This window comes from Methylobacterium sp. CM6246 (genome assembly GCF_054818005.1).
Genome location: NZ_JBTXKY010000001.1, coordinates 1,549,830 through 1,998,254, shown reverse-complemented (window position 1 = coordinate 1,998,254; position 448,425 = coordinate 1,549,830). Strand labels below are relative to the sequence as shown.

At 69.8% G+C, this 448,425-nt stretch carries 419 protein-coding genes, 2 tRNA genes, 1 other RNA gene, 10 pseudogenes, 2 riboswitches and 1 other annotated feature (2 of these 435 running past the window's edge); of the genes and pseudogenes, 213 read left to right on the top strand and 219 right to left on the bottom strand.

Annotated elements, in window-relative coordinates:
• Together ACYQPG_RS09885 and ACYQPG_RS09880 are read right to left on the bottom strand one after the other, a co-directional pair.
• Positions 1-857: the 5' portion of a PQQ-dependent sugar dehydrogenase gene (locus tag ACYQPG_RS09885; RefSeq protein WP_461230825.1), read on the bottom strand. Its footprint begins 427 nt before the window's first position; the window shows 857 of its 1,284 coding nt (coding positions 1-857); its start codon is at positions 855-857; the stop codon falls past the left edge of the window.
• A 113-nt stretch (positions 858-970) separates the two neighbouring features.
• Entirely contained in the window at positions 971-2,473 is a 1,503-nt protein-coding gene (locus tag ACYQPG_RS09880; RefSeq protein ID WP_461230824.1) for an NAD(P)/FAD-dependent oxidoreductase, read from the bottom strand.
• 163 nt (positions 2,474-2,636) lie between these two features.
• On the opposite strand from ACYQPG_RS09880, the gene ACYQPG_RS09875 reads away from it, so the two are divergent.
• Complete coding sequence (locus tag ACYQPG_RS09875; protein WP_461230823.1) at positions 2,637-4,409, top strand: hypothetical protein; 1,773 nt, start codon at positions 2,637-2,639, stop codon at positions 4,407-4,409.
• A gap of 4 nt (positions 4,410-4,413) precedes the next feature.
• Here the strand turns inward: ACYQPG_RS09875 and ACYQPG_RS09870 are convergent, their stop codons facing one another.
• From ACYQPG_RS09870 to ACYQPG_RS09840, 7 genes are all read right to left on the bottom strand, one after another.
• Complete coding sequence (locus ACYQPG_RS09870) at positions 4,414-5,646, bottom strand: molybdopterin molybdotransferase MoeA (protein ID WP_419829324.1); 1,233 nt, start codon at positions 5,644-5,646, stop codon at positions 4,414-4,416.
• On the bottom strand, positions 5,643-6,134 hold the full coding sequence (gene moaC, locus ACYQPG_RS09865) for a cyclic pyranopterin monophosphate synthase MoaC (protein ID WP_461230822.1): 492 nt from the start codon (positions 6,132-6,134) through the stop codon (positions 5,643-5,645). Before moaC ends, ACYQPG_RS09870 begins: the two co-directional genes overlap by 4 nt.
• Before the next feature lie 2 nt (positions 6,135-6,136).
• A complete protein-coding gene (trpC, locus tag ACYQPG_RS09860; RefSeq protein ID WP_419829323.1) occupies positions 6,137-7,057 on the bottom strand; it encodes an indole-3-glycerol phosphate synthase TrpC in 921 nt (306 codons plus the stop codon).
• Entirely contained in the window at positions 7,054-8,091 is a 1,038-nt protein-coding gene (trpD, locus tag ACYQPG_RS09855) for an anthranilate phosphoribosyltransferase (protein ID WP_461230821.1), read from the bottom strand. The genes trpC and trpD overlap by 4 nt, the downstream gene beginning before the upstream one ends.
• 35 nt (positions 8,092-8,126) lie before the next feature.
• Entirely contained in the window at positions 8,127-8,741 is a 615-nt protein-coding gene (locus ACYQPG_RS09850; protein WP_147905834.1) for an anthranilate synthase component II, read from the bottom strand.
• A gap of 63 nt (positions 8,742-8,804) precedes the next feature.
• Positions 8,805-10,325 (bottom strand): anthranilate synthase component I, encoded by a 1,521-nt coding sequence (trpE, locus tag ACYQPG_RS09845; protein ID WP_461230820.1) that lies wholly within the window; start codon positions 10,323-10,325, stop codon positions 8,805-8,807.
• Between the two features lie 5 nt (positions 10,326-10,330).
• Positions 10,331-12,232, bottom strand: coding sequence for a peptidylprolyl isomerase (locus tag ACYQPG_RS09840; RefSeq protein WP_147905836.1), 1,902 nt, complete (start codon positions 12,230-12,232; stop codon positions 10,331-10,333).
• Positions 12,233-12,428: 196 nt separating this feature from the next.
• On the opposite strand from ACYQPG_RS09840, the gene tpiA reads away from it, so the two are divergent.
• Both tpiA and ppk2 read left to right on the top strand, forming a co-directional pair.
• A complete protein-coding gene (tpiA, locus tag ACYQPG_RS09835) occupies positions 12,429-13,190 on the top strand; it encodes a triose-phosphate isomerase (protein WP_147905837.1) in 762 nt (253 codons plus the stop codon).
• Positions 13,191-13,303: 113 nt separating this feature from the next.
• Positions 13,304-14,215: a polyphosphate kinase 2 gene (gene ppk2 / locus ACYQPG_RS09830; protein ID WP_461230819.1), complete on the top strand. Its 912-nt coding sequence runs from the start codon at positions 13,304-13,306 to the stop codon at positions 14,213-14,215.
• Positions 14,216-14,234: 19 nt separating this feature from the next.
• On the opposite strand, the gene ACYQPG_RS09825 is transcribed toward ppk2, so the two are convergent.
• A complete protein-coding gene (locus tag ACYQPG_RS09825; protein WP_461230818.1) occupies positions 14,235-14,693 on the bottom strand; it encodes a nuclear transport factor 2 family protein in 459 nt (152 codons plus the stop codon).
• Positions 14,694-14,996: 303 nt separating this feature from the next.
• Here ACYQPG_RS09825 and secG point away from each other — a divergent pair, with 303 nt between their 5' ends.
• The 4 genes from secG (at position 14,997) to ACYQPG_RS09805 (ending at position 19,345) form a co-directional block, all read left to right on the top strand.
• Positions 14,997-15,398, top strand: coding sequence for a preprotein translocase subunit SecG (gene secG / locus ACYQPG_RS09820; RefSeq protein ID WP_147905839.1), 402 nt, complete (start codon positions 14,997-14,999; stop codon positions 15,396-15,398).
• A 227-nt stretch (positions 15,399-15,625) separates the two neighbouring features.
• On the top strand, positions 15,626-17,254 hold the full coding sequence (locus tag ACYQPG_RS09815) for a CTP synthase (protein WP_147905840.1): 1,629 nt from the start codon (positions 15,626-15,628) through the stop codon (positions 17,252-17,254).
• A gap of 64 nt (positions 17,255-17,318) precedes the next feature.
• Complete coding sequence (locus tag ACYQPG_RS09810; RefSeq protein WP_147905841.1) at positions 17,319-17,771, top strand: DNA polymerase III subunit chi; 453 nt, start codon at positions 17,319-17,321, stop codon at positions 17,769-17,771.
• 2 nt (positions 17,772-17,773) lie between these two features.
• Positions 17,774-19,345: a S10 family peptidase gene (locus ACYQPG_RS09805; protein WP_461232445.1), complete on the top strand. Its 1,572-nt coding sequence runs from the start codon at positions 17,774-17,776 to the stop codon at positions 19,343-19,345.
• A 3-nt stretch (positions 19,346-19,348) separates the two neighbouring features.
• Here the strand turns inward: ACYQPG_RS09805 and ACYQPG_RS09800 are convergent, their stop codons facing one another.
• Positions 19,349-20,704, bottom strand: a complete 1,356-nt coding sequence (locus ACYQPG_RS09800) for a coagulation factor 5 8 type domain-containing protein (RefSeq protein WP_461230817.1) — start codon at positions 20,702-20,704, stop codon at positions 19,349-19,351.
• A 123-nt stretch (positions 20,705-20,827) separates the two neighbouring features.
• Positions 20,828-21,850 (bottom strand): DUF4424 domain-containing protein, encoded by a 1,023-nt coding sequence (locus tag ACYQPG_RS09795; RefSeq protein ID WP_461230816.1) that lies wholly within the window; start codon positions 21,848-21,850, stop codon positions 20,828-20,830.
• 228 nt (positions 21,851-22,078) lie between these two features.
• Positions 22,079-22,273: riboswitch (cobalamin riboswitch) on the top strand.
• A 34-nt stretch (positions 22,274-22,307) separates the two neighbouring features.
• Between ACYQPG_RS09795 and ACYQPG_RS09790 the strand changes: the two genes are divergently transcribed.
• The 9 genes from ACYQPG_RS09790 (at position 22,308) to cobJ (ending at position 31,814) form a co-directional block, all read left to right on the top strand.
• Positions 22,308-22,490: a CbtB domain-containing protein gene (locus ACYQPG_RS09790; protein WP_147938655.1), complete on the top strand. Its 183-nt coding sequence runs from the start codon at positions 22,308-22,310 to the stop codon at positions 22,488-22,490.
• A gap of 16 nt (positions 22,491-22,506) precedes the next feature.
• Positions 22,507-23,256 (top strand): CbtA family protein, encoded by a 750-nt coding sequence (locus ACYQPG_RS09785; RefSeq protein ID WP_419829317.1) that lies wholly within the window; start codon positions 22,507-22,509, stop codon positions 23,254-23,256.
• Between the two features lie 7 nt (positions 23,257-23,263).
• Complete coding sequence (locus tag ACYQPG_RS09780) at positions 23,264-23,662, top strand: DUF1636 family protein (RefSeq protein WP_461230815.1); 399 nt, start codon at positions 23,264-23,266, stop codon at positions 23,660-23,662.
• A complete protein-coding gene (cobW, locus tag ACYQPG_RS09775) occupies positions 23,659-24,693 on the top strand; it encodes a cobalamin biosynthesis protein CobW (protein WP_461230814.1) in 1,035 nt (344 codons plus the stop codon). Before ACYQPG_RS09780 ends, cobW begins: the two co-directional genes overlap by 4 nt.
• Before the next feature lie 72 nt (positions 24,694-24,765).
• Complete coding sequence (gene cobN, locus ACYQPG_RS09770; RefSeq protein WP_461230813.1) at positions 24,766-28,242, top strand: cobaltochelatase subunit CobN; 3,477 nt, start codon at positions 24,766-24,768, stop codon at positions 28,240-28,242.
• Positions 28,239-29,600, top strand: a complete 1,362-nt coding sequence (gene cobG, locus ACYQPG_RS09765) for a precorrin-3B synthase (protein ID WP_461230812.1) — start codon at positions 28,239-28,241, stop codon at positions 29,598-29,600. Before cobN ends, cobG begins: the two co-directional genes overlap by 4 nt.
• Positions 29,597-30,277, top strand: coding sequence for a precorrin-8X methylmutase (locus ACYQPG_RS09760; protein ID WP_147905849.1), 681 nt, complete (start codon positions 29,597-29,599; stop codon positions 30,275-30,277). Before cobG ends, ACYQPG_RS09760 begins: the two co-directional genes overlap by 4 nt.
• Complete coding sequence (locus tag ACYQPG_RS09755; protein ID WP_461230811.1) at positions 30,277-31,056, top strand: precorrin-2 C(20)-methyltransferase; 780 nt, start codon at positions 30,277-30,279, stop codon at positions 31,054-31,056. The genes ACYQPG_RS09760 and ACYQPG_RS09755 overlap by 1 nt, the downstream gene beginning before the upstream one ends.
• Positions 31,053-31,814: a precorrin-3B C(17)-methyltransferase gene (cobJ, locus tag ACYQPG_RS09750; RefSeq protein WP_147905851.1), complete on the top strand. Its 762-nt coding sequence runs from the start codon at positions 31,053-31,055 to the stop codon at positions 31,812-31,814. Before ACYQPG_RS09755 ends, cobJ begins: the two co-directional genes overlap by 4 nt.
• Here cobJ and ACYQPG_RS09745 read toward each other — a convergent pair.
• Entirely contained in the window at positions 31,781-32,578 is a 798-nt protein-coding gene (locus ACYQPG_RS09745; protein WP_419829311.1) for a cobalt-precorrin-6A reductase, read from the bottom strand. The two genes, cobJ and ACYQPG_RS09745, sit on opposite strands and share 34 nt — an antisense overlap.
• On the opposite strand from ACYQPG_RS09745, the gene cbiE reads away from it, so the two are divergent.
• Genes cbiE through ACYQPG_RS09725 form a run of 4 tightly spaced genes read left to right on the top strand, consistent with a single transcriptional unit; the run spans position 32,577 to position 36,287 of the window.
• Positions 32,577-33,797 carry a precorrin-6y C5,15-methyltransferase (decarboxylating) subunit CbiE gene (gene cbiE / locus ACYQPG_RS09740; RefSeq protein WP_147938662.1) on the top strand — a complete coding sequence of 407 codons (1,221 nt, stop codon included), beginning with the start codon at positions 32,577-32,579 and terminating at the stop codon, positions 33,795-33,797. The two genes, ACYQPG_RS09745 and cbiE, sit on opposite strands and share 2 nt — an antisense overlap.
• A complete protein-coding gene (locus ACYQPG_RS09735) occupies positions 33,794-34,198 on the top strand; it encodes a cobalamin biosynthesis protein (RefSeq protein WP_246692203.1) in 405 nt (134 codons plus the stop codon). The genes cbiE and ACYQPG_RS09735 overlap by 4 nt, the downstream gene beginning before the upstream one ends.
• A complete protein-coding gene (cobM, locus tag ACYQPG_RS09730) occupies positions 34,195-34,971 on the top strand; it encodes a precorrin-4 C(11)-methyltransferase (protein ID WP_461230810.1) in 777 nt (258 codons plus the stop codon). The genes ACYQPG_RS09735 and cobM overlap by 4 nt, the downstream gene beginning before the upstream one ends.
• Positions 34,968-36,287 carry a cobyrinate a,c-diamide synthase gene (locus ACYQPG_RS09725; RefSeq protein ID WP_461230809.1) on the top strand — a complete coding sequence of 440 codons (1,320 nt, stop codon included), beginning with the start codon at positions 34,968-34,970 and terminating at the stop codon, positions 36,285-36,287. The genes cobM and ACYQPG_RS09725 overlap by 4 nt, the downstream gene beginning before the upstream one ends.
• A gap of 87 nt (positions 36,288-36,374) precedes the next feature.
• On the opposite strand, the gene ACYQPG_RS09720 is transcribed toward ACYQPG_RS09725, so the two are convergent.
• Positions 36,375-36,785 (bottom strand): helix-turn-helix domain-containing protein, encoded by a 411-nt coding sequence (locus ACYQPG_RS09720; protein WP_419830010.1) that lies wholly within the window; start codon positions 36,783-36,785, stop codon positions 36,375-36,377.
• A gap of 484 nt (positions 36,786-37,269) precedes the next feature.
• Between ACYQPG_RS09720 and ACYQPG_RS09715 the strand changes: the two genes are divergently transcribed.
• Together ACYQPG_RS09715 and ACYQPG_RS09710 are read left to right on the top strand one after the other, a co-directional pair.
• Positions 37,270-37,614: an antibiotic biosynthesis monooxygenase family protein gene (locus ACYQPG_RS09715; protein ID WP_147905856.1), complete on the top strand. Its 345-nt coding sequence runs from the start codon at positions 37,270-37,272 to the stop codon at positions 37,612-37,614.
• Positions 37,615-38,054: 440 nt separating this feature from the next.
• The gene (locus tag ACYQPG_RS09710) at positions 38,055-39,560 is read left to right on the top strand and encodes an undecaprenyl-phosphate glucose phosphotransferase (protein WP_461230808.1); all 1,506 of its coding nucleotides are present in this window, start codon (positions 38,055-38,057) and stop codon (positions 39,558-39,560) included.
• A 17-nt stretch (positions 39,561-39,577) separates the two neighbouring features.
• On the opposite strand, the gene ACYQPG_RS09705 is transcribed toward ACYQPG_RS09710, so the two are convergent.
• On the bottom strand, positions 39,578-40,063 hold the full coding sequence (locus ACYQPG_RS09705) for a transcriptional repressor (RefSeq protein ID WP_147905858.1): 486 nt from the start codon (positions 40,061-40,063) through the stop codon (positions 39,578-39,580).
• Between the two features lie 124 nt (positions 40,064-40,187).
• Between ACYQPG_RS09705 and ACYQPG_RS09700 the strand changes: the two genes are divergently transcribed.
• Genes ACYQPG_RS09700 through ACYQPG_RS09690 form a run of 3 tightly spaced genes read left to right on the top strand, consistent with a single transcriptional unit; the run spans position 40,188 to position 42,009 of the window.
• The gene (locus ACYQPG_RS09700; RefSeq protein ID WP_281407053.1) at positions 40,188-40,322 is read left to right on the top strand and encodes a hypothetical protein; all 135 of its coding nucleotides are present in this window, start codon (positions 40,188-40,190) and stop codon (positions 40,320-40,322) included.
• Positions 40,319-41,137 carry a metal ABC transporter ATP-binding protein gene (locus ACYQPG_RS09695; RefSeq protein WP_147905859.1) on the top strand — a complete coding sequence of 273 codons (819 nt, stop codon included), beginning with the start codon at positions 40,319-40,321 and terminating at the stop codon, positions 41,135-41,137. Before ACYQPG_RS09700 ends, ACYQPG_RS09695 begins: the two co-directional genes overlap by 4 nt.
• A gap of 47 nt (positions 41,138-41,184) precedes the next feature.
• Positions 41,185-42,009 carry a metal ABC transporter permease gene (locus ACYQPG_RS09690; RefSeq protein ID WP_147906000.1) on the top strand — a complete coding sequence of 275 codons (825 nt, stop codon included), beginning with the start codon at positions 41,185-41,187 and terminating at the stop codon, positions 42,007-42,009.
• On the opposite strand, the gene ACYQPG_RS09685 is transcribed toward ACYQPG_RS09690, so the two are convergent.
• From ACYQPG_RS09685 to ACYQPG_RS09675, 3 genes are read right to left on the bottom strand one after another with little or no spacing between them, the layout of a single operon-like run.
• Positions 42,010-42,873 (bottom strand): SDR family oxidoreductase, encoded by an 864-nt coding sequence (locus ACYQPG_RS09685; protein ID WP_461230807.1) that lies wholly within the window; start codon positions 42,871-42,873, stop codon positions 42,010-42,012.
• Positions 42,870-44,015, bottom strand: coding sequence for a tRNA epoxyqueuosine(34) reductase QueG (gene queG / locus ACYQPG_RS09680; protein ID WP_461232444.1), 1,146 nt, complete (start codon positions 44,013-44,015; stop codon positions 42,870-42,872). Before queG ends, ACYQPG_RS09685 begins: the two co-directional genes overlap by 4 nt.
• Before the next feature lie 29 nt (positions 44,016-44,044).
• On the bottom strand, positions 44,045-44,737 hold the full coding sequence (locus ACYQPG_RS09675) for a glutathione S-transferase family protein (protein ID WP_007561448.1): 693 nt from the start codon (positions 44,735-44,737) through the stop codon (positions 44,045-44,047).
• A gap of 255 nt (positions 44,738-44,992) precedes the next feature.
• Between ACYQPG_RS09675 and ACYQPG_RS09670 the strand changes: the two genes are divergently transcribed.
• The 5 genes from ACYQPG_RS09670 to ACYQPG_RS09650 all read left to right on the top strand — a co-directional run bounded on the left by ACYQPG_RS09670 (position 44,993) and on the right by ACYQPG_RS09650 (position 49,570).
• Positions 44,993-45,796: an undecaprenyl-diphosphate phosphatase gene (locus tag ACYQPG_RS09670; protein WP_147905861.1), complete on the top strand. Its 804-nt coding sequence runs from the start codon at positions 44,993-44,995 to the stop codon at positions 45,794-45,796.
• Positions 45,797-45,892: 96 nt separating this feature from the next.
• Positions 45,893-47,770, top strand: a complete 1,878-nt coding sequence (locus ACYQPG_RS09665) for a methylmalonyl-CoA mutase family protein (RefSeq protein ID WP_461230806.1) — start codon at positions 45,893-45,895, stop codon at positions 47,768-47,770.
• A 34-nt stretch (positions 47,771-47,804) separates the two neighbouring features.
• Positions 47,805-48,230 carry a hypothetical protein gene (locus tag ACYQPG_RS09660; protein ID WP_461230805.1) on the top strand — a complete coding sequence of 142 codons (426 nt, stop codon included), beginning with the start codon at positions 47,805-47,807 and terminating at the stop codon, positions 48,228-48,230.
• A gap of 126 nt (positions 48,231-48,356) precedes the next feature.
• Positions 48,357-48,803 (top strand): hypothetical protein, encoded by a 447-nt coding sequence (locus tag ACYQPG_RS09655; protein WP_147938706.1) that lies wholly within the window; start codon positions 48,357-48,359, stop codon positions 48,801-48,803.
• A gap of 47 nt (positions 48,804-48,850) precedes the next feature.
• A complete protein-coding gene (locus ACYQPG_RS09650) occupies positions 48,851-49,570 on the top strand; it encodes a glutathione S-transferase (RefSeq protein ID WP_461230804.1) in 720 nt (239 codons plus the stop codon).
• A 9-nt stretch (positions 49,571-49,579) separates the two neighbouring features.
• On the opposite strand, the gene ACYQPG_RS09645 is transcribed toward ACYQPG_RS09650, so the two are convergent.
• Together ACYQPG_RS09645 and ACYQPG_RS09640 are read right to left on the bottom strand one after the other, a co-directional pair.
• Positions 49,580-51,322 carry a protein kinase domain-containing protein gene (locus ACYQPG_RS09645; protein WP_461230803.1) on the bottom strand — a complete coding sequence of 581 codons (1,743 nt, stop codon included), beginning with the start codon at positions 51,320-51,322 and terminating at the stop codon, positions 49,580-49,582.
• Positions 51,319-52,857, bottom strand: coding sequence for a YifB family Mg chelatase-like AAA ATPase (locus tag ACYQPG_RS09640; protein ID WP_461230802.1), 1,539 nt, complete (start codon positions 52,855-52,857; stop codon positions 51,319-51,321). The genes ACYQPG_RS09645 and ACYQPG_RS09640 overlap by 4 nt, the downstream gene beginning before the upstream one ends.
• A gap of 158 nt (positions 52,858-53,015) precedes the next feature.
• Here ACYQPG_RS09640 and ACYQPG_RS09635 point away from each other — a divergent pair, with 158 nt between their 5' ends.
• From ACYQPG_RS09635 to ACYQPG_RS09610, 6 genes and pseudogenes are all read left to right on the top strand, one after another.
• On the top strand, positions 53,016-53,276 hold the full coding sequence (locus ACYQPG_RS09635) for a PepSY domain-containing protein (RefSeq protein WP_147905868.1): 261 nt from the start codon (positions 53,016-53,018) through the stop codon (positions 53,274-53,276).
• Positions 53,277-53,317: 41 nt separating this feature from the next.
• Positions 53,318-53,416: signal recognition particle sRNA small type (ffs, locus tag ACYQPG_RS09630), an RNA gene on the top strand.
• 48 nt (positions 53,417-53,464) lie between these two features.
• Positions 53,465-55,357 carry a DNA polymerase III subunit gamma/tau gene (locus ACYQPG_RS09625; protein ID WP_461230801.1) on the top strand — a complete coding sequence of 631 codons (1,893 nt, stop codon included), beginning with the start codon at positions 53,465-53,467 and terminating at the stop codon, positions 55,355-55,357.
• A gap of 80 nt (positions 55,358-55,437) precedes the next feature.
• Positions 55,438-55,761 (top strand): YbaB/EbfC family nucleoid-associated protein, encoded by a 324-nt coding sequence (locus ACYQPG_RS09620; protein ID WP_147905870.1) that lies wholly within the window; start codon positions 55,438-55,440, stop codon positions 55,759-55,761.
• A gap of 146 nt (positions 55,762-55,907) precedes the next feature.
• Positions 55,908-55,955: pseudogene (locus ACYQPG_RS09615) on the top strand (hypothetical protein); the annotation flags it as partial.
• A gap of 21 nt (positions 55,956-55,976) precedes the next feature.
• Positions 55,977-56,126 carry a hypothetical protein gene (locus ACYQPG_RS09610; protein ID WP_461230800.1) on the top strand — a complete coding sequence of 50 codons (150 nt, stop codon included), beginning with the start codon at positions 55,977-55,979 and terminating at the stop codon, positions 56,124-56,126.
• A 36-nt stretch (positions 56,127-56,162) separates the two neighbouring features.
• Here ACYQPG_RS09610 and ACYQPG_RS09605 read toward each other — a convergent pair whose 3' ends face one another.
• Positions 56,163-57,782, bottom strand: a complete 1,620-nt coding sequence (locus ACYQPG_RS09605; protein ID WP_461230799.1) for a phosphoenolpyruvate carboxykinase — start codon at positions 57,780-57,782, stop codon at positions 56,163-56,165.
• A gap of 428 nt (positions 57,783-58,210) precedes the next feature.
• On the opposite strand from ACYQPG_RS09605, the gene recR reads away from it, so the two are divergent.
• From recR to truA, 4 genes are all read left to right on the top strand, one after another.
• Positions 58,211-58,816: a recombination mediator RecR gene (gene recR, locus ACYQPG_RS09600; RefSeq protein WP_147938675.1), complete on the top strand. Its 606-nt coding sequence runs from the start codon at positions 58,211-58,213 to the stop codon at positions 58,814-58,816.
• A 142-nt stretch (positions 58,817-58,958) separates the two neighbouring features.
• Positions 58,959-59,474 carry a peptide deformylase gene (gene def, locus ACYQPG_RS09595; RefSeq protein WP_461230798.1) on the top strand — a complete coding sequence of 172 codons (516 nt, stop codon included), beginning with the start codon at positions 58,959-58,961 and terminating at the stop codon, positions 59,472-59,474.
• Between the two features lie 5 nt (positions 59,475-59,479).
• On the top strand, positions 59,480-60,409 hold the full coding sequence (gene fmt / locus ACYQPG_RS09590) for a methionyl-tRNA formyltransferase (RefSeq protein WP_147938676.1): 930 nt from the start codon (positions 59,480-59,482) through the stop codon (positions 60,407-60,409).
• Entirely contained in the window at positions 60,409-61,161 is a 753-nt protein-coding gene (truA, locus tag ACYQPG_RS09585; protein ID WP_147905876.1) for a tRNA pseudouridine(38-40) synthase TruA, read from the top strand. The genes fmt and truA overlap by 1 nt, the downstream gene beginning before the upstream one ends.
• Before the next feature lie 22 nt (positions 61,162-61,183).
• Here truA and dapE read toward each other — a convergent pair whose 3' ends face one another.
• The 3 genes from dapE to ACYQPG_RS09570 form a co-directional block, all read right to left on the bottom strand.
• A complete protein-coding gene (gene dapE, locus ACYQPG_RS09580; RefSeq protein ID WP_461230797.1) occupies positions 61,184-62,353 on the bottom strand; it encodes a succinyl-diaminopimelate desuccinylase in 1,170 nt (389 codons plus the stop codon).
• 376 nt (positions 62,354-62,729) lie between these two features.
• A complete protein-coding gene (locus tag ACYQPG_RS09575) occupies positions 62,730-65,072 on the bottom strand; it encodes an amylo-alpha-1,6-glucosidase (RefSeq protein WP_461230796.1) in 2,343 nt (780 codons plus the stop codon).
• A gap of 148 nt (positions 65,073-65,220) precedes the next feature.
• Positions 65,221-66,351, bottom strand: coding sequence for a glycosyltransferase family 4 protein (locus ACYQPG_RS09570; RefSeq protein WP_147905879.1), 1,131 nt, complete (start codon positions 66,349-66,351; stop codon positions 65,221-65,223).
• Between the two features lie 374 nt (positions 66,352-66,725).
• Here ACYQPG_RS09570 and rpmI point away from each other — a divergent pair, with 374 nt between their 5' ends.
• From rpmI to ACYQPG_RS09545, 5 genes are all read left to right on the top strand, one after another.
• Positions 66,726-66,929: a 50S ribosomal protein L35 gene (gene rpmI / locus ACYQPG_RS09565; protein ID WP_007561407.1), complete on the top strand. Its 204-nt coding sequence runs from the start codon at positions 66,726-66,728 to the stop codon at positions 66,927-66,929.
• A 50-nt stretch (positions 66,930-66,979) separates the two neighbouring features.
• Complete coding sequence (gene rplT, locus ACYQPG_RS09560) at positions 66,980-67,357, top strand: 50S ribosomal protein L20 (RefSeq protein ID WP_147905880.1); 378 nt, start codon at positions 66,980-66,982, stop codon at positions 67,355-67,357.
• A 164-nt stretch (positions 67,358-67,521) separates the two neighbouring features.
• On the top strand, positions 67,522-68,604 hold the full coding sequence (gene pheS / locus ACYQPG_RS09555; RefSeq protein WP_461230795.1) for a phenylalanine--tRNA ligase subunit alpha: 1,083 nt from the start codon (positions 67,522-67,524) through the stop codon (positions 68,602-68,604).
• 322 nt (positions 68,605-68,926) lie between these two features.
• A complete protein-coding gene (pheT, locus tag ACYQPG_RS09550) occupies positions 68,927-71,347 on the top strand; it encodes a phenylalanine--tRNA ligase subunit beta (RefSeq protein ID WP_461230793.1) in 2,421 nt (806 codons plus the stop codon).
• A gap of 10 nt (positions 71,348-71,357) precedes the next feature.
• Positions 71,358-72,239, top strand: a complete 882-nt coding sequence (locus ACYQPG_RS09545; RefSeq protein ID WP_461230792.1) for a DUF1186 domain-containing protein — start codon at positions 71,358-71,360, stop codon at positions 72,237-72,239.
• Here the strand turns inward: ACYQPG_RS09545 and ACYQPG_RS09540 are convergent.
• The 3 genes from ACYQPG_RS09540 to ACYQPG_RS09530 all read right to left on the bottom strand — a co-directional run bounded on the left by ACYQPG_RS09540 (position 72,228) and on the right by ACYQPG_RS09530 (position 75,085).
• Entirely contained in the window at positions 72,228-73,013 is a 786-nt protein-coding gene (locus ACYQPG_RS09540; RefSeq protein ID WP_461232443.1) for a HesA/MoeB/ThiF family protein, read from the bottom strand. The two genes, ACYQPG_RS09545 and ACYQPG_RS09540, sit on opposite strands and share 12 nt — an antisense overlap.
• 98 nt (positions 73,014-73,111) lie before the next feature.
• Entirely contained in the window at positions 73,112-73,633 is a 522-nt protein-coding gene (gene infC, locus ACYQPG_RS09535) for a translation initiation factor IF-3 (RefSeq protein WP_007561393.1), read from the bottom strand.
• 228 nt (positions 73,634-73,861) lie between these two features.
• A complete protein-coding gene (locus ACYQPG_RS09530; RefSeq protein WP_187278889.1) occupies positions 73,862-75,085 on the bottom strand; it encodes a glycosyltransferase family 4 protein in 1,224 nt (407 codons plus the stop codon).
• 170 nt (positions 75,086-75,255) lie between these two features.
• Here ACYQPG_RS09530 and ACYQPG_RS09525 point away from each other — a divergent pair, with 170 nt between their 5' ends.
• Positions 75,256-76,023 (top strand): alpha/beta fold hydrolase, encoded by a 768-nt coding sequence (locus ACYQPG_RS09525; protein WP_461230791.1) that lies wholly within the window; start codon positions 75,256-75,258, stop codon positions 76,021-76,023.
• 21 nt (positions 76,024-76,044) lie between these two features.
• Here the strand turns inward: ACYQPG_RS09525 and ACYQPG_RS09520 are convergent, their stop codons facing one another.
• Together ACYQPG_RS09520 and ACYQPG_RS09515 are read right to left on the bottom strand one after the other, a co-directional pair.
• Entirely contained in the window at positions 76,045-76,329 is a 285-nt protein-coding gene (locus tag ACYQPG_RS09520; RefSeq protein ID WP_147854535.1) for a BQ00720 family protein, read from the bottom strand.
• Positions 76,330-76,477: 148 nt separating this feature from the next.
• Positions 76,478-76,906 (bottom strand): Hsp20 family protein, encoded by a 429-nt coding sequence (locus tag ACYQPG_RS09515; RefSeq protein ID WP_147906003.1) that lies wholly within the window; start codon positions 76,904-76,906, stop codon positions 76,478-76,480.
• 460 nt (positions 76,907-77,366) lie between these two features.
• On the opposite strand from ACYQPG_RS09515, the gene ACYQPG_RS09510 reads away from it, so the two are divergent.
• The 7 genes from ACYQPG_RS09510 (at position 77,367) to ACYQPG_RS09480 (ending at position 81,742) form a co-directional block, all read left to right on the top strand.
• On the top strand, positions 77,367-77,822 hold the full coding sequence (locus tag ACYQPG_RS09510) for a hypothetical protein (protein WP_461230790.1): 456 nt from the start codon (positions 77,367-77,369) through the stop codon (positions 77,820-77,822).
• A gap of 63 nt (positions 77,823-77,885) precedes the next feature.
• Complete coding sequence (locus tag ACYQPG_RS09505) at positions 77,886-78,362, top strand: Tat pathway signal protein (protein ID WP_147938686.1); 477 nt, start codon at positions 77,886-77,888, stop codon at positions 78,360-78,362.
• Positions 78,363-78,492: 130 nt separating this feature from the next.
• A complete protein-coding gene (locus ACYQPG_RS09500) occupies positions 78,493-79,188 on the top strand; it encodes a MotA/TolQ/ExbB proton channel family protein (RefSeq protein ID WP_147854539.1) in 696 nt (231 codons plus the stop codon).
• 149 nt (positions 79,189-79,337) lie between these two features.
• Positions 79,338-79,811, top strand: a complete 474-nt coding sequence (locus tag ACYQPG_RS09495; RefSeq protein ID WP_147905888.1) for an ExbD/TolR family protein — start codon at positions 79,338-79,340, stop codon at positions 79,809-79,811.
• A gap of 5 nt (positions 79,812-79,816) precedes the next feature.
• Positions 79,817-80,803, top strand: a complete 987-nt coding sequence (locus ACYQPG_RS09490; RefSeq protein WP_147905889.1) for an energy transducer TonB family protein — start codon at positions 79,817-79,819, stop codon at positions 80,801-80,803.
• 303 nt (positions 80,804-81,106) lie between these two features.
• The gene (locus tag ACYQPG_RS09485) at positions 81,107-81,466 is read left to right on the top strand and encodes a hypothetical protein (protein ID WP_147905890.1); all 360 of its coding nucleotides are present in this window, start codon (positions 81,107-81,109) and stop codon (positions 81,464-81,466) included.
• Positions 81,467-81,472: 6 nt separating this feature from the next.
• Positions 81,473-81,742: a BrnA antitoxin family protein gene (locus ACYQPG_RS09480; RefSeq protein WP_147854718.1), complete on the top strand. Its 270-nt coding sequence runs from the start codon at positions 81,473-81,475 to the stop codon at positions 81,740-81,742.
• 677 nt (positions 81,743-82,419) lie between these two features.
• On the opposite strand, the gene ACYQPG_RS09475 is transcribed toward ACYQPG_RS09480, so the two are convergent.
• From ACYQPG_RS09475 to ACYQPG_RS09465, 3 genes are all read right to left on the bottom strand, one after another.
• Positions 82,420-84,456, bottom strand: coding sequence for a PAS domain S-box protein (locus tag ACYQPG_RS09475; protein ID WP_461230789.1), 2,037 nt, complete (start codon positions 84,454-84,456; stop codon positions 82,420-82,422).
• A complete protein-coding gene (locus tag ACYQPG_RS09470) occupies positions 84,446-85,189 on the bottom strand; it encodes an alpha/beta fold hydrolase (RefSeq protein ID WP_419829293.1) in 744 nt (247 codons plus the stop codon). Before ACYQPG_RS09470 ends, ACYQPG_RS09475 begins: the two co-directional genes overlap by 11 nt.
• 399 nt (positions 85,190-85,588) lie before the next feature.
• Positions 85,589-86,335, bottom strand: a complete 747-nt coding sequence (locus tag ACYQPG_RS09465; protein WP_147905893.1) for a glucose 1-dehydrogenase — start codon at positions 86,333-86,335, stop codon at positions 85,589-85,591.
• Positions 86,336-86,442: 107 nt separating this feature from the next.
• Between ACYQPG_RS09465 and ACYQPG_RS09460 the strand changes: the two genes are divergently transcribed.
• The 4 genes from ACYQPG_RS09460 to ACYQPG_RS09445 all read left to right on the top strand — a co-directional run bounded on the left by ACYQPG_RS09460 (position 86,443) and on the right by ACYQPG_RS09445 (position 89,951).
• The gene (locus ACYQPG_RS09460; protein ID WP_147905894.1) at positions 86,443-86,796 is read left to right on the top strand and encodes an ArsR/SmtB family transcription factor; all 354 of its coding nucleotides are present in this window, start codon (positions 86,443-86,445) and stop codon (positions 86,794-86,796) included.
• 418 nt (positions 86,797-87,214) lie between these two features.
• The gene (locus ACYQPG_RS09455) at positions 87,215-88,072 is read left to right on the top strand and encodes a manganese catalase family protein (RefSeq protein ID WP_147938690.1); all 858 of its coding nucleotides are present in this window, start codon (positions 87,215-87,217) and stop codon (positions 88,070-88,072) included.
• A 134-nt stretch (positions 88,073-88,206) separates the two neighbouring features.
• Entirely contained in the window at positions 88,207-89,379 is a 1,173-nt protein-coding gene (locus ACYQPG_RS09450; RefSeq protein WP_419829292.1) for a zinc-dependent alcohol dehydrogenase, read from the top strand.
• A complete protein-coding gene (locus ACYQPG_RS09445; protein WP_419829291.1) occupies positions 89,376-89,951 on the top strand; it encodes a cyclase dehydrase in 576 nt (191 codons plus the stop codon). Before ACYQPG_RS09450 ends, ACYQPG_RS09445 begins: the two co-directional genes overlap by 4 nt.
• 97 nt (positions 89,952-90,048) lie before the next feature.
• Here the strand turns inward: ACYQPG_RS09445 and ACYQPG_RS09440 are convergent, their stop codons facing one another.
• The 3 genes from ACYQPG_RS09440 to ACYQPG_RS09430 are packed head-to-tail and all read right to left on the bottom strand — an operon-like array spanning position 90,049 to position 91,798.
• The gene (locus ACYQPG_RS09440; RefSeq protein ID WP_147905897.1) at positions 90,049-90,522 is read right to left on the bottom strand and encodes a YaiI/YqxD family protein; all 474 of its coding nucleotides are present in this window, start codon (positions 90,520-90,522) and stop codon (positions 90,049-90,051) included.
• Positions 90,519-90,722: a hypothetical protein gene (locus ACYQPG_RS09435; RefSeq protein WP_147905898.1), complete on the bottom strand. Its 204-nt coding sequence runs from the start codon at positions 90,720-90,722 to the stop codon at positions 90,519-90,521. The genes ACYQPG_RS09440 and ACYQPG_RS09435 overlap by 4 nt, the downstream gene beginning before the upstream one ends.
• On the bottom strand, positions 90,722-91,798 hold the full coding sequence (locus ACYQPG_RS09430) for an adenylate/guanylate cyclase domain-containing protein (protein ID WP_147905899.1): 1,077 nt from the start codon (positions 91,796-91,798) through the stop codon (positions 90,722-90,724). The genes ACYQPG_RS09435 and ACYQPG_RS09430 overlap by 1 nt, the downstream gene beginning before the upstream one ends.
• 276 nt (positions 91,799-92,074) lie before the next feature.
• Here ACYQPG_RS09430 and ACYQPG_RS09425 point away from each other — a divergent pair, with 276 nt between their 5' ends.
• Entirely contained in the window at positions 92,075-92,914 is an 840-nt protein-coding gene (locus ACYQPG_RS09425) for an aldo/keto reductase (RefSeq protein ID WP_419829290.1), read from the top strand.
• A 99-nt stretch (positions 92,915-93,013) separates the two neighbouring features.
• On the top strand, positions 93,014-93,460 hold the full coding sequence (locus ACYQPG_RS09420) for a DMT family transporter (RefSeq protein ID WP_147938694.1): 447 nt from the start codon (positions 93,014-93,016) through the stop codon (positions 93,458-93,460).
• Between the two features lie 11 nt (positions 93,461-93,471).
• Here the strand turns inward: ACYQPG_RS09420 and ACYQPG_RS09415 are convergent, their stop codons facing one another.
• Both ACYQPG_RS09415 and ACYQPG_RS09410 read right to left on the bottom strand, forming a co-directional pair.
• Positions 93,472-95,652, bottom strand: coding sequence for a transglycosylase domain-containing protein (locus ACYQPG_RS09415; protein WP_147905902.1), 2,181 nt, complete (start codon positions 95,650-95,652; stop codon positions 93,472-93,474).
• Between the two features lie 142 nt (positions 95,653-95,794).
• A complete protein-coding gene (locus ACYQPG_RS09410) occupies positions 95,795-96,169 on the bottom strand; it encodes an ATP-dependent helicase (protein WP_147905903.1) in 375 nt (124 codons plus the stop codon).
• Between the two features lie 415 nt (positions 96,170-96,584).
• On the opposite strand from ACYQPG_RS09410, the gene ACYQPG_RS09405 reads away from it, so the two are divergent.
• On the top strand, positions 96,585-96,830 hold the full coding sequence (locus tag ACYQPG_RS09405) for a pilus assembly protein PilZ (protein WP_147938696.1): 246 nt from the start codon (positions 96,585-96,587) through the stop codon (positions 96,828-96,830).
• Positions 96,831-96,840: 10 nt separating this feature from the next.
• On the opposite strand, the gene ACYQPG_RS09400 is transcribed toward ACYQPG_RS09405, so the two are convergent.
• The 3 genes from ACYQPG_RS09400 to ACYQPG_RS09390 all read right to left on the bottom strand — a co-directional run bounded on the left by ACYQPG_RS09400 (position 96,841) and on the right by ACYQPG_RS09390 (position 99,249).
• Complete coding sequence (locus ACYQPG_RS09400) at positions 96,841-97,908, bottom strand: acyltransferase family protein (protein WP_419829289.1); 1,068 nt, start codon at positions 97,906-97,908, stop codon at positions 96,841-96,843.
• A 105-nt stretch (positions 97,909-98,013) separates the two neighbouring features.
• Positions 98,014-98,388 carry an HNH endonuclease family protein gene (locus tag ACYQPG_RS09395; protein WP_461230788.1) on the bottom strand — a complete coding sequence of 125 codons (375 nt, stop codon included), beginning with the start codon at positions 98,386-98,388 and terminating at the stop codon, positions 98,014-98,016.
• Positions 98,389-98,409: 21 nt separating this feature from the next.
• Positions 98,410-99,249, bottom strand: coding sequence for an alpha/beta hydrolase (locus tag ACYQPG_RS09390; RefSeq protein ID WP_147905907.1), 840 nt, complete (start codon positions 99,247-99,249; stop codon positions 98,410-98,412).
• Between the two features lie 201 nt (positions 99,250-99,450).
• Positions 99,451-99,556: riboswitch (TPP riboswitch) on the top strand.
• Positions 99,557-99,630: 74 nt separating this feature from the next.
• Here ACYQPG_RS09390 and thiC point away from each other — a divergent pair.
• Entirely contained in the window at positions 99,631-101,517 is a 1,887-nt protein-coding gene (gene thiC, locus ACYQPG_RS09385; RefSeq protein WP_147905908.1) for a phosphomethylpyrimidine synthase ThiC, read from the top strand.
• Positions 101,518-101,640: 123 nt separating this feature from the next.
• Here the strand turns inward: thiC and ACYQPG_RS09380 are convergent, their stop codons facing one another.
• The gene (locus ACYQPG_RS09380; protein WP_461230787.1) at positions 101,641-102,069 is read right to left on the bottom strand and encodes a hypothetical protein; all 429 of its coding nucleotides are present in this window, start codon (positions 102,067-102,069) and stop codon (positions 101,641-101,643) included.
• 239 nt (positions 102,070-102,308) lie between these two features.
• Here ACYQPG_RS09380 and ACYQPG_RS09375 point away from each other — a divergent pair, with 239 nt between their 5' ends.
• On the top strand, positions 102,309-102,644 hold the full coding sequence (locus tag ACYQPG_RS09375; RefSeq protein WP_419829288.1) for a hypothetical protein: 336 nt from the start codon (positions 102,309-102,311) through the stop codon (positions 102,642-102,644).
• A 190-nt stretch (positions 102,645-102,834) separates the two neighbouring features.
• Positions 102,835-102,908 (top strand) — tRNA-Gly (locus ACYQPG_RS09370).
• Positions 102,909-103,178: 270 nt separating this feature from the next.
• Here the strand turns inward: ACYQPG_RS09370 and ACYQPG_RS09365 are convergent.
• The 7 genes from ACYQPG_RS09365 to ACYQPG_RS09335 all read right to left on the bottom strand — a co-directional run bounded on the left by ACYQPG_RS09365 (position 103,179) and on the right by ACYQPG_RS09335 (position 111,972).
• Complete coding sequence (locus tag ACYQPG_RS09365; RefSeq protein ID WP_419829287.1) at positions 103,179-104,342, bottom strand: M20 aminoacylase family protein; 1,164 nt, start codon at positions 104,340-104,342, stop codon at positions 103,179-103,181.
• A gap of 99 nt (positions 104,343-104,441) precedes the next feature.
• Positions 104,442-105,803, bottom strand: a complete 1,362-nt coding sequence (locus ACYQPG_RS09360) for a DUF3100 domain-containing protein (RefSeq protein WP_419829286.1) — start codon at positions 105,801-105,803, stop codon at positions 104,442-104,444.
• A 165-nt stretch (positions 105,804-105,968) separates the two neighbouring features.
• On the bottom strand, positions 105,969-107,507 hold the full coding sequence (locus ACYQPG_RS09355) for an aldehyde dehydrogenase family protein (protein WP_419829285.1): 1,539 nt from the start codon (positions 107,505-107,507) through the stop codon (positions 105,969-105,971).
• A complete protein-coding gene (locus tag ACYQPG_RS09350; protein WP_419829284.1) occupies positions 107,507-108,391 on the bottom strand; it encodes an NAD(P)-dependent oxidoreductase in 885 nt (294 codons plus the stop codon). Before ACYQPG_RS09350 ends, ACYQPG_RS09355 begins: the two co-directional genes overlap by 1 nt.
• Positions 108,392-108,484: 93 nt before the next feature.
• Positions 108,485-109,393, bottom strand: a complete 909-nt coding sequence (locus ACYQPG_RS09345; RefSeq protein ID WP_147940483.1) for a LysR family transcriptional regulator — start codon at positions 109,391-109,393, stop codon at positions 108,485-108,487.
• 114 nt (positions 109,394-109,507) lie between these two features.
• Entirely contained in the window at positions 109,508-110,674 is a 1,167-nt protein-coding gene (gene alr, locus ACYQPG_RS09340; RefSeq protein ID WP_461230786.1) for an alanine racemase, read from the bottom strand.
• 41 nt (positions 110,675-110,715) lie between these two features.
• Positions 110,716-111,972, bottom strand: a complete 1,257-nt coding sequence (locus ACYQPG_RS09335) for a D-amino acid dehydrogenase (RefSeq protein WP_419829282.1) — start codon at positions 111,970-111,972, stop codon at positions 110,716-110,718.
• A gap of 228 nt (positions 111,973-112,200) precedes the next feature.
• Here ACYQPG_RS09335 and ACYQPG_RS09330 point away from each other — a divergent pair, with 228 nt between their 5' ends.
• On the top strand, positions 112,201-112,641 hold the full coding sequence (locus ACYQPG_RS09330; RefSeq protein ID WP_461230785.1) for an Lrp/AsnC family transcriptional regulator: 441 nt from the start codon (positions 112,201-112,203) through the stop codon (positions 112,639-112,641).
• 7 nt (positions 112,642-112,648) lie between these two features.
• Here ACYQPG_RS09330 and ACYQPG_RS09325 read toward each other — a convergent pair whose 3' ends face one another.
• Entirely contained in the window at positions 112,649-113,386 is a 738-nt protein-coding gene (locus ACYQPG_RS09325; RefSeq protein WP_461230784.1) for a LysR family transcriptional regulator, read from the bottom strand.
• A gap of 86 nt (positions 113,387-113,472) precedes the next feature.
• The gene (locus tag ACYQPG_RS09320; RefSeq protein WP_419829280.1) at positions 113,473-114,735 is read right to left on the bottom strand and encodes a serine hydroxymethyltransferase; all 1,263 of its coding nucleotides are present in this window, start codon (positions 114,733-114,735) and stop codon (positions 113,473-113,475) included.
• Positions 114,736-114,914: 179 nt separating this feature from the next.
• On the opposite strand from ACYQPG_RS09320, the gene ACYQPG_RS09315 reads away from it, so the two are divergent.
• Positions 114,915-115,850 (top strand): LysR substrate-binding domain-containing protein, encoded by a 936-nt coding sequence (locus ACYQPG_RS09315; protein ID WP_187278514.1) that lies wholly within the window; start codon positions 114,915-114,917, stop codon positions 115,848-115,850.
• A gap of 43 nt (positions 115,851-115,893) precedes the next feature.
• On the opposite strand, the gene ACYQPG_RS09310 is transcribed toward ACYQPG_RS09315, so the two are convergent.
• The 3 genes and pseudogenes from ACYQPG_RS09310 to ACYQPG_RS09300 form a co-directional block, all read right to left on the bottom strand.
• Positions 115,894-117,264 carry a D-serine ammonia-lyase gene (locus ACYQPG_RS09310; protein ID WP_419829279.1) on the bottom strand — a complete coding sequence of 457 codons (1,371 nt, stop codon included), beginning with the start codon at positions 117,262-117,264 and terminating at the stop codon, positions 115,894-115,896.
• Positions 117,265-117,524: 260 nt separating this feature from the next.
• Positions 117,525-118,535, bottom strand: a pseudogene (locus tag ACYQPG_RS09305) (asparaginase).
• A 160-nt stretch (positions 118,536-118,695) separates the two neighbouring features.
• Positions 118,696-118,836: pseudogene (locus tag ACYQPG_RS09300) on the bottom strand (dicarboxylate/amino acid:cation symporter); the annotation flags it as partial.
• Between the two features lie 110 nt (positions 118,837-118,946).
• Here ACYQPG_RS09300 and ACYQPG_RS09295 point away from each other — a divergent pair.
• Positions 118,947-120,595 (top strand): annotated as a pseudogene (locus ACYQPG_RS09295) (ISL3 family transposase).
• Positions 120,596-120,689: 94 nt separating this feature from the next.
• On the opposite strand, the gene ACYQPG_RS09290 reads toward ACYQPG_RS09295, so the two are convergent.
• The 4 genes and pseudogenes from ACYQPG_RS09290 to ACYQPG_RS09275 form a co-directional block, all read right to left on the bottom strand.
• Positions 120,690-121,673, bottom strand: coding sequence for a hypothetical protein (locus ACYQPG_RS09290; protein WP_419829278.1), 984 nt, complete (start codon positions 121,671-121,673; stop codon positions 120,690-120,692).
• A 436-nt stretch (positions 121,674-122,109) separates the two neighbouring features.
• Complete coding sequence (locus ACYQPG_RS09285; protein ID WP_461230783.1) at positions 122,110-122,439, bottom strand: hypothetical protein; 330 nt, start codon at positions 122,437-122,439, stop codon at positions 122,110-122,112.
• A 732-nt stretch (positions 122,440-123,171) separates the two neighbouring features.
• Positions 123,172-123,794, bottom strand: a pseudogene (locus ACYQPG_RS09280) (IS3 family transposase); the annotation flags it as partial.
• Positions 123,397-123,513, bottom strand: a sequence feature (AL1L pseudoknot). Its footprint overlaps the pseudogene before it by 117 nt.
• A gap of 204 nt (positions 123,795-123,998) precedes the next feature.
• A pseudogene (locus ACYQPG_RS09275) lies at positions 123,999-124,469 on the bottom strand (IS5 family transposase); the annotation flags it as partial.
• Positions 124,470-124,557: 88 nt separating this feature from the next.
• Between ACYQPG_RS09275 and ACYQPG_RS09270 the strand changes: the two are divergent.
• Positions 124,558-125,226 (top strand): annotated as a pseudogene (locus tag ACYQPG_RS09270) (IS110 family RNA-guided transposase); the annotation flags it as partial.
• Here ACYQPG_RS09270 and ACYQPG_RS09265 read toward each other — a convergent pair.
• Both ACYQPG_RS09265 and ACYQPG_RS09260 read right to left on the bottom strand, forming a co-directional pair.
• Positions 125,212-125,457: pseudogene (locus ACYQPG_RS09265) on the bottom strand (transposase); the annotation flags it as partial. The pseudogenes ACYQPG_RS09270 and ACYQPG_RS09265 sit on opposite strands and share 15 nt — an antisense overlap.
• Positions 125,458-125,660: 203 nt before the next feature.
• A complete protein-coding gene (locus ACYQPG_RS09260; RefSeq protein WP_461230782.1) occupies positions 125,661-126,425 on the bottom strand; it encodes a L,D-transpeptidase in 765 nt (254 codons plus the stop codon).
• A gap of 290 nt (positions 126,426-126,715) precedes the next feature.
• On the opposite strand from ACYQPG_RS09260, the gene ACYQPG_RS09255 reads away from it, so the two are divergent.
• The 6 genes from ACYQPG_RS09255 to ACYQPG_RS09230 all read left to right on the top strand — a co-directional run bounded on the left by ACYQPG_RS09255 (position 126,716) and on the right by ACYQPG_RS09230 (position 132,077).
• Entirely contained in the window at positions 126,716-127,432 is a 717-nt protein-coding gene (locus ACYQPG_RS09255) for a protein phosphatase CheZ (protein WP_147905952.1), read from the top strand.
• 245 nt (positions 127,433-127,677) lie between these two features.
• Positions 127,678-129,744, top strand: coding sequence for an excinuclease ABC subunit UvrC (gene uvrC / locus ACYQPG_RS09250; protein WP_419829275.1), 2,067 nt, complete (start codon positions 127,678-127,680; stop codon positions 129,742-129,744).
• A gap of 73 nt (positions 129,745-129,817) precedes the next feature.
• Entirely contained in the window at positions 129,818-130,417 is a 600-nt protein-coding gene (pgsA, locus tag ACYQPG_RS09245) for a CDP-diacylglycerol--glycerol-3-phosphate 3-phosphatidyltransferase (RefSeq protein WP_187193748.1), read from the top strand.
• Positions 130,418-130,455: 38 nt separating this feature from the next.
• Complete coding sequence (gene moaD / locus ACYQPG_RS09240; RefSeq protein ID WP_461230781.1) at positions 130,456-130,707, top strand: molybdopterin converting factor subunit 1; 252 nt, start codon at positions 130,456-130,458, stop codon at positions 130,705-130,707.
• A gap of 266 nt (positions 130,708-130,973) precedes the next feature.
• A complete protein-coding gene (locus ACYQPG_RS09235) occupies positions 130,974-131,204 on the top strand; it encodes a hypothetical protein (protein WP_147905954.1) in 231 nt (76 codons plus the stop codon).
• A 174-nt stretch (positions 131,205-131,378) separates the two neighbouring features.
• A complete protein-coding gene (locus tag ACYQPG_RS09230; protein WP_147939910.1) occupies positions 131,379-132,077 on the top strand; it encodes a ribonuclease activity regulator RraA in 699 nt (232 codons plus the stop codon).
• A gap of 77 nt (positions 132,078-132,154) precedes the next feature.
• Here ACYQPG_RS09230 and ACYQPG_RS09225 read toward each other — a convergent pair whose 3' ends face one another.
• Complete coding sequence (locus ACYQPG_RS09225) at positions 132,155-133,177, bottom strand: MDR family NADP-dependent oxidoreductase (protein WP_419829274.1); 1,023 nt, start codon at positions 133,175-133,177, stop codon at positions 132,155-132,157.
• A gap of 208 nt (positions 133,178-133,385) precedes the next feature.
• Between ACYQPG_RS09225 and ACYQPG_RS09220 the strand changes: the two genes are divergently transcribed.
• Positions 133,386-133,973 (top strand): TetR/AcrR family transcriptional regulator, encoded by a 588-nt coding sequence (locus ACYQPG_RS09220; protein WP_246692478.1) that lies wholly within the window; start codon positions 133,386-133,388, stop codon positions 133,971-133,973.
• A 348-nt stretch (positions 133,974-134,321) separates the two neighbouring features.
• On the top strand, positions 134,322-135,224 hold the full coding sequence (locus ACYQPG_RS09215) for a DMT family transporter (RefSeq protein WP_419829273.1): 903 nt from the start codon (positions 134,322-134,324) through the stop codon (positions 135,222-135,224).
• A 37-nt stretch (positions 135,225-135,261) separates the two neighbouring features.
• On the opposite strand, the gene ACYQPG_RS09210 is transcribed toward ACYQPG_RS09215, so the two are convergent.
• Entirely contained in the window at positions 135,262-136,035 is a 774-nt protein-coding gene (locus tag ACYQPG_RS09210; protein ID WP_419829272.1) for an SDR family NAD(P)-dependent oxidoreductase, read from the bottom strand.
• Between the two features lie 180 nt (positions 136,036-136,215).
• Between ACYQPG_RS09210 and ACYQPG_RS09205 the strand changes: the two genes are divergently transcribed.
• Positions 136,216-136,635 carry a flagellar biosynthesis repressor FlbT gene (locus ACYQPG_RS09205; RefSeq protein ID WP_147939914.1) on the top strand — a complete coding sequence of 140 codons (420 nt, stop codon included), beginning with the start codon at positions 136,216-136,218 and terminating at the stop codon, positions 136,633-136,635.
• 31 nt (positions 136,636-136,666) lie between these two features.
• Here ACYQPG_RS09205 and flaF read toward each other — a convergent pair whose 3' ends face one another.
• Positions 136,667-137,038, bottom strand: a complete 372-nt coding sequence (gene flaF / locus ACYQPG_RS09200; RefSeq protein WP_147939915.1) for a flagellar biosynthesis regulator FlaF — start codon at positions 137,036-137,038, stop codon at positions 136,667-136,669.
• Positions 137,039-137,206: 168 nt separating this feature from the next.
• On the opposite strand from flaF, the gene ACYQPG_RS09195 reads away from it, so the two are divergent.
• A complete protein-coding gene (locus tag ACYQPG_RS09195) occupies positions 137,207-137,449 on the top strand; it encodes a hypothetical protein (protein ID WP_147856648.1) in 243 nt (80 codons plus the stop codon).
• 356 nt (positions 137,450-137,805) lie between these two features.
• Here ACYQPG_RS09195 and ACYQPG_RS09190 read toward each other — a convergent pair whose 3' ends face one another.
• Both ACYQPG_RS09190 and ACYQPG_RS09185 read right to left on the bottom strand, forming a co-directional pair.
• Positions 137,806-139,053 carry a NupC/NupG family nucleoside CNT transporter gene (locus ACYQPG_RS09190; protein ID WP_147905960.1) on the bottom strand — a complete coding sequence of 416 codons (1,248 nt, stop codon included), beginning with the start codon at positions 139,051-139,053 and terminating at the stop codon, positions 137,806-137,808.
• Between the two features lie 57 nt (positions 139,054-139,110).
• Entirely contained in the window at positions 139,111-139,749 is a 639-nt protein-coding gene (locus ACYQPG_RS09185; RefSeq protein WP_419829271.1) for a TetR/AcrR family transcriptional regulator, read from the bottom strand.
• 104 nt (positions 139,750-139,853) lie between these two features.
• On the opposite strand from ACYQPG_RS09185, the gene ACYQPG_RS09180 reads away from it, so the two are divergent.
• The 3 genes from ACYQPG_RS09180 to ACYQPG_RS09170 are packed head-to-tail and all read left to right on the top strand — an operon-like array spanning position 139,854 to position 143,090.
• The gene (locus tag ACYQPG_RS09180; RefSeq protein ID WP_147906011.1) at positions 139,854-140,705 is read left to right on the top strand and encodes an SDR family NAD(P)-dependent oxidoreductase; all 852 of its coding nucleotides are present in this window, start codon (positions 139,854-139,856) and stop codon (positions 140,703-140,705) included.
• Between the two features lies 1 nt (position 140,706).
• Positions 140,707-141,615 carry an alpha/beta hydrolase gene (locus ACYQPG_RS09175; protein ID WP_461230780.1) on the top strand — a complete coding sequence of 303 codons (909 nt, stop codon included), beginning with the start codon at positions 140,707-140,709 and terminating at the stop codon, positions 141,613-141,615.
• Positions 141,612-143,090, top strand: coding sequence for a flavin-containing monooxygenase (locus ACYQPG_RS09170; protein WP_461230779.1), 1,479 nt, complete (start codon positions 141,612-141,614; stop codon positions 143,088-143,090). The genes ACYQPG_RS09175 and ACYQPG_RS09170 overlap by 4 nt, the downstream gene beginning before the upstream one ends.
• Positions 143,091-143,144: 54 nt before the next feature.
• On the opposite strand, the gene ACYQPG_RS09165 is transcribed toward ACYQPG_RS09170, so the two are convergent.
• Complete coding sequence (locus ACYQPG_RS09165; RefSeq protein WP_461232442.1) at positions 143,145-145,202, bottom strand: putative bifunctional diguanylate cyclase/phosphodiesterase; 2,058 nt, start codon at positions 145,200-145,202, stop codon at positions 143,145-143,147.
• A gap of 176 nt (positions 145,203-145,378) precedes the next feature.
• Here ACYQPG_RS09165 and ACYQPG_RS09160 point away from each other — a divergent pair, with 176 nt between their 5' ends.
• Positions 145,379-146,446, top strand: coding sequence for a spore photoproduct lyase family protein (locus ACYQPG_RS09160; RefSeq protein WP_147905965.1), 1,068 nt, complete (start codon positions 145,379-145,381; stop codon positions 146,444-146,446).
• A 51-nt stretch (positions 146,447-146,497) separates the two neighbouring features.
• Positions 146,498-146,956 (top strand): nucleoside deaminase, encoded by a 459-nt coding sequence (locus tag ACYQPG_RS09155; RefSeq protein ID WP_147905966.1) that lies wholly within the window; start codon positions 146,498-146,500, stop codon positions 146,954-146,956.
• A 37-nt stretch (positions 146,957-146,993) separates the two neighbouring features.
• Here the strand turns inward: ACYQPG_RS09155 and ACYQPG_RS09150 are convergent, their stop codons facing one another.
• Both ACYQPG_RS09150 and ACYQPG_RS09145 read right to left on the bottom strand, forming a co-directional pair.
• Positions 146,994-147,305: an ETC complex I subunit gene (locus ACYQPG_RS09150; RefSeq protein WP_147905967.1), complete on the bottom strand. Its 312-nt coding sequence runs from the start codon at positions 147,303-147,305 to the stop codon at positions 146,994-146,996.
• Positions 147,306-147,331: 26 nt separating this feature from the next.
• Positions 147,332-147,408: transfer RNA gene (locus ACYQPG_RS09145), tRNA-Pro, on the bottom strand.
• Between the two features lie 471 nt (positions 147,409-147,879).
• Here ACYQPG_RS09145 and ACYQPG_RS09140 point away from each other — a divergent pair.
• The 4 genes from ACYQPG_RS09140 to ACYQPG_RS09125 all read left to right on the top strand — a co-directional run bounded on the left by ACYQPG_RS09140 (position 147,880) and on the right by ACYQPG_RS09125 (position 151,186).
• Positions 147,880-148,818, top strand: a complete 939-nt coding sequence (locus ACYQPG_RS09140) for an SMP-30/gluconolactonase/LRE family protein (RefSeq protein WP_461230778.1) — start codon at positions 147,880-147,882, stop codon at positions 148,816-148,818.
• Positions 148,819-149,005: 187 nt separating this feature from the next.
• Positions 149,006-149,713, top strand: coding sequence for a glutathione binding-like protein (locus tag ACYQPG_RS09135; protein WP_461230777.1), 708 nt, complete (start codon positions 149,006-149,008; stop codon positions 149,711-149,713).
• Positions 149,714-149,720: 7 nt separating this feature from the next.
• Positions 149,721-150,296 carry an NUDIX domain-containing protein gene (locus tag ACYQPG_RS09130; RefSeq protein ID WP_147905970.1) on the top strand — a complete coding sequence of 192 codons (576 nt, stop codon included), beginning with the start codon at positions 149,721-149,723 and terminating at the stop codon, positions 150,294-150,296.
• Positions 150,293-151,186: an inositol monophosphatase family protein gene (locus ACYQPG_RS09125; protein ID WP_461230776.1), complete on the top strand. Its 894-nt coding sequence runs from the start codon at positions 150,293-150,295 to the stop codon at positions 151,184-151,186. The genes ACYQPG_RS09130 and ACYQPG_RS09125 overlap by 4 nt, the downstream gene beginning before the upstream one ends.
• Positions 151,187-151,712: 526 nt before the next feature.
• Here the strand turns inward: ACYQPG_RS09125 and clpB are convergent.
• Positions 151,713-154,337 (bottom strand): ATP-dependent chaperone ClpB, encoded by a 2,625-nt coding sequence (gene clpB, locus ACYQPG_RS09120; RefSeq protein WP_147905975.1) that lies wholly within the window; start codon positions 154,335-154,337, stop codon positions 151,713-151,715.
• 194 nt (positions 154,338-154,531) lie between these two features.
• On the opposite strand from clpB, the gene ACYQPG_RS09115 reads away from it, so the two are divergent.
• Positions 154,532-155,308: an MOSC domain-containing protein gene (locus ACYQPG_RS09115; protein WP_461230775.1), complete on the top strand. Its 777-nt coding sequence runs from the start codon at positions 154,532-154,534 to the stop codon at positions 155,306-155,308.
• 10 nt (positions 155,309-155,318) lie between these two features.
• On the opposite strand, the gene ACYQPG_RS09110 is transcribed toward ACYQPG_RS09115, so the two are convergent.
• Both ACYQPG_RS09110 and ACYQPG_RS09105 read right to left on the bottom strand, forming a co-directional pair.
• Positions 155,319-155,927: a c-type cytochrome gene (locus tag ACYQPG_RS09110; protein ID WP_461230774.1), complete on the bottom strand. Its 609-nt coding sequence runs from the start codon at positions 155,925-155,927 to the stop codon at positions 155,319-155,321.
• A complete protein-coding gene (locus ACYQPG_RS09105; protein ID WP_461230773.1) occupies positions 155,927-157,201 on the bottom strand; it encodes a PQQ-dependent sugar dehydrogenase in 1,275 nt (424 codons plus the stop codon). Before ACYQPG_RS09105 ends, ACYQPG_RS09110 begins: the two co-directional genes overlap by 1 nt.
• Before the next feature lie 314 nt (positions 157,202-157,515).
• Between ACYQPG_RS09105 and ACYQPG_RS09100 the strand changes: the two genes are divergently transcribed.
• A complete protein-coding gene (locus ACYQPG_RS09100) occupies positions 157,516-158,169 on the top strand; it encodes a protein-L-isoaspartate O-methyltransferase family protein (protein ID WP_461230772.1) in 654 nt (217 codons plus the stop codon).
• A 377-nt stretch (positions 158,170-158,546) separates the two neighbouring features.
• Complete coding sequence (locus tag ACYQPG_RS09095; protein WP_147905979.1) at positions 158,547-159,431, top strand: glycoside hydrolase family 16 protein; 885 nt, start codon at positions 158,547-158,549, stop codon at positions 159,429-159,431.
• A gap of 140 nt (positions 159,432-159,571) precedes the next feature.
• On the opposite strand, the gene ACYQPG_RS09090 is transcribed toward ACYQPG_RS09095, so the two are convergent.
• Positions 159,572-159,925: a hypothetical protein gene (locus tag ACYQPG_RS09090; RefSeq protein WP_461232536.1), complete on the bottom strand. Its 354-nt coding sequence runs from the start codon at positions 159,923-159,925 to the stop codon at positions 159,572-159,574.
• Between ACYQPG_RS09090 and ACYQPG_RS09085 the strand changes: the two genes are divergently transcribed.
• The 3 genes from ACYQPG_RS09085 (at position 159,827) to ACYQPG_RS09075 (ending at position 162,986) form a co-directional block, all read left to right on the top strand.
• Positions 159,827-160,537 (top strand): HAD hydrolase-like protein, encoded by a 711-nt coding sequence (locus ACYQPG_RS09085; RefSeq protein ID WP_461232441.1) that lies wholly within the window; start codon positions 159,827-159,829, stop codon positions 160,535-160,537. The two genes, ACYQPG_RS09090 and ACYQPG_RS09085, sit on opposite strands and share 99 nt — an antisense overlap.
• Positions 160,534-161,772: a glycosyltransferase gene (locus ACYQPG_RS09080; protein WP_461230771.1), complete on the top strand. Its 1,239-nt coding sequence runs from the start codon at positions 160,534-160,536 to the stop codon at positions 161,770-161,772. The genes ACYQPG_RS09085 and ACYQPG_RS09080 overlap by 4 nt, the downstream gene beginning before the upstream one ends.
• A 521-nt stretch (positions 161,773-162,293) precedes the next feature.
• Positions 162,294-162,986, top strand: coding sequence for a class I SAM-dependent methyltransferase (locus tag ACYQPG_RS09075; RefSeq protein WP_461230770.1), 693 nt, complete (start codon positions 162,294-162,296; stop codon positions 162,984-162,986).
• Positions 162,987-163,120: 134 nt separating this feature from the next.
• Here ACYQPG_RS09075 and ACYQPG_RS09070 read toward each other — a convergent pair whose 3' ends face one another.
• Positions 163,121-163,474 (bottom strand): hypothetical protein, encoded by a 354-nt coding sequence (locus tag ACYQPG_RS09070; RefSeq protein WP_461230769.1) that lies wholly within the window; start codon positions 163,472-163,474, stop codon positions 163,121-163,123.
• Here ACYQPG_RS09070 and ACYQPG_RS09065 point away from each other — a divergent pair.
• From ACYQPG_RS09065 to ACYQPG_RS09055, 3 genes are all read left to right on the top strand, one after another.
• The gene (locus tag ACYQPG_RS09065; protein ID WP_461230768.1) at positions 163,451-165,298 is read left to right on the top strand and encodes a glycosyltransferase; all 1,848 of its coding nucleotides are present in this window, start codon (positions 163,451-163,453) and stop codon (positions 165,296-165,298) included. The genes ACYQPG_RS09070 and ACYQPG_RS09065 overlap by 24 nt on opposite strands.
• A complete protein-coding gene (locus ACYQPG_RS09060) occupies positions 165,295-166,959 on the top strand; it encodes a Wzz/FepE/Etk N-terminal domain-containing protein (protein ID WP_461230767.1) in 1,665 nt (554 codons plus the stop codon). The genes ACYQPG_RS09065 and ACYQPG_RS09060 overlap by 4 nt, the downstream gene beginning before the upstream one ends.
• A gap of 249 nt (positions 166,960-167,208) precedes the next feature.
• Complete coding sequence (locus ACYQPG_RS09055) at positions 167,209-168,336, top strand: glycosyltransferase (protein WP_461230766.1); 1,128 nt, start codon at positions 167,209-167,211, stop codon at positions 168,334-168,336.
• A 74-nt stretch (positions 168,337-168,410) separates the two neighbouring features.
• Here the strand turns inward: ACYQPG_RS09055 and ACYQPG_RS09050 are convergent, their stop codons facing one another.
• From ACYQPG_RS09050 to ACYQPG_RS09025, 6 genes are all read right to left on the bottom strand, one after another.
• Entirely contained in the window at positions 168,411-169,847 is a 1,437-nt protein-coding gene (locus tag ACYQPG_RS09050) for a hypothetical protein (protein ID WP_461230765.1), read from the bottom strand.
• A 303-nt stretch (positions 169,848-170,150) separates the two neighbouring features.
• Complete coding sequence (locus ACYQPG_RS09045; RefSeq protein WP_461230764.1) at positions 170,151-171,512, bottom strand: polysaccharide biosynthesis/export family protein; 1,362 nt, start codon at positions 171,510-171,512, stop codon at positions 170,151-170,153.
• A gap of 268 nt (positions 171,513-171,780) precedes the next feature.
• On the bottom strand, positions 171,781-173,196 hold the full coding sequence (locus ACYQPG_RS09040; RefSeq protein WP_461230763.1) for a lipopolysaccharide biosynthesis protein: 1,416 nt from the start codon (positions 173,194-173,196) through the stop codon (positions 171,781-171,783).
• A gap of 192 nt (positions 173,197-173,388) precedes the next feature.
• Positions 173,389-174,465 (bottom strand): glycosyltransferase family 4 protein, encoded by a 1,077-nt coding sequence (locus tag ACYQPG_RS09035; protein ID WP_147905989.1) that lies wholly within the window; start codon positions 174,463-174,465, stop codon positions 173,389-173,391.
• A 201-nt stretch (positions 174,466-174,666) separates the two neighbouring features.
• Positions 174,667-175,683, bottom strand: a complete 1,017-nt coding sequence (locus ACYQPG_RS09030) for a glycosyltransferase family 2 protein (protein WP_461230762.1) — start codon at positions 175,681-175,683, stop codon at positions 174,667-174,669.
• A 416-nt stretch (positions 175,684-176,099) separates the two neighbouring features.
• Positions 176,100-177,446 carry an FAD-dependent oxidoreductase gene (locus tag ACYQPG_RS09025; protein ID WP_461230761.1) on the bottom strand — a complete coding sequence of 449 codons (1,347 nt, stop codon included), beginning with the start codon at positions 177,444-177,446 and terminating at the stop codon, positions 176,100-176,102.
• A gap of 690 nt (positions 177,447-178,136) precedes the next feature.
• Here ACYQPG_RS09025 and ACYQPG_RS09020 point away from each other — a divergent pair.
• From ACYQPG_RS09020 to ACYQPG_RS09010, 3 genes are all read left to right on the top strand, one after another.
• Positions 178,137-178,598, top strand: a complete 462-nt coding sequence (locus ACYQPG_RS09020) for a Ros/MucR family transcriptional regulator (protein ID WP_461230760.1) — start codon at positions 178,137-178,139, stop codon at positions 178,596-178,598.
• Between the two features lie 204 nt (positions 178,599-178,802).
• Positions 178,803-179,012, top strand: a complete 210-nt coding sequence (locus ACYQPG_RS09015) for a hypothetical protein (RefSeq protein ID WP_461230759.1) — start codon at positions 178,803-178,805, stop codon at positions 179,010-179,012.
• Between the two features lie 241 nt (positions 179,013-179,253).
• The gene (locus tag ACYQPG_RS09010) at positions 179,254-180,036 is read left to right on the top strand and encodes a collagen-like protein (protein WP_461230758.1); all 783 of its coding nucleotides are present in this window, start codon (positions 179,254-179,256) and stop codon (positions 180,034-180,036) included.
• 68 nt (positions 180,037-180,104) lie between these two features.
• Here the strand turns inward: ACYQPG_RS09010 and ACYQPG_RS09005 are convergent, their stop codons facing one another.
• The 3 genes from ACYQPG_RS09005 to ACYQPG_RS08995 form a co-directional block, all read right to left on the bottom strand.
• Positions 180,105-180,326 (bottom strand): hypothetical protein, encoded by a 222-nt coding sequence (locus ACYQPG_RS09005; RefSeq protein ID WP_147910638.1) that lies wholly within the window; start codon positions 180,324-180,326, stop codon positions 180,105-180,107.
• An 82-nt stretch (positions 180,327-180,408) separates the two neighbouring features.
• Positions 180,409-180,639 carry a hypothetical protein gene (locus ACYQPG_RS09000; protein WP_147910639.1) on the bottom strand — a complete coding sequence of 77 codons (231 nt, stop codon included), beginning with the start codon at positions 180,637-180,639 and terminating at the stop codon, positions 180,409-180,411.
• A 57-nt stretch (positions 180,640-180,696) separates the two neighbouring features.
• The gene (locus ACYQPG_RS08995) at positions 180,697-181,476 is read right to left on the bottom strand and encodes a sugar transferase (RefSeq protein ID WP_461230757.1); all 780 of its coding nucleotides are present in this window, start codon (positions 181,474-181,476) and stop codon (positions 180,697-180,699) included.
• A 721-nt stretch (positions 181,477-182,197) separates the two neighbouring features.
• Between ACYQPG_RS08995 and galE the strand changes: the two genes are divergently transcribed.
• The 3 genes from galE to ACYQPG_RS08980 all read left to right on the top strand — a co-directional run bounded on the left by galE (position 182,198) and on the right by ACYQPG_RS08980 (position 185,885).
• Positions 182,198-183,190, top strand: coding sequence for a UDP-glucose 4-epimerase GalE (gene galE, locus ACYQPG_RS08990; protein ID WP_147910634.1), 993 nt, complete (start codon positions 182,198-182,200; stop codon positions 183,188-183,190).
• A 60-nt stretch (positions 183,191-183,250) separates the two neighbouring features.
• Entirely contained in the window at positions 183,251-184,393 is a 1,143-nt protein-coding gene (locus ACYQPG_RS08985) for a glycosyltransferase (protein ID WP_461230756.1), read from the top strand.
• A 61-nt stretch (positions 184,394-184,454) separates the two neighbouring features.
• The gene (locus tag ACYQPG_RS08980; RefSeq protein ID WP_447674922.1) at positions 184,455-185,885 is read left to right on the top strand and encodes a mannose-1-phosphate guanylyltransferase/mannose-6-phosphate isomerase; all 1,431 of its coding nucleotides are present in this window, start codon (positions 184,455-184,457) and stop codon (positions 185,883-185,885) included.
• Between the two features lie 162 nt (positions 185,886-186,047).
• Here the strand turns inward: ACYQPG_RS08980 and ACYQPG_RS08975 are convergent, their stop codons facing one another.
• Complete coding sequence (locus ACYQPG_RS08975; RefSeq protein ID WP_147910636.1) at positions 186,048-186,290, bottom strand: hypothetical protein; 243 nt, start codon at positions 186,288-186,290, stop codon at positions 186,048-186,050.
• A 562-nt stretch (positions 186,291-186,852) separates the two neighbouring features.
• Here ACYQPG_RS08975 and ACYQPG_RS08970 point away from each other — a divergent pair.
• Together ACYQPG_RS08970 and ACYQPG_RS08965 are read left to right on the top strand one after the other, a co-directional pair.
• Positions 186,853-187,815 carry a metallophosphoesterase gene (locus ACYQPG_RS08970; protein ID WP_461230755.1) on the top strand — a complete coding sequence of 321 codons (963 nt, stop codon included), beginning with the start codon at positions 186,853-186,855 and terminating at the stop codon, positions 187,813-187,815.
• 239 nt (positions 187,816-188,054) lie between these two features.
• Entirely contained in the window at positions 188,055-188,192 is a 138-nt protein-coding gene (locus tag ACYQPG_RS08965) for a hypothetical protein (protein ID WP_187193540.1), read from the top strand.
• Positions 188,193-188,241: 49 nt separating this feature from the next.
• On the opposite strand, the gene ACYQPG_RS08960 is transcribed toward ACYQPG_RS08965, so the two are convergent.
• The 4 genes from ACYQPG_RS08960 to ACYQPG_RS08945 form a co-directional block, all read right to left on the bottom strand.
• Positions 188,242-188,400 (bottom strand): hypothetical protein, encoded by a 159-nt coding sequence (locus ACYQPG_RS08960; RefSeq protein WP_461230754.1) that lies wholly within the window; start codon positions 188,398-188,400, stop codon positions 188,242-188,244.
• Positions 188,401-188,556: 156 nt separating this feature from the next.
• Entirely contained in the window at positions 188,557-188,778 is a 222-nt protein-coding gene (locus ACYQPG_RS08955) for a hypothetical protein (RefSeq protein WP_461230753.1), read from the bottom strand.
• Positions 188,779-188,860: 82 nt separating this feature from the next.
• Positions 188,861-189,091 carry a hypothetical protein gene (locus tag ACYQPG_RS08950; RefSeq protein WP_147910639.1) on the bottom strand — a complete coding sequence of 77 codons (231 nt, stop codon included), beginning with the start codon at positions 189,089-189,091 and terminating at the stop codon, positions 188,861-188,863.
• Between the two features lie 57 nt (positions 189,092-189,148).
• Positions 189,149-189,865, bottom strand: a complete 717-nt coding sequence (locus ACYQPG_RS08945; protein WP_461232439.1) for a sugar transferase — start codon at positions 189,863-189,865, stop codon at positions 189,149-189,151.
• Between the two features lie 991 nt (positions 189,866-190,856).
• Here ACYQPG_RS08945 and ACYQPG_RS08940 point away from each other — a divergent pair.
• The 6 genes from ACYQPG_RS08940 (at position 190,857) to ACYQPG_RS08915 (ending at position 198,353) form a co-directional block, all read left to right on the top strand.
• A complete protein-coding gene (locus tag ACYQPG_RS08940; RefSeq protein WP_461230752.1) occupies positions 190,857-191,471 on the top strand; it encodes a collagen-like protein in 615 nt (204 codons plus the stop codon).
• Between the two features lie 558 nt (positions 191,472-192,029).
• Positions 192,030-193,643, top strand: coding sequence for a TolC family outer membrane protein (locus ACYQPG_RS08935; protein WP_147940772.1), 1,614 nt, complete (start codon positions 192,030-192,032; stop codon positions 193,641-193,643).
• Positions 193,644-193,841: 198 nt separating this feature from the next.
• A complete protein-coding gene (locus ACYQPG_RS08930) occupies positions 193,842-194,366 on the top strand; it encodes a PopZ family protein (protein ID WP_461230751.1) in 525 nt (174 codons plus the stop codon).
• A 114-nt stretch (positions 194,367-194,480) separates the two neighbouring features.
• Entirely contained in the window at positions 194,481-197,198 is a 2,718-nt protein-coding gene (locus ACYQPG_RS08925) for a valine--tRNA ligase (RefSeq protein ID WP_461230750.1), read from the top strand.
• 592 nt (positions 197,199-197,790) lie between these two features.
• Entirely contained in the window at positions 197,791-197,985 is a 195-nt protein-coding gene (locus tag ACYQPG_RS08920) for a type II toxin-antitoxin system VapB family antitoxin (RefSeq protein WP_147853926.1), read from the top strand.
• The gene (locus ACYQPG_RS08915; protein ID WP_147910324.1) at positions 197,982-198,353 is read left to right on the top strand and encodes a type II toxin-antitoxin system VapC family toxin; all 372 of its coding nucleotides are present in this window, start codon (positions 197,982-197,984) and stop codon (positions 198,351-198,353) included. The genes ACYQPG_RS08920 and ACYQPG_RS08915 overlap by 4 nt, the downstream gene beginning before the upstream one ends.
• Before the next feature lie 24 nt (positions 198,354-198,377).
• Here the strand turns inward: ACYQPG_RS08915 and ACYQPG_RS08910 are convergent, their stop codons facing one another.
• The gene (locus ACYQPG_RS08910) at positions 198,378-198,755 is read right to left on the bottom strand and encodes a hypothetical protein (protein ID WP_147910325.1); all 378 of its coding nucleotides are present in this window, start codon (positions 198,753-198,755) and stop codon (positions 198,378-198,380) included.
• 332 nt (positions 198,756-199,087) lie between these two features.
• Between ACYQPG_RS08910 and ACYQPG_RS08905 the strand changes: the two genes are divergently transcribed.
• Positions 199,088-200,629: a Do family serine endopeptidase gene (locus tag ACYQPG_RS08905; protein WP_147910326.1), complete on the top strand. Its 1,542-nt coding sequence runs from the start codon at positions 199,088-199,090 to the stop codon at positions 200,627-200,629.
• Positions 200,630-200,797: 168 nt separating this feature from the next.
• Here ACYQPG_RS08905 and ACYQPG_RS08900 read toward each other — a convergent pair whose 3' ends face one another.
• The 7 genes from ACYQPG_RS08900 to dxs form a co-directional block, all read right to left on the bottom strand.
• Positions 200,798-201,508, bottom strand: a complete 711-nt coding sequence (locus ACYQPG_RS08900; RefSeq protein ID WP_461230749.1) for a phosphorylase — start codon at positions 201,506-201,508, stop codon at positions 200,798-200,800.
• A gap of 188 nt (positions 201,509-201,696) precedes the next feature.
• Positions 201,697-203,694, bottom strand: coding sequence for a squalene--hopene cyclase (shc, locus tag ACYQPG_RS08895; RefSeq protein WP_147910328.1), 1,998 nt, complete (start codon positions 203,692-203,694; stop codon positions 201,697-201,699).
• Positions 203,695-203,736: 42 nt separating this feature from the next.
• Positions 203,737-205,053 (bottom strand): hydroxysqualene dehydroxylase HpnE, encoded by a 1,317-nt coding sequence (hpnE, locus tag ACYQPG_RS08890; protein ID WP_147941240.1) that lies wholly within the window; start codon positions 205,051-205,053, stop codon positions 203,737-203,739.
• Entirely contained in the window at positions 205,053-205,904 is an 852-nt protein-coding gene (gene hpnD / locus ACYQPG_RS08885; protein WP_419829212.1) for a presqualene diphosphate synthase HpnD, read from the bottom strand. Before hpnD ends, hpnE begins: the two co-directional genes overlap by 1 nt.
• Positions 205,901-206,797, bottom strand: coding sequence for a squalene synthase HpnC (gene hpnC / locus ACYQPG_RS08880; protein WP_419829211.1), 897 nt, complete (start codon positions 206,795-206,797; stop codon positions 205,901-205,903). Before hpnC ends, hpnD begins: the two co-directional genes overlap by 4 nt.
• Positions 206,794-207,822: a hopanoid-associated sugar epimerase gene (hpnA, locus tag ACYQPG_RS08875; RefSeq protein ID WP_147910332.1), complete on the bottom strand. Its 1,029-nt coding sequence runs from the start codon at positions 207,820-207,822 to the stop codon at positions 206,794-206,796. The genes hpnC and hpnA overlap by 4 nt, the downstream gene beginning before the upstream one ends.
• 288 nt (positions 207,823-208,110) lie before the next feature.
• The gene (dxs, locus tag ACYQPG_RS08870; protein ID WP_419830000.1) at positions 208,111-210,075 is read right to left on the bottom strand and encodes a 1-deoxy-D-xylulose-5-phosphate synthase; all 1,965 of its coding nucleotides are present in this window, start codon (positions 210,073-210,075) and stop codon (positions 208,111-208,113) included.
• A 492-nt stretch (positions 210,076-210,567) separates the two neighbouring features.
• On the opposite strand from dxs, the gene ACYQPG_RS08865 reads away from it, so the two are divergent.
• The 3 genes from ACYQPG_RS08865 (at position 210,568) to ettA (ending at position 213,588) form a co-directional block, all read left to right on the top strand.
• On the top strand, positions 210,568-211,458 hold the full coding sequence (locus tag ACYQPG_RS08865; protein ID WP_147938889.1) for a DNA/RNA non-specific endonuclease: 891 nt from the start codon (positions 210,568-210,570) through the stop codon (positions 211,456-211,458).
• A gap of 8 nt (positions 211,459-211,466) precedes the next feature.
• Positions 211,467-211,760 carry a hypothetical protein gene (locus tag ACYQPG_RS08860; RefSeq protein ID WP_147910036.1) on the top strand — a complete coding sequence of 98 codons (294 nt, stop codon included), beginning with the start codon at positions 211,467-211,469 and terminating at the stop codon, positions 211,758-211,760.
• A gap of 175 nt (positions 211,761-211,935) precedes the next feature.
• Positions 211,936-213,588 carry an energy-dependent translational throttle protein EttA gene (gene ettA, locus ACYQPG_RS08855; RefSeq protein WP_147938890.1) on the top strand — a complete coding sequence of 551 codons (1,653 nt, stop codon included), beginning with the start codon at positions 211,936-211,938 and terminating at the stop codon, positions 213,586-213,588.
• A 607-nt stretch (positions 213,589-214,195) separates the two neighbouring features.
• Here the strand turns inward: ettA and ACYQPG_RS08850 are convergent.
• Positions 214,196-215,143 (bottom strand): NAD-dependent epimerase/dehydratase family protein, encoded by a 948-nt coding sequence (locus ACYQPG_RS08850; protein ID WP_419829210.1) that lies wholly within the window; start codon positions 215,141-215,143, stop codon positions 214,196-214,198.
• Positions 215,144-215,472: 329 nt separating this feature from the next.
• Here ACYQPG_RS08850 and ACYQPG_RS08845 point away from each other — a divergent pair, with 329 nt between their 5' ends.
• The gene (locus ACYQPG_RS08845; protein WP_461230748.1) at positions 215,473-216,660 is read left to right on the top strand and encodes an OpgC family protein; all 1,188 of its coding nucleotides are present in this window, start codon (positions 215,473-215,475) and stop codon (positions 216,658-216,660) included.
• Here ACYQPG_RS08845 and ACYQPG_RS08840 read toward each other — a convergent pair.
• A complete protein-coding gene (locus ACYQPG_RS08840) occupies positions 216,641-216,799 on the bottom strand; it encodes a hypothetical protein (RefSeq protein WP_187278133.1) in 159 nt (52 codons plus the stop codon). The two genes, ACYQPG_RS08845 and ACYQPG_RS08840, sit on opposite strands and share 20 nt — an antisense overlap.
• A 105-nt stretch (positions 216,800-216,904) precedes the next feature.
• On the opposite strand from ACYQPG_RS08840, the gene ACYQPG_RS08835 reads away from it, so the two are divergent.
• Positions 216,905-217,078 (top strand): DUF2256 domain-containing protein, encoded by a 174-nt coding sequence (locus tag ACYQPG_RS08835; protein WP_419829208.1) that lies wholly within the window; start codon positions 216,905-216,907, stop codon positions 217,076-217,078.
• A gap of 3 nt (positions 217,079-217,081) precedes the next feature.
• Here the strand turns inward: ACYQPG_RS08835 and ACYQPG_RS08830 are convergent, their stop codons facing one another.
• From ACYQPG_RS08830 to yddG, 5 genes are all read right to left on the bottom strand, one after another.
• Positions 217,082-217,675: a nucleotidyltransferase family protein gene (locus ACYQPG_RS08830; protein WP_419829999.1), complete on the bottom strand. Its 594-nt coding sequence runs from the start codon at positions 217,673-217,675 to the stop codon at positions 217,082-217,084.
• Positions 217,668-218,693 carry a molybdopterin-binding protein gene (locus ACYQPG_RS08825; RefSeq protein WP_419829207.1) on the bottom strand — a complete coding sequence of 342 codons (1,026 nt, stop codon included), beginning with the start codon at positions 218,691-218,693 and terminating at the stop codon, positions 217,668-217,670. Before ACYQPG_RS08825 ends, ACYQPG_RS08830 begins: the two co-directional genes overlap by 8 nt.
• Entirely contained in the window at positions 218,690-219,391 is a 702-nt protein-coding gene (locus ACYQPG_RS08820; protein WP_147938895.1) for an XdhC family protein, read from the bottom strand. The genes ACYQPG_RS08825 and ACYQPG_RS08820 overlap by 4 nt, the downstream gene beginning before the upstream one ends.
• On the bottom strand, positions 219,391-219,714 hold the full coding sequence (locus ACYQPG_RS08815) for an XdhC family protein (protein ID WP_147938896.1): 324 nt from the start codon (positions 219,712-219,714) through the stop codon (positions 219,391-219,393). Before ACYQPG_RS08815 ends, ACYQPG_RS08820 begins: the two co-directional genes overlap by 1 nt.
• A gap of 126 nt (positions 219,715-219,840) precedes the next feature.
• Positions 219,841-220,755, bottom strand: coding sequence for an aromatic amino acid exporter YddG (gene yddG / locus ACYQPG_RS08810; RefSeq protein ID WP_187278393.1), 915 nt, complete (start codon positions 220,753-220,755; stop codon positions 219,841-219,843).
• Between the two features lie 98 nt (positions 220,756-220,853).
• Here yddG and ACYQPG_RS08805 point away from each other — a divergent pair, with 98 nt between their 5' ends.
• Positions 220,854-222,080: a glycerophosphodiester phosphodiesterase family protein gene (locus tag ACYQPG_RS08805; protein WP_419829206.1), complete on the top strand. Its 1,227-nt coding sequence runs from the start codon at positions 220,854-220,856 to the stop codon at positions 222,078-222,080.
• Between the two features lie 306 nt (positions 222,081-222,386).
• Here ACYQPG_RS08805 and ACYQPG_RS08800 read toward each other — a convergent pair whose 3' ends face one another.
• The 4 genes from ACYQPG_RS08800 to ACYQPG_RS08785 all read right to left on the bottom strand — a co-directional run bounded on the left by ACYQPG_RS08800 (position 222,387) and on the right by ACYQPG_RS08785 (position 225,755).
• On the bottom strand, positions 222,387-222,662 hold the full coding sequence (locus ACYQPG_RS08800; RefSeq protein WP_461230747.1) for a hypothetical protein: 276 nt from the start codon (positions 222,660-222,662) through the stop codon (positions 222,387-222,389).
• A 21-nt stretch (positions 222,663-222,683) separates the two neighbouring features.
• Complete coding sequence (locus ACYQPG_RS08795) at positions 222,684-223,133, bottom strand: hypothetical protein (RefSeq protein WP_147898180.1); 450 nt, start codon at positions 223,131-223,133, stop codon at positions 222,684-222,686.
• Positions 223,134-223,725: 592 nt separating this feature from the next.
• Positions 223,726-224,454, bottom strand: a complete 729-nt coding sequence (gene phbB / locus ACYQPG_RS08790) for an acetoacetyl-CoA reductase (RefSeq protein WP_147910027.1) — start codon at positions 224,452-224,454, stop codon at positions 223,726-223,728.
• Positions 224,455-224,570: 116 nt separating this feature from the next.
• A complete protein-coding gene (locus ACYQPG_RS08785; protein WP_147854948.1) occupies positions 224,571-225,755 on the bottom strand; it encodes an acetyl-CoA C-acetyltransferase in 1,185 nt (394 codons plus the stop codon).
• A 329-nt stretch (positions 225,756-226,084) separates the two neighbouring features.
• Here ACYQPG_RS08785 and phaR point away from each other — a divergent pair, with 329 nt between their 5' ends.
• On the top strand, positions 226,085-226,699 hold the full coding sequence (phaR, locus tag ACYQPG_RS08780; protein WP_147938899.1) for a polyhydroxyalkanoate synthesis repressor PhaR: 615 nt from the start codon (positions 226,085-226,087) through the stop codon (positions 226,697-226,699).
• 673 nt (positions 226,700-227,372) lie between these two features.
• On the opposite strand, the gene rpmF is transcribed toward phaR, so the two are convergent.
• Positions 227,373-227,561 carry a 50S ribosomal protein L32 gene (gene rpmF, locus ACYQPG_RS08775; RefSeq protein WP_147910024.1) on the bottom strand — a complete coding sequence of 63 codons (189 nt, stop codon included), beginning with the start codon at positions 227,559-227,561 and terminating at the stop codon, positions 227,373-227,375.
• Between the two features lie 226 nt (positions 227,562-227,787).
• On the opposite strand from rpmF, the gene ACYQPG_RS08770 reads away from it, so the two are divergent.
• Entirely contained in the window at positions 227,788-228,147 is a 360-nt protein-coding gene (locus ACYQPG_RS08770; protein WP_147910023.1) for a ComEA family DNA-binding protein, read from the top strand.
• Between the two features lie 4 nt (positions 228,148-228,151).
• On the opposite strand, the gene ACYQPG_RS08765 is transcribed toward ACYQPG_RS08770, so the two are convergent.
• From ACYQPG_RS08765 to ACYQPG_RS08755, 3 genes are all read right to left on the bottom strand, one after another.
• Positions 228,152-228,835: a hypothetical protein gene (locus tag ACYQPG_RS08765; protein WP_147938900.1), complete on the bottom strand. Its 684-nt coding sequence runs from the start codon at positions 228,833-228,835 to the stop codon at positions 228,152-228,154.
• Positions 228,832-229,164 carry a hypothetical protein gene (locus tag ACYQPG_RS08760; protein WP_147909726.1) on the bottom strand — a complete coding sequence of 111 codons (333 nt, stop codon included), beginning with the start codon at positions 229,162-229,164 and terminating at the stop codon, positions 228,832-228,834. The genes ACYQPG_RS08765 and ACYQPG_RS08760 overlap by 4 nt, the downstream gene beginning before the upstream one ends.
• A 119-nt stretch (positions 229,165-229,283) precedes the next feature.
• Positions 229,284-229,619: a four-helix bundle copper-binding protein gene (locus ACYQPG_RS08755; RefSeq protein WP_461230746.1), complete on the bottom strand. Its 336-nt coding sequence runs from the start codon at positions 229,617-229,619 to the stop codon at positions 229,284-229,286.
• Positions 229,620-229,765: 146 nt separating this feature from the next.
• On the opposite strand from ACYQPG_RS08755, the gene ACYQPG_RS08750 reads away from it, so the two are divergent.
• Positions 229,766-232,642 (top strand): phosphoenolpyruvate carboxylase, encoded by a 2,877-nt coding sequence (locus tag ACYQPG_RS08750; RefSeq protein WP_419829203.1) that lies wholly within the window; start codon positions 229,766-229,768, stop codon positions 232,640-232,642.
• A 121-nt stretch (positions 232,643-232,763) separates the two neighbouring features.
• Here the strand turns inward: ACYQPG_RS08750 and ACYQPG_RS08745 are convergent, their stop codons facing one another.
• The 6 genes and pseudogenes from ACYQPG_RS08745 to ACYQPG_RS08720 form a co-directional block, all read right to left on the bottom strand.
• Positions 232,764-233,624 (bottom strand): flagellar motor protein MotB, encoded by an 861-nt coding sequence (locus ACYQPG_RS08745; RefSeq protein WP_419829202.1) that lies wholly within the window; start codon positions 233,622-233,624, stop codon positions 232,764-232,766.
• Positions 233,625-233,646: 22 nt separating this feature from the next.
• Positions 233,647-234,564, bottom strand: coding sequence for a flagellar motor stator protein MotA (motA, locus tag ACYQPG_RS08740; protein ID WP_461230745.1), 918 nt, complete (start codon positions 234,562-234,564; stop codon positions 233,647-233,649).
• A gap of 406 nt (positions 234,565-234,970) precedes the next feature.
• Positions 234,971-235,417 (bottom strand): NfeD family protein, encoded by a 447-nt coding sequence (locus ACYQPG_RS08735; RefSeq protein WP_419829201.1) that lies wholly within the window; start codon positions 235,415-235,417, stop codon positions 234,971-234,973.
• Positions 235,414-236,403: pseudogene (locus ACYQPG_RS08730) on the bottom strand (SPFH domain-containing protein). The gene ACYQPG_RS08735 and the pseudogene ACYQPG_RS08730 overlap by 4 nt, the downstream one beginning before the upstream one ends.
• Positions 236,404-236,440: 37 nt before the next feature.
• Positions 236,441-237,181 (bottom strand): molybdopterin-dependent oxidoreductase, encoded by a 741-nt coding sequence (locus tag ACYQPG_RS08725; protein WP_419829200.1) that lies wholly within the window; start codon positions 237,179-237,181, stop codon positions 236,441-236,443.
• On the bottom strand, positions 237,178-237,876 hold the full coding sequence (locus tag ACYQPG_RS08720) for a cytochrome b/b6 domain-containing protein (RefSeq protein WP_419829199.1): 699 nt from the start codon (positions 237,874-237,876) through the stop codon (positions 237,178-237,180). Before ACYQPG_RS08720 ends, ACYQPG_RS08725 begins: the two co-directional genes overlap by 4 nt.
• Positions 237,877-238,061: 185 nt before the next feature.
• On the opposite strand from ACYQPG_RS08720, the gene ACYQPG_RS08715 reads away from it, so the two are divergent.
• The 3 genes from ACYQPG_RS08715 (at position 238,062) to ACYQPG_RS08705 (ending at position 241,809) form a co-directional block, all read left to right on the top strand.
• Positions 238,062-239,156, top strand: a complete 1,095-nt coding sequence (locus ACYQPG_RS08715) for a glycosyltransferase family 4 protein (protein WP_461230744.1) — start codon at positions 238,062-238,064, stop codon at positions 239,154-239,156.
• A gap of 458 nt (positions 239,157-239,614) precedes the next feature.
• Positions 239,615-240,709, top strand: coding sequence for a glycosyltransferase family 2 protein (locus ACYQPG_RS08710; RefSeq protein WP_419829198.1), 1,095 nt, complete (start codon positions 239,615-239,617; stop codon positions 240,707-240,709).
• Entirely contained in the window at positions 240,706-241,809 is a 1,104-nt protein-coding gene (locus ACYQPG_RS08705; RefSeq protein ID WP_419829197.1) for a glycosyltransferase, read from the top strand. Before ACYQPG_RS08710 ends, ACYQPG_RS08705 begins: the two co-directional genes overlap by 4 nt.
• Before the next feature lie 216 nt (positions 241,810-242,025).
• On the opposite strand, the gene ACYQPG_RS08700 is transcribed toward ACYQPG_RS08705, so the two are convergent.
• Complete coding sequence (locus ACYQPG_RS08700; RefSeq protein WP_147909714.1) at positions 242,026-242,208, bottom strand: hypothetical protein; 183 nt, start codon at positions 242,206-242,208, stop codon at positions 242,026-242,028.
• A gap of 178 nt (positions 242,209-242,386) precedes the next feature.
• Between ACYQPG_RS08700 and ACYQPG_RS08695 the strand changes: the two genes are divergently transcribed.
• From ACYQPG_RS08695 to ACYQPG_RS08680, 4 genes are all read left to right on the top strand, one after another.
• A complete protein-coding gene (locus ACYQPG_RS08695) occupies positions 242,387-243,754 on the top strand; it encodes an efflux RND transporter periplasmic adaptor subunit (RefSeq protein ID WP_461230743.1) in 1,368 nt (455 codons plus the stop codon).
• Positions 243,755-243,764: 10 nt separating this feature from the next.
• Positions 243,765-246,905 (top strand): efflux RND transporter permease subunit, encoded by a 3,141-nt coding sequence (locus tag ACYQPG_RS08690; RefSeq protein WP_461230742.1) that lies wholly within the window; start codon positions 243,765-243,767, stop codon positions 246,903-246,905.
• 85 nt (positions 246,906-246,990) lie between these two features.
• A complete protein-coding gene (locus ACYQPG_RS08685) occupies positions 246,991-247,548 on the top strand; it encodes a DUF4337 domain-containing protein (protein WP_147909712.1) in 558 nt (185 codons plus the stop codon).
• 119 nt (positions 247,549-247,667) lie between these two features.
• Positions 247,668-248,201: a phosphate-starvation-inducible PsiE family protein gene (locus ACYQPG_RS08680; RefSeq protein WP_147938910.1), complete on the top strand. Its 534-nt coding sequence runs from the start codon at positions 247,668-247,670 to the stop codon at positions 248,199-248,201.
• A 6-nt stretch (positions 248,202-248,207) separates the two neighbouring features.
• On the opposite strand, the gene ACYQPG_RS08675 is transcribed toward ACYQPG_RS08680, so the two are convergent.
• Complete coding sequence (locus tag ACYQPG_RS08675) at positions 248,208-248,726, bottom strand: TspO/MBR family protein (protein WP_147909710.1); 519 nt, start codon at positions 248,724-248,726, stop codon at positions 248,208-248,210.
• Between the two features lie 137 nt (positions 248,727-248,863).
• On the opposite strand from ACYQPG_RS08675, the gene ACYQPG_RS08670 reads away from it, so the two are divergent.
• The 4 genes from ACYQPG_RS08670 (at position 248,864) to ACYQPG_RS08655 (ending at position 253,002) form a co-directional block, all read left to right on the top strand.
• Entirely contained in the window at positions 248,864-250,066 is a 1,203-nt protein-coding gene (locus tag ACYQPG_RS08670) for a trans-sulfuration enzyme family protein (protein ID WP_419829195.1), read from the top strand.
• Positions 250,067-250,145: 79 nt separating this feature from the next.
• A complete protein-coding gene (locus tag ACYQPG_RS08665) occupies positions 250,146-250,637 on the top strand; it encodes a hypothetical protein (protein ID WP_147909708.1) in 492 nt (163 codons plus the stop codon).
• A 96-nt stretch (positions 250,638-250,733) separates the two neighbouring features.
• The gene (locus tag ACYQPG_RS08660) at positions 250,734-251,663 is read left to right on the top strand and encodes an AEC family transporter (protein WP_419829194.1); all 930 of its coding nucleotides are present in this window, start codon (positions 250,734-250,736) and stop codon (positions 251,661-251,663) included.
• Between the two features lie 109 nt (positions 251,664-251,772).
• A complete protein-coding gene (locus ACYQPG_RS08655; RefSeq protein ID WP_461230741.1) occupies positions 251,773-253,002 on the top strand; it encodes an acyl-CoA dehydrogenase in 1,230 nt (409 codons plus the stop codon).
• A 234-nt stretch (positions 253,003-253,236) separates the two neighbouring features.
• Here ACYQPG_RS08655 and ACYQPG_RS08650 read toward each other — a convergent pair whose 3' ends face one another.
• The 3 genes from ACYQPG_RS08650 to tcuA form a co-directional block, all read right to left on the bottom strand.
• Positions 253,237-253,800 carry a bleomycin resistance protein gene (locus ACYQPG_RS08650; RefSeq protein WP_461230740.1) on the bottom strand — a complete coding sequence of 188 codons (564 nt, stop codon included), beginning with the start codon at positions 253,798-253,800 and terminating at the stop codon, positions 253,237-253,239.
• A 29-nt stretch (positions 253,801-253,829) separates the two neighbouring features.
• The gene (gene addB, locus ACYQPG_RS08645) at positions 253,830-257,090 is read right to left on the bottom strand and encodes a double-strand break repair protein AddB (protein ID WP_419829193.1); all 3,261 of its coding nucleotides are present in this window, start codon (positions 257,088-257,090) and stop codon (positions 253,830-253,832) included.
• A gap of 262 nt (positions 257,091-257,352) precedes the next feature.
• Positions 257,353-258,849, bottom strand: coding sequence for an FAD-dependent tricarballylate dehydrogenase TcuA (tcuA, locus tag ACYQPG_RS08640; protein WP_419829192.1), 1,497 nt, complete (start codon positions 258,847-258,849; stop codon positions 257,353-257,355).
• Positions 258,850-258,967: 118 nt separating this feature from the next.
• Here tcuA and ACYQPG_RS08635 point away from each other — a divergent pair, with 118 nt between their 5' ends.
• Positions 258,968-259,621, top strand: coding sequence for a GntR family transcriptional regulator (locus tag ACYQPG_RS08635; RefSeq protein WP_147910101.1), 654 nt, complete (start codon positions 258,968-258,970; stop codon positions 259,619-259,621).
• A 114-nt stretch (positions 259,622-259,735) separates the two neighbouring features.
• Here ACYQPG_RS08635 and tcuC read toward each other — a convergent pair whose 3' ends face one another.
• The 7 genes from tcuC to ACYQPG_RS08600 form a co-directional block, all read right to left on the bottom strand.
• A complete protein-coding gene (gene tcuC, locus ACYQPG_RS08630; protein ID WP_419829191.1) occupies positions 259,736-261,043 on the bottom strand; it encodes an MFS transporter in 1,308 nt (435 codons plus the stop codon).
• Positions 261,044-261,067: 24 nt separating this feature from the next.
• Positions 261,068-262,438: a 2-hydroxycarboxylate transporter family protein gene (locus ACYQPG_RS08625; RefSeq protein WP_147854424.1), complete on the bottom strand. Its 1,371-nt coding sequence runs from the start codon at positions 262,436-262,438 to the stop codon at positions 261,068-261,070.
• 272 nt (positions 262,439-262,710) lie between these two features.
• On the bottom strand, positions 262,711-264,315 hold the full coding sequence (locus ACYQPG_RS08620) for a porin (RefSeq protein ID WP_419829190.1): 1,605 nt from the start codon (positions 264,313-264,315) through the stop codon (positions 262,711-262,713).
• Between the two features lie 407 nt (positions 264,316-264,722).
• Positions 264,723-266,309: a porin gene (locus ACYQPG_RS08615; protein WP_461230739.1), complete on the bottom strand. Its 1,587-nt coding sequence runs from the start codon at positions 266,307-266,309 to the stop codon at positions 264,723-264,725.
• A gap of 944 nt (positions 266,310-267,253) precedes the next feature.
• The gene (locus tag ACYQPG_RS08610; protein ID WP_419829998.1) at positions 267,254-268,909 is read right to left on the bottom strand and encodes a porin; all 1,656 of its coding nucleotides are present in this window, start codon (positions 268,907-268,909) and stop codon (positions 267,254-267,256) included.
• 434 nt (positions 268,910-269,343) lie between these two features.
• Positions 269,344-270,030 (bottom strand): metal ABC transporter permease, encoded by a 687-nt coding sequence (locus ACYQPG_RS08605; RefSeq protein WP_419829188.1) that lies wholly within the window; start codon positions 270,028-270,030, stop codon positions 269,344-269,346.
• A 129-nt stretch (positions 270,031-270,159) separates the two neighbouring features.
• On the bottom strand, positions 270,160-270,768 hold the full coding sequence (locus ACYQPG_RS08600; RefSeq protein WP_419829187.1) for a HupE/UreJ family protein: 609 nt from the start codon (positions 270,766-270,768) through the stop codon (positions 270,160-270,162).
• A 101-nt stretch (positions 270,769-270,869) separates the two neighbouring features.
• On the opposite strand from ACYQPG_RS08600, the gene ACYQPG_RS08595 reads away from it, so the two are divergent.
• Positions 270,870-271,034, top strand: a complete 165-nt coding sequence (locus tag ACYQPG_RS08595; RefSeq protein ID WP_187278394.1) for a hypothetical protein — start codon at positions 270,870-270,872, stop codon at positions 271,032-271,034.
• Between the two features lie 177 nt (positions 271,035-271,211).
• Positions 271,212-272,813, top strand: coding sequence for a gamma-glutamyltransferase family protein (locus tag ACYQPG_RS08590; RefSeq protein ID WP_461230738.1), 1,602 nt, complete (start codon positions 271,212-271,214; stop codon positions 272,811-272,813).
• 161 nt (positions 272,814-272,974) lie between these two features.
• Here ACYQPG_RS08590 and prfB read toward each other — a convergent pair.
• Positions 272,975-274,103, bottom strand: a protein-coding gene (gene prfB / locus ACYQPG_RS08585) for a peptide chain release factor 2 (RefSeq protein ID WP_147855599.1) whose coding sequence is annotated in 2 segments (ribosomal slippage) — positions 272,975-274,033 and positions 274,035-274,103 — 1,128 coding nt in all. Because the reading frame shifts where the segments join, the coding sequence is not laid out codon by codon here.
• Between the two features lie 187 nt (positions 274,104-274,290).
• On the opposite strand from prfB, the gene ACYQPG_RS08580 reads away from it, so the two are divergent.
• A complete protein-coding gene (locus ACYQPG_RS08580) occupies positions 274,291-274,632 on the top strand; it encodes a DUF3140 domain-containing protein (protein WP_147909841.1) in 342 nt (113 codons plus the stop codon).
• 25 nt (positions 274,633-274,657) lie between these two features.
• On the opposite strand, the gene ACYQPG_RS08575 is transcribed toward ACYQPG_RS08580, so the two are convergent.
• The 4 genes from ACYQPG_RS08575 to ACYQPG_RS08560 form a co-directional block, all read right to left on the bottom strand.
• Positions 274,658-275,011: a hypothetical protein gene (locus ACYQPG_RS08575; protein WP_147909840.1), complete on the bottom strand. Its 354-nt coding sequence runs from the start codon at positions 275,009-275,011 to the stop codon at positions 274,658-274,660.
• 108 nt (positions 275,012-275,119) lie between these two features.
• Entirely contained in the window at positions 275,120-275,332 is a 213-nt protein-coding gene (locus ACYQPG_RS08570) for a hypothetical protein (RefSeq protein WP_007567016.1), read from the bottom strand.
• 136 nt (positions 275,333-275,468) lie between these two features.
• Positions 275,469-276,686 carry an LL-diaminopimelate aminotransferase gene (locus tag ACYQPG_RS08565; protein ID WP_147909839.1) on the bottom strand — a complete coding sequence of 406 codons (1,218 nt, stop codon included), beginning with the start codon at positions 276,684-276,686 and terminating at the stop codon, positions 275,469-275,471.
• Positions 276,687-276,810: 124 nt separating this feature from the next.
• Positions 276,811-277,227: a hypothetical protein gene (locus ACYQPG_RS08560; RefSeq protein ID WP_419829185.1), complete on the bottom strand. Its 417-nt coding sequence runs from the start codon at positions 277,225-277,227 to the stop codon at positions 276,811-276,813.
• A gap of 178 nt (positions 277,228-277,405) precedes the next feature.
• Between ACYQPG_RS08560 and ACYQPG_RS08555 the strand changes: the two genes are divergently transcribed.
• A complete protein-coding gene (locus ACYQPG_RS08555) occupies positions 277,406-279,202 on the top strand; it encodes a PHA/PHB synthase family protein (protein ID WP_147938935.1) in 1,797 nt (598 codons plus the stop codon).
• Between the two features lie 178 nt (positions 279,203-279,380).
• On the opposite strand, the gene ACYQPG_RS08550 is transcribed toward ACYQPG_RS08555, so the two are convergent.
• Complete coding sequence (locus ACYQPG_RS08550) at positions 279,381-280,682, bottom strand: OmpP1/FadL family transporter (RefSeq protein WP_419829184.1); 1,302 nt, start codon at positions 280,680-280,682, stop codon at positions 279,381-279,383.
• Positions 280,683-281,110: 428 nt separating this feature from the next.
• On the opposite strand from ACYQPG_RS08550, the gene ACYQPG_RS08545 reads away from it, so the two are divergent.
• Together ACYQPG_RS08545 and bioB are read left to right on the top strand one after the other, a co-directional pair.
• The gene (locus ACYQPG_RS08545; protein WP_147938927.1) at positions 281,111-281,995 is read left to right on the top strand and encodes a fumarylacetoacetate hydrolase family protein; all 885 of its coding nucleotides are present in this window, start codon (positions 281,111-281,113) and stop codon (positions 281,993-281,995) included.
• An 83-nt stretch (positions 281,996-282,078) separates the two neighbouring features.
• Positions 282,079-283,080: a biotin synthase BioB gene (gene bioB / locus ACYQPG_RS08540; RefSeq protein ID WP_419829183.1), complete on the top strand. Its 1,002-nt coding sequence runs from the start codon at positions 282,079-282,081 to the stop codon at positions 283,078-283,080.
• 4 nt (positions 283,081-283,084) lie between these two features.
• Here bioB and ACYQPG_RS08535 read toward each other — a convergent pair whose 3' ends face one another.
• From ACYQPG_RS08535 to mnmA, 4 genes are all read right to left on the bottom strand, one after another.
• Positions 283,085-284,554 carry a sensor histidine kinase gene (locus ACYQPG_RS08535; protein ID WP_419829182.1) on the bottom strand — a complete coding sequence of 490 codons (1,470 nt, stop codon included), beginning with the start codon at positions 284,552-284,554 and terminating at the stop codon, positions 283,085-283,087.
• Positions 284,555-285,159: 605 nt separating this feature from the next.
• Positions 285,160-285,942: a TVP38/TMEM64 family protein gene (locus tag ACYQPG_RS08530; RefSeq protein ID WP_461230737.1), complete on the bottom strand. Its 783-nt coding sequence runs from the start codon at positions 285,940-285,942 to the stop codon at positions 285,160-285,162.
• Positions 285,939-286,592 carry a class I SAM-dependent methyltransferase gene (locus ACYQPG_RS08525; RefSeq protein ID WP_092036629.1) on the bottom strand — a complete coding sequence of 218 codons (654 nt, stop codon included), beginning with the start codon at positions 286,590-286,592 and terminating at the stop codon, positions 285,939-285,941. The genes ACYQPG_RS08530 and ACYQPG_RS08525 overlap by 4 nt, the downstream gene beginning before the upstream one ends.
• Positions 286,593-286,617: 25 nt before the next feature.
• Positions 286,618-287,772 (bottom strand): tRNA 2-thiouridine(34) synthase MnmA, encoded by a 1,155-nt coding sequence (gene mnmA, locus ACYQPG_RS08520; RefSeq protein WP_147909833.1) that lies wholly within the window; start codon positions 287,770-287,772, stop codon positions 286,618-286,620.
• Positions 287,773-288,498: 726 nt separating this feature from the next.
• On the opposite strand from mnmA, the gene ACYQPG_RS08515 reads away from it, so the two are divergent.
• From ACYQPG_RS08515 to flbD, 8 genes are all read left to right on the top strand, one after another.
• A complete protein-coding gene (locus ACYQPG_RS08515; protein ID WP_419829180.1) occupies positions 288,499-290,064 on the top strand; it encodes a flagellar hook-length control protein FliK in 1,566 nt (521 codons plus the stop codon).
• A gap of 90 nt (positions 290,065-290,154) precedes the next feature.
• Positions 290,155-290,838 carry a flagellar hook assembly protein FlgD gene (locus ACYQPG_RS08510; RefSeq protein WP_147909831.1) on the top strand — a complete coding sequence of 228 codons (684 nt, stop codon included), beginning with the start codon at positions 290,155-290,157 and terminating at the stop codon, positions 290,836-290,838.
• Positions 290,839-290,929: 91 nt separating this feature from the next.
• A complete protein-coding gene (gene sciP / locus ACYQPG_RS08505; protein ID WP_007569077.1) occupies positions 290,930-291,205 on the top strand; it encodes a CtrA inhibitor SciP in 276 nt (91 codons plus the stop codon).
• A 216-nt stretch (positions 291,206-291,421) separates the two neighbouring features.
• Positions 291,422-293,050: a flagellar basal-body MS-ring/collar protein FliF gene (fliF, locus tag ACYQPG_RS08500; RefSeq protein ID WP_461230736.1), complete on the top strand. Its 1,629-nt coding sequence runs from the start codon at positions 291,422-291,424 to the stop codon at positions 293,048-293,050.
• Between the two features lie 24 nt (positions 293,051-293,074).
• Entirely contained in the window at positions 293,075-294,121 is a 1,047-nt protein-coding gene (locus tag ACYQPG_RS08495) for a flagellar motor switch protein FliG (RefSeq protein WP_147907494.1), read from the top strand.
• Entirely contained in the window at positions 294,118-294,729 is a 612-nt protein-coding gene (locus ACYQPG_RS08490; RefSeq protein ID WP_147907495.1) for a FliH/SctL family protein, read from the top strand. Before ACYQPG_RS08495 ends, ACYQPG_RS08490 begins: the two co-directional genes overlap by 4 nt.
• 9 nt (positions 294,730-294,738) lie before the next feature.
• Positions 294,739-295,071: a flagellar motor switch protein FliN gene (gene fliN / locus ACYQPG_RS08485; protein ID WP_147856538.1), complete on the top strand. Its 333-nt coding sequence runs from the start codon at positions 294,739-294,741 to the stop codon at positions 295,069-295,071.
• 79 nt (positions 295,072-295,150) lie between these two features.
• The gene (gene flbD, locus ACYQPG_RS08480; protein ID WP_419829179.1) at positions 295,151-296,512 is read left to right on the top strand and encodes a sigma-54-dependent transcriptional regulator FlbD; all 1,362 of its coding nucleotides are present in this window, start codon (positions 295,151-295,153) and stop codon (positions 296,510-296,512) included.
• A 25-nt stretch (positions 296,513-296,537) separates the two neighbouring features.
• On the opposite strand, the gene ACYQPG_RS08475 is transcribed toward flbD, so the two are convergent.
• Entirely contained in the window at positions 296,538-297,797 is a 1,260-nt protein-coding gene (locus ACYQPG_RS08475) for an MFS transporter (RefSeq protein WP_461230735.1), read from the bottom strand.
• Between the two features lie 198 nt (positions 297,798-297,995).
• On the opposite strand from ACYQPG_RS08475, the gene ACYQPG_RS08470 reads away from it, so the two are divergent.
• The gene (locus ACYQPG_RS08470; protein WP_419829177.1) at positions 297,996-298,691 is read left to right on the top strand and encodes an ArsR/SmtB family transcription factor; all 696 of its coding nucleotides are present in this window, start codon (positions 297,996-297,998) and stop codon (positions 298,689-298,691) included.
• Between the two features lie 6 nt (positions 298,692-298,697).
• Here ACYQPG_RS08470 and ACYQPG_RS08465 read toward each other — a convergent pair whose 3' ends face one another.
• Positions 298,698-298,979, bottom strand: coding sequence for a hypothetical protein (locus ACYQPG_RS08465; protein WP_147907499.1), 282 nt, complete (start codon positions 298,977-298,979; stop codon positions 298,698-298,700).
• Between the two features lie 101 nt (positions 298,980-299,080).
• A complete protein-coding gene (locus tag ACYQPG_RS08460) occupies positions 299,081-300,394 on the bottom strand; it encodes a capsule biosynthesis protein (RefSeq protein ID WP_147907500.1) in 1,314 nt (437 codons plus the stop codon).
• Positions 300,395-300,585: 191 nt separating this feature from the next.
• Here ACYQPG_RS08460 and ACYQPG_RS08455 point away from each other — a divergent pair, with 191 nt between their 5' ends.
• From ACYQPG_RS08455 to ACYQPG_RS08430, 6 genes are all read left to right on the top strand, one after another.
• Entirely contained in the window at positions 300,586-301,050 is a 465-nt protein-coding gene (locus ACYQPG_RS08455) for a hypothetical protein (protein ID WP_461230734.1), read from the top strand.
• 101 nt (positions 301,051-301,151) lie between these two features.
• A complete protein-coding gene (locus ACYQPG_RS08450; RefSeq protein ID WP_147907501.1) occupies positions 301,152-302,219 on the top strand; it encodes a flippase-like domain-containing protein in 1,068 nt (355 codons plus the stop codon).
• 77 nt (positions 302,220-302,296) lie between these two features.
• Positions 302,297-303,001: a flagellar type III secretion system pore protein FliP gene (gene fliP, locus ACYQPG_RS08445; RefSeq protein WP_461232438.1), complete on the top strand. Its 705-nt coding sequence runs from the start codon at positions 302,297-302,299 to the stop codon at positions 302,999-303,001.
• Positions 303,002-303,179: 178 nt separating this feature from the next.
• Positions 303,180-303,725: a TadE/TadG family type IV pilus assembly protein gene (locus ACYQPG_RS08440; RefSeq protein ID WP_461230733.1), complete on the top strand. Its 546-nt coding sequence runs from the start codon at positions 303,180-303,182 to the stop codon at positions 303,723-303,725.
• Positions 303,725-304,486 carry a TadE/TadG family type IV pilus assembly protein gene (locus tag ACYQPG_RS08435; protein ID WP_419829174.1) on the top strand — a complete coding sequence of 254 codons (762 nt, stop codon included), beginning with the start codon at positions 303,725-303,727 and terminating at the stop codon, positions 304,484-304,486. Before ACYQPG_RS08440 ends, ACYQPG_RS08435 begins: the two co-directional genes overlap by 1 nt.
• Positions 304,471-305,925, top strand: coding sequence for a TadE/TadG family type IV pilus assembly protein (locus ACYQPG_RS08430; protein ID WP_461230732.1), 1,455 nt, complete (start codon positions 304,471-304,473; stop codon positions 305,923-305,925). Before ACYQPG_RS08435 ends, ACYQPG_RS08430 begins: the two co-directional genes overlap by 16 nt.
• 9 nt (positions 305,926-305,934) lie before the next feature.
• On the opposite strand, the gene ACYQPG_RS08425 is transcribed toward ACYQPG_RS08430, so the two are convergent.
• The 4 genes from ACYQPG_RS08425 to ACYQPG_RS08410 all read right to left on the bottom strand — a co-directional run bounded on the left by ACYQPG_RS08425 (position 305,935) and on the right by ACYQPG_RS08410 (position 310,851).
• Positions 305,935-306,252, bottom strand: coding sequence for an AAA family ATPase (locus ACYQPG_RS08425; RefSeq protein ID WP_461230731.1), 318 nt, complete (start codon positions 306,250-306,252; stop codon positions 305,935-305,937).
• A 160-nt stretch (positions 306,253-306,412) separates the two neighbouring features.
• Positions 306,413-309,757: a hypothetical protein gene (locus ACYQPG_RS08420; RefSeq protein ID WP_461230730.1), complete on the bottom strand. Its 3,345-nt coding sequence runs from the start codon at positions 309,755-309,757 to the stop codon at positions 306,413-306,415.
• A 140-nt stretch (positions 309,758-309,897) separates the two neighbouring features.
• Complete coding sequence (locus ACYQPG_RS08415) at positions 309,898-310,572, bottom strand: invasion associated locus B family protein (RefSeq protein WP_461230729.1); 675 nt, start codon at positions 310,570-310,572, stop codon at positions 309,898-309,900.
• Between the two features lie 102 nt (positions 310,573-310,674).
• A complete protein-coding gene (locus ACYQPG_RS08410; RefSeq protein WP_187193533.1) occupies positions 310,675-310,851 on the bottom strand; it encodes a hypothetical protein in 177 nt (58 codons plus the stop codon).
• Positions 310,852-311,225: 374 nt separating this feature from the next.
• Here ACYQPG_RS08410 and ACYQPG_RS08405 point away from each other — a divergent pair, with 374 nt between their 5' ends.
• Together ACYQPG_RS08405 and ACYQPG_RS08400 are read left to right on the top strand one after the other, a co-directional pair.
• On the top strand, positions 311,226-312,671 hold the full coding sequence (locus ACYQPG_RS08405) for a homospermidine synthase (protein WP_147907506.1): 1,446 nt from the start codon (positions 311,226-311,228) through the stop codon (positions 312,669-312,671).
• 96 nt (positions 312,672-312,767) lie between these two features.
• Positions 312,768-313,082 (top strand): TM2 domain-containing protein, encoded by a 315-nt coding sequence (locus ACYQPG_RS08400; protein ID WP_461230728.1) that lies wholly within the window; start codon positions 312,768-312,770, stop codon positions 313,080-313,082.
• Between the two features lie 12 nt (positions 313,083-313,094).
• On the opposite strand, the gene ACYQPG_RS08395 is transcribed toward ACYQPG_RS08400, so the two are convergent.
• From ACYQPG_RS08395 to ACYQPG_RS08385, 3 genes are all read right to left on the bottom strand, one after another.
• Positions 313,095-313,979 carry a transporter gene (locus ACYQPG_RS08395; RefSeq protein ID WP_461230727.1) on the bottom strand — a complete coding sequence of 295 codons (885 nt, stop codon included), beginning with the start codon at positions 313,977-313,979 and terminating at the stop codon, positions 313,095-313,097.
• 174 nt (positions 313,980-314,153) lie between these two features.
• Positions 314,154-315,008, bottom strand: a complete 855-nt coding sequence (locus tag ACYQPG_RS08390) for a metallophosphoesterase (protein WP_461230726.1) — start codon at positions 315,006-315,008, stop codon at positions 314,154-314,156.
• Between the two features lie 8 nt (positions 315,009-315,016).
• Positions 315,017-315,637 carry a cation transporter gene (locus ACYQPG_RS08385; RefSeq protein WP_147907510.1) on the bottom strand — a complete coding sequence of 207 codons (621 nt, stop codon included), beginning with the start codon at positions 315,635-315,637 and terminating at the stop codon, positions 315,017-315,019.
• Positions 315,638-315,815: 178 nt separating this feature from the next.
• Here ACYQPG_RS08385 and croR point away from each other — a divergent pair, with 178 nt between their 5' ends.
• The 10 genes from croR to ACYQPG_RS08335 all read left to right on the top strand — a co-directional run bounded on the left by croR (position 315,816) and on the right by ACYQPG_RS08335 (position 326,187).
• Positions 315,816-316,289, top strand: coding sequence for a 3-hydroxybutyryl-CoA dehydratase (croR, locus tag ACYQPG_RS08380; protein WP_147857469.1), 474 nt, complete (start codon positions 315,816-315,818; stop codon positions 316,287-316,289).
• A 1-nt stretch (position 316,290) separates the two neighbouring features.
• Positions 316,291-317,136: a TrmH family RNA methyltransferase gene (locus ACYQPG_RS08375; protein ID WP_461230724.1), complete on the top strand. Its 846-nt coding sequence runs from the start codon at positions 316,291-316,293 to the stop codon at positions 317,134-317,136.
• Between the two features lie 115 nt (positions 317,137-317,251).
• A complete protein-coding gene (gene crtI / locus ACYQPG_RS08370) occupies positions 317,252-318,841 on the top strand; it encodes a phytoene desaturase family protein (RefSeq protein WP_147940610.1) in 1,590 nt (529 codons plus the stop codon).
• 71 nt (positions 318,842-318,912) lie between these two features.
• The gene (locus tag ACYQPG_RS08365) at positions 318,913-319,284 is read left to right on the top strand and encodes a DUF2141 domain-containing protein (RefSeq protein WP_461232437.1); all 372 of its coding nucleotides are present in this window, start codon (positions 318,913-318,915) and stop codon (positions 319,282-319,284) included.
• Between the two features lie 4 nt (positions 319,285-319,288).
• Complete coding sequence (locus ACYQPG_RS08360; protein ID WP_147907514.1) at positions 319,289-320,269, top strand: ABC transporter ATP-binding protein; 981 nt, start codon at positions 319,289-319,291, stop codon at positions 320,267-320,269.
• Complete coding sequence (locus tag ACYQPG_RS08355) at positions 320,266-321,474, top strand: ABC transporter permease (protein ID WP_461230723.1); 1,209 nt, start codon at positions 320,266-320,268, stop codon at positions 321,472-321,474. Before ACYQPG_RS08360 ends, ACYQPG_RS08355 begins: the two co-directional genes overlap by 4 nt.
• A gap of 106 nt (positions 321,475-321,580) precedes the next feature.
• A complete protein-coding gene (locus ACYQPG_RS08350; protein ID WP_147907516.1) occupies positions 321,581-322,423 on the top strand; it encodes a type 1 glutamine amidotransferase in 843 nt (280 codons plus the stop codon).
• 103 nt (positions 322,424-322,526) lie between these two features.
• Positions 322,527-324,056, top strand: a complete 1,530-nt coding sequence (locus ACYQPG_RS08345) for a phytoene desaturase family protein (protein ID WP_147907517.1) — start codon at positions 322,527-322,529, stop codon at positions 324,054-324,056.
• Between the two features lie 242 nt (positions 324,057-324,298).
• Positions 324,299-325,054: a lysophospholipid acyltransferase family protein gene (locus tag ACYQPG_RS08340; protein ID WP_461230722.1), complete on the top strand. Its 756-nt coding sequence runs from the start codon at positions 324,299-324,301 to the stop codon at positions 325,052-325,054.
• Positions 325,051-326,187: a glycosyltransferase family 2 protein gene (locus ACYQPG_RS08335; protein WP_461230721.1), complete on the top strand. Its 1,137-nt coding sequence runs from the start codon at positions 325,051-325,053 to the stop codon at positions 326,185-326,187. Before ACYQPG_RS08340 ends, ACYQPG_RS08335 begins: the two co-directional genes overlap by 4 nt.
• A gap of 69 nt (positions 326,188-326,256) precedes the next feature.
• Here ACYQPG_RS08335 and ACYQPG_RS08330 read toward each other — a convergent pair whose 3' ends face one another.
• The 5 genes from ACYQPG_RS08330 to cutA form a co-directional block, all read right to left on the bottom strand.
• Positions 326,257-326,865: a cupin domain-containing protein gene (locus ACYQPG_RS08330; protein WP_419829159.1), complete on the bottom strand. Its 609-nt coding sequence runs from the start codon at positions 326,863-326,865 to the stop codon at positions 326,257-326,259.
• 217 nt (positions 326,866-327,082) lie between these two features.
• On the bottom strand, positions 327,083-327,304 hold the full coding sequence (locus tag ACYQPG_RS08325; RefSeq protein WP_187278530.1) for a hypothetical protein: 222 nt from the start codon (positions 327,302-327,304) through the stop codon (positions 327,083-327,085).
• A 115-nt stretch (positions 327,305-327,419) separates the two neighbouring features.
• On the bottom strand, positions 327,420-327,854 hold the full coding sequence (locus tag ACYQPG_RS08320; protein ID WP_461230720.1) for a YybH family protein: 435 nt from the start codon (positions 327,852-327,854) through the stop codon (positions 327,420-327,422).
• A 32-nt stretch (positions 327,855-327,886) separates the two neighbouring features.
• Complete coding sequence (locus ACYQPG_RS08315) at positions 327,887-328,378, bottom strand: lipocalin-like domain-containing protein (protein ID WP_147907522.1); 492 nt, start codon at positions 328,376-328,378, stop codon at positions 327,887-327,889.
• 175 nt (positions 328,379-328,553) lie between these two features.
• Positions 328,554-328,886 (bottom strand): divalent-cation tolerance protein CutA, encoded by a 333-nt coding sequence (cutA, locus tag ACYQPG_RS08310; protein ID WP_147940619.1) that lies wholly within the window; start codon positions 328,884-328,886, stop codon positions 328,554-328,556.
• Positions 328,887-329,032: 146 nt separating this feature from the next.
• On the opposite strand from cutA, the gene ACYQPG_RS08305 reads away from it, so the two are divergent.
• Both ACYQPG_RS08305 and ACYQPG_RS08300 read left to right on the top strand, forming a co-directional pair.
• Positions 329,033-329,800, top strand: a complete 768-nt coding sequence (locus tag ACYQPG_RS08305; RefSeq protein ID WP_461230719.1) for an NAD kinase — start codon at positions 329,033-329,035, stop codon at positions 329,798-329,800.
• Positions 329,797-330,285, top strand: a complete 489-nt coding sequence (locus tag ACYQPG_RS08300) for a GNAT family N-acetyltransferase (RefSeq protein ID WP_461230718.1) — start codon at positions 329,797-329,799, stop codon at positions 330,283-330,285. Before ACYQPG_RS08305 ends, ACYQPG_RS08300 begins: the two co-directional genes overlap by 4 nt.
• Positions 330,286-330,297: 12 nt before the next feature.
• On the opposite strand, the gene ACYQPG_RS08295 is transcribed toward ACYQPG_RS08300, so the two are convergent.
• The 6 genes from ACYQPG_RS08295 to ACYQPG_RS08270 form a co-directional block, all read right to left on the bottom strand.
• Positions 330,298-330,498: a hypothetical protein gene (locus ACYQPG_RS08295; protein WP_147907526.1), complete on the bottom strand. Its 201-nt coding sequence runs from the start codon at positions 330,496-330,498 to the stop codon at positions 330,298-330,300.
• Positions 330,499-330,631: 133 nt separating this feature from the next.
• The gene (locus ACYQPG_RS08290) at positions 330,632-331,000 is read right to left on the bottom strand and encodes a DUF6481 family protein (RefSeq protein ID WP_147898657.1); all 369 of its coding nucleotides are present in this window, start codon (positions 330,998-331,000) and stop codon (positions 330,632-330,634) included.
• A 109-nt stretch (positions 331,001-331,109) separates the two neighbouring features.
• Positions 331,110-331,319: a cold-shock protein gene (locus ACYQPG_RS08285; protein ID WP_007568877.1), complete on the bottom strand. Its 210-nt coding sequence runs from the start codon at positions 331,317-331,319 to the stop codon at positions 331,110-331,112.
• Between the two features lie 346 nt (positions 331,320-331,665).
• A complete protein-coding gene (locus ACYQPG_RS08280; RefSeq protein ID WP_461230717.1) occupies positions 331,666-332,796 on the bottom strand; it encodes a beta-ketoacyl-ACP synthase in 1,131 nt (376 codons plus the stop codon).
• Positions 332,793-333,260: a 3-hydroxyacyl-ACP dehydratase FabZ family protein gene (locus ACYQPG_RS08275; RefSeq protein WP_147907528.1), complete on the bottom strand. Its 468-nt coding sequence runs from the start codon at positions 333,258-333,260 to the stop codon at positions 332,793-332,795. The genes ACYQPG_RS08280 and ACYQPG_RS08275 overlap by 4 nt, the downstream gene beginning before the upstream one ends.
• Before the next feature lie 21 nt (positions 333,261-333,281).
• Positions 333,282-333,590, bottom strand: coding sequence for an acyl carrier protein (locus ACYQPG_RS08270; RefSeq protein ID WP_147856187.1), 309 nt, complete (start codon positions 333,588-333,590; stop codon positions 333,282-333,284).
• A 301-nt stretch (positions 333,591-333,891) separates the two neighbouring features.
• Between ACYQPG_RS08270 and ACYQPG_RS08265 the strand changes: the two genes are divergently transcribed.
• Positions 333,892-335,004: an AI-2E family transporter gene (locus ACYQPG_RS08265; protein WP_147898653.1), complete on the top strand. Its 1,113-nt coding sequence runs from the start codon at positions 333,892-333,894 to the stop codon at positions 335,002-335,004.
• Between the two features lie 58 nt (positions 335,005-335,062).
• On the opposite strand, the gene ACYQPG_RS08260 is transcribed toward ACYQPG_RS08265, so the two are convergent.
• Positions 335,063-335,554 carry a thermonuclease family protein gene (locus ACYQPG_RS08260; RefSeq protein WP_246692175.1) on the bottom strand — a complete coding sequence of 164 codons (492 nt, stop codon included), beginning with the start codon at positions 335,552-335,554 and terminating at the stop codon, positions 335,063-335,065.
• A 272-nt stretch (positions 335,555-335,826) separates the two neighbouring features.
• Positions 335,827-336,519, bottom strand: a complete 693-nt coding sequence (locus ACYQPG_RS08255) for a L,D-transpeptidase (protein ID WP_461230716.1) — start codon at positions 336,517-336,519, stop codon at positions 335,827-335,829.
• 214 nt (positions 336,520-336,733) lie between these two features.
• On the opposite strand from ACYQPG_RS08255, the gene ACYQPG_RS08250 reads away from it, so the two are divergent.
• The gene (locus ACYQPG_RS08250; protein WP_147907531.1) at positions 336,734-337,177 is read left to right on the top strand and encodes a VOC family protein; all 444 of its coding nucleotides are present in this window, start codon (positions 336,734-336,736) and stop codon (positions 337,175-337,177) included.
• 2 nt (positions 337,178-337,179) lie between these two features.
• On the opposite strand, the gene ACYQPG_RS08245 is transcribed toward ACYQPG_RS08250, so the two are convergent.
• Positions 337,180-337,623, bottom strand: a complete 444-nt coding sequence (locus ACYQPG_RS08245; RefSeq protein ID WP_147855109.1) for a cyclic nucleotide-binding domain-containing protein — start codon at positions 337,621-337,623, stop codon at positions 337,180-337,182.
• Between the two features lie 79 nt (positions 337,624-337,702).
• On the opposite strand from ACYQPG_RS08245, the gene ACYQPG_RS08240 reads away from it, so the two are divergent.
• The gene (locus tag ACYQPG_RS08240; RefSeq protein WP_461230715.1) at positions 337,703-338,542 is read left to right on the top strand and encodes a thioredoxin domain-containing protein; all 840 of its coding nucleotides are present in this window, start codon (positions 337,703-337,705) and stop codon (positions 338,540-338,542) included.
• Positions 338,543-338,553: 11 nt separating this feature from the next.
• On the opposite strand, the gene ACYQPG_RS08235 is transcribed toward ACYQPG_RS08240, so the two are convergent.
• Complete coding sequence (locus tag ACYQPG_RS08235; protein ID WP_147907532.1) at positions 338,554-338,760, bottom strand: hypothetical protein; 207 nt, start codon at positions 338,758-338,760, stop codon at positions 338,554-338,556.
• A gap of 250 nt (positions 338,761-339,010) precedes the next feature.
• Between ACYQPG_RS08235 and ACYQPG_RS08230 the strand changes: the two genes are divergently transcribed.
• The gene (locus ACYQPG_RS08230) at positions 339,011-339,199 is read left to right on the top strand and encodes a con-10 family general stress protein (RefSeq protein ID WP_147907533.1); all 189 of its coding nucleotides are present in this window, start codon (positions 339,011-339,013) and stop codon (positions 339,197-339,199) included.
• Between the two features lie 172 nt (positions 339,200-339,371).
• Here the strand turns inward: ACYQPG_RS08230 and ACYQPG_RS08225 are convergent, their stop codons facing one another.
• Both ACYQPG_RS08225 and ACYQPG_RS08220 read right to left on the bottom strand, forming a co-directional pair.
• The gene (locus tag ACYQPG_RS08225; protein ID WP_147940623.1) at positions 339,372-339,746 is read right to left on the bottom strand and encodes a hypothetical protein; all 375 of its coding nucleotides are present in this window, start codon (positions 339,744-339,746) and stop codon (positions 339,372-339,374) included.
• A gap of 461 nt (positions 339,747-340,207) precedes the next feature.
• On the bottom strand, positions 340,208-341,011 hold the full coding sequence (locus ACYQPG_RS08220) for a response regulator (RefSeq protein WP_147907535.1): 804 nt from the start codon (positions 341,009-341,011) through the stop codon (positions 340,208-340,210).
• Positions 341,012-341,182: 171 nt separating this feature from the next.
• On the opposite strand from ACYQPG_RS08220, the gene ACYQPG_RS08215 reads away from it, so the two are divergent.
• Positions 341,183-341,530, top strand: coding sequence for a NepR family anti-sigma factor (locus ACYQPG_RS08215; protein WP_246692840.1), 348 nt, complete (start codon positions 341,183-341,185; stop codon positions 341,528-341,530).
• A gap of 167 nt (positions 341,531-341,697) precedes the next feature.
• On the opposite strand, the gene ACYQPG_RS08210 is transcribed toward ACYQPG_RS08215, so the two are convergent.
• Positions 341,698-341,874: a DUF1328 domain-containing protein gene (locus tag ACYQPG_RS08210; RefSeq protein ID WP_007568853.1), complete on the bottom strand. Its 177-nt coding sequence runs from the start codon at positions 341,872-341,874 to the stop codon at positions 341,698-341,700.
• 205 nt (positions 341,875-342,079) lie between these two features.
• Between ACYQPG_RS08210 and ACYQPG_RS08205 the strand changes: the two genes are divergently transcribed.
• Together ACYQPG_RS08205 and ACYQPG_RS08200 are read left to right on the top strand one after the other, a co-directional pair.
• Positions 342,080-342,262, top strand: a complete 183-nt coding sequence (locus ACYQPG_RS08205; RefSeq protein WP_147898650.1) for a hypothetical protein — start codon at positions 342,080-342,082, stop codon at positions 342,260-342,262.
• A 132-nt stretch (positions 342,263-342,394) separates the two neighbouring features.
• On the top strand, positions 342,395-343,315 hold the full coding sequence (locus ACYQPG_RS08200) for an MBL fold metallo-hydrolase (RefSeq protein WP_461230714.1): 921 nt from the start codon (positions 342,395-342,397) through the stop codon (positions 343,313-343,315).
• A gap of 2 nt (positions 343,316-343,317) precedes the next feature.
• On the opposite strand, the gene ACYQPG_RS08195 is transcribed toward ACYQPG_RS08200, so the two are convergent.
• Both ACYQPG_RS08195 and ACYQPG_RS08190 read right to left on the bottom strand, forming a co-directional pair.
• Positions 343,318-344,097 carry a DUF1499 domain-containing protein gene (locus ACYQPG_RS08195; protein WP_147907537.1) on the bottom strand — a complete coding sequence of 260 codons (780 nt, stop codon included), beginning with the start codon at positions 344,095-344,097 and terminating at the stop codon, positions 343,318-343,320.
• A 62-nt stretch (positions 344,098-344,159) separates the two neighbouring features.
• The gene (locus tag ACYQPG_RS08190; RefSeq protein WP_461230713.1) at positions 344,160-345,965 is read right to left on the bottom strand and encodes an AsmA family protein; all 1,806 of its coding nucleotides are present in this window, start codon (positions 345,963-345,965) and stop codon (positions 344,160-344,162) included.
• A 311-nt stretch (positions 345,966-346,276) separates the two neighbouring features.
• Here ACYQPG_RS08190 and ACYQPG_RS08185 point away from each other — a divergent pair, with 311 nt between their 5' ends.
• Positions 346,277-347,017 carry a CoA transferase subunit A gene (locus ACYQPG_RS08185; RefSeq protein ID WP_461230712.1) on the top strand — a complete coding sequence of 247 codons (741 nt, stop codon included), beginning with the start codon at positions 346,277-346,279 and terminating at the stop codon, positions 347,015-347,017.
• Between the two features lie 22 nt (positions 347,018-347,039).
• Positions 347,040-347,702: a CoA transferase subunit B gene (locus ACYQPG_RS08180; protein WP_147907540.1), complete on the top strand. Its 663-nt coding sequence runs from the start codon at positions 347,040-347,042 to the stop codon at positions 347,700-347,702.
• Positions 347,703-347,726: 24 nt separating this feature from the next.
• Here ACYQPG_RS08180 and ACYQPG_RS08175 read toward each other — a convergent pair.
• The 4 genes and pseudogenes from ACYQPG_RS08175 to ACYQPG_RS08160 form a co-directional block, all read right to left on the bottom strand.
• Positions 347,727-349,424: pseudogene (locus tag ACYQPG_RS08175) on the bottom strand (methyl-accepting chemotaxis protein).
• Between the two features lie 450 nt (positions 349,425-349,874).
• On the bottom strand, positions 349,875-350,564 hold the full coding sequence (locus ACYQPG_RS08170; RefSeq protein ID WP_461230711.1) for a metal ABC transporter permease: 690 nt from the start codon (positions 350,562-350,564) through the stop codon (positions 349,875-349,877).
• A gap of 166 nt (positions 350,565-350,730) precedes the next feature.
• Positions 350,731-353,430, bottom strand: a complete 2,700-nt coding sequence (gene acnA / locus ACYQPG_RS08165; protein WP_419829150.1) for an aconitate hydratase AcnA — start codon at positions 353,428-353,430, stop codon at positions 350,731-350,733.
• A gap of 466 nt (positions 353,431-353,896) precedes the next feature.
• Positions 353,897-354,718 carry a CDC27 family protein gene (locus tag ACYQPG_RS08160; protein ID WP_147907544.1) on the bottom strand — a complete coding sequence of 274 codons (822 nt, stop codon included), beginning with the start codon at positions 354,716-354,718 and terminating at the stop codon, positions 353,897-353,899.
• A 129-nt stretch (positions 354,719-354,847) separates the two neighbouring features.
• Between ACYQPG_RS08160 and ACYQPG_RS08155 the strand changes: the two genes are divergently transcribed.
• Positions 354,848-356,248, top strand: coding sequence for a leucyl aminopeptidase family protein (locus ACYQPG_RS08155; protein ID WP_461230710.1), 1,401 nt, complete (start codon positions 354,848-354,850; stop codon positions 356,246-356,248).
• A gap of 9 nt (positions 356,249-356,257) precedes the next feature.
• Here ACYQPG_RS08155 and chrA read toward each other — a convergent pair whose 3' ends face one another.
• The 4 genes from chrA to ACYQPG_RS08135 form a co-directional block, all read right to left on the bottom strand.
• The gene (gene chrA, locus ACYQPG_RS08150; RefSeq protein WP_461230709.1) at positions 356,258-357,679 is read right to left on the bottom strand and encodes a chromate efflux transporter; all 1,422 of its coding nucleotides are present in this window, start codon (positions 357,677-357,679) and stop codon (positions 356,258-356,260) included.
• Positions 357,637-358,809 (bottom strand): M20 aminoacylase family protein, encoded by a 1,173-nt coding sequence (locus ACYQPG_RS08145; RefSeq protein ID WP_461230708.1) that lies wholly within the window; start codon positions 358,807-358,809, stop codon positions 357,637-357,639. The genes chrA and ACYQPG_RS08145 overlap by 43 nt, the downstream gene beginning before the upstream one ends.
• A 506-nt stretch (positions 358,810-359,315) precedes the next feature.
• Positions 359,316-359,786, bottom strand: coding sequence for a Cu(I)-responsive transcriptional regulator (gene cueR, locus ACYQPG_RS08140; RefSeq protein ID WP_419829147.1), 471 nt, complete (start codon positions 359,784-359,786; stop codon positions 359,316-359,318).
• Positions 359,783-362,290 carry a heavy metal translocating P-type ATPase gene (locus ACYQPG_RS08135; RefSeq protein WP_461230707.1) on the bottom strand — a complete coding sequence of 836 codons (2,508 nt, stop codon included), beginning with the start codon at positions 362,288-362,290 and terminating at the stop codon, positions 359,783-359,785. The genes cueR and ACYQPG_RS08135 overlap by 4 nt, the downstream gene beginning before the upstream one ends.
• 194 nt (positions 362,291-362,484) lie before the next feature.
• Between ACYQPG_RS08135 and ACYQPG_RS08130 the strand changes: the two genes are divergently transcribed.
• Positions 362,485-363,096, top strand: coding sequence for a glutathione S-transferase family protein (locus tag ACYQPG_RS08130; protein WP_461230706.1), 612 nt, complete (start codon positions 362,485-362,487; stop codon positions 363,094-363,096).
• Here ACYQPG_RS08130 and ACYQPG_RS08125 read toward each other — a convergent pair.
• The 11 genes from ACYQPG_RS08125 to ACYQPG_RS08075 form a co-directional block, all read right to left on the bottom strand.
• Positions 363,078-364,352 (bottom strand): ATP-binding protein, encoded by a 1,275-nt coding sequence (locus tag ACYQPG_RS08125; RefSeq protein WP_147938996.1) that lies wholly within the window; start codon positions 364,350-364,352, stop codon positions 363,078-363,080. The two genes, ACYQPG_RS08130 and ACYQPG_RS08125, sit on opposite strands and share 19 nt — an antisense overlap.
• Positions 364,353-364,374: 22 nt before the next feature.
• On the bottom strand, positions 364,375-365,463 hold the full coding sequence (locus ACYQPG_RS08120; protein ID WP_147906425.1) for a lysylphosphatidylglycerol synthase domain-containing protein: 1,089 nt from the start codon (positions 365,461-365,463) through the stop codon (positions 364,375-364,377).
• Positions 365,464-365,614: 151 nt separating this feature from the next.
• The gene (locus ACYQPG_RS08115) at positions 365,615-366,244 is read right to left on the bottom strand and encodes a uracil-DNA glycosylase (RefSeq protein ID WP_147906413.1); all 630 of its coding nucleotides are present in this window, start codon (positions 366,242-366,244) and stop codon (positions 365,615-365,617) included.
• Positions 366,234-366,992, bottom strand: a complete 759-nt coding sequence (locus ACYQPG_RS08110) for a PIG-L deacetylase family protein (RefSeq protein ID WP_461230705.1) — start codon at positions 366,990-366,992, stop codon at positions 366,234-366,236. Before ACYQPG_RS08110 ends, ACYQPG_RS08115 begins: the two co-directional genes overlap by 11 nt.
• Positions 366,993-367,010: 18 nt before the next feature.
• On the bottom strand, positions 367,011-368,249 hold the full coding sequence (locus ACYQPG_RS08105) for a glycosyltransferase family 4 protein (protein WP_147906411.1): 1,239 nt from the start codon (positions 368,247-368,249) through the stop codon (positions 367,011-367,013).
• Between the two features lie 148 nt (positions 368,250-368,397).
• A complete protein-coding gene (locus tag ACYQPG_RS08100) occupies positions 368,398-369,270 on the bottom strand; it encodes a sugar phosphate isomerase/epimerase family protein (RefSeq protein ID WP_461230704.1) in 873 nt (290 codons plus the stop codon).
• The gene (locus tag ACYQPG_RS08095) at positions 369,267-370,868 is read right to left on the bottom strand and encodes a YcaO-like family protein (RefSeq protein ID WP_461230703.1); all 1,602 of its coding nucleotides are present in this window, start codon (positions 370,866-370,868) and stop codon (positions 369,267-369,269) included. Before ACYQPG_RS08095 ends, ACYQPG_RS08100 begins: the two co-directional genes overlap by 4 nt.
• 150 nt (positions 370,869-371,018) lie before the next feature.
• Positions 371,019-372,014, bottom strand: a complete 996-nt coding sequence (locus ACYQPG_RS08090; RefSeq protein ID WP_461230702.1) for a Gfo/Idh/MocA family protein — start codon at positions 372,012-372,014, stop codon at positions 371,019-371,021.
• The gene (locus ACYQPG_RS08085; RefSeq protein WP_461230701.1) at positions 372,014-373,195 is read right to left on the bottom strand and encodes a class I SAM-dependent methyltransferase; all 1,182 of its coding nucleotides are present in this window, start codon (positions 373,193-373,195) and stop codon (positions 372,014-372,016) included. Before ACYQPG_RS08085 ends, ACYQPG_RS08090 begins: the two co-directional genes overlap by 1 nt.
• A 62-nt stretch (positions 373,196-373,257) precedes the next feature.
• Entirely contained in the window at positions 373,258-374,163 is a 906-nt protein-coding gene (locus tag ACYQPG_RS08080; protein ID WP_461230700.1) for an HD domain-containing protein, read from the bottom strand.
• Positions 374,163-375,353, bottom strand: coding sequence for an inositol-3-phosphate synthase (locus ACYQPG_RS08075; RefSeq protein ID WP_147906406.1), 1,191 nt, complete (start codon positions 375,351-375,353; stop codon positions 374,163-374,165). The genes ACYQPG_RS08080 and ACYQPG_RS08075 overlap by 1 nt, the downstream gene beginning before the upstream one ends.
• 324 nt (positions 375,354-375,677) lie before the next feature.
• Here ACYQPG_RS08075 and ACYQPG_RS08070 point away from each other — a divergent pair, with 324 nt between their 5' ends.
• On the top strand, positions 375,678-376,952 hold the full coding sequence (locus ACYQPG_RS08070) for a transglycosylase SLT domain-containing protein (RefSeq protein ID WP_461230699.1): 1,275 nt from the start codon (positions 375,678-375,680) through the stop codon (positions 376,950-376,952).
• 12 nt (positions 376,953-376,964) lie between these two features.
• Here the strand turns inward: ACYQPG_RS08070 and ACYQPG_RS08065 are convergent, their stop codons facing one another.
• Both ACYQPG_RS08065 and ACYQPG_RS08060 read right to left on the bottom strand, forming a co-directional pair.
• Positions 376,965-378,566 (bottom strand): DHA2 family efflux MFS transporter permease subunit, encoded by a 1,602-nt coding sequence (locus ACYQPG_RS08065; protein ID WP_461230698.1) that lies wholly within the window; start codon positions 378,564-378,566, stop codon positions 376,965-376,967.
• Between the two features lie 68 nt (positions 378,567-378,634).
• Positions 378,635-379,900, bottom strand: a complete 1,266-nt coding sequence (locus ACYQPG_RS08060) for an HlyD family secretion protein (RefSeq protein ID WP_419829138.1) — start codon at positions 379,898-379,900, stop codon at positions 378,635-378,637.
• A 197-nt stretch (positions 379,901-380,097) separates the two neighbouring features.
• Here ACYQPG_RS08060 and ACYQPG_RS08055 point away from each other — a divergent pair, with 197 nt between their 5' ends.
• Entirely contained in the window at positions 380,098-380,757 is a 660-nt protein-coding gene (locus ACYQPG_RS08055) for an HdeD family acid-resistance protein (protein ID WP_147939007.1), read from the top strand.
• A gap of 143 nt (positions 380,758-380,900) precedes the next feature.
• Complete coding sequence (locus tag ACYQPG_RS08050; protein WP_461230697.1) at positions 380,901-383,387, top strand: PBP1A family penicillin-binding protein; 2,487 nt, start codon at positions 380,901-380,903, stop codon at positions 383,385-383,387.
• Between the two features lie 4 nt (positions 383,388-383,391).
• On the opposite strand, the gene ACYQPG_RS08045 is transcribed toward ACYQPG_RS08050, so the two are convergent.
• Positions 383,392-383,820, bottom strand: coding sequence for a DUF1810 domain-containing protein (locus tag ACYQPG_RS08045; protein ID WP_461232436.1), 429 nt, complete (start codon positions 383,818-383,820; stop codon positions 383,392-383,394).
• Between the two features lie 276 nt (positions 383,821-384,096).
• On the opposite strand from ACYQPG_RS08045, the gene pcaD reads away from it, so the two are divergent.
• Positions 384,097-384,897: a 3-oxoadipate enol-lactonase gene (gene pcaD / locus ACYQPG_RS08040; RefSeq protein ID WP_461230696.1), complete on the top strand. Its 801-nt coding sequence runs from the start codon at positions 384,097-384,099 to the stop codon at positions 384,895-384,897.
• A gap of 42 nt (positions 384,898-384,939) precedes the next feature.
• On the opposite strand, the gene ACYQPG_RS08035 is transcribed toward pcaD, so the two are convergent.
• The 9 genes from ACYQPG_RS08035 to ACYQPG_RS07995 all read right to left on the bottom strand — a co-directional run bounded on the left by ACYQPG_RS08035 (position 384,940) and on the right by ACYQPG_RS07995 (position 391,822).
• On the bottom strand, positions 384,940-385,224 hold the full coding sequence (locus ACYQPG_RS08035) for a hypothetical protein (RefSeq protein ID WP_147939010.1): 285 nt from the start codon (positions 385,222-385,224) through the stop codon (positions 384,940-384,942).
• Between the two features lie 109 nt (positions 385,225-385,333).
• Positions 385,334-385,486 carry a hypothetical protein gene (locus tag ACYQPG_RS08030; protein WP_461230695.1) on the bottom strand — a complete coding sequence of 51 codons (153 nt, stop codon included), beginning with the start codon at positions 385,484-385,486 and terminating at the stop codon, positions 385,334-385,336.
• Positions 385,487-385,584: 98 nt separating this feature from the next.
• Entirely contained in the window at positions 385,585-385,998 is a 414-nt protein-coding gene (locus ACYQPG_RS08025; protein WP_147906398.1) for a CREC-EF hand family protein, read from the bottom strand.
• Positions 385,999-386,181: 183 nt separating this feature from the next.
• Positions 386,182-386,433, bottom strand: coding sequence for a hypothetical protein (locus tag ACYQPG_RS08020; RefSeq protein WP_147906397.1), 252 nt, complete (start codon positions 386,431-386,433; stop codon positions 386,182-386,184).
• Between the two features lie 100 nt (positions 386,434-386,533).
• The gene (locus tag ACYQPG_RS08015; RefSeq protein ID WP_147939011.1) at positions 386,534-388,153 is read right to left on the bottom strand and encodes an ABC transporter substrate-binding protein; all 1,620 of its coding nucleotides are present in this window, start codon (positions 388,151-388,153) and stop codon (positions 386,534-386,536) included.
• Between the two features lie 132 nt (positions 388,154-388,285).
• Positions 388,286-389,347: an MBL fold metallo-hydrolase gene (locus ACYQPG_RS08010; RefSeq protein WP_461230694.1), complete on the bottom strand. Its 1,062-nt coding sequence runs from the start codon at positions 389,345-389,347 to the stop codon at positions 388,286-388,288.
• A 76-nt stretch (positions 389,348-389,423) separates the two neighbouring features.
• A complete protein-coding gene (locus tag ACYQPG_RS08005) occupies positions 389,424-389,660 on the bottom strand; it encodes a DUF6894 family protein (RefSeq protein WP_147856934.1) in 237 nt (78 codons plus the stop codon).
• Positions 389,661-389,765: 105 nt separating this feature from the next.
• A complete protein-coding gene (locus ACYQPG_RS08000) occupies positions 389,766-390,791 on the bottom strand; it encodes an aromatic ring-hydroxylating oxygenase subunit alpha (protein ID WP_461232435.1) in 1,026 nt (341 codons plus the stop codon).
• A gap of 401 nt (positions 390,792-391,192) precedes the next feature.
• Positions 391,193-391,822: an ATPase gene (locus ACYQPG_RS07995; RefSeq protein WP_461230693.1), complete on the bottom strand. Its 630-nt coding sequence runs from the start codon at positions 391,820-391,822 to the stop codon at positions 391,193-391,195.
• A 299-nt stretch (positions 391,823-392,121) separates the two neighbouring features.
• On the opposite strand from ACYQPG_RS07995, the gene ACYQPG_RS07990 reads away from it, so the two are divergent.
• From ACYQPG_RS07990 to rimM, 5 genes are read left to right on the top strand one after another with little or no spacing between them, the layout of a single operon-like run.
• A complete protein-coding gene (locus ACYQPG_RS07990) occupies positions 392,122-392,349 on the top strand; it encodes a glutathione S-transferase (protein ID WP_147906393.1) in 228 nt (75 codons plus the stop codon).
• A gap of 18 nt (positions 392,350-392,367) precedes the next feature.
• Entirely contained in the window at positions 392,368-393,954 is a 1,587-nt protein-coding gene (gene ffh, locus ACYQPG_RS07985; RefSeq protein ID WP_461230692.1) for a signal recognition particle protein, read from the top strand.
• Entirely contained in the window at positions 393,951-394,286 is a 336-nt protein-coding gene (locus ACYQPG_RS07980) for a chorismate mutase (protein ID WP_147906391.1), read from the top strand. Before ffh ends, ACYQPG_RS07980 begins: the two co-directional genes overlap by 4 nt.
• A 4-nt stretch (positions 394,287-394,290) precedes the next feature.
• Positions 394,291-394,653 carry a 30S ribosomal protein S16 gene (gene rpsP, locus ACYQPG_RS07975; RefSeq protein WP_007559476.1) on the top strand — a complete coding sequence of 121 codons (363 nt, stop codon included), beginning with the start codon at positions 394,291-394,293 and terminating at the stop codon, positions 394,651-394,653.
• Positions 394,654-394,664: 11 nt separating this feature from the next.
• Positions 394,665-395,360, top strand: a complete 696-nt coding sequence (rimM, locus tag ACYQPG_RS07970) for a ribosome maturation factor RimM (RefSeq protein ID WP_147906390.1) — start codon at positions 394,665-394,667, stop codon at positions 395,358-395,360.
• 48 nt (positions 395,361-395,408) lie between these two features.
• Here the strand turns inward: rimM and ACYQPG_RS07965 are convergent, their stop codons facing one another.
• Positions 395,409-396,329: a LysR family transcriptional regulator gene (locus tag ACYQPG_RS07965; protein ID WP_461230691.1), complete on the bottom strand. Its 921-nt coding sequence runs from the start codon at positions 396,327-396,329 to the stop codon at positions 395,409-395,411.
• Between the two features lie 92 nt (positions 396,330-396,421).
• On the opposite strand from ACYQPG_RS07965, the gene ACYQPG_RS07960 reads away from it, so the two are divergent.
• Positions 396,422-397,228, top strand: coding sequence for an NAD(P)H-dependent oxidoreductase (locus ACYQPG_RS07960; protein ID WP_461230690.1), 807 nt, complete (start codon positions 396,422-396,424; stop codon positions 397,226-397,228).
• Between the two features lie 18 nt (positions 397,229-397,246).
• Here ACYQPG_RS07960 and ACYQPG_RS07955 read toward each other — a convergent pair whose 3' ends face one another.
• Complete coding sequence (locus ACYQPG_RS07955) at positions 397,247-397,984, bottom strand: class I SAM-dependent methyltransferase (RefSeq protein ID WP_147939015.1); 738 nt, start codon at positions 397,982-397,984, stop codon at positions 397,247-397,249.
• 74 nt (positions 397,985-398,058) lie between these two features.
• On the opposite strand from ACYQPG_RS07955, the gene trmD reads away from it, so the two are divergent.
• Together trmD and ACYQPG_RS07945 are read left to right on the top strand one after the other, a co-directional pair.
• A complete protein-coding gene (gene trmD, locus ACYQPG_RS07950) occupies positions 398,059-398,787 on the top strand; it encodes a tRNA (guanosine(37)-N1)-methyltransferase TrmD (RefSeq protein ID WP_147939016.1) in 729 nt (242 codons plus the stop codon).
• A gap of 353 nt (positions 398,788-399,140) precedes the next feature.
• Positions 399,141-400,307 carry a phosphoserine transaminase gene (locus tag ACYQPG_RS07945; protein WP_461230689.1) on the top strand — a complete coding sequence of 389 codons (1,167 nt, stop codon included), beginning with the start codon at positions 399,141-399,143 and terminating at the stop codon, positions 400,305-400,307.
• 497 nt (positions 400,308-400,804) lie between these two features.
• Here the strand turns inward: ACYQPG_RS07945 and ACYQPG_RS07940 are convergent, their stop codons facing one another.
• The 3 genes from ACYQPG_RS07940 to tesB form a co-directional block, all read right to left on the bottom strand.
• Positions 400,805-402,316: an ammonium transporter gene (locus ACYQPG_RS07940; RefSeq protein ID WP_147906383.1), complete on the bottom strand. Its 1,512-nt coding sequence runs from the start codon at positions 402,314-402,316 to the stop codon at positions 400,805-400,807.
• A gap of 66 nt (positions 402,317-402,382) precedes the next feature.
• Positions 402,383-402,721 (bottom strand): P-II family nitrogen regulator, encoded by a 339-nt coding sequence (locus ACYQPG_RS07935; RefSeq protein ID WP_147855545.1) that lies wholly within the window; start codon positions 402,719-402,721, stop codon positions 402,383-402,385.
• A gap of 551 nt (positions 402,722-403,272) precedes the next feature.
• Positions 403,273-404,172, bottom strand: coding sequence for an acyl-CoA thioesterase II (gene tesB, locus ACYQPG_RS07930; RefSeq protein ID WP_147939018.1), 900 nt, complete (start codon positions 404,170-404,172; stop codon positions 403,273-403,275).
• Positions 404,173-404,267: 95 nt separating this feature from the next.
• Here tesB and ACYQPG_RS07925 point away from each other — a divergent pair, with 95 nt between their 5' ends.
• Entirely contained in the window at positions 404,268-405,539 is a 1,272-nt protein-coding gene (locus ACYQPG_RS07925) for an FAD-dependent monooxygenase (protein WP_461230688.1), read from the top strand.
• 2 nt (positions 405,540-405,541) lie between these two features.
• Here the strand turns inward: ACYQPG_RS07925 and ACYQPG_RS07920 are convergent, their stop codons facing one another.
• Positions 405,542-407,068, bottom strand: a complete 1,527-nt coding sequence (locus tag ACYQPG_RS07920) for a glycosyltransferase family 2 protein (protein WP_461230687.1) — start codon at positions 407,066-407,068, stop codon at positions 405,542-405,544.
• 19 nt (positions 407,069-407,087) lie between these two features.
• Positions 407,088-410,249 (bottom strand): rhamnan synthesis F family protein, encoded by a 3,162-nt coding sequence (locus tag ACYQPG_RS07915; protein ID WP_461230686.1) that lies wholly within the window; start codon positions 410,247-410,249, stop codon positions 407,088-407,090.
• Between the two features lie 335 nt (positions 410,250-410,584).
• On the opposite strand from ACYQPG_RS07915, the gene ACYQPG_RS07910 reads away from it, so the two are divergent.
• The 9 genes from ACYQPG_RS07910 (at position 410,585) to ACYQPG_RS07870 (ending at position 424,515) form a co-directional block, all read left to right on the top strand.
• On the top strand, positions 410,585-411,133 hold the full coding sequence (locus ACYQPG_RS07910; RefSeq protein ID WP_058192649.1) for a formaldehyde-activating enzyme: 549 nt from the start codon (positions 410,585-410,587) through the stop codon (positions 411,131-411,133).
• 267 nt (positions 411,134-411,400) lie between these two features.
• The gene (locus ACYQPG_RS07905) at positions 411,401-412,405 is read left to right on the top strand and encodes an AAA family ATPase (protein WP_461230685.1); all 1,005 of its coding nucleotides are present in this window, start codon (positions 411,401-411,403) and stop codon (positions 412,403-412,405) included.
• A gap of 2 nt (positions 412,406-412,407) precedes the next feature.
• Positions 412,408-413,319 carry a DUF58 domain-containing protein gene (locus tag ACYQPG_RS07900; RefSeq protein ID WP_461230684.1) on the top strand — a complete coding sequence of 304 codons (912 nt, stop codon included), beginning with the start codon at positions 412,408-412,410 and terminating at the stop codon, positions 413,317-413,319.
• A 7-nt stretch (positions 413,320-413,326) separates the two neighbouring features.
• A complete protein-coding gene (locus tag ACYQPG_RS07895; protein WP_461230683.1) occupies positions 413,327-416,146 on the top strand; it encodes a DUF4159 domain-containing protein in 2,820 nt (939 codons plus the stop codon).
• A 238-nt stretch (positions 416,147-416,384) separates the two neighbouring features.
• The gene (locus tag ACYQPG_RS07890) at positions 416,385-418,469 is read left to right on the top strand and encodes a hypothetical protein (RefSeq protein WP_461230682.1); all 2,085 of its coding nucleotides are present in this window, start codon (positions 416,385-416,387) and stop codon (positions 418,467-418,469) included.
• Between the two features lie 383 nt (positions 418,470-418,852).
• Complete coding sequence (locus ACYQPG_RS07885) at positions 418,853-420,754, top strand: extracellular solute-binding protein (protein WP_461230681.1); 1,902 nt, start codon at positions 418,853-418,855, stop codon at positions 420,752-420,754.
• Positions 420,751-422,604, top strand: coding sequence for an extracellular solute-binding protein (locus ACYQPG_RS07880; RefSeq protein WP_461230680.1), 1,854 nt, complete (start codon positions 420,751-420,753; stop codon positions 422,602-422,604). Before ACYQPG_RS07885 ends, ACYQPG_RS07880 begins: the two co-directional genes overlap by 4 nt.
• A 4-nt stretch (positions 422,605-422,608) precedes the next feature.
• Positions 422,609-423,712 carry a microcin C ABC transporter permease YejB gene (locus tag ACYQPG_RS07875; protein WP_461230679.1) on the top strand — a complete coding sequence of 368 codons (1,104 nt, stop codon included), beginning with the start codon at positions 422,609-422,611 and terminating at the stop codon, positions 423,710-423,712.
• A gap of 266 nt (positions 423,713-423,978) precedes the next feature.
• Positions 423,979-424,515, top strand: coding sequence for a DUF2059 domain-containing protein (locus ACYQPG_RS07870; RefSeq protein WP_147906371.1), 537 nt, complete (start codon positions 423,979-423,981; stop codon positions 424,513-424,515).
• A 38-nt stretch (positions 424,516-424,553) separates the two neighbouring features.
• On the opposite strand, the gene ACYQPG_RS07865 is transcribed toward ACYQPG_RS07870, so the two are convergent.
• A complete protein-coding gene (locus ACYQPG_RS07865; protein ID WP_147906370.1) occupies positions 424,554-425,342 on the bottom strand; it encodes an AraC family ligand binding domain-containing protein in 789 nt (262 codons plus the stop codon).
• A 62-nt stretch (positions 425,343-425,404) separates the two neighbouring features.
• On the opposite strand from ACYQPG_RS07865, the gene ACYQPG_RS07860 reads away from it, so the two are divergent.
• Entirely contained in the window at positions 425,405-426,601 is a 1,197-nt protein-coding gene (locus ACYQPG_RS07860; protein WP_461230678.1) for an MFS transporter, read from the top strand.
• A 67-nt stretch (positions 426,602-426,668) separates the two neighbouring features.
• Positions 426,669-427,187, top strand: a complete 519-nt coding sequence (locus ACYQPG_RS07855) for a GNAT family N-acetyltransferase (protein ID WP_147906368.1) — start codon at positions 426,669-426,671, stop codon at positions 427,185-427,187.
• Between the two features lie 31 nt (positions 427,188-427,218).
• Here the strand turns inward: ACYQPG_RS07855 and ACYQPG_RS07850 are convergent, their stop codons facing one another.
• Positions 427,219-428,400 (bottom strand): multidrug effflux MFS transporter, encoded by a 1,182-nt coding sequence (locus ACYQPG_RS07850; RefSeq protein WP_147906367.1) that lies wholly within the window; start codon positions 428,398-428,400, stop codon positions 427,219-427,221.
• A 92-nt stretch (positions 428,401-428,492) separates the two neighbouring features.
• Positions 428,493-429,467: a c-type cytochrome gene (locus ACYQPG_RS07845; protein ID WP_461230677.1), complete on the bottom strand. Its 975-nt coding sequence runs from the start codon at positions 429,465-429,467 to the stop codon at positions 428,493-428,495.
• 298 nt (positions 429,468-429,765) lie between these two features.
• Between ACYQPG_RS07845 and ACYQPG_RS07840 the strand changes: the two genes are divergently transcribed.
• The 4 genes from ACYQPG_RS07840 (at position 429,766) to ACYQPG_RS07825 (ending at position 432,037) form a co-directional block, all read left to right on the top strand.
• Positions 429,766-430,509, top strand: coding sequence for a 3-deoxy-manno-octulosonate cytidylyltransferase (locus ACYQPG_RS07840; RefSeq protein WP_461230676.1), 744 nt, complete (start codon positions 429,766-429,768; stop codon positions 430,507-430,509).
• Between the two features lie 25 nt (positions 430,510-430,534).
• Positions 430,535-431,392 (top strand): prephenate dehydratase, encoded by an 858-nt coding sequence (locus ACYQPG_RS07835; RefSeq protein ID WP_147906421.1) that lies wholly within the window; start codon positions 430,535-430,537, stop codon positions 431,390-431,392.
• 65 nt (positions 431,393-431,457) lie between these two features.
• Positions 431,458-431,754: a BrnT family toxin gene (locus tag ACYQPG_RS07830; protein ID WP_147906364.1), complete on the top strand. Its 297-nt coding sequence runs from the start codon at positions 431,458-431,460 to the stop codon at positions 431,752-431,754.
• A 13-nt stretch (positions 431,755-431,767) separates the two neighbouring features.
• Positions 431,768-432,037 carry a BrnA antitoxin family protein gene (locus ACYQPG_RS07825; RefSeq protein ID WP_461230675.1) on the top strand — a complete coding sequence of 90 codons (270 nt, stop codon included), beginning with the start codon at positions 431,768-431,770 and terminating at the stop codon, positions 432,035-432,037.
• Between the two features lie 7 nt (positions 432,038-432,044).
• Here ACYQPG_RS07825 and ACYQPG_RS07820 read toward each other — a convergent pair whose 3' ends face one another.
• Positions 432,045-432,770, bottom strand: coding sequence for a tyrosine-protein phosphatase (locus ACYQPG_RS07820; RefSeq protein ID WP_419829119.1), 726 nt, complete (start codon positions 432,768-432,770; stop codon positions 432,045-432,047).
• Between the two features lie 216 nt (positions 432,771-432,986).
• Between ACYQPG_RS07820 and ACYQPG_RS07815 the strand changes: the two genes are divergently transcribed.
• On the top strand, positions 432,987-433,493 hold the full coding sequence (locus ACYQPG_RS07815; RefSeq protein WP_147906361.1) for a GNAT family N-acetyltransferase: 507 nt from the start codon (positions 432,987-432,989) through the stop codon (positions 433,491-433,493).
• A gap of 111 nt (positions 433,494-433,604) precedes the next feature.
• Positions 433,605-434,138, top strand: coding sequence for an inorganic diphosphatase (gene ppa, locus ACYQPG_RS07810; protein ID WP_147856529.1), 534 nt, complete (start codon positions 433,605-433,607; stop codon positions 434,136-434,138).
• A 230-nt stretch (positions 434,139-434,368) separates the two neighbouring features.
• Here ppa and ACYQPG_RS07805 read toward each other — a convergent pair whose 3' ends face one another.
• Entirely contained in the window at positions 434,369-434,902 is a 534-nt protein-coding gene (locus ACYQPG_RS07805) for a gamma carbonic anhydrase family protein (protein WP_147940137.1), read from the bottom strand.
• A gap of 135 nt (positions 434,903-435,037) precedes the next feature.
• On the opposite strand from ACYQPG_RS07805, the gene ACYQPG_RS07800 reads away from it, so the two are divergent.
• Entirely contained in the window at positions 435,038-435,316 is a 279-nt protein-coding gene (locus ACYQPG_RS07800) for a hypothetical protein (RefSeq protein WP_147940136.1), read from the top strand.
• A 179-nt stretch (positions 435,317-435,495) separates the two neighbouring features.
• On the top strand, positions 435,496-435,675 hold the full coding sequence (locus ACYQPG_RS07795; protein WP_147906358.1) for a hypothetical protein: 180 nt from the start codon (positions 435,496-435,498) through the stop codon (positions 435,673-435,675).
• Between the two features lie 41 nt (positions 435,676-435,716).
• Here ACYQPG_RS07795 and ACYQPG_RS07790 read toward each other — a convergent pair whose 3' ends face one another.
• Both ACYQPG_RS07790 and ACYQPG_RS07785 read right to left on the bottom strand, forming a co-directional pair.
• On the bottom strand, positions 435,717-435,881 hold the full coding sequence (locus ACYQPG_RS07790; RefSeq protein ID WP_187193529.1) for a hypothetical protein: 165 nt from the start codon (positions 435,879-435,881) through the stop codon (positions 435,717-435,719).
• A 215-nt stretch (positions 435,882-436,096) separates the two neighbouring features.
• A complete protein-coding gene (locus ACYQPG_RS07785) occupies positions 436,097-436,615 on the bottom strand; it encodes an META domain-containing protein (RefSeq protein WP_147856784.1) in 519 nt (172 codons plus the stop codon).
• Between the two features lie 241 nt (positions 436,616-436,856).
• On the opposite strand from ACYQPG_RS07785, the gene ACYQPG_RS07780 reads away from it, so the two are divergent.
• From ACYQPG_RS07780 to ACYQPG_RS07765, 4 genes are all read left to right on the top strand, one after another.
• Positions 436,857-437,180, top strand: a complete 324-nt coding sequence (locus ACYQPG_RS07780; RefSeq protein WP_147940133.1) for a helix-turn-helix domain-containing protein — start codon at positions 436,857-436,859, stop codon at positions 437,178-437,180.
• A 160-nt stretch (positions 437,181-437,340) separates the two neighbouring features.
• Complete coding sequence (locus ACYQPG_RS07775) at positions 437,341-438,078, top strand: PIG-L deacetylase family protein (RefSeq protein WP_461230674.1); 738 nt, start codon at positions 437,341-437,343, stop codon at positions 438,076-438,078.
• A complete protein-coding gene (locus ACYQPG_RS07770) occupies positions 438,075-438,668 on the top strand; it encodes an SAM-dependent methyltransferase (RefSeq protein ID WP_461230673.1) in 594 nt (197 codons plus the stop codon). Before ACYQPG_RS07775 ends, ACYQPG_RS07770 begins: the two co-directional genes overlap by 4 nt.
• On the top strand, positions 438,665-439,516 hold the full coding sequence (locus ACYQPG_RS07765; protein ID WP_461230672.1) for a glycosyltransferase family 2 protein: 852 nt from the start codon (positions 438,665-438,667) through the stop codon (positions 439,514-439,516). The genes ACYQPG_RS07770 and ACYQPG_RS07765 overlap by 4 nt, the downstream gene beginning before the upstream one ends.
• 91 nt (positions 439,517-439,607) lie before the next feature.
• On the opposite strand, the gene ACYQPG_RS07760 is transcribed toward ACYQPG_RS07765, so the two are convergent.
• The 7 genes from ACYQPG_RS07760 to ACYQPG_RS07730 all read right to left on the bottom strand — a co-directional run.
• Complete coding sequence (locus ACYQPG_RS07760; RefSeq protein ID WP_147856921.1) at positions 439,608-440,579, bottom strand: HpcH/HpaI aldolase/citrate lyase family protein; 972 nt, start codon at positions 440,577-440,579, stop codon at positions 439,608-439,610.
• A 107-nt stretch (positions 440,580-440,686) separates the two neighbouring features.
• A complete protein-coding gene (locus ACYQPG_RS07755) occupies positions 440,687-443,449 on the bottom strand; it encodes a phosphoenolpyruvate carboxylase (protein WP_419829115.1) in 2,763 nt (920 codons plus the stop codon).
• 241 nt (positions 443,450-443,690) lie between these two features.
• A complete protein-coding gene (sucD, locus tag ACYQPG_RS07750; protein WP_147856025.1) occupies positions 443,691-444,581 on the bottom strand; it encodes a succinate--CoA ligase subunit alpha in 891 nt (296 codons plus the stop codon).
• A gap of 14 nt (positions 444,582-444,595) precedes the next feature.
• Entirely contained in the window at positions 444,596-445,774 is a 1,179-nt protein-coding gene (locus ACYQPG_RS07745; protein WP_147856026.1) for a malate--CoA ligase subunit beta, read from the bottom strand.
• 239 nt (positions 445,775-446,013) lie between these two features.
• Entirely contained in the window at positions 446,014-446,658 is a 645-nt protein-coding gene (gene fchA, locus ACYQPG_RS07740) for a methenyltetrahydrofolate cyclohydrolase (RefSeq protein ID WP_147940128.1), read from the bottom strand.
• Between the two features lie 14 nt (positions 446,659-446,672).
• Positions 446,673-447,533, bottom strand: coding sequence for an NADP-dependent methylenetetrahydromethanopterin/methylenetetrahydrofolate dehydrogenase (locus tag ACYQPG_RS07735; RefSeq protein WP_147906352.1), 861 nt, complete (start codon positions 447,531-447,533; stop codon positions 446,673-446,675).
• A 191-nt stretch (positions 447,534-447,724) separates the two neighbouring features.
• A protein-coding gene (locus ACYQPG_RS07730) for a D-2-hydroxyacid dehydrogenase (RefSeq protein WP_147906351.1) crosses the window boundary here: on the bottom strand, positions 447,725-448,425 show its 3' portion. 244 nt of this gene lie beyond the right edge of the window; 701 of the gene's 945 nt are visible here — the last part of the coding sequence; the start codon falls outside the window, past its right edge — the gene reads right to left on this strand; it ends in the stop codon at positions 447,725-447,727.

Below are 448,425 nucleotides of genomic sequence, written 5' to 3'. Positions count from 1 at the left end.
GCGTGGTTCAATTCACCCGGCGGCTTGTCGTCGCCCATGCCATCGACCTGGTTGTCGGTGAACCAGAGCGACTTGTCGGCGGCGAAATCCATGCCCACCGAATTGCGGATGCCGGTCGCAAAAACCTCGCGGTTCTTGCCGTCGGCGTCGATGCGGATGATGCCGCCGATGCCGGCCTTCCGGTACAGGTCCATCTTCTCGGCCGGCGGCACGTTGTAGGGCTGGCCGAGCGCAATGTAGGTCTTGCCGTCCGCACCCACCCGGCAGACCCGGGCGGTGTGATTGAAGCTCTCTTCCCCGGCCGGGATCAGCGCGCCTTCCTTCACCAGGATGCCGGCGGCGACGTCCGGATTCTCGTAGAAGAACTCGGCGGCCGGGAAGGCGAGCACCCGATTCTGCTCCACGATGGTGAGCACGCCGTCCTTCGAGAAGCAGACGCCGTTGGGGATCTTGAACGCGATGCCCGGCGCGAAGGCCCGGACCTCGTCGGCGACCCGGTCCTTGTCGCGGTCGGTGACCGTGTAGACCTTGGTCTTGCGGGTGCCGACGAACAGCACGCCGGCATTGGGGCCGACCGCGATGGCGCGGGCATCCGGCACCACGGCGTAGAGATCGATCTTGAAGCCGTCGGGCAGCTTGATCTTGGTGAGCGTCTTGCGGATCGCATCGGCGCGGCGGCCGGTCTGCGGGATCTCGGGGGCGGCCTGGGTGTCGGTGCTGCGGAGGTTCTGCAGCTTCTCCAGGTCGTCGGCCTTGGCCTTGGTCTCGGCCGGCGCCGCACCCTGTGCGAGGGCCGGAGCCACGAGGGCGGGCAGGGCGACGCCCGCCCAGAGCGCAGCGATGAACAGCGATCGCATCGTTTTAAAATCCTCCCGGCCGCCCTTGGGTTCGGACGGTTCCGAATCGGACATAGACGACGCCTGCGGGCGGGCAAGTTGCGCCGGTGACGCGCGCCCGCAGCTGTCGCGTGTCAGGCGACCTTGCGGGGGACGAGACGCTCGCTGCCCAAAGCCGCCTGCGCGCCGGATACGCCGGATTCGGTGTATTCGGCGTCCTCGTTGACCTGCCAGACATCGTGCCGGCGCCGGCCGCCGAGGATGTTCTCCACGGTCAGCATCGCGGTCATCATCGCGTGGTCCTGGTTGTTGTACTTGTGCATGCCGTTGCGACCGACGAGGTGCAGGCTCGGGAAGTCCCGCTCCAGCTCGCGCCGCACGGTGACGACGTGTCCGGCATAATCCTCGTCGTAGACCGGATACGCCTTGGGCTGGCGGACCACGCAGGCATCGACCACGTCGGCCGGATCGATAAGCCCGATCTGGCCGATCTCGCGCTTGGCGAGCGCCACAAGCTCCTCGTCCGAGGCGGTCCAGAGCCCGTCGCCCTCGAAGCAGAAATACTCGAGGCCGAGGCATGTGTGATCGTCGTCCGGCACCATCTCGGGCGACCAGGAGCGGAAGTTCTGCACCCGGCCGACCTGCACGGACGGATCGTGAATGTAGATCCAGTTGTCTGGAAAATTCTTTTGCGACTTGGCGATGAGCGCCACGGTCAGGAAGTCGCGGTACTTGAGCGACCGCGCGTTGAAGGTGCTGAGCGGACGCGGGCGGATCGCATCGACCAGTTCGCGCACCGGCGCCGACGAGATCACGTGCCGGGCCGTGAAGGTCTCGCGGCTGCCGTCGGCGCTGCGGGCCGCGACCGTCCAGATGCCGGTGCCGGCATCGTAGGAGAGCGCATCGACGCCGCGGTCGAGGAGCACGCTCCCGCCCTGCGCCTGGATCTTGGCGGCGGCGGCCTCCCACATCATACCGGGTCCGCGGCGGGGATAGCGGAACGACTCGATCAGCGTCTTGATCACCGGGCCGCCGGCCTTGGGCGCCTTGCGCAGGCCGAGCGAGCGCTTGATGCCGTCGCGGATCGCCGCGCCGAGGTCGAGGCCCTTGATGCGCTGGGCCGCCCAATCGGCCGAGATTGCGTCGCACGACATGCCCCACACCTTCTCGGTGTAGGTCTTGAAGAAGATCGAGAACAGGCGCTCGCCGAACTGGTTGCGGACCCAGGCGTGGAAGTTCTTGGGGTCGCGCACCGGCCGCATGCGGGCGTACAGGTAGGAGGCCACGCAAGCCGCGCTCGTGAACAGGCCGAGGTTGCGCAGCGCTTCGAACGCCTTGAGCGGATAGGCGTAGTACCGGCCGCGATAGTAGATCCGGGACAGCCGTGGCCGCTCGATGAAGTCGTTGGGCAGGATCTCGTCCCAGAGATCGACCACCGCCTTGGATTTCGAGAAGAACCGGTGTCCGCCGATATCGAACAGGTAGCCGTTGTGCGAGACCGTGCGGGAGATGCCGCCGACCTGCGCCGGATCCCGCTCCAGCACGGTGACCGACCGCCCCTGCTTCGACAGCAGGTAAGCGGCCGTGAGGCCCGCCGGCCCCGCGCCGATCACCAGCGTCTCGGTGTGGTGGCTCATCCCCTGCTCCGGCTGCCGTCCCGGCCGGATCGCGGACCGGCTCGCGCGGAGAGTGCGGCGGGATGGTTAAGGAACCGCCTCACGGTTGATTGACCCGCCATTAAGCGCGGGCGCGCAGCATGGCTCCGGCGCTCGCTTTCGGCGCATCCGGGGACCCGAACCGATGCCGCCCGCGGCCGCCGCCTCGCCGGCACGGATCGATCCGCGCACGTTCTTGTGGCTGCTCGTCGCCCTGTCGCTCGCGACGCTGAACGCGCCGCAGGACGTGTGGGACACGATCCGGCACCTGCGCGTGCCCGACACCGACGACGCGATGCGGCTTGTCGAAGTGCGCGACATGCTGGCCGGCCAGGGCTGGTACGACAACACCCAGTACCGGTTCCTGGCGCCGGACGGCGTGGCGAGCCATTGGTCGCGCCTGGTGGACGCTCCGATCGCGGGCCTGATCCGGGCGTTGACGCCCCTGGCCGGGCCGGACCTCGCCACAGGTCTGGCGGCGGCGATCTGGCCGATGCTGCTGTTCGGGCTGTTCTGCACCCTGCTGTACCGGGGCGTGAACGCGCATTTCGGGAGCCGGGCGGCAATCCTGGCGGTGCTTGCGGCGACCCAGACCTTCGGGATCGCGATCCAGTTTCAGGCGGGCCGGGTCGATCACCACAACGTCCAGATCCTGGCGATCCTGGGCCTCGCATTCTGCGTGATCCGCGGCGGCTTCCGCGCCGGGCTCGTCGGCGGCGGGCTGGCGGCCCTCTCGCTGACGGTGGGCCTCGAAGGCCTGCCCTATCTCGCCCTCGGCGCGCTCTACCTTGCCGGCGACTGGTGCCGGCGCGGCCGCGTCGCCCTCCCCTGCCTCGCAGGCTTCGGGCTCGGCCTCGGCGTGGCGGCCCCGCTCCTGTTCGCCGCGCAGACGGCCCCCGGCCTCTGGACCGCGACGCGCTGCGACGCCCTCTCCCCGCCCTGGCTGTGGCTGACGACCGGCGGCCTCGGCTTCGGCGCCGCAGCGTTCGTCCTGGACCGGTCTCGCACGAAGGGCCGCGCGAGGCTCGCCCTGGCAATCGCCTCCGGCATTGCTCTGATCGGAGGGTTCGCCCTCGCCTTTCCGGTCTGCCTCGACGGGCCGTTCCCCGGGATGACGCCGCTGGTGCGGGAGCATTGGCTGCTCACCGTCAACGAGATGGCGTCGGTGCGGAAATCCGTGGCCCAGGGGCGCTGGGAGATGCTGGTCTTCTACCCGGTCGTTCTCCTCGCAACCCTGGCCACGAGTTTGATGGCGTGGCGCGGATCACAGCGGCGCGCCTGGTCGGTCGCCGCCCTGTTCCTCTGGCCCGGGCTGATCCTCGGGATCTTTCAGTTCCGCGGGCTCTACATCGCCTCCGGCTTCGTGCCGCTGGTGACGGGGCCGGTGATTGACCGGGCTCTGACGCTGGCCGTCCGGGCCGACCCCCGCCGCGGGGCGGCCGCCGCGCTCGGCGCCAGCCTCATCAGCACCCTCTGGATGGCGCCCGCGGCGCTGGCCGGATGGCTCGGCGCCGAAGCCCGGACGGGACCCGATCCAGCCGCCGCCTTCGCCTGCCTGGGAGATGCCGCCGTGCGTCCCCTGGCGGCACTCCCGGCCGGGACCGTGCTGGCGCCGATCGCCCTCGGGCCGTCGATCCTGCTGCGCACGCCGCACACCATTGTGGCCGCGCCCTATCACCGGGCGATTCCGGGCCTGACCGCCGCGATCGAGGGCCTCGGCGGCACCGAGGCGGATCTCGACCGGGTGCTCGACGCCTTCCGGGTCCGCTACGTGGTAGCCTGCCCGGCTCGTCCGGCCGACGACCTCCAGGCCGAGCCGGCCTTCGCGACCCGGCTCGCCCGCGGGGAGGCTCAGTCCGACCGGCTGGAGCCCATCGCGCTGCCAGGTCCCCTCAAGGTCTGGCGGGTTATTCGCTAGGCGGTCAGAGCAACCGGCGATCGAGCCGGATGATCCGGCAGGGATCGCCGGCCGTCGCGGCCTTCTCGTGCGGCGCGCGGATCAGCAGCGCCTCGGCGCGGCCGAGCACGGCCAGCATGGAGGAATCCTGGCGCTTCTCCGGATCCGCCACCGGCAGGCAGCCGGGTTCGAGCGCGAGGGTGGCGCGCATATAGTCGGCGCGGCCATCGTTGGCCGGCAGGTCGCGGGCGAGCGTGGCCGGTTCGCTCCGGTCGGCGCCCGCCTGCGGGTCGCCCTGCAGGGCTCGGATTGCCGGCACGACGAACAGCAGTCCGCAGACGATCGACGACACCGGATTCCCGGGCAGGCCGATCACCAGCATGTCGCCCAGTCGCCCGTGCATCAGCGGCTTCCCGGGCCGGAGCGCCACACGCCAGAAGCCGAGTTCCAGCCCCTCCCGGGCGAGCGCGGCCTGGACCAGGTCGTGGTCGCCGACGGATGCGCCGCCGAGCGTCACCAAGAGGTCGGCCCGGGCCTCGCGGGCGCGGCGGAACGCATCTTCCAGGGCCCCGTGATCGTCGGCGGCGATACCGAGGTCGATGATCTCGGCGCCGGCCTCGGCGGAGAGGGCGGCGAGCGCGAGGCTGTTCGAGGCGACGATCTGGTCCCAAGCCGGCACGGCGCCGGGTTCCACAAGCTCGTCGCCGGTCGCGAGGATCGCCACGCGCGGCCGGCGGCGGACCGAGAGTTCCGGCTGGCCGGCCGCCGCGGACAACGCCAGGCGCCGCGCGTCGAGGGTCATGCCGGCGACCAACAGGGTCTCGCCGGCGGTGAAGTCCAGGCCGGCCCGGCGGATAAATCGGTCTCTTTCGACCGCCTCCATCACCCGAACGACGTCGCCCTCGGCCTGCGCGTCCTCCTGGATCAGGATCCCGTCGGCGCCCTCCGGCACGGGAGCGCCGGTGAAGATCCGCACCGCCTCGCCGGGGCCGATGCGCCCCGAGAAGCCGTGACCGGCCGCGCTGGTCCCGATCAATCTCAGGCTGGCACCAACCACGGACGCATCGGCGAAGCGGACCGCGTAGCCGTCCATGGCGGAGGCCGGGAACGGCGGCTGCGTTCGGGAGGCGGCGACATCAGCCGCCAACGTGCGCCCTGCGGCCCGGGCCAGCGGAATCGTTTCTGCCTCGACCGGCGCGGGGATGCTTGCGAGCACCCGTGCCAGCGCTTCGGCGACCGGGATCAGCCCAGTGCTCATGCGTCGGGCGCCCGGTAGGCACCGGAGCGGCCGCCATCCTTGGCGATGAGGCGGATGCCCTCGATCCGCATGCCGCGATCCACCGCCTTCACCATGTCGTAGACCGTCAGGCAGGCCACGGAGACCGCGGTCAGCGCCTCCATCTCGACCCCGGTCGGGCCCTGGACCCGCACCTCGGCGGCGATGCGCAGGCCCGGCAGCGCGTCGTCCAGCTCGCACTCGACCCGCACCTTCGACAGCAGCAGCGGATGGCAGAGCGGGATCAGCTCGTAAGTCCGCTTGGCGGCCATGATCCCGGCGAGCCGCGCGGTGCCGACCACGTCGCCCTTCTTGGCGTCGCCCTCGCGGATCAGCGCCAGGGTCTCGGGCCGCATCACCACGCTGCCCTCGGCCCGGGCGGTGCGGTCTGTGGCGGGCTTGTCGGTGACATCGACCATGTTGGCCGCGCCGCTGGTGTCGAGATGGGTGAGCGTCGAACCCGGTTCCATGCTCACCCCTTCTTCTTGTCGTCTTGCTTCTTGGCCTTGCCGGCCTTGGCGTCCGGCTCCGGCCCGTCGCCCTCACCGAACAGCAATTCCCGGGTCGCCCGCGTGACGTCCGCCTGGCGCATCAGGCTCTCGCCGACCAGCACCACGCCCAGACCGTGCTCCCGGAGCCGCCTGACGTCGGCATGGCCGCCGATACCGCTCTCGGCCACGGCGATCCGGTCCGCCGGGATGCCCGGGGCGAGGCGGATCGCGGTCTCGAACGAGACCTCGAAGGTCTTGAGGTTGCGGTTGTTGATCCCGATCAGGGCCGTGCCGAGCGGCACCGCGCGGTTCAACTCGGCCTCGTCGTGGACCTCGACCAGCACGTCCATGCCGAGCTCGTGCGCGGTTGCCACCAGCGCCTCAGCCTCGTCGTCGTCCAGGCAGGCCATGATGGCAAGGATGCAATCGGCACCCCAGGCCCGGGCCTCGTAGACCTGGTAGGGCTCGAACAAAAAGTCCTTGCGCAGAACCGGGAGCCCGCAGGCCGCCCGCGCCTCGGTGAGGTATTCCGGACGCCCCTGGAACGACGGCTCGTCGGTGAGCACCGACAGGCAGGTGGCACCGCCGGCCTCGTAGGCCGCCGCCAGCGTCGCGGGCGCGAAATCCTCGCGGATCAGGCCCTTCGACGGGGAGGCCTTCTTCACCTCCGCGATCAGGGCCGGGCGCCCGGCATCGAGATGGCTCCGGATCGCCGCCGCGAACCCGCGCACCGGCACGGCCTGGGCGGCGCGGCGCTCGAGCTTGGCCAGCGGCACCCGCAGCTTCGCCTCGGCGATCTCGCGGCGCTTGTAGGCCTCGATCCGGGCCAGCACGTTGGGCCGCTCGTTCGGCGCCTCGGCAGAACCCTCATGGGTCACCGATTCCTGCGTGAGCGTGCTCATCGGCACTCCTCCCCGTTCGAGGGATCGTTCGAGGCCCGGACCAAGCGGGCGAAGGTGTCCCGCGCCGCCCCGGAATCGACGGCATCCTGCGTCCGCGCGAGCCCGTCCGCCAGGGTCGACGCCGCCCCCGCGACGACGAGGGCCGCGCCTGCATTGAGAACGGCGATGTCCCGGTAGGCGTTGCGTGCGCCGGCCAGGACGGCTTCGAGCGCCCGGGCGTTGTCGGCAGGATCGCCGCCGCGCAGCTCTTCCGGTGCCCGCAACGGGAGGCCGAGGTCCCGCGGATCGATGGTGAACCGGGACAACCGGCCCTCCTCGAGGGCCACCACGCGGGTCGGCCCGGTGACGGTTATCTCGTCTAGTCCGTCGGAGCCGTGGACGGTCCAGACCCGGCGGCTGCCGAGTTCGGCGAGCACCTTCGTCAGCGGCTCGGCCAGCGCCTCCTGCGCGACGCCGAACAGCTGGTAGGCGACGCCCGCCGGATTACAGAGCGGTCCCAGCAGGTTGAAGATCGTCCGCACCGGCAGCTCGGAGCGCACCGCCGCCACGTGGCGCATGGCGCCGTGATGGGCCTGGGCGAATAGGAAGCACAGGTTGGCCTCGGCGAGGCACCGGGCCTGACCCTCGGCATCGAGCCCAAGCCTGACGCCCAAAGCCGCCAACACGTCGGCGGCACCTGAGCGCGAAGTCGCGGCGCGGTTCCCGTGCTTGGCCACCGGCACGCCGCAGGCGGCGACCAGGATGGCGGCGAGCGTCGAGACGTTCACGCTGCCGGAATGATCGCCGCCGGTGCCGACCACGTCGACGGCGCCGGCGGGCGCATCGATCCGGGTCATGCGGGCGCGCATCGCCTCGGCGGCGCCGACGATCTCCTCGACGGTCTCGCCGCGCACCTTCAGGGCGGCCAGGAACGCGCCGGCCTGCACGGGCGTGACCTCGCCCGACAACAGGTCGTCGAAGGCCGCGCGCGCCTCGGCACGGTCGAGGGCCAGGCCCCCGGCGACCTTGGCGAGATGGGGTCTGAAGCTGTCCATGCGCTCTGTCGGAAGGCCGCCCCGGCCGTCCGGCGTCAATGCACGTCGGCGCGGGTCCTGTCACGCGCCGCGTTCCAGGCGGCGGCCAGATCCAGGAAGTTCCTCACGATCTCCGTGCCGTGCTGCGACCGGATGCTTTCGGGGTGGAACTGCACCCCGTGGAGCGGCCGCTCGGCGTGCTCCAGCCCCATGATCAGGCCGTCGGCCTCAGCCGTAACCCGCAACGTGTCCGGGCAGCTGGCCCGGTCTACGATCAGGGAGTGGTAGCGGGTCGCCTCGAAGCTGTCGTTCAGGCCCCGGAACAGGCCGCTGGCGCCATGCCGGATGGTCGAGACCTTGCCGTGCAGCGGTAGCGGCGCCCGGATCACGTCGCCGCCGAAAGCCTGGCCGATCGCCTGGAGCCCGAGGCAGACGCCGAAGATCGGGATCTCGTGTGAGAGGTCTCGGACGACATCGAGGCAGATGCCCGCCTCGTTCGGCGTACATGGGCCGGGTGAGAGCACGATCGCGTCCGGCGCCTTAGCGCGGATGTCGGCGACGGTGATCGTATCGTTGCGGGCGACCGCGACGGCGCCGCAGAGCGGGCCGATCAGGTGAACGAGATTCCAGGTGAAGGAATCGTAGTTGTCGATGACGAGGACGTTGGACATCGCGGCGGCACGCTCGGGCATTTTCGCGATGTGAGCCCTCTCGCCCGCAGGGTCAACCTCGCTCTACTGCCCGCGCTTGGCCTGGGCGGCGAACCGAACCGCCTCCTCGGCGGCCCGGAACAGCGCCTTGGCCTTGTTGACGCATTCCTGCTGCTCGGAGGCCGGATCTGAATCGTAGACGATGCCGGCGCCGGCCTGGACGTGCATGCGCCCGTCCTTCACGATCGCCGTACGCAGGACGATGCAGGTATCCATCTCGCCGCGCGCGCCGAAATAGCCGATGCAGCCGGCGTAAGGCCCGCGCTTCTCGTGCTCCAGCTCGTCGATGATTTCCATGGCCCGCACCTTCGGAGCGCCCGAGACCGTGCCGGCCGGGAAGCCGGCCGCGAGGGCGTCGAGCGGATCGTGGCGCGGATCGAGGTCGCCCTCGACGTTCGACACGATGTGCATGACCTGGCTGTAGCGCTCGATGAAGAACGAATCGGTGACCCGCACGGTGCCGATCTTCGAGACCCGGCCGGCATCGTTGCGGCCGAGATCGAGCAGCATCAGGTGCTCGGCGCATTCCTTCGGATCGGCCAGCAATTCGGCGGCGAGCGCCGCATCCTCGGCCGGGGTCGCGCCGCGGCGGCGCGTGCCAGCGATCGGCCGGACCGTGACGGTCCCGTCGCGCACGCGCACCAGGATCTCCGGCGACGAGCAGACGATCTGGAAAGCCTCGAAGTCGAGGTAGCAGAGGAACGGCGCCGGGTTGGTCCGCCGCAGCGAGCGGTACAGGCTGTAGGCGGGCAGCGTGAACGGCGCCGAGAAGCGCTGGGACAGCACCACCTGGAACACGTCGCCGGCGACGATGTACTCCTTCGCCTTCGCGACCATGCCGGCGAAGGCCTCGGGGGAGGTGTTCGAGACCGGCTCGGGATGCGCCACCGTTGAGAGGTCCACCCGCGCATCCACCGGCAGCGGGCCTTCGAGGGCCTCCGCCACCCGGTCGAGGCACGCGAGCGCAGCCTCGTAGGCGGCGCGGGCGGTGACGCCGGGCGAAGGCCGCACCGGCGAGATGACGGTGATCTGATCGCGGATCGAATCGAACACCACCATGACGCGCGGGCGCATCAGGATCGCGTCCGGCACGCCCAGGGGATCCGGGTTCGGCTCGGGCAGCCGCTCCATGGCGCGGACCATGTCATAGCCGAGATAGCCGAACAGGCCGGCCGCCATCGGGGGCAGATCCTGCGCATCGGACTGAGCGATTGCGCTCTCGGCGATCAACGCCCGCAGGCTGGCGAGCGGATTCCGGTCGTCCGGCGCGAAGGCGTCGAGATCGGCGCCGCGGGCGATCGCGGGGGCGCCATCGCGACAGCGCCAGATTAGGTCCGGATCGAGACCGATCATCGAGTAGCGGCCGCGCACCGCGCCGCCCTCCACCGATTCGAGCAGGAATGCCGGGCCGGCATGCCGGGCGCGCAGCTTCAGGAACGCCGCCACCGGCGTCTCGAGGTCGGCGACAAGGCTGAGTTCGACGAGGCTCGCCTGCCCGGCCTCGTAGCGTCCGGCGAAGGCCGCGTAGTCAGGCGCCTCGGCCATGGCCCTCAATACTCTCCGCCGATGGCCCGGCGCAGGGCCGCCTGATCGATCTTAACGCCCGCGTTCTTCTGGACCTCGGAAATATACTGGGACAGCACGTCGTCGGCGAGCGCGGCCTGGAAGTTCTTGGTGATCGCCTTGTCGCCCTGAGTGTTGGCTACGAAGGCCGGCATCGTCGCCGCCGTAACCTTGAACACGGCGCGCGAATCACCCGCGGCCGCGGTGCCAGCCTTGCCGACCGGGGTGGCGAAGATCAGGTTCACGTCGTCGGCGGTTAGCATGTCCTTGGCCTGGTTGCGGGCAAGGTCCTGCGCCTCCTGCGTGTTGACGCCGACCTCCTGGGCGACCGCCTCGATGGTCGCGCCGCCGTTGAGCTTCTCCGCCAGCTCCCGGCCCTTGGCCTGGAGCCGCTTGGCGATCTCGGCGGTGGTCCAGCCGGCCTTCACGCCGTCCCGGACCTCGTCCAGCGGCTTGTCGTGCGCGGCGTCGATGCCGGTTACGTCGTACCAGACGTAGCCGCCGGACTTGGTGCGCAGCGGCTCGTTGTCGCCGCCGATCTCGGCCCGGAACAGGGCCGGCAGGGTGGTGTCCGGGTCGGGGATGTCGGCGACGCGCTGGCCGTCCGGGCCCTTGCCCTGGGGATCCACCGCCTTGACGGTCACGAGCTTCAGCCCGCGCTCGGCGGCGATGTCGGCGAGCGGCTTGGCGCTGGCGCGCTGGTCCTCGATGGCGTCGCGGGTCGTCTCCATGGCGTCCCGGGCGCGGCTGAGCGCCAGGCCCTTGCGGATCTCGCCCTCGACCTCGGCGAACGGCTTGACCGTGCCCGGCTCGATCTTGGTCACGCGCAGCAGCACGGTGCCGAAGCGGCCCTGGACCGGCTGGCTCACGCCGCCCTCGGGCAGCGCGAAGGCGGCGTCGGCCACGACCTTGTCGAACAATTCGGCCTTGGTCAGCGTGCCGAGCGTCAGGTCGGTGCCGCCGGTGCTGCGTTCCTCGGCCACGGCCTCGAAGGTCTTCGAGCCGTCCTCGATCGCCTTGCGGGCGGTCTCGGCCGCGGTGGCATCCGGAAACACGACCTGCTGGATCGTGCGCTTCTCCGGGCTGCCGTAGCGGCCCTTGTTCAGCTCGTAGGCGGCCTTGGCGTCCGCATCGGTGATCGCCTCCGGCTTGGCCATCGCCTCGGGATCGACCACCAGCAGGGTCGCGGTCCGGAATTCCGGCGCCCGGAAACCGGACTTGTTGGCCTCGTACCAGGCCTTCAATGCGTCCTCGGTCGGGGCCGGGATCTCTCCGGCAACGGACGGGGTCAGCATCAGGTAGGCCGCAGAGCGGCGCTCGGTGGTGTAGCGGTGGACCGCCTCGCGCATCGCCGCCGGCACGTGCAGATCGGACGACACGGCCTCGGCGAGCTGCAGCCGCGCGATCACGGAGCGCTGCTCGCGCACGAACAGGCCCTCGTTCAGGCCCGCCCGCTGGAGGGTCTGGTAGAACAGCTGCGGCTCGAACTGGCCCTGGGCGTTCTGGAAGCTCTTCTCGTCGTGGATCGCCCGGATCACCGAGGCGTCCGGCACCCCGAGACCGAGATCATGCGTCTTCTGGTCGAGGGCTGCCTCGGTGATCAGCTGCGACATCACCTGCCGGTCGAGGCCGAGCATCCGCGCCTGATCCGGGGTGAGCGCACGCTTCAGCTGCGTCTGATAGCGCTGCAGCTGGTTCTGGTAGGCCTGGCGCACCTGCTCGGCGGTGATCGGCGTGCTGCCCACCGTCGCGACGTTGCTGCTGGAGCCGCCGCGGAAGAATTCCTCCACGCCGAAGATCCCGACGCCCGCGATCAGCAGGGTGAAGATGATCGTCAAGACGATCTTGCCGAGCCAATGCTGGCTGGCGTTGCGGATGCCCTGAAGCATGATCTGTGATCGGATACCTTCGGCCGTCGACCCGTCGCCGGGCCGGTGCCATCCCTGAAAGCCGACCGCGATAGACCATTCGCGCCCACAGGCAAAGGCTCACCCATTCGGACGGTTTGCGCGCCCAAGCTCGCTCTGGTAGGCCCCGCCGACCCCGGAATACCGTGGCGGCGCGGGGACGAGGTGAGGGCTAGGGATGTCGCAGACGGGGCGGAAACCGCTGGTCGCCGGCAACTGGAAGATGAACGGGACCCGGGCTTCGATCAAAGTGGTCGAGGCGATCCGGGACGGTCTCACGCCGGACCTGGCATCCCGCGTCGAGGTGCTGATCTGCCCGCCCGCGACGCTGATCGGCTCCTGCGTGGCCGCGGCCGCCGGCTCGCCGATCGTCATCGGCGGCCAGAACCTGCACGCCCGGCCGAGCGGCGCCTTCACGGGATCGATCTCGGCGGAGATGCTGGCCGACCTCGGCGCGCAATACGTGATCGTCGGCCATTCCGAGCGCCGGGCCTACCATCACGAGACGGATGACGGCGTCCACGCCAAGGCGCTCGGCGCCCGCCGCGCCGGCTTGAGCGGCATCATCTGCGTCGGCGAGACCATCGAGGAGCGCGAGCAAGGGCGCGCCCTCGACATCGTCCGCGCACAGCTGGCCATCGGCTTGCCCAAGGGCGCCACCGCGGCCGACACTGTGATCGCCTACGAGCCGGTCTGGGCGATCGGCTCCGGCCGGACCCCGACGCCCCGCGACATCGCCGAGGTCCACGCGTCTCTGCGGGAGATGCTGGACAAGCTCGTCGGCGACGAGGCGCACCGGATCCGCATCCTTTACGGCGGCTCCGTGAAGCCCAGCAACGCCCGCGAGCTGATGGCGGTGGAGAACGTCGACGGCGCCCTGGTGGGCGGCGCGAGCCTCGTGGCCGAGGACTTCCTGGGGATCTGCGGCGCCTACGCCTGAGGCGCGGGCGGGGTCTCGGGCGGGAGTCTCGGGCAAAGCCTTCGTCAGGGTCTCGGGACTGTCACACGATCCTGCTTTGTGGGGCGTGACGACACCCGACCGCGAAGCCTGCCATGACCATCGATCACGACCGCGCCGACCCCTCGATGGTGGACATGATCCGCCGCGAGATCCTCGACAGCTACGACGAGGAGATGGAGCTCGGGTTCGAGGACGACCGCCTCGACAGCCTCGAGGGCGGGACCGGCTCCGGCAGCGACCGCCGCTTCTATTTCCGGGAGCTGCTGCGCCTCCAGCACGAACTGGTCCGCCTGCAGGACTGGGTCCAGCACAGCAAGCTGCGCGTCGTGGTCCTGTTCGAGGGGCGCGATTCGGCCGGCAAGGGCGGCGTGATCAAGCGGATCACCCAGCGCCTCAACCCGCGCGTCTGCCGGGTCGCGGCGCTGCCGGCGCCGAGCGAGCGCGAGCGCACGCAATGGTACTTCCAGCGCTACGTCAGCCACCTGCCGGCCGGCGGCGAGATCGTGCTGTTCGACCGCTCCTGGTACAATCGGGCCGGCGTCGAGCGCGTCATGGGCTTCTGCTCCGATGCCGACGTCGAGGAGTTCTTCCGCTCGGTGCCCGAGTTCGAGCGCATGCTGGTGCGCTCCGGCATCGTGCTGCTGAAATACTGGTTCTCGATCACCGACGAGGAGCAGGCCCTGCGCTTCCACATGCGCATCGCCGACCCGTTGAAGCAGTGGAAGCTGTCGCCAATGGATGTCGAATCCCGCCGGCGTTGGGAGGACTACACCCGCGCCAAGGAGGAGATGCTGACCCGCACCCACATCCCCGAGGCGCCCTGGTGGGTCATCGAGGCTGTGGACAAGAAGCGCGCCAGGCTGAACTGTATCAGCCACCTGCTCGAACAGATCCCCTACCAGGACGTCGAGCATCCGCCGGTTCACCTGCCCGAGCGGGTTCGCCACGCGGATTACATCCGCACGCCGACCCCGCCGGAGATGCTCGTCCCGTCGCGCTACTGAGCGGCGAACTGGTCGCGCGTCAGAGCTTGAACGCCTGGCGCGCCATCAGGCGCCAGCGGCCGTCGTCCCGGCGCCAGACCTGCAGCACACCGATATGGACCGGCGAGGTTTTTCCACCCGCGACGGCCTCACCGGTGAAGACGTGCCGGACGATCGCGTCCTCCCCGATCACCGAGGCCGAGCGGTCCGACAGCGTGATGCTGGGGAAGCGCGAGGCGCCGCTGGTCAGCGCGCCGACGAAGGCCGCCTTGTCCTGCACAACGCCGCTCGAATGGCCGTAGCTCAAGCCATTGAGGGTGAGGGCATCGAGGGCGGTGCCGTCCGCCGCGAGCAGGGCCTTGGTCAAGGCATCCACCGCCGCCTCGACCTCGGCGGTCTGGGCGGAGGCTTCCGTTCCGGCGGCGAACCCCGGCGGCGCGTGGATCAGGATCGGCGCGGCGAACGCGGCGGCGAGCGCCGAACGGCGTGAGATGGTCATGGCGAGCCTCCCGGGCGGGGCGGCGCGTTCGATGAGCCGCCTTCCCGCCCGTCAGAACACGGTCCGACCCCGGACGCGAGGCCGACCGGGAACAACCGGGGGCCGATCGTCAAGTTGGCGGCGGCCAGCGAGTGGTGTATGGCCGACGCAGATTTGCGACCGGCGCGCCAAGTCGAATGCCTGACACCTCGAATGCCTGGCACTTCGACTGCTTGGCACCTCGAACGCCTGGCACCGGCCGCCCGTCGCCGGATCGCCTCCTCGGGACCGGCGCGCGAAGCCGAACCAGATTCCGGAACACCGATGCAGACCGTCCTGATCGTCGTCCATCTCATCATCGTGCTCGCGCTAATCGGCGTTGTGCTGCTGCAGCGTTCCGAGGGCGGCCTCGGGCTCGGCGGTGGCGGCGGGGGTGGCGTCGCCGGCTTCATGACCGGCCGCGGCCAGGCCAACGCCCTGACCCGCGCGACCGCGATCCTGGCCGCCCTGTTCTTCGCCACCAGCATGCTGCTCGCCGTGATGTCGCACCGTTCGGCGGCGCCGAAGTCGATCCTCGACACCGGCGCGTCCTCGCCCGCCGGCCAGCCGGCCAAGCAGCCGACCGGAGCCGACAACCTGCTCGACACCCTGCGCCAGCAGCAGGACCGGGCCCCCGCGACCGCGCCGGCCCAGCCGGCCGTGCCCGAGGCGCCGCAGTCGCGCTGACGCGGCGCATGGCCGAAATGGATACCGGGTCGGCACTGGACGCGCGTGACAACCGGCCCCGTGAGCCGCAAGAGGTCAGGCGGCGGATGAGCGAGGGCCGGCGATTCGGCTCAGCTCCGGTCCGCCCTGGCGGGCCGTTCCCGTTGCCCGCCTGATCCCCAACCATTCCATCGCCGGCAGGCTTGCCGTTTGGCAAAGGCCAGCGCTTTCTGTATGGACCGAGGCCCATGACGCGGTACGTTTTCATCACCGGCGGCGTGGTTTCCTCCCTCGGTAAGGGACTCGCCTCGGCGGCGCTGGCCGCCGTACTCCAGGCCCGGGGTTACCGGGTGCGGATGCGCAAGCTCGACCCCTACCTGAACGTCGATCCGGGCACGATGAGCCCGACCCAGCACGGCGAGGTGTTCGTCACCGACGACGGCGCCGAGACCGACCTTGATCTCGGCCATTACGAGCGCTTCACCGGCGTGCCGGCGAGCCGGGCCGACAACATCACCACCGGCCGGATCTACCAGGACATCATCGCCAAGGAGCGGCGCGGCGACTATCTCGGCGCCACCATCCAGGTGATTCCGCACGTCACCAACGCGATCAAGGATTTCGTCCTCGACGGCAACGACACGTTCGACTTCGTGCTGGTCGAGATCGGCGGCACGGTCGGCGACATCGAGGGGCTGCCGTTCTTCGAGGCGATCCGCCAGCTCGGCCAGGAACTGCCCCGCGGCACCTGTGCGTACGTCCACCTGACGCTGCTGCCCTACATCCCGTCGGCGGGCGAATTGAAGACCAAGCCGACCCAGCACTCCGTGAAGGAGCTGCGTTCGATCGGCATCCAGCCCGACATCCTGCTCTGCCGTTGCGACCGGCCGATCCCGATCGAGGAGCGGCGCAAGCTCGCGTTGTTCTGCAACGTCCGCGAGACCGCGGTGATCGAGGCGCTCGACGTGGCCTCGATCTACGAGGTGCCGCTCTCCTACCGGAAGGCCGGGCTCGACCGGGAGGTGCTCGGCCATTTCGGCCTGGAGCACGGCGAGGAGCCGGATCTCGGCCGCTGGACCACCATCTCCGACCGGGTGCGCAACCCCGAGGGCGAGGTCTCCATCGCCATCGTGGGCAAGTACACAGGGCTAAAGGACGCCTACAAGTCGCTCACCGAGGCTCTGATCCACGGCGGCATCAGCCACCGGGTGAAGGTCAACCTCGAATGGATCGAGGCCGAGGTGTTCGAGCGCGAGGATCCCGCGCCGTTCCTTGAGGGCCTGAACGGCATCCTGGTGCCCGGCGGCTTCGGCCAGCGCGGGGCAGAGGGCAAGATCCGGGCGGCCCGCTACGCCCGCGAGAAGCGCATCCCGTATTTCGGGATCTGCTTCGGCATGCAGATGGCGGTGATCGAGGCCGCCCGCTCGCTGGCCGGGGTGCCGAACGCCAACTCCACCGAGTTCGGCGAGACCTCCGAACCGGTGGTCGGTCTGCTGACCGAGTGGCTGCGCGGCAACGAGCTGGAGCGCCGCGCGGCGGTCGGCGATCTCGGCGGCACGATGCGGCTCGGGGCCTACGACGCACAGCTCGACCCCGATTCGAAGATCGCCAAGATCTACGGGTCGGAGCGGATTTCCGAGCGGCACCGCCACCGCTACGAGGTCAACATGGCCTATCGCGAGCGGCTGGAGGCGAAGGGCCTGCGCTTCTCCGGCCTCTCGCCGGACGGGCTCCTGCCCGAGACCGTCGAGCATGTCGGGCACCCGTGGTTCATCGGCGTGCAGTTCCACCCGGAGCTGAAGTCTCGCCCGTTCGAGCCGCACCCGTTGTTCAAGGGGTTCGTCGGCGCGGCGATCGAGCAGAGCCGGCTGGTCTGAGCGCCGGGGCGCGGCTCCGCGCCGCTGCTCGCGCCTGGGCCCCGAACCCTATATCGGTCGGATCGTGACCGAGATCCTGTTCTACCACATGCAGCGCCAGCCCCTGGAGAAGGTGCTGCCGAACCTCGTCGAGCGCTCGCTCGGCCGGGGCTGGCAGGCCGCGATCCAGGCGGCCACCGAGGAGCGGCTTCAAGCCCTCGACGACCACCTGTGGACCTATTCCGACGAGAGCTTTCTGCCCCACGGCACCGACCGTGATCCCGACGCGGCCGGGCAGCCGGTGGTACTCACCTTGCGCGACGTGAACCCCAACACCGCCTCCATCCGCTTTTTGGTGGAGGGCGCCGACCTGCCTCCGGACGCAGAGAGCTACGAACGGATCTGCATCCTGTTCGACGGGACCGACCAGGACGCCCTGCTGCGCGCCCGCGAGCAGTGGCGCCAGGCCAAGGAGGCGGGCCATACCGTCGCCTACTGGCAGCAGGACGATTCGGGCCGCTGGAACAAGAAGGCTTGACCGTGCTCCTCCGCAAACGTCTCGCGCATACCGCGCTCGTCCTCATCCTGACGGCGCCGCTGCCACTCCACGCGCAGGACGCACACCATCCCGGCCCTCAAGGGGAGGCCAAGCCAGCGCCTCGCGGGCCGGAGGGCCGGCGCCTTCCTCCGGATTCGACCACGCGCCAGAGCGTGACGCTCCCCGACGGCCGGACCCTCGACTTCACCGCCACGGCCGGCAGCCTGCCGCTCGTCGACGAGGCCGGTAAGCTTCAGGCCGAGGTGGCCTACGTCGCCTACACGATGGCCCCGGAGGCCGGGCGCCAGCGGCCCGTCACCTTCGCGGTCAACGGCGGCCCCGGAGCGGCGTCCGCCTACCTGAATATCGGGGCGATCGGGCCGTGGCGCCTGCCCACCGGCGGCGCCAGCATCAGCCCATCGCAACCGGTGGCGCTGACGCCCAACGACGGCACCTGGCTCGACTTCACCGACCTCGTCTTCATCGATCCGGTGGGCACCGGCTACAGCCGGGCCGCGGACGGCAACGGCAAGAGTTACTGGAGCATCGACAGCGACGCCGCCACGCTCGCGGCCGTCATCGCCCGCTACCTGCGGGTCAACGACCGCATGGCGAGCCCGAAGTTCTTCGTCGGCGAGAGCTACGGTGGCTTCCGCGGGCCGCTGATCACCGAGAAGCTGCAGGAGGATATCGGTGTCGGCCTGTCCGGGCTGGTGCTGCTGTCGCCGGTGCTGGATTTCGGCTGGCTCGAGACGCCGCGGGCCAATCCCTGGGGCTACGTACTGAAGCTGCCGTCCCTGGCGGCCGGCGCCCTCGAACGGGCCGGCACGGCGCCGAGCCCGGCTTTGCTCGGCGATGCCGAGGCCTACGCCGTGGGCCCCTATCTCGCCGACCTGCTCAAGGGCCCCGGCGACAAGGCCGCCGTTGCGCGCATGACCGACAAGGTCGCGGCCTTCACCGGGTTCGACGCAGCCTTCGTGAAAGCGCAGGCGGCGCGCCTGTCCACCCGCAGCGTTCAGCGCGAGTTCGACCGGGCGGAGCAGCGCGTCACCAGCGCCTACGACACCGGCATCACGGGCTGGGACCCGAACCCGGACGCCGCACAATCGGGCTTCGAGGATCCCCAGCTCACCGCGCTCCAGGCGCCGCTGACCAGCGCGATGCTCGACCTCTACGCGCGCACGTTGAAGTGGCCGGTGCCGAATATGCGCTACGAGTTGCTGAACAACGCCGTGAACCGCGGTTGGACCTGGGGCTCGGGCCGGCAGGCCCCGGAGGCGCTATCGAACCTGAAGGGCGTGCTGGCGCTGGACGGCCGGCTCAGGGTGATGGTCGCCCACGGCTTCACCGATCTCGTAACGCCCTACTACGCCTCGAAGCTCCTGCTCGCGCAGGTGCCGGCCTACGGCGCCGGGCGGATCAGCCTCGCGGTCTACCCCGGCGGCCACATGTTCTACTCGCGGGACGATTCCCGGGCCGCGTTCAAGCGGGACGTCGAGCGCCTGTACCGGGATGCCGTACAGGTGCGCGGGGCGACCGCAGATCCCGTCGAGCACCGTGAGGACAAGCCCTGATCCTCAGGCGGCGTCGTCGAAGGCCAGCGCCTCGGCCGGGTACTCGATCATCATCCGGCGCTGCGCGTCGGTGTTCTGCCACGCGCCGACCTTGATATAGCGCTCCTCCAAGTCCCGGACCTCGATGACCCGGTCGATCGACGGAATACCCCGGAAGATCTGCGGCCAGTTGGACGCGAAGTAGAAGACCTGCTCGACCCGCTCGGACAGGTGGCAGATCGCCGGGCCGAAGGTCCCCAGGCCGAACACGAGGTAGCGGCCGTTCACCAAGGCCGTGACGTCGGCGATCAGCGACTCGCTCTGAGTCTCCACCGGCAATCCGAGACCCTGCGCATAGGCCTCGACCGCGGCGATCACCGGGTTCAGCCGGTTCTCGAAAACCAGCTTGATCGAGCGGATGCGGCCCTCGCCGAGCAGCCGGTCGATCACCATGCGGTAGAACGCGAAGGGCGGCTGGGGATAATGCGGGTCGACCCAGGTGCTGAAGATGTCGCCCGAGCGGATGTGGATCAGGAGCTGGTCGTCGGGCTTGGGCGGGACCGTCGCCGGCAGGCCGTTGAACAGGGGGCGGATCATCCCCTGGATGATCGCCCGTGAATCCGGCGGCGCGTCGAGGCTCACCTGCCGCTGGAACTGCATCGGATCGAAGAACAGGCCGGACAGGAAGTACCCGTCGGTCGGCAGCGGCTCGTCCGGAGGCAGGAAGGTGATGCCGTCACAAGTCAGCCGCTCGGTCAGGAAGATGACTTTGCTGCGGTCGAACTTCGGAACCGCCACGTATTTCAGGTTCAGCGCCTTCGCGACCGACAGGGCGATGATGTACTGGATCAAGCAGTTGCCGAAGGCGCCGTTCTGGAACACCGCCACGCCCACGAGGGCGCCGCTCGTGCGACCCGGATTGCTCTCCAGGGTATAGGCGGTGAAGGCGTTGGCGCCGGGCTTCTCGTTCAGGAGCGTCACGTCGAGGCCCAGCATGGCCCGCAGGGCGATCAGGTCGAACGCCGCCTCCTCGCACATGACCCGGACCGTGACGTTCGGCATCGAGGCCGGCATCGCGACGCGGACGGAACGCGTCCAGGCGCGCTCGTCGGCCTCAATGACGACCGTGCCGGCCTCCGACTCGACCGGACGGGACGCGATGCCCGGTGCGGACCAGGTCACGCCGTCCTGCGAGAACAGGATGGCGCCCTCCGCGACCGAACCGCCCTCCCCGCACGGGATCCCGACAACGGACCGGACCGGGAAGCGGCCGCCGAGGTCGAGGTCCAGCCAGGTCCTATCCGCCTCGACGACCCGCTGCGGGGCGCGGCCGGCCGCAAGATCGACGAGGGCGGATGTCGGGGCGTCTTCCGGGGCCATCGTGTCTCCGAGGCGGGCTGGACCAAATGCGCCGAGGTCGGGGCCGGAGGGCGCGCCCGGCGGTGCCCGTATCGAACCCGACGCGTCAAGCCCATGGGCGCACCGCGAGGGCGCCCGACTAGTTCATTCGCCCGTCTTGGTCTTGAGCAGCAGGATCTCGATATCGCGCTGCGGGACGAAGTCCCTCATCACCGTCTCATAGGTCGTCGGGCCGGTCTTCTTCACGTTGGCCCCGCAGAACGAGATCAGGGTCGTAGGATCCCCCTTGTCCACGACCAACTTGAACTGGCCGATCGGGCCGGCCCAGTTGCCGCCGGAGCTGATCACGTGGGAGAGGGACCGTTCGTAGGCCCGGAATGCCCGGCTGCCGTCGGCGCTCGACCGCCGGTACAGGGCCTGGGCCACCCGCTCGAAGGTCGGGTCCGTGCAATATCGGGTCGCGTAGTGCGCCTTCTGCGCCGGGTCGAGGTTCGGCCCGCCGTAGGACAGGCTCGCGAGACCGCCGAGGCTCGGGACGTAGCTCTGGCGCACCGCGATCTCGCGCCCGGCGGGAAAGACCTGCCGTCGCCAGAATTTCGACTTCAGTGTCCAGAGCGGGGCATCCGCGATCGTCCCGTCCTTGTGCTCCTGCCGCTCCAGGATGCCGGCCGCGATCAGGTCGCGCCGCTGGCGCTCGCCGAGGCGGCGCAGGGCCGCTTCCGTCGCCGTGATGGTTGGCACGAGCGGGATCCCCAGCGCCTTGAGCCGAGCGGTGATCTCCACGGGCGGTGTATCGCTCCGCATCAGGAACGCCCGCTGCTCGACCTGCGATTCGACGGGCTCGCCATCGACCGCGGACTGGAACTTCAGGAAGTTGTCGTGCGCCGGATCGGGGAGCGAAACCAGCATCTCGGAGTCGCCGGTAATGTCGGGCATTGGGAACGCGATCGTGGTCTCGATGTCGGAATCGGTCAGGTTGCGGAACCGATAGTCGATCTGCACGGCCTGCTCGGAGAGGTACAGATCCTCGGCCGCGAGGGCGATCGTGTCGGCCTTTTCCAGGACGAGCCCCCCGGCGATGAGCGCGGCGGTGCTGTCGTCGGACCGGACCGGAAGGGACGTGGCCGCCAGGACGACGAGGGCCAGCGACAAGGTACGCATCGACATCAACGCTCAAGGGTTCGAGAATCGGACATGGGCCGGAATCGTCCACGCCGGCCGTTACACGGCGCCGGTGCCGCGGGCCAAGCGCCGACGGCGGTCGCGGCGCGTCGAAGTCCGCCCCCCAATGCGTTTCGACACTCACGGCCACCGCCCGACCCGCATATCCGTGCCGTACCCCAAGAGTCCGAAACGATTCCGCCGGGCCTCCGTTGTGCGAGAGCTGTCATGCGTCTACAACGATGGCGTGACGGTGCCCCGGAGACGGGGTGAAAAGGGAATGCGGTGAGGGGTACGAACCTCGAAACCGCGGCTGCCCCCGCAACTGTGAGCGGCGAGCGTCTGCCAGTAGGCCACCGGAGCGATCCGGGAAGGCGGCAGGCGCGCCGAGCCGCGAGCCAGGAGACCTGCCGTCACGATGAGATCCCGCAATGCCGCCGGTGGGGCGGCTGGAGACATGTTGATGACCACCTCGACCCTCGCCCCCATCGCCACCGGCACCCGCGCCGGAGAGCGTCCGGTTGCCGTCGCGCTCGCGGCCTTCCTGGGCCTCGGCCTCTTGTTCATGGCGGGCTTCTCGCCGGCGATCGCGCTGCACAACGCCGCGCACGATTTCCGGCATACCCAGAACTTCCCCTGCCACTGACGCCCCTGGCGCAGGGATGATCATCCGGCTTCTGTCGGCGGCCCTGGCCGCCGGCTTCCTCGCGGCCGTCGTCGTGACCGGCCTCGAGTTGACGCTGACGTCGCCGCTGATCGTGGCGGCCGAGCGCTATGAGACCAAGCAGACGCACCAGGCCGAGCGCAGGCTCCCGATCATGTCGGCTCAGGTCGTGCTGGCTCATGCGGGGCACGATCATGGCACACCGGACGCCGCACCCGAGTGGCAGCCCGGCGAGGGGTTGCCCCGGATGGCCTTCACCGCTCTGGCGACGCTCGTGGGCGGGGTCGGCTACGCCCTCCTGCTCGGTGCGGTGATCTTGGCCTGCGGCCGTGAGCCGACGCGGCAGGTCGGTGTCGCGTTCGCGATCGCGGGCTTCGCCAGCGTCGCTCTGGCCCCGGGCCTGGGATTGCCGCCGGAATTGCCGGGCAGCGAGGCGGCACCGCTCGCCGCCCGTCAGGCCTGGTGGGTGATGACCGCCGCCGCCACCGGGATGGGCCTGTACCTGATCACGGTCCGGCGCTCGCTGATCGCGATCCTGGGCGGCCTCGTGCTGATCGTGGCGCCGCACGTCGCCGGTGCGCCGCAGGCTGCGGAGGTGTCCTCGGAGCTTCCCGCGGCACTTGCGGCGCAGTTCGCGGCACGCTCGCTGGCGATCAGCTTCGTGTTCTGGATGCTGATCGGCCTCGGCTTCGGCTGGGCCTGGCAGGCTTTCGGCCGTGGAAACGCACGCGGGACGGTGCATGCCTGAGGCCGTCATGCCTGAGACCGTCCTTTACGTTTGTACGACCTGCCGCCGCCCGGGCGACGATCCGGACGGGCCCCGGGCCGGCGCGCGCCTGCTCGAGGCCCTGCGCGCGCGCAACACGTCCGGGCAGCTGCGGATCGAGGGGGTCGAGTGCCTGTCGGTGTGCAAGCGGCCCTGTTCCGTGGCGGTCGCGTCCGAGACCCGCTGGACCTACGTCTACGGCGATATGGACCCGTCCGAGTCGGCGGCGACCATCCTGGACGGGCTGGCCGCCTACGCGGCGACGCCGGACGGCATCGTGCCCTGGCGGGAGCGCCCTGCCGCATTCAAGACCGGCGTGATCGCCCGCATCCCGCCCTTTCCCGATCCCCGCCCGCTTCCGGCCGGCACCTTGGAGGCTGCGGAATGACCATCGTGACCAAGATCCCCTGCACCATCGTCACCGGCTTCCTGGGGGCCGGCAAGACGACGCTGGTCCGCCACGTCATCGAGAACGCCAAGGGCCGCCGCCTGGCGATCCTGGTCAACGAGTTCGGTGATGTCGGCTTCGACAAGTCGTTCCTGGTCGCCTGCGGCGTCGAGGGCTGCACCGAGGACTCCATCGTGGAGCTGCCGAACGGCTGCATCTGCTGCACGGTCGCCGACGACTTCGTTCCGGCGCTCGAGAGCCTGCTCGGTCGCGCCGAGCCGCCGGAGCACATCCTGATCGAGACCTCCGGCCTCGCCCTGCCGAAGCCGCTGGTCCAGGCGTTCCAGTGGCCGGCCATCCGCTCGCGGGTCACCGTCGACGGCGTCGTCGCCGTGGTGGACGGGCCGGCCGTGGCCGCGGGCGCCTTCGCGGAGGATCCCGAGGCCCTGGCCGCCCAGCGCGCCGCCGACACGGCGGTCGACCACGACAACCCGCTGGAGGAGGTGTTCGAGGACCAGCTCCTCTGTGCCGACCTCGTCGTGCTCAACAAGTCCGACCTGCTCGACGCCGAGACCCGCGCCCGGGTTCGCGCCGAGGTCGAGGCTCACCTGCCCCGCGCCGTGAAGGTGGTGGAGACCGAGAACGGCGCCATCGACCCGCTGGTGCTGCTCGGGCTCGGCGCCGCGGCCGAGGACGACCTCGACGCCCGCCCCTCGCATCACGGCGACGGCGAGGACCACGACCACGACGACTTCGAGACCGTAGCCCTGCCGATCCGCCCGGCCGTCACGGCCGGCAACCTCGCGGCCCGCGTCGAGAAGGCTGCCGAGGCCGCGGGTGTGCTGCGGATCAAGGGCTTCGCCGAGGTCGAGGGCAAGGCCATGCGCCTCGTGGTGCAGGGCGTCGGCCGGCGCGTGGCCCACCATTTCGACCGGCCCTGGCGGGCGGGCGAGAACCGGGACGGTCGCCTGGTGGTGATCGGCCTGAAGGGCTTCGACCAGGGCGCCGTCGCCGCGGCGCTCGCGGGATGATCGCGATCGCGCGCGCTCCCTCGCTGAGACGCTGCGCGCGCGCCCGATCTGGCGGGGCCTAGGAAGCGCGCCATGCATCTCGTCCGCATCGATACGGTCTCCCTCGACGAGGGCGAGGCGGCGGTGGATCTCGGGCAGGAGCCGGGCGACCTCGTCGTGCTCTCGTTCACCGACAGCGACCTCGCGGGCATCGGGCAGGCCCATGCCAGCGAGCCCGGGCTGCCGAGCCTGCGGCTCGCAAAGCTCGCCAAGCTCCGGCACCCGATGTCGGTGGATCTCTACGTCGAGCGCGTGGTCGCCCGCGCGAAGCTCGTCGTGATCCGCTGCCTCGGCGGGTTGGATTACTGGCGCTACGGCATCGAGCGCTGTGCCGCCGCGGCGCGGGCGCACGGTGTCGTGCTGGCGGTGCTGCCGGGCGACGACCGGCCGGACCCGCGCCTTGCCGGCTTCTCCACCGACCCGGATCTGGCCGAACAGCTCGACCGCTATTTTCGCGCCGGCGGCCCGGAGAACCTGCGGCGGATGCTGGGCCTCCTGGCCGTCCGGTTCGGCGCGGGAGGCACGGTCGAGCCGCCTCAGCCGCTGCCGCGGGGGTTTCCCTGGTGCCCGGGCTGTGGCGCGCTGCCCCTGGGTGTCGCCGTCGCGGCGGCCGAGACGGCGGTGCCGCTGGCCGACATGCGGGCAACCAAGGCGCCCTTGGCCCTGCTCCTGGTCTACCGCTCCGCGGTGCTGGGCGGCGACACCGCGCCGTTCGTTACCCTGGTCGCGGCCCTGCGCGCCCGCGGGATCGGCGTCTTGCCGATGGCGGTGTCGAGCCTGAAGGAGCCGGAGGCGGCCCGGGCGGTGGCCGAGGCCGTGCGCGCCCGCAAACCGGATCTGGTGATCGCCGCCACCGCCTTCTCGGCGCGGGAGGACGGGATCGATTTCGTCCTCGACGGCGCCGATTGCCCGGTGCTTCAGGCCTACACGGTCGGCTCGCCCCAGGCGGCCTGGGAAGCCTCGGCGCGCGGCCTCGGGGCTGCGGACCTCGCGATGCAGGTCGCCCTGCCGGAATTCGATGGCCGACTCTCCGGCTTTCCGATCTCGTTCAAGGAAGAGGCCGCCGAGGTCGCCGGCTTCGCCGAGCGCCGGGCGGTTCCGTATCCGGCCGGCATCGAAGCCTTGGCCGAACGGGCGGCGGGTTGGCTGCGTCTCGCCGCCCTCCCCCGGGCCGAGCGGCGGGTGGCCGTCGTCCTGTCCGATTATCCCGCCCGTGGCGGCCGGGCCGGCTTCGCGGTCGGCCTAGACACGCCCGAAAGCGCCCGCGCGATTTTCTCTGATCTTGCCGGGTCGGGTTACGCGACCGGTTTGCCGCCCGAGCCGGCTGCACTGATGCAGGCGCTCACCGAGGGCGAGGCGGGCTTCGCGGTACCGCTGGGGTATTATGTCGCTTGGCTCGCCGGATTGCCGGCGGCGCAGCGTGAAGCGCTGACGGCTGCCTGGGGCGAGCCAGCGGACGACCCGACGTGCCGCGGTGGTCTTTTCCGGTTCCGGATGGTCACGGCGGATGCGGCGGCCCCTCCGCTCACCGCAGCCGACCGGATACGCGCGCGGCCGATCGCATTGCCGGTCCCCTCTCCCGTGCGGGAGGGGGAGCACGTCGCATGTTTCGCGGGCCGGGGTGCAGACACCGACGCCTTTGGGATGGCGGGCGGACACATCGCGCTCTTCCTCCAACCCGACCGCGGCCGCGACCCGGATCGGAAGACCGGCTACCACGATCCGGAGCGCGTCCCGACCCACGCCTACTTGGCGTTCCACCTCGGGCTCCGGCAGCGTTTCGACGCGCTGGTGCAGCTCGGAACCCATGGCACCACCGAGTGGCTGCCAGGCAAGGCGGTGGCGCTCTCGCCGGATTGCTTCCCAGCGCTCTGCGTCGGCGGATTGCCGGTCATCTACCCGTTCATCGTCGACGATCCGGGCGAGGCCGCGCCGCTCAAGCGCCGGTTGGGCGGGATCGCCCTCGGCCATCTCACCCCCGATACCGAGGTGCACGCCCTCTCGCCGGAGGCCGCGCGCCTGCGCGAGCTGGTGGAGGAGTATTCCGCCGCCAGCGTGCTCGATCCGCGCCGGGCCGGACTGATCGCCACCGCGATCCTTGAGGATGCGGACGCCGCGGGGCTTCTGTCGGGCGCCGGGATCGGGCCGGACACGCCCATGGACGAGGCGCTCACCCGCCTCGACGCCCATCTCTGCGATCTTGGCGAGACGACGTTCCGCGACGGGCTTCACGTCTTCGGGCGCGCCCCGGCCGATGCACGGGAGACGGTCCTGGCGAGCGCCGCCGGCGAGCGGGCGGGCCTTCTGGCGGCCCTGGACGGCCGCTTCGTGCCCCCGGGCCCCGCGGGCTCGCCGTCCCGCGGCCGTGCCGACGTGCTGCCCACCGGGCGCAACCTCGCGACCCTCGACCCGCGGGCGATCCCGAGCCGCGCCGCAGCGCTGCTGGGCGAGAAGGCCGCCGCCTCCGTGGTGACGCGCTACCTCCAGGACGAGGGCGAGTACCCGGCCCGGATCGTCATGGATCTCTGGGCGTCGCCGACCCTGCGCACCGGAGGCGAGGACGTCGCCCACGCCCTGGCGCTGATGGGCGTCCGGCCGGTCTGGGACCATGCCAGCACACGGGTCACCGGCTTCGAGGTGCTGCCGCTGGCGATGCTCGACCGGCCGCGCATCGACGTGACGGTCCGCGTCTCGGGCGCGTTCCGCGACACCTTCCCGGATACGCTGGCGCTGCTCGATCGCGCCGCCCGTGCGGTGGCCGAACGGGACGAGGAGGATTGTGAGAATCCCCTGGCCGCCGCGCGCCGCCGTGGTGAGACGACCGCCCGGGTCTACGGTGCGGCACCGGGTCGCTACGGCGCCGGCACGGCCGCCACCGCCCTCGACGGCGCCTGGGACGTCCGGGCCGATCTCGGACGGGCTTACCTCGCGGCCAGCAGCCACGCCTACGGCGACCGCGAGGGGCCGGACGCGGAGTTCGGCGCCCGGATCGCGGCGGCGGACGCCTATCTGCACGCCTTCGACGTGGCCGAGCGCGACCTGTTCGACGGCGATGCCGCGGTGGACGCCATGGGCGGGTTCGCGGCCGCCGCCACGCTCCAGGGCGCCAGCCCCACCTTGTACAGCCTCGACGTCTCTGTTCCCGACCGCCCAAAGGCCCGCACCGCCCGGGAGGATGCAGCCCGGCTGATCGGTGGCCGCCTGGCAGACGCCCGCTGGATCGCGGGCCAGCTCCGCCACGGTTACCGCGGCGCGCAGGAATTGGCCCAGGGCCTCGACGCCGTGTTCGTGCTGGCCGCAGCGAGCGACGCCGTGACCGATGCCGGCTTCGACCGCCTCTACGCGGCCTGGATTGCCGATGCCGATGTCTTCGACCGCCTGCGTGCCGCCAACCCAGCCGCGACCCGGGCGATCCTGGAGCGGTTCGACGAGGCCCGCGACCGTGGCCTGTGGCACAGCCGGCGCAACGCGCTGCCGGCCGACGCGCTGATGCCGGAGGCCGCCGAATGAGCGCCTCCACCCATCGCAGGGTTCTGCCCCAGGCGCCCGCGCGCCGGGGCTGGTGCCCGGGGCTCAGCCGCCCGATGCCCACCGGCGACGGCCTGCTCGCCCGGGTGCATCCGCCGCTCGGGATCCTGACCCTGGCGCAAGCACACGCTGTAGCCGACGGCGCGCGTCGCTTCGGCAATGGCCATCTCGACCTCACCGCCCGCGCCAACCTCCAGATCCGCGGCGTGTCCGAGGCGACGCGCACGCCGCTCGCCCGGCTGCTGGAAACCGCCGGCCTCGGCGACGCGCGCAGCGATGGCGGTCCGCAGCGGCTGACGCTCACCAGCCCGCTCGCCGGCCGCGATCCCGCGGAAACGCTCGATGTGCCGGCCCTTGCGCGTGCCGTGGAGGCGGCGGGACTCGCGGTGGCGGGGTTGCCGGCCAAGACGCTGGTGGTGGTCGAAGGGCGCCTGGGTGCGGAGGTGCCTGAGGGCGATGTCCGTGTGTTCCCCTATGCCGCCGGCGATGTCGGGATTGCAGTCGCCATGGAGCACGGTCTTCACGATCTCGTCGCCTGTACCCGAGAGGAGGCACCGGCGGCGGTCGCAGCGCTGCTGAACGCCTTCGCCCGGACCGGCCGGCGGCGGATGCGCGATCTGTCGCCCGATGAGTTTGGCGCGGTGGAGAATGCCGTTCGGCTCGCGATGCAGGTGCAAGTCCCCCCTCCCATGCGGGAGAGTGGGTGCGGTAGAGTCTCTCCGCAGGGAGCGCCTTTCTCGCCGCTGACAGGCGTCACATCTTTGGCGCCGGGCCAATCAATGCTCGCCGTGGATGCGCCGTTCGGTCGCTGCACAGCCGCTGCCCTCGACCACCTCGTGGACCTTGCCGCTCGCCTCGGTGCCGGGGAGATCCGCTTGTCCCCGGCTCGCGGCTTCGTGTTGCTGCCGCGTCAGGATCCGTCCGCCGCCGATCTCACCGCTCTGGCCCGAACCTTCATCATCGCCTCCGATGATCCGCGGCGCAGCGTCGCCGCCTGTACGGGCGCGCCGGCCTGCGCCTCCGGATCGACGCCGACGCTCGTGGATGCCGCGCTTCTCGCGACGATATTCGCGCCACTCGGCCTGGAGGGGCGCGTGGCCCACGTCTCCGGCTGTGCCAAGGGCTGCGCCCGGCCGGGCCCGGCCGACCTGACCCTGGTCGGCCGGGATGGGCTCTACGGCGCCGTCATCGGCGGCTCGCCGGGCGATGAGCCGGCGATGCACCTCCCTATCGAGGCGGTGATGGAGCGGTTAGGAAGGGCCAAGACAGTCGGGCTCGCCGCCGCCTTCGCGCCGGAGAACACCGTGACGGAATTTGGGAGGTACGAGAGACCGGCATGAGCGCGAGCCAGAACGCCCTGCGCCAGGCAGGTTCGGAGCCGGAGGCGGCCTCCCGGTACGACTATATCCGTGACGGTGCGGCGATCTACGCCCGCTCCTTCGCGATGATCCGGGCCGAGGCCGACCTCGCGCGCTGGTCGGGTGCGGCCGAGCGCGTCGTCGTCCGGATGATCCATGCCTGCGGCATGACCGACCTCCCGGTAGACGTGGAGATGTCGGATGGGTTCGCCGAGGCGGGGGTCGCGGCGCTCCAGGCCGGCGCCCCGATCCTGTGCGATGTCCGGATGGTCGCCGACGGCGTCACCCGGACACGGCTGCCCGCCAAGAACGCGGTGATCTGCACGCTGGGCGATCCGCGCGTGCCGGACCTCGCCAAGAGCCTGGGCACCACCCGCTCGGCCGCCGCCATGGAACTGTGGCGGGAGCACCTGCCGGGCAGCATCGTCGCGGTCGGCAACGCCCCCACCGCCCTGTTCCGCCTGCTCGAACTGCTCGACGCCGGCGTGCCGCCCCCGGCCGCCGTGATCGGCATCCCGGTGGGCTTCGTCGGCGCGGCCGAATCGAAGGATGCCCTGGCCCGGGACGGCCGGGTGCCGTTCGTGGTCGTCCACGGCCGGCGCGGCGGCAGCGCGATGACCGCGGCGGCGGTCAACGCGCTCGCCAGCGAGGTCGAGTGATGGACGGGTTCGAGCGCGTCGAAGCCCCCGTCGAGGAGATCCCCGCGATCGCCGTGACCGGCACCCTCTACGGGGTCGGCATGGGCCCGGGCGACCCGGAACTGCTCACCGTGAAGGCGCAGCGCATCCTGATGCGCGCACAGGTGCTGGTGCATTTCTGCAAGCGTGGCCGGCGTGGCAACGCCCGTACCATCGCGGACGCGATCCTGCGCGACCCCGCCCGCGAGATGCCCCTCGCCTACCCCTACACCACCGAGATCCACCCGGAGCACCCGGATTACGTGGCGGCGTTGGCCGCCTTCTACGACGACGCAGCCGGCCAGCTCGCCGACCATCTCGGCGCCGGGCGCGACGTCGCGATCCTTTCGGAGGGCGACCCGTTCTTCTACGGTTCGTTCATGCACCTGTGGCGGCGCCTCAAGGACCGCTTCCCCGTGGAGGTGGTGCCGGGCGTCACCGGCATGTCGGGCTGCTGGACTCGGGCCGGCACGCCGATCACCTGGGGCGACGACATCCTCACGGTCCTGCCGGCCACGCTGCCGCTGGACGCGCTCACCGAGCGCCTGCGCGGCACCGACGCCGCCGTATTGATGAAGCTCGGCCGGCACTTGCCGAAGGTGCGGGCTGCGCTCACCGCCGCAGGGCTGCTGAACCGGGCCGTCTATGTCGAGCGCGGCACCATGGCGGGCGAGCGCGTGGTGATGCTCGCCGACAAGGCCGACGACGAGGCGCCCTACTTCTCGATGGTCCTCCTGCCCGGCGAGGGGCGTCGGCCGTGAGCGGCAGCGTCACGGTGGTCGGCCTCGGCCCCGGGGATCCCGGGTTGCTGACCGAGTCCGCCCGCCGGGCCCTCGACGCCGCGCAGGATCTGATCGGCTACTTTCCCTACGTGGCGCGCGTGCCCGAGCGCCCGGACCTCATCCGTCACGCCAGCGACAACCGCGTCGAAGTGGACCGCGCCCGCCACGCCCTGCAGCTCGCCGCCTCCGGGAGGCGGGTGGCGGTGGTGTCCGGCGGCGATCCGGGCGTTTTTGCCATGGCCTCGGCCGTGTTCGAGGCGGTGGAGCACGGCGAGCCCGGATGGCGCGACCTGACCATCACGGTCGAGCCGGGGATCACCGCGATGCTGGCCGCCGCCGCCCGGCTTGGCGCGCCGCTGGGCGGCGATTTCTGCGCCCTGTCGCTTTCGGATAACCTGAAGCCCTGGCCGGTGGTGACCGCCCGGCTCGACGCGGTGCTGCGCGCCGACTTCGTGATCGCGCTCTACAACCCGATCTCGGCCGCCCGGCCCTGGCAGCTCGGCGCCGCCTTCGATCTCGCCGCCGGGATCCGGGCGCCCGAGACGCCGGTGATGTTCGCCCGCGCGATCAGCCGGCCGGACGAGGCGATCCGGGTCTCGACGCTGGCCGAAGCGCATGCCGTACCGGCCGACATGGCCACGATGGTGATCCTCGGCGCCTCCACCACGCGGCTGATCCCACGGTCCGGCGGCGTGCCGTTCGTCTACACGTCGCGCAAGGTCGCGGGCCCGGCATGAATGCCGGTCTCGAGCCAGCGCAGAGCGCCCGCGGCGTCGGGGACGCTCGGCACGTCCGGCTTCTCCGGCCGGCGCACCATCACCACCGGGATCGCGAGGCTGCGCGCCGCCGCGATCTTGCCGTAGGTCGCCGCACCGCCGGAATTCTTGCTGACCAGGATCTCGGTGCCGGTGGCACGCATCAGCGCGGCCTCGGCCGTCGCGTCGAACGGGCCCCGCGCCTCGATGGCCGTGAGGTCCGGCACGGGCAGAGCCGACCCGAGCGGCTCGACGCTCCGGGCCAGATAACTGTGCTGCGGCGCCACCGCGAAGGCGCCGGCCTCCTGACGGCCGATCGTCAGGAACACGCGCCGGGGCGCCGGCCCGAGGGCCGCGACCGCCTGTTCCATGGTCGCCACCTCGGTCCAAAGGTCGCCCGCCTCGCGGCGCCAGCCCGGCCGGCGGATCGCCAGCAGCGGCACCCCTGCGGCCTCCGCGGCGGCGGCGGCGTTGGCCGAGATGGTCGCCGCGAACGGGTGCGTCGCGTCGATCAGGCGATCGATAGCCCCCGCGCGCAGATAATCGGCGAGGCCCACGGCGCCACCGAACCCGCCGATCCGGGTCGGCACCGGCTCGGCCTTCGGGGCCGCGGTCCGGCCGGCCAGCGACAGCGTTACGGCGTACGCGTTCCGGTCGGCCAGCGCCCGGGCCAAGGCGCTCGCCTCGCCGGTGCCGCCGAGGATCAGGATTCGCATCGCACCGCGGTTCATGGGGGTCTTGTCCATGAGCGCTGATGCCCTGTCGAGCCACCGCTGGCTATCGATCGTCGGCATCGGCGAGGATGGACGCTCGGGCCTCGCGCCGGCGGCTGCCGCGGCGCTCGATGCCGCGCAGGTCGTGTATGGCGGGCGGCGCCACCTCGCCCTGGCCGCCCCCCTCGACGCCGAGACCCGGACCTGGCCGAGCCCGATCCACGACGCCTATCCGGAGATCCTGGCCCGGCGTGGACGGCCGACCTGCATCCTCGCGACCGGCGACCCGTTCCACTACGGCATCGGCGCCGAGATTGCCCAGCTGGTGCCACCCACCGAAATCCGCGCCTTCCCGCAGCCCTCCGCCTTCAGTCTCGCCTGCGCGCGGCTCGGCTGGCCGCTGGCCGAATGTGGTCTCGTCACCCTGCACGGGCGGGCTCTGGCGCGGATAGTGCCCCACATCCAGCCAGGGGCCCGGCTCCTGGTCTTGTCCTGGGACGGCACCACACCGTCGGCGCTGGCGGGGCTGCTCACCGAGCGCGGCTTCGGCGCCTCGACCATGACGGTGCTGGAGGCGATGGGCGGCCCGCGCGAGCGGGTCCGCGAGGGCCGGGCCGATGGCTTCGACCTCGGTACGATCGACCCGCTCAACACCGTGGCCATCGCGGTGGCAGGCGCAGGACAGGCCCTACCGCTGGCGCCCGGCCTCGACGACGGGCTGTTCGAGAATGACGGGCAGCTGACCAAGGCCGAGATCCGCGCCCTGACGCTGGCGGCTCTGCAGCCGCATCCGGGCCAGCATCTCTGGGATGTCGGGGCCGGGGCGGGATCCATCGCGATCGAGTGGATGCTGCGCCATCCGAGCCTGCGCGCCACCGCCATCGAGGCTCGGCCGGACCGGGCCGAGCGGATCCTCCGGAATGCTCAGGCCCTCGGGGTTCCGGACCTGTCGGTGGTCACAGGCGCAGCCCCGGCAGCCCTAGCCCGTTTAGCCGCCCCGGACGCGGTCTTTATCGGCGGCGGCGTTTCCGAGGCGGGGGTTCTGGCGGATACGCTCGGTTCCCTCCGGCCGGGCGGGCGCTGCGTGGCCAACGCGGTCACGATCCAGGGCGAGGCGGCGCTGCTCGCGGCCTTCGCCCAACATGGCGGAAGCCTGCGGCGCTTCGCGGTCGATCGGGCGAGCCCGGTGGGGGGGATGCACGGCTGGCGTCCCGCGATGCCGGTGACCCAATGGGCCTGGACCAAGCCATGACCGACCCGCTCGTAGCCGGGATCGGGTTCCGGCGCGGCACCGGCGCCGACGAGATCGCCGCCCTCATCGCCCGCGCCCTCGGTGCCGTCGGTGCCGCCCGGACCGATCTGACGGCCATCGCCACGGCGTCAGACAGGGCCGCGGAACCGTCTATCTGCGCGGCGGCGGCGGCGTTCGGTCTTTCGCCCTGGCCGGTCGAACCGGCAGCCCTGGAAGCCTGCGACCCAAAAGTCGTCACGCGCTCGGCCCGGATCGAGCGCCTGCGCGGCGTCGGCTCGCTGGCCGAGGCGGCCGCCCTGGCGGCGGCGGGTTCCGAGAGCCGCCTCGCCCTTCCCCGCATCGCCAGCGCCGGCGCAACCTGCGCCCTCGCGATCCCGCACCAGACCGCTCGGCACCCATGACCGTCCACTTCATCGGCGCCGGACCCGGCGCTGCCGACCTGATCACGGTGCGCGGGCGCGACCGCATCGCCGCCTGCCCGGTCTGCCTCTACGCCGGATCGCTGGTGGCGCCCGAGATTTTGGGCTGGTGCCCGCCGGGCGCCCGCATCGTCGACACCGCACCCCTCGATCTCGACGCGATCATGGCTGAGATCGAGACCGCGAATGCGGGCGGGCACGACGTGGCGCGGCTGCATTCGGGCGATCTGTCGATCTGGAGCGCGCTCGCCGAGCAGATGCGCCGGCTCGACCGGCTCGGCATCGCCTACACGGTGACGCCGGGCGTCCCGGCCTTCGCGGCCGCCGCCGCGATGCTGCGCCGGGAGCTGACGGTGCCGGGCGTATCGCAATCCGTCGTGCTGACCCGCACCTCGGGCCGGGCGAGCGCGATGCCGGAGCGCGAGACGCTTGCCGCCTTCGCGGCGACCGGGGCGACGCTGGCGGTGCATCTCTCGATCCATGTGATCGAGAAGGTCGCGGCCGAGCTGATCCCATTCTACGGCGCGTCCTGCCCGGCGGCGGTGGTGTTCCGCGCCTCGTGGCCGGATGAGCGGGCGCTGACCGGCGACCTCGCCGGGCTCCCCGCCCTCGTGGCGGGGGCCGGTCTCGAACGCACCGCCCTGATCCTCGTCGGGCCGGCGCTCGGCGCAGCCGACTTCCGGGAAAGCGCGCTCTACGCCCCCGATTACGACCGGCGCTACAGGCCGGGCGGGACCGTGGGGGGCGCGGTATGAGCGCCCCCGGCCTGCTGGTGGCCGCCCCGCGCTCGAGCTCGGGCAAGACCATCGTCACCCTCGCGCTGATGCGCGCGCTGACCCGGCGGGGCCTGCGTGTCCGCGGTGCCAAATGCGGTCCGGACTACATCGATCCCGCCTTCCACCGGGCGGCGACCGGCCAGCCGAGCTTCAACCTCGACAGCTTCGCCATGGCGCCCGGGCTCCTCGACGCGCTGGCGGGCGAGACGGCCGCGCGGGCCGATATCGTGGTCGCCGAGGGCTCCATGGGCCTGTTCGACGGGGTCCGGGCCGCGGAGAACCGGACCGGGGCGAACGCCGACATCGCGGCCCGCTTCGGCTGGCCGGTGGTACTGGTGATCGACGTGTCCGGCGCGGCGCAATCGGCCGCCGCCGTGGCGCTCGGCTGCACGCTCTACGACCCGCGAATCCGTATAGCCGGGGTGATCCTCAACAAGGTTGCGAGCGCCCGCCACCGCCGGCTCGTGGAGGCCGGTCTTGAGCGCGTCGGTCTCCCGGTGCTCGGCGCCCTGATGCGCGATACCGAGCTGGTCCTGCCCGAGCGGCACCTCGGCCTCGTCCAGGCGGGCGAGACGGCCGACCTGGAGGCGCGGCTCGACCGGCTCGCCGACCTGGCCGAGGTGGGCATCGACCTCGACGCCGTCATCGCCTGCGCCGGCGGCAGCGCCCCGTCGTCGGTGGGCGTGTTGCCGCGACCGCCCGGGCAACGGATCGCGGTGGCCCGGGACGCGGCGTTCAGCTTCCTTTACCCGCATCTCGAAGCCGGATGGCAGCTGGCCGGGGCCGAGATCGTCCCGTTCTCACCCCTCGCCGACGAAGCGCCGCCGGAAGCGTGCGACGCCTGCTGGCTGCCCGGCGGGTATCCGGAATTGCATGCCGGGCAACTCGCTGCCGCGACCCGCTTCCTCGACGGCCTGCGCGCCTTCGCGGCGACACGGCCGGTCCACGGGGAGTGCGGCGGCTACATGGTCCTGGGTCGGACGCTCGAGGATGCGGATGGCAACACCCACGCCATGGCGGGGCTGCTGCCGGTCGCCACCTCGTACCGCAAGCGCAAGCTGCATCTCGGCTATCGTGTCGCCCGCCTCAGCAGCGACGGTCCGCTGGGCCACCGCGGCGCCCGGATCGTGGGCCACGAGTTCCACTATGCCAGCGAGCTGTCACCCTCCGCCGCGGAGGCGGACGCCCTTGCTCGCGTCACCGATGCGGAAGGCACGGATCAAGGCTTGGCCGGGCACCGGGTGGGCCTGGTGGGCGGAAGCTTCTTCCACCTCATCGCGGCCGAGGAGCTCTAAGAGGCACTCAGCGTGCGGGATCGTCGCGGCCGAAACGCGATCGATTTGATTGCCTGATGTGTACGGGACCGCCCCGGTCGAAACCGTTCAGACCGGATCGGCTGCGGGCGGTACGGTGCGGGCCTGCGCCAGCCGCGCGGCGCTCCGGACCAGCGCCAGGACGTCCCGGCGCATCTGCTCGTCCTCGATCAGCGCGTAGGCGCGCAGCAACTCGATCGCCCCGTGGGCGCTGAGGAAGCCGAACACGTCCTCCTGGGCGTTCTCGCGGGGCTCGCTCTCCTCGAAGAAGGCCGACACCGGCACCTCGAGCAGGCGCGCGATCTCGCGCAGCCGGCCCGCACCGACCCGGTTCTGGCCCTTCTCGTATTTCTGAACCTGCTGGAACGTGACGCCGACGGCGTTGCCGAGCGCGGTCTGGCTGAGGCCGCGGGCCTTCCGCAGCGCGGTGATGCGAATACCGACCAGACGATCGACGTCGGTGGTCTGCTTCGGCATGATCTGACTGGTCACGTCCTTGTCCGCGCTTTGAACAGCGTCCCCTTGCGGATCCGGTGTTCTCGCCTCGCCATCGCGCCGCTTCACCGTCCGACCCTCAATCTCATAACGCGCCTATACCTAACGTGCGGTGCCGCACGCTAGAGCAGCAACCGAATGCATTGCAAACGGTACCGGCTCTAAGCCCTTATTGTCACTTGCTCCCGTGCGCCGAACAAATTTTCGCGTCGATTGCGAGCGGTATAGCAATCGGATGACACCCCGACTGCGACACAATATGGACCGTCCCGCAATTGGACACGAAGTTGTTAAGCTCCGCAAGTCTAAGCATACATCTTGTGGTTTAACCTGGCGTATCTTCGAAACATTGTTGCTGAAATGTCGATCGGATAAGTCTGCGCAGAGCTTCGCGCGCGCCCCGTCGCCGCAGCAGGGCTCGCCCGGACCGGCTTCAGGGCCTAAATTCAGCCTCTCAACGGAGAACAGCATGTTTATCGCGATGAATCGCTTCAAGGTCGTTAAGGATGCGACCGAGGACTTCGAGGCCGTCTGGCTCGGGCGCGACAGCCATCTCGGCGAGATGGATGGCTTCGTCGAATTCCACCTGTTGCGTGGGCCGGAGCAGGAGGATCATGTCCTCTACGCCTCCCACACCGTCTGGCGCTCGCGCGCCGAATTCGAGGCCTGGACGCGCTCCGAGCAGTTCCGCAAGGCGCACAGCCGGGCCCCTTCGACCAAGCCGCTGTATCTCGGACACCCGCAATTCGAGGGCTTCGAGATGGTGCAGACCGTCGGCGGCGCCGAGACCGCGAAGCAGGCCGCCACCGCCTGACGTTGCAGATACTGCCTTCATGACCCGCCGCCGGACCGAAATGTGGTCTGGCGGCGTGACGACGTAAGGTTGGGCGACCCCGTCGACGGCCGCGCGCAGGAACCGCGCCGCCCCTGTGTCCGGGATACCGCGAGACTCGGCCAAGCTTCTTGGTCCGCCAGAATTCAACCCTTCAGCAACGTCCCGGCATTACCACGCAACTGCTGGTATCAAGCCGTCGAACGGTCACGCACTGCATGTCTCCGTATTCTGGTGACTCAGCATTTACCATGTATTGCCGACCGGCAGACGTTCGCTTACATGGGCGGCCACCCCGAAGCAGCCGGACTACCGGATTTCGCGGCTCACCCCTTGCTCCGTCATCGGCAGATGCCGGCGCTGAAATCTTTCGTGTTTCAGACCGGTACAAAGTCCGATCAAACCGGGACGCGGCGGGCAACATGTTTCACGAGCGGGTTCCGGAGACGTTCCAGCCCCTTCCGACTTCGGCCGAACGCCGTCGCAGCGTGTGGTCGGCGCTCCTGCCGCGCCGCGGTCGGGCGTTCGCGCGAATCGTGATGTCGTCGTCGCTGGCCGCGGCCGAGATCGCGGCGATCGTCGCCGTCATCCTGGCCGTCGAGTTCGGCTACCAGCTCGCCTTCGAGGGCGACAGCGTGTGGGTGACCGCCTTCCGGGGCCTGCGCCTGGCCGCGCTGCTCAGCGCGATCATCGTCTCTTCGAACATCCTGCGCGAGGATTACAGCCTCGACGGCATCATGGCGCAGAAGCTGAACGTCCAGCGCATAGCCTCGCTCTGGCTGGTCGCCTGGGCGGCGGTACTTGTGGTCGGCTTCCTCACCAAGACGACCAACGATTACTCGCGCATCGTCTCGATCACGGCGTTCCTGCTCGGCCTGCCGGCTCTCCTCCTGACCCGCACCGTGGCGACCCGCCTGGTGCGCCGGAGCCTGACGGCGGGATCGGCCTCGGCCAGCCGCGTCCACCTTGTGGGGTACGAGGAAGACATCGCCCGGTTCTACGCCAGCCACGAGGCCGAGCAGCTCGGGTCCCGGATCGTCGGCACCAGTTACCTGCGCCGGGTCGATCCGGGCGCCGACACCGTGTCGCGGCACGATCAGCTCCAGGAGGATCTCGACCTCGCCGTGTCGGTGGTCCGGTTCCTGCGCCCGGACGACGTGTTCGTGCTGGTGCCGTGGACCGACACAGCCGAGGTCGAGCGCTGCATCGACGCGTTCCTGCGGGTACCGTCGGCCCTGCACCTGCGGCCCGGCAGCGTCCTCGACCGGTTCCCCGACATGCAGGTCGCCCGGGTCGGCGGCGTCTCCGGCATCAATATCGGACGCCGGCCGCTCAACGTGACCGAGATCCTGCTTAAGCGCGCCCTCGACCTCACGGTGGCGGCGATCGCCCTGGTGTCGCTGTCGCCGCTGCTCGCGGCCATCGCCGTGGCGATCAAGCTCGACAGCCCGGGTCCGGTCTTCTTCCGCCAGAAGCGCTACGGCTTCAACCAGCAGCCCTTCGGCGTGTTCAAGTTCCGGTCGATGAGAGCGGACGCCAACGCGGTGTTCAAGCAGGCGACCCGCAACGACAGCCGCATCACGCAGGTCGGCGCGATCCTGCGGCGGACCAATCTCGACGAGCTGCCGCAGCTCCTGAACGTCCTCAAGGGTGAGATGTCGCTGGTCGGCCCGCGCCCCCACGCCCTGGCGCATGACCGCAGCTTCGAGCGGCGGATCGCGCTCTACGCCCGGCGGCACAACGTGCGCCCCGGCATCACCGGCTGGGCCCAGGTCAACGGCTATCGCGGCGAGACCCTGACCGACCTCGACATGGAACGTCGCGTCGCCTGCGACCTGCACTACATCGACAACTGGTCGATCTGGTTCGATCTCCAGATCATGGTCCAGACCATCGTCTCGCGGCGGGCCTACAAGAACGCGCGCTGAACGACCCGGGACGCGCCTCAGGTTTCCTGAGCACGCTCCCGGCAGGCCCCGCAATCACCCTCGACTTCCAGGATGCTGTGGGCCGGCGTGAAGCCCGCCCGCTTCAAGGTGCGGCCGAGGCCGTCTTCCAGTTCCTCGGACGAGGCCTCGTCGACGCCGCCGCAGGTGCGGCAGATCAGGAACACGACCCCCTCCCCCGGGGCATGCCCGTGGGCGCAGGGGATGAACGCGTTGCGGCTTGCGATCCGGTGGACCAGGCCCTGCTGCATGAGGAAGTCCAGGGCGCGGTAGACCGAGACCGGCGCCACGCGCTTGCCCGGCGCACTGAGCTTCTCGGCGATGTCGTAGGCGCCCTGGGCTTTCCCGGCCTCCGCCACCGCTTCCATCACCTCACGGCGCAGCGGCGTGAATTGCAGCCCGCGCTCGCGACAGACGGCTTCCGCCCGCGCGAGCATGTCGCCGACGCCCGCCTGGCACGCGTCGTGACCCTCGTGACGGTGCATGATCGCTCCAACCCCGAAACCGCCAGTTGTCCGGCGGGTTTGTTACAGTGTATCACCGCGGCCCCGGAACGCACCAGTAGCCCGACCGGTCCCCGCGCCGGCCCGAGCGCGCGACGAGGACGTCTTGCCCCCGATTTCCAGCCCACGCCAAGCGGCTCCGCGATCCCTGTTCCGCAGCGGCATCGGCCCACGCCTCGCCCTGGCGGTGACGCTGTCGGTCGTGGTCTGGCTGGCGATCGCCTGGGCGCTGGCCGCATGAGCGACCGTCCCGCCATGCAGGATGCGATCCGGCTGGTCGGCCTGACCCTCGGCTACGATCGGCATCCGGCAATCCACCACCTGTCGGGGACCGTGCGCGCCGGCGACCTGCTGGCGCTGGTCGGGCCGAACGGCGCCGGCAAGTCGACCCTGCTCAAGGGCATGGCCGGCGAGATCCGCTGCCTCGAAGGGTATATCGAGCGCTCGGGCGCCCTCGCCTACCTGCCCCAGGCCGACGAGATCGACCGGAGCTTTCCGCTGAGCGTGATGGACCTCGCCGGCATGGGCCTGTGGCGGAAGGCCGGATCCTGGCGCAGCCTGGGCCGGCGTCGGCCGGAGATCGCGGCGGCCCTCGAGGCGGTCGGGCTAGGCGGCTTCGAGGCGCGCCCGATCAGCACCCTCTCGGGCGGGCAGTTCCGGCGGGCCCTGTTCGCCCGCCTGATCCTGCAGGATTGCCCGGTGATGCTCCTCGACGAGCCGTTCACCGGGATCGACAACCGCACCGTGGACGACCTGCTGGCGCTGATCCGGCTCTGGCACGGCCAGGGCCGTACCGTCGTCGCCGCTCTGCACGACCTGTCCCAGGTGCGCGAGCATTTCCCGACCACGCTCCTGCTGGCCCGGGAAGCCGTGGCCTGGGGGCCGACCGCCCGAGTCCTGACGCCGGAGAACCTGGCGCGTGCGCGCAACCTCTCCGAAGCCTGGGATGAGGACGCGCCGGTCTGCATCGGGCCCCGGACAGCCGACGCGCGCGGGCATGATCACGGGTCGCACGGCCCGGACGCCCACGATCATCATCACGAGGACGCGGCGTGATCGATCCGTTCGGGCCGCTTCTGGCGCCCTTCGTGGAGTTCGGCTTCATGCGCCGGGCGCTGGCGGGCTGCCTCGCTCTGTCGGTCTCTGCGCCGCCGGTCGGGGTCTTCTTGACCCTGCGCCGGATGAGCCTGATGAGCGACGCGATGAGCCACGCGATCCTGCCGGGTGCCGCAGCCGGCTTCCTGGTCGCCGGCCTGTCGCTGCCGGCGATGACGCTTGGCGGACTGGTCGCCGGGCTGGCGGTGGCGCTTCTCGCCGGCGCGGTCACCCGGGCCACGGTGGTGCGCGAGGATTCGAACCTCGCAGCCTTCTACCTGATCTCGCTGGCCGGCGGCGTTCTGCTGGTCTCCCTGCGCGGCTCGCAGATCGACCTGATGCACTTCCTGTTCGGCTCGGTGCTGGCCCTCGACGACGCCGCGCTGATCCTGCTCGGCGGCATCAGCACGCTGACCCTGGTGGTGCTCGCCGCGATCTACCGGCCGCTGGTGATGGAATGCGTCGATCCGCTGTTCCTGCGCACGGTGAGCCGCAGCGGCGGCCCGGTGCATCTCGCCTTCCTGGCGCTGGTGGTGGTGAACCTCGTCGGCGGCTTCCAGGCGCTCGGGACCCTGCTGGCGGTCGGGCTGATGCTGCTGCCGGCCGTGGCGGCCCGATTCTGGGCGCGCGACCTGGGCGGCCTGATCCCGATCTCGATGCTGATCGCCGCGGTGGCGAGCGTGACCGGGCTCAGCCTGTCCTACCAGCTCGACCTGCCGAGCGGCCCGGCCATCGTGCTCGCCGCCGGCGCGCTCTACATCGTCTCGATGCTCGCCGGCCCGCGCGGCGGCCTGCTCCGCCGCCTCGTCCGGCCGCGGCACCTGGAAGCCTGATCAGGCCTGATCTTTCAGGGCGGCCAAGCCCTCGCGATAGGTCGGGTACGCCAGCGCGACGCCGAGTTCGTCGCGGATCAGCCGGTTCCGCACGCGCTTGTTCTCGCCGTAGAAGCTGCGCGCCATCGGTGACAGGTCGGCGGTCTCGAAGTCGACCTCCGGGGGCAGCGGCAAGCTGGCGAGCGCCGCGGCGTGCTCGGTCACGGTCTGAGGCGGCGCCGGCTCGTCGTCGGTGACGTTGTAGACCGCCCCCGGCCTCGGACGGTCGAGCGAGGCCATCAGGGTCGTGGCGATGTCGTCGACATGGATGCGGTTGAAGACCTGGCCCGCCTTCACGATGCGTTGAGACCGGCCCTCGCGCAGCTTCACGATCGGGTTGCGCCCCGGGCCGTAGATGCCCGACAGCCGGAACACCTGCACGGCCTTGCCGGTCCGGGCGCCGAGATTGAACCAGGCCGCCTCGGCCTCGAGCCGGATCCGGGAGCGGGCGCTGCGCGGCGCGGCCGGCGTGGCCTCGTCGATCCAGGCGCCACCCTGGTCGCCGTACACGCCGATGGTCGAGAGATAGCCAATCCAGCCGACCCGGCTCGCCGCGATCGCGTCCTCGTAGCGCCGGAGCACCGGGTCGCCCCGCTCGGAGGGGGGCGCCGAGACGAGGAGCGCGTCGGTGTCGGCGAGGTCGTCGGCGATCCGGGGATCGTCCGCCTCCGGCCCGAAGGCTCGCATGGTGAAGCCGGTCTCGGTGGCGATGCGCGCGGCACTCGCCGGGTCGGTGACGGTGCCCCGCACCGTCTGGAAGCGGTCGCGCGCCCGCTCGGCAAAACGGCGGCCGGTGAAGCCGAGCCCGAAGATGAAGAGATTCATGCCCGGGATGTCTCGCCGGTCCGGAGTTCCGTCAAGGCGGTGGCGGCGATCCACTCGCTGCGAACGTGAGAATCCGTCTCGGCTGCTTCGTGCTGTTGGCGCAGTGCCTGAACGGAGGCGGGCTCCAGCAGGCGGCCGCAGGCCCACACCGCCATGCCCCGCACCAGCGGCGAGGCGTCCGCAAGCCGCGCGATCGCCGCATCCGCGAGGTGGGGATCGCCGGAATTGCCGACTGCGATCATGACGTTCCGCAGGAACCGGTCCCGGCCGGTGCGCTTCACCGGGGTTCCGGCGAACAGTTTCCGGAAGGCCGCGTCGTCCAATCCGGCGAGGTCCGCCAGCGCCGGAGCGGCGAGGTCGGCCCGGGCAGCAAAGTGGGCATCGGCCGCGGTCCGGGCGAACTTGTTCCAGGGGCAGACCGCCAGGCAATCGTCGCAGCCGAACACGCGGTTGCCGATCGCCGTCCGGAACTCCGTCGCGATCGGCCCGGCATGTTCGATGGTGAGGTACGAGATGCAGCGCCGCGCATCGAGCCGGTACGGAGCCGGGAAGGCGTCGGTCGGGCAGATGTCCAGGCAGGCCCGGCAGGAGCCGCAATGGCCGCGCCCGGGATCGTCGGGCTCGAACTCGGCGCTGGTGTAGATCGCGCCCAGGAGCAGCCAGTTGCCGTGCTCCCGGGAGAGCAGCACCGTGTGCTTGCCCTGCCAGCCGAGCCCGGCCGCCTCGGCAAGCGTCTTCTCCATCACCGGGGCGGTGTCGCAAAACACCTTCACCCGGACGTCGCCCTTGGCCGACAGGTAGCCCCCCAGTTCCTTCAGGCGGCCTTTCAAAACGTCGTGATAATCCCGGCGGCGGGCATAGGCCGCGATCGCGCCGCGCTCCTTCAGGGCCACGAGTTCGAGCGGATCGTCGTCCGGGCGGTAGCTCATGGCGAAGACCAGGATGCTGCGCAGGCCCGACCAGAGGCCGACGGGGCTCGCGCGCTGGTCGGCGCGGTCCGCCATCCAGTCCATCGTGCCGTGGGCGCCTTCCTCCAGCCAGGACGACAGGCGCGCGGGCAGGTCCGGGAGCCGGTCGGGCCGCGTCACCCGCATCCCGCAGAAGCCGAGATGGCGCGCCCGCCCCTCGACGAGGCGGCGCAGGTCGGCACCGTGATAGGTCCGTCGTGCGCTCAGAAATCCAGATCCGCGTAATGGGCCGCCGGTGGCATGCCGGCCACCCGGTCGGCCAGCAGCCCCCGGAACGAGGGCCGCGACTTGACCCGGGCATACCAGTTGCGGGCCATCTCGTCCTCGTCCCACGGCACGTCGCCGAGATAGTCGGCGCAGGAGAGGTGGGCGGCGGCCGCGAGATCGGCATAGGTCAGGTTGTCGCCGGCGAGCCAGCGTCGGCGAGCGATGAGGTAGCCGATATACTTGAGATGGTAGCGCACGTTGGTGCGCGCCGCCCGAATCGCGTTCATGTCTGGCGGGCCGCCGCCCTCGTGCGCCGACATGAAGCGCTTCGAGATCTTCTCGTTGACCAGATAGCCGGTCACTTCGGAGTCGAACTTGATCAGGAACCAGTCCAGCAGGCGCCGGACCTCGACGCGCTCCACCGTGTCGTCCGGCAGCATGCGCCGGCCGGATAGCCCGAGGCCCCTCGTCTCGTCGAGGTATTCGGCGATGACGCCGGCGCCCGGCACGACCAGGCCGGTCTGCTCCAGCAGCACGGGCGTGGAGCCTGCCGGATTGATCAACAGGAAGTCGTCCCGGCGCTCCCACGGGCGCTCCTCGAACAGCGTCGGTTCGAGACCCATCTCGGCGAGCACGAGACGGATGAACCGGGAGTTCGCGCAGAAGGGGAAGTGGTAGAGCGTCGCCATTGAGGCCGTGAGGACAATGCGTTCAGACGGCGCGGACAGTCCCACGCCGGTCGTCGGCCCCGGCGCGTTAGATTTCGGCGCGCAGGACTTCAGAGCGAGCGTTATTGCTCGATCGTTGCCGAGCCCTTAACACGCGCGGCCCGCTCCGGTAACCGCTCGTCAACCCTGATGGGCGAAGCCTCCGGGCACATTCTTTGGACGGTTCGCGACGCGCCTGGTTCGGGCCGGCGTGCGCCCGCGGCGCGAGGCTCGACAATGGATCCGGTAAGCATCGGGAAGGCGGTCCTTCTCGCCCTGGTGGAGGGCGCGACCGAGTTCATCCCGGTCTCGTCCACCGGTCACCAGCTCCTGGTCGGCCACTTCATCGGCTTCCACTCCCCCAACAACACCTTCGAGGTGCTGATCCAGCTCGGGGCGATCCTGGCGATCCTGACGGTGTATTTCCGCCGCCTCGTCGGCATCGCCACCGCGCTCCCCACCAACCCGCAGGCTCGCCGCTTCGTGATCGGCATCCTGGTCGCCTTCCTGCCGGCCGCGATCATCGGCGGCCTCTTCTCGAAGGTGATCAAGGCCTACCTGTTCAACCCGTGGATCGTATGCGCGACGCTGGTGGCCGGCGGCCTGGTGCTTCTCGTCCTCGACGACACCGACCTCGAGGTTAAGAAGACCGACGTCTACGACTTCTCCCTGCCGATGGACCTGAAGATCGGCATCTTCCAGTGCCTGGCCATGATCCCGGGCGTGTCGCGCTCGGGCGCGACCATCGTGGGCGCGATGCTGATGGGCGCCGACAAGCGCTCGGCCACCGAGTTCTCGTTCTACCTGGCGATGCCGACCATGGCCGGCGCCTTCGCCAAGGACCTGTTCGACAATTACAAATTCCTCTCGCGCGACGATATCGGCCTGATCGTGATCGGCTTCATCGTGTCGTTCGTCTCGGCCCTGTTCGTGGTCCGCGTGCTGCTCGACTACGTGTCGCGCCACGGGTTCCGGCTGTTCGCCTGGTGGCGGATCATCGTCGGTGCATTGGGCTTCGCCGGGCTGATCATCCTCGGATAACAATCCTCGCCCAACAGGCGATTGCCTCCGGGCGAGCGGCGTGCGAGGCAAGTCCCCGAAAGCGGTGCACAAGACGCCGCGCCCGGGGATTTTCCGATGGACGACACACCGCTCGCCGACCTGTTCAAGCCCGCCGACCGGGCGCGCTGGCTCGGCCTCGTGGACAGCGTCCTGAAGGGCGCAGACTTCGAGAAACGGCTGGTCTCCCGGACGAGCGACGGTCTGCGGATCGAGCCGCTCTACGAGCGCGCCGCGCCGACCGCGCAACCGTTCCGGGAGCCCGGTCCCTGGCGCGTATCCCAGCGGGTCGATCATCCGGAGATCGCAATCGCCAACACCCAGGCGATGACCGACCTCGAAGGCGGCGCCGGCGCGCTGGCCCTGGTGTTCTCCGGCGCGGCTGGCGCCCGGGGCTACGGCCTGACCGCCCGCAGCGTCGAGGATCTCGACGCCGTGCTGAAGGGCGTGATGCTGCCGCTGATCGCCCTGCGGTTCGACGCGGGCGCGTCCGGCCTGGAGGTCGCCGGCTTGGTGAAGGGCCTCGCGGCCCGCCGCGGGGAAGACCTCTCCGCCTACGACCTCGACCTCGGCATCGATCCGGTCGGGACGCTCGCCGCCACCGGCAGCCTCGGCGCGGTGTGGTCCGAGATCGCCCCGCGGCTGGCCGCCACCGTCTCGGACCTCGAAGCCGCGGGCTTCACCGGCCGGGCGCTCCTGGCCGACGGACGGCCCTACCACGAGGCCGGGGCCGGCGAGGCGGCGGAGCTTGCCGCCGTCCTGTCCACCGCGGTGACCTACCTGCGTGCCCTGGAGGCCGCGGGCCACGACCTCGCCACCGCCCGCGACCGGATCTCGGTGCTGCTCGCCGCCGATGCCGACGAGTTCGTCACGGTGTCCAAGTTCCGCGCCCTGCGGCGGCTCTGGGCCCGGATCGAGCAGGCCTGCGGGCTGGATCCGAAGCCCCTGCGCCTCCATGCCGAGACCGCGTGGCGGATGATGACCCGGCGCGATCCGTTCGTGAACATCCTACGCACCGGCATGGCCGCCGCGTCGGCCGGAATGGGCGGCGCCGACAGCGTCACGGTCCTGCCCTACACCCTGGCGCTCGGCCTGCCCGACGCGTTCGCCCGCCGGGTGGCACGCAACAGCCAGATCGTCCTGCTCGAAGAATCCCATTTGGCGCGGGTCAGCGATCCGGCGGCCGGTGCGGGCGGGTTCGAGACGCTGACCGCCCAGCTCGCCGAGGCGGCCTGGGAGGCGTTCCAGGCGATCGAGGCCGAGGGCGGGATCGTCGCCTCCCTCAGCGTCGGCAAGCTGCAGCGGCGCATCGAGCTGACCCGCGAAGCCCGCGCCAAGGCCGTGGCCACCCGTCGCGAGGCCCTGACGGGCGCGAGCGAATTCCCGAACCTCGCCGAGAAGCCGGTCACCGTCCTGGACGTGAAGCCGGTGACCGCCGGCCCGGCCTCGAATTTCGGTTCCGGTTCGGCCGTCGCCTGCGATGCGCTGCCGGCGATCCGTCTGGCCGAGCCGTTCGAGGCGCTGCGCGACGCATCCGACGCCGTCCTGGCGAAATCCGGGCGCCGCCCCGCCGTGTTCCTCGCCAATCTCGGCACGGTCTCCGTTTTCAACGCCCGGGCGACCTTCGCGGCCAACGCCTTCGCGGCGGGCGGCATCGAGGCGGTGTCGAACGACGGCTTCACGGACCCGACCGGCCTCGCGGCGGCTTTTCGGGAATCCGGCGCGCCGCTCGCCTGCATCTGCTCGACCGACGCTCTCTACGCCGAGCACGCGCTGGCGGCCGCAGAGGCCCTCAAGCAGGCCGGCGCCGGATCGATCTACGTCGCCGGCAAACCGGTGGACCTGATCGATCCCCTGAAGGCGGCGGGCGTCCACGCCTTCCTGCATGTCGGCTGCGATCTGGTGAGCCTGCTCGACGGTGCCCTCCGTGCCGCCGTTCGGCCGCCCGCCGCCTGAGACGATCACGAGACCGCCTGCCCCGATCATCGCCATGAGCCGACGCCGTTTCGGGTGCCTGACCGGCGCTGCTCTGATCCTCGGACTCGCGGTCCCCGCTGCGGCGACGCCGCGGGGCGTCCGGATTCCGGACCGGTTCGACGGCACTTCCCGGTTCGACGGCACTTCCCGGTTCGACGGCACCTGGAGCGTCGAGATCCTTACCGAATCCGGTCCCTGCGACCGGGCCTACCGATACCCGGTGCGCATCGAGCACGGGCAGGCCCGCTTCATGGGGACGGCCTTCGTCGTGCAGGGCAGCGTCGCCCGGAACGGTATTGTCCGGGGCTCCATCGCCAACGGTCTCGGCACCGCCGACGTCGCCGGCCGGCTCGGCGCGAACGGGTTCGGCGCCGGCACCTGGGTCGCGTCCGGCGCCCTCGCCTGCCGCGGCCGCTGGCGGGCCGAGCGGCGGCGCTGAGCGCGGTCGCGAAATCGTCCGCATCTTGCCCGAGATCGGGCGGATGCAACGTCCCGTCAGCCGCGATCCCGACGCAATCATGAGGGAATGCTGAACGCCATTCGGACACCCGACGAGGCCGCCCGCATGAAGTCCACGATCCTCGCCACCTTCGCCGTCCTCGCGCTGGCATCGACGGCTCAGGCGCGTCCCCACCGCCATCCCGCTGCCCCGGTGGTGAACAAGGCAGAGGCCGAGAAGGTGCTGGGTCCGCTGCGACAGGCGGCGACGGAATGCTTCGCCGAGACCGTGCTGGCGAACCCGAAGGCGACGGCCGAGGCCCGGGCCGGCCACTGGTACGAGGCGGTGGGCATCACCGGGTTCCTGTGCCGCCCGGAGGTGGCCGCGATGATCCAGGCCCATGACCGGCTCTACGGCGCGAAGACTGGTGAGCGCTACTTCAAGGGCGCCTACGTCAAGCATCTGGACCAGCAGCTCGCCGAGCACCTGCAGCCGATGCTGGCCCACAAGGCGGTCGCCAGCGCCGAGCCGCTGCCCGAGAAGGCGACCGACGGCGACGCCCCGGGCAACTGAGCGGGAACCACGCGCCGGCACCGCGCCTTCCCGGTGGAGGAGACGCGATGCCCTACGAGCTGCATTACTGGCCGATGATCCAGGGGCGCGGCGAGTTCGTCCGCCTCGCCTTCGAAGAGGCCGATGCCGACTATGTCGACATCGCGCGGCGGGACGACGAGGCCGGCGGCATCGAGCCGATGCTCGAGCGCCTCGCCGATCCGGGCAATCGTCGGCCGCCCTTCGCGCCGCCGTTCCTGCGCGACGGCGATGTTGTGATTGGACAGAGCACCGCGATCCTGCTGTATCTCGGGCCGCGCCTCGGCCTCGTCGGCGCATCCGAGGCGGACCGGATCTGGACCCATCAGCTGCAGCTCACCATCGCGGACGCGGTGGACGAGGCCCACGACACCCACCATCCCCTCGGGGTCGGCCTGTACTACGCCGACCAGAAGCCGGAGGCCGCGCGCCGGGCCGAAGGGTACCGCCAGGACCGCATCCCCAAATTTTTCGGGTATTTCGAGCGCGTGCTGGCGGCGAACGGGAGCGAACGCCTGGTCGGATCAAAGCTGTCCTACGCCGACCTATCCCTGTTCCAGCTGGTCGCCGGATTGCGCTACGCCTTCCCGAACGCATCCAATGCTGCCCTGCGAGACACGCCGCATGTCGCCCGGCTGCACGAAGCGGTGGCGCAGCGCCCGCGCATCGCCGCCTACCTGGCGAGCGACCGGCGCATCCCGTTCAACGAGGACGGGATCTTCCGCCGGTATCCCGAACTGGACCGTTGACGCGCCGAGTCACCGGGGCGGGTGGGCGATCAGGATGCTGGCCAGCCCGAGTGCGATGAGGCCCAGCACCAGCGACAGCAACCGCCAGAACAGCAGCGGATCGCGCTCCAGCAGCGACGCCCGTCGGGTCTCCGTGAAGGCCGGGTTGGGGTGCCGGAGATCGTGGACGAATTCCGAGAGCACCTGGTACCGCCGGGCGGGATCGGCATGCACGGCCTTGCGCAGCGCCCCGTCGACCCAGGCCGGCAGCAGCGGCCGGGCGTTGCGGGCCGAGACGTAGCGGAGCTTGCGCTGGGCCGCGCGCGTCAACGCCCGGGGCACCCGGTCACCGTAGGGCAGCCGGCCGGTGAGCATCTGGTACGTCATCACGCCCACCGCGAAGATGTCGGAGCCGGCCGTCGACGGCTCGCCCAGAAAGCCTTCCGGCGCCGTGTACTGCACGGTCCCCAGGATCTCGGCGGCATCGATCCGGGGATCGCCCTCCACCACCCCGGCCACCCGGGTGGCCCCGAAATCGATGACCTGGACGGTTCCGGCGGTGTCGATCAGGACGTTGTCGGGGCGCAGGTCCTGATGGACCATCTCCTTTCGGTGGAAGGCCTGCACGCCCTTGGCCATCTGCTCGACGAGGCCGCGCACCGCTTCCAACTCGGGCGCAGGGTGATCGCGCATCCACTGGGTCAGGGTCTGGCCCTCGACGTAGCGCATGACCGTGTAGAGGTGGCTGCGGCGGCGGCTCTGTGGATGGGCCTTGAGCACGTGCGGGCTGTCGATGCGCCGGGCGATCCACTCCTCCAGGGCGAACCGCTTGCGCTGGTTCGGGTCGTCGCGCAGATCGAGCGAAAGGACCTTCAGCGCGACCGGATCCCCGGTCTCCGCGTCGAGCGCCAGGTAGACCCGGCTGCGCGGCCCGGAATGCAGGATGCGCAGCAGCCGGTAGCCGTCGAAATCGGCCGGCGGATCGAGCAACGGCGCGGGATCGAGTCCCTCGACGCCGCCGAGCAGGTCGGCCGGCTCGCCATCGGGCACGGCTTCGATGCGGATGATCTGGACCGTGAGGTTGTCCGGGCTGCCGGCGGCGTGCGCGGCTTCCACGATCGCCCGGGCGGCGGCGTCGAGATCGTCCTCGGCGGCCGCGATCATCGAGGCCAGGTCGCGCGGCCGGACGTGCTCGTGAACGCCGTCGGTTGTCAGCACGAAGACGTCGCCGGCGTCCAGGCTCGCCGTGTGGTAGTCGATCTCGACATGACCGCCCGCCCCGAGCGCTCGGCCGAGATACGATTCCGCCGCCGAGACCACGACCCTGTGATCCTCGGTGAGCTGCTCCAAGGACCGGCCGGCGACACGCCAGATCCGGGCATCGCCGACATGGAACAGGTGCGCGGTGCGCGCCTTCAGGATCAGCGCATCGAAGGTGGTGACGTAGCCCGTGTCGGCATCGTACGGATCACGCCCGCGCCGCGTCTGCGCGTAGAGCCAGGAATTCGTTGCCGCGATCACCCGCTGCGCCGAACTCTTCACCGCCCACGTGTCCGGGGTGGCGTAATAGTCGCCGAGGAAGCTCTTGACCGCGGTCTCGCTCGCCAGCGCGCCGACCGCGCTGCTGCTGATGCCGTCGGCCAGCGCCACCGCGATGCCCTTGAGACCGAGTGCCGGCTGCACCGGCACCAGGGCACCGTGGAAATCCTGATTCGCGTCCTTGCGGCCGGCCGCGCTGGCCTGTCCGATCGTGACGGTCAGGTCCGTGCTCACGCGGCCTCCGCCGACGCGTCGCTCCGGCCGCGATAGGACAAGGCCTCGGCCAGGTGCAGCCGGCGCACCTGCGCCTCGCCGTCGAGGTCGGCCAGCGTCCGCGCCACCCGCAGGGTGCGGTGGAAGCCGCGGGCGGAGAGCCGCATGCTCTCGGCCGCCTGCCGGATCAGTGCCGTGCCCTCGGCATCGGGGCTTGCCACCGCCTCAATCAACGTCGCCGGGCATGTGGCGTTGGTGGTGGCTGCCGGCAGGGCGTGGGCGGCGTAGCGCGTCGTCTGTCGATTGCGGGCTTCGGCGACCCGGGCGGCGGCCTCGCGGGAGCCCTCGGCCGGGGGCGGCAGGATCAGGTCGGCGGCCGTGACCGCGGGGACCTCGATGCGCAGGTCGATCCGGTCGAGCATCGGCCCGGAGATCCGCGATTGGTATTGCGCCATGCAGCGCGCGTTCGGCCCGCGCCGGCAGGCATAGCCGGGCTCCAATCCTTGCCCGCAGCGGCATGGGTTCATGGCCGCCACGAGCTGGAAGCGCGCCGGGTAGGTCACCCGGTGGTTCGCCCGGGCGATCATCACCTCCCCGGTCTCCATCGGCTGCCGCAGGCTGTCGAGCGCCTGCGGGTTGAACTCGGGCAGTTCGTCCAGGAACAGCACGCCGCCATGGGCGAGCGACACCTCCCCGGGTCGCGCGCCGAGGCCGCCGCCGACGAGCGCGGCCATCGAGGCCGAGTGACGCGGTTGCCGGAACGGCCGGCGGTTCGAGAGCGCGCCGCCCTTCAGCTGGCCCGCCACCGACTGGATCATGGAGATGTCGAGCAATTCCCGCGGCGTCAGCGGTGGCAGGATCGACGGCAGCCGGGCGGCGAGCATCGACTTTCCGGGGCCGGGCGGCCCGTTCATCAGAAGGTTGTGGCCACCCGCCGCCGCGATCTCCAGGGCCCGCTTGGCGCCCTCCTGACCCTTGATGTCGGAGAGATCCGGCAGCGGGCCGGCCAGGCTGGCCACGGACGGTTCCGGCCGGGCCATGACCTGGCTGCCTTTGAAGTGGTTGGCGAGTTGGATCAGCGAGCGCGGGGCGAGCACGTCGAGATCGCCTCCCGCCCAGGCCGCCTCGGACCCGGTCGCGGCCGGGCAGATCAGCCCGAGGCCGCGGGCCCCCGCCGCGATGGCCGCCGGCAGGACCCCGCTCACCGCCGTGATGCTGCCGTCCAACGCCAACTCGCCGAGCACGCAATAGCCCCCCAGCGCATCGGCCGGGATCGCCCCGATCGCCGCCATGACGCCGAGGGCGATCGGGAGGTCGTAGTGCGAGCCCTCCTTGGGCAGGTCGGCCGGGGCCAGGTTGACGGTGATGCGCTTGGCCGGCAGCGCAAGACCCGAGGCGATCAGCGCGCCACGCACCCGCTCGCGCGATTCGGCCACCGCCTTGTCGGGCAGGCCGACCACGTTGAAGACGACGTTGCCCGGGATGATCTGGACCTGCACGTCCACGGCCCGGGCCTCGATCCCCTCGAACGCCACGGTGGCGACGCGTGTGACCATAGGTCGGCAGTCCTGGGCCCCGGCGCCGGAGCGGCGCGACGTGCAACCTTAGCTGTGCGGGAAAATCGAAGCGGCCTCAAGAGGATCGCGGTTCACGCGGAACCTGGGCGCGGTCTTCCTGTTCAAAGGCGGCACGCAACACCGAAACGGAGCCCCTCATGCGCCTCGCCGCCCCCCTCCTCGCCCTCACCCTGGCCGCCGGCCTCACCAGCGTCGCCCGGGCCGACGAGAAGCTCCCGCCCGACCAGCAGGCCAAGGTCGAGGCCATGCTCCGCCAGGAGGGCTTCACCAAGTGGAAGGAGATTGAGCTCGACGACGGCATGATCGAGGTCGACGACGCGATCGACGCCAACGGCAAGCAGTTCGACCTGAAGCTCGATCCCAAGACCCTCGCCGTGGTCAAGCGCAAGGCCGAGTAGCCGGCGCTTGCGTTCGGCAAAGAGCCCGGCCATATAGCCGGCGGGGGGTTGGCGAGGGACGTTTCACTCGCCAACCGGGTCAGGTCCGGAAGGAAGCAGCCCTAACGAGACCGAGCGGGTCTTCGTCCAGCCTCCCACCTTATTTCTTGCCTCGTTTCTTGGCGCTCGGCAGCCCGACCCGATACGGCATGGACGCTACGACCGGCACGCCTGACGACGAGCCGGGCCTGCCCGGGTTCGCGAGCCCCGCTGGCGCGGTGACGCCCTATCGGGTGCTGGCGCGGAAATACCGTCCGACCAATTTCGGCGACCTGATCGGCCAGGACGCGATGGTCCGGACGCTAGCCAACGGGTTCTCGGCCAACCGCATTCCCCAGGCCTGGATGCTGACCGGCGTGCGCGGGGTCGGCAAGACCACCACCGCCCGCATCCTCGCCCGCGGCCTCAACTACGCCCGCGCCGGCGTCCCCGATACCGGCCCGACCGTCTCGATGCCGGAACTCGGCCTGCACTGCGCGGCGATCATGGAATCCCGGCACATGGACGTGCTAGAGATGGATGCCGCCTCGCACACCGGCATCGACGACGTGCGGGCGATCATCGACGGCATCCGGTACGGGCCGGTCTCGGCCCGCTACAAGGTCTACATCGTGGACGAGGTCCACATGCTCTCCGAGAAGGCGTTCAACGCCTTCCTGAAGACGCTGGAGGAGCCGCCGCCCCACGCCAAGTTCGTGTTCGCCACCACGGAGATCCGCAAGGTCCCGGTGACGATCCTTTCGCGCTGCCAGCGGTTCGACCTGCGCCGGGTCGAGGCGCCGGTCCTGCACGCGCATCTCGCCAAGGTCTGCGCGGCCGAGAAGGTCGAGGCCGAGGACGAGGCGTTGAGCGCCATCGTGCGTGCGGCCGAGGGCTCGGTCCGCGACGCGCTCTCGCTGCTGGACCAGGCCATCGCGCACGGCGCGGGCGCCGTCACCGCACAGAGCGTCCGCGACATGCTGGGCTTGGCCGACCGAGCGCGCATCCTCGACCTGTTCGAGGCGGTGATGCGCGGTTCGGTGCCGGCGGCGTTCGCCGAATTGCGGGCGCAATACGATTCCGGTGCCGACCCCTCGGTGGTGCTGTCCGACCTCGCGGCCTTCACCCACCTCGTGACCCGCCTGAAGGCCGTGCCGGAGACCGCCTCCGACCCGACGCTCAGCGAGACCGAGCGGGTCCGCGGCGGCCAGTTCGCGGAACAGCTCTCGATCCGCGCCCTGTCGCGGGCCTGGCAGATCCTGCTCAAGGCGATCCCCGAGGTCCAGGCTGCGCCCCGCCCGCTGGCGGCGGCCGAGATGGCGATCGTCCGCCTGGCCTACGCGGCCGACCTGCCGACACCGGACGAGGCCCTGCGCCAGCTCAAGGCCGAGGCCGCGGCGGCACCGACCGAGGAGGCGCCGCCATCCTCCGGCCGTCCGCCCCTGCCGCCGATTCCCGACCTGCGCGGTGGTGGGCAGACGGCAGCGGCCGTCGCACCCCGTCCCATGCCGGTCTCCGCACCGATGGCGGCGCCCGCTGCCGCTTCAATGGCGGCGCCGGTGGCGATGGCCGCCCCCTCCGTCATGGCCGCCCCGGCCGAGCGCCCGGCTGCGCCGCCCGCGCCACGGCTCGCCCGGTTCGAGGACGTGGTGGCGCTGGCCGATGCCAACCGCGACATCCTGCTGAAGACCGCCCTGGAGCGCGACGTCCACCTCGTACGCTTCGAGGAGGGGCGGATCGAGTTCGCCCTCGCCCCGGGCGGCCGGGCGACGCTGGCCACCGACATCGCCGCCGCGATCCTGCGCTGGACCGGCCAACGCTGGGTCGTCGCGGTCTCGAAGGAGGCCGGCGCCCCGACCCTCGACGCCGCCGTAAAGGCCGCGACAGAGACCCGCCGCGAGAATGCCGCCGCCGACCCGTTCGTCCGTGAGGTGCTGACCCGCTTCCCCGGCGCGGAGATCGTGGATGTGCGGGAGACCGCGCCGCTCCCCTCGCCCGATCAGGAGATCCCGGGGGACGGCGATCCGGTGCCGGCGGACGAGGCCCCGGACGACGACTTCTGACACGCAGGCGCCGTCCCACATGGCGGCGGGCCGACACGATACCCAAGTAGACTGACCGAGACACCACACGAGAGAGCTGCATGCGCGACCTGATGGGCATCATGAAGCAGGCTCAGGCCATGCAGGAGAAGATGGGCTCCCTGCAGGCCGAGCTCGACGAGATCGAGGTGACCGGCGCCTCGGGCGGCGGTTCCGTGCGGGTGACCATGTCCGCCAAGGGTCAGATGAAGGGCGTCACGCTCGACCCCTCCCTGTTGGTCGCCGACGAGCGCGAGATCCTCGAGGATCTGATCGTGGCCGCCTGCAACGACGCCCGCGGCAAGGCCGAGGCGACCATGCAGGAGCGGATGGCCGAGTTGACCAAGGGCCTGCCCCTGCCGCCCGGCATGAAGCTGCCGTTCTAGGCGCGGGCTCGAGCCGCGTCCGCGTCACCGCGGCCGGCGGCTCACCAGGACGACCCTGGCCAGGATGAGCGGTATTGCCAGCGCGAGGATCGGCGGGAAGCTCTCGGCCAGCAGCGCAACCGCGAGGCCCTCGCCGGTGATCGCAGATCGACCACCTGGAGAAAGCCGATCTGATCGAGCGGCGCAAACATCCGACGGACCGACGCGGGACATTGGTGGCGCTGACGGATGGGGGCAAAGCGCTGATCGACACCCTGCTGCCGGTCCATGTCGAGACCGAGCGCAAGATCCTTGCCGTCCAGACGGATGGCGAGCAGCGCACGCTGAACGCGCTGCTGGCGAAGTTGCTGAGCGGGCTCGGGTGAACGGGCGGCAGCGGCAACCGCCGCCCGATCCACATGTTACGCGGCAATGGCCTGCGCGGTCGGCCCGGCGGCGCGCACGTCAGCATCGACGTGGGCCTCGAAGCGCTTGAAGTTGTCGTCGAACATCTTCACCAGCCGCGCCGCCGTCTCGACGAAGGCGCTCTTGTTGCCCCAGGTCTTGACCGGGGTGAGGATCTCCGCCTCGACGCCCGGGACCGAGACCGGCACCGCAAAGCCGAAATACGGGTCGCGGCGGAACTCCGCCTGGGCGAGAGATCCGTCGAGGGCCCCGGCGAGCAGGCGGCGGGTCACGCGGATCGGCATGCGCCGGCCGGTGCCGACGCCGCCGCCGGTCCACCCGGTGTTGACCAGCCAGCAATCGACGTCATGCGCGGCGATCAGGTCGCGCAGCAGGTTGCCGTAGGCGCTCGGATGCCGGGGCATGAACGGCGCGCCGAAGCAGGTCGAGAACGTCGCTTCCGGCCCGGTGAGGCCGCGTTCAGTGCCGGCGACCTTGGCGGTGTAGCCGGACAGGAAGTGGTACATCGCCTCGGCGCCGGTGAGCTTGGCGATCGGCGGCATCACCCCGAAGGCGTCGCAGGTCAGCATCACGATATTCTTCGGATGCCCGGCCCGGCCGGTGACGCTGGCATTGGCGATGAAGTCGAGCGGGTAGGCGCAGCGGGTGTTCTCGGTGAGCGACCCGTCATCGAAATCCGGCACGCGGCTGACCGGATCGATCACCACGTTCTCCATCACGGTGCCGAAGCGCTCCGTGGTGGCGTAGATCTCGGGCTCGGCATTGCGCGAGAGGCGGATCGTCTTGGCGTAGCAGCCGCCCTCGAAGTTGAAGATGCCCTCACTCGACCAGCCGTGCTCGTCGTCGCCGAGCAGCTGCCGGGACGAATCGTTCGACAGGGTGGTCTTGCCGGTACCCGACAGGCCGAAGAAGATCGCCGAGCCCCCCTCGGCGTCGAGCGCCGCGTTGGCTGAGCAATGCATCGGCATCACGTTCTGGCCGGGCAGGATGTAGTTCAGGTAGGTGAAGACCGACTTCTTCATCTCGCCCGCGTAGGCGGAGCCGCCGATCAGGACGAGCTTCTTCGAAAAGTCGATGGCGATCACAGTCTTGGACCGGCAGCCATGCCGGGCCGGGTCCGCCTGGAAGCTCGGCAGGTCTATGATCGTCAGGTCCGGCACGTAGGACGCGATCTCGGAGCGGTCCGGCCGGATCAGCAGGTTGCGGATGAACAACGAGTGCCAGGCGAGCTCGGTGAACACCCGGGCTTTGACCCGGTGGACCGGGTCGGCACCGCCGTAGAGATCCTGGGCGAACAGCTCCTTGCCCTCGGCGTGCTTGAGGAAGTCCCGGTGCAGGACCGCGAACTGCTCCGGCGTGATCGCGCCGTTATTCTCCCACCAGATCTCGTTCTCGGTGCTGGCATCGCGCACCACGAACTTGTCCTTGGGCGAGCGGCCGGTGTGGCTGCCGGTGGTCGCCACGAAGGCGCCGCCGCGGGCGAGCTGGCCCTCCTTGCGGGCGAGCGCCTCTTCGTAGAGGCGTGGAGCCTCGAAATTCCAGTGGACGGCCTTAAGAGCGTTGAAGCCGGCCGCGTCGGCATCGTGGGCCGCGTTGTGATCACCGATGTTGGTCAAGAGCGTATCTCCCGGGGCCCCTGTTCGTGCCGTCCACGCGACAAGACCGGACGCCAGGGGCGCCCGGGACTTCCCGGGGGACGTCCGTGCGGGCGTACAGGACCGCCGCACGCTGGATCACCGTTCCCCGGTTGCTCGCCCCCATACTGGATAGGCGGCCAAGCGTTGCCGTCTTACTGGGTGTTGCTGAACGCCCGCAACATCATGAAGCGTGTTTGACCGCAGTGCTGATCGCAAGAGGCCGCTCGTGTAACGCGTTGCTGATCGGTATTCTTAATTTTGGCCCGAGCAGAACGCGTTCGGAAAACCTATATCCTGGCTGGGCTGAGATGCGCCCTTGCGCGTTGCCCGGTGACGGCTATGCCCGCCGGACGTTTCGAAGGTTCGACCTTCGAAATCCCCATTGTCGATCCCCGCCAAGAGGTACGATGCCCCAAGCCGTCGCCGGCCCCGAGATCGAACGCCTGATCCAGCTTCTGTCCCGGATGCCGGGTCTCGGGCCGCGTTCCGCGCGGAGGGCCGCGCTCCAACTCATCAAGAAGCGCGAGACCTTGCTGGCCCCGCTGGCCGATGCCATGCGGGTGGCGGCCGAGCGCATCGTGGTGTGCACGAGCTGCGGCAACGTCGATACCTCCGAGCCGTGCACGATCTGCCGGGACGTCGAGCGCGATCCCACGACCCTGGTGGTGGTGGAGGACGTGTCGGACCTGTGGGCGCTCGAGCGGTCCGGGGCGGTCAAGTCGCGCTACCACGTGCTCGGCGGCGTGCTGTCGGCACTGGACGGCGTGCGGCCCGAGCACCTGAACCTCGCCAGCCTCGTGGAGCGCGCGGCCGATCCGTCGGTCAAGGAGATCATCCTTGCGCTGAACGCCACCGTCGACGGCCAGACCACCGCCCACTACGTCACCGAGTCGATCCGGCACCTCGACCGCAAGGTGACGCGCCTGGCCCACGGCGTCCCGGTCGGCGGCGAACTGGATTACCTCGACGAAGGCACGCTCACCGCGGCGATCCGCAGCCGTACGGCGTTCTGAGCACAGCCGGCGGTGCGGACGGCGCGGCAACCCTGGATAGGAGGGTTCGGAGGACCGGAATTTGACCGGCCCCCACCCACGCCATATTGCCTCGGGATCCCCGGGGCACACGTTCGATGCGCGCCCCCTGCCGGTTTCCGCCATGACCATCCGTCCGCTCGTCATCCTCCCCGACGCCGTCCTGCGCCGCGTCTCCGATCCGGTCGGGCCGATCACGCCCGAAATCCGCACCCTCGTCGCCGACATGTTCGAGACGATGTACGACGCGCCGGGCGTCGGGCTGGCGGCGATCCAGGTCGGCGTCGCCAAGCGGGTCGTGACCATCGACACCTCGAAGGAAGAGGGCGTGCGCGACGCGCGCGTGTTCATCGATCCGGAGATCGTCTGGGCATCGGAGGAGAAGCGGGTCTACGACGAGGGCTGCCTGTCGATCCCGGAATATTACGCCGAGGTCGAGCGGCCTGACCGGGTCCGGGTGAAGTTCCGCGACATTGAGGGCGAGGTGCAGGAGATCGAGGCGGGCGGCCTGCTGGCGACCTGCATCCAGCACGAGATCGACCACCTGAACGGCGTGCTGTTTATCGACCACATCTCGAAGCTGAAGCGCGACCGGGTGATCAAGCGCTTCGCCAAGGCGGCCAAGCGCGACGCGGCGTGACGGCCATGCGCGTCGTCTTCATGGGCACGCCGGATTTCGCGGTGCCGACCCTCGCACGTCTCGCGCAGGACGGGCACCAGATCGTTGCGGTCTACACCCGCGCCCCGGCCAAGGCCGGCCGCGGCATGAGCCTGCGCCCCTCGCCGGTCCACGCGTTCGCGGACACACTCGGGATCCCAGTTCTGACTCCCGGGACCTTGCGGACACCGGAGGCCGCCGAGACCTTCGCCGGGCACGCGGCCGATGTCGCCGTGGTGGTCGCCTACGGCATGCTGCTGCCCCAGGCGATCCTCGACGTGCCCCGGCATGGATGCCTCAACCTGCACGGATCGCTGCTGCCGCGTTGGCGCGGCGCCGCGCCGATCCAGCGCGCCGTGATGGCGGGCGATGCCGAGAGCGGCGTCGGCATCATGCGCATGGAGGTTGGGCTCGATACCGGACCGGTGGCCCTGGAGGCACGGGTCCCGATCACGCCGGGCATGATCGCCGGTGAACTGCACGATGCGCTGATGCCGGTTGGCGCCGCGTTGATGTCCCAGGCCCTCGAACGCCTGGGCCGCAGCGACCTGACGTTCACGCCGCAATCGACCGAGGGTGTGGTCTACGCGCACAAGATCGGCAACGACGAGGCGCGGATCGACTGGTCGCGTCCGGCCGGGGAGGTGGCGAACCATATCAACGGCCTGTCGCCGTTCCCCGGCGCGTTCTTCGAACTCGATCTCGGCAAGGGGGCGGAGCGGGTGAAGGTGCTCCGGGCGTCGGCTGCCGAGGGCGCCGGGGCACCGGGGACGCTCCTCGACGCCGAGGGCCAGGTCGCCTGCGGCGCGGGCGCAGTCCGGCTGCTGGAATTGCGGCGGGCCGGCAAGGGCGGCAGCGCCAACGGGGCCGAGTTCGTCCGCGGCGCGCGCATCGCGCCCGGCACGCATCTCGGCTGATGCCCCGCTACAAGCTCGTCATCGAATACGACGGCACGCCGTTCTACGGCTGGCAGCGCCAGCCCGAAGCACCCACGGTGCAGGGTGCGATCGAAGCGGCTGTCACCCGCTTCTCGGGCGAGCAATCCCGGCTGACCTGCGCCGGCCGGACCGATGCCGGGGTGCACGCCATCCATCAGGTCGCCCATCTCGACCTCGTCAAGGATTGGCGGGCCGACACGGTGCGGGATGCGCTGAACGCCCATCTGCGCCCCAAGCCGGTGGCGATCCTCTCGGCCCGGATCGTCCCGCCGAGCTTCGACGCGCGCCATTCCGCGATCCGCCGGCACTACCGCTATCGGATCCTCAACCGTCGAAGCCCCGCCGCGCTCACCCGCGCCCATGTCTGGCAGGTGCCCTGGCCGCTCGATCCGGACGCGATGGACCGCGCCGCGCAGCGCCTCGTCGGCCACCACGATTTTTCCGCGTTTCGGGCCGCCGAGTGCCAGGCCAAGAGCCCGATGCGGACCCTGGAACGGCTCGACGTCGCCCGCACGACCATGGCGTTGCACGAGGAGATCGTGGTGACGACCTGCGCGCGCTCGTTCCTGCACCATCAGGTCCGAGCCATGGTCGGGACGCTGATGCTCGCCGGCTGCGGCCGGCTCTCGGCCGACGATGTCGCCGACATCCTGGCTTCGGGCGAGAAGCGCCGGTGCGGGCCGCTCGCGCCGGCGGCCGGGCTGACGTTCGTCGGGGTGGATTACGCGTGACGATTCGAGGCGTATGCCGGACTCAGCTCCGGGGTCGAAAATACGCCTCCAGCACCCGCTCGTAGATCGCCGTCAGCCGGTCGAGATCGGCCACCGCCACGCATTCGTCGACCTGATGCATGGTCTCGCCGACCAGCCCGAACTCGATTACCGGGCAGGCATCCTTGATGAAGCGCGCGTCCGACGTCCCACCGGTGGTCGACAGGGCGGGCGTCAGGCCGGTCTCGACCCGGATCGCCTCGGAGACGAGGTCCACGAAGGCGTCCGGTTGGGTCAGGAAGGCGGGTGCGTTCGACGGCTGCAGGTCCAGGCTGAAGCGGATCGCGTTGCTGGCCGCCTGCTCCAGTCGCCTGCGGAGTTCGGCGCCCAGGCTCTCGGCGGTCCAATCGTCGTTGAACCGGACGTTGAAGGTGGCACGGGCGGTCGCCGGGATCACGTTGGTGGCCGGGTTGCCGACGTCGATCGTGGTGAATTCCAGGTTCGAGGCATCGAAATGTGCCGTGCCGCGGTCGAGCGGCTCCGCGACCAGCGCCGAGGCGAGCCGCAGCAGCCCGGGAATCGGGTTCTCGGCCTTATGCGGGTAGGCGACGTGGCCCTGGCGGCCCAGCACGGTCAGCTTGCCGGTGAGCGAGCCGCGGCGGCCGATCTTGATCATCTCGCCGAGCTGACCCGGATTGGTCGGCTCGCCGAGCAGGCAATGGTCGAAGCGTTCGCCCCGGGCGCGGGCCCAGTCGAGCAGCTTGACCGTGCCGTTGACCGCCGGCCCCTCCTCGTCGCCGGTGATCAGGAAGGCGATGGAGCCGGCGAAGTCGCTGCCCCGGCGGCCCAGGAACGCCAGGGTCGCGGCCAGCATACAGGCGATACCGCCCTTCATGTCGGCGGCGCCGCGGCCATAGAGCATGCCGTCCGCCACCGCCCCGTCGAACGGTCCGTGGCGCCAGGCCCCGTCGCCTTCCGGCACCACGTCGGTGTGGCCGGCGAAGACGAGGCAAGGACCACGCGTGCCGATGCGTGCGTACAGGTTCGGCGTATCGGGATAACCCGGCTCGGCGAAGACCGGCCGCTCGATCGCGAATCCAACCGCGCCGAGAGTCTGCGCAACCACATCGAGGGCGCCGCGATCCTCAGGGGTCACGGACGGGCAGCGGATCAGCGCTTGAGCGAGCGACAGAGCGGAATGGTCGGTCGGCATGGGGCGTGTCCCGGAACTGAAGAATTCGGGCGGCCCCTTACAGCAAGTCGGGCCGCCCGGAGACGGGAGATGAGCGAGACCCTGACATCCCAGAGCGTTGTTGTTTCCGCAGCGCTTTTCCCGGAGTGCATACAGCGGCAGCGGGATGCAATCCGGGGTCCAGCACGAAGGCACGCGCAGCGTCCACCGGATCGTCTGTGCCGCTTCTCGGTGCGTTCGTCACCTGGATCCCGGATCGCCTTCCACCGACCCGGCAGGCGGCCAGGAAAGGGCGGCCAGCGGTTCCGTCCTCGACCTGCCACGAAAGGCCGTGGGCTGGCCTCGGCCACGGACCGCCGCGGCGCCGTCATCGGGCCGCGGCGGCTGGCGGGCCCGCCTACTTCGTCACGATCAGCTGCACGTCACCGTGGCGGCGCAGCACTGAGACCGTGACGTCGTCGTCGTAGCGCTGGAACCGGATGTCCAGGCGCGAGTGCCCCAGCTTGACGTTGTAGAGCGTCACACCGTCGAGGAAGCCGGGCAGGACCGGGTTCTTCAGCCGGACGCTGTTGCGGTCGTGATCGAGCTCCAGGCCCAGGCAGGCGGCCAGGAACGCGAACGGTGCCGCCGCCGCCCAGGCCTGCGGGCTGCAGGCCACTGGGTATGCCACCGGCCCGCGCTGGCGCCGGCGCATGAAGCCGCAGAACAGCTCCGGCAGCCGCTTCTGGTCCTGGTAGAGCGAAGTGTCGAACATCCCCTGGAAGATGCGCGCCGCCTCGTGCTTGCGGTCGTAGCGGGCCAGCCCCATCGCGATCAGGGCGTTGTCGTGCGGCCAGATCGAGCCGTTGTGGTACGACATCGGATTGTAGCGCGCCTCGCCCTTGGCGATGGTGCGCACGCCCCAGCCGTTGAAGCCGTCCTTGCCCAGCAGGGTCTCGGCGACCCGGGCGGCCCGCTCCGGCTTGGCGATTCCGGTGAACAGCGCGTGCCCGGCATTCGACGAGCGCACGGCGCACTGCTTCTTGGAGCCGTCCAGCGCGAGTGCGTAGGTGCCGATCTCCTCGTTCCAGAACGCGGCGTCGAAGCGTTCGCGCAGGGCGGTGGCTTCGTGCGACAGGCGCTCGGCCATCGGATCGTGCCCGAGCAAAGCCGCGAGCTTGGCCATGCCATTCTTGGCGGCGTAGACGTAGCCCTGCACCTCGCACAGCGCGATCGGCCCCTTGGCGAGTTGGCCGTCGGTGTGGAAGATCGAATCGTGGCTGTCCTTCCAGCCCTGGTTCTCGAGGCCCTTGTCGGTGTCGCGGGCGTATTCGACGAAGCCGTCGCCGTCGCGATCGCCGTACCGGTCCATCCATTCGAGGGCGAGTTCCAGGGACGGCCAGATCGCCCGGATGGTCTCGAGATCGCCCGTGACGGCGTAGTACTCCCAGGCCAGCATCACGAAGAGCGGCGTGCCGTCGATGGTGCCGTAGTAATGACGGAAGGGCACCTCGCCGAGCATCGCCATCTCACCCCGGCGGGTCTCGTGCAGTACCTTGCCGGGCTGGGCATCGGCTGCCGGATCGACCGCCCGGGCCTGGGTCGCCGCGAGGTAGCGCAGGACGCCGCGGCCGAACTTCGGATCGATCCACAGCGCCATCATGGCGGTGATGATGCCGTCGCGGCCGAACACCGTGGAGTACCATGGGATCCCGGCGAACGGGTAGATCCCCTCCGGCGTGCGGCTCGCCAGCATGTAGAGGTCGGCCGTGGCCCGGCACAGGCCCTCGTTGAACTGGTCGTTCGACGAGATGATCGTGGTGATCCCCGCCGTCAGCTCGCGCAGGTCCCGGCGAGCATCGCGATAGGCCCGGGCGAAGATCATGCCCTCGGCGAGGTCCTTCGGCTCGCGACGGGCGCCGCCGACATTGGCCGCCAGGGTCAGCTTGGCGGCCGCGTCCTCGCCGACCATCTCGGCACCCGGGGGCTTGGTGAAGGCCCGGTGGGCTTCGAAGGCCACGCGGATGAACAGGGAAGCACGGCCCTCCGGCGGCAGGGACACGTCGAAGGCGACGCGGCCCGGCTCGATCACGTCCGGCTTCGGGCCGAAATGGAGCGAGGTCGTCCGCACGATCTCATCGAGCCCGACGTAGCGGAACTGCACTTCCCGGTCGCTCGCGACCAGCACGCCGCGCTTGCCACGCTCCTTGCGGTCCGTGCCGCGCACTTCGAACAGGTCGCGGTAATCGGCATCGAACGTGATGGCGATGCGCAGGCGCCGATGCTTCGAATCGAACGAGCGCAGGCCGATGCGGTCGTAGCAGGCGCCCCGGAACAGGAACTTGGTGCGCTCGATCGCGATGGTCTCGCGCGGGATCGAGGTCTCGTCGTGGGCGTCGAGGCGGATGTCGGGCGTCGTCATGTCGACGCTCAGAGCGCCGTTGTCGTCCTGCATGACCGAGGACAGCATCAGCGGACGCTGGCCCTCCACCGTGAGCTCGAGGCGGGACAGATACCGGGTGTCCTGGAAGTACAGACCCTCCGGCCCGGGCTGGACGCCGATATCCCCGTAGGAGTCCAGGACCCCGAACGCCTCGCCGAACTTCAGGGCCCGCAGCGGGCGCTCGACCAACGAGGTGTGGGCCTCGATGTGGTAGGTCGGCAGCACATCGTCAGCGTCCTGGAAGCCGGGCGCCACCGAGACGGTGCCGCCCTTTGTCCGCGCGGTCGCATCATGGGCCGCCGTATTCTCCGCCGCCATGCAGAACGTCTCCGAGTGCGTGTGAGGGGTACGAATCGAGAGGGCCGCCGCATCGGTACTGATGCGGCGGCCCTCGTGACCATTCGGATGAGGCGCCTTTGCGACGCTAGGCCGGGCTGGCCGTTCCTCGCAAGCCCGATGCCGAATCTCAGGCCGGCATCGCGGCGACCGAAATGGCCGGACGCGCGGAGCCGTTGACGTCACCGTAATGCGGCTGGAACCCGGACTTCTGCATCTGGATCACGTCGGCGCCCCGGGACAGAAGCTCCTCGTAGGCGGCGACATACTTCTTGACCATGCACTCAGCGGTGAACTGGCTTTCGAAGTGGCGGCGCACGCCCTCGCGGCTCATGGTCTTGACCTTGGCCACCGCGTTCACCGCGTCGTCCATCGTCTCGCAGAGCACGCCGCTGACACCGTCCTTGATCACCTCAGGCACGGAGCCGTTACGGAACGCGATCACCGGGGTTCCGGCCGACATCGCCTCGATCATGACCAGGCCGAAGGGCTCCGGCCAGTCGATCGGGAAGGCGAGCGCCAGGGCGTTGCCGAGGAAAGCCTTCTTCTGCTCTTCGTTGATCTCGCCGATGTACTCGACCAGCGGGTGATGGGTCATCGGCTCGATAACCTCGTCCCAGTAATCCTGGTCCGCCTTATCGACCTTGGCGGCGATCTTGAGCGGCGTGCCCGAACGGATCGCCATCTCGATGGCACGGTCGGGGCGCTTCTCCGGAGAGATGCGACCCAGGAACGCCAGGTAGCCGCCGGCGGCCTCGGGGGTGTACGGGCAGTTCTGCGACGGCAGGCCGTGATGGATCGTGGCCAGCCAGTTGACGTTCGGCGGCATCGGCTCGCGCTGGTTGTCGGAGATCGACACGAGCGGCATGCCGGTGAAGGTGCGGTAGACGGGCATGAAGTCCGGAACGTCGAGACGACCATGCATCGTGGTGATGCACTTGTGGTTCAGATCCTCGAACATCGGATACTGAAGCAGATCGATGTGGAAGTGCAGGATATCGAACTCGTGCGCCCGGCGATGGACCTGATGCAGCATAGCCAGGTGGCTGGCGGTGTGATCCCGGTAACCGAGCAGACGCAGGCCTTCGGGCGTGCAGGCCGCAAGCTTGGCCGACGTCTCCGAATCGCCGCTGGCGAACAGGGTGACGTCGTGGCCCTGGCGGACCAGTTCTTCCGTGATCCAGCTGACGACGCGCTCGGTGCCGCCGTAGAACTTCGGAGGGACGGCCTCCGACAACGGAGCGATTTGGGCAATGCGCACGAAGTGTCTCCTGGTTGGCCGACTTTGACGAAAGATCTAACCCTGCCGGCCTGAGCGGGACATGAATGAAACCGACGGCCAAGGTTATGGTTCCTGCGCCTGCAGGTTGTCTCGATAACTTTTGTGCAGCGCGGAAGCTGTCCCCGCATTCCCCGATGCGCGCCCACCCTCGGGCTTCGGCTGCGGCGCACCCCGATGCCACCGAAGCCGTTGCCGTGGCTTCGCGTTTCTGTCATAAGCCGCCCCGCGTCGAACCGCCCGGCCGATAGGGCTGCCGTGGCGGCTCGTGCTGCTCCACCAGAAGCATCATCGCGCACACCTCATCCGACCCTCACGGGTCGGCCCGGAGGAATTTTCGCGCAACGGAGAGCCAAATGCCCAAGCTGAAGACCAAATCAGGCGCCAAGAAGCGCTTCAAGATCACCGGCACCGGCAAGGTGATGTACGCCCAGGCCGGCAAGCGCCACGGGATGATCAAGCGGACGACCAAGCAGATCCGCAACCTGCGCGGCACCACGACCCTGTTCGAGGGCGATGCCGCCAATGTGAAGAAGTACTTCCTGCCGAACGCACGGTAAGCCTTCGACACCCGTTGCCACTGTCTTTCGTCGAAACCAGGAGATAACCGATGGCCCGCGTCAAACGCGGCGTGACCAGTCACGCGAAGCACAAAAAAGTTCTGAAGGCCGCCAAGGGCTATTACGGCCGGCGCAAGAATACCATCCGCATCGCCAAGCAGGCGGTCGAGAAGGGCATGCAGTATGCCTATCGCGACCGCAAGAATAAGAAGCGCACGTTCCGCGCCCTCTGGATCCAGCGCCTCAACGCGGCGGTCCGGGAGCATGGCCTGACCTATTCGCGCTTCATCAACGGTCTTGCCAAGTCCGGCATCATCGTCGACCGCAAGGCGCTGTCGGAGCTGGCGATCCACGAGCCGGCGAGCTTTGCCGCCGTGGTCGAGAAGGCCAAGGCCGCCCTCCCCGAGACCACCGCTAAGGCCGCCTGACTTCAGGCCCTCGGCGAGACACAGGAAGGCGCGGCTCTCCCCCGAGAGTCGCGCCTTCTGCGTTCCCGGGGCGCGGCCCGGCCACGCGCGCGCTTGCGCGACGGCGAACAACGCGCGAGAGCACGCCGCGACGGCGGCTCCGACAACCCTGCTCGAAGGCAGCGATGACCGATCTTGATACCCTCGAACGCGACCTCCTGGCTCAGGTGACGGCGGCCTCCGACGAGGCGGCGCTCGACGCGGTGCGCGTCGCCGCACTGGGCAAGAAGGGCAGCGTCTCGGACCTGCTGAAGACGCTGGGCGCGATGACGCCGGACGAGCGCAAGGAGCGCGGGCCCCTGATCAACGGCCTGCGCGACCGGATCCAGGGCGCCGTCACCGCTCGCAAGACCGTCCTGATGGAAGCCGCGCTGGAGGCTCGCCTCGCCTCCGAGCGGGTGGACGTGACGCTGCCGCTGCGGGACGCCCCGGAGGTCCGCGGCCGGATCCATCCGATCACCCAGGTGATCGACGAGATCACGGCGATCTTCGCCGACATGGGCTTCGCCGTCGCGGAAGGCCCCGATATCGAGACCGACGAACTGAACTTCACGGCGCTCAACTTCCCGCCCGGCCACCCGGCGCGCGAGATGCACGACACCTTCTTCCTGGCGCCGGACCACGCCGGAAAGCGCAAGGTGCTGCGCACCCACACGTCACCCGTCCAGATCCGCACGATGCGGTCGCAGACGCCGCCGATCCGGGTGATCATCCCGGGCCGGACCTACCGGCACGATTCCGACCAGACGCACACGCCGATGTTCCATCAGGTCGAGGGCCTGGTGATCGACACGGCAGCCAACATCGCGAATCTGAAATGGGTGCTGGAGGCGTTCTGCAAGGCGTTCTTCGAGGTCGATGGGGTGAAGATGCGCTTCCGCCCATCGTTCTTCCCATTCACCGAGCCGTCGGCCGAGGTCGACATCCAGTGCTCCCGCAAGGGCGGCGAGATTCGCTTCGGCGAGGGCGACGACTGGCTGGAGATCCTGGGCTGCGGGATGGTCCACCCGAACGTCCTGCGCAATTGCGGCCTCGATCCGGACGCGGTGCAGGGCTTCGCGTTCGGGGTCGGCATCGACCGCATCGCCATGCTCAAGTACGGCATGCCGGACCTGCGTCCGTTCTTCGAGGCGGATGTCCGCTGGCTGGACCATTACGGTTTCCGGCCGCTCGACGTGCCGAGCCTGATCGGCGGTCTGACGGGGTAGGGAGAGGTTTGGGGGGGACCATGATGACGAGGGCGAGCGCGGAGATCCGTAATGCCGCGTCTCGGCAATTCCATCATCTCCGATCTTCTTGAAGTGGCCGAAATGCCAGCCCACCAGAGCGGTCGGATGAACTTGCGCACGGCACCGCTGCGACGTGCCGTGAGCACTGTCTATTACACCGTCTCCCACGGTCTTTGTTTCGATGGCTCGCGCCAGAGAGGCCGTGGAGGCCCTTGAGTCCCTGGGCGACGACCAGCGCCGCAAGCTGGCTATCCTCCTCATAACGAAAGCCCGGCTCTCCTGAGCCAAGAGGTTACGATCGATGAAATTCACCCTCTCCTGGCTCAAGGACCACCTCGACACCGAGGCTTCCCTCGACACCATCACCGAGACGCTGACGCGCATCGGCCTCGAGGTCGAGGGCGTCGAGGACAAGGCGGCCGCGCTCAAGCCCTACGTCGTCGCCCGGATCCTGACAGCCGAGCAGCATCCGAACGCCGACCGTCTGCGGGTCTGCACCGTCGAGACCGGGGCGGGCGTGCCGATCCAGGTGGTCTGCGGTGCGCCGAACGCACGCGCGGGTCTCGTGTCGGTGTTCGCGCCGCCCGGCACCTATGTGCCCGGGAAGGCGATCACCCTCTCGGTCGGCACGATCCGCGGCGTCGAGAGCCACGGCATGCTGTGCTCGGGGGCGGAACTCGGACTCGGCGAGGACCATGATGGCATCCTCGAACTCCCGGCCGATGCGCCGGTCGGCCAGGGCTACGCCCTCTATGCCGGGCTCGACGATGCGGTCATCGAGATCAACCTGACGCCGAACCGTCCGGACTGCACCTCGGTGCACGGCATCGCCCGCGACCTCGCGGCGACCGGGATCGGCAGCCTCAAGCACGAGGCCGCGCCGGGCGTGCGCGGCGAAGGTCCCTGCCCGGTCGAGGTCGACCTGGCCCTCGCGCCGGAGGATCGCGGACTTTGCCCGCTCTTCGCCCTTCGACTCGTGCGCGGCGTGAAGAACGGTCCGTCGCCGGCCTGGATGCAGGCCAGGCTGCGGGCGATCGGTCTTCGACCGATCAACGCCCTCGTGGACATCACCAACTACGTCACCTTCGATCGCGGCCGGCCGCTGCACGTGTTCGACGCCGCCAAGGTCTCGGGCAACCTGACGGTGCGGCGGGCCCACGGAGGCGAAAGCCTCCTGGCGCTCGACGGACGGACCTACACGCTCACCGACGACACCGTGGTGATCGCCGATCAAGCCGGCGTCGAATCGATAGCCGGCATCATGGGTGGCCAGGCCTCCGGCTGCGACGAGTCCACCACGGACGTGCTGATTGAATCGGCGCTGTGGGACCCGGCCAACATCGCCCAGTCCGGGCGCCGGCTCGGCATCATCACCGATGCGCGCTACCGGTTCGAGCGCGGCGTCGACCCGGCCTTCACGCTCCCCGGCCTGGACCTCGCCACGCGCCTCGTGGTCGATCTGTGCGGCGGCACGCCCTCCCAGTCGACGATCGCCGGCGAGCCCCCGGAATCGGAGCGGATCATCGATTTCCCGTGGACCGAGGTGCGGCGCCTGGCCGGCATCGAACTGCCGCAGACCGAGATCAAGCTGATCCTGGAGACGCTGGGTTTCCAAATCTCCGGCACCGGCGACCGGGTGGAGGTCCTGACGCCGTCCTGGCGGCCCGATGTCGAGGGCAAGGCCGACTTGGTCGAGGAGGTCATCCGTATCGCCGGCCTGGACCGGATCGAGCCGAAGCCGCTGCCGCGAATTGCCGGGATCGGCCGGCCGCTGCTCACGGTGATGCAGAAGCGCACCCGGACGGCCAAGCGGGCCCTGGCGAGTCGCGGCCTGATGGAAGCGGTGACCTGGTCCTTCGTCCCGCATTCCGATGCCGAGCTGTTCGGCGGGGGCGGCGCCGACCTCGTGCTCGCCAACCCGATCGCGTCCGAACTGTCGGACATGCGCCCGAGCCTGTTGCCGGGTCTGCTGCGGGCGGCGCAGCGCAACGCCGACCGCGGCTATCCGGATGCGGCCCTGTTCGAGGTCGGTCAGTGCTTCGCCTCGGACGAGCCGGAAGGGCAGAGCATCCGCGCCGCCGCCGTGCGCCGCGGCAGCGCAACCCTGACGGGTGCCGGGCGCCATTGGGACGGCTCGGCCGGGACGGTGGACGTCTTCGCCGCGAAGGCCGACGCCCTCGCCCTGCTGGGCGCTCTCGGCGTGCCGACCGGCGGCCTCCAGGTTACGGCAGGCGGCCCGTCCTGGCTCCACCCCGGACGCTCGGGCACGCTGCGCTTCGGGCCGAAATCCGAGATCGGCTGGTTCGGCGAGGTCCATCCGCGGACCCTGCAGGCCCTCGACCTCAAGGGCAGCCTGGTGGCGTTCGAGATCGTGCTCGACGCCCTGCCTTTGCCCAAGCACAAGCCGACCAAGGCCAAGCCCGCTCTGACCCTCTCCGAGTTCCAGCCGCTGTCCCGGGACTTCGCCTTCGTGGTCGGCCGCGACGTCCCGGCAGGCGACATCGTCAAGGCGGCGCAAGGGGCGGAGCGCAAGCTGGTCACCGGCGTCGAGGTCTTCGACCTCTACGAGGGGACCGGCGTGCCGGACGGGTCCAAGTCGGTGGCCATCGCGGTTCGCCTGCAGCCGGTGGAGCGCACCCTCACCGATGCCGAGATCGAGGCGGTGAGCGCCAAGATCGTCACGGAAGTCTCGCGCCGGACCGGCGCGACCCTGCGGTCCTAAGGAAAACGGCATGAACCGGATCGCAGCGCTCATCGAGGACCTGGCGGTGTCCGAGCACCTGCCGACCAAGGCGCTGCGGGAAGCGCTCGGACATCCGGCCGAGATCGCCGATGCGACTCTGCCGCTGCTCGAAGCCGCGGCCGAGGGGCGGGAGATCTCGCCGGAGGACGCCAACCTCCTGTTCTGGGGCGTGCACGTCCTGGCGCATGCCCGGGATACGCGCGCCCTCGCGCCGCTCCTCAAGCTCCTCCGGCAGGACGAGGAAACGCTCGACGCGATCCTGGGCGACGCCGTGACGGCGACGCTCTCCAAGGTCGTGGCGAGCCTGTTCGACGGCGATCAACTGCCGCTGTTCCGGCTGATCCTCGACAGCACGGTCGATGACCTCACCCGCATGGCGCTGCTGTCAGCCTGCACCTTCCTGGCTTTGGAAGGCCGGATCGCGCGCGAGGCGATGCACGACCTGCTGGTCCGCTTCGACGACGCGCAGGCGGCCGTCGAGGAGGGACCGGCCTGGGTCGGCTGGGAGGAGGCGATCGCACATCTGGGCTTTCGCGATCTCGCCCCGCGTGCCGCGGCGGCTCGGGCGGACGGGCGGATCACCGACGAGATCAGCGACGCGGCCTGGTTCAAGGAGGCGCTGCGCAAGGCCGAGACCAAGCCGGAGGACCGGGACCGGCTCGGGCCCTACCAGTACGGCTATCTCGACGATCCGGTCGAGGCGCTCGACTGGACCGCGGAGCGCGCCGGCGAGCCGCAGCGCAATCCGTTGAAGGATGTCGGGCGCAACGATCCGTGTCCCTGCGGCTCGGGCAAGAAGTTCAAGAAGTGCTGCCTCGGCAAGGCGGAGACTGACGGCCCGTGGATGCCGCCGGGCGCTCTACTGAGCTGAGGCCGCGGTGCCGCTGAGCGGATTGTCCGGGTCCCAGCCGTAGCGCAGCGTCTCGAATCGCATCGAGCGGGCGTCGACCATGAGCAGGCGCCCGACCAGCGGTTCGCCGAATTGGGCCACGGCGCGGATCACCTCCATGGCCATCAGCGAGCCCATCACGCCGGCCAGCGCCCCGAGCACGCCGGCCTCGGCGCAGGCCGGCACGCTTCCGGGCGGCGGCGGGTTCGGGAACAGGCAGCGATAGGTCGGATTCGGCTTGCCGTCCGGGCCGGTCTCGTGCGCGCGGATCGTGGTGAGCGTCCCGTCGAACCGGCCGAGCGCAGCGGTCACCAGCGGTCGCCCGGCGTGGAAGCAGGCATCCGAGACGGCGTAGCGGGTGGCGAAGTTGTCGGAGCCGTCGGCGACGAGGTCGTAGCCCGCGATCAGATCGACGGCATTGTCCGGCGTGATGCGGAACGGATGCGGGACCACCGCCACGTGCGGGTTGAGGCGTTCGACCGCGTCGGCCGCGCTCGCGACCTTCGGCCGGCCGAGATCCGGCGTGCCATGAATGACTTGGCGCTGAAGGTTCGACAGCGAGACGGTGTCGTCGTCGACGATGCCGATCGTGCCGATGCCGGCGGCCGCAAGATACTGGATCAGCGGCGCGCCGAGCCCCCCTGCCCCGATCACCAGCACCCGGGCCGCCTTGAGGCGTGCCTGCCCGGGGCCGCCGACCTCGGCCAGGACAAGGTGACGGGCGTAGCGTTCGATCTCTTCGGGAGCCAGAGCCATAGCCACGAGATAGTCGCCTCCGCGGCTTTGCGGAAGCGCTACTCATGCGAACGCCGCCCCGGGTCAGGAGGCGGCGTAGATCGCTGTAGCCGAAGGGATCAGCGCGGCGCGAGGATCATGATCATCTGGCGGCCTTCGAGCATCGGCTCGCTCTCCACCTTGGCGATCTCGGCCGTCTCGTTCTTCACGCGCTCCAGGAGGCGCAGACCGATATCCTGGTGAGCCATCTCACGACCGCGGAAGCGCAGGGTCACCTTGACCTTGTCGCCTTCCTCGAAGAAGCGATGAACCGACTTCATCTTGGTATCGTAATCGTGCTTGTCGATGCCGGGGCGGAGCTTGATCTCCTTGACCTCGACGGTCTTCTGCCGCTTGCGCGCCTCGTTCTGCTTCTTCTGCTCGTTGAAGCGGAAGCGCCCGTAATCGAGCAGCTTGCAGACGGGCGGCACCGAGTTCGGCGCGATCTCCACGAGATCGAGGCCGGCCTCCTCAGCGAGAGTCAGCGCGTCGAAGAAGGGGACGACGCCGCGGTTCTGCCCGGTATCGTCGATCAGCTGCACTTCCCGCACCCCGCGAATGTCGCGGTTGGCGCGCGGCCCGTCCTTCTGCGGGGCCGGCATGGCTCTCATCGGTCTACGAATGGCTTCGGTCTCCTGCTGCAACGACGAAACGGCGGATCTGGCGACCCGTTCCGTGGATCCCCTGACCGCCAGCCGTTCCGGTCTGTCCCGGACCTACTACGTTGGAGGAAGCTCCACGAGAGTCAACGGGTCGCCGGCGTGGTCGGTGAAATAATCGGCACCCCGTGGTCGTCTGGCCGGCCCACCGTGCCCAAAGGCACGGGTTTCTCAGCTCTGCCGCCCCAGCAGCTGGGCGTAGACGGCCAGGGTGTCGCCGGCCATGCGCTCCAGCGAAAAATTCGCCTCCACATGGGCGCGCCCGCGCCGGACCAGCGCATCGCGGGCGCTGGCACCGAGAGACAGGGCTTCGGTGAGGGCTGCGGCGAGGGCGCCGGCATCGCCGGGTGGCACCCGCCAGCCGGTCCGCTGGCCGGACGCGACGTCCGGCGGCGCCAGCACCGTCTCGGGGACCGCGCCGAGATCGGAGACGACCACAGGCGTGCCCAGCGCCTGGGCTTCCACGGCCGAGCGGCCGAACGCCTCCGGCTCCACTGACGGGACGGCCACCACGGACGCCGCGCGGAACGCCGCGGGCATATCGGTGCAGTGGCCGACCCGGCGCACGATGCCGCCCAGGCCGCGGGCGGCGATCAGCGCATCGAGCTCGCGCTCGTAGGACGTCCGGCCTTGCGGGTCTCCGGCGAGCACCACCGCGAGGTCCGGCACGCCCCGATCCCGCATCTGCGCCGCGGCGTCGATCAGCACCCGATGCCCCTTCCAGGCGGTCAGGCGGGCAGCGAGCAGGATCACCCGCTCGTGGGGTGCCACGTTCCATGCCCGACGCAGCGCCTCGACCCGTCCGGCGCCCACCGCCACCGGATTGAACACCGCGAGATCCGTGCCCCGGTGGATGACCCGCACGCGATCGCCGGCCTGCTCGGCGTGCAGGCGATGGATCAGGTCGGCGGTGTAGCGCGAGTTGGCGATCACCACGTCGCCCCGGGCCATCACGGAATTGTACAGCACCTTCACGCCGGTCCGGCCGGAATAGCTGCCATGGTAGGTCGTGACGAACGGCAGGCCGAGCCGGCGTGCGGCCCCGAGCGCGACCCAGGCCGGCGCCCGCGACCGGGCGTGGACGATCTGCACGCCCTCTCGCCGACACAGCGCCATCAGCCGCACGACGTTCACCGCCATGCCGACCGGATTCTTCGACGCGGCCGGGAAACGGAGCCAATGCCCGCCCTTCGCCTGAAGCTCGCCGATGAGGCGGCCGCCCTCGGTGGCGACCAGGGCCCGGGCGCCCACCGCGGCCAAGGCGCCGGCCACGTCGACGGTCGTCCGCTCGGCGCCACCGGCATCGAGTTCCGGGATGATCTGCAGGACGCGGGCGCCCGCAAGGACATCGATTTCGGCGGGGAAGCCCGTCAGGCCGCGCGTCACATCACCCATCCGCGCTCGTTCGGCGTGGAGACGCAAGCCTCCCGCCGGCATCTGCAACATGCTGGTACCCATTGCCCCAGCATCGCGGTCGCGCTTTACGGTCTGGTAAACGCAGGTTGAAGCCGATCCGGTCAGGGATGGACTTCTTCAAGCCCGAGATAGGCCTACCGGAGAGATCGATGACCGATACAGGGCCGACCTTCATCAGCGTCGGTGAAGGTGACGCCGCACGCAAGATCGCCGTGCGGTTTCGAGAGGGCGCCGGGCCCCCGGTGGTCTGGCTCGGGGGATTCCGCTCGGACATGACCGCCACCAAAGCCGCAGCCCTGGACGCATGGGCCACCGAGGAAAAGCGCGCCCTGGTGCGGTTCGACTATGCCGGCCACGGCGCCTCCGGCGGCACCTTCGCCGACTGCACCATCTCGTCCTGGCTGGAGGACGCGCAAGCCGTCCTGTCGGCCTACGTGCCCGAGCCGCCGATCCTGGTCGGTTCGTCGATGGGCGGCTGGATCGCAAGCCTGGCCGCCCGCGACCGCGCCGCACGCGGCCAGACGACTGCGGCACTGGTGCTGATCGCACCGGCCCTGGACTTCACCGAGGATCTGATCTGGTCCAATCTCGACGGGCCCGCCCGCGCAGCGTTGACGCGAGACGGCGTGCTCCGGAGGCCAAGCGACTATGCGCCGGAGCCAGATCCGATCACCCTGGCGCTGATCGAGGACGGCCGGAGCAACAGGCTGCTCGAGCACCCGTTCGACCCTGCCTGCCCCGTCCACATCCTGCAGGGGATGCGCGACCGGGACGTGCCGTACCAGCACGCCCTGAAAACGGTGAGCCGCCTTCCCGCCGAGGGTACCGTGCTCACGCTGATCGCGGACGGAGACCACCGCCTGTCACGACCGCAGGACATTGCGCGGCTCGTGGCGGCGGTGGCAGCAATCAGCTGACCGAAGACGGTCTGCCCGGCGTCAGTGCAGGCTGACGGCGTGGAGATCCTGGGCCACGGCATTGGCCAGCACCACGTCGCGGGAATCGGCCAGCATGATCGGCTCGCCGCTCGCCGAGAGGAGTGCGAACAGGTCGAGGCCGGGCATCAGTTCCGGAGCCTGCGGGAACAGGCGACGGACCTCATCGGAACGTATCGGGCGAACGTAGGCGATATGGCCCTCGCCGAGCGCCGCGAGATCTGCCGGATTGAACTCGGTCGGGTCGAGATCGGCGGGGGTGAGGGGCGATGCGTTCAAGTTCGTCATGTTTAGCCCTCCTAGGGTGGCAGAGCGTCTACCTCCGGTCCCGGAGGCACCGGTGGTTCCATCCTGATGTGGTGTGTTTCGGCGGCCAATCAATCGACCGCGGGCATCGCCGGGCTGCGTTCACGCCGCACCCGCGATCGCCGTTGCACTAGCCACGCGCGCCGATATCGATCTTGCGCACGATCCGGTCGGGCTCCGGGCGGACGAGATCGATGGAAAGCAGGCCGTTGGCGAGATCTGCCCCCAGCACTTCCATGCCGTCGGCCAGCAAAAACGTCCGCTGGAACTGCCGCGCCGCGATGCCACGGTGCAGGAAGTGCCGCTCACGCTCGTCCACCTGCCGGCCGCGGACGACCAGCTGATTTTCCTCGAGCGTCACGTCGAGTTGATCCTGGGTGAAGCCAGCCACCGCGAGCGTGATGCGCAAGCGTTCGGGCTCGCGCTCCGTGCGGGGCAACCGTTCGATATTATAGGGGGGATACCCGTCGTTGGCGCCCTTGGCGACCCGGTCGAGCGCCTGCTCGATCTCGTCGAAGCCGAGCAGGAACGGGTGCCCGAAAGGCGAGGGTCGAGTCATCGCGGCCGCCATCCTCACAGCGAGGCCTCCGACACGAGGGCTAGCCGCAGCCCGCGGATCTCCGAGCACCTCGACTCCATGGAGCCCGTCCGGGACAGCGCTCCGCCGGGCGGAACGCCGCCGGTAAACGGATATGGCCAAGCGCGCCAACCCCATCAAGGGAACCGGGAAATTTCCCCGTGGGAAGGAGGGGTGCACCGCGAAAACCATCGAGGAATTGGGATCTTTCGGCAGATTAGGCCAGGATAATCCAGCAAGTCCGAGAACGGCCACGCTTCCAACTAACAGTTTGGAACTGCTCTGATTTTCTCGTCGGGCCTTGATCCAGGAAGCGCCCATAGCTACTGCCCCGACTGGTGATCGTCCGGTTCGGGCGGACACTCGCCGGAAGTTCCCGAACCCGACGGGACGGAGCGGAGTCCCGATGAGCGCGCCTTCGACACCGGCCAGTCATGCGGCGATGCAGCAGGTCGCCGACGTGTGCGGCGATGAGGCCGATATCCTGGCCCTGTCGGTCGCTCGGTTTGTCGCGGCCGGATATATGACCAGCGACATCGCCTGTTGGAATGCCGCCTACGACGGCGCGGAGCAGCTGCTTGGCGCAACGGAAGGCTGCCGTTTCGTCGCGAGCGTGGTTGCGATTGTGCGTGCGCTCCGGGCGGAGCGCGAGGACGACTGGTCCTTCATGCCTGCGAGCTGTTGCCGGGTCACCGGCCACGAATGCGCCCTGGTCGCCCTGATCGGTCGTGGACGACGTCGGCTCTGGGCGGAACTTGAAGAGGCCGCCGCCGAAATCACGGGGCGGGAAGCGGCGCCCCGCCTGGTCGAGGCGGTCCGTGCCGCCGTGGCGACCCTCGACGCGGCGGCGGAGCGCCTAGCGCCGGCAGCCTGCCCGCGGCGGGTCGTGCTTCACTGAGTCGGCCGCTTCGACGGTCTGGTCCGGCGACAGCCGACCCTGAGAAAAGAGGAAATCAGCCTGGTGCTTGCCCTGAGCGTCCCACTGTACCGCCGACGGATCGGTCGGATCGCCCTCGATACGGCCGCGTGCTTCGCACTCTCGGCGCTCCTTGTCGCCTCTGCGCTGGCGCAGGACGCCGGCGCCGATAAGACGCCGCTGAAGCTGCAACTCAACAAGCTGGAGACCGCGGGCGAGGCCTGCCGGGTGACCATGGTGGTCGACAATGCCAAGGGCGTTGGCCTCAAATCGTACAAGGTCGACTTGTTCGCGTTCGATCCCGAAGGCGTCGCCCAGAAGCGCGTCGCGGTGGAACTCGGCCCCCTGCCGGCCCGCAAGACCATCGTGAAGATCTTCGACTTCCCGGGCATCGCCTGCAGCAAGGTCGGACGAGTGCTTCTGAACGACGTTCTGGCCTGCGATGGCGGCGATGCCGCCCGCGAGGCATGCCTGGAGCGGACTGAGACCGAGAGCAAGGCCGGCCTCGCCTTCGACCGTTGATGCGGGCGCCATAAGGGTCTGTTCGACCACACCGCCCGGCGGCGCGCCGCCGGACGGCCAGCGGCTTTCGCCGCCCCTCGATGCGATGGCGGCCCCCGGCCGCGTGACACCACGATCCCAGGAGCCCGCGATGGACCCGACACAAGCCCCGACCGAGGTCGCCCACGACTTCTCGTTCCTCGGCCTGTTCCTGCAGGCCGACCCGATCGTGAAGGGCGTGATGATCCTGCTGGTCATCGCCTCGATCGCGTGCTGGACGGTGGTGTTCGAGAAGATCATCCGGCTCTCCGCGGCCCGGCGTCAGGCGAAGGCGTTCGAGAAGCTGGTGCGGTCCGGTGGCAGCCTCGACGGCAATCACAAGGGCCTGACTGGCCACGTCGTGAAGGCCGCCATCGATGCGTGGCGCGACCAGGACCCGACGGAGACCCGGGCCGAGCGGCGCGAGCGGATCGAGCGGGCCATGCGCGGCGCGCTGGGCCTCGAGGTGAAGCGTTTGCGCACCGGCCTGTCGCTGCTGGCAACCTCGGGTTCGACAGCCCCGTTCGTCGGCCTGTTCGGCACGGTCTGGGGCATCATGAACTCCTTCTCGTCGATCGCACGGAGCCAGGACACCTCGCTCGCCGTCGTCGCCCCCGGCATCGCCGAGGCGTTGTTCGCCACCGCCATCGGCCTGGTCGTCGCGATCCCGGCCGTGATGGCCTACAACAAGCTCGCGGGCGACATCGGCGGCATCCAGAGCTCTTTCACGTCCTACATCTCGTTGCTGGGCGATCGCCTCGCCCGCGAGCGGACGGGGGCCGGACAGCACCGCGCAGCCGCCGAGTAGGTCTCCTGCGGCGCAGGGGCCCTTCGCGAGCGGGCCCGGCGCGCCGCCCCTGATCCAAGGCGCCCAACCGGTCGGCGACGTGCTGCGGCCGAGGACGCCTCGAACCCTGGCTCGAACCGGGCCGAACACCTTCATTCGGAGACGCCGCCATGGCGATGGCATCGCCCCGCGCAAGCGACGATGACGACAACGACGACCTGCCGATGTCGGACATCAACGTGACCCCCATGGTCGACGTGATGCTGGTCTTGCTGATCATCTTCATGGTCGCCGCGCCGCTGATGACGACCGGCGTGCCGGTACAGTTGCCCAAGACCGCAGCCGCCAAGGTCGCGCAGTCGAAGAAGCCGCAGGAGGTCACGGTCGACAAGGACGGCAACCCGTCGATCGCCAAGGAGGTGTTCACCATGGACAGCCTGGTTCCGCGCCTGCGCGAGATGGCGTCGGCCGACAAGGATCAGGTGATCCTGGTCCGGGGTGACCGGGACGTGCCCTACGGCAAGATCATGCAGGTGATGGGCCTCGTCGGGCAGGCAGGCTTCACCAAGGTGTCGCTGATCGCGCAGTCGCCGGGCGGCCCCGCCCCGGCGGCACCGGCCGCCCCCGCAGAGACCGCTCGCTGACATCCATGAGCACGCTGACTTCGACGGATCTGTCGGCCGGGCCCGGCGAGCCGCGCCCGACCGGGCTGCTCGCCGCCTTCCTGGTCGCCTTCGCGCTGCACGCGCTCGTGCTCGTGGCGGTGATGTTCTATCGGCTGACACCGCCGGCGCCCCCCGGCGAGCAGCAGATCTCGATCGATCTGGCGCCGGTGATGACCGAGGCCTCGACCGAGGCTCCGGCGGAGCAGCAGATGAGCCAGGCCGCGCCTCCGGAGGCGAAGCCGGTGGAGCTGCCGCCCGACGAGGCCGTGCAGCCGCCACCGCCCGAGATGACCGAGGTCAAGCCGGACGAGACCGAGGCCGTCACCGAGCCGCCGCAGGAGGTCGTTCCGGTGGAGGCCCAGAGCGAGGTCATCACCTCGACAGCCGAGTCCGCCGAGCCGCTGGCGCCGCCGCCGACCGAGGTCGCCAAGACCGAGGAGCCGCCGAAGCCGACGCCGGATCCGGCCAAGATCAAGGCCGAGCGCGAGGCGAAGCTGCGCAAGATCCGCGAAGAGAAGCTGCGCGAGCAGAAGCGCGAGGAGCGTCTCGAGGAGATCCGCGAAGCGAAGCAGAAGGCAGCCCGCGAAGCGAAGGCGAAGCAGGCCAAGGCCCAGCAGGGGGCCGAGGCGCGCAACTCGGCGTCGGCATCGCGCCAGAACGCCGCCGGCCGGGCCGCCGCGGGCAGCGATCCGAGCGCGCTGCGGCAATGGACCGGAGCGATCAGCGCGGCGATCCATGGTCGGATGAATCCAGGCGCCGCCGCCGGCACCGCCGGAGGTACCGCCATGGTCCGGTTCACGGTGATGCGTTCGGGGGCGGTGTCGGGCGCGGGCCTCGCCCGGTCCAGCGGCGTAGGCCAGATCGACAGCGCCGCCCTGGCGGCGGTGCGGGGCGGCCTGCCGCCGGCGCCCCCCGGCGTGACGCAACCGAGCCTTTCGGTGACGATCCCGCTCAACTATCGCGTGCGCTGAGAGCGAATAGACGGCGCGCGCCGAGGCAGAGGCGCCGGTTTCGATTGAACAGGCGCTCCACGATCCGAGACGAATACGTTCGTCTGTCGAGCACGATCAACAGGCCGGATTCGCCATCCGGCGCGGGAGCGTGCTAATGCCTTTGCGATCACGGCCTCGAACAGTCGTCTCAGGACGGCGCGGCGGGGCGGATCATCCGGCCTTGCCCCTTCACCCCTCGAACAGGCCGGACCCGCTCCAGAGACCGTTCCGGCGCGCGACGCGCAGGACGCGGTTCCGCTGGACCGGGGCGAAAGGCACAGGATGAGCGACGAGACTGAGACCGACCTCGACGAGGCCGAGGACATCCGCGACGCGGAAGCGGAAGCGAAGACCCGGGCCGACAACCGCGCCGAGCGTGCGGAGCGGGCCGAGCGCATGGCCCGCGAGGGCGCGCAGGCGATGGCCGAGCACCACGCGTCGATCAAGGCGATCGACGAGCGGACGCTGAAGCTGCGTTCGCTGCGTCTCGCCAAGGAAGCGGCCGAGGCCGAGGTCAAGGCCGCCGAGGTGCAAGCCAAGGTTGCCGAGAAGGAAGCCAAGGCCGCCGCCAAGATCGCGAGCAAGACTGCAAAAGGTGCCGCCAAGAAGGCCGCGCCGAAGAAAGCCGTCGCGAAGGACTGAGGGCCGATGGCCGACGATCGCAACCGCCGCCGCTTCACCGATCCGCGCGCGGCCGCCGAGGCGGCTTTCAAAGCCGCCACGACCGCCAAGCCCGCCGCTGCTCCTCCACCACCCGCGCCGTCGGCTCCCCGCCCGACGGCGGTCCCGGGCGCGCGCGAGATGGTCACGTTGCGCCTCGACAGCGCCGTGTTGGCCCATTTCCAGAAGGACGGCCCGGGCTGGCAGGACCGCGTCAACGAGGCGTTGAAGACCCTCGTTCCAGCTGACGACGCGTAGGGCGGATCGGGACTTTCCGATTGGATAGCCGGGCTCCTCAAAGGCGCCGGGTGTTCGCGGCCGCTTGCGCGCGCCGCCGTTTTCCTCTGGGCCGGCCCACCGCTTGCCGTCGGGGTCGATCGATCGTGCTCGAAGTCTTGGCCTGCGGCGTTGCGCTGATACGCTCAGGCTCGCCTCACGGTCCCCGCGTTCACGCGAGTGTTTACGGCGAACCAGCTTCCACGTCGGTAGCGAGCGGCCTCACGCATCGTGCTCCCCGAATGCTAAGCTTTCCGGTTCGCCGCTCCGGGCAGAGGATGCGGCGCGCCCGGAATCTTCCTGTCCCCGTCCAGAGACGGGACATTCCCGAAGGCTTGCGGGCCAAAGGCAATGGCAGACAGTGAACACCCGATCCCGTCGGCAAGCAGTTGCCGTCATCTGCAAGTGCAAGACGCGCAGGTCTCGACCCTTCCCAGGTGTTTGCAGTAACGGGCGGCATATGGCTGCCCCGCCTGGCCGGCAACCATGGTCTCCGCGACGGGGCAGCGGCTGAAGGGTCCGCGTAAACCTGGGATCCGTGGATGAGTATGGCCCTCTGTGGCCCGTCGCTCTTACTTCCGTGCCGCGTTCTCGGCTGCCCCCCGGGCGGGAGATTGGCGCATGCCGTCGGACCTGGCCCGCGTCTCTGAGCCGGAACGTCACCCTGGCGGCTCGATCTCCGTCATCGTTTGCCCGAACGCCGGCGACAGCACGCGGCCGAGAATGCGGCCGAGCTGATCGGCCGAGTATGGCTTGTGGATCAGCTCGAACCCGTGCAGCCCGTCCTGGGCCAGGACGTGGCTGTAGCCGGTCGCCAGCAGCACCGGCACGTTCGGTATCCGGCGCTGGAGCAGCCGCGCAAGCGCGATGCCGCCCATGCCGGGCATCACCACGTCGGAGAACACCACATCGAAGCCGGCGCCGTCCGGCCCGAGCTTCTCGATCGCATCCTCGGCGTTGGCCGCCCAGGTCGCCCGGTAGCCGATATCCTCCAGGATCTGGGTGGCGAAGCGCCCGACCTCGACATTGTCCTCGACGATCAGGACGTGCTGGCCGCCGCCCGCCGGAAAACCCTCGCGGAGATAGGGGACCACAAGGTCCTCCGGCGCCACGACGTCGATCTCCGGCAGGTAGAGCGTGAAGGTCGTGCCACTGCCGACGACGCTGTGAACGGCGACGTCGCCACCGGATTGCTTGGCAAACCCGAACACCTGGCTGAGCCCGAGGCCGGTGCCCTTGCCGACCTCCTTGGTGGTGTAGAACGGCTCGAAGATGCGGCTGAGCATGTCCGGCGCGATGCCGGTCCCGGTATCGGTGAGCGACACTGCCGCGAACGGACCGAGGGCGGCCGCGTGGCCGCGGATCGGCGGCAGGGCGCTGGCGCAGGTCAACCGGAGCGTGAGCGTGCCTTCGCCGTCCATGGCGTCACGAGCGTTGACCGCCATGTTGACCAAGGCGGTCTCGAACTGGCTGAGATCCGCCTTCACGTAGCAGGGTTCGGCCGGCAGGTCGGTGCGCATCTGGATGCGCGCACCCGTCAGGGTGTTGAGCATGTCGGCCACGCCGCGCAGGCGCTCGCCGACTTCGAACGCCTCGGGCTTGAGCGTCTGGCGCCGGGCGAAGGCCAGGAGCTGGCTCGTCAGCTTCGTGGCGCGGTCGACCGTGTCGGACACGGCATCCATGTAGCGGTCGCGCCTTTCCGCCGGCAGGTCGGGGCGGCGCAGGAAGTCCACTGACGAGCGGATGATGGTCAGCAGGTTGTTGAAGTCGTGGGCGACGCCGCCGGTAAGCTGGCCGACCGCCTCCAGCTTCTGCGACTGGCGCAGCGCCTCCTCCGCTCGCTGCAGCGCGTTGGCCTGCTCGTGCTGCGCGGTGGTATGCCGGCCGGTTCCGTAGATCTGCCCGTCCTCGAACGCCCCCGTCCAGGCGAAGCGGCGATAACTCCCGTCCACGTGCCGCAGGCGGGACTCGAACGGGACACTCACGGGAGCCGTCACGATTCCGGCCAGCGCAGCCTGGGCCGCCGCAAGGTCGTCCGGGTGGATGAACGCGGAGACTTTTTGCCCGACGAGATCGGCGGACTGCCAGCCGAGCAGGGTCGTCCAGGCGGCATTCACGGCCGTCACGACGCCCACGGCATCCGCCGCCACCAACAGATCCGGGGAGAGCCGCCACGCCCGATCGAGGGCGCGGGCCCGTTCCGCCACCCGGGCCTCCAGCGTCAGGTTGAGGTCTTGCAAGGCGATCCTTGCCTGGTCGGCGTGGCGGCGGGCCTCCAGGAGATCGCGCTCGTAGCGGCGGCGGTCCGAGGCATCGAACGCGGTGATCCGGATGAAGCGGACGTCGCCCGCGTCGTCCCGGCGGACGACTGCGTTGGCGATGACCGGCAGGGTCGTTCCGTCGCGGCGCACCAGATCGAACGCCACCTCCTTGAACGATCCCTGCAGGCGCAGGAGCGGCGCGAAATGGGTCTCGTAATAGATCTTGCCCGCAATGGTCAGCAGATCGAGGAACCTGCGTCCGACGAGTTCCGCGGGCGGATAGCCCAGCCAGTTGGCCAGCGTCCGGTTGACCCGGGAGAACCGCCCGTCCGGCAGGGCCGAGGCGTAGCCGCACGGGGCGTTCTCGAAGAGGTCTTCGAGGTCGTCGACGTCCGGCCCGGGGGCGCAGGGCGGCGCGTCGCCCTTAGCCGCCAAGGACGAAGGCCTCGATCGCCGCGATGGTCTCCTCCGGGGCGCTCAGGTTCGGGCAATGGCCCGACGCCTCGAAATGGACCAGCGTGCTGTTCGGCAGCTTGCGGTGGACATACGCGCCGACTTGCTGCGGCGCGACGATGTCGTCCGAGCACTGGATGACGAGGCATCGGGCGGTGACGCCATCCAGGTCAGCCCGGTTGTCCGACGTGAAGGTGGTCCGGGCGAAGCGCTTGGCGATCTCGGGATCCGTGCGGCAGAAGCTGTTGGTGAGTTCCTGCCCGAGTTCCGGCCGATCGGGGTTGCCCATGATCACTGGGGCCATCGTGTGCGACCAGCCCATGTGGTTGCTGTCGAGGAAGTCGAGCAGTTCCTCCACCTGCGCCGGAGTGAAGCCGCCGACGTAATCGCCGTCGTCGATGTAGCGCGGCGACGGGCAGACCAGGACGAGGCTGTCGAACAGGTCTGGCGCCCGCTTCCAGGCGAGGATGCCGATCATCGCGCTCACCGAATGGCCGACGAACACGCCGCCCCTCACGCCGAGCGCACGCGACACCGCCACGACGTCGTCGGCGTAGCCCGCCAGGGTTGCGTATTTCACCGGGTCGTAGGCCGACAGATCCGACCCGCCGGCGCCGATATGGTCGAACAAGACGGTGCGGAAGAGGTTCTCGAACGCAGGTGCCACGAAGCGCCACATGTTCTGATCACAGCCGAACCCGTGGGCGAAGACCATGGCAGTCTCGCCGGATCCTGCGACCCGCACATTGTGACGTTGGAGGACCGACACGTCCGCTCCCTTCGACCGCGTTCCGGTCTAAGGCCGTTCCGGATCGTGAAGCAATCCGGACCGCATCGCAGCCCTACAGGGAACGCACCCCTTTTTGGCGCCATCGGCGCCGATCACGGCAGCGGGCGGCCCGCGCTTCGTAATAAGGCGGCGTGCTGTCCCGGAACTGGTGCCCGTCTCCACCGTACAAGGCTTGGCGTATCGTCCCGAACGGCAGAAGCCAGCTGTCGAGACGAATCACCTGGAATACCCGCCTCGGGGCAACGGCGTGCGCCTACGGCACGACCGTTTCGGGAACCCGCGCGGCCCCGTCGCCGATGACCACGCGGAATCGGGCGTTGCGGATCAGCGGATCCCGCCGCTGGCGGTGATCACCTCGCCGGTCAGCCATCGGGCGTCGTCGGAGGCCAGGAACGTGACCACGCCAGCGATGTCGTCCGGTCGTCCGGCGCGGCCGAGCGGCGTTTGGGCGATGAAGCCGGCCTCCATCTCGGAGCCGACGATTCCGGCCGTATGCGTGCCCTCGGTCACCACGAAGCCCGGGCTGACCACGTTCACGCGAATCCGGCGGGGCGCCAGCTCATTGGCCAGGACGCCCGAGATCGCGTTCAGCGCCCCCTTGGTCCCGGCATAGGCCGCGGCGGCGGGCGTGTGCACGTGGGTGATGGCCGACGAGATGTTGATGATGCTCGCGCCTTCGCCGAGATGCGGCGCGGCGGCCTGGCTGGTCAGCAGGACACCCAGCACGTTGACGTCGAACAGCCGGCGGTAATGCGCCTCCGTGATCTCCTCCAGCGTGGCGAACTCGTAGACGCCGGAATTGTTGACCAGCACGTCGAGCCGGCCGAACTGCGTCACGGTGGCCGCGATCAAGCCCTGCGCCTGGGCAGCCTTGGATACGTCGCCCTGCACCGCGATGGCCTTGCCGCCCTCCGCGTTGATGGCCGCGGTCACGGCCTCGGCATCCGCCCGGCTGCTGGCGTAATTGACCACGACCGCGGCGCCCTCCCGCGCCAGCGCCGTTGCGATTCCGGCCCCGATGCCCTTCGATGCGCCGGTGACCACGGCGACCTTGCCCTCGAGCTTCGACATGTGTGCTAACCTCGGCACGGGACCGGCGCCGGTATGGCCGCCTTAGTCCCATAGTTCGGAATTTCGGAACTAACGGTGCGCGGATCAAGACCCTACATGCGGAAATCATGAGGCCGCTGTTTCACCCCGCCATCGAGGACATCCGACCGGAGGCGATCCTCCACGCCCTGTCCGACCCGAATCGGGCGGCGATTTACGCGCAGATCATGCGGTCGGGCTGCGTCGAAGCCTGTTCCGCCGTCTCCGCCCTGGGCGACCGGGTCATCCCGAAATCGTCGCTGTCCGCGCACTTCAAGGTGCTGCGTGAGGCGGGCCTGATCCGGAGCGAGCGCCACGGAGTGGAGATGCGCAACCACTCGCGCTGCGCCGAGGTGGAGGCGCGGTTTCCGGGCCTGCTGGCGGCGATCCTCAACGCCTACGCGTCGGACGCCGGCAAACAAGCGCGCGGGCCCGACGCGTAACGTTCGGCACTGGGTACCGCCGACCCGGCCGCGTCGCACGCTTGGGCCGGTCCGCAGACAAGGCCCCCTCCCGTCGATCACCAGCACCGGCCGAAGCTCGCCGCAGCCTTATCGCCGGCATACCCACACGCTTATTCCCGGCGCCGGGAACAACCCGGGCGCATGGCACAACATATGTTGGTCCATCATGTCGGGTTAAGCGCGGCAATTGGCTACAAAACTAACATCGTTTGGTTCTCGCTCTTCAAAATCGTCATCCGCGGCGCAAAAAGCGCATCCTGATCGGAAGAAATACTGAACCGCTCCCGCCAAACGCGGTTGATCGGATAGCGCGACGGGATACCCCGACGGTATCGAGCCCGCACGAGTTTGCGCGCCGAAAGCCGGCGCCCATCATCAGCAGCGAGGAGCAAACCGCATGTACTACCTCGACAAGCGTCTCCAATACCCGGTCAAGGTCGACAGCCCGGACCCGATCTACGCGCGGATGCTTCAGCAGGCGATCGGTGGAATCGAAGGCGAGATCCGGGTCTGTATGCAGTATTTCTTCCAGGCGTGGGGTAATCGCGCGCCGACCACGAAGTATCGCGACATGCTGCTCAACACCGCCACGGAGGAGCTGGGCCATATCGAGATGCTCGCCACCGCGGTGGCGATGAACCTCGAGACCGCACCGACCAAGGTGCAAGAGGCAGGTGCAGCCGACGCCATCGTCGGCGCCGTGATGGGCGGCGAGAACCCGCGCCACATCGCTGAGGGGATGCTGCACAAGACGCTGCTATCCACCGGCATGGCGGCTTTCCCGGGCAATTCCGACGGCCTGCCGTTCGACATGAGCCACATCTACGCCAGCGGCAACATCGCAGCCGACATGTACTGCAACGTCGCCGCCGAGAGCACCGGCCGGGTGCTGGCCGTGCGCCTGTACAACGCGACCAACGATCCGGGCATGCGCGACATGTGGAGCTTCCTCATCGCCCGGGACACGATGCACCAGCAGCAATGGCTGTCGGTGATCGAAGAGCTGGGCGGTCATACCGGCACCCTGCCGATCCCGAACTCCTTCCCGCAGGAGAAGGAGAACCAGAAGTTCAACTACAACTACTTCTCGTCCTCGGCTGACGGCTCGCCGCCGCCCGAGGGCCGCTGGACCCAGGGCCCGTCCCTCGACGGCAAGGGCGAGTACAGCATCGTGCAGAACCAGCCGATGGGTCAGGAGCCCGTGCTCGGTCCTGCACGTCCGGACAGCGGCGCCCAGTCCGAGCAGATCGGCTGATGACTCAGCCTTCCGGGGCGCGGGCGTGACGCCCGGCCCCGGGGGGCAATCGAGGCACGCGGACAGAAGAACGCCGGAGTTCCGGTCGGTCCGACGCCGATCGGACGACGAACAGAAGCGGGAAGAACGCCCCCATGAAGGCACTGGTCTGGCACGGCACCGGTGACGTCCGTTGCGATTCGGTCCCGGATCCGGAGATCGAGGACGGGCGGGATGCCATCATCAAGGTGACGAGTTGCGCAATCTGCGGCTCGGACCTGCATCTCTACGACCATTTCATGCCCGGCATGAAGTCGGGCGACATCCTGGGCCACGAGGCCATGGGCGAGGTTGTCGAAGTCGGCAAGGACAACAAGGCCCTCAAGCCCGGCGACCGGATCGTCGTCCCGTTCACCATCACCTGCGGCCAGTGCGATCAGTGCCGGCGCGGCAACTTCTCGGTGTGTGAGCGCTCCAACCGCAACAAGGCGCTCGGCGATACCGCGTTCGGGCACACCACCGCCGGCCTGTTCGGCTACACCCATCTCACCGGCGGCTACGCGGGCGGCCAGGCCGAGTACCTGCGCGTGCCGTATGCCGACGCGACGCACATCAAGGTGCCGGACGGCATCTCCGACGAAAAGCTCCTGTTCCTGTCCGACGTCTTCCCGACCGGGTGGCAGGGCGCGGTCCAATGCGACATCCAGCCAACCGACACGGTGGCGATCTGGGGCTGCGGGGCTGTCGGCCAGATGGCGATCCGCTCGGCGATCCTGCTCGGCGCAAAGCGTGTCATCGCGATCGACCGGGTCCCGGAGCGCCTGAGGATGGCCGAGGCCGGGGGTGCCGAGGTGATCGACTACAACACGGCATCCAACATCGTCGGCCGCTTGAACGACATGACCGACGGCAGGGGCCCGGAGAAGTGCATCGACGCCGTCGGGCTCGAAGCCCATGCCACGGGCGCGGTCGATGCGGTCTACGACCGGGCCAAGCAGGCGATGATGCTCGAGACCGACCGGGCCCACGTGCTGCGCCAGATGATCATGGTCTGCCGTCCGGCCGGCGTGCTCTCGGTCCCGGGCGTGTATGGCGGCCTGATCGACAAGTTTCCCATCGGCGCGCTGATGAACAAGGGCCTGACGGTCCGCACCGGGCAGACGCACGTCAACAGGTGGACACCGGACCTGCTGCGGAGGATCGAAGACGGGCAGATCGATCCGTCCTTCGTCATCACCCACACCATCGGGCTGGAGGACGGCCCGGAGATGTACCGGGTGTTCCGCGACAAGCAGGACGGCTGCATCAAGGTGGTGATCCGGCCATGAGCGATAAACAGCATTCGCGGACGACCCGGGGCGCACCAGGGCGCGGTCCCGAGACCGGACACGACGCGCTGGCGCGCGGGCTCGGCTGGTTCTCGATCGGCCTCGGCATCCTGGAGCTGACGGCCCCGCGCGGCCTGTGCCGGGCACTCGGCCTGCGCGGCCGGGAATCGCTGGTGCAAGCCTACGGCGTCCGTGAGGTCGCCACCGGCGTCGCGATCCTCATGAGCCATGATCCGACGCCCTGGATCATCGGGCGCGTCGGCGGCGACGCGCTGGACCTCGCCACGCTGGCGACCGGCTTCGAAGGCGACAACCCGAAGCGCACGAACCTCGCCGCCGCGACCGCCGCCGTGGCGGGGGTGACGGTCCTCGACGTCATATGTGCGCAAGGGCTGATCGGGCAGAAGCGCCTGTCACCCCCTGGGACCTTCGATTACGGCGACCGGAGCGGCTTCCCACGTGGCGCCAGGAGTATGCGCGGCGCTGCCTCCGACTTCGCGCCGCCGGCCGATTTCCGCATTCCGGAGCCGCTGCGGCCATGGTCGGGCGAGCGCGTCGCGCCAGGAACCTGAAGGGTCGTTCCGAGAGGTGGCCGTCGGCTTTCGGTGACAGGCGACCCTAGACGAGGGTCCGGCGCATCGTGCCGGTCCCGATACCCGGCGCGATGCGCTAGGGCCGGTCCCGCAGAATCCGCATCACCGCCCGGTCGAGGGCCGACAGGAACGCCGAGCGGTCGGCCCGGGAGAACGGCGCCGGGCCACCGGTGATCGTGCCGGCCTCGCGTAGGGACTGCATCAGGTCGCGGGTGGCCAGCGCCATGCCGATCGAGGATTCGCTGAACGGCTTGCCGGTGAAGGCCAGGACCGTGGCGCCGGCCTTCACGCAGCGAGCGGCCAGCGGCACGTCGGCGGTGAGCACGATGCTGCCGTGCCCGGCCCGCTCAGCGATCCAGTCGTCGGCGGCGTCGAGGGCGGAACCGACGACGACGCGTACGATCCAGGGCTCGCGCGGCAGGTTAAGCACGCTGTTGGCGACGACGTGGACGGTGAGGCCGTAGCGCGCCGCTACCCGGTAGGTCTCATCCTTCACCGGGCAGGCATCGGCATCGAGATAGATCGTCGGCCGGTTCTCCGTGGCGCTCATCGCCGGGGCACCAGCTTCGAGGTGAAGCCCGCCAGGATCAGGAGCGCCCCGAGGGCGAATTGCCAACGCTCGATATCCCCGCCGATCGACAGCACCACCGCGCGGCCGATGACGATCAGCCCGAGCAGCGGAAAGCCGAAGCGCAGGGCCATCTTGACGACGATCAGTGCGGTCCGGGGTCTGGCCTGGGCTGGTGCCATCAGCGGATCGCCGCGACCCTGCGCGGGGCCGGATCCTCGGTCACCGCGACGCCGGCCTCGTCACCGCGCTCCAGCGTCGCCACAGACAACGGTGCGCCGCGGCCACGCAGGGCGTGGGCGCCCAGCGAGCGCGCCCGCACCCCCGCGGGCAGGCGCGGCAGCCGGCCCAGGAGATCCTGCGAGATCAGGATGCCGACCCCGAGTGGCCGGCACAGGGCTTCGATCCGCGAGGTCACGTTCACGGCGTCGCCGAAATACGCGATCTTGTGGCGGTCGACGCCGACTTCGGCGGTGACCACCGAGCCGCCATGCAGCGCGGCGCGCAGCTTCGGCACCGTGCCGAACCGGCCGGTCCACGCGGCCTCGTCGGCCTCGATCCGGTCGATGACGTCGAACACGCAGGTGACGCAGCGCGCGTCCTTCAGGCCGCGGCTCATCGGCCATGTCACCATGGCCAAGTCGCCGATATAGTCGTCCACCGATCCGCCGTTGCGGCGCACCGGCTCGGCCAGCGTCGCGAAGACCGCGCTGAGATATTCCTGCGCGCGCAGGTCGCCGTGCGCCTCCGCGAAGGCGGTCGACCCGACCACATCCAGGAACAGGAAGATCCGCTCTTCGGCCACCGGCTTGTGGTAGCGGCCGATCATGAAATTCACGAAGATCTCGCCGCCGACGAGGTCGCGCATGCGGATGACGAAGACCAGCAGGCCAGCCACCGCCAACGCGTAGGCGAGGACGCGGGCCGTCATCCGGGTCGCCACGGCGAGTTCGTCGCCGGTCAGGCCGAAGCTCCAGACGATCAGGCCGCCCAGCGCGTTGCCGGCCACGATCATTAGCACGTAGGCCAGTTCGGCCGCGATGACGTAGAGCCAGGCCGGGAGCCGGCGGATCCGGGCCTGCAACCCGGCCAGGATCAGGCCGCGGTCGAAGGCCAGCACGGTGGCGCCCATGGCCAGGCCGTAGGTGAAGCCGGCGAGCGGCGCGGCGGCATCGGCGAAGATGACGTTGTACAGCAGCCCGGCGCCGGCGGCGGCCAGGAGGATCAGCGACCAGAACATCCGGTGAGCCGGCAGCATCAGCGCGTCCCCCCCAGGGTCGGCTCGGCGCCGGCGCCGCACGGGGCGCTCCAGGCCCGCGCGGGCAACCGGGTAGGCCGCTTGGTAGGCCCTGTGGCGGCCTCGTTGAGCGCGGTGTGAGACACTGGCCTAAAGTTCAACACCGGAGCGGCGACGGCCCATTGCTCATCCCCCCAAGATGGCGCGAGTAAGGCGCAGCGGGGTCCGCGTATCGGCTCGATCGGGTCGGGCGGACGATCAGAACGAGACCCCGCGCGGCCGGAAGGGAGCGCTGCCATGTACGCCAGAAGCTTCGGGGCGACGCGCGTCTCGGTGCCGGTCATCGGCCAGGGCACGTGGCATATCGACGGCTCGGACAGGGCAGACGCCGTGCGCGCCCTGCGGGCCGGCATCGATGCCGGGATGACGCATATCGATACCGCCGAGATGTACGGCGACGCCGAGGCGATCGTGGCCGAGGCGACCGCGGATTGCCGCGAGGAGGTGTTCCTCGTCTCGAAGGTGGTCCCGGGCAACGCCACGCGCCGCGGCGTCGTGCGGGCCTGCGAGGCCTCCCTGCGGCGGTTGAAGACCGACCGGCTCGACAGCTACCTGCTGCACTGGCCCGGCCAGCACTCCCTGGCCGAGACGATCGCGGGGTTCGAGGACCTGCGCCGGGCCGGCAAGATCCTGTCCTGGGGCTTGAGCAACTTCGACGTCGACGACCTCGACCGGGTCCTGGCCATCGCCGGGCCGGACCGGATCGCTTGCAACCAGGTGCTGTACCACCTCAACGAGCGGGCGATCGAGCACGCGGTGCTGCCGTGGTGCGAGAGGCACGGCGTCGCGATGGTCGGCTACTCGCCGTTCGGGAGCGGCGAGTTCCCCGACCCTTCCAGCGCGGGCGGCCGCGTGCTCGACGGCATCGCCAGCACCCACGGCACGACGCCCTACGCGGTGGCCCTGGCCTTCCTGACCCGCCTGCCCGCGACCTTCACGATCCCCAAGACCGGCCGGCCGGCGCGGGCGATCGAGAACGCGGGCGCCGCGGACCTGCATCTCGGCCCGGCCGAGATCGCCATGATCGACGCGCATTTCCCCCGCGGGCCCCGGCCCCGGATGCTGCCGATGTTGTGAGCGACGGGGGCAGCCGGATACCGTCGACGCGAATGGCGGGGGGCGCGGAATCGCTGTACCGCGGCCGTCACGCGCGCCGCCCGAAAGCCCCCGACCGTCATGCTGAAATCGCTCCTGCCCTCGGCGCTCGCCCTCACGGCGGGCGTCAGCATCGTCATCCAGCAGGCGCTGAACGCGAATCTGCGCACCGCCCTCAACTCGGCTGCCCTGTCGGGGGTCGTGAGCTTCACGGTCGGGGTGGGCTGCATGGTCGTGTTCGCGCTGGTCGCCCGGGACCCGATGCCGTCCGCCGGGGTGCTCGCGCGGATCCCCTGGTGGGCGTGGAGCGGCGGGATGTTCGGGGCGATCTTCATCGGCCTCGGCATCGTCCTGGTCCCGCAGCTCGGGGCCGGAACTTTTCTGGCGCTCCTGGTCACCGGCCAGATGCTGGCCTCAGTCCTGTTCGACCATTACGGCTGGCTCGGCCTCGCCCAGCGCCCGGTCGACCTGCCGCGGGCGCTCGGCGTCGCGCTGCTGATTGGCGGCGTGGTCCTGATCCGGCGCTGAGCCGGACCGGCTTACTCGCCGATCCCGAACAGCTTCTCGACGAAGTTGCGGTCGTCCTTCGGGGCTGCCCGGCGTGCCGGGGCCTGCTGGCGGGGCGCGGGCGCGGCCGGATCGCCGAAGATCTGGCCCAGGAGGTCGGCCGGGGAACTCGGCGCCGCGCTCGCCACGGAAGCCGTGGTCTCGGGCGGCGGCTTGCGCCAGCGGTTGATGCCGGGCAGCGGAACCGGGTTCTGGCCCTTCAGCGCCTGGGTCATGTAGGTCTTCCAGATCTCCGCCGGCAGGTTGCCGCCGGTGACCTTCTTGGTCAGCTCGCCGTCGTCGTTGCCGAGCCAGATCCCGGTGACGAGGGTACCCGAGTAGCCGATGAACCAGGCATCGCGGAAATCCTGGGTCGTGCCGGTCTTGCCGGCCAGCTCCCAGCCCGGGATGTCGGCCTTCTTGGCGGTGCCGGACACGAAGGTCTCGTGCATCATCGCGTTCATCATGCCGTCGGCGTTGGCGTCGATGACCCGGCCGAGACCGTTGTCGGAACGCTTGTACAGCATCTTGCCGGCGGCACTCTTCACGGAGGTGACCACGTACGGGATCACCCCGGTGCCGCCGTTGGCGAAGGCCCCGTAGGCGCCGACCATCTCCAGCAGGGTCACCTCGGAGGTCCCGAGCGCGATCGAGCCGTTGGCCTGGAGCGGCGAGGTGATGCCGAGGCGCTGGGCGGTCTGCACCACCGTCTTCGGGCCGACTTCCTGGCCGAGCCGCACCGCCACCGTATTGAGCGAGTGCGCCAGCGCCATGCGCAGCGTCACCGGGCCTTCGTAGCGGTGCGAGTAGTTCTCAGGCGCCCAGGTGCCGATCCGGATCGGCGCGTCCTCCTTCACCGTGTCGGGTGTCGCCCCGTGCTCCACGGCGGCGAGGTAGACGAACGGCTTGAACGAAGAGCCGGGCTGCCGCTTGGCAGTGGTCGCGCGGTTGAACTGGCTCTGGGCGTAGTCGCGCCCGCCGATCAGCGCGCGGATCGCCCCGTCCGGCCGCATCGAGACCAGGGCGCCCTGTCCGACGTTGAAGCGCGTGCCCTTGGCGTTCAGCTCGTCGGTGAGCGCCTTCTCGGCGAGCGCCTGCAGGCCGGTGTCGACGGTGGTCTGGACCGTGATGTCGGTGTCGAACTTGCCGACGTAATCGTCGAGCACGTCCATCACGAGGTCGGCCACGTAGTTGGCCGAGCCGCCGCCGCGCGCGTTGGCGGGCCGGGCCGGCTGGGCGAGCGCCACCTTGGCGTCCTGCGCCGGGACGAAGCCGAGCTCCTGCATGGCAGCCAGCACCTGCGCGGCGCGGGCCTGGGCGGCGGGCAGGTTGCGGTTCGGGGCGAGCCGCGAGGGCGCCTGCACGAGTCCGCCGAGCATCGCGGCCTGGGCCAGCGACACCTCCTTGGCGGGCTTGCCGAAGTAGCGCTGCGCCGCGGCCTCGACGCCGTAGGCGCCGGCGCCGAAATAGACCCGGTTCAGGTACAGTTCGAGGATCTCGTCCTTGCTGTACTTGTGCTCCAGCCACAGGGCGAGGATCGCCTCCTGGATCTTGCGCGAGGCCGAGCGCTCGGGGGTCAGGAACAGGTTCTTGGCGAGCTGCTGGGTCAGGGTCGAGCCACCCTGCGCGACGCCGCGGCGTGTCAGGTTCTGGCCAATCGCCCGGAGGATGCCCACCGGGTCGACGCCGAAATGCTGGTAGAACCGCCGGTCCTCGATCGCCACGAAGGCGCGGGGCAGGTAGGGCGGCAGCTCCTTGATCGAGACCACCCGGCCGCCGGTCTCACCCCGGTTGGCCAGCAGCGAGCCGTCGCTCGCCAGGATGGCGATGTTGGGCGGGCGCTTGGGCACCGCGAGCTGGTCGATCGGCGGCAGCTGCGAGGCATGGTAGGCGATGAGGCCGGCGACGCCGATCACCGCCCACAGGCCGAGCACCACGGTGCCGTAGGCGATCCGGCCAAGCCACGAGCGCCGGCGCCGGCCGGACTTCTTCTGGGTCCGGCGTGGCGCCGTCTTAGCCGGAGCCCGCGCCATCTCGTCCGCTCGCTTACCCACGCGTTCCCCTGTCCCGGCCCGGTCGTCCCGGGACAGGCGCAGGTCGAGTTCGCCGCGATCCCGGACGCGCCCTTCCGGCACGTCGAAATTCGGCTCCATCCTGCCCCGACCCTTGGCCATGCATCCCGTCTTCGAACGATCCGAAACCAGCGCGCGCGTGCGTTGCGGCGTAGCCCGGTTACGGCACGCTAAATGCGGCGGTTTAAGGGGTCGTTAGCGTTCCGTTCAGCACCCCGGCCCCGGCCGCTAGCATCCCGGCGCCTTAACCCGAGGCGGTCGGATCCTGCCCCAGCACCCGCCGTGCCTCGGCGAGCAGCACGGGGTGCCGAACCGATTGCGGGCCGGAATCCGGCGTCTCGCGGCCGAGCCGGGCGATACGCGCCGTGAACAGCTTCCGGCGCAGGCCGAACCGGCCGATGCTGGCCGTGAGCGCCAGCAAGACGACCCGCACGGCCTCGGTGCGCTCCCGCTCCTGCACGATCTCGGTCTTCAGCGCCTCCTCGCGCTGCAGGGCGGCATCGAGTTCGAGCCGGACGGCGGCCCGGCTCGCCTCGTCCCGGCGCGCGGTCTCCAGCTGGATCCGGCATTCCTGCAACGCGCTGAGGATCATAAGCTCCTGCGCCGACGCATCCCGCATTGAGTCCTCCCGGTGCACCATCGCCCGGTGAACAACCCGGCACGCGCCCGATCCCTGTCATGAATATTCGGCCCCGACCTGCGAAGGCGTCGGAGGGCGGACCGTCGCTGCGGTTCGCCTTACCGATGCCGGGCGCCAGCCGGAAGCCACCGCCCCACGATATCGAGGTCGCGATCAGCGGCGAAGCCGGGATCGACGCCATGCGTTGCAGGATTGCCGTAGCCCTGGGGGCATCCTGAACGCCGCGAAGCTGGCGAGCCTGCAGCGGCGGCGCATCTCCTGGATGACCCAAACGCGTATTGAGTTTCGGCCTGGGATAGCAGTCTCCGCCCGCCATCCAGCCCGTTAACCGTATCGCCGTATTGTTCAGTCCGCGCGCCTGGGTGTCGCGGACCGGGACCGGAGAGAGGGTGCGATGACGGAGGATCGCCGCGGGGCATTCCGCAAGAACGCCTTCACGTTCGGCACGCTGCTGCTCGCCTGCGGCGAGGTCGGCTGCCTCGTCTGGGACGCCACCGAGACTGGCGCTCAGATCGAGGTCGAGGAGGATCAAGCCGTGCCGGACCGATTCCCGCTCCGTCTGACGGACGGGGCCGACCCGCGGCAGGCCGCCGTAGCGTGGCGGCGCAGCCGCCGGATCGGCATCGCGTTCGAGAGCTGAGCTGCCGGCCTCAGGTGGCCGCGAGGGACGGACGCGGGCGCGGCGCCCCCGCCAGCCGGAACCAGGCCGGACGCACGAACAGCAGGCCGAGCGGCGTGTGGCGCACCAGCCGCTCCAGGGCCAGCGGCACCAGCAGCGCCGCCGCCATGACGATCAGGCTCGCAAGCCCGATATCGTTCACGAGCCCGGTGCGGACCAGGATCTCGCGGGTCGCGGCCATCGGCAGCGAGAAGGCGAGATAGATCACGATCGAGCGCTGGCCGCAGGTCCGGAGGGCTTCGGCGACGGCGGTCCCCGACCGCTCGATCAGCGCGGCCACGACCACGATCGCCAGGGCACCGGCCGCCCCGAGGGCGAGGCTCGCGATCGGCAGGCTGGCGAGGGTCGGGTAGGCCGGATGGCCGGCGGGCGTCAGCGCCATCCATCCTTCCAAGACGGCCCAGGCGGCGAGGCCGCACAGCGCGGGGCCGACATGCCGGCGGGCCGCGTCGGCCAAGGCGAAGATCCGGCCGGCGAACAGGTAGCCCGCCACGAAGTAGACGTAGCGGCCGCAGAACTCCTCGACGAGGGTCGCATCGCTGCGGATGTCGGCGACCTGCAGCAGGGCCGCGCCGGCCAGCAGCAGCGCCCCCGGGCACCGGCGCAAGACCTTGGTCACCACGGAGAAGACCGCCAGCAGGTAGACGAACCACAGGCTGGAATACGGCTCGACCAGCGCGTGGGCGAGATGGGCGGCGAAGGCGCCCGGCCCGGCATCGCCGACGATACCGCCGTAGCGCGCCGCCGACTGAATCACCAGCCAGAGCCCGTAGAAGTAGGCGAAGTGCAGGACCCGGCGGTCGGCGAACAAGCGCCAGTCCCGGTCGATCACCCGCCCCAGGAACAGGCCGGACAGCAGGAAGAAATCCGGGATCCGAAACGGTTTGGCGAAGGCCACCACCGGGTGCAGGAATCCCTCGCCGCCCAGGGCCGCACCGGTGCCGATGACGGAATGCATCATCACCACCAGGAGGATGCAGATCCCCTTGGCGATATCGACCCAGGCCAGCCGGCCGTCCGCGTCCCCTGCCCCGCCCATCGTTCAGCTCCCAGACCGGGGCCAGTGTGGACCGACAAGGTTGACGGGGTTGCCGGCCCGGGACCGGAACCTGCAGATGTCCTGAGCGCCGGGTAAACGGCTGCCTCAATCCCGACGCTTGCCCGCGCGGCGGTCGCGGGTCATGCGCGTGGCGGCGTGGAAGTCGTCGGGCTTGCCGCGGATCCAGACCACGAAGCGCGCGATCTCGGGATCGTCCCGCAGCGCGTCCACGTCGGCGAGCCGACGGGCGATCTCGGCCTCGCTGTAGCGGGCATGGATCGCCGAGTGGCAGATCTGGTGCAGCCGCACAGTGCCCTGGTGGGTGCCGCCCTTCAGCTTCGGGGTGAGGTGGTGCAGGCTGGAGCGGGCGCGGGGCGGGATAGGCCGGCCGCAGAGCGGGCAGACCGGATCCATCCGGGCAACCGCGCCGGGCATCTCCGGATCGTCGGCTTTCCAGCGCCGGGAGCGGCGTCCGACCAAACGATGTCTCCTCCCGTCCTTTCAGGGCACAGCCTGATCCGGCGTCCTGCAGGCCGGCCCCACACGTCCGCGGAACCACGCCTCGGCCTCGCGATCCCGGGACCCGAAGATCGACATGTGGTCGCCCGGCACCAGCTCGAACCGCGCTCGGGGCCCCGCCGCCGTAGCGAGCGCCCGGGCGAGCTCGGCCGGCACCACTGGGTCGTCGGTGCCCTGGACGATCAGGACCGGCGCGGACGTGCCTTGGATGCGCCGGTCCGAGCGATAGGTGTCGCGCAGGAGCCAGGATGGTGCCAGCGGGACATGCAGCCGCACGGCATGGGTCAGCGAGTCGAACGGTGCTTCAAGGTAGAGCCCGATCGCCTCGACTTGCCCGGCGATCGCGACCGCCACCGCGGCACCCAGGGAATGGCCATGCAGCAGGATCGGCGCCCCCGGGGACCGTGCCTCAGCGGCCGCGACCGCCGCCAGCCCGTCCCGGATCAGGCCGTCCTCGCTCGGCGTGCCGGTCGAGCCAGGATAGCCGCGATAGGCCGGCGCCAGCACACCCCAGCCGGCCGCGCGCCACGGATCCGCGGCGAAGCGTGCCGCGTGCGGCTCGGGCCGGGAGCCGTTGCCGTGAAAGCTGATGACGATGCCGCAGCCGGGATGCGGCGGCCGCCACAGGGCGAACAGCCGCTCGCCGTCCTCTGTCGCTACCGTGACCGGCTCGGTCCCGGGCGGTGCCGCCTGGATGCGCACGGGTTGCCCGTTCCAGGCCGCGCCCGGGTAGATCAGCCGCCGCTGGAACAGCACCAGGGCGACGAGCCAAGCCAGGTAGAGCACCGCCAGGGCGGCCAGCAGCAGGAGCAGGATGCGCATCGTTTCTTGAAGGTTCAAAGATGGGCATCGTAGCCAAGTTTGTTTGGCCCAGGACGGCTTTGATGAGTGGTTGGGCGGCCCTGCCCCTACACAGGGTGCTTGGCTTTGGGCGACCGGAGCTTCTCCCGCCGGACAACACCAGCCTGTTATCCGCTCGCCTCGCCGCAGCATTGACAAACCGATCCCCGGGGCCGAGTCTCGAACCGTTCCGAGGGGGGCCCCGAAGGGGGCTGAGATTGGGCATGCTGCCCTGACCCTTGAACCTGATCCGGCTCATACCGGCGGAGGGACGGGAACCTGCGGCTGCTCGCGTGCGTGCGGCCGGATCTCATCTCAGCCATCGCGTGGTCCGGAGCGCTCCAACACGAGGAGAGGCCCACGATGAACGCACCCGTTCTCCCCAAGGACGTGAAAGGCAGCCCCGAGACCGTGACCACGGGTCCGGTCACCGGGTCGCGCAAGGTCTACGCGAATCCGGTCGGCCGGCCGGACATCCGGGTGCCCTATCGCGAGATTGCCCTGTCCGATCCGAAAGAGGAGCCGGTGCGGGTCTACGATCCGTCGGGCCCCTACACCGAGACCGACGCCCGCATAGACCTCACCGCCGGCCTGCCCGGCGTGCGCGAGCCCTGGATCGCGGCGCGCCGCTACACCGCGGTTGAGCCCCGTGCGGTCAAGCCGGAGGATAACGGCTTCGCGGGCGACAAGCTCGTGGCGCCCTGCCCCGCTACCCGGACGATCCGCATGGCGGCCCCCGGGCAGATGGTGACGCAGTACGAGTTCGCCCGAGCCGGGATCATCACCGAGGAGATGATCTACGTCGCCCACCGCGAGAACGCCTGTCGCGACGCGATGCTGGCGGGCGCCGAAGCCACGCTGGCAGACGGCGAGAGCTTCGGTGCGTCGGTGCCGCCGTTCATCACCCCAGAATTCGTGCGCGACGAGATCGCCCGCGGCCGCGCGATCATCCCGGCCAACATCAACCACACCGAGCTGGAGCCGATGGCGATCGGCCGGAACTTCCTGGTCAAGATCAACGCCAACATCGGCAATTCGGCCGTGACGTCGTCGGCCGCGGAAGAGGTCGAGAAGCTGGTCTGGTCGATCCGCTGGGGCGCCGACACGGTCATGGACCTGTCCACCGGCCGCAACATCCACAACATCCGCTCGTGGATCATCCGGAACAGCCCGGTGCCGATCGGGACCGTGCCGATCTACCAGGCGCTCGAGAAGGTCGGTGGCGACCCGCTCAAGCTCGATTGGGAAGTCTTCAAGGACACGCTGATTGAGCAGGCCGAGCAGGGCATCGACTACTTCACCATCCATGCCGGCGTGCGGCTGGCGCACGTGCCGCTCACCGCCCGTCGGGTCACCGGCATCGTCTCGCGGGGCGGCTCGATCATGGCGCGCTGGTGCCTGGCCGGGCACCGGGAATCGTTCCTGTACGAGCATTTCGACGAGATCTGCGACATCATGCGGGCCTACGACGTGTCGTTCTCGCTCGGCGACGGCCTGCGTCCGGGCTCGATCGCCGACGCCAACGACGCCGCGCAGTTCGGCGAGCTGGAGACGCTGGGCGAACTGACCAAGATCGCCTGGGACAAGGGTTGCCAGGTGATGATCGAGGGCCCCGGCCACGTGCCGATGCACAAGATCAAGGTCAACATGGAGAAGCAGTTGCGGGAGTGCGGCGAGGCGCCGTTCTACACCCTCGGCCCGCTGACCACCGACATCGCCCCCGGCTACGACCACATCACCTCGGGCATTGGCGCCGCCATGATCGGCTGGTTCGGCACCGCGATGCTCTGCTACGTCACCCCGAAGGAGCACCTCGGGCTGCCGGACCGCGACGACGTGAAGACCGGGGTGATCACCTACAAGATCGCCGCCCACGCCGCCGACCTCGCCAAGGGCCACCCGGCCGCCCAGCTGCGCGACGACGCGCTGAGCCGCGCCCGGTTCGACTTCCGCTGGGAAGACCAGTTCAACCTAGGCCTCGATCCGGATACGGCCCGTCGCTACCACGACGAGACCCTGCCCAAGGACGCCCACAAGGTCGCGCATTTCTGCTCGATGTGCGGGCCGAAGTTCTGCTCGATGAAGATCACCCAGGACCTGCGCGCCGAGGTGCTGGCGATGGAGGAAGCGGGCGAGGTCGTGGGCGCGTCGCCCGCTATGTCGAAGGCCGAGGCCGAGGCCGGCATGCGGGCCAAGTCCCAGGAGTTCCTGGCCGAAGGCGGCAAGCTCTACATCGACGCGGCCGAATGAGGAGCCGGCACGCCCCGTCCGCTCAAGACGTGGGCGTGCCGCACCCGCCGCCGCCGCGCGGTGCCGTGATCTCGATCGCCGAGTCCGGCTCGGCCCCGTAGGCATCGTAGAGCGCCGCGAGCATCAGGTCGGCGGCGATGCCGACCTCGGGAGGATCTCCGAGGCTGACGGTGCGCGAGAAATTCGCTTCTCCGTGGCTTGGGCATACTGAAGGGCCCGGAGGGCGGCCTGGGATTGCGCCTGGAGCCGAAAACCCGTTTTCCCGTAGGCGCCAGACGAGGCTTCGCACAACATCACGGTATCGAAGGGCTGGAAGATGCACTGGACATAGTGCATCGGCCGATCGCGCAGCGCCACCACGATGAAGCGATCACGCGACGTTTCGACGGGCCCGCGCCGATGGATCGCGTCAAGGCGCGCCACGACCTCGCAGCGATGCTGCCGGATGAACGCCCCCCGGGGTGATAATCCTGATCGCGCCTGTCCGCTGCCCGGTGGTGCCTCGGCAAACGCCGCAATCAGGAGCGCCACCGCTATTCGGGTCCAGCGCATGGATACCTCCGGACGCGTGCCGTTCCCCGTGGCGCAATAGCGACACGGATCGCCCCACCCGCGCGGTGCGCGGCATCAAGGACCAGACGAATCGCAAAATGATGCCGTTCCGGTAACGCGATCTTCATCGCGACTCCGGCTGCCGCGCAACCATCCCCTGCGCCGGGGGGGGCCGTTAACGGACGCTTAGGCGGCAGAACCGCTGAATCCCTCGATCACAGGATCGCAGGAGATCAGCCATGGATATCCGTCCGCTCAATGCGACGACGCCGGGGCCGCAGGGTCTCGAGTCGCTCGCGGCATCGGCCGCTCCGGCCGCCACCCAGGACACGACGCCGGCCCAGGCCGCCACCGCTCCGCTGGAACCGGCAGTCAAGCTCGACATCACCCCCACCAGCGACAAGGCGCGCTACATTCAGGATCCGGACACGAGCTCGATCGTGTTCCAGGTGGTGGATTCGCGGTCCGGCAACGTCGTCGAACAGCTGCCCAGCGAGACGGCCCTGCGCAACCGGGCCTATGACGCCGCCCGCGAATCGCACGCCGCCGCGGGGAACCTGTCCCGGATCGCCTGAGACGCTGGCTCCGGCGCAGGTCGCTCCACTGGGCGAGGTCCGGCTTGCGAACACGCTTTCCTGCAGAAACCGAAAGACCCCGTTTGACGGACTTGTCGGCGGGCTGCTAGATCGCATTCGTACACGGGTGCACGGAGCACCCACGAGGCCCCGGCCTTGTGGGCGCTACTCCACCGCACCGGCCGTGTCCGCGGGCGTAGTTCAGTGGTAGAACGTCAGCTTCCCAAGCTGAATATGCGGGTTCGATTCCCGCCGCCCGCTCCACTTTTTTCTACTTTACATCAGCCCGTCAGTTCCGCTCGCCGCGACTGATCAGCCCCACGGGGTGGCGAGATGTGTTCGCCACGGGCGCGTTGGCGCCCGGGGCTCGAGACGCCTCTCCGGGACGCATCCTGTAAGATCAGCGTGTCGAGCGTCAGATCTGCGATTACCGGCGAAAGATGCCGGTTCTCCGTCTCAAGATCCCTCATCCGCCTGCGAAGCCGTTCGGCAACTTCGCAGGTGCGGGCCTCGATATCCGAAGCGTCGGCAAACTTACGTACGGGCCGCTTCGAGCATGCCGGTCGCCAGGGCCACCCAATAGGCGGCCCCGATCGGCAGGGCGTCGTCGTTGAAGTCGTAGCCGGGATTGTGAAGCGGCCGGCCGGGCTCGGCGCCGTCGGTGCCGAGCCAGACGTAGGCGCCGGGGCAGGCCTGCAGCATGTAGGCGAAGTCCTCCGAGGCCATCGACGGCGCGACATTTCCATGCCGGGCCGGTATCGCCGGGACCCGGGCCGCCGCGGCGAGCGCGAGCGGGACGGCGTCCGAGGCGTTGACCGTCGAGGGATATCCGGTGTGGTAATCGACCTCGGCGGCGCCGCCATGCGTGCGGGCGGTGCCCGTGGCGATCTCCGTGATGAGAGCCGCCACCGTCCCGCGCACGCTCTCGGACAGGCAGCGGACGGTCCCCCGGATCGTGGCGAGGTCCGGGATCACGTTCCAGGCGTCGCCGCCGTGGACCTGGGTGATGCTCACCACCGCGGGATCGAGCGGGGCGATCCGGCGGCTGACGATCGTCTGCAGGGCCAGAACCGTCTCGGAGGCGATCACCAGCGTGTCGATGCCCCGCTCCGGCATGGCGGCGTGCGTCCCCGAGCCCCTGACGCGTATCTCGAACGTGTCGAGGGAGGCCATGATCGGGCCCGGGCAGGTGGCGAAGGCTCCGAGTGGCAATCCCGGCCAGTTGTGCAGGCCCCAGACCGTGTCGCAGGGGAACATCCTGAACAGGCCGTCCTCGACCATCGCCCGGCCGCCGCCCTCGCATTCCTCGGCCGGCTGGAAGATGACCCGGACCGTACCGCGCAGGTTCTCGGCGCGGGCGAGCTGGCTGGCTGCGCCGAGCAGCATCGCGACATGCCCGTCATGCCCGCAGGCATGCATCACCCCCGGGTTCCTGGAGGCGTGGGGCAGACCGGTCGCCTCGTGGATGGGCAGCGCGTCCATGTCGGCGCGCAGGCCGACGATCGGGCCCTCTCCCCGGCGCAGCGTCCCGACGACGCCCGTCCGGCCCAGGCCGCGATGGATTTCGAAGCCGCAGGCGGCGAGCTCGCGCGCGACGAGGTCCCCGGTTCGGACCTCCGCAAAGGCGAGCTCCGGGTGGGCGTGCAGGTCGCGCCGCCAGGCGACCATGCGACCGAGGATGTCCGCGTCTATGCTCATGCCGTTCGCTCCCTGGCCGTCACAGGTCCGATCCCGGCCATCCCTGCGGGTCGGTCGATCCGCCACCGAGCCCGGCCCGGCGGCGGATCGAACCATGTCTCACGTCACCGGCACATGCATCCAGAACTGCGCGATCAAGGTCGCGCCCAGGAATGTGCCGGCATTCGCCATGAACGAGACCACGACGATGCGCCAGCCCAGCTGCCGGAAGGCGGGGATGTCCTTGGCTATGGACAGGCCGGCGAATGTCAGGATCGGAGTGGCCAGGGCGAGAAAGTTGATCTTGCCGGTCATCGCGGCGATCTCGGCCGCGTACGGCATCGCCGGATAGGTCAGCGCCATGCCGATCAGGGAGACCCAGATCACCGCGGGAAGCTTCCGCGCCGAGAGCACGTAGAGACCCCAGCCGAGGATCACGACGCCAATGATGATCGCCATCCCGCCCACGACGGCGGCGTCGGGGATCACGCCGTAGGTCAGATAGTTGCCGATGAGCCCGTAGGCGCCGATCAGCAGCCACGCCACCAGCATCTCGGCCAATCCGATCGCGGTTTCCTCATGCTCCGGGGTCACGGCGACGGCCGAAGGCTCCCGGATGGTGTTGGGTCGGTTGCGCCCGAGGATCGGTTCGAGCTTGCCGTAGGCCCAGATCGTGAAGGGCAGCGACAGGAAGAGCGTGAAGTAGGTTCCGATGGTCGTGGTGATCAGGTTGCTCGCTGCCGCGAAGGTGGCGACATCCTTGGCCACCTCGGGGGTCTGCTGCGCCGCGATGGCCCCCGACGCGGCGGCCATCATGCTGCCGGATCCGACGCCGGCCCCCATGGCGAGCGCGAGGGGATTGAAGATGTTCAGGCTGGCGATGAGACCGGCCAGGACGGCGATGAAGACGGCCCCGAATACCGTACCGGTGAGGTATTCCGCGAGCACGCCGCGACCCTCCGGGGAATCCATCCCGTAGCGCTCGCCGATGATGGCCAGGCTCGGCTCCCGGCCGACCGAGAAGGTGGCGCCGATGGCCTCCCGCTTGATGCCGAGGAGAAGGGCGACCGGAAGGCCGAACACCATGGTGCCGAAGAAGTGGCCGAACTCCTGGAACACGAGCGACCATCCCGACGCGAAGATCCTCGGCAGCGAGCCGCCGACCAGCAGGCCGAGCTTTGCGATGAAGACGAGGAGGGCCGGCTGCAGGAAGGCGGCCGCGGCCGACTGCGTCGAGGACCGCAGGCGCAGGAGGGCCGGGAGCCGGGGGCTCGCCAGACCGAGGGCTCCGCCGAGCAAGAGGGCCCACAGCAGGGGCAGCAGAACGATCTTTCCGGTCCCGACGGGGATGTTGATGTTGCCGATGGCCTCGGCGATGACGACGATGACCAGGGCGATCAGGAACAGGCGGACGCGGCTCGGTCTTTCGGCCGGGTTGGCCTCGACTGGGACCGGGCGTCGATGGATTGCTTCCTGTGCCATGGCTGTTGTCCTCCCTGCGATGGGTCGCGGCGCTTAGGGTCCTGATTGTTGTTCTTGCGCCGGCGTCGGGGCCCGCGGACCTGGTCGTGGGCCCGCGGGGCGTCGAGGGCGTCCGTGTGGCGGCGGCCCGTTCGGGCGGGCGCCGTTTGGTTCAGCCCACCCGGCTCAGCCCACGTAGCCGAAGGCGACGCCGGGTTGGGCTGCGGTCTCGACCCACACGCTCTTGGTCTGGGTGTAGGCCATCAGCGCCTCGCGTCCGGAGGACCTGCCGAAGCCGGAGCGGCCGAACCCGCCGAAGGGCGAGGCGACGTTGATCGTCTTGTAGCCGTTGACCCAGAACGTCCCGGCCCTGACCGCGGCGGCGACCCGGTGGGCGCGGCCGACATCGTTCGTCCAGACCGCGCCGGCGAGGCCGTACGGCGTGGCGTTGGCGATCGCGACCGCCTCGTCCTCGGTCTCGAACGGCAGGACGGTCAGGACCGGGCCGAACACCTCGTCCCGGGCGATCGCCGCATCGGGCGTCACGCCGTCGATCACCGTCGGACCGAAGTAGAAGCCGCCGGTGTCCCGCAGGTTGGCCGGACAGGCGCCGCCCGCGGCGATGCGGGCGCCGGCATCCACGGCCTGGCCCACCATCGCGGCGATCTTGTCGCGTTGCCGCCGGTTGTTGATCGGGCCGATCTGGGTCGTCGGGTCGGTGGGCGCGCCCACCGGGATGCGGCCGGCGGCGTAGGACAGCCGCGCCACGAAATCGGCGTGCACCGACCGGTGGACGAGGAGGCGCGAGCCGGCCACGCAGCTCTGCCCGGCGCCGCCGAAGATCGCCGCCTGCGCGCCCACCAGGGCACGATCGAGGTCGGCATCGGCGAACACGATGTTGGCCGACTTGCCACCGAGCTCGAGCACGCTCGGCACGATGTTGCGCGCTGCCGCGGCCGCAATCTGCGCCCCGGCCTCGGCGGAGCCCACGAAGACCACCAGCCGCGTGTCGGCATGGGCGACGGCCGCCGCCCCGGTGGTCGGGCCCGCGCCCGCCAGCACCGAGACCAGGCCGCGCGGGATCCCCTCGGCCCGGTCGCACAGCATCCCGAGCGCCAGGGAGGTCAGCGGCGTCAGCTCGGAGGGCTTCAGCACCACCGCGTTGCCGGCGCACAGCGCCGGGGCGATCTGCCAGCCGGCGGTGAAGATCGGGGCGTTCCACGGCGTGATCTGCACCACGGTGCCGAACGGCTCGGCGCGGGTGTAGTTCAGGTGCGAGGTCGGGACCGGGATGACCTCGCCGTGCAGCTTGTCGCACCAGCCGGCGTAATATTCGAACATCTCCGCGACCTTGCCGACCTCGCCGCGCGTGTCGCGGATCGGCTTGCCGGCCGACAGGGTCTCCAGCTCGGCCAACGCGTCGGCGTTGTGCCGGATCAGGGCGGCCACCGCCCACATCGCCCGGCCGCGGGCCGCCGCCGTCATGCCCCACCAGGTCCGCTGGGCGGGCCGGGCCGCCGCCATGGCGGCATCCACGACGGACGCGCCGGCATCCGCAAAGCTCGCCACCACCCGGCCGTCCGCCGGGTTCACGAGGTCGAGGGTTTCCCCCGTTCCCACGAGGATCTCGCCGGACACCAGGCTACCGATGCGGTCGCCCAGGGAAAGGGCGGACAGAAGGTCCCGGATGCGCTGCGCCGCATCGCCGTGCACGCTGGTCGACATCAGTTGGCTCCGTTCGTGTTGCGGTAATCGGCCATGCGGGTGAAGTCCGCGGCGTCCGGGATGGCGTCGCGGGTGGTCCCCCAGATCTGCGCGACATGGGCGGACAGCGGCAGGTCGGCGCCGCTCTCGGCGGCCAGCGCCATGGCGAGGCGCACGTCCTTGCGCATCAGCCCCGCGGCAAAGCCGCTGTCGAAGGTGTTCGACAGGATCCAGCGAGGAAACATCACCTCGCTGATCGCGCTGCGCCCGGTGGCGGTGTTGACGACCTTGATCGCCTCCTCGGCCGACAGGCCGGCCGCCTCGGACAGGCGCATCGCCTCGCCCGTGGTCACGAGGTGGGCGGCGACCAGCAGGTTGTTCACGAGCTTGACGATGTTGCCGGCGCCGGACGGCCCGACATGCGGGGCGCGGGCCGACATCGCCGAGAGCACCGGCTCGGCCAGGGCGTAGTCGGCCTCCGAGCCGCCGACCATCATCGTCAGCGTGCCTTCGGCGGCCCCCGAGGGGCCTCCGCTCACTGGCGCGTCGAGCAGGGCATGGCCGGCCTCGGCGAGGCGCGCCGCCAGCCGCCGCGTGGTGCCGGGATCCGAGGTGGAGGTATCGACGACGACGACCTTCCGGTCGGTCCGGGACAGCAGGCCGCCTTCCGCCGTGACCACGGCCTCGACATCGCGGGCCAGGGGAAGCGAGAAGACCAGGGCATGCGCGCGACGCAGGACGTCGGTCAGGTCCGGGACGAACGAGACGCCGGCCGCCTCGACGGCGGCGCGCCGGGCGTCGCTGATGTCGTAGCCGATGACCGCGAAACCTTTGCGCGCCAAGGTCGCCGCCATGCCGAGACCCATATTGCCGAGCCCGACGACACCTATCGTCTCAATGTTCATTTCGACACCTTCCGTTTAGGAAATGGTATCGATCGTCGATACGGTCGCTACAAGACTTGCTTTGCGAACAAGTCGTTCTTGTAAAGGCAACACTCAGCGTTGCGGCTGGAAGGCGACCAGGTGTTCGGTGAGCCAGCCCAGCAGCCGACCCATCGCTTCCGGCAGCCGCCGTCCCGAGCGCACGACGAGGTGTGCGCTCGCCTCGGACAGGACCGGGTCGAGCAGGGGGATCACGGAGACGGCGCCGGTCTGCAGCTCGGCTGCGACGGCGAAACGCGGCAGGAACGCGACGCCCAACCCCGCCGTCACGAAGCGCCTGTGCAACTCGAACGACGCTGTCTCCAGGCGTGCGACGAGCCGGAAACCGCCATCGGCCTCGACGCGTCCCAGCAACTGGCGCACGCCATGATCGGAGGGAAGCAGGACGACCGGCTCGGAGGCGAAGGTGCGCAGGCCCACGGGGGTCGAGGAACCGGCGAGGGGATGGTTGTTCGGCAGGACGGCCAGCAGCGGGTGCCGCGCCGATACGACGCCGCGCACGTCCGGATGGGCGGGCGGGTTGTAGGCGAGACCGATATCCGTATCGCCCTGTGCGACCGCCGACAGCACACTGTCCGTTGTCCCAAGGGAGACCTGAAACGAGATTCCGGGGTAGGCCGTGACGAAGTTGGCCAGGCCGTTATCGAGCAGGTCGACCAGGAAGCCCGCGCCGCAGGTCAGCCGGATCGTCCCCCGCTGGACGCCGCGCAGCCGTTTGAGGTTGTCCTCGAGAAGGGCAGCCTCGTCGGCCTGGCGCTGCGCGTGCTGGGCGACGAGGCGCCCGGCCTCCGTCGGCACGACGCCGCGCGGCAGCCGCTCCAGAAGGTTCTCGCCGCACTCGGCCTCCATCTCGCTGATGTGGCGGCTGACCGCGGAGGCCGCGACGTTGAGCGCCTCCGCGGCGCCTCGGACGGAGCCGGTCCGGACGACGGCCAGGAAGTATCGCAGCGCTCGATCGTTCATCGTCAGGCGAGCGTGCGCTTTGGTCCTCCGCATATCAAGGCGTGAGCCCGCATCGACGGGGCCGAGCCATGCCTTCTGCCCATCGACCTTCGCCTGTGCCGCGCGGCCGGTCGCCTACCGTCGAGGCCCGACGCTCGGATCTCGCGTCGGACCAGCGGTGTCCGCCCCGTGGACGTACCGGCGGTCGAACCGATCACCCAGGCCGGTCAGCACCTCGTACCCGATGGTACCCGCATCGGCCGCGACCGCGTCTAGCGAGCGGTGCGGGCCGATGATCTCAACCGCGTCGTCCTCGGCCAGCGCCCGGGGCGGGAGAGCCGAGGCGTCCACCACGATGCTGTCCATCGATACCCGGCCGAGGATGGGCAGCGCGACGCCGCCCGCCCAGACCGCGCCGCGACCGCTGGCACTCCTCAGAAATCCGTCCGCATAGCCGACCGCCACGGTCGCGAGGCGCGACGCGACCGCCGTCCGTGCGGTGTAGCCGTATCCGACCGCCGTCCCGGCCGGCACGTCGCGCACCTGCAGGACGCGGGCCTCCAGCTTGATCGCCGGCTGCAGGGGGTTGGGACGCCCAGCAACCGGCGCCACCCCGAACAGGGCCGCACCCGGCCGCGCGACATCGTAATGGTAATCCGCTCCCAGGAAGATGCCGGAGGACGCGGCGAGGCTGGCGCGCATGGGCGGCAGCCGGCGCCGCGCATCCTCGAAGCGGGACCGTTGCGTCGGGTTCGCATCGCTGTCGGGGGCGTCCGCGCAGGCCAGGTGGCTCATGATGAGCCGCCACGCCACGGCATCGTGCTCGCTCGCCCGACCCGCGACGGCCGCGATTTCGGCGGGAGACAGGCCGAAGCGGCTCATGCCGGAATCGACGTGCAACAGCCCCGGCAACCGGCATGCCCGCGTCCGGGCCAGCGCGGCCCAGCGCGCGAGCTGGCCCGGCGTATTGAGGACCGGCACCAGCCCGTGCTCCAGGCACTCGGCTTCGGCCCCGCGGGGGGCTCCGTGCAGGATCCACACGGCGGCGGCCCGGGGAACGTGCCGCCGGAGGGCGATCCCTTCGTCGAGATGGGCCACGAAGAAGGTTCGGCATCCGGCCGCGGACAGGACGGGGGCAACGCGCGCGGCGCCCAGGCCATACGCGTCCGCCTTCAGCACCGCGGCACATTCCGCCCCGGCGAGGCGGCCTGACAGGATCCGATAATTGGCCGCGATGGCGTCGAGATCGACCGTCAGAATTGCCCCCGCGTGCGGACGCCCGCCATCGTCGAACGCGTCCACCCTATCCGCCTCCCGATCACACACGCGCGCGTCCACCGGTCTCAGGCCGCGTAACGGCCGACGGCGAGGTCTTCGTGGGCGATGTCGGGCGCCCGGGCGGACATCAGGTCCGCAAGGAGCCGGCCTGACCCGCAGGCCATGGTCCAGCCAAGGGTGCCGTGGCCGGTATTCGTATACAGGTTGTCATACCGCGTCGCCCCGACGATGGGCGTCCCGTCCGGCGTCATCGGGCGCAGGCCCGTCCAGAACGTCGCCCGGCTGAGGTCGCCCCCGGCCGGAAACAGGTCGTGGACGCATCGCTCCAGGGTCGCGCGGCGGGGCGGGCGCAGGGCCTGGCTGAAGCCGGCGAGCTCGGCGGTGCCGCCGACCCGTATGCGGTCGCCGAGCCGGGTCAAGCCGACCTTGAACGTCTCGTCCATCACGGTGGAGACCGGAGCCGCCTCCGGATCCGTGACGGGCAGGGTCAGGGAGTAGCCCTTGACCGGGTAGATCGGCAGGTTCAGCCCGAGCGGCCGCAGGAGCGCCGGGGTGAAGCTGCCCATCGCCGCCACGTAGGCGTCGGCGCGCAGCACCTCGGACCCGCAGGCGACGCCGGTCACGCGACCGCCCGAGGCCTGGAGCCCCGTCACGGTCATGGTGTAGCGGAACGTCACGCCGAGCCCCTCGCAGATGGCGGCGAGCCTCTGGGTGAACAGGTGGGCATCCCCGGTCTCGTCACCGGTGAGACGCAGGCCGCCCGCGATCTTGTCCTTCACGCGGTCCAGCGCCGGCTCGGCGGCGACGCAGCCCGCCGGGTCCAGGACCTGATAGGCCACGCCGTAGGCGTCCAGGACCTTCGTGTCGTCGCCCACGTGGTCGAGCTGCTTGCGCGTGCGGAACAGCTGCAGCGTGCCCTGTTCGCGGTGGTCGTAGGCGATGCCGGTCTCGTCGCGCAGGTCGCGCAGGACGTCGCGGCTGTATTCCGCGAGCCGCACCATCCGGCCCTTGTTGCGGGCGTAGGCCTCCTCCGTGCAGTTCGCCAGCATGCGGGCGAGCCAACCGTAGAGACGGGGCTCGACGGACGGCCACAGGACCAGGGGGCGGTGGCGCATCATCAGCCACTTCATCGCCTTGACCGGGATACCCGGCGCGGCCCAGGGGGCGGAATATCCGGGGGAGACCTGGCCGGCATTGGCGAAGCTGGTCTCCAGGCCGGAGGCGGGCTGCCGGTCGATCACCGTGACCTCATGGCCGGCCTTCGCCAGATAATAGGCAGAGGACACGCCGACCACGCCACTTCCCAGAACCAAGACCCGCATGATCGCTCTCCTCGGCACCGAACATCCGCATTCGGCGCTCAGCCGCCACCCGGAACGCCGCGATCGCGGAATCCTCAGAGGGGTCTGCGGGAAACGCGTCGCCCGGTCGCCGGCCGAGGTGTATCGAACATCGAAAGCCGCGCACGATGCTGCGAACATGTTGCAGGTTTTGCCAAACCGATGCCATGTAACGACAGGAACTGCCACGGAACGACAGATCGTTGCGCGATGCCACAGGATGAAATCGACACCGCCATCCTCCACGCCCTGCGCGCGGATGCCCGGATGCCCAACGCGGCCCTGGCCAAGCGCGTCGGCCTGTCCGCTTCCGCCTGCCTGCGCAGGCTGCGGATGCTGGAGCGGGACGGGACGATCCGAGGCTACACCGTGCTGCTCGACGCGTCGGCGGCATCGGGCCTCGTGGTGAAGACCCAGATCGAGCTGGAGCGGCAGACGGAGGATTACTTGAACCGATTCGAGGCCGCCGTCCGCCGCTGCCCGGACATCCAGGACTGCTACCTCATGACGGGCAGCTCGGATTACCTGCTGAAAATCCGGGTGGCCGATGCCGGGGAGTACGAGCGGCTTCACCGATCCGTGCTGTCGAAGCTGCCCGGCGTATCCCGGATCCAATCCAGCTTCACGATCCGGAGCGTCGTCGGCCGCTGACCTGCGATCACACGATATCCGGCCAGCATGACGGGCAATCCGCGGCCGAACGGCCATCACCGGATGCAGCGCAGGCGACCTGCCCCCGATCGCGGCGGCCGGCTGACACGCCATCGCATCGCGGGACGGGACATCCGTCGCTCGCGCCGAGGCCTGCGGGACGGCGGCGATCGATAGGTTGGGTCCACCTATTCCGGCGGAACGCCCACGAGATCCGCCGGGCGATGGGCGAATCGCGCTCGATCACGCACAGGCATCGGCCGGTGCCCCCCAGCCTGAAGTGCGGTCGGATCGCGACGCAGCAGCCGGCCTCCACGATCGCCTGCACGACCTCGAAAACGTGACGATGCGCGTGGATCTTCGGCTCGCAGCCGACGGCGCGGCAGGCCCCGACTACGATCTCCGGATAACCTTTGTCGGGGTTGTCCAACGCCCGGATTTCGATCCGCCGGTCGTGGAGCGTCACGGCCGCCCTGCCGGACGAGGCGGAGGCGGTGTACGGAGAGATGACCCCGATTACCGTCTCGGCGTGCAGGCTCGGCGTGCAGGACGAGGCGTGCGCCGGCGGGTGAGGACGGATGCCCCCTCGGCCGCGCCCTTCGACCAGGGTGATGCCCAGCTCGGCTTCGAGGCGGGCGATCTGCTGGGACAATGCCGCCGGCGAGACGCCCAGCGCTTCGGCCAGCGAAGCCCTGGTCCCGCGCACGGACAGCTGCCGGAGCGTGCGCCGGAGCGCGGGAGCCATTGCCCGCGCCCGGCCGGTGACTGTCTCCACGACGGCGCCGGCCGCCGGAGCCCCCGGCTTCGCGAGCCGGGGGGCACCGGGGACGATTACGGATAGATCGGGAAGCGAGCGCAGAGTTCCGTGACCTGCCCATGGATCGCGCGGACGAGGGTCTCGTTGGACGGGGCCTTGACGATCTGCGCGATCCAGGTGCCGATCGCGCGAAACTCGTCGCCCCCGAAGCCGCGCGCGGTGCCGGCGTTGCTGGACAGGCGCAGACCCGACGGCGCCTCCGGGGGGCGCTCGTCGAACGGGATCTGGTTTTTGTTCACCGCCAGGCCCGCGTGCTCCAGCGCCTTCGCGGCGATGTCGCCGGTGATGCCCTGGTTGACGAGATCGACGAGCATCAGCCCGCAATCCGTGCCGCCGGCGACCAGGCGGACGCCGGCCTCCGCCAGCATGGCGGCCAGCATCCGGGCGTTATCGAGCACCGCCTGGTTGTAGCCCTTGAATTCCGGCCGGAGGGCCTCGCCGAAGCAGGCCGCCTTGGCGGCCACGATGTGCAGCATCACCGAGCCCTGCACGCCCGGGAAGATGCCGTAGTTGATCTTGTCGCTCAGCGCCTCGTCGTTCCAGAGCACGAGGCCGCCGCGGGCACCGCGGAGCGACTTGTAGGTGGTCGAGGTCACCACATGCGCGTGCGGCAACGGATCGGGATAGATCCCCGAGGCCACCAGCCCGGCGAAGTGGGCCATGTCGACGACCAGGTAGGCGCCGACCTCGTCGGCGATCGCGCGCAGTCCGGCGAAGTCCAGGACCCGGGCGTAGGCAGACCCGCCCGCGATGATCATCTTGGGCTTGTGCTGGCGGGCGAGGCCGCGAAGCTCGTCCAGATCGACGAGTTCGGTGTCGCGATTAACGCCGTACCGGACGATGTTGTAGTCCCGCCCGGTCAGAGTGGCGGGATGTCCGTGGCTGATATGGCCGCCCGCGGCGGTGTTCATCGACAGGATGGTGTCGCCAAGCTTCAGCAAACCAAGGAAGACGCCGCCATTCGCGTTCGATCCGGAATGCGACTGCACGTTCGCGAAGCGCGCGCCGAAGAGTTTCTTGACCCGCCGAAGGGCCAGATCTTCCACCGCGTCGGCGAATTCTGCGCCGCCGTAATACCGCGCGAAAGCGAAGCCCTCGACGGTCTTGTTGGTGAGGGCCGAGCCCTGCGCCTCGAGGACGAGTCGGGACACGATGTTCTCGGACGCGATCAACTCGATCCCGTTCTGCTGGCGTCGCAGCTCCCCGCGGATGGATGCCGCGAGTTCGGGATCGGCGTCGAGCCCCTCCGTGAAGTAGCCCTTGTGGAGGTATGTCATGTCGAAAGGCCCGGGCCGCAGAGAAGGAGGGAGACGCGGGTCGGCAGCCGTCGGGGCGCCGCGTGGGCGTGCCGCCGACCGCCCGTCCGCGATCCGTGATCGCCCTTTGGATGCGGTTTTTGCCGAGGGTCCGCAAACGACATATCGTGGCTGCGAGACCAAGCTCACCTAGGCCTTCGATGCCCCTTTCGCCGCCACGGCCGTCCCTCCCCTCGCTGAAGGCGCTCCGTGCCTTCGAGGCGGCCGCCCGCCACGAGGGCTTCGTCGGCGCGGCCGACGAACTCTGCGTCACCGCGGCCGCGATCGCGCAGCAGGTTCGCGCGCTGGAGGATTGGGTCGGCAGGCCGCTGTTTCACAGGAAGGCCCGGGGCCTTCAGCTGACGAGCGAAGCCCGGGCGATGCTGCCGCGCCTTGTCGAGGCGTTCGATGCCCTGGCCGGCGCGGCCCACGGCCTCCGTCGGCACGCCGACCGGCGGGAGATACAGATCGCGGCCCTCCCCTGCGTGGCGCAGCTCTGGCTCTCGCCGCGCCTCGGGGCGATGCGCAAGGCGTTCCCGAACCTCGAATTCTCGGTGGTCGCGCTGGAGAACCCGCCGGACTTCACCCGGGAGCTGTTCGACCTCGGCCTGTTCTTCGTGGACGGAAGCCTGCCCAACTGCACCGCCCACACGCTTGTGGAGGACCGGCTGTTTCCGGTCTGCTCGCCCCAACTCCTGGCCGGGCGCGGGCACAGCCTGGATCTGGCGGGCCTGGCCGACATGACGCTGCTCCACGACGCGCGATGGCGCAACGACTGGGCGCGATGGCTGCGACATGCCGGCGACAGGCGGGTCGACGCCCGCCGCGGATCGACGTTCTCGCTCTACAGCATGGCCGTGGAGGCGGCGATCGAGGAGGCCGGACTGCTGATCGGCCACAGCAGCCTCCTGCAGGCCCCGTTGGGGGACGGGCGCCTGCTGGCACCGATCGATGATGGGGCCGCCCTGCTCGGTCCCCCGCTCTCGCTGATCCTGCCCGAAGGGCGGGGGCTCGAGGAGGGAACGGAAGCCGTGGTCGCGTGGCTGCGCGAGACGGCGTCGCCCCCCCGCAGCACGGTAGGCGACCGGGCAGGCTGATCGCCTCAACGGCCGCTGCGCGCGTCGCGGATCGCGACACCCGTCACGCTGAACGTGCCACCCCTGTACCGGCCCGGCGGAGGTATGCGCGCGCCTCCTCCGGGGGGACCATGCTGCCGCCGGTAGCCCAGATGATATGCGTGGCCGCCTCCAAGCGGTCGCGGTCGAGGTTCAGGCGGGCGCGGTAGGCGTCGTCGGCCACGATGCGGGCGGGGCCGGGTGCGCCCGCGACCGCGGAGGGTTCTAACATGAGGCCTTCGCTGGCCTCGAGCAGAGCCAGGAGGTCGAGCAATTCCTGGTCGGCCACCGTGAAATAGCCATCCACCAGACGCTGCATCGCCCGGCCGACGAAGCCCGACGGCCGCCCCACCGCCAGGCCGTCCGCGACGGTCGCGTTGGAGATGCCGAAATCCTGAACCGCGATCTGCTCGTGCAGGCCGGTATAGACGCCGAGCAGCATGCAGGGCGAGGGCGTGGGCTCGGCAAACAGGCAGCGGACCGCATCCCCGAACACCAGCTTGAGCCCGAACGCGACCCCGCCCGGGCCACCGCCGACCCCGCAGGGCAGGTGGACGAAGAGCGGGTGCTGCGCATCGACCGGCACGCCGAGGGCGGCGAGCTGCGGCTTCAGCCGCAGGCCGGCGACCGCGTAGCCCAGGAACAGATCCTTGGAGTGCTCGTCGTCGACGAAATGGCAGTTCGGATCGGCGTCGGCCTCGGCACGCCCCTGGGCCACCGCGGCCCCGTAATCGCCGGCATGCTCGACCACCGTGACCCCGAAGGCGCGCAGGCGGTCCTTCTTCCACTGCCGTGCATCCGCCGACATGTGGACCGTGGTTCGGAACCCGATCTTGGCGCTCATGATGCCGATCGACAGGCCGAGATTGCCGGTGGAGCCGACCGCGACGCTGTAATCGGCGAAGAAGGCGCGCGCGCTTGCCCCGCCGAGCGCCGTGTAGTCGTCGCCGGTCGTGATCAGCCCGGCTCCGAGGGCCAAGGTCTCGGCCCGCTTCAGCACCTCGTAGAGGCCGCCGCGAGCCTTGATCGAGCCCGAGACCGGCAGGTGGCTGTCCTTCTTCAGCAGAAGCCGGCCGCCGCCCTCGTTGCCGTAGCGCCGACGGAGGGCGTCCGCGAAGGCGGGTACAGCGACGAGGTCCGACTCGATGATCCCCCCGGTGGCGGCGAGATCCGGGAAGAACCGGACGAGCAGCGGAGCGAAGCGCGCCAATCGCGCGCTCGCATCCTCGACGTCCGACAGGGTGAGCCCGGCATCGGCGAGCCCGGTCGCTGCCGGCGCGATGCCGGGGTTGAACCACGCGGTCTCCCGGCCCGCGATCAAGTCGCCGATCAGGGGATGAGTGGAGAGCCACATATCGAGCGGCCGTCCATGGATCGAAGGGGCTTGCCGGGTCATCGGGAGGGTCCTGGCTGGTCGACGCTCCGGCCCGGCGATCGCCGGGCGCCGGGTCGCAGACGGCGGGTCAGACCGTGTCATAAACCGGGACGTTGAGCGCGCGCAGCTCCCGGAGGATCGCCGCGCGGGTGCTGGCAAGCGCCCGGCTGACGCTCAGACGATTCTCAGGGCGTTCATGCAAGCGATCGAACGGATCTTCCTCTGGGGCTCGGGACCGGCGAGCCCCTCACCGTCCCATCCGCCCGCTCGCAGCCCTGCATTCAGTATTGCGAGAACATCTGCTGTATCTGCTTGGCATCGCTCGTTTTCGTTAGCGCAAGCATCAGAAGGACCCGGGCCTTCTGCGGGTTCAGGGTGTCCGACGTCACGGTGCCGAGGGCGTCGTCGTCGTGTTCGCCATTGCGTTCGACCAAGCCGCCGTTGACGCGGGACGAACGCACGACGACCACACCCTTGCCCACCCCGGCCGCGACCGCCGGCTGGACGGCCTTGGGGATGCTGCTGTTGCCGGTTCCGGCATAGACGATGCCCTTGGCACCGTCTCCGATGGCCGCGTTCAGGAGGGCGGGGCCGACATCGACGTAGGAATAGACGATCGCCACACGCGGCAACGCGCGCAGCATGGAGACGTCGAACTCCGTCGCGGCGGTGTGCGGTCGCGTCGTCGTCCGGTAGAAATGCGGCTTGTGCCCCTGCATGATGCCCAAGGCGCCGACATCGGGCGCCTTGAACGCGTCCAACCCGGTGGTGTTCGTCTTCGTCACATCGCGGGCGGCATAGATCCCCTCGTTGAGCGTGACCAGCACGCCGCCCCCCCTGGCGGCGGGGTCCGCGGCGATGGCCACGGCGTTGGCCAGGTTCGCCGGTCCGTCGGCGCTGACGGCCCCCGATCCCCGCATGGACCCGACCACCACGACCGGCTTATCGCTCTTGACGACGAGGTCGAGGAAATACGCAGTCTCCTCCAGCGTGTCGGTTCCGTGCGTGACCACGACGCCGTCCGCGGCGCCGGAGGCCAGGACCTCGTCGATCCGACGGGCCAGGCGCAGCTAGACCTCGGCGGTGATGTCCGGGCTGGAGACCTGCGCGATTTGCTCGGCGCTGACGTCCGCGGCGGCATCCAGCCCTGGGACCGCGGCGACCAGCGCAGAGCCCGAGAGGACGGAATCCTTGCCGGTCGTCTGCGCGATGGCCCCACCGGTCGCCAGGACCAGGACCCTCGGCTTCGCTTGCGGTCCGGCCGCGGAGGCGGGCGCGCCGCCGAGGGTCATGACCACCGATAGGGTGGCGACGGTCGCGCCGATACGTCCGAGCATGATCTTGCTTTTCCGGGTTGTGGCAGCTTCAGGCTCCCCGATCGGGGCCAACCGTCGACCGCTGCCTGGGTGAAGACGCCAGTCCGGCGCCGGGAACGCGAAGACCCGGGCGGCTTCAGGCGGAGACGGGGCGTTTGCTCGTCTCCGGCATGACCGGTCCTTCGAAGAGTTCGCCCTCCCATTTCGCCACCGCCGCGGTGGCGACGCCGTTGCCGATGACGTTCGTCATGGTCCGCCCCATGTCCAGGAACTGGTCTGGCCTGCCCCCTGGAAAGTGGCTCTTCGCCAAGTTTGGTGGATTGGGTCGGCTGGGGGTGCTGGGAGGTAGCTCCTGGCTGAACCGGGCAGGGATTCTCAGATCAGGGCATGACCCTTCTCTGTTACATCCCCGGTTGTCGCGTTCTCCACGTCACGCGTGCAGAGAGCACTGCCCTTCGCATTGCCGCTCAAGCGAAGCGCGATCATGCCCGTTGCTCAGGTTGTCGTACGGTCAGCCGGTCAGTGCATAGTCGCTATCACCGGCGTCCCGCCGACCTACCGACGAGCGGTCAGGAGGTGCGCCTGAACCTGACGATCCGGCGCTTCTACTGCCACGATCCTGCTTGCGCGCGTCGGACCTTCGCCGAGCGTGTGCCTCGCCTCCTCGACCGCTACGCTCAGAGGACCCGCCGGCTGGCCGATGCCCAGGTTCGGACCGCGCTGGCGCTCGGTGCCACGCCCGCCGCCCGGCTGCTGCCGCACCTGGCGATGCCGACCAGTGCCACGACACTGCTGAGGGGCATCCGCAAATGGCCGCTGCCGACCCGATCCAAACCGATCATCGTCGGGGTAGACGACTGGGCCCTGCGCAAGGGCCGAACCTACGGCACCATCCTGGTCGACCTCGAACGCCGCCATGCCATCGACCTGCTGCCGGATCGTTCGGCCGCGACGCTGGCGGCTCGGCTCCGGCGAGACCCGCAGATCCAGGTCGTGGCACGGGACCGCTCGACCGAATATGCGCGTGGGACCACCATGGGTGCGCCCGATGCCGTTCAGGTCGCAGACCGGTGGCATCTCCTGCTCAATACCCGACAGATGGTCGAGCGCTGGCTCGCCCGCGTCCATCCGCGTCTGAAGCTGTTGCCGGCCGTGGCGCCGTCATCGCCCTCGATCCGGCGCGTCACGGCCTTCCCACGCGCACCGTCCGAGATGCTCGCGCGAGCTGCGGCCCGCGGCCGATGGGAAGCGGCCTACGATGACGTGCGTCGCCGCCATGCGGAGGGACAGTCGCTTCGGCGCATCAATCGCGAGACCGGCTTGGCCCGGGCCACGGTGCGCAAGTACGCCTTCGCCGCGAGCTTCCCCCGGAACGGCATGCGCGAGCCGCAGCCGAGCATGCTCGATCCTTATCTCGGGCACCTGCATGCCGCCTGGATGAGGGGTGCGAGAACGCGACGCAGCTCTGGCGCGAACTTCAGGGTATCGGATTTGCCGGCACCGCGAAGCAGGTGCGTCGCTGGTTATCCGAGCGGCGCGCAGGCCCGGCTGGAATGACCATCCGGTCGCCGCCAGCAACAGCTGACATCCGTGTTGCGATCTCCACCGCATCACCCCTCGCCTCATCCAAGCAACTGTCCTGGTATCTCTTGCGTGAGCCCGAAGACCTCGACCCCGAGGCAGCCGCGGTCGTCGCGCGCGTCCTGCAGGATCCCGAAGCGGCCAAGGTCGTCGATCTCGGCCGCCGCTTCTGCCGGATCGTCCGGAGCCGCTCTCATCCGCCGCCATCGGGAAGATCGGATGTCACGGCGTTCGATGAATGGCTGGGCGACGCCCAAAACTGCGGCGTCCGCATCGTCGAGAACTTCGCTGCCAGCATCGGTCAGGACGCAGACGCCGTGCGGTCCGCGCTGACACTCCCTTGGAGCAGTGGGCAGGCTGAAGGGCAGATCACACGTCTCAAGCTCTTGAAGCGCGCCATGTACGGCCGCGCCAACCTCGATCTCCTCCGCCGACGGTTCCTCCTCGCAGCCTGATCCACCAAACTTGGCGAAGAGCCAGTTTGGTGGGTCAGGGTCAGTCGGCGGCGACTGTTGCAGAGTCCGATCAAAAGCCGCCTGATGCTACGAGTCAGGCCCGCGGCTTCGGTGTCGTGGGAACAGCTGTCACCCGCGTTTCCCGGAAGCGCGCCTTGACCGTCGCGATCTGCCCGGGATCCGGCTCGGCGAGGATCGGCCCCCAGCCCTTTATCGACCGCGCCCTGGCATAATTGGTTGTGGCTGTCCGGTCGGTTGCATGTCCGAGTAGAGCAGCGACGCTATCACGCTGCATCGTCCCCTTCGCCCGCCCGGCCACCACGTGGCGGCCCGTGTAGAACGCTATCGGCCGGTTACGGAGGGTCGGCACTCGCGCGGCGGCCCGTTTGCAGGCGGCGCGCAGCTGCCCGCGCGCCGCCGGGTAGATTACCTTCGACCAGGACTTCTTCGCCATCGTGTTCGACAGGCAATTGAGGAAGCTGGCCAACCCCGCGGTGTATTCCTCGGGGAGGCGATCCAACCCAAGACTGCGACTCTCGCCGTTCGCCCGGCCGTTCGTAGCCTTCGCGTTGGCCACCACGAGGCATCCCTTCACGATAGATGCGCTGGCCCACTCACTGGGCCTCAGGCCGAACTCGTGCCCGTACAGCAACAGTCCATAAGCGATGGCGGCGGCGAAGTGTGTCGCGGCAGTGAGTTCGGCCAGGATCGCCTCGAGCTCGGACGGCGTGTCACTCTTGCGCTTACGCGCGCTGGTGCGTGGCGGACCACCCACACGGGGTGATGGCGCTGGCCCCGTCTTCAGGCAATCGAGCGCGTCCTGGTACTGCGCGTCATCAGGCATCCTCTGGAGCACTTCCTCAAGAACCGCCTGGATCGCCGCCTTGTAGGATCGGATCGTGGCCGGCTCCCAACGCCCGCCCGCCGCGAGGAACCAAGTTACCAGGATGATCAGGCCGAGACGCGGATCAAGATCGTCGTGGCCTCCTTCGCGAAACGCCTGCTTGGTCAACCGCCTGACCACCTTCGCCTGGGCGACAAACGTCGCTCGAGTGCGCGTCGGTTTCTCGTCGAACACAGCGTATTCCCCACGTTACTGCGCGCCGCAACAACACTCCGGATGGGCCGCCCAACAACAGCGCTCCCAAGCCCGTCCCGACTGCACCGATGGAAGCGCGCATCGCCGTATCGGCGACCGTTCTGGCGCATAGCCATAGATTTCACCGATCCTATGAAAATATCAATTTCAACTCACAGCCTCATCTCGCGTTAGAGGCACCCACCAACGAAATTGAACTTCGATCCATCTCTGCCGATCAACTCAGAGCTTGTCGAAAAATAATTTCTTTCTCTGTGATAAGCCTATTGCCTCTTGCGAGAGCCTGCAGAATTTTGATCCTCGAAAGCCGCGAGGAATTCCGATGCCTGCTCGACCCGCCAATGATTGTGTCCGCGATCCGCGCCTGGAAATCAGCGCCTTTTCGCGGGCGGAGTGCCCGGAAACGATCGTCCGGCTATTCACGCCCGCGGATGGGGAGACGGTGACCGCTCTTCGCGGCGACTGCCCCGGAACCGTGGCGGCCTACCTCGCCCTGTTGGCTGCGGCACGGATCGCGGTCTGTACCGGCCATGACCGCTCGGTGGCGGCCACGCAGCTCGTCGGCAGCAAGATAATTGTCCCGGTCTCGTGCCAGCCCGAGGAGCGCGAGGCTTGGCAGGCCCGAATGATCGCTGGTCTGGACGAAAGCCTCGGTCTCCACCGGGTGCTGGCCGTAGTCCTGCGGGAGCAAGAAGGAGCCGTGGCGATCGAGGCGCTCGTGCGCCCGAACGACGTCGGCATGCATGCCCGCTGGGACTGGTTCCCGCGTCTCCAGCACGGCTCGGCGTCGGCCACCAGCCCCCACACGCGGACACCGCGCTCGGACCGTCCCGCCAACCGGCCCGACCCGTCCCGCCGAGCACCGCTCTGGATCCGGTTGAGCGATCTTCGCGCGGCGACGTCGATCACGGTCGCACCCGCCGACGCTCGTCCCGTGGTGAAGCGTCGTCCGTCCCACCCGCTGCGGTCAGCGCTACTGGCGGGCGTCCGGTCCCCGTCGCCGCTGCCCTCCCAGGATGGTCCGGTGGAGGACGTCGCATGCACCCTGCCCGCCACGCAGCAGGGCGCTGACGTCGAGGCGATAATGGAGGTCGGGTCGCCGGCATCGATCGCCAGCCGCTCCGCGAGGCCGGGAGGGTTGCGTGTCTCCACCCCGACGGAGTCGGGCATGACGGCCTCGAAGGTGTGCACGGCCACCGCGACATCGCCGAAACTGACGCCCCGACGGGATCGGGCGCGTCTTTCGGGTCCCGTGGGCAGTCGAGAGGACGCGGCTCACGTCACTGGAGCGCGCCCTTCAGTGCCGCTGGGTCAACGCCTCGCGCGCAATCACGACGGCCTCGACGAGCCGGCTGAGTCGCCGGATCGAGCCACCCCGCCAACCCCGCCGAACCAGGTCGATCTCCTCGTCGTCGAGGGTCGCCAGGAGGCGTGGATCCAGCCCCCGGCTCTCGGCGATCCCGGCCAGGACCGGAGCGATCAGACTCTCAAGGTGCGGCACCCGCATCAGTCGGGCGACGGTGCACCGGGCCACCACGATCCCGTCCCGGCCAAGCTGCCGCTTGACCTTGCGCACGCCGTAGACGGAGAAGTTCGCCTCGAACACGCGCTGGATCTCGACCATCAGCGCCGCGTCGCTTCTGGCCCGTGCAGGTCGCCTGCCGGGATCAGCGCGCCGTGCGGCATGGGCACGGTACGTCGACGGGGCGATCGGCAGGACCTTGCAGATCGGCTCGACCCCGTAGGCATCGCGGTGCTCGTCGATGAACGCCTTCATCGTTTGAACGGGCGGTCGAGCTCCGCCATTGCAAAATACGCCGATGCCTTGCGCAGGATCTCGTTGGCTTGGCGCAACTCGCGGTTTTCGCGCTCCAGCGCCTTGATCCGCTCGCGCTCGTCCGTGCTCGGGCCGCCCCGCAGACCCTTGTCCCGCTCAGACTGCCGGATCCAGTTCCGAAGCGTTTCGCCTGAACAGCCGATCTTGGCCGCGATCGAGCTGATCGCCGCCCATTGCGAGGCATGCTCGCTTTGGTGGTCCACCACCATCCGCACCGCGAGGGCACGGACCTCAGGGGAATACGGTGGGGTTCGCTTCGTCATGGCTCCATCCTTTCAGGAGTTGGAGCCTCCGGGAAACCCGGTGCGGTTCAAACATCGCCCTGACTCCTATGCTGGTCGATCAGGCGGCGTAGGTTATCGCCGACCTCGATCGCGTCGAGGCCCTCGGAGTAGGTGGAGAAGCTCGACAGGTCGCTGAACCAGATCACCGCCGTCCTCTCCATCGGCGGGATACGCTAAGAGTGCCTAACTGAACCGTCTAATCTGGTTGAGGGTGACGAGGCTGGCCGCGATGCTCGTGAAGGCCTCGTAGATGTCTGCGCGTCTCTCGTAGCGGTTGGGCAATCGATGGAATCGGTTGAGCCAGGCGTGGGTGCGCTCCACGACCCAACGGTGACGACCGAGTTTCTCGCTGCTCTCGATGCCCCTACGCGCGATGCGCGAGACGATCCCCCGCGCCCGGCACTCCTGGCGGCGGGGTCTGGCATCGTAGGCCTTGTCAGCGTGCAGCTTGTCCGGGTGGCGTCGCGGTCGTCCGCGCCGACCGCTCCGCACAGACGGGATAGTGTCGAGGGTGGCCGCCATCATGACGGTGTCGTGCCGGTTAGCCCCGCTCAGGCAGAGGCCGAGCGGCGTGCCGCGCGCGTCGGTGACGAGATGGCGCTTCGTGTCCGGCTTGCCCCGGTCCGTCGGGTTCGAGCCCGTCGCAGAGCCCCTTTATGGATGGCCCGCCCCTCACCGGGCTTCACTGCTAGGTTCGCAGTGTGGCTCACACCAGGGACGGAGCGGACCGACGGCCATTGCGATACTTGGGATCGATCTGGGCAAAAACAGCTGCAGCCTTGTCGAGCAGGATGCGACCGGTCGGGTCGTCCTGCGACGCCGGATGCGGCGCGAGACGGTGATGTCCTTTGGCGCGACGCTTCCAACCTGCATCATCGCCATGGAGGCGTGCTGTGGCGCGCATCACATGGGCCGGGCGCTCGCCGCTCAAGGCCACACCATCCGGTTGATGTCGCCGGAATACGTGCGGCCCTACGTCAAGGCACAGAAGAACGACGACCGCGATGCCGAGGCGATCGCAGAGGCTGCGACCCGTCCGACCATGCGGTTCGTCGCGCTGAAGTCGGAAGCGCAGCTCGACATGCAGACCCTGCACCGGGTGCGCGACCAGCTCGTCGGCGAGCGCACCGCCCTGATGAACCAGATCCGAGCCGTCCTTCTGGAGCGCGGTCACATCGTCCCACAGGGACGCGCCAAGCTCGCAGCCAGCTTGGAAAATCTGCTCGATACCGAGGCGGTCTCAGACCTCACGCCACGGATGCGTAGCCTGGTGGCGGACGTGCGTGAACGCTGGCAGTCCCTTGACGTGCGCATCGCAGCACTCGACGCAGAGTTCACCGAACAGGCTCGGAAGGACGAGAGCACTCGCCGGCTCACCACCATCCCGGCCATCGGCGCACTCAACGCCAGCCAGCCAGCGCTGTGTCTGTTGATACACCGCCGCCCACGGCGGCAGGTCGTGCGGCATGAACCGCCACGGGGCCCCCGTCTTCACGATGAACCGCAAGCCGTTGAACACCTCCGGCAGGTCGTGGTCACGCTGGCCCGAACTCTCCCGCAGCAGCGCCAGATACGGCGCAACCAGCGCCCATTCCTCATCGGACACGTCAGATGGATAGGCGCGGCGATCCAAGCTCTTCAGCCAACAACGCCACACGAACCTAGCGGTTCATAACAGCCTCTAGACGCGTGGAGGGTCAGAAAACCTGAATGACCACCCGTTTCTCGTGAGGTCGCGTTCCTGCCCCGTTTGAGGCTTTTAATTCAACCGACAAACTTGGTAGACCGGCGCCGACAAACTACCCGCTCCTACCGACAAACTTCCCGCTCTCGCACAGCAACCCTTCACAGAACCTCGACCCGAGTCCCCACCGGCACCCGATCGTAGAGATCCATGACATCCTCGTTCATCATGCGGATGCAGCCCGAGGAGACCGATTGGCCGATCGTGCCCGGCTCGTTGGTGCCGTGGATGCGGTAGAGTGAGGAGCCGAGATAGAGCGCCCGCGCGCCCAGCGGGTTCTCCGGACCGCCCGCCATGTGCCGCGGCAGGTCGGGACGGCGGGCGAGCATCTCCGCCGGCGGCGTCCAGTCCGGCCACTCGGCCTTGCGGCTGACGGTCTTGAGGCCGCTCCAGGCAAAGCCCGGTCGCCCCACACCAATCCCGTAGCGCAGCGCCCGCTGCCCTTGCTGGACGAGGTAGAGGTGCCGACTGGTCGTATCGATTACGATCGTCCCGGGCCGCTGCGACCCGGCGAAAGCGACCTCCTGGCGCCGGTATTCCGGGCCGACCTCCCGGGCGATGCGGCCCGGATCCGCCTGCGGTTCGCCATAGGCCTGCGGCGGCAGGACCTGCCGCGGCACGTCCTGCAGAGGCTCCGGTTCGGCGGGCAGCAGCTCGCCGGAATAGGCCGCGACACGCTGCGGAGCCGCATCGCGCTGCGGACGGCTCCGGCCCCCTCCCCCGGCCTGCCCGGTCATGAGGTACTCGATCAGGCCGCCGCCATACCCGCCGCCTTCGGCGTAGCGTGACTGCTGCGCGGAAACCGGGGCGGACAGCGTTGCGGTCGCCAGGACCGCACAGAGAGCCAGACGAACCGAACCACGCATCGTGGATGCTTCCTGCAGGAGGGCTGACGGCCCCGATTCCCGCTATGATCCACCCGCATCCACGCGTTCCGGTGAATCAACATGGTGAATCGGCCCGCCGGCCCGGCGCCCTCCCCGGCCGGGCGACATTAGCGTGAATCGCTAGTAAATCGCTCCAGCTCACAACCTTCGATAGGTCGAACGGGGGCGCCGGACAGGAATCGCCGGCCGGCAAGCTTGGCAGTCACAGTCCGCTAACTGATTGTGGTAGACAGTTCGAACGACCGATCCTGAAGGCTCACGCCCCGCTGATGACCCAGAAGCGCTATCGCATCGAAGACAGCCTCGGGCTTCCCGCGGTTTTACCCATCGCTCCCGATCCAGGCGTCTCGAACGAGCGGCTGGACGAGATCCTGAGCGCGATCATGGATCTGCGCCGCATCACCCAGATGAGTGCCGACGAGACGATCGAGACGTGCCGCCGCGAGCTGCACGACGCCCTGGCGATGCGGTCCGAACTCGACCTGATGAAGGAGGCGATCACCCGGACCAAGTCCGAGCTGGCGACGCTCCACCGCTCGGAGAACAGCGGCAAGGGCATGCGCCGGGCGGCCGACGAACTCGACGCGGTGGTCGAATCGACCGAGCGCGCCACGACGCAGCTGCTCAACGCGGTCGAGGAGATCGAGGCGAATGCCGGCATGCTCTACACGGCGAACCTGCCGCCGGGCATGAAGCAGCACGTCGACATCATCCAGGAGCGGGTGATCTCGGCTTACGAGGCCTGCAACTTCCAGGATCTGACAGGCCAGCGGATCAACAAGATCGTCGGCGTGATGAAGTTCATCGAGGAGCACCTCGACCGGCTGATCGCCGCCTGGACGCAGCTCGACAGCTTCCGCGATCTCATCACCGTCATGCCGGTCTCGACCGCGATGGACGACGAGAGCAGCCTGCTCAACGGGCCGAAGCTCGACGACGATCCGGGGCATGTCGACCAGAACGACATCGACTCGCTGTTCGACTGAGACGGCCGGGCGGCCTTGAACGCTCGCCGCCGAGATTGATACCGGCACGGCGTCGGCCAGCGCGCTGGATCGCGGATTCAGTGGCGCGTCGTGCCGGATACCGGAACCGGCGCGACGCGGCCTCCTCGATCCGCCGCGTCGTTTTCCGAAAGCCGGCGGCCACGGTTCGGCACGAGGCTCCAGGCGCGGCAATTTTGTCGCCGGACCCGGTGCCGCTCGGCGCCGGGAACGCTTAGATCTGCGGTATGAACCGCAGAGCCCTCTCAGACCTGCCCCCCGACACCTTCGACGACGGCCGCGACGCCGAGCGCGAGGAGAGCGCCGGCGAGTCCGAGGCCGCGCTGTCCGCCGAGGATGCGCCCGAGATCGATTTCGATTTCGACCCGGGTGCGGTCCAGGCCGGCACCGAGGTGATCCGCCGGTTCTGGTCGACGCTGCCGCACTCGCCCGGCGTCTACCGGATGTTCGACCACCGGGGCGACGTCCTCTACGTCGGCAAGGCCAAGAACCTGAAGGCGCGGGTCGGCTCCTACGCGCGGGGTCAGGCGCACTCGAACCGCATCGCCCGGATGATCTCTCAGACGGCGGCGATGGAGTTCGTCACCACCTCCACCGAGACCGAGGCGCTGCTCCTCGAAGCCAACCTGATCAAGCAGCTGAAGCCGCGCTTCAACGTCCTGATGCGGGACGACAAGTCGTTCCCGTACATCCTGGTCACCTCCGACGGCCCTGCGCCGCAGATCGTGAAGCACCGCGGCGCGCGGCGACGGAAGGGCAATTACTACGGCCCGTTCGCAAGCGTCTGGGCGGTCAACCGGACGGTCAACGCGCTGCAGCGTGCCTTCCTGCTGCGCACCTGCACGGACAGCTACTACGAGAACCGCAGCCGGCCCTGCCTGCTCTATCAGATCAAGCGCTGCTCCGGCCCCTGTACCGGGGAGATCGGCACCGACGACTACGCCGCCATGGCGGATGCGGCCCGGGCGTTCCTGGCGGGCAAGTCCAACGCCGTGAAGGACCGGATGCGCGCGGAGATGCAGGAGGCGTCCGAGGCTTTGGAATTCGAGCGCGCTGCCCGTTACCGGGACCGGATCGCCGCGCTCTCGGCGATCCAGGGGGTGCAGGGGGTCAACACCCAGGGCGTCGAGGAAGCCGATGTCTTCGCCCTTGACGAGCAGGCGGGCCAGTTCTGCATCGAGGTGTTCTTCTTCCGCAACTTCCAGAATTGGGGCAACCGCGCCTACTTCCCGAAGGCCGACCGGACCATGACCCCTGAGGAGGTGCTCGGCTCGTTCATCAGCCAGTTCTACGACGACAAGCCCGCGCCCCGCACGGTGCTGACCAGCCACCCGATCGAGGATGCCGAGCTGGTCGCGGCCGCGCTTTCGAGCCGGGTCGATTATCGCGTCGAGATCCACCGGCCGAGCCGCAGCGAGCGGAGGAACCTCGTCGAGTACGCCCAGCGCAACGCCAAGGAGGCGCTCGCCCGGCGGCTGGCCGACACCGCCTCGCAGGGCAAGCTGCTCACCGCCCTGGGGCAGGCGTTCGGCATGGACCGGACGCCGCGGCGGATCGAGGTCTACGACAACTCCCACATCATGGGTACGAATGCGGTGGGCGGGATGATCGTCGCCGGGCCGACCGGGTTCATGAAGACGCATTACCGCACGTTCAACATCAAGTCGGAGGAACTCACCCCGGGGGACGATTACGGCATGATGCGGGAGGTCCTGCAGAGGCGGTTCAAGCGCCTGGTCAAGGAGGCACCGCGCACCGAGCGTGAGGCTGCGGCGGCAGGCGCGGAGGACGGCGTTCCGGAGCTTCCCCCCGTGCCCGCGGAGGATGGCGAGGTGTTTCCCGCCTGGCCGGATCTGGTGCTCATCGACGGCGGCAAGGGTCAGCTCGACGCCGCCCGCACGGCGCTCGACGAGATCGGCGTGACGGATGTCCCGCTGATCGGCATCGCCAAGGGGCGCGACCGCGATGCAGGGCGCGAGACGTTTTTCGTGCCCGGCCGGCCGCCGTTCAAGCTTCCGCCGCGCGACCCGACGCTCTACTTCGTACAGCGGCTGCGAGACGAGGCCCACCGCTTCGCCATCGGCAGCCACAGGGCCAAGCGCAAGCGTGAGATGGTGAAGAATCCCTTGGACGAGATTGCCGGCATCGGCCCCAGCCGCAAACGCGCGCTGCTGCATCATTTCGGAACCGTGAAGGCGATCGAGCGCGCCGCGTTCGAGGACCTGGCCAAGACCCCCGGGGTGAACGCCGCCACCGCGCGCGCCGTCTATGATTTCTTCCATGCCGGCGCCTGAGGATCCCGCCGTCACGGCCGTGCCCGCGGCCGAGACGTTGACGCCCGGGCCCGGCTCTGATTTCACCCCGGCGATGAACACCGTCCTTCCCCGACGACGGTCCCCAGCCTGGACGCTCGCGAATTGCCTGACCTACGGGCGCCTCGTCGCGGTGCCGGTGATGGTCGCGTTGCTGTTCTGGCCCGACTCGCACACCGCGCGTTGGACCGCGCTCGGCGTCTTCGTGGCGGCGGCGATCACCGACTATCTCGATGGCTATGTCGCGCGGACCTACCACCAGAGTTCCGCGCTCGGCCGGATGCTCGATCCGATCGCTGACAAGCTGCTGGTCTCGGCCTGCCTGCTGATGCTGGCTGCCGACCATACCATCGTCGGCTCGTCGGTCTGGGCGGCGATCGTGATCCTGTGCCGGGAGGTGCTGGTCTCCGGCCTGCGCGAGTACCTCGCCGAGCTGAAGGTCGGGGTTCCCGTCAGCAAGATCGCCAAGTGGAAGACCACGGTGCAGCTCGTGGCGCTCGGCTTCCTAGTGGCCGGGCCCGCGGGCGAGCGGGTCCTGCCCGGTACGGAGCCGATCGGCCTCGCGCTTCTCTGGATCGCGGCCGCCCTCACGCTCTGGACCGGCTGGGACTATATGAGGGCCGGGATCAAGCATGTGATCGACGACCCGCGCTAAACGCAGGGTCGCCGATCCCCTTCCGGCACGGTGTTGCGATGAAGCTCGTCTATTTCGCCTGGGTCCGCGAGCGGATCGGCCGCGCCGAGGAGGAGCTGGCGCCGCCGCCTGAGGTCGCCACCGTCACCGATCTGGTCGCCTGGCTGCGTGGCCGCGGCGAAGAATACGCCTATGCGTTCGAAGATCCGGGGGTGGTCCGGGCGGCCATCGACCGGACCCATGCCAAGCCGGACGCTCAGATCGCGGGTGCCTCCGAGATCGCGTTCTTCCCGCCGATGACCGGCGGCTGAGCGCCCGGCACGTAGTCCACCGGTCTTGAATGCGTGCGCGTCACGGGGTTTTTTGAGGGCGTCGCTCCGGCTGCGTTTTAAGCCGAACGACGCGTGGGCCGAGCCGCGTTCGCTTACGGGTTCGGCCCGCTTTCCGGCCTCGTCCGCCCGTCGGATCGCCGACGTTCGGCCGCTGCGGCAAGGCCTGACCCGTCCACCACAAATTGCGGAACGCTCAAGCTGGAGACGCCGTTACTCGGGACCGATATCGGGACCGGAGTTTTCATATGCGCCAGATGTTCCTCGCCACCGCCGCCCTGTTCAGCCTCGGCGCCGCCGCCCAAGCCCAGACCACCGTGATCGAGCGCGACCGGCCCGCCGTCGTGGTCGATCGTCCGGCCTCCGAGTCCAAGTCCGTGACCGTTCACGATCACGGCGACGGCTGCGTCACCAAGACGGTGCGCAAGGAGAACGACATGGGTGATTCCAAGACCGTGAAGAAGGAGTCCTGCGATTGATTCGAATCCCGACCTGGGCGCCCCCAACCTGAGGGTTGGCTTCGACATCGGGTCGCGTGTTCGGAAAGAACGCAGCGGAACAGTAACTTAGAGCTGTACCCGATCGGATCATGATCGGGTACAGCTCCTCGGCGGGGACCGACACGGGTCGCCCCAGCCGAGAAGGATATGCGGATGTCGAGCGACGCTCAGGTCGTCGAGGTGCTGTCGAAGGTCACCACCGCCACCATCACGACGATCCTGCTGAAGAAGGGTCTTCGCAACGTCTGGCTGCGTGGCACCCGGCCGCTGCGGCCCGGCCAGCCCCGGATCGTCGGCCGGGCCTTCACGCTGCGGTTCGTCCCGGCCCGCGAGGATCTCGCCACGCCGGAATCGTGGTCGTCCCCGACCTCCACACGGGCGGCGATCGAGGCGATGCCCGCGGGCTGCATCGCGGTGGTGGATGCGTTGGGCGTGACCGACGCCGGCATCTTCGGCGACATCCTGTGCGCTCGCATGGCCAAGAAGGGCGTGGCCGCCCTGGTCACCGACGGTGTGGTGCGCGACGTCGCGGGCGTCCTGGGGACCGGATTGCCGGTCTGGTGCCAGGGCGCAGCGGCTCCGCCCTCCGTGGCCGGCCTGACCTTCGTGGCCTGGCAGCAGCCGATCGCCTGTGGCGGCGTCGCCGTGTTCCCCGATGACGTGATCGTGGTGGATGAGGACGGCGCCGTGCTGATCCCGGCCGCGCTCATCGAGACGGTGCTGGAACTCGCCCCCGAACAGGAGCGGTTCGAGGGCTGGCTGATGGAGGAGGTCGGCAAGGGCGCCGCGCTTCCGGGCCTCTACCCGCCGAATGCCGAGAACAAGGCACGCTACGAGGCCAGCAAGGGCTGATTGCCGGCTGACGACCGACCGTGCCTCCCGCCCCATGGCATCGGGGGACGCCCCGAGACGGGGGCGCGGTCTCCCGGTCACAGCTCCACCAGAACGATCCCCTTGAGCCGGCCTTCGCAGGCGTCGTGCAAGGCGCGCGGCGCCTGCTCCAGCCCGGTCACCGTCGTGCCGGCGAAATGGAGCCCGGCGTCGCGCTGCCAGGCGATCCAGTCCGGGAACGCCGCCGCGCTGTCGCTATCGGCACTGTAGCCTCGCAGGGTGACGCCCCTGAGGATCAGCTGGAACGTGTCCAGCTCCACCGGCGCGCGGATGCTGGCACCTGCAGCGTTCAGCTCGGCGGTCAAAGCGCCGAGCAGGACGAACCGCGCACCGTCGCGCGCGGCCCGTGCGGCAGTTGCCAGCTGCTCGCCGCCGACCATGTCGACGAACACGTCCACGCCGTCCGGCGCCGCCTTTCTCAGCTGATCCGCGATGGGACCCGCGTGGCGCAGGATCACCGCGTCATAGCCGAGCTCGGCCGTCATCCAATCGGCTTTACCCTGGGTGCTGGTGCTGCCGATCACCCGCGTCGCGCCGAGCTTGCGGGCGATCTGGCCGGCCATCGATCCGATCGCACCCGCACCGCTCGACACGAACACCGTGTCGCCCGGGCGGACTGTGACGCCCCGTGTCAGGGCCGCGTAGGCCGTCCAGCCATGGCCGAGATACGCCGCCGGCTCGGTCGGTGCCGGACCGAGGGCGACGCACCGCCCGGCATCGACGACCGCGTAGTCCCGCCACCCGAGGGGATGCGAGACGTACGTGCCGACCGCAAACCCACTCCCGGGCGGGCTGGCGATGACCTGGCCGATTGCGCCGTCCGCGAGCGTATCGCCGGGCTTCAGCGCGGGAAACGGAATGCCCTCGACCGCCTGCGCATCCGGGTTGGCCATGAGCCGGGTCGAAATGGAGATCCGGAACCAGCGATTGCGGACGACAAGGTCGTTGGGACCGATGTCCGGCAGGGCCGTTTCCACGACGGCCATATCGCCCGGCTGGATCATCTCGCCGGGATACGTCCGCAGTCGGACTTCGCGGCACCGATCGATTGTCCTGTCCATGGCATGTCCCCGGGCGCGATACGCGGATGCCGGGTCCACGCGTGCCGGTCAGCAGCGTGCCGGTCTGCAGCGTGCTGCCTCACTAGCTGTTGACTGGTGGTCAGTCAATTAGGACGACGCCTACATCCGGTGGTGGCCCTTTCCATCCTCGCGATAACCCGTCAGGCAGACGTGAGCGCCCTCCATCCCCGAGACCGCTTCCGTGTCGATGAAGACCAAGCCCCGGACCAGGCCGCCCGAAGAGCGGCGTGAGGATCTGATGAACGCGGCCGGGAGCCTGTTCATCGACCAGGGATTTGCGTCCACCACCATCGAGCAGATCACAACCCGCGCGGGCATGGCGAAGGGCAGCTTCTACCTGCACTTCGCCACCAAGGAGGCCGTGGCCGGGGGTCTGCGCCAACGGTTCGTCGACACCTTGCTCCAAGCCATCACGGCAGAGGTCGAACGCCAGGCCGATGGGGATTGGACTGGCCGGCTGGCCGCTTGGGTCATCGCCTGCAGCAGGGGGTACGCCGCATCCGAGCGCCTGCACGAGATCGTGTTCACCGATGTGCCGCCGCCCAGCCAGGACGGTCTGACCGACAACATCCTGATCGATCATCTCGCGGGATTGCTTCGCGATGGCAGCGCCGCGAAAGCCTGGGCGATCGCGGATGTGCGCTTCACGGCCGCGTTCCTGTTCAACGCGCTCCATGGTGTCGTCCTGGGCGCCGCCAGGACTGGGCGGGCGGACGCGATCGCCTCCCAGCTGGTGGACCATTGCTTCCGGGTCGTCGGCCTCGCACCAGCCTGATCGGGATTTTGTGTGTCTGCGATGAGTGTCTCGGCGGGGATCGACGCTCCGTTCGGCTACCGCTGCGTCCCGTAAGGACACCTATGAGCCGGATGACGGAGCGATCTTTTACGCACCCTTGTAAGACACCGATAACTTCCGCCGACAGCAGTATTAAAAATCCAGATCACATGCCAGACACGTAATTCCCTATGTCGATGATGGTCTTAATTATGTAAATTTATATTGCCTAAACAAGATCGATCGCCTTGTTCAGCAGCAAGAACCGTGATGCATTCCGTCGAAATGTGACTTCACGTGCGGGTCGATGCTTGGAGATCCACCATGCCGCACGCAGGAAAACGATCGATGTCCGCGCCCGAATGGGCGATGCTGATCGGACTCTCCGTGTTGTGGGGCGGTTCCTTCTTCTTCACCGGTATCGCACTCACCGAATTGCCGCCGCTGACCTTCGTCGTCCTGCGCGTCGGGATCGCAGCGCTGATCCTCAACATGGTTCTACCGTTTGCAGGGTTGCGCCTGCCCGGTGGCTGCGCGGTCTGGGCCGCCTTCCTCGGGATGGGCCTGCTGAACAACGTCGTTCCCTTCAGCCTCATCGTCTGGGGTCAGACGCACATCGCGTCCGGCTTCGCCGCCATCCTGAACGCCACGACGCCGCTTTTCACCGTCATCGTCGCCCATCGGCTCACCACAGACGAGCGGATGACCGGCAACCGGTTCTCCGGTGTGCTGGTGGGCCTGGCAGGGGTCGCCACGATGGTCGGGCCCGCGGCTTTCGCGGGATTCGACGCCAGCCTTCTGGCCCAGGTCGCGATCCTCGGGGCCGCCCTGTCGTATGCCTGCGCGGGGGTGTTCGGACGACGCTTCAAGCGGATGGGTATCCCGCCGCTCGCCGTCGCTGCCGGACAGCTCACGGCGGCCGCACTGCTGGTGTTGCCCGTTGCGCTGGTGATCGACCGGCCGTGGACATTGCCGGTCCCCGGTCCATTCGTCTCGGCAGCAGTCCTCGGCAGCGCCACGCTGTCGACCGCGCTCGCCTACGTCCTCTATTTCCGGATCCTGGCCAGCGCCGGGGCGACCAACCTGTCGCTGGTCACCTTCCTGGTTCCGGTTTCGGCAATCCTCCTGGGGGCGCTGGTCCTGGGCGAACGCCTGGAACCACGGCACTATCTCGGGATGGCCCTGATCGGATGCGGCCTCGCGGCCATCGACGGGCGCCTCCTGCGCCGCGTTCGCGCAGCCGCGGGATGATGCGCTGAGAGCAGGTCTCAACGCTCTCGCCCGAGCCTCAGCGCCAGCCCGCGTCGATGAAGTAATTGTGGCCCGTGCACATCCGGGCATCGTCGGAGGCGAGGAACAGCACCAGGGCGGCGACGTCGGAGGGTTGGATCCGGCCGTCCAAGCACTGCGACGCGACGATCTCGGCCTCGCCGTCCGGGGTGTACCAGCGCTCCTGGCGGGGTGTCTGGACATTGCCGGGCACGATCGCGGAGACCCGGATGCCGTCGCGGCCGAGATCCCGGGCCAGCGCCCGTGTCATGCCCTCGATGGCCGCCTTTGCGGTCTGGTAGAGCGGCATGTCGTTGAGCCCGAGGTGCCAGCTGATCGAGCCGAAGTTCAGGATCACGCCGCCGCCCGCCCGGCGCATCGCGGGCACGGCGGCCTGCGCGGCGAAAAACATGTGCCGCAGGTTCACCGCCATCCGGTCGTCCCAGTAGGCGGGCGTCACGTCCGCGAGCTTGTGGCGGTCGTCGTTGCCAGCGTTGTTGACCAGCACGTCGAGGCCGCCGAACGCCGTTTCAGCCTCCGCCACCAGGGAGCGGACAGCCTCGACATCGGTGAGGTCGCAGCGGCGGTAGACAGGCGGGTGTTCGGCCCCAGGTGCGAGCCGCGCGACCAGGGCGTGTGCGGGCTCGTCGGCTATGTCGCAGAACGCGACGCGGGCGCCCTGGGCGACGAAGGCTTCGACCAAACCTTCGCCGATTCCCGAGGCGCCGCCCGTCACAAGCACGCGTTTTCCGCGAAGCGACGGGTAGATGGCACGCGTGGCAGAGGAGGTCATCGGCAATTCTCCGAAGGGTGACGTCTCGCAGACTCACCGAGTCTGCGAACGATCTTCGAAGAGTCCACGCTCGGCACCGTCACGACAAGCCCACCGCGACCGTTCGCCGAACGGCAGCCGTTGTCCAAACGTTAACGCATGCGGAATCAAATCGGCGCGTCTTCTAGAACGGAACACGCGATGCCCCTGCGCTTGGAACTGAAACCGCTCGAGCGGCTGATCATCAACGGCGCGCTGATTCGCAACGGCGACCGACGCTCGACTTTCCTGATCGAGACGCAGTGCAAGTTCCTGCGCGAGAGCGAGATCATCACGGAGAGCGAGGCCGACACGGCCTGCAAGCAGATCCACCTGACCCTGACGGTGATCTACCTGGCGGACGACCCGGCCGCGAGCATCGACCTGTTCTTCCGTCAGGCCGGGGAGCTGATCCGCCTTGCGCCGGCAGCCGCGCCCCAGGTCGCCGCCATCGCGGAGGCGGTCGAGGCGGGCTCGTTCTACCCGGCGATCAAGCTGGGCCGGAAGCTCGTCGAGTGGGAGAGCGCGGCGCTGGCTCAGGCCGCGACGGTCGCGCGGCCAGAGCCCGACACGGCCGCCTGAGCGCGCCCGCCCCCTTCAACTGAGTCCGACTTCAGCGTGGGTTGCCCTGGAGGCCGGCGGCGATCTCGTTGTTGATCCCCACGAGGGTGGCGATCTTCTCCGGGGTCGGCTCGATCATCGTGTCGACGCAGCTGCGCAGCACGAACACGCCCAGGTTGCCGATGCCCTGCTTGATATCGGCCGGCAGCGGGTTCTCGTCGGCGGTCGCCTCGGCGGCCAGGATGGTCCAGACGCGCTGGTTGAACGACAGGGCCTCGTTGAGGCGCTTGGTGTCACCGTCGGCGATTCCCTGGCTGGCGCCGATCAGCTGTTGGGCCGCCTTGAGCAGGACGGCGGATTCGGCTTCGCGCGGGGTTAGGGCGGACCGGGATGTCCGGGCATAGGCGTTGGCGGCGTAGTTCATAGGCGGTCCAGCCCCGTCATCGCACCTGCCACACCGGCGGGCTTGCGTGTAGCTGTCGCAGATCAAGTGTTAAGGCCGCGTGAGCGGCAGGTCCGCCATGTTCCCGCCGGGTTGGACAGTGACCAGAGACTGTGGCCCCACCAAACCGGTCACCGGATCGCTTCAGAAATGCTGAATTTCTTCCTCGGAACCGTCGCCGGCGGCCTGATCGCCGCCGTGCTCACCATCGCGGCGGCCCGTCAGCCGGAGGTCCAGGCGCGGCTCGGGCTGAAGCCGGCCCCCGTCGTCGCGACCCTGGCGGCGGTCGCCAAACCGCGCGAGCCCGATTGCGCCAAGCCGGCCGAGGGGCCGACGGTCGGGACGCGGGACATGTTGTTCAACCGTCAACGGTTCTGGTCGGTCGCGCCGTAGGCTGGAAACCAATTATCGTTTTCATGCAGGCGGTTACGGATCATTATGACCGTGCTCACCGCGTGCGCCAACAGATCGATCAGCCACCTGATGGATGTGTCGATTGATGTAGCGAAAATCATGTTTTTGATCTATATATTCGTATTGAACGCACAGTTATATATGTGAAAATCAATTCTGCGATGATTTGATTAATAAATCTGCGAAATAAATTGTAATTATTTATTTTTTGGCGATCATTTATGCGCAGATATGCTCATGAATATCCGTTTCGTCAATCGTTAAGCAAGAGATGAGACGGTAAAATTCCGTCCACAGAATCGATGCACGACGCCGTCATCATTCGTCTTCTGTCCTCACCCCACGAACAACCCGGCGATCGCCGCGCTCGTGAGGTTCGCCAGCGTCCCGGCGAGGATCGCCCGCAATCCGTAGCGGGCGACTTCGGAGCGCCGCTCCGGGACCAGGCTGGAGAAGCTCGCCAGCTGGATCGCGATCGAGGCGAGGTTGGCGAATCCACAGAGGGCGAAGCAGACGATCGCCTGGGAGCGCGGGTCGAGCGTGCCGGCACCGAGGGTCGGCGAAAGGGTCGCGTAGGCCAGGAACTCGTTGAAGGCGATCTTCTGGCCGATCGCGCCGCCGACGAGCGCCGCGTGCGCCCAGGGCACCCCGAGCAGCCAGGCCAGAGGGGCGAGCGCCCAGCCGAGCACGCCCTCGATCGAGGTCCCCGGATAACCTGCGAGGCCGCCGGCATAGCCGACGACCCCGTTCGCCAGAGCGATCAGCCCAACGAAGGCGATCAGCATGGCGCCCACCGAGACCGCGACGACGAGGCCCTTCTGGGTGCCGTCCGCCGCGGCCTCGATGATGTTGGCGGCCCGGGACTCGCCGAACTCCACCCGGGTTGTGGCGATCCGGGTCGGCTCGGTCGAGGGCATCAGGATCTTGGCGTAGAGCAGGCCGCCCGGAATCGCCATCACGGAGGCCGCGAGCAGGTAGGTCATCGGCACGCCGAGCGCCGCGTAGCCGGCCAGGATCGACCCCGCCGTCGAGGACGCGCCGCTCGACATCACGGCGAACAGTTCGGCGCCCGTGAGCAACGGCAGGAATGGGCGCAACGCCACCGCGATCTCGCTCTGCCCGATCGCGATGGTGATCACCGCCGAGAACGACTCGATCGGCGAGGTGCCGAGGATCCGCCGCAGCCCGGCGCCGAGGCCGCGGGCCAGGGCCTGCATCACGCCGAGATGGTACAGCACCCCGATCAGGGCCGAGACGTACAGGATCTGCGGCAGCACCCGCAGGGCCAGGATGAAGCCCGAGCCACCGAACAGCTCGAACATCTTCGGCTCCACCAGACCGCCGAACAGGAACGCCGTGCCGCGGTCGCCGTAAGAAAGACCGGTGACGACGATGTCGGCGGCGGTCCTCAGCGCGGCCTGCCCGGCTGGCAGGAACAGGACCAGCGCCCCGAAGCTCACCTGAAGGGCCAGGGCGCTGAGCACGATCCGGGGCCGGATCGCCCGCCGGTTCGTCGAGAAAAGGGCGCCGACCGCCAGGAGCAGCAGGATCGAGAGGCCGGCATGGATCAGTCGGTCGAGCATCGCGTCCTTCGGGTTCGAGCGTGGCCGCGCAGATGGAAGGTTCGGGCCAGACGCCTCTCAGCCCTGCGGATCCGCGATCAGGTAGGGGGTGAACAGGTCGCGGACCTGCGCGAAGCCCCAGTCGAGGTCGGCCTGGGACAGCGTGGTGCCGCCCTGGAGCCGATGGCTCATCCAGTGGCTCGATACGATCCAGGCGTTGTCGATGAGCCGCCCGAGCGCCTCCGGCGCGATCCGCAGCCGCCCGGCACGCACCGCCGCCTCGAACACGCCGCGGGCCAGCGCCTGGGTCCGCCCCCGCAGGGCAGGGACACGCGGGCGCAGGGCCGGAGCGATCTCCACCATGGCGATGCCGTCGCGGTAGACGCAGCGATAGCGCCAGATCAGGTCGAACCAGCCGCGCTGATAGGACAGCAACGCGTCCAAAGTGGCGGGATCGGCGGGCAGGCGCCCGGCCACCGCCTCGGCCTCGGCCTCGAAGACCGCGAACAGAGCCTCCACGAGGCCGCTCTTGCGCGGGAAATGGTACTGGAGGTTTCCCTCTCGGATGCCGCACGCCGCGGCGATCTCCGCGGTGGTCACCCGACCGAGACCGCGCTCGTTGAACAGCGCGAGGCTCTGCGCCAGGATCCTGTCGCGCGTGCCGGCCCCCCGGCCGGTTCCGGCGTCCTGTACCCTGCTGTCGCGGCCCCGCGCCATCCTGCCCCTCCCGGCCTAGGGTGCCCACCCTAGACAATGCCTGGCGCCGGGGCTATCCCGAACCGCCGATCCCGGCCTACCGGGTGACCCAAGGGGGGCGCAGCTTGGCCCAGACATTCCGACTCGCCGGCGCGGTCGTGCTCCTCACCGGGGCCGCGAGCGGCATCGGCGCCGCCCTTGCGCTGGGATTGGCCGCCAAGGGCTGCGGCCTCCTGCTGGTGGACCGCGACGCGCCGGGCCTGCACGCGGTGGCCGCCAAGGCCCGGGCGGCCGGCGCCACGGTGGAAACGCTGGCCCTCGACCTCGCCGACGCGGAGGCGATCACGAAACTCCCGGACTGGGCCGCCGACCGGTTCGGCCGCCTCGACGTGCTGATCAACAATGCCGGCGTGGCGCTCGGCGGCCGATTCGACGAGACGCATCTCGAAGATTTCGACTGGCTGATGGACATCAACCTGCGCGCCGTCGTGCGGATGTGCCACGCCTTCCTGCCGATGCTGAGGGCTCGGCCAGCGGCCCAGATCGTCAACCTGTCGAGCCTGTTCGGGCTGATCGCCCCGCCGGGCCAGGTCGCCTACGCGACGAGCAAGTTCGGGGTCCGGGGCTTCACCGAGGCCCTGCGGCACGAATATGCCGGCAGCGGGCTCGGGGTGACGGTCGTCCATCCGGGCGGCGTCGCCACCGCCATCGCCCGCAGCGCCCGGGGCACGCGTCCACCCACAGACCCGGACGCCGCCGAGCGCGCCCGCGTCGAGGACGAGAAGGCCCGGGAGGCGTTCGGCAAGCTGCTGACGCTCTCGCCGGAGGAGGCCGCGGCCGCGATCATCCAGGGGATCGAGCGGCGCCGCCCCCGCATCCTGATCGGCAAGGACGCGAAGAGCGCCGCCCTGATCCAGCGGCTGATGCCGGTGGGCTACTGGAAGACGATCGTGCGCCTGTCCGGCGGGAAGGTCTGAGATGGCGAGCCTGCGCGCGTATATCGGCACCTGGGTCGTGCGCACCAAGGTGCGCGGCCCTCTGTCGAAGGCCCGGAACGCCGCCGCGTTCCGCCAAATCTTCGAGGCGCCGGCCTTCCCCGATCCGAAGGGCGTCACCTACGAGCCGGGCACGGTCGGCGGGGTGCGGGGGGAATGGGTCCGGCCGAAATCCGGGCCCGGGCAGCGGATGCTCTACCTCCATGGCGGCGGCTTCATCGCCTGCTCGCCGCGCACCCACCGGCCGGTGACCGGCGCACTGGCCAACCGCGGCTTCACCATCTTCGTCCCCGATTACCGCCTCGCCCCCGAGCACCCTTTCCCGGCCGCGATCGAGGACGTGACGGCGGTCTGGCAGGCGTTCAGCGCCGACGGCCCGGCCTGCGTCGCCGGCGAGTCGGCCGGCGCCAACATGGCCCTTGTGCTGATCGGCGAGGCGCGGGCTCGGGGCCTGCCGATGCCCTGGGCCGCTGCGCTGTTCTCGCCGGCCACCGACTTCGTCTCCGAGGACGGCTCGCGGCGCACGAACGCGTGGCGCGACGCGATGTTCGACCCCGGGGCGCTCGCGGTGATCCGCACGATGTATCTCGGGAGCGCAGACCCGGCCGATCCGCGGATTTCGCCGATCAACGCCGACCCGACCGGCTACCCGCCCCTCCTTTTCCACGTGGGCGAGCGCGAGGTCTTGCGCGATGATTCGGTTCGCATGGCCGAGAAGGCCCGGGCGGCCGGGGTCGTGACCGAGCTGAAGCTCTTCCCGGTCGTGGCCCATGCCTGGCAATTCGCCGCCCACATGCTGCCGGAGGCGCGCACCTCCCTCGACGAGGCCACCGCCTTCCTGATGGCGCACGCACGCCGGAGCGCTGCCGCGCCCGTGGGAGCTTCGCGATGACGGCGCCCGCGACCGCCTCCGTCCCGGAGACCCTCGAAGTCCTGATCGTCGGGGCCGGCTTCTCCGGCCTCGCCATGGCGATCCGCTGCCGGCAGGCCGGGATCGGCCCTCTGCGGGTAATCGAGAAGGCCGCCGACATCGGCGGGACCTGGCGGGAGAACACCTACCCGGGCGCGGCCTGCGACGTGCCCTCACATCTCTACTCCCTGTCGTTCGCCCCGAAGGCGGACTGGTCGCGGATGTATGCCCCGCAGCCGGAGATCCAGGGCTACCTGCGCGACACCGCCGAGCGCCACGGGCTGATGCCGCTGATCCAGCTCGGCACCGCGTTCACCGGAGCGACCTGGGACGAGGCCCGCGCCGTCTGGCACGTCAAGACCGACCGCGGCCCGCTGACGGCGCGCGCGATCGTCTCCGCCATGGGCGGCCTGCACCATCCGGCCTATCCCGACCTCCCCGGCCGGGACGCGTTTACGGGGCCGGCCTTCCACACGGCGGCCTGGGATCATGCCGTCGATCTCGCGGGCAAGCGCGTCGGCGTGATCGGCACCGGGGCGAGCGCGGTCCAGGTCGTGCCGGAACTCGCCAAGCGTGCCGCGCATCTGACCCTGTTCCAGCGGACGCCGCCCTGGATCATGCCCAAGCACGACCACGCCATCCCGGAGGCCACCCAAGCGCGCTACCGGCGGCTTCCGTTCCTCCGGCAGCTCGAGCGGGCGCGGCTGTTCTGGCTGCATGAGCTGCGCGCGCTGTTCGGCTTCACCAAGGTGTCCAAGTTGACCAAGCAGGCCGAGGGACTCGCCCTCCACCATCTCGCCAAGGCGGTGCCCGACCGGGCGTTGCGGGCGAAGCTGACGCCGAACTACCGCCTCGGCTGCAAGCGCGTGCTGATCTCCGACGAGTACTACCCCGCGCTCCAGCGCCCGAACGTGACGCTGGAGACCGGCGACATCGCCCGGATCACGGAAGGCGGCGTGACCACCGCCGACGGCCACGCGCACGCCCTCGACGTGATCGTCTACGCCACGGGCTTCGACGTCACCGGGAGCTTCACCCGGATGGACCTCGTCGGGCGCGATGGCCTTAGGCTCACGGATGCCTGGGCGGACGGGATGGGCGCCTACCAGGGCATCACGGTGGCGGGATTCCCAAATTATTTCATGCTGCTCGGTCCAAATACCGGGCTGGGCCACAACTCGATCATCTCCATGATCGAGGTTCAGGCGCGGCACGTCCTCGACTGCCTGGAGGCCCTGCGCAAGGGCGCCCGGGCGATCGAGGTCCGCCCGGAGGCGCAGGCGCGGTTCCTCGACCGGATCCAGACCCGGCTGGCCGACAGCATCTGGCAGACGGGTGGCTGCCGGAGCTGGTACCTCGACGCCGAGGGGCGCAACACAACCCTGTGGCCCGATTCGGTGATGGCCTACCGCCGCAGCGCCCGGCGCGCCCGCATGGCGGATTACCGGCTGGGGTGAGCCGGATCGGGATGCTCTGCGCAGCAGTCGCCGCCGTCCGGGCCAGCTCCGCGATCAGGCTGCCTGTGTCCGGTCGGGGAACAGGGTCGCCTCCAGGGTCTGCACCGGCATCGGCCGCCCGAGATGGTAGCCCTGCAGGAACGGGCAACCCATCGATTGCAGCATCTGCAGGTCGTCCTGCGACTCGACCCCCTCGGCCACGACCTCCAGCCCGAGCAGGGTGCCGAGGCCGAGCACCGCCAGGACCAGCCCGCGCTTGTCGTCGCAGGTGCTGAGGCCGGTGACGAAGCTGCGGTCGATCTTGATCCGGTCGGCCCGGAGCTGCCGGAGCGACGACAACGACGAGTAGCCGATGCCGAAATCGTCGAGCGCCACCCGGATGCCAGCGCGCGAGAGCGCCTGGAGCTTGCCCTGGACCGCGCCGAGATCGAGGGCGGTCTCCTCGGTGATCTCGATCTCCAGGAGGGCGGCCGGCAGGTCGAGGGCGACGAGGCGCGCGATGACGATCTCGTCCACCGGGATCTGCGCCATCTCCCGAGGCGAGACGTTCATCGCCACCCGGACGGTGCCGAGGCCCCGGGCACGCAGGATCTCCATCATCCGGCAGACCTGATCGAGGATGAAGCGCAGGAGCGACTCGGTCAGCCCGGCCATGCCGGCGGCGGCGATCAGGTCGGGGGGCGCGATCCAGCCGAGGCGGGGGTGGTGCCAGCGCACCAGCGCCTCGAGCCCGACCAGCGTCCGGGCGTCCAGGGCGTAGATCGGCTGGAACCAGACCTCGAGGGCGTTCTCGACCAGCGCGTGCGACAGGTCGCGCTCCAGCTCGCGCCGCATCTCCAGGCAGTCACGCAGGCCGGCGTCGAACAGCCGGAAGCGGTTCCGGCCCGCGGCCTTCGAGGCGTACAGCGCCTCGTCGGCGCAGCTGAGCATCGCCATCAGGTCGGGTTCGGGTTGGGCGTGGACGCCGATGCTGACCCCGAGCCGCCCCTCGTCGAAGCCGTCGAACGGCTGGGCGACCGCCGCGATGAGGCCGGCGGCGAGATCCGCGTAGGGCATGTTTGCGGCGACGGGATCGTACAGCACCGCGAACTCATCCCCACCGAGCCGCGCGGCGAGGCCGCCCGGCGGCAGGGCGGCGCGCACCCGCCGCGCGACCTCGACCAGCACCCGATCGCCGGTCTGGTGGCCGTAGACGTCGTTGACCGACTTGAAGCCGTCGAGGTCGAGCAGCAGGCAGGCGGTGCCGGCGCCGAAGCGGAGCCCGGCCGCGCCGGTCGAACCGGTATCCGCGTGCGTCCCGAGGCGGTCCTCGGCCTGCTGGATGAAGCCGGCCCGGTTGAGCAGGCCGGTGAGGTCGTCGTGGGTCGCGCGCCAGCGCATCTCCTCCACCAGCGCGGTGGCGCTGGCCTGCGCCTCGGCGCGGGAGCGGGCCAGCGCGGTGGCGTCGTTCTTCAGCCGGCTCGCCTCGCGGTAACCCGCCTCGCTCTGGAACGCGGTGCGGGACAGGGCGGCGAGATAGAGCAGCACGCAGGCCGCCAGGCAGCAGCGGTCGAACCCGCCGCCGCCGAACAGGCAGAACGCCACCGACAGCAGCGGCAGCAGGATGAAGCTGAACGGGATGCGGGCATAGGCCGTCCCGTGGGTGACGGCGCCGGCGGTGATGCCGCAGGTGATGGTGAGGTAGAACAGGGCCTGCGCCGAGGTGTAGCCCGCGCAGAGCAGCGGCTGGAACGCCCAGACCAGCCCCGACAGGAAGGCCGCGACGGTGCAGGCGCGCAGGTGTCCCTCGACCGAGCGCGAGGCGGCCCTGGCCATGTCCGGCGGCATCTCGGCCGTCAGGGCGAGCCCCGGACACGACGACCGGCACAGGCCGATGCGCAGGATATTGGCCGCAGTCGAGGCCGCGTACCAGACCGCCCCGGCGCGGCCGTTGCCGCCCTGGAACGCCACCAGCACGCTGGCGAGCCCGAGCAGCATGTTGACCGGAATCGCGGTGAGGACACTGCCGCGCACCGCCTCGAGCTGATCCCGGCGGACCAGCGCCTGCAGCCGCCCCGGATCGCCGGAGACTGCCGTCCCGGGGGCCGCTTCCTCCAGGTCGTGAATTGTCATCATGCGTCCAATCAGAGGCATGGGATAATCAATCAAGAGTCGTAAGAGAGTGTTGAGATCACGCGTCCATGGAATCGACCGCCGCGGACCATTGGGACCGCACGTCGCAAGCTATTCCGGTCCCGCCGTCACGCGCCATATCGCGGGTCGGGCCGCAGCCGGGCCCCGGACGCAGCATGGCCCTCACCAGCGACCTCCTCGACATCCGGACGATCTACCACGAGCCCACGGTGGGCGATTACCCGATCGGCAGGGAGATCCTGACGCGCTTCCCCGACGCCGAGCGCATCCCCGTGCCGTCGCACTGGAATATCCCGGCGCTCCACGGGAACGCGGGATCGGTGGAGGACTGGGTCCGGATCAAGCGCTCGACCCTGGTGCTCGGCGTGAAGAAGGGCCTGACCATGCGTCCGAACGGCCGCAGCGCCCACTTCATCGCGCCCTCGACCTCGAACGGATGCGCCATGGCCTGCGCCTATTGCTACGTGCCGCGGCGCAAGGGCTTCTCGAACCCGATCTCGCTGTTCGTGAACATCGACCAGGCCTGCGCGGCGATCGCCCGGCACGCGGACCGGCAGGGCCCCCTGCCGGCCCCCGACACGATCGACCCGGCGCACTGGATCTACGACATCGGCGAGAACGGCGACCTGTCGGTGGACGCGGCGGTGAGCAGCGGCGTCCGCACCTTCATCGAGCGGTTCCGCACCTTGCCGAACGCCAAGGCGTCGTTTGCCACCAAGGCGGTCAACCGCGATCTCCTGGCCTACGACCCGCAAGGCAAGACGCGGATCCGTTTCTCGCTGATGCCTGCCCGGATCGCCAAGATCGTCGACGTGCGCACGACGCCGATCCCGGAGCGCATCGCCGCGATCGACGACTTCGTGGCCGCCGGCTACGAGGTCCACGCCAATTTCTCGCCGGTGATCCTCTACGAGGGCTGGGAGGCGGATTGGCGGGCGCTGTTCGCCGAGATCGACGCCACGCTCTCGGACGCCGCCAAGGCGCAGCTCAAGTGCGAGATCATCATGCTGACCCACAATGCGGGGCTGCACGACGTAAATCTAGGCTGGCACCCCAAGGCGGAGGATCTGCTGTGGCGGCCGGATATCCAGGAGGCGAAGGTCTCGGAGGGCGGCGGCACCAACCTGCGCTACCGGACCGGCTGGAAAGGCCGCTGGCTCGCCCGGTTCAAGGCCCTGCTGGCCGAATCCCTGCCCTATTGCACCGTGCGCTACGCGTTCTGAACTCCCGGCCCGGCGGCGCGTTGGCGCGCGGGTTCACGCAGAGGCGCAGGGATGTCGGAGCACGAGAGCTATATCCGCGAAGCGGTCGCGCTGGCCGAGGCGAACGTTCTGGCCGGCGGATCTCCGTACGGCGCGGTGATCGTGCGCGACGGCGCCGTCCTGGTCCGGGCTGCCAACACCGTGCACGCCACCAACGACCCGACCGGGCATGCCGAGATGGTGGCGCTGCGCGAGGCCAGCCAAATGCTGGCGCGGCGCGACCTCTCCGATTGCGTGATGTACGCGAGCGGGCGCCCCTGCCCGATGTGCCATGCGGCGATGCGGCTCGCCGGCTTCCGCGAAGGTTACTTCGCCTTCTCGGCGGAGGAAGCGGAGGAGCACGGAGCCGGCAGCGCGAGCATCTACGCGGAACTGTGCCGCCCCCTGGACGAACAGCCGATGCGACTCAGCCAGATCCGGCCGGCGGGCGAAGCGCCCTACGCGGCCTGGAAAGCGCGCCGCGGTTCGTGACAGCCCGCGACCCCGCCCGCGGGCGCGCTGAAGCGCCTCAGTGGGTCCAGGGCGCCGTGCGGTTGAACTTGAAGTTATCCGAGTAGGACAGGCCCTTGCGGAACACCGGCTTGGCCGGCTGTTCGACCCGGTAGGCGATGCCCTCGCGCTTGGCGTAGGCGACCGCCTCCTCCTCCGTGTCGAACTCCAGGCGTACCTGCTGCATCATGTCGGCCGATCCGTTCCAGCCCATCAGCGGATCGATCTCGCGCGGGCTGGTCTGGTCGAACTCGAGAAGCCACTGCTTCGTGCGGGCCTGGCCCGACTGCGTGGCGTCCCGGGAGGGGCGGAAGATGCGGGCGCTCGGCATCTGAACTCGACAAGCTCCTGATCGAATGGTCGGGGCGATAGGATTCGAACCTACGACCCCCTGGTCCCAAACCAGGTGCGCTACCAGACTGCGCCACACCCCGACACCCCGTTACGGGTACAGATCCGTAGCGTTTCGCTAGTCCGGGCGCAACGGGGCAGCGGGCCACAGGGGTCATCCCGAGCCGGGATTGACCCGCCAGTTGTCGAAAGCGGGTCCAAGCGGCGACACCCCACTTATCAGACAATTGAGCGGCGCGTACGGTCTTCCTCAGGACGGCGAGGGCTGATTCTCGCACCGACGAACCGAACTGCATTCCATTGGGGGGCGGTGGAGACGCGGCGCGGAGATTGGCGGTGGGGGATCTTGGTCCTCGTCGCTCCCGCTGAGACGATGCCCCGGCCCACGATTCTATTCGACCGGCATCCTCTGCGATGCGTACGGGGTGAGCAGCCGGCGATCGCCTGACGAACCCGGCGCGGCGCCGCTCTCCGCCACTGGCATCGCCCCGTCGTTCCTATATCGCGGTTGGCCCGCGCCCGGATCGGCGCGCCGGTGCCAGGAGCCCAATCCCGTGTGGACGCCAAGCGCGCGCTACCCCGACCCGGCGGTCGAGATCCTCGACGCCTCGTTCGCCCGCTACCGGGTGTTCAGCGCGGCGGTCGAGCGCCTCGCCACCGGCTGCCGCTGGAGCGAGGGGCCGGTCTGGTTCGGGGATGGGCGCTATCTCCTGTGGAGCGATATCCCGAACAACCGGATCCTGCGCTGGGACGAGGAGACCGGCGCCGTCGGCACGTTCCGCAGGCCGTCGGGTTTCGCCAACGGCAACACCCGAGACCGCCAGGGGCGGCTCGTCACTTGTGAGCATGGCGGCCGCCGGGTGGTGCGGACCGAGTATGACGGGTCGCTCACCGTGCTGGCCGACGCCTTCGAGGGCCGGCGCCTCAACGCACCGAACGACCTCGTCACCGCGCGCGACGGCGCGGTGTGGTTCACGGATCCGACCTTCGGGATTTCGGGCTACTACGAGGGCGAGCGCGCCGAATCCGAGCTCCCCCAGAACGTCTACCGGCTGGACGCGGAGACCGGCGCCCTGGACGTGGTCGCGCACGACATCGCGGGTCCGAACGGCCTGTGCTTCTCACCGGATCAATCGCGGCTCTACCTCGTGGAATCCCGCGGCGAGCCGACCCGGCGCATCGTCGCCTTCGACGTGGTCGGCGGCCGGACCCTGCGCGATCGCCGGGTGCTGATCGATGCCGGGCCTGGCACGCCGGACGGGATCCGCTGCGATCAGGACGGCAATCTCTGGTGCGGCTGGGGCATGGGTGACGACGCCCTCGACGGCGTCATGGTGTTCAACCCGGAGGGCTGCCTGATCGGCCGCATCCACCTGCCGGAGCGCTGCGCCAATCTGTGCTTCGGCGGCCGGCACCGGAACCGCCTGTTCATGGCGGCGAGCCAGTCGCTCTACGCCCTCTACGTGGACACGCAGGGCTGCCCCGGCGGATGAGGCCGCGATCGCTCCGGACGATGCTTGACCGGAACGCTCCAGAGACCCACCTCCCAACCGCCGGGGGCTCGGAGCCTCCTCTTGGACACCCGATCCACGAGGCGGCCCCAGAGCCTTGTTTTTGCGTCATCCTTTCCGAAAGCCGGCACCCATCGCCCAGGACGACGCGTCAGCGGGACATAATCCGATGATCGATCTGTACTATTGGCCGACGCCGAACGGCCATAAGGTCACGATGTTCCTCGAAGAGGCGGGTATTCCTTACCAGATCAAGGCGATCAACATCGGCAAGGGCGAACAATTCAATCCGGATTTCCTCAAGATCGCCCCAAACAACCGCATGCCGGCGATCGTGGATCACGAGCCGGCCGGCGGCGGCGCTTCGGTTTCCCTGTTCGAATCGGGCGCGATCCTGTTGTATCTCGCCGAGAAAGCCGGCCGCTTCATCCCGAGCGATCCGCGTGGCCGGGCCGAGGTCCTGCAATGGCTGTTCTGGCAGATGGGCGGGCTCGGGCCGATGCTGGGCCAGAACCATCACTTCTCGCAATACGCCCCCGAGAAGATCGATTACGCGATCAAGCGCTACGTCAACGAGACCAACCGGCTCTACGGCGTGCTCGACCGGCGGCTGGCCGATCGCACCTTCGTCGCGGGCTCGGATTACTCGATCGCCGACATGGCCTGCTACCCGTGGATCGTGCCGTGGGAGAAGCAGGGCCAGGACCTCGACCAGCATCCCAACCTCAAGCGCTGGTTCACGGCCATCGCGGAGCGGCCCGCGACCCAGGCTGCCTACGCCCGAGCGCCGGAGATCAACCCCGACCACGGCAAGACCATGAGCGAGGACGCCAAGAAGGTGATGTTCGGCCAGACCGCCGCCACCACCCAGCGCTGACCCGCTCATGACCGGCACGCAGACCGCCCTGCCCCTGCGGGTGATCCACCGGGGCTGGAACACCTTCGGCATCGCCACGCTGACCCAGCCCGACGGCAGCACGGTGCCGCGGGCCCTGGAGGACCACGGCGAGGCGGCCTGCGTGCTGCCCTACGATCCCGAGCGGCGGGTGGCCCTGCTGGTCCGGCAGAGCCGGGTCGGCCCGGCCTTCTGGGGCGAGCCGCCCGCCCTCGACGAGGCGCCGGCCGGGGGCCTCGACGGCGGCGAGCCGGAGGCGACCGCAATCCGCGAGGCGATGGAGGAGGCGGGCGTGCAGCTCGAACGTCTCGAGCGTGTCACCCATGCCTACAGCATGCCGAGCGTTTCCTCGGAGCGCCTGTGGCTCTACCTCGCCCCCTACCATCAGGCCGACCGCGTCGGCCCGGGGGGCGGATTGCCCGGCGAGGGCGAGCAGGTCGAGGTGCTGGAGGTGCCTCTGGCCGAACTCGCGGAGCGGGTCCGCGCCGGGCGGCTGTCCGATCTCAAGACCCTGGTCCTGGTCCAGGCGCTGATGCTGCGCCAGCCCGCGTTGTTCGCCGCATGATCGCACCCGACGCCCCGGCCGGCGATGTCCTCGCCGCACTGCTCGCCTTCACCGAGGGGGCCGCGCCGCTGGCGCTCGCGATGCGCGCGGAGGGTCTCGCGATGACCAACAAGGGGCCCGACCTCGGCCAAGCGCTAACCGAGGCGGACCTCGCCGTGAGCCGCCTGCTGCACGCGCGGTTCGGCCCCGACCTGATCGAGGAAGAGACCGCCGACGACCTCGGCCACGCGGCCGCCAAGGCGATGCTGGCGCGCGAGGCCTGGACCTTCGTGGGCGACCCGATCGACGGCACACGGGCGTTCGCGGGCGGCCTGTCGGGCTGGGGCGTGATGGCGGCGGCCTGCCGGTCGGGCTGGCCCCGCGCGGGCGTGATGAACCTGCCAGCCTGGAACGAGAATCGCTCCGCCCCCGCCCGCACGGAGAATGCGGAGACCGCCGAGGGCATCTTGTTCGCCGCCTCCGAGGGTCAGGCGTTCTGGGCGCCGACCCGGGGCGGGCGCCGGACGGAGGCGCTGCGCCCGTTGGCCCCCTCCCCCCGCCGGACCGGCCATGTCGGCTGGCTCGCGGTCACCGCCCAGCGCTACACCGTGGATTACGGGCGCGGCTGGTTTCCCTGGAGCGAGGGCGGCACGATCTCGGACGCAGCGCTCCTCGCCACGGGCCGGCTCGACGCGACCTTGAGCAACAACAAGCTGTGGGACCTGGCGCCGATCCTGCCGCTGTTCGAGGCCCTGGGATTCGGCCTCTACCACTGGCCCGACCTCGCCGCCCCGCCGGCCGCCTTCATCGACCTGTTCGACGCGGAGCTGTCCGCCCACGACGACCTCTGGCTGGTCTGCCGGGATCGGGACCAGGCGGCCGACCTGGCGAGGGCGATCCGCCGGGCTTAGAACCGCTTACCGCCGAAGTGGGTACCGGTTCGGTGTAATTGAGGGCGTTGTATCAACGGCTCAGAGCCGTTCCGGATTGCCATGTGATCTGGAACGACCCCGAGGCTCGCCGCCCAGCCATTACTACAGACGTGTCCAGGCCATTTTTGCGGCTCTCTACAGGAATACTGACGTCGTGGCCTCGCTGCGCCCTTTGACGGGCGCATGCAGCGTCAGCGGAATGCGACCCGGGATCCGGCGTGGGACAATGCGAAGCGTCCGCTCGCTGCGACGCGGCTTCGTAGCGAACCGCTTCGCGGCGCATGCCTCGCTGGATCCCGAATCGCCTTTCACTGACGCTCCAGACGTCAGGGAAACGGGTGCGTGGCATCGATGCCGACGAGCCCGCAGCTGTTCTTGGCTCTGATCGCGGTATTCGTCGCGAGCGGCCTGCTGCGCTGGTTCGGACACTAAGGCGACGCCGCAATCGCAAAAAGAGGCGGCGCGCCGTCATCCGGCGCGCCGCCTTACTCGCAAACCGCAGCGCTCAGTTCAGGGCCACGTTCGCGGGCCGGCGCTCGGCGCCGACCGTGACGTCGCCAATCATCAGGCCCATCGGACCCGAGCGGACCGACACCGTCTCGCCGTCGTGGATCTTGCCCGAGAGCACCAGCTCGGCCAGCGGATCCTGGACGTTCTTCTGGATCACCCGCTTGAGCGGGCGCGCGCCGTAGGCGGGGTCGTAGCCCTTGTCGGCGAGCCAGATCTTGGCCTCCTCGTCGAGGTCGAGGACGATCTTGCGATCCTCCAAGAGCTTCGCCAGGCGCCCGAGCTGGATCTCCACGATCGCCCCCATCTCCGACCGCGCCAAGCGGTGGAACAGGATGATCTCGTCGACCCGGTTCAGGAATTCCGGCCGGAAGTGGCCCCGCACCACGTTCATCACCTCGTCGCGGACCGCATCGGTGTCCTCGCCCGCGGGCTGGTTCACCAGGTACTCGGACCCGAGATTCGAGGTCATGATCAGAAGCGTGTTGCGGAAGTCGACCGTCCGCCCCTGCCCGTCCGTGAGCCGGCCGTCGTCGAGAACCTGCAGCAGGACGTTGAACACGTCCGGATGCGCCTTCTCGACTTCGTCGAACAGCACGACCTGATAGGGCCGCCGCCGGACCGCCTCGGTGAGCGCCCCGCCCTCCTCGTAGCCGACATAGCCCGGAGGCGCGCCGATCAGGCGGGCCACCGCGTGCTTCTCCATGTACTCGGACATGTCGATGCGCACGAGCGCCGTGTCGTCGTCGAACAGGAAGCCGGCGAGCGCCTTGGTCAACTCGGTCTTGCCGACGCCCGTGGGGCCGAGGAACATGAACGAGCCGATCGGCCGGTTCGGGTCCTGAAGCCCCGCCCGCGCACGCCGGACCGCGGTCGAGACCGCCTCGACCGCCTCGCGCTGGCCGACGACGCGCTTGGCGAGCGCGTCCTCCATGGCGAGCAGCTTCTCGCGCTCGCCCTCCAGCATCTTGTCCACCGGTACGCCGGTCCAGCGCGACACAACCCCGGCGACGTGGGCGGGCGTCACCGCCTCCTCCATCATGCCGTCGCGGCCGCCCTCGGCCTTCTCCTCGATCTCGGCGAGCTGCTTCTCCAGGCCGGGAATCACGCCGTAGGCGAGTTCGCCGGCGCGCTGGTACTGGCCCTGGCGCTGGGCCGCGGCCAGCTCGTTGCGAGCCTCGTCGAGTTTCTTCTTCAGGCCGGCGGCCGTGCCGAGCTTGTCTTTCTCGGCCTTCCACCGGGCCGTGATCGACGCCGAGCGCTCTTCGAGGTCGGCCAGCTCCCGCTCCAGCCGGACCAGCCGGTCGCGGGAAGCGGAATCGGTCTCCTTCTTGAGCGCCTCGGCCTCGATCTTCAGCCGTACGATCTCGCGGTCGACCGAATCGAGTTCCTCGGGCTTCGAATCGACCTGCATGCGCAGGCGCGAGCCAGCCTCGTCGATCAGGTCGATCGCCTTGTCGGGCAGGAACCGGTCGGTGATGTAGCGGTTCGAGAGCGTCGCGGCCGCCACCAGGGCCGAATCCTGGATGCGCACGCCGTGGTGCTGCTCGTACTTCTCCTTCAGCCCGCGCAGGATCGACACCGTGTCCTCCACGGTGGGCTCCGACACGAAGACCGGCTGGAAGCGCCGGGCCAGGGCCGCGTCTTTCTCGACGTGCTTGCGGTACTCGTCCAGCGTGGTCGCGCCGACGCAGTGCAGTTCGCCGCGGGCGAGCGCCGGCTTCAGCAGGTTCGAGGCGTCCATCGCCCCGTCCGCCTTCCCGGCGCCGACCAGCGTGTGCATCTCGTCGATGAACAGGATGATGCCGCCCTCGGCCGCCGTGACTTCGGAGAGCACGCCCTTCAGCCGCTCCTCGAACTCGCCGCGATACTTCGCGCCGGCGATCAGGGAACCCATGTCGAGGGCCAGCAGGCTCTTGTCCTTGAGCGATTCCGGCACGTCGCCGTTGATGATGCGCAGGGCCAGGCCCTCCACGATCGCGGTCTTGCCGACGCCGGGCTCGCCGATCAGGACGGGGTTGTTCTTGGTGCGCCGCGACAGGACCTGGATGGTCCGCCGGATCTCCTCGTCGCGGCCGATCACCGGGTCGAGCTTGCCGTCCCGGGCGGCCTCGGTGAGGTCGCGGGCATATTTCTTCAGCGCGTCGTAGGCGTTCTCGGCCGAGGCGTTGTCGGCGGTGCGGCCCTTGCGGAGCGCATTGATCGCCCCGTTCAGCGACGCGGGCGTGACGCCCGCCGCCTGCAGCGCGCGGCCGGCCTCGGACTCCTTCTCCACCGCCAGGGCGAGAAGCAGGCGCTCGACCGTGACGAAGGAATCGCCGGCCTTCTTGGCGGCGGTCTCGGCGGTGTCGAACAGGCGCATCAGCTCGCGCGTCGCCTGCGGGGCCGACGCATTGCCGGAAACCTTCGGCTGCTTGGCGAGCCACTGCTCGGTCTGCGCCAGCGCGACCCGCGACTGCCCGCCCGCGCGGTCGATCAGACCGGCGCACAGGCCCTCGGGATCGTCGAGCAGCACCTTGAGCAGGTGTCCCGGCTGAAGCTGCGGATGTCCCTCGCGCATCGCGAGGTTCTGAGCCGCCTGGACGAAGCCGCGGGCGCGCTCGGTGTAGAGTTCGAAATTCATGCGTGTCTTACCCTCCCGTGCCGGCATCCGCCGCCCGAGATGGCGCGGCCCTACCGAAACGTCGCCCCCCGGCACTCTGCCGCGAGGGACCCCGGCGCCGAAAGCCGCCGGTGATCCGGATGTGGTGTTGTATTTGCGCACCACAAGGGCTTCGGTACTTGCGCGGCACAGCTTTTCCAAGCCACCTTCGCGCCATGCAAGCCGCGCACGACATCGGCCTCCTCGGCCTCTACCGCTACCCCGTGAAGGGGCTGAGTCCCGAGCCTTTGGAACGGGCGGAGCTGGAGACCAGCGGCTTCTTCCCGGGGGACCGGCTCTATGCCATCGAGAACGGGCCTTCGGGCTTCAACCCGGTGGCGCCGCGGCACCAGCCCAAGACCAAGTACCTGATGTTGATGCGCGACGAGGCGCTGGCCCGCCTGCGCACCCGTTACGACGACGCCACCGCGACCCTCACGGTGGAGCATGCCGGGGAGACGCAGGCCTTCCGGCTCGACACGGAGGCCGGGCGCGACGGGCTCGCCGGCCTGATGCGGAGCTACCTTCCGGAAAGCCTGCGGGGTGAGCCGAGGGTGCTCGCAGCGCCGCCGCAATACCGGTTCACCGATTCGCCCACCGGCTACGTCTCGCTGATCAACCGGGCGAGCGTGGCGGCAGTGGAGGACTATCTCGGTGCGCCGGTCGATCCGCTGCGCTTCCGCGGCAACCTGCTGATCGACGGGCTGGCGCCATTCGCCGAGCTGGACATGGTCGGGCGGGTGATCGAGGCGCCGAGCGGATTGCGGCTCAAGATCACCAAGCGCACCGTGCGCTGCGCCGCGACCAACGTCGATCCGGTGAGCGGCGTGCGCGACCTCGACATCCCCTGGACCCTCGACGCGCGGCTCGGCCACCGCGACCTCGGCGTCTACGCCGAGGTGATCGCCGGCGGGTCGCTGGCCGTGGGCGACACGCTGCGCACCGTCGGTTGATCTGAGCGCGTCAGAACCGGGCCACGTAGGCCGCCAGATCCTTGATGTCGGCCTCGCCCAGGCCCTGCGCCACCTCGTTCATCGCGGGGTCGTAGCCCGGCCGGGCGTTCGACTTGTAGGCCGAGAGCGCTTGCGCGAGGACCTCCTCCCGCTGCGCCCGGATTCGGGGAATCGCATCCCGGCCGGCCAAGTCGGCGCCGTGGCAGGAATTGCACTGGTGCTTGGAGACCAGCGCCTGCGCGCGTGCCACCAGGGCCGGGTCCGCAGCCGGCCCCGACCACGCGGGGGGCGGCAGGGTCGCGACCGCATCGGCATAGGCGCGCAGGTCGTCGTCGGAGAAGCCGGCGGCGACGTCGTTCATCGGCGGGGCCTCACGCTGCTTCTCCCGGAACTGGAACAGCTGCGTCACGACATAATCCGCCTGCTGTCCGCCGAGCGAGGGTACGCCCTCGGTCTCGGAGGTGCCGCTCCCGTGGCAGGCCACGCACGGGGCCAGCCGCTCCGGCACGGCCGACTGGGGTACGGTCGACTGGGGCGCGGCCAGAGCCGCCCCCGCCAGCAGGGCGCCGAGGGGCAGCGCGAGCCCCCGGACAACCCCGATCCTCGACGGACCGCGCATCACTGGCCGTAGCTGACACGGTAGATCGCGCCGTTGTAATCGTCCGAGACGAGCAGCGACCCGTCCTTGGCGACCAGCACGTCCGCCGGGCGCCCGGCATACTTGTTGTCCTGCAGGAAGCCGGTCAGGAACGGCTCGACGGATGCGACCTTGCCGTCCGGGCCGAGCTTCGCCATCACCACGTCGCCCCCGAGCTTCGTCGTGCGGTTCCAGGACCCGTGCCGGGCGATGAAGACCGCATCCTTGTAAGCCTCCGGGAACTGCGCGCCGGTGTAGAACCGCATGCCGAGCGAGGCCGTGTGCGGCCCGAGCAGGCCCGCCGGGGCCGTGAATTCCGAGCAGGAATGGCCCCAGCCGTATTCGGGATCGGTGAACGTGCCCTGGTGGCAGAACGGGTAGCCGAAATGCTGCTTGCCGGGTTCGGTCAGCACGTTCAGCTCGTCGTTCGGGATGTCCTCAGAGACCCAGTCGCGGCCATTGTCGGTGAACCAGAGCTGCTTGTTCTTCGGGTTCCAGTCGAAGCCCACCGTGTTGCGCACCCCGCGGGCGACCACCTCGGCGTTCTTGCCATCGAGATCGATGCGCCGGATCTGGGCGTGCGTGTCCGGGGGCATCACGATGTTGCCGGGCGCGCCGACCGGGACGTAGAGCTTGTTGTCCGGACCGATGGCGATGAACTTCCAGCCATGGGCCTCGTCCTTCGGCAGGTCGTCGTAGACGAGGGTCGGCTTCTCGGCGCCGTCGAGGTGCTTGGCGATGTCGTCGTAGCGCCAGATCTTGGACAGCTCGGCCACGTACAGGGCGCCGTCGTGGAACGCGACGCCGTTCGGACGGTGGAGGCCGGACGCGATGGTCTTCACCACGCGCTTGCCGTCCGGCCCGGCCTGCGGCAGCACCGCGTAGACCTTGCCGACCGTGCGGGTGCCGATGAACAGCGTGCCGTCCGGCGCCTGCGTCATCGAGCGCGCGTTGGCGAGGCCGCTGGCATAGACCTCGACCTTGAAGCCCTCCGGCACCTTCAGCTTGTCGAGCGGCAGCTTGGCGGCGGCGGTGGCCAGGGGTGGCCCCGCTACCGGGGCGAGCTTGGCCGCGTCCCCGCCTTCGGGGCGTCCGTAGAGCGCCGAGCCGCGGTCGACCTGCACGGTGGCCGGGGGCGCCGAGCTGGCCGGCGTCTCCTGAGCGCGCGATCCGCCCGGAGCGAGGGTCCCGAGGCCCAGGCAGGCGAGCGCGGTGGCGAGCCCGCGGCTCAGGATCGGCTTGCTGGCTGGAATCATGGTGTCTCCCGATACGGCCGGCGTCTTGGATCGCCCGGTCCGGTCTGTACTCATTATTCAACGTCTAGCCGTGCAAGGCGAGCCCGCGGACAACCCTCGCGCGACAGCGGGATGCGGTCGTCACCCGCGCTCCGCTATCCGCTTCGCCGGTGGGCAGGCGTGTCGGCGACGTGCCCGTCCGAGAGAACCTTGCCTTTTGGCGGGTGATCTCCGAAAACGCGCGCGTCCGGAACGCTCGCGCTTGGCCGGGGCCCCCGGCGTCCGCCGCGGCCCGGCCGGGGCAGCATTCCGATCCGGTTCGAGGACACGTATCGATGATCGATTACGCGCAGGCGCGGCGGATGATGGTCGACTGCCAGTTGCGGACCTTCGACGTGAACGACAACGCGGTGCTCGACGCGTTCGACACGGTGCCGCGCGAGACCTTCGTGCCGAAAGGCCGCGAGCCGTTCGCCTACATCGATCAGACCCTGAATCTCGCCGGGGCCAACGGCGAGGCCCGTTGCCTGCTGGCGCCGATGGTGCTGGCCCGACTGATCCAGGCCCTTAAGATCCGGCCTGGCGCCAGCGCCCTCGATGTCGGCAGCGGCACCGGTTACGCTGCGGCCGTGATGGCGGAACTCGGCGCGGACGTGACCGCTCTGGAATCGGCGCCCGGTTTCGCCGAGGCGGTCCGTGGCAAACTCGGAACCTCGGCCCGGGTGATCGAGGGTCCGCTGGAGGCCGGCGCCCCCAAGCAGGCCCCGTTCGACGTCATCCTGATCAACGGCCGCGTCGAGGTCAGGCCGCAGGCGCTGCTCGACCAACTCAAGGACGACGGCCGCCTGGCCTGCGTGTTCGGCCCTCATCGCAACGCCAAGGCGACCCTGTTCGTGCGCGCCGGCGACGCCTTCGGCTCCCGCCCGCTGTTCGACGCCTCGCTGCCGCTCCTCGACGCGTTCGCCGCCGAGGTCGGGTTCGCGTTCTGAGCCGGACGGGAGAGCCGTTTCCGATCTTGGGGGGACCGGGCAGGCAAACCCGGTCGCGCGGACAAGTTTTGGCCTGACGGGACAGCCCTGCGCCGCTACAGCCACTCGGCGGACCCGATCGAGGGCGCCTTCACGGCCGGCCCGACGGCCCGACGGCCCGGATGGTAATCGCGCAATCCGGCCCCGCCGCTGCGCGCGGCCAAGTGCCCGCGCGAGGGCCAATCCCGCTCCATTGCGCCGCACAAGCCCCACACGGCCCCGCTCCGAGCCCGGAGCGTCGGCACCCCTCGGATCTTAGCTCTAGACCAAAACTCTATACACCCTGTAATAAGGCGCCAGCTGAACGCTTAAACTCACCGACATTTTAGGAAAACCCAATGGGCGCACGCGTGACGAGGAATAAATGGGTATTCCCAACCGTTGCGGCCATGGTCGGGCTCGCCACCGTGGCGGGATGTCGGGAGCTGAAAGCGCAGGGCGAGCCGCTGCAGCTCTGCCGGTATAAGAAGGTCTTCGCCGACGATTTCAACGACTTGAGCGTATCGAAGTCCAACAACGAGCGGGCGCGATGGTCGGCCCACACGCCCTGGAACGGCGATTTCGGCGATGCACAATTCATCGACCCGATCGATATCTTCGCCGACCCTGAGAAGAATGCACCGTTCATCGTCAAGGACGGAATCCTGAAGATCCGGGCCCGGAAGCACGAGAACGGGAAATGGACGTCGGGCCTCCTGTCCTCGGCCGATCCCACCACCGCCGGCTTCGCGCTGATGTACGGATATTTCGAAGCCCGGATGAAGCTTCCGCCGGGTCCGGGCGTATGGCCCGCCTTCTGGCTGAACTCGAACAAGTCGAAGGACGACAAGACGCCGTCGGTCGAGATCGACGTGCTGGAATACTACGGCCAGTTCCCGGACGGATTCCATTCGGTCTGGCACATCTGGGACAAGGTCGACCCGAAGAAGAACACCGGCGGCGAGATCATCACCTCGGTCCCGAGCGGCTCGCTGAACGACAGCTTCCACACCTACGGGGTCGATGTCACGAAGGAGTGGATCGTATTCTATCTCGACCGGCGCGAGATCGGCCGGACGCCGACGCCGCCCGAGCACACCAAGCCTCTGATGATCCTCGTCAACCTCGCCCTCGGCTCCGGCTGGCCGATCGACAAGACGCCCAACCCGTCCGACCTGCTGGTCGATTACGTCTACGCCTTCGCCCCCGACGAGGCGAAGCGCGACGCCGTCTGCAAGGAGTGAGGCTCTACGACGGGCCGCCTTCGTTCAGCACCGCGCGCCGAACCGCATGTCGGTTCGACGTAGGTCTAGGTATCGCGATTCTCGGTATCGCGATGGCGAAACCCTCGAAGGCGGATCCCGTCCCGGCCAAGTTCGCGGCTTCATTGAACCAGCGACGCCGGTACTAATCGGCGAATTTGTTTCTGAATATTATTAACTTTCGGATCATCCACTGCACATATCGCACGCGGCGCACCATGCTGTTGCCAACCATCCGGATTGGCGGGCATGTCGGGTCTTGGGTGGGCGATGTGTCCGCGGTGGCTATACGCACCGGTTTTTAGGGTTAAAACGGCCTCATGCGTCTTCCCAGAACCGCGGCCGCCCGGATCATCTCCTGCGACGTATTTGATACGCTGCTCCACCGGGATCACCGTGCCGAGCGTCAGCGGTTCAACGATATCGCCGTGCTCGCCGCGCGGCGCCTGGCCGCCGAACGGCGGATCGTGCGGCATCCCGGGGCGATCTACGACGCCCGGATCGACGTCCAGAAGCAGGCCTATCGGGCGCTCGACCTCTCGTGTCCCACCGGGGATGTCCGGTTCGCCGACATGATCGACGCGATGGGGCGGATCCTCAGCCTCGACGCGCAGGCCGCAGAGGTCCTGCACGAGGCCGAGATCGCGGTCGAGATCGCTCAGTTGGCGGCCAACACGGTCCTGCTGGCGTGGCTGCGCGAGCAGGCGCAGGCGGGATGCCGGATCATCGCCGTCAGCGACACCTATCATCGGGGCGAGACGATCGCGCAGTTGCTCGCCGCGCACGCCCCCGACCATCCGGTCGCCCGGATCTACGCCAGCGCCGACCACAACGCGACGAAGCGGACCGGCGCCCTGTTCGAGGTCGTGCTGGGCCATGAAGGCGTCGCAGCGGCCAACATTCTCCATATCGGCGACGACACGACGGCGGACGTCACGATGGCCCAGGCCGCGGGATTGCGCACCCTGCAGGTCCTGCGACCGAAGCACCTCGTCTTCCGGCGCCGGGCCGATGCCGTGCGCGCCCGCGCGCTCCACGGGCTCCGGATCCGCGCGGGGCGGGTGTCACAGGCGGGCGGGCCCGCGTGACGGTGCCCGACTCAGGCCGGCTCGACGCGGAGGCGTTCGGGCGCGTCGCGCTCGGCCCGATCCTGGCCGAGTTCTGCCTCCGCCTCTGGATGTTCGAGCGGTTCCTGCAGGGCGAGGACGCCGTCCTCCTGTTCTGCGCCCGGGGCGGCCTGCGCCTGAGGCTGGCCTACGAGCATTTTCTGAAGCGGGCCGACCTGCCCCAACGCCTGCCGCACGCCGACCTGATGGTGTCGCGCCTCGTCGCGGCCAGGACGGCCTTCGATCCGCCGAGCCCGGGGGTCCTGTCCGAACTCGAACGCGAGTTCAGCGGCCAGTCGATGGCCGAGATCGCAGCCGCCCTGGCACAACGCGACGACCTCGACCTCCCGCCGGCATGGCGCGAGCCGTTCGAGAAGACGGTGTTCACCACCCTGTTGGCCGGGAAAGAGCCCGGCGTGGCGATGCTGCACCGCGCGGTCGCCGAGCAGGATGCGCTGTTCCGCGTCCATCTGGCGGCCTGCACGGGCGAGCGCCGCCACGGCATCCTGGTCGATACCGGCCTGTACGGCAGCACGCTGCGGATCCTCCAGGAGGGCATTCCGGATCGGCAATGGTCCGGGCTCCAATTTGCCCGCTGCAACTACAAGCGGCTTCCGACGCCACATTTTTCCCGTCTGGTGGGCCTGAGCGTCGAAAGCGACGGATACAAGCCGTGGGACGTCCGAACCTCGGCACTCCGCTTTTGGCAATTGATCGAGGCGTGCCTCGAACCGGATCTCCCGAGCGTTCGGACCTTCACGGCCGGCGAGGATGGGGCCGCGCCGCGGGCCAATCTCCAGATCCCCGGCTGGGAGAACCGCATCGCGCCCGCGCAGCCCGGCTTGTTCACCGGCGTCCTCGCCTACATCGAGAGCCTGGGGCCGGACACGCTGCACAGGGTTCAGCCGGATGCGGCGCTGGCTTGGCAGTTCCTCAAGGATGCCGTCGTCTGGCCGAACGAGCAGGCTGTCACGGCCTTGAACCTCGGCCATCGGTCGCGGGATTTCGGACGGACCGAGCTGCGCGCACAGTTTGCCAACCCGGCCGCGATCAACCCGGTGCGGCAGATCCGCGAAAGCCTCTGGCGCGAGGGCGCCGTCATTCGGACGTTCCCGCGGGGAGGCCGGCTCGCGCTCCCGCTCATTGAGTTGCTCTATGCAGGCCGTGCCCTGCGCTCGGAATTGCGGGCGCTGCGCCGACGCAGCCCAAGGGCTTAGAGCGCTCGCGGCCGAAGTGGCTGGCGATTCTCAGTGTAAGCAAGGACACCGAGCCGTTCCCGGTGGCAACGCGATCGAGAACGGCTCTCGCTGCAACGTGCCAGGCAGCGTCCGGCCGGGGCCGTCAAAGGTGGTCTCGACCATGACCAACTCGCTGCACACAACGCGGATATAAGTACTGATCCGGCCTCGGCCGTGTCTTTCACCGCTATATTTCTGCCGTTAGGTCTATCTCTTCGCTTGGGGGGATTTTCGGCACCTCAAGCCAGTTAGAATGTGCGCCCGCGCCGGCGACTTCTGCAAGCCTGATCGGTTGGCAAAAACCGACGTTCAGAAAGAATAATGATAGTTATTGGCCTTAACGATCATCTCGTTAAGCAGTTGATATTCCAGCTGGATGGTTGCGCGCGCAGCCATCTGAGCTACAAAAAACTGCGATGTGATGAAGCCATATCGGTCGCCGGAGCGTTAACGGCCCGAGAAACCGATCCCCCATCATGCGGATGTGAGGAAACTATGGTATGTTAGAAATCTATCAGAGTGAGACGTACGCAGAGAACAATCCAAGCTGGCACGAGGAGGACGCACCCTGGAAGGCGACGCAGATCGCCCGGATTATGAACAAGAACGCCGTCACGTTCGACACGCTCTGCGAAGTCGGATGCGGGACCGGCGACATCCTGCTCAACCTGGAACGGGCCTTCAATTTCTCGAAGGGCTACGGATACGAGGTCTCCCCGCACGCCTACCAGCGCGCCAAGCGCAAGGAGACGAGCCGGACCAAGTTCTACCTCGAGAGCGTGTTCGACGCTGAGGCTCCGCCATTCGACGTGATGCTGGCGATCGATGTGATCGAGCACGTCGAGGATTACATTGGCTTCATGAAGCAGATGCGCCCCCTGGCCAAATGCAAGATCTTCCATATCCCGCTGGATCTGTCGGTGCAGTCGCTGTTCCGTGAGCGACCGATCATGAACCTGCGCAAGAGCGTCGGCCACCTGCACTACTTCTTCAAGGAATCGGCGCTGGCGACCCTGCGGGATTGCGGTTACCGGATCATCGATCACGCCTATACGGCGGGCCGCCTCGAATTGCCCAATCAGGCATTCTCGAGCCGCCTCATGAAGATTCCGCGCCGGGCGATGTTCTCCCTGAACCAGGATCTCACGGTGCGGGTCCTCGGCGGCTATTCCCTGCTGGTCCTGGCCGAATAAGCAGGATCGATCGCGCCCTGAAGCCTCCTCGATCCCCTGCTCCGTTTCGGGGGGCGGTGCCCGCGCGGGCAGCCTCCGTTTCTTGTACCCGGACGAATGACGGCGTAAGGATCGGGCGCCTCAAGGCTCGTTTACTAGTAATATCGTCGCGATTGTGCAAAACGGGTTTCAGCAATTGAAAAGGCAGCGCCGGCTTGAGACAGTGACGTTCGCCAGGCTAAATATTCAGAGGAACCTTTGTTCATAGTGGCGACATCAATAAGTTTCAGGCCAATTCGAAGTTGGAGTTTATCGGCGGCATGACGGCGGCTGAATCGTTTGGGATCAATGGTCGCTTCCTGACGCAATCGATGACCGGCGTCCAGCGGTACGCGCTGAATGTGACCCGCGCCATAAGCCACGCTGCTGCGGCGCAGGGAGCCGAAATCCCTTTGCTGGCGCCGGCCGGCACTCAGGATCCCGGCTTGACGGGGACGCCGCTCAGGCACGCCGGCCGCTCGGGCGGCCATGCCTGGGAGCAGGCCGTTCTGCCGCGTGCGTGGCCGGGCCCGCTGCTCAATCTGTGCAACACTGCGCCGGCCTTCAAGGCGGATCAGGTGGTCTGCATCCACGATGCGAACGTGTTCGTGGAACCCGAGAGCTACAGCACCGCGTTCCGCACGTTCTACCGGACTCTGCAGCCGTTGCTGGCGCGGCGCGCGGCGCGGATCTCGACCGTCTCGGACTTTTCCGCCGGTCAGATCGCGCAGCATCTGTCCCTGAAGGTTTCCGACATCGTCGTCCTGCCCAATGGGCACGAGCACGTCCACGCCTGGGATCCCACGCGGGCGAGCCGGGCGCTATCGGCGCCGCGGCGCAACCCGGACGGGACCGAGCGGCCGTTCGTGCTGGCGCTGGGTTCGCGCGCGCGCCACAAGAATCTCGGTCTGCTGCTCGGCCTGGCGAGCGCGTTCGCCGATCTCGGCGTCGACTTGATCATCGCCGGCGGCCAGGCCGGGATCTTCGCCGCGGAGGCGTTGCAGCGCAGCGAGAACGTGCAGCATCTCGGCTTCGTGACAGACGACGATCTCGCCTACCTTCTCGAACGCGCCCTGTGCCTGGCGTTCCCGTCGCTGACCGAGGGGTTCGGGCTTCCGGCGCTCGAAGCGATGGCGTGGGGCTGCCCGGTCATCTCCACCGATCGGGCGAGCCTGCCGGAGATCTGCGGCACCGCCGCGCTCCTGGCGCCCCCCGATCAACCGGAGCTTTGGCTGGCGCATATCCGGGCCCTTCTGGGCAGCGCCGATCTCCGGGCGGACCTGATCGGCCGCGGACGCGGCCAGGCCGCCCGGTTCTCCTGGGTCGAGACCGCGCAGGGCTACATGGATGTGATGCAGGCGCCCAAGCGGAGAGACGTCGGGCGGCCCCGCACGGCGTCGGCCTCTCCCAGCATCGCGGTCGTGATCGCGACCCTGGGTCGGCCGGAGGTCGTGGCGCAGACCCTGCGGCGCATCCTCGATCGGCAGACCTACAAGCCGGCCTCGGTGATCATCTCGTGCATCAAGCCGGAGGATGCCGGGGAGGCCGCGACCTGGGGCGACGTGACGGTCGTCACCGGCCGCCCAGGCCTGGCGACCCAGCGCAACGCGGCGCTTGCCGCCCTGCCCGACACCGTCGATGTCGTCGCCTTCTTCGACGACGACTTCGTGCCGGAGGCCAACTGGCTCGAGGTCGCGGCCGGGCTGTTCCGCGACGAGCCGGATATCGTCGGCGTCACGGGCGACGTGCTGGCGGACGGCATCAAGGGACCCGGCCTGAGCTTCGCCGAGGTCGACCGCCTCCTGAGCGAGATCGGGCCTGTCGTGCCGGCGCCGCTGATCGAGCCGTTCAGCCCGTACGGCTGCAACATGGCGTTCCGGCGCTCGGCCATCGGCAGCCTGCGGTTCGACGAGCGTCTGGTCCTCTACGGCTGGCTGGAGGACCGCGATTTCGGCGCGGCCCTGCGGGCGAAGGGCGGGCGGCTTGTGAAATGCATGGCGGCGCGGGGCGTCCACATGGGCGTGAAGGGCGGCCGGATCGCCGGCGACCGCCTCGGCTATTCGCAGGTGGTTAATCCCCTGTACATGCTGCGTAAGGGAACGATGACTTACGCTCAGGTGGCCGACCACTTGTTTCGCAATTTCACCAGCAATCTGGCCCGATCGGTCGTCCCCGAGCCGTTCATCGATCGGCGCGGCCGATTGCGGGGCAACCTGCGAGGCGCCGCCGACGCGCTCCTGGGACGCCTCGAACCTGAACGGGCCCTTGAGATCCGACGGAAAGCCGTGAGATGAGCGCGCACGATCAAAATCGGATCTCGCAGGATCGGCCGCAGGTCGTCTGGCCGTTCCCGGAAGCCACCTCCGTGGGCGTTCCGGACGGTCCCCTGGCGGTGATCACGGCTGCCCTGAAGGCGGCCCGGCGCCACAAGTTCGTGGTGGGACTCTGGATCCTGTTCTGCGTGGGCGTCGCCGCGCTGTACGCGGCCACCGCCACGCCGGTATTCACCGCGACCGCGACCCTGTTGCTCGAGCCGCGCCGCCAGGCCGGTTCCGGATCGCCGGAGGGCTCGCTCGCGCCGAGCCTCGACGGCGGCCGCGCCGAGAGCGAAATCCAGGTGCTCCGCTCCGAGCGCCTGCTGTTCAACGTCTTTAACAGCCTCGGGCTCGCCAACAGCCCGGAATTCGGCGCGTCCTCCGCCGGCAAGTCCGAGCGGTCGGGGCTGAGCATCAAGTCGTTGCTCGGCATTCCCGAGCCGCCGCCGCCGAGCCCCGAGGTCGTACAGCAGCGCCAGTTCGAAAGCTTCGCGCAGCAATTCGGCGTGCGGCGGGTCGGACAATCCTACGTCGTCGAGGTCTCCTACAGCTCACCCAATCCGACCTTGGCGCGCCGGATCGCGAACGCCGCGGTCTCGGCCTATCTCTGGCAGTCGATCGCCGCGAAAGCCGACGCCGCCAAGAACGGCGCCGAGTTCCTGCAGGGCCGCGTCAACGCCCTCACCTCGCAGGCGCGGTCGGCGGCGACGGCCGTGTCCAACGGCAGCCTTCCCGACGCGCCGACCCCGGACGCCGATGCCCGGGTGATCGGGGCCGCCCTCCAGCCCCTCCGGCCGTCGGCACCGCGCAAGGCGCTGATCCTGGGCCTCGGCCTGACGGTCGGGCTCGTTGGCGGGTTGCTGGCCGTCGCCCTGCGGCAGGCGCTCGACCGGCGGATCCGCACCCCCCAGGATCTGGTCCAGCGCGTCGGCATCCCGTGTCTCGCCATCATGCCCGACGTGTCGCGCAAGGGCGTGGCCGGACGGCGCGGCCCGACGGACCTGCGCTCCGCCACGACGCTGTGGCTCGGTAACAGCGGCTTCGCATCCGGCATCCGCGACCTGCGGACATCGATCCAGCTCGCCCTGTCGAGCCGTCCCGGAGACAGCGAGGCCGTCGTCGCTCTCGTCGGCTGCACGGCGAATTCCGGGACCTCGCTGATCGGGCTCAACCTGGCCCGGATCATCCGGGAGAGCGGCCGTTCGGTGACGATGATCGACGCCGACATCCACGGATCCGCCCCGCGCTCGCTGACCTACGACGTCGACAACTGGGACGGGACCTGCCTGGCCGATCTGATCGAGGATCCGAGCCGCATCCCCGGCGCCAAGCTGCTTGATTACGGCGGGATCTCCGTGCTGCCCGCGCGCCTGCCGAACACGGCGGCCAACAGCCGCGTCTACCTGGGGGCACCGGCCTTCCAGAAGGTACTCGACCACATGCGGCAGACGGGTTCCGTCATCCTCGACCTGCCGCCCCTGTCGGTCTCCGCCGAGACCCGGGCCGCGGCCCGGCGCGCCGATGCGGTGATCATCGTGGCCGAGGCCGGACGCACCACGGTCGACGAACTGTCGGATGCCGTGAACGGCCTGCGCAGCGCCGGCGCCAGCGTGATCGGTGCCGTCCTCAATCGCGCCTAGAGCCGTTCCCGTAAGGTGGCGGCCGCCGTTCGCTCGACGATGATGCGGGCCGGAAAACCAGCGCACCGATTCGCTATCGGTTTCGTGCACGACGCGCGCGTCGCGTCGTGCCACGGGGCCGGTTCGTATCCCGGTGCGCCGCCTACCCACGAACCGCCCTCCGCTCCGGTGGGGATCGCCTGACGATTCGCCGTCCCCGCTGCCTTCGGCGATCATCACCCCTGCCCGCCTCGACTCAGAGTGTCCCCGATGGCCCCCGCGACGGATCGAAAGATCAAAGTCCTTTATTGCCAGCCCGGCACGACGGTGTTTGCGGGGATCGAGCGCGTCAACGACGCAATCTGCACGGAACTGGCCGAAACCTACGGCGACGCGTTCGATGTCGATGTCCTGCTCGTCTCCGAGCACAGGAACCATCCGCCCCTCCCGCGGACCTACACCATCGTCCGGCGCCCGGGATCGACGCGCCTCGGCCTGATACGGGCGTTCCGCAGCGTCGTGCGCGAGAAGCACTACGATCTCGTCGTCGTTCCGCAGATCGAACCGGCGGTGATCTTCTGGTTCTCGCGCCTGGGCTTGAAGCAGCCCATTGCGATGCACCTCCACGGGAATCCGCGCCGGGAGAGCGGGCACCTGAAGGCGAAGATCCTGTTCTTCCTCCTCCGGCATCTCGTCCTTCGCCGCGTGGCCGTGGTGTTCGGCACCTCGCCCCGGCAGCTTCGCGCCTTCACCGAGGACTTCAACTGCCGCAGGCCGACGGTCTGGGTGCCGAACCCGGTGCGGACATTCGAAGCGCCCGGGCCCGACGACAAGCCGACGGCCGGCCTGGTGACGTTCGTGAATGTCGGACGTTACGACTACCAGAAGGGCCAGGACATCCTGGTCGACGCGTTCGCCGCGCTTTACAAGCGCCGGCAGGATATCCGGCTGCGTCTCGTCGGCCACGGCGCCGACAAGCCCGCCCTGTCCGAGCAGATCCAGCGCCTCGGCCTCGGTGACGTCGTCACGCTCGAGTATCATCCCGACAACCCGCAGCAGGTGCTCTACGCGAGCGACGTCTTCGTCGCGACGTCGCGATGGGAGGGCTGGTCGCTTGCCATCTGCGAGGCGCTCCGGTGCGGGCTGCCGGTCATCTCGACCGATTGCGAGTTCGGGCCGAGCGACATCCTGATCGACCGTCGCCTCGGGCAACTCGTCCCATCGGGCGACGAGGCCGCCCTCGTCGAGGCCATGAACGACTATTGCGACCGGATCGACGAAGAGAGAACGTTCGCGGATTACAGGCGGCAGAATATCGATCGGTACAGCGTCGAGAACTCGACGAAGATCCACGCGGACGCCATCAGGCAAGCCGTCGAGGCGTCCCGGCGGGTCTGAGCGCGCACGCAACGGACCGGGCAGCGGAACCGCTCCGGTGCACCAGCCCTATGATCCGCTTCAGGGGCGTTGCGCTATCGGAGCGCGCTTCGCACGTGGCCCAGGGCGATCGGGCCGGGCAGCAGCCTCGGAGCCGGCGCGGCCGCGATCCGCTGACGCTCCGGCCAGGCGGACGCCACGCCGGCGAAGACGTAGAACAGCAGGCTCTGGTCGACCGTGGGTCCGGCGATGATGGCGCCCGTCAGCAGGGACAGGCAGGCGACCCGGGCGGCGGAGCGCACGTCGCTCGGATAGCTGCGAGGCTCGCCCCGGCGCACACCGAAGACGGTCGCGATGAACAACAGGTAGAACACGGCCCCCGGGACGCCGACATTCGACAGGATCGCCAGCGGGAAGCTGGAGGTCCGGTTGGTGCCGAGACCGACGCCCAGGCCCCAGGTATCGAAGAAGTTTTGCAGAGCCAGGGCGTTCCAGGACGAGCGCTGGACGCCGGACTCCGTCTGCCCCTTGCTCAGGATCAGCGCATCGACGTATTCGTAGATCTTCTCGCCGACCCCCTCCGTCGCCAGCACCAGCAGGACGATCAGGCAGAGGATGAGCGGGCCGAGGACGACCGTCGCGGCGCTGAACCGGTCCTGCGGGCGCAGGCTGCACCGCTGCAGCGCGGTCGCGTAGAGCAGCCCCAGCACGACGACGGCGCCGACCAGCCCGGTCGACGAGGTCGAGATCACCACGAACACCAGGGAAAGCAGGGCCAGGGTTCCTGTGACGAGGGGCTTTCGTCCGCACAACCACAGCATGCCGGTGAAGCCGAGCGCCCCCAGCGTCATGCTGGCGAAGGCGGACGCTTCCGGCCAGGAGCCGATGATCCGCCGCATCGTGCCGACCACCTCCTCGTCGTGGAAGGTGTACTGGGCGTTCCGGATGAACTGGAGCGCCTCCTGCGTGCCGGTGGCGCTGGTCACCAGGTCGAGGATGCCGAAGCCGATATTGGTGGCCGCGTAGGCGATCAGCGCGGTGGCGAGCGTCTCGAGGCCCCGCTGCGTCGATCCCACGGTCGCGATCATGAGGAAGCAGAACAGGTCGCCCATCAGATAGATCGGCTGGGTCAGGTTGCTGGAGACCGGTCCCAGCGGCACCGAGCCGTCACTGGTGCTCTGATACGCTGAGGTCCCGAGCGGGATGATGTAGGTCGCGTCGGCAAACAGCCGCGGCATGACATAGCTGCTCAGCACGCCGTACAGCACGAGGCACATCAGCCAGAAGCCCGGCTCTGTGATCTTGAGCGCCTCCAGCGTCTCGACGGCCGTCTTGCGCCAGAACAGGGTCGAGATGCCCAGGAAGACCAGAAACAGGTGAGCCGGCTGGATGTTGGCGCCGCCGAGCAGGAGCGCGGCTGCGGACCCGAGCGTGCAGAACACCACGAACGCCACGACGGTGGATCGGGTGCCGAACAGCAGGCAGAATAACCCGACGACGATCGTGATCGCACCGATCGGTTCGAAGCTCATGATCCGCCCGCCTCGAGAATGTAACCGCTCAACAGGAATCCCCCCCTTCCGGTGCCACGACCGGCTGGGGCGCCGAGGGTATCGGTCCAGCACCGAGGCCCTGGAACCGCTCCCGATCGCGTCGCGACGGGGACCCGTTCCAAGGCCTTGATGCGACGCGCTCGCCGCCGCCGAACCGGTCTCCGCTTCGGCGGCGAGCGCTCTGGAGCATCGTTCCGAAAGGCGGCCACCGGCGTTCGGAAACAGTCGATGCGGATCGACGATCTAAGACATCGTGCCGGTTTCGATATCCGGCACGATCGATCAGCGGTCCGCGCTCTCCGCGGCCCGGCGGACGGCTTCGGCGGAGGCCGGGCCGGTGCGGTTCGTAGTACCACCCTCCAACGGCCGGAGCGGCGCGCCGGCTTGCGGCCCTTCCCCGGACTTGCCGCCCTGCTGCCGGATCAGGGTGACACGGACGACATCGCCCGGCTCGACCTGCCCGTCTTCCTGCGCCAGCCACGTGTTCGAGCGGTCCCCCGCCCTGCGGGTCACCTCGTACCGTGCGGTCAGCATGTCGCTGCCATCCTCGGAGCTGCCGACAATCTGCGACTCGGCATCCGCCGAGAGCCGCCCGGCGGTCAGCGCCTTCTCGTCGTTCTGCCCGAGCTTGAGGCGGATGTCGGAGGCCTCGGCCAGGGCATCACGCCGGAACCTAGACCGGAGGTCGATGATGTCGCGATCGGCTCGGGTCAGGCTCTGCTGGGCACGCAGCATCGCAACCTGCACGTCCAGCCGGTTGCTCTCGAACGCGGCCTGGCTCTGCTCGGCGGCCAGCTTCCGCGGCGTGATGGCCAGTCCCTTGGACACGAGATCGTTGACGAGATTCAACTCGCCCCGGCTCAGTTCGAGCTGGCGATCCAGCGACTTGGACTTGTTCTCCAGCGCGCCGATCTCCGACCGGAAGCTGGTCATGGATTGCTCGATCGTGGCGATCTCCGCCTTGATCGAGTTCCGGCGCGTCTCGAACAGGAGCTGTTCGCCGCGCATGGCCTGATCGGCCCGCGCCTTGTCGGGCACTCCCTTGAGATCCTGGCCGAACGTGATCGAATCGGCGCCCGCGATCTCCGCGTCGAGCCGGGCCAGCTTGGCCGCCAGCGCGATCCGCTCGGCGGCGAGCATCCGCAGGTCGCCGCGCGTCGTCACCATGTCCCGGCGCGCCGCGCGGGGATCGGCAGAGCGGACCAGACCCTCGGCGGTGCTGACCGCCTGCAGCACGGTCAGACCGGGCTGGTACTCGAACTTGCCGGGTCGCTGCACTGCACCCATGATGTAATACGGCCGGTACTTGGCGACTTCGACCGACGCCGCCGGTGTTTCCGCCAAGTCGGCCGCCTGTTTCAGCGAAGTTCCGATGGCTTCGGCCAGATCGGTCGGCGTCCCGCCTGCAGCCTTGATCTGGCCGATCAGCGGAAGCGACACGGTGCCGTCGGCCGCGACGGCGAATTCCCCGTTCAGCGCGGTCCACGAATACGCCTCACCGGTGTTGCGCCGCAGATCGTAGACGCGAATGGTCAGTCGATCCTGCGGGCCCAGCAGGTAACGACCCGGCGCTTCGGCGGCCGGTGCTGCGAGAACGCTGGCAACCACGAACACGCAAGACGCAGCAATCTGCCGCCAAACCATTCACATCTCCTGAACCGGAACCGGTTTCCGACAAAATACTTGGGCGCCCATCCCGCTATTGGGAAGCGGAGCCGGGATGCGCAGCTGACCGTTACTCTATACGATATGAGGCAACACTCAACCCGCTCCGCAGTTTACGCAAATATCGGAAGCCCCGGATCAGCTAAAAATCGAGCAACACGATAAACAATCAATTCTCCCTGAATGGGATCGGATGACAGCAAATTCAGCCTGGCATCCCGTATTGCCGGAATTTTCAAGCCCGACGTTACTGCCGCAGTGCACGCAACCGAAATCCGCACAGATGCATGGACGCAGCGTAGACGACCGCACCACACGATGTCAGCGCAATCAGAGCTACGAGCGACCCGGCCTCCGCACGCTGGAGCGCCGCCTGCAAGAGCAGGACGGCCGCCGACATGGCGACGCAGGCCACACACACCTGCCAAAGGTTCCGCATCTGAAGCGGAAGGCTGGCCCCGGTCAGACCGCGGGCATAAATTGCACTGACGAGCATATGCAGAGCCGCGGCGAGGACCCGCGCGTACAACATCAGCAGCAACCCGCCTACGTAGAAGGCGACGGTCATCAGCGGGATCTTGATCGCCGTTTCGAAGGCATTGATTTTGAGCAGCAAATTCGGCTCATCGACAGCAATGCACAGCGAGGACACCGGCTGGTAATAGGCCGTGAACATGACCGCCAGGGACAGCCAGCGCAGATAGACCGCGGCGGAACTCCACTGGCTGCCGAGGAAGACGCTGACGATCTCCTCCGAGGTCAGCGCGATCCCGATGCCGGCCGGCAGCGCGATGAACATGGTGAGGCGCGCCGCCTTCAGGAACGAGAGGTGCAGCCGCCTCCGGTCGTCCGCCATCGTGGCGAACGCGGCCATGACCGGCCGCATCGCGGGACCGATGAGGCTCTGCGTCGGCATGACGGCGAAGTCGCCGGCCAAGCTGTAGCGGCCGAGGACCGACTTCTCGATGTTGTAGCCCAGGAACACCCGGTCGTACTGCCAGCTGAACGCGGCCAGGATCTGGGACGACGTGAACCAGCCGGTGAACGCCGAGAAGTCGCGCACCCTCTCGAACGAGAGCCGCGGCCGGTACGGAGCCAGCACGTAGGACAGGACGGTCGGCATCAGCGACGAGACGACCGGATTCACCACCAGGGCCCAATAGCCGCCGCCCGCATAGAGGGTCGCCAGCGACAGCACCGCCGCGATGATCTTCCCCGAGAAATCCACGATGAACGAGACGCGGAAATCCAGATCCCGGAAGAAATGCACCATCGTGGGGCTGTAGAGGCTTCGCGCGATGGGCCCCAGCGCGAGGGCCAGAATGAGCAGGACCAGGCGCGAATCGTCGTAGATGTGGGCCATCGGCCAGGCGGCCAGCATCATCAGGACAGCGATCACGCCGCCGCGCAGCAGGCCGAGGGTGAAGGCGGTATCGAGGTGGGAGGTCTCGATCTTCTGCAGACGCATCAGGGCCTGAACCAGGGGCACCTCCAGGACCATCTCGACGATCGCGACCAGCGACACCGCGATCGCAGTGAGGCCGAAATCCGCGGGCGTCAGCATCCGTGCGAGGAGCAGCAGCGTTGCGAGGTCGATCACGCGCGCCAACGTTCGGGCCGCGACACTCCAGCCGGCACCACGCAACGTCTTGATGGTGAGCATGAAGCGATCCTGCGGGAGACCGACAATCCGCGGGATCGCGCCTGGCGCGAGACGCGATGTCTCTGTCCCCGAGATTGAACCTGTAAAGGGGCGATAAGGCGATGACAGGCCTTTTCGGGCCTATTCACCCACTACCCTTCACGATGCTCTGCTGAACAGCACCTTAAGGCAAGACGACCGGCCCCGCCGGACTCACGGCGCCGCGGGCTTCCCCCGGCGGCCGACGGCGCGGCCGTAGACCTCGATGGTCTGGCGCGCGACGCGCTCGATCCGAAGGTTGGCGATGCCGATCTGGCTCTTGGCGCGCCACGCCTGCAGCTGATCCGGGTCGGAGACCAGCATCCTGAGCGCGTCCGCGATCTTGTCCGGAGCGTTCGGCGGCACGAGGATGCCCGATTCGCCCTGCCCCAGCAGTTCGGGGATCCCGTCCACCTGCGTGCCGATGATCGCGCATCCGGCCTCCCGCGCCTCCGAGAGCACGAGGGGGGCCGGATCGGCATGGGAGGGCAGCACGAAGATGTCGGCGCCCAGCATCCACGGGTAGGGGTCGCCCTGGGGGCCGGCAAAGGAGATCGCGGCAGCCGAGGCCATCTCCCGGGCCATCTGGGCGTAGGCGTCCTGCGTCGGCCCGCCGCCGACCACGTAGAGCCGCGCGGCCGGCTGCTCGGCATGAATCACGTCGAACGCCTTGAGGAGGTCGGGCAATCCCTTGCGGGGATGAAGCCCGCCCACGAACACGATCGCCGGGTGAGCGAGCGCGCGCGCCACCTCGGAGCGGCTGGTCATGCGCGCGGACCCGATCGTGCCGTTCAGGACGACGTCGATGCGGTTGGCCGAGATGCCGCGCTTCTGCATCGACCCGGCGACGGCCGCACTCACCGCGATGACGCGGTCGCCCAGCCCCATCAGGATCGCGCCCTTCTCGAACTCGTTGTGGACCGTCGTGACCAGCGCGACCCGGGTCAGCTTGCAGGCCGGCCAGGCGAGGACGGCGCTCGTCATCATGTGCGCGTGGACGATGTCCGGCTTCCAGCGCCGCAGGAGCGACGCGAGCCCGACCATGGACTTTACAACCGGACCCGGCCGACGCTCGTGATCGATCGGGAAGATGGCGATGCCGTTCGCCCGGAGCAGGTCGTCGAAATCCCCACCCTGGCTCGCCATCGCGACGGTGTGGCCGAGCTTGGCCTGCGCGCAAGCGAGGTCGACCGCCGCGTGAACGTGACCGTTCAGCCGGCGGGTGTGGTTAAGGAGATGCAGAACCCGCACGTTACACCAACGCTCGCTTTAACCGAGACCTCACCGGCATGCTGTCGGACATCGAAGATATCGGCACGTTATGCGGCGTCTCAAGACAGGACCCTAGTCAATACCGAAGCCTGATACAAACCAACCCACATTATTTTAATACGCAATTCCCGTCTTCTCGCGCGATCTGCGACGCCGGACGGCCTTCAGCCGTCTCCGCCTCTACTGGGAGGCGTTGGCTGCACGGAGGAATTGCCGCGCCGACCGTCGCCCGACCGAGAACCGGAACGCGAGGAGCGCCTGCGCCTGGCGGAGGGGGGCCAGAAACATCGCCATGAAGAACAGGGCGTTCGCGATCTTCCATTTCCAGGGGCGCGGTTCGATCACGATGGCCCGGAGCAATTGCAGGAACGATCGCAGCCCGTACCGGGAGCCGCGGACGATCGCCGCCGAGAAATCCATCAGCCGGAAGTAGAAGGTCTGATCGGCCTGGATCAGCTTGGCTTCCGGGCGCAGCTGCTGCACCAGTCGGCGAAGATGGGCCAACCGCATCTCGAAGCGCCGCAAGTCGCGCTCGAAGGTCAGAGCCTTCGGGGCTTGTCCGAGCCCGGAATCGTTACGGCCATGGACCCGGTACAAACCGAGGCTGTCGGCGATGCTCACGACATCGCCCATGAACGGCGCAATCAGCAGGATGACCCCGTCGACCGCCTTGTCGTAGTCGCATTGATCCAGGATCTCGCAGACATCCCGGCGGAACACGTTCCCCGAGGTCGGCGGCGTCTGGTAAACGCCCGAGAGCAGGATCTCGTTGACGATCCTGTCCTGGCTGCGGAAGGCCTCGAGCGCCGGGTAGCGCTCGGTGACGACACGTCCGGCGGCATCGACGCAGGTCAGGCAGAACTGGACCTTCGCGACACCCGGATCGAGCGCCTGGAGGATCCGGTCGAGCGACCCCGGCAGCAACTCGTCGTCGGCATCGAGAAACAGCACGAACGGCGCCCGGGTCAGGCCGAGACCGTACAGGCACGCCGCCCGCTGGCCGCCGTTGTCGATCCGGTGGGCGCGCACGCCGGTCTGCGCGATGACGTCCCAGGAGTTGTCCGTGGACCCATCATCCACGACCACGAGCTCACAATCCGGCACCTGCTGGGCGATGACGCTTCGGATCGCCCGGCCCACGTAGGTCTCATAATTGAAGCACGTGATGACGACCGCAATCCTCGGCTCATTCTCCACGACAGCTACCCACCCGCTCCGCGCGCCTGCAGATCAAGCCTGCTCGCAAGCCCACCGAACCGGCTGAACCGGCGCATGGCCCAAGCGAACGCCGGATCGGCAAAACGGGCGCGCTACACCCAGACCTGAGAATCCGCCTCCGCCCACAAGGGGCTGCAGTCCGGAACCCGGGTGGCATGTATCCCGGTCGAGCAGCGAAATCCACTCGTGCAAATGACTGATACAATGAATGAGTTGGTCAATGCCCAACCTTGGCCGTCATTCACTGATACAACTTTACGTATTATCGGACTATAAACTCATGGGTACGAACAATTACGCACTCGCCATCTACGCAACAATCAGAGCGCCGGCTCTCCTTTGCGTTCGGCGCGCCTCGGTCGCGAGCATCCGCCACCGCGGTCAAGGATGTCGCCTCACGGTGCGGTCGGCTGGACCGCGCGCCGCAGATGCGCCTCGGCAGTCTGCGTGGAGACGCGGGCGGTCGGCTGATAATCGAAGCCGCCCTGTCGCCCGAACGACTCGATCCCGAATGCCCGCAGTTTCGCCTGTGCCACGGCGACCCGCGCCTGCGCGCCATTGACGTAGATGGGATAGGCGTTCGGCACGAAGCGGCCGCCCTCGAGCTTCAAGTCGCCGTCGAACAGATGGTTCTGCGCGACGTGGGACCGGAAATCCTGCTCCGCGATCGCGAGGCTGTTGCCCGCCTGGGACGCGATCACCTCGACGCCGAAATAGTGCCTGCCCTCGACCGCCCCGTAGAAATCGGAATACATCGTCAGACGCTTCCAGAATCCCTTATGCGAGAAGTTGTAGAGAACCGAACAGTCGAATCCCTTTCGGCCGGAGAAGCTGAAGAACAGGCTGATCAAGGTCACCGAGGTGAGGTTCTCGTCGGCCCCGATCCCGCAGAGGTCGAGGGCATGGTTGATCGGGATCGTCGATACGACCCGGTCGGCGGTCAGGGTCTGGCCGCCCGCCTCGATCTGAAACTTGGCGCCGACCTTGCTGATCCGCGACACGGCGGAGCCGAGCCGGAACACCGTGCCCTGACGCACCAGCTTCTCGGCCGCCACCGTGTAGAGGTCGTGGTAACCGGATCGCGGCCGGGCGAGCTGTCGATTGGTCGGCGCTGACGCCTTGTGCGGGCGCAGGTGACGGAGCATCGCCCGCGGGGAGGAATGCTCCTTGATCCAGAGCATGCGCTTCTCGGCGAAATCGAGATCCACCTTCTCGGCTGGGGTGCCGAAAAAGCGCGTCATGTAGCTTTCCAGACCCGAGCGCTGCAGCAAGTAGTTCCCGATCCAGTACCGGGCGAAATCACGGGCGTTGCCGATCTTGGGCCGAGAGATCCGTGAATACAGGACGGACAGGCCGATCCTCGCGCAGCCCCACAAGCCCGAACGCAGGATGTCGTCCTTGATCGACAACGGATAGCCCGCAACGGCGCCTTGCGGCGTCAGCTTTCCCCATGTCGGATCGATGGGGACATAGAGCGGCAGCATCTCCGGGAAGTGCGCCAGCAACGGCGAGTCGTCCTGGAATATGAAACTTCCAATATCGAATGTATAGGGACCGATGGCGCAATCGATATGATTGCCGCCGTATCTGTCGAACTCATCGATGACGAGCACGCGCCGGTAACCTTGCTCGTGCAGGACCGCTGCGGAAACCAGTCCGCTGATTCCGGCACCGAGAACAACAGCCTCGAAAGTCTCGGCCGAATCCGGGTGTTCGATCGTCGAGGCTGTCTGCTCAATCATGCCCTACCCCAAACCTCGACCGGAAACGCGTCTCTCGTCATCTGAATGCCGAAACAGCCAGATCGGACTGCAGCGGAACTACGCAGTCAGAACATTGTCAGATGCCGCAAGCCGGATATTTCTCAAGACACATCATTCCCGTTGGTCACTCGTATCGCATTTGAGACAGATCGGTAAATCTACACAGTGGCGCAGAAACGATTTTATTTCCCGTGGCGGATACCCGGGTAATCAGGGAGCGTTGGTGAAGAACAGCCCTGTGATCTCACGGCGTACGGCTACGTGCGCCATGAAGGCGAAAGCGCGCGCTCATGAAGAACTGGGTTCCACCCCCGTTTTCATGATCTCCGATAGGCAACGGTGAAACTGGACAAGCGACTGCCCGGCACGATCCGCAATCAGAGCTTGCAACGCGATGCGCCCATAACCATCCGCCGGGCTCGGAGAGTGCCTTTCACCTTCATCGAGGCTCTATCGACACCTCTCGATGGGCGAATCATTTGTATCTTCGGTCCCCGTGCTGATTTCGCTCACATCGAGCAGAGATATTAACAAATTTTACGGTCTTCGGCTGTCGGGAGAGATATTGTTAACGTTCACTGAACCTGAAACCCTGAGATCGGAACGGATCATCACGCCGCTCGTAGTTCGGCACAGGTGTAACGACGGTTATGCCACCAGGAGTCAGTGATGAACGACGATCGCGATACGCAGCACCTCGATTTCAGACGCTTGGCGGCCGATATCGTGGCCGCCTATGTATCGAATAATCATGTGCAGGCTGCGGATCTGCCCACATTGCTGGCGAGCGTCCATGCGGCCGTGCAGGTGGCGGCCGAGGGCGAGACCTCGGCGGTCGTGGCGTCGCCAGTGGAAAAGCCGTCCGCCGCCGAGATCCGACGCTCGGTCGGCCGCGACGCCCTGATCAGCTTCGAGGACGGCAAGCCGTACAAGACCTTGAAACGCCATCTCACCGGGCGCGGCCTGACACCGGAGCAATACCGGGAGAAATGGGGATTGCCCCGGGATTACCCGCTGGTCGCACCGGATTACGCAGAGCGACGATCCCTCCTGGCGAAGGCGATCGGCCTGGGGCGCCCGAATGCCGCAGCCGACGAGCCGAAGACCCGCGGCCGAAAGAAGACGGCCTGAGGCATCGCCGGATCGGATCACGCGTTCGGCCCGTGGCTAAGGATGGGGCGGCGCAAACCGGCTGCGACCGACGGTCACCCCGGCGGCACCCATCGCCCTGTCGCAGACGGCGGCCGCGTTCCTGACCCGGGATGCTCCTCCACCTAGATTTCGACACGGCGACACCGGACAAGCCGCGCAGCCGCTTCGCCGAACGAGAGATCGATGCTGCCGACGCCTACCCTCTGTCGTTCCTGCGGCCAGACGACCGATCCGGGCAGGACCTATTGCGTCGCGTGTGCCGTGCGCCAGGCCGACAGCGACGCCCTCGTCTTCGACCGTTGGCTCGGCCGCATCTTCGGAGTCGCCGGTCTCGTGATCGTTCTGGTGGCCACCTATGCCGCGGCGCGATACCTCAATCTCCTCGGCGGTTGAGATATAGACCGGCCGGTTCGGGACCGCGCGCAGCCCGCCTCACCGGTCGGATCGCCAGTCGCATCGACCGTGACGGTTCTGCCGGAGTCCGGATCCGTCGGCCCGTGGGGAAAGTCCGGATCCTGCGCCTTAAGGAGAGGTCCACGCCGGGCGCGCGGCATCGAAATATGTACGCCGCCCCGTGAAAAATCCGATCGCCCCGCGGCTACACCTCAGTCCGGGACGGTTGGGAGTCTTCGAGATGGCTCGGCGCTGGGTTCTGGTCTTCGCGTGCTGCACCCTGTCATCGGCCGCGCAGGCTGCCGGAGACATCGCCGTGGACATGGCGATGATCTCGAACGGCGATCTCAGGGTCTTCGGTACGCTGGCACCACCCCGCGCCGCCAGCGTCGTCCTGGACGACAAGTTCGACACCCGCGCAGATCAGGACGGGCGCTTCGCGTTCAGGATCCCCTATCACCCTGAAACCTGCGTGGTGACGCTGAAATCCGAAACGCTCAGCCGGCAGGCTGTCGTCGGATACTGCGCCCGGCCGGCCGCCGCGAAGCCGGCCGCGGCGATGCCGGCCCATCCCGCTCCGATCATGCTGGCCGCGAACACCCCCAAGGGCGAGGTCGGCCCGCGGGGCCCCCAGGGCGCGGCCGGCCAGCAGGGACCGGAGGGACCCCAAGGCGAGCGCGGCGCGAAGGGCGATCCGGGGCCTGCCGGTGCCGCCGGTCCGCCCGGGCCCTCGGGGCAGGCCGGCGCGCGAGGTCCGGCGGGCGAGAAGGGCGAACGCGGCCCGGCCGGGCCGGCCGGGCCCGAGGGCAAGGCGGCTGTCGCGGCGGCGGCCCTGCGGGTCCAGGTCGAGGAATGCACGGCCGGTGGGCGCTGCGTCGCCAGTTGTACGGCCGACGAGTTTGCCGTGAACGGCACCTGCAGCGGCGGAGAGCGCCCCGCCATGGACGAGGGCAGCGTCTACTGCTTCGCGATGGGCGCCGCGCCGACCGCCCTGAAGGCCCGGGCCATCTGCGCCCGGCGGTGATGGCCTGGGTGGCTGGGACGCGACGTCGAAGGCCCATCGGGCATCGGCAGGAACGCGTCGCTTCGATCTCAGGATCGTCGTGGTCCGGCGGTGCGGCGTGCGTGCCAGGCGGCGGCCCGGCACCACAGCGCGTCCGGGAGCCGGTACAGCCGCACCACGCCCGCCATCCCGGCCAGCAGCAGCAGGACCAGATACGCCAGCCCGTTCAGCAGCCGGCCCGGCAGCGCCTCCGGCTCGGCCCGGTCGTACCAGAGCGGGTCGGCGTCCCAGTGCGGATCGTTCTCGTCCAAGACTGAACCCCCTCCGCCGCGGACACGGGCGCGGCCCCTGCAGTTCGCAATCGGTTGACCAAACGGAGGCGCCGGGCCGCACTCACCGCTCGCCCGGCAGCGGCCGCAGCAGGGCGCCGAGCAGGAAGCCGAGCTGGCCGCAGACCAGCAGCGCCGCGCCCCGCCGCAGGCTGCCGCCCGCGCTCAGGTGGTGGATGTGGAACCCGTAGGCCAGCTCGGCCGCCACCACCGGCAGGAACACCGGAAGGCCCCAGACCGAGCCGAACCGCCCGAGACCGACCCCGAGCAGCGCGTTCAGCAGAAGGCCCTTCATGACCGGCCCGCCGCATCACCCCGGGTCCCGGGATGCGCACGCCAGGACACGCCTGCGCTACTTGCTGCCGCGCTGGGCGAGCACGGCCGGGACGGTGCGCAGCATGATCGCGATGTCCCGGCGCAGGCTCCAGCGGCTGGCGTAGTCCAGGTCGAGCGCCACGCGCTCGGCGTAGCTGGTGTCGGAGCGGCCCGAGACCTGCCACAGCCCGGTGACGCCGGGCGGCACGGCAAAGCAGGTCGAGAACGCCCGGCCGTAGCGGGCGACCTCGGCCTGCACGATCGGGCGCGGGCCGACCAGGCTCATCTCGCCGCGCAGCACGTTCCACAGCTGCGGCAGCTCGTCGAGCGAGGTCTTGCGCAGCACCTGGCCGATGGCGGTGATGCGCGGATCGTCGGAGAGCTTGTGCGTGGCGGCCCACTCGGCCCGGGCGCTCGGGCTGGCGGCCAGGTGCGCGGCCAGCACGCCCTCGCCGTCCGTGACCATCGAGCGGAACTTCAGGCAGCCGAAGCTGCGTCCGTCCCGGCCGAGCCGCATGTGCCGGAAGATCGGCGCCTTGCGGTCGCCGGCCCAGACCAGCACGGCGATCAGCAGCATCAGCGGCAGCAGCAGGAACAGCGCGGTCGCCGCCACCACGATGTCGAGCCCGCGCTTGGCCGCCCAATCCAGCCGGAGACCGCGCGCCACGAACGGCGTCTCCGGCAGAACGGCCTCAGCCACCGCCTCCGCCGCCTCGCTCACCTGACCGGCAATCTGATCGGCCACGTTCGACATCTCAACCCTATGGTGCGGCGCAGAGGCGAGGTGTGAAACTTGGGAGCCGGCCTCGCGCAGCATGGATTCGCTTTCTGGATCGAGATGGCGATGGGATAGTTAATGGGCTGTTAATAGCCATTTCTAACAAATTATTGACCCTGTTACAAGCTCGGCTATACGGCTAATCACAGTCTAACTTGTGTTCATATTATCCGACTATGCAATGTAGCCGTGCGGATTAGCCCCGGCATTGGCGCAACGGGAGGGAGGACGATGCTGTCATCCATCCAGTGTCGGCGTGAGTCCGTATAGTGTCGGTCTAGGGACGACCGGCGTGAGAGCGCCGTTCCTTTGGTGCGACGCACGCAAGGTCGATATCGCCAGCCCCGTCCACCGCCTCACGGCGCCCCAGACCTCCGCCTCGGCGGACGTTCAGCTTGCGGGGGCTATCGAGGGCGCCAAGGGACCGGCACAACGGTCGCGATGGTGAAAACTACGCACGCCGATAGCCGGAGCGGGAGCCCGACAGCGACGCTGAAACCTGCGTCTCATGCGAGTTGCTGGCTTCGCCTCGACATGCGTCCACGTCACGGCGTCCGATCCACGCGACGGCGGTCAGGCGCTGGTCGCTCGGATGCGAGCGGCGGGGAGCCGGGCAGATCCGCGCGGGGATCATGGGCAGGGGGGGCATGTTTCTGGCGTCATCGCCCTCCACCTACAGAAATGCCGATGGTCGGGCCGCGTCATTGCTTTGTATAGGCGGTCGGACAGATGAGCGTGAATTCGTAAGGGAGCGGACGACATGGCGGTTCTGGTGACGGGCGGGGCCGGGTATATCGGCAGCCACATGGTTCTGGCTTTGCTGGATGCCGGCCACGAGGAGATCGTGGTGCTGGACGACCTCTCCACCGGGTTCGACTGGGCCGTGCCCGAGGGCGTCAAGCTCGTGGTCGGCGACGTCGCCGACCAGGCGCTGGTGACCCAGACCATCCTGCAGCACCGGATCGACGCGCTTGCCCACTTCGCGGCCCGGATCGTCGTGCCGGACTCGGTCGCCGACCCGCTGGGCTACTACTTGGCCAACACCGTCAAGACCCGCGCCCTGATCGAGGCGGCCACCCGCGCGGGCGTGCGCCACGTGATCTTCTCCTCCACCGCGGCCGTCTACGGCGAGCCCGAGGTGGTGCCGGTGCCCGAGGATCTGCCGCTCAACCCGATCAACCCGTACGGCCGCTCCAAGCTTATGAGCGAATGGATGATTGCCGACGCGGCGGCCGCGCACGGCTTCACCTACGTGGTGCTGCGCTACTTCAACGTCGCGGGCGCCGACCCGGCCGGGCGTTCCGGGCAATCGACCCCGGACGCCACGCACCTGATCAAGGTCGCGACCCAGGCGGCGCTCGGACGGCGGGCGCGGCTCGACGTCTACGGCACGGACTACCCGACCCCCGACGGCTCGTGCCTGCGCGACTACATCCAGGTCTCGGATCTGGCGGAGGCGCACCGGGTGGCGCTGGATCACCTGCGCGGGGGCGGCGAGAGCCTGACGCTGAATTGCGGCTACGGGCGGGGCTACTCGGTGCTGGAAGTGATCGAGGTGGTCAAGCGGATCTCGGGGCAGGACTTCGATGTGCGGCTGTGCCCGCGCCGGCCCGGCGACCCGGCCCGGATCGTGGCCGAGGCGGGCCGGATCCGGTCGCGGCTCGGCTGGCAGCCCCGCCACGACGACCTCGACGCCATCGTGGCCCAGGCGCTGGCCTGGGAGGACAAACTCAGTACGCGCAATCGGATCTAATCGACGCTAAAGCGTGGTAATACAGGACTCAAGATATGAATCCTGACAGAGGATGCGTGAATGAGAGTTGCAATCGTACATTATTGGCTCGTGGGCATGCGAGGCGGTGAGAAAGTCGTCGAAGCCCTGTGCAAGATGTATCCCCAGGCCGATATCTTCACCCACGCCTATGCGCCGGATTCGATCTCGCCCGTCATCAAAGCCCACCGCATCCAGACCTCGTTCATCGGCCGGCTCCCGTTCTCCGCGACGCGCTATAAATCCTATCTGCCGCTGATGCCGATGGCCCTCGAGCAGCTCGACCTGCGCGGGTACGACCTCGTGATCAGCAGCGAGTCCGGGCCGGCCAAGGGCATCATCCCGCCCTCGAACGCGACCCATATCTGCTACTGCCATTCGCCGATGCGCTACGTCTGGAACATGTTCCACGATTACCGCGAGCGGACGGGGTTCCTGAACCGCCTGCTGATGCCGCCGGCCGCGCATTACATCCGGAACTGGGACGCGATCTCGGCGAGCCGAGTCCACGAGTTCGTGGCGAACTCGGCGACCGTGGCGCGCCGGATCGAGACCTATTACCGGCGCAGCGCCACCGTCATCTATCCCCCGGTCGACACCGACGCGTTCGGTCCCGTTCCCGAGCAGGAACGCGGCGATTACCACCTGATGGTCGGCGAGCTGGTCCGCTACAAGCGCCCGGAACTGGCCATCGAAGCGTTCAACCGCCTGCAGAAGCCCCTCGTGGTGATCGGCGGCGGCGAGATGCTGCGCGAGTTGCGAAGCCTGGCCGGCCCGCACGTCACGATGCTCGGGCCGCAACCCTTCGCCGTGCTGAAGCATCATTATGCCCGGTGCCAGGCCCTGATCTTCCCCGGTGAGGAGGATTTCGGGATCGTCCCCGTGGAGGCCATGGCGAGCGGACGGCCGGTGATCGCGTACGGGAAGGGCGGCGCGACGGAGACCGTTCAGGAGGGAGTGACCGGGACCTTCTTCCACGAACAATCGGTGGACGCCTTGATCGCCGCGATCGAGCGTTGCAAAGCCATCGCGCCGAGGCCCGAAGCCCTCGTCGAACGGGCCTCGGAGTTCAGCGTCGAGCGCTTCTCCACGGCGATGGGCCAGTTCATCGACGGCGTCCTCGCACGGGGTTACCAGGGTCACCGCCCTCCGCTGGCCGGCGGACAGCTCGACCTTTTGAATTGAGTTTGCGTCGACCGCCTCGTTTTGAACCCACTCTATTCCTTGGTGCGAAAGATTGATTTCGATGTCTGAGCCTGTCGGTACGGTCTACCCCATGATCCTGTGCGGCGGCACGGGAACGCGCCTGTGGCCGGCCTCCCGCGAGAGCATGCCCAAGCAGTTCGCCCGGCTGGTGGACGCGGAACGCTCGACCTTCCAGGCGACCCTCGCGCGGGTGTCGGATACGGCCGTGTTCGCCAAGCCCACGGTGATCGCCTCGGCCGAGGCCCGGTTCATCGTGGCCGAGCAGTGCAGCCAGCTCGGGATCGGCGCCGACATCCTGCTCGAGCCGCAGGGGCGCGACTCCGCCGCCGCCGTGGCGGTGGCGGCCCTCCACGCCGCCGCGATCGACCCGCAGGCCGTGGTCCTGATCATGGCTGCCGACCACGTCGTGCCGGACACGCAGGCCTTCGTCGACGCCGCCCGGGCGGCTGCCGTCGGCGCGCGGGCCGGCTACACCATGACGCTCGGCATCGAGCCGACCCGGCCGGCCTCCGATTACGGCTACATCCGCCGCGGCGCCCCGATCGCGGAAGCGCCCGGGGCCGCCCGGGTCGAGAAGTTCGTCGAGAAGCCGGACCGTGCCGGCGCCGAGGCGCTGATCGAGGACGGCGCCCTGTGGAACTCGGGCTACTTCCTGTTCCGCGCCGACCTGATGCTGGCCGAACTCGAAGCCTTCGTGCCGGACGTGCTCGAGGCCGCCCGCGCCGCGCTCGACGCGGCCGTGACCGACCTCGACTTCGTGCGCCTGGATGCCGAGGCCTTCGCGCGGGCGCCCAAGATCTCGATCGACTACGCGGTGATGGAGCGGACCGCCCGGGCCGGCGTACTGCCGGTGTCGTTCCCGTGGTCGGATGTCGGGACCTGGGACGCGGTCTGGCAGGTGCTGGATCACGATGCAGAGGGCAACGCGGTGCGGGGCCGGGTCTCGCTGATCGGGACGAAGAACAGCCTGGTCCACAGCCAGGGCGGCGGCCTGACCGCGGTGGTCGGGCTCGAGGACGTGGTGGTCGTGTCGACCCCGGACGCGGTGCTGGTGGCGTCCAAAGCCCGCTCGGGCGAGGTCAAGCAGCTGGTCAACGCCCTGCGGGCCTCGAACGAGCCGGAGGCGGACGCGCATCTGCGGATGTACCGGCCCTGGGGCTGGTACCAGCGGATCGATATCGGCGAGCGCTTCCAGGTGAAGCGGATCCAGGTGGTTCCGGGCGGGCGGCTGTCGCTGCAGAAGCATTACCACCGGGCCGAGCACTGGGTGGTGGTGCGCGGCACCGCCGAGGTGACGGTGGACGACCGGGTTGTGCTGGTCCACGAGAACGAGGCGGTTTATCTGCCGATCGGCTCGATGCACCGGCTGAACAACCCGGGTAAGATCCCGCTGGAGCTGATCGAGGTCCAGGTCGGGTCGTACACGGGCGAGGACGACATCATCCGCGTCGAGGACATCTACGGACGCTGAGCCGGGCGCTCCGGCGTCCCGCAGGCGATGCGATTGAACCGGGCCTGCAGCCGGTCGGAGCCGCGCCCGCCGAGACGGCGCCGAGCGGGGCTCCCGGTTCGGCGCCATCCCCGCTTCGCCGCGCGCCGTATCATCGACGCGCAAACCGCCTTCCCGGCAGGGTCAGGCGCCGATCGCCAGGGCGTCGGTCACCAATCGATCGACCTGCGCATCGCGCTTGGCGTGGCGTATGACGATGCGGGCCGCAGCCCGTGCATTGGCGGCGCGGATGTCACCCTTGGGAGACCCGTCGCGCAGGGCCCGCCAGGCCATGGCGCGAAACCATTGGGCATTGGCCAGGGCGATGGCGCGACGATCGGCGACCGACCCGCAGGCAGGTGGCGCGAGGACAGAGAGGGCGTGCATGGGACCAATCCTGGGCAGCAAAAATACGCCTGCCCGCGAACTGATGGTCTCATGACACGCTGGAACTCCTAGATCAATACTGTTTTCGTGGACTAGCCAAATTCCCGATCACATCCGGTTCTCAAATCAGCAATCGCGGTTCGCTCGCCGGCAAGACTTCACATTTGTGTTTGTTAAGAATTGCCCGAGACGTCATGAACGTCGGCGGATAACAAACGTTCTACGAAGTCCCGGGTTCGATCGAACGCAAGAATGTTGCTCTGCGTTCGGAAAATATAGGCGACCGCAAATATCAGGGCGGCATGAGATCAAGCCCGCGGGAAGCGCGGCTTCTGACACGACCGAAGAATCTGCTCTCCCGTCGAACACTTCGATTACGTGGCTGACCTCTCGCGTCGCGATGCCGGCGGGCGGTTCGTGCGTCACCGACCGAGACCCCGACCGGGCCGGATCGGCGCAGCGGACAGGTCATCCGGCATCGATTGCCGTTCCCTCAACCCCGTGCCGCACCAGGTCTCAACCCGTGGTAGGAGCCCGCCACGTCCTGCCGAGCCGATGACCGATGCTGACCCGCCGCGCGCTCCTGTCCCGCCCGACCCTGGCCGCCGCCTGCGCGGCTGCCGGGAGCCTGGCGATGGCGGGCTACGCGACGGCCTTCGAGCCGCATCGGGTTCAGGTCCGGCACTACCGGCTCTGCCCGCCACGGTGGCCTGCCGGCCTGCGCCTGCGAATTGCGGTCCTCACGGACTTTCACGCCCATCCCCGCTGCATGGGCGTGGACGCGATCACCGAGGTCGTGGCGCGTACCAACGCCCTCGAACCGGACCTCACGGTGCTGCTCGGCGATTACGGCTCCCAGAGCCGGGGCGCCGTCCCGTTCGAGACGGTGGCCGGATGCCTGAGCGGTCTTCAGGCGAAACGGGGGCTCTACGCCATCCAGGGCAATCACGATTGGGGCGACGACCGTGTCGCGCTTTGGCGCGGACACGGCCCGACCCGGGCCGAGCGGGCCCTGCGGGCGGCCGGCATCGTCTTCCTGGAGAACGCGGCCGTGCGGCTCGACGTCCCCACCCCGCTCTGGCTGGTGGGGATCGAGAGCGAGGCGACGCCCGGCCGCCCCCTGGCGCCGGACCAGCTCGACCGGCAGAGGTCGGAGATCCTCGCACAGGTCCTCCGGGGCGTCCCCGCGGACGGCGCCGCGATCCTGCTGGCGCACGAGCCGGACCTGTTCGCCACCGGCCTCGACCCGCGGATCGTGCTGACCCTGTCCGGTCATACCCATGGCGGCCAGGTGCGGATCCTGGGCTGGTCCCCGTGGATCCCGTCGCGCTATGGCTTGCGCTATGCTCACGGCCACATCGTCGAGAGCGAGCGTGACCTGATCGTCTCGGCCGGGCTCGGCTCGCACTTCGTGGCAGGGCGTCCGTTGCGGCTGGGCATCCCGCCCGAGATCGTGGTGGTGGATCTCGGGGCGCAGGACCGGGATGATACCCGGGCCACCCTTACGGTCGGCAGCCCTGCATGACAGGCATGTCTCCGGAATGCGCCCCGAAACTGCGACGCCTACCCCCGGCGAGACCTGCGTCAGTCACCCCAAATCCTGCAATAATTCCGGATTGCGCAAAATAAATGCACCATCCCCGGTGTGGTGAAGCCGTATTGTCGTTATATTGCCTTATCTGGACCGGCGAATAAGTCCGGAGAGAAAACGTCAAGCTTTCGCGGGCATACCGGTGCCGTGAAGGCGCTTGAGAGGACACGATCATGCATTGGACAGCCGTGATCCTCGCCGCCTACGCGCTCGGTCTGGTCGAGTTCTGGCGTCTGTGCCGCGACGCCCCGATCATGCAGGACGAGGCCGCAAGGGCGCTCGCGACGGAGTTGGAGACCGGTTCGGCCTAAGCGAGTGCGTCGAGGCGGGAGCCATGGGCGGCCCCGGATCGGTCCGGACTCAGCTGAGAAGCCGCGTCATCGCCCAGCCTAGGATTCCGATCCAGCCCACCACCACCAGCAGAACCACGACCAGGATCGCAGTCGAGCCGAAGCGGGCGAACAGGCGCTGAACCACGCTGCGCTCGGGACCGGTCGGCCGCGTCTCGCTCTCCAACATCTTTCCTGGTCCAGCCTTCGCTCTACGCTGGGAAGCGACGGCTTCCCGAGCATGTTCCGTGACGCCGTCTTAGCGTGCTTCCCGGGGACAGGGCCCGGAAGACTGCAACCCGGTCAACGGCGGGCCGCACGCGATCGCACCATGATGCGCGCTGGTTCAGAATCGTCGTGGTCCGGCGGTGCGGCGTGCGTGCCAAGCGGCGGCCCGGCACCACAGCGCGTCCGGGAGCCGGTACAGCCGCACCACGCCCGCCATCCCGGCCAGCAGCAGCAGGACCAGATACGCCAGCCCGTTCAGCAGCCGGCCCGGCAGCGCCTCCGGCTCGGCCCGGTCGTACCAGAGCGGGTCGGCGTCCCAGTGCGGATCGTTCTCGTCCAAGACTGAACCCCCTCCGCCGCGGACACGGGCGCGGCCCCTGCAGTTCGCAATCGGTTGACCAAACGGAGGCGCCGGGCCGCACTCACCGCTCGCCCGGCAGCGGCCGCAGCAGGGCGCCGAGCAGGAAGCCGAGCTGGCCGCAGACCAGCAGCGCCGCGCCCCGCCGCAGGCTGCCGCCCGCGCTCAGGTGGTGGATGTGGAACCCGTAGGCCAGCTCGGCCGCCACCACCGGCAGGAACACCGGAAGGCCCCAGACCGAGCCGAACCGCCCGAGACCGACCCCGAGCAGCGCGTTCAGCAGAAGGCCCTTCATGACCGGCCCGCCGCATCACCCCGGGTCCCGGGATGCGCACGCCAGGACACGCCTGCGCTACTTGCTGCCGCGCTGGGCGAGCACGGCCGGGACGGTGCGCAGCATGATCGCGATGTCCCGGCGCAGGCTCCAGCGGCTGGCGTAGTCCAGGTCGAGCGCCACGCGCTCGGCGTAGCTGGTGTCGGAGCGGCCCGAGACCTGCCACAGCCCGGTGACGCCGGGCGGCACGGCAAAGCAGGTCGAGAACGCCCGGCCGTAGCGGGCGACCTCGGCCTGCACGATCGGGCGCGGGCCGACCAGGCTCATCTCGCCGCGCAGCACGTTCCACAGCTGCGGCAGCTCGTCGAGCGAGGTCTTGCGCAGCACCTGGCCGATGGCGGTGATGCGCGGATCGTCGGAGAGCTTGTGCGTGGCGGCCCACTCGGCCCGGGCGCTCGGGCTGGCGGCCAGGTGCGCGGCCAGCACGCCCTCGCCGTCCGTGACCATCGAGCGGAACTTCAGGCAGCCGAAGCTGCGTCCGTCCCGGCCGAGCCGCATGTGCCGGAAGATCGGCGCCTTGCGGTCGCCGGCCCAGACCAGCACGGCGATCAGCAGCATCAGCGGCAGCAGCAGGAACAGCGCGGTCGCCGCCACCCCGATGTCGAGCCCGCGCTTGGCCGCCCAATCCAACCGAAGCCCGCGCGCCACGAACGGCGTCTCCGGGAGCACCGCCTCAGCCACGGCCTCCGCCGCCTCGCTCACCTGACCGGCAATCTGATCGGCCACGTTCGACATCTCAACCCTATGGTGCGGCGCAGAGGCGCCCTCGGATCTCTGGGATTCAGTACGACCCTGCATGGGCTCAGCTCCTCGGTTGAGGCCAATGGCGGGTGGTTAATGATTAGTTACTTCGGGCCTTATAGACGGGCCAAAATGGGCTGACAAGCTGTCATATATTTTAATTAGCCCCCTTAAACAGGTTATCTTTGTAAAAAAACGCATATGTGGCGGGGATTAAGCCGCTACGCGCGGGGTTGTCGGGCGAACCTGACGTTCAGTAGTTGCTACGGAATCCCCGAGGCGGTCCGGCCGAAACAACGGTTCGAACAACAACTTACGCAATGCTGGATTCTGCATCGCACAATCGCGCTCGGCATACCTGGCGGGTACCGGCAACGGGTCGAAACGGACGGTCCTCAGCGCATGCTGCACTGCCGCGACACCCCAAACGAACAACGGGCCGAAACCGTTGCATTTGATCGAACCGAACAGCTCGACGACCCGTCTCCGGTTGCCCACCGCAGACGGAGGAAGACCACCGTGACTGCGAACGCGGAACGAACAACTGTTTCGATTCAAACACTTACGGCGACGTGACGCTTCGGACCCCAGGCGCCCCAGCCCGTCGCCGACCCAGAACCATGGGAACCGCAACGGCCCTCACGATGCGGCACGGCGGCACGCGGATCGCGCGGGCAGTGCCGCGAACCCGGATGCGGACTGTGCGCGATCACACCTGCTCGATGCGATAGCCGGCTGACCGACATGGCCTTTCATCGGCCATATTGCGGATGCTTGCCATGCGAATACCGATTTCGGCCGGATATGCCGCTAAAACGGAGCTTTTCACATCAAAATTTTCGCGCGTTATTGCGGATTCAGAAACGAATGGCATCCTGCCGATATGAAGCTCGCGAGACCCGCCATGAGTCTATCGCGCCGGCAAAGCGCCCTGTTGCAACTATTCGTGGGGCCGTTGCTCTGGATCGCTCCGGCGAAAGCCGACATGCGTATCGAGGCTGCGAAAATCACCGCCGGCGACCTCTGGGTGCTGGGCAATGCCGGTGAACCCGATGCCGAGATCACCCTGGACGGCAAGTTCTCGCAGCGTACCGATACCCGCGGTTATTTCGAGTTTCACGTGGTCTATCATCCGGCCACTTGCATCGCGACGCTGAGGACGTCCAAGCAGGCGCGCAGCATTGTGGTTGGGGAATGCGGCCAGCAGGCTCTGGGGCTCCCGGGTCCGCCCGGTCCGCGCGGCGAGGCGGGCATCAGGGGTGAGCCCGGTCCGCCGGGCGCGATGGGACCGCCCGGCACGCCGGGCGCCGACGGCCTCGTGGGCGCGCAGGGCGAGCGCGGCCCGCAGGGTCCAGAAGGTCCAGTGGGCAGTGCGGGACCCGCAGGGCCGCCGGGCCCACGCGGGCCCCAGGGGGCTCCAGGACCGACTGGGAAGGCCGCACCATCGAGTGCCGCCTACAAGGCCAAGCCGTCGCCGACCCTCACGGGTTCGGTAACGAGGTCCCGCGCGCCGCGGCCGCAGCAGGAGCCCGGACAGGGCGCCGGCGACGCCGCGCCCTCGGAGCCGGGCGCGGGCGTCGCCGCAGACGATCGCTATTGATGCGTCTCCGGCGGCCGCGTCCGAGAAAGGGCGGCGACGGTTCGTCGGCATCCCTTCGCTGCGCCGTAGACGTTCGGGGATCGGATTGGCTGCATCGGCGCATCCCGGCTCCGAGACGGCGGCCGGCCCCGGAGTTTATGGGTGCCCGTCGCGTTTCGATGGTCCCGGGGATCCGACGGGCCGCGCCCCGGCCCACCGGTTCGACGCCGGCCGTGCGGAACACCCGCATCCCCCTCGCAACAAGGCCGGTTTCGCGCGTGCGGGACCGTCTTTTCACCCGGCGCTGCGCTCTGCCGAAGCCCTCCGCCAAGGCGGTGCGCCGTGTGTCACCTTAATGCCCCAACGCGCCACATTTCGACGCCGACGCCGGGCAAGCCCGAGCCAAACCGGCGGATTTGCGCTAAGCGTGACGGTGGGGCGGGCTTGATCGGATCCCTGCGTAACGCCGTACCTTGGCCGTTTTCGTGGCGGACATCCGGACCGTTATAAAGACCGCAAGGGCTTGTTATCGTGACAATACGTCCACCAGCGAGTTGCCCCACGCTCCGAGTGATCGGCATGGCGTCCGGCCTCGCGATCCTGGCCACGAATCCGTCTCTTGCCGAGACCTTGGAGAGCGCTCTCTCCAAGGCTTACCAGGGCAATCCGTCTCTGAATGCCGGCCGCGCCGGCGTCCGAGCCATCGACGAGAACGTCGCCATCGCGCAGGCGGGCTACCGGCCGCAGGTCAATGTCGGCGCCTCGATCGGCGTACAGTATCTGCAGACCCGCAGCGGCAGCAGCGTCTCGGCGGCCGCCGGGGCGACCAGCACCGGCGCGAGCACCGCCAGCACGGGAACGACCGCTGGGGGGACGACGGGCGCGTCCGGCGCCTCCGGCCTCGGGGGCGCGAGCGCGGGCGGCACGACCGGGATCGGGGTGGGCACTGCCGCGGGCGGGCTCGGCAGCACCGGCACATCGGCCGGCGGCCTGGCCTCGAACACCGCCGGCCAGTCGGCCGGCGGCGCGACCACGACCAACGACGTGACCTCCCAGGTCGTCACATCGAACCGGACGACGCGCACCACCTATCTTCCGAGCAGCGCGAGCCTGACCGTCTCGCAGACGATCTTCAACGGCTTCCAGACCGACAACACCGTCCGCCGGGCCGAGTCCACCGTCTACAGCCAGCGCGAGACCCTGCGGTTCACCGAGATCACGGTGCTCTACAACGCCGTCCAGGCGTATATGAACGTGCTGAGCAACACGGCGACGCTGGAACTCAACCGGAACAACGTCGAGGTCCTTGAGGAGCAGCTGCGCCAGACGCGCGACCGCTTCAACGTCGGCGAGGTGACCCGCACCGACGTGGCCCAAGCAGAGGCCCGGCTCGCCGGCGCCCGCTCCCAGGTCAGCGCGGCGGAATCGACCTTGCGCACCAGCATCGGCGTCTACCGGCAGAATATCGGCGTCGAGCCGCGCCAGCTGGCGCCGGGCCGTCCCCTGGACCGGTACGTTCCGGTCAGCCTCGACGCGGCCATCGCCATCGGCTTGCGCGAGCATCCGCAGGTCGTGTCGGCGATCCACGCGGTCGACGGCGCCGAGGCCCAGGTCAAGATCCTGGAGGGCCAGCTCGCGCCGACCCTCAGCCTGCAGGGCTCGCTCAGCCAGCTCTACGACCAGAACGGACCGAACCAGAGCTTCTTCGTCGGGTTCGTGGGCGGCCGGCTCAACATCCCGATCTACGAAGGCGGCCAGACCTACGCGCAGATCCGGCAGGCCAAGGAGACGGTCGGCCAGTACCGCATCCAGGTCGATCAGGTCCGCGACCAGGTGCGGGCGCAGATCGTCGATTTCTGGGGTCGCCTCGAGGCCGCCAAGGCGCAGGTCATCGCCGCCCAGGCGCAGGTCCAGGCCAACGAGGTGGCGCTGAACGGCGTGCGTGAGGAGGCCCGCGTCGGCCAGCGCACCACCCTGGACGTGCTCAACGCGCAGCAGGAACTGCTGAATTCGCGGGTGAACCTGATCCTGGCCCAGCGCGACCGGGTGATCTTCTCCTACGGCGTGGTCCAGTCGATCGGGCAGCTCACCGCCCGCTTCACCGCCCTGCCGGTGGAGTACTACAGTGCCAAGATCCACTACGATCAGGTCAAGGATCTGTGGTTCGGCCTGCGCACCCCGGACGGACGCTGAGGTCTTTTCCCAGGGGAGTGTGGTGCAGGCGCGCTTGCCGCGACGAATTGGCATGGAATACTGTTTGACGACCGGCCCGATCGGGTCATCCTCCGAACATCCCATGCCCGAGCGCGCCTGTTGATGAGTGCAGCGAGCCCCAAGATCCCGGACTCGAAATTCCAGGATAAGGCTGCCGATAAGGCGCATGAGCCTTCGATGGAGGAGATCCTCGCCTCGATCCGAAGGATCATCGCGGACGATCAGGCGGCCAAGCCCGCCGAGATCGCGCCGGTGCCCGAACCCGAGCCGGACGACGTGCTCGACCTCGCCGAGGTCGCCGAGCCGGTCATCCGGCCCCGCGCCGTGGCCCCGCCGGAGCCGCCCCCGCCCCCCCTCGACTTCGACGCGATCGACTTCGAGGACGAGGCGTTCGCCGAGCCGGAGCCCGAGCCCGAGCCGCCGCCCGCGCAGCCGAGCCCGCAGCCGCAGCCGGTCTTCCAGGCGCCGCCGCGGCCGGAGCCGGAGGCCGAGACCCTGGTCTCGGCGGCGACCGACGCCAGCGTCAACGGCGCCTTCAACCTGCTGGCCCACACGGTCCTGACCCAGAACGCCCGCACGCTCGAGGACCTGGTCAAGGACATGCTCCGGCCGATGCTCAAGTCCTGGCTGGACGACAACCTCCCGGCCGTGGTCGAGCGGCTGGTCCGGGCCGAGATCGAGCGGGTCTCGCGCGGCCGCTGAGCGCCCCGCCCTCCGGCATCGGGCCTGCCCGGTGCCGGGTGTGTGTTGACGGACGCGGCCTGACGGTCGAAAGCGGGTCCAACCCTGTTGGACGAGCGCCGGCCCATACCTGCGATGATGGACAAGACCTTCGAGCCCGCCTCCGTCGAGGCGCGGATCTCCGCCGCCTGGGCGGACGCGGACGCCTTCCGCGCCGGCCGGCCCGAGCGCGCCGGAGCGCCCCCCTACTGCATCGTGATCCCGCCGCCGAACGTGACGGGCTCGCTGCATATGGGCCACGCCCTCAACAACACGCTCCAGGACGTGCTCTGCCGGTTCGAGCGGATGCGCGGCAAGGACGTGCTCTGGCAGCCCGGCACCGACCACGCCGGCATCGCCACCCAGATGGTGGTGGAGCGCCGGATGATGGAGCGCCAGGAGCCGGGCCGCCGCGAGATCGGCCGCGCCGCCTTCGTGGAGAAGGTCTGGGCCTGGAAGGCCGAATCCGGCGGCGCCATCGTCAACCAGCTGAAGCGGCTCGGCGCGTCCTGTGACTGGTCGCGCGAGCGCTTCACCATGGACGAGGGCCTGAGCCGCGCCGTGCTCAAGACCTTCGTGGACCTGCACCGCCAGGGCCTGATCTACCGCGACAAGCGGCTGGTGAACTGGGATCCGAAGTTCCAGACCGCGATCTCGGACCTGGAGGTCCAGCAGATCGAGACGAAGGGCCATCTCTGGCACTTCGACTATCCGATCGTCGACGCGAACGGGGCCGAGACCGGCGAGGTCATCACGGTCGCCACCACGCGGCCCGAGACGATGCTGGGCGATACCGGCATCGCGGTCCACCCGGAGGACGCGCGCTACACGGCGCTGGTCGGCAAGCAGGTCCGCCTGCCGCTGGTCGGCCGCCTGATCCCGATCGTCGCCGACACCTATTCCGACCCCGAGAAGGGCACCGGCGCGGTCAAGATCACGCCGGCCCACGACTTCAACGACTTTGACGTCGGCCGGCGCTGCAACCTCGGGGTGATCAACATCCTCGACCCCGAGGGCCGTATGCTGCTCGACGGCAACGCGGCGTTCCTCGCCGACACTTCGCCCGAGCCCGAGGCCCTGGCGCTGCACGGCCTCGATCGGGCGCGGGCGCGCAAGGAGGTCGTCGCCTTGATGGAGGCGCGCGGCCGCCTGCGCGCGGTCGAGCCCAACACCCATGCGGTGCCGCACGGCGACCGCTCGGGCGTTGTGATCGAGCCCTATCTCACCGATCAGTGGTACGTGAACGTCAAGCCGCTGGCCGAGCGCGCGCTCCAGGCGGTGCGTGACGGACAGACCAAGTTCGTCCCGGAGAATTACGAAAAGACCTTCTTCCAGTGGCTCACCAACATCGAGCCCTGGTGCATCTCGCGCCAGCTCTGGTGGGGCCACCAGATCCCGGTCTGGTACGATGACGCCGGCGGGATCTTCGTGGCCGAGAGCGAGGCCGAGGCCCTGGCGCTGGCCGAGGCCAAGCACGGCGGCCCCGTGGCGCTGACCCGCGACGCGGATGTCCTCGACACGTGGTTCTCCTCCGCGCTCTGGCCGTTCTCGACCCTGGGCTGGCCGGATTCGACCCCGGAATACGCCCGCTATTACCCAACCAACGCCCTGGTGACCGGCAAGGACATTCTGTTCTTCTGGGTCGCCCGGATGATGATGATGGGCCTGCACCTCACCGATCGGGCGCCGTTCGAGACGGTCTACCTGCACACGCTGGTGCGCGACGCCTCCGGCGCGAAGATGTCGAAGTCGAAGGGCAACGTCGTCGATCCCCTCGAGCTGATCGATCAAGTTGGGGCGGACGCCCTGCGCTTCACCCTGTGCGCGCTCGCCGTCCAGGGTCGCGACATCAAGCTCTCGGCCGATCGGGTCCAGGGCTACCGCAACTTCGCGACCAAGCTCTGGAACGCCGCCCGCTTCGCCGAGCTGAACGGCTGCCAGCTCGATCCCGCCTACGACCCGCGGGCGATCACCGGGGCGATCAACCGCTGGGCGCTCACCGAGGCCGCGCGCGCCGTGGGTGAGGTCACGTCGGCGCTCGAAGCCTACCGGTTCAACGACGCGGCCGGCGCCGCCTACCGGTTCGTCTGGAATATATTCTGTGATTGGTACCTCGAACTCGCCAAGCCGGTTCTGCAGGGCGAGAACGTCGATCCGGCCGTCCGGGCCGAGACCCAGGCGACGGTGGCGTTCCTGATCGATCAGGTCGCCAAGCTGCTCCATCCGTTCATGCCGTTCCTCACGGAGGAACTCTGGGCGATTAAGGGCGCCGCGGTCCCCGAGCGCGGCCTCCTGGCACTTGCGGCCTGGCCAGATCTCGCAGGCCTCGCGGATGCCGACGCCGAGGCCGAAGTCGGCTTCGTGGTCGACCTCGTCAGCCAGGTGCGCTCGGCCCGCTCCGAGACCAGCGTCCCGGCCGCGGCGCAGATCCCCCTGGTGATGGTCGGGGCCTCCCCGGAGGTGCGGACCCGGATCGAGGCCTGGCGGGACACGCTGCTGCGCCTGGCCCGGCTCTCGGAGATCACGGTCTCGGAGACGCCGCCGAAGAACGCGGTGCAGCTCCTCGTGCGCGGCAGCGTCGCGGCCCTGCCGCTCGAAGGCATCGTCGACCTCGCCGGCGAGGTCGCGCGCCTGAAGAAGGAGCAGGGCAAGGCGCAAGGGGAGATCAAGAAGGTCGACGCCAAGCTCGGCAACGCCGATTTCGTCGCCCGCGCCCCCGAGGATATCATCGAGGAGAACCGCGAGCGCCGGGAGGCCGAGTCCGCGCGGCTGGTGAAGATCGAGGAGGCGCTGGCCCGGTTGAGCGGGGGCTGATCGCTTCGCTCACAGCGAGTTCGCACCGAGCCCATTCAAGGTGTTTGCAGCAGCGGTCGGCATATCACTGCCCCGCTTGGCCGGTGACCCATGGGTCTTTGCAAAGGCCGTTCTGAAAACAGCTTCGTCATCCCGGGGCCGCGAAGCGGAGCCCGGGATCCAGAACCATTATCGAATTGGTGACTTGCGCCGTCCGCGGCTCTGGATCCCGGGCTCGCCTACGGCGCCCCGGGGAAGACAGGGTAGCAGCTGAAGCGTCTGCGGAAACTCGGAATCTCTCGAGGGAGGATGCCCCTCTGCGACCCGGTTCTATCCTTCCGTGCCGCCGTCGCGGCTGTTACCCTGGTGAGAGATCGGCGCATGCCGTCGAACCTGGCCTGTGCGGTCCGAAACGCTCGATCCCATTGTCAAAGCTCCTCGCGGACAAACCAATCCAAAAGCCTCGGACGGACTGCGTGCACTGCCAGCGGCCGTGTCCTTCGGGAACCCGCGGCATCTCGACAACGAACCACCGAGCAGCGGTCGAGCGCGGTTCGGCATGGAAAACGACATCATATGATGTCATAATCGATGCTTCGCTGGGGAGAACGTGATGCGGACGACGATCAACCTAGACGATGATTTGCTTGCTAAGGCGCAGCACTACACAGGCATCACGGAGAAGTCGGAACTCGTCCGTGAGGCCCTGCGCGCGCTGGTCCAGCGTGAGGCGTCCCGGCGCATGATCCTGCTTGGGGGGAGCGATTCGAACGCCCAGGCCGGGACGCGCCGACGCTCCGAACCGTGATCATCATCGATACGAACATCTGGATCGATCACCTCGCGGCGACGGATCCATCCGTCACCGCGATCCTGACCGACATGAGCCAGCGTGTTCATCCCTTCGTCATCGGCGAACTGGCGCTGGGCAGCATCCGCGACCGCGAACGCGTCATCGCGACCCTGGAAGACATGCCGCCGGCCGACGTCGCGGCCCACGATGAAGTCATGCTCCTGATCGCGGAGCACGCGTTGCACGGCCTCGGCATCGGCTATGTGGACGCACATCTCCTGGCATCGGCGAAGCTGATGCCGGGCTCCCGAATATGGACACGCGACAGACGCCTGGCCGCGGTGAGCGAACGGCTCGGGGTGTCATACCGAGCGGTCCAGTAGGGCGGCAAGCCCGGCGAGGCGTTTTCAGCGACGGGTACCGAGGGGACCCGCGAACGGGTTGGGCGCGCTCACGCTGCCATACGAATCGCTGCTCGCGCTGCCGAAACCGTCGCCCGTCGGGCCGCGCGGGTGGGTGGAATAGTCGGGCGGCACGTAGATCCCGGCCCGGTTCCGATAGCCCGCCTTAAGGTTGTCCAGTTTTCCGTCAGCAACGCCGTCCTCGTAGCGCCGCGTATCGACCGCCTCCATGGAATGGGACGTCGCTCGCGCGGGCTTCAGCTTGGTCCGATCGCCGACAGCCGGCTTTTCGTTGAAATAGTTCCGATAATCCGAGTACCCATCGGCTGCCATAGCGGCGGTTACCGAACCCAACAGCAGGACCACAGCAAACATCGCCTTCATCACCCGATCCTCACGCATCTCACGCGACACCAGCCGGCAGAGCCAAAGGTTGTAGCCGCCTGCCGGAGTCGATCGGACTGTAGCGCGACATCCCGAGCGCGCGGTGACACGTGGCACGCGCGGCGGATTTCGCCCCGAGCCGCCCCCCAAACACGGCTCCGCCAGGCTACAGTCCGAGAGCCGGCCATGGCCGCCGCGGCCCGGATCGGCGCACATGTCCAAACCGTAATTTGACCGCCACGCGGGGGTCAGGCGCCGCCCGTTAGACCGATCGCATCGAACGCCGCGTCCCCCGGCGTCGCCCCGATCCGTTTCAAGAGGTTGCGATTCCCATGACCGAGACCCGTCCCCAAAGCTCGCTGTCCGGCCGGACCTCGCGCCGCGCTCTCGCCTCGGTGGCTGCTGCCGCGCTGATCGCCGGCGGAGCCCTCGGCACCACCCTGCCCTCCGTGACCCCCGCCTACGCCCAGGCCCTGCCCAAGACCCCGATCGAGGCTCCGGAGCACCCGCCCGGCTCGTTCGCCGGCATCGTCAACAAGGTGAAGCCGGGCGTCGTCTCGGTGAAGGTCAAGCTCGACGACTCGGCGCCGGGCGAGGATGAGGATGGCCCCGGCCAGGGCCGCAACCTCCAGAACGTGCCGCCGCAGCTGCGCGAGTTCTTCCGTCGCTTCGGCCAGAACGGTCCGGGCGGCCAGCCCCAGCCGCAGCAGCGCCAGGGCTCCCGCGGCGCGGTCGGCTCCGGCTTCATCATCTCGGCCGACGGCTACGTGGTGACCAACAACCACGTGGTCGACCACGCCAAGACCGTGCAGGTGACCCTCGACGACGGCCGCACCCTCGACGCGAAGGTGATCGGCAAGGATGCCAAGACCGATGTCGCGCTCCTGAAGATCAATGAGGGCTCGAACTTCCCCTACGTCCAGTTCGGCAAGACCGCCCCGCAGGTCGGCGACTGGGTGGTGGCGATCGGCAACCCGTTCGGCCTCGGCGGCACCGTCACGGCCGGCATCGTCTCGGCCCGCGGCCGCGACATCGGCGCCGGCCCGTACGACGACTTCCTGCAGATCGATGCCCCGATCAACAAGGGCAATTCCGGCGGCCCGACCTTCAACGTCAACGGTGAGGTGGTCGGCGTGAACACCGCCATCGCGTCCCCGTCGGGCGGCAGCGTCGGCCTGGCCTTCGCGATCCCGGCCGAGACCGTGCAGGCGGTGGTCGATCAGCTTCGCACCGACGGCAAGGTCGCCCGCGGCTACCTGGGCGTGCAGATCCAGCCGGTGACGCAGGACATCGCCGACGGCCTCGGCCTCGACAAGGCGAAGGGCGCCCTGGTGGACCACGCCGAGAACGGCACCCCGGCGGCCCAGGCCGGGCTGAAGGCCGGCGACGTGATCGAGAAGGTCAACGGCGACACGGTGGACAGCGCCCGGGAGCTCTCACGCCGGATCGCCGGCATGAAGCCCGGCGCCAAGGTCGAGCTGAGCTATCTCCGGGGCGGCAAGACGGACACCGCGACGGTGACGCTGGGCGCCATGCCCACCGACGGCACCAAGGTCGCCACCCGCGACGACGATTCGGGCAACGGCCAGCCGCGGCTCGGCCTGAACCTCGCGCCGGCCGCCGATGTCGGCCTGTCCGAGCAGGGCGTTGCCGTGGTGCAGGTCGATCCCGACGGTCCGGCCGCCGCTAAGGGCATCGAGGCCGGCGACGTGATCCTGGACGTAGGTGGCCAGAGCGTCACCCGCCCCTCCGACGTCGCCGCGCAGATCCGCACGGCGGAGTCGAGCGGCCGCAAGGCGGTGCTGATGCGGGTGAAGAGCAGCAAGGGCCAGACCCGCTTCGTGGCGGTGTCCCTGAGCAAGAAGGCCGGCTAACGCCGATTCAGACCCGGCGCGGGGATTTTTCCCCCGCGCCGCCTCGTGTTTCCTCCCACCTGACGCTGGCCGAATAAGCCGGCGTCTTTTTCTGTTCTGGCATCGGGTTCGATGCGCCACCGGATGTCTCCCGGGGCATGGGTGCAGCACCGAGCAATCGCGGACCTGTCAGCCGGACACCGAATGAGGCGGCACCGGAATCCCGAGCCCCGGTCCCAACCGCATGCGGCACTTGCCGAGGGCCGCAAAGGCCGCGTTCGAATCACGGGCCAACCGCATCAGGTCGCCAATCCTGGCCCGTCCCCGGGCAAAAGCAAAAAAGACCGCGGCGATGTCGGGCTCGCCGTCCGGGGTGAGCGCTTGGGCCGCGAAGGCCGGGAGCGCCTGGTGGGCGGGATCGCAGATCACCCGCAGGGCCGCGAAGGGCAGGCCGTGGCGGCCCGCGAAGGCGGCGGCGACGTGGGATTCCATGTCGACGGCGGCGGCGCCGGTCAGGGCGCGCAGGTCCGCCTTGCCGTCGACCCCGAGTACGGCGGTGTCGACGCCGGCGAGGTCGGCCGGGATGACCCGGGGGCCGATGCCCGCCAGGGCGTTGAGCAGCGTGGCGGAGAGGTCGAGGTCGACGGCGCGCCGGCCTTCCTCGCCGATGACCCCGGTACCCACCACCACGTCGCCGGGCTTCAGGGACGGGTCGAGGCCGCCCGCGATACCGAAGCTGATCACCGCGCGGCAGCCCGGTTGCGGGCGCGCGTCGAGGAGCTGACGCAGGCGGTGCGGGTTGCCGCCGGCTCCGACCGCCTCGACCCCCTCCCCGGCCGCAAGACGGCGCTCGCGGGCGAGACCGGTGACGGCGAGGACGGGCGCGGCAGGATCGATCATCGCGCGCTGGTGGACCAGTCCGGCGAGCTCCGCAAGGAGCCGCGAACGCCGAGGGGCAGGCGCCGCGGGATCGTCGTCGGAGGAAGCCACGTGCGGGATACCGGGGTTCGCGGGCGGAAGGAGTCTTGCGATCCGCTCCGGCGTCGTCCCGAACGGTGGCGCCGGCCCGAGGGTCGGCGCCGGAAGCGTCACATGCCGAACTGGACGCGCCGGCTGTTGGTGCGCTTCAGGTTGCGGAACCGCGCCATCGCCCAGAGCGGGAAGAACTTCGGGTAGCCATGGTACCGCAGGTAGAACACCCGCGGGAAGCCCGTGGCGGTGTAGCGCTCCTCGTTCCAGAACCCGTCCGCGCCCTGCGTGCGGGTCAGGAAGTTGATGCCGCGGGTCACCGCCGGGTCGTCGACCGCACCGGCCGCCATCAGGGCCAGAAGCGCCCAGGCGGTCTGCGAAGCCGTGGACGAGCCCGCCTCGAAGGCCGGATCGATCTTGTAGGATGAGGCGTCCTCGCCCCAGCCGCCATCCGGGTTCTGAATCCGGATCAGCCACGACACCGAGCGCTGGATCCGCGGATCGGCGGAATCGACCCCAGCAGCGTTCAGGGCGCACAGCACCGACCAGGTGCCGTAGATGAAGTTCATGCCCCAGCGGCCGTACCAGGAGCCGTCCTCCTCCTGGTCGTTCAGCAGGTAGTTCACGCCGCGGTCGAGCGCCCGGGAGGTCTCCCGGGTCTCGCCGAGCTGCGCCAGCATCCCGACGACGCGGGCGGTGACGTCCGCGGTCGGCGGGTCGAGCAGCGCGCCGTGGTCCGAGAACGGGATGTGGTTGAGGTACATGTGGTTGTTGTCGGCGTCGAACGCCGCCCAGCCACCGTCCTCCGACTGCAGGCCCTCGACCCATTCGCGGGCGCGGGCGATCGAGGCCTTGTAGTCCGGCATGCCGGCGACCAGCCCATGCTGGTGCATCGCCCGGTCCATGGCCATCACCACCACGGCGGTGTCGTCGAGATCGGGGTAATGCGCGTTGGCGTACTGGAACGCCCAGCCGCCGGGGCGGACCTTCGGCTTGCGCGCCGCCCAGTCGCCGACGATGTCGAGCACCTGGCGGGGCTTCAGCCAGTCGAGCCCGGCGCGGGCCTGCGCCTCGGCCTCGGGGCTGCCGGCCTCCAGCAGGGCGTGGGCGGCCAGCGCCGTATCCCAGACCGGGGAGACGCAGGGCTGGACGTAGGCCTCGTCGGCCTTCTCGACCACCAGCTTCTCGATGGCGTCGCAGGCGACCCGGACCTGCGGGTGATCGGGCCGGTAGCCCATCACCTCGTACATCAGCACCGAGTTGACCATGGCGGGGAAGATCGCCCCCAGGCCATCCTCGCCGTTCAGGCGCTCGCTGACCCAGGCGCGAGCCTTCTCCATGGCGCGCTGCCGGCTCTTGCGCGGCAGGCGGTCCTCGACCAGCTGCAGCATCCGGTCGATGAAGCCGAAGATCGGCGTCCACGGCCAGGTCGCGTGCGGGGAGCCCGGCCAGGTGCGGACGCTCTCGGGCGGCGTGATGAACAGCTCCTGGACGCTGATCCCACGCGGGTTGCGGGCGCGCGGCTTGGTCGCCTGGAGCACGAACAGCGGCACCACGGTGGTGCGGGCCCAGTAGCTGATCTTGTCGAGGTGGAACGGGAACCACTTCGGCAGGAACATCACCTCCACGGGCATCACCGGCACGGCGCGCCAGGGCACCTCGCCGTAGAGCGCCAGCATGAAGCGGGTGAAGACGTTGGCGTTGGCCGCGCCGCCGCGGGACAGGATCGCCTCGCGGGCCCGGCGCATGTACGGCGCCTCGATGTCCTCGCCGATCATCTTGAGGGCGAAATAGGCCTTGACCGTGCAGCTCATGTCGAACGGCCCCTCGTGGACGAGGGCCCAGCCGCCGTGCCGGCCTTGGGTGCGGCGCAGGTAGTTGCCGATCTTGGCCTCGAGGCCTTCGGGCACGGGCGTGCCGCGGAAGTGGTGGAACAGGACGTATTCGGACGGAATCGTGGCATCCGCCTCGAGCTCGAAGCAGATATGCCCGTCATCGTGCGCCAGGTTGATCAGCGCGCGCGTCGCCTGCGCCACGCCGCGCTCGACGTCGTCGAGCGAGATCCCCTGGGTCTTCGAGCGCTGAAGCGGCTCGACCTTGCTTACGGCCTCTCTCATGGTCCTCGCCTCGAACGGCCGCTGCGTTGCGGCCGCCATGCCTCAAGCGGCGCCCAATGCGCCCGATACCGGCGCGCGTAACCCGCCGCGCACGGACGATCCGTGATGCAGCGCACGCGCGGCCGTCTTGCCCGAGCGGATCGCTCCCTCGATCGTCGATGGCAGACCGGTGGCGGTCCAATCGCCTGCCAGGACGAGATTCTCGTAGGCGGTTTCGGCCCCCGAGCGACGCGCGGCCTCGGCCGGCGTCGCCGCGAAGGTCGCACGCTTCTCCTTTACGATCTGCCAGCTGGGCAGTTCCGGGGCAAGACTGCACAACTGTGCGATCTCACCCCAGATCTGGCGGGCGAGGTCTTCCCGGGGCACGTCGAGCAGCCGATCGGCACCGCTAATCGTGACCGAGTACCGGTCAGGATAGGCGAAAAGCCACTCCGTCAGGGAGTTTACGACGCCGAGGACCAGCGGGCTGCCGGTCCTCGGCGCAAGTGCGAAGTGCGCATTCACGATAGATCGGAATTCCACCGGGGCGAGGAGACCCGGCAACACTTCGCGGGCTACCCAGGGCGGCAGGGCGAGCACGATGCCATCGTCGGGGCCGATCGCCTCCGGGCCGTCGGAAAACAGCAGCTGCCCGATTCGGCCGTCGGCGCCATCGAGGCCGCGCAGGCGCCGGCCGACGCGGATCTCGCAGCCGCGGGCGCTCAGGTAGCGCAGGGCCGGGTCCACGAAGGCGTAGGACAGGCCCTCCACCGCCACCAGCGGGCGGCAGGCCTTGCCGCCGGCGCCGAGGGTCTCGCGCAGGATCCGGGCGGCCAACCCGACATCGCTGTCCCGGGGCTCGGTGTTGAGCGCGGCCAGCAGGACCGGGTGCCAGAGCCGGGCGTAGAGGTCGCCCTCGCACGCCATGCTGTCGCCGATCGTGCCCCCGGCGCCCTCGGGCTTGCCCGAGGCGGCGCGCAGGATCCCGAGCGGGGCGAGGTAATCCCGGGCGCGGGTGCCGGGCACGCGGCGGGACGGGCTCATCACCCACCAGGGCAGCCGCCCGGCATTCGGGCGCAGGCACCAGCGTTCGCCGGTCTTCAGGTCGGCGAAATCGAAGGCCGCCTCGTCGGGCCCGGTGAGCGCGTCGGCGGGGGCGCCGACGGTCTTGAGGAAGCCCAGGGCGTCGGCGTTGCCAGACAGCAGCAGGTGGTTGCCGTTGTCGATCGTCAGGCCCAGGGCCGGGTCGTAATAGGAGCGGCAGCGCCCGCCGGCCTGCTTGGCGGCCTCGTGCAGCACCACCCGGGCACCGGTCTCGGCCAGCGCGACGGCGGCGGAGAGGCCGGCCAGCCCGGCCCCGACGACGTGGACGATTCCCATCAGACCAAACCGTGCCGGAGGACGACGGCGAGCAGCGCCAGCTTGCCGGGCTTGACCCGGGCGCGGGGCATCGCCCAGCCGCGTTCGAGCACCGCCTTCAGGTAGAGGTGATAGGCAGCGGCCATCAGCCGGGCGGCCTTGGTCGCCTTGCGGGGGCTGCGCCGGATGATCTCCCAGGTCGCCTGGTAATGATCCTCGGCCTCGCGTGCGAGCGAGATGCACACCTCGCCGATGCGCGGATGGCCGACCGCCTGCGCCGGGGTGGGATCGGCCAGCCCGATGGCGGCCAGCTTCTCGCGGGGCAGGTAGAGGCGGCCGCGCTCGGCATCCTCGTCGATGTCCCGGAGGATGTTGGTGAGCTGGAGCGCCCGGCCCTGGTGCCAGGCGAGCCGGATGCCGTCCGCCTCCGGCATGCCGAAGATCCGCACGGACAGGCGGCCGACCGCGCTCGCGACCCGGTCGCAATAGAGGTCGAGGGTCTCGGCATCGGGGGCCACGATGTCCGCGACGGCATCCATGGCCATGCCGTCGATCACCGCCTGGAAATCCTCGCGCTTCAGGTCGTAGCGGCGCACCGGCTCGACGAGGTCGCGCACCCGCGCGGCCGGACGGCCGGCATAGAGGGCGTCGATGTCGGCGCGCCAGCGGTCGAGCTCGACCTGCCGCACAGCCCGTGTCCCGCCATCGTCGGCGACGTCGTCGACGGAGCGGCAGAAGGCATAGACGGCATACATCGCCTCGCGCCGCTCCTTCGGGAGCAGGCGCATGGCGGTATAGAACGACGAGCCGGCGGCCGGCAGGGCCGGGGCGGCCGCGTCCTGATCGGGGATGGGGGTCGCGGTGGCACTCACGAGCGGATTCCCTGGGCCGCGCCCCGCACGATCCGGCCCCGGAAGGGCCGGCGCGCCAGGGTGGCGGCGACGCCGCCGAGCGCGGTGAGGGCGAAGGCGGCCTTGCCGTGATGGACTTTGTCCGAGAGCGGATCGCGCGTGGTCAGACCCTTGGCGAGCACCACGGCGAGCCGATGGATCGCGGCGATCTCCAGGGAGAGCCGCAGGTCGTCGATCAGGTCCGGCAGGGCCGAGCCCTCGTCGAGGAGGTCGAGGCAGCGTTGCGCCAGCTCGGCGATCACCGCCCGGAGGTGCGGGGTCGCCTTCGGCGCGCCCAGCATCGCCACGGTCGCGCCGTGCCGGTCGAGGGCATCCTGCGGGATGTAGACCCGGTCGAGCCCGGAAAAATCCTTGCCGCAATCCTGGAGGTGATTGATGATCTGGAGCGCCGCGCAGATCGCGTCGGAGGCCTTATAGACCCGGGCCGGATCCTCGCCGTGGACGTCGAGCACGAAGCGCCCGACCGGCATCGCCGAGTAGCGGCAGTAATGGATCAGCTCGTCCCAGTTCGCCGTACGGTTCTTGCGCGCGTCCATCCGGAACGCGTCGAGCAGTTCGAGCGCGTGGCGGGGCGGCAGGCCGCGGGCGGCGAGTTCACGCTTGAGCGGCTCGGCCTCCGGGTCGGAGGGGCCGGCGCCGGTGAGCGCGTCGGCCAGCTGGTCGAGCAGCGCGAGCTTGCGCTCGGACGCGAGGTCCGCGTGGTCGGCCACGTCGTCGCCGGCGCGGACGAAGTTGTAGAACGCCAGGATCGCCCCGCGGTGGCGCGGATGGATCAGGTGCGAGGCGACCGGGAAGTTCTCGTCGCGGTGCCCCTTGCCGGAGCGTGCCGCGGTCGCGGTGTCGAGCTTGCTCATCCGAGATACCCGGCCTGGCGGAACCACGCGATCGCGTCTGACAAGCCCTCACGATAGGGCCGCGCGGTGTAGCCGAGTTCCTGGCGCGCCTTCCGGTCCGAAAAGAACATCCGATAGCGGGACATGCGGATGCCGTCGATCGTGGCGAACGGCTGGCGGCCGGTGACCCGGGCGGCGAGCTGGGCGAAGAACGCCACCGGGTAGACGGCGGCTCGCGGCAGGCTCACGGTCGGGGGCTTGCGCCCGACCATGCCGGCGATGTCGGCCAGCATCTGCGACAGGAACACGTCCTCGCCGCCGAGGATGTAGCGCTCGCCGATCCGGCCCCGGCGCAGAGCCAGCAGGTGGCCGTGGGCCACGTCGTCGACATGGGCGAGGTTGAGCCCGGTATCCACGAAGGCCGGCATCTTGCCCAGCGCCGCTTCCTGGATGATCCGGCCGGTGGGCGTCGGCTTCACGTCCCGGGGGCCGATCGGCGTCGACGGGTTGACGATCACCGCCTGCAGCCCGTCCCGGGCGATCATCTCCTCGACCACGCGCTCGGCCACGACCTTGCTGCGCTTGTAGGCGCCGATGGCGGTCTCGGGCGTCAGCGGCATGGTCTCGTCGGAGGGCGTGACCCCGTCGGCCGGCGGCTTGATGGTGGCGACGCTCGATGTGTAGACCACCCGCTCCACGCCTGCATCGAGGGCCGCGCGCATCATCAGGCGAGTGCCGTCGCGGTTGGTGCGGACGATCTCCTCCATATCCGGTGCCCAGAGCCGGTAATCGGCCGCGGCGTGGATCAGGTAGCGCTGGCCGCGCAGGGCGGCGGCCACGGCCGCCGGGTCGCGCATGTCGCCTTCGGCGATCTCGACATCGGTCCAGGTCAGGTTCCGGCGCGGGCTCGTGGCGCGCACGAGGATGCGCACCGGGAAGCCGGCCCGGCGGAACACGTCGACCAGGGCTGAACCGAGGAACCCGCTCGCGCCGGTGATCAGCACGGGGCCGACCTCGGACGGGCCGGAGGAAGTGGCCTCTACCATCGCGTGTCTAAAGCGTTGCGGGATGCCGGCGCGGGCGGGGAACCCCGCCGCGCCGCGCTTGTGTCATCGAACCGCCCGGGCGGCAAGCGAAGGGCGGACCCGGCTCGCCCGGAGTCGCTCCGCGGAGCCGGTCGAGCGGGATCCCGTGTCGCAGTCCGCTGGCGCTGCATGCGCCCGGGACGGGGCGCCGCGTCCGACCCGGCACCGCCCCTCCCCCGGACAGGTGACGCGCAGCGGGACCGGATCCGGGCCCCAGCCGGGGAATCGCCGCGACGCGGCACGCCGAGGTCAGGCCAGGCGCAGGCGCGAGCGGCCTTCCTTGCGTTCCGGCAGGGTCGCGAGCGCGGTTTTGACGATGGTTGCGGCGTCGAGGCCGGCCTCGGCGTACATCTTCTCCGGGCTGTCGTGGTCCTGGTACAGGTCCGGCAGCGTCAGGGTGCGCACCCGGACGCGCCCCGCATCCAGGGCGCCCCGCTCGGACAGCAGGTGCAGCACCATCGCCCCGAACCCGCCGCGCGAGCCCTCCTCGATCGTGATCAGCACCTCGTGGCTCTGCGCCAGGTCCAGGATCAGCGCCTCGTCCAGCGGCTTGGCAAAGCGCGCATCCGCCACCGTCACCGCCACGCCCTGCTCCGCCAGCGTGTCGGCCGCCTTCAGCGCCTCGGACAGCCGCGTGCCCAGCGACAGGATCGCCACCCGCGCCTCCGGGTCCTGGCGCACCATCCGGCCCTTGCCGATCGCCAGCGCCTCGCCCCGCTCCGGCAGCTCCACGCCGACGCCCTCGCCGCGCGGGTAGCGCAGCGCGATCGGGCCGCTGTCATGGGCGTGCGCGGTCGCCACCATGTGCACCAGCTCGGCCTCGTCGGAGGCCGCCATCACGGTCATGTTCGGCAGGCAGCACAGGTACGCCAGGTCGAACGCGCCGGCATGGGTCGCCCCGTCCGCGCCGACCAGACCGGCCCGGTCCAGGCAGAACCGCACGGGCAGGTTCTGCAGCGCCACGTCGTGCACGACCTGGTCGTAGGCCCGCTGCAGGAACGTCGAGTAGATCGCCACGAACGGCCGGTAGCCCTCCGTCGCCAGCCCGCCCGCGAACGTCACCGCGTGCTGCTCGGCGATGCCGACGTCGAAGGTCTTGTCCGGGTGCGCCTTGCCGAACAGGTCGATGCCGGTGCCGCCCGGCATCGCCGCCGTGATCGCCACGACCCGGTCGTCGGCGTCGGCCGCCTTGATCAGGCTCTCGCCGAACACCCGGGTGTAGGCCGGGGCGTTGGGCTTGGCCTTGGCCTGGACGCCCGAGACCACGTCGAACTTGACCACGCCGTGGTAGCGGTCGGCGCTGGCCTCGGCCGGCGCGTAGCCCTTGCCCTTGCGGGTGACGACGTGGAGCAGGATCGGGCCGTGCTCGGCGTCGCGGACGTTCTTCAGCACCGGCAGCAGCTGGTCGAGGTTGTGCCCGTCGACCGGGCCGACATAGTGGAAGCCCATCTCCTCGAACATCGTGCCGCCGCCCACCACCAGGGAGCGGGCGTACTCCTCCGCGGCCGCCGCGCGCTGGTAGAGCGCCTTGGGCAGGAGCTTGCCGAGCTGCTTGGCGGTCTCGCGCAGGGACTGGTAGGTGCCGCCCGACGCCAGCCGCGCCAGGTAGCCCGACATCGCGCCCACCGGCGGGGCGATCGACATGTCGTTGTCGTTGAGGATGACGATCAGGCGCGAGTGCAGGGCGCCGGCGTTGTTCATGGCCTCGTAGGCCATGCCGGCCGACATCGAGCCGTCGCCGATCACCGCGATGGCGTTGCGGCGCTTCGCGGTCCGGCCCTTGGCCTTGGCGGCCTCGGCGTCGAGGTCGCGGGCGACCGCCATGCCGAGCGCGGCCGAGATCGAGGTCGAGGAATGGGCGGCCCCGAACGGGTCGTAGGCGCTCTCGGAGCGCTTGGTGAAGCCGGACAGGCCGCCGCCCTGGCGCAGCGTCCGGATGCGGTCGCGGCGTCCGGTCAGGATCTTGTGCGGGTAGCACTGGTGGCCGACGTCCCAGACGATGCGGTCGTCGGGGGTGTCGAACACGTGGTGCAGGGCGACCGTGAGCTCGACCACGCCCAGCCCGGAGCCGAGATGGCCGCCGGTGATCGACACCGCGTCGATCATCTCGGCCCGCACCGCGTCCGCCACCGCCTGCAACTCGGATTCGGGAAGCTGCCGGAGCGCCGCAGGCTCCGGGATACGGTCGAGCAACGCCGCGTGGTCAGAGGATATCGCCAAGGGAAGCATCCGCTCGTTCGAGTGTGGTAACGGCCCCGTCACGCGGGCTTCCGAAAAAGGGGTCTCGCCGTCACGACGCCAGCACCCGGTGGGCACGCGTTCATGCTAGAACCGACCCGACCGTCGCTGTCATGATAGTGCCACGTACGAACGATCGGCGGCGCGATCAATGTCCGACCGGCGTTTTTTCCAGTCACGTGCCCTTACCGCCACATGAGGTCCGCTCTTGAGCCCGGCTCGTCTGTGCATCATTCTGCTCATGCTGGCGATTACCCCCGCCGGCCAAGCTTTTGCCGGCCAAGCTTACGCCAGTCCTCGACCGCCGGACGGCAACCTCGATTTCCCGTGCAACTTCCTGGGCGCCTGCCCGCCGCGGGTCCAGCCCGGCGGTCCGGACCGCGACGCCCGGCCCTTCACGGGGAGCCTCGGCCGCCCCTGCGCGTGGCGCGACCGTCCGACCCCGGAGGGTCCCCGGCGGGTGCGGGTATGCTGGTAGCGCTGCCCCGGGGGGGGTGTGCCGCCGCGCTGGCCGTCCTCGCCCTGTCGGCGCCGGCGCGATCCCAGGAGACCTGCCCGGCCCTGTTCGCCGGCGGGCTCGCGCCGGTCCTGACGAACGCAAAGCTCGCCGCCCGCACGGTGCCACTCTGCTTCGAAGCATTCGCGGTCCTGCATTCGGGGGTGACGCGCACGCCGCTCTATTCCGCCGAGCACCTCACCCGGGCCAGCGTCGCCGACGCCCGCACGGTCGCCCGCGACGACGCGTTCCACGAGGAGGCGCGGTTGCCGGATGCCGAGCGCGCATCCCTGGAGGATTACGTCCGCAGCGGCTTCGACCGCGGACACCTCGCCCCGGCGGGCGACATGCCCACCGTGACCGCCCAGGCCGAATCGTTCAGCCTGGCCAACATCGTGCCACAGGACCGGACGCTCAACCGCGGGCTCTGGGCCGACATCGAGGAGGGCACCCGCCGGCTGGCGAGCCGGCGCGGCGCACTCTTCGTCGTCACCGGGGTGATCTTCTCCGGGGCCGCGGTCCAGCAGATCAAGGGCGGGGTTCTGGTGCCCACCCAGCTGTTCAAGGCGCTCTACGACCCGGCGAGCGGCGAGGCCGCGGCCTATCTCGCCCGCAACGACGCCGCCCGGGACTGGCGCGCCGTCTCGATCGACGACCTCACCCGCGAGGCCGGGATCGACGTGTTCCCGGCCCTGCCGCCCGCCGCCCGAGCCAGCGCGATGACCCTGCCGGACCCCCGTGCCGGGGCGCGCTCGGAGGGGCACCGCCCCCGGCCCGAGCAGGGCTGGCAGGACTGGCTCGGCCACGAGCTTCACCGCGCCGCGCGCAAGGTCCTGCGCGACCTGCTGCGATCGATCTTCTGAGAGGGACCATGCCAGAGGACAAGCCGAGCCGCCGGAAACCCAAGGCGGGTGCCTTCGAGCCCTTCGCCGACGACGCGTCGGTCCGCACCATCGGCGCCCTGAGCTTCGAGAACGGGACCGACCGAATCGCCCTTCACGGCGCCCTCGACCTCACCAGGGACAAGGCCGGCCTGGCGCAGGCGCGCCTGCTCCAGGCCACCCTCGACGCCATCGTGAAGGCCTTGGAGGCCGGCGACCTGCCGGACGTGGTGGCCGAGGCGCCGGACGCGGCGCCCAAATCCGTGGCCAATCCCTTCGCCTGAGCCGCGGTCGGCCCGCCCGGCGTCCTTGCCGGTACCGGGCGGGCCTGATACTCGGTCGGCGACATTCTTATATCGTGGGGAACGCGCGTACAGGACGGGTCCAAGGCCCCGGACCTGACCCGTGCCGCTGGCACGCACCGCGCAGCCCCGAACAACGCGCCGAGGACGATCCGCGATGGCTCGCGAATTCATCTACCACATGCGGGGACTCACGAAGTCCTACCTGGGCGGCAAGAAAGTCCTGGAGGACGTCAACCTGTCGTTCTACCCGGACGCCAAGATCGGCGTGCTCGGCATCAACGGCTCGGGCAAGTCGACCCTGCTCAAGATCATGGCCGGCATCGACACGGAGTGGACCGGCGAGGGCTTTGTCGCCCAGGGCGCCCGGGTCGGCTACCTGCCGCAGGAGCCGCAGCTCGACCCGAACAAGTCGGTCCGCCAGAACATCATGGAGGGCGTGGCCGAGAAGCAGGCGCTACTCGACCGCTACAACGAACTCGCCATGAACTATTCCGAGGAGACCGCCGACGAGATGACGGCGCTCCAGGACAAGATCGAGGCGGCCAACCTCTGGGAGCTGGATTCCAAGGTCGATCAGGCCATGGAGGCCCTGGGTTGCCCGAGCGACGAGCAGCCGGTCGCGACCCTGTCGGGCGGCGAGCGCCGTCGCGTGGCCCTGTGCAAGCTGCTGCTGTGGGAGCCGGAGCTGCTCCTGCTCGACGAGCCGACCAACCACCTCGACGCCGAGACCGTGAACTGGCTCGAAGGCCACCTGAAGACCTATCCGGGCGCGATCCTGATCGTGACCCACGATCGCTACTTCCTCGACAACGTCACCAGCTGGATCCTCGAGCTCGATCGCGGCCGGGGCTACCCGTACGAGGGCAACTACTCGGCCTGGCTGGTGCAGAAGCAGAAGCGCCTCCAGCAGGAGGGCCGCGAGGACATGGCCCGCCAGCGCTCGATCACGCGCGAGCAGGAGTGGATCGCCGCCTCGCCCAAAGCCCGGCAGTCGAAGTCGAAGGCCCGTATCACCCGCTACGAGGAGCTGGTCGCCAAGCAGAACAACAAGGTCGACGCCGCCGCGCAGATCGTCATCCCGATCGACGAGCGGCTGGGCAACAACGTCATCGAGTTCGAGCACCTGAACAAGGCGTTCGGCGACCGCCTGCTGATCGAAGACCTGTCGTTCAAGCTGCCGCCCGGCGGCATCGTCGGGGTGATCGGGCCGAACGGCGCCGGCAAGACCACCCTGTTCAAGATGATCACCGGCCAGGAGACGCCGGACGGCGGCAAGATCGCGGTCGGCGAGACGGTGAAGCTCGGCTACGTCGATCAGTCGCGCGACGCCCTCGATCCGAGCGCCACGGTCTGGCAGGAAGTTTCGGGCGGCAACGACATCATCTATTTCAACAAGCGCGAGATCAATTCCCGCGCCTATTGCGCGGCCTTCGCGTTCAAGGGCGGCGACCAGCAGAAGAAGGTCGGCACCCTGTCGGGCGGAGAGCGCAACCGCGTCCACCTCGCCCGGACCCTGAAGGGCGGCGCCAACGTGCTGTTGCTCGACGAGCCGACCAACGACCTCGACATGGAGACCCTGCGCGCCCTCGAGGACGCGCTGGAGGATTACGCAGGCTGCGCGGTGATCATCAGCCACGATCGCTGGTTCCTGAACCGCATCGCGACGCACATCTTGGCCTTCGAGGGCGACAGCCATGTGGAATGGTTCGAGGGCAACTTCTCCGACTACGAAGCGGACAAGATGCGCCGGCTCGGGGCTGATTCGCTGATGCCGAAGAAGATCAAGTACAAGAAGTTTTCGCGATAGGTTTCGGTCCCGGCCTTCGGGCCGGGACCATTTGGGCCGATCCCAGGCCCTCGTCCCGATAGGCAGGGCCGCGACCGGGTTCTTCGCTCGCGACCGGCGCTGCGGCGCGTCTTGGAAGATCGGTGCCGGTTCGCGGATGAGGGGAATGCTGTGTTTCTCCTCCCCCCGGGACTACGGGTTACACGGGCTGGACGATCCATCTTCCGAAGGTTGAGCCCCCCTACGCGACGACCGAGGCGGTCATTCCGGGGCGCCGCAGGCGAGCCCGGAACCCAGAACCGCTTTCGGCGCAAGAGCTTGACACGTCGGCGTGTCTGGTTCCCGGGCTCCGCTTCGCGGCCCCGGGATGACGGCGCTTGGCCGCATCGATCCAGTCGCCGCTTGACGTCCAAAACCGAGCTGTCCGCCCGTTGAAAAGATGATGAGTCCCACCTGCGCAACCCGTCGCCGAATGGGATGAGCGCGCGTCGCGCCTTTCGATGACCGATGCGTGAACCCTGTAGCCCGTGCGGGAGAAGTTTGATCTGGCGACCCTCTCGAAAAGCGTCGCGTCGTCTTCCGCGTGCGCCGGATCAGGCGGCTCGCCCTCTCACGCCGAGAGGCCCCCTCATCCCAGGCGCCCCCGCGCCGCATCCAGCATCGCCTGAAGGCTCTGTGCCAGGGGGATCGCGGGCTGCCAGCCCGTGGCCGCCGTGAAGGCCGAGGGATCGCAGCCCTGGCTGCGGGCGCACGTCGGCCGGGTCCGGTCGGGCGCGACTTGCACGGTGAACGCCGCCTCGGTCAGGTCGCGGAACAGGTCGAGGATCGCCGAGACCGGCGTGACGATCCCGGTGCCGACGTTGAAGGTGCCGCCGTCGGGCAGGTCGTCGGCCCGGTCCAGGGCGCGCAGGCAGGCCGAGGTCACGTCCGACACGTCGAGGAAGTCGCGCGCCGCGGAGAGGTCCCCGGCCTCCAGGATCGGGGGGGCGAGGCCGCGCTCGATCCGCGCGATCTGTCCCGCGAAGGAGGCGGCCACGAAGGTCTCGCTCTGGCCGGGGCCGATGTAGTTCGAGGGCCGCAGCACGAGGTGCCGCACGCCGGCATTGGCCAGCACGTCGCGCAGAATGTACTCGCAGGCGCTCTTGGTGCGACCCGAGATCGTATCGGGCCGGGGCGTCACGGATTCGTCCGGCCGGGGCCTGTCGCGGAACGCCTCCCCGTACACCACCGTCGAGCTCAGGAAGATCAGGGTCGCCCGGGTCCGCGCCACGGCCTCGGCGAGGTTGAGGCTGCCCAGCAGGTCCGCCCGCCAGGCATAGGCCGGCGTCTCGCTCGACCTGGCGACCGACGCCAGGGCGGCCAGGTGGAACACGAAGGTCGGCTCGAACGCCACCACCGCCGCCGCGAGCCTGTCGGCATCGAACGGGTCGACATCCAGGCCGGCGACGCCGTCGAGGGGCGGAAGCGGGCGGCGGTCGATGCCCAGGATGTGGCTGCCGGGGGGAAGCCCCTGCCGCAGCGCCTCGAGCAGGCGGCGGCCGAGGAAATCGCCGGCTCCGGTGACGAGGACGCGCATGAACCCTGCCCTTCCCCGGCACCCACCGGGATCGATCCGGCGCCTCTATAACAGCGATCGTCGGCGATGTGCGCGGGCGCGATGCGACGCCAATCCGGATCAGCCCGGCTTCAGCGTTGCCGATGTCGGGCAGCCCCGCGCCGCATCACCCCGAAAAACGGCGCGTAGCGCACGGTCCCGATCGGCCGGAGGCCGAACGCCGGGCGGTCCGGAACAAAGGCGCGTGATCGGCGCGATCCGTCGCGGCATTGGTGTTTGGGTCAGTTATATTGCATTGCGGTGCACGTCCCGCGCCGACCCTGGCGAAAGAGCGTCCCGGTGATGGCTGCGTGAAAAGCCTCGACGACCTTGAGCGAGCGCCCATCAACGGCATGGCACCCGCGTCGGACCCGGCGCTGGTGCCCGAGCCAGCTCCGAAGAAGCCCGTCCGGGACGCCCGGGTCGACGTGCTGCGCGGCTTCGCGCTCCTGACGATCTTCATCGACCACATCCCGCGCAACGCGCCGGCGCTCTATACCCTGCACAATTTCGGCTTCTCGGATGCGGCCGAGATCTTCGTACTGCTGGCGGGCTACGCGTCTATGGTGGCCTATGGCGGCCTGTTCGGCCGGGCCGGGACGTGGCCGACCCTGGCGCGCATCGCCCGGCGCTGCCTGCGGATCTACCTGTTCCAGGCCGGACTGCTGCTCGCCACGCTGATCATCGTCCGCATCTGGATGGATCTCACCGGGCTGACGCCGCGCTTCGGCGTCGCGCCGCTGCTGCAGATGGGGCTGCTGCCCGGCCTCCTGCGCGGCCTCGTCCTCAACGCGCTGCCGAACTACCTCGACATCCTGCCGCTCTACATCCTGCTGCTGGCCCTGTTCCCGGCCATCTATTTCGGGTTGCAACGCGGGGTCTGGGGGGTGCTGGCGCTCTCGGGTACGCTATGGCTGGCCGCCAACGTCGATTCCCACCTGAACCTGCCAAACGCCGCCGCGGTGGACGACGGCTGGTACTTCAACCCGTTCGCCTGGCAGTTCCTGTTCGTGATCGGAGCCGTCCTGGCGATGGCGGTCCGGGCCGGGAACGGCTTGCTCCCCTGGCGCAACTGGGCGGCCGCCCTCGCCTTCGCCTACCTGGCGTTCGGGCTGCTGCAGGGCGGCTCCTGGACGGACTGGGGCCTGCCGGATCTCCGGGTGCTGCCGATCGGCCCGCCGGACAAGGGCCATGTCGCGCCGCTGCGCCTGCTGCACATCCTCGCGCTGACCTACCTGATCTTCAGCGCCCCGGCCGTCCGGCGCCTCTCCGGTTGGCACCGGCTGCGGCTGATCGATGCCTGCGGCCGACATTCCCTGGAGATCTTTGCCGCCGGCTGCCTGGCGGCCCTGATCGGGCGGATCCTCTACCGCACCTTCGACACGGCGTGGCCACTCCAGATGGCGGTCAACCTCACCGGACTCGCGGTGATGCTCGGGCTCGCCAAGGTGCTGGACACCCGGGCAAGCCCGCGTCGCGTCACACGCTCAAGGCGCTGAGCGCGCGCAACCCGCTGGCTTGGTCATCGTAGCGGTGGGCGTCGCCGATCATCGCGCCGTTGGCATCGGTGATGTACCAGCCGCTCAGGGGCCGATCCGTCGAGCGATCGTGGAAGTCGATATAGGTGACTTTCAGCATGGCGCGCTCCCACCTCGTTCAACGTGTTCGATGTCGTGAAGACGGAACGGACCGGGCCCAGCCCTGTTCCGCCCCGGATCATGCACGGTAACAGGGGTCGGAACGATGTCGCGGATGCGCCGCAAGGGCGACCTCCCGGAGAAGGTGTGCGCCCAATGCGGCCGCCCCTTCGCCTGGCGCAAGAAGTGGGAGCGGGTCTGGGACGAGGTGCGCTACTGCTCCGACCGCTGCCGGAGCGACGCCAAGGCCGGACGCGCCCCGAGCGCGACCGGGCGCTGAGCGTCAGGCGTCCTCGGCGGCCCGCAGCGCGGCCGGGGTGTCGATATCGAGCGCGGTCCCCGCATCGCCCGGGATCTCCAGGATGTCGGAGCGGTCCCGGAGCAGCGGTCCGGCGCCACGGTCGCCGGTGAGCTGGCCGATGTCGGCGGTCAGACGGCGCAGATTGAGCAGCACCGGGTTTCCGCGAAGGCTGTTCAGAACAGGGACGACGGCCGCCACAGAACGCGAAGACTCTTCGAAGGCTGCGGCCAATCGGTCGATGTGATCCGCGAAGATCCGCGGCATATCGCCGAGCACGATGACGGCTGCTTCGCAGTTGCGCGGGAGCGCCGCCACGCCCGCACGCAGCGACGTCGCCAGCCCGGCGCGGAAATCCGGGTTCTCGACCAGCACCACATCGAGCCCGGAGAGCGCCCTCCGCACGGCGTCGGCATGGGCGCCGAGTACCACCACCACCGGGCGCGGACCGGCCGCCAGGGCGGCCTCGGCCGCGTGGCGGACCAGCGGGAGGCCGTCGAGCAGCGCCAACATCTTGGGCTCCGGGCCGAACCGGGTTCCAAGGCCCGCCGCCAGCAGGACGGTGCCGATCTCAGACATCGGCATCAGCCGCCTCGCCGCCGGCCCGAGGCTGCGGCCGCGAGACGATCTCCATCAGCAGGCCACCAACCCCCAGGGCGACGATGTCGGCCCGCGTCACGGGCAGGTCCGCCAGCAGCCGGTGCAAAATCCAGTCGAAGCCGTTCTCCTTGGGCGAGCGGGCACAGCCCGGCGCCCCGACTACCGGCACGCCGGCCCGGCTGCCGACCAGGAGCAGGTTCCCAGGATCGACCGGCATGCCCAGATGCTCCACCCCCCCCCCCGCGGCCGCGATACCGGCCGGGATCACGTCGCGCCGGTCGGCGATGGCCGAGGCTCCGAACACGACCACTAGATCCACGCCCGCGCCGTCGATCGCCTCGATCAGCGCCCCCGCCACGGCCCCGGCCGTGTGCGCCACGCGATTCTCGAAGACGATCGCGGCGCCGGCCGGTGCGAGGCGCTCGGCCAGGACGCGGAGCGTCCGATCGATGGTGGTCTCCTTGAGGCTCGGCAGGCGGGTCGAGACCACGCCCACACGCCGGCGGCGGTAGGGTGCCACCGCCAGCGCTCCGCCGGTCTCGGCCGCGCAGGCCCGCGCGAGGACCGCACCCGGTACGGCGTACGGAATGATCTTCACGGTGGCGACCATCTCGCCCTCGACCACCGGCTTGAACGGCGGCAAGGTCGCCACCGTCACCGCCTCGTCGACGGCGTTGACCGCGTCGATCCAGGCCGGCGCCAGGGTCAGGACCCCAGCGGTTTCGGCGAACAGGTTGCAACGGCCGGTGAAGGGGGCCTCCGCGCGCAGGTTCGGCCCGCGCAGATGCGCGGCGAGCCGGGCTGCGGCCGCGTCCTCGCCGACGTCATCAGGTTCGAGGGCGGCAGCGACGATCTCCGAGAGGCCCGCCCGGGCCAAGCTGGCAGCCGCCTCCTCGGGGATCACCGCGCCCTTGCGCAGGGTGACGCCGTCGCGCCGCACGGTATGGGCGCTGATCAAGCCGGCAGCCTCGGCGACCGGCACGGGACCGAACCTCACGCGGCCTCCGGACGCGGGACCTGGCGGAGCGTCGCGACGACCTCGGCCAGCACCGCCAGCGCAATCTCGGCTGGGCTCACCGCCCCAATGGCGAGCCCGATCGGCGCCCGAATCTGGCCGATCTGCTCGGATGAGAAACCGGCCTCCGCGAGCCTTGCGGCGCGGGCTGCATGAGTCTTCCGCGAGCCCAGCGCCCCGACATAGAAGCACCCGGCGGACAGGGCCGCCTTCAGAGCCGGATCGTCGATCTTGGGATCGTGGGTCAGCGCAGCGAGCGCGCAGTAGCGATCGAGGGGTGCCACGCGGCCCCCAAGGGCGGCATCGGGCCACTCGGCCACGAGGTCGACACCCGGAAAGCGCTCCGCGCTCGCGAAGGCGGTACGCGGGTCGATCACGGTGAGGGCGAGGTCGAGGCCGGCCGCCATGGGCGCCATCGCTTGCGAGATGTGGACGGCGCCGATCACCACGAGACGAACCGGAGGCACCTGCACGGTCAAGAAAACCTGCCGGCCGTCGATTTCGACCAAGCCGCTCTTGCCCGAGGCCATATGCCGGCGCAGACCCTCCGCCGACGGATCAGCGGCTATTTCGTCCTCGCGAACGAGGCGCTGCGTCCCGTCGGCCAGATCGGTGACCAGGATCGCGGCCCGGCGCGCGGCGCACTCGGCGTTGAGGCTGTCCAGAATCTCGGTGCGCATCAGTCGACCCGCTCGACGAACACCCGGATTCGGCCACCGCAGGACAGCCCGGCCCGCCATGCGGTCTCGTCAGCGACGCCGAATTCGAGGATGCGCGGCGTTCCGGCCTCGATCACCTCGATCGCCTCGGTAATTACGGATCCCTCGACGCAGCCGCCCGAGACGGAGCCAAGGAAACTGCCGTCTCCATCGACCACGAGGTGGCTCCCGACGGGTCGCGGCGCCGAGCCCCAGGTCTCGATCACGGTGGCGAGCGCCACGGCGCGCCCGTCCCGCCGCCAGGATGCGGCGGCGGCGAGGATGTCTGTATCGGTGCTGAGCATGGCCCTCGAGACCTTCGGCCGGCGGGTGCCCCCCGCCACCAACAGGTATGGCCCGGGCGGCGCCGTGCAAGGCGCCGCGCCGCCCAGGATCGTGACGGCTCCATCAGCGGCCACCAAGCGTGGAGATCAGACCGCCCTCGGGGCAGCCCGGGATGCCCGCACCGCCGTCAGCGCGCCGGCTACGATCAGCAGGCAGGCCAGCGCCAGGGCCGGGCCCGGGCTGGCGTAACTGGTCGCCACGAGGATCAGTGTCGACAGCACCGGCGCCGCGTAGGCCGTGACGCCGAGCAGGCGGACGTCGCCCCGCTTGCAGCCGATGTCCCAGAGATAGAAGGCGGCCCCCACCGGCCCGATCCCGAGAAGCAGCACCGCCCCCCATTGCGTCGCGTCCGCCGGCCAGACCGTGGTCTCGAAGGCGAGATGACAGGCCAGGCTCAGCGCCGCCGTGACGAGGCAGAAGCCCGCGACCGCGTCGGTCGGCACCTGGCCGACCCGGGCCGACAGCACCGAGTAGCCGGCCCACACGAAGGCCGCCGCCAGGGAGGCGGCGTAGCCAGGCAGCGCGCCCGCGGCGAAATCGAGGTTGCCCCGTCCGAGGAACAGGGCGGCGACGCCGGCCAGACCGAGCACCGCCCCGGCGAGATGTCCGGCGCGCAAGCCGCCCGAGCCCGGCAGCCGGGCGGAGAACAGGACAATCAGCAGCGGCCAGAGGTAGTTGATGAGCCCGGCCTCGGCCGGCGGCGCCAAGCGCAGGGCGCTGAAATAGAGGGCGTGATAGCCGAACAGCCCCCCGACTCCGAGCAGCCAGACCGGCCAGGGCTGGAGCAGAGCGCGGGCCCTGGCGGGACGACGGATCCAGGCGGCGCAGCCGCACAGGCCGCCGATCCAGAAGGTCATGGCGGCGAGCTGGAACGGCGGCACCCTCCCGGAGGCCGCGGTAAACAAGGCGAGCAGCGACCACAGCAGGATCGCCCCGAAGCCCGCGAGGGTGGCGGTGGAGCGCGATATGTCGCGGGTCGCGGATGACGCTGTTCGGCTCATGGATCGCAGCTACCATGCGAAATCGTGAGTCGGCGAGACGGGGTCACGGCTCTGTCACCGTCCGGTCTTACGGGCAGCAGGAACCGGGAGAACTGTCGATGCGCACGATCCTAGCCGTCCTCGGGCTGCTGCTGGCGGGTGGGTCGGCATTCGCCGGCGAGGGGGTGCAGCTCGGGCCGCGTCCATTCTACCTCGTCGACCAACTGAAGCCCGGGCCGCTCAAGGATCACCTGGCCGGTTGCGGCGTCGACCGGCCCTACACGCCGCGAACCTTCTCGATCTCGCACCGGGGGGCGCCCCTGATGTTTCCGGAGCATACCCGCGAGGGGCTGCTCGCGGCCTACCGGATGGGGGCCGGGATCATCGAGTGCGACGTCGCCTTCACCAAGGACCGCCAGCTGGTCTGTCGGCACAGCCAGTGCGACCTGCACACGACCACGGACATCCTGGCCCGGCCGAACCTTGCGGCGAAGTGCACGAAGGGTTTCGAACCGGCCGACCCGGCCACGGGCCGCAAGGCTTCGGCCAAGTGCTGCACCAGCGACCTGACCCTCGACGAGTTCAAGTCGCTCAACGGCAAGATGGACGCGGCCGACCCGGAGGCGACAACGCTGGCCGGCTACATGAATGCCACGCCGCGCTGGCGCACCGACCTCTACGCCACCACCGGCACGCTGATGTCCCACAAGGAGTACATCGCCCTGGTGAAGGGGATGGGGCGCAAGTTCACGCCGGAGCTGAAGGCGCCCCAGGTCGCGATGCCGTTCGAGGGCAACTACACCCAGGACCAATACGCCCAGCAGCTGATCGACGAGTACAAGCAAGCCGGAATACCGGCCTCCGATGTCTATCCGCAGAGCTTCCAGCTGCGGGACATCCTGTATTGGCTGGAAAAGGATCCGGATTTCGGCCGCCAGGCGATCTTCCTCGACGACCGGGACGAGACCACCAAGGGCTTCAACCCGGAGAAGCCGGAGACCTGGAAGCCCGGCATGGCCGAACTCTCCGCCAAGGGCGTGAAAATCCTGGCGCCGCCCCTGTGGATGCTGGTGCGTCCCGGGCCTGAGGGCGCCATCGAGCCCTCGAGCTATGCGAGGGAGGCCAAGAAGGCCGGTCTCGGTCTGATCGCCTGGTCGCTGGAGCGGTCGGGCCCGCTCAAGGAGGGCGGCGGCTACTACTACCAGTCGGTAAAACCGGTGGTGACCGGCGATGGCGACATCCTGCGGTTGCTGGACGTGCTGCACGGGCAGGTTGGCGTGCTCGGGGTGTTCTCGGACTGGCCGGCGACCACGACGTTCTACGCCAATTGCGTCGGCGCGCCTTGACCCGTCCGGAGCGCGGGTCCGTCGGGAACGGGGCTAAGCCCTTGGTTCGACGCGCTTGCTGACGCCGGACCGGTATCCGCTTCGGCGGCGAGCACCGCCGCTCAAGCGGCCCAGAGGGCGACCAGGGAGAACAGGCCGGCCATCAGAACGTTGACCAGGAGGAGGCTGGCGAGGATCAGGGCGAGCGTCATGGCGGTCTCGGGAGCGTCGATTCAGCGAAGCTAAGGGGGGCGTGACCGGCCAGACTTCGGAGAAGTGAGCCGGCCGTTCCGGCTTCCCTTCGCGTAGCCCGCGAAGGGAAGCCGGTCAGGGGTGTGCCAGCAGCAAAACCATGTCGAACAGCTCGCCGAACTTCACCGGCTGCCAACCGAGGCGGCGGGCGACCAGCGCGTAGCTCACGCTGAGCACGGACGCGCAGCCGAAAAGAGCCAGGATGAACAGCACGATGTCGCCGGTGATGAATCCGGTCGCGGTGCCGACCAGGGCGGTGGCGATGAAGATGATCCGGCCCGCCTTCTGCGGGCCGCGGGTGGTGACGTCGGGCAGGGTGGTGACATCGGGCAAGGTGGTGCCATCGGACATGGGAGTCTCTCCGGATCGGGATCAGCGGGCGCGGCAGTTCGGGCCGAACCAGGTCATGGTCCGGCGGTCCATGCCGCCGTCCGAGGCGGCGCCGCAGACGGGAAAGCGGGGGTCGCCGCTGCGCTGCAGGCTGATCTGCTTGTAGAGATCCTGCTGCGCCTCCCGGCGGCGGGTCTGCGCGGCGAACTGGGACTGCCAGTACAGGTCCCGGTTCGCCTGGGTCAGCGCGCGCTGCTGGTGTAGGTCCATCGTGCACTGGGCAAACGCATCGGTGCCGGGCTCGAAGCCGAATTCGTAGCACTGGCCCTGATCCATCGCGTGCCGTTCCTGCGGGGTGACGCAGGCGGCGAGGCCGAGGGCACAGGCCGCGGCGAGACCGAGCTTGGCCAGCATCGCGACGCCGCGTGCATCGACCGTCCGGTCGGCGGCAAGAGTTTCACCGGCATCGCGCTTGGTGAATGGGGTGTTCATCGTATCGGGGCCTTCGTTCTTGCTGGCGCGAACAACCACGCCGGGCCGAAACGAGACCTATCCGGGACAGCTCGAATTGTTCGTGTTCCGGAGCACCTGTGCGATTCCGCGCGTCCGACCCCGCAATGCACAGATCCACGCGCGGTCTGATGGGATCTACGGTGTGAAAAAAAATCCGTGAGGATCGCGTGGATTTCGTTCCGCCCACCGGCGCGCGTTTGACAAAGATCCTGCGAGGCTCAGGTCAAACCGGTGTTTGTGCAGATCATACGTGCTGTGATCGCTCTGAAGTCCGAGCGTCTTACGAGCAGCTACCCGGTCATTCCGGGACCGCGAAGCGGAGCCCGGAATCCAGAAACTCAGGTCCATGATGACCTTGCACCGGCGGCGGCTCTGAGTTCCTGGCTCGCCTGCGGCGCCCCGGAATGACAAGGCGGCTTATCCTGCCGGCCGTGTGTCGCCGATCGAAGATGAGATCTGACCGGAAGCACGAACACAAAGAAACGCCGCGCGGCCCGGCAGGGCGGCGCGGCGTCGGAGATCGATGTGGCGGCCCGGCAGAGCCGGACACGCCCGTCGCACCGAAAAAAAATCAGACGAAGTGCTGGCCGCCGTTCACGGTGAGCGTCGAGCCGTTGATGAAGCCGGCCTCGTCGCTCGCCAGGTATTCCACCGCATGGGCGATCTCTTCCGACTTGCCGAGGCGGCCGGTCGGGATCGTCGCGATGATCTTGTTGCGGATCTCCTCCGGCACCGCCATCACCATGTCGGTGGCGATGTAGCCCGGCGCGATCACGTTGACGGTGATGCCCTTGGAGGCGCTTTCCTGGGCGAGCGCCTTGGCGAAGCCGATCACGCCGGCCTTGGCGGCCGAGTAGTTGGTCTGGCCGGCCTGGCCCTTCTGGCCGTTGATCGACGAGATGATGATGATCCGGCCGAAGCCGCGGCTGCGCATGCCCTCGATCACCGGCCGGGTGCAGGTGAACACCGAGTCCAGGTTGGTCTTGATGACCGCCTGCCACTTGGCGAAATCCATCTTGTGGAAAGCGCCGTCGCGGGTGATGCCGGCATTGTTGACCAGAACCTCGACCGGGCCGAGCTCGGCCTCGACCGCCGCGATGCCGGCCTGGCAGCTCTCGTAGTCGCCGACGTCGAACTTGAAGACCGGGATGCCGGTCTCGGCCTTGAAGGCCTGGGCCGCCTCATCGTTGCCGGCGTAATTGGCAGCGACCTTGTAGCCCTTGGCCTGCAGGCCCTTCGAGATCGCGGCACCGATACCGCGGGTACCGCCCGTCACGAGCGCGACGCGTCCTTGAGACATTGTTGTTTCCTCCTGTTCGCATCACGTGATGCCGCGTGCGGATGGCGTCCGCACGCGATTTTTTCTGAGTTAGGACTCAAGTCTATATTGGTGGACAGCCGGTCGTAACGAGCCGGTCACGGCCGCTCGAGGCACATGGCGACGCCCATACCGCCGCCGATGCACAGGGTGGCGAGGCCCTTCTTGGCGTCGCGCCGCTTCATCTCGTGCAGCAGGGTGACGAGGACGCGGGCACCGGAGGCGCCGATCGGGTGACCGATGGCGATGGCGCCGCCGTTGACGTTCACCTTCGAATCGTCCCAGCCCATGTCCTTGTTCACCGCGAGCGCCTGAGCCGCGAAGGCCTCGTTGGCCTCGATCAGGTCGAGGTCGGAGGGCTTCCAGCCGGCCTTCTCCAGGGCCTTGCGGGAGGCCGGGATCGGGCCGGTGCCCATCACCTTGGGATCGACGCCCGCGGTCGCCCAGGACTTGATCTTGGCGAGCGGCGTCAGCCCGCGCCGCTCCGCCTCGGAGGCCGACATCAGCACCAGCGCGGCGGCGCCGTCGTTCAGGCCGGACGCGTTGGCGGCCGTCACCGTGCCCTCCTTGGCGAAGGCGGGCTTGAGCTTGGCCATCGCTTCCACGGTGGCGCCGTCACGGATGTACTCGTCGGTGTCGACGATCGTGTCGCCCTTCTTGCCGGGGATCGTCACCGGGACGATCTCGTCCTTGAACCGGCCCTCCTTGCGGGCGGCCTCGGCCTTGTTCTGCGAGCGGGTCGCGAACTGGTCCTGCTGCTCGCGGGTGAGCTGGAACGCCTGGGCGACGTTCTCGGCGGTCTGGCCCATGTGGTAGCCGTTGAAGGCGTCCCAGAGCCCGTCCTTGATCATCGTGTCGATGAGCTTGAGGTCGCCCATCTTCTGGCCGCCGCGCAGGTACTGGGCGTGGGGCGAGAGCGACATCGATTCCTGGCCACCGGCCACGATCACGGTGGCGTCGCCGTTGGCGATCTGCTGCATGCCGATGGCGACGGTGCGCAGGCCCGAGCCGCAGACCTGGTTGAGGCCCCAGGCGGTGGCCTTCTCGGGGATGCCGGCCTTGATCGCGGCCTGCCGTGCGGGGTTCTGGCCGGCGCCGGCCGTGAGCACCTGGCCGAAGATCACCTCGTCCACGTCGTCGGGGGAAACCTTGGCGCGCTCCAGGGCGGCCTTGATCGCGGTTGCGCCGAGCTCGTGGGCCGGGACGGCCCCGAAGGCGCCGCCGAACGAGCCGACCGCGGTGCGCGCGGCCCCGACGATGACGATCTCTTCGCTGCCTGCCATGTGAACGTTCTCCTCTTACAAGCCGGCGCGCCTTCCTCAGTTCGGGCGCGCTCTAAAAGCCGGTCCCGCGATGAAGGGCTTGAGGTCGGCGAAGTCAAGGATCGAGCTTCGAGGGTCAAAACGCCCCGATGACGCGCCTGCGAGACTGAAATGGCCTGTGCGAAGGCCCGCACCCGGCATTATTCTGCGTTGAAGAGGTGCAGTTTGCTGTTTTCTGCGCCTGTGGAAGGCTTTAAGGTCCGTGCTGCGGGCGCGAAGACGATCCCCGCCGGGACGCGTCGCGCGTGCCTGCGACGCCCTGAGTCCTGAGTTCAGAAAGGCCGTTCCCGATGGCGGATACCGTCAAGGCCACCCAGACCGTCATCAAGAAATACGCGAACCGGCGCCTGTATCACACCGGCACCTCGACCTACGTGACGCTGGAGGACCTCTCCACGATGGTCCAGAACGGCGAGGACTTCGTCGTCTACGATGCGCGCGCGGGCGACGACATCACCCGGTCGGTGCTGACGCAGATCATCTTCGAGCAGGAGAACAAGGCCGGCGCCGAGAACCTGCTGCCGGTGGCGTTCCTGCGCCAGCTGATCCGCTTCTACGGCGACAGCATGCGCACGATGGTGCCGAGCTTCCTGGAATTCTCGATGGCGAACTTCGCCAAGGACCAGGACGGCCTGCGCGAGAAATTCGCCCACAGCTTCGGCCCGGCCGCGTTCCAGAACGCGATCGAGCAGTCGGTGCGCACCAACATGAACTTCTTCGGCGACGCCATGAAGATGTTCACCGGTTTCACGCCGCCCGCCGGCGGGGCTCAGCCCCAGGCGCCGCAGGGGGCCGCGCAAGGTGCCCAGGGGGCCCAGGGGGCCTATGCCGGCGGCGAGCTCGACGACCTCAAGCGGCAGATGCTGGAGATGCAGCAGCGCCTCGAGGACCTGGCCAAGAAGTAATCTTGGCCGTGCCAAAACCAATCACTCCGGCCGGTCCTAAGCGTTTTTGACAAGTTGACGGACCATTAACGCCGGCCCCACGTTTGCAACATGCGCACGGTGACGTGCAGGGGATGTTGCGATGGCGCGGATCGGGACAGTAGGCCGGGCCGGTGCAAACTGGACGAGCAGGCCCGCGCAATCCGCGGGTGCTGCGGCCGGGGCGACGACGGACGCCGTCTCGCCGGCTCGGGCACTGGTGGTGGTCGATGGGGGACGGCGCGAGGCGCGCGCCACGATCCTGATGCCGGACCGATTCGGTAGCGGCAGTGCCTGTTCGGGATTCGTGGCTCAGCTACTGATCGCCAGCGACCCGACCCTCCGGCCGTCGCGGCTGGAACGCACGAAGGCGGCCGCGGCCCGTTACGCAGAGACCGCTCGGCGGCTCGCGTAAGTTTCTGTTCTCGCCCGCGCCGTCATCGCGAGCGCAGCGACGCGACCCGACGCTGCGCCACGTTCGAAGGACACCCGCTGGCCGAGGTCGCTTCCCTGAGCGCGCAGGGACCGGGCGCGGGCGGTGAGCCTGACGCCCATTCCAGCCCCCGCCCCGTACGGTGAGGCGCCCGCTTCGCGAGCGCATCCCGGAGACGAGGCTGTTGGTCGGACCGATGAAGGATCGGACCGGTCGAGACGCTTACGCCTCGACGGACTTCACCTTCAGCACCTGGCGGCCGCGGTACATGCCGGTCTTCAGGTCGATGTGGTGCGGACGGCGCAGCTCGCCCGAATCCTTGTCCTCGACGTAGGTCGGCGCCTTGAGGGCGTCGGCCGAGCGGCGCATGCCGCGACGGGAGGGGGAGGTCTTTCGCTTCGGAACGGCCATGGCAGAAGTCCTTCGTGATGCCGCGGGCAAAGCGGCGCGCGAGCGGCTCCTCGATCGAGGATCGCCTCGCACACCGCGGGATACGGATGAGGGCGCGCTTATAGCGTCGGCGCCGGCCCGTGGCTAGGGGTGCGGCGACACAACCGTTAAGCCCGGGTTCAAGTCGCCGGGCCCAGATCTGGCGGACGGCGCCGCGCTGCGGGTCGTACCCCTCGGGAGATCCGCCATGGCTTCCTCCAAAACGACGTTTGCCGTCCTCGCCCTGCTCTCGAGCCTGATGGCGGCGCCAGCCCTCGCGCAGGCTCCGCAGACATCGAGCCCCGCGACGCCGACCGCCCCCGCCAGGCCGACCGCGCCGAGCGCGCCGGTCGCCGGGCCGCCGAACGCCGCCAAGGGCGCGCTGCTCGACCTCAACAGCGCCAGCGCCGCCGACCTCGACGCCCTCCCGGGCATCGGCGCCGCCCGCTCCGCCGCGATCATCAAGGGCCGGCCCTATCGCGGCAAGGACGACCTCGTCTCCAAGAAGATCATCCCGCAGAGCGTCTACGACGGGATCAAGGACAAGGTCATCGCCAAGCAGAAGTAATCGCTCACTCGGCGATCGCGCCCTGGGGCATGGAGAAGCCCGGGGGCGCCTTCTGGGTGGCCTCCTTCGGCGCCGCGCGCCGGACGGGGGCCTTCTTCCTGGCCTGGGGCTTCGGCGCGGCCTTGACGGCGGGGGGATCCTCGCAGGCACGGAACGCGAGCTGCGCCAGGGTCGAGCCCTCCTCGGCCACGATGGTGATCGGGTCCGCCAGGATCGGCAGGGACGGCTGCCAGCGGATCGGCCCGCCGAGCATCGCCTCGATGGTGGCCGGCGCCGTGCCGCGCCGCAGCGTGGCGAAATCGGGCCCGTACGCGGTGGCGACCTTACCGGCGATCACGACCTGCAGGACCTCGTTCACCTCCGGGGTCAGCGGCCGGAGCGGGTTCGTGGTCCGCACCTGCCCGGCCCGGGTCACGACCATCTTGAACCCCTTGCCGCCCTCGTAGCGCGCCGCTCGGGCCCCGCAGGGCTGCTCGACCGGCGGAGCGGCGGCGGTGGGATCGGGTGCCGGCGCCGGCTCGGCCGGAGCGGGCGGCTTCGGCGCGGGTGCCGGAGCCTGGGCGGGTGCCGGAGCCTGGGCGGGGGTCGTCGCCTGCGGCGGCGTCGGGCCCGGCGCGGCATGGGGCGCCGACAGTCCGGCCGGCAGGAAGGCGAGCAGCAGACCGGCCGCCCCAGGATACAGCCTCATCGGTCCGCCTCCGGCTGATCGCGCCGCGGCGGCTCGATCCGGCCGGTCCTATCGAGGGCTCTGATCGGTTGCAATTCGATCGCTTCCAAATCGAGTACGCGTGGGTCGAGCAGGTGGGAGTCCGGAACGCGCGGGTCGAGATCCTGCGCCGCGCGGTCGATCGGGCTGATGCGCGGGCCGACCGAGCCGATCACCAGCTCCTCGTCCTCGACGTCGAGTTCGGAGCCCATGCGCAGAGGTTCGCGCCGGCCCCGGGCCGTCATGGCGGCGACCGCAAGTCCCGCGACGACGAAGGCCACTATAGCCAGGATGATCAGCAGGCGCTCCATCAGGCGGGAACCTCTAACCCGCCCGAAGGCCCGTCGTCACCCCGTACTCGGCGGAACAACGACCGCATGCGGGATCGGACCAGGGCGCGACGGGGCGTTCCCGCCCCGCCGGAGGACCCTCAGGCGGCCATGCGCCGGCAGGTCTCCGCGCAAGTCCGGCACGCCCGCACGCAATCGTCCATGTCGCCCACCGCCTCGCAGGAGGCCGCGAAGGCCGCGCAGATCTCGGCGCAGGCCCGGCACTGGTGGCGGTGCACCGCGCTGCCGATCACCATGAGGTGCGCGCAGGCCCGGCAGGTCTCGGCGCAGGAGAGCATCAGCCGGACATGCTCCGGCTCGACATGGGGGCCGCCGGCCTCGACGCACGGGTTCGTCATCATGCCGAGGCAGGTCTGATAGCATCGCAGGCAAGCCTCGATGCAGGTCTGCAGGTCGGCGTTCGCGGTGTGGGCCATGCCGGTTCCTCACGCTGCACCCCGGGGCTAATGCGCCCGGTCCGCGGCGGTTCGCCCACACGCCGGGGCGGACGGCCTGACGGAACGCTCCTTGCGTGTGGCGCTGGGCCGGGTAGACGCGAGCGAGCCGGAGTCGGGACCGATCCATGCAGCACGAGTCGAGTCGCGAGCCGGAGGAGCTGGAGAGGCATCTCCTGGGCCTGATCGAGAGCGCCCGGGAGCAGGCCCGGGAGGACCCGTTCCGCAACCCCGTCCTGGCCGTGACGCTCGCGATCACCCGCCGGTTCGACCGCAACGAGATCGCGGCCGACGACCTCGACGGCCTGTTCGAGCGGCTGCGCGCCCCGGCCCTGGCGGCCCGGGCGGAGCGGCTGCGGGGCTATGTCGGGCTCGAAGCCGGGCCGGCCGACGCGGATGCCGCGATCCCCGCGCGTCTGGTCGCCGCCGCCCCCGGCGGACCGGACGGCGTCTCGACCTTCGCGGCCTTCATCCACCGCATCGCCTTCGCGGTGGTGTTCACGGCGCATCCGACCTTCGGCATGCCGCGCGCCGTGGCGACGCTGCTGGCACAGGCCGCCAGCCTGCCCGACGCGGCCGCCCGCGCCGACCTGATCGCCCGCGCCGCCGCGCTCTCCACCCGGCCGGACGCGCCGATCACCCTCGACGTCGAGTTCGAGCAGGCCTGCGCGGCGGCCAACAACGGACGGCTCGCCCTGGACGCGTTCAACGGTGCCCTGCTGGACGCCGCCCGCACCCGCTGGCCCGAAAGCTGGACCGATCTGACCCCCCGCCCCTTCGCCATCGCCAGCTGGGTCGGCTGCGACACCGACGGGCGCACCGACATCGGCTGGTGGGACACCCTGCGCTACCGGTTGATCTCCAAGCGCATGCAGTTCGACCGGGTGATGCGCGACCTGCCCGACACCGCCGCCTGCCGGGAGGTCCGGGCGTTGGCCGCGGAGGCGCTCGCCGCGGTCAACCGCCAGCTCGCGGTCGCCCCCCGGCTCGGCGACAAGCCGTCGCTCGAAGCGGTGCACCGGTTCGCCCTCGCGCTGATCATCGAGCGCGAGCGCGCCCAGACCGATGCCGGCGCCCTGGTCGCCGGGCTCACCGCCGCACTCGAGGGCGCCGACGCCGCCGACAAGCGGGCGATCGCGATCCTGCGCTCGGGCGTGGCCACCCACGGCCTCTCGAACGCCCTGCCGCATTTCCGGCTGAACGCCAGCCAGATCCACAACGCCGTGCGCCGGGTGATCGACCTGGAGGGCGAGCCGACCGATTCCGCCCAGCGCCGCTCGCATCTGGCGACCATCCACAGCCTGCTCAACGACGTCCGCCCGGTGGCGGTGGATTTCGGCGCGCTGGCCGCCGAGCGGGCCTCGGCCGCCCGGCTGATGATGACCATCGCCCAGATCCTCAAGCACGTGGACGGCACCCACCCGGTGCGCTTCCTGATCGCCGAGACCGAGACCGGCTACACCCTGCTGGCCGCCCTGTGGCTGGCCCGCCATTACGGCATTGCCGACAAGCTCGAGATCACGCCCCTGTTCGAGACCGCGAGCGCCCTGGAGCAGGGCATCCGGGTGCTCGACGACGCCCTGCGCAACCCGCACTGGCGGCAGTACCTCAAGCGGATCGGCCGGCTGACGGTGCAGTTCGGCTACTCGGATTCCGGCCGCTATGTCGGTCAGCTCGCCGCCACCTTCTGGATCGAGCGGCTGCGCCTGCGCATCAACGAGATGCTGGTCCAGAACGGGCTGGCCGATGTCGAACTCACGATCTTCGACACCCACGGCGAATCGATCGGCCGGGGCGCCCACCCGACCTCCCTGCGCGACCGCCTGGCCTATCTCGCCCCCGAGGACGCCCGCGACCGCGCCCGCAAGGCCGGCCTCAAGGTGCGGCTCGAATCGAGCTTCCAGGGCACCGACGGCTACCTGCTCTACGGCACCGAGGCGCTGGCTCAGGCGAGCGTCGCCCGCATCGCCGAGCACGTCTACGCCCTCGACATCGCCGAGGACGACAGCTTCTCGGATTACGCGCTGAACGACACCGCGGCGGGGAGCGACGCCAAGGACGACCCGATCTACTCGGAGCCGGACTTCGCCCTCGAATTCTTCACCGCCGCCCGGCAGGACATGGAGGCCCTGGTCGACGATCCGGGCTACGCCGCCCTGCTCGGCACCTTCGGCCCGAGCCTGATCGACCGCACGGGCTCACGCCCGGTGGCACGCCAGACCGACAACGGCGGGCCCGCGCGCATCACCCATCCGACCCAGATGCGGGCGATCCCCAACAACGCGATCCTGCACCAGCTCGGTTTTCTGGCCAATTCCCTCCACGGGATCGGCCGGGCCGCCCAGCGCGGCCCCGACCTGTTCCGCGACATGCGGCGGGATTCGGTGCGCTTCTCGCGGGCATTCCGGCTGGTCCAGCACGCCGCCGCCTTGGGCGACCTCGACGTGCTGCGCGCCTATATCGACACCCTCGACCCGGCGGTCTGGCTGGAGCGGGCCCGGCGCACCCAGAAGGATTTCCGCCGGGAGGAGCTGGTGGTGATCGCCGGCGCCCTGGAGCGCCTTGACCTCGCATCGTCCCTGCGCGGCCTGTTCGGCCGCCTGACCCGCGACTGGCTGGCGCTCACCACCGCCGCCCCGGACCTGCCCGGCATGTCGGCCCGCCTGACCCTGCTGCACGCCCTGCGGCTGGCGCTGATCCACCGGATCTGGTTCCTGGCGGTGCACATCCCGGGCTTCCGCCCGCAGGCCGGCATCTCCCGCGAGCAACTGCTGGAACGCGTCCTGCGCCTCGACATCGACGGTTGCCTGACGCTGCTCGACGCGATCTTCCCGATCACCCCGGACCCGACGCTCGGCCTCAACTTCGGCGAGCCCGCCGGCCCCCGGGATGTCGGCACCTACGAGGCCGAGCACGCCAACCTGTTCCAGCCGATCCGCCGCCTGTTCGACCAGGTGCGGGAGATTTCGGGGATGATCCAGCACGAGGTCGGGGCGTTCGGGTAGAGCGCTCGCCGCCGAACTTCATGCCTGTTCGGCGGAAGCGCGCGCATCGCATCAAGCATTGGGAGCCGTCCCCGATCGCAACGCGATCCGGAACGGCCCCGGGCGGCCAGGCGCCGCGTCGTCAGCGGAACAGGTTCGCGGGCACCGGCGGGTTCGCGTGGAGCAGGGTGATCGTCACCCGCCGGTTCGGCGCGAGGTAGGGATTGTCGGGGTAAACCGGCTCGGTGTCGGCGCGTCCCACCACGGAGGTGAAGTTGTCGTTGGGAACCCCGGACCCCGCCAGGATCTCGCGCACGGCGAGCGCGCGCCCGGCGGTGAGATTCCAGGGCTCGATGACCCGCGCCGAGCCCGGGCGCGTGGCGGACGTGTGGCCGGTGACGGACAGGCGGTTGGGCAGCTGACGCAGGGCGGGCGCGAGCGTCTCCAGGACGCGACGGGTGCGCTCGTGGGGCTCGACGGAGCCCTCGCGGAACATGGAGCGGCCGTCCTGGTCCACGAGGGACACGTTCACGCCCTCCTTGGTCGGCTCGATCACGATGTTCTTCGACAGCTCGGCGATGTCGGGCAACGTCTGGAGCGCCTGCCGGAGGCTGGCGATGGCGCTGTAATCGGCCTGCACGCTGGCGGCCTGGCGGCTGGCATCGAGATCGCTGGTGCGGCCCGGAGTGGTCGCGCGCGTCGTATCCTCCCGCTCGACCGAGCCCCTCGCTGCGTCGCGGGGCGTGGACGCCTTGTTGCCGGACGTGTCGAGGGCGGTGCCGTACAGCATTCCGCCCGCGCCACTGGTCGCGGGGCTCGACGCCGAAGGCGCGAAGTATTCCGCCAACCCGTTCTTCTGCTCCTGGGTCGTCATGCTGATCAGCCACATCAGCAGGAAGAACGCCATCATGGCGGTCACGAAGTCCGCATAGGCGATCTTCCAGGCCCCGCCATGGTGCGCATGACCGGCCTTCTTGACCTTCTTGATGATGATCGTGGTCATCGGGTCCCTGCTGGCGGTTGGGTCAGATCTGAGCGGGCAGAGCGGCGGTTGCCGCTTCCACTTCGTTGAAGGTCGGGCGGACGTCGCTCATCAGAGACTTGCGGGCGAATTCCACCGCCATCACCGGGGGCTGGCCGCCGATATGGGCGAGCAGACCCGCCTTGAGGGACAGGTAGTATTTGGACTCCGCCTCGAAGAGGCTCTTGAGCGACTGCGCCATGGGCCCGAAGAAGCCATAGGCGACGAAGACGCCGAAGAAGGTGCCGACCAGCGCGCCGCCGATCAGATGGCCCAGTACCTCCGGCGGCTCCTTGATCGCCCCCATCGTCTTGATCACGCCCAGCACGGCGGCGACGATGCCGAGCGCCGGGGTCCCGTCGGCGAGCGCCTGCATGGCCGAGACGACACGCTCCTGCTCCTGGTGGTGCGTCTGCAGTTCCTCATCCATCAGCGCGTCGATCTCGTAGACGTTGTTGGCGCCCAGCGTCACCATCCGCATGTAGTCGCAGACGAACTCGACAGCGTGATGGTTCGCGGCAAAGGTCGGGAAGGCGTTGAACAGCGTCGACTCGCCCGGATCCTCGATGTGCGGCTCGAGCGCCATCGCGCCCTTCGACTTCGCAAGCTTGAACAACGAGTACTGCATCCCCAGCAGCTCAACATAGCTCTTCTGCGTGTATTTCGGCCCCTTCACGAGCGTACCCAGCATGGCGGGCACGGCCTTGAGCACCGGCCCGGTATTGCCGATGACGAAGGCGCCGATCGCGGCACCGAGGATGATGACGAATTCGAACGGCTGCCACAGGACGAGCAGGTGGCCACCCATCGCCGCGTAGCTGCCGAAGACGCAGGCAAAGACGATCAATGTGCCGACGATCAGCCGCATAGTTTGCCATCCTTGCGCGGCGACAGGTACAAGCCATGCGACGCCGTTAATCATTGGCCATTCACTGATTAAGGTTAACAGCGCGTTTAGAGCCGCGACCGAAGGACTGGCGGATGTTTGGTGTGCGCGTTCGGTGGAGCGGGTTTGACCTGATCTGACCGGCGCGGCCGTGTCGCAGCGCGATCACGTCGGCTTTCACGCGTGGTCAGGCATGGCGGCCGACCCTGCCGCTCCGGCCCTGGAGCCGGCCCACGCTCCGCAACGCGTGCCCGCAAGCCGAGGCGGGACGTGCGCGGCGCCGTCGGGGGCCGGAACGTCCTGGCCGCACCGATCGCCCGGGTGCTCTCCCGGGACCTGCGCGATGCGTCGGGCGGCCGCGATAGCGAGGCGATGCGCCCGGAGCGCGGGACGGCGTTCGATTCCGCCACCCGCAAAGGCGGGGTACTGCCCTACGCGTCCCTCAAGCCGCCTCGACCCGCAGCACCGTCCCGGACAGCCCGGCCACCCGTACCCGTGCGCCCGCCGGTAGATCCGGTCCCTCGATCCGCCACAGCGTGTCGTCGAAGCGGATGCGGCCGGCGCCCTGGAGGATCGGCTCGGCGAGCACGCCCTCGCGGCCGATCAGGCCGCGGTCGGCGCGGTTGAGGGCGTCGCCGGGGCCCGTGCGGCGGTGCAGGCGCGTGGCGAGGCCAACCAGAAGGACGGCCGTGGCCGCGAACAGCAGGGTCTGGCCCTGCCAAGGCATCGGGATCAGCGCCGTGGCGAGGCCGGTCGCCACGGCGGCGAGGCCGAACCAGATCAGGAATACCCCCGGCGCCACGATCTCGGCGCCCGCCAGGACGAGGCCGCCGATCACCCAGCTCCAGGCCGGCCCGAGGGCTGCCAGGATCCCGAAGCCGTCGGTCATGGGGTTCCGGCCCGCGGGGCCGACACGTTGGGCGGCGAGCCGGCGCGCCGGGGCGGGGCAGCAGCCTCGCCGAAGACCGCGCGGGTGAGCTCGCCGATGCCGCCCAGCGTACCCGCGAGCGCCGCCGCCTCGATCGGCACCACGACCACGCGCTGGTTCGGCGCGGTGGCCAGCGCCCGCACCGCGTCCACGTATTTCTCCGCCACCAGAAAGTTCGCCGCCGCGATGTCGCCCTCGGCGATCGCCCGGCTGAGCATCCCGGTCGCCGCCGCCTCGGCCTCGGCGGAGCGCTCGCGCGCCTCGGCGTCGCGGAACGCGGCCTAGCGGCGGCCTTCCGCCTCCAGGATCGCCGATTGCTTGCGCCCCTCGGCCCGCAGGATCTCGGCGGCACGCTGCCCCTCCGCCTCCAGGATCGAAGCGCGCTTCTCGCGCTCGGCCTTCATCTGCCGGGCCATGGCGCCGGCGAGGTCGGCCGGCGGCACGATGTCCTTGATCTCGATGCGGTTGATCTTGACGCCCCAGGGCGCGGCCGCCGCGTCCAGCACCCGCAGCAGGCGCTCGTTGATCTCGTCCCGGTGGGCGAGCAACTGGTCGAGATCCATCGAGCCGACCACGGTGCGGATGTTGGTCATGGTCAGGGTGGTCATGGCGAGGTCGAGGTTCGAGACCTCGTAGGAGGCCCGGGCCGCGTCGAGCACCTGGTAGAACACCACCGCGTCGATCGTGACGCCGGCATTGTCGCGGGTGAAGGCCTGCTGGCTCGGGACGTCGACCACCTGCTCCATCACGTTCACCCGCCGGCCGACGCGCTCGACGAACGGGATGATCAGGCCGAGGCCGGATTCCAGGGTGCGGCTGTAGCGGCCGAACCGCTCGACCGTGAAGACGTGGCCCTGCGGGATCATCTTCACGCCGGCCGCCAGCGTGACCACCGCCAGCGCCGCCGCGCCGAGCGCGAACGTGCTCAGACCGATCGTGAGATCCATGAAGCCCCTCCCCGGCCGCACGGCGTCGACGGGCGGCTCAGATGCCAGCGTACCAGCTGAACCCGAGGCCCGCGACCATGCTGCCGCACCCGTGGCCGATGCCGTCGACGCGGTCCACAGCCTCGATGCTGGCGAGGTATTTCAAGGACTTGTAGCCGAGCTGGCGCTCGACCCGGAGGCGAACCGGGGCCCCGTGGGCCACCGGCAGGTCGGCGCCGTTCATGCCGTAGGCCAGGATCGTCTGCGGGTGCAGGGCGTCGAACAGGTCGTAGCTGTCCCACCAGCCGTCGACGCTGCGCATCACCACGTAGCGCGCCTCGGGGCGCATCCCGGCGGCGGCGAGCACCTGCGCGAGCGGGACGCCGGTCCACTGGCCGATCGCCGACCAGCCCTGCTCGCAGGAATGCAGCGTGATCTGCGTGCGCGCCGGCATCGCCTTCAGCTCGGCCAGGGAGAACGCGCGCGGCCGCGCGACGAGGCCCGTGACCGGCAGGCGCCAGTCCGAGAAGCCCTGCGCCTTCGAGCGGCGATAGGCCGGGTCGTCCGGGTCGGTGGTGTTGATGGTCGGGAACACCGCCGAGATCGCCTCGGGGCCGAACTCCCGGGCGAGCGGCTGGCGCGCCAGCAGCAGGCGCTGCCCGGCGAAGGTCAGCCAGTCGCTCAGGCCGTAGGGGTTCGGGCGAAGCTTCGGAGTGCCGGGCTCACAGCCGCCGACGAGGCCGGCCGCGCCGATCCCGGCGGTCCCGACGATCAGGCGGCGACGGGTCAGCGCGCTCATGGGTTCTCCTCCGCGTTGCCGGCACGCCCGGCGATCATGCCGCGCATGAGGTCCAGCGGCCGGTTCGCCAGCACCTGCCAGATGTGGATGGCCAGGAACGCGACCATCGCGAAGGCCGCCAGGAAGTGGATCGTCCGCGCCGACTGCCGGCCGCCGAACAGCGCGAACAGCTCGGGCCAGGCCGCGGTGACGCCGGGCGACATGGTCAGGCCGCTGAGCAGCATCAGCGGCGCCAGCACCAGCAGGACGGCGAGGTAGGCGAGCTTCTGGAGCGCGTTGTAGCGGCCGGTCTGTGGCGCCCCGGCGCGCAGGCGCAGGTGCGACCGGATCTCGCCCGCGAGCGCCCGCGGCCGGATCTCGGCCGGCTCCGGCAGCAGGCGCCGGCGCAGGTGACCGCGCAGCAGCGCCAGGGCCAGGTAGGCGGCCCCGTTGAGGACGAAAATCCAGGCGGACAGGAAGTGCAGGTTGCGCGCCCAGCCGGTCTGCTCGAGGTTCACCGGCAGCGGCAGGGTGATCCAGGCCGGCGCGTCGTTGGCCCCGGTCTCGCCCCAGAACAGCTTCGGCAGGGCCAAAAGGATCGCGGTGCCGCTGACCATCAGGGACAGGGTCGCGGCGGCACCGGTCCAGTGGGTCAGGCGGACCCAGGCGGGGTGGCGCACCCGGCTGAATGGTCGACCCGTCGTCTCGATCATCATCGGTTCAGAACGCAGCCCTTATGGATGTGGGAACGCGCCGCGTCCGTCGTCGCTCCCGGCGCCGATGACGCAACGCTTGATGAAGAAACGATGGGCATGATACCCGCCAGGCTGGTTGCGGACGATTTTCCTCTCGCTCCGCTGCGGCCGGCAAAGATCCCCACACAACCGGATTCGGTGCGCGCGTGAAGATCGCTGTCCTGGCACATCTGAAGTACCCGATTGGCCAGCCCTACGCCGGCGGACTGGAGATGCACACGCATCTTCTCACCGTCGCGCTGAAGCGGCACGGACACGACGTGACGCTGTTCGCCAGCCGCGGCTCGGACCCGGCGCTCGATCCGGTGATGCTGTGCGACCCGACCGGCGACGCCCTGGCGGATCCGGACCGCGAGGAGGCGATCGACGAGGCCGAGTACGACGCCTACCGGCGGATGATGGAGCTGGTCGCGGCCGGCGGGTTCGATATCGTGCACAACAACGCGCTGCACGCCCTGCCCCTGCTGATGAGCGCCCGGCTCGGGCTGCCCTGGGTCACGGTGCTGCACACGCCGCCCTTCGACGCCCTGGTCGCCGGGGTGGTGCAGGCCGATCCCGACATGGCCTTCCTGGCCGTGTCGCCCTCGCTCGCCCAGGAATGGCAATCGCTCGTGCCCGGCGCGCAGGTGGTCGACAACGGCGTCGACCTCTCGACCTTCGCGTATTCCGAGACTCCCGACGCTCCTCCCTTCGCGTTCTGGTCCGGCCGGATCGTGCCCGAGAAGGGGCTGCACCTGGCCATCGACGCCGCCCGGGCGGCCGGGCTGCCGCTGACCTTCGCGGGCCCCAAGCTCAATCCCGGCTACTGGGCGGCCGAGATCGCCCCGCGGCTCGGGCCGGACCTGACCCATCTCGGGCACCTCTCGCACCGGGACCTCGTGCACCATCTCGGCCGCGCCCGGGTGGCGATCGTGTCGCCGCGCTGGGAGGAGCCGTTCGGCCTCGTGGTCGCCGAGGCGCTCGCCTGCGGCACGCCGGTGGCCGCCTTCCGCCGGGGCGCGATGCCCGACATCCTCGACGCCCAGTGCGGCTGCCTCGCCCGGCCGGACGATTCACAGGACCTCGCCGTGGCGATCCGCGATGCGGCCGGCCTGTCGCGCCGGGCCTGCCGCGACCGGGCCGAGGCCCTCTACGACGCCGCCGCCATGACTGAGCGCTATCTCGAGAGCTACGATGCCGTGATGGCGCGCTGCGCCGAGCGGGCGCAGCCGACGCTGCGGGTGGCCGGCGGGCGGGCGTAACCGAGACCGGCGGGGGCCTGCCTGGCAGAGCGGGCCGGGATGTTCACACGCCGTCTTCCGGATGTAGGTGCCATCGCCCGCCGCGCTCTCCCTCCCCCCCTCTGTGGGGGAGGGTGGGCCGGCCGTCAGGCCGGGTCGGGAGAGGGGCAGCGCGACGATGCAGGATGGATCAGGCGTCCGCGACCTTTTCGGAAGCGTCGCTCCCCTCTCCCGACCCCTGCTGACGCAGGGGCCACCCTCCCCCGCAAAGGGGGGAGGAAGGGCGGGGATCAGGTCTGGCGTGGATCTCCTGTCCAGCCGGAGGCGATCCAAGACCAGATGGGTCAGCATCAGAGCCCGGACGGGAGAGCCGACCCGCGCCTCGGCCGGCGCCACAGACCCGTGACGTTCATACGCGTGCCGGGGACGGCAGAAACACTGCGTCTAGCGCGCGGATGAGGTTGGGAAGACTAGCTATCATGACCCGCGCAACCGCCACCCCGATCGCCAGGCCCTGCGTCGTGTGCATCCCCGCCCGCAACGAGGCGGAGCGGCTGCCGCGCCTGCTCGCCTCCCTGGCCCGGCAAGAGGGCTTTTCCGACCGCGCGCCGCTGCGGGTGGTAGTTCTCGCCAACAACTGCACCGACGGCACGGTGGCGGCGATCCGGGCGCTGGACGGATCCGGCGCGCTCGCAGGGCTGACGCTGCGGGTGATCGATGTGGCGCTGCAAGGCCCGCAAGCCCATGTCGGCACCGCCCGGCGCATGGCGCTGGATGCCGGGGCCGACTGGCTCGACGCCGAGACCGGCCCGGACGGGATCCTGCTCACCACCGACGCCGACGCGCGCCTGCCGGCCGACTGGGTGGCGGCGAACGTGGCGGCCCTGCGCGGCTCGGACGTGGTCGGCGGCCGCCTGGTGATCGACGACGACGGCGCCGCCGACCCGCGGCTTGCCGAGTTGCACGCCCGGATCGAGCGCTACTGGGCGGGCGTCCGGCGCCTGGAAGACCTCCTCGATCCGCCGCCGCACGACCCGGCGCCGCGCCACGGCGACCATACCGGTGCCAGCCTCGCCGTCCCGGTGGCGCTGTATCGGGCGGTCGGCGGCCTGCCGCCCCTGCCCTGCGGGGAGGATAACGCCCTCGTCGGGCTGCTGCGGGCGCGCGGCGCCCGGCTGCGCCACTGCCCGGACGTGCGCGTGATGGTCTCGTCCCGCCACACCGGCCGGGTCTCGGGCGGCATGGCCACCGAGATGGCGCGCCGCGCCCGCGTCCTCGACGGAGAGCCGTATCTGCTGCCCGAGGCCGCCCATTGGCGGGCCCTGGTCCTGCGCCGGGCCGCCCTGCGGCGGGCGTTCCACCTCGCCGGACCGGCCCGGGCGGAGGCCTGCGCGCGGCTCGGGCTCGGCGCTGCGGAGCTGGCCGCCCTGGGCGATTGTCCCAACGACATCGCCTTCGTCGAGCGGGCCGACCCCATCCTCGAATCGCGTTCGCCACCGGCCCGTACATGCCCCCTCGACCGGGCCCTCGCCGACCTCGACGCCCTCGCCCTGTCGCTGCGGGACGCCGCGTGACGAGCGGGATCGGCTGGTATGTCCATCATCAGGGGGCCGGGCATCTCCAGCGCGCCCGCGCGGTCGCGGCCGCCCTGCCGCGGCCCTGCACGCTGATCGGTACCCTCGCCGCGTTCGACGCGGGCGCGATCGCGAGACCGGGCCTCGACGTGCTCGACCTGCCCGACGACCGCCCGCTTGGCCGCCCGGATATCGGCGGCTCGGAATTGGGCGACTCGGATTTGAGTGGCTCGGACTTCGACGGGCGGGACGGCGAGGCCGGGCGGCCGGAGGCGTTCCACTACGCACCCCTGAACCATCCCGGCGTGCGGACCCGGATGGCCCGCATCGCAGACTGGGCCGCCAGGACCGACCCGGCCCTGATCGTGGTCGACGTCTCGGTCGAGGTCGCCCTGCTGGCGCGCCTTCTGTCGGTGCCGACCCTGGTGGTGCGCCTCGCCGGCACCCGAACCGACCGGCCGCACCTGGAAGCCTTCCGCAGCGCCACGCGCCTGCTCGCCCCCTTCCCCGAGGCCCTGGACGGGGCCGGCGTGCCGGACTGGGTCCGCGCCAAGACGCACTATGCCGGGTTCCTGGCAGCGCCCGCACAGGCGGCCGCGGAGACGGGCGACGACATCTTGGTGGTGTTTGGCCGCGGCGGCGCGGGGGGCGACCTGGCGGACCTCGCCGCGGCGGCCCGTGCCGTCCCCGACCGGCCCTGGCACGTTCTCGGCCCCGTCACAGGATCCGGCGACCTCCCGAGCAACCTGCACCTGCACGGCTGGGTCGGCGACGTCGAGGCCCGGGTCGCCCAGGCGGCCCTGCTGGTCGGGGGCGGCGGCGACGGGCTGGTGGCGCTGGCCGCCGGACAGGCCAAGCGCTTCCTCTGCCTGCCGGAGGAGCGCGCCTACGGCGAGCAGACCGAGAAGGCCGAGGCGCTGCAGATGCTCGGCGCCGCCATCGTCCACCGTGGCTGGCCGTCCTCCGAGGCGTGGCCCGGCCTCATCCGCGCCGGCCTCGCCCTCGACCCATCGATCATCGGCGGCCTGTACCGGCCGAGCGCGATCCAGGATTGCGCGGCCACGATCGAGGCGCTGATCCGGCAGACCGGGCGCGCCTGACCGGAAACCAGAGCGGCCGACGGCGCGAGAGCCTGGGCGACCTGCGGTTCTGAATGCCGGGCTCCGCTCCGCGCCTTCCGAATGACGGGGTGATCGGAGGGCGCGGGGCCAGCGCTTGTCACAACCGGGAAGGATGCTCGCCGAGCAGACATAAAAAAAGGCGCCCGTCACTGAGGACGCGCGCCGGTTGCTCGCTTCACGCTGGTGAAGACTGTCTTAAGAAATCAGGTCCAGCTTCGCGGCCTCGAGTCCGGTGTCGCGGATCGTCTCCGGGAGGGCCGAGAAGTCGCGGTATCCGGCCTCGCGGGCCATGGCGTCGAGTGCCGTCTGCGCGTCATCGGCCGCACCGGTCCAGACGACGGCGCCGCTCTTCGTCTGCTTGATCTGAAAGATGCTCATCGAATCCTCCCCGGTCTCACCAAGACCATTTCACGAATAACGGCCCAGTCCGGCGACGGTTGCAGGTCGGAGGCGGTCAAACACCGCTGTTTTCATCTGCACCCCACCTGCGGCTCCGGGCTCCGGGGACGGACTTGTACGAAGCCGCTATGCTGGCTCGATAGAGAGTGCCCGCGCCATGAAAACGCCGATCTGCGCAGCGACGGAGGGGCAACACCCGTACAACCCCGCCAGCGAGGCTTCCGTTTTGCCGATCATGTCCGGGCGCACGTACCGCCTCAGCGTCCTGTGCGGGCTCCTGATCCTGGCAGCATTGCCGGCCCGCGCGGTCGAGACGGCCGCGGTCCCCGACGCCTCCGCCATCGCCCCCGCGGTCACGGTCGTCCCGGCCCAGCGCCGCGAGATCGTGGAGCGCGCCGTCGTCACCGGAACGCTGGTCCCCCGGGACGAGATCCTGGTCGCCCCGGAGGTCGAGGGACTGCGCATCACCGAATTGCTGGTCGAGGAAGGGGATCGCGTCACCAAGGGCCAGGTGCTCGCGCGGCTGTCCCAGGAGATGATCGTCACCCAGGAGGCTTCGAACGTCGCCGCAGTCGCCCGGGCCGAGGCGGCCATCGTCCAGGCCCAGAGCCAGATCGTCCAGGCCGAGGCCGCCAACGTCGAGGCCAAGCAGGCGCTGGAGCGCGCCCAGTCGCTGGCCAAGACCGGCAATGCCACCGCGGCCGTGCTGGAGCAGCGCGTCTCGGCCGCGCAGGGGGCCGTGGGCCGCCTGGCCGCCGCCAAGGGTGGCCTGCAATCGGCCCAGGCCGACCTCGCCACCGCGCGGGCGGCCGGATCTGAAATCGCCCTGCGCCGCGCCCGCACCGACATCCGCGCCCCCGAGGCCGGCATCGTCAACCGCCGCACCGCCCGGGTCGGCGCTTCGGTCACGGCGGCCGGGGAGCCGCTGTTCCGCCTCATCGCCCGCGGCGAGATCGAGCTGGAGGGCGAGGTGCCCGAGACCTCGCTCGCCCGCATCAAGGTCGGCGATCCGGCGAGCCTCGATCTCGACGACGGCCGCCAGCTGCGCGGCAAGGTCCGCCGGGTCTACCCGGAGGTCGACCGGGCGACGCGGCTCGGCAAGGTCCGCATCCGCCTCTCCGACGATCCGGCCCTGCGCATCGGCGCCTTCGCCCGCGGCAACGTGGAGGTGGCGCGCCGGGAGGGTCTCGCGGTCCCGGTCTCCAGCCTGCTCTACGCGGCGGACGGCAGCGCCAGCGTGCTGGTCGCCAAGGACGGGCGGGTCGAGGCGCGCGCCGTCACCTCCGGCCTGACGTCCGAGGGCTTCACCGAGATCCGGTCGGGCGTCGCGGCCGGCGAGAGCGTCGTGGCTCGGGCCGGCAGCTTCCTGCGCGACGGCGACCGGGTGCGAGCGGTCTCCGCGTCCAAGAACACGTCAGGGAGCACGTCAGGGAGCACGTCAGGGAGCACGTCAGGGAGCACACCCATGAGCGCGCCCGCGAACACACCCATGAGCGCCCCGATGGCCGACGCGGCCCCGCGGTAGGACCAGAGACATGCGCCTCAACGTCTCCGCCTGGGCGATCCGGAAGCCGCTGCCCTCGGTGGTGCTGTTCCTGGTCCTGATGATCTTAGGGCTGGTCAGCTTCCGCGCCCTGCCGATCACCCGGTTCCCGAACATCGACATCCCGATCGTCTCGGTGACGATCACCCAGTCCGGCGCGGCGCCGGCCGAGCTTCAGACCCAGGTCACCAAGTGGGTCGAGGATTCCGTCGCCGGGGTGAAAGGCGTCAAGCACATCCTGTCGACCATCACCGAGGGCATCTCGACCACGACGATCGAGTTCCGCCTGGAGGTGAACCAGGATCGCGCGACCAACGACGTCAAGGACGCGCTCAGCAAGATCCGCCAGAACCTGCCGCGGACCATCGACGAGCCGATCGTCTCCCGGGTCGAGATCGCCGGCCTTCCGATCATGATCTACGGCGCCTCCGCGCCCGCGATGACGCCCGAGGACCTGTCGTGGTTCGTGGACGACGTGGTCGCCCGGGGCCTGCAGAGCGTGAAGGGCGTCGGCGGGGTCGAGCGCCTGGGCGGCGTCGCCCGGGAGATCCGCGTCACCCTGAAGCCCGACCGGCTGCTGGCGCTCGGCATCACCGCGGCGGACGTGAACCGGCAGCTGCGCCTGACCTCCGCCGACATGGCGGGCGGGCGCGGCGAGGTCGGCGGGCAGGAGCAGTCGATCCGCGCGCTCGCGGCCTCGGCGAGCCTCGACACCCTGGCCAAGACCTCGATCGTGGTGCCGGGCAACCGCAAGGTCCGGCTCGACGAGCTGGCGACCCTGTCGGACACCGCCGAGGAGCCGCGCACCTTCGCGCGCTTCAACGGCGAGCCGGTGGTGGCCTTCGCGGTCTCCCGGGCCAGCGGCGCCAGCGACGCCGACGTCTCGGTCGGGGTCGCCAAGAAGATCGCGGCGCTCCACGCGGCCAACCCGGACGTGCGGTTCGACCTGATCGACACCAGCGTCGTCAACACCATCGGCAACTACCACTCGGCCATGATGGGCCTGATCGAGGGTGCAGCGCTCGCGGTCATCGTGGTGCTGCTGTTCCTGCGCGACTGGCGCGCCACGCTGATCGCCGCGGTGGCGCTGCCGCTCTCGGTGCTGCCGACCTTCTGGGTGATGAGCACGCTCGGCTTCTCGCTCAACGCCGTGAGCCTGCTGGCGATCACGCTGGTCACCGGCATCCTGGTTGACGACGCGATCGTGGAGATCGAGAACATCGTCCGGCACATGCGGATGGGGAAATCGCCCTACCGCGCCTCGCTCGAGGCCGCCGACGAGATCGGGCTGGCGGTCATCGCGATCACGGCGACGATCATCGCGATCTTCTCGCCGGTCTCGTTCATGGGCGGCATCGCGGGCCAGTATTTCAAGCAGTTCGGCCTGACCATCGCGGCCGCCGTGTTCATGTCGCTGCTGGTGGCGCGGCTGATCACGCCGCTGCTCGCCGCCTACTTCCTGCGCGACCACGGCCCCGACCACACGACGGACGGGATCGTGATGCGCGGCTACACCCGGCTGGTGGCCTGGTCGGTGCGGCACAAGTTCATCACGCTGATCCTCGGCATCGCGTGCTTTGCCGGCTCGATCGCCTCCACGGGCCTGCTGCCGGCGGGCTTCCTGCCCGCGGAGGACCAGGCGCGCACGCTGTTCGTGCTGGAACTGCCCCCGGGCGCCCGGCTGCCCGACACGGTGAAGCTCAGCGACGCGATCGAGCAGAAGATCCGGGCGCTGCCCGAGGTCAAGAGCGTGTTCGTGGACGGCGGCCGGCAATTGCCCGGCAAGAAGGAGGTCCGGCTCGCGACGCTGACCATCAACCTCACGCCGAAGAACACCCGTCACCGCACGCAGAAGCAGGTCGACGCGGAGATCGCCGCGATCCTGCGCGAGGAGCCCGACATCCGGTTCTGGGCCCTGCGCGAGAGCGGCCAGCGCGACATGGCGCTGATCATCGCCGGGCCCGACAAGGCCGTGGTGGCCGATGTCGCGGCCAAGCTCCAGCGCGAGGCGGCCCAGATCCCGCACCTCGTCAACGTGATGTCGACGGCCCCGCTGGACCGGACCGAGATCCGCATCCGCCCGAAGGCCGGCGTCGCGGCCGATCTCGGCGTCTCCACCGACACCATCGCGGAGACCGTCCGGGTCGGGACGATCGGCGACATCGGCATGAACCTCGCCAAGTTCAACGCCACCGACAGGCAGGTGCCGATCCGGGTGCAGCTGCCGGAGAGCCTGCGCGGCCGGCTGTCCGAGCTCGAGACCCTGAAGGTTCCGGTGAAGGGCGGCGCCGCCGTCCCGCTGGCGACGGTGGCCGATATCAGCCTCGGCCAGGGCCCCACCGGGATCGACCGCTACGACCGCTCCGTGCGCGTGGCCATCGAGGGCGACATGCAGGGTACCGACGCGCTGGCCGAGCTGATCAAGCAGGTGATGAACCTGCCCACCGCCAAGAACCTGCCGCCCGGGGTCACGATCAGCCAGACCGGCGACGCCGAGGTGATGGGCGAGGTGTTCGAGGGCTTCGCGCTGGCCATGGGCGCCGGCCTTATGATGGTGTTCGGCGTGCTGATCCTGCTGTTCGGCAATTTCCTGCAGCCGCTCACCATCCTGTTCTCGCTGCCGCTCTCCATCGGCGGCGCCATCCTGGCGCTGTTGATCTGCCACATGCCGATCTCGATGCCGGTGGTGATCGGCATCCTGATGCTCATGGGCGTGGTGACCAAGAACGCGATCATGCTGGTCGATTTCGCGGTCGAGCAGATCCATGCCGGGGTCGACCGCACCACCGCGATCGTCGATGCCGGCCGCAAGCGCGCCCGGCCGATCGTGATGACCACCATCGCGATGGCCGCCGGCATGGTGCCCTCCGCGATGGCGTTCGGCATCGGCGGCGAGTTCCGCGCCCCGATGGCGGTGGCGGTGATCGGCGGCCTGATCGTCTCGACCGTGCTGTCGCTGGTGTTCGTGCCGGCGATCTTCGTGCTGATGGACGACCTCTCGCGCCTGCTCGGGCGGCTGTTCGGCCGCTTCGTAGGCGAGCGGGACGACCCGCAGGACGAGCCGGGCTACAACGAGGCGCGGCATCCGGCCAATGACGGCCGGGCTCTGCCGCCGCGGATCGCGGCCGAATAGGCAGCGGGCGGGCGCCGCGGCATTGCGCGCGGGGCCCGGATGGGTGTGAGTCGCGCCCGATGAATCAACGGGGAAACGGGAAGCGATGTCGGGTGGTCACGGGTCGATCGAGGGTTCGAACAAGCGCGTTGCGCTGCTGATCTCGATCCTGGCTTTGTTCCTCGCCTTCAGCGAGACCCTGGGCAAGGCGGCGCAGACGGATTCGATCGGCTCGAATGTCGAGGCGGCCAACCAATGGGCCTACTTCCAGGCGCGCACGATCCGCTCAACGGTGCTGAAGACCGCCGACGAGGCGATCGCGCTGGTGCCGCCCGGCCCGAACCAGGACGCCATCGCGGCCAAGCGCGCCGAATGGGCCAAGACCCTGGCGCGCTGGGAATCGGAGCCCGCCACCGGCGAGGGCCGCAAGGAGCTGACCGCGAAGGCCCGCGCCTCAGAAGAGCGGCGCGACCTGTCGCTGCTGCGCTACCACCATTATGAACTGGCCTCCGCGGCCTTCCAGATCGGCATCGTGCTCGCCTCGGCCGAGGTGATCACCGGCATCGCCATCCTGGTCTTCGCGGGTGGTTTTCTGGGACTGGCCGGGGCGGCGCTGCTCGGCTTCGGCTACCTGGCGCCGCACGCGCTGCCGTTCTTCCACTAAAGCACCGTCCCGGACGGGGGTGACCGGCTCGCGGATTGATGCTCTGACTCGGTGAACGACGTGCGCGCGGCCCCAGGGCCGCGACAGCCGTCACGGTTTCACCGGGGGGACGTTGCGCAATGGCCGACAGGGACGACGAACAGCAAGGGCGCCTGACGCGGATCGCCAGCGGGATCTTCCTCCACACCGAGCACGCGATTTACGCGGCGCTCGGCCTGCTCCTGGCGGTCACCGCCCTGGTCGCGCTGATCGAGGCCACCGGGTTGACCTGGGAGGCGCTGCGCTCCCTCGGGGGCGCCACGCAGATCCTGGAAGTCATCGACCGGCTGCTGTTCCTGCTGATGCTGATCGAGATCCTGCACACCGTGCGGGTCTCCATGCGATCCGGCAAGCTGACCTGCGAGCCGTTCCTGATCGTCGGCCTGATCGCCTCGATCCGACGGGTGCTGGTGATCACCCTGCAATCCTCGGAGATCACGCACGCCAAGGACTGGTCCCCGGAGAAGCAGGCACTGTTCAACGCCTCGATGATCGAGCTCGGCGTGCTGGCCGGGCTGATCCTCACGATGGTGCTGGCGATCTTCATGCTCCACCGCGCCCGCGACGACGGCAGGCCGGCGGGGGAGGAATCGGAGGAGCATGCCGGGGCTTGAGCCCCGTCAATTCAACCGCAGGATCGCGGCGTTGAGCAGCGTCGCGAAGGCGACCCAGGCGGCGTAGGGCACGAGCAGCCAGGCTGCCGCCCGGTCGAACCGCCAGGTCAGCCGGATCGTCCACAGCACCATCACCAGCAGCATCGCCACCACGATCAGCCCCGAGCCGATCGCGTGGGCGGTGAAGAACACCGGTGTCCAGGCGGCGTTCAGCACGAGTTGGACCAGGAAGGCGGCAAGCGCGAGCCACCAACCCTCGCGGCTCGGCCCGGTGCGGGGCATCGCGCCGAGCAGCCGCCACAGCGAGACGGCGATCATCGTGTAGAGCACCGTCCAGGCCACGGGGAAAAGCCAGTTCGGCGGGTTGAAGGACGGCTTGTTCAGGCTCGCGTACCAGCCCGGGATCTCCGCCTGGGTCGCCACCGAGCCGATCGCGGCGGTGATCACCACCGGCACGATCGCGGCGGCCAGCCGCAGCCAGCGCGGCAGGGCCGAAGCCTCGGGAACTTGTGTCGCGGCCCGCATCGTCGTTCGTTCTCCGTGGAAGCCGCATCCCGCCACGCGCCTGCCGGCTCCCGGGATGCGGCATAATCCAGATTGCACAGGTTGCAGGGACGCATGCGCCGTGGCACGCGCCCGGTTCCATCCGCCGGAATCACCAGATGTCAGAGCCTAACGCGCCGCAAGGGGATACGGATACCGGCACCGGCACGCCGGCGGGCTTCTCCCGCCGCAGCCTCGCCGCGCAGGCCATGGGCCGGATCGAGCCCGAGACCCGCGCGGTGGTGATGCCGCTGCACCTCTCCACCACGTTCATCCGCGATCCCGACAACGGCTACAGCTCGGGCTACTGCTACGCCCGGCCCGACAACGCCACCGTGCGCGAGGCCGAGGCCGTCCTGGCGATGCTGGAGAATGCGCGGGCCGGCGCCCTGCTGTTCGGCTCCGGCATGGCGGCGGCGACCGCCGTGTTCGGCGCTCTGGAACCAGGGGATCACGTCGTCGCCGGCACCGTCATGTACTGGGCGCTCAAGCGCTGGCTGCGCGAGGAGGCGCCCCGCCGCGGCCTGACCCTGACCTTCGTAGACACCGACGACCTGGAGGCCCTGCGCGCCGCGATCGAGCCCGGCCGGACCAAGCTCGTCTGGATCGAGACCCCCGGCAACCCGCTCTGGACGGTGACCGACATCGCGGCCGCCGCCGAGATCGCCCACGCCGCCCGAGCGCGGCTCGCGGTCGATTCCACCGCCGCCTCGCCGGTCCACACCCGCCCGCTCGACCTGGGCGCCGACATCGTGATGCATTCCGGCACCAAGATCCTGAACGGGCATTCCGACGTGGTGGCGGGCGTGCTCGCCGGCGCGCAGGCGGACGCGTTCTGGGAGCGGATCCGGGGCATCCGCGCCGGCAGCGGCGGGATCCTCGGGCCCTTCGAGGCCTACCTGCTGATGCGCTCGCTCCGGACCCTGCACCTCCGGGCCGCGGCGCAATCGGCCGGCGCCCTGCGGCTCGCCGAGCGCCTGCGCCTGCATCCGCATGTGAGCCACGCCCTGTATCCGGGCCTGCCCGACGATCCCGGGCACGCGGTGGCGCGCCGGCAGATGCAGGACGGCTTCGGCTTCATGCTGTCGATCCGGGTGGCGGGCGGCGAGGCCGGCGCGATCGCGACCGCGGCACGGGTGCGGCTGTGGAAGCGCGCGACCTCGCTCGGCGGCGTCGAGAGCCTGATCGAGCACCGCGCCTCGGTGGAGGGACCTGGGAGCCCCTGCCCGCCGGACCTCCTGCGCCTGTCTACCGGGATCGAGGATACGCAGGACCTGTTCGGCGACCTCGACCAGGCCCTGCGCGGCGCGCACGGCGATTGATCGGCGGGTGCGTGGTGCCGAAGGCCGGTCCTGCGCGTTGTGCCGCCGCATACTGCTCTCGACCGCGAGTCTCACGTCCATGATGCCCCCCCGGACCGCCAAATCCCGCGCCTGCATCCCCGGAGCGCTCGCGCTCCTCGCCCTGTCCCTCGCATCCGGATCCGCCCGGGCCGACACGGTGCCGAATCTCGACGTGGAATCGACCTGCAAGTCGGCGCAGGTCGCTAACACCTCGATCAGCGACCAGGCCAACTACGATGGCTGCCTCCGGTCCGAGCGGGAGGCCAAGCGCCAGGCCCAGGATCACTGGGGAAGCTACAGCCCTGCCGCCAAGCGCCAGTGCGAGAACCAGTTCAAGGCCGGGGGCTACCCGTCCTACGTCGAGATGGTGACCTGCCTGGAGCTGGCCTCCGGCTCGGTTCCGACCCAGTCCGGCCAGGGCGGCACGGCCACCGGCGGCCCCGGCGCGCCCAGGGACGTCAAGGGGCAGCGGGAGGGCGGGGCCAAGCTGACCAAGGAGCCGCCCGCCAGCCAGCGCACCAACCCGATCGAGGTCCTGGAGAACAAGTAGGCCCTATACACGCCCCCGGCGCGCACCCGGGGGCACAAAAGCCAGCCTCGTCATGCTATGCGCGAGCTCCCCCCGCGCGCAGCCCCGACCCGATCCGTGAACGCCCTCGCCATCATCGCCCCGATCTTCGGGATCGTCCTGATCGGCTGGGGCGCGGCGCTGACAGGCCTGCTCTCCGACAAGGTGAGCGACGGCCTGTCGGAATACGTGTTCGCGGTGGCGGTGCCGGCCCTGATCATCGCCACGCTGACCCGGCCGGGGATGACCGGCGAGATCGCCTGGACCTACTGGGCCGCCTATTTCGGCGGGGCGGGCGTGTCCTGGTTCGTCGGCACGCTGATCGCCCGGCGGCGCGCCGGGATCGAAAGGCGCGGCGCGATCCTGCACGGCTTCGCGGCCAGCCAGTCGAACACCGTGTTCGTCGGCGTGCCGATGATCCTCCAGGCCTACGGCGAGGACGGCGCCTTCCCGCTGTTCATGCTGCTCGCCGTCCACCTGCCGCTGATGATGGGCTGCGCCACCTTCCTGATCGAGTCCGATTCCGGCCTGCCGGTCCTGGCGCGGATCCGCGGCCTGGGCTTGGTCCTGCTCAAGAACCCGATCTTCGTGGCGCTCCTCGTGGGCATGGCCATGAAGGGCCTCGGAATCACCCCGGCCGGGATCCCCAAGGCCCTGATCGACGCCTTCGCGGGCACCGCCTCGACCTGCGCGCTGGTGGCGCTCGGCGCGGGGCTCAAGCGCTACCGGGTGCTGTTCGACCTCAAGGGTGCGCTGGTGATCGCGTGCCTGAAGAACCTGCTGCACCCGCTGGCCGTGTGGGTGCTCGCCTTCCACGTCTTCAAGATGCCGACGGCTTACGCGGGCGTCGCCACCCTGTTCGCCGCCATGCCGGTGGGGATCAACGCCTACCTGCTGGCCGCCCGCTACCGGACCGAGACCGGGATGGTCGCGGCCTCCGTGCTGGTCTCGACCCTGATGGCGCCGCTGACGACGCTCCTGTGGCTGATGCTGCTCGGCAGGGCGTGACGCTCGGAGCCCAGCGTCACCGGGTGCGTTGGACGGCAGGCCGTCTGGGTCTAGGTTGACGCCAAGCGCGGGGCCGAAGCCCGCCACACCCTGTAGGCGAGGAATTCACATGAACGCTCCGATGCGCCCCCCGGGCAGCGCCTCACCGTCGGCCCCGGCCTCGTCCCGCTTCGTCTGGGAGGACCCGTTCCTGCTGGACGACCAGCTCACCGAGGACGAGCGGGCGATCCGCGACGTGGCTCAGAGCTTCGCGCAGGAGCAGCTCCTGCCCAGCATCGTCGAGGCCTACGCCGAGGAGAAGACCGATCCCGGGCTGTTCCGGAAGATGGGCGAACTCGGCCTGCTCGGCGTGACGCTCCCGGAGGAATACGGCTGCGCCGGCGCCTCCTACGTCGCCTACGGGCTGGTGGCGCGGGCGGTCGAGGCGGTGGATTCCGGCTACCGTTCGATGATGAGCGTGCAATCCTCGCTGGTGATGTACCCGATCCACGCCTACGGCTCGGAGGCGCAGCGCCAGAAATTCCTGCCCAAGCTCGCCTCGGGCGAATGGATCGGCTGCTTCGGCCTGACCGAGCCCGATGCCGGCTCCGATCCCGCCGGTATGAAGACCAAGGCGGAGAAGATCGACGGCGGCTACCGGATCTCGGGCGCCAAGATGTGGATCTCGAACGCCCCCTTCGCGGACGTGTTCGTGGTCTGGGCGAAGTCCGACGCGCATGAGGGCGCGATCCGCGGCTTCCTCCTCGAGAGGGGCATGAAAGGCCTCTCCGCCCCGACTCTCAAGGGCAAGCTGTCCCTGCGCGCCTCCACCACCGGCGAGATCGTCATGGAGGGCGTCGAGGTCGGCGAGGACGCGCTGCTCCCCAACGTCTCCGGGCTCAAGGGCCCGTTCGGCTGCCTCAACCGGGCGCGCTACGGCATCTCCTGGGGGGCGATGGGCGCGGCCGAGGATTGCTGGCACCGGGCGCGCAACTACACCCTGGAGCGCAAGCAGTTCGGGCGTCCCCTCGCCCAGACCCAACTGGTCCAGAAGAAGCTCGCCGACATGCAGACCGAGATCACCCTCGGGCTGCAGGCCTCGCTGCGGGTCGGGCGGCTGATGGACGAGGGCCGGATGGCCCCCGAGATGATCTCGCTGATCAAGCGCAACAATTGCGGCAAGGCCCTCGATATCGCCCGCACCGCCCGCGACATGCACGGCGGCAACGGCATCATGGGCGAGTACCACGTGATGCGCCACGCCCAGAACCTCGAGACGGTGAACACCTACGAGGGCACTCACGACGTCCACGCGTTGATTTTGGGCCGCGCCCAGACGGGACTGCAGGCGTTCTTCTGATTTTTGGGACAGGATGGCCTCCCTCTGGCCATCCCCATCTCCCGCCGCCTCATTCAGAAGGGCTGTGAGACGTTCGATCACGCTCCGATTCCCCGTGCGCCCGACGCCTTCGCGGATCCGGACGGGCCTGAGTCTCCGGCACGAGCCGCCGGTCCCGTCTGCCGTGCGGGAGAGGAACCCGGCGCATCCTCCAGACTGCGCCAGGCTCTGTCGAGGGTGCGACAAGACCCACCGTCAATCTCCGACGGCGGCCCGGATTCCCAGGCTCTCGACGAGGCGGACGAGGTAACCGTCGGGATCCTGCACGAGACATTCCCGCTGGCCGTGCTCGGCCTCCCCGACTCGGTACCAAGCCTCGCGCGGCCCCTCGAACAACGGCCAGCTTACCGCCGCGAGCGCCGCCAGAACCGGATCCAGCGGTTCGATCTTGGTCTGAAAGTTGATGCCCCGGCCGAACGGGTATTCCAGTTCCGCCGTCTCCCAAGACCCGTTGATCTGATACAGCATGATCTGCACCGAACCTCGCGTCAGGTAAGCGAAGCGCGCGGCCGGCCGATCGTAGGCAATCGCGAAACCGAGCAAGTCACGCCAGAAGTGCAGGCTCCTCTCGAGATCGGTCACCCCCAGTTCGGGAACGAGCGCCGCGAAACCACCGTGCGGCGCAGCGCCAGAGCCCGATGATCGTGCTCTGGCAACGGGGTCCGCCAGGGGTTTCGGTCCAGCCATCCGGCCCTCGTCTCGAGGAACGCGGCTTCCAAGCCTTCGCCAGTCGCGCCCGGGCACGACCTTACCGCGCACCGCCCCTGGTCGAGCAAGCGCGGATCGCGTCAGCCCTCCCCGCCCTCCTCCCCACCCAGCGACCATTCCAGCACCCGGGCCAGGTGGTCGTACGCCCCGTACTGGCTGGCATATTGCGGGTAGGGCCGGGCCGTGTAGGCCGCCTCGCCGGTCATGAACCGGGCGACCAGGCCCTTCAGGCGGGCGGCGTGCTCGGCCACGATCGCGTCGACGCTGCGCTCCTCGCCGCGGGGCGGCTTCACAGGAATCGGGACGAACGGCTTCCGGCCGCCCGAGGCGTGAACGTAGAGCAGGTCCGGCGTGGCCTTGACCGGCGGCACCCCGTCGAAGGCGCCGTGCATCAGCATCGCCGCCTCCAGGGTGAGCTGCGGCGAGAACCCGGTAAAGATCATCTTGGCCGAGGGCGGCGTGCCGGTCTTGTAGTCGACGATGCAGGCGGTGCCGTCCGGGCGCAGCTCGATCCGGTCGGCCCGGGCCCGCAGGGTGAAGCTCTCGCGGCCCATGGGGATCACCCAGCGCCCGGACACCTCCGGGTGGATGCGGCGCAGGGCCGGCCGGCGCTGCGCCTCCCAGGCGAGGTAGGCGGCGGCCATGCGCTCGTAGCGCGGCCACCACTCGGCGTAGAGTTCCGGATAGGTGTCGGCGATCTCGCCGAACGCGTTGGCCGCGATGGCGAGCAGGCGCTCCTCCGGCTGCCCGGGCAGGCCCTGTGGATGGGCGCTGGCGAACTCGGAGAAGATGTCGTGCACGAGGGAGCCGCGGGTCGCCACGCTCGGCACCGCGGCCAGCGGCTCCAGGGGGTCGAGCCCCAGCACGTGGCGGGCGAAGATGCTGTAGGGGTCGCGCACCAGCGTCTCGATCTCGGTGACGCTGAGCGAGCGCGGGAACAGGGCCGGGTCGGGCTTCGGCGCCGGGCGCTTCAGCCGCTTCTCGGGCGGGGCCGCGTCGAGGCGGGCCGCGAGGCCGGTGAAGCGCCGGCCGGCCTCCAGCACCGCCTCCCAGCGCGCGTCGCCGGCCAGCGCACGCAGGCGCTGGATCAGGCGCGACGGCACGGTCGGCGAGCCCTCGCGCTTGAGCGCCCGGGTGATCAACGCGTCGCGGCAGCCCAGCGCCTGCACGAAGTCGTGCGCCATCTGGCCGATCCGCCGCTCGGGCGGGTTGAGACCGACCCGCTCGCGCATCGGCCGGTTGAGGAACGCGTCGGTCAGGGTCCGCACCGGCCAGACGCCCTCGTCGAGCCCGCCGAGCACCACCCGGTCCACCGACAGCAGCCGCGCCTCCAGCAGGCCGAGGATGCGCAGGCGCGGATGCGGCGCCTCGCCCGAGCAGCCGACCAGGCGCTCCCGGGCGAGCGATGTGAAGAAGGTCGCGTAATCGTCGAACCGCCCCGGCATCAAGCCGGGCTCGGCCATCTCCAGGTCGTCGAACAGGGCATCGAGGCAGGACAGGGAGCCGTCCGCAGCCTGAGGGGCATCTCGCGAGGCGTCTTTCGAGGCGTCTTGCGGGACGTCCCCTGAGGCGTCTTGCTGTGCCTCTTGCGGTGCCTCTTGCGCCCCGTCCTCCGGGCCGGCGATCAGCCCGTCGCAGGCGGCGCGGTGCAGGGCCGCGGTGGCGACGAGATCGCAGTCGACGGCGCCGTCCGGACCGGGGAACGCGGCGAAGACCTGCTCCAGCCGGGCGAGCAGGTCGGCGGCGAGATCCCAGTCGATGTCCTTCAGGCGGCGCTTGGCCCTCGGGCGGCGCTCCAGAGGCCCGACCCGCTCGGCCGCCAGCGCATTCCGCAGCCCGGAAAAACCCGGGGCCGGGACGGGACCGCGCAGCAGCCCGATCTCCAGGGCGGCGGCGCCGCGCACCACGTCGGACCGGGGCAGGCCGAGGCGGACCATCGGGTGCGACAGCAGCGCGATCAGCCGGGCCGGGATCGCGTCGGCCTGGTTGCGAGCGAGGTCGGCGGCCAGTTCCGCGGTCAACCGGGCGAGCCGGCCCGCCGGGCTCCCGGCCAGCGCCAGCCCGGCCGAATCCTCGGCGACGATGCCCCAGCGCAGCAGCTCCACCGCGACACGCCCGGCGAGACCGCGATCGGGCGTGACCAGGGCCGCGGTGGCGCCCGGGACCTGAAGCGTCTCGCGCAGGGCCAGCGCGGCGACCAGCGCCTCCTCCCGCTCGTCGGCGGCCTCCGTGAGCGCCAACCCCGCGAGGCCGTCCTCGGCGATCGCGTCGCGCTGTTCCGGGTCGAGGTCGGCCCAGGCATCGGTGGTGTCGGCCGGGCGCAGGGCCTGCGACAGCAGCGCGGCCCGGGCCACCTGCCCGGGATCCGGAGCTCCCAGCGCGACGACGTCCGCGCGCGGAAGGGCGAGGTTGTCCGGCCCGAGCAGCCGGTGCAGCACCGCCTGGGGGTGCCCGTGGGCGATCACCCGGGAAAACCCCTCGCCGGTGTCGATGCCGGACCAGCCGGCGGCGTCGAGGTCGAGATCGAGCCCGGGCAGGACCACGGCGCCCCGGGGCAGCTTCGCCACCGCCGCGATCAGCCGGGCGGTGGCGGGCACGGAGCCCAGCGATCCGGCGACGACCACGGGATCCGTCGGCGCGGTCCGCGCGAGGCGCTGTCCCTCGGCGAGGACGAGGCCGCGGGCGCGGGCGACGGGATCGGACAGGCCGCGCTCGGCCAGGAGCTTCGGCCAGTTCTCGGCGGCGATCTTCACGAAATCCAGCGTCAGGCCGAAATAGCGCGAATACTCGGCCTCCACGGCGGCGCCGATCTCCGACCAGGGCAGCCCCTCGACGGTGAGCGCATCCATCAACCGTTCGAGATCGCCGGCGAGCCCGACCGCGTCGGCAGGGGAGGACGGCACCAGGAACGGAACCTCGGCGTCCAGCGGCAGCAGGGTCCGGTCCACGGATTTCGCCCAGGCCTGGACCAGGCGGGCGAGGATCAACCGACGCTCCAGCGGCGGCATCGGCGTGCTGAGGGGATCGTTGTCCTCGAGCAGCGGCTCGGAGGCGAGGTCGAGTTCCGCCTCGTCGGCCTCGCCCAGGGGGATCATCCGGGGCAGCAGGGCCGCGTAGCCGGGCGCGCCTCGCTCGTGGGCCCGCCGGCCGAGCCGCTCGGCCAGGATCGCGCCCAGCGCCCGCGCGGCCCGGCGGGTCGGCAGGTAGATGGTGACTGATGCGAGCGCCAGCGGATCGTCCGCCACGGGCCCGACCAGCCGGCCGGACAGCAGCGCCTCGGCCAGCGCCGGCAGGAACGGAACGCCCCGGGTGATGGTGAAGACGGCCTGCCTGTCTGACATGAGCGCCTTTTACGCGCGCGCGTTCGATGGGGACAGGTGCTTGCGACGATGGCGAACGCGCGCCGTCCCGTATCCCGCCCGCCGATGGCGCGAAGTCACCCCGAAATACGATGTCTTCCAGACGCGTCAGAATTCCCGGGTCGTTCCATCACCCTCCTTGTCATCCCGGGGCCGCCTGCGGCGCCCCGGAATGGCAGGGTGGTTCATTCTGCGACCTTGGGATCTGCGATTGAAGAAGGGGTCCGAGAAACCACGATACCTTCTAACCCCGCACGGCCGCCGCGGCGCCGTAGCCGGCCCGCCGCCCGAAGACCACGCCGGAGGTCAGGCCCGAGCCGCCGGGATAGCCGTTGAAGAACACGCCGCCGACCATCTCGCCGCAGGCGTAGAGACCGGGGATCTCGCTGCCGTCCTCGCGCCGGACGCCGCCACCCTCCCCGACCTCGACGCCGCCATACGTGAAGGTGATGCCGCCCGTAACCGGGTAGGCCTTGAACGGCCCGGTCTCGATCGCCTGCGCCCAGTTCGACTTCGGCAGGGGCAGCCCCTTGGTGCCGCGGCCGTCCTTCACGGTGGGGTCGAACGGCACGGCATCGTCCACGGCGGCGTTGAAATCCGCGATGGTGCGCCGGGCCGCCGCGCGGTCGATGCCGTCGAGCCTGTCGAGCAGCCCGTCGAGCGTGTCGGCCTCGACGAAGTGGGCGTCGTGGAACCGGTACTCGCTGTAGAGCAGGTGATCGACCTTGGCGTCGAAGATCTGCCAGGCGACGTGCCCGGGCTGCTCCATGATCGAGCGGCCGAACTGGGCGTAGGTGTAGTTGCGGAAGTTCTTGCCCTCGTCGACGAACCGCTGCCCGGCGGCATTCAGCATGAGGCCCAGGAAGTAGCAGATCTTGCGGTAGTGCTTGCGCTCGCCGTGCGGCAGGTCGAGGTTGCCGTAATCGGGCGTGTGCAGGTCCATCGGGGTGGCGTGGCAGCCGCCGTAGAAGCCGTGCGGCTTGGCGCCGAGCGCGAGCGCCATCTCCAGCCCGTCGCCGCGGTTGTGCGGCGTGCCGCGCACCCGGGCCTTGTCCCAGCCCGCGCCGATGAACCGGGTCCGCAGCGCGGGGTTCGATTCGAAGCCGCCGCAGGCCAGGATCACCGCCCCGGCCCGGAACGCGCCCTGCGGCGTCTCCACGCCGACGACGCGGCCCGCCTCGACGATCAGCCCGGTGGCCGGGCAGCCGTAGCGGATCTCGCCGCCGGCCTTCGTGAAGGCCTCAAGCTCCGCACGGGCGAGACCGAACCCCTCGTCGTGGGTCGCGAGCGTCAGGCCGCCCCAGAACACGAAGCGGCCGTCCTTCTCGAAGGATTGCCGGGCGTAGATCGGCTCGAACTTCACGCCTTGCGTCGAGAGCCAGCGCAGGGCCGCGCCGCTCTCGTCGATCAGGATGCGCTGCTCGCGCGACAGCGGCCTGCCGTCGTTGAAGCCGAGGAGGTCGGTCTCGAAGGTCTGCGCCGTGTAGGCGCCGAAATCGGTCCGCGGCAGGCGCTGGTCGTCCGGGTCGGCCAGCAGCGGGATCAGGTCGTCGTTGCCCTGGTAGACGAACCGCATGGCGCCGGCGGTGTAGGCGGTGTTGCCGCCGGCCAGATCCGGCTCCGCCTTCTCGATCATCAGCACCGAGGCGCCGCGCTCCAGGGCGGCGAGGCCCGCGCTCATGGCGGCGTTGCCGGAGCCAACCACCACGATATCAAAGGGTCCCGCCTGCCGATCCTGCATCGCCGCCTCCGTCATACGAACCGCGCTTCCATTATTGTATACGCTTGCATGCAATGCGGAGCAAGCGTTCCTGCGGCCATCGTTTCGCGCTATGGCCACGGCCGAGGAGAGCCCGGCCATGAAGGCGAGCGAGTCTGAGCGCTCCAACGGTGCCGCCGCCTACGAGCGGCTGCTGCAGGCGATCGAGGAGGGCGAGCTCGCCCCCGGCAGCCGCCTGCGCGAGGCCGAGCTGGCGGAGCGTTTCGCGATCAGCCGCACGCCGGTGCGCGAGGCGTTGGGCCGGCTGGAAGCGCAGGGCCTCGTCGCCCACGAGCCGCACCGCGGTGCCAGCGTGGCGCAGCTCGATTACGGGCAGGTCAGCGAACTCTACGACATGCGCGAGGTGCTGGAGGGAACCGCGGCCCGGCTCGCCGCGATCCATGCCAGCGCGGTCGAGACCGAGCTTCTGGAAGAGATGATTGCCCGGGACCGGGCTCTGGCCGGCGACGGGGCGGCGCTGGCGCGCACCAACCGGCTGTTCCATCGACAGATCCACGCCGCCGCGCGCAACCGCTTCCTGCAGCACACCCTGGAGACGATGCGCCTGTCGCTGGTGCTGCTGCCCGGCGCGACGACGCTCGCCGCCCCGGAACGCGCGCTCGAATCGCTCGACGAGCACGCCGCGATCGTCGCGGCAATCCGCGCCCATGACGGCGACGGCGCCGAGGCGGCGGCGCGGGCCCATATCCGCGCCGCCTTCAAGACGCGGATCCGGATCTGGCAGGCGACCTGAGCTGCTTCCGGCCCCTCACCATTTCGGATGGAGCCGCCCTCTCCCGGGCGCCCGCGCACGGCGATCCGGGACCCGGCAGAAACGCCGCTCCGGAGATGGCGGCGCGTCTCGTCCTCAGGCGTGGGCGGGGATCCTGGCTTCCCGCTTGCCGCCCCGGAACAGGCTGAGCGTGGCGACGATCCCGCAGGCGGCCGCCGCCATCAGCCAGTAGCTCGGGGCCGCCCGGTCGCCGGTCCGCTCGATCAGGTAGGTCGAGACCATCGGGGTGGCGGTGCCGAACAGGGCCGTGGCGAGGCTGTAGGCCAGGGAGAAGCCGCTGGCCCGCACATGCGCCGGCACGACCTCGGACAGCGAGACGATCATCGCGCCGTTGTAGACGCCGAAGAAGAACGAGAACCACAGCTCGACGCCGAGCATCTTTGCGAAGGTCGGATCGGCCACCAGCCAGTGCAGCGCCGGATAGGTGGTCAGCAGCGACAGGACCGAGATGGTGAGCAGCACCGGCTTGCGCCCGATCGCGTCCGACAGCGCGCCGCCCACCGGCAGCCAGATGAAGTTGGTGATCGCCACGCACAGGGTGACGGTGAGGCTGTCGGTCTCGGTGAGCTTGAGGACGGTCTTGCCGAAGGTCGGCGTGTACACGGTGATCATGTAGAAGGTCACCGTGGTCATGGTGGAGAGCATCATGCCGAGCAGCACGATCCGCCAGTTGGCGGCGACCGTGGTGAGGATCTCGCGCGTGCTCGGATGGTGGGTCCGCTGGGCGAATTCCTGGGTCTCCTGCAGGGAGCGCCGGATGAAGAAGATGAACGGCACGATCAGGCAGCCGATGAAGAACGGGATGCGCCAGCCGAAATCGCCGATCTGCTGCTTGGTCAGGTAGGCGTTCAGCCCGTAGCCGATCACGGCCGCGAACATGATCGCCACCTGCTGGCTCGCCGACTGGAACGACGTGTAGAAGCCCTTCCGCCCGGGCGTGGCGATCTCGAACAGGTAGATCGAGACGCCGCCGATCTCGACGCCGGCCGAGAAGCCCTGCAGCAGGCGGCCGGCCAGCACGATCAGGGGCGCGGCGATGCCGATGGTGCCGTAGCTCGGGCAGAAGGCGATCAGCACCGTGCCGCTTGCCATGATCGCCAGGGTGACGATCAGGCCCTTCCGGCGCCCGATCCGGTCGATATAGGCGCCGAGCACGATCGCCCCGAGGGGCCGCATCAGCGCGCCGAGCCAGAAGGTCCCGAAGGTCAGGAGCAGCTCGGTGGTCTCGTTGCCCGAGGGGAAGAACGCCCGCGCGATGGAGCTGGCGTAGAACCCGAACAGGAAGAAATCGAACATCTCCAGGAAGTTGCCGCTCGTCGAGCGGAGGATCGCCCCGATCCTGGATTGCAGGCTCGCCCCGACGGCGCCCGGATCACCGGCCATGACGCAACGCTCCCCGATCTCGTTTCACGCGCCGATCCATTTCATCGCGATGATCGTCCCGGTGACGGTCAGGGCGCCGCCGATCCGGGTGGCGATCTGGGCGAACGGCATCAGCGCCATGCGGTTGGCCGCCGTGAGGATCGCCACGTCGCCGGTGCCGCCCTGGCCGCTGTGGCAGGCGTTCACGATCGCGGTCTCGATCGGGTACATCCCGAGCGCCCGGCCGACGAAGAAGCCGGTGACCATCAGCGTGGACACCGTCGACACGATGGTGATCAGGTTCACCAGGGTGAACGCCGCCATCAGCTCGTTCCACGGGGTCAGCGCCACCCCGATGGCGAAGAGCAGCGGGTAGGTCATCGAGACCTGCACGAACTTGTACACCACGAAGCCGCCAGCCTGGAGATGGGGCGACACGGCGCTGCCGAGCTTGGCGAACACCGCCAGGAACAGCATTGCCACCGGCGCCGGCAGGCCGACGAGGTGGTGGGCTACGACCCCGAGCAGGTAGAGGGTTATGGCCGTGAGCCCGGCCGCGCCGATCGTGGCGGCGTCGATCTGGCCGCGGGCCGCCTCGGAGCGGGCCTGGGCGTCGCTCGATTCCATGCCCTCCGCGCCCGGCTGGAGCCGGCCCTCCCCGGTGAGGTGGGGATAGCGCTTGCCGACATAATTGAGGGTGCCGGCGAAGATGATCGCGGTGAGCGAGCCGAGCATCACCGGCGGCAGCACCTGGGCGAACACGACGCCCTGCTGCTGGCCCAGGATCGCCGCGTAGCCGATGGAGAGCGGGATCGCGCCCTCGCCGACGCCGCCGGCCATGATCGGCACGACGATGAAGAAGAAGGTCTTGTAGGGGCCGAGCCCGAGCGCGGTGCCGACCAGGGTGCCGACGATGGCGGCCGCCACCGAGCCCACCGCGAGGGGTGCGAAGATCTTGAGGAAGCCCTTGATCAGGACGTCGCGATCCATGCCCAGGATCGAGCCGACGATGATCGTGGCGATGTAGATGTAGAGGAAGTTGGTGAACTTCGTGAAATCGAAGATCGCCTTCTCCATCTGGGGCGGCACCAGCTTGTAGTAGACGAGCGCCGACGGGATGAAGGTCGCGAAGATCGCGCCCGCGCCGATGTTGCGCAGGATGGGGATGCGCTTGCCGATCTCGGCGCAGGTGAAGCCGCCCATCACCAGGACGGCGATCATGGTCGGCCCGTCCGGCTTGACCTCGCCCTCCTGGACCAGGACCACCAGCAGAATCGCCACGATGACGTAGAGCGGCAGCGGAATGATGCCGATCTTCATGTCGACCAGGCGCCACCAGCCCTCGGGCCAGAACCGTGCGGCGCGGCGCTCGTTGAGCGGCGTCGGCACGGGACTCGTCGAGGCGCTACTGGTCATCGGCTTCCTCCGGACTTCCGACCACGCGCGGGCCCTTCCGGCCTTCGCCGTGCGGCCCCGATCGCCCCGACGGTCGCGACCTGGGCCGCCCGGTCGGCGGAGATAAAGTCGGATCCGGCGTATCAGCGCCCGCACAGGGCGGCAACGCGAACCGCGGGACAAAGCGCGCTGCCTGTATTGGAGACAGGGATTAAGCGGGCACCTTCAGTCGTCGCATGGACAGACGATCGTGAACGGCGCCGGGGTAGGATGCCCGGCGCCGGCTGATCGGATCAGAAGTCGCGCTGTACGCGGAAGCGGACGTGCGTCATCGAATCCTGCGTCGCGGTGCGCGGCACGAACGTGCCGGCGTTGATGGCGGCGACGTTCGCGTAGGCACCCGGGCCCTTGTCGAGGTCGATCACGCGGCCGTTCCTGACACCCATCTGGGTGTAGAAGGCCTCGACACCGATATCGAGATCGAGCACCGGCGACCAGATCAGGCTGCCGCCGACCACGTACTGGTAAGTGTCCCGAAGGGCTTGGCTCAGCTGGTAGAACCGGGTGCCGGGGACGCCGACGCCATTGGTCCCGAAGCTGTTGCCGCTCGGGTTCACCAGGCTGAACAGGGCGCCCTGGGCCAGGCGGGCACTGGCCGAGAAATCCTGCTCGCCGTAGGAGCCGAAGAGGGCCGAGCGCCATTCCGGCGACCAGTAGTGCAGGTACGACGCCACCGCCGAGAAGCTGGTCGAAGTCTGGAGCTGGCCGGTGAACGGGTTGACCGACGCGTCGGCGAAGTACTGCTCGAACTTCTGCGTATCGAAGCCGGTGTTGGACTGCGCGTAGCAGCCGGCGACCATACAATAGCCGGCATAGCTCTGTGCGCCGTTGGCGTAGGCCCCCTGCAGGTAGAGGGTATCCCCCGGGGCAATCGCCGGCAGGTTGATCTTCACGCCGCCCTGCACGCCCCAACCCTGGACCGAATTGGCATGCCGGATCCCGGTGAGAACGCCGCCCGCTCCCGCGGCCGGGTTGGTGCTGGGGTTGCCGACGTTGATCTCGTGCGTGGCGGCCGAGATCTGGGCGGAGCCCCAGGCCTGATCGACCCGCAGGGCGCCGACGAAATCGGGCAGCCGCGAGCGCTGGACGGCGTCGACGTTGCCGTAGCGCGACGGCCGGCCGCCGGTGTAGCCGACGAAGACGGGGGCGACCGCGGTCGCAGTCGGTGAGAAGACCGGAGAGCGGGTGAAGACCGGGTCTTCCACCGACAGGGTCGCCGTGACGCCGTTGCTCAAGGTGGCCGTGTAGGCGAGCAGGTTGGTCGAGGAATTGTCGGAGCCGGACGTCGCGCCGTACATCTCGAAATCGTGGGCGTAGAAGTCGTAGAACGACGACGCGCGACCGGCGGTGAGGCCGGCGAACTGGATGAACGCCTTGTCGACGTTCACGACCTGCTGGACGCGCCCGGCCTGATCGACGCCGGTGGCGACGTAGGCCGAGCCGATGCGCTCCTGTGTGCCGGATCGGCCCACGCCCGCCGCACCGGACCGGCTGCCGGCCTCGAGGCGCACGAAGGCGCGCAGGGTGCCGTAGGCGGTCTGGGTGCGGGCATCGAGGTTGAAGCGCAGCAGCCCGCGATAGCCCGACGTATCGCCGCCGTTGGAGCCGGCCTGCCGGGTATAGCTGGTGATGTAGCCGCCCTCGAACCGGGCGCGGCCGGAGATGCGCAGGCAGGTGTCGGTGCCCGGGATGTAGAAGAAGCCGGCGCCGTAGGCCGAGCAGACCCGGACATACGCAATCGGCGCCGCCGCCCCGACCGGACGGTCGGCCGCGGCGGCTCCCCCGGCTAGCGCAAACACGGAGGGCGATCCCAGCAGAAGAGATGTCAATAACCGCATCGCCAGCCCCAATGGTTTGGTCTTGTTTTAAAGATCTAAACGATCACATATCCGTACTATAAGTCAGAAATTCCGTATTTCTATTTTTGCTTTTATTACGTTATTGCTTTTACAAACAGATTCGTGCGAGCCCAGCGCGCGAATAAAGACAGCGTGTCGATGCCCCCCGGGCGTCACGCCGCTGGTGGAGGCCTCGGCCAAGACCGACGCGGCAGGTGCAGTGCGACCGGACCTTTCGGACATCGTGCCGGCGCCAATGACGGCGCGATGCCGGGCCCGCCGGATCTGGCGCGACCGGTCGGCGCGGGGCGTCCGGTACAAAAAGGACCCGGCGCGGAGCCGGGCCTTCGAAGTCGAGATGCACGAGGACGGGCGCCGGGACCGAAGCCCCGGCACCGCTCTGGCGATCAGAAGTCGCGCTGGACGCGGAAGCGGACCTGCGAGATCGAGTCCTGCGTCGCGGTACGCGGCACGAAGGTGCCGTTGTTGATGCCGGCGACGTTGTTGTAGGCGGTCGGGCTCTTGTCCTGGTCGATCACCCGGCCGCTCTTCAGGCCGATCTGCGTGTAGTAGCCCTCGACGCCGATATCGAGGTCCTTCACCGGCGACCAGATCAGGCTCGCACCGGCGACGAACTGGTAGTTGTCGCGAAGCGCCTGGCTGAGCTGATAGAACCGGGTGCCCGGCACGCCGACGGCGTTGGGGCCGGAGATGAGGCTCGAGCCCGCGAGGCCATAGGCGGCCCCCTGCGCGAGACGGGCGGCGCGGGAGAAGCTCTGCTCACCGTAGGAGCCGAACAGGGCCGAACGCCATTCCGGCGACCAATAGTGCAGGTACGACGCCACCGCGGTGAAGCTCTGCGAGGTCTGCAGCTGGCCGGTGAACGGATTGATCGTCGCGTCCGAGAAGAACTGGTTGAACTTCTGGCCCTGGATCGTCGCCGGGTTCTGCGCGTAGGACCCGCTATACGCGGAATAGCCCGTGTAGAGCTGCGCGCCGTCGCTGTAGGCGCCCTGGAGGTACAGAGCGTCGCCCGGCGCGACGAACGGGGTGTTCACCTTCAGGCCGCCCTGCACCGCCCAGGCCTGGACGCTGTTGGTGTGCGCGATGTTGACGTTCGTGCCTGCGACGGGATTCGTCCCGATATTGCCGACGTTCAGCTCATGGGTGGCGGCCGAGATCTGAGCCGAGCCCCAGGCCTGATCGAGGCGAAGGGCACCGACGAAGTCGGGCAGACGCTCGCGCTGGACGGTGTCGATCGTGCTCAGCACGGTCGGAGCGCCCCGGGTGTAGCCGACGAACACGGGGCTGACGGTGGACGCGTAGGGCGCGAAGATCGGCGTGCGGCGGAAGACCGGGTCTTCCACCGACAGGGTCGCCGACACGCCGTTGCCCAGCACCGCCGTGTAGGCGAGCAGGTTGGTCGAGGCGTTGTCCGAGCCGAGCGTGCTGCCGGTGATCTCGAAGTCGTGCGCGTAGAAGTCGAAGAACGAGGACGCGCGACCGGCGGTCAGGCCGGCGAACTGGATGAACGCCTTGTCGACGTTCATGTATTGCTGATCGCGACCCACCTGATCGACGCCCGTTGAGGCGTAGGCCTGGCCGATGCGCTGCTGGGTGCCGGACTGGCCGATGCCGGAATAGCCGGTGCGGCTGCCGGCATCGAGGCGCACGAAGGCGCGGAGCGTACCGTAGGCGGTCTGGGTGCGGGCATCCATGTTGATGCGCATCCGGCCCTGGTAGCCCGAGGTGTCGCCGTTGGAGCCCTGGCGCGAGTAGCTGGCCATGTAGCCGCCCTCGAACCGGGCGCGGCCCGAGATGCGCAGGCAGGTGTCGGTGCCGGAGATGTAGAAGAAGCCGGCCCCGAAGGCGGAGCAGACGCGGACGTACTCGATCGGCGCCGCCTTCTTGATCGGAAGGTCGGCGGCCTGGGCGGCTCCGATCGCCGCGAAGGCGGCGGCCGAGCCGAGCAGCGAGCTCTTCAAGAGCTTCATAGATATCTCCAAAGCTTCGAGACCCGATAACACCAACGAGTCCGGTTTATCCGACCCTCGCAGCGATCGATGTTGTTGAATTCTGCAATCTTAAGTGCAGATTGTTTAGAGATATCTCGCGTCCGAGATTTCTCTATGCCGTTTCTTATGATCTGCCGCAGCTTATCCAAGCAACATCGATATCATTCGATCTGTGGAATTGATTTGAGTTGTTGTAACGTCGCAACGTTACAAAATTGTTTTGAAGTATTACTGGGTGCAATGATTTTATAAGCAGAAATTTTAGCGCGGATATTTATTGCGAACGTCTCTCGAGAGATATCACCGCGGCCAAAATTTTTATCTGCGCGCGCCTGAATCCGCGGATACATCCGGGCCCAGGCTCATCCCGCGCGGACGCGGCGGCGCTTTGTCTCGAGCGGCCGGGTCGCCGGCCGCTTTGGGCACAACGCCGTGCGTCGGTAACGATCGCGACGGCCGGCCCGTGAAGATCCGTCGCGCCGATTCCGTCCGTGATTCGACCGGATTCGCGAATCGATTCGTGCGGTGACGGCATTCCCGGCGACGGCGCTGCCGGACGACAGCCACGGCGGCGCGTCGGGACGCGGTGGGCATGGTGAGAGCGGGGCGTTCGAGCGGTGCGCCCCGGGCACCGGAGCCCAGAGCCGGTCAGCGGCGCGGGCTGGAGACGCGGTCAGGAGACGCGGTCGGGCCGGGATCCGTGCCGGATGCGGGCTTCGCGGGTTAGGTCCGGAGCCCGTGTGTGGCGGCGCCGCCGGGAACCGTTCGGCGGCGGCCCTGCTGCGGCGACGTCCGGAAGCGGAGCGGGCGCTCCGTCCGGCTTCATCGCGCCCGCCGACAACGAAAAAGGCCCAGCCGGAGGGCTGGGCCTTGAGATCCGTGGAACCGGCGCGGGGGGTGTATCCCCGCGCCGACGATGCGGCTTAGAAGTCGCGCTGGACGCGCATGCGGAACGAGGAGTTCGAGTCTTGCGTCGCGGTGCGCGGTACGAAGGTACCGTTGTTGATACCTGCAACGTTCGCGTAGGCGGTCGGGCTCTTGTCCTTGTCGATCACGCGGCCGTTCTTGACACCGATCTGGGTGTAGAAGCCCTCGACACCGATATCGAGGTCTTTCACCGGCGACCAGATCAAGCTCGCACCGACAACGTACTGGTAGGTGTCGCGCAAGGCTTCGCTAAGGTTGTAGAATGTCGTTCCAGGCGTACCGACGGCATTCGCACCGAAGGCGTTCGTGCCGCCCGGGTTGGCCAACGAGAACGCCGAGCCTTGGGCAGCGCGCTGGCTATTCGAGAAATTCATCTCGCCGTACGACCCGAACACGGCCGAGCGCCACTCAGGCGACCAGTAGTGCAGATACGAGGCAACGACGCTGAAGCTCGTAGACATTTCCATCTGACCGGTGAACGGGTTGACGGTCGCGTCGTTGAAGAACTGGTTGAACTTCTGGCCCTGGATCGTCGCCGCGTTCTGCGAGTACGAGCCGCTGTATGACGAGTAGCCGGTGTAGAGCTGTGAGCCGACGCCGTAAGCGCCTTGCAAGTAGAAAGCATCGCCCGGGGCAATGAACGGCGCATTGATCTTCAGGCCGCCCTGCACCGCGTAGCCGTACGCGTTGCTGGTGTGTGGGATGCTGATGTTGGAGCCGGTGCCGGTGCCGGCACCGTTGGCGACGTTGCCGACGTTCAGCTCGTGCACGGCAGCCGAGACCTGGGCGGAGCCCCAGGCCTGGTCGAGCCGGAGAGCGGCGACGAAGTCGGGAAGACGCTCGCGCTGGATCACGTCAACAAAGCTGTAACGCGTCGGCACACCGTTAGTGTAGCCAATGAACACCGGGGCGGGAGAGTTCGTCTGCGCGAAATTCGCGATCGATGCGTTGTTCGTGATACCCGCCGGGTTGTTCGACGGCGAGTAAATCGGGCTGCGGCGGAAGACCGGGTCTTCGACCGAGAGCGTGGCTGACAGGCCGTTGCCGAGGGTGGCGGTGTAGGCGAGCAGGTTGGTGGAGGCGAGGTCCGAACCCGCGGTGGCACCGGCGAACTCGAAATCGTGGGCGTAGAAGTCGAAGAACGACGAGGCGCGACCGGCGGTGAGACCGGCGAACTGAATGAACGCCTTGTCGACGTTCACGAACTGCTGGTCGCGGCCGAAGCTGTCGATGCCGAGGCCCGGGAAGGCCTGGCCGATACGCTGCTGGGTGCCGGAGGTGCCGACGCCGGAATATCCCGTGCGGGCGCCGGCATCGAGACGCACGAAGGCGCGCAGGGTGCCGTAAGCGGTCTGGGTGCGGGCATCGAGGTTGATGCGCATGCGGCCCTGGAAGCCAGAGGTGTCGCCGACGTTGGAGCCGTTTTGGCGCGAGTAGCTGGTCTGGTACCCGCCCTCGAACCGGGCGCGGCCGGAGAGACGCAGGCAGGTGTCGGTGCCGGGAATGTAGAAGAAGCCGGCGCCGTAGGCCGAGCAGACCCGGACGTACTCGATCGGGACCGCCTTCTTGACCGGAAGGTCGGCGGCGTGTGCGGCTCCGATGGCCGCGAAGGCGGCTGCAGAACCGAGCAGTGAGCTCTTCAAGAGCTTCATAGACATCTCCAAAGCTTCGAGACCCGATGATGCGGACATGCCCGGTTTTCCGGATCTTGCCGCTCGTCTTGTAGGTTTGGCCTGCGTCTTGGGTGGCAGGCTCCTGCGGGCTCTCGCTTGGCGATGCCCCCGTGCACGATCACCATGTGCGAACGGGTTTCGGCGAGCAATCAGAATTCGGCTCGGATAAATTGGTTCCTGTGCGATGTTGCCGCCCGGCAACAATATCAGAACGCGTTAGCCGGCAACAGCTTGCCGGATGTACCGATATGCTTTCCGGAGTGGCAGGAGTGCTGTCGAACCGGGCATGGACGGGACCGCCCAGGCACCGGGAAGGGCCGGGGCGGTCCGAACGTGGGGGTGACGCCGGCGGCTGCGGCGGCGTCATCAAAGGTTGTCGAGACGGCGCGCCGGGCTTTGCGCCCGACCGCACTTCACATCGGCGGCGTCAGGCCGTTCTTGCCGACGGCGACGCGCCGCGCCGTGACTTTGCCGTCCTCGCCCCGCGCAGCCACCACGAACGCCTTGGCGCCGGCGGTGATCGCACCGGAATCCGCAGCCTCGAAGGTGACCACCGGGGCCTGCGGCGGAACCAGGATCTGGAGCGACTGCCCCTTGCCGTAATCGACCGTGAGGGTGCGCTCCGCACCGCTCCCGCTCGCCTTCACGGTGCCGTTCGTCATCGCGCTCTTGACCCGGGGGGCGTCCGGCGCGGTCGCGGGTACGGCGGACTTCACGGTGCCGTTGGTCATGGTGCTCTTCACCGCGGCGCTGCCGGTATGATCGGGAAGCATATCCCAGTCGTAATGGCCCTCACCGGTGCCGCGCATCGATTCCGGGAACAGCACGACCTCCAGGGCGATCGGCGGCTCGCCCTTGGTGGCGGTTCCGATGAAGACGCCGTCCTTGATCTGATCGAGCTGGGCCGGGACGACCCAGGAGACCTTGGCGTCCGGCGCCAGGGTCACCCGCTGGCTCTTCCCGTCCAGGGTCTTGAGGGTGAAGCCGCCGCCCTCGACGGCCTCGATCGTGCCGCGCAGGCGCTCGGGCGGCGCGGCGGCGTGTGCGGAGGTGGCGAGCGCCAGGAGGCTCGCGAGGGCGAGGGTCGGGAGTTTTGACATGGTGGCGGGAGTCCTATCGCCGCCGGAACGGTGGCGGCGCGCATGACCTGGGACTCGGCGCAACCGTGTCAGCCCCTCGCGCCCGTGACATCAAGCCCCTGCGGACGGGTGTAACCGGGACGGTAGCGCTCAGGCCGCCAGCGCCAGCAGCGCGAGGCCCGCCGCCGCGACGGCGGCGCCGAGGGCCGGCGCGGCTCGGGTGGCGCCAAGCCGCGACGCGGTGATTCCAAGCCCGATCCCGGCCCCGTGCAGGAGCGCGGTCGCGGCCAGGAAGCCGAACCCGAACGCCAGGCCCGAGGCGGTCTCCGGCATCTCGGCGCCGTGGGCGTAGCCGTGGAACACTGCGAACACGCCGACGAGGCTGGCGAGCAGCTCAACCGGCGCCCGCAGGCCGACGATCGCGGCCACGCCGAACACCACGATGGAGAGTGCGATCCCGGTCTCGGCATAGGGCAGCGCGACGCCGGCCATCCCCAGGCCCGCCCCCACGCTCATGAGCGCCAGGAAGGAGAGAGGCAGTGCCCAGAGCGCCCGGCCGCCGCGCAGGGCCGCCAGCAGCCCGACCGCGACCATCGCCAGCACGTGGTCGGCGCCGAGCAGCGGATGCAGGAAGCCGGCCCCGGCGCCGAGCGCAGCCCCGTGGCCGGGATGGGCCAGAGCCGCCTGCGGCAGCAGCGCGAACGCGGCGGGAAGGGCGGCAAGGCTGGAGACGAGCGGGGCGGCGAGCAGGCGCTTCATCGGATATCCTTCGCGGTTGTAAGACCGAAGGTAGCGCCGATCCCGCGGCACGGCGAGTGCCCCGGCCCGCGGCCCCTCCGGCCTTGGGCGGGACACCGCGGTTGCACGCGGAGAATCTCGCCCTGGATGGGTATCGGGAGGCGCCGCGTGTGCAGCAGGCCGACATCCGCACCGCCGCCCGCCAGCAAGGCCTGGACGAGTTCGACACGGTCGCGGTCGGCATCGTCGAGCGCGACGGCAAGGTCTCGATCATCGAGACGGCGTGACAAGGAACCGGGGTTCAGCACCGGCGGCCGTAGCGCTGCGGATCACTTGAATACATGATACCGTTTCACGCCGGCGCCGAGAGGGCCTCGCCGGCGGTTCGGCATGAGCGGTGGCGGCGCCCCTTCTCCGGCGGGGGCGGACGACCAGCGGCTCGATCGCACAGGACAGGATTTCCCGTGAGAGATTTCTCCGCACCCGGGCGCTCCCCGGTCTACGCCGCCAACGCCGCCGTCGCGACCTCGCATCCCGCCTCGACCCTGGCCGCCATCGAGATCCTGCGCGCGGGCGGCAACGCCGTCGATGCCGGGATCGCCGCGGTGGCGGTGCAGTGCGTGGTCGATCCGCTGATGACCGGCATCGGCGGCGATTGCTTCGCCCTCTATGCTCCGGCCGGCGCCTCCAAGCCGATCGCGCTTGACGGATCCGGCCGGGCGCCGGCCGCCGCCACGCCCGACTGGTACGCCGAGCACGGCGCCGCGATCACGCCGGCCTCGCCGCACGCGGTCACGGTACCGGGGGCGATCGGAGCCTGGGACATGCTGGTGCGCCAGCACGGCACGCGCCCGCTGGGTGAATTGCTGCAGCCGGCGATCCGCTACGCCGAGGACGGGTTCGCGATCCAGCAGCGCGTCGGCTGGGACTGGTTGCGCGGCGTGCCCCGGGTGGCCGGCGACCCCCACGCCGCCGAGACCTACCTGATCGGCGGCAAGGCCCCGGCGATCGGCAGCGTCTTCCGGCTGCCGAAACTCGCCGCCACGCTCCGCCGCATCGCCGACGAGGGCCCGCGCGGCTTCTATGAAGGACCGGTGGCCGACGACATGGTCCGCCGGCTCAACGCCCTCGGCGGCCTGCACACCCGGGATGATTTCGCCACGTCGCGGCCGGACGTGGTCACGCCGGTCTCGACCCGCTACCGCGGCTACGACGTCTACGAGTGCCCGCCCGCCGGCCAGGGCCTCGCGGCGCTGATGATGCTGAACGTGCTGTCGCATCACGACGTCGGCGCCCTGTCGGACCTGGACCGGCTCCACCTGTTCGCAGAGACCTGCAAGCAGGCCTACCATCACCGGGACGTGCTGTTCGGCGACGCCGCCCTCGCCCGGGTGCCGGTGGAGCACCTGCTGTCGGATGCCTGGAAGGCCGCCGCCCACGGGGCGATCGACATGGGCCGGGCGCGGGTGCCGGAGATCTATCCCGAGATCGCCCGGGAGATCGCCGAGGAGCGGGCCCACAAGGACACCGTCTATCTCTGCGTTGTCGATCGGGACGGCAACGCGCTGTCGCTGATCAACTCGGTGTTCCAGGGCTTCGGCTCGGGCATCCTGGCGCCGGAGAGCGGCGTGCTGCTGCACAACCGCGGCCTGTCGTTCCGCACGGAAGCCGGGCACCCGAACAGCATCGGGCCGGGCAAGCGGCCGATGCACACGATCATCCCGGGCATGCTGATGAAGGACGGACAGGCAGTCGCGCCGTTCGGCGTGATGGGTGGCCATTACCAGGCCATGGGCCATGTCGAGCTGCTGTCGGGCATCCTCGACCGGGGCCTCGACGTGCAGGCCGCGCTCGATGCCCCGCGCAGCTTCGCGTATGGCGACAGCCTGGAACTCGAGACCGGCATCTCGGACGCCGCGATGGCCGGACTGATCGCGCGCGGCCACCCGGCAATCCGGGCGCCTCTGCCGCTGGGCGGCGGCCAGATCATCTGGATCGACCGCGCGGCCGGCACGCTGGTGGCGGGCTCGGACCCGCGCAAGGACGGGGCGGCTATGGGGTATTGAGGGGCCGGCGGCCCCGCGTTCGGGGCTGCCGGATCAGGGATGCGCGGACGCAACGCGGGTCCCCTCTCCCGGGCGGGAGAGGGACCACGTCGCGGCCCGGGTGAGCCGATGAGCGACCATCCTGGCGCCTCCCGGTCGGAAGGCGCATCGCCCGCACAGAATCAGTCGATGTCCTCGACCTCTTCGGAACCGCCATAGACCCGCTGCGCCAGCGAGGCCTCCATGAACGGATCGAGGGAGCCGTCGAGCACCGCGTCCGGATCGGTGGACTGGGTGCCGGTGCGCAGGTCCTTCACCAGCTGATAGGGCTGGAGCACGTAGGACCGGATCTGGTGGCCCCAGCCGATATCGGTCTTGGCTGCGGCCTCGGCGCTGGCCTTCTCCTCACGCTTCTTCAGCTCGGCCTCGTAGAGCCGGGCGCGCAGCATGTTCCACGCCGTGGCGCGGTTCTTGTGCTGGGAGCGCTCCTGCTGACACGCCACCACGATCCCGGTCGGGTTGTGGGTGATGCGCACCGCGGAATCGGTGGTGTTGACGTGCTGGCCGCCGGCGCCGGACGAGCGGTAGGTGTCGATCCTGCAGTCCGATTCCTTGATCTCGATCTCGATCCGGTCGTCGATGACCGGATAGACCCAGACGCTGGCGAAGCTGGTGTGGCGCCGGGCGCTGGAATCGTAGGGCGAGATCCGCACCAGCCGGTGCACGCCGGACTCGGTCTTGAGCCAGCCATAGGCGTTGTGGCCCTTGATCAGGAGCGTCGCGCCCTTGATCCCGGCCTCTTCGCCGTCCGACCACTCGACGATCTCGACCTTGTATTTCCGGCGCTCGGCCCAGCGGCCGTACATGCGCTGGAGCATGTTCGCCCAGTCCTGGCTCTCGGTGCCGCCGGCACCGGCATGGACTTCGAGATAGGTGTCGAAGCCGTCGGCCTCGCCGGACAGGAGGGTCTCGACCTGGCGGCTGGCGGCCTCCTTCTCGACGGCAAGGATCGCGGCCTCGCCCTCGCGGATCGAGGATTCGTCGCCCTCCATCTCGCCGAGTTCGATCAGCGTCGCGCCGTCCTCGAGATCGCGCTCGAGCTTGCGGATGGAGGAGACCGCCTCGTCGAGCTGCTGGCGCTCGCGCATCACCTTCTGCGCGGCGTCGGCATCGTTCCACAGGTCGGGGTTCTCGGAGGCTGCGTTCAGCTCCGCGAGACGTTTATCGACAGTATCCCAGTCAAAGATGCCTCCTCAGCAGCCCTATAGACTGCTTGGCGGCATCCGAGGCTTGCTCGATCTCGGCGCGCATTTGGTTTTTCGGGAATGAGGGCGATGGGTCGGGCCGGGGTGATACCGCCCGGGAGCCGCCCTGTAAACGGCGGCCCGGCGGCCCGCGCGGTCAGTGTGCGGCGCCCGACCGCAGGGTGGTGCGCGAGCCGGCAAGCGGGCGGCGCGTTGTCGGGGACGGATCAGGCAGGAACGCGGAGGCGGCCAGGATGGCGGACGACGATCACGCGCAGACGTGGAGCGACTTCGACGACGCCGTCAACATGACGCCGGCGGCGCTGCGCAAGCACCTCGACGGCGCGGCGAGCCAGGCGGTCGGCCAGAAGGAGGCGGGCGGCGACGAATCCACCGGCCACGCGATGGGCCGGCGCATCCTGGCGATCAAGGACAAGAAGAAGGCGGATCTCACCGACGACGATTATGCCGCCATGCGCAAGGTCGTGGGCTACGTCCACCGCCATCTGAAGCAGGGCGGCGACGCCCGCAAGGATCCCGACTCTCCCTGGCGGATGTCGCTGATGAACTGGGGCCACGATCCGCACAAGGATTGAGGCCCTGGCTCGGCGCCCGTCCGGCTCAGTAGCGCGGCGGCACGAGGTAGGACGGGGCGATCACGTATTCCTTGGGGCGCTTGTGCGCACCGAACCGGCTCTCGGTGATCTGGTCGTTGTAATAGTCGAACCCGGTATAGCCGAAGCCGCCGCCGTTCATCACCTGGGCCACCGGAATCGGCGGGACGGCGAGGTCGGGACGGCCCGGCGGCACCAGCACCTGGCAGCAACCCTCGGTCTGCAGGACCGTCGGGCCGTTGGGGGCGGTGAAGACATAGGCGCGCGGCTGCGGGATCCCCGGCGGGAAGGCCGGCTCGGCGGCCGCGCCCTGGGCGACGAGGCCGAGCAATCCGGCGGCGATCAGGGTCTTGGTGCTCACGCAATGCTCCGTCGCGGGACCGGCCGGGCCGGCGTCAGGCCTACACTCTAGCTTATCGCGGGCGGCCTGTCCGGCGCTCGCGGGCGGACCGGTTACCGGAACGCCGGCTCAGCCGCGGGCGCGCAGCACCACCTGCGGGCTCGCCGGCACCGGCCGGCAATCCGACATGAAGGCGTTGACCGGCAACGGCTTGGAATCGCAGGCGTAGACATCCGTCGGGCCCGGGGCCGGCACCGGGTCCCGCGCGATGATCGGGTTCGGCGCACAGGCCGAGGCCGCGGCGGCGAGCAGCAGGGCGGCGATGAGGTTCAGGCGGCGCATGCAACTCTCGGGACGCGGGAGGACCCCCGTGCCGAACCCTGCGCATCGCGATCCGCCCTGACAAGCGCCGGCGCGGGACGACGCGCCCTTTGACGGAGCCTGTCGCCCGGCGGCAACAATCGGGGCCGACCCGATCTCAGACGGCCTGGGCCATCGGCACGACGTTGTGGAGGGTCTTGTCGCCGCCGTCGAAGAACCGGCGGATGTTGCGCGCGGCCTGCCGGATGCGCTGCTCGTTCTCGACCAGGGCGATGCGGACATACTCGTCGCCGAACTCGCCGAAGCCGATGCCCGGCGCCACGGCGACGTCGGACTTCTCGAGCAGCAGCTTCGAGAATTCGAGGCTGCCCATCTCCCGATAGCGCTCCGGGATCGGGACCCAGGCGAACATCGAGGCCGCGGGCGCCGGGATCGTCCAGCCGGCCTTGCCGAAGGATTCGACCAGCGCGTCGCGGCGCCTCTTGTAGGTCGCCCGCATCTCGTCGATGCAGTCATCCGGGCCGTTGAGGGCCGCGGTGGCGGCGACCTGGATCGGCGTGAAGGCGCCGTAATCGAGATAGGACTTCACCCGGGACAGCGCCGCCAGCAGGCGCTCGTTGCCCACCGCGAAGCCCATGCGCCAGCCGGCCATGGAGTAGGTCTTCGACAGCGAGGTGAACTCCACGGTGCAATCGATCGCGCCCGGGACCTGCAGGACCGAGGGCGGCGGCTTGCCGTCGAAATAGACCTCCGCGTAGGCGAGGTCCGAGAGCAGGATCAGCTCGTGCTGCTTGGCGAAGGCGACGAGGTCCCGGTAGAAATCGAGGTCGGCCACGTAGGCGGTCGGGTTCGACGGGTAGCAGACCACCAGGGCCACGGGTTTCGGGATCGAGTGCCGCATGGCCCGCTCGAGCGCCGGGAACATGGCCGGGGTCGGCTCGGCCGGGACTGAGCGGATCACGCCGCCGGCCATCAGGAAGCCGAAGGCGTGGATCGGGTAGCTCGGGTTGGGCACCAGCACCACGTCGCCCGGGGCGGTGATCGCCTGGGCCATGTTGGCGAAGCCTTCCTTCGAGCCCAGCGTCGCCACCACCTGGGTGTCGGGGTTGAGGCTCACGCCGAAGCGGCGCTGGTAGTAGCCCGCCTGGGCGCGGCGCAGGCCGGCGATGCCCTTGGAGGCGGAGTAGCGGTCGGTCCGCGGCCGGCCCGCCGTCTCGCACAGCTTGGCGATGACGTGTTTCGGCGCATCGAGGTCCGGGTTGCCCATGCCGAGATCGATGATGTCGGCGCCCTGGGCGCGGGCGGTCGCCTTGATCCGGTTGACCTGCTCGAAGACGTAGGGCGGCAGGCGCTTGATGCGGTGGAAGTCGGTCATGGGCGTATCCATCGGCGCGTCCCGAATCTGGCGTCTCTCGTTGGTGTCGGTCGCGCGAAGGATTCGCTCTAGCAGAGATGCACGTCGCCGCCGACTCAGAAAAACTCGAGCCGGATCGGCGGCTTTATTGCTCTGCTGCGGGCACCGGCTTGATCGCGGCTGCGGCCCCCCGGCCCGCGCTTGCGGCGGCGCGCCCGCGGCTCTCGTTGCGGCCGCGGGCGCCTTCGAGTTCGGCCTCCAGCGCCTTCTGGCCCTCGGACGACTTGGCCCGGATCGGGCGCTTGGGCGCGTCGACGCCCACCGGCATGAAGGCGGGCGTCTCCTGGCCGCGGGTCTCGGTCACGAAATCCGGCGCGGCCACGACCCGGGGCCCGTAGCCCGCATCGGTGGCGAGCGTGCGCACCGCATCCCCCGAGCAGGCGCCCAGCGGTGCCGCCAGGAGGGCCAGAACCGCCAGGGCAAGGCCCCGAGCCGGTCCCGGGCCGCCGGGCCGCCGGCCGGTGGGGTTCAAAAAGGCGCGGTGCATGAGCACATGGGTCATGAGAAGATCGCGCGGATGTTTCGCGACACGCGCAAACGGGCTGGTGCAACCTCTCGCTCGCTCCTTAATTTGTCGGAAACGAGGCTCACGGTCAGTCGAGCCGAAACACCACACAGGGGAGGCACGCGTGACGAGCCCGCGGACGCAGGCGCCGGACCAAGCTGCCGCCCGGACCGGCATGGCCAACGGCGCCATGCCGGACGGCATCACGCCGCCGATGCCGGATATCGAGGCCCTGTCGCGCAATGCCGGCCAGTTCGTGGAGGCGCTGGGGCGCAGCGCCGCCCGCATGCTCGCGCCCGAGGCCCAGGCGAACGACACCTCCGGGGAGATCAACGAGGCGGTCAAGACGCTCGGCCAGATCGCCGAGGCGTGGCTCTCGGACCCGAGCCGCAGCGCCGAGGCCCAGACCAAGCTGTCCCAGGCCTTCCTGACGCTGTGGGGGACGACCTACCTGCGCCTCCAGGGCCAGCAGGCCGATCCGGTGGCGGTGCCCGAGCCCAAGGATGGCCGCTTCAGCGACGCCGAGTGGTCGACCAACCCGTATTTCGACTTCCTCAAGCAGGGCTACCTGATCGCCACCCGCTGGGCCGAGGGCCTCGTCGACGAGGCCGAGGGCGTCGACGAGCGCACCCGCCACAAGGCGCAGTTCTACCTGCGCCAGCTCACCAGCATGCTGTCGCCGTCGAACTTCCTGCCGACCAATCCGGAGCTGATCCGCCACACCCTGCACGAGAGCGGCGCCAACCTGGTGCGCGGCCTCAAGATGTACGAGGAGGATCTGGCCGCCGGCGGCGGGCAATTGCGGGTGCGCCAGACCGATCCGAGCGGGTTCGAGGTCGGCCGCAACGTCGCGGTGACCCCGGGCGAGGTGGTGTTCCGCAACGACCTGATCGAGCTGATCCAGTACGCGCCCGCCACCGAGACGGTGCTCAAGCGCCCGTTCCTGATGGTGCCGCCCTGGATCAACAAGTTCTACATCCTCGACCTCAACCCCCAGAAGAGCTTCCTGAAGTGGATGGTCGACCAGGGACTGACGGTGTTCTGCATCTCCTGGGTGAACCCGGACGCGCGCCACGCCGACAAGGACTTCGAGTCCTACATGCGTGAGGGCATCGAGGCGGCTATCGACGCGATCGGGGTCGCCACGGGCGAGAGCGAGGTCCATGCGGCCGGCTACTGCGTCGGCGGCACCCTGCTCTCGGTGACGCTCGCCATGCAGGCCGCCACGGGCAACCGCCGCATCAAGAGCGCGACCCTGCTGACCACGCAGGTAGACTTCACCCATGCGGGCGACCTCAAGGTGTTCGCCGACGAGGAGCAGATCCGCCAGGTCGAGGCCCGCATGGCCGAGCGGGGCTACCTGGAGGGCAGCCGCATGGCCAACGCCTTCAACATGCTGCGGCCGGACGACATGATCTGGTCCTACGTCGTCAACAACTACATCAAGGGCAAGCCGCCTTCGGCGTTCGACCTGCTGTACTGGAACTCCGACGCCACCCGGATGCCGGCGGCCAACCACTCGTTCTACCTGCGCAATTGCTATCTCGAGAACAGCCTGGCCCAGGGCAAGATGGTCCTCGGCAACGTCCGGTTGGACCTGAAGAAGGTGCAGGTGCCGATCTTCAATCTCGCCACCCGGGAGGACCACATCGCCCCGGCGATCTCGGTGTTCGAGGGCTCGAAGACCTTCGGCGGCAAGGTCGATTACGTGCTGGCGGGATCGGGCCACATCGCCGGAGTCGTCAACCCGCCCTACAAGCCGAAATACGGCTACTGGACCGGCGGGCCGGTGAAGGGCGAACTCAAGGACTGGGTCGCGGCGGCGGTGGAGACAAAGGGCTCGTGGTGGCCCTACTGGTTCCAGTGGATCGAGGCCCAGGCCCCCGAGCGGGTCCCGGCCCGCAAGCCCGGCGGCGACGCGCTGCCGTCGCTCGGCCCGGCTCCGGGAACGTATGTCCGGATGCGCGCCTGAGGGGACCGCGCCGGCCTCGGCTTACGGATCGATGGGCGGGCTTCGTCGGATGTGCCGCTGACCCACGCGTCGGGGCCGGCGGAAGAGACCGGAGACACCACGTCGCCCTCCCCCTTCAGCGGGGGAGGAAGATGCGGGCGGATCGAGAGCCGTCCTTCGAGAGGGAGAGCACCTCACCTCAGTACTTCCGGATCAGCGGCGCCGGGGCGGCCGGCGCCGGGGCGCCGAACATGTAGCGGAAGCCGACCGAGACGATGTCGGCGCTCGAATCGACCACGCCCGCGAAGGCGATGTTGCCGACATTGTAGTCGCGCCCGACCCCCGCGAGGATGCGCGACCGGTCGAGGAAGAAGTGCGAGTAGGCGAGGTTCAGGGTCAGGCGCTCGTTCCAGCGGTAGCTGGCGCCCACCGAGGCGATGTAGCGATCGCCGTCGGGCAGCCGCACCGAGCGGTTGCGGAAGTCGATCGGCGAGGATTCGTAGGCGAAGCCGGTCCGCACGGTCAGGTTCGGCGCGGCGTCGTACTCGGCACCGATCGAGTAGGTGTAGCCGTCCTTGTAGTTCAGCGGCAGGTTGCTGACCGGCAGGCCGAGACGGTTCGAGACGATGCCGACCGTGCCGAGCCGCGACCACTGATCCCACTCGAAGCCGAGATCGACCCGGGCGACCGGCGAGATCGCCTGGACCAGGCCGACGCTGAGCTTATCCGGGGTGTTGAGCTTCGCACGCACCTGCCCGGCCGTCGGAGCCAGCGCCACCAGCGGCACGCCGATCGAGCCGTCGATGTCGTGATGCACGGACGAGCGGTAGCCGATGCCGATCACGGTGCCGTCGCGCGGCGTCAGGGTGGCGCCCGCCGTGAAGCCGACGCCCCAGGATTCACCCTTGAGGAACGCGCTGGGATACACGGTCGGCGCGATGCCGGGGACCGGCAGGGCCTGCCGCAGGGTCAATCGGAAATACTCGATGTTCGGTCCGGCGGCGAGCGACAGCCACTCGTTGACCTTGAACCCGATCACCGGATTGAACGCCAGCGAGAAGATCCGGGACGAGCGCCCGTAGACTTCGCCGGCCCAGACCTGCCGGGGCTTGGTCACGAGGCCGAAGGGCGCACCCGTCGAGAGGCCGAGCCACAGGCGGTCGTTGATCTGGTAGGAGGTCGCCCCCGCGGGCACCACGGCGCCCTGTCCGATATCACCGGAATCGCCCAGGCGCGCGAAGCCCGGATTGGTCCCGGGCGCCGTCCGGATCTCGGAGGAGAGGCCGATATAGGTCAGGTTCTGCTCGGAGACGAAACCCGGGTTCATCGTGATGACCGCGGGATTCCAGAACATCGACGAGACGCCGCCGGAGCCGGCGGCCGCACCCGCGAAGGACAGCCCCTGGGCCTGGGTGCTCTGCTCGCGGATGCCGAAGGCTCCGGCCCGCGCCTCGCCGGTGCCGATCGCCGCCACCGAGGCCGCGAGCACCCATGCGCGCATTGTCCCGTTCATCTGCTCCCCCCGAACCGGATGGCTTGTTCGGGCGCCCTGATTCGACCGTGTCCCGGTCCGGCGCCGTTGCCGGTATGGTGCAGGTTTCCCCCGCTCGACCGCAACGGTGATCGCGAGCCTGGCCGATGCCGGAGGCGTCGACGATCGACAGATTCACGGTGGGGTTTTATCGCCCGGTTAGGCAATCAAACCTGCTTATCTTGCTCGACAGACTGTTTTTCGCCGGCCTGATATAGAGATGCATAATATATCAGCTTGCATCGGAATGTGCACTTTTTTGCCACGATGTTGCCAAGTTGCGACACCCCGAAATTGCGCGCCGCCGCCGCCGACGCGCTTGCACCGGCGGTGCTGCGCGGCCATGGTCCCGGCGCCCGGCGTAGACCGGTTCCAGGGAAGGATAAGGAGTCGCGGCGATGAAGCTCTTCCGGCACGGCCCGAGCGGCGATGAGAAGCCCGGCCTCGTGGATGCGCAGGGCGGCCTGCGCGATCTGTCCAGCATCGTCCGCGACATCGCCGGCCCGGCCTTGGCGCCGGAATCCCTGGAGCGGCTGCGGGCCCTCGATCCCGAGACCCTGCCGAAGCTGTCGGCGGACACGCGGCTCGGCCCCTGCGTCGGCGGCACCCGCAACGTCGTCGCCATCGGCCTCAACTTCGCCGACCACGCGGCCGAGACCGGCTCTCCGATCCCCTCGGAGCCGATCATCTTCAACAAGGCGCCGTCCAGCCTGTGCGGGCCGAACGACACGGTGATCATCCCCAAGGGTTCGGCCAAGACCGACTGGGAGGTGGAGCTCGCCGTGGTGATCGGCCGCCGGGCGAGCTACGTCCACGCCAACGAGGCGCTGAGCTACGTGGCGGGGGCCTGCATCTGCAACGACGTCTCCGAGCGCGAATGGCAGCTGGAGCGCGGCCCGACCTGGACCAAGGGCAAGAGCGCGCCGACCTTCGGGCCGCTCGGCCCCTGGCTGGTGACGCTGGACGAGATCCCCGACCTCAAGAACCTCGCCATGAGCCTCGACGTCAACGGCGAGCGCCGCCAGACGGGCTCGACCGCGACCATGATCTTCGACGTGCCCCAGCTCGTCGCCTACGCGTCGCACTTCATGCTGCTCGAGCCCGGCGACGTGATCACCACCGGGACCCCGCCCGGCGTCGGCCTCGGCATGAAGCCGCCGCGCTACCTGAAGGCCGGCGACGAGATGGTCCTGCGCATCGAGCGCCTGGGCGAGCAGCGCCAGAAGGTCATCGCCTTCGACGACTGGACCGCCAAGGTCTCGGCCGGCGAGCCGACGCACTGAAGCGCCGCCGCCGCCTCCGCACCGGATGGCGGCGGCCCGCAGGGCGCTTGATTTTGGCCACCGATCCCGCTCAAGAAGACATCATGAGCCAAGCTGCCGACCCGCACGCCTCCGATTTCCGCCACGACTGGAGCGTCGCGGAGATCCGCGCGATCCACGACCTGCCGTTGCTCGACCTCGTGTATCGGGCCGCCGCCGTGCATCGGGCGCACAACGACCCGAGCGACGTCCAACGCGCGAGCCTGCTCTCGATCAAGACCGGCGCCTGCCCGGAGGATTGCGGCTACTGCTCGCAATCGGCGCATCACAAGGGCACCGGCCTGCCGCGCCAGCGCCTGATGCCGGTGGATACGGTATTGGCCGAAGCCGCGACCGCCAAGGCCAACGGTGCGACCCGCTTCTGCATGGGCGCAGCCTGGCGCAGCCCGCGGGACGGCGCGGAGTTCGACTCGGTGCTGGACATGGTGCGGGGTGTGCGCGGCCTCGGGATGGAGGCCTGCGTCACCCTCGGCATGCTGACCGCCAGCCAGGCGGAGCGCCTGGCCGAGGCGGGGCTCACCGCCTACAACCACAACCTCGATACCGGGCCGGACTACTACGACAAGATCGTTTCGACCCGGACCTACGGGGACCGCCTGGATACGCTGGAGCGGGTCCGCGAGGCCGGCATCGGCGTCTGCTGCGGCGGCATCATCGGCCTCGGCGAGGGCGTCGGCGACCGGGTCGCGATGCTGCACGTGCTGGCCAACCACGCGCCGCATCCGGAGAGCGTGCCGATCAACGCGCTGGCCCCCGTCCCCGGCACCCCGCTCGGCGACAAGGCCGCGCCCGTCGATCCGTTCGACATGGTGCGGATGTGCGCCACCGCCCGCATCGTGATGCCGAAGGCCCGGGTGCGCCTCAGCGCCGGACGCAAGGCGCTGAGCCGCGAGGCGCAGGCCCTCTGCTTCCTCGCGGGGGCCAACTCGATCTTCTACGGTGAGCGCCTGCTGACCACCGCCAACAACGAGGCGGATTCCGACGCCGCGCTGCTGCAGGATCTCGGTATCCGCGTGGCGGAGCCGATCCTGGCCGCAGCCGAGTAGCGCGTCAGCCCTCGGGCAGCACGATCCGGAAGCGGGCGCCGCCCTCCTCCGGATCCAGGGTCAGGCTGCCACCGTTGATGCCGATCAGCTCGGCGGCGATCGGCAGGCCGAGCCCGGTGCCGCCCGAGCGGGTCGAGCCCTGGAACGGCGAGAACAGGTTTTCCCGGGCCCGCGCCGGCAGGCCGGGGCCGTTGTCTTCCACCAGGATGGTCACCCGGCCCGGCACGTCGCGGCAGGCTGTGACCCGCACCTCGGCCTCCGGCACCGCGGCCCCGTCCAGCGCCTGAACGGCGTTGCGGACCAGGTTGGCCAGCGCACGGGCGAGCTGCTCCGGGTCGGCCTGCACGCGGCATTCGCCGGCGTCCACGAGGACGCGCACGCTGCGCGCGGCGAGCGCGGCGAGGTCCGGCAATTCGGCGAAGAGCGGCGCCAGCGGCGTCGAACTGAGCGTCGGCGCACGCTCGGAGACGCGCCCATAGGCCAGGCTCGCCTCGCAGAACCGGATGGCCCGGGCGATGGCCCCGACCAGGCGCGGCGCCACCCGCTGGACCATCGGGTCGGCGGTGTCCTCCAGCCGGTCGCCGAGGAGCTGGGCCCCGGTGAGGAGGTTGCGCAGCTCGTGGCTGACCTTACTGACCGCCAACCCCAGCTCGGCCAGCCGCCGCTTCTGGCGGAGCTGGTCGGCCAGGATGCGCTGCATCCGGCCGAGGGCGCGTTCGGCCTGGCCGATCTCGTCGCGGCGGCGGGACGGCGCGATGATCCGGCCGGCATCCTCCGGATTCTCCGCGAAGGCCGTGATGTTGGTGGCGAGCCGCCGCACCGGGCGGACGATCAGCACCTGCAGCACCACGAAGACCAGCCCGGCCGCCGACGCCGCGATGATCAGCGACGAGACCAGCAGGCGCAGCGCGTAGTCGATCATCGCGGCGCGCAGCGGCGCCTCGTCGAGCAGGACCTCGACCCGGTCGAAGCCGATGCCCCCCTCCCCGATCACCCGGATCGGCTCGCGGACCGGCGCGACCAGGGTCCGCCACGCCCCCCGGATGGTCGACAGGGCCGTGACGTCGCGCAGGTCGACCGTGTCGGCCACCGTCTCGGGCACCGGCTCGATGGCGAGCAGACGCTGGGCGCCGCCGCCGCGGACCGCGATCGCCCGGGCGTTCACCCCCGCGAGCAGCCGGCTCTCCAGCGCCTCCGAGACCGGCTCGCCGGTCCGGCCGTCGAGGACCAGGGCGGCGACCTGCGCGGCCGCGACCCGGTCGGACATCCACTCGATCCGGTAATTGGCCACCGCCGGCACGTAGGTCAGCACTTCGGCCACCACCACGAAGGCGACGGTGACGAGGAACAGCCGCCCGGACAAGCCGAGGCGCGCCGGACGCCGCTCGGGCACCTCGCGTGAAGCGGCGGCCGCCGCCGGCATCGTGACCGGGTCGGATTCGACGGCCACGCCCATCACGCTCCGACCGGGCATCGCGGGCGGATGGGGGTGGGCTGGCATTTGCGAGAGCTCAAGCCGTTTACGGCCTTCGCGCGGGACATGGTGTAACGCCGTCGTTTCAAAGTCGGGAATACAGGGGGCATTCCCGCGGGCACTATACGAGCACGATAGGGTCGAGGTTGCATGTACCTTAGAGCACCTCGAAAGAAGTCCACCGTCTCAGCGCCTGTGTCGCGCGCGTGCGCGACGGCCCATACGGTAAGCTCCGGAACACGAAAACACCGCCGGCGATCGGGTGATCGCCACGCCAGCAACGCCGATGCCCCACAGCCCAGGACCCAAAAAAGCTCACCTGATCAACAACTTAGACCAGATGAAAATCCAAAATGCCAATCTCCGGCGACCGTCCTGGGGCGGAACGGGGCTGCCGTCACGCGGAACGCCCAGGCCACACGATTAGACCCTCGCGCCACACAGAGTGAAGAATAAATTTGCGCGCGGACAGAAATTTTTAACCGGATACTCAGTCACGCGAGAGCCGTTCCCATCCTCGATGTTACGCGCGCTCTTGGTCCGAACCGGCATCCATTTGATGGTTGGCGCCCCAAGACCCGAATGCCGCGCCGGACGCACCGGGCTCAGGCGCGCCGGAACCGGCGGCTCAACAGGACGCTGCCGAGCGCGAACACGGCGAGCATCGCCAGCCCGGCCACCATCTTGGGCGTGACCAGGGCCCTCAAGGTCAGAGCCTCGTCGCAACCGACGGTCGCCGCGGCGAGGCAGGCGGCCTTGGCGGCCTCGTGGGCTGCGACCACGTCCTCGATCCCGGCGCCGGTTGTGGCGTAGACCAGGGCGCCGGGCAGCAGGCCCAAAAAGGTCGCCAGCACGAAGACCCGCATCTTCACCCCGCAGGCGGCGGGCGCGAGGTTCGTCATCCAGAACGGGAACAGCGGCAGCAGGCGCATCACCGCGATGTACCCGAAGGCGTCCCGCCGGAACGCGTCCGTGAATGCCGCGAGCCGCGTCCCGCCCATCCGGCGCAGCAGATCGGCCCCGGGTCCCTTGCCGATGGCGAACACGATCGCCGCCCCGGTGGTGGCCGCGCAGACCGCCGTGAGCGCCCCCGGGACGATCCCGAATAGGAAGCCGCAGATCATGGTCAGGAACAGCGTGGCCGGCACCGAGACCACCACGGAGGCGACGTAGACCAGGTAGGCCGCCACGACGGCGCGCACGTACCCGGCCTCGACGAAGCCATGCAGCCACGCCCGCGAGGCGAGCAGCCGGTCGAGGCTCAGGAGTTGCGCGACGCCCGAGACCAGCACGACAGCCGAGATGCTCAGGAGCAGGGCAAGCGGCAGCCACCGTCGCAGCCGCTTCCAGCGTCCCTCCGGGACGGACGCGAGCCCGACGTCGCTCACCCGGGCTTGCGCATCCGCAGGATCTTGAAGAACCCGCCCGGGAAGGTCGGCTTCAGCCCCAGCACCTCGACGCCGTTGCGCCGGGCCCAGGCCTCGATCCGGGTCGCCTTGAAGTCCGACGACCAGCCGATCTTGGTGCAGAGCGGCGCCACGACCTCCTCGACCCGGGCGAGCGGGCCGTCGCTCTGGCCGAAGTGGTTGGCCAGCACGATGCCGCCACCGGGCCGGACCACCCGCAGGAACTCCGACATCGCGGCCTCGGGGTCTGGGACCAGGGTGATCAGGAACTGCGCCACGACCGCGTCGAAGCTCGCATCGGCGTAGCCGAGGTGGCAGACATCCATCACCTGCAGGCCCTTCACGTGGGCCAGGTTCCGGCGCTTCACCTTGGCGCGGGCGCGCTTGAGCATGTCCTCGGAGAGGTCGACCCCGCAGACGAAGCTCGCCTTCGGGTAGTAGCCGAGCGCCAGCCCGGTGCCGACGCCGGCCTCCAGGATGCGCGGCCCGTGCTCGGCCGCGGCCTCCACGGCCGCGCGGGCCGCGGGCTCGGTGAGCTTGTCGTAGACCACGTCGTAGACAGGGGCCCAGCGGGCATAGGCCTTGCGCATCAGGGCCGTGCTCGGCCCGGCCATCTGCGGCTCGCTCAGCATCGTTCGGATTATCCAGAGATTGAGATCAGGCGGCTTCTCGGGGCCGGGCCGACAACGCATCGACCCGGCGGATGGTGCCGCCGCCCAGAACACGGGCCCGGGGGCCGTCGTCGCCGTAGAGCGCGCAGGCCTGGCCCGGCGAGACGCCGTCCTCGGGCTCGGCCAGCACCACCTCGGCGGTTCCGTCCGGCGCGATGGTGAGCGTCGCCGGCCGCGGCGGCCGGGTCGAGCGGACGCGCACCGCCACCGGCAGGTCGTGAACCGAGCCGGCCGGGCCCTCACCCAGCCAGTTCAGGTCCGAGAGGCGGATGCGCGTCGTCGCCAGGGCGGTGCGCGGGCCGACCACGACCCGGGCGGTGTCCGGCTCCAGGCGCACGACGTAGAGCGGCTCGGAGCCGGACAGGCCGAGGCCCCGGCGCTGGCCGACCGTATAATGGACGATGCCCTCGTGCTGCCCGAGCACGAGGCCGCCGAGATCGACGATTTCGCCGGGCCGAGCCGCATCCGGGCGCAGCCGGGCGATCACGTCGCTGTAGCGGCCCTGCGGCACGAAGCAGATGTCCTGGCTGTCGGGCTTCTCCGCCAGCGACAGGCCGAGGTCTTTGGCCAGCGCCCGGGTCTCGGCCTTGGACATCTCGCCCAGGGGAAAGCGCAGGAAATCCAGCTGCTCGGCCGTGGTCGCGTAGAGGAAATAGCTCTGGTCCCGGGCCGGATCGAGGGCGCGGTGCAGCGCCCGGCCGCCCCCCGGCAGGGCCCGGCTCGCCACGTAATGCCCGGTGGCCAGGGCGTCGGCGTTCAGGTCCCGGGCCAGCCCGAGCAGATCGCGGAACTTCACGGTGCGATTGCACTCGACGCACGGGATCGGGGTCTCGCCCGCGAGGTAGCTCTCGGCGAACTTCTCGATCACCGCGTCGCGGAACCGGTCCTCGTAGTCGAGGACGTAATGCGGGATACCGAGATGCTCGGCGGCCGCGCGGGCGTCGTTGATGTCCTGGCCTGCGCAGCACGCGCCCTTGCGATGGGTCGCGGCGCCATGATCGTAGAGCTGGAGCGTGACCCCGACCACGTCGAAGCCCTGCCGCTTCAGCAGCCCCGCAACCACGGAGGAATCGACGCCGCCCGACATGGCGACGACGACGCGCGTCTCGTGGGCTGGCTTGGGAAGGTCGAGGGCGTTCATCGCAGGGGTCCGCCGCCGCCGGCTGGAAGGCGTCTCGGCTGCACGGCCTGTCTATAGCGGGACTCCGATCGGCTTTCCAGGGTGGGGTTTTCGGGACTGGGTCGCGATGATCTGCGCACGCTCGGTGCCGGGCGTGGATCGCTCGGCCGGCGGCCGTGCGGGCGGCCTTTTCGCGGAGCGGCGGTTCGAAGGACATCCGATCCGGGCATCGGGTAGGCCGTCCCTCCCCCGTCTTGGTCTCCGAGCTGCGGCTCGATCGATGCCGCCACGCGCCGTCATCCCGGGGCCGCGCAGCGGAGCCAGGGATCCAGAGCCGCCGACCTGTCAAGCTCTTGCACCAAAAGCATTTCTAGCTTTCGGGCTGGCATGCGGCGCCGCGGAACGACCACGCGGGTTCTCAGGTATGGAGTCTCGATCCTCAGGAAGTGAATCGGCCAACCCGTGTAGCCCGCTCGGGGAGCGGGGGCATGTCACGCCGCCGCGGTGACGATGGGGGTCGTCCACGCCCGCTATGACGGGCGGGAGTCGCGGATGTCTCTCTGCGCTGCCCATACCCAGCGCCCGCGTGACCTCCACCCGGCAAATGCTGCCGGGCGCGCGGCAGCTTCGGACCCGGGCAAAATCCCGCGCCCAGGACCAGAACATAAAAGTCTTTATTATTCCGATACTTAATCGAGCGCCCCGATGGCCTGGCCCTTGCTCGATCGTCGTCGAGGGGAGCCCAGCATGGCGAGCGGTGCAACGGATCGGTTGGATGTCACCGGGTGGATTCCGTCCGCCCGTTCTTCGGCCACGCCGCGATCGGGCTGGGATGCGGCCGGCGTCGCCGCCCGGGCCGGCGACTCGTCGCAGGATCGGTTCGCCGCGGCTCTGAGCGCGTCCCGGGCCCGGGACGCCGCTGCGGCGGCTCGCACCCGCGACGAGAGCCAGCGCAGCCAGGCCGATGCGGCCCGCACGGCCGCGGAACGCGTCCGGGATGCCGCCGAGACCGCGAAGGCCCGCGCCGCCGCCCGACCGGATGCCCGCCCCGCCAATCTTCCCAAGCCGCCCGAGCGACCTGCGCAGACTCAGAGGACGGCAGCTGCGGATACGCGGCCCGCGACGACCCGCACCGCGACACAGGCGCCGGCCAAACAGTCGGATCTCGCCTCCGCCGGGGCCGGCCGGGTCACGGATCCGAGGGCGCAGCAAGCCTCCGACGCAGTGACGCGAGAGGCGGCCCCCGGCGCGACGGATGCCACCACAGCCGGGACCGACTCGAAAGCCGGCGATCCGGCCGCGACCGAGACGGCGCAGATCGAACCGGCGCCGAGCGACGTGTCGGCCCAGACCGCGCCTCCATCGGCGAGCCCGGCCATGCCGGGAACGCTGACGGCTCTCCTGGCCGGTTTAATGAAGGGGGCCCCGCTCGTGGCCGGCGGCGCAGCGGCGGACGGCGGGGCCAAGGACGTCGGAGCCGTCGGCTCGGGCGGTACCGGGCTCGCCGGTTCGGGGACGGCGCCGACGCAGGCCGCGGGCGCGGCTGGAGCAAAGCCCGACCTCGCGGTCTCCGGGCCCAAGGCCGGCCCTCTTTCGTTGGGGAAGCTCTCGGCTCAGGGCGCCAGCCCGGTCGAAGCGGTCAAAGCCGGCACGGCCGATCCTGCGGGCAAGGAAGCGGCCTCGAGCGCGGCCGCCGGCCAGGACTTTTTGACCGCCCTGGCGGATGCCGGCCAAGCTACCGGTCAAGCTACCGGCATGCAGGCCCCGGCCCCCGCCCATGGCAATCCGGACGCATCCCTCCTTGCACCCCAGGCGGCCGGATCGTCGAACGCGACGACGCAGGCCGCCGCGCCGGCCCCGAGCCAGGTGCAAGCCCCGCTGGATCCGGCGGTACCGCTCGGGCAGGTGCCGATGACCATCGGGCTTCGCTCCCTCGCCGGGTCGAGCGAGTTCCAGATCCGGCTCGACCCGGCCGAGCTGGGGCGGATCGACGTCAAGCTCGAAATCGACAAGGCGCGGGGCACGGTCATGACCCACCTGGTGGTGGAGCGGCCGGAGACGCTGGCCATGCTCCAGCGCGATGCGGGCCAGCTGCAGCAGGCCCTGTCCCAGACCGGGCTCGATCCCTCGGGGGGCGGCCTCAGCCTGTCGCTGCGCAGCGACGGCAACGCCCAGGGCGGCGCCAACGGCGGCCAGGGCGACGCCCCAAGGGGCGGCCCGGCCGCCTGGGGACAGGAACGCGCCGACGCCCCCCAGGAGGTTGCGCCGACGCGCTGGCTGCGCGGCTACGGCGGCCTCGACATCCGAATCTGACGCGATGCGCGATCAAGCCGCCTCGCGATTCGACATCGAACCATCATGCGTCCCGGCGTTTCGCCTCGACGCGCCACGGGAGCGAGCCGCATGACATCCGGGATATCCAACGTTACCAACACGTCATCCACAGCGTCGAGCAGCGGCGCGAGCGGCAACGGCAGCGAGATCGCCAGCAACTTCACGCAGTTCCTGACGCTGCTCACCACGCAGCTCAAGAACCAGAACCCGCTCGATCCAATGGACACAAACCAGTTCACGCAGCAGCTGGTGCAGTTCGCCGGCGTCGAGCAGCAGCTCAAATCCAATGATCGCCTCGACAGCATCCTGACCGCTTCGAAATCGGCGAGCTCCGCGTCGGCGACGAGCTATATCGGCAAGAGCATCACGGCGGACGGCAGCAGCTCCCAGCTCTCCAACGGCGCCGCGTCCTGGACCCTGACGCCCGCCCGGGCGGCCTCGAAGGCGGTGGTCACGATCCTGGATTCGAAGAACAACGTCGTGGCCTCGCAGAGCACGTCGCTCACCGCGGGCAGCCAGACCTATGGCTGGAACGGCAAGACGTCGGCGGGCCTGACCGCCCCGGACGGGACCTACACGATCAAGGTCTCGGCCTCCGACGCCACCGGGGCGAATGTCGCCGTGGACACCCAGCTCAACGGCACCGTGGACTCGGTCGACCTCAGCGGAGCGGCGCCGGTCCTGATGATCGGCTCTCAGAAAGTGCCGCTGAGCAGCGTCCAAAGCATAGGGTTGTCCACAAGTGGCACCTAACGAATCATATCCGAGTGATCCGCTTCAACATCTCTTAAGCGAGCGCAAGTACCTTCAACGCTCGACAGGTCAGTCGAGTGTAGAGCGTATCATGACCGAACCCAGCCGCCCGAGAGTGAAATACGTGATCGGGCCCGACGGCAGTCCTCTGACCATCGCGGATCTTCCGCCGCCGAGCACCCGTCGATGGGTGATCCGGCGCAAGGCAGAGGTCGTCGCCGCCGTGCGCGGTGGCCTCCTTAGTCTCGAGGAGGCGTGCAAGCGCTACACCTTGACCACCGAGGAATTTCTGAGCTGGCAGTTCTCGATCGACCAGCACGGCCTCGCCGGGCTGCGGACGACCCGGATCCAGCATTACCGGCACTGAAAGCGGCCGGAACATGGACCGCGCCCCCGGGCCCGGTCCGTGAGAACGCCCCTCCGAAGCCGCCTCCGCACCCCGGATGCGGCTTCGTTTCGTTCCAGGACCCAACTTTGCGCCCCCGAGGGCCCCGGCATTAACGCCTCGCTAACCACGGGCTGGGCAATTTCTGCCGGGCGGGCCGTCGGGTTCCGCCAGCGTTAGAGTGCAGCGACCCATCCCGTGAAGCCGGTTCTCGATCTCGTCTCGAAGCTTGGACCGGCCCGGATCGCCGCCATGGCGGCCGTGACGCTGACCCTCATCGGCTTCTTCGCCTTCATCATCCTGCGGGTCTCGCGCCCCGATATGGGCGTGCTGTTCTCGGACCTGTCGATGCAGGATTCCGCCGCGGTGATTCGCGAGCTCGACAGCCGCGGCATCCGCTACGAGTCGAAGGGCGACACCGGCCAGACCATCATGGCGCCGCGGGGCGACCTCGCCCGCCTGCGCATGGACCTCGCCGGCAAGGGCCTGCCGGTCCAGGGCGGCGTCGGCTACGAGATCTTCGACAAGGGCGACGCGTTCTCGTCCACCAACTTCGTCCAGAACGTGAACCACCTGCGGGCGCTCGAAGGCGAGCTCGCCCGCTCGATCCGGGCGATCGGCCGGGTCCAGGCGGCCCGCGTTCACCTGGTCCTGCCCGAGCGGCGCCTGTTCGAGCGCGACCGGGAGAACCCGAGCGCGGCCATCGTCCTGAAGCTGATGGGCGAACTCGATGCCGGGCAGGTGCGGGCGATCCGCCACCTCGCAGCCTCCGCCGTGGAGGGCCTGAAGCCCGAGCGGGTCTCGATCGTCGACGAGCGCGGCCGGCTCCTGGCCGACGGCGCCAAGGACGCCGACGCCAACGCCGCCAGCGGCTTCGAGGACCGGCAGCTCGGTCTGGAGCGGCGCCTGCGCGGCCAGATCGAGGATGTCGTCGCCGGCATCGTCGGCCCCGGCCGGGCCCGGGTTCAGGTCAACGCCGAGCTGGACCTCAACCGGATCGAGAGCCGGTCCGAGACCTTCGACCCGGAGAGCCGGGTCGTGCGCTCGGCCCAGACGCGGACCGAATCGGCCGTCACCGGCAACGCCGACGGGCAGGTCACGGTGGGCAACGAGCTGCCCGGCGCCAACGGCGGCGACAAGCCACCCGCCCCGAAGGACGCGACCAACAAGAACGAAGAGACCACCAACTACGAGATCTCGAAGGTCACCAAGACCGAGATCGCCGAGGGCGGCCGGGTCAAGCGCCTGTCGGTCGCCGTGGTGGTCGACGGGATCTACGCCACCACCCCCGACGGCAAGCAGACCTACACGCCGCGCCCGCCGGCCGAGATCGAGCGGATCACCGCCCTGGTGCGCAGCGCGGTCGGCTTCGACAAGGTGCGCGGCGACCAGATCGAGGTGGTGAACCTGCGCTTCGCCGAGGCGCCGAGCCTGCCGCAATTCAGCGAGCCGACCCTGATCCAGTCGCTGCTGGCGCCGACCAAGGAGGACGTGCTGCGCATGGCCGAACTCTCCGTGCTGGCGCTCCTGACGCTGATCGTCCTGCTCACGGTGGTGCGGCCGCTGGTCCGGCAGGTGCTGGCGCCGGTCCCGGGCGCCGCCCCGGCGCTCGCGGGGCCCAGCGGCCTCGGCGACGCCGCGGCGGCGGCCGGCGCGGGCGCCGCGGTCACGCTGATCGAGCGGGACAACCCGACCGCCCGGCTGATGGAGTTCGCGAAGATCAACGGCCAGATCCAGGCCGACACGGTGCAGCGGGTCGTCGACATGGTCCGGGCCAGCCCGGCCGAGACCGTCGAGGTGCTGCGCACCTGGATCCAAGAAGAGTAGCGCGTCGAGGATCGGGGACGAACGATGGCGGCAGGTCTGGCGAATTCCCTGACGGCGGAGGGCGGCGACGCCTTCGCGACGATGCCCGGCCCGCAGCGCGCGGCCGCGCTGCTGCTGATGCTCGGCGAGGCCGAAGGCGCCCAGATCTGGCAGATGCTGGAGGAGGAGGAGGTCAAGAAGGTCAGCCACGCGATGGTCCAGCTCGGCACGCTGGAGGTCGCCACTGTCGAGAAGCTGATCATCGAGTTCGTGACGAAGCTCAGCAACAGCGGCGGCATCTCGTCGAACTTCGAGCGCACCGAGGCGCTGCTGCTGAAGATCTTCCCGTCCGATCAGGTCTCGCTGATCATGGCCGAGATCAAGGGCGCCTCGGGCAAGCGCGTCTGGGCCTCGATCGCCCAGGTCGACCCGGAGATCCTGGCTTCGTTCCTGCGCAACGAGTACCCGCAGACCGTGGCGGTGGTGCTGTCGCGGGTGCGGGCGGACTACGCCGCCAAGGTGCTCACCATCCTGCCGGAGGACTTCGCCATCGACGTCCTGAACCGGATGCTCCGCATGGAGACGGTGCAGAAGGAGGCCCTGCGCCACATCGAGGAGACCCTGCGGGTCGAGTTCGTCTCGACCATCGCGCAGACCCAGCGCCGCGACGCCCACGAGATGATGGCGGACGTGTTCAACGCCTTCGACCGCCAGACCGAGGGCCGGTTCCTGGCCGCCCTGGACCAGGCCAATCGCGGCTCGGCCAAGCGCATCCGCGAGCTGATGTTCACCTTCGAGGATCTGCTGAAGCTCGATCCGGGCAGCGTCCAGACCCTGATGCAGAGGATCGACGGCGCGACCCTGTGCCTGGCGCTCAAGGGCGCCAACGAGCCGACCCGGGCCTTCTTCATGAGGCAGATGTCGACCCGGGCCGCCAAGAACCTGACGGACGAGATGGCCTCGCTGGGCCCGGTCCGCCTCAAGGAGGTCGATGAGGCGCAAACGAAGATGACCGAGGTCGCCAAGGACCTCGCCGAGAAGGGCGAGATCATGATCGCCAAGAACAGCGCCGAGGAGGAGCTGGTCTATTGAACGCCTCCTCGCCCCAGATCGCGAAGCCGTTCCTGTTCGAGACCGACTTCCGCAGCCCGCGCCCGAGCGCGGCGGCCCAGCGCGCCGCCGATGCGGCCGCCCGCGCTGAGGTGGAGGCCCATGCCCGCGGCATCCAGGAGGGCTTGGTCCAGGCCGAGTCCCAGATCCAGGGCCGGCTCGCCGCCGCGCTGAACCACCTGGCCGAGGCCGCCACCGCCCTCCTGGCCCGGGCCGACGCGCACGAGGCCGAGCGCGAGGCGCAGGCGGTCGAGGTCGCGGTGCTGATCGCCCGGAAGGTCGCCGGCGAGGCGCTCGACGCCGCCCCGCTCGCCAGCATCGGCGAGGCCGCCCGGGCGGCGCTCCAGCACCTGCGCGGCGTGCCCCACCTGGTGGTGCGCGTGCATGACGGCCTGGTCGAGGAAGCGGAAACCCTGGTGAAGCGGCTCGCCCGCGAACGCGGCTACGAGGGCCGCCTCGTGGTGCTGGGCGATCCCGACATGCACGCGGGCGACGCCCGCATCGAATGGGCCGACGGCGGCATCGTGCGCGAGCGCGCCCGCATCGAGGCCGCCGTCGCCGACGCCCTCGGCCTGCCACCGACCCCGTAAGGAGCCCGGATGTCCGACGATTTCAGCCTGCCCCAGCTCGGCGAGAACGACCCCGACTACGCCGCGGGCTCGATCCGCGACACGCCCACGACCCCGAAGACGGCCGCCGACCTGGAGCAGCTGTTCGACGTGCCCGTGATGGTCTCGGCGGTGCTCGGCTCCTCCCGCATGCCGATCGGCGACCTGCTCCGGCTCGCCCCCGGCGCCGTGCTCGAACTCGACCGGAAGGTCGGCGAGGCGATCGACGTGTTCGTCAACAACCGACTCGTCGCCCGCGGCGAGGTCGTCCTCGTCGAGGACCGGCTCGGCGTGACGATGACCGAGATCGTCAAGGGCGAATAGTTTTTTGATCTGCGGCGGAGACCGTCGCCTTGCCGAGGCGGCCCGCGCTCCGCGCCACGATGTTTGAGAGGGACGAACCATGCGGCTCCTGATGATCGGGCGGCTCAACGGCGAGCTGATCACCGCCTCCAAGATCGCGATGCGGCGCGGCGCCTCCGTCACGCAGGCGGACGCGATCCCGCAGGGCCTCAACGTCCTGCGCGCCAAGGGCGCCGACCTGATCATGATCGACGTGTCGCTGGCGGTGCGCGACCTCGTCGACGCCCTAGAGGCCGAGCGGATCCGCACCCCGGTCGTGGCCTGCGGGGTCTCGGCTGACGCCCAGACCGCCGTCGCGGCGATCCGGGCAGGCGCCAAGGAATACATCCCGCTGCCGCCCGATCCCGAGCTGATCGCCGCGGTGCTGGAGGCGGTCGCCTCCGACCGCGCGGCCTTCGTGTGGCGCGATCCGGCGATGGAGCGGGTGGTCAAGCTCGCCGAGCAGGTCGCCCCCTCCGAGGCTTCCGTGCTGATCACCGGCGAGAGCGGCACCGGCAAGGAGGTGCTGGCCCGCCACGTCCACCTGAAGTCGCACCGGGCCGGCAAGCCGTTCGTCTCGGTCAATTGCGCGGCGATCCCCGAGGCGCTGCTCGAATCCGAGCTGTTCGGCCACGAGAAGGGGGCGTTCACCGGGGCGGTCGCCCGACGGATCGGCCGGTTCGAGGAGGCGAGCGGCGGCACCCTGCTGCTCGACGAGATCTCCGAGATGGATGTGCGCCTGCAGTCGAAGCTGCTGCGGGCCCTGCAGGAGCGGGTGATCGACCGGGTCGGCGGCACCGCCCCGGTGCGGGTCGACATCCGCGTGCTGGCGACCTCGAACCGCAACCTGATGGAGGAGGTCCGCAAGGGGACGTTCCGCGAGGACCTGTTCTACCGCCTCAACGTCGTCTCGCTGAAGCTGCCGGCCCTGCGCGACCGGCCGGCCGACATCCTGGAACTCGCAGCCCATTTCGCCCGGAAATACGCCGAGGTGAACGGCGTCCCGGCCCGCGCCCTCAGCGCCGAGGCGCGGGCGCTGGTGGTGAAGAACCCCTGGCGCGGGAACGTGCGCGAACTCGAGAACACCCTGCACCGGGCAGTGCTTCTGGCCTCCGGGCCCGAGATCGGCCCCGACGCGATCCTGTCGCCGGACGGCGAGGCGATCGCCACGGCGGGCCCGGCCGGCCGCGCCGTGCAGGCCGCGGAAGCCGCCACCCGCGGCCTGGTCGGCCGGACCGTGGCACAGGTCGAGTGCGACCTGATCCTTGACACCCTCGACCATTGCCTCGGCAACCGCACCCATGCGGCCAAGATCCTCGGCATCTCGATCCGGACCCTGCGCAACAAGCTCAACGAGTACGTCTCGGCCGGCCTCGACGTGGCCGAGCCCGGCGCCGCCCGGGCGAGCGCGGCTTACGGCTGAGCCTCCTCTCGAACGGACGGCCATATCACGCGCTTGGAAGCGGCCGGATTGCGCCCGGTCGCAGCTTGCACGCGCGGCGACCTCCAAGATAGGCACCGCTTGCCGCGAGCTGGATGGCGGCGGCGGCCGAGAAGATCGCGTTGTCCGATCCGAGCTGCCTCAGCAAGCCGAACAGGGCCGGGGCGAAGGCGTAGGCGGCCTGCGAGACCGCCACGATCAGCGCGACCACCCGCGGCGCATCGGCCCGTGCGAACTCGACCTGCGCGATGAGCGGCGGCAGCGAGGTCGCGTTGCCGATGCCGAACCCGACGAGGACGATCCCGCCGAGGAGCAGGGCGACGTCGGTGCTGCCGGACAGGATCAGCACACCGCAGCCCAGCGCCTGGATCAGCAGGTTGAGCGCGGCGACGGCGCGGCGATCCGCACCGGCGGGCATGCACCAGCCGACGAGCATCCGCCCAGCGATGGCCGCGGCGGTGGAGAGCCCGGCCGCCAGGCCCGCCCCCTGGGTGCCCAGGGCCGGTACGAGTACGGAGATGAACTGGGCGATCAGGCCGATCTGCGCGAACAGCGCCAAGGCCATGCCGAGACTCAACGTCAGGAAGGCCCGGTCGCGCGTCAGACGTCCTGTGAGGTGCAGGGCCGTGTCGTCGATAGCCGTGCGTTCGACCGTGCCCGCATCACCATCGGGACCTTGGCCCCTGGCAGCCGGGGTCTGAGGGAACACGATCAAGGCGAGCAGCCCGACGGTGCCGACCATGACGGCGCCGACGATCAAGGCTGCCGCCGGAAAGCCGACCCAGCCGATCAGCGCAACCCAGAGCGGAGAGAACACGACCCCGCCGATGCTGGCGCCGTTATAGGCCATGCTCAACGCAGCCGGACGTTTCGTGACGAACCACGGGGCGATCATCGCATTGATGGCGGCGGGACCGAGCGCCGGCCAGCCCGCGCCGCTCAGCAGCGCGGCGCCATAGAGCTGCCAGGGGCTTTCGGACCAGGACCATCCCAAGACACCGAGGGCCAGCAACACGGCGCCTGCAAAGGTGATGGCGGGCACGCCGAAACGTCGATGCAGCGCGGGCAGATTGGCGATGATGCCGACGCCCACCAGGAAATGCAGGGTGACGGCCCCGGAGATCAGGGTGATCGGCCAACCATGAGCCTGACGGACCACTTCCAGATAGACCGGCGGCCCATAGAATCCGACGCCCCAGCCGAGCACCGCGACGATGAAGGCGGCCGCTACGACGCGCCAGCCATAGAACTGCGATGCGGCGTTCATGCTCGAAACTCTGCACGGGCACATGGATTGGACGAGGGGAAGCGCCGCCCGATCCGGTGCCCCCGCGCTCGGCCTCGGCGTCCATCGGGATCGCCGGCTCGAGCCAAGCCTATGCCGGAGGAACCCGCCCGATTGCTTCGGTGGACACCGAACTGTCGCTGTCCGAAACGCGCTACGATCGGCGTGCGAGGTGGAGCGATGGTGACGACTGTCTCGGTTGCGCAGGTCGGCGCCCTGGTGGGCGATCCGGCGCGCGTGGCCATGCTGCAAGCCCTGATGGACGGTCGCGCATCGACGGCCTCCGAACTCGCGCAGGCCGCCGGGATCACGCCGCAGACTGCGAGCGGCCATCTCGCTCAGTTGGCGGCGGCGTCCCTCGTGACCATGTCGAAGCAGGGGCGGCATCGGTATCACCGCCTCGCCAGCCCCGAGGTTGCCCAGTTGCTGGAAAGCCTCATGCGGCTCGCCTCCGACGCCGCGTCAGTTCGGCCCCGGACGGGACCGCGGGATCCACGTCTGAGGCTCGCACGAACCTGCTACGATCATATGGCTGGCTGGCTCGGCGTCCGGCTCGCCGATGCGCTGGTGACGCGAAGCTGGGTCGAGATCGCCGACGACGGAGCGGTGGTCACGCCGGAGGGCCTGCATCGTCTGTCAGCCCTCGGACTCGATGTCGCGGCCGGCGGGCCAGCGAATCTCCTGTGCCGGCCGTGCCTGGACTGGAGCGAACGCCGTCCGCATCTCGCCGGTCGGCTCGGCGCAGCCCTCTGCGCGCACAGTCTGCAACGGGGCTGGGTGCGGCGGCAGGCGGGCTCGCGGGCGCTCGATGTCACGTCCGCCGGCTGGCGCGATTTCCACGCGCTGTTCGACATCACGCCGCCCGCGTCGCCCTGAACCGCGTCAGCGTCCGCCGCGGGACGTCTTGTGCGCCTCGGTCTGGGCCGCGAAGGCCGCGTCGAGTTTGCGCAGGGATTCGTAGCGGGCGACGTCGCCCTCCACGTCGCGGATCGTCTCCTCGACGAGGTGGCGCTGCAGCGCGACGCGCGGATCGTCCGGGGGCAGCGCCTCGCGCTCCTGCAGGCGGAGCACGGCCTGGCGCACCACCGTGTAGACCGCCTCGCGCTCCGCCCGGTTCATCGAGGGCTGGATCGCCTTCGCGACGAGATCGGAGAAATCCGACATGGACCGTTAGACTTCGCTCATCGATCAGGGGAGGCCCGGGAGGCCGGGCCGTCTCCCTCTACAGACCGCGCGCCGCGGGATCCAGACCCCGCGGCGTCGGCTCACATCCGCTGATCGCGGATGCCAGCGATCAGGAGCGAGGACGAGCTCCAGAGCACGAAGAAGCAGAAGAACGCCACGATCAGACTGTGGCCCCGCTCGGGGTAGAGGCTGTCGGTCGGCAGGACCGGCGGCACGAAGGTCGCCAGGAAGATGTGCTGCTTGCTGGCCGAGATGCGGGCCCGGTCGAGCAGCACGTTCGCCGATTCCTCGAGCTTCTCGGCGATGGTCCGCTCGACCAGAAGGCCCTCGTACTGCAGCAGCGCCTCGGTCAGGTTGGTGCCGCCGCCCGCGGCCGCGCCGGCATTGGTCAGCTCGTCCTGCAGCGTCTTCATCTGCTGCTCGATCGCCGCGATGTTGGAGGCCAGCGTCTGGATCGAGCGCGAGCGCTCATCGAGGTTCGAGCCGCGCAGGACCTGCAGATCGGTCTCGAGCTTGAGCTTCTCCTTGCGCAGGATCGTGAGCGTGGTCAGCGTCCCCTCGGCGGTCTTGATCGGATCGATCACGCCCCATTGGTTGCGGAAGCTCTGGAGCCCGAGATGCGCCTTGCGCAGGCGCTCCTGCGCCACCGTCGCATCCGCCTGGGCCTGCTTGACCATGTCGGCCTGGGCGCGCTTCGAGATGTCGTTGATCAGCGCCTCGGCCCGGGTCACCACCTCGTTGGCGATGGTCAGGGCGTCCTGGGGGGTGAAGGCCCGCACCGACAGGCGAATCACGCCCGAGATCGAGTCGATATGCGCCTCGACGTGCTTGCGCCAGTATTTGGTGAGGTCCTCGACCGGATCCTTCGGGTCGAACCGGGCCCAGAAATCCGCCTCTTGGCGGGAGAACATCTTCGAGATGCCGATGCTTTTTTCCAGAGCCTCGACCAGCGTCTGGCTCTCGATGTAGTCGCGGACGATGAAGCTGTCCTGGCTGTTGTGCTTCTGAATCAGGTTCGTGTACTGGCCGAGCGAGATGTTCTCCATCGGCTCGACGTTGCCGCGCACCGCGAACTGGGCCTCGGCGACGTACTGGTTGGAGGCGAAGCCGAACAGGTACAGGCCGACCACCAGGGTCGGCAGCAGCACGAACAGGCCGACCCGGCGGATCACCCGCGCGCCATAGCTCGACGTGTCCTCCCGGCGCCGGCTCAGGCCGGGCAGCCGGGTCCAGTCGAGGCGCTCGCGTGCCGCTTCCATCAGAGCCCGGGCGCCACGCTTCTCCGGCACCGGACGGATCGTCTCGGCACCGTGGCGCAGCTCGGTCATCGTCGATGGCGCGAACGTCACGAGTTCGCCTTCGCGCGTGTCGTCCTTGACGTCGTCGAAGCTCATCCGCTCACTGTTCCTGGGTCTGCGCCGGATCCGCCACCGCGAAACCGGCCGGAGGGCGGCCCGTGCGCGGCTCCGGAATCCCGTTCTTTTCGGCCCTTTTTAAGGCACCCGCCCCCCACCCCGCCCCGGCGGGCCGCACCGCGGCGACGGGCAAGGTAGCCGGGCCCGGTATCGCACCGTACAGTCTCCCGATGATGACAGACCCCAGCGTCTCTCCCGGCCACCCGGCCGCGGCGAAGGTCGAAAAGACCAAGCTTGCCAAAAATCAGATCGCCGAGACGCAGCTCGCCAAGACGCAGGTCGCCAAGACCCAGCTCGCCAAGACCAAGCTGACCGAGGTCGTGGTGGTGTGCGCCAAATGCGCCAAGCGCCAGGGCCTGCGTCCGCGCGCGGTGCGGGCGCTGCTGAAGGGCGCGGCCAAGCAGGCCGCCAAGGACGGGCTGCTCGCCGACCGGACCAAGCTCTGCATCGTCGAGTCCGGCTGCCTCGGACCCTGCCCGAAGCGGGCGGTGGCGGTGGCTACGGGGGCGAGCCTGGCGGCCGGACGCGTCGTGCTGCTCGATCCCGATTCCAAGCCCGAGGAGGCCCTCGCCGCGGTACTGCGCCCCGTGCTACCGCAGCCGCGCCCCCCGAATTCGGCCCCAATACGTCCCTAGCGGCGGTGCCACCTGCCAAATCGCCGCCCAGTTCCCGGCCGGCACAACCTGGAGCCCTCGCCCTTGCCCGCCACTCGGCGCACATCCCCCACGGTCCGGCCGTGAGCGGCGACCGCGCCGCCCCGGCGCGTCGCGTCGGCTTGGCCGTGCTGCGCCGGCTGCCGCTGATCGGCACGCTGATCGGCCTGGGCCTCGCGGTCTGGTTGGTGGCAACCAACGATCTGTCCGCGGTCGCGGCGGCGTTCGGGCGAATCGGGTTCGTCGGCTTTGCCGGCGTCACGCTGGTCCGCGCGCTCGTGGTCCTGATCTGCGGCTTCGCCTGGGCCCGCATCCTCGATGGCCTATCGCCCGCCCCGGCTTCGGCCTGCCTGATCCTGCGCTTCGTGCGCGAGGGCATCAACGTGTTGCTGCCGGTGGCCTCGGTCGGCGGCGACGTCCTCGGGGCGCGGCTCCTGACCTTCTGGGGGGTGGCCGGCTCGCTGGCTGCGGCCTCCGTGCTGGCCGACATGCTGTTCCAGGTGGGCACGCTGGCGCTGTTCGCAGGCCTCGGCGCCGGGCTGCTGAGCCAGGTCGAGGGGCCGGCCGCCGCCGAGCTCGCGAACTGGACGCTGCGCACCCTCGCGGTGGCGGGACTGGCGGTCGGGGCGTTCTTCGCGCTCCAGCGGACCGGGATCGTGCGCGTGGTCGAGGACCGTATCGCAGCCCTGGGCCGGCGCTTCGTGCGCGAGACGGAGGCGCGTCCGGAACCCGCCCCACGGATCCAGGGAGCGCTCGACACGGTCTGGGCGGCGGGACGGCGCGGCCGCCTCGTGCAGTCGTTCGCGCTTCACGCGCTCGCCTGGCTGCTCGGTGCCGCCGAGGTCGCGGTCGTGCTGACCTGCATCGGCGTCGATCAGGTCACCCTGTCGGAGATCCTGGTGATCGAGGCGCTGAGCCAGGCGATCAAGGCGGCGGCCTTCCTGGTGCCGAGCGGCCTCGGCGTGCAGGAGGGCGGCCTCGTGCTGGTCTGCGGCCTGTTCGGCATCGATGCCGGGACGGCGATCGCCCTCTCGCTCGCCCGCCGCGTTCCCGATGTCGTGCTCGGCCTGCCGGCCCTCCTGGTCTGGCAGAACCTCGAGGCGCGGCGCACGGGGGTCCGGCCGGCGACGCCCACCTGCGACCGCCCGTGACCCCGATGACCGACACGCCGCATCGCGACACTCAGGGCCGCCCGGCCCGTAACCGCCGCACGCTGCTGGGCCTCGCCATGCTGGCCGGGGCCGTGCTGGCCGCCGGACCGGCCCTGGCCCAGAGCCTCAGCGTCGATCTCGGCGCCGGCGGCACCACCGAGCGGGCGCTCCAGCTCGTCGCGCTGATCACGATCCTGGCGGTGGCGCCGTCCGTGCTGGTGATGGCGACCGCGTTCACCCGGATCGTCGTGGTGCTGTCGATCCTGCGCTCGGCGCTCGGCACCCAGACCGCGCCGCCCACCGCGGTGATCGTCAGCCTGGCGCTGTTCCTCACCGCCTTCGTGATGGCGCCCACCGGCCGCGTGGCCTACAGCGCCGGGATCGAGCCGCTGGTCGCCGGGCGGATCACGCAGGCTCAGGCCTTCGAGCGCGCCTCGGCGCCGTTCAAGACGTTCATGCTGAAGAACGTCCGCGAGAAGGACCTGAAGCTGTTCCTCGACCTCGCCAAGGTGCCGGTGCCGAAGGGGCCAGAGGATGTCGGCCTCGAGATCGTGACCCCGGCCTTCATGATCTCGGAGCTGCGCCGCGCCTTCGAGATCGGCTTCCTGCTGTTCATCCCGTTCCTGATCATCGACCTCGTGGTCGCCTCGGTGCTGATGGCGGTGGGCATGATGATGGTGCCGCCCGCCACCGTCGCGCTGCCGTTCAAGCTGATCTTCTTCGTGCTGGTCGACGGCTGGACCCTGGTGGCCGGATCGCTGGTCCAGAGCTACGGCGGATAGAGCGCACGCCGCCGAAGTGGACACCGGTTCAGTGCACGCAGGTGGATCAGGACAATGACGTCGCGGCGCTAGGTCGTTGCAGTCAGGCCGGATACCTCGCAAGATTCATCCAGGCAGACGTATAGAGTCTCGAAGGCTGTTTTAACTCGGGTTTAGCAATCTCTTGCTAACAGAGCGCATGCTTCTCGTGCGCCGCTATGTTTGTGATCAGAGAGGGGCCGCAGCGGTCGAATTCGCCCTGGTGGCGATGCTGTTCATCCTGACTCTTCTGTTTATCATGACCGTAGCCACGATCCTGTTTATCAATCAATCGCTAGACTATGCCACGACCCGCGCCGCACGGCAGATCCTGACAGGGGCCGCCCAGACGAGCGCCCTCGATCAGGCCGGCTTCAAGACCGCCCTGTGCCGGAACCTGCCGGCCTCGATGACATGCGCCAACATCGTGGTGAACCTGTACCTGGTGCCGCCCGGAAGCGGGTCGAGCGGCTACTACAGCTACGTGAGATCCGATGTCAGCGGCCTGGCGATACCGGCGCTGACCCCCGGGTCCGGCCAGTACAGTCTCGGCACGCGCGGACAGTACCAGTACCTCCTGGTGATCTATCCGATCACGTTCCTGCCCTCCGCCTTCGCGAAGATGCTGGGCGGCGGCGCGGTGTTCAATGGCGCCCCGGCCTACCTGGCGGTGTCGACGGCGGCGTTCCGCAACGAGCTGTTCTGATGCGCGGGCGCTCGCCGACGAACCGGATGGCCCGCGTCGCGGGATCGCGACCGGCTCAGGTCGAGCCGCCATCGGCGAAGGGCTTCCTGCGCGACAGGCGGGCGGTCTCCGCGATCGAGTTCGCCCTGATCCTGCCGGTGCTGCTGATCCTGATGCTCGGCGGGACCCAGCTGATCACGTATATCAACGCCAGCCGCAAGGTCGGGCTGGTCGCCCAGTCGATCAGCCAGATGATGTCCCAGGCGATGCCGCCCGCGGGCTCGACGGTGGCGACCGTCAACGCCACCGACCTGCATTTCAGCTTCGATTCCGCCCTGGTCCTGTTCCCGTACCTGATGACGGACGCGCCGCGGCAGGGTCTGCAATGGTGGCAGGACATCGCCATCACCTACGCCGCCGTCGCGTTCACCCAGACGGCGGCAAACTGCACCGGCGGCGACCTGAGCGCCTGCTATACGGCCGCCGTCGCCTGGACGAGCTCGGGGACCAGCGGGGGCAACTACCGGCCCTGCACGGTCCCGCAGCTTCCGGCCGCCGACACGGCCCCGCCGAACCGCACCACGCTCCCCCGCTCGGTCTTCGGGCCGGGATCGATCGTGGCGATCGACGTCGTCTTCAACTTCAAGCCGTCCTTCGGCGCGCGGTTCATCCCCGCCGTGCGGATCGCCCGCTCGATGTACGTGCAGCCGCGCTACGCCACGCTGGTCAATTTCGACCCGGCGGGCAACGATGGGATCGCCACCAAATGCCCGGGCTTCTGAACCGCGTGCAGCGCCGCATCGTCCGGGCGACGGGTCTCTCGGGCGCACGCTCCGGCAACGTGACGATCCTGTTCGCCCTGAGCCTGCTGCCGATGGTCGGCCTGCTCGGCTACGGGATCGATTACGGCGTCGCGATCACCGACAAGTCCAAGCTCGACGCCGCCGCGGATGCGGCCGCCATCGCCGCGGTGGCGACCGCGAAGGCCTACATCGCGGCCAACCCGGGCCAGGCGAACGTCACCGCCAACGCCATCGCGGCCGGCATCGCGCAGGCGTCGAAAGCCTTCACGGTCAACGCCGGCACCGTGCCGTTCGCGCAGGTGCAGCTTCAGACGCCGCAACTCACGCGCAAGAGCCAGACGCTCGTGTCGACGGTCGTCTACAGCGCCACGGTGAAGAACAATTTCGGGCAGATCTTCCGGACCCCGACCACGAACTTCTCCAACACGGTCACGGCCTCGGCCGACCTCGCGAGCTACCTCGATTTCTACCTGCTGCTGGACGTGTCGGGCTCGATGGGCCTGCCGGCGACCACCGCCGGCATGAGCAAGCTGGCGAGCCAGAACAACGACAAGAGTTCGGACTACAAGCAGGGTTGCCAGTTTGCCTGCCATTACCAAACCTACAACGGCTGGACCCTTGCCGCCGGCAAGATACAGCTGCGCTCGGACGCACTGAACACGGCGGTCTGCTCGTTGATCCAGCGGGCCGCCAACCCGTCGGTGACGAGCCAGTACCGCGTCGGCCTGTACCCGTTCATCAACCAGATGGGTACGCTCGCCGACATCAACAGCTCCATCGCCACCCTGAACACCGTCTCCGACTGTGCCAACACGAACCCCTACCCGCTTGCCCTGACCAAGCTTCTGGATACCGGCACGACGCAGCTGTCCACGGGGGGGGACCCGAGCACCGGCACGGGGGCCGGCGGAACGCATTTCGAGGTCGTCCTGCCGCAAATGAAGGCCGCCATCACCAATGCAGGCGGATTCGGGGACGGCTCCAGCAGCGGTGCCCGCAAACCGTTCGTGTTCCTGGTCACCGACGGCATGCAGAACGGCCAGCACTATTCCATCAACAAGAACGGCAAATACTACTACCCGGGTAGCCCCTCGAAATTCCCGGGCTACGCCGCCGGCGACTTCGACGGCTCGTCTCCCGCGCAGATCGATCCGTCACTCTGCACCGCGCTCAAATCGGCCGGTGCGACGGTCTCGATCCTGTACATCCCCTACAACAGCATCGCCTTCACGGATTACGGCGGCGGCATCGCCGCAGAAAACAAGAAGGTCAACGGATTGAACCCGACGCTGGCGGCGACCGTGCAAAGCTGTGCGTCACCGGGATATTTCTACACGGCCAACAGCCCAGACGACATCACGACCTCGCTCAACGCGATGTTCGACAAAGCGCTTCAGGTCGCACGCCTGACGCAATAGGCGCCCGGATCAGGCCTCGACGATCCGCACCCGCGAGAACCCCTCCTCCACGGTCGGCGGCTCGAACAGGCTGGCGACCGTGCGGATGCTCGCCTCGGGGACGATCGCGTCGGCGCGCCGCTGCCTGTTCCGTTCGAGCGCGACGTCGAGCGGAACGCGGATCCAGACGGCCTCCACGGGGACGCCGTGACGGCGCGCGACGGCGATGATCGGCGCCCGGTGCCGAACGCCCGGGAGAGCCGCGTCGAGATAGACGGGACCGACATCGTCGGCCTGCGCGGCGATCCAGGTCGACTTGCCCGCGCCCTGCAAGCCGCAGACGACCACGACACGCCGGACGCCGCCGCCCGCCAGCGCCTGCTCGAGCGCCGCATGGGTCTGTCGCCAAGCCTCGGCGTTCCGCTCCGGCGTTCAGAGGCGGCCGGATCCGGTTTCGAGGAACCGGTCCGGATCGATCACCAGCGCGATCACCAGCGTCATCCGGCTCTCAGCCCGGGGGCGCGCCGCGGGCTTCTGCGCTGGTCTGGCGCTCGCCCGCGGCCGCGCCGCGTTCGGGGAGAGCGGTCTCGGGATAGCGCTTGCGGTACTCGGCCAGGAAGGCCGACAGGGTGTCGGCCTTGGTAGCGCGGGCCGCAATGGCGCGGAATTCCGGGGTCTTCGTCGGGTTGGCGCCCGTGAGCAGCGCGAAGGTGCGCGCGTCGGGGCTCTCGGCCATCGCCTCGGAGAACTTCGCCTTCAGCCGCTCGAGACCGATCGCCTCACCGGCGAGGTCGTACGCGATGGCGGCCCGCACCGCGTCGGCCCGGGCCTGCACGTCGAGGGGCCGGCCGGCGCGCCAGGCGTCGCCGAGCAGCGATTCGTGCGATTCGCCGGCCTCGCGCCAGCGGCGGGCGCCCCAGTAGATGTCGGCCCGCAGCCGCTCGATATCGGGGCCGCTCTCATCCTCGATCGTTTCCAGGGCCAAATCGGTGCGGGTCAGGTCCGAGAGGGCGCGGGCGCGGACCAGGGCGCGGGCGCGCTTCAACTCGCCGGGCAGCTCGGGCAGGTTGGTCGCGTCGAGGGCTTGCAGCGCCCGCATCGGCTTGTCGTCCATCAGCCGGATCGTGGCGAGCCGGGCCGCCACCGCGGAGCGGGCGGGACCGGTGAGCCGGTTGTCGATCTGGTACTGGAGCAGGTCGGCGGCCGAATCCAGGAGGTCGAGCCCGACCAGGCGGTCGGCCAGCCGGCGCACCACCTCGTCCCCGCGCCGCCCGATGGGCGCCAACTCGCGGAAATCGAAGTAGAGCGCCACGGCCTCGATCCCGGTGAGCCGGTCACCCTTGTCGGTGAGATAGAGGTTCTCGAAGGCGGTGCGCACCTCGCGGGAAAGCGCCTGCGTGGCCGTGTCGTTCGGCGCGATAGCGTTCGCCCGGCGCAGGGCCGCGAACGCGTCGCGCCAGCGACCGGCGTCGAGGTAGAGCCGCGCCAATCCGACCGCAATGCCGGTCTCGGTGGGGCCGCCATGCCAGGTCAGCGCCAGCCGTTCCAGCCGCTCGATCGCGGCATCCGGCTCGATCTTGCCGGCGGCCCGGGCGAGCAGGGTGCCGCGCAGCTGCGCCTCGGCCGCCACCGGCCGCTGGCCGACTTGCTCCAAGCGGGCATACGCATCGAGCGCCGCGTCGGCCTGGCCGGTCGCCTCCGAGACGCGGGCTCGGACCAGGGCGAGCCGGTCGCGGATCCAGCGCGGCAGGTGGGCCGCGTCCTCCGCCCGGACGGCGGCGGTCTCGGCGTCGCCGTTCTCGATCGCCGCCTCCGCGGCCTGGGCCCGGATCTGCTGGGCGAGGTCCGTGGGGTAGCCATCGGCGACCGGCAATGCGTTGGGGAAGCCGGTCTCGGCCGCCTTCCAGTCGCCGAGACCGGCCGACGCCATCGCGCGCCACAGGGCGGCCTCCGGGTCGCTCGCGAGTCGCGGCCCCGACATGGCCTTCAGGGCCTCGGCGTTGCGGCCGCTGCGCACGAGGGCCAAACCGCGCAGGATCGCGACGTCGCGCTGGGTGGCGAGCAGCGGATCCTCGGCTGCCGCCGCCTCCAGGGCTGCGAGGCCTTCGAGATCGAACCCGTTGGCGATGTTGGCGCGGGCGAGCGCGAGGCGTGCCGGCCCGCGCTCAGCCGGGGGCACCATCGCGGCGGTGCCGGCCAGCGTCCGGAGGGTCTCGCGTACGTTCCCGATCCGCGCCTGCTCCCAGGGCTCGCGCGCAACCGCGAGGGTGCCGGCCTCGGCCAGGGCGGGATCGGGCTTGCGCGCGGCCGTGGAGGCAGCAAGGCCGCCTTCCCGGCCGATCGTGACCCCGTCGAGCTGGGGCCGCACCGCGAGGTCGTCGGCGCTCGCCAGCACCGCGAGCCCGTGCCGGCTCGGCAGGATCTCGAAATCCACGAAGCGCCGGCTCTTCGGATTGCCGATCGCGCGCTGCGCCGCCGAGGCGACCACCGCGATGCGCTCGCCGTCGAGGTCGAGCCAGGTGGCCGATCCGGGCCGGGGCAGCGCCAGGGACACGGTGATCCGGCCGGACGGATCCGGCTTCCGGACCGGATCGAGCGTGTCGCTCGGGCTCAGCGTGTCGCCGGCCGACAGCTCCCAGGCCGATCCGGTTCCGGTCGTGACGGCGGCCAGATCGACCAGCCGGCCCGGCGGCACCCGGAAGCGCAGGACCGTGACCGGTCCGGTCCGGGTCGGCGCTCCGACCGGTGCGAGGCCCTGGTTGCCCGCCGGGGCGGTGAAGGGCTCGGCGGTCTCGAACACCAGCGTGGCGACACCGCCACGCTCGAACAGGGCGGCGGGCGGCAAGGTCGTGAACGGGAAGACCAGGCCGGAACCGGCCTTGCGGGTCGGAGGCGTCTCGGGGGCGGCGTCCGGGGTGGCCGGAGCCTCGGCCTTTCGGGTGGGCTGAGGGACCGGCACGACAGGTTTGGCGGCACCCGCATCGGCCGGCCCCGGCACCTCGGCCGCCTTCGATTCCGGGGCCTTGAGTGGCGTGCGGCTCACGACATCGATCGTGTAGGCCCCATCCTCCCGCTCCGTCGTGACGGTGTAGCCCTCGGCGGGGGTCAGCAGGATGCTGGCCGAACTCTCGTCCGACTCGGTGGCGAGCTTGGCGATACCCGGCCGCGGACGGCCCCGGGCCTCGTTCGAATCGATCGTCCAGGAACCGGCGACGCGCAGGCGCGTCGTCGGCCCCTCGGCGCTCACGGTCGCCACCGCCTCGTCGGGCAGGCGCAGCGACAGGCGCGTCAGGGTCGGCAGCCGGGCGAGTTCCAGCGCGAGGGCCTTGCGCGCCGGCGGGAGCATGCGCGCCTTCAGAGCTTCCTCGGCCACGCGGGCCCGGCGGGCGAGCTCGGCCACAACCTCGGGGGGCAGCGGCGGCGGCAGGCCCGACCAGCCCTCCGGCAGGAGGTCGACGAAGACGCGCTCGCCGGCCAGCTGGACGTTGGCCTGGTACGGCCGCTGCAGGGCGACCCGCAGGCCCGACCCGTCGGGGTCGCGCCGGACCATCGACACGAAGGCCGGCATCTCTTCGGCGATACGCTCGGGACCGGGGGTTACCCGCTCGCCGTAGCCGAGCAGCAGGATGCCGCCGGCGAGCTTCGCCTTGACGGTGACCGGCCTATCGAAGGTGAGCACGATCCGGCCGTAGCCGCCGGGTCCGCTACCGGCCTCGCTGCCCTTGGCTGCGATCAGCCGCGCGGCGAGCGCCGGGTCGATCGCCGCCAGGAGCGCGAGCACGGGCAGCGACACGCGCAGCAGCCGCGTGCCGAGATATCCGCAGATCCCGGATCGATTGCCCCCCGAGCCCATCGCCCCGCCGATCCGATCCCGGAGCGCGACCCGACCGGGGCCGCGGCGCCGGGCGCCACACTGGGACCCACCCTGCGGCACGGCGGCTAACGCTGGCTTAACCGTAAGCCGGGGATTGGCGAGATCCGATCCGCCCGATGTCAGCCACTGAGGGCCACGGCGCGGTCGAGGGCCTGCGGGAAGCCTTGGAGGGGCACCGTGATGGTGGCGGGCTCGCTCCCGCTCGATTTCTGGCCGGTCACGAGCAACGTCTTGGCGTTGCGCATGCCGTCGAGCGCCAGGGTGGGGAAGCTGATCGGCACGAGACAGCCGTCGCTCACGCACATGCTGTAGGGCGCGCCCTTGCCGAGGGCCTGCTCGTCGAGCTTGAAACTCACACCGGCCTCGATCGACAGGCCGAAGGGCATCAGCACGATGCCTTCCGAGCGGCCGTCGTTCGGAGATTGCAGTTCTAGGCCGAACTTGCGTCGGCCGGTCTGCGAATCACCCTGGGATTGCGCGACGATGCAGGTGACCTTCTCGCTCGGGCGCGTGCAGGTCATCGTCCAGTCGCCGTAGCTCTCGCTGACGGTGCTGGCACCGGTGGGCCAGGCCGCGTGCGCTGCGGCAGGCGCGGGCGCGGGCGCGGCAGCCGGCCTGGCGGCCGGCTTGGAGGCGGGCGGTTTCGGCTTGGGTTTAGGCTTGGCCTTGGCCGGCGCGTTGGCAGCGGCGGGTGCCTCGGGCTCGGCATCCTGGGCACGCGGCGACGCGAACGGCACGGCAAGCAGCAGCGTCGCGGTCAGACTGAAGCGAACGACCGCTCGATACGTCGACATGGAATCACGATCCCCCAGGGCCATTGACGGCAAAGCCGCCTAACGTCCCAATCTGGGCGAGGCAATCACCCGGCGACGCAGGTCCGCGCTGTCGCCACGTCCTCAGAGCGGGTTCGGTCCGCCCGCGGCCTCGGCGAGGGCGCAGCGGCGCGCGAAGGCGGCCTCGGCCCCGTGGCGGACGACGCGGGCCAGGGAGAAGACGAGTGTGAGGATGCCGGGATCGCGGTCGGCGGTCTCGGCGACCGGGCCGGGGATGCGTGTGGCGATGATGGCGAGCATGACGACTCCGAAGATCAGGATCTCGGACGTTTCCTCGGCCTCGATCTATTGATCTTGTCGGGAGGCCTTTGCTGCATCGCAATATGAGCCATGCGATCGACACCTGCCACGGGCCATTGCGCGCAGGACACATGCACTGCGAACATGATGTTGCCCCAGCTCGATCAAGGGCGCCTTAACCCTCGATGGTGCAGCGCGGTTGACCGCCAGCGGGTGAACGGCCATTGAGCGGCCTTCTCGACGACACGATTCGACGAACGCGCCGATGCAGGCCGCGCGGCGTGTGCCTGTCGCCCCACTGTCACACGCGCGCCATAACCCGCTCGCGAGCCGAAGAGCGGACCTCAGGCGTCCGCCAGACAAGGACCTTCCGCATGACCGACCAGCCGTCCCGTCACCCGATCCATGGCCGCATCAGCGGCCCCATCGTGATGATCGGCTTCGGCTCGATCGGCCGGGGCACCCTGCCCCTCATCGAGCGGCACTTCGAATACGACCGCGCCCGCTTCACCGTGATCGACCCGGTCGACACCCACCGGGCGCTCGCCGAGACGCACGGCCTGCGCTTCGAGAAGGTGGCGCTGACGCGGGAGAACCTGCGCGACGTGCTCACTCCTCTGCTGACCGAGGGCGGCGGCCAGGGCTTCTGCGTGAACCTGTCGGTCGACACCTCGTCGCGGGCCATCATGGAGCTGTGCCGCGAGCTCGGCGCCCTCTACATCGACACGGTGGCTGAGCCCTGGCCGGGCTTCTACTTCGACAAGGACCGCAGCCAGGGCGACCGCACCAACTACGCCCTGCGCCAGGACATCCTCGACGCCCGCACCCAGAAGCCGGGCGGCACCACGGCGGTCTCCTGCTGCGGCGCCAATCCCGGGATGGTCTCGTGGTTCGTCAAGCAGGCGCTCCTGAACATCGCCAAGGATACCGGCGTCACCACGCCCGAGCCCAAGTCCCGCGCCGACTGGGCCGCCCTGATGAAGACCCTGGGCGTGAAGGGCGTGCACATCGCCGAGCGCGACACCCAGCGCGCCAAGAACCCGAAGCCCCGGGGCGTGTTCGTCAACACCTGGTCGGTCGAGGGCTTCGTCTCGGAGGGCAACCAGCCGGCCGAGCTCGGCTGGGGCACGCACGAGACCTGGATGCCGGCCAATGCGCGCGAGCAGGAGAAGGGCTCGCGCTGCGCGATCTACCTGCTGCAGCCGGGCGCCGACACGCGGGTGCGGAGCTGGGTACCCACCGCCGGCTCGCAGTTCGGCTTCCTGGTGACCCACAACGAGGCGATCTCGATCGCCGACTACTACACGGTGCGCGAGGGCGATAAGCCGGTCTTCCGCCCGACCTGCCACTACGCCTATCACCCGGCCGACGACGCCGTGCTCTCGCTCCACGAGATGTTCGGCAAGGCCGCCAAGGTGCAGGAGCAGCAGCACATCCTCGACGAGACCGAGATCGTCGACGGCATCGACGAGCTGGGTGTGCTCGTCTACGGCCACGCCAAGAACGCCTACTGGTACGGCTCGCAGCTCTCCATTGAGGAGACCCGGCGGATCGCCCCCTACCAGAACGCCACCGGCCTGCAGGTGACCTCGGCGGTGCTCGCCGGCATGGTTTGGGCCCTGGAGAACCCGGAGGCCGGCATCGTCGAGGCGGACGAGATGGATTTCCGCCGCTGCCTGGAGGTCCAGACCCCGTATCTCGGCCCGGTCGTGGGCGTCTACACCGACTGGACCCCGCTCACCGACCGCCCGGGCCTGTTCCCGGAGGACATCGACACCAGCGATCCCTGGCAGTTCCGCAACGTGCTGGTGCACGGCTGACGACGGCCGGGCCGGCGGATCAACCCGCCGGCCCAATCCTACTTTCGGCAACCGGCTGCCCCAAGCTTAACCGCAACAACGGGGGGCTCGGGGCAAATGGAATCGACCACGCATGAGAAGATCCTGATCGAGCAGCGCGTGACCAACGAAGGGCCGAGCGTCGTCCTGGCCTACCTGCTCTGGTTTTTCTTGGGCGTCTTCTCCGCGCACCGGTTTTATCTCGGGCGCACAGGCTCTGCGATCCTTCAGAGCGTCCTCAACTGCATCCTGATCGGATTCATCTGGGTCGTCGTCGACCTGTTCCTCCTCCCAGGCATGGTGCGCGCCAAGCAGGCCGGCCTTCGCGCACGCTTGACGCGGGAACTCAGCCCGTCCGGCAGCCGCGCTCTGGCCTCGCCCACGCACGGTTGAGCCTCGCCCCTGCTACTCGGCCTGCCGGCGGGTCACCAGGGTGCGGTTCGGTTCGACCTCGCTCGCATCCTGCTGGTAGAGCGGTACGATCACCCGCAGCCAGCCGCGGGTCTCGCGGCCGCGATAGTTGCGCTGGGCCACGTCGCGGGTGAGGTAGGCCTGCAGGTTCACCGGCCCGAAATTGTACCCGACCAGGCCGCCCACGGCGATCTGCCCCTGCGGCCGGTAGCTTGACACGCCGGTCGGAAGGTCGCTCGATCCGAAAGCGACGGCACCGACCTGCCACTTGCCGAACCTCTTCGTCGCCGTCAGGTCGAGGTTCAGGTAGTCCGGGTAGAAGGCGCCGAAGGGCGAGCGCGTCTCGAGGAAGATGCCGTGGAGCAGGTTCGCGGTCAGGTTCCACTCCTGGCCGGTGTAGCTGATCGCGAATCGGTGGGTCAGCGACGCGGATTGGGTCAGGAAGCGCGTCTCGATCGGCAGGTAGCCGCCGAAGAAGTAGCTGACGCCGACATCGTGGCCGAGATCCCAGGCGAGCTGGGCCGCCAGCAGCGGCTGGCCGATGCCGCTCTGATAGGGCGCACCCTGGAGGGTGGCGGCCACCACCGGCTGGGTGACGAAGAACTGCAGGCGCCCGCCCGCGATCTCCCACGGCGTCGCCCACGCGAAGGTCGGCAGGTTGACGTTCGTCGCGGTATCGCCCGGCCGCGCGCTCCGCGAGCCGAAGCTCGACAGGTTCACGAAGTACAGGCCCACGGGGAGCTGCGCGCCCACGGGCAGGCCGATCGTCTGCCCCGGCTGGGCCGCGGAAGCAGCGCGTGCGGGTGCCGCCGCCCCCACGCTGTAGACAGCAAGTGCAGCCGACACGATCCCACGTAATCCCAGGCTCAATCCGGTCATCAGAACCCCGATTTAGAGCCCCGGAACGCGGGGCCGATCAGGGTGGGACGATCCGCCGAACCGCCGGCATCCCGGCTCTACGGCCAAGCCGTGCGGAACGACACGCACTCGATATGCGCGGCCATGAGGCCGGGACTAAGTGAGCCGCGACCGTTTTCCGCTGTCGCGGTCACGCTAGTCCGCCGTCCCCACCGTCACGGAGAAATCCGCCCGGTAGCTTTGCCCTTCGACCGGATTGGAAACCCAGCGGCAGCAGCCGATCCGCATGTCATGCCCCGCGTGGAAATGGCCGGAGATCCACGCCTCCGGCCGGGCGGCATCGGGGAGATCGTCGAGTGCGGTGCTGGCGTAGAAGGCCGGCACCCACCACGGTACGCCGGGCTGGTCCCGGTACCGGTCCGCCGCCAGGGGACTCGCCGGGTGATGGGTGACCACCACGGTCGGGCCATCGTGCGGCCGGGCGAGCGCGGCGTGCAGGGCGGCCCGCTCCTGCGTGTGCGCCGCCATGGCGTCGGAGGGCTGCCAGGCTGCGCCATCGGCCCTGCGGATCGATCCGAGATATTCGCGGGAGCCCGTCACCGGATCGGTCATGCGCGCGGCCGCGAAGGCGAGCGGATCATCCGGGCGCCCGGGTGCGTCCGCGGCGAGCCAGCGGCCGGCGAGGCGCCAGTCGCTCCACAGGGTCGTGCCAAGGAAGCGCACGCCGTCGATCACGCAAGCCTCGGCGCCCTGAAGCAGGTGGATGCGCGCGCCGAGGGCGTTCACCCGGGCGACCTCCGCCTCCAGATCGGCCAGGAGCTCCGGCGCGGTGCGCGGGTCGCCGGTCGGCGCGTAACGCTCGTGGTTGCCCGGCACCAGGATGATCGGTTTGCCCTGCGCCAGGTGGATCAGAGCCGCCAGCCCCCGCTCGGGATGCCCCTCGTAGAGGTCCCCCGGGCAGGCGAGCAGGTCGAACGGCTCCTTGGGCAGCGCGATCAGGTCGAGCCGCCGCCGCTCCAGATGGAGATCGGAGATGGGGAAGATGCGCATGAGGGTGCCTATTTCGCAGCGGCCCGACGCTCGGCCGCGGCGGCCCGGAAGATGTCGGCGGCGGAATCGGCGTTGAGGACCGCGATGCCGGCCGCCGCGACGAGGTCCGGCCAGGGGCTCGGATGGAGGGCGGTGACCAGCCCGGCCGCGATGATCGCCAGGTTGGCGTAGGCGTCGTTGCGGGCCGAGAGATACGCCGCGCGGGTCAGGCTGCCCGAGCCGGACCGGTGCCGGGCGAGCATCAGCGCGCAGGTGAGGTTCACCGCGAGCGCGCCGAGGCCGGTCAGCGTCAGCGGCAGGGCCGCCGGAGGAACGAAGTCGGCAAACTTTTCATAGGCGGCGTAGGCGGTCGCCAGGGCCGGCACGAGCAGGATGAACGCCATCGCGGTGCCGAGGCGCGCACGGTTGCGCGCGCTCCAGGACAGGCCGGCGAAGATCAGCAGGTTGATCGCCGCGTCTTCGAGGAAATCGAGGCTGTCGGCGATGAGCGCCACGGATCCGATGGCGAGCGCCACCGCGATCTCGATGCCGAAATAGCCGAGGTTGAGCGCCGCCACGCGGGCGACGACCGGGCGCAGGGCGGGCGGCTCGGGACGGGCGGCGGGTTCAGCGGTCACGGGACGCGTCATCGCCGAGTGCGGGGCGCCTGTCGAGCCGCTGTTGAGAAAACCCTGGCCGCGCCTCAAGAAAGTTCAAGGATCCTGCGCCGTCGTCCGGGTGGATTCGGCGGCGCGATCGTGCGACGCGGTCTTGTTGAGCCGGCCGCGCCAGAGTTGCGACCGGCCGGAACCGGAGGTCTGCCGAGCCATGCTGCCCGAATTGCGCGTGCTCTATTTCGAGGATCTCGAGGTCGGGTTGTCGGAAACCCTCTCGAAGACCATCGCGTCCTCCGACGTCGTCGGATTCGCCGAGATCACCGGCGACCGCAACCCGATCCACCTGTCCGAGCACTTCGCCGCCCGCACGCCGTTCGGCACCCGCATCGCTCACGGCCTGTACACAGCCGGGTTGATCTCGGCGGTGCTCGGAACCCGCCTGCCGGGGCCGGGGGCGGTCTACATCTCGCAGACCCTCAACTTCCGGGCGCCGGTGCGCATCGGCGACATCGTCGACGTCACCGTCACGGTCGCCGAGCTGATGCCGGAGCGTCGCCGGGCCCGCCTCGCCTGCCGCTGCTCGGTGGCCGGGGAGACCGTGCTCGACGGCGAGGCGCTGGTGAAGGTGCCGACCAAGGCCGAGGCAGACCCGCTGGCCGTCCGCGCCGAGCGCAAGCAGAGCTGACATGGGCGGGGCCGGGGAGACGGTCGCCGCGGAGACCATCGCGGACCCGGACGACCCGCGCCTCGAACCCTACACGAAGATGCGGGAGCGCGACCTCGTAGGCCGCTCCCGGCGCTTCATCGCCGAGGGCGAGGTCACCCTGCGGCTGCTGCTCGGCCCGCGGACCCGCTTCCGGGCGGAATCGATCCTGCTCTTCCCGGAGCGCTGGCCGGGCCTCGCCCCGGACGTGGCCGCCTGCTCGGACAGGCCGCCGGTCTATCTCGCCGCCAAGGCGGTGATGAGCACGGTGACCGGCTTCCCAATCCATCGCGGCGTGCTGGCGGTGGGCCTGCGCGCCTCGGAGCCCGCCCCCGCCGACCTCGTGCCGCCGGCCCCCGCCCCGGCGCTGGTGCTCGGGCTCGCGGGCCTCACCAACCACGACAATGTCGGCGCCGCCTTCCGGAATGCCGCTGCCTTCGGGGCCGACGCGGTGCTGCTCGATGCCGCCAGCTGCGATCCGCTCTACCGCAAGAGCATCCGGGTCTCGGCCGGCGCTGCGCTAATCCAGCCCTTCGCGCGGCTCGCCCCCGGGCAGGACTGGCTGGCGCTCGCCCAGGCCCTCGACCTCGAAGCCCTGGCGCTCAGCCCGGGGGCGACCGAATCGCTCGACGCCATCCCCGCACCCACGCGCGTTCTGCTGATCCTCGGGACCGAGGGACCAGGCCTCGACGTAGCCACGCTCGGACGGGCCCGCCCGGTGCGGATCCCGATGGCCCCGGGCTTCGATTCGCTCAACGTCGCCACCGCGGCGGGCCTCGCCCTCCAGGCGATCGCCCGCGGCCAAGGACGGCTCGTCACAACCGGTTAGCGCCGTCCCTTTGCGTCCGGCTCCGAACGCGCGACAAAGGGCTGCAATTGCCGTTGGGCGTTGCGAGGCTAGCTTGGCCGATAAGGTTCGGGGGTTGCGAGGGGAGTCGTCGGCGTTGCTTCAGTCTGGGGATGGTTTGCGAGCGCTGACCGGACGCCGCGTGGCCGTGGTCGGCGCCGGTCCCGGCGGCTTGGCCTCGGCCCTGCTCCTGGCACGTGCCGGGATCCACGTGACGTTGTTCGAGAAGGACGCGCAGGTCGGCGGCCGCACGAAGACCGTAACCGCACCGGGCGGCTACAAGTTCGATATCGGGCCGACCTTCTTCCTCTATCCTCAGATTCTCGCGGACATCTTCACGAGTTGCGGCGAGCGGCTCGAGGACCACGTCAAGCTCGAGCGACTCGATCCGCAGTATCATCTCGTGTTCGAGGGTGAGGACGGGATCACGGGTACGATCCGCGCCACCGGCGACATCGCCCGGATGGAGACGGAGATCGCCCGCCTGGCGCCCGACGATGCGAAGAACGTCAAAACCTTCTTCAGCGAGAATCGGACGAAGCTCGAATATTTCAAGCCGATCCTCCAGCAGGCCTTCCATACCCTGCGCAGCATGGTGAGCCCGGCGATGCTGGCCGCCCTGCCGCACCTGCATCCCGGCCGCAGCGTCGATCGCGACCTGAAGCGTTATTTCGCAGATCCGCGGGTGCGCCTCGCCTTCTCGTTCCAGACCAAATACCTCGGCATGTCGCCGTTCCGCTGCCCGAGCCTGTTCACGATCCTGTCGTTCCTCGAATACGAGCACGGGGTCTACCACCCGGTCGGCGGCTGCGGTGCGGTCTCCGAGGCGATGGCCGGCCTTGCCGGACGCATGGGCGTGGACCTCCGGCTCAATGCCAACGTCGAGCGGGTGGTGTTCGACGGCAAGCGCGCCAGCGGCGTGGTGGTGGACGGCGAGACCTTCAACGCCGACGCGGTGCTGATCAACGGCGACTTCGCCAAGGTGGTGCGTGCCCTCGTCCCGGAGCGGCACCGCCCGCGCTGGCGGGACGCCAAGATCCACAAGGCCCGGCTCTCCTGCTCAACCTTCATGCTGTATCTCGGCATCGAGGGGAAAGTGCCGGACAGTCTGGGGCACCACACGATCCTCCTGGCCGACGGCTATGAGCGCAACATCCGGGAGATCACCGAGGGGACGCTGCCGATGCAGCCCTCCCTCTACGTCCAGCATGCCGGCTACACCGACGGCGGCATGGCGCCGGCGGGGCACACCGCCCTCTACGTCCTGGTGCCGGTGCCGAACCTCAAGGCCGGGATCGACTGGGCGGCGACCCGGGAGAGCTACCGTGCCCTGATCCTGGAGCGCCTGAAGCGGCTGGGTCTCGAAGACATCGAATCCCGCATCCGCTACGAGCGGGTGATCGACCCGACCCAGTGGGAAGAGGATTTCGCAGTCCACGAGGGCGCCACCTTCAACCTCGCCCACGACCTGATGCAGATGCTGTATTTCCGGCCGCACAACCGCTTCGGGCCGGGGCTCTACATCGTCGGCGGCGGCACCCACCCAGGCTCCGGCCTGCCGGTGATCTACGAGGGCGCCCGCATCACCGCGCGTCTGCTGATCGAGGAGTTGGCCGGGGCCCGCGCTGCCGCCCAGGCCGGCATCCCCGACACGGCGCCGCTGGCGACCTCCGGCGAGGCCTCGTGATCGGCGCGCCGGGCCGGGTGACGCTGACGGCGGGTCTGTGCGCCCTCGCTCTGCTGTCCGGCTCGGCTGCGATGGCCGCGACCCTGCAGGTGGAGGTCGACGGCATCGAGCCCGGCGGCGGCCCGGTCCGGGTGGCCCTTTGTCAGGGTGGGTTGTCCGAATCGTTCTGTACCCGGGGCGACGAAGCGTCGGTCGCCGGGGGCCGGGCGCTGTTCGCCTTCCGGGACCTGGCTCCGGGCACCTACGCGGTGGCGGCCTTCCAGGACGGCAACGGCGACGGCCGGCTCGACCGGACCGGGCTCGGCCTCCCGCTCGAGCCCTACGGCTTCTCCGGCGCCGTCGCGCGCCGGGGGCGGCCGGACTTCTCCGATGCGGCTTTCGCACTCCAGGAGCCCGGCGCCGCCATAAGGGTCCGGCTCGCCCGCGCCCTGCCGCGGCGGTGACGGGGTGGACGGCAACCTCGTAAGGATCACAGGCGTCGGCCTCGACCTGCGCGGACGGCGGGTGCTGGAACAGGTCGATCTCGACCTCGACGCGGCCGAGACCCTGGCGCTGCTGGGGCCGAACGGAGCCGGCAAGTCCTCGCTGATGCGTCTCGTGGCGGGCCGCCTCGCGCCCAGCGCCGGGACCGTACGGGTGGCCGGCGCGGATCCGTTCCGGGCGGGCAGCGCCCGCCGGAGCATCGGCTGGGTTCCCCAGGAGATCGCCCTCTACCCGCGCCTCACGGTCGCCGAGAACCTCGGCGTCTTCGGCCAGCTCGCGGGCGTCCCCCGCCGCGACCGGCGCGGGGCCGTCGCGGCCGCCCTTGAGATGGCCGACATCGCCGACGTCGCGCATCGCCCGGTCGGGGTGCTGTCCGGCGGCTACCGGCGCCGGGTCAACATCGCGGCGAGCCTGATGAACCGGCCCAGCCTCGTGCTGCTCGATGAGCCGACGAGCGGCGTCGACCTCGCCGCCCGGGCGGCGATCCACGCGGTTCTGGACCGGCTGAAGGCCGCCGGTACCGCGATCCTGATCGCCACCCACGATTTCGCCGAGGCCGAGCGCCTCGCCTCCCGGGTCGCGTTCCTGGCGCAGGGTCGGATCGTGCGCGCCGGGCGCCTCGCCGACCTGCTGGCGCAGCTGCGGGTCGGCGCGCCGGAACGGGAGCTGAGCCTCGCCCTCCCGGCGGATGCGGTCGCGGAGACCGTGCTGCGCCGCGGCGGGTTCGTGCCCGCCGAGCCGGACGGCCTGGTCTGGCGCTCGGTCGAGCGCTCCGGCCTCGACGGCGCCGCCCTGCTCGGGGCGCTACGCGCGCAGGGGGTTCCTGTGGCCGAGGTGCGGGTCCGCGCCCCGCGGCTGGAGGCGCTGTATCTCGATGCGATCCGGCCCCGGGACGTCGCGGACCGCGCGGCCTCCGAGCCGCGCCGGGCGGGGGCCGCCGGATGATCGGCGCCGCGTTCCGGGTGATGGCGTTGAGCCTCCTGCGCGACCGCGCCGCGCTGGTGATGGCCTTCGTGCTGCCCACCGTGATCTTCTCGATCTTCGCGGCGATCTTCTCCGGGGCGATCGGTGACCGGATCCGCATCCATCTCGGGCTCGCCGACATCGCCCGGACAGCAGCCACGCAGCGCCTCGCGGACGCCCTGGTGGCCGACCCGTCCCTGCGGGTCACCCGCCTGCCCGCAACCGATCTGGCGGAGGTGACCCGGGCGGTGCGATCCGGCGCGGTCGACGTGGCCCTGGTGCTCCGCGGCGACCTGATCGCGACCCCGGCGGATGCCCCGCCCGGCCCCGCGGACCAGCCCGTGGTGCTGGTCGAGAACCCCGCAAAGGCGCTCGCCACCCCCATCGCGCTGGGCCAGCTGCAGCGCGTGCTGAACGAGGCGCTGCCCGACGTCGTGCTCTCGCGCATCGTCGCCGACGTGGAGCGCACCGGAAAGATCGGCCCGGACGAGCGACGCTTCCTCGACGAGGCTTTCGCCGAGCAGCGCGCCAGGAAGGAGCCGTTCAGCTTCGCCTCGCTGGTCGAGCGCCGGAGCACCGCCGCCGGCACCGCCAATGCCCGGGTCAGCTATTACGCCGGCGCGATCACCGCGGTGTTCCTGCTGTTTGCCGCCATGCAGGGGGCGCTCTCCCTGGTCGAGGAGCGGGAAACCGGTATCGCGGAGCGCCTGATGGCCGGACCCGGTGGCCTGCCGGTGGTGGTGCTCGGCAAGTTCGGATTTCTGACGCTGCAGGGCATGGTCCAGGCCGGGCTGATCTTCCTGGCCGCCGGGCTGCTCTACGGCGTCGAGATCGGCCCACACTGGACGGCCTTCCTCACCGCCTGCCTGCTGGTCTCGGCCATGGCCGCGGGCCTGGCGCTCGCCGCCTGCGCGCTGGCCGCGTCCCGCCAGCAGGCCCACCTCGCCTCGACCTTCGGGGTACTGCTGCTCTCCGCCGTCGGCGGCTCGATGGTGCCGCGCTTCCTGATGCCGCCGTGGCTGCAACAGGCCGGCTGGCTCACCCCGAACGCCTGGGCGATCGAGGCCTATCAGAACGCGCTGGGCGAGGGCTTCGGCTCCGCCGCCCCGGCCTTCGCGGTGCTGCTGGCGCTGACCCTATGCGGGCTGGGCCTGGCGCTCGGCCTGGTGGCACGGCGGACGGTCTGATCGGACCACCGCGCCGCGACGATCCGCGCGGCGCCTGCGACCAGCCGTCCCCGGACAAGGCGTGGCCGTTCGGGCAGGGTCCGCACCCGTACAAAGTGAGAACGCCATGCTCCGCCTGCTCATCGCCGACGGCAACGATCGGGCCGCCCGCGAGCGGCATGTCGCGGCGACGGGCCGGACCTCGGCCGAGTCCTACGCCGTGGTGGTTCACGACTTCGCCCCCGAGACGGCGTGTCGATTTCTCAACCCGGCCGATGCTGACGCGGACCTGCCGCAGGACCTGTCGGACTTCGACGGGCTGATCTTCACCGGCTCGACCCTGAAGGTCTCTGAGGGCACGCCGGCGGTGACTCGCCAGCTCGATCTGATGCGGGCTGCCCTGGAGGCGGGGCTCGCGGTGTTCGGATCCTGCTGGGGCGTGCAGGTCGCCGCGACCGTGGCCGGCGGGCACGCGGCCGAGAATCCGCGTGGGCCGGAATACGGCTTCGCCCGGGCGATCACCCCGACCCAGGAAGGCCGGACCCACCCGCTGCTGGCCGGCCGTCCGGCGGTCTGGGACGCGCCCGCGATCCACTCGGACGCGGTGCTGGAGCCGCCCCCGGGTGCGCGGGTTCTGGCCGGCAACCGGGTGCTGGGCGTCCAGGCCATCGAGATCCGGCACGGGGCCGGCTGGTTCTGGGGCACGCAGTACCACCCCGAACTCGACCTCGAGGAGGTCGCCGCGATGCTGCGCCTCTGCGATACCGCGATCGTCGAGGCCGGCTTCGCCGCGGATCCGGACGCGGTGGCGGCCTATGCCGACGAAATCGCGGGCCTTCAGGGCGAGGATTTCGAGGCCGCGCGGCGCCTCGCCTGGCGCCACGGCCTCGGCCCGGAGGTGCTCGACGCACCCCTGCGCCGTCGCGAGATCGGTAACTTCCTGGCCCAGCTGTCCACAAACAAGGCCTGACCGGCCAGTACCGCGACCGGGTGGCGCGTTGACCCACGAGGTCTCGCGTCTAGCTTCGCAATGCGGGCAGCGCTCTGACGGGCCCGGGGAGCAACCTATCAGGATGAGTCAGGATTCGACGGTCGCCGTGATCGGCAGCGGGCTCGGCGGACTCGCGGCCGCGTGCGTGGCTGCGGCGCGCGGCCACCGCGTCACGGTCTACGACAAGAACGGCTGGCTCGGTGGCAAGGCGGCGGTGCTGCACGAAGGCGGCTTCCGCTTCGACATGGGCCCGACCATCCTGACGGTGCCGCGGGTGCTGGAACGGATCTTCACCGAGGCCGGCCGCTCGGTCCACGATTACATGGACCTGCGCCGCCTCGACCCGCAATGGCGCTGCTTCTTCGACGACGGCTCCCGCATCGATCTGATGCAGGATATCGAGCGGATGGCCGGCGACATGGATCGCTTCGCCCCGGGCAGCGGCGACGGCTACAAGAAGTTTCTTTCCATTTCCGAACATCTCCACGGCGTGTCCGAAAAATTCTTCTTCTGGAAGCCGGTCGAGGATCTGTTCGACACGATCAACATCCGGGCCAACATGAACCCCGGCACCCTGCGCGACGTGCTGTCCCTGCGGATGCACGCCTCGGTCGCCTCGACGATCCGCGGCAAGGTCAAGGATGCGCGCCTCGCGCAGATGCTCGACCACTTCGTGCAATACGTCGGCTCCTCGCCCTACGGCGCCCCCGCGGTGCTCTGCGCCATCGCCCACATGCAGACGGCGGACGGGGTCTGGTACCCGATGGGCGGCACCCGCGCGGTGGCCGAGGGCCTGGCCAAGCTCGCGCAGGAGCTCGGGGCCACCTGCAAGACCGACACTGAGGTCACCGGGATCGAGACCGCCAACGGTGCTGTCCGCGGCATTCGCACCCAGGAGGGTGTCACGCCCTTCGACGCCGTGATCTCGAACATGGATTCGGTCCGCACCTACCGCGAGCTGGTGGGTGGCGCCGCCGGCAGGGCCTACGAGAAGAAGAACCCCGAGCCGGCCTGCTCGGGCGTGGTGCTCTATCTCGGCCTGAACAAGCGCTACGAGCACCTGAACCACCACGACTTCGTCTTCTCCCGCGACCCCGAGGAGGAGTTCGACTTCATCTACAACAAGGGCGAGCCGGCCCCGGACCCCACTGCCTACCTCGCAGCCCCCTCCTCCACCGACCCGAGCGTCGCGCCGGAAGGCGGCGAGGCCCTCTACGTCCTGGTGCACACGCCCTACCTGCGCCCGCACCACGATTGGCGTCCCGACGGCCCCCTGTTCCAGAACTACCGGCGGACCATCCTGGACAAGCTCAAGCGCACCGCCGGAATGCCCGACCTGGAGGAGCGCATCGTCGTCGAGCGCCACCTGACCCCGCAGGACATCCACGAGCGCTACCGGGTGCTCAACGGCGCGATCTACGGCCTGGCCTCGCACGGCCGGGTAATGGGGGCGTTCAAGCCCGGCAACCGCTCCCGACAGGTGCGCGGCCTCTACCTCGCTGGCGGCGCCGCCCATCCGGGGCCGGGCATGCCGATGGTGATGATGTCGGGCTGGATCGCCGCCGACGCGCATGACCAGGACGCGCGCGGAACGCTGCGCGCCTCGGCGTGAGGTCCACTCTACCCTCCCCTCCCCCCTCTGCGGGGGAGGGCGGCCCTCGCGTTAGCGAGGGTCGGGAGAGGGGCAGCGCGACGGTACGGGATGAGGCGATTGTCGCGACTTTTCCAGAAGCCTCGCTCCCCTCTCCCGACCCGCTTCGCGGGCCACCCTCCCCCGCAGAGGGGGGAGGGAAACAGCGGCGCCGTCCGCCGCCCGCGCCCCTGCGCCCGGTCTCACCCCCGATCCGCCGCTTCATGGAGGCGTGGTTCGCGCGTTACCTGCACCGACACTTCGACGCGCTACGCCTGCCGCACTGGAGCCTGCCACCGGACCAGGACCATCCTGGCCCGCTGGTGATCTATTCCAACCACCCTGCCTGGTGGGATGCGGCGGTGATCATCGTCTTGTCCGGCCGGCTGTACCCGGGTCGCGAGAACCGGGCGCCGTTCGACGCCGCCATGCTGGCGCGCTACCGGGTGTTCGAGCGGATCGGGGCCTTCGGGGTCGACCTCGACAGTCCCCGGGGCGCCGCACAGTTCCTGGCCGCCGCGCGGGCGATCCTGACGCGATCCGGCACGGCCCTCTGGATCACCGCGCAAGGGCGCTTCGTCGATACCCGCGTCCGGCCCCTGGGCCTGCGCCCGGGGGTGGCCCGGCTGGCCGAGATGGCCCCTAACGCGCTGTTCGTGCCGCTCGCCCTCGAATACGCCTTCTGGGATGAGCGCGGGGCAGAGGCCTTCGCGGCCTTCGGGCCGGGGATCTCGGGCGCGGAGTTGGCGGCCCTGTCGCGGACGGACCGGCTCGCCCGCCTGGAAGCCGACCTGACCGCGACCCTCGACCGGCTCAGCAGCGACGTGATCAGCCGCGAGCCGGAACGCTTCCGGGCCCTGGTCGCGGGCCGCAAGGGCGTCGGCGGCGTCTACGATCTCTGGCGGCGCCTCGCCGCGCGGCTCGCCGGGCGCCGCTTCGATCCGGCCCACCGGGCCCGCGACGGGGAGCCCGGGCGATGATCGACCCGATCCTCACGGCGCTGGCCGTCGTCTGCCTGTTCACGGCTGCCCTACCGGCAGTCCTGACGGCGGTGAACCTGTTCGCCCTGCGCCGGCCCGCCCCGGTGGCCGACCGCGACCTGGTCTCGATCCTGATCCCGGCACGCAACGAGGCCGGCAACATCGCCGGGACTGTGCAGGCCGCCCTCGCCAGCATTGCCGTGCCCGTCGAGGTGATCGTCGGCGACGACCATTCCACGGACGGGACCGCCGAGATCGTGCGCGGCCTCGGCGATGCGCGCCTGCGCGTCGTCCCGGTGCCGCCGCTGCCCGAGGGCTGGACCGGCAAGAACCACGCCTGCGCCCAAATCGCCGGGCTCGCCGACGGCCGCCACCTCCTGTTCATCGACGCGGATGTCCGCCTGGAGCCCGAGGCCGCCGCGTCGCTCGTCGCCCAGGCACGACGTGCCGGCGCGGCACTGGTCAGCGGCGTTCCCCGGCAGCGCACAGAGACGCTGGGCGAGATGCTCACCGTTCCGATGATCGACTTCCTGCTCATCGGCTTCCTGCCGGTGCCGTTGATGCGCCGCCGCCCGGATCCCGCCCTGGGCGCGGCCTGCGGGCAGCTCATCCTGTTCGAGCGCGCGGCCTATGCGGCGATCGGCGGCCACGGCGCGATCCGCGGTTTCCTGCATGACGGCGTGCGCCTGCCCCGGCTCCTGCGCGCGGCCGGCTACCGCACCGACCTCGTGGCCGGCGCCGGTCTCGCGACCTGTCGGATGTATCGGGGCTTCGGGGAGGCCTGGGCCGGGTTCTCGAAGAACGCGCATGAGGGCATGGCCACGCCCCGGGCCCTGCCGGTCTGGACCCTGCTCCTGGGCTGCGGCCAGATCCTGCCGCCGCTCTTGGTGCTGGCCGGGCTGCTCGAGCTGATCCCGCCGCTGGCCCTGACGGCGGCCGCCGCGGCCTGTGCGCTGTCGCTCGGAACCCGGGCGGCGATCACCCTGGCGGTGCGGGCACCGCTGGCGACGATCCCGCTGCACCCGGCGGCCGTGCTGGTGGCGCTGGCGATCCAGTGGAACGTGCTGCTGCGGGGCGGCCGGGCCGGCGCCGCCACCTGGAAGGGCCGCACCTACCCGGTCAGCGGCGCCTGAATGGCTTTGACGATCCGGCGGCGCGTGTCCGCCGGATCGCATCCGTCGGCGGTCAGGTCAGCCCGACGATCACCGCGCGGTCGGCTGGCACGGCTCGACCGAGCGCTTCCCCTTCCGAGGCTTCAGCGACACGATCAGCTGGACGTTCGGCACGTCGCCGACCTGCCGGGTCAGGTGCCCGACATGACCCTCCGGTCCCTGGGGGGTGGATCCGGTATCGGCGTTGAACTCCACCTCACCGGGCCCCTGCTCCAGCACGGACCCGTCCGTCGCCTCCACCGACCAGCGCCCCGACAGGGTGATCACCCATTGCGGGCCGGGGGCGGTGTGCCAGGTGCCGACGTAGCCGACCGGCAGGATCGCGTACTTGACCGACGCAACCTCGCCCGGCGGGAAGCCGACATACTGAGGCGCGGCGGGCGGCGCGTAGCTCTTGAAGATGAAGTTCTTGAGGTCGCAATACTGGACGTGGCTCTGGCCCTTGGCGTCGGCGTAGAGGGTGCCGTAGCGGAGCGCCGGCGGATTGGCCGCCGTCAGCCCGGCCGGGCCCGACGGGGCCGCCTCGATGGTCATCAGCGGCTCGCTCGGCTTGCCGCCAGCCGCCAGCACGGCCGTCCCACCCGCACCGGAAGCCAGCAGCACCATCGCGATGCGGCCGGCGGTCTTGAATGCCTTCATGGTCTCGACGTCCCGAGTTCGCGGCGCCGAAGACGACGCCACGCGCCCTATAGTCGCGGCCATCGGAGAGACCAAATCAAAGGGCCGGTACTATATGCAGACCGTCCAATTCAATCCCAAGATATCAGCTTGAATATGAAGTTTATCCTCAAGTGATTCGTGATACATCTTGATTTTTTCGTGGAACATCGAACTCAGATCCTGAGCCGCAACCCTGTCATCGGCGCATGGCATCGTCGGGCCGGGCTGCCTCGTGGCGGCCGACGCCGATCTGCGCGCGGGCTGCTGGCTGGAAGCGGAGAGCATCGTCGGCCCAGGCGCGGAGCTGAAATCCGCCTTCCTGTTCGCCGGGGCGGCCGCCGCACAGTTCAACGTCGTCGGCGACAGTATCCTGGGCGCGAACCTGAACCTGGAGGCCGGCGCGATCATCGCCAATCACCGCAACGAGGCGCCGGACCGGCCGATCGCGCTCCGGCTGGCTGGCTGGCGTGTCGAGACCGGAACGCCGTGGTGCCGCGCCTCGGTTTGGCCGACCAGGGTGGTTGAGGCGCCGCTCAGTTCCAAGTGTGCAGCACCGTCCGCCAACCATCCTTCTGCCGTTCGAGGACGTTCACCCAGTTACCCTCGAACTTCTTCTTGGGGCCGCCTTCCACCGGACCGGTCATCTCCCAGCGTCCTGAAACAATGAGCAGGTTGTCCTTCGCGACCGCGTTCTTCACCGTCGTCTTGTGGTCGTCCCAGCCCTTCGCCTTCAGGCCGGAGAAGAATTTCTGGATGCCGTCGCGGGTCTGGGTTGCGCCCTTCGTGACCACGAGGGCGTCGGGCGCGTAGAGCTTGCCCAGCGTCTCCATGTCGTGGCGGTTGTAGGCTTCGTCCCACTTGGTCGCCGCGCTCTGGGCATCGGCCTCCAGCGCATCCGCCAGGCACAAGCCGGGCAGGATCGCGGCGGCAGCGAAAACCAGGGCCGGCAGAACGTAATTGCGTGGCATGATGTCCTCCCAAGACTGCTGCGAACAGGAAATCAGGGAACTTTCTCCCAAACCAGCGTGATGATGCTCAGCCTCCCGTCGACGTTGAATTTGAACGGCGTGGTTGTGTAGACGAGTTGCCGCCCCCGTTGCTCGACCTGCCGGACCTGCGAGGTCCCCGTCCAGGCCTCGTTCCACGACGTATCAATGCTATGGGTGACGCGGTCGGCCTCGAAACGGTACGTCCCCGCATAGGCGAAGAACGTCCTGTGCAGGTGGACCCGATCCGCATCGGACATCGCCTCGTTGGCGGCGGGCCTGTTGCGCCCTTCGAAGGCGCAGACCACCATCATCCGTCCATCGCGGCCGTAGGTGATCCAGCCATTCGGCTTCGGGCCGCCATAGGCGTCCACGACTTCTCCGGTCTCGACGATCTTGCGCGTGGCGGTGACGAGCCGCCAGGTTCCGACCACCTCGTCGGCCTCCAGGGCATGCGCGTCCGGCAGGCCGACGCCGATCGCTAGGATTGCAAACAATCCCCTCATCGCGAATCACCGCAAGTCGTGGAGGCGCATACGCGGCACGCCTCCCTTCGAATGCAGCATTGAATGATTAGGAAGTCAATTCTGATTGCACAAATATTGCAGACACCGAGCACCAGCATTCAGCGAATGTCTGGATACTTCGCCGTGAGACCTGGTGCGGGTGCGGCGGCCCAGCTTACTCTGTGCCTTCGGCTCCGGTCTCGGACAGGATCCAGGCGGCGGTGTCGGCATCGGCGCCCGCGATCGGCCAATGCAGGATGATCGGCGTCTCGTAGGGATGACGCGCCTTCAGGGCGGCCGACAGGACATCGGCCAGGCCCTCACGGCTCTTGAGGATCGCCGCGACCTCTTCACCCCGTTCCACCGCGCCCTTCCAGCTGTAGACCGACAACATCCCGGGCAGGACGTTGATGCAGGCGATGAGGCGCTCGCGGACCAGGGCCTCGCCGATATTCAGCGCTGAGGCGGCGTCGGGAAAGGTGGTGTAGACGAGGAGCGGACGCTCCATGCTATGCCTCCAGGATCGCGCATGTGCCCGAGGAGTCAGACGCATGCGGGGCACCGACGTCAACCGGGCGGTTCGCTCATCAGACTGGAGCCGTGACGTGACCCCCGACGCGACCTCGACGCGCCTGCCCGGCATCGCCTGACGCCATGCCGACATCCAAGAAGATCTCTTTCGTCGCGAGCCCCACCGGGTATGCCCGCGAGGCCGCCGCCGCCCTGATGCGGCGCTACGATCACGTCTCTCCCGAGGAAGCGGATGTCGTGGTCGCGCTCGGCGGCGACGGGCTCATGCTGCAGGTGCTGCACCGTTTCATGGATCGGCCGAAACCGATCTACGGGATGAACCGCGGGACGGTCGGCTTCCTGATGAACGAGTTCCGGGATGACGATCTCCTGGAGCACCTGGAAGCCGCCCAGCGCAGCGTGATCCACCCGCTGGTGATGGACGTGACCGACACGGAGGGCCGCAGCCACCGGGCCCGGGCGATCAACGAGGTCTATCTGCTGCGCCAGACGCACCAGACGGCCAAGCTGAAGATCGCCGTGGACGGGCATGTGCGGCTGGACCTGCTGATCGCCGACGGCGTGCTGGTCGCAACCGCGGCCGGCTCGACCGCCTACAATCTCTCGGTCGGCGGCCCGATCCTGCCGCTCGACGCCAAGCTCCTGGCGCTGACCCCGATCTCGGCGTTCCGCCCCCGGCGCTGGCGCGGCGCCCTGCTGCCGGATTACGCGAAGATCCGGATCGACGTTCTCGACGCCCCACACCGCCCGGTGGCCGCAGTTGCCGACCACACCGAGTTCCGGCGCGTCTGCACGGTAGAGACCTCGCTGGACCGCGCCACAGAGCTCGTGCTGCTGCACGATCCCGGGCACAGCCTCGACGAGCGCATCCTGCGCGAGCAGTTCGGTTGAGCCCGGAGATCAGACCGGCGCGCGCCTCGGACCACGGGGCGATCGCCCGGATCATCGTGCCGACGGTACGGGCGGGTGAGACCTACGCGCTCGATCCTCGGCTCGGCGAGGTCGAGGCCGTCGCCTATTGGACCGGCGCGGATCGCGAAACTTTCGTCGCCGAACGGGACGGGGCGGTGCGCGGCACCTATTACCTGCGCGCCAATCAGGCGGGCGGCGGGGCCCATGTCGCCAATTGCGGCTTCATGACCGACCCGGCTGCAACCGGTCTCGGCATCGGCAGGGCGATGGGCCTGCACGCCCTCGATCGGGCGCGCGAGCGCGGTTTCGCGGCAATGCAATTCAACTTCGTGATTTCGACGAACCTGCGGGCCGTTGCACTGTGGCAGAGCCTCGGGTTCGACATCGTCGGCCGACTTCCGGACGCATTCCGGCATCCGGGTCTCGGCCTGGTCGACGCACTGGTGATGTATCGCAAGCTTTGAACGACGAGCCGATCAGAGACGCGAGACAGCCACCAGCTCGCTCTCGCGAATCGCCCGCTCGCCGGCTTCCGTACGGATCCGGTAGGAACGCTCGCCGGTCTGATCCTCGGGCATGAGACGAAGGATCTCGAACACCTCGCCGCCGCCCTTGTCGCCCGGTAGCCCAAGCTGCACCCGGCAGACGCGCTGGCCGATCTTGAATTTGTGGGTCATGCCAAGCTCCTGAGGCGGGGTCTCGAACGGGGCGCTCGAGGGCGGCCGACCGCATCGCGATCGGACCGGTCCCCAATGTCTTGATGCTCACGCGCCCGCGTGCCGGATCGGCAACTGCTTCGGCGTTGAGACCTTACCGCTTCTTGGCCGCCTTGGCCTTGCGGGCAAGGTAGCGTGCATCGCGCTGGAGCTTCTGCTCGGCCTGGAGGGCCTTGGCACGCTCCTGGGCGGCGAGCTGCTCGGCAGCCTTGCGCTCGGCCTCGGCCTGACGCTCGGCCTCGGCCTGGGCGGCGGCACGCGCGAGGTCTGCCTCGCGCTGGGCGGCGCGCTCGGACGCGCGGGCCTCGCGGGCATCAACCACGGCGCGGCGCGCGGACTGGCGGGCGAGGACGGCCGGATCATCGGCAGTCGGGCGAGCCCGGAACCGGGCCAGCATCTCGGACCGCGCCTTGGCAGCGGCCTCCAGTCGATCGACGACGCCTTGCTTGTTCGGAAAGCTCACAGACACTCCTGAGTTGGGCGCGGCGGGCCGCCGTCACCCCGGGATCGAATGCAGATACGAAGAAGCCGCTCCCTCGGGAGCGGCTTCAACACGGGCCGTCTAGCGGCGATCAGACCGTCTGAAGCTGGCCGGCCGACTCCTTGCCGCTGCGGCGGTCGGTTTCCAGCTCGTAAGAGACCTTCTGGCCCTCGTTCAGGCCACGCAGGCCGGCGCGCTCGACAGCCGAGACGTGAACGAACACGTCCTTGCCGCCGTCATCCGGCTGGATGAAGCCGTAGCCCTTGGTCTCGTTGAACCACTTGACGGTTCCGGTGCTCATGGAATTCCTCGATCTTCGCAGGCGTAGTGAGAAATGGCATCCGCTCGTAAAAGCAAATGCCGGTATCGACCGATAGCGATAGGAAAGTCAGAACCGCCCTGCGAAGACGTAACGGTCCAAGATATCCGGACACGTGCCGATGCGGCTGAGATAGACCCTCACCCGCGCATTGGCAAGTCCGCCGAACTATTTCCGCGCGGATCAGGATCGACGAGGCCGGCTTCGTTTCGACCGGCAGTGAACCGAGAGACGGCTGGAAGATGCACGCCTCCAGGCAGATGGCGGCCGCTGTCGAAGGGCCGCGTGGCCCGGCGTCCAGGCACTTCGGACCGTTTCCGCAGGCTGATCAGGCCGTATGCAGGCGCAGGACCCCTTCGCCACGGCGATGGCCCACCGTCGTTACCGCCACCTCGCGGGCCGACCCTGCCGCGACGAGACCCGCCGCGAGAGCCGCCCCGAGCGGGGCGACGACCTCGAGACCGTGCCCGATCACGTCGCCGAGCGCCCGGATATCGGCACCCGGCACGAGCCGCGTGAGCACGTCCCGCTCCTCCTCGGTGATCACGGTGACGCCCGAGGCTCCGGACAGGACGCGGTCCGGGGCCGAGAGGCCGGCCTGCAGCCAGAGCGCTTCGAGGCTGGCGGCGACGCTGCCGGGGACGCGCCGCGTGCGGTCGCTCGCGACACGGTCCACCCGGGCGAGCGCCCGAGCCCCGCGAGCAGCCGCGTGTGCTTCCGATTCCAGCATCAGGAAGGCTGCGCAGCTCCCCAGGATGAAGCCGGACGCCGACGCAGCCCGCTCGAAAACCGGACGGTACGGTGCGCGGGCGAGGTAGCCGCCCATCTCATGGACCACGAGCACGTCCGGCCGTTCCGCGCTGTAGGAGCCGCCGACCAGGATCGCGTCGATCTGCCCCGAAGCGATTCGCGCCTGCGCGATCCGCAGCGCATCCACGCCGGCCGCCTCCTCCCCCATGAAGGTCCGCGAGGCCCCCGTGACCCCGTGCACGATGGCGATGTTGCCGGCGAGCAGGTTCGAGAGCTGGGCGAGGAACAGCGTCGGCCGCAGGTCGTTCTGCAGCCGCTCATTGAGATAGGCGCCCGGATCGGCGGCATCGCGCAGACCCGTCAGGATCGCGCCATCGACGGCGTAGTCGCGCTCGCCCCCGCCCGCCGCGACGACGAGATGGAGCGCCTGCTTGAGGACGGCATCGTCCTTCACGCCCGCGGAATCCAGGGCGAGGCCGGCGGCGTAGACACCCAGACGCTGCCACGCCTCCATCTGCCGCTGGTCGCTGCGCTTTGGGATCTGCTGGTCCCAGGTGATCGGCGGTGCCGGATGTACGCAATAGGGGGCGAACGTCTCGGTGTCGGTCCGGGGCGCCGCGCCGGCATCGAGGGCCGCGAGATGCGCGTCGATCCCTTCGCCCGCGCAGGAGACGAGGCCGAGGCCGGTGACGACGACCGGACGGCTCATGGCTGCGCCGGGTCCGCGAACAGGCCGATTGCCTGGGCCCGCGCGCGCATCGGCACGTCGAGCCCATCCGGGAACGGCATGGTGCGGAAGCGCAGTTCGGCGTCGCACAGCGCCGTCCCGGCATGGCTGATCGCCGCCTTCGTCACGGCGTAGCCCGAGCCGTCATGCTCCAGCGTCGCGGTCACGATCAGGTCCGCGCCAGGCCCGACGAAGGACCGGAACCGGGCCTTGTCCACGCCGGTGAGGAACGGCATCCGGGTGAAATCGAGATGGGCGAGCACGAGGTAGCCGGAGGCCTGCGCCATGGTCTCGGTCAGCAGCACCCCGGGGACCAGCGGATGGCCGGGGAAGTGTCCCTCGAAGACAGGGCTTTCCATCGGAACCCGAGCCAGCGCCTCGATCCGGCCGGCGGCCCGATCGAGGTGCCGGACGGAATCGATCATCTCGAAATATTCGAGGCGCATGGGGCGTCGGGCTCTGGCGCGTCAGACCTTGGCGGCCTTCTCGGCCACCAGGCCGTCGATGCGCGCGCACAGGTTCTTGAGGACGAAATACTGCTCGGCCGGGACCTTGCCCTCGTTGACTTCCTGGGTCCAGCGCTCGAGCGGCAGCTTGATCCCGAAAGCCTTGTCCACCGCGAAGGCGATGTCGAGGAACGCCAGGCTGTCGATGCCGAGGTCGTCGATGGCGTGGCTCTCCGGGGTGATCCTGTCCCGGGGGATGTCGGCGGTCTCGGCTATGATGTCGGCCACGCGCTGGAAGGTGGCGCTGCCGTGGGCGGGCTCGTCGGACATGTCTTCTCGCGGGCTGTTCGGTTTCCGGATCGGTCGGGCGGGGAGCCCCCCTCGACGCCGGGCGACCCGGCGCTCACGCCCCGCGCGGCCACCAATACGCGTACGGGGCCCGCTACGGGCCCGTCGGACGGCCGCGACCTCTACACGAGGGGGTCAGGGGCGGCAACCGCGGCGGTTCCCGGTGCGTTGCAGCGCTGGTTCGGGGTCGTGCACCGGATCGTGTGCGCGGACGCCCCCTGCGCCGCGACGAATTCGGCCTATGTGCGCAGCATCGGTTGCGCGGCGTCAGGAGACGAGACGGATGTTACCCACGGTCCAGCCCGTCACGGCTCCGGCCCATCCCGGCCCCCCACCGCCGCCGGAGCGGGCGCGCTCCCAGGGCGCGGCCCGGGTCGTGCTGGTGCTGGCGCTCTCGGCGCTCGGGCTCTGGATCCTGCACGGGTTCCTGCCGGCGCTGGCCTGGGCGGTGGTGCTGGCGATCGCGCTGTGGCCGCTCTACGCCCGCCTGGAGCGCCGCTTCCCACCGGGCCGGCACAATCTGCTGCTGCCGACCCTGATGACCACCGCGGTGGCCCTGGTGTTCCTCGCGCCCCTGGCGATCCTGGGGGTTCAGGCGGCACGCGAGGCCCACGACGTCGCCGAGTTCGTGCGCAACGCCGAGGCGAGCGGCATCCCGGCCCCCGAATTCCTGCAGCACCTGCCCTACGGCGCCGCACAGGCGACCGCGTGGTGGAACGACAATCTCGGGCACGCCCAGGCGGGATCCGACCTGCTGCACCGGTTCGACAACCACTCGGTGGTCGGCGCCTCACGGAACTTCGGACGCGAGGTGGTGCACCGGATCGTGCTGTTCGGTTTCAGCCTGGTCGCCTTGTTCTTCCTGTTCCGCGACTGGCGCACGATCACCGAGCAGGCCCGCTCCGCCTGCGACCGGCTGTTCGGCCCCCGGGGCGAGCGCGTCGCCCGGCAGATGGTGGCTTCGGTGCACGGGACCGTCGACGGCCTCGTTCTGGTCGGACTCGGCGAGGGCTTCATCCTCGGGGTGGTCTACTACTTCGCCGGGGTACCGCACCCGGTGCTGCTCGGGGCCTTCACGGCGGTGGCCGCCATGATCCCGTTCGGCGCGGCGCTCGCCATCGCGATCGCGGCGCTCCTCTTGGTGGCGGCGGGTTCGATGAAGGCCGCGGTCGTCGTGGCCGTGGCCGGATTCGTGGTCACGTTCGCGGCCGACCACTTCGTTCGGCCGGCGCTGATCGGGGGCACCACGAAGCTGCCGTTCCTGTGGGTGCTGCTCGGGATCCTGGGTGGCGTCGAGACTTTCGGGCTGCTTGGCCTGTTCGTCGGCCCGGCCGTCATGGCGGCGCTGGTCCTGCTCTGGCGGGAATTCACCGAGGGCCACGACAAGACGGCGTGATCGCGTCTAGGGCGTCGCCGTGTCTCGAAGGCGTGCGGGCGCCGTTCGGGACGATGCCCTAATCAGCCGCGCTCGCACCGGCCGAGGCTTCCATGCGACGCCGGTCCTGGCGCCAATCGGCGGGCTTCTCGAAGGTCCCGGCCCAGAGGCCGCGCCGCGTCGCCCAGGCGTGGCCCTCCTGCGGGGTGTAGGCCACCGTGACCTGGCGGCTGGCCAAGGCATGGCCCTGGGCGACCATCCAGGCCGAGAGGTCCTCGCCATGCGCGCGGCAGACGCCCGCAATGCCGCTGACGGGCGTACCGTCGCGGCGCTCGCAGGTGACGACGCCGCTGCCGATATGGGCGGTCAGCGCCAGGGCGGCGTCGCGACCGCAGCGGTATTCCCGGCCGGTGACGGTCTGGCAGCTCTGCGCCGTCTCCGGCGCGTCGATCCCGTAGAGGTTGATGCGGGTGCCGTGCACCTCGATCGTGTCGCCGTCGATCACCGTCGCCGGTCCGCTGATCGTTCCGGCCGCGGCGGCGGGGGAACAGAGGAGCAAGAGGGCGAGCATCGATCTTGTCATTGGAAAGCTGTCCACGAACGACCGGCAAGGATTTCTCGAAGGGCCCGGAATCGCCGGCCATTGTGGCGCTTTTGCTGGCTCAGCCATGCGCTTTGGGAAGACCCGGGCGTCCCGCGGAGCGCGCTCGACCGACCGTTACGCGAAGAGATTGCGAAAGCGTTGCCCCTCAGCTTCCACATTTCACGCGCAGGGACGGGCATCGAGCCGGCGATCCACCGACATCCGCGACGGTATGGGACCGGAATCCGGCGAACCGAACGTCAAGTCCGGTACTTGCCGCTCCGCTTGACCAGGACCCGGGTGCCGACCGGGACGCGCTCGTAGAGGTCGGCGATGTCCTCGTTGAGCATCCGGACGCAGCCCGACGACATCTGCTCGCCGATGCTCCAGGGCTCGTTGGTTCCGTGGATCCGGAACAGGATGTCGCGGTTGCCCTGGTAGAGGTACAGGGCCCGGGCGCCCAGCGGGTTGTCGACGCCGCCCTTGCGGGTGCGGGGCAGGTCGGGGTTGAGCGAGACCATCGTGACGGTCGGGCTCCAATCCGGCCAGACGCCCTTGCGGCCGACGCGCGCCTCACCCTTCCAGGAGAAGCCGGCCTTGCCGACGCCGACGCCGTACTGCATCGCGGTGCCGTCGGCCTGGACCAGGAGGAGCTGGCGCTGGTCGATGTCGACCAGGATCGTGCCGGGCTTCTCCGGACCGTTGTAGCTCACCTGCTGGCGGCGGTACTTCGGATCGAGGCGGGCGGTGTCGACCAGCGGGATGTCGAACGGCTTGTCGGCCTTCGTCCCGATGTACCAGGCCGATTCATCGTCCTGTGCGAGCTGGGACGGGCGGGTCTGGCAGGCAGCCAGCGGCGCGATCGCCACCACGGCGAGCAGAATTCGCGAGAGCAGGAGCCGGCGAATTCGGCTCCAGGCCGACAGGTGGGATGCGATCATGGGTCCTGACATGCGGGATACGGTCCAGGGCGCTATGCCTACCGTCTCCCCGTCTGCGACGATGTAGCTTTTGCGCCGCACGGACGCGCGAGCGCCCACTGCCACGGCCATGGTTGCGCCCTAATTCGGCGTGGAAGATCGCGGACCGGTACGGCCTTCAAACGGTCGCTGCCGGTTCCTGGGCGACGACGGCGCCCCTGAGATCCGGCATCCGCGGAGGCACGACATGGCCGAGACCGAGACGCTTGCGACCGACGCGGCGGTCGTCCCCGGGGACCTTCTGCGCCCGGCCATCCACCTCGACCATTGCGTGATCCACGTCACCGACTGGTCGCGGTCCAACGCCTTCTACCGCGACGTGGTCGGCGCCGAGGTGATCGAGCGCGGGAGCGGCTTCGCCTACCGGTTCGGCGGCGTGCAGCTCAATTGCCACGGGCCGGGCGTGAAGGCGGAGCCGGTGGCGGCGCAACCCGTGCTCCCGGGGAACAGCGATCTGTGCTTCCGCTGGTCGGGCACGATCGAGGCCGCGATGGCGCATCTCGAGGCGGCTGGCGTGCCGGTGGAGCTGGGCCCGGTCGAGCGTCACGGCGCGGCAGGCCTCGGCCTCAGCGTCTACTTCCGCGACCCGGACGGCTCGCTCCTGGAATTCATCACCTATCCGACCGCGTGAGGTCAGCCCCGACTCTCAGCGAGCGCCTGGTTGGTCTGCTCCAGCCGCAGCGCCAGCACCCGCATCAGCGCGATGCTGATCTGGGGAAACTGCGCCAGCAGCTCCAGGAACACGCCGCGGTCGATCCGCAACGCCGTCACCGCCGTCTCCGCCGTCACCGTGGCGGAGCGGGGCTGGTCGGCCAGGATGCCCATCTCGCCGACCAGGGCGTCCTGCCCGAGCAGCGCCAGCCGGACCGGGCCGGCCGGCCCGTCGATGCTCACCTCGGCGCTGCCCATGAGGATCACGTAGGCGGCATCGGCCACGTCGCCCCGAGCGAAGAAGCGTTGGCCCGGCTCGAAATGCACGCGCTCGCTGGTGAAGGCCAGAAGCTTCAGGCGCGCCGGCTCCACCTCGCGGAACAGCGGCACCTGCCGCAGGGAGGAAACCTCGGTGTCGAGGGTCATGCACTGGCTCCGCGACGGGTGTCACGCCCTCGCGGGCATGGGTGGTACTGAGAGGGCCGGACCGGCCGACGACATATCCATGCGGTTCATCAAGCCCTTGTCCAGTCCCAGGCCCGACGCAATCCGCACGGTTCAGTACCTGATCGTCAGCCTACTGACGATTGCATGCGCTGGCCTGGCGAATCCCGGGACCGCCCAGGCGCGCCTGGTTCAGGCGGACCTCGCCCGGGTGGCGGCTGCCCCTGCGCCCGGCGCCCAGGCGCCGCTCTCCGTGCCGGTGACGGACGCGCGGACCGGGCGCACCACAACGCTGGGAGAGGCGCTGGGCGGGCGCGCCACCCTCCTGCTGCCGGTGGATTACACCTGCGGGAACGTCTGCGACCCGATGCTGTCCATGGCCGCCGACGCGCTGGCCGCCACCGGCCTCCCCGCGGACCAGTACGCGTGGGTGCTCGTCGGGATCGATCCCCGCGACGACGCCGCGGCCGCGCGTCGCATGCTGGACGAGACGCTCGGACCGCGTGGGGCCGGCGTCACGCCCTTGCTCGTCACCGATGCCGCCCTCGTCCGGCTGACCGGAGCACTGGGTTACACGGCCGTTTACGATCCCGGGACCGACAGCTTCGCCCATCCCGCCGCCGCGATGCTGCTGACCGGCGACGGCCGGGTGGCGCGGGTGCTCTCGCCCCTGGCGCTGACCGGCCGGGACCTCCGGCTCGCCCTGACGGAGGCCGGCGAGGGGCGGGTCGGCGGCCTGGCCGACCGTCTGGCGCTGCTGTGCTACGGCTACGATGCCGCACGCGGCCTCTACACGCCGCTGGTCCAGCGCATCCTGACCGTGGCCGGCCTCGCCACGATCCTGGGGATCGGCCTGCTGGTGTTCGGCCTGTCTCGCAGGACGCGGGCGGGGCCCGGCTGACGGGCGGCGCCTCAGCGCTTCGTCGAAAGCCCCTGCTCGCCCGGTGCCGGCGCCTCACGCTTCAGGCTGGCGTTGAGGTGCGGCGAATCGATCGGCTCCTCGCGGGTGGTCGGCGTGGGCGAATCCTCAGGGGCCGGCATCGGCGGGAGCGGCGGCGTATTCGGCTTCACGGCCGGCTCGGATCCGGCCGCGTCCTTGACCATGTTGCGGTTCGTCACTGGCGGAAACCTCTCTTCATGAGCCTGCATCGCGGGATCCGGGCGCGGCCGCGCGAGAGTAGGCCGGCCTTGGGCCGTTCGGCAGCGGGCGCCTGCGGAGAAACGCGCAGATCAACCGGGGACCAACGCCGCACTCAGCCCGCGGTTGCCGCCAAGCTTAGCTTTGCCAAACTTGGCCACGTCTCATGACAGGAACCTTGGTTATTGCTGAAGGTTGTTGCGGGGTGAAGCGAAGCCTGAGGAGGAACTGATGGCATCCGGAAATTCAACCTCGAAGCGGGGCTTTGCCTCGATGGACCTGTCGCGGCAGCGCGAGATCGCCAGCAAGGGCGGACGCAGCGTGCCGGCCGAGAAGCGCTCCTTCTCGCAGGACCGCGAACTGGCCTCGACGGCCGGTCGCAAGGGTGGGCAGTCCACGGGGACCGGCCGCGCCGAGTGACGCACCGGACCGAACGAGTCGCGTAACGGCGCCGCGTCCCCTGGACCGGCGCCGTCTTTTTTTGACCGACCGGCTCACGTCATCGCGGGAACTCACACTGCGGCCCAGACACCAGAAAGCCCCGCCGGACGGACGGGGCTTTCTGGTGTCTGGAAGAGGACCAGCCGGGCTATCAGGAAATGCAGCGACCCGGAATCATGCGGCGGGCCTCGGGTCCGACCAGGGAGCTGAGCGCGGTCTCGCACCCCTCGCGGACCAGACGGCGCGGCTGCTGCGGCTGCTTCAGGAGCGGCCGGATGCCGATTTCCTGCCCCTCCTCGGCGACCGGGCCCGAACGGCTGTCGACGCGCTGTACCCCGGCGACCCGAGTCGGGCTGAGAGCCAGGGAGGCCGGGCGCATGCCGGGAAGCGGCGCCTGAACGGCGGCCGCCGCGGTCAGCACCGGCGGCGTCCAGCGGTCGGCGGTCTCACGCACCACCGGCTGAATCAGCACGGTGAGAAGAGCCGCGGGAGCACTCACGCCCAGAATGAAACCCGACCGCAGCATCGCCCCGACCTCATCATGAGAGCTTGACAGGATGTTTCCACAACGCGGCGTGCAATTGCAGGTTCCACAACTATCCCGTCCCTGTGGGCACTGAGTATTCGTTCGCGTTCAAGCCGTTGGTGCGACGGCGCACCGGCGTCATCCACAACCGTCCCCTGTGCGGAAAAAGTCACGCTCGCTTAAAAAGCGCATTGTCCGGAACCTCCCGGCCCGGCGCTCGTTCTCACGACACCCGGCCACCTGGTCCTCCCCGCATTCCCCTTGTGCATCGGCCGGAACCTCTTCGACGGGCTGGAGCCATCTCCAGCCCGTTTTTTTGCGCGCCGCAGGTCAGGGGCATCGCGAGGGACACCGCAAACAAAAACCCCGGCTTTCGCCGGGGCTTGTTCGGGACAGTCCTGCGGGCCGAGCCCGGAGACGGCGGACCGCCCCCGGTTACTGCAGAGAACCGACTTTCGTGGTCACGCCGACTTGGCTTCCCGGCGGCGCGCCGTCTGCTGGAAGAACAGCGCCTGGCTGATCACCGCGGAGACGTTCGCCGGCTGGAACGGCTTGGCGATGAGGAAGGCCGGCTCGGGCCGCTCACCCGTAAGGAAGCGCTCCGGATAGGCGGTGATGAAGATCACCGGCACTTCGAAGGTTTTCAGCAGGTCGTTCACCGCGTCAAGGCCCGAGGAGCCGTCGGCGAGCTGGATGTCGGCCAGGATCAGGCCGGGACGCTTGCCGTCGCTGGCGATCTTGATCGCCTCGGTGCGGGTACGGGCGACACCGATGACGTTGTGGCCGAGGCCTTCCACCAAGGCCTCGAGGTCCATGGCGATCAGCGGCTCGTCCTCGATGATGAGGATCTCGGTGGCCATGTCGGCGGCGAGCTCGCGGCCGGCCTCGTCCACCAGGTCGCGGACCTCGGAGACGTCCACGGCCAGGATGATCGCGGCGTCCTCTTCCGAGAAGCCTTCGAGGCAGGAGAGCAGGAAGGCCTGGCGCGGCAGCGGCGTGATCTGGCCGAGGCGGACTTCGGCGGGGAGGTCGTGCTGGACCTGCTCGCTGCGTCCGTTCACCGACAGGGAGTTCCAGATCCGGGTGAACACCCGGAACAGGTCGGCCTTGATGTTGGTGCTGCGGCCGAGCGTATCCGGCTCGTTGACGAGGGTTTCCAGGGTGGCCGCGACATAGGCGTCGCCCGCCACTTGGCTCCCCGTGAGCGCCCGAGCGTAGCGGCGCAGGTACGGCAGGTGCTGTACCACGAGTTGCGATGTCGACATTCGATCCCCTGTGCCTCGCCGTGTTGCCCGGCCGCGATGCCTCGGTCCGCGACCGAGGCCGTGCCGGGGCCGGCTTGTATCCTGCGCAGCCTACCGCCCAACGCGGCGGCCCGCACTCCGTTCCGGCCCCCAGCGGAACCGATCCGGCGGGCGGGCGTTGCAGCCGCAGCCATGGCGTATGTCGAGCCGCAGTACAATGCGGCCCAGCGGACTTCGGCAATAAGGGGCGTGTGGATGGCGGATCAGGGTAAGGATGCAGCCCCCAATGCGGGCGATCCATATACTGGCACCGCCGCAGAACCCACGGCACCGTCCGAAGCGCGCCAATCCGGGGCTTCCCGGGGCATCGCGACATCCGCTGGTGCGCGCTCCGACGGGAGCGGCCTGAGCGACCAGACCCGCAACCGCATCGCCGCTCAGTTGCGCGCGATGTACGATACCGTCGCCCTACAGCCCGTGCCCGACCGGTTTGCCGAACTCATCGCCAAGCTGGACGGCGGTGAGCGCGAGAAAACCTGAGCGGTGGAAGTCTTCAGCGACGGAAGGCTTGAGATTGGAAGGCCCGGGCGGCACCGGTGGACCCTGTGGATCCTGATGTCGCCGCGATGAAAAAGCCGCCGTTTGGGACGGCGGCTCTTCCCAAGTCCATCGTCAGCCCGGCGCCAGCGCCGGCCTCTACGATGGCTTTAAAGCGTCGGCGAACGGCCACGCATCAGGCCGACAACGGCCGAGATCGCGAACAGGACGATCGCCACGAAGAACACAAGCTTGGCAGCTTCCATGGCGGTACCGGCAATACCACCGAAACCGAGCAGAGCGGCGACCAGAGCCACGACGAGGAAAGTTACGGCCCAACCGAGCATTGTGCGTATCCTTTGAAAGGTCCGGCGCGGGCGGCCGCGTCGTTCTGGACTCCAAAACGCCAAGGTTTGGTTCTGGTTCCGCACACTTGACAAAGCCCACCGGTTTCGTCTCGCTGGCGAACCGCCCCGCGACGATTGGGTGACGGAACGGGAGTCAGACGGTCGCGTTCGCTGTTAGGTCACTAGGTCCGAACCGGGATCCGAGATGCTGCAAGCTGCAAAGAGAGCCGTTCGATCCAAGCTCGCCGCCCTGGCGGCGCGTGTCACCGAGATTGTCGATGGTGCCGCCGACGCGGCGCGCGCGGCCGCCCTCGGCCTCGGCGTGGCGCCGGCCCCCGTACCGGTCCCCGTTCGCGTCCGGTCCGGGCGTTCGCACCGCGCGGGCTGACGTCCCGCATGCCCTGAGGTACGGCTTCCTCCGAGACCGTTGTCCTCAGGGAAAGCCCCCTGGCCGCTGCGCCCGATTGCGCGGCGATCGCGCGCAACCGTAGAACCACCGCCGGCACGGGACGGGGTGGCGATGACGGTCGAAGACGAGAGCGGGCCGCGTGTCGAGCGCTCCCTGCCCGAAAGCGGGCGCATGGAGCGCGTAGCCCCGCTGATCCGGCGGCGGATCGCCCCGAACGGCGGCCCCTTCACGGCAACCGGCACCTGCACCTACGTGGTGGGCCAGGATCGCGTGGCGGTGATCGATCCCGGCCCTGACGATCCCAGCCACATCGCGGCGCTCCTGGACGACCTCGGCCCCGAGCGCGTCGAGGCGATCGTGGTGACCCACACCCATCGCGATCATTCGCCGGGCGCCCGCCTGCTGGCCGCCCGGACCGGGGCGCCGATCGTCGGCTGCGGCCCGCACCGGGCCGCCCGCGCCTTGGCGGAGGGCGAGGCGCCGATGCTCGATGCCAGCTCGGACGCGGCGCACGCGCCGGCGCGCATCCTGGCGGAGGGCGACGCCGTATCCGGTCCCGGCTGGACCCTCGTGGCCGTGGAGACCCCCGGCCACACGATGAACCACCTCGCCTTCGCGCTGCCCGAGGCGGAAGCCCTGTTCTCGGGCGACCACGTCATGGCCTGGAACACCACGATCGTCGCCCCCCCGGACGGGGAGATGCGGGCCTACATGGCCTCTCTGGAGAAGCTGCGCGGGCGCGGCGAGACGATCTACTGGCCCGGCCATGGCGGCCCGGTCCGCGAGCCCGTGCGGCTCGTCCGCTGCCTGATCGGCCACCGTCGCCAGCGGGAGGCGGCGATCCGCGCCCGGCTGGTCGCCGGGGACACGCGCATCCCGGAGGTGGTGGCGGCGATCTACCAGGGGCTCGATCCGCGGCTGCGGGGCGCGGCCGCCCTGTCGGTGTTCGCCCATCTCGAGGATCTGGTCGGGCGCGGGCTGGTCGCCTGCGACGGGCCGCCGCGGCTCGATGCGACCTACGTGCCCGCCTGACCCTACTTCACCGCAAGCGCGAGGTTGGCGACGTCGTCGAGATAGGCGCGGATCCGGTCGGCGTTGGTGCCGAAGTCGCGCCCGCCGAGCCGAGAGGCCGAGCGCACGTCGATCCGGGCACCGTCGGCCCGGGGGCGGATCCGCACGGTCACGTCGTCGGGCAGGTTCAGGATGAGGCCCCGGGCCACGGCCTCGATCCGCCCGTTGCCGGTGCGTCCCCCGGGACGGATCGCCTCGACGATCTGCCAATGCCGGTTGAGGGCCGCCTTGCGGGCCAACTCGAACGCCTCGTCGGCGCCGATGTCGAGGGTCAGCGGGGCGATCTGCGGGTAGGCGGCGCGCTGGCGCTCGCGGATTGCCGGGCCGGGATCGGCCGGGTAGCGCCCACCCCGGGCCGCGAAGGCGGCGCGCGAGCGCGAGAAGGCCGGCGGGTTGTCGATATCGGTGGTGATGTCCGACAGGACCGGCAGGCGCAGGCCGCGCACGCCCAGATAGGCCGGGTAGCCCAGCAGGAGGATCGCCAGCACCAGGCCGGCCAGCGCGGCGCCCAGGCCGCGCGCGCCCTCGCGCCAGACATGCACGAACGCGAAGACGGCCGCCACCGCCGCGGCCAGGGCGACGCACAGCCCGGCCGCGAGCGCCACCAGCGCCGCGTCGGTGTCGGCGCGCGGGTCCCGCACCAGGATCAGGGCGAGACCGGTGGCGAGGATTGAGAACACTGCGAGCTGCCGCGACAGCGGCCCGGCTCGGGTGACGGGATCCTCGATAAGCTGGCGGCGCATGGGGGTCACGGAGGGGTTCGGGGCCGGAGTTCAGGGTCGGGCGGCAGGCGCGGAGATCGGGGTCAGGGTGCGTAGGCGCGGGCGGCACCGCTCAGCCCGAGGGCGGCCGGCACCTTGAAGGGATCGGGCAGCATCGCCTCGCCTTGAGACACGATCTGCGCCGTGGGGGCATCCAACGGACCCGTCACCTCGAACAGCAGCCCGCGGCCCGGGAGGTCGGCCAGCGGTCGCAGCGCCAAGTCGCCCCGGGCCGCGATCCGCCGGCCCGGCAGCGACACCTGACCCTGAAGGCTCGCCCCGACGCTCGGGCCCCGCAGGCCGGATTCGGCGAACTCGCCGATCCCGTCGGAGAAGCGCAGGGTGATCGCGGCACGCTCGAAGGCGGTCCGGCCGTTCCGGCGCGCCAGCGCCCCGGTGGGCACCGCACCGTTGCGGTGGACGAGCTCCGCCAGGTCGAGCCCCGTGATCGCACCGCCATCGACCGAGAGGGTCGCGCGGCCGCCGAGGCTGGCGAGCAGGGAGCCGCTGTCGCGGGCGCTACCCTCCAGGCTGAACTGGCCCTGCAGCGGGCCGCTCAGCCAGCGTCCCGCGCCGATCTCGCCCAGCAGGGAACCGATATCGACCCGGTCGAGGCTACCCTGCATCCGCACGTCGGTCTCGGCCGGATCCGCGGCGCTCGCCAGGGTCACGCGCCCCTTGAGCATGCCGTCCTGCACGCGCGCCCGGTTCACCGCGACCTCCACGGCCGCGTCCCGCACCAGGATGCTGGCGGCGAGGTCCTGTGCCAGGACCGGCCCGACGCGGCCCTCGGCCGCGGAGAGGCGCAGGTCGAGATCGCCACCGGTCAGTGGTCCCAGCGCCAGGGAGGCCGGCTCGGCCTGGAACAGCCGGATCAGGTCGGCGAGAAGCGGCGACAGGTTGAGCGTCTCGGCCGCCAGGGTGGCCTGGACCGAGAGGCGCGGCTCGGGCTCCGCCCCGAGAGTCACGGCGCCGGCCCCATCCAAGACGTCGTCGCCGAGCCCCACTCGCAGGCTCGGCCACGACACCGACCTGTCCCCGGTCTCGAACCGTCCGTCGAGCGAGATGGTGCCGGCGAGGGCGGCGAGCGGTGCGTCGCGCCCGAGCCAGGCCAGGGTCCTGGGGAGCGCACGGCTCTCGAACCGGGCGCGCCCGGCCAGGACCGGCAGGCCGCCGCCGTCGGATGGCGGTCCTGCCGTCCCCTCGGCCGCCAGGCTGCCATCCGGCCAAGTCACCGTCGCCGTGAACGGCGTGCGCAGGCCCTGAGCGATATAGGCCGGCAGCATGTGGGCCAGGGCGATCCGTGTCGGCACGCCCCGCCAGGTCATGCTGGCATGGGCCTCGGCGGTCGCGCTCCAAAACGGCCAGGCGAGATCGATGTCGATGTCCCGGGCGTCCGTGCCGTCGCCGACCCAGGCGCCGTTGAGGGCGATCCGGCGCGGGTGCTGGGTCGCGCCCGCCCGCATCCGTCCGGCCAGCCGCGCCATCGGCTCGCGCCAGGCGGCGACATCCGGCGACAGGCGCGCCGCGTCGAGCCGCAACCCGCCCAGGGCGGCGCGGCCGGCGAGCAGGCCGATCGGATCGAGCTCGATCGTCAGGCGGCCGCCCTCCGCAAGCGTCGGCCCGGCGGATCCGGCAGCGAGGCGGACACGCTCGAGGCTGAGGCGGGGCATCGGGAGGAGCGTGAGCTGCGCGGGCCCCTCGGCGGTCAGCGCGAGGCCGTACTCATCGAGTGCGGGACCCGCGAAGGTCATCGCCCGGCCGCCGTCGACCGACCAGTCCTGCAGGCCGAGCCCTGCGAGGACCAGGCATCCAAGGGCGGCAACGAAGATGGGGCGGCGCGGCGACATCATGCTCCGGATGGGCGAGCCGCAGGCGCGGCCAGGGGCCGGGTGCGGCGCCAGCCCCCTCAAGCCGTCGCGGCCCGGTAGGGTCTGCTCGTTGCGTTAACCTCATAGCGCGCTCGGGACGCCTTGTCTGCGGGGGCCCCGCCCGGCGACCCCGCTCTCCCCAGGCTCGCGGGTTACGGATCGCCCCGGACACCATGCGGGCCGTGTGCACCGGCACTGGATTTCGGCCGCGGAATCGGGGACAGCGGGCCGAGGAAACGTAGTTCCCAAGATTTCGACCGGGCCAGACCGGACGAGAAAAGGACGGTTCGATGAAGAAGGTCTACACGGATCCCACCGCGGCCTTGGCCGGCCTGCTGCGCGACGACATGATGGTCATGTGCGGCGGGTTCGGCCTCTGCGGCATCCCCGACGAGCTGATCGAGGCGGTGCGCGCCTCGGGCGTCAAGGGCCTGACCATCGTGTCGAACAATGCCGGCATCGACGGGGTCGGCCTGGGCAAGCTCCTGGACACCCGGCAGGTGCGCAAGATGATCTCGTCCTATGTCGGCGAGAACAAGGAGTTCGCCCGGCAGTATCTCGGAGGCGAGTTGGAGATCGAGTTCAACCCGCAGGGGACCCTGGCCGAGCGCATCCGCGCGGGCGGCGCCGGCATTCCGGCCTTCTTCACCAAGACCGGCGTCGGCACCAAGGTCGCCGAGGGCAAGGAGGTGCGGGAGTTCGACGGCGAGCACTACGTGATGGAGCGCGGGCTGTTCGCGGACCTCGCCATCGTGCACGCCCATACCGGCGATACCGAGGGCAACCTCCGCTACCGGATGACCGCCCGCAACTTCAACCCGATGATGGCCACGGCGGCCACGATGACGGTGGCGCAGGTGGAGCACCTCGTGCAGCCGGGCACCATCGACCCGGACACGATCCACACCCCCGGCATCTTCGTGAAGCGGATCATCGAGGTCGGCGCGCGCGAGAAGCGGATCGAGCAGCGCACCACGCGCAAGCGCGACGACAGCACGCCGGCGGCCGCCGCCGGCGGCGGCACCCACTAGTCGAGGGAAAGGGAATAGAACGATGGCCTGGACCCGCGAGCAGATGGCGGCGCGCGCCGCCAAGGAACTGGAAGACGGCTTCTACGTGAACCTCGGCATCGGCATCCCCACGCTGGTGTCGAACTACATCCCCGACGGCATGTCGGTGCAGCTGCAATCCGAGAACGGCATGCTCGGCATGGGTCCCTTCCCGTACGAGGGCGAGGAAGACCCGGACCTGATCAACGCCGGCAAGCAGACGATCACGGCGCTGCCGACCACGAGCTACTTCTCGTCGGCGGATTCCTTCGGGATGATCCGGGGCGGGCACATCAACCTGTCGATCCTCGGCGCCATGCAGGTGGCCGGCAACGGCGACCTCGCCAACTGGATGATCCCCGGCAAGATGGTGAAGGGGATGGGCGGCGCGATGGACCTCGTCGCCGGGGTGAAGCGCGTCATCGTGGTGATGGAGCACGTCGCCAAGAACAAGGACGGCACCGAAAGCGCAAAGCTGCTCAAGGCCTGCGACCTGCCGCTCACCGGAACCCAGGTGGTCGACCTCGTGATCACCGATCTCGGGGTGTTCGAGATCGACAAGAAGGGCGACGGCGGCATGAAACTGATCGAGCTCGCCGACGGCGTCACCGAGGACGAGATCCGCGCGAAGACCGAAGCCGACTACACCGTCGCCCTCGCGGGCTGACGGCTGCCAGACACCGGGTCCGCCTCAGGAGGCCCGGATTCCAGCGAGGAAGCGGGACACCTCGGCGTTCAGGCGCCCGGACTGGTCCGAGAGCGTGGCGGCCGCCCCCAGGACCTGGGTCGCGGCCGCCCCGGTCCGCTCGGACGCATCCGCGACGCCGACGATGTTGCTCGTGACCGCACCGGTCCCCAGCGCGGCCTCGGAGACGTTGCGGACGATCTCCTGGGTCGCGGCACCCTGCTGCTCGACCGCGGCCGCGATGCTGGCGGTGACGCCGTCGATCTCGCCGATGCGGCTGGTGATCCCACCGATGGCCGCCACGGCATTCTCGGTCACGGCCCGGATCGCGCCGACCTGGCCGGTGATCTCGTCCGTGACCCGGGCGGTCTGGCCGGCGAGCGCCTTGACCTCCGTCGCCACCACGGCGAAGCCCCGCCCCGCCTCGCCGGCGCGCGCCGCCTCGATGGTGGCGTTGAGCGCCAGCAGGTTGGTCCGGTTGGCGATGTCGGCGATCAGCCCGACCATCTCGCCGATCTTCGCCGAGGTCTGGCTCAGGGCCTGAACCAGCTTGGTGGTCTGCCCGGCCTCCTAGGCCGCGATCCGGGTGAGCCCAGCCGAGCCCGTGACCTGACGTCCGATCTCCTGCACCGAGGTTCCGAGCTGTTCCGCGGCGGCCGCGACCGTCTGGACGTTCCCGGCCGCCTCCTCGGCCGCCGAGGCGACGGTGGCGGCCTGCATCGCCGCCAGGCTGGCGGTGTCGGTCATGTCCTGGGCGGCTTTCTGCAGCGCGCTCGCCGATGTCGAGACGGTGTCGACGATGCCGACCATGGTCTGCTCGAAGCTGTCGGCCAGCTCGGCACGGGCACGCCTGCGCTCGGACGAGGCCGCCTGATCGGCGCGACGCCGGATCTCGGCCTGCTCGGCAGCCTCCGCGGCGACCAAGCGCTTGATCCCTTCCACGGCGCGCCCGACGGCACCGATCTCGTCGCCGCGGGCGGCCTCGAGGATCTCGCTGTCGGCCTCTCCGCGCCCCATGCGCTCGAGGGTCTGGACCAGCCGTTTGAGCGGGGCCGTCACGCCGAGAACGACCACGGCGACGCCCGCCCCGATGGCGACGGCAAGGCCGATTGTTGCCGCCGCGACCAGGAGAAGGGTCGCCCGGGAGGCCACCCCCTCGGACTCGTCCCGCTCCCGTTGAAGGTCGCCCTTCAGAACATCGACCCGAGCCTGTATCATCTCCACCAGCTTGGCCCGGAGCGGATTGCCCTCGGCCAGCAGGATGGCGCTGGCGGCTTCGGCCTCCCCGCGCTCCGCGCTCGCGGCAACCCGATCGACCACGGCGCCGAACGCCGTCAGGATCTGCCGCAATGTCTCCCCGGCCGAGCGCCGCGCGGGCGTGTCGGCCATCTGCATCAGGGCATCGAGCAAGCTGAACGCGTGCGCCGTGTTCTGCTTGATGAGGGTCTGGTACCCCGCCATCTGCGACTCGCGCGTTTCGAGGACGAGGTTGCGCGCCTGGACGGCGATCTCACCGAAATCGATCTGGAGGCCGAGGATCATCGCGAGGCGGTTGGCCTGGACATCGACGATCTGCCGGGTCTGGGCCGATTGGGCGATCAGGCTCGCACGCGCGTAGACGATCAATCCTCCGGCGGCCAAAGCCACGATGACGAGCGGAATGGCAAATTTCACGAGAATTTTTGCGTCACGCAACAATTTCATCGTGCCGATCCCGCATCTTGGAAAATCGATCCAGGATATCTCGTATCATCGCGAAAACATCAACGGCCAAAATAGCCTAGACGACGGCGGAAATACGGACGTCATAGTAGAGATTTTGTAGATCTCACCAATCCGTTCTCACATATTTTTCTATGAAAAACGGTTCCACACCCTAATAATATTATTCTTCGTCGGCTGTCGACAAATCCAGCGCGGTTCTGAGCTGTCGCCAGCCTCAGCGCGTGGGCGACAAATCCCTCGCTGGTGCGCAACGCCGCTTCGTGCCGACGATGTGTGCGATCGCCGCCGGTGTCCCGCGACAGCGAGCGTTGCCACAGTACCCTCCGCGCGGCCGGCCATGCCCCGGGAACCAAGAGAACGCCCGCGTGGATGAACAACCCGCGCGCCGCAGCCAGCCGTGCCGACCGCGGCGCGCGAGACTCCCAAACCTTACATCGGCGGGGTCAGGCCGTCCTTGCCGACCGCCACGAGCTTGCCCTCGGCCTTGGCGCCGTCCTTGGCGACGACCGCGAAAACCTTGGAGCCGGGGGCCAGGATCGCCTTGTCGGCCGGCTCGAAGGCGACGATCGGCGCCGAGGCCGGCACCACGATCTCCTTGGAGCCGTCCTTGCCGTAGCTCACCGTCAGGGTGCGCTCGCCGCCGGACGCCGCCTTGTCGGCCTTCACGGTGCCGTTGGTCATCGCGCTCTTCACCTTGGGGGCGTTGGCGGTCTCGGCCTTCACGGTGCCGTTGGTCATGGCGCTCTTCACCTTCGAGCCGGCGCCGCCGGTCTGGTCGGTGATCGAGTCCCAGCCGTAATGGCCCTCGCCGGTGCCGCGCATCGACTCGGGGAACAGCACGACTTCGAGCGCCGTCATCGGGTTCTCGCCCTTGGTGGCGGTGCCGATGAAGACGCCGTCCTTGATCGCGTCGAGGCTCGACGGGACCACCCAGGCGAACTTCGCGCCGCCGACATCCACGGTCTCGGACTTGCCGTCCTCGGTCTTGATCGTGAGGGTGGTGCCCTCGGCCTTGTCGATGGTGCCGCGGACGCGCTCGACCTGGGCGGCGAAGGCCGCGCTCGACAGGAGCGCCGTCAGTCCGGCTGCGGCGGCGAGGGTCTTGTTGAGATGCTTCATCGGGGGTCCCATCCTGGCTTCAGGAGCCGGGTTATGGGGCGCTGGCCGCGTCAAACAAGGTTGTGCGCAAACGAAACGTGCTCGTCCAAGCCAAAAAGAAGGCGGCGCCCCGGGGGCGCCGCCTCTGAAAGACCGAGTGGGCGGCGCGGACGCCGCCCGTCGTGGATCAGGCCGCGAGCGAGCGCAGCACGTAGGGCAGGATGCCGCCGTTGCGGAAGTATTCCAGCTCGTCGAGCGTATCGATCCGGCAGGTGAGCGGCACCTCCATCTTCGACCCGTCGGCCGCGGTGATAGCCGCGACCAGGGTCTGGCGCGGCTTCAGCTCGCCCGACAGGCCCTTGATGGTGACGGTCTCGTCGCCCTTCAGGCCGAGCGATGCCCAGGAGGTCTCGCCCTGGAACACCAGCGGGACGATGCCCATGCCGACGAGGTTCGAGCGGTGGATGCGCTCGAAGCTCTCGGCCACCACGGCGCGGATGCCGAGCAGCTTCGTGCCCTTGGCCGCCCAATCGCGCGACGAGCCGGTGCCGTACTCCTTGCCGGCGAAGACGACGAGCGGCGTGCCGCTCTCGGCGTATCTCTGCGCCGCGTCGTAGATGAACATCTTCTCGCCGGACGGCTGGAACAGCGTCCAGCCACCCTCGACCACGGTGCCGGACGGATCCCGGACCATCTGGTTCTTGATGCGGATGTTGGCGAAGGTGCCCCGCATCATCACCTCGTGGTTGCCGCGTCTTGTGCCGTACTGGTTGAAGTCCTGCACGCGGACCTGATGGGCCTGCAGGTACTCGCCGGCCGGCGAGGCCGCCCGGATGTTGCCCGCGGGCGAGATGTGGTCGGTGGTGATCGAGTCGAGGAAGAGCCCGAGGATGCGGGCGTCCTCGATGTCCTCCACGGGCTTGGGTGTCTTCTCCATGCCGACGAAGTACGGGGGGTTCTGCACGTAGGTGGAGCCGGGGTTCCACGCGAAGGTCTCGGCCTCGGTGACCTCGACGTCCTTCCAGTTCTGGTCGCCACCGAACACGTCGGCGTAGCGGCGCTTGAACAGCTCCGAGGTGATGTTCTCCTCGATGAACTGCTGCACCTCCGCGGACGACGGCCAGATGTCCCGCAGGTAGACCGGCTTGCCGTCGGAACCGTGACCCAGCGGCTCGGTGGTGATGTCGATCTGCATCGAGCCGGCGAGCGCGTAGGCGACGACGAGCGGCGGCGAGGCGAGGTAGTTCGCCCGCACGTCGGGGTTCACCCGGCCCTCGAAGTTGCGGTTGCCCGAGAGCACCGCGGCGGCCACGATGTCGTTGTCGTTGATCGCCTTGGAGATCGCCTCCGGCAAAGGCCCGGAATTGCCGATGCAGGTGGTGCAGCCGAAGCCGACGAGGTTGAAGCCCAGCGCGTCGAGGGGCTCCTGCAGGCCGGATTTCTCGAGATACTCGCCGACGACCTGCGAGCCGGGGGCGAGCGAGGTCTTCACCCACGGCTTGGAGCGCAGGCCCTTGGCGACGGCGTTGCGGGCGAGCAGGCCCGCGCCGATCATCACGGAGGGGTTCGACGTGTTGGTGCAGCTGGTGATCGCCGCGATCACCACGTCGCCGTGCCCGATGTCGAAGTTCGTGCCCTCGACCGCGTAGCGGCTGGCGAGGTCGGCGGCCTTCTTGAACTCCGTCTCCATCGAGGCCGCGAAGCCCGGCTTGGCGGCGTCGAGCAGCACCCGGTCCTGCGGGCGCTTCGGGCCGGCCAGCGAAGGCCGGACCTCGCCCATGTCGAGCTGCAGCGAATCGGTGAAGACCGGGTCGGGCGTGTTCGCGTCGCGCCACATGCCCTGCGCCTTGGCGTAGGCCTCCACCAGGGCGATCCGGTCGTCGGCGCGGCCGGTGACTTTCAGGAAGTCGATGGTGCGCTGGTCGATCGGGAAGAAGCCGCAGGTGGCGCCGTATTCGGGGGCCATGTTGGAGATCGTGGCCCGGTCGGCGACCGCCATGTCGTCGAGGCCGGGGCCGTAGAACTCCACGAACTTGCCGACCACGCCCTTCTTGCGCAGCATCTGGGTGACGGTGAGCACCAGGTCGGTGGCGGTGGTGCCCTCGGGCAGCTTGCCCGACAGCTTGAAGCCCACGACCTCGGGGATCAGCATCGAGAGCGGCTGGCCGAGCATGGCCGCCTCGGCCTCGATGCCGCCGACGCCCCAGCCCAGCACCGCCATGCCGTTGACCATGGTGGTGTGCGAATCGGTGCCGACCAGCGAATCGGGATAGGCGATCTCGGCCCCGTCCTCGGACTTCGTCCAGACGGTCTGGGCCAGGTATTCCAGGTTCACCTGGTGGCAGATGCCGGTGCCCGGGGGGACCACGGAGAAGTTGTCGAAGGCCGATTGGCCCCACTTCAGGAAGGTGTAGCGCTCGCCGTTGCGCGAGTATTCCAGCGCGACGTTGTCGGCCAGCGCCTTGGGGGTGCCGAACTCGTCGACGATCACCGAGTGGTCGATGACCAGATCCACCGGCACCAGCGGGTTGATCTTCTGCGGGTCGCCGCCGAGCGCCACCATGGCGTCGCGCATGGCCGCCAGATCGACCACGGCCGGGACGCCGGTGAAGTCCTGCATCAGCACCCGGGCGGGCCGGAAGGCGATCTCGACCTCGGCCTTGCCCTTCTCGGCGAGCCAGCCGACCGTCGCGGCGATGTCGGCCTTGCGGACGGAGCGGTCATCCTCGAAGCGCAGCAGGTTCTCCAGCAGCACCTTCATGGAGAAGGGCAGCGCGGTGGCGGAGGCGAGGCCGTTCTTCTCGGCCTCGGGGATCGAGTAGTAGGTGTAGGTCTTGCCGCCGGCTTCGAGCGTCTGGCGGGCCTTGTAGCTGTCGAGTGATGGCACGGCTGGTTCAATCCTCGCTGCGGGTTGTCGAACACGCGCAGGCAAGACCTGCGCTACGAAGTCTGTGTTCGGCCTGTGTAGCGCCCGACGGGCGCGCGCCGCCCCGGGAGTGCCCGGGCAGGACGATGCGCGGGGGCGATTTGGACGCCCGTGGAGCCGCGCGGCGCAGCCAGATCCCGATATAGAACTTTTCGAATCTGGCCGCTACCGGGTTGCGATGACAGCCGCGCTACCCTGTCGGGCGCCGGAGCGGGTTCCGTGCCGCAGCATCCCGGGGGAAGGCGCGCATCGTGCCGGGAAGCGGGACGGCAGCCGCACGGACCTCCCCTCCCCTTCTGTGGGAGGGGGAAACCCGCCTGGGCCCGGCCTATACCCTCATGCGTCGGCGAACCGGAAACATCATAGCCCGCAGCGGGATCCGGAAGGCGCGCGGCAGATCCGGACGGTCACCGTCGCGGGATAGCCGTCACCCCCGCTCCGGCGTCGGAGCCCCCGACAACGCCTTGAACCGATTCGGCTGAGCGGCGAGCTTGCGCAGGGACGCCACGTTGGAGGCGGCCTCATCGGGACCCATGTCCCGGCGCAGGACGGTCTCGGCGTCGGCGAATCGGCCTTTCAGGCCGAGCACGAGGGCGAGGTTCGCGCGGACGCGGGCGTCGGCTCCGGGTTGGTCGGCGGCGAGCCGCAGGGTCTGCTCGGCCTGGTCGAGGTTGCGCGACAGCGCGTAGGACAGGCCGAGATTCGACAGCAGCGACGGCTCGTTCGGCCGGATCTTGAGCGCGGCCTCGTAGAAGCTCTGGGCCCGGGCCTGCTCACCGAGTTGCGCGGAGGCCGAGCCCTGCGCCGACAGGATGCGCCAGTCGGGCGACGCCGGGGAATGGGCGTTGGCGAGGACGTCGATCGCCTCGCGGTAGCGACCGGCCTCCACCAGCGACTTGCCGTAGGCGCCGAGGATGAAGGTGTCGCGCGGGTTGCGCAGGGCCGCCTGCTGCAGCACCGCGGAGGCCTGGGCCGCCTGGTCGTTCGACCGGAGGGCGCGGGCATATGCAAGGGCCGCGCGTCCGTCGCCTGGATTGGCGTTGAAGCGTTCGGCCAGCCCGTCGAGATCCTGGCGTGAGGCGACCTCCTGGCGCGGCGCGACCGACCGACCGGTGACATCGCCAATCGAGCCGGTGGTCTCGGGGGAACGGGTGTTGCAGCCGGCGAGGCCCAGCGCCACGATGGCCGCGGCGGCGAGGCCGCGGGTGGAAGCCAGGGTCGTGGTGACCCGGATCGGGGCCGTCATCATGGTGCGCTCCGCCGGCACTGGCCGGGCGGGCTCCGACCCACGCTTCACCCTCCCGGCCGGCCGGTGATAGAGCGTTAACCCTAACCACCGGTTAAGCCGCTGCCGGCCCGACCGCCGCACGAGAGGCACATGACCCAGGCCGACATCCCCGCGACGCACGCCGCCCTGCTGCCCGCAGACACGCCGTCCGTTCCGGTCATCCTGGTGACGACGGCATCCTGGAGCGAGGCCGAAGCGGCCCTGGAACCGGCGCACAGGCGTTTCGCGCAAACAATCGGCTTCAAGCCGAAGGCCGGGAGCCTGGCGCTGCTGCCGGGCCCGGACGGCGGTCTCGCGCGGGTGCTGTTCGGCCTCGGCGATCCGGAGGCGGCCACCTATGACCGGCTGATCGCCGGCAAGCTGCCCGCCCTGCTTCCGGACGGGACGTTTCGCCTGGAGAACGCCCCCGACCCGGCCGAGGCCGCGTTGGCCTGGCTGATGGGCAGCTACCGCTTCGGCCGGTACCGGACTGCCGGGGGGACGAAGGCGCGGCTGGCGGCGCCGGCCGGGATCGACGGGGCCGAGGTCGCGCGGGTCGCCGCCGCGGTGGCGATGGGCCGCGACCTGATCAACACCCCCGCCAACGATCTCGGACCCGCCGAGATCGAGGCCGCCGCCCGGTCGCTGGCCGAGCGCCACGGGGCGTCGATCGACGTGACGCAAGGCGAGGCGCTCGCGCGGGAATTCCCCCTGATCCACGCAGTCGGGGTCGCCTCGCCCCGGGCGCCACGCCTGATCGACCTGACCTGGGGGCCGGCGGACGCGCCGCGGGTGACCCTGATCGGCAAGGGCGTCGCCTTCGACACCGGCGGGCTCGACATAAAACCCTCCGCCGCGATGCTGCTGATGAAGAAGGACATGGGCGGTGCCGCGGTGGCGCTGGCGGCCGCCGATATGATCATGGGCGGGGGTCTGCGGGTCCGCCTGCGCGTGCTGATCCCGGCGGTGGAGAACGCGGTCTCGGGCAACGCCTTCCGCCCCAGCGACGTGCTGCCCAGCCGGGCGGGCTTGAGCGTCGAGATCGGCAACACCGACGCGGAGGGGCGGCTGATCCTGGCCGACGCGCTGGCCCTTGCCGACGCCGAGGAGCCCGCGCTGATCCTCGACTTCTCGACCCTGACGGGCGCCGCCCGGGTGGCGCTCGGGCCGGATCTGCCGGCGTTCTTCACCGAGGACGAGGCCCTGGCGGCCTCCGTCTCGGAGGCGGGGCGGCGCGCGATCGACCCGATCTGGCGGATGCCGCTCCACGCCCCCTACGCGAGCCTGCTCGATTCCAAGGTGGCCGACCTCAACAACGTCTCTGGCGGCCCGTTCGCCGGGGCGATCACCGCGGCGTTGTTCCTGCGCCGCTTCGCCCCGAAGACCAGGGCGCACGGCCATTTCGACCTCTACGGCTGGAACCCCTCCACCAAGCCGGGACGGCCGGAGGGCGGCGAGGTCCAGACCGCCCGGCTGACCTACGCGCTGCTCAAGGCCCGCTACGGGGCTTGACCGCGCCGGTCAGGCCAAGCCCGACAGCCGCAGCAGCATCCCGGCCCCGGCACACAGCGCCAGGGTCGGCAGCGCCCCGAGGCCGAACCGGAACACCGCCAGGACCGCCGCCAGCGTCAGCACCAGGGCGGCGGGATCGAGGCTGGCGGGCACGGGCAGGTCGAGGCGCAGCGGCCCGAGCGGCACCGACCGGACCTCGGAAAACAGCGTCCGCAGCCCGAACCAGACGGCGAGGTTGAGGATCACGCCCGCCACCGCGGCGGTGATCGCCGACAGGGCGCCGGCCAGCAGGCGGCTGCCGCGCAGGCGCCCGATCAGCGGCGCCCCGGCGAAGATCCAGAGGAAGCATGGCGCGAAGGTGACCCAGGTCGTCAGCAGCCCGGCCAGCGTTCCCGCCAGCAGCGGCGGCAGGGTGCCGGGCGCCCGATAGCCGGCCAGGAAGCCGACGAACTGAAGCACCATGATCAGCGGCCCCGGGGTGGTCTCGGCGAGCCCCAGCCCGTCGAGCATCTCACCGGGCCGCAGCCAGCCGTAATGCTCCACCGCCTGCTGGGCGACGTAGGCGAGCGCCGCGTAGGCCCCCCCGAAGGTCACGACCGCCATCTTGGCAAAGAATACGGCCACCTGCCCGAAGACCGGGGGCGGCCCGGGCAGGAGCAGCAGGGCGGCCACCGGCAGGAGCCAGATCGCCAGCCACAGGGCGGCGACGCGCAGGGATTCCTCCGGCCCCGCACGCTCGCGCGACAACATCGCCTGGCCGATCAGGAACCCGCCCTCATCGCCCGCCTCGGTTTCGGCGGAGGCCGGCGCGGGCCTGCGTCCCAGCACGAGGCCGAGGGCGCCCGCCGCGACCACGACCAGAGGGAACGGCACCGCCAGGACGAAGATCGCCACGAAGGCGGCCGCCGCGATGAGCCGATCCGCCCGTCCGCGCAAAGCCCGGCCGCCGAGGCGCCAGAGCGCGTGCAGCACGATGGCGAGCACCGCCGCCTTGAGCCCGAAGAACAGTCCGGCGACGAGGTCGACCGCGCCGTACAGGACGTAGAGCCAGCTCAGGCCCATCAGGGCGAGCAGTCCCGGCAGCACGAACAGCCCGCCCGCGACGAGGCCGCCGGCGGGGCCGTGCATCAGCCAGCCGATATAGGTCGCGAGTTGCTGCGCCTCCGGGCCGGGCAGGAGCGTGCAGAAGCCGAGCCCGTGCAGGAAGCGCCGCTCGGAGATCCAGCGCCGCTCGTCCACCAGGATGCGGTGCATCACGGCGATCTGCCCGGCGGGGCCGCCGAACGACAGGGCCGCCACCCGCATCCAGACCGGGACGGCCTGCCGCAGGGTCGGGAGCGGGATAGGGTCCGGGCCCGCCGGGCCCGCACCGTCCGTCACGCCGCCGGTCAAACCGTCCGGGGCAGCGCCGTCTCGATCAGGCGCGCCCACAGCGACGCCCCGTACGGGGTCGCGGAATCGTTGAAATCGTAGTGCGGGTGGTGGAGCGAGGCACTGTCGCCGTTACCGATGAACATGTAGGCGCCGGGGCGGCGGCCGAGCATGTAGGAGAAGTCCTCCGCCGTCATCATCGGCGCGACGGTCCGGTCGACATTCTCCGCGCCGACCAGCGCCTCGGCCACGCCGGCCATGAACTCCGTTTCGGCCGGGTGGTTCTCGGTGACCGGGTAGCTCGACCCGTATTCGACCACGCCGGTGGCGCCGAAGGCCCCGGAGACCTCGGTCACCAGGGTTTCGATCCGTGCCTTGACCTGGCTGCGCACCGCCTGGGACAGCGTGCGCAGGGTGCCCCGCATGGTCACGCTCTGCGGCAGCACGTTGAACGCCTCGCCGGCCTCGAGCGCGCAGACCGAGACCACGGCGGATTCGAGCGGATCGAGGTTGCGCGCGACAATGCTCTGCAGGGCGATGATCACGTGGCTCGCCACCAGCACGCTGTCGACGGCGTTCTGCGGCAGCGCCGCGTGGCCGCCCCGCCCCTCGATGGTGAGGGTGAAGCGGTCGGTGGACGCCATGATCGGCCCCGGCCGGATCGCGAAAGTGCCGACCGCCATGCCGGGGATGTTGTGCATCCCGTAGACCGATTCGATCCCGAACCGCTCCATCAGGCCGTCCTCGACCATCGCCTCGCCGCCGCCGCCGCCCTCCTCGGCCGGCTGGAAGATCAGCACCGCGGCGCCGTCGAAGTCCCGGGTCTCGGAGAGGTACTTGGCCGCCCCGAGCAGCATCGTGGTGTGCCCGTCATGGCCGCAGGCGTGCATCGTGCCCGGCACCGTGGAGCGGTACGGCAGGTCCCGGACCTCCTGGATCGGAAGGGCGTCCATGTCGGCGCGCAGCCCGATGGCGCGGTTCGAGCTTCGGCCGTTGCCGCGGATCACCCCGACCACGCCGGTCCGGCCGATGCCGGTCTCCACCGTGTCGCAGCCGAAGGCCCGGAGCTGGTCCGCCACGAACCCCGCCGTCCGCTCCACGTCGTAGAGCAGCTCCGGGTGGGCGTGGAGATCGTGCCGCCACGCGGTCATCGTGTCGGCGAAGGCGCGGATCCGTTCGAGGGCGGGCATGGGTCCGGGGCTTTCGTGGCCTTGAGGTCTCGGCGAGAGACTCGGCCGTTCCAGCAAAGCCGGGGCCAGACGCGGCGTCAACGGCCGCGCTTGTCGCGCGAAACTCCGAACCGCCTTGGATCGATGATTTTGGACGTTGTTCGACGGCTCAATGCGCCTTGCCGGTCAGCCACAACATGCCAAATCCAAGGGCAAGCCCCGCAAGCGGAACAGCGAGGAAACTTACGAACTGAAATGTCGTCATGGGTCCAGATTCCCGAGACGGGATCGTGCCACCAGATGTGGGGTACTACTCGACAACGAGCAAACGCCGAGCAGAATGAGAGCGCCGACAAGGAAGCCATGTTGCTCCGTGACGATACCAAGGGCCGTGATGAAGGGCGAGAGGCCGCCAACAGCGAAGACAGCGATGGACAAGCCATTGATATAAGTCGCCGTCGGCTTCGCCTGCTCGTTGGCGACAAGCTTACGCCGAGCGTCCACCTCCGGTATCAAACCCGTCATTCTCACACCCTCCGCACAGGTCTCCGCTGCCCCAGACCGCGACTCGATGTTCGAGTTAAGCGCGGCCCATCCTCCGTGGCGAGGTCATCGAGGATCGGGCAATCGGGCCGCGCGTCGCCGCAGCAGCTCTCGGCGAGGCGCTCCAGAGTCCGGGCCATGCCCTCCAGCTCGCCGATCCGGCGGCGCAGGTCGGCGATCTGCTCCTCGGCGATCGCCTTCACGCCGGCGCTCGGCCGGGCGCGGTCGCGCCAGAGCGCCAGCAGGTCCGCGATGGCCTCGACGCTGAAGCCGAGGTCGCGGGCGCGGCGGACGAACCGCAGGGTGTGCAGGTCCGCGTCGTCGTAGTGGCGGTAGCCCGCCTCGGAGCGGGTCGCGGGCGGCAGCAGGCCGGTCGCCTCGTACCAGCGGATCATCTTGGCCGAGACGCCGGTGCGCCGGGCCGCCTCGCCGATGGTGATGGGTCCCGCGCTCATGCCGGCCTCGGCACTGGTGCGGATGCTTCGGCGGCGGGCGCGGCCCGGCCCCCGGCCCGGCGCAGCCGCAGGGCGTTGCCGAGCACGAAGACGCTCGAGAACGCCATCGCGCCCGCGGCCAGGACCGGCGACAAGGCCGGGCCGCCGAACGGCACCAGCAGGCCCGCGGCCACGGGGATCAGGGCCGCGTTGTAGGCGAAGGCCCAGAACAGGTTCTGGCGGATATTGGCCATCACCGCCCGGGACAGGGCGAGCGCCTCCACCAGCGCCTGCGGCTCCCCCGACATCAGCACCACGTCGGCGCTCTCGACGGCGATGTCGGTACCGGTGCCGATGGCGAGGCCGACATCGGCCTCGGCCAGCGCCGGGGCGTCGTTGATGCCGTCGCCGACGAAGGCTACGGGCCCATGCGCCGCCCGCAATCTCTCGACCGTTTCGACCTTGCCCCCGGGCAGGATCCCAGCGGCCACCTCGTCGATGCCGAGGCTTTTGGCGACCCCGGCGGCTGTGCGCGGGTCGTCGCCCGTCACCATCGCCACGACGAGCCCCTGCGCCGTCAGCGCCGCCACGGCCTCGCGGGCGCCCGGCTTCACCGGGTCGGCCACGGCCAGCAGCCCGGCATGGCGGCCGTCGAGGGCGAGGTGGATTGGGCTCTTGCCGTCCTCGGCCAGCTGTCCGGCGCGGGCGGCGAGGTCCGGGTCCAGGGCGATGCCGAGCCGGTCGAGGTAGCGCGGCGCGCCGAGAGCCACGCTTCGGCCCGCGACCTGTCCGGACACGCCGAACCCCTCCACCGCCTCGAAGCGCTCGGGCTCGCGCCTGTCGTCCAGGCCCCGGGCGCGGGCGGCCGCCACCACGGCGCCGGCCAGAGGATGCTCGGACCGGCTCTCCAGGCCGGCCGCGAGGGCCAGTGCCTCATCCTCCGCGAAACCCGAGGTCACGAGAAGATCGGTGACCCGCGGGCGGCCCTCGGTGAGGGTGCCGGTCTTGTCCAGGGCGACGACGCGCACGTCGCGCAGCCGTTGCAGCGCCGCGCCGTCGCGGAACAGGATGCCCCGGCCCGCCGCCCGCCCGGTCCCGACCATGATGGCGGTGGGCGTGGCCAGCCCCATGGCGCAGGGGCAGGCGATGATCAGCACTGCGACGGCGTTGACCAGGGCCGGCCCGAGGGCGGGGGCCGGGGCGAGGATCAGCCAGCCCAGGAAGGTCGCGAGCGCGATCCCGATCACCGCCGGCACGAAGCGCCCGGTGACGCGATCGACCAGCGCCTGGATCGGCAGCTTGCCGCCCTGGGCCCGCTCCACCATGGCGGCGATCTGCGCCAGCACGGTGGCGCCGCCGACCGCGTCGACCCGGAGGTCGAGGCTGCCGCGCCCGTTCAGGGTTCCGCCGACCATCCGGTCCCCCGGCCCCTTCCGCACGGGCACGGGCTCCCCCGTCACCATGCTCTCGTCGACGTGGCTCGTGCCGGAAACAACCGCGCCGTCGGCCGCGACCCGCTCGCCGGGTCTGACGCGGACCACGGCGCCGATGCGGAGTTCCCCGAGCGGCACCTCGACCTCCGACCCGTCGCGGATCACCCGGGCGGTCTTGGGCGCCAGATCCATCAGCCGCGTGATCGCCTGACCGGTCCGGCCCCGGGCGCCGGCCTCCAGCGTCCGCCCGAGCAGGATCAGCGTGACGATCAGCACGCTGGCCTCGAAGTAGAGATGCGCCGCGCCCGCGGGCAGCAGGCCTGGGGTCAGGGCCGAGACCAGGGAGTAGAGGTAGGCGGCCCCCGCCCCGAGGGCGACCAGGGCGTTCATGTCGGGATGGCCGCGCAGCAGGCCCGGCACGCCCCGCAGGAAGAAGCGGCGGCCGGGCCAGGCGAGCACCAGGGTCGCCAGGGCGGCCTGGACCAGGGCCGTGGCCGGGCTGGCATGGAAGCCGGGCAGGACGTGGCCGCACATGTCGAGGACGACCACGGGGGCGGACAGCAGCCCCGCCACGGTGAGGGCGCGGCGGAGCGCGCGGCCCTCGGCCTCCTGCCGGGTCGCGGGATCGGTTCGCGGCCCGTCGTCGAGGGGCCGGGCTTCGTAGCCCGCCGTGGCCACGGCCGCGACGAGGTCGCCGACGGAGACCACGCCCTCCGGATGGCGGATCGCGGCCTGGCCGGTGACCAGGTTGACGCTGGCGCCGCTCACCCCCGGCAGGGCGGCGAGTGCGCGCTCGACCCGTCCGACGCAGGACGCGCAGGACATCCCCGAGACGGCGATCCGGCTCTCGGTCTCCGGGATCGGATAGCCGGCATCCGCCAGCGCGGCCGCGGCGTCGGCCGGACCCGCGCGGCCGCCGAGGACGAGGCTGGCGCGGTTGGTGGCGAGATTGACCGCCACGTCGCGGGCACCGGGCAACGCCTTCAGGGCGCGCTCGACCCGCCCGACGCAGGACGCGCAGGACATCCCATCGACGGGGAAGCTCAGGGAGACGTGTTCGGGCACGGGGGCGGTTCCGATCGAAGCATCCATGCCGCCTCAGATGGGGCTTCCCATCATGGGAAGGTCAAGGGCCTCCTGGATCGCATTGCCGAATCGGGATCGGGCCGACACTGTGCGGCCATCGGTTTGCGACCGGCGGGAGAGGGAGATGCGCCCGGGTCCAGCCGTTGCCCGCATCCCGCGGCGCTCTGCGAACGATTTGACCCAGCCCTGCGAGGCCGCCGATGACCGAACCGCTGACGCTCTACGGGGATCCGGGTTCCGGCAACTGCCTCAAGGTCAAATGGGTGGCCGATCGTCTCGGCATCCCGTCGATCTGGCGCACCATCGACGTCCCGGGTGGCGGCACACGCGATCCGGCGTTCCTGGCGCTGAACCCCGCCGGCCGTGTCCCGCTCGTCGTGTTTCCCGATGGCGAGACCCTATCGGAATCCAACGCGATCATCGTCTACCTCGCGGAAGGCTCGGCGCTCGTGCCCGGGGCGGCCCGCGACCGCGCCCGCATGCTGCAATGGATGTTCTGGGAGCAGTACAGCCACGAGCCCTACATCGCGGTCCGCCGGTATCAGCTTCATTACCTGAAGCGCGCACCGGACGCGCTTGATCCGCAGCTCGCGGAACGCGGCACTGACGCGCTTCGGCTGATGCAGGCGACGCTCGAACGCGCGGCCTTCATGGCCGGCGATGCGCTGACGCTCGCCGACGTGGCGCTGGTCGCCTACACCCGCATGGCCCACGAGGGCGGCTTCGACTTGGCCGCCTACCCGGCCATCCGCGCCTGGATCCCGCGGGTCGAGGCCGGGCTCGGGATCGGCCCCTATGCCGGCCCGGCCTGATCGGCGACGCGGGCCACCTCCGCGTCGCCGCCGTATTCCGGCAGGCTGACGCGCACGACCGTCCCCCGGCCGACCGTGCTGTCGATGGCGAGGCGACCGCGGTGGCGGTTGAGGCTGTGCTTCACGATGGCGAGGCCGAGCCCCGTCCCGCCCCGGGCGCGGCTGGAGGCGACGTCGACCCGGTAGAAGCGCTCGGTCAGGCGCGGGATGTGCTCGGGCGGGATCCCCGGGCCGTCATCCGTCACGGACAGCACGATCCGCCGGCCGAGCCGGGTATCATCCTCGCGGCTCAGGGCGACGCCGACATGGCCGCCGCCGTACTTCACGGCGTTCTCGATCAGGTTCTCGATCACCCGGGCCAGCTCGTCGGCATCACCGGGCACGGGATAGGGGCCGTCGCCGTCCGCGAACCGCACCGTGGCGCCCCGCGCCTCGGCGGGCGGCCCCTGCGCGTCGACCATCTGCCGGGCCAACGCCCCGAGATCGACTACGGTGGTAGGGGCCACGTGCTCGCGCAGCTCGATCCGCGACAGCGACAGCAGGTCGTCGATCAGCCGGGTCATGCGCAGCGCCTGGACGCGCATGATCTCGAGGAATCGTTCGCGGGCCTGCGTGTCCTCGCGGGCCGGGCCCTGCAGGGTCTCGATGAACCCGATCAGGGTGGCGAGCGGCGTGCGCAGCTCGTGGCTGGCATTGGCCACGAAATCGACCCGCATCGCCTCGAGGCGCCGGGCCGAGGTGAGATCGCGCAGGAACAGAACCGCGCTGACCCCCGACCCATCGGGCATCGGCAGGGCGCCGATCTGGACCTCGAAGGTCCGCTCCAGGGGCACCCGGGTCGACAGGGGGACACGGCGGGGCATGCCGGAACTCAGCACCGCCTCGACCCCGTCGAGGACCTCCGGGCTGCGCAGCGCGAAGGACAGGGGCCGGGCCTGGAGCAGGGCCGGCAGCAGCGCCCGGGCCGCCGGGTTGGCCTCCACCACCAGGGTGCGGCGGTCCACCAGGATGACCGGATCGGGCACGTGGGCCAGCAGCGCCTCGGCGATCGCGTGGCGCTGGGCCGTCGCCGCCGGCCGCGGCACCGGGGCTTCCGGGCCGCGCCCCCCGAGCCAGCCGCCCAGGCAGACCGAGCCGAGGCCGGCCAGGATCAGCGGAAGGTCGAGCCGGCCAGACAGCGCCAGGGCGACGGCGAACAGGCCGGCCGCGATTGCGGCGCCCGTCCAGGCCTGGGAACTCCGCGGGCGGTCGGTCATGATCGACGGCGGTCCGGTGGAATTACCGGGACTCGGTGTCGTCGGGCCAGGGGCGGCCGGACGGGCCGGCCGTGCCTTCCGGCGGCCCCGGATCGCGCGCGCCGCCGGCCCGCTTCACGATCTCGTAGAGGCCGAGCATCGCCAGGGCGACGACGAACGGCACGACGTAGTAGCAGCCCCGGAACAGCAGCAGCGAGGTCAACACCTCGTTGCGCGGCAGGCTCGACAGGGCGAGCAGAATGGTGGCCTCGAACACCCCGATGCCCCCGGGGGCGTTGGAGGCGATGCCCAGCATCGCGGCCAGCACGTAGATCGCCAGGAACGTGGTGAAGCCCAGCGTCATCCCCTGCGGCAGCAGCACGTAGAGCACCGCCGCCGCCGCGCAGACGTCGCCGATCCCGACGATCATCTGGCCGATCGAGACCGAGGCGCCCGGCAGTTCCAGCCGCCACTGCTTGACCGTGATGCTGCGCTTCTTGGCCGAGACCCAGGCTAGGTAGCCCAGTACCAGGCCCAGGGCCACGAGGCCGACGCCCTGGTTGATCCGAATCGACGTGAAGGCGAGCCCGGCGAGCTGCCCGGCCTCGATGATCAGGCTCAGGCCCAGCACCACGCCCATGCCGAGCCAGAAGGTGAAGCCCGCGATGACCGTGAGCGCGGCGATCTTGGCTGTGGACAGGCCCTGCCGGGCGTAGATCCAGTAGCGGATCGTGCCGGCGGTCAGCAGCGGGAAGCCGAGGGTGAAGCTCACCGCGTAGCTGGTGAAAGAGGCGAGCGCGGTGATCCGGTACGGCACCTTGATTCGGAGCTGGCGCAGGGCCAGCGCGTCGTAGCCCGTCAGGAACAGGTAGCTGATCCCGACGAACAGGAAGGCGAGGCCGAGCTGCTCGCCGGTCGCCGCCGTCACCGCCGCCCGCACCTCAGCCCAGCTCACGCTCTGGACGAGCTTCCACAGCACGCCCAGCGAGACCGCGAACAGCACGATGCTGGCGGCCGTGCCGATCCAGGCATACCGGCTGCTCCAGCTCTTGCGCGGCTTGTCCGCGACAGCGTCGTGCTTGACCGGCTCGACCGGCTCTGCCGGTCCCCGGTGCTGTCCCTGAAAGTTCATGCCGTTCGGCGTCCGCCCTTCCGGCTGCGCGGCCCGGCCGAAGGCCTGCGCCCGTACCGGATGATCCCGGACCGCGGCCCGTTGCCTCGCCATGTAGGCCGAACCGGCGCCCAAGGCCAGGGAAGGCCGGGATCCGATGGGGATCCGATCCTCACCGCGCGGCGCGGCACAGGATCGCCGCGGCCTCGGAGAGGCCCCGCCGGATCCGCGCGGGCACCTCCGGGGCGGTGCAGACATAGGTCGGGCTCGGGTGGGGGACCGCGATCAGCGGCAGGCCCGGACGCAGGGCCGCGATCGCCGGCGCCGTCCCGCCGGCGGTGCGCCCGGCCAGCACCGCCACGGCGAGCCCGGGCAGCAGGTCCAACAGCGGCGCCAGATAGGGCGCGGCCGCCGCGACCTCCGCCCGGCGCGGAGCCCGGTTGAGGGCGCCCGCCTCGTGGATCAGCCAGGGCACCGCGTTCCAGATCAGGGTGTCCGCCCGCGCGATGCCGGCCTCCCGCAGGAAGCGGAACAGGTTGGCGGCGGTGCCGTTCGCGCTGTCGCGGGTGACGAAGCCGGTGCGCAGCACGGCCGGCCCCGGCGTTTCCAGGAGCAGCAACATCCTGGCCGCGACGCCGCCATCCAGCGGATCGGGCACCGGGACCGGCGCGCCCCGCTCGGCGACGATCCGGTCGGCCAGCGCGCGGATCGGGGCGATGTGGGGCGCGTCGATCAGGGCCCGGCGGGCCGCGAGCGCAGCCGGGTCGGCGAGGGATTTCGGCGCCTGCGGCTCAGGCGGCATCGAGACCGGGGATCGGCGAGGCGAGGCGGCCGGTGAGGCGGAAGCGCTCGATCCCCTCCTCCCGGGCGAGCCGCGCGTCGAGGCCGGCCGGTCCGCCGAATTGGAACCCGATCTGGCTGCCATAGGCCGCGCAGGCGGCGCGCTTGCGCGCCTGGGCCTCTGGATCGAGCGACATCCGGTGCGCCGGCAACCCGGCGAACAGCGCGGCCAGGGGCTCCCGGGGTGCGGCCTCGCGGACCGTGTAGGGGAAGTCGCGCCACCACAGGATCGGGGGCAGCCCGTCGAGGCCGCGCAGGGCACGGACGGCCTGGACATGGTCGACATGGCCGCCGATAGCCTGCGGGGCGAGGACGAGATCGGGCCGTTCCGCGGCGATCAGCGCCGCCAGCGCCGGCGCCAGGTCGGCCGCGATGGCGTCCTCGACGCGGGTCTCGGAGAACAGCTCCGGCGCGGAGCCGTAGCCCCGGTGCGGCGCCTCGCGGAACGGCAGGTGCCGGGGCGGCGCGATCCCGAGCGCGGCCGCGGCCTGGATGTCCTCGGCCCGGCGCAGGGCCATGTAGTCGATGGCGGCCGACAGGCCCTTGTCCAGCTGGCAGGCCAGCGCGAACCCCGTCGGGTCGGCGACGCTGCCGGTGAACAGCGTCGCCATTACCACGTGCCAGCCCTCTCGGGCGAGGCTCGCGAGCAGTCCGCCGCAGGAGAAGGCCGCATCGTCGAGATGGGGCGAGAGGGCGAGGGCTATCGGCACGCGGCGGGGCTTCCTGCGTCAGAGGAGGTGCGGCTCGGCGCGGAAGCGGCAGGTGGGATCGTCGGGCAGGTCGATGGAGAAATCCGTGGCCGGGCGCTCATGTTGAACGCGTCCGTACACCTCCATGATCTGCCGGCCGACGGCGCTCCAGGAATAGACCCGGCGGCATTCCTCGAGGCCGGCCGTGGCCAGGCCGCGGCGCAGCTCGGCGTCGGTGACGACCCGGGTCAGTGCGGCGGCGAGCGCCTGAACGTCGCCCGGATCGACCATCAGGCCGTTCTCGCCGTCGCGCAGGCAGTCCGAGACCCCGACCGCGTGGCAGGAGACCACCGCGAGCCCAGCCGCCATCGCCTCCAGGATCGTGTTGGAGAACCCCTCGGCGTAGGTCGGCGAGACGAACACGTCGGCCCGGCGGTAGAGGTCCGGCACGTGGCCGTACTCGGCATAGCCGGTGAAGGCGATGTCCCGCGGCGCGAAGGCGAGGTCCGTGGCCAGCGCCTGGGCGGGATCCACGTCCGGCCCGATACCCGAGATCGTGGCGGCGAACGGCGTGCCCTGCGCGCGCAGGATCGCCAGGGCGTTGATGAAGTCGAGCACGCCTTTCCGGCGGTCGACCCGGCCGTGGTAGAACAGCCGGATCGGACCGGCATGCGGCGCCGGCAGGCCGTCGGGCGTCCCTTGCGCGAAGCGGTCGGTGTCGACCGCGCCGGGCACGATCGTGAACCGGGCCGGATCGGAGCCGAGGCGCTCGCAGACCTCGTCCACGAAGGACGCGCCGCCGATCAGCAGGGCGTTGGCGTGGGCCAGGACCTCGCACATCGCCACCCGGTGGGTCTCGCAGCAGGAGCCGACCCAGTGGCCGTCGCCGCCCTGGATCGAGACCACGCTCGGCACCCCGAGCTTTCGGGCGGCGAGCAGGACCGCCCAGCCGGTGGGATAGCCGTACTGCGCGTGCAGCACATCGAAGGGCGTACGCGCATGCTCCCGCTCGATCGCCTCGACCATGGTGGCGATGTCGCGCTCGAAATCGCCCGCCTGCTGCTCGCCGAGCTGCTCCAGGCCGATCACCCGCACCCCCGGCACGGGTGGCGGCGGGCCGCCGCCATAGACGCGGGTTCCGAAGGCATCGCCCCGGTATTGCGAGATCATCGTCACGTCGTGGCCGGCGCCGACCAGCTCGCGCAGCAGGTTCTGCGCGTAGACGCTCATGCCCGAAATCGCCGGGAAGTAGCGGCGGCTGAGGAAGAGGATTTTCATCGGGCGACACCGAAGGGCGAGGGTCCCCTTCCCCGTGCGGGGAGGGGTAGGGGTGGGAGTGGCGCAGTCGGCACCGTGGCGCTCCATCCTGCGCGACCCCCACCTCCAGCTCCTCCCCGCATTTGGGAGGAGAGGTGCGCTCGTCCGGTCACGGCCATTGCCGGCGGGTCTCTTGTTCGCTGGCGAGGACCGGGCCAGGCCGCCGGCAGGCGCGGAGGTAGTCCAGCGCTTGCGGGATCATCACGTCGGCCCGGTGGCTCTCCCGAGAGAGCTCGACGCAGATCAGCTTGCCGAAGCCGACCGCCTCCAGCGCCTCCAGCACGCTGGGCACGTCCATATCGCCCTCGCCGAAGGGCAGGTGGATGTGGCTGCCGCGCTTCATGTCCTCGATCGCCACGGTGCCGGTGCGGTCGGCGAACTCGCGGACGGCCGCGGCCGGCTCGCGCTCGCCGGTGACGAGGCAGTGGCCGGTGTCCAGGGCGAGCTTAAGCCCGGGGACGTCGAGGGCCGCGTAATCGTCCAGCGTCTCGATCAACATGCCGGGCTCGGGCTCCAGGCACGGCACGATCCCGGCCTCGGTGGCGAAGGCCGCGACCTCGTGCAGCCCCTCCGTCAGCCAGCGCCGGGCTTCTCCGTGCTCCACGCCGGGCTTGGGCACGCCCGCCCAGAACGAGACCGCCTCGGCGGACAGGATCGCACCGATCTCCACCGCGCGCTTGAGGAAGCCGACCCGCCGGGCGCGCCCGGCGGCGTCGGCGGTCACCAGGGTCGGCTCGTGCTTGGCATTGGGGTCGAGCAGAAAGCGGGCGCCGGTCTCGATGACGCAGGCCAGCTCCAGCCGTTCCAGCAGGCTCGCGACCCGGCCGGCCTCCGCGGCCCAGGTCTCGGCGAACGGATCGAGGTGGTGGATGTCCAGCGTCAGGGCCACGCCGTCGTAGCCCGCGGCCTTAATCAGGTGCAGCGCGTCGTCGAGGCGATGGTTGGCGGCGCCGTTGGTGTTGTAGGCGAAGCGCAGGGTCACGCCGCTCTCCCGGTCTTCTGGGCGAGCCGGAACGGCGCGTGGTGCGATTCCGGTTCGCGGTAAAGCGGATAGTGCCGGCCGACGATCTGCTCGGCGAGGGCGGTATCGAACAGCGGCTGGCCGCCGAACCGCTCCAACGCCTCCGGGGTCAGGCGCACCGGGCGCAGGGTCTCGCTCTCGGTGCCGAACCGGATCAGCGGGTGGTCGCGCTCGATCAGCTTGCGCGTGTTGCGCTCGCCGATGCGGTAGTAGCTCATGGTCTCGACTTCGAGCCCCGGCACGATCGCCTTGACCACGCCGACGCTGCCGCCGAGCGGCGAGCAATCGACGTAGAGCACGTCGAACCCCGCCTTCAGCAGCCGGTCGCAGGCGATCTTGCCCCGGGCATGGCCGTCCGGGGCCGGGGTGGAGGGCAGATCCGCGAACCGCTTGGTGCCCCGCTGGCTGTAGACGGTGTCGGCCAGCACGTCCCGGAGGCCGGCGGCCGGCATCTCGATCCATTCGAGCATCGCCTGAAGGGCGCGGCTCTCCTCGAGATCGAGGCTCGGCAGCGCCTTCTGGATGAACGCATCGACGTAGCCGGGCGGGGTCACGGTGGTGGCCATTTCGAGGGGGCCATGCCCGAAGGTCTTGCGCACCCGCGCCGCTTGGAACTCCAGCAAGGCCTTGCGCAGCGCCCGCTCCCGGTCCGGATCGCAGGCCTCGCCGCAGGCCGAGAGCGCGATCGGCGCCGGGGTGCGGGCCGGATCCTCGTCGTAACCGACGACGTAGAGGTTGGTGAGGCCGAACTGGTCCGTGGCGAATTTCGGCAGCGCCCGGATGCCCAGCTCCTTGAGGCGGGCCAGCATCGCGGCGTTCTCCGGCCCGATCCCGTCGAGGTCGAGCATCACGCCCTGGTCGAGCGCCCGGAACAACAGGCCGTTGCCGTCGCGCTGGAGCAGCTCCAGGACGCCGTGACCCAGCGCGAAGGGCACGTCGGGTCCGGCGCCGAGGCCGTTGGTGATCAGATTCGTGAAAGGCTTGTAGCCCTCGGACAGCTCGAAATAATCGGTGGCGGCCACATCGAGCGGCATCAGCACGATCTCGCCGGTGGCGTGCCGGACCGTCGGCGTCCATTCGAGCACCGTGTCGCGGCCGACCGGGGAGCCCGCGGGCAGGCAGAGGGTCAGCGGGTCGGCCACCGAGGCGGCGCCGTAGACGCGGGCGAGGTCGGTGTAGCTCGCCCGCTCCTTGGCCCGCGGCAGCACCGCCAGCGACGGCATCAGGTTCTCGGCAATCTCGGCGACGGCCCCGATCAGCGCTTCCTCGTCGGTGGCGCCGTAGCCGATGCCGGACGGCATCGCGCCGACGAAGAACGGGTCGTCGAGGAACAGGGCGACGAACCAGACCGGGACGCCGGTGCGATCCAGCGGCGCCAGGGGGAAGCCGACCACGCGGCCCTCAGGCAGGACGTCCAGATAGGCCTTGACCGGGTCGGGCAGGGCCGCGGGCAGCCCCTCGATCGGCCTCTTGGCCCCGAAACGGTAGGGCCGCGGCGCCTTGATCCGGTCGTGGCGGGCGCGGTCGTCCTGGTCGTGGATGGCGTCTGGGTTGGTCAAGTCGTGTTCCCGTCTGGTCGTCTCGGATCGCCTCGTACCGCGTGTCCCCTCCCCTCATCCCGACGTGGCGCGAGGCGGCCTCGAAGGATAAGGGGCCGGGTGGGACATCCGGGCTTCGGCTCAGCGGTTGCTCATCCTCAAGGTGCGCGCCTACCCCTGCCCATAGGCGCGGGCGACGAGCCGCATCGTGTGGAGATCGCGCGGAGCCGACCATGCAGTCCGCTCCTCGGGCCGGCGCAGCGCCGAGCCGAAGGCGCGGACCTGTTCGGCGAAGGGCGAGGTGTCGGCATCGAAGGCCTGCGGTTCGGAACACCCGGTCACGCCGTCGATGAACAGCAGCGTGCCGCCCGCCGTCTGGCCCATCGTGTTCTCGGCAACGAGCATGCCCTTGGTGCCGACGATCTCCAGGCGCCGGCGCGGGAGCGCGTCGGGGCAATTGTAGGCCACGTGCAGGCTCGCCAGCGCGCCGCCGGCGGTGCGGCCGATCAGCAGGGCACCGTCATCGACCGAATAGTCCTGGGCGCGGGTCTGGGTCAGGGCCGCGAGATCCGCGATCGGCTCGCCGAGCAGGAAATCCACGAGGTCGAGCCCGTGGGGCGCGAGGTCCATGAGCGCACCGCCGCCGGCCTGGGCGGCGTCGATCCGCCAGTTCGGCTGGCCGGCCTCCGACCAGTCGCGCCCGAGCCAGCAGGCGTAGACGATCCGCACCGTCGTGACGGTGCCAAGTCGCCCGGCCTCGACCTGAGCACGAATCGCCCGGTGGGCCGGATGGTGCCGCTGGTCGAACGCCGTCCCGTAGAAGATTCCTTGGTCCCCGACCGCCCGCACGATGGCGTCCGCGTCGTCGAGCGTCGCCGCCATGGGCTTCTCGCACAGGATCGCCTTGCCGGCGGCGGCCAGTGCCTCGACGGCACCGCGATGCAGGTGGTTCGGTGTCGCCACGTAGACCGCCTCGACCTCAGGCTCGGCCAGGAGGCCAGCCAGATCGGAATGGGAGCGGGCACCCGCGCGCTCGGCCGCTGCACGACTCAGCGGATCGGGATCGCACACGGCCACGAGCCGGTGCCCGGCGGCCCGGATACCCGGGGCCATGTAGTCGCGGGCGACCCAGCCGTAGCCGACGATGCCCCAGCCGACCCCGTCCATCACCAGCGCTCCGGCAGATCGACGAATTCGCGGGCGCGGACGCGCTGCGTCTCGGGCCCGTCGATGCGGCCGTCGAAGGTGATCTGCGCGGGGCCCGGCGATCGCATCGGGTAGGTGGCGCGGGGGGCGTATTCCGCCTCGTAGCGCTCGGAGGGCCAGCGGATCGCGTAGCCGTCCCCGTCCGGCCGATACAGCGGGTTGAGCCGCGTGACGGTGCCGGCCTTCGGCAGCGTCAGACCGTCCACCACCGCGCGCGGAGCCGGACGCATACCGGGGCCGGCCACCACCGAGAACGCCTCGCAGCTCCGCAATGCCGCGGGCTCCTGGGGAACCGGCGCCCGGGCCTCGACCAGGGCGCGGGTCAACTCGGCATCGTCGTACACGAGGGCGTCCGGGAACAGCTCGGCGATCTCTTCGGCGGTGACGGCCCGGCCGGCGGAGAAGCCCGGGCAGTCGCTGTTGTGGATGTGACTGAGCGCCAGCCAGCCGTCGTCCCCGGCATTCAGCCGCAGGTTCTCGAGCAAGGCCGCCTTATCGTCGAGGAAGTAGAAGGCGTCGTTGCAGGCCACGAGATCGACCGGCGCGCCGGGAATCGGCCAGTGCGGCGAGCCGGCGTCGAAGCAGACGAGTTGCGCCTTCGGCCCCACGACCCAATGGCGTGCGACCCAGAGCTTGGCGAAGACCACGTCGGCGCCGGCGGTCTTGCAGCCGCGGCGCTCGAGTTCCCGCAGGTAATGGCCGATGCCGCAGGCGAATTCGAAGACGCAGCGCGGCTCGTTCCAATGGGCTTCGAGCAGCGTCAGGCCGGCCAGGAAGGTCGGGTCGGTCCAGCGATGCAGGAAATAGTCGCCGACCCGGCCCCAGCCGAGCCAGTCGACCGCGTCCCGGAGGGTCGCGTCGCGCCGGCCCTTGATCAGCCGGATGATCCCGGCCGGGTCGGCGGGAGGGCCGTTCCACCAATCGTCCTGATCGACCAGCAGGGCGGCCAGGGCTTCGTCGGGCTCGCCCGCGTCGAGATGGGCCAGGACACGCTCGACAAGCGCCTCGCGGCCGACCCGCAGGTACGGGATGCCGTCGATGACGGGCCAGCGCGCGCCGGTGCCGGCGTCGCGCAGGGCGTGCGCCACATCGGACTTCAGGGGGTTGCCGGTCTGCGGCGATCGGAGTTCGAACGGGATCATGGGCTCTCGAGACCGCCCCGTCAGATGGGCGACCGGGTCTGACGGACAACGCGAGATCGGTCCTATGGGATGCACATGTCGCGCAGGACACGATCGTGGAACCCCTTCACCGGCCCGGCATGGACGAGCTCCCACTCATCGAGCACCGCCGCCATCGTGGTCGAGGCACCCCGCAGATGCTGGGCGATCTGGAGCACCCGGTCGACGCAGTCGGCCGCATGGAAGGCACGGCCCTCCGCGGTGGCGTCGTCCGGCAGGACCGCGCGCGCCCGCTCGACATGCCCCCGCAGGGACCCGTCGAACTCGGACATCGCCCAGCCGGTGGTCACGGCCATGATCGGGCCGAGATGGTCGCCGAGCAGCACCTCGCCGGTGAAGCCGGCATCCGGCATCGCGGCGTTGTGGAAGTGGTGTGCCATCGCGGCGAGGAACACGGTACCGGGATCGGCCCGGTAGAACGGGCTGAGGCAGACGCCGTAGACGGCCACGATCAGGCAATGCTCGGCGTGGTTCTCCGGCGGTTCCAGCAGGATCCGGGCGCGGCCGGGGCAGGTCACACCCGCCCGCGGCTGGCGGGCCAAGGCCGCCACGAAGGACGGCAAAGGCCCAGGCCGGCCCGGCGGGCGCGGCGTGAGCCGGCTGCGCAGCCGATCCCGCAGGTCGGGATCGAGGTCGCCGGTCACGGCGTCGAAGCCCGCGACCAGCACCGCGGAGGCCGCCGCATCGGAGAGACCCGCCGCCGACAGGAAGGCGGCGTCGAGGTCGCAGAGCCGCGTCGCGGCGAGCGTCGTCGCGGTGATGTCGAGGGCGACATCGTCGGGCGAGGCCCCACCCGTGAGAAGGCCCCACCCCTGTGCGAACAACCGCTCCGCGATCGACCCCTCGCGGCCCGCGGAGCGGACGCGCTTGAGGTCGTTCATCTCGACGAAGAGTTCGCGCAGCGCGGCCGGCGCCTCCGCACCGGACATTAGTGGACGCCGAGCCAGTCGAGAAGCATCGCTTCCTGCTTGCCGAAGGCATGCTCCGGCCCGCGGCCGTTCTTCACCATCGGGGCCTTGAAGAAGGTCGAGAGTTGCTCCTGCACGCCGCCGTCGCCGCGCTTCTTCGCCAAATCGAGCACACGGGCAATCTCGATCACGAGCGGCGCCGCCAGGATCGAGTCCTTACAGAGGAAGTTGACCTTGATCTGCATCCGCTGGCCCATGAAGCCGGTGACGTCGATGTTGTCCCAGGCTTCCTTGTCGTCGCCGCGGGGGCGATAGTAGTGGATGTGCACGAGGTGGTCCTCGACCGGGTAGCCGAGGATTGAGTCGAGCACCGTACCCTTGGTGTTGAGCTTCGACTGCAGCGAGTTCGGGTCGTTCAGGGCGAGGCCGTCGCGGTTGCCCAGGATGTTGGTCGAGAACCAGCCGTCGACGTGGAGGGCGCGCGCCTTGAAGGCGGGAGCCAGCACCGTCTTCATCATGGTCTGGCCGGTCTTGCCGTCCTTGCCGGCCACCGGGACGTTCATCTCCGTAGCCAATCCGAGCAGGGCCGGCACGTCAGCCGCGATGCTCGGGGTAAAGTTGGCGTACGGGATCCCGCTCTTGATCGCCGCGTAGGCGTAGAGCATCGCCGGCGAGATCGCCTCGTCGCTCGAATCCAGGCCCTTCTCGAAGGCGGCGGTGGAGTTCAGGGTCGGGTCGTTGAGGTCCGGCCAGCGCTCCGTGGAGGCGAGGTTCACGACGACCACCTCGTCGAGGTTGCTCTCTTTCTGGAAGCGGCGCAGGTCGTTGGCGATCACCGAGACCGCCTCGCGATGGTCCTTGGCGACGATGCGGTTCTGCCCGTCGATGTTCTTGCAGAACTTCGCACTGCCCACCGCCGGCCAGGGCGTGATGCCCTTCAGGACCTGGGCGCCGTTCTCGATGTCGTCCTTCGACAGCACGCCGTGACCGGTCGCAGCCGAAGCGAGGTCGTCGCCGTTCAGGTCCCAGCCGGCGAACACGAGGTCCTTGTAGTCCACCATGCCCGCGACGGAGAGGCCGGCGAGCGGCAGCCCGTCAAGCCGGTTCGATCCGGATTTGATCATTTCGATGCCGGCGATGGCAGTGGTGGCAACGGCGCCACCCATGCCAACGAACGCGACGCCGACGCGGCGACCGGTCTGCATGCTCATCGGGAAATAGTGTCCTTGTGGGGACGCGCGTCGCGTCTGGGGAATGAGTAGTTGAGCCCCCCGGGGCGATATTTAACTGGCTCGACCGTGGCCCGTTCCAAGTCGAATGCGACAACTTTGCGCCTCGAGATCGCCAAGCACGGCCGGATCACGGCGTTAAGGCGGCCTGAAAAAGCAGGGTTAACCCTTCGTTGACCGTGCCACGCTTGAATCACGGAGCCGTCCCATTCTGGTCACGGCAGGCGCCGATAGGGCCGCCGCTTCGAAGAGCCCGGCCGCCAGACGCCGGGCCGACGCAAGGGACAATCTGGAAGAGGACCAGTGATGGGGGTTTTCCCGGAGCCGGCGCGTTGCGCCGACGACGTGAGCCGACTCGTGCCGAATACGTCCGACTGCACGAGCTGTTTTGAGGATGAGACCGTGGCCTGGCTGCCGCGGCAGCAGGATGGGACCCAGCACCGGGCACTTCGCCGCATGGGCCGCAACGGCCTCCGGCGCTTCACCGGGACCCTGGCTCTGGGCGTCGTTTCCGGGTTCGGCCTGCCGCAGGCGGCCTTCGCGCCGGCCTTCTTCGCGCCCGCCGCGCAGGCCCATGACCGGATCGATATTAGCCCGCGCACCGCCCAGACGCTCGCCGCCGACGGCCGCACCGGCTGGATGCGGGACGGTGCGCCGGACGAGGGCCTGCGGGCCGGATTCCCGGACGCGGCGCCGGCCGAGGGCGTGGCCGCCTGGACCGGGCTCCCCGTCGAGGACCAGGAGCCGGCGACCGCCGCGCTGATCCAGGACGACCTCGCGAGCCTGCCACGGGTCATCCAGGAGCAGGGCGAGGATTCCGTCCGGTTCGGCGAGCGCAGCGTGCCGCGCAAGGTGGTCGACACGATCGTGAAGGCCTCCGACGAGGCCGGGGTCGACCCGGTCTACATGATGGCCCTCGCCGACAAGGAATCGAGCTTCGACACGGAGGCCAAGGCCGGGACCTCCTCGGCGCAGGGCCTGTTCCAGTTCGTCGCCCGCACCTGGCTGGAGATGATCCGCGATTACGGCGCCCGCTACGGTCTCGACGAAGAGGCCGCCGCCGTGAAGGGCCGCGGCTCCGCGATCACCGTCACGAGCCCCATGCGGGCCCGGGTGCTCGGCCTGCGCAACGATCCCCGGATCGCCGCCCTGATGGCGGCCGAGCTGATCAAGCGCGACCGCGAGCGGATCGAGGCGCGGGTCGGCCGGGCACTCACCACCACGGAGCTGTACCTCGCCCACTTCCTGGGCAGCGCCAGCGCCGGGCGCTTCCTGTCGCTCTCCTCGGAGAAGCCCGACGAGGTGGCGGGACGCGAGTTCCGCAGCGCCGCCCGGGCCAACCGCAGCCTGTTCACCGAGAAGTCCGGCGGCAAGCGCCGCAGCCTGACGGTCGCGGAGCTGCACGGCCGGATCGACGACATGATCGACCGCCGCCTGACCCGCTACCAGGGCGTCGCCGCGGTGGCGGGGGCCGTCGACAGGGCGCCGGCCCAGACCGAGACCGCCGCCAACGAGGCCGGCCCGTCGCCGGACAACCGCCGCGTCGAGGTCACGGAGGCGCTGCCGCCGGACGGCGTCTGACGCCAGCGACGGTCAGTGCCCGCCCGCCGCCGCGCCACCGCCGAGCTTGACCGATTTCAGGCTCAGCGCGAGGGGCACCGCGCAGGCGGCGACCAGGCCCAGCACCCAGAACACGTCGATATAGGCCCAGTAGGCGACTTCGGTCTGGAGCACGGTGCCGATCCAGGCTGTCGCCTGGCTCTGGGCCTCGACGCCGGCATAGCCGTGCTCGGAGAAGTACTGCGTCGCCTGCCGCATGGTCTCCTGGTAGCCCGGCGCCGTCGGGTTGACGCTCTCGACCAGCCGGCTCTGGTGGAACTGGCTGCGGTAGGCCAGCACGTTCTGGGCGAGCGAGACGCCCATGGAGCCGCCGACGTTCCGGGCGACGTTGATCAGGGCCGAGGCCTGGTCGGTCTGGTCCTTGCGCAGGCCCTCGTAGGAGGCCGAGGTGATCGACAGGAACACCATCGGCAGGCCGATGCCGATATAGACCCGCGACCACGCGAAGAACGAGAAGGTGGTCGTGCCGTTGAGGCGCGTCAGGTCGTACATTCCCAGCGCCACGATGGTCATGCCAGCGGCGATCAGCCATTTCGGCTGCACGTAGGCCGAGGCCCGGCCGGTGAGGAACATCATCACCACCGTGACCATGCCGCCCGGGCCGAGGACGAGGCCCGACAGGGTGGCGGTGTAGCCGTAATATTCCTGCGTGATCTGCGGGATGAACTGCGTGGTCGAGATCAGGATCGCCCCGGTGAACATCATCACCAGGAAGCAGGAGCCGAACTGGCGGTTGCCGATCAGGCGCAGGTCCACCGCCGGGTTCTTGTGTTTCAGGAGCCACGGGATCATGGCGACGAACGAGACGACCATGAGGACGCCGGAGACGTTCATCAGCGTCGAGGTGCCGAACCAGTCCTTCCGCTGCCCCTCGTCGAGGATGACCTCGAGCGAGCCGAGGAACACGGCCACCAGCAGGAAGCCGACGAGGTCGAACCGGATGCCCTTGCGCACCAGGGCGCGGCGCTCCTTCTTGGCCGCCTCGCTGTCCTCGATCAGCCAGTACATCAGCCCGAGCGCGATCATGCCGATCGGCCCGTTGATCAGGAAGCACCAGTGCCAGGAGGCGTTGTCCGACAGCCAGCCGCCCAGCGTCGGGCCGATCACGGGCGCGACCACGATGGCCACGCCGTAGAGGGCGAAGGCCTGCCCGCGCTTCTCGGGCGGGAACGAATCGGCGAGGATCGACTGCGCCAGCGGCGCCATGCCGCCGCCACCCAGTCCCTGCAGCACCCGGAACAGCAGCAGCGATTCGAGGCTCCAGGCGAATCCGCACAGGATCGACGCGATGGTGAACAGGGCCACCGACCACATGAAGAACGCCTTGCGGCCGTAGCGCTTGGCCAGAAAGCTCGACGCCGTCAGCGTGATCGCGTTGGCCACCAGGTAGCTCGTCACAACCCAGGCCGCCTCGTCGGGCCCGACCGCGAGGCCGCCTGAGATGTAGCGCAGGGCGACGTTGGCGATGGTGGTGTCGAGCACCTCCATGAACGTCGCCAGCGCCACCACGCCGGCGATCAGCCAGGGATTGTGGCCGCCGGGCGCCTTTGCAGCGGATGCCTTCCCCGCGGACATCTTTCCCGCTGATGGTTTGCCGGCAGGCGATCTGCCTCCGGAGGACCGGCCGGTTCCGGCCATCGCGGTCACCGGACCGTGACGGTGGGCACGACCGACATCCCCGGACCGATCGACACGTCCGTCGGCCAGTCTTTCACCACGATCTTCACCGGGATGCGCTGCGTGACCTTCACGTAGTTGCCGGTGGCGTTCTGGGCTGGCAGCAGGCTGAAGGCAGTGCCCGAACCCGGCTGGACGGAGGCCACTGTGCCGTGGATCTTGCGGCTCGGATAGGCGTCGATCGCGAGGTCCACCGGCTGGCCGGGACGCATGTCGGCGATCTGCGTCTCTTTGTAGTTCGCCGTCACCCAGATGTCGTCCGGCACGAACATCGACAGGCTCTGGCCGGCCTGCGCGTAGGCTCCGATGCCGCCCGTCAGACGGACCACGCGCCCGGGCTGAACGGCCTGGATCGTCGTGTAGCCGAGGTTCAGCTCGGCCTGCTCGACCTGCGCCTTGTCGCGGGCGAGCTGCGCCTCCGTCGAGGCCTTCTGGGCCTGGAGCGAGCCGATCTGCTTCTGCGCCGCGACGACGCTCGCATTGGCGCTCTGCACGGAGGCCTGGCGCTGTTGCAGCGTCGAGGTGGCCGACTGGGATTGTTGGACCGAGCCCGATCCGCGCTCCGCCAGATCCTTGTACCGGGCCGCATCCTCCTGAGCGAACTTCAGCGCCGCCTCGGCGGTGGCGACCTGAGCCTTCGACACGTCGATGTTGGCGTACTGGGCCTGAACCTGGGCATCGATGTTCTTGATCGCCGCCTCGTCGGCCACGACCTGCGCCTTGGCCTGCTCGAGGGCGATCTGGTAGTCGCGCTGGTCGATCTGGAACAGCATCTGCCCGGCATCGACGTGCTGGTTGTCGGTAACCGGCACCGCGACGAGATAGCCGCCGACCTTCGGCTGGACCGAGATGCTGCGGGCATCGACGAACGCGTCGTCGGTGCTCTCGTAGGGGTGCATGTACAGCAACCAGTAGAAGAACACGGCAACGCCGAGCGCGACCACCGCGAGGCCTCCGAGGATGAACGCCACCGGATGACGCCGCAGGACGCTCGGGCGCCGTTCGTCTTCGTCCTGCTCACCGTCCTCGGAGCCACCGTCCTCCTGGTCGCCATCCTGGTCGGCGTCTGCCTCGGGCGCACGGCGGTCGTCGTCCTGGGACGGCTTGCGCGCGGTCTCGGGCGTGTCGTTGCGGCCTAGGTCCAGGATGTCGCGAGCGGGCGGCTCGGGCCGGCTGTCGGCCGGCAGCGGATGGGACGCGGACTCGGCTGCCTGCCGCGGATCGTCAAACATGGCGTCTCATCACCACGGGATCGGCCGGCCACCCTGCGGCGGCCGGGCTCTGTTCGTGCCCGCCTCGGTCAGCAAAAGCCGGCGGCCGCGGCAAGGTTCCGGCCCGGCGGCGGCCGCGATCAGGAACGCTTGTCGCAGTGCAGCGTTCAGCGGGCGGGTCGGCCGGGCATGCGCCCGACGCGCTTCGGAGTTCCGCCATGACCAGCACCCCGTCCCCGAGACCACCGGGATCCGGCGTCGGCTCGACCGCGACGTCGTCTTCGGGCATCCCCCTCACCGGCACCGCCCGGCTGGACGCCATGAGCACGGTGCTCGCCCGGAACTGGTGGCTCATCGCCCTGCGCGGCGTCGTCGCGATCCTGTTCGGGATCGTCGCCTTCGCGGCGCCGCAGGCCTTCGTGCTGTCGCTGGTGTTCCTGTTTGCCGCCTACATGCTGGTCGACGGACTCTTCGCCATCGTCGGCGCGGTGCGGGCGGCGCAGCGGCACGAGCGCTGGGGCTTCCTGTTGATCGAGGGCATCGTCGACGTCGTCGTGGGCGTGGCTGCCGTGCTGGTGCCGGCCGCCGCGGTCTGGGCGTTCGTGTTGCTCCTCGCCGCCTGGGCGCTCGTGACCGGCGGCCTGATGATCGCGGCCGCGTTCAGGCTGCACCTGCATTACGGGCGCTGGTGGCTGGGGCTCGGCGGCCTGGTCTCGATCCTGTTCGGCATCGCGCTGATCCTGGAGCCCGGCATGTCCGCCCTGGTCCTGACTTGGTGGATCGGCGCCTACACGTTCGCGTTCGGCGTGCTCCTGCTGATCCTCGCGGTGAAGCTGCGCAGCCGCCACGGGATGGCCGGACCGGTCGCCGGGCGGTAGCGGTTTGCGTTGCGCGGGGCACACGGTCGCGGCGCCTCGGTCGCCGCGACCGGGCCTCGTTCGTTTGTCGGCGGGACACGCACCCGAATGCAGCTTAGAACGCGGCCTCGACCGGACGGTCCGGTCCCGGAACACGCATCGCGATGACGCCAGACGCGCCGGAGCGCGCACCGACCGATCCGGGCCCCGCGCGGGATCCCGGGGCCGACACGTCGGACCCGCGCCGGGCGGCCCGCGAGGCCGGACGCGCCGCGCGCGACCTTTTCCGCCACCTGTGGATCCTGATCGCCGCCGCCGGACGCGGCGTCCTGCAAGCCGGGCGTTCTGGTTTCTCGGGCATCGCCGGCGCCCTGACCCGTCGACGTGACCGCGCGCAGCCCGTCGCGGCCGATCGGCCCGCTGCGGCGAACACGGTACCGCGCGTCGCGGCAGGTCACGGCCGCTTCGCCCGCCGCTTCGCCCGCCTGCGGCGCCGGCCCGTTCTGCTCGCCGCCGGGGCCGCGATCCTGCTGCCGGCCCTGGCGCTGGCGGTCTACCTGCTGGCCGCCCTGGTGACCCTTCCGCCGCTGGGTGGGGCGATCGTCGATACCGGCCAACGGGCGATCACCGTCGAGGCCGATGACGGCCGGGTCTTCGCCACCCGGGGCAGCTTCCGCGGCCAGAAGCTCACCGCCGCCGACCTGCCCGCGAACCTCGCCAAGGCGATCGTCGCGATCGAGGATCGCCGGTTCTACAGCCATTGGGGCATCGACCTGCGCGGGCTCGCCCGCGCCGCCTGGCGCAACGCCGCGGGTGGCGGGGTGCGCGAGGGCGGCTCGACGATCACGCAGCAATATGTCCGCCTGACCTCGCTCAACCAGGAGAAGACGCTCTGGCGCAAGGTCCAGGAGGCGTTCCTCGCGCTGCGGGTCGAGACGACCATGAGCAAGGACGAGATCCTGCTCGGCTACCTCGACACCGCCTATTTCGGGGCCGGCGCCTACGGGGCGGACGCGGCCGCCCGGCGCTATTTCGGCAAGCCCGCCAAGGCGCTGACCCTGCCCGAGGCGGCCATGCTGGCCGGGCTGGTGCGGGCGCCCTCGCAGCTCGCCCCGACCCGCAACCTCGGCGGCGCGAAGGAGCGCGCCGACGTGGTGCTCCAGGCCATGGTCGAGACCGGGGCGATCACGCAGAAGGAGGCCGACGCCGCGCGCAAGCAGAGCGTCACCCTGAAGTCTCCGCCCGAGGCGCCGCCCGGCACCAACTACTTCCTCGACATGATTGCCGGCGACGTGAAGCGGCTCGCCGGCACCGACGGCGACATGACCGTGCGCTCCACTCTCAACCTCGACCTGCAAAGCCTCGCGGAGGGCGTCGTCGCCCGGCGCCTCGACAAGGACGGCGCCAAGCGCAAGGTCGGCCAGGCCGCCATGGTGGTGCTGTCGAAGGCCGGCGCGATCCTCGCGATGGTGGGTGGCCGGGACTACGAGGACAGCCAGTTCAACCGCGCGGTCCAGGCCAAGCGCCAGCCGGGCTCGCTGTTCAAGCTCCTGGTCTATCTGACCGCCTACGAGCAGGGCCTGACGCCCGAGAGCGTGATGGACGACCGCCCAGTGCGCATCGGCGACTGGGAGCCCGAGAACGACGACGGGCGCTATCGCGGCCCTGTGCCGCTGCGGACCGCCTTCGCGCTATCGATCAACACAGTGGCGGCCCAGCTCGGGCAGGATGTCGGCATCCCGGCGGTGATCGCCACCGCCCGCAAGCTGGGGATCCAGTCCGAGCTGCCGAACGTGCCGAGCCTCGTCCTCGGCTCCGGCACCGTCAGCCTGCTGGAGATGACCCGCGCCTACGGCTCGGTGCTGTCCGGCCGCGCGCCGCTCGCGAGCTTCGGCATCCACGCGATTCGCGGGGCGGGCCCGCAGCCGCTCTACGTCCGGGCCGAGCCGGCGCCGGCCACCACCCTGGGGCAGGAGCCGCGCCAGATGATGCTCGATTCGCTCCAGGCGGTGGTCGATTCCGGGACCGGCCGGGCGGCGCGGGTGCCGGGCCAGATCATCGGCGGCAAGACCGGCACCAGCCAGGATTTCCGCGACGCCTGGTTCGTCGGCATGACCCCGGACCTCGTGGTCGGGGTCTGGATCGGCAACGACGACGACAGCCCGATGAACCGGATGTTCGGCGGCGAGATGCCGGCCGGGATCTTCCACGATTTCATCCAGCGGGCCTCCGCCCAGCTCGCCAAGAACCGTCCGCGCCCGTCGGCGGAACGGGCCGAGCCGGCCCCGGCCGTCGCGTCGGCGCCGCAGCCGGCCCCTCAGCCGATCCCTGTCGCGTCCAGCGAGATCCGGGGCGTGCCCGAGGTGATCGACACCGGGACCCTGTCGCTGCGTGGGCGGACCGTGCGCCTCCTCGGCGTCGTGGGCGAGCGCGGGCATCTCGCCCGGCAGCTCGCCAAGTACCTGCGTCGCCGCGAGGTGGTCTGCAGCGTGTCCGAGGATGCCGCCGGCCGGTGCCGGATCGAGGGCGACGACCTCGCCGCCCTGATCCTCACCGCGGGCGGCGCCCGGGCCTCGGACGATGCGCCCCCCGACCTCCTCGGCGCCGAGGAGCAGGCCCGGGCGGAGCGCGTCGGCCTATGGGGCCGGTGATCGGTTAAGGGTGCCCGAGCTTAGCGAGCGTCCGCGGGTCGGGCTCGCCGTCGAAATACCGCGTCAAAGCCGCGTCGAAACCCGGCTCCTCCGGCGCGGCGCGCGCGAACAGGGTCATGCTGGAGCGGAATTTCATGTCGTCCGGGGAGCCGAAGATCGCGTGGGCCGTGCGGCCGGTGACGCCGTTCACCGCCGTCGTGCAGGCGCGCAGCCGCGCGCCGAGCACCGGATGCGCGCCGTAGGCCCGCGCTTCGTCCAGGGTGCCGATCGCGTAGCGTTGCGCCATCGGGCTGGAGCCCAGGCCGGCGATCTGCGGGAAGATGAACCACATCCAATGGCTGCGCTTCTCCCCGGCCCGCAATTCCGCGAGGGCCCGGTCGTAGACGCCCGCCTGGGCGGCGACGAAACGGTCGAGATCGTAGGGTTCGGCCATCATGATCCGGCTCCGGGCTGCACCACACCAACCCGGTAGCGGGCGCCCGGATGCGTGCGGCCGACGCGCGGCCGGGGGATCGCGCCAGTAGCACCGGATGCTCGACACGCTCACCGGCTTCATGATCGAGAACTGGAACGCCGGGCGCGCTCTCCCGGGCGGCCGGATTATCCGGACGGGCGCTGATCGCTGCCGGCGGACGACCTATCTCGGCGGGACGTGCCGTCGGCCGGTGGGAGGCACCGGTCCGGATGCAACCGTACACGGAGACGTCTGATGCCGAAGATCACCGTCCGGGGACTCGCGTTCCGCTATCTCCTGGAGGGGCCCGAGGACGCCCCCGTGGTTGCGTTCTCGAACTCGCTCGGTGCCACCCTGGACATGTGGGACGCCCTGCTGCCGGCGCTCGCCGGCCGTTTCCGGACCCTGCGCTACGATACCCGCGGGCATGGCGGCTCCGAGACGTGCGACCGGCCGACCGAGATCGCGGACCTAGCCGGCGATCTCGCGGGGCTCCTCGACGCGCTCGGGATCGCCCGCGCCCATCTGGTCGGGCTCTCGCTCGGCGGCATGATCGTGCAGGCGCTGGCCAGCGCCGATCCGGAACGCTGCACGAGCGCGACCCTGATGGCGACGGCCGCGCATCTTCCAAGCACGCAGAGCTGGGACGAGCGTGCCGATACGGCGCGGATGCAGGGGACCGGTGCGCTCGTCGATGCGACGCTGGCGCGCTGGTTCACCCCCGCCTTCGCCGAACACTCACCCGGCGCCATGCGGGCCGTGCGGGAGCGCTTCGTCGCCTGCGATCCGGTCGGCTACGCGGTATGCTGCGGCGTCATCGGCCGGATGGACCTTCGGCCCGCCCTGTCCGCGATCGCGGCCCCGGCCCTGGTGATGGCCGGGCGCGACGACCCATCGACGCCCCCCGCCATGGCCGAGGCGCTCTGCGCCGGCATCGCCGAAGCCGAACTCGTGGTACTGCCGCGGGCGGCGCACCTCCTGGCGGTCGAGCGCGCCGACGCCGCCGGACGCTACCTGCGGGCGTTCCTCGATCGCATCGAGGCCGGCAGCGCCTGAGGACCGGCGACCCTCAAGCCGGCCATCGCCTTGAACGAGGCGTCAGTGGCAGGGAATGCCGGCCTCGGCGGGCGTCATGCCCCGCGCGAGCCGGCGCCCGACATGAAACAGGACCTTCTCGATCAGCGCGATGGTCAGCGGATCGCCGTCGTGTTTCGCGAACTGATAGGCGTCGAGCAGGCTGTCGCTGATGTCGCCGAGCAGGTCCGCGGGATCGTGCGGCGCGTCTGCCCCGTGTGTCGGCACCGGAGCGGCCGCCGATTCGCCCACCGGCCCGACACGGGTGACCTGCGAGCCTTCGATGACCTGGCGCGCGGCGTCGATCATGGCCCGCATCTCTGCAAGCAATTCGAGGCTCGTGACGTCGTCTGGCGTGTCCTTACGCATGGTTCGGTCCCCCAACCGGCTCCAAACTGCACCTACAGGTTGCGATCAGTCAACCGTCCCCCTGCCCATCTTGCAGGCATAACGGTTTCAAAGCGGGATTGTCGCAGGCTACGCCGTCGGAAAGGTCGATCCCGACATCATCAAAGAAGAAGGTGATTACAACCGAGGGATGTAATAGCAGTGACGCCAGCTTGCCGGCCATCCACATGGCATTCCCGGTTCGAACGCAAGAACGCCCCCGCGGAGAGATCCACGGGGGCGCCTGCATCTTCGATGCGCGCAATCAGTATTAACGCAACGTTACTTGACGAGGGCGAGCAGCGCCTTGCCGGCCTTGGAGTTCAGCTCCTTGGCGTCGAGGGTGCCGTCGTTGTCCGGGTCGGCCATCTTGAAGCGCTCGCCGACGGCCGCGAGGTATTCCTTCTTGTCGACGGTACCGTCGTTGTCCGGATCGGCCTGCTTCAGGCCGGCCTTGCTCAGGCGACCCTTCAGCTCCTTGGCGTCGAGGGTGCCGTCGGCATCCTTCTCCAGGCGGTCGAAGGTCGCGGAGGCGACGGCCTCGACTTCCTTGAGGTCGACGGTCCCGTCGTTGTCGGTGTCGATCATCTTGACGGCGCTGGCGCCCGTCACCGGCTTGGCGAGGGCGGCCGGGACGGCGAGGCCGGAAACGGCGAAGGCAAAAGCCGCGAAACCACTGATGAACCGAAGGGTCATTGCCAAATTCTCCCGAAACTCGATGCGGGATCTTCCTAGTCTCGCCCAGACAATGCTGCAAGTGCGAAATTGGCAGGGCAGGCCAGTCGCACGTCTTCCGGGTGACGAACGACGCGAAAAAGGGGTCGGCCTGGGCCGACCCCTCAAAACGCATTCAGTCACGCAAGCTGTGGACAGCCCGAATCAGTAACCGTAGCCGCGGCGAACCGCCGGACGGTCGTCCTCGAATCGCTGGCGACGATACATCCGGTCGTCGTCATCGGCGCGGTCACGATCCCGGCGGTATTCGTCCCGGCGGAAATCCCGCTCCCGCTGACCGCGCGAGCGCAGGTCGACGCTGGGACCGTCGGGTCCGATATCGATGCGCTGGGCCGAAGCCGGGACGACAGTCGCGAGGGAGGCGGCCAGGATGGCGCCGGCGAGCAGGGTCTTCATGGGACACTCCTTCGTGCGTTGGGGTCCCAACACAGTCTCGCGACGATCGTTCCCGATTCGCCCAGGCATCTCCCGCGGCGTCGCAGAGGTCCCGGCTGTCTCAGGCCAGCGTCGACAAGTCCTGAAACCAATGCTGCGCCTGAACATAGTTCTTCACCCGCGGTGACAAAGCGTGCGGGTTGGTATCGTGCACCACCCAAACCTGCACCGCGTCGTCGACGACGATTTCGTGGATGCGGGCCAGCAGCCTGTTCTGCTCCTCGGGGTCCAGGCTCGCCTTCACCTTGTCGCAGAGGGCGTCGACCTCGGGATTGCGGTAGTGGCTCCAGTTCACGCCGCTCGGGGCGATCTGCTTCGAATCGTAGAAGCGCAGGATCGCGTAGAACGGATCCGAGGTGACGTAGGCGATGTTGCCGGCGGTGACGCCCTTGAGGCTCGGATCCGCCGCGCCCTGGCGCCACGCCGTGTAGGCGACCTCCAGCTCGACGGTCTTGAACTCGACCTGGATGCCGACTTCGGCCCAGCTCTGCTGGACGAACTCGTTGATCGGCAGGGACAGCATCTGCCCCGTCCCGCCGGTGGGGATCATGATCGTCGCCTTCGCCGGGTTCTTCACCGAGAACCCGGCCTCCTCCACGAGCTTGCGCGCCGCCTCGACGTCGGTCCTGATCTGGAAGCTCGGCTTGCCGAACCACGGGCTCGACGTCTGCATCTGGCCCACCGCCGGCTGGGCGAGGCCGCCCAGAAGCTGGACCACGCCGTCGCGGTCGATGGCGAGGTTGGCGGCCTTGCGCAGGCGCACGTCCCGCCAGGGCGAGCCTTCCAGCATCGACAGGTGGTAGTTCCAGACATGGGGCGTGTCGTTGCCGACGACGCGCATGCCGGATGACTTGAGGCGCGGCACCGCGTCGGGGGCCGGCGCCTCGATCAGGTCGACGTTGCCGGAGAGCAGCGCGTTCACCCGGGCGAGGTCCTCCGGCACGCAGGTCAGCGTCAGCTTCGCGAGCTTGGGCACCCGCTTCGGGTTCCAGTAGCCGGCGTTCGGCAGGAGCTCGAGGCGGACCCGCGGGACCAGCTGGCCCATCTTGAACGGGCCGGTGCCCGAGGGCTGGAACGCGAACTTCGCCCAGTCGCGCCCCACCGCCTCGTACTGGGCGGGCGAGGAGATCAGGAACCACAGCATCTGGTAGGGGAACAGGCTGTCGGGGTTCTTGGTCGTCACCTGGACGGTCTTCGCGTCGAGCTTGCGGTAGCTCGCGACGCCCGGCAGCCGCGGGCGGACCTGGGCGGCCTGCCGCTGGTCGAAATGCGGTGCCTCCTTGTTGAGCACCTTGTCGAAGTTCCAGATCACCGCGTCGGCGTCGAAGGCCGAGCCGTCATGGAACGCCACGCCCTCGCGCAGGTGGAAGACCCAAACCTTCGGATCCGCCGCGTCGACCGCCCAGGAGGTGGCGAGACCGGGGACCATCCGGCCCGGCCGGTCGGCAATGCCCAGATCCCAGGCGACGAGGGGATCGTACAGGGTCAGGCCGGTGAACTGGTAGCCGCCGGCGCCGCGATCCGGCTGGCCGGTCGTGAGCGGGAGGTCGGTCATCGAGATGCCGTAGGTCAGGCTGCCGGCGGCCGCGCCCTGCGCGCCGGCCCGGCCCGCGGTGCCGAGCGCAGCCAGGGCGGCGCCCCCGGCCATGAGCGAGCGGCGTGTCGGCTTGATCGGGTCCATCGGGTCTCTCGGCAGAAGGGGACGCGCGGCCGGCCGGCGGTCGCCCCCGTCATCGAGACGCACCGCAGGCAGGCTGCATACGGTATCCTGCATGCATCGTGCCCAGCGCGGCGGCGGTCGGTATTCTGCGCCTCAGGCTCCCCAGACCTGCCCGGGCCGCAGCGCCAGGAAGCGCTCGGGAGCGATGCCGTGCGCCTCCAAGGCCGCCGCCAGAGCCTCTGCGGGCCGCTCGATGCCCTCGTCGGTGAGCTGGAACGTGCCCCAATGGTGGCCGAGCGCCTGGTCGGCCCCGAGCAGCGCGAAGGCCTCCACGGCCTCGGCCGGGTTTACGTGCTGCGCCTGCATGAACCAGCGCGGCTCGTAGGCACCGATCGGCAGGGTCGCGAGGCGGGGCGCCCCGAACCGGGCGCGGATGTCGCGGAACAGCCCGCCGTCGCCGAATCCGGTATCGCCCACATGGTAATGGACGCCCTGGGCCGAGGTGATCACGAAGGCGCACCACAGCGCCATGCGCCGGTCCTGCACGCCGCGGGCCGACCAGTGGTTGGCCGGCACCAGGTGGACGGCGAGACCGTCGCCGAGATCCACCGACTCACCCCAGTCGCGGGTCTCGACGTGCATCGTGTCGTCGAAGTTGCGCAGGATCGTGTCGTTGCCCAGCGGCGCGACGATCAGCGGCTGGTGGGCCTGCCAGATCCGGGCGAGGTTCGGCCCGTCGAGATGATCGTAATGGTTGTGGGTGATCAGCACCGCATCGATCGGGGGCAGGTCGGCGAACGCGATCCCGGGCGGGTTGACCCGCTTCGGTCCGGCGAACCGGACCGGGCTGGCGCGCCGGGCGAAGACCGGATCGATCAGGATGTTGCGGCCGGCGACCTGCACCAGGTAGCTCGCGTGCCCGATTAGCACGACGCGCAAGGATCCGCTGCGCTCGGGCGGACGGTCCGCGGGGAACGGGCTCACGTAGCTCTTCGGCCAGGGCTCGCGCTGCCGCTTGGCCTGCCAGCGCAGCACGTCCGGCAACGACTTGTCGGTGGCCTGGTCCGGCAAAAAGAAGCGCAGGCCGTCGAAATGGTCCGATTCCGGGCCGCGATAATAGGGGTTCTTGCCCCGGCGGTGGGCGGCATAGCCGACGCCGCCGAGCGTCATCACCGTGGCCGCACTCGCGACCGTGAGCAGGCTGCGCCGTTTCATGGTTGGGAAATGGCCGGCCCGGCGCCGTGGTCAAGCTCCGGCCACCGCGACGGGGAGCCTCAGGCCCGCTTTTGCCTCACTCCACGGCCTCGGCGGCGAGCGACAGGCGGGCGCGGAACACGACCTTGCCGACCGTATCGCGGACGCAGGCGACGTAATCCTGGCGCTCCACGTCGGGTAGCATGTCGCGGGCGATCGCCGACATGATCCGGGTGACCTTGGCGCGGGCGGCCGGCAGGTCCGGCAGGTCGAAGCCGACCTCGTCGCGGACCGGCTGGGAACCGTCATGGAGGTCGATGTAGAAACGGGGCATCGGCGCGCAGCGTCTCGAGAGGAATAGGTCTAGGAAATCATTGCGCAAAGTGTGGTTAATAGAGCGTTACTCGCCCTGAATAGAGCCCAATAACTGCCCTATAAATCAGGACCGCCAGCGCAGCTCGCGCCGTTCCAGGGGATTCTCGAACGGGCGCCCGGTGCGAGCCGAGTCCAGGGCTTCGCGCTTGAGCCGGAAATACCATTGCGAGGGCAGGTCGCCCTGTCCGAACAGCACCATGGTCGGCTTACGGTCCAGGCCGTCCTGCGCGTGCTGAAGCACCTCCTGGTCCTGCGTGAGGAACTGCCGCATCAGCGGCCGCGCGATGGGCTTGAGCAGGTTCAGCGCCGGCATGCTCCACACCAGGACGTTGGTCAGCATCGTCCGGTCCGGCGTGAGCGGCGTGGCGAAGGTGTAGTTGGCCACCCGCTTGTCACCCGCGCGGATGCGCTCCAACCGGACCCCGGGCAGCCGGAACTCGATCTCGACCTCGGGCACGCCGCCGAGCAGGCGGTAGACTGGTGAGCTCGTCGTGGTGGCGTGGCTCGTCATGACGAAGCCGTGCGGCACCGGCTGGAACGTCTTGACCTTCTCGCGCAGCTGCTTCGAGGGCCGGAACCACCAGCTGTCGTGCACGAAGGCGACATGGCCGGGATCGACCAGACTCAGCGTGGTGAGATCGTAGGACGCCTCGACCACGAGCTCCACGACCAGGGAGCCGGCCGGCTCGAAATCCAGCTCCGGCACCGCGGGCACGTCGCCGGAGGCGGGCCCGAGATGCGGGTTCACCCACAGGAACCCGGCGCTCTCCCGTACCGGGAAGCGCTGGACCTGGATGCGGGAGAAATCGGCGGCGTCGTGCTCGGACAGGGTCGGGACGTCCCGGCAGCGCCCGTCCGTGCCGAAGCGCCAGCCGTGGAACGGGCACATCAGGGTGTCGCCGTCGAAGCGGCCCTTCGACAGGGCCATGCCGCGATGCGGGCAGCGGTCGCGCAGCGCGAACGGGGTCCCGTCAGGGGCCCGGCCGAGCACGATCTGCTCGCCGTTCAGCTCCACGGCGCGGAGCCCGGTGCGGCCGAGGCTGCGGGACTGGCCAACGCAGTACCACGCGTTGCCGAGCGGCTGACGCATGGCCTCGGGATCGAGGGCTGCATCCTCGGGCGGACGCGGCAGGGGCGTGACGGGCGCGTTCAACGGCGGTTCGGGCTGACCTCGGTGGGCTCGTCATACGCCCGGCAGCCGGAGCGGGAAAGCGGGCGCACGGGGAGGACAAACGGGCGCAGCCACGGGGCTTCACAAGCCGGGTCCGGCCACCTACCTTCGCATCACCCGCAACGAACGAAAGGAGGTGATCCAGTGTCTCATTGTCATCAGCCGTCAGTCTCGGCTTACCGGACCTGGACCGTCGCCTCCGGCGAGTCGCTCTAAGACGCGTCTGAGCCCCGATTTCGGGACAGTTCCGCCGGACATGACGGTTCGGCAATGGAAGGGCCACCCTCACGGGTGGCCCTTCGGCTTTTCAGGAGGTGTCTTCAGCGCTTCGGGGCCTGGAACAGCGGCTGGGCCAGGGCCTCGGTCCGGGCGCGCCACAGGTCGCGCTCCTCGCGCAGGGCGTCGCGCTCGGCCGCCATCGCGTGACGCTCGGCCCGCAGCCCGTCTCGTTCCGTGACCGCGCGGTCGCGCTCGGCCCGCATGTGTTCCCGCTCCTGACGGAACCGCTCGCGCTCGCTCCGGAACTCCTCCCGCTCGGCGCGAACCTCCTCCTGCTCGGCGCGCAGGTCCTCGATCGAGCCGATTTCCTCGCGGATATGGTCCCGCAGCGCCCGGATCTCCTCGGCCAGGATCGCCTGCAGCTCGGTCTGGCGGTCGGCCTCGAGCTTCAGCTTGGCCTTGAGCATCATGTTCTCGGCCATCAACTCGGACACGTCCGCATCCTCCGCGACCGCGCCGGGCGCCTCGGGCTGCGCCACGAGCCGCGGCGACCAGGCCGCCTCGGCGGCCCGGGGGGCCTTGGTATCCGGTTCAGCCTCATACGGGCGGTCGTCGCCATGCTGCTCGGCGGGGCTGTGGGTCTTCATCGTCGCCAGCCAGTCCCGCAGGGGGCCGGGGGCGATGCGGCTGCCGGTCTCGTGCGGCGGCAGGGTGCGGGCGGGTTCCGACATCGGCGGTCGTCCTGAACGGGTGCTGCCCGATCAGAGTCGCAACATGCTTAACGATCCGTAAAAGTTAATGGCACTTGGTCCTTTCAACCGTGAGATGGTTCGCGGGCGGGATACCGAAAATTGACTTTTGCGGTGGCTGCCGCTACCCCGCGCTTCCGATCCGTAGCAGATCGTCACGACACGAAGCCGACCGGCCCCTGAGGCCGGAGGTCAACGCCCGACAGCGCGTTCGCGCCCTCGGGCGCGATCTGTGTTGGGCCGATCCGCTTCGCCGGGCTCCGCCGGTCGAGGCTTATCGCATGACCCAAGTCGCCGTGACCCCAGCCGCATTGAATATCGCGGATGCGATCAACGAGACCTGCCCGTGGTCGGGCAAGCCGATCTCGGCCGACTCGCTGACGCTCTACAACGGCGCGGTGGTCGGGTTCTGCAATCCGGAGTGCCGGGACAAGTTCGCGAGCGCCGTGCGCAGCTTCGAGGCCGCCCTCCAGGCGCGCCGCGTCGAGCGCGCCGGTCTCGAACAGTAAGCGCGGGTCGGAAAAACCATGTTCGAAGGCCTGTCCGACCGCCTGTCCAGCATCCTCTCGGGGCTCACCCGCCGGGGCGCCCTGACCGAAGCCGACGTCACCGCGGCGATGCGCGAGGTCCGCCGCGCCCTGTTGGAAGCCGACGTGGCTCTGGAGGTCGTGCGCGGCTTCACCGACCGGGTGAAGGAGAAGGCGGTCGGCGCCGTCGTGCTCAAGTCGGTCACCCCCGGCCAGATGGTCGTCAAGATCGTCAACGACGAGCTGGTGGCGATGCTCGGCACGGATGCCGAGGTGATCGACCTCAACGCCCCCGCGCCGGTGCCGATCCTGATGGTCGGCCTCCAGGGCTCGGGCAAGACCACCACCACCGCCAAGATCGCCCGGCGCCTGTCCGAACGCGAGAAGCGCCGCGTCCTGCTGGCCTCCCTCGATACCCGCCGCCCGGCCGCCATGGAGCAGCTCGCGGTGCTGGCCAAGCAGGTCGGCGTCGAGAGCCTGCCGATCGTGGCCGGCCAGTCGGCGGTGCAGATCGCCAAGCGCGCCATGGAGGCGGCCCGCCTCGGTGGCTTCGACGTGGTGATGCTGGACACCGCCGGCCGCACCACGGTCGACGAGGCCCTGATGGTCGAGGCGGCCGAGGTGAAGGCCGCGACGCGGCCCCACGAGGTGCTGCTGGTCGCCGACGCGCTGACCGGCCAGGACGCGGTCAACACCGCCCGCGCCTTCGACGAACGGCTCGGCGTCACCGGCATCGTGCTCACCCGCATGGACGGCGATTCCCGCGGCGGCGCGGCGCTCTCGATGCGCGCCGTCACCGGCAAGCCGATCAAGCTCGTCGGCACCGGCGAGAAGGTCGACGCGCTCGAGGAGTTCCACCCGGCCCGCGTTGCCAACCGCATCCTCGGCATGGGCGACATCGTCTCCCTGGTCGAGAAGGCCGCCGAGACCATCGACCACGAGCAGGCGCTCCGCACCGCGGAGAAGATGCGCAAGGGCAAGTTCGACCTGGAGGACCTCTCCATGCAACTCGCCCAGATGGAGAAGATGGGCGGCATCGGCGGCCTGATGGGCATGCTGCCCGGCATGGGCGCCATGAAGAAGCAGGTCGAGGGCGCCAACCTCGACGAGAAGATGTTCAAGCGCCAGCGGGCGATCATCTCGTCGATGACCCCGCACGAGCGGAAGAACCCCGATCTGCTGAAGAACTCCCGCAAGAAGCGCATCGCGGCGGGCTCCGGCGTCGATGTCTCGGAGATCAACAAGCTCCTGAAGATGCACCGGACCATGGCCGACATGATGAAGGCGATGGGCTCGGGCAAGCGCGGCATCGGGCAGGCCCTCGGCTCGATGTTCGGTCTCGGCGGCGGTGGCATGGGCGGCGGCATGCCGGGAGGCCTTCCGCCGGGCATGCCCGAGCCGACGCCCGAGCAGATCGCGCAGATCGAGAAGCAATTCGGCGGCAAGCTGCCGCCGATGCCGCCGGGCCTGGGCGGAGGCGGACTGGGCGGCGGCCTGGGTGGAATGCCGAAGATGCCGGGGCTTCCCGGCCTCGGCGGCCCGAAGCTGCCCGGTCTCGGCGGCTTCATGCCGGGGAAGAAGAAATGAGCGTCCTCGCTGCCCAAGCGGTCGATCCCGAACTCGCCCGCCTGCGCGACAGCATCGACAATTTCGATGCGGCGCTGATCCATCTGCTCGCCGAGCGCTTCCGCTGCACGCAGCGGGTCGGCGAGCTCAAGGCCCGAAAGGGGATCCCCCCTTCCGATCCGGACCGGGAGGCGCGTCAGGTCGCCCGGCTCCGCACACTCGCGGTCGAAGCCAAGCTCGACCCCGACTTCGCCGAGAAGTTCCTGGCCTTCGTGGTCAAGGAGGTCATCCGGCACCACCAGACGATCGCGGCCAACCATGCGCCGTCGGTCGACGAACAGAGAAAGTCCTAAGACAATGGCCCTGAAGATCCGTCTCACGCGCGGTGGCGCCAAGAAGCGTCCGTACTACCGCATCGTCGTCGCCGACGCCCGCGCCCCCCGCGATGGCCGCTTCATCGACAAGGTCGGCGCCTACGACCCGATGAAGGCCAAGGACGATCCGGCCCGGATCCAGCTCGACGCCGAGAAGATCCAGGGCTGGCTCGCCAAGGGCGCGCAGCCGACCGACCGGGTCCTGCGCTTCCTCGACCAAGCCGGCCTCGCCAAGCGCCCGACGCGCAACAACCCGCAGAAGGCCGAGCCCGGCGAGAAGGCCAAGGAGCGCGCGACCAAGCGCGCCGAGAAGGCCGCCGCGCCCGCCGAGGACGCCGCGGCCTGAGGCTCGAGGCCATGGCACGCCGCCCCGCTGGTCCATCCTCCCGCGACGGCGGTCGCCGTGGCCGCGCTGGCACGGCTATCGGCGCAATCGCGCCCGAGGCCGCGACCTCGCCCAAGGCACCGGCCCCCAAGCCGGTGGCCCCGCCCGTGCCGCCCGACCCGAACCTCGTCCTCCTGGGCGAGTTCGGCCGCGCGCACGGGCTCAACGGCGAGATCCGCCTGAAATCCTACACCGGCGATCCGTTGGCGATCGCCGGCTACGGCCCGCTGATGACCTCCGACAATCGCACGCTGACCCTGTCGGCCGTGCGCACCGCCCCGGGATCCTCCCCCGACATCCTGATCGCCCGGGTCAAGGATATCGGCAGCCGCAGCGCTGCCGAGACGCTCAACCGCGTCGCCCTGTTCATCCCCCGCGACCGCCTCGCGGAGCCCGACGACGACGACGAGGTCTATGCAGCCGACCTCGTGGGGACCACGGCGGTGGACGAGGCCGGCAACGTCGTCGGCACGGTCGTCGCGGTTCCGAATTACGGTGGCGGCGACCTGCTCGAGCTCAAGCCCGCCGCGGGCGGCGCCACGGCGCTGCTGCCCTTCACCAAGGCGTTCGTGCCGGTCCTCGACCTCGCGCAGCGGCGGGTGACCGTGGTGCTACCCGAGGATTTCTTCGCGCCGGTGGGCGAGAAGCCGGCCGACGATCCGGGCTGAGTGTTTTGACAGGCTCAGGCTGGGGCCGGTGCGTGATCGGCCAACCGCTTAGGGCCTGTCGATTCCGGGAAGCTCGGCAAGCGCGGCCGCCAGGGCATCGACCACCAGACGGATACGCCGGATGCGGATGCGGCCCGGCACGATCAGGATCGAGAGTTGGACCGGCGCGGGCGCGTAGTCCGGCAGGACGTGCTCGATCGCCCCCGCCGCCAGCAGATCGTCCACGAGCCAGATATGGGCGGCCGCGATGCCACGCCCCTGCGCCAGGGCCTCGCGGGCGGCCAAGCCGTGGTCGACCAGCAAGCGGCCGCCCACTGGGACGCGGGATGTCGCGCCGTCCGGCCCGTACAGGCACAGCGTGTCGCTGCCGGCAACGTTGCTCATGCGGATGATTGAATGCCGCACCAGGTCGTCCGGTTTCTCGGGCCGGCCGTGATCTGCGAGATAGCGCCGGGACGCCACCAGGATCCGGCGCGAGCAACCGACGGCCTTGCGCTGCAGGCTGCTCTCCGCCAGCGGGCCGAGCCGGATCGCGACATCCGTCGCCTCGCGCACGAGGTCGATCCGCTCGTCGGTCAAACCGAGATCGACGCTGAGTCCCGGATAGTGATCCTGGACTGCGAACAGCGCCCGGCAGACGTGTCGAACGCCCAGGGCCGCCGTGCATGACACGCGCACCGTGCCGGTCAGGCCGCCCCCCGCGTTCCGGACGCCGTCCGCGGCCTCCTCGACCATCCGCAGGATGGTGCGCGCCTCGGTGTGGAAACGCGTGCCCTCGTCGGTCAGGGTGACCCGCCGCGTGGTCCGGTTCAGCAAGCTGGCGCCCAGGGCGGCTTCGAGTTCGGCCACGTGCCGGCTGACGGTCGATTGACCGACGCCCTGCTCGCGCGCCACGGCCGATAGGCTGCCACGCTCGACCACGCGGACGAAGCTCCGCATCCGCTCCAGCGTGACGCTCGATTGATCCATTGCGCGGAACGATCCTATCCCGCCGTTCCGTCTACCGGATGGCCTGGCGGCCTTCTAGCTTCGCGGCTCTTCCTCCCCAGCGAGCCCGCCTCATGAAGATTCTCGTCGTCTCAGCCCATCCGGATCCGGCATCGCTGACGAACGCGTTGCGCCGCGCGGCGGTGGACCAACTGGAGTCGGACGGACACGAAGTCCGCGTCACCGACCTCTACGCAGAGGGCTGGAAGAGTGCCATCGATCGGGCCGACTTCCCGATCCTGCCGGACGCGGCGCGCCTGCGGGTCCCGGCCGCATCCAGCGCGGCGTTCCTCACCGGGACCCTGACCGACGACGTAACCACCGAACAGGCCAAGCTGCTCTGGGCGGATGCGCTGATCCTGGCGTTCCCGCTCTGGTGGTTTTCGATGCCGGCGATCCTGAAGGGATGGATCGACCGGGTCTACGCCTATGGGTTCGCCTACGGGGTGGGCGAGCACAGCGAGACCCGCTGGGGCGACCGTTACGGCGAGGGCACCCTCGCCGGCAAGCGCGCGATGCTGGTGGTGACGGCCGGCGGCTGGGAGACGCATTACGGCCCCCGGGGGATCAACGGGCCGATCGATGACCTGCTGTTCCCGATCCAGCACGGCGTGCTGTTCTACCCGGGCTACGCCGTGCTCCCGCATTTCGTCGTGTATCGGGCCGACAGCATGAGCGAGAGCGGCTTCGCGGCCTCCGCGGAGAGCCTTCGGGCCCGGATGCGCGCGCTGTTCAGCACGGATCCCATCCCGTTCCGACGGCAGAACGGCGGCGCTTACGCGATCCCCTCCATGGAGTTGCGGCCCGACCTGGTCCCGCATCTCACCGGTTTCGCGGCCCACCTCGATACGGCGCTGCCGGGCACCGCCGACACGCCCTGACCGCACGATCCGGACCGCTCAGCGCGGCGTCGCGGCATCCCGGCACGGGCGGATCGTCTCCGGGCGCGGCCTCTCATCCGGCGCAGGGGCCGCGAACACCGCCAGGTAGGCACCGCCGTTCAGGGGGTGAAACCCCGTCTCGCGGTAACCGGCGGCGGCGAGTTCGCAGCGCAGGAGCGCCGGCGGGGTGCCGTGCCGCGACGGGATGTCGTCGGCGTCCACGATGCCGACCCGGCCGCCCGGGCGCATCGCCGGGGCGAGGTTGTGCAGCAGGCCGAAGGGCTGGGCGATCTCGTGGTACATGTGCACGAGGATGGCGGCATCGACCGAGTTGGGCGGCAGCCGCGGGTCGTGGGGCTCGCCGCGCACGACGGTGACGTTGTCGAGCGCCGTCACGCGCTTTTCGAGGCTCGCCAGATAGGCGGGGGTCACGTCCTCGGCCAAGACCTTGCCGCCGGGCCCGACCCGCGGGCTCAGGCGCACCACGTAATAGCCGCTGCCGGCGCCGATATCGGCCACCGTCTCGCCTGAGGCGATGCCCATCCCACGGGCGACAGCCTCGAACTCGCCTGCCTTGTCGCGCGCGGCCTCCGCCGACCATTGCGGCGCCACGATCTCGGCCACGGGCCGGTCGGGCTTGGGGAACGCCCCGGCGGGGGCGCCCGGGGGCGCCAGGGGCCCGGCCGCGAGGGCCGGTCCCGCCAGGAGGGCAGGTCCCGCCAAGAGGGCCGTGAGGAGAAGGGTGCGCCGGATCATCGCCGACAACCCGCCGGGGACCAAACGGTGCCCGGGCCGTTGACCGTGCCGCACCCGGCGCGCGATCAAGCGCCATGACGCGCGCGGAAACGCCCTGGCGGGCCACGATCCTCACTCTCTACCCGGAGATGTTCCCGGGCCCGCTCGGCGTGTCGCTGTCCGGCGACGCGCTCGCCCGGGGCGACTGGAGCCTGGAGGCGCGCAACATCCGTGAGCACGGGCTCGGCCGCCACCGCTCGGTGGACGACACGCCGGCCGGCGGCGGCGCCGGGATGGTGCTGCGCTGCGACGTGCTCGCCGCCGCCATCGACGCCGCGACCGGGGCGGACGATTCGCGGCCCCGGCTGCTGATGTCGCCCCGCGGCCGGCCGCTCAGCCAGGCCCGGGTGCGGGACCTCGCCGCCGGCCCCGGGGCGCTGATCGTCTGCGGCCGGTTCGAGGGCGTCGACGAGCGGGTCATCGCCGGCCGCGGCCTGGAGGAGGTCTCCATCGGCGATTACGTGCTGTCCGGGGGCGAGATCGCCGCCCTTGTGGTGCTCGACGCCTGCGTCCGGCTCCTGCCCGGTGTGATGGGCAAGGCGCAATCGGGCGTCGAGGAAAGCTTCGAGGGCGGGCTCCTGGAATACCCGCACTACACGAGGCCCCGCGATTGGGAAGGCCGGCCGATCCCGGAGGTGCTGTCGGGCGGCAATCACGGAGCCATCGCCCGGTGGCGGCGGGCGGAGGCCGAACGCATCACCGCCGAGCGGCGCCCGGACCTTCAGGCGGGTTCCAGATCGATCACGGGCCCGTCGCACTCGTAGTCCAGCGGATCGAGCTGCAAGGGCTGTACGGTGGAGGACCGGAGCCGGCCCGCGAGGGCGAGGCGGGTCGCTAACGCGCCGATAACCATAAGTAAAACCGACCAGGCCGATAATATCGCAGCACTGTGGAAAGACATCAGCGTACCTCGAACGCAACACGGCACGCCATTAAGGCTAACGACCCAAGATTAATCGACGGTTCCGTAGGCCCGAACAGCCTGTCCCGGGCAGGGGCACGCACCGAAGACTGCAACCCGGACAAGCGCTTGCCAGAGGCCCGGATTGGGCGCATGCGCGGTTCCGGGACACTCCTCCCCGCCGAGGAGCGCCCATCTGCAAGGATGGATCCGACGATGAGCCGACCCGACAGGCGCCCGCGCGTTCCCCATTTCTCGTCCGGCCCCTGCGCCAAGCGTCCGGGCTGGAGCCCGGCCGCCCTGGACGGTGCCGCGCTCGGCCGCTCGCACCGCTCCAGCATCGGCAAGGCCAAGCTCGGCCGGGCGATCGACCTGACCCGCTCGGTGCTGCAGGTGCCCGCCGATTACCGCATCGGCATCGTGCCGGCCTCCGATACCGGCGCCGTCGAGATGGCGATGTGGACGCTGCTCGGGCCCAAGCCCGTGGAGGTCGCCGCCTGGGAGGCCTTCGGCAAGGAGTGGGTCACCGACGCGCTCAAGCAGCTCAAGATCGCGCCCAGGATCCACCAGACGCCCTACGGCGTGCTTCCGGACCTGTCGGCGATCGACACCAGGAATAACGACGTGGTCTTCACCTGGAACGGCACCGCCGCCGGCGTGAAGGTCCCGAACGGCGACTGGATCGCCGCCGACCGCGCGGGCCTGACCATCTGCGACGCCACCTCGGCGGCCTTCGCGCAGCCGCTGTCCTGGGACAAGCTCGATGTCGTGACCTTCTCCTGGCAGAAGGTGATGGGCGGCGAAGCCGCGCACGGCATGCTGGTGCTCTCGCCCCGGGCGGTCGAGAGGCTGGAGAGCCACGTCCCGGCCTGGCCGCTGCCGAAGGTGTTTCGGCTCACCAAGGACGGCAAGCTGATCGAGGGCATCTTCAAGGGCGACACGATCAACACGCCCTCGATGCTGGCGGTGGAGGACTACCTCGACACCCTCGACTGGGCCGTGCGGATCGGGGGCCTGCCGGCGCTCCACGCCCGGGCCGACGCCAACGCCAAGGCGATCTACGACTGGGTCGCCCGGACCCCGTGGATCGCGCCGCTGGCGGTCGACCCCGCGACCTACTCGAACACCGGCGTCTGCCTGGTGATCGCCGACCCGGACGTGCTCGCCCGCGGCGACGCGGCGGTGGCGGCGCTCGCATCGGGTATCGTCGAGCGCCTGGACCGCGAGGACGTCGCCCTCGACATCGGCGCCTACCGCGACGCCCCGGCCGGCCTGCGGATCTGGTGCGGCGCGACGGTGGAGACGGCCGACCTCGAAGCGCTGACGCCGTGGCTGGACTGGGCGTTCGCGGAGGAGAAGGCGGCACTGGCCCAGGCGGCGTAGCGCACTCGCCGCCGACTCGTCGCGCCGACCGCTTCGCGCGACGCGTATCGTCGTGCGACGAGGCCCACCAGGACGCGCCGCGCCGCCGTCCGCTACGCGTAGACGCTGCGTGACCGATTTCACGCCGCCCCTCGCGAAGCCTCTGCACGACAATGGCGACTGCTTCTTTCGAAGCGGATACGGTGATCATGAGACCGGGCGGCATGCGCAGGCTGGCCGGAAGGTCGCCGTCGATGCCGCCATCGGATTCCGCCCTCCCCCGCGTCAGTCCGCCGTCCTCGCGAGCTCCGCGCAGCAATTCGGCGCGGCGTGCAATCTCCGGATGCGGCGTATCACCGGGTTGCGTCGCTGCGCACTGACGGTGTGGACCGGATCTACGTCGGGCGTGCTTCGGCGCGTCGGTCGACGGCACAACATGAAGACAAAAAACCCCGGCCCTCGCGGAGCCGGGGTTTTCATGTCAGCGGCGCGACCCCGGAGGGCCGCGCCGTTCATTCTCAGTAGTTGTAGGCGCGCTCGCCGTGGTCGGCGATGTCGAGGCCCTCGCGCTCCTCTTCCTGGGTCACACGCAGGCCGATCGTCAGGTCGACAAGCTTGTAGAGGATCGCCGAGCCGATGCCGGACCACAGCAGGGTCAGGCCGACCGCCTCCGCCTGGATGATGAGCTGGCTCACCATGTCGTAGGCGCCGACTGCCAGTTCGCCCGGCTTGGAGGTGTAGTCGGGGATGCCGACGCCACCGAGGTTCGGATCGACCAGGATGCCGGTCGCCAGGGCGCCCAGGATGCCGCCGATGCAATGCACACCGAACACGTCGAGGGAGTCGTCGTAGCCCAACGCGTTCTTCACGGTGGAGCACATCACGAAGCAGACCACGCCGGCCACGAGGCCGAGCACGATCGAGCCCATCGGGCCGGCAAAGCCCGAGGCCGGGGTGACGGCCACGAGGCCGGCTACCGCGCCCGAGAGCATGCCGAGCAGCGACGGCTTGCCCTTGAGCGCCCACTCGGCGAACAGCCACGCCACCGCGGCGCCGCAGGTCGCCACGAAGGTGTTGAGCATCGCCAGCGCGGCGGTGCCGTTGGCCTCGAGGTTCGAGCCGGCGTTGAAGCCGAACCAGCCGACCCACAGCAGCGAGGCGCCGATCATGGTCATGGTCAGCGAGTGCGGGGCGAGCAGGTCGCGGCCGTAACCGATGCGCTTGCCCATGATCAGGCAGCCGACGAAGCCGGCGATGCCCGCGTTGATGTGCACCACGGTGCCGCCGGCGAAGTCGAGGGCACCCTTCTGGAAGAGGAAGCCCGCATCCTTGTTGACCGCGTCGAGCGCCGCCTGGGCGGTCGCCTTCGAGGCGTCGTCGGTGGCGGCGGCCAGCGCTTTGGCGGCGTTGCCGACGGCATCCGGGCCGGCCCAGTACCAGACCATGTGGGCCATCGGGAAGTAGATGAGTGTGACCCAGAGGATCGTGAACACCACCAGGGCGGAGAACTTCATCCGCTCCGCGAAGGCGCCGACGATCAGCGCCGGGGTGATCATCGCGAACGTCATCTGGAAGCACAGATAGGCGTATTCGGGGATCACGACGCCGTTGGAGAAGGTCGCCACCGTCGAGTTGGCGTCGATGCCCTTCAGGAACGCCTTCGACAGGCCGCCGACGAAGTCGTTGATGCCGCCGCCGTTGGTGAAGGCGAGGCTGTAGCCGTAGAACACCCACAGCAGGCCGACGATCGACACGATCGCGAACACCTGGGTCAGCACCGACAGCATGTTCTTGGTGCGCACGAGGCCGCCGTAGAACAGCGCCAGGCCCGGCACGCTCATCAGCAGCACGAGGGCCGCGGAGATCATCATCCAGGCGGTGTCGCCCTTGTTGGGCAGCGGCACGGCCGCGGCGGCCGGCGCCGCGGAGGCGGCTTCCGGAACCGGGGTCTGCGCGAGGGATGGCTCGATCAGGAGGGCGGCGAGCGCCGCGCCTCCCAAGCCGAGCATCAAGGCGTTACGGACTTTCATGGACAGGTGGCTCCGGTCACGATGCGTTGCGCGTTGCGTAAAGGTTGAGGCTGTCGGCGGGCCGGCTCAGAGCGCGTCGGCGTCGGTCTCGCCGGTCCGGATGCGCACCGCCTTCTCGAGGGGCAGCACGAAGATCTTGCCGTCGCCGATCTGGCCGGTGCGGGCCGCCGCCGCGATGGCGTCGATGACGCTGGCGGTCAGGTCGGAGGCGACCGCGACCTCAATCTTGAGCTTGGGCAGGAAGCTCACCGCGTATTCCGCGCCGCGGTAGATCTCGGTGTGGCCTTTCTGGCGGCCGTAGCCCTTCACTTCCGTCACCGTCAGGCCGTGGACGCCGATTCCGGTGAGCGCGTCGCGCACCTCCTCCAGCTTGAACGGCTTGATGATGGCCATCACGATCTTCATGGGCGGCGCCCCCTAACCGAGTCCCTGGGAACCGATGCCATCGCCCGATCCACGCAGCGGCCCGATCCGAGCCGCCCGCCGAGCCGGGCTGGCCCGCGGTTGAGCGGGGCTATTCAAGGACTATGCCACCCGAGCTTGGCAGGGAACTTTTCAGGCGGGCGCGGTTATGCCCAGCAAATAGACCTATCAGGCGAAGCTGTGGGCAGGCCGCGCCGGATGGTTGCCTAGAACACGTGCAAACGATTGATAAATGGGCACATGGCAGCGGTGCAATTCTGCAACGCACGTTGGCGAAGGCGTCTTAATCCTCGGGCGAGGGACGATTCGATCGCTTATGGGCCCCTGTTAGAACCCTATCGCCTCGCGCGCCCGTCGCTCAGTCCGGCGCCGCAGAGCGAAGCCCGAAGCCCAGACACGCAGGTGGCGTAAGTCGTGGAATCGGCCGCGGATCCGAATCCCAGGCGCGGCTTCAGCGCGCCGAGATGACGGCGCAGTTCAGCCGGCCGGCGCCGCCGCGCGGATCGGACGCGAAGATGTGCCGCGCTGTGACCTCATCCCCCGTGGGGTCGAATGAGACCTTCCTGCGCAACGGACGCGACGAGGTTGCCGGCGCGGTCGAAGATCTGGCCGCGGGCGAAGCCGCGCGCGCCGCCGGCGGCGGGGCTGTCCTGAGCATAGAGCAGCCAGTCGTCGATCCGGACCGGGCGGTGGAACCACAAGGCGTGGTCGAGGCTGGCTGCCTGGATGTCGGGGTCGAACACCGAGCTGGCATGCGGGATCAGAGACACGTCGAGCAAGGTCATGTCAGAGGCGTAGGCCAACACCGCACGGTGCAGGGCGGGGTCGTCCGGCAGCGCCGAGGCCGCCCGCAACCAGACATTGAAGACCGGCTCGGGGCGCGACCCATCCTTGCGTCGGGCAATGTAGCGGTCGAGATCGACCGGGCGCAGCTCAATCGGGCGCTCGCGGCCGAAATAGGCGGCGACAGCCTCCGGCATGCCGGCGGCACCGGCGGCCGCCAGCGCCTTGCCGTCGAGGAGGCCGTCCGGCCCGGCCACGTCCGGCATGGTCGGCTGGTGCTCGAACCCGCCCTCGGAGACCTGGTAGGAGATCGTGGTGGCGAAGATCGCCCGCCCGTGCTGGATCGCCTTGACCCGCCGGGTGGTGAAGCTGCGCCCGTCGCGGATGCGCTCGACCTCGTAGACGATCGGCGCGCGGGGATCGCCCGGCAGCATAAAATAGGCGTGGAGCGAATGGGCCGGCCGGTCGTCCGGCACCGTGCGGGTGGCGGCCACGAGGGCCTGCGCCACCACCTGGCCCCCAAACACCCGGCGCCAGCCGGTCTTCGGGTTCTGGCCGCGGAACAGGTCGACCTCGAGGCGTTCGAGGTCGAGGATGGCGATGAGCTCGGCGACCGCGTCGGTCATCGCGTCGGTGGTGGCGTCGGTCATGAGTCGCGGGGTTTCCGTTCGTCGTCCAAACGCGACATAGGCCTTTCGGGCAGAGCGATCCACGCGCTCGGCCCCCAGATCGGAGATCCGTGACGATGACGGCCCAGACGCCCCGCCCCGGCAGCCGCAGCCTCCTGATCGCCGGAGGCGGCCTCGCCAGCCTCGCCCTGGCCTTCGCACTCAAGCAGGCCCACGGGCCGGCTCTGGCCGTGACCGTGATCGACCCGCACGGCGCCGACCCCGCACGGCACCGCGGCCGCGCCTACGCGCTGGCAGCGGGTGGGCGGCGGATGCTGACGCAGCTCGGGCTGTGGGAGCGAATCGCGGCCTCCGCCGAGCCGATCGCCGAGATGGTGATCTCCGACAGCCGATTGGCCGACCCGGTGCGGCCGGTGTTCCTGACCTTCGGGCGGGAGGAGGAGGACCAGGCCGACCGGGCGGTGGGCGAGCCTTTCGCCCACATGGTCGAGGCCGAGCCCCTGGCGCGCGCGCTGTCCGAGGCCTGCCTGGACGGGGGCGTCGCGATCGTCACAGGGGGCGTGGTGCGGGCGCTGCCTGATGGCGTGGCGATCCGGACGGAGCTAACCACGGGCGAGAGCCTCCGGGCCGACCTGCTGGTGGCCGCCGACGGCGCGCGTTCCCGCCTGCGGGAGGCTGCGCGGATCGGCTGGGTGGGCTGGTCCTATCCGCAGGTCGGGATCGTGGCCACGATCGGGCATACCCGGCCGCACCAGGGCCGAGCCTTCGAGCACTTTTTGCCCGCCGGCCCCTTCGCGATCCTGCCCCTGCGGGACGGCGGCACGCTGGGCCACCGCTCCTCGATCGTCTGGACCGAGCGGGCCGACGAGGCCGACGCGCTGCTCTCGGGCGAGCCCGACGAGGTGCTGGCCGAGATCGAGCGGCGGTTCACCCTGGATCTTGGAATGCTGGCCCTGGAGCACAGCCCGAGCCGGCACCCGCTGGCCTTCGGCATCGCCCGGGCGTTCCGGGCCGACCGGCTGGCGCTGCTCGGCGATTCCGCCCACGTCATCCACCCGATTGCCGGCCAGGGCCTCAATCTCGGCCTGGCGGACGCCGCGGCTTTGGCCGAGGCGGTGACCGGCGCCCTGCGGCTCGGGCTCGATCCCGGCAGCCCGGACGTGCTGCAGGCCTATGAGCGCGCCCGCCGGTTCGACAGCTTCGCCATGGCGGCAGCCACCGACGGGCTGAACCGGCTGTTCTCCAACGACGCCCTGCCGCTGCGGCTCGCGCGCGACCTCGGCCTCGGGATCGTCGACCGCCTGCCCGGTCTCAAGCGGTTCTTCATCGGCGAGGCCGCGGCCTCACGGGGCACGCGGCCCCGGCTGATGCGCGGCGAGGCGCTGTAGAGTCAGGCGGGCCGGCGCTCGCTCACCCAGCGGGCCGCGTCGGCCCGGGGGGCGACCACATCGGTGTCGGTGCGCAGCTGCGGGCTGTAGGCCGGGTCGTCGGTCAGCACGTCGTGCCAGCGGCGCAGGAAACGGGAGATCTGGGAGCCCGGGGCGAAGCTGGTCTGCCGCGAGGCGCTCTCGTGGTGCGCCATCTCGGCGAACGGCGTGTAGACGATCCGGTAGCCGAGCATCCGCAGCTTGAAGCACAGATCGACGTCGTTGAAGTCGAGCGCAAAACTCTCGTCGAAGCCGTCGACCGCTTCCAGCACCGCCTTGCGGGTGGCGAACAGCGCGCCGGTCACCGACGAGCAGTCGCGCTGCGCCAGCGCCCAGTCGCCGTAGGTCGGCTCGGCCGCGTCGCGGTTGTACCAGGGGTGGGCGCAGACGTCGAAGATGCCGCCGAACATGCCGGCGTGCTGGATCTTGCCGCTCGGGAACAGCAGCCGCCCGCCGACGCCGCCGACGCCGCGGTCGAGCGCGAAGGTCAGCAGCGCCTCGATCCAGCCGGGGCGGCGCACAACGAGGTCGTCGTTCATCAGGATGACGAGGTCGGTCTCGGCGGCGCGCCAGAGGGTGTTCATCTTGGCCGCGTAGTTGAAGGGCGCGCCCTCGGGCCGGGTGGTGAGCAGGCGGGTCACCGCGAACCGGTCGGACCGGCCGCGATAGATCGCGTCGTCGGCCTTGTCGTCGCCGATCAGCACCCGGATCCGGTCGGCCGGGTAGCTGCTGCGGGCGAGGCTGTCGAGGAGGGTGATGACGTGCGGCTTGGCGCCCGCGATCGGGCTCCCGTCCTCGTTCCGGGGCCGGGTCTGGGCGGTGGGCACCACCAGGGTCACGAGCGGGCGCGCATCGAGGCTGCGGCGGATCTCCAGCGTGTCCGGGGTCAGGCCCGGGGCGGTGCGCAGGGGCGCGCCCGAGCCCTGGAACCAGCGGTCGAGCACGTCGGCGCGGGCGGCGCGCTTCGCCTTCGGACGGACGAGCGGCGAGGCGATCAGCGTCTGCGGGATCCGGTCGATGCCGATGCCCGCCGAGAGCGCGTCGAGCAGCAGCCGGAACCAGGCGGCGTTGCCGGTACGCCGGCCGAAATCCGGGGTCAGGCCTGCCAGGGCCGAGACGCGGATCACCAGCGGGAAGCCGATATAGTCGTCGGCCATGAGGAGCGCCGGGTTGAAGGCCGGCTTGCAATGGACGCTGCGGACCTGGCCCGCGCCGTCCATCACGGCGTCGTCGCCGTAGAAGATGCCGATATCCGGCCGCTCGGCCATCGCGGCGAGGATCGATGCGAACAGCTCCGGATGCAGATCGCACGCCGCCGGGGCCACGAACACGACCCGGCAGGCGGGCAGCTGGCCGGCGGCGACTTGGCCGAGCTTGCGGTCGTCGACCGGGTGGAAGCGCTCGTCGAGGGGCAGCGGCAGGATCGCGTCCGGCCAGGCGCGCGCGCTCCAGGAGGCCGACGGGGCCGGGACCGGCTTCTTGTTCAACACGGATCGCGTCTCCCGGGCGTCAGGTACGTTCGACTCGATTGGGCATCATCTTTTTTTCGAAAGCCGGCGACCACCTTTCGGGATGATGCTCGAGGAGGCGGGACAGGCTCGCCTCCATGGCGGCGGCCACCGCGCCGATCGACAGGCGCTCGCGGATCCGGGCGCGGGCGGCGGCACCGATCCGCGCGGCATCGCCGCTCGCCACCGCCCGGGCGGCGTCGGTGAGCGCGCGGGCGAGGTCGGCCTCGTCCACCTGCCCCCATTCGGCGCCGCGCAGATACGGCCCGTAGGTCTGGTCCAGGGCGGCGATCTCGGCCTTCACCGGGAAGCCGCAGGTGGCGTCGAGGAAGTCGCGGCTGCCGCCGTAATCGGTGGCGACCACGACCTTGCCCATCTCCATCGCCTCGGCGATCGTCAGGCCGAAGCCTTCCGAGGAATGCGACGAGGCATAGACCGCGCAGAGCTCGAACAGGGCGCCGAGCTCGTTCTGGGACAGCGGCTGGTCGATCACCACCACGTCTCCGGCCTTGCCGACGAGGTCGAGCAGCTTCTTGCCCTCGTCGGGCAGGTCGAACACGTGCTTGGTCTTGAGCACGAGCTGCCAGCCGGATTGCGCCAGCCCCGCCGCCCGGAACGCGCGGATCAGCGCGTGCGGATTCTTGCGGGCGAGGTAGCTCGACCCGTCGAAGGCGTAGAGGATGACCTTTTTGGCCGGGTCGATGGAGAACGCCTTGCGCAGGTTGGCCTTGGCGGCGGCGCTCGCCGGCTCGCCGGGCTCGTTCTCGACCACGTAGGGCACGACATCGACCGGGATGTCGGTGATCTGGCGGAAGATCGCGGCGCAGAACTCCGTGGGCGCCCAGATCGCGTCGAGGCCGTCCACGGTGGGCAGCCAGCCCCCGGGCACGTGCGAGGTCTCCCAGACGAACAGCCCGATCTTGAGCCGGGCGCTCGCGGCGATGTCGAGCTGGCGCTTGCTCATCAGGGAGTGCCAGCTGTCGCCGTTGAAATGGACCAGGGCGACGTCCGGCGCGCCCGAGAAGGTCCGGGCCTGCCAGCCCGGCCCGACCCGGGCATGGACGTGGAACGACCGCTCCATCGGATGCACGTTCAGGGCGAACGGCGCCCGGTGCAGCGCCCGCACGTAGCTGCGCGCCGCGACGCCGAGCCCGTTGGCGTAGTTCATCGGCGAGACGTAGGAGACGCGCAAGGGCCGCTCCGGCGCCTTCGGCCTGCGCAGGTCGGCCCAGACCTTGGGGCCGGGATACGTGAAGGTCTGGTCGAGCCGGTCGAGGTCGAAGCCGCGCTCGCCGATGGCCTCGCGCACCGCCGCGCCGCCGATCGCGGCGTGCTCGCCCAGGAGCGAGCGCTTCACGAACGGGAAGCCCTGGGTCAGCATGTTCTCCCAGTCGAACAGGGTGCGGTTGTTGCGCGGGTCGTTGACGAGCGTCATGTGCTTGTTCTGGGCCGAGAACAGGCTGCGCATGCCGAGCCCCGCGGCCCGCATCCGTCCTGAGAAGGTCAACTCGTACTCGGTGATGACTGTGTTCTTGTCCGGCCAGTTTGCCACCGACTGGATGAAGTGGTTGAACGCGTAGGAGGACACGCAGCGCTTCTTCAGGGCCAGGAAGAAGCTTTGCAGGTGGTGGCTGTAGTAGAAGTTGTCGGCGAGTCCGATCACCGCCTCCGGGTAGGCATCGATCTTCGCCAGCATCCCCGCGAAGTCGCCGCTGTCGAGGGGGCCGACCAAGCTGTCGTTGGCGAGATACAGGGTCTCGGAATCGAGCAGGTCGTCGTCCTCAAGGAGGACATGGGCCCAGGCGGCGAAATCGAAGCCGGTGTTTTCGCGCAGGTAGGCCGAGGCGCAGAGCTTCAGGATCGCCTCCGGCACCGCGGTCTTGTGCTGGTCGGCCGCGATGATGAGCACGATGTCGATGCCGTTCTCGGCAAACGCCCGCAGGTAGGGCTCGACATGGCCGCGGATGCGCCCCTCCGGCGCGTGGGTGATGAACAAGGCCGTGCGGCCGTGCCGGCGCGGCTCCCGCTTCAGGCAGGACAGCCGGGCGTCGGCGGCCTCCGGAACGGCGGTGCCGGCGACCCGGCGGGTCAGCCGCCCCGCCTCGAGCCCGGTGATGACGTAGTCGACCAGGGGGTTGAGCCCGAGCGCCGCGACCCGGGGGTAGCGGGCGAGGTACCAGGGCGCGTCGAAGCGCGGGGACGGGCTCGTGCGCCGGCCGTTGTCGGCCAGGAAGTGCGCAAGCGGATTGGCATCCGTCTCGTCGTCGGCGAGATAGGTTTCGGTGTACCAGCGCGTATCGAACCAGGGGCCGGGATCGAGCCCCTCCCGGGCGCCGTGCTCCAGGAAGTGCACCAGCGGGTTGAGGCTGTCGGCGCGCACCGCCGCCGATTGGGCGGCGTACCAGTCGGGGTCGAACAGGGGATGCGGGGCGTAGCGGCGGTAGCCGCCCGCCATCACGTAATGCTCCAGCGGCTCGAGCCCGCTGGTCTCGGCCTCAGGGCAGCGCCCGCGGTAGAACTCCGCGTCGAAGATCCCGGAGCGGCGGATCAGGTCGACGTGCCGCGACAGCCCGGCGAATTCCTCGGGGGTGCGCAGATAGCCCTGCTTCCGCCCGGTCTCGAAATAGTGACTGAGCGCGATGCCGCCCGCCTCCCGGGCATCGGGGTAGCGCGACCGGTACCAGGCGGAATCGAACAGTGGCGACGGGTCGGTGTCGGGGCTTTTCAGGAAGTGGAAGAACGCCCGGGCGCGGGCGTCGGCGCCGCCGAGATAGCGCTGCGCGTACCAGTCCGGGTCGAACAGCGGGTTGGGGGCGATGCCGGCATCGGCGCCGCGCTCGACGTAGTGGATGAGCGGGTTCACGCCCTCGGCGCGCAGGCCCGGGACGGCGTCGAGGTAGCGGTCGCCGTGGAACAACGGCGACGGCCAGCGCCCCTCCCGCCCGCCATGGACCGCGTAGTGCACGAGCGGGTCGATCCCCTCGCCGACCACGTCGGGATAGCGCCGCCCGTACCAGGCCGGATCGAACAGGCCCGAGGCCTTCACGGCCGCCACGAGATCCGCTTGCCGGGGCTCGCTCGTCCGCCGCCGCTTCAGGCGCCGGGCCAGAGGGCGCGTGAGGGACCGCGCGGGCCCGGCGACGAACACATCTCGAAGGCGCATGGTGAGTACCGGATACGCGGGAGGCCCGCTGTGCTGCCTACGCCGCAATCCGCGAGAGACATCAGGGTGTTCAGCCGGTCGCCCCGGCCTCGCGGGCCTTCCTACTGGTCCGGCTCGCCCGAGCCAAGGGCCGGGGTAGTTTGGGCCGGGGTAGTTTGGGCCGGGGCAGGTTGGGCCCGGACAGATCGGACCGAGGCAGGTTCACGCAGACGGCAGCGGCATCGCGGCGGGGCCGACGGATGCCGGAGCGCGTGCTAGAGGGGGCGCCGTCGATCCAGCCGGCACCGCCGCAGCGGCCGCCCCGCCCCGTGCCGCAACCTATGGAGCCTACCCTTATGAGTGAACGCATCATCCTCCGCGCCGGCGAGGCGCTCGTGGCGGGCGGCCCGCCGAACACCGCGTCCGAGCCGGAGGTCATCATCGGCGAGCTGGACGGCCCCGTCGGCACCGCGATCGCGACGCTGACGGGCGACCAGGTGGTCGGCCACAGCCGCGTCTTCGCGCTCCTCAACACCGACATCATGGTTCGGCCGGTAACGCTCTGCGTCTCCAAGGTCAGCGTGACCGAGAGCAAGTACACCTCGATCCTGATGGGCACGGTGCAGTTCGCCATCGCCAACGGCGTGCTCGACGCCGTGCGGGCCGGCTACATCCCCAAGGAGAAGGCCAACGACCTCGGCATCATCTGCTCGGTCTGGCTGAGCCCCGGCGTGATCCAGGCCGAGACGGTGGACCACAAGGCGCTGTTCGAGATCCAGCGCAAGGGCATGACCGAGGCGATCCGCAAGGCCATGACCAACGAGCCGTCGATCGACTGGCTGCTCGAGAACCAGGACAAGATCGTGCACAAGTATTACACGATGGGTCTCGAAGGTAAGATCTGACCCGCGCGCTAAACAAACAGTCCCGGGAAGCGGTGGCGGACCAAACGACTTCGCTCCCGGGCATCGGCCAGCGCAAAATGTAAGGGTGTGCGGCTTCCTGGAGGGGGCGCCCCCGAAGCTGGTACCCGACGTTGCATTGCCGCGCGGATCCCACCGCGAACCGGCGTGCGGCGATCCCGACCTTGCCAGCCCGGTGCGAACGGCCCCACATTGACCGGATGACCGGCGGGGCACCTTGGGTACCTCGCACAGGAGACGGACAACGGCATGACGCAGGCGATCAGCCCGGCCACCAGCCTCGACGACGGCATCGTGGCCACCGCGGAGAGCTGCCTCGCCGCCGTGGGTCAGGCGCGGGACGCGATCCACGGGGTGATCTTCGGCCAGGAGAAGGTCGTCGATCTCGCCCTCGTGACGATCCTGGCCGGCGGCCACGGCCTGCTCGTCGGCCTGCCGGGGCTCGCCAAGACCAAGCTGGTCGAGACGCTGGGCACCGTGCTCGGCCTCGATGCGCGGCGCGTGCAGTTCACCCCGGACCTGATGCCGTCCGACATCCTCGGCACCGAGATCCTGGAGGAGGATGCCGAGCGCCGCAGGGCGTTCCGGTTCGTGCAGGGGCCGGTCTTCACCCAGCTCCTGATGGCCGACGAGATCAACCGGGCGAGCCCACGCACGCAATCGGCCCTGCTCCAGGCGATGCAGGAGGGCCACGTCTCGGTGGCCGGCGTCCGCCACGACCTGCCGCGGCCGTTCCACGTGCTCGCCACCCAGAACCCGATCGAGCAGGAGGGCACCTACCCGCTGCCCGAGGCGCAGCTCGACCGCTTCCTGCTGGAGATCGATGTCGGCTATCCCGACCGCGCCGCCGAGCGCCGCATCCTGATCGAGACCACCGGCATCGACGAGGTGCGCCCGCACGCTATGATGTCCACCGACCAGTTGCTCACCGCCCAGCGCCTGGTGCGCCGGCTCCCCGTGGGCGAAGCCGTGGTGGAGGCGATCCTCGACCTCGTGCGCGCCGCCCGGCCCGACGGAGGCGATCCGCTGGTGAAGGACAAGCTGCTCTGGGGGCCCGGCCCCCGCGCCAGCCAGGCGTTGACGCTGGCCGCCCGCGCCCGCGCCCTGATCGAGGGCCGGGTCGCGCCCTCGGTGGCCGACGTGAAGGCCCTGGCGGAGCCGGTGCTCAAGCACCGGATGGCGCTCAGCTACACCGCCCGCGCCGACGGCGAGACGATCGAGGGCCTGATCGGCAAGCTCGCGGAGAAACTCTGATCTTGGTCGCCACCCACGCCCTCGACGCAGGCAGGCGCAGCCCCGGCCGGCGCGAGAGTGAGGGCGCGACGGCCCTCTCCGAAAGGATGCCCCGCCTCGTGCTGGAGGCGCGGCGGGTATCGAGCCTGCTGGCCCACGGCCTGCATGGTCGCCGCCGGGCCGGGCCGGGCGAGAGCTTCTGGCAGTTCCGCCCCTTCGTCACCGGTGAGGCCGCCGCGCGGGTCGACTGGCGCCGCTCGGCCCGGGACGACCGGCTCTACGTACGCGAGCGGGAATGGGAGGCGGCCCACAACATCTGGCTGTGGATGGACCGCTCCGCGTCGATGGGGTTTTCGTCCGACCTGGCCTCGGCGTCCAAGATCGAGCGGGCCCTGGTCCTCGGGCTGGCGCTGGGCGACGCCTTCGTGGAGGGCGGCGAGCGTGTCGGGCTCCTGGGGTTGACCCGGGCGACGGCATCGCGGGGCATCGTCGAGCGGATGATCCAGGCGCTGGTCGCCGACAAGGCGGGCCTGGAGCAGGACCTACCGCCCCGGGCGAGCCCGGCGCGCTTCGACGAGGTCGTTCTAATCGGCGACTTCCTCACCGATCCCGCCCGGATCGCGACCGCGGTCCAGGCCCTGGCCGGACGGGGCAGCCGCGGCCACCTGCTGATGGTCGTGGACCCGATCGAGGAGACCTTCCCGTTCTCGGGCCAGGCCGTGCTGCACGACCTCGAAGGCGGGCTCAGCCTCGATATCGGCGACGCCGATTCCTGGGGCGTCCGCTACCGCGCCCGAATCGCGGAGCATCGCGCCGCCCTGCAGGCGATCGCCCGCCAGCAGGGTTGGACACTCACCCTTCACCGCACCGACCGCCCGGCGAGCGAGGCGGCCCTGCGGCTCGCCACGCTGATCGCCGCGCGCGGCCCGGAGTGAGGCCGCCATGCTCGGTCTGACCTTCGCGGCGCCCCTGGCGCTCGCCGCCCTGATCGGCCTGCCGGCCCTGTGGTTCCTGCTGCGGGTGACGCCGCCGCGGCCCCGGCGGATCGACTTCCCGCCGCTCAAGCTCGTCGCCGACCTGATCCCGCAGCGGCAGACGCCGGCACGCACACCGCCCTGGCTGCTGCTCCTGCGCCTGCTGATCGCCGCCGCGTTGATCCTCGCGGTGGCAGGCCCGGTCTGGAATCCTGGTGGCGTCGGAGCCGGTGGCGGCCGCAGCGCGCTCCTCGTGCTACTCGACAACGGCTTCGCCGCCGCCCACGATTGGCGCGACCGGTTGCGGGTCGCCACAGACGCCGTGGAGGGTGCGGCCCGGGACGGCCGGCCGGTGGCGGTGATCGGCCTGGCCGAGCCGCCCGCGGCCTTCGAGGCCAAGACCCCGGCCGCGGCCCTGGAACGCCTGCGTGCCCTGGCGCCCCGCCCGATCCTGCCGACCCGCGACGCGCATCTGACCAGCATCGGGACGTTCCTGGAGAAGAACCGCGGCGCAGGGCTCGTCTGGATCAGCGATGGCGTCGCCGGAGCGAGCGACGAGCGCTTCGCCAAGGGCTTGGCCGACCTCGTGGGCGGCAGCGGCGCCGCCCTGACGGTGTTGCGCGCCGACAGGCCTCCGGCCCTGGCCCTCACCGCCGCGGAGACCGGCGGCACCCTCACCGTCCGGGCCCTGCGCGCAGCCCCGAACGGGCGCGACGCCGGCGTGATCCGGGCGCTCGACCAGAAGGGCTTGCCGCTCGCCGAGCGCGACATCGCCTTCGCGGCCGACGCCACCGAGGCGACGGCGACGTTCGAGATGCCGGTGGAACTGCGCAACAGCATCAGCCGCCTGGAGATCGCCGGTGAGCGCTCGGCCGGGGCCGTGGTGCTGCAGGACGAGCGCGGCAAGCGCCGCCGGGTCGGCCTGGTGTTCGGCGGCACCCTCGACCAGGCCCAGCCGCTTCTGGCGCCGACCTACTACCTCGCCCGGGCGCTCCAACCCTTCGCGGACGTGCAGGAGGCGCGCGGCGCCAAGGGTACGGCGGAATCGATCAACCAGCTCCTCGACAACCAGGTCTCGGTGCTGGTGCTCGCCGATGTCGGCGCGCTCGACGAGAAGACCACGGCCCGGGTCGAGAGCTTCGTGAAGGCCGGCGGCATGCTGCTGCGCTTCGCCGGCCCGCGGCTCGCGGCCGGCAACGACCCGCTCGTGCCAGTCCGCCTGCGCCGGGGAAACCGGACGCTCGGCGGCACCCTCTCCTGGGACAGCCCCAAGACCCTGGCGCCGTTCCCGCCCGAGAGCCCCTTCGCGGGCCTGACGCCGCCGGCCGATATCGGCGTGCGCCGCCAGATCCTGGCCGAGCCGGACGGCGACCTGCCGAACCGGACCTGGGCCTCCCTGCAGGATGGCACGCCGATCGTCACCGCGCAGAAGCGCGGCCAGGGCACGTTGGTGCTGTTCCACGTCACCGCCGACACGACCTGGTCGAACCTGCCGCTCTCGGGGCTGTTCATCGACATGCTCCGGCGCGTGGTCGGCTTGGCCGGCACGGCAGCGCCCCCCGCGGGCGAAGCCAGTCGCGCATCCGCCGTGGTGCTCGCCCCTCGGGTGACACTGGACGGGTTCGGCGCGCTCGGCTCGCCACCCGCTTCGGCCACCGCGGTGGCGGCCGATTACGCCGACCGGGGGAACACCGAGCACCCGCCGGGCTTCTACGGACCGGCCGACGGCGGCATCAGCGTCAACGCCCTGAAGCCCGACGACCGCCTGAAACCCCTCGACACCGCAGCGCTCGACGGCGCCCGGATCGGAACCCTCGCCGGAGCCGAGACCCTGGACCTGCGCCCGACCCTGTTCACCATGGCGCTGCTGCTGCTCGCCCTCGACACGCTTGCGGGCCTGTGGCTCGGCGGCTTCCTGCGCCGCTCCGCCTGGGCGAGCCGTCTGCGCGGACGCCCGGCGGCGTTGGCCGTCGCGGGCCTCGTGCTGTTCGCCGCCCTCCCGGCACAGCCGCTGCGCGCCGAGGAACCGGCGGCCAACCGGCCGAACGGCATCGAATCCGCCCTCGTCACCCGGCTGGCCTACGTGATCACCGGGGACGCCGCCGTCGATGAGGCAAGCCGGACCGGCCTGTCCGGCCTGACCCAGATGCTCGCCTCGCGCACCGCCCTGGAGCCGGGTGAGCCCGCCGGGATCGATCCGGCCAAGGACGAGCTCGCCTTCTACCCGCTGATCTACTGGCCGATCGCACCTTCGCGGCCCCAGCCCTCGGAGACGGCGATCCGCAAGATCGACGCGTTCATGCGCAACGGCGGCACGGTCCTGTTCGACACCCGGGACGCGCTCACCGCCCGCCCGGGCGGACCGCCCTCCCCGGAGGGAGCCTACCTCCGCAAGATGCTGGCGACCCTGGAGGTGCCGGAGCTGGAGCCGGTGCCCCTCGACCACGTGTTGACCAAGGCGTTCTACCTGGTCGACAGCTTTCCCGGCCGCTACGCCACCGGCCAGACCTGGGTCGAGGCGCTGCCCCCCGCCGCCGAAGGCGCCGAGCGCCGCCCGGCCCGGGCCGGCGACGGCGTCAGCCCGATCATCATCACCGGCAACGACCTCGCCGCCGCCTGGGCGGTGGGCCGCCGCGGCGAACCGCTCTACCCGGTGGTCGGCGGCGACCAGCGCCAGCGCGAGATGGCCTTCCGGGGCGGCGTGAACATCGTGATCTACACGCTCACCGGTAACTACAAGGCGGATCAGGTCCACGTGCCCGCGCTGCTGGAGCGGCTGGGGCAGTGATTTCCTTGGACAACCAGCGAAGCGCCGAAGGCCCTCCCCCCTCTGCAGGTAACGAGCGGCACGAGCTCGATGCGCGGGTGCTGATGCAGGCCGCGACGCGCTCCCTCTCCCGTACGGGAGACGGAACCTGCGTTTTCCGCGCTCACGCCACGACGACGGCGGCGGTTGCAACCTGCGAAGCCCGTAACTTTGCGGATGGAAGAAGCCCCCGCATCACGAAACCGGAGCGCTCCGCCCCATGCTGAGCCTCAGCTTCACCCCCCTCCTCCCGTGGCCGGTCCTCGCCGCCCTCGGGCTCGTCGTCGTCGTCCTGGCTCTGCTCGCCTTCGTGGCGCGGGGCCGGACCGCCCTGCTGCGCGCGCTGGTGCTCGCCCTGGTGCTGGCCGCCCTCGCCAACCCCGCCCTGGTGCGGGAAGACCGCGAGCCGGTGAAGGACATCGCGGCGATCGTGGTCGACCGCTCCGGATCGCAGGCGCTCGGCGACCGGCCGCAGATGACCGATGCGGTCCGGGCCGAGTTGCAGCGCCGCTTCGGCGCGCTCACCAACATCGAGCCCCGCTTCATCGATGTGCCCGACGCAAAGGACGGCGACGACGGCACCAAGCTGTTCACGGCGCTGGGCCAGGCGTTGGCCGACGTGCCGCCCGAGCGGCTGGCCGGCATCGTGATGCTCACCGACGGCGTGGTCCACGACATCCCATCCTCGATGGCGCAAATCGGCATCAAGGCGCCGCTCCACGTCCTCGTCACCGGCCATCCGGACGAGCGCGACCGCCAGATCAAGCTTCTGGAGGCGCCGCGCTTCGGCATCGTCGGCAAGGATCTCACGATCCGCGCCGAGGTGATGGAGCGCGGCGGCACCGGCCATGCGGTCGTCACGATCCGCCGCGACGGCGAGGAGATCGGCCGGCGGGACGTACCCACCGACAAGCCGTTCGTTCTGACCACCCGGATCGAGCATGGCGGCCCGAACGTGGTCGAGATCGAGGTCGAGCCACTCCCGGGCGAACTCACCACGGTCAACAACCGCGCGGTCCTGCCGATCGAGGGCATCCGGGAGAAGCTCCGGGTACTGCTGGTCTCCGGCGAGCCGCACCAGGGTGAGCGGACCTGGCGCAACCTGCTGAAATCAGACGCTAACGTCGACCTCGTGCACTTCACCATCCTGCGCCCGCCGGAGAAGCAGGACGGGACGCCGATCTCCGAATTGTCCCTGATCGCGTTCCCGACCCGCGAGCTGTTCGTTCAGAAGATCAAGGATTTCGATCTGATCATCTTCGACCGCTACGCCAACCAGAGCGTGCTGCCGCAGGCCTATTTCGACAACATCGTCCGCTACGTCCGCGAAGGCGGCGCGCTGCTCGTCGCCGCCGGCCCCGAATATGCCGGGCCGGCGAGCCTGGCCCGCACGCGGCTCGCCGGCATCCTGCCGGGCGATCCGGACGGGCGCGTGGTCGAGCGCCCCTACAAGGCGACCCCGACGCAAGTCGGCCAGCGCCACCCGGTCACCCGCGACCTGCCGGGCTCCGACGCGAACCCGCCCGCCTGGGGCGACTGGCTGCGCATCGTCCAGGCCCGCACCCGGCCCGGCATTCAGCCGATCCTGTCCGGCGCCGAGGGGCTGCCCCTGCTCGCCCTGTCGCGCGAGGACAAGGGCCGCGTCGCGCTGCTGCTGTCCGACCATGCCTGGCTCTGGGCGCGGGGCTACCAGGAGGGCGGCCCCTATCTGGATCTGCTGCGCCGCCTGGCGCACTGGCTGATGAAGGAGCCGGCCCTCGAAGAGGAGGCCCTTCGGGCACAGACCACCGGCCGCGGCCGCGAGGTGCGGGTCGAGCGCCAGACCATGGCCGAGCAGGTCGAGCCGGTCACCGTCACCGGGCCGACCGGCAAGGTCACGACGCTGACCCTCAAGCCCGGCGAGCCCGGCCTGTTCACCGCCACCTTCGACGCGGAGACCCTGGGGCTGCACACCCTGCGCTCGGGCAACCTCGTGGCCTTCGTCAGCGTCGGCCCGGCGAACCCGCGCGAGCTCGCCGACGTGTTCAGCGATACCGAGCGGCTGAAGGCGGTGGCCGAAGGCTCCGGCGGCTCGATCCGCCGGGTCGCGGATGCCGGCGGCACCACCCAGGTGCCGCGGCTCGCCACCGTGCGCAGCGGCCGCCTGGCCGGCGGAGACTGGATCGGCTTCCGCCCCAGCGACAGCGCCAACATCCGCGGTGTCGAGGTCTACCCGCTGGCGCTGGGCCTCGCCGCCCTCGCAGCGCTCGCCGCCGCCGTGCTCGCGATGTGGCTGGTCGAGGGCCGCCGCGGGCGTGCGGTTTAAGTTTTTGTGACTCGGCGTCTCGCCACCGCCTCCCCAACCGCGACGCTTTCCCTCCCCCCTCTGCGGGGGAGGGTGGGCCCTGCGTCAGCAGGGGTCGGGAGAGGGGCAGCGCGACGGTTCAGGATGAAGCAACCGTTGCGCCCTTTCCAGAAACGTTGCTCCCCTCTCCCGACCCGCTTCGCGGGCCACCCTCCCCCGCGGAGGGGGGAGGGCGTGGCGCGGATCCAGCCCGCCTCAAGAAGCCCCACGCCGCAGGTGACGTCACGGTCGCGCACCGACCGGCAAAGAAGCGGCCTCGACGCCCGGGCCGCACCCGGCCTAAGACCCTTCGGAAGCCCGAATTCCCGCACCGCCTGGTGCGATGACATGGAGATAGCCTGCCCGTGACTGGACGCCTCCTTGCCGCCACGCTCTGCATCGCCTGTCTCCAGTTCGCCCCCGCCCGCGCGCAGGAACCGGCGGCGAGCGCGGCCGCCACGGAGGCGGCGATCCCGGCTGCTACCGGCCAGTGGACCCACGCGATCACGCTGATGGGCGAGCCCAAATACGGCCCCGGCTTCAAGCATTTCGACTACGCCGACCCGGCCGCGCCCAAGGGCGGCATGGTGCGCCTCGGCATGCAGGGCGGGTTCGACAACTTCAACATGATCGTCTCGGGCCTGAAGGGCGACCTCGAAGGCGGCGTGCTGCAGATCTACGATACGCTGATGACCGAATCCTCGGACGAGCCGTTCACGTCCTACGGCCTGCTGGCCGAGGCGGTCCGGGTCGCCCCCGATCTCGGATCGGTCTCGTACCGCCTGCGCGACGACGCCCGCTGGCATGACGGCCAGCCGATCACCCCCGAGGACGTGGTCTGGTCCTACGGCGTGCTGAAGGCCAACAGCCCATTCTACGCCGCCTATTATCAGACGGTCGCCAAGGCCGAGGCGACCGGGCCGCACGAGGTGACCTTCACGTTCACCGAGACGGGCAATCGCGAATTGCCGCAGGTGATCGGCCAGTTGCGGGTGCTGCCCAAGCACTGGTGGACGGGCAAGGACGCCAACGGCAAGCCGCGCAGCCCGACCGAGACCACCCTGGAGCCGCCGCTCGGCTCCGGCCCCTATCGGCTCGCCAAGTTCGAGCCGGGCCGCAGCGTCACCTACGCCCGCGTGCCGGATTACTGGGGCAAGGACCTGCCCGTGAATGTCGGGCGGTACAATTTCGACACCGAGCGCCACGAGTACTTTCGCGACGGTACCGTTCTGGTCGAGGCCCTGAAGGGCGACCTCTACGACTTCCGGGCCGAGAACATCGCCCGCAATTGGGCGACCGCCTACGACGATTTCCCGGCCGTCAAGGAAGGGCGCCTGATCAAGGAGGCGTTCCCAGAACGCGGCATGGGCATCATGCAGGCCTTCGCGTTCAACACGCGACGGGACAAGTTCAAGGATCCCCGGGTCCGCCGGGCGTTCAACCTGGCACTCAACTTCGAGGAGATGAACAAGAACCTGTTCTATGGCCTCTACAAGCGGATCAACTCCTACTTCTTCGGCTCGGAACTAGCGTCCTCGGGCCTGCCCGAGGGGCAGGAGAGAGAGATCCTGGAGAGCGTCAAGGACAAGATCCCGGCTTCGGTCTTCACCGCGTCCTATGCCAACCCGGTCAACGAGAACCCGGAGGCCGTGCGGAAGAACCTGCGTGAGGCCGTGGGGCTGTTGCGCGAGGCCGGCTACGAGCTGCGCGGCGGCAAGATGGTCAACAAGACGACCGGCGAAGCGCTGACCGTCGAGTTCCTGGAGTTCCAGAACGCGTTCGAGCGGGTGATCCTGCCCTTCGCGGCGCAGCTGAAGCTGATCGGCATCGATGCGACGATGCGGGTGATCGACGCCGCGCAGTACCAGAACCGGATCCGCGACTTCGACTTCGACATCACCACCAACGCCTGGGGCGAGTCGCTGTCGCCGGGCAACGAGCAGCGCGAGTTCTGGGGCTCGGCGGCGGCCGACAAGTCGGGCTCGCGCAACCTGATCGGGATCAAGGATCCCGGGATCGACGCGCTGATCGAGAAGGTCATCTATGCCAAGGATCGGGCCGGGGTGATCGCCGCGACCAAGGCCCTCGACCGGGTGCTGCTGGCCCACGATTACGTCGTGCCGCAATGGTCGGCGAGCGAGCAGCGGACCCTGCGCTGGAACCGGTTCAGCCACCCCGCCGTCCTGCCGCGCTACGCCGGCTCCGGCTTCCCGACGACCTGGTGGTACGACGAGGCGCGCGCCGCCAAGACCGGGGCCCCGCGGTGACGGGCCGGTCCTGGCGGCCGAGCCGGCGCGGCCTCATCCTCGGCGCCGGCGCGCTCGCCGCGATCCGTCCCGCCTGGGCCGACGGCGAGGAGCGCCACGGCCTGTCGAGCTTCGGCGAGCTGAAATACGGCCCCGGCTTCGAGCATTTCGACTACGTGAACCCGATCGCCCCCAAGGGCGGCCGGTTCTCGACACAGCTCGCCGGCACCATCGGCAACCAGTCGCTCAACACCTTCAACACGCTCAACATCTACGTGCTGCGCGGCGACGGTGCGGCCGGGCTGGACCAGACCTTCGACAGCCTGATGGTCCGCGCGCTCGACGAGCCGGACGCCGTCTACGGGCTGGTGGCGCGCGCCGTGACGGTGAGCCCGGACGGGCTGACCTACCGGTTCGCGCTGCGCCCGCAGGCGCGGTTCCACGACGGCTCGCGGCTGACCGCCCGGGACGCCGCCTTCAGCCTCACGCTCCTGCGCGACAAGGGTCATCCCTCGATCTCCGAGGTGATCCGTCCGATGACCGAAGCCCGGGCCGAGGGCGACGAGACGCTCGTCGTCACCTTCGCCGAGGGCCGCGCCCGGGACCTACCGTTGTTCGTGGTCCAGCTGCCGATCTTCTCGGCGGCCTATTACGGCGGGCGCGACTTCGAGGCCTCGAGCCTGGAGGCTCCGCTGGGCTCCGGCCCCTACCGCGTCGGCACCGTCGATCCCGGCCGCTCCATCGGGCTGGACCGGGTTCCGGATTACTGGGCGGCGGACCTCGCCGTGGCGGCCGGGCAGAACAACTTCGACACGATCCGCTACGAGTATTTCCGGGATCGCACCGTGGCGTTCGAGGCGTTCAAGAGCGGCGCCTTCACGTTCCGGGAGGAGTTCACCGCCCGGGTCTGGGCCACCGGCTACGACTTCCCGGCCGCCGGTGAGGGGCGGGTGATCCGACAGACCGTGCCGGATGCGCGGCCGAGCGGGACGCAGGGCTGGTGGATCAACACCCGCCGCGAGCCGTTCCGCGACCCGCGCATCCGCGAGGCGATCGGCCTGTGCTTCGACTTCGAATGGTCGAACCGCAACCTGATGTACGGCGCCTACACGCGCACCGCCTCGTTCTTCGAGAATTCCGACCTCAAGGCCACGGGCAAGCCCTCGGCCGAGGAGCTGGCCCTGCTGGAGCCGATCAAGGATCTGCCCCCGGAGGTGTTCGCCGAGGCCTGGACGCCGCCGGTCTCGGACGGGTCCGGGCAGGACCGGGCGCTGCTCAAGCGGGCCGACGCGCTTCTGCGCGAGGCCGGCTGCACCCGCCAGGGCGGCGGCCTGCTGCTGCCGGGCGGTCAGCCCCTGGCGATCGAGTTCCTGGACGACGATCCCGTCTTCCAGGCAGTGACCCAGCCGTTCATCCGCAACCTCGGCCTGCTCGGCGTGAAGGCGACGCACCGCACCGTAGACCCATCGCAGTATCAGGCCCGCGTCAACGATTTCGACTTCGACGTCACGTCCCGTCGCTTCTCCGGTGGTGTTACGCCGGGCACGGAATTGCGCGAGCTCTACGGCTCCCGAGCGGCGGCCACCAAAGGCTCCAACAACCTGTCGGGGATCGCGGACCCGGCGGTCGACGCGCTGCTCACGGCCATCGCGGATGCCAAGTCCCGCGCCACGCTGAGCACCGCGTGCAAAGCCCTCGACCGCGTGCTGCGGGCCCAGCGTCTCTGGGTGCCGATGTGGTATTCCGGCGCCCACCGCCTCGCCCTTTGGGACGTCTACGGGCGCCCGGCGAATCCGCCGAAATACGATCTCGGCGCCCCCGGTACCTGGTGGTTCGACGCCGCCAAGGCCAAGCGGATCGGGCGGGACTGAGACCATGCTCGGCTACATCCTGCGCCGCATCGGCCTGATGATCCCGACCCTGTTCGGGATCATGCTGATCACCTTCACCATCGTGCAATTCGCCCCGGGCGGCCCGGTGGAGCGGGTTCTGTCGCAGATGAAGGGCCAGGGCGACGGCACCCTGTCGCGGGTCACCGGCGGAGGCGGCGACCTCGGCGGCGGCGGTCGTCCGGCAGGGGGCGGAGAGGGCAACTCCCGCTATCGGGGCGCGCAGGGGTTGAGCCCGGACTTCATCGCCAAGCTGGAGCAGCAGTTCGGCTTCGACAAGCCGGCCCCGGAGCGTTTCGCCAAGATGCTGTGGGACTACGTCCGGTTCGATTTCGGCCGCAGCTATTTTCGCGACGTGACGGTGATCCAGCTGATCAACGAGCGGCTGCCGGTCTCGATTTCGCTGGGGCTTTGGATGACGCTCTTGTCGTACGCGATCTCGATCCCGCTCGGCATCCGCAAGGCCGTGAAGGACGGCGAGCGGTTCGACCGCTGGACGTCCTTCGTGGTGATCATCGGCTACGCGATCCCGGGCTTCATGTTCGGGCTGATGCTGATCATCCTGTTCGCGGGCGGCTCATTCTATCAATGGTTCCCCCTACGGGGCCTGACCAGCGAGGGCTGGGAGAGCTTCTCCGCCTGGCACAAGTTCACCGACTACGCCTGGCACCTGGCGCTCCCGCTCACCGCCCTGGTGATCGGCGCCTTCGCGACCTCGACCCTGCTGACCAAGAACTCGTTTCTCGACGAGATCCGCAAGCAATACGTCCTGACCGCCAGGATGAAGGGCCTGTCCGAGCGGCGCGTGCTCTACGGCCACGTCTTCCGCAACGCCATGCTGATCGTGATCGCCGGTTTCCCGGGCGCGTTCATCTCGGCCTTCTTCACCGGCTCGCTGCTGATCGAGACGATCTTTTCCCTCGACGGCCTGGGCGAGCTGTCGTTCCGGGCGATCGTCGGCCGCGACTACCCGGTGGTGTTCGCGACCCTCTACATCTTCTCCCTGCTCGGGCTGGCGGTGAACCTGCTCTCGGACCTGATCTACGTCTGGATCGACCCGCGCATCGATTTTTCCGCCCGGGCGACGTGAGGGCTCGGGCGCGCGGCCGATCGTTCCGCGTCGTCATCGGGGTGGTCGCCGCCAAGACGTTGAGCCGCTGGACAAGCTGACGATCCAATCCATCCGGATCTGCATCCGCTGTCGGGATCGGGCAATTTCTGAAGGCGGCCCAAGTGGATCCGCTCCAGTTATTTGTCATCGCGATCGCCCAGGTGCATTGATCCGGATCACAATTACGATAGCAGTGCCCGGGCCGTGCAACGTTGGATCGTACGGCGATCGTGACCGGAGCAACCATGCGCCTCTCGACCCTTCTCGTCGGCCTCTGTCTCGGAACCGCGCTGCCCGGCACGGTGCTGGCGCAGACGGCGCAGAAACCCGCTTCGGCCGCGGCGCCGGATCCGGCCTTGCTGAAGGTCGCCCGGGAAACGGTCGCGCAGATGCAGGGCGATCGCGCCGCCACGCTCAGCTCGATGGCCGCCCCGATGGTCGGCATGATGCAGCAGATCGGCATCAAGGAAGCCGACAAGGCGCAGGTGCTCGTGCAGGAGGTCGTGATGCCGACCCTGTCCGCGCATTACGACGAACTCCTCGATATCCAGGCTCGCGGCTTCGCCACGATCCTCGGCAAGGACGACCTGCAGGCGATCGCGGCCTTCTACGCCACGCCCACCGGCAAGCGCCTCGCGGCCGCCCAGCCGCAGCTCGCCCAGATCCAGCTGGCCGGCATGCAGCAATGGATGCAGGCGGTGGCGCCCGAGATGCAGGGCAAGATCGTCAAGGCGGTCCAGGACCACGGCTGGGGCCCGGGCGGGCAAGCCAAGCCGAAGTGATCGGCTGATCCGGTTCGGGTGATGGAGGCGCGGGCGGCCTACGGCGTTCCACCGCCGCCCAGCACCCGCGCCACCGTGCTCCGCAGGGCCTGCGCGCTGCGATAGCCCACCGCGGCTGCGACCATGCCCGGTGGGCGGCCCTCGGCGGTCAGCGCGAGCGCCCGGATCACTCGGGCCCGCGCCCGCCAATCGCCGAAGCTGAGCCCAGTTTCGGTGCGGAACCGACGGGTCAGGGTGCGTCGGCTCGCCCCGGCGCGGTCGGCCCAGGCGTCGAGGTCGTCGGCCGCGGCGGGATCCTCGATCAGGCCGAGGCAGACCCGGCGCAGGCGGGCATCCCGCGGCAGCGGCAGGGTCAGCGGCGTCTCGGGCGCCCGGCCGATCTCGTCGAGCACCAGGGCGGCGAGGTGACCGCCGCGGCCGGCCTCGTCGTACAGGACCGGTTCCTCCGCAAGGGCGGTCAGGGCGGAAGCCAGGAGCGCGGAGACCGCGATCACCCGGCAGATCGTCGGAAACGCGTCCACGGCGGCGGGGTCGAGATAGGCCGTGCACAAGGCCACGGGTCCGTGGGTGACCGTGGCGTGGGGCAAGCCCGGCGGGATCCAGAGGGCGTGCCCCTCCGGCACGACCCACGTGCCGTCCTCGGCCGCGGCGCTCATCAGCCCTGCCGTTGCGTAAAGGAGCTGCGCCCGGATGTGTGCATGCAGGCCGGTGCCGCTCCCGGCCGGAAGCGGCTTGCGGACGACCGCGACCGGCCGCGGCACATGTTCGTAGTCGGCAGCGGCGGTCGATCGCGGCACCACCGGCGATTTTGGCCCGTTCGCATCCATATCCGGCCCGACACCGCCATCGGGCCAGGGTATCAGCGGTCGATCCCGGAGGATACGCCGCGATGGATGCCGAAACCCTGTCCCGCCGCACGCTGCGCTTCGTCAACGTCGCGCACGCCCTCGACCACTACGTGCTGCTAATCTACCCGACCGCGGTGATCGCCATCGCGGCCCAGACCGGCCTGAGCTACGGCGAGCTGATCGGGTTGGCGACCGGCGCCTTCGTGGCCTTCGGGTTGTGCTCACTGCCGATGGGCTGGCTCGCGGATCGGTTCGGCCGGCGCAACCTGCTGGCGGTGTTCTTCCTCGGCTACGGCCTGTCCTGCCTCGGGGTGGCGAGCGCCACCACGCCGCTGAGCTTCGCGCTCTGGCTATGCGTGCTCGGCCTCGCCTCGGCGATCTACCACCCGGTCGGCTCGACCATGCTGGTGACCCATGCGCGCCGACTCGGCCGCGACCTCGGCATCAACGGCGTCTGGGGCAATCTCGGCGCGGCCTCGGCCTCGGGCGTCACCGCGCTGCTGGCCGCCAGCGTCGGCTGGCGGGCCGCCTTCGTGGTCCCGGGCCTCGTCTGCCTCGCCTGCGGTGCCGCCTTCCAGGCGATGGTGCCGGGCGACGGCGAGGCCGGCGGCAAGAAGGCCGGGGGCGCGGCCGCGATCGCAGTGAGCCGACCCTGGGCGCTGATGGCGCTGTATGGGGTCGCGATCTTCGCGGGCGGCGTCACCTTCAACCTGACGACGATCAGCCTGCCCAAGGTGATCGACGAGGGCGTCGGCCAGGCGCTGCCGCTGGCGCTGATCGGCTCGCTCGCCACCGTGGTTTTCCTGGTCGGGGCGCTGATGCAGCTCGCCATGGGCCGGCTGATCGACCGCTTCAGCCTGCCGTCCTTGTTCGTCACCCTCTCGGTGCTGCAGCCGCTGGGGCTGGCGCTCGCGGCGCTGAGTACCGGCCTGCCGCTGCTCGCCGGGCTGATGCTGGCCATGACGGCGATCTACGGCCAGGTGGTGATCAACGACGCGATGATCGCCCGCTACGTGCCCCCGGCTTACCGGGCCCGGGCCTACAGCGTGCGTTACTTCGTCGGCTTCACCGCCAGCGGCTTCGTGGTTCCGGCGATCGCGGTGCTGCACGACCGCGGCGGCTTCGCGCTGGTGCTCGGCATCGCGGCCACCTGCGGCGCGGTGATCTGGCTCGCGGCGCTCGGCTTCCTGAAGCTGACGCAGGGCGAGCCGCGCCCCGCCCTGGCGGCGGCGGAGTAGGGATGACGGTTTGCGAGCCCGGGCCGGCGCTGCTACGCGGCGGCGGTTCCGAGCCGCGAGCCCGCCCTTGACCACACTCTCCCTCGTCATCAGGCCCGAGCGGCCGGAGGACGCCCCCGCGATCGATCGCCTCCAGGCTCGGGCCTTCGGTCCCGGACGGTTCGCCCGCACCGCCTATCGCCTGCGCGAGAAGGCGGCCGAGCGGATGGACCTCGGCGTCACCGCCTCGGTCGGCAGCTTCCTGGTGGGCTCGGCGCGGATGGGCCCGGTGCGCACCGGGTCTTCGCGCTTCGTCATGCTCGGTCCCCTGGCGGTCGACCCGAGTTTCGAGGGCCGCGGCATCGGCGGCACCCTGACCCGCGCGGCGATCGAGGCGGCGCGGCAGGCCGGCGAGGGTCTGGTGATCCTGGTGGGCGACGCACCCTATTACAGCCGCTTCGGCTTCACCCCTGTGCCGCCGGGCCGCCTGACCCTGCCAGGCCCCGTGGACCCGGCCCGCGTCCTATGGCTGGAACTGGCCGACGGTTTTCGCCAGGGCATATCGGGCGCCGTGGAAGCGTTGCGCCCGGAAGAGTCCCGGTCTTGAGCTTTCTTGTCGCTTCGCGGCGCGGTTGCGGTCACGCCCGCCGCAACGCCAGGGCCGCGATCAGCCCGGCGGTGAGCAGCGCCAGGGCCACGGGGGTCGCCGAGGTCGCGGGCCAGGCCGAGGCCGCGGCTGTGAACAGGGCCCCGAAGGTCATCTGGGTGAAGCCGTAGAGGCTGGAGGCCGAGCCCGCCGCGTGCGGATCGACGTTCATCAGCCCGGCCACCGCGTTGGGGCTGAGCAGGCCGACCCCGACCGCGTAGGCGAAGAGCGGCACGATCAGGGTCACGACGCCGAGCATCCCGCTCCGGTCGACCAGCAGCAGCGCCAGCGCCGCCGCGATGCAGAGCAGGTTGCCACTGCGAGCCGCCTTGCGGATCGGCACCCGGGTCGCGAGCCGGCTCGCCAGCACGGCGCCGCCGACCATGCCGAACACGACGATCAGGCAGTCGAACCCGACCTCCTGCGAGGAGCGCCCGAGCCGGTCCACCAACAGGAACGGCGCCACCGCCAGGAACGCGTAGAGGCTGGTGCCGCCGCAGGCCCCGGCGACCAGATAGGCGCGGAACACGGGTACCTTCACCAGCCGCAGGTAGCCCGCCAGGATCGCCACGAGTCCCGGCAGAGCCACCTTGTGCCGATTGGTCTCCGGCAGGGTGAACACCACGAGGGCGCCGAGCACCGCGACGATCCCGGCGAGCACCACGAACACGGCGCGCCAGCCGAAGGCCTCGTTCACCACCCCGCCGATCGCCGGGGCCAGGGCGGGGGTCAGCGTCATGGCGGTGGTGAGGATCGCGAGCTTCCGGGCCGCGTCCTCCCGGGTCGAGACGTCCCGCACCATGGCCCGGCCGATCACCAGGGAGCCGCAGGCCCCGAGCGATTGCAGCACACGCGCCACCAGGAGCACGCCGATGCTCTGAGCCGGGATCGCCAGCAGCAGCCCGGCGAGGTAGAGGCCGAGCCCGCCGATCAGGATCGGACGCCGCCCGAACCGGTCGGAGAGCGGCCCGTACAGCAGCTGGCCGCCCGCGAGCCCGATCAGGTAGACCGTGATGGTGAGTTGCGCGGCGGCCGTCGTGATGCCGAGGTCGGCAGCGGCGGAGGCGAGCGCGGGCACAAAGATGTGCAGCGCCACCGTGCCGGTCATGGTCACGCCGACCAGCAGCGGCAGGGGCGCCCGGCGCGCTGCCGGTTCCGGACTTCGATCGGGCAAGCGGAATCCTTATCGGTGTCTGACCCGAACGGAGATCGGGTCGCGGACGCCTCAAGGCAAAGGCCGGGCCTGAACGCCCGGCCGGGTCGCCGCTAGTTCTTCGGCGTCGGCAGGGGCGCGTTCTGGTCCTTGGTCGGGCCGTCGACCTCCAGGTCCTTGGCGCGATCCACCGCCTCGGGGTTGGCCTGAGCCGGCGGCTCCTTAGCGGCCGGGGCGGACGGCGCCGTCGGCTCGGCCGGGATCAGGCTCGACGGCGTGCCGTGCTGGTCGCCGTCATGAGCACCGGCCGGCGGAGCCGGGGCGTTGCGGTCGCTCGACTCGCTCGGCGCCCGGGGGCTGCCGGCGGACTTCTCCTCGACCGGCTTGGCCGTGCTGGTGTCGGCGGGCTTGGCCGGGCTGTCCTTGCCCTCGGAGCCCTTTCCGGCCGCGGGCTTGGCAGCCGAAGGCTTCTCCTCGGACGCCGGCGCGGGTGCGGGCTTGTCCTCGGGCTTGGCGGCGGCCGGAGCGGCCTCGGGCTTCGCCTCGGTCTTCTCGACGGCGGGCAGAGGCTTGGGGCTGTCGGCGTTGTTGCGCAGGTAGGCGATGACGTTGGCCCGGTCCTGCGGCGACGCGATGCCGGCGAAGGCCATCTTGGTGCCCTTGGCGTAGGCCTTCGGGTTGGTAAGGAACGCGTCCAGGTCGTCGTAGGTCCAGGTGCCGCCCTTCTCCTTCAGGGCCGCCGAGTACTCGAAGCCGGCATGCCCCCCCTTCGGGCGCTCGACCACGCCGTACAGATCCGGGCCGACCTTGTTGGGGCCGCCCTTCTCGAAGTTGTGGCAGGCATGGCAGGCCTTGGTGCCGGCCTCGCCCTTCTCGACGTTGGCGCTGGCGAGCCGGACGGCGATTGGCTCGACCTTGGCCTCCGGTGCCGCCGCGGCGGTCTGCGGCTCAGGCTCGGGCAGGTCGTAGCCGGCTTTGCCAACCGGCTTCGGATGGTAGATCAGCTCGGCGACGAAACCCGATCCGGCCGCGAACAATAAGGCGCCGAGGACGGCGCCGAGAACCTTGTTCACCTCGAACGAGTTCATGCTCTTCTCTCGATCTGCCCATGCCCGTCACAGGCAGGCACGCCGGGACACAGGACCTTGGAAGATTTCAAGGGTGCTTAGCCGTTCCGGCACGATCTTGACAATGCCGGTGGGGGGATACGTTCCGTCGCGGGGCGAAACGCGCGTTCCAAATCGCCGAGCTTGTTACCCGGCGGCATCATTTTGCCGGATCGTGTGGCCCGGCGCCCCGGTCCCGCAAGGGACGACAACCCGGAGCAGGCCTGCTAAGCACCCGCGCTTCGCTGGCGGACGCCTCAGCCTCAGGTCCGAGCCCTTCATGTCCGATCCCCTCGTGCTGATCCCGGCCCGCCTCGCCGCGACGCGCCTGCCGAACAAGCCGCTGGCCGAGATCGCCGGCGAGGCGATGATCGTCCATGTCTGGCGGCGGGCCATGGAGGCCGGGATCGGTCCGGTGGTGGTGGCGACCGACACGGCCGCGATCGCCCACGCCGTCGAGGCGGCCGGCGGCATCGCGGTGATGACCCGGGCCGACCACCCATCCGGCTCGGACCGCCTCGCCGAGGCGCTGGAGAGCGTCGATCCGGCGGGGCACCATGACGTGGTGGTCAACGTGCAGGGCGACCTGCCGACCATCGACCCGGCGATCATCGGGGCCTCGATCGGCCCGCTTTCCGACCGCACGGTGGACATCGTCACGCTCTGCGCACCGATCACCGATCCGCACGATGCGGAGAACCCCAACGTGGTCAAGCTCGTGGGCCATCAGGTCGGCCCAGGGCGGCTGCGCGCGCTCTACTTCACCCGCGCCCGCGCCCCCTGGGGCGACGGCCCGCTCTGGCATCATATCGGCCTCTACGCCTATCGCCGCTCCGCGCTGACCCGCTTCGTCGCCCTCCCCCCCGGCGAGCTGGAGACGCGGGAGAAGCTGGAGCAATTGCGGGCGCTGGAAGCCGGTATGCGCATCGATGCCGTCATCGTCGACGACCTGCCGCTCGGCGTCGACACCCCAGCCGACCTGAAGCGCGCCCGCGCCCTGCTCCAGGCCCGACGCCTGAACTGAACGCATGACCAACGCACCGACGCCCATCACCGACCGCACCATCGCCTACCAGGGCGAGCCCGGGGCCAATTCGCACATCATCTGTGCGCAGGCCTTTCCGGACTGGACGCCGTTGCCCTGCCCCACCTTCGAGGACGCCTTCGCGGCGGTCACGGAGGGCCGGGCCCAGCGGGCCATGATCCCGATCGAGAACTCGATCGCCGGCCGGGTGGCCGACATCCATCACCTGATCCCGACCTCGCCGCTGCACATCGTGGCCGAGCACTTCCTGCCGATCCACTTTCAGCTGATGGTCCTGCCGGGCACGGCGCTGGAGGCGGTGCGGACCGTGCACAGCCATGTCCACGCGCTCGGCCAGTGCCGACGGATCGTCCGGCGGCTCGGCGTGAAGGCCGTGGTCGCCGGCGACACGGCGGGCGCGGCCCGCGAGGTCGCGGAGATCGGGGACCCGAGCCGGGCCGCCCTGGCACCCGCGCTCGCCGCCGAGGTCTACGGCCTCGACATCCTGGAGCGCGACGTCGAGGACGAGGCGCACAACACCACCCGCTTCGTGGTGTTCTCCCCCGATCCCGAGCCGGCCGCGGCCGGGGCCGGCCCGTGCGTGACGAGCTTCGTGTTCCGCGTCCGCAACATCCCGGCCGCGCTCTACAAGGCACTGGGCGGGTTTGCGACCAACGGCGTCAACATGTCGAAGCTCGAGAGCTACATGATGGACGGCGAGTTCACCGCCACGCAGTTCTACGCGGAGGTGGACGGCCACCCCGAGGATCCGGGCCTCGCCCGGGCGCTCGACGAACTCGGCTATTTCTCCCGCGAATTGCGGGTGGTCGGCACCTACCCGGCCCACCCGTTCCGCGAGGCCGCGCGGCCGGCGGCGGAGTAAAGGCATCTGGAGGGCGTCTGCGGGACGGGTCTTGCAGTAACGACAATCCGTAACTACGCTACACCATGGGCTTTCAGTGGGAGCCCGAGAAGGATGCGGCGAACCAAGCCAAGCATCTCATCGGATTCCGCCAAGCGGCCGAGATCTTTCGCGGTTTTAGGCTGACCCGCGAAGACACGCGCCGCGACTATGGCGAGCGTCGGTTCATCGCACTGGGTCTGTACGATGATGCTGTGCTGCGGGTGGTCTACGTTCAGCGGGCGGGCGACATCCGCATCATCTCGGCATGGAAGGCGAGCCGCCATGACAGGCAAGTCTACGCAGAGGCGCGTACCAGAGCGGGCGGCGACCGTCCGGTTTGACGACTATACCGACATGCCCGCGGCAGAGCCGCTCAGCCCGGCGTTCAACGTCTTGGATGACGCGGAGATCGAGCGGCGAGCCGCAGCCGACCCCGATGTCGGATTAATTCCGCCGGGCTTCTGGGACGAGGCTTCACCGTCGACCGTCGAGACGAAGGAGCAAATCACGCTACGCCTCGACTCGGATGTGCTGCGGCATTTCCGGAGCGCCGGAAAGGGCTACCAATCGCGGATCAACGCGGTGCTCAAAAGCTACGTCAGGGCGCAGGACAAACGACGTTAGGGCGGCCTCACTCCCGCCGCAGCACCGTATCCGCGGCGAGGTCCGACCAGAACCCCGGCCGAAAGTCGCGCTTGAGCGCCTCCGGATCGTAGATCGTCTCGACCCAGGTCAAGAAATCGATGCCCCTCGCCTCACCCTCCACCAGGTACCGGGCGAAGAATGCGTCGAGGATGCCGGTCTTGGCAAAGCGGAGATGGCCGTAGCGGGCCGAGAGCTGGCGGGCGGCCTCGGCCACCGGGCGGCCCTCGTGCAGGATCAGGTAGAGCGCCGAGGCGAGCCCGGCCCGGTCGGCGCCCGACTTGCAGTGCATCACCGCCGGGTACTGGATGTCGGCGAAGAAGGCCTTCGCGCGGAGCAGGGTGTCCCGGTCGGGTGCCTCGCGGGAGCGCAGGACGAACTCCACCAGCGTGAGCCCATGCCGCTCGCACGCCTCGCGCTGCAGCGGCCACGAGCCGTGCTCGCGCCCGCCGCGCAGGGAGATGATCGTGCGGACGCCCTCGGCCCGGAAGCGGGCGAGCTGGTGCGGGCCGGGCTGGGCTGAGCGCCAGATCCGGCCCGTGCCCACCCGGTGTCGGTTGAGATAGGCCAGCCGGAACACGCCGTGATCGATCAGCAGCATGTTCGCCCAGGCCTTCAGCCGGTCGCCGGGGCCGGCAATCGGCCGCTCGAAGCGAGCGATCCGGGCCATGCGGCGCGCGTAGCGCGTCTCGGGCTTGAGGAAGCGGTTGAACACGATGAGGCTGCCGCGGAATCGGGAGCCGGCTCTACCAGCCCCCCGGAAGCCCGGCAATTCATCCGTCCGACCGCCCGATCGCGGCCTTTCCCCACCCCCACCGGAAAGTTCCGAAAAAACGGCGTCGATCTTGCCTTCACTCTGCCCGGATCGGGATCGAACCTGGGCGGACCGCGCGGGTTATCCGCAGGTCGCAAGGGGGAAGGCCGGAAGCCCATGAGCACGCGCACCACGAGCATCCGCCGGGCTCGCGAGGCCGACCTCGGCAGCCTGTCGACGGTGTTCGATGCGTCGTGGCGCGAGGCCTATCGCGGCATCATACCCGGCGTGGCGCTCGAGCGACTGATCGCCGGGCGCGACCGGCCGTGGTGGCGCAGCGCACTACGCCGGGGCCGCCCGATCGCGCTGGTCGAGACCGGCGAGCGGGTGGTCGGCTACGCCGCCTACGGGCGCACCCGCAGCCGGGCGCTCGGCACGGAAGCCGAAATCGACGAGCTCTACCTGCTGCCGGAATACCAGGGCATCGGCCTCGGACGCCGCCTGTTCAAGGCGGTGCGCAACGATCTCGTCGATCACGGGCTGACCCAGCTGGGCGTGTGGAGCCTGGAGGACAACGACCGGGCCGGCGCCTTCTACGAGGGTCTCGGGGGCCGGGCCGGGCCGCGGGTGATGGACCGGGTCGCGGGCGTCGCCCTGCCCAAAGTCGGATACCTGTTCAGCTAACGTTTCCTGGGACTCGTCGCCGGCCCCGCACCGATACTGATTTGCATCGCGGGGCCAGGCATCTAAGAGGTCCGGGAAGCGGTGCAGACCGCATCCCGGAAGCGATACGCCATGAACATCGACGCCATCCCGCTCGGCAAGAAGCCCCCGCACGACGTCAACGTCATCATCGAGGTGCCGCTCGGCGGCGAGCCGATCAAGTACGAGATGGACAAAGAGTCCGGCGCGCTGGTGGTCGACCGGTTCCTCTATACGCCGATGTTCTACCCCGGGAACTACGGCTTCATCCCCCACACCCTGTCGGGCGACGGCGATCCCTGCGACGTGCTCGTGGCCAACACCCGCGCGGTGCTGCCGGGCGCGATCATCAGCGCCCGCCCGGTCGGCGTGATGGTGATGCAGGACGAGGGCGGCGAGGACGAGAAGGTCATCGCGGTACCATCCCGCCACCTGACCAAGCGCTACGACCGCGTCGAGAACTACACCGACCTGCCCGACATCACGATCCAGCAGATCCAGCACTTCTTCGAGCACTACAAGGATCTGGAGCCCGGCAAGTGGGTGAAGTTCGTCCGCTGGGGCGACAAGGAAGAGGCCCACCGGCTGATCGAGGAAGCGATCGAGCGGGCGAAGAACAAGAAGTAATTTTTCCCACGACAGGCAGACTAGGCCCTCCCCCTCTGCGGGGGAGGGTGGCTCCCGGAGAGGAGAGGTCGCGGCAGGCGTGAAATCCTGCGCCGTCGCGTTGCCCTTCTTACAGAACTTCGGCGCGACCCGCCCTGACGGCTGGCCCACCCTCCCCCGCGCAGAGGGAAGGGAGCGGCGTATTTCAGGCGCTTACTGACAAACCCGATCGGTAAGCCGGCGCACCGCCTTCACCCGTCGATGCGGCGCAGGCCGGCCTTGTAGCGCCGGGCATTCTCGACGTAGCGCAGGGCCGCCTGCCGCAGACCCTCCACGGCCTCGGGATCGAGGGTGCGCACGGCCTTGGCCGGCGACCCGACGATCAGGCTGTTGTCCGGAAATTCCTTGCCCTCGGTCACCAGCGCGTTGGCCCCGACGAGGCAGCCCCGGCCGATCCTGGCGCCGTTCAGCACCGTCGCGCCCATGCCGATGAGGCTGCCGTCGCCGATCGTGCAGCCGTGGACGATGGCACCGTGGCCAACCGTGACATCCGTTCCGATCGTCAGCGGGAAACCGGGATCAACGTGCATGATCACGCCCTCCTGCACGTTGGTGCGGTCGCCGATGCGGATCGGCTCGTTGTCGCCGCGCAGAGCCGCACCGAACCAGATGCCGACATCGAGCCCGAGATGGACCCGGCCGATCACCTGAGCGTCCGGCGCGATCCAGACCCGGGCGGGATCAGCCAGCTCTGGGGCGTGGTCGTCGAGGGCGTAGAGCGGCATGGTTGGCTTCCGTCGCGGTGCTGATGTCTCGGGAGCGACGCGGCCGACGATGGGCATCGCCTGTCGCCGGAATGGCACAGGTCCGGGTCGCCTGCCAGTGCTAGACTGGCGCTGCAACCGGGGCGAGGCGCGGGCTTGAAGCGGATCACGGCATCGATCGGGCTCGCCGGCCTGCTGCTCGCGCAATCGGCCGACGCGGCGGACTGGCACGATAGCGTCCGACGGGGCGGCTTTCGTGCCACCTGCGAGGACCTCGCGACGTTCTGCTTCGCGGATGCCTGCGGGGGCGATCAGATCGATGCCGCCGAGACCTGCCGGGCGCGCTGCCCGAGCGCGGTGATCCTCAGCGTCGTGCCAGCCGCCTGCCGGATCCCTGGCACTACATCCGGACCGATTCTCCGAAGCCGCGGCTGAGATGTCGGCATGATCCGATCCGGGCAAGACGAAGGATCAGAAGTCATCGCCGAGAAAAAAAACGTCGGCCTGCGGCAACGAAACGCGGAACCCGGCATTGACCGTGCTCAAACAGCTCACGAGTCACCTCGACAACGCGGACCGTTACTCGCGCAAGCGCGAGACCGGAAGCAAACAGCATGATCAACGACGATCTCAACCCGCCGCATGCCGGTCTGAACGCGGATCCCATTCTGTACGGGGTTGCGGCCGGATTGGCCGCCCTGTTTCCGCCGGTGCTGTTGCACGGCCGGGACTCGGCCGACCTGACCGCGCCGTCAGACGGCGACGAGGATCGGGAGACGCGCGACACGGAGTGAGCGCGACGTGCCGGTAATGCGGGCGCCACGGCTCCCGACCGTCACGCGGCGAGCCGCGCGATCAGCAGCACCGTCGCCAGGATCGGTGCAGCGGCAGCAAGCCAGAGCGCCCCGGAATGGATCGCGGGCGGCGCGGTGAAGCGAAGAGGCCTCGAGACGCCAGGGCGCAGCGGCACCCGATCCCTCAACCCGATACCGACTGCCATGCGCCGTCTCCTCGATACCCGAGGAGAAAATCCCGATCGCCCTCAAGGGCGTCTGAATCGTGGGCGGCGTTCGTGCAGCGTGGTGAATTCGGCCTTAAGCCGGCCGACGTGGCCCGCCCTATTCCGCGTTGCCCGAGTCGGCGAAAACCCCAGGAGCGGAGACGGCGGGAACCGTCCTGCCGCTCAAACGACCAGTGACCGGGCAGATTGGGCGGTCAGAGCGCCCGGTCGAATTTCAGCTCGCCGTTCGGGCTCTTCAGCACCAGCTGGGAGCCGACGAGGTCCCACACCGCCGCGGTGCGCAGGGCGACGAAGAACGCCTGCTCGGTGGCCGCGAGACCCTTGTCGCAGCTCTTCTTGGTGAGGGCGAGGGGACCGACCGCGAGGTGCTGATCTTTGAGCGGGAAGGCGGTCGCCGCGAAGGTGTTGCAACCGCCGTAGCCGCGGGCGCGGTACTGCTTGTCGATGATGAAGCTCGGACGGTCGCCACCGGTGAAGGGCTTGCCGTTGAGGCTCACCGCCGTCCAGGTCGAGTCGAGCGGGAAGATCTTCTCGCTCGCCTTCGTGCCGGGCACGTATTGCGGCTTCTTCTCTTCCTCGCCGCCGGGGCGGCGGTTGCCTCGGCCGAAGCCCGTGGGCGCTCCGCCGCCCATCTGGGCTTGGGCCTGCGTGGCGGCAGTCAGGTCCACGGCCATCACGGCACAGGCCAGGGTAGCGATCAGCACCGCTCTCATCGTTCCGCCCTCATCGTGCGCGCACGGCGCCCAGTCCATCGTCCATCCGGGGGACGCGACAGCCGCCCGACTCCCCCCTGAGTCGCACGGCGCGGTCGCCCCGAATCCATACAGCCCCGCGCATGCGACGGAATTTCAGCACAATTATGGTCGCGGCGCATCGCGCGGTGCCCGGAAACGATCGGCGACCGATATCGTTGTCGATCATCCCGAAGGGGACCAACGACGGGTGGAGGACGACGTGGCAGGATCGGACGAGGGCGGCCAAGCCGGGGCGAGCACGCTGGCGATGAGCCCGGCGCAGTCGCGGGCGGCCCGGGGGCTGCTCGGATGGTCCGAGGCGGAACTCGCCGCCAAGGTCGGCCTCGACGAGCGGTTCGTGCGCGATTTCGAGAGCGGCTACGGCGACCCGCCGAGCGGGCAGATCGAAGCCCTGCGCAGCGCGCTCTGCACGGCGGGCGCGGTGTTCGACGACGTGCCGAATCCCGGTGTCCATCTGGCGGCCCAGGCCAAGGCCGACGAGGGCGTCCGGCTCGGCGCGCTCACCACGGAGAACGATCGGTAGAGCCCGCCGCGGACGGCGCCGCTCATGGCGCGTTCAGCCGCCGGGGCCGATAGCCGGAGGGCAAGACCTGCTCGCCGTCCCAGGAGCGATCCGTGACCGTTCACGCCAGCCCCACGATCCGCAACGGCGCCCCGGGCGCCTCCGCGACGGGGACACGCTGATGCGGGCCGACGTCTTCCTGACCGCCTCCGACGCGCTGCCGGTGGCGGATCTCTCCACCTTGGTGGAGCGGGGCGGCCTTGTCGTGGTCGCGCCCCATCCCGATGACGAGAGCCTGGGCTGCGGCGGCCTGATCGCGGCGGCCCGCGCGGCGGGACGGCCGGTGCATCTCGTGGTCGTGAGCGACGGGTGCGGCTCGCACACCCATTCCCGCCTGTACCCGCCGGAGGCGCTGCGCACCCTGCGCGAGGCGGAGACGCTCCGGGCGGTGTCGATCCTCGGCCTCGCGGCGGCGGACGTGACCTTTCTGCGCCTGCCCGACGCGCATGTGCCGAGCGACGGCCCCGAGGCTGAAGCCGCGGCGCACGCGGTGGTGCAGGCCGCGGCCCGGTGCGGTGCCGGCGCCGTCTTCGTGACCTGGCGACACGATCCCCATTGCGACCACAAGGCGGCCGCCGCCATCGTCGGACTGGCCCGGCGGCAGATGCCGGGCGTCGTGGTCTACGAATACCCGGTCTGGGGCTGGACCCTGCCGCCGGAGACCGAGGTCGGCCCGCCTCCGGATGGCCTGCGCCTGGACGTCTCGGCCCATCGCGAGACCAAGACCCGGGCGGTGGCGGCGCACGCGTCGCAGACCACCGACCTGATCTCGGACGATCCCCAGGGGTTCCGCCTCGAGCCCGCCATGATCGCGCGGCTCTGCGGCCCCTACGAGCGCTTCGTCAGGATCCCCGCATGAGCCGGCGAACCGAGACCCTCCCGGAGGATTACTTTGCCGGCATCTATGCCAGCGATCCGGATCCGTGGAAGTTCACGAGTTCGGCCTACGAGCGGGACAAGTACGCCGCGACGCTGGCGGCACTGCCGAGGCCGCGCTACCGCTCCGCCTTCGAGCCGGCCTGCGCGATCGGGGTGTTCACCCGCGCCCTGTCCGAACACTGCGAACGGCTGCTCGCGGCCGATCCGATCCTCGCCGCTGTCGAGGCGGCCCGCGCGCGCTGTGCCGACCGGCCGAGCGTGGAGATCCGCCAGGGCGCGCTCCCGGCGGACTGGCCGGAGGGCCGGTTCGACCTGATCGTGCTGGCCGAGTTCCTGTACTTCCTCGCCCCGCCCGACCTCGCCGCGCTGGTCCGGCGTGCCGGCGACGCGATCGAGCCCGGCGGCGACCTGATGCTGGTCCACTGGATCGGCGAGACGGACTATCCGCAATCGGGCGACGAGGCCGCCGAGAGCTTCATTGCGCAAGCCGCGCCGTTCGCAGAGCTGCTGCATCAGGCCCGGACCGACAAGTACCGGCTCGACGTGCTGCGCGCCGGAGACGCGGCGTGAGCACCACGGTCATCACCCTGAACAAAGGCCGGGGGGCGCATCTCGCCCGTCTGCTCGAAGGCCTCGGGCGCGGCACCCCGCCCGACGCCTGCATCGTGGTCGAGATCGGCGGCGACGACTCGCCCTTGCCGGACCTGCCGTTTCCCATCGCGCGCGTCCCATTCCGACGGGACGGCCTGCCGCTTGCGGCTGCGCGCAACGTCGGGCGCCGGGCAGCCCGCACCGACACGCTGATCTTCCTCGACGTCGATTGCATCCCGTCGCACGGCGTGGTCGCCGGCCTGTCGGACGCAGTGGCCGAGCATGACGCCCTGATCTGCTGCGAGATCGGCTACCTGCCGGCCGGCGCGGTCACTGATGGCTGGCGGGAGGGGGACCTCCATCGGCTCGGCCATCCTCACCCGGTGCGCGCCTTCCCGGGGGCCGGCCTCGTGGCACCGGCACCGCAGCCCGGCCTGTTCTGGTCCCTGGCCTTCGCGGTGCGTGCCGTGACCTACGACCGGATCGGGGGCTTCGACGAGTCGTTCTCCGGCTACGGGGCCGAGGATACCGACCTGGCATTCCGGGCCGATGCGGCCGGGGTGCCAATCCTGTTCCTCGGCGGCCCGCGGGCCTACCACCAGCACCACGCGAGCTACGATCCGCCGCTGCAGCACTTCCGCGACATCGTCGCCAACGCCGGCCGCTTCCACACCCGCCACGGCTTCTGGCCGATGGACGGCTGGCTCGACGGGTTCAGTCGCCTCGGCCTGATCGCGGCCGACCGGTCGAACGGGATCGTGGTCTACCGCGATCCGACCCCGTCGGAGATGGCGGCGGCACGGCTGCCGGACACGCAGCCGTTCTGAGGGTGTCGTGAACGTCTTGCGTCGCGACCGATCATGCCGGCCGCGACGCAGGGCAAATCGCCCCTCCCCGTGGGGAAGGGCAAAGGCGGCCTCACGCCTTCATGGCGTTCGCCTTCTCGATCAGCGCCTCGGCCATGCGGATCGACGCGATGTCGATCAGGCGGCCGTCGAGGGAGACGGCGCCGCGGCCGGCCTTGGCGGCCTCCTGCATGGCCTCCAGGATACGGCGGGCTTTGGTGACCTCGGCCTCGGACGGCGTGAACACTTCGTTGGCGAGGTCGATCTGAGAGGGATGGATCGCCCACTTGCCCTCGAAGCCCAGCGCGGCGCAGCGCTTGGCCGCCGACTTGTAGCCGTCCGGATCGGAGAAATCGCCGAACGGGCCGTCAATCGGGCGCAGGCCGTAGGCGCGGCAGGCCACCAGCATGCGGTTCTGGGCGAACAGCCACGGGTCCTGCCAATGGGTCTGGCGGTTGCCGGCCTCGTCCTTGTCGGTGAGCACCGAGAAGTCGGCGTTGACGCCGCCGATCACCGTGGAGCGGGCGCGCGTCGAGGCGGCGTAGTCGGCCACGCCGAAGGACATCGCCTCGAGGCGCTTCGACGACTGGGCGATCGCCTCGACGTTGGCCATGCCGAGCGCGGTCTCGATCAGCACCTCGAAGCCGATCTGCTTCTCGCGCTTCTTGGCCTGCTCGATCTGGGTGACCAGCACATCGATGGCGTAGACGTCGGCCGGCACGCCGACCTTGGGGATCAGCACCATGTCGAGGCGCGGGCAGGCTTCGACGATATCGACCACGTCGCGGTACATGTAGTGGGTGTCGAGACCGTTGATGCGGATCATCATGGTCTTGGTGCCCCAATCCAGGTCGTTCAGAGCCTGGATGATGTTGGTGCGGGCCTTCTCCTTGTCGTCGGGGGCGACCGCATCCTCGAGGTCGAGAAAGATCACGTCGGCGGTCGACTGGGCCGACTTCTCCATGAAGGTCGGGTTCGAGCCCGGGACGGCGAGTTCGGAGCGATGCAGGCGCGGCTTGGCCTGCTGGATCAGCGTGAAGCTCATGGGTGTTTCTCTCTCCTGGTGACGGTTCTGGTGCCGCCGGGGTGCGTAGGGATCGCCCTCCGGGAACAAGATGGGTCAGGTGTCGGGCTCAGACAGTGCACCCCACCTCACCCGGTCGAGCCGAAGCCGACCGCGATGCAGTTGATCGACAGGAGCAGGGCGGATTTCACCGCCTCGCGCCGGTCCTCGTCGGTCTCGGCCCGGTAGCGGGCCAGCAGCTCGACCTGCTCGCGGCCGACCTGGTTGATGGTCGGCAGCCGGCCCTTCAGCCGGTCGCGGAACAGCGGGAAGCGCTCGGCCAGCTCGGTTCCGCCGCTCACCCGCAGCACCATCTCGCGGGTGAGCGCGTACTCGGCCTCGATCATCGAGAAGATCCGGTCCCGGACCCCCGCATCCTGGACGAGGCCCGCATAGGCCCGGGCGATGTCGAGATCGACCATCATCAGGGTCTTCTCGACCTCGTCGAGGACGAGGCGGAACACGCGGGATTCCTGGAACAGGCGCTTCAGGGTCGCCTCGCCGTCCGGGCCGCGCACCTCGAGGAAGCTCGCGAGCCCCGAGCCGACGCCGTACCAGCCCGTGATCACGTGCCGGTTCTGCGACCAGGCGAACACCCAGGGGATCGCCCGGAGATCCGAGAGCGAGCGGGCGCCGAACCGGCGTGCCGGGCGCGAGCCGATATTCAGGAGCGCGATCTCGTCGAGCGGGCTCGCCGACTGGAAGTAGTCGACCAGCCCGTCGGTCTGGAGGAGCCGGACATAGGCCGCCCGCGAGGCGCCGGCCAACGCCTCAAGGGCGTCGTCGTGGCCGACACTCGCCCGCTCGCCGTCGCCCGCCAGGGCGTGCTCGAACACCGAGGCGGCGAGCAGCTCCATCTGGTAGGCGGCGGTGCCGCGGTTGGCATACTTGAACGAGACGACCTCGCCCTGCTCGGTGGTGCGGAACCGGCCGCGGATCGAGCCCGGCGGCTGGGCCATGATGCCCCGGTGGGTCGGCACACCGCCCCGGCTCACCGAGCCGCCGCGGCCGTGGAAGAACGCGATGCCGACGCCGAGTTCCTGGCCGAGGCGGGTGAGCTTGCTCTGCGCCTTGTACAGCTCCCAGTTGGCGGCGACGAAGCCGCCATCCTTGTTGGAGTCGGAATAGCCGATCATCACCTCTTGGACGCCGCCCTGCCAGCGGGTCGAGCGGCGCACCACCGGAACGGTCAGGAGTTCGCGCATGATCGCAGGGGCAGCGCGCAGGTCGTCGATGGTCTCGAACAGCGGCACGATCGCGAGCGGGCAGATCTCCGGGCGGATCTCCGGGCCGGCGGCATCGAGGAACACGCCGGCCTCCTTGGCCAGCAGGTAGGCGCCGAGCACGTCCTCCACGGAGCGGGTCATCGACAGGACGAAGGCGCCGAACGCCTCTCGGTCGAGGGTTTCGCGCATTTCGGCGACCAGCGCGAAGGTCGCCAGCGTCTCACGGGCGGCGTCGGGCAGGTTCTCGAAGGAGCGCTCGGGATCCCGGGGCCGCACCAGTTCGGCGTCGAGCCACTGCCGCCACGCCGCGGTGCCGAGCGCCGGAGGCTCGCCGTCGCCGTTGCGCTGGCGCCAGAGCGCCTGGAGCGTGTCGGTGGTCCGGGTGGTGTTCTCGCGCAGGTCGAGCCGGACCGTGGAGAAGCGGAAGATCTCGACCATGCGGCGGACCGGCCGGACCAGATCGCGGCCGAGCGCCCCGCACTTCGCGTCGTCCAGCCCGCGCTCCAGGGTGCGCAGGTCCTCGATCAGGCCGTCGGCGCTGGCGTAATCGGGGCCGGACGGGTGCTGGCCCTCGTTGCGGGCGATGGTGGCGTCGAGCTTGCGCAGGACGCAGGTGAGATACTGGCGATACGGCTCGCCGGGATTACGCCGGGCGATGGCACGGGCCTGCCCGCTCTCGGCGAGCTGCCGGTCGAGCTCCCGGCGGAACGTCTCGGGCAGCGGCAGCGCGCGCTCAGTGAGCGAGAGCGTCCGGCCGAGCTCGTGCACGCCGTCGCGGTAGCGGTTCAGCGAGGCCAGCGCGTTGCGGTGCAGGGCCTGCCGGGTGACCGCTGCGGTGACGTAGGGATTGCCGTCCCGGTCGCCGCCGATCCACGAGCCGAACTGGAAGAACGGCGGGACCCGGAACTGGGTGCCGGGATAGGCCTCGGCCAGGGACTCCTCGAGGGTGTCCATGGTCTCGGGCAGCATCTCGAACAGGGTCTCGTCGAAGAAGTGCAGTCCCCAGGCGACCTCCCGCTCGACGGTGGCCTTCTCCAGGTGCAGCTCGCCGGTCATCCAGACCAGCTCGATCTGATCCCGCAGCTCGTTCATCAGCCCGTTGCGCTCGCGGTCCGTCCAGCGCGGCATCTCCAGCTCGCGCAGCACCAGGTAGATCCGCCGGAACTTCTCCAGCACGGTCACCCGCTTGCCCTCGGTCGGGTGCGCGGTGAGCGTCGGCCGGATGCGCAGGTCGCTGAGCAGCGCCTGGATCTTTTCCGGTGGGATGCCCTGGGCGCGGGCGTCCGAAAAGACCTTGGCAAAGGAGCCGCTCAGCGAGGCCCGCCCCTCCGTCCGCTCGACGTGGCGGCGTCGGCGCATCGCGGTGTTCTGCTCGGCGATCGAGATCAGGTGGAACCAGATTCCCTGCACCTGAAGCGCGCGCGCCAGCATCTCCGGCGAGAACCGAGAGATGTCGGCCGTGCCGTGCAGCACCGCCTCGAGATCGGGGTCGTGCCGACGGGCGACGTCGAGCAGGGCCTGGAACAGGATGTCGAGGGCCTGCTCGGCCGCGGTGCCGGTGATCACCGGAGGCGCGAAGGCGCTGGCCTCGGCGAGGCCGGGCGATGCGTGGAGGGTACGGGTCATGGAGCCACCTCGTGGCGCACGTTTTTTCAAAGGTCGGCGCGACGCACTCCCTCCCCCCTCTGCGGGGGAGGGTGGCCCGCGAAGCGGGTCGGGAGAGGGGAGCGACGCTTCTGGACAGCGCGTGACGGGCGCGAAACCCGCTACCGTCGCGCTGCCCCTCTCCCGACCCGGCCTGACGGCCGGCCCACCCTCTCCCGCAGAGGGGAGAGGGAGGACGTCGCGCTTTGCATCGGGCGCGGCGTCACGCCGCCCGGGCGAGCACGTCGGCTACGGTCTGGCCGAAGGAGCCGGGATCGGGCGCCACGGTTAGGCCGTAGGAGCGCATGATCTCGGCCTTCTCGGCGGCGCTGTCGCCGGCCGCCGAGATGATCGCCCCGGCATGGCCCATGCGGCGGCCCTTCGGCGCCGTCAGGCCCGCCACGAAGCCGATCACGGGCTTCGACATGTTGTCCCGGATCCAGGCCGAGGCCTCGGCCTCCTGCGGGCCGCCGATCTCGCCGATCATCAGCACCGCGTCCGTATCCGGGTCGGTCTCGAACAGGGCGAGGTGGTCGAGGAACGACGAGCCGTTGATCGGGTCGCCGCCGATGCCCACCGAGGTCGAGATCCCCAGCCCCAGCTCCTTCAGCTGGGAGGCAGCCTCGTAGCCGAGCGTCCCCGAGCGGGAGATCACGCCGACATTGCCCTTGAGGTAGATGTGGCCGGGCATGATCCCGAGCATCGCCTTACCGGGCGAGATGATGCCGGCGCAGTTCGGGCCGACCACCATGGTGCGGCGATCCCGCGGGTAGCGCATCAGGTAGCGCTTCACCCGCATCATGTCCTGGGCCGGGATGCCGTCGGTGATCGAGCAGACCAGCCGCAGACCGGCATCGGCCGCCTCCATGATGGCGTCGGCCGCGAAGGGCGGCGCCACGAAGGTGATCGACGTGGTGGCGCCGGTGGCGGCGACCGCCTCCTTGACGGTGTTGAACACCGGTAGGCCGAGATGGGTTCGGCCGCCCTTGCCGGGCGTGACGCCGCCGACGACGTTCGTGCCGTATTCGAGCATCTCCTTGGCGTGGAAGGTGCCCTTGTCGCCCGTGATGCCCTGGACGATGATCGGGGTGGTCTCGTCGATGAGGATGCTCATGGCGTGGTGTCCCCTCAGCGGTTCTTCTTGGCGGCGTCGCAGGCGTCGACCGCCTTGCGGGCCGCGTCCGACAGGGTGTCGGCGGTGATCAGGTCGAGGCCGCTGTCGGCCAGGATCTTCTTGCCCGCCTCGACGTTCGTGCCGGCGAGCCGCACCACCAGCGGTACATCGATCTTGACCTCCCGGGCGGCCTGGATGACGCCCTCGGCGACCCAGTCGCAGCGGTTGATGCCGGCGAAAATGTTGACCAGGATCGCCTTGACGTTGCGGTCCGAGAGCACCAGCCGGAACGCCGTGGCGACCCGCTCCGGGGAGGCGCCGCCGCCGACATCCAGGAAGTTCGCCGGCTCACCGCCCGCGTGCTTGATCATGTCCATGGTCGCCATGGCGAGACCGGCGCCGTTGACGATGCAACCGATCTCACCCTCCAGCCCGATATAGCTGAGGTTGTGCTCGGCGGCCTGCGCCTCGCGGGGATCGCCCTGCGACGGGTCGTGCATGTCGGCGATGCCCGGCCGGCGGAACATCGCGTTGTCGTCGAAGGACATCTTGGCATCGAGGGCCAGCACCCGGTCGTCCTTGGTGACGACCAGCGGGTTGATCTCGAGCATGGTGCCGTCGCAGTCGCGGAACGCCCGGTAGGCGTTCATGATGGTCTTCACCGCGGCCGAGACCTGCTTGATGTTCAGGCCGAGCTGGAAGGCGATCTCCCGGGCCTGGAACTGCTGCAGGCCCACCGCCGGCTCGACGACGACCTGGATCAGCGCCTCCGGCTCGTTGGCGGCGATCTCCTCGATGTCCATGCCGCCGCGCTGGCTGGCGATGACGCGTACGCGCTCGGCCTTCCGGTCCAGCACGTAGCCGAGGTAGAGTTCGCGCTCGAACGGATCGGCGGTCTCGACATAGACGCGCTGGACAGGCTTGCCCTCGGGTCCGGTCTGGAGCGTGACGAGGCGCTTGCCCAGAAGCTCCTTGGCTGCGTCGCGGACCTCGTTGTAGGTCCGGCACAGCTTGATTCCGCCGGCCTTGCCGCGTGCGCCGGCGTGGATCTGGGCCTTCACGGCCCAGAACGAGCCGCCGAGTTCGGTGGCGGCATAGACCGCTTGATCCGGGCTGAACGCGATGGCGCCCTTCGGGACCGCCACACCGAAGCTCGCGAGCAGCTCCTTGGCTTGGTACTCGTGGACGTCCATTCGGCGCCTCCTCCGCGGTCGTTGCCGCCGTTTGACGCTGTCTACTTTAGTTGAGTGGGAAGATTACGCCCGTCAAATTTTTTGAGCCGCGGGTTCAGGCCGGCTTTTTCGCGGATGCGGTAGGAATCGCATCCACTATTGCAATGCAGCATCGCAGAAAATCAGCGAGGCCGGGCGCGTGATGCACCCGGCCTCGACTGTCGAACCACTTGCGTCCGCGGCGGCGGATGAAGCGCGTTTCAGTTCACCTTGGCCTTCACCACCTCGTAGACCTTCTCGCTCAGCGCTCCCGCCTCGCCGAGCAGGCCTTCGAGTTCCCGGAGCCGCTCGTCCGCGAACTCCCGGTCCTCGAGCCCCTTGGCGTTGACGTAGACGTTGAGCGCCGCGCTGCGCAGGCCGGCATAGGCCGACAGGACCGCCACGCCGGCGTCCGAGACGACGTTGAGATTGCCCTTCTCGGCGGTGATCGCGGCGAGATCGATGACCGCGCGGCAGGCCCGGCAGCAGGCGAGCGGCACGTCGGTGGCCGTGCGGAGCGCGGACTGGATCGCCGCGGCGCGCGCCGCCTTCTCGTCGTCGGTGCCCTTGGGCAGGCCGTAGGCCCCCATGACGGCATCAAACGCCTGGACGTCCTCGCCGATCATGCCGGTCAGGACGACCCGCAGGCCCTCGGACCGGGCGAGCACGTCCTTCAGTTCGGCCTCGACCTCGACATACTTCTTCTTGCCGATGGTCAGGTTGCAGACCATCGACACCAGGGCTGCCCCCATGGCGCCGGAGATCGCGGCCGCACCGCCGCCACCAGGGGTCGGAGCGGCGCTCGCGAGTTCCGTCAGGAAGGTCTGGATGGTCGCCGTCTCGGGCGCCTGCTGCGTGTCCGACATGGGCGTCCCTCCCGTCAGGCCATCTTCTTGGCGAGCGCGTAGATCTCCTCGGCATCGAGCACCTGCTCGGTGCTCTCGAAGAGCTGGCCCACGCAGGCCCGGTGCAGCTTGAGCTTCAGGCCGCCGATGCCGAGGGCGCCGAACGCCTTCTTGCCGTTGCGATCCTTGCCCTTGTCCATCACGTCGATGCCGCCGACGCCGGTCGGGGGCTGCGCGTTGTAGTCGGCCACGAACTCGATCGCCGAGTCCTGCGCCCAGGCGGCCTCCGGCAGCAGCTCGACGCCGATGGCGCCGGCGGTGAACACGAGGTTCTTGCCCTTCACGAGCGCGATGCGCGAGGCCTCGTCGGGGGTCGCGGCGGCCTTCACGTTGACCTTGAAGCGCTTGTTGATCTGCTCGGCGGCGGCCTGGGTCTTGTCCAGCGCGCGGCCCGCGATGGTCACGTCCGCGCCCTCGCCGGCCAGAAGCGCGGCGGAGCGCATGCCCACCGGGCCGGTGCCGGCCAGGACGACGGCCGTCTTGCCCTGGAGCGAGCCGGCGGCCTTGGCCACCAGGGCGACGCCCGCGGCGGCCGTGGTGTTGGAGCCGTTCGAATCGAGCATGCACGAGACCCGGAACGGGCCGAAGAAGCGCTTCTTGACGGCGGTGAACAGTTCCTCGCCGGCCGCCATGCTGCCGCCGCCGACGAAGATCGCCGTCGACTTCTTCTCGGAGCCGCCGCGGGTGTAGATCGTGCCGTCGACCAGGGCGCCGACATTCTCCGGGGTCACGCCGCCGTAGCCGGTGATGTGGTCGGCACCGCCGTCGTAGCCGACCACCGTGTCGAACACGTTCGGCATCGCATCGGTGTCGAACAGGAACAGCAGCTTCTTCATGTTTTCATTCCTCTGCCCGGTTCGCGGGCATCACGTGTTCAATGCACTCGCCCTGTCATCCCGGGGCCGCGCGGCAAAGCCCGGGACCGAGAACCGCAGGTTGAGCGAGGTCTAGCGTCGTCGGCGGATCTGGATCCCGGGCACGCCTGCGGCGCCCCGGAATGACGGGCCGTGACGTCAGCCGCCGCGCCTCAAGCCTCGACCACGTTCTGCGGCTTGCCGGCGACGAACGCCTCGACGTTGTCGACGAGCTGATCGGCGAGGATCTGCATCGCCTCCTTGCTGGCCCAGGCGACGTGCGGGGTCACGATCAGGTTCGGCAGGTCAGCCTCGCACAGGATGTTGCCGTCTTTCGGCGGCTCCTGCGCGACCACGTCGAAGCCCGCGCCCGCGATGGTGCCGTCCTTCAGCGCGGCCAGCAGCGCGGCCTCGTCCACCAGACCGCCCCGGGCGGTGTTGATCAGGATGGCGCTCTTCTTCATCCGCTTGAGTTCGGCGGCGCCGATCATCCCCTTGGTGTCGGGGGTGAGCGGAACATGCAGCGTGATCACGTCGGACTGCGTCAGGATCGTCTCGAAATCGACCAGGCCGTCCTGCGGGAACACGTCGTAGGCCAGGACCTTCATGCCCAGCGCCTCGGCGCGCTTGCCGATCGACTTGCCGAGCGCTCCGTAGCCGACGATGCCGAGCGTCGAACCGGCGATGTCGTAGATCGGGTAGTCGAAGTAGCAGAACTGCGTGGACTTCGCCCAGTCGCCGCGCCGAACCGAGTTGGCGTAGGGCACGATCGCCCGGCGGAGCGCGAACATCAGCCCGACTACGTGCTCGGGCACAGTGTTGAACGCGTAGTTGCGGATGTTGACGACCGTGATGCCCTGGGCCTTGGCCTGGG

Bases quoted from the DNA above. Each gene is read 5' to 3' on its own strand.
- ACYQPG_RS07960 (WP_461230690.1), top strand. From the start codon at position 396,422: ATGAAGATTCTCGTCGTCTCAGCCCATCCGGATCCGGCATCGCTGACG.
- ACYQPG_RS08240 (WP_461230715.1), top strand. From the start codon at position 337,703: ATGCGGTTCATCAAGCCCTTGTCCAGTCCCAGGCCCGACGCAATCCGC.
- ACYQPG_RS09175 (WP_461230780.1), top strand. From the start codon at position 140,707: ATGGCGAGCCTGCGCGCGTATATCGGCACCTGGGTCGTGCGCACCAAG.
- ACYQPG_RS08750 (WP_419829203.1), top strand. From the start codon at position 229,766: ATGCAGCACGAGTCGAGTCGCGAGCCGGAGGAGCTGGAGAGGCATCTC.
- ACYQPG_RS09060 (WP_461230767.1), top strand. From the start codon at position 165,295: ATGAGCGCGCACGATCAAAATCGGATCTCGCAGGATCGGCCGCAGGTC.
- ACYQPG_RS09055 (WP_461230766.1), top strand. From the start codon at position 167,209: ATGGCCCCCGCGACGGATCGAAAGATCAAAGTCCTTTATTGCCAGCCC.
- addB (WP_419829193.1), bottom strand. From the start codon at position 257,090: ATGTCAGACAGGCAGGCCGTCTTCACCATCACCCGGGGCGTTCCGTTC.
- cobW (WP_461230814.1), top strand. From the start codon at position 23,659: ATGACCATCGTGACCAAGATCCCCTGCACCATCGTCACCGGCTTCCTG.
- ACYQPG_RS08415 (WP_461230729.1), bottom strand. From the start codon at position 310,572: ATGTCGACGTATCGAGCGGTCGTTCGCTTCAGTCTGACCGCGACGCTG.
- ACYQPG_RS09165 (WP_461232442.1), bottom strand. From the start codon at position 145,202: ATGACAATTCACGACCTGGAGGAAGCGGCCCCCGGGACGGCAGTCTCC.
- ACYQPG_RS09520 (WP_147854535.1), bottom strand. From the start codon at position 76,329: ATGACGAACTTGAACGCATCGCCCCTCACCCCCGCCGATCTCGACCCG.
- ACYQPG_RS09625 (WP_461230801.1), top strand. From the start codon at position 53,465: ATGGACGCTACGACCGGCACGCCTGACGACGAGCCGGGCCTGCCCGGG.
- ACYQPG_RS07845 (WP_461230677.1), bottom strand. From the start codon at position 429,467: ATGAACTCGTTCGAGGTGAACAAGGTTCTCGGCGCCGTCCTCGGCGCC.
- ACYQPG_RS07760 (WP_147856921.1), bottom strand. From the start codon at position 440,579: ATGAGCTTCACGCTGATCCAGCAGGCCAAGCCGCGCCTGCATCGCTCC.
- ACYQPG_RS08345 (WP_147907517.1), top strand. From the start codon at position 322,527: ATGAGTCAGGATTCGACGGTCGCCGTGATCGGCAGCGGGCTCGGCGGA.
- ACYQPG_RS09000 (WP_147910639.1), bottom strand. From the start codon at position 180,639: ATGAAGGGCCTTCTGCTGAACGCGCTGCTCGGGGTCGGTCTCGGGCGG.
- ACYQPG_RS08805 (WP_419829206.1), top strand. From the start codon at position 220,854: ATGCGCACGATCCTAGCCGTCCTCGGGCTGCTGCTGGCGGGTGGGTCG.
- tcuC (WP_419829191.1), bottom strand. From the start codon at position 261,043: ATGGCCGGTGATCCGGGCGCCGTCGGGGCGAGCCTGCAATCCAGGATC.
- ACYQPG_RS08910 (WP_147910325.1), bottom strand. From the start codon at position 198,755: ATGAAGGCGATGTTTGCTGTGGTCCTGCTGTTGGGTTCGGTAACCGCC.
- ACYQPG_RS08005 (WP_147856934.1), bottom strand. From the start codon at position 389,660: ATGCCCCGTTTCTACATCGACCTCCATGACGGTTCCCAGCCGGTCCGC.
- pgsA (WP_187193748.1), top strand. From the start codon at position 129,818: ATGAACACCGTCCTTCCCCGACGACGGTCCCCAGCCTGGACGCTCGCG.
- ACYQPG_RS08970 (WP_461230755.1), top strand. From the start codon at position 186,853: ATGCTGACCCGCCGCGCGCTCCTGTCCCGCCCGACCCTGGCCGCCGCC.
- ACYQPG_RS09320 (WP_419829280.1), bottom strand. From the start codon at position 114,735: ATGACATACCTCCACAAGGGCTACTTCACGGAGGGGCTCGACGCCGAT.
- flbD (WP_419829179.1), top strand. From the start codon at position 295,151: ATGCGGCTCCTGATGATCGGGCGGCTCAACGGCGAGCTGATCACCGCC.
- ACYQPG_RS08230 (WP_147907533.1), top strand. From the start codon at position 339,011: ATGGCATCCGGAAATTCAACCTCGAAGCGGGGCTTTGCCTCGATGGAC.
- ACYQPG_RS09500 (WP_147854539.1), top strand. From the start codon at position 78,493: ATGGACCCGACACAAGCCCCGACCGAGGTCGCCCACGACTTCTCGTTC.
- cobN (WP_461230813.1), top strand. From the start codon at position 24,766: ATGCATCTCGTCCGCATCGATACGGTCTCCCTCGACGAGGGCGAGGCG.
- ACYQPG_RS09095 (WP_147905979.1), top strand. From the start codon at position 158,547: ATGGGCGCACGCGTGACGAGGAATAAATGGGTATTCCCAACCGTTGCG.
- ACYQPG_RS08580 (WP_147909841.1), top strand. From the start codon at position 274,291: ATGGCGGACGACGATCACGCGCAGACGTGGAGCGACTTCGACGACGCC.
- ACYQPG_RS09460 (WP_147905894.1), top strand. From the start codon at position 86,443: ATGAGGCCGCTGTTTCACCCCGCCATCGAGGACATCCGACCGGAGGCG.
- ACYQPG_RS07935 (WP_147855545.1), bottom strand. From the start codon at position 402,721: ATGAAGATCGTGATGGCCATCATCAAGCCGTTCAAGCTGGAGGAGGTG.
- ACYQPG_RS08685 (WP_147909712.1), top strand. From the start codon at position 246,991: ATGTCGGGTGGTCACGGGTCGATCGAGGGTTCGAACAAGCGCGTTGCG.
- ACYQPG_RS08605 (WP_419829188.1), bottom strand. From the start codon at position 270,030: ATGTCAAAACTCCCGACCCTCGCCCTCGCGAGCCTCCTGGCGCTCGCC.
- ACYQPG_RS09660 (WP_461230805.1), top strand. From the start codon at position 47,805: ATGAGCCGACGCCGTTTCGGGTGCCTGACCGGCGCTGCTCTGATCCTC.
- ACYQPG_RS07735 (WP_147906352.1), bottom strand. From the start codon at position 447,533: ATGAAGAAGCTGCTGTTCCTGTTCGACACCGATGCGATGCCGAACGTG.
- ACYQPG_RS08015 (WP_147939011.1), bottom strand. From the start codon at position 388,153: ATGGACCCGATCAAGCCGACACGCCGCTCGCTCATGGCCGGGGGCGCC.
- ACYQPG_RS09260 (WP_461230782.1), bottom strand. From the start codon at position 126,425: ATGCGTGGTTCGGTTCGTCTGGCTCTCTGTGCGGTCCTGGCGACCGCA.
- ACYQPG_RS08280 (WP_461230717.1), bottom strand. From the start codon at position 332,796: ATGAGCCGTCCGGTCGTCGTCACCGGCCTCGGCCTCGTCTCCTGCGCG.
- ACYQPG_RS09530 (WP_187278889.1), bottom strand. From the start codon at position 75,085: ATGGGTGATGTGACGCGCGGCCTGACGGGCTTCCCCGCCGAAATCGAT.
- ACYQPG_RS09330 (WP_461230785.1), top strand. From the start codon at position 112,201: ATGCCACAGGATGAAATCGACACCGCCATCCTCCACGCCCTGCGCGCG.
- ACYQPG_RS08935 (WP_147940772.1), top strand. From the start codon at position 192,030: ATGGCGTCCGGCCTCGCGATCCTGGCCACGAATCCGTCTCTTGCCGAG.
- hpnA (WP_147910332.1), bottom strand. From the start codon at position 207,822: ATGGTAGAGGCCACTTCCTCCGGCCCGTCCGAGGTCGGCCCCGTGCTG.
- mnmA (WP_147909833.1), bottom strand. From the start codon at position 287,772: ATGAACGCCCTCGACCTTCCCAAGCCAGCCCACGAGACGCGCGTCGTC.
- ACYQPG_RS08335 (WP_461230721.1), top strand. From the start codon at position 325,051: ATGATCGACCCGATCCTCACGGCGCTGGCCGTCGTCTGCCTGTTCACG.
- trpD (WP_461230821.1), bottom strand. From the start codon at position 8,091: ATGGACAGCTTCAGACCCCATCTCGCCAAGGTCGCCGGGGGCCTGGCC.
- tpiA (WP_147905837.1), top strand. From the start codon at position 12,429: ATGTCGCAGACGGGGCGGAAACCGCTGGTCGCCGGCAACTGGAAGATG.
- ACYQPG_RS07955 (WP_147939015.1), bottom strand. From the start codon at position 397,984: ATGATCCGGCGCACCCTTCTCCTCACGGCCCTCTTGGCGGGACCTGCC.
- ACYQPG_RS08635 (WP_147910101.1), top strand. From the start codon at position 258,968: ATGAAGGCGAGCGAGTCTGAGCGCTCCAACGGTGCCGCCGCCTACGAG.
- ACYQPG_RS09210 (WP_419829272.1), bottom strand. From the start codon at position 136,035: ATGACCTCCTCTGCCACGCGTGCCATCTACCCGTCGCTTCGCGGAAAA.
- ACYQPG_RS08265 (WP_147898653.1), top strand. From the start codon at position 333,892: ATGTTACCCACGGTCCAGCCCGTCACGGCTCCGGCCCATCCCGGCCCC.
- phaR (WP_147938899.1), top strand. From the start codon at position 226,085: ATGGCGGATACCGTCAAGGCCACCCAGACCGTCATCAAGAAATACGCG.
- ACYQPG_RS08840 (WP_187278133.1), bottom strand. From the start codon at position 216,799: ATGCTGAAAGTCACCTATATCGACTTCCACGATCGCTCGACGGATCGG.
- clpB (WP_147905975.1), bottom strand. From the start codon at position 154,337: ATGAATTTCGAACTCTACACCGAGCGCGCCCGCGGCTTCGTCCAGGCG.
- ACYQPG_RS08085 (WP_461230701.1), bottom strand. From the start codon at position 373,195: ATGATCCCGTTCGAACTCCGATCGCCGCAGACCGGCAACCCCCTGAAG.
- ACYQPG_RS09510 (WP_461230790.1), top strand. From the start codon at position 77,367: ATGCAGCAGGTCGCCGACGTGTGCGGCGATGAGGCCGATATCCTGGCC.
- ACYQPG_RS08795 (WP_147898180.1), bottom strand. From the start codon at position 223,133: ATGAACACCCCATTCACCAAGCGCGATGCCGGTGAAACTCTTGCCGCC.
- ACYQPG_RS07745 (WP_147856026.1), bottom strand. From the start codon at position 445,774: ATGGACGTCCACGAGTACCAAGCCAAGGAGCTGCTCGCGAGCTTCGGT.
- ACYQPG_RS09410 (WP_147905903.1), bottom strand. From the start codon at position 96,169: ATGCGGGATGCGTCGGCGCAGGAGCTTATGATCCTCAGCGCGTTGCAG.
- ACYQPG_RS08010 (WP_461230694.1), bottom strand. From the start codon at position 389,347: ATGAAACGGCGCAGCCTGCTCACGGTCGCGAGTGCGGCCACGGTGATG.
- ACYQPG_RS08255 (WP_461230716.1), bottom strand. From the start codon at position 336,519: ATGTCAGGACCCATGATCGCATCCCACCTGTCGGCCTGGAGCCGAATT.
- ACYQPG_RS09840 (WP_147905836.1), bottom strand. From the start codon at position 12,232: ATGCTTCAGGGCATCCGCAACGCCAGCCAGCATTGGCTCGGCAAGATC.
- ACYQPG_RS07915 (WP_461230686.1), bottom strand. From the start codon at position 410,249: ATGCGCCTTCGAGATGTGTTCGTCGCCGGGCCCGCGCGGTCCCTCACG.
- ACYQPG_RS08350 (WP_147907516.1), top strand. From the start codon at position 321,581: ATGCTCCGCCTGCTCATCGCCGACGGCAACGATCGGGCCGCCCGCGAG.
- ACYQPG_RS09735 (WP_246692203.1), top strand. From the start codon at position 33,794: ATGACCGACCCGCTCGTAGCCGGGATCGGGTTCCGGCGCGGCACCGGC.
- flaF (WP_147939915.1), bottom strand. From the start codon at position 137,038: ATGAACTACGCCGCCAACGCCTATGCCCGGACATCCCGGTCCGCCCTA.
- ACYQPG_RS08760 (WP_147909726.1), bottom strand. From the start codon at position 229,164: ATGGAGCGCCTGCTGATCATCCTGGCTATAGTGGCCTTCGTCGTCGCG.
- cobM (WP_461230810.1), top strand. From the start codon at position 34,195: ATGACCGTCCACTTCATCGGCGCCGGACCCGGCGCTGCCGACCTGATC.
- ACYQPG_RS09075 (WP_461230770.1), top strand. From the start codon at position 162,294: ATGTTAGAAATCTATCAGAGTGAGACGTACGCAGAGAACAATCCAAGC.
- ACYQPG_RS09850 (WP_147905834.1), bottom strand. From the start codon at position 8,741: ATGTCCAACGTCCTCGTCATCGACAACTACGATTCCTTCACCTGGAAT.
- ACYQPG_RS08460 (WP_147907500.1), bottom strand. From the start codon at position 300,394: ATGAGCTTCGACGACGTCAAGGACGACACGCGCGAAGGCGAACTCGTG.
- ACYQPG_RS08545 (WP_147938927.1), top strand. From the start codon at position 281,111: ATGAAGCTCTTCCGGCACGGCCCGAGCGGCGATGAGAAGCCCGGCCTC.
- fliP (WP_461232438.1), top strand. From the start codon at position 302,297: ATGCTGGCCGGGGCCGTGCTGGCCGCCGGACCGGCCCTGGCCCAGAGC.
- ACYQPG_RS07925 (WP_461230688.1), top strand. From the start codon at position 404,268: ATGACGGCCCAGACGCCCCGCCCCGGCAGCCGCAGCCTCCTGATCGCC.
- uvrC (WP_419829275.1), top strand. From the start codon at position 127,678: ATGAACCGCAGAGCCCTCTCAGACCTGCCCCCCGACACCTTCGACGAC.
- ACYQPG_RS09455 (WP_147938690.1), top strand. From the start codon at position 87,215: ATGTACTACCTCGACAAGCGTCTCCAATACCCGGTCAAGGTCGACAGC.
- ACYQPG_RS09745 (WP_419829311.1), bottom strand. From the start codon at position 32,578: ATGGACAAGACCCCCATGAACCGCGGTGCGATGCGAATCCTGATCCTC.
- ACYQPG_RS07940 (WP_147906383.1), bottom strand. From the start codon at position 402,316: ATGAAAGTCCGTAACGCCTTGATGCTCGGCTTGGGAGGCGCGGCGCTC.
- ACYQPG_RS08620 (WP_419829190.1), bottom strand. From the start codon at position 264,315: ATGCGGTTATTGACATCTCTTCTGCTGGGATCGCCCTCCGTGTTTGCG.
- ACYQPG_RS08865 (WP_147938889.1), top strand. From the start codon at position 210,568: ATGCTGGTAGCGCTGCCCCGGGGGGGGTGTGCCGCCGCGCTGGCCGTC.
- fliN (WP_147856538.1), top strand. From the start codon at position 294,739: ATGTCCGACGATTTCAGCCTGCCCCAGCTCGGCGAGAACGACCCCGAC.
- ACYQPG_RS08900 (WP_461230749.1), bottom strand. From the start codon at position 201,508: ATGATCGATCCTGCCGCGCCCGTCCTCGCCGTCACCGGTCTCGCCCGC.
- ACYQPG_RS09195 (WP_147856648.1), top strand. From the start codon at position 137,207: ATGCTGAATTTCTTCCTCGGAACCGTCGCCGGCGGCCTGATCGCCGCC.
- ACYQPG_RS09375 (WP_419829288.1), top strand. From the start codon at position 102,309: ATGGATATCCGTCCGCTCAATGCGACGACGCCGGGGCCGCAGGGTCTC.
- ACYQPG_RS08200 (WP_461230714.1), top strand. From the start codon at position 342,395: ATGACGGTCGAAGACGAGAGCGGGCCGCGTGTCGAGCGCTCCCTGCCC.
- ACYQPG_RS09760 (WP_147905849.1), top strand. From the start codon at position 29,597: ATGAGCGCGAGCCAGAACGCCCTGCGCCAGGCAGGTTCGGAGCCGGAG.
- ACYQPG_RS08045 (WP_461232436.1), bottom strand. From the start codon at position 383,820: ATGGCCGAACCCTACGATCTCGACCGTTTCGTCGCCGCCCAGGCGGGC.
- ACYQPG_RS09695 (WP_147905859.1), top strand. From the start codon at position 40,319: ATGAGCGACCGTCCCGCCATGCAGGATGCGATCCGGCTGGTCGGCCTG.
- ACYQPG_RS09445 (WP_419829291.1), top strand. From the start codon at position 89,376: ATGAGCGATAAACAGCATTCGCGGACGACCCGGGGCGCACCAGGGCGC.
- ACYQPG_RS07785 (WP_147856784.1), bottom strand. From the start codon at position 436,615: ATGAGAGCGGTGCTGATCGCTACCCTGGCCTGTGCCGTGATGGCCGTG.
- ACYQPG_RS07965 (WP_461230691.1), bottom strand. From the start codon at position 396,329: ATGGATCAATCGAGCGTCACGCTGGAGCGGATGCGGAGCTTCGTCCGC.
- ACYQPG_RS08420 (WP_461230730.1), bottom strand. From the start codon at position 309,757: ATGGGCTCGGGGGGCAATCGATCCGGGATCTGCGGATATCTCGGCACG.
- ACYQPG_RS09040 (WP_461230763.1), bottom strand. From the start codon at position 173,196: ATGCTCACCATCAAGACGTTGCGTGGTGCCGGCTGGAGTGTCGCGGCC.
- ACYQPG_RS09440 (WP_147905897.1), bottom strand. From the start codon at position 90,522: ATGAGCGCCACGGAGAACCGGCCGACGATCTATCTCGATGCCGATGCC.
- ACYQPG_RS08755 (WP_461230746.1), bottom strand. From the start codon at position 229,619: ATGGCCCACACCGCGAACGCCGACCTGCAGACCTGCATCGAGGCTTGC.
- ACYQPG_RS08435 (WP_419829174.1), top strand. From the start codon at position 303,725: ATGCGCGGGCGCTCGCCGACGAACCGGATGGCCCGCGTCGCGGGATCG.
- ACYQPG_RS08655 (WP_461230741.1), top strand. From the start codon at position 251,773: ATGAACGCTCCGATGCGCCCCCCGGGCAGCGCCTCACCGTCGGCCCCG.
- ACYQPG_RS08465 (WP_147907499.1), bottom strand. From the start codon at position 298,979: ATGTCGGATTTCTCCGATCTCGTCGCGAAGGCGATCCAGCCCTCGATG.
- ACYQPG_RS08820 (WP_147938895.1), bottom strand. From the start codon at position 219,391: ATGCGCACCGAGATTCTGGACAGCCTCAACGCCGAGTGCGCCGCGCGC.
- ACYQPG_RS09205 (WP_147939914.1), top strand. From the start codon at position 136,216: ATGCCCCTGCGCTTGGAACTGAAACCGCTCGAGCGGCTGATCATCAAC.
- ACYQPG_RS09415 (WP_147905902.1), bottom strand. From the start codon at position 95,652: ATGGCCAAGGGTCGGGGCAGGATGGAGCCGAATTTCGACGTGCCGGAA.
- ACYQPG_RS09025 (WP_461230761.1), bottom strand. From the start codon at position 177,446: ATGATTGAGCAGACAGCCTCGACGATCGAACACCCGGATTCGGCCGAG.
- ACYQPG_RS09470 (WP_419829293.1), bottom strand. From the start codon at position 85,189: ATGGTCTTCGCCCACGGGTTCGGCTGTGATCAGAACATGTGGCGCTTC.
- ACYQPG_RS08565 (WP_147909839.1), bottom strand. From the start codon at position 276,686: ATGACCGACTTCCACCGCATCAAGCGCCTGCCGCCCTACGTCTTCGAG.
- recR (WP_147938675.1), top strand. From the start codon at position 58,211: ATGCCCCAAGCCGTCGCCGGCCCCGAGATCGAACGCCTGATCCAGCTT.
- ACYQPG_RS08220 (WP_147907535.1), bottom strand. From the start codon at position 341,011: ATGTCGACATCGCAACTCGTGGTACAGCACCTGCCGTACCTGCGCCGC.
- ACYQPG_RS08130 (WP_461230706.1), top strand. From the start codon at position 362,485: ATGACCGAACCGCTGACGCTCTACGGGGATCCGGGTTCCGGCAACTGC.
- ACYQPG_RS07805 (WP_147940137.1), bottom strand. From the start codon at position 434,902: ATGCCGCTCTACGCCCTCGACGACCACGCCCCAGAGCTGGCTGATCCC.
- ACYQPG_RS08495 (WP_147907494.1), top strand. From the start codon at position 293,075: ATGGCGGCAGGTCTGGCGAATTCCCTGACGGCGGAGGGCGGCGACGCC.
- ACYQPG_RS08405 (WP_147907506.1), top strand. From the start codon at position 311,226: ATGACCGACCAGCCGTCCCGTCACCCGATCCATGGCCGCATCAGCGGC.
- ACYQPG_RS07795 (WP_147906358.1), top strand. From the start codon at position 435,496: ATGATCAACGACGATCTCAACCCGCCGCATGCCGGTCTGAACGCGGAT.
- ACYQPG_RS08355 (WP_461230723.1), top strand. From the start codon at position 320,266: ATGATCGGCGCCGCGTTCCGGGTGATGGCGTTGAGCCTCCTGCGCGAC.
- ACYQPG_RS08830 (WP_419829999.1), bottom strand. From the start codon at position 217,675: ATGTCTGAGATCGGCACCGTCCTGCTGGCGGCGGGCCTTGGAACCCGG.
- rpmF (WP_147910024.1), bottom strand. From the start codon at position 227,561: ATGGCCGTTCCGAAGCGAAAGACCTCCCCCTCCCGTCGCGGCATGCGC.
- croR (WP_147857469.1), top strand. From the start codon at position 315,816: ATGCTGCCCGAATTGCGCGTGCTCTATTTCGAGGATCTCGAGGTCGGG.
- ACYQPG_RS08340 (WP_461230722.1), top strand. From the start codon at position 324,299: ATGGAGGCGTGGTTCGCGCGTTACCTGCACCGACACTTCGACGCGCTA.
- ACYQPG_RS08965 (WP_187193540.1), top strand. From the start codon at position 188,055: ATGCATTGGACAGCCGTGATCCTCGCCGCCTACGCGCTCGGTCTGGTC.
- ACYQPG_RS09675 (WP_007561448.1), bottom strand. From the start codon at position 44,737: ATGGCGACGCTCTACCACTTCCCCTTCTGCGCGAACTCCCGGTTCATC.
- ACYQPG_RS08700 (WP_147909714.1), bottom strand. From the start codon at position 242,208: ATGAGCATCTTTCAGATCAAGCAGACGAAGAGCGGCGCCGTCGTCTGG.
- pcaD (WP_461230696.1), top strand. From the start codon at position 384,097: ATGCCGAAGATCACCGTCCGGGGACTCGCGTTCCGCTATCTCCTGGAG.
- trpC (WP_419829323.1), bottom strand. From the start codon at position 7,057: ATGAGCACGCTCACGCAGGAATCGGTGACCCATGAGGGTTCTGCCGAG.
- ACYQPG_RS07895 (WP_461230683.1), top strand. From the start codon at position 413,327: ATGCTCGGTCTGACCTTCGCGGCGCCCCTGGCGCTCGCCGCCCTGATC.
- def (WP_461230798.1), top strand. From the start codon at position 58,959: ATGACCATCCGTCCGCTCGTCATCCTCCCCGACGCCGTCCTGCGCCGC.
- ACYQPG_RS08025 (WP_147906398.1), bottom strand. From the start codon at position 385,998: ATGACCCTTCGGTTCATCAGTGGTTTCGCGGCTTTTGCCTTCGCCGTT.
- ACYQPG_RS08115 (WP_147906413.1), bottom strand. From the start codon at position 366,244: ATGCCGCCTGAGCCGCAGGCGCCGAAATCCCTCGCCGACCCGGCTGCG.
- ACYQPG_RS09130 (WP_147905970.1), top strand. From the start codon at position 149,721: ATGACCGGCACGCAGACCGCCCTGCCCCTGCGGGTGATCCACCGGGGC.
- ACYQPG_RS08065 (WP_461230698.1), bottom strand. From the start codon at position 378,566: ATGTCCGCGGGGAAGGCATCCGCTGCAAAGGCGCCCGGCGGCCACAAT.
- ACYQPG_RS09050 (WP_461230765.1), bottom strand. From the start codon at position 169,847: ATGAGCTTCGAACCGATCGGTGCGATCACGATCGTCGTCGGGTTATTC.
- ACYQPG_RS08210 (WP_007568853.1), bottom strand. From the start codon at position 341,874: ATGCTCGGTTGGGCCGTAACTTTCCTCGTCGTGGCTCTGGTCGCCGCT.
- ACYQPG_RS08600 (WP_419829187.1), bottom strand. From the start codon at position 270,768: ATGAAGCGCCTGCTCGCCGCCCCGCTCGTCTCCAGCCTTGCCGCCCTT.
- ACYQPG_RS09435 (WP_147905898.1), bottom strand. From the start codon at position 90,722: ATGGCACCAGCCCAGGCCAGACCCCGGACCGCACTGATCGTCGTCAAG.
- ACYQPG_RS08000 (WP_461232435.1), bottom strand. From the start codon at position 390,791: ATGCGTCAGCCGCTCGGCAACGCGTGGTACTGCGTTGGCCAGTCCCGC.
- ACYQPG_RS09405 (WP_147938696.1), top strand. From the start codon at position 96,585: ATGACGGAGGATCGCCGCGGGGCATTCCGCAAGAACGCCTTCACGTTC.
- ACYQPG_RS08125 (WP_147938996.1), bottom strand. From the start codon at position 364,352: ATGACCGACCGCCCGCGGAGTTCCCAGGCCTGGACGGGCGCCGCAATC.
- ACYQPG_RS08745 (WP_419829202.1), bottom strand. From the start codon at position 233,624: ATGACCACGATCATCATCAAGAAGGTCAAGAAGGCCGGTCATGCGCAC.
- ACYQPG_RS09785 (WP_419829317.1), top strand. From the start codon at position 22,507: ATGATCATCCGGCTTCTGTCGGCGGCCCTGGCCGCCGGCTTCCTCGCG.
- ACYQPG_RS09495 (WP_147905888.1), top strand. From the start codon at position 79,338: ATGGCGATGGCATCGCCCCGCGCAAGCGACGATGACGACAACGACGAC.
- ACYQPG_RS09485 (WP_147905890.1), top strand. From the start codon at position 81,107: ATGAGCGACGAGACTGAGACCGACCTCGACGAGGCCGAGGACATCCGC.
- ACYQPG_RS08720 (WP_419829199.1), bottom strand. From the start codon at position 237,876: ATGATGATCGAGACGACGGGTCGACCATTCAGCCGGGTGCGCCACCCC.
- trmD (WP_147939016.1), top strand. From the start codon at position 398,059: ATGACGCGCGCGGAAACGCCCTGGCGGGCCACGATCCTCACTCTCTAC.
- ACYQPG_RS09135 (WP_461230777.1), top strand. From the start codon at position 149,006: ATGATCGATCTGTACTATTGGCCGACGCCGAACGGCCATAAGGTCACG.
- ACYQPG_RS08170 (WP_461230711.1), bottom strand. From the start codon at position 350,564: ATGAAGCATCTCAACAAGACCCTCGCCGCCGCAGCCGGACTGACGGCG.
- ACYQPG_RS07870 (WP_147906371.1), top strand. From the start codon at position 423,979: ATGCGCCTCTCGACCCTTCTCGTCGGCCTCTGTCTCGGAACCGCGCTG.
- tesB (WP_147939018.1), bottom strand. From the start codon at position 404,172: ATGACCGACGCCACCACCGACGCGATGACCGACGCGGTCGCCGAGCTC.
- ACYQPG_RS09345 (WP_147940483.1), bottom strand. From the start codon at position 109,393: ATGAACGATCGAGCGCTGCGATACTTCCTGGCCGTCGTCCGGACCGGC.
- ACYQPG_RS07980 (WP_147906391.1), top strand. From the start codon at position 393,951: ATGAGCGTCCTCGCTGCCCAAGCGGTCGATCCCGAACTCGCCCGCCTG.
- ACYQPG_RS08535 (WP_419829182.1), bottom strand. From the start codon at position 284,554: ATGCCCGGTCGGAGCGTGATGGGCGTGGCCGTCGAATCCGACCCGGTC.
- ACYQPG_RS09350 (WP_419829284.1), bottom strand. From the start codon at position 108,391: ATGAACATTGAGACGATAGGTGTCGTCGGGCTCGGCAATATGGGTCTC.
- ACYQPG_RS07830 (WP_147906364.1), top strand. From the start codon at position 431,458: ATGGGCTTTCAGTGGGAGCCCGAGAAGGATGCGGCGAACCAAGCCAAG.
- cobG (WP_461230812.1), top strand. From the start codon at position 28,239: ATGAGCGCCTCCACCCATCGCAGGGTTCTGCCCCAGGCGCCCGCGCGC.
- ACYQPG_RS08055 (WP_147939007.1), top strand. From the start codon at position 380,098: ATGACCAGCACCCCGTCCCCGAGACCACCGGGATCCGGCGTCGGCTCG.
- ACYQPG_RS08205 (WP_147898650.1), top strand. From the start codon at position 342,080: ATGCTGCAAGCTGCAAAGAGAGCCGTTCGATCCAAGCTCGCCGCCCTG.
- ACYQPG_RS09430 (WP_147905899.1), bottom strand. From the start codon at position 91,798: ATGCTGCCGGCTCACCGGATGTTCTGGTCGCTGATCCTCCTGGCCGCC.
- ACYQPG_RS08315 (WP_147907522.1), bottom strand. From the start codon at position 328,378: ATGAGGGGATTGTTTGCAATCCTAGCGATCGGCGTCGGCCTGCCGGAC.
- ACYQPG_RS08030 (WP_461230695.1), bottom strand. From the start codon at position 385,486: ATGGCCGGCAAGCTGGCGTCACTGCTATTACATCCCTCGGTTGTAATC.
- ACYQPG_RS08550 (WP_419829184.1), bottom strand. From the start codon at position 280,682: ATGCGCGCATGGGTGCTCGCGGCCTCGGTGGCGGCGATCGGCACCGGC.
- ACYQPG_RS08680 (WP_147938910.1), top strand. From the start codon at position 247,668: ATGGCCGACAGGGACGACGAACAGCAAGGGCGCCTGACGCGGATCGCC.
- ACYQPG_RS09540 (WP_461232443.1), bottom strand. From the start codon at position 73,013: ATGGCTCTGGCTCCCGAAGAGATCGAACGCTACGCCCGTCACCTTGTC.
- ACYQPG_RS08975 (WP_147910636.1), bottom strand. From the start codon at position 186,290: ATGCACGCCCTCTCTGTCCTCGCGCCACCTGCCTGCGGGTCGGTCGCC.
- ACYQPG_RS08905 (WP_147910326.1), top strand. From the start codon at position 199,088: ATGACCGAGACCCGTCCCCAAAGCTCGCTGTCCGGCCGGACCTCGCGC.
- ACYQPG_RS09015 (WP_461230759.1), top strand. From the start codon at position 178,803: ATGCTGCCGACGCCTACCCTCTGTCGTTCCTGCGGCCAGACGACCGAT.
- ACYQPG_RS08160 (WP_147907544.1), bottom strand. From the start codon at position 354,718: ATGATGACGGCCCCGATCCGGGTCACCACGACCCTGGCTTCCACCCGC.
- ACYQPG_RS09725 (WP_461230809.1), top strand. From the start codon at position 34,968: ATGAGCGCCCCCGGCCTGCTGGTGGCCGCCCCGCGCTCGAGCTCGGGC.
- cueR (WP_419829147.1), bottom strand. From the start codon at position 359,786: ATGAGCGCGGGACCCATCACCATCGGCGAGGCGGCCCGGCGCACCGGC.
- ACYQPG_RS08090 (WP_461230702.1), bottom strand. From the start codon at position 372,014: ATGGACGGGGTCGGCTGGGGCATCGTCGGCTACGGCTGGGTCGCCCGC.
- ACYQPG_RS08365 (WP_461232437.1), top strand. From the start codon at position 318,913: ATGGCCGCGACCCTGCAGGTGGAGGTCGACGGCATCGAGCCCGGCGGC.
- tcuA (WP_419829192.1), bottom strand. From the start codon at position 258,849: ATGCAGGATCGGCAGGCGGGACCCTTTGATATCGTGGTGGTTGGCTCC.
- ACYQPG_RS09515 (WP_147906003.1), bottom strand. From the start codon at position 76,906: ATGACTCGACCCTCGCCTTTCGGGCACCCGTTCCTGCTCGGCTTCGAC.
- ACYQPG_RS09685 (WP_461230807.1), bottom strand. From the start codon at position 42,873: ATGAATCTCTTCATCTTCGGGCTCGGCTTCACCGGCCGCCGTTTTGCC.
- ACYQPG_RS09650 (WP_461230804.1), top strand. From the start codon at position 48,851: ATGCCCTACGAGCTGCATTACTGGCCGATGATCCAGGGGCGCGGCGAG.
- ACYQPG_RS08735 (WP_419829201.1), bottom strand. From the start codon at position 235,417: ATGACCGACGGCTTCGGGATCCTGGCAGCCCTCGGGCCGGCCTGGAGC.
- ACYQPG_RS09800 (WP_461230817.1), bottom strand. From the start codon at position 20,704: ATGGCCCCGGAAGACGCCCCGACATCCGCCCTCGTCGATCTTGCGGCC.
- ACYQPG_RS09690 (WP_147906000.1), top strand. From the start codon at position 41,185: ATGCGCCGGGCGCTGGCGGGCTGCCTCGCTCTGTCGGTCTCTGCGCCG.
- ettA (WP_147938890.1), top strand. From the start codon at position 211,936: ATGGCTCGCGAATTCATCTACCACATGCGGGGACTCACGAAGTCCTAC.
- ACYQPG_RS08770 (WP_147910023.1), top strand. From the start codon at position 227,788: ATGGCTTCCTCCAAAACGACGTTTGCCGTCCTCGCCCTGCTCTCGAGC.
- sciP (WP_007569077.1), top strand. From the start codon at position 290,930: ATGACCGAACCCAGCCGCCCGAGAGTGAAATACGTGATCGGGCCCGAC.
- cutA (WP_147940619.1), bottom strand. From the start codon at position 328,886: ATGGAGCGTCCGCTCCTCGTCTACACCACCTTTCCCGACGCCGCCTCA.
- ACYQPG_RS08430 (WP_461230732.1), top strand. From the start codon at position 304,471: ATGCCCGGGCTTCTGAACCGCGTGCAGCGCCGCATCGTCCGGGCGACG.
- ACYQPG_RS09715 (WP_147905856.1), top strand. From the start codon at position 37,270: ATGTTTATCGCGATGAATCGCTTCAAGGTCGTTAAGGATGCGACCGAG.
- rimM (WP_147906390.1), top strand. From the start codon at position 394,665: ATGGCACGCCGCCCCGCTGGTCCATCCTCCCGCGACGGCGGTCGCCGT.
- ACYQPG_RS09450 (WP_419829292.1), top strand. From the start codon at position 88,207: ATGAAGGCACTGGTCTGGCACGGCACCGGTGACGTCCGTTGCGATTCG.
- ACYQPG_RS08320 (WP_461230720.1), bottom strand. From the start codon at position 327,854: ATGCCACGCAATTACGTTCTGCCGGCCCTGGTTTTCGCTGCCGCCGCG.
- ppk2 (WP_461230819.1), top strand. From the start codon at position 13,304: ATGACCATCGATCACGACCGCGCCGACCCCTCGATGGTGGACATGATC.
- ACYQPG_RS08215 (WP_246692840.1), top strand. From the start codon at position 341,183: ATGGCGTATGTCGAGCCGCAGTACAATGCGGCCCAGCGGACTTCGGCA.
- ACYQPG_RS09790 (WP_147938655.1), top strand. From the start codon at position 22,308: ATGACCACCTCGACCCTCGCCCCCATCGCCACCGGCACCCGCGCCGGA.
- ACYQPG_RS08785 (WP_147854948.1), bottom strand. From the start codon at position 225,755: ATGGCAGGCAGCGAAGAGATCGTCATCGTCGGGGCCGCGCGCACCGCG.
- ACYQPG_RS08985 (WP_461230756.1), top strand. From the start codon at position 183,251: ATGAGAGTTGCAATCGTACATTATTGGCTCGTGGGCATGCGAGGCGGT.
- ACYQPG_RS09310 (WP_419829279.1), bottom strand. From the start codon at position 117,264: ATGACCCGGCAAGCCCCTTCGATCCATGGACGGCCGCTCGATATGTGG.
- ACYQPG_RS08305 (WP_461230719.1), top strand. From the start codon at position 329,033: ATGCCGACATCCAAGAAGATCTCTTTCGTCGCGAGCCCCACCGGGTAT.
- fchA (WP_147940128.1), bottom strand. From the start codon at position 446,658: ATGTCGGACACGCAGCAGGCGCCCGAGACGGCGACCATCCAGACCTTC.
- ACYQPG_RS09150 (WP_147905967.1), bottom strand. From the start codon at position 147,305: ATGCCGAGCGCCCGCATCTTCCGCCCCTCCCGGGACGCCACGCAGTCG.
- ACYQPG_RS09620 (WP_147905870.1), top strand. From the start codon at position 55,438: ATGCGCGACCTGATGGGCATCATGAAGCAGGCTCAGGCCATGCAGGAG.
- ACYQPG_RS08835 (WP_419829208.1), top strand. From the start codon at position 216,905: ATGTCGCGGATGCGCCGCAAGGGCGACCTCCCGGAGAAGGTGTGCGCC.
- ACYQPG_RS08190 (WP_461230713.1), bottom strand. From the start codon at position 345,965: ATGTCGCCGCGCCGCCCCATCTTCGTTGCCGCCCTTGGATGCCTGGTC.
- ACYQPG_RS08475 (WP_461230735.1), bottom strand. From the start codon at position 297,797: ATGAACGCCGCATCGCAGTTCTATGGCTGGCGCGTCGTAGCGGCCGCC.
- ACYQPG_RS07905 (WP_461230685.1), top strand. From the start codon at position 411,401: ATGACGCAGGCGATCAGCCCGGCCACCAGCCTCGACGACGGCATCGTG.
- ACYQPG_RS08410 (WP_187193533.1), bottom strand. From the start codon at position 310,851: ATGCTCGCCATCATCGCCACACGCATCCCCGGCCCGGTCGCCGAGACC.
- ACYQPG_RS09880 (WP_461230824.1), bottom strand. From the start codon at position 2,473: ATGAGCCACCACACCGAGACGCTGGTGATCGGCGCGGGGCCGGCGGGC.
- ACYQPG_RS08950 (WP_147910639.1), bottom strand. From the start codon at position 189,091: ATGAAGGGCCTTCTGCTGAACGCGCTGCTCGGGGTCGGTCTCGGGCGG.
- ACYQPG_RS08610 (WP_419829998.1), bottom strand. From the start codon at position 268,909: ATGAAGCTCTTGAAGAGCTCACTGCTCGGTTCTGCAGCCGCCTTCGCG.
- ACYQPG_RS09815 (WP_147905840.1), top strand. From the start codon at position 15,626: ATGACGCGGTACGTTTTCATCACCGGCGGCGTGGTTTCCTCCCTCGGT.
- ACYQPG_RS08225 (WP_147940623.1), bottom strand. From the start codon at position 339,746: ATGCTGCGGTCGGGTTTCATTCTGGGCGTGAGTGCTCCCGCGGCTCTT.
- ACYQPG_RS08400 (WP_461230728.1), top strand. From the start codon at position 312,768: ATGGAATCGACCACGCATGAGAAGATCCTGATCGAGCAGCGCGTGACC.
- ACYQPG_RS07790 (WP_187193529.1), bottom strand. From the start codon at position 435,881: ATGGCAGTCGGTATCGGGTTGAGGGATCGGGTGCCGCTGCGCCCTGGC.
- ACYQPG_RS08395 (WP_461230727.1), bottom strand. From the start codon at position 313,979: ATGACCGGATTGAGCCTGGGATTACGTGGGATCGTGTCGGCTGCACTT.
- ACYQPG_RS09390 (WP_147905907.1), bottom strand. From the start codon at position 99,249: ATGCGCATCCTGCTCCTGCTGCTGGCCGCCCTGGCGGTGCTCTACCTG.
- ACYQPG_RS09365 (WP_419829287.1), bottom strand. From the start codon at position 104,342: ATGAGCATAGACGCGGACATCCTCGGTCGCATGGTCGCCTGGCGGCGC.
- ACYQPG_RS08695 (WP_461230743.1), top strand. From the start codon at position 242,387: ATGAAAACGCCGATCTGCGCAGCGACGGAGGGGCAACACCCGTACAAC.
- ACYQPG_RS08625 (WP_147854424.1), bottom strand. From the start codon at position 262,438: ATGACCAGTAGCGCCTCGACGAGTCCCGTGCCGACGCCGCTCAACGAG.
- ACYQPG_RS09125 (WP_461230776.1), top strand. From the start codon at position 150,293: ATGATCGCACCCGACGCCCCGGCCGGCGATGTCCTCGCCGCACTGCTC.
- ACYQPG_RS08560 (WP_419829185.1), bottom strand. From the start codon at position 277,227: ATGACCCATGTGCTCATGCACCGCGCCTTTTTGAACCCCACCGGCCGG.
- ACYQPG_RS08180 (WP_147907540.1), top strand. From the start codon at position 347,040: ATGGCCTGGACCCGCGAGCAGATGGCGGCGCGCGCCGCCAAGGAACTG.
- ACYQPG_RS08035 (WP_147939010.1), bottom strand. From the start codon at position 385,224: ATGATCGACGCCGCGCGCCAGGTCATCGAAGGCTCGCAGGTCACCCGT.
- ACYQPG_RS09315 (WP_187278514.1), top strand. From the start codon at position 114,915: ATGCCCCTTTCGCCGCCACGGCCGTCCCTCCCCTCGCTGAAGGCGCTC.
- ACYQPG_RS08555 (WP_147938935.1), top strand. From the start codon at position 277,406: ATGGCCAACGGCGCCATGCCGGACGGCATCACGCCGCCGATGCCGGAT.
- ACYQPG_RS09420 (WP_147938694.1), top strand. From the start codon at position 93,014: ATGCTGAAATCGCTCCTGCCCTCGGCGCTCGCCCTCACGGCGGGCGTC.
- ACYQPG_RS09010 (WP_461230758.1), top strand. From the start codon at position 179,254: ATGGCTCGGCGCTGGGTTCTGGTCTTCGCGTGCTGCACCCTGTCATCG.
- ACYQPG_RS09480 (WP_147854718.1), top strand. From the start codon at position 81,473: ATGGCCGACGATCGCAACCGCCGCCGCTTCACCGATCCGCGCGCGGCC.
- ACYQPG_RS09325 (WP_461230784.1), bottom strand. From the start codon at position 113,386: ATGGCTCCCGCGCTCCGGCGCACGCTCCGGCAGCTGTCCGTGCGCGGG.
- ACYQPG_RS07875 (WP_461230679.1), top strand. From the start codon at position 422,609: ATGCTCGGCTACATCCTGCGCCGCATCGGCCTGATGATCCCGACCCTG.
- fmt (WP_147938676.1), top strand. From the start codon at position 59,480: ATGCGCGTCGTCTTCATGGGCACGCCGGATTTCGCGGTGCCGACCCTC.
- ACYQPG_RS08060 (WP_419829138.1), bottom strand. From the start codon at position 379,900: ATGTTTGACGATCCGCGGCAGGCAGCCGAGTCCGCGTCCCATCCGCTG.
- yddG (WP_187278393.1), bottom strand. From the start codon at position 220,755: ATGAGCCGAACAGCGTCATCCGCGACCCGCGACATATCGCGCTCCACC.
- ACYQPG_RS08260 (WP_246692175.1), bottom strand. From the start codon at position 335,554: ATGCTCGCCCTCTTGCTCCTCTGTTCCCCCGCCGCCGCGGCCGGAACG.
- ACYQPG_RS08330 (WP_419829159.1), bottom strand. From the start codon at position 326,865: ATGAAGGCATTCAAGACCGCCGGCCGCATCGCGATGGTGCTGCTGGCT.
- ACYQPG_RS08960 (WP_461230754.1), bottom strand. From the start codon at position 188,400: ATGTTGGAGAGCGAGACGCGGCCGACCGGTCCCGAGCGCAGCGTGGTT.
- infC (WP_007561393.1), bottom strand. From the start codon at position 73,633: ATGCCGGCCCCGCAGAAGGACGGGCCGCGCGCCAACCGCGACATTCGC.
- ACYQPG_RS08940 (WP_461230752.1), top strand. From the start codon at position 190,857: ATGCGTATCGAGGCTGCGAAAATCACCGCCGGCGACCTCTGGGTGCTG.
- ACYQPG_RS08860 (WP_147910036.1), top strand. From the start codon at position 211,467: ATGCCAGAGGACAAGCCGAGCCGCCGGAAACCCAAGGCGGGTGCCTTC.
- ACYQPG_RS09110 (WP_461230774.1), bottom strand. From the start codon at position 155,927: ATGCGCGGTCCGTCGAGGATCGGGGTTGTCCGGGGGCTCGCGCTGCCC.
- ACYQPG_RS07775 (WP_461230674.1), top strand. From the start codon at position 437,341: ATGCGGGCCGACGTCTTCCTGACCGCCTCCGACGCGCTGCCGGTGGCG.
- ACYQPG_RS07865 (WP_147906370.1), bottom strand. From the start codon at position 425,342: ATGGATGCGAACGGGCCAAAATCGCCGGTGGTGCCGCGATCGACCGCC.
- ACYQPG_RS09425 (WP_419829290.1), top strand. From the start codon at position 92,075: ATGTACGCCAGAAGCTTCGGGGCGACGCGCGTCTCGGTGCCGGTCATC.
- ACYQPG_RS09400 (WP_419829289.1), bottom strand. From the start codon at position 97,908: ATGGGCGGGGCAGGGGACGCGGACGGCCGGCTGGCCTGGGTCGATATC.
- ACYQPG_RS09825 (WP_461230818.1), bottom strand. From the start codon at position 14,693: ATGACCATCTCACGCCGTTCGGCGCTCGCCGCCGCGTTCGCCGCGCCG.
- ACYQPG_RS09380 (WP_461230787.1), bottom strand. From the start codon at position 102,069: ATGCGCTGGACCCGAATAGCGGTGGCGCTCCTGATTGCGGCGTTTGCC.
- ACYQPG_RS09545 (WP_461230792.1), top strand. From the start codon at position 71,358: ATGAACCGGATCGCAGCGCTCATCGAGGACCTGGCGGTGTCCGAGCAC.
- ACYQPG_RS08105 (WP_147906411.1), bottom strand. From the start codon at position 368,249: ATGAAAATCCTCTTCCTCAGCCGCCGCTACTTCCCGGCGATTTCGGGC.
- ACYQPG_RS09465 (WP_147905893.1), bottom strand. From the start codon at position 86,335: ATGTCGAAGCTCGAGGGCAAGGTCGCCGTGGTCACCGGCGCATCGAAG.
- truA (WP_147905876.1), top strand. From the start codon at position 60,409: ATGCCCCGCTACAAGCTCGTCATCGAATACGACGGCACGCCGTTCTAC.
- ACYQPG_RS08270 (WP_147856187.1), bottom strand. From the start codon at position 333,590: ATGTCCGACGAGCCCGCCCACGGCAGCGCCACCTTCCAGCGCGTGGCC.
- ACYQPG_RS08945 (WP_461232439.1), bottom strand. From the start codon at position 189,865: ATGTCGAACGTGGCCGATCAGATTGCCGGTCAGGTGAGCGAGGCGGCG.
- trpE (WP_461230820.1), bottom strand. From the start codon at position 10,325: ATGGCCGAGGCGCCTGACTACGCGGCCTTCGCCGGACGCTACGAGGCC.
- ACYQPG_RS07995 (WP_461230693.1), bottom strand. From the start codon at position 391,822: ATGTCGGAACCCGCCCGCACCCTGCCGCCGCACGAGACCGGCAGCCGC.
- ACYQPG_RS08455 (WP_461230734.1), top strand. From the start codon at position 300,586: ATGATGACAGACCCCAGCGTCTCTCCCGGCCACCCGGCCGCGGCGAAG.
- ACYQPG_RS08080 (WP_461230700.1), bottom strand. From the start codon at position 374,163: ATGTCCGGTGCGGAGGCGCCGGCCGCGCTGCGCGAACTCTTCGTCGAG.
- ACYQPG_RS08850 (WP_419829210.1), bottom strand. From the start codon at position 215,143: ATGCGCGTCCTCGTCACCGGAGCCGGCGATTTCCTCGGCCGCCGCCTG.
- ACYQPG_RS09285 (WP_461230783.1), bottom strand. From the start codon at position 122,439: ATGCATGCCGACGTCGTTCGGGCGCACGAGCGCCTCGATCGCCACGGC.
- rpsP (WP_007559476.1), top strand. From the start codon at position 394,291: ATGGCCCTGAAGATCCGTCTCACGCGCGGTGGCGCCAAGAAGCGTCCG.
- ACYQPG_RS07890 (WP_461230682.1), top strand. From the start codon at position 416,385: ATGCTGAGCCTCAGCTTCACCCCCCTCCTCCCGTGGCCGGTCCTCGCC.
- ACYQPG_RS08135 (WP_461230707.1), bottom strand. From the start codon at position 362,290: ATGGATGCTTCGATCGGAACCGCCCCCGTGCCCGAACACGTCTCCCTG.
- ACYQPG_RS09045 (WP_461230764.1), bottom strand. From the start codon at position 171,512: ATGGTTTGGCGGCAGATTGCTGCGTCTTGCGTGTTCGTGGTTGCCAGC.
- ACYQPG_RS09705 (WP_147905858.1), bottom strand. From the start codon at position 40,063: ATGCACCGTCACGAGGGTCACGACGCGTGCCAGGCGGGCGTCGGCGAC.
- ACYQPG_RS07910 (WP_058192649.1), top strand. From the start codon at position 410,585: ATGAGTGAACGCATCATCCTCCGCGCCGGCGAGGCGCTCGTGGCGGGC.
- ACYQPG_RS09215 (WP_419829273.1), top strand. From the start codon at position 134,322: ATGTCCGCGCCCGAATGGGCGATGCTGATCGGACTCTCCGTGTTGTGG.
- moaC (WP_461230822.1), bottom strand. From the start codon at position 6,134: ATGGAACCGGGTTCGACGCTCACCCATCTCGACACCAGCGGCGCGGCC.
- ACYQPG_RS08675 (WP_147909710.1), bottom strand. From the start codon at position 248,726: ATGCGGGCCGCGACACAAGTTCCCGAGGCTTCGGCCCTGCCGCGCTGG.
- ACYQPG_RS08375 (WP_461230724.1), top strand. From the start codon at position 316,291: ATGGGCGGGGCCGGGGAGACGGTCGCCGCGGAGACCATCGCGGACCCG.
- ACYQPG_RS08665 (WP_147909708.1), top strand. From the start codon at position 250,146: ATGATGCCCCCCCGGACCGCCAAATCCCGCGCCTGCATCCCCGGAGCG.
- ACYQPG_RS09020 (WP_461230760.1), top strand. From the start codon at position 178,137: ATGAACGACGATCGCGATACGCAGCACCTCGATTTCAGACGCTTGGCG.
- ACYQPG_RS08185 (WP_461230712.1), top strand. From the start codon at position 346,277: ATGAAGAAGGTCTACACGGATCCCACCGCGGCCTTGGCCGGCCTGCTG.
- ACYQPG_RS08515 (WP_419829180.1), top strand. From the start codon at position 288,499: ATGGCGAGCGGTGCAACGGATCGGTTGGATGTCACCGGGTGGATTCCG.
- ACYQPG_RS09870 (WP_419829324.1), bottom strand. From the start codon at position 5,646: ATGAGCACTGGGCTGATCCCGGTCGCCGAAGCGCTGGCACGGGTGCTC.
- hpnE (WP_147941240.1), bottom strand. From the start codon at position 205,053: ATGGGAATCGTCCACGTCGTCGGGGCCGGGCTGGCCGGCCTCTCCGCC.
- ACYQPG_RS08195 (WP_147907537.1), bottom strand. From the start codon at position 344,097: ATGCGCCGCCAGCTTATCGAGGATCCCGTCACCCGAGCCGGGCCGCTG.
- rplT (WP_147905880.1), top strand. From the start codon at position 66,980: ATGGCCCGCGTCAAACGCGGCGTGACCAGTCACGCGAAGCACAAAAAA.
- ACYQPG_RS09230 (WP_147939910.1), top strand. From the start codon at position 131,379: ATGTCGAGCGACGCTCAGGTCGTCGAGGTGCTGTCGAAGGTCACCACC.
- bioB (WP_419829183.1), top strand. From the start codon at position 282,079: ATGAGCCAAGCTGCCGACCCGCACGCCTCCGATTTCCGCCACGACTGG.
- ACYQPG_RS08690 (WP_461230742.1), top strand. From the start codon at position 243,765: ATGCGCCTCAACGTCTCCGCCTGGGCGATCCGGAAGCCGCTGCCCTCG.
- ACYQPG_RS08285 (WP_007568877.1), bottom strand. From the start codon at position 331,319: ATGAGCACCGGAACCGTCAAGTGGTTCAACGAGACCAAGGGCTACGGC.
- ACYQPG_RS09875 (WP_461230823.1), top strand. From the start codon at position 2,637: ATGCCGCCCGCGGCCGCCGCCTCGCCGGCACGGATCGATCCGCGCACG.
- ffh (WP_461230692.1), top strand. From the start codon at position 392,368: ATGTTCGAAGGCCTGTCCGACCGCCTGTCCAGCATCCTCTCGGGGCTC.
- ACYQPG_RS09575 (WP_461230796.1), bottom strand. From the start codon at position 65,072: ATGGCGGCGGAGAATACGGCGGCCCATGATGCGACCGCGCGGACAAAG.
- rpmI (WP_007561407.1), top strand. From the start codon at position 66,726: ATGCCCAAGCTGAAGACCAAATCAGGCGCCAAGAAGCGCTTCAAGATC.
- ACYQPG_RS09655 (WP_147938706.1), top strand. From the start codon at position 48,357: ATGAAGTCCACGATCCTCGCCACCTTCGCCGTCCTCGCGCTGGCATCG.
- ACYQPG_RS08925 (WP_461230750.1), top strand. From the start codon at position 194,481: ATGATGGACAAGACCTTCGAGCCCGCCTCCGTCGAGGCGCGGATCTCC.
- ACYQPG_RS09360 (WP_419829286.1), bottom strand. From the start codon at position 105,803: ATGGCACAGGAAGCAATCCATCGACGCCCGGTCCCAGTCGAGGCCAAC.
- ACYQPG_RS08245 (WP_147855109.1), bottom strand. From the start codon at position 337,623: ATGACCCTCGACACCGAGGTTTCCTCCCTGCGGCAGGTGCCGCTGTTC.
- ACYQPG_RS09795 (WP_461230816.1), bottom strand. From the start codon at position 21,850: ATGTCGATGCGTACCTTGTCGCTGGCCCTCGTCGTCCTGGCGGCCACG.
- ACYQPG_RS08295 (WP_147907526.1), bottom strand. From the start codon at position 330,498: ATGACCCACAAATTCAAGATCGGCCAGCGCGTCTGCCGGGTGCAGCTT.
- ACYQPG_RS08385 (WP_147907510.1), bottom strand. From the start codon at position 315,637: ATGACGCGTCCCGTGACCGCTGAACCCGCCGCCCGTCCCGAGCCGCCC.
- ppa (WP_147856529.1), top strand. From the start codon at position 433,605: ATGAACATCGACGCCATCCCGCTCGGCAAGAAGCCCCCGCACGACGTC.
- phbB (WP_147910027.1), bottom strand. From the start codon at position 224,454: ATGTCTCAAGGACGCGTCGCGCTCGTGACGGGCGGTACCCGCGGTATC.
- ACYQPG_RS08670 (WP_419829195.1), top strand. From the start codon at position 248,864: ATGTCAGAGCCTAACGCGCCGCAAGGGGATACGGATACCGGCACCGGC.
- ACYQPG_RS09155 (WP_147905966.1), top strand. From the start codon at position 146,498: ATGTCGGAGCACGAGAGCTATATCCGCGAAGCGGTCGCGCTGGCCGAG.
- ACYQPG_RS09170 (WP_461230779.1), top strand. From the start codon at position 141,612: ATGACGGCGCCCGCGACCGCCTCCGTCCCGGAGACCCTCGAAGTCCTG.
- ACYQPG_RS09755 (WP_461230811.1), top strand. From the start codon at position 30,277: ATGGACGGGTTCGAGCGCGTCGAAGCCCCCGTCGAGGAGATCCCCGCG.
- ACYQPG_RS08510 (WP_147909831.1), top strand. From the start codon at position 290,155: ATGACATCCGGGATATCCAACGTTACCAACACGTCATCCACAGCGTCG.
- ACYQPG_RS08470 (WP_419829177.1), top strand. From the start codon at position 297,996: ATGGTGACGACTGTCTCGGTTGCGCAGGTCGGCGCCCTGGTGGGCGAT.
- ACYQPG_RS08815 (WP_147938896.1), bottom strand. From the start codon at position 219,714: ATGCTCAGCACCGATACAGACATCCTCGCCGCCGCCGCATCCTGGCGG.
- ACYQPG_RS09160 (WP_147905965.1), top strand. From the start codon at position 145,379: ATGGCCCTCACCAGCGACCTCCTCGACATCCGGACGATCTACCACGAG.
- thiC (WP_147905908.1), top strand. From the start codon at position 99,631: ATGAACGCACCCGTTCTCCCCAAGGACGTGAAAGGCAGCCCCGAGACC.
- ACYQPG_RS09190 (WP_147905960.1), bottom strand. From the start codon at position 139,053: ATGCTCGACCGACTGATCCATGCCGGCCTCTCGATCCTGCTGCTCCTG.
- ACYQPG_RS08440 (WP_461230733.1), top strand. From the start codon at position 303,180: ATGCTTCTCGTGCGCCGCTATGTTTGTGATCAGAGAGGGGCCGCAGCG.
- ACYQPG_RS09710 (WP_461230808.1), top strand. From the start codon at position 38,055: ATGTTTCACGAGCGGGTTCCGGAGACGTTCCAGCCCCTTCCGACTTCG.
- ACYQPG_RS09355 (WP_419829285.1), bottom strand. From the start codon at position 107,507: ATGTCGACCAGCGTGCACGGCGATGCGGCGCAGCGCATCCGGGACCTT.
- motA (WP_461230745.1), bottom strand. From the start codon at position 234,564: ATGATTAACGGCGTCGCATGGCTTGTACCTGTCGCCGCGCAAGGATGG.
- pheS (WP_461230795.1), top strand. From the start codon at position 67,522: ATGACCGATCTTGATACCCTCGAACGCGACCTCCTGGCTCAGGTGACG.
- ACYQPG_RS09635 (WP_147905868.1), top strand. From the start codon at position 53,016: ATGCGCCTCGCCGCCCCCCTCCTCGCCCTCACCCTGGCCGCCGGCCTC.
- pheT (WP_461230793.1), top strand. From the start codon at position 68,927: ATGAAATTCACCCTCTCCTGGCTCAAGGACCACCTCGACACCGAGGCT.
- ACYQPG_RS08070 (WP_461230699.1), top strand. From the start codon at position 375,678: ATGGGGGTTTTCCCGGAGCCGGCGCGTTGCGCCGACGACGTGAGCCGA.
- ACYQPG_RS08930 (WP_461230751.1), top strand. From the start codon at position 193,842: ATGGAGGAGATCCTCGCCTCGATCCGAAGGATCATCGCGGACGATCAG.
- ACYQPG_RS09665 (WP_461230806.1), top strand. From the start codon at position 45,893: ATGGACGACACACCGCTCGCCGACCTGTTCAAGCCCGCCGACCGGGCG.
- cbiE (WP_147938662.1), top strand. From the start codon at position 32,577: ATGAGCGCTGATGCCCTGTCGAGCCACCGCTGGCTATCGATCGTCGGC.
- ACYQPG_RS07825 (WP_461230675.1), top strand. From the start codon at position 431,768: ATGCCCGCGGCAGAGCCGCTCAGCCCGGCGTTCAACGTCTTGGATGAC.
- ACYQPG_RS08995 (WP_461230757.1), bottom strand. From the start codon at position 181,476: ATGCTGCGCGAGGCCGGCTCCCAAGTTTCACACCTCGCCTCTGCGCCG.
- ACYQPG_RS09525 (WP_461230791.1), top strand. From the start codon at position 75,256: ATGACCGATACAGGGCCGACCTTCATCAGCGTCGGTGAAGGTGACGCC.
- ACYQPG_RS07815 (WP_147906361.1), top strand. From the start codon at position 432,987: ATGAGCACGCGCACCACGAGCATCCGCCGGGCTCGCGAGGCCGACCTC.
- ACYQPG_RS09780 (WP_461230815.1), top strand. From the start codon at position 23,264: ATGCCTGAGACCGTCCTTTACGTTTGTACGACCTGCCGCCGCCCGGGC.
- ACYQPG_RS09335 (WP_419829282.1), bottom strand. From the start codon at position 111,972: ATGCGGGTCTTGGTTCTGGGAAGTGGCGTGGTCGGCGTGTCCTCTGCC.
- shc (WP_147910328.1), bottom strand. From the start codon at position 203,694: ATGAGAGAGGCCGTAAGCAAGGTCGAGCCGCTTCAGCGCTCGAAGACC.
- ACYQPG_RS09115 (WP_461230775.1), top strand. From the start codon at position 154,532: ATGCAAGCCGCGCACGACATCGGCCTCCTCGGCCTCTACCGCTACCCC.
- ACYQPG_RS08725 (WP_419829200.1), bottom strand. From the start codon at position 237,181: ATGAGCGCGCTGACCCGTCGCCGCCTGATCGTCGGGACCGCCGGGATC.
- sucD (WP_147856025.1), bottom strand. From the start codon at position 444,581: ATGAGCATCCTCATCGACGAGACCACCCCGATCATCGTCCAGGGCATC.
- ACYQPG_RS09090 (WP_461232536.1), bottom strand. From the start codon at position 159,925: ATGCCGCACGATCCGCCGTTCGGCGGCCAGGCGCCGCGCGGCGAGCAC.
- ACYQPG_RS09255 (WP_147905952.1), top strand. From the start codon at position 126,716: ATGACCCAGAAGCGCTATCGCATCGAAGACAGCCTCGGGCTTCCCGCG.
- ACYQPG_RS09100 (WP_461230772.1), top strand. From the start codon at position 157,516: ATGATCGATTACGCGCAGGCGCGGCGGATGATGGTCGACTGCCAGTTG.
- ACYQPG_RS08020 (WP_147906397.1), bottom strand. From the start codon at position 386,433: ATGAAGACCCTGCTCGCCGGCGCCATCCTGGCCGCCTCCCTCGCGACT.
- ACYQPG_RS09490 (WP_147905889.1), top strand. From the start codon at position 79,817: ATGAGCACGCTGACTTCGACGGATCTGTCGGCCGGGCCCGGCGAGCCG.
- ACYQPG_RS09225 (WP_419829274.1), bottom strand. From the start codon at position 133,177: ATGGACAGGACAATCGATCGGTGCCGCGAAGTCCGACTGCGGACGTAT.
- ACYQPG_RS08155 (WP_461230710.1), top strand. From the start codon at position 354,848: ATGACCCAGGCCGACATCCCCGCGACGCACGCCGCCCTGCTGCCCGCA.
- ACYQPG_RS08525 (WP_092036629.1), bottom strand. From the start codon at position 286,592: ATGCTGAGCGAGCCGCAGATGGCCGGGCCGAGCACGGCCCTGATGCGC.
- ACYQPG_RS09640 (WP_461230802.1), bottom strand. From the start codon at position 52,857: ATGGTCACACGCGTCGCCACCGTGGCGTTCGAGGGGATCGAGGCCCGG.
- ACYQPG_RS07945 (WP_461230689.1), top strand. From the start codon at position 399,141: ATGAGCCGACCCGACAGGCGCCCGCGCGTTCCCCATTTCTCGTCCGGC.
- ACYQPG_RS09670 (WP_147905861.1), top strand. From the start codon at position 44,993: ATGGATCCGGTAAGCATCGGGAAGGCGGTCCTTCTCGCCCTGGTGGAG.
- secG (WP_147905839.1), top strand. From the start codon at position 14,997: ATGCAGACCGTCCTGATCGTCGTCCATCTCATCATCGTGCTCGCGCTA.
- ACYQPG_RS08765 (WP_147938900.1), bottom strand. From the start codon at position 228,835: ATGAGGCTGTATCCTGGGGCGGCCGGTCTGCTGCTCGCCTTCCTGCCG.
- hpnC (WP_419829211.1), bottom strand. From the start codon at position 206,797: ATGAGCAAGCTCGACACCGCGACCGCGGCACGCTCCGGCAAGGGGCAC.
- ACYQPG_RS08390 (WP_461230726.1), bottom strand. From the start codon at position 315,008: ATGCGCATCTTCCCCATCTCCGATCTCCATCTGGAGCGGCGGCGGCTC.
- ACYQPG_RS08710 (WP_419829198.1), top strand. From the start codon at position 239,615: ATGACCCGCGCAACCGCCACCCCGATCGCCAGGCCCTGCGTCGTGTGC.
- ACYQPG_RS09235 (WP_147905954.1), top strand. From the start codon at position 130,974: ATGCGCCAGATGTTCCTCGCCACCGCCGCCCTGTTCAGCCTCGGCGCC.
- moaD (WP_461230781.1), top strand. From the start codon at position 130,456: ATGAAGCTCGTCTATTTCGCCTGGGTCCGCGAGCGGATCGGCCGCGCC.
- ACYQPG_RS08615 (WP_461230739.1), bottom strand. From the start codon at position 266,309: ATGAAGCTCTTGAAGAGCTCGCTGCTCGGCTCGGCCGCCGCCTTCGCG.
- ACYQPG_RS08920 (WP_147853926.1), top strand. From the start codon at position 197,791: ATGCGGACGACGATCAACCTAGACGATGATTTGCTTGCTAAGGCGCAG.
- ACYQPG_RS08570 (WP_007567016.1), bottom strand. From the start codon at position 275,332: ATGCGCCGCCTGAACCTCATCGCCGCCCTGCTGCTCGCCGCCGCGGCC.
- ACYQPG_RS08145 (WP_461230708.1), bottom strand. From the start codon at position 358,809: ATGCCCGCCCTCGAACGGATCCGCGCCTTCGCCGACACGATGACCGCG.
- ACYQPG_RS09105 (WP_461230773.1), bottom strand. From the start codon at position 157,201: ATGATTCCAGCCAGCAAGCCGATCCTGAGCCGCGGGCTCGCCACCGCG.
- ACYQPG_RS09220 (WP_246692478.1), top strand. From the start codon at position 133,386: ATGAAGACCAAGCCCCGGACCAGGCCGCCCGAAGAGCGGCGTGAGGAT.
- ACYQPG_RS09185 (WP_419829271.1), bottom strand. From the start codon at position 139,749: ATGGCGCGGGGCCGCGACAGCAGGGTACAGGACGCCGGAACCGGCCGG.
- ACYQPG_RS07990 (WP_147906393.1), top strand. From the start codon at position 392,122: ATGACCCAAGTCGCCGTGACCCCAGCCGCATTGAATATCGCGGATGCG.
- ACYQPG_RS08980 (WP_447674922.1), top strand. From the start codon at position 184,455: ATGTCTGAGCCTGTCGGTACGGTCTACCCCATGATCCTGTGCGGCGGC.
- ACYQPG_RS07860 (WP_461230678.1), top strand. From the start codon at position 425,405: ATGGATGCCGAAACCCTGTCCCGCCGCACGCTGCGCTTCGTCAACGTC.
- ACYQPG_RS08120 (WP_147906425.1), bottom strand. From the start codon at position 365,463: ATGAACTTTCAGGGACAGCACCGGGGACCGGCAGAGCCGGTCGAGCCG.
- dapE (WP_461230797.1), bottom strand. From the start codon at position 62,353: ATGCCGACCGACCATTCCGCTCTGTCGCTCGCTCAAGCGCTGATCCGC.
- ACYQPG_RS07755 (WP_419829115.1), bottom strand. From the start codon at position 443,449: ATGACCCGTACCCTCCACGCATCGCCCGGCCTCGCCGAGGCCAGCGCC.
- ACYQPG_RS08250 (WP_147907531.1), top strand. From the start codon at position 336,734: ATGGCCGAGACCGAGACGCTTGCGACCGACGCGGCGGTCGTCCCCGGG.
- ACYQPG_RS07770 (WP_461230673.1), top strand. From the start codon at position 438,075: ATGAGCCGGCGAACCGAGACCCTCCCGGAGGATTACTTTGCCGGCATC.
- ACYQPG_RS08075 (WP_147906406.1), bottom strand. From the start codon at position 375,353: ATGAGCATGCAGACCGGTCGCCGCGTCGGCGTCGCGTTCGTTGGCATG.
- ACYQPG_RS08275 (WP_147907528.1), bottom strand. From the start codon at position 333,260: ATGCGCCTCGAATATTTCGAGATGATCGATTCCGTCCGGCACCTCGAT.
- ACYQPG_RS08050 (WP_461230697.1), top strand. From the start codon at position 380,901: ATGACGCCAGACGCGCCGGAGCGCGCACCGACCGATCCGGGCCCCGCG.
- ACYQPG_RS08800 (WP_461230747.1), bottom strand. From the start codon at position 222,662: ATGTCCGATGGCACCACCTTGCCCGATGTCACCACCCTGCCCGACGTC.
- ACYQPG_RS07840 (WP_461230676.1), top strand. From the start codon at position 429,766: ATGTCCGATCCCCTCGTGCTGATCCCGGCCCGCCTCGCCGCGACGCGC.
- galE (WP_147910634.1), top strand. From the start codon at position 182,198: ATGGCGGTTCTGGTGACGGGCGGGGCCGGGTATATCGGCAGCCACATG.